Source organism: Thiovibrio sp. Mzg5 (genome assembly GCF_055379285.1).
Genome location: NZ_AP022872.1, coordinates 226833 through 688205, shown reverse-complemented (window position 1 = coordinate 688205; position 461373 = coordinate 226833). Strand labels below are relative to the sequence as shown.

General features: G+C 57.4%; 397 protein-coding genes, 7 tRNA genes, 6 rRNA genes, 1 other RNA gene and 1 pseudogene (1 of these 412 cut by a window edge). 204 read left to right on the top strand and 208 right to left on the bottom strand.

Annotated elements, in window-relative coordinates; genetic code table 11:
- Positions 1-19 carry the end of an SO_0444 family Cu/Zn efflux transporter gene (locus ACZ46D_RS03100; protein ID WP_464928575.1) on the top strand. The gene continues 1127 nt to the left of window position 1, outside the view, so 19 of the gene's 1146 nt are visible here — the last part of the coding sequence; its start codon lies beyond the left edge, outside the window; the stop codon is at positions 17-19.
- A 105-nt stretch (positions 20-124) separates the two neighbouring features.
- On the opposite strand, the gene ACZ46D_RS03095 is transcribed toward ACZ46D_RS03100, so the two are convergent.
- A complete protein-coding gene (locus ACZ46D_RS03095; RefSeq protein ID WP_464928574.1) occupies positions 125-1855 on the bottom strand; it encodes an ATP-binding protein in 1731 nt (576 codons plus the stop codon).
- Between the two features lie 145 nt (positions 1856-2000).
- On the opposite strand from ACZ46D_RS03095, the gene ACZ46D_RS03090 reads away from it, so the two are divergent.
- Entirely contained in the window at positions 2001-4091 is a 2091-nt protein-coding gene (locus ACZ46D_RS03090; protein ID WP_464928573.1) for an ATP-binding protein, read from the top strand.
- Between the two features lie 7 nt (positions 4092-4098).
- Here the strand turns inward: ACZ46D_RS03090 and ACZ46D_RS03085 are convergent, their stop codons facing one another.
- The 9 genes from ACZ46D_RS03085 to ACZ46D_RS03045 form a co-directional block, all read right to left on the bottom strand.
- The gene (locus ACZ46D_RS03085) at positions 4099-7299 is read right to left on the bottom strand and encodes an efflux RND transporter permease subunit (protein ID WP_464928572.1); all 3201 of its coding nucleotides are present in this window, start codon (positions 7297-7299) and stop codon (positions 4099-4101) included.
- Entirely contained in the window at positions 7299-8552 is a 1254-nt protein-coding gene (locus tag ACZ46D_RS03080) for an efflux RND transporter periplasmic adaptor subunit (protein WP_464928571.1), read from the bottom strand. The genes ACZ46D_RS03085 and ACZ46D_RS03080 overlap by 1 nt, the downstream gene beginning before the upstream one ends.
- On the bottom strand, positions 8549-9826 hold the full coding sequence (locus ACZ46D_RS03075) for a TolC family protein (protein ID WP_464928570.1): 1278 nt from the start codon (positions 9824-9826) through the stop codon (positions 8549-8551). The genes ACZ46D_RS03080 and ACZ46D_RS03075 overlap by 4 nt, the downstream gene beginning before the upstream one ends.
- 49 nt (positions 9827-9875) lie before the next feature.
- Entirely contained in the window at positions 9876-10265 is a 390-nt protein-coding gene (locus ACZ46D_RS03070; protein ID WP_464928569.1) for a FixH family protein, read from the bottom strand.
- A 393-nt stretch (positions 10266-10658) separates the two neighbouring features.
- Positions 10659-10775, bottom strand: a 5S ribosomal RNA gene (gene rrf / locus ACZ46D_RS03065).
- A gap of 152 nt (positions 10776-10927) precedes the next feature.
- A 23S ribosomal RNA gene (locus ACZ46D_RS03060) occupies positions 10928-13886 on the bottom strand.
- A gap of 177 nt (positions 13887-14063) precedes the next feature.
- Positions 14064-14139: transfer RNA gene (locus ACZ46D_RS03055), tRNA-Ala, on the bottom strand.
- Between the two features lie 45 nt (positions 14140-14184).
- Positions 14185-14263, bottom strand: a tRNA-Ile gene (locus tag ACZ46D_RS03050).
- Between the two features lie 114 nt (positions 14264-14377).
- A 16S ribosomal RNA gene (locus ACZ46D_RS03045) occupies positions 14378-15939 on the bottom strand.
- The 16S, 23S and 5S rRNA genes sit together here with 2 tRNA genes alongside, the layout of an rRNA operon.
- 409 nt (positions 15940-16348) lie before the next feature.
- On the opposite strand from ACZ46D_RS03045, the gene amrS reads away from it, so the two are divergent.
- The 8 genes from amrS (at position 16349) to ACZ46D_RS03005 (ending at position 28646) form a co-directional block, all read left to right on the top strand.
- The gene (gene amrS, locus ACZ46D_RS03040; RefSeq protein ID WP_464928568.1) at positions 16349-17365 is read left to right on the top strand and encodes an AmmeMemoRadiSam system radical SAM enzyme; all 1017 of its coding nucleotides are present in this window, start codon (positions 16349-16351) and stop codon (positions 17363-17365) included.
- Positions 17366-17622: 257 nt separating this feature from the next.
- Positions 17623-18942, top strand: coding sequence for a 3-deoxy-D-manno-octulosonic acid transferase (locus ACZ46D_RS03035; protein ID WP_464928567.1), 1320 nt, complete (start codon positions 17623-17625; stop codon positions 18940-18942).
- A 16-nt stretch (positions 18943-18958) separates the two neighbouring features.
- Positions 18959-20074, top strand: a complete 1116-nt coding sequence (carA, locus tag ACZ46D_RS03030; RefSeq protein WP_464928566.1) for a glutamine-hydrolyzing carbamoyl-phosphate synthase small subunit — start codon at positions 18959-18961, stop codon at positions 20072-20074.
- 64 nt (positions 20075-20138) lie between these two features.
- A complete protein-coding gene (gene carB, locus ACZ46D_RS03025) occupies positions 20139-23354 on the top strand; it encodes a carbamoyl-phosphate synthase large subunit (protein WP_464928565.1) in 3216 nt (1071 codons plus the stop codon).
- A gap of 191 nt (positions 23355-23545) precedes the next feature.
- Positions 23546-25375 carry an ATP-dependent zinc metalloprotease FtsH gene (gene ftsH, locus ACZ46D_RS03020; RefSeq protein WP_464928564.1) on the top strand — a complete coding sequence of 610 codons (1830 nt, stop codon included), beginning with the start codon at positions 23546-23548 and terminating at the stop codon, positions 25373-25375.
- Positions 25376-25474: 99 nt separating this feature from the next.
- Complete coding sequence (gene folP, locus ACZ46D_RS03015) at positions 25475-26314, top strand: dihydropteroate synthase (protein WP_464928563.1); 840 nt, start codon at positions 25475-25477, stop codon at positions 26312-26314.
- Between the two features lie 18 nt (positions 26315-26332).
- Complete coding sequence (locus tag ACZ46D_RS03010) at positions 26333-28333, top strand: class I adenylate cyclase (RefSeq protein WP_464928562.1); 2001 nt, start codon at positions 26333-26335, stop codon at positions 28331-28333.
- A gap of 31 nt (positions 28334-28364) precedes the next feature.
- Positions 28365-28646, top strand: a complete 282-nt coding sequence (locus ACZ46D_RS03005; protein WP_464928561.1) for a thioredoxin domain-containing protein — start codon at positions 28365-28367, stop codon at positions 28644-28646.
- Here ACZ46D_RS03005 and ACZ46D_RS03000 read toward each other — a convergent pair.
- Together ACZ46D_RS03000 and ACZ46D_RS02995 are read right to left on the bottom strand one after the other, a co-directional pair.
- Positions 28640-29398, bottom strand: coding sequence for an ABC transporter permease (locus tag ACZ46D_RS03000; protein WP_464928560.1), 759 nt, complete (start codon positions 29396-29398; stop codon positions 28640-28642). The two genes, ACZ46D_RS03005 and ACZ46D_RS03000, sit on opposite strands and share 7 nt — an antisense overlap.
- On the bottom strand, positions 29395-30360 hold the full coding sequence (locus tag ACZ46D_RS02995) for an ATP-binding cassette domain-containing protein (RefSeq protein ID WP_464928559.1): 966 nt from the start codon (positions 30358-30360) through the stop codon (positions 29395-29397). The genes ACZ46D_RS03000 and ACZ46D_RS02995 overlap by 4 nt, the downstream gene beginning before the upstream one ends.
- Positions 30361-30517: 157 nt before the next feature.
- Between ACZ46D_RS02995 and ACZ46D_RS02990 the strand changes: the two genes are divergently transcribed.
- The 7 genes from ACZ46D_RS02990 to ACZ46D_RS02960 all read left to right on the top strand — a co-directional run bounded on the left by ACZ46D_RS02990 (position 30518) and on the right by ACZ46D_RS02960 (position 40219).
- On the top strand, positions 30518-31486 hold the full coding sequence (locus ACZ46D_RS02990) for a chromate resistance protein ChrB domain-containing protein (protein ID WP_464928558.1): 969 nt from the start codon (positions 30518-30520) through the stop codon (positions 31484-31486).
- A gap of 16 nt (positions 31487-31502) precedes the next feature.
- Complete coding sequence (locus tag ACZ46D_RS02985) at positions 31503-31868, top strand: hypothetical protein (RefSeq protein ID WP_464928557.1); 366 nt, start codon at positions 31503-31505, stop codon at positions 31866-31868.
- The gene (locus ACZ46D_RS02980; protein WP_464928556.1) at positions 31798-32652 is read left to right on the top strand and encodes an HDIG domain-containing metalloprotein; all 855 of its coding nucleotides are present in this window, start codon (positions 31798-31800) and stop codon (positions 32650-32652) included. Before ACZ46D_RS02985 ends, ACZ46D_RS02980 begins: the two co-directional genes overlap by 71 nt.
- 27 nt (positions 32653-32679) lie before the next feature.
- Complete coding sequence (locus ACZ46D_RS02975; protein ID WP_464928555.1) at positions 32680-33858, top strand: MFS transporter; 1179 nt, start codon at positions 32680-32682, stop codon at positions 33856-33858.
- A gap of 139 nt (positions 33859-33997) precedes the next feature.
- Positions 33998-34984, top strand: coding sequence for a serine O-acetyltransferase (locus tag ACZ46D_RS02970; RefSeq protein ID WP_464928554.1), 987 nt, complete (start codon positions 33998-34000; stop codon positions 34982-34984).
- Positions 34985-35324: 340 nt separating this feature from the next.
- A complete protein-coding gene (nifJ, locus tag ACZ46D_RS02965) occupies positions 35325-38870 on the top strand; it encodes a pyruvate:ferredoxin (flavodoxin) oxidoreductase (RefSeq protein WP_464928553.1) in 3546 nt (1181 codons plus the stop codon).
- 110 nt (positions 38871-38980) lie between these two features.
- Entirely contained in the window at positions 38981-40219 is a 1239-nt protein-coding gene (locus tag ACZ46D_RS02960; protein WP_464928552.1) for an LL-diaminopimelate aminotransferase, read from the top strand.
- Between the two features lie 81 nt (positions 40220-40300).
- Here ACZ46D_RS02960 and tyrS read toward each other — a convergent pair whose 3' ends face one another.
- The 12 genes from tyrS to larB form a co-directional block, all read right to left on the bottom strand.
- Positions 40301-41518 carry a tyrosine--tRNA ligase gene (gene tyrS, locus ACZ46D_RS02955; RefSeq protein ID WP_464928551.1) on the bottom strand — a complete coding sequence of 406 codons (1218 nt, stop codon included), beginning with the start codon at positions 41516-41518 and terminating at the stop codon, positions 40301-40303.
- 86 nt (positions 41519-41604) lie between these two features.
- On the bottom strand, positions 41605-43164 hold the full coding sequence (gene rny, locus ACZ46D_RS02950) for a ribonuclease Y (RefSeq protein ID WP_464928550.1): 1560 nt from the start codon (positions 43162-43164) through the stop codon (positions 41605-41607).
- Positions 43165-43638: 474 nt separating this feature from the next.
- Positions 43639-43820: non-coding RNA, 6S RNA (gene ssrS, locus ACZ46D_RS02945), on the bottom strand.
- 12 nt (positions 43821-43832) lie between these two features.
- The gene (locus ACZ46D_RS02940; RefSeq protein WP_464928549.1) at positions 43833-44114 is read right to left on the bottom strand and encodes a cell division protein ZapA; all 282 of its coding nucleotides are present in this window, start codon (positions 44112-44114) and stop codon (positions 43833-43835) included.
- A gap of 60 nt (positions 44115-44174) precedes the next feature.
- Complete coding sequence (locus ACZ46D_RS02935) at positions 44175-44492, bottom strand: cell division protein ZapB (protein WP_464928548.1); 318 nt, start codon at positions 44490-44492, stop codon at positions 44175-44177.
- Between the two features lie 218 nt (positions 44493-44710).
- Positions 44711-45733 carry a bifunctional UDP-N-acetylglucosamine diphosphorylase/glucosamine-1-phosphate N-acetyltransferase GlmU gene (locus ACZ46D_RS02930; RefSeq protein ID WP_464928547.1) on the bottom strand — a complete coding sequence of 341 codons (1023 nt, stop codon included), beginning with the start codon at positions 45731-45733 and terminating at the stop codon, positions 44711-44713.
- 113 nt (positions 45734-45846) lie between these two features.
- A 5S ribosomal RNA gene (rrf, locus tag ACZ46D_RS02925) occupies positions 45847-45963 on the bottom strand.
- Between the two features lie 152 nt (positions 45964-46115).
- A 23S ribosomal RNA gene (locus ACZ46D_RS02920) occupies positions 46116-49074 on the bottom strand.
- 177 nt (positions 49075-49251) lie between these two features.
- A tRNA-Ala gene (locus ACZ46D_RS02915) sits at positions 49252-49327 on the bottom strand.
- A gap of 45 nt (positions 49328-49372) precedes the next feature.
- Positions 49373-49451: transfer RNA gene (locus tag ACZ46D_RS02910), tRNA-Ile, on the bottom strand.
- Positions 49452-49565: 114 nt separating this feature from the next.
- A 16S ribosomal RNA gene (locus ACZ46D_RS02905) occupies positions 49566-51127 on the bottom strand.
- Positions 51128-51604: 477 nt separating this feature from the next.
- Complete coding sequence (gene larB, locus ACZ46D_RS02900; RefSeq protein WP_464928546.1) at positions 51605-52390, bottom strand: nickel pincer cofactor biosynthesis protein LarB; 786 nt, start codon at positions 52388-52390, stop codon at positions 51605-51607.
- Between the two features lie 182 nt (positions 52391-52572).
- Between larB and ACZ46D_RS02895 the strand changes: the two genes are divergently transcribed.
- The 4 genes from ACZ46D_RS02895 (at position 52573) to ACZ46D_RS02880 (ending at position 55656) form a co-directional block, all read left to right on the top strand.
- Positions 52573-53493 (top strand): 50S ribosomal protein L11 methyltransferase, encoded by a 921-nt coding sequence (locus tag ACZ46D_RS02895; protein ID WP_464928545.1) that lies wholly within the window; start codon positions 52573-52575, stop codon positions 53491-53493.
- A 105-nt stretch (positions 53494-53598) separates the two neighbouring features.
- Positions 53599-54390 (top strand): 16S rRNA (uracil(1498)-N(3))-methyltransferase, encoded by a 792-nt coding sequence (locus tag ACZ46D_RS02890; RefSeq protein ID WP_464928544.1) that lies wholly within the window; start codon positions 53599-53601, stop codon positions 54388-54390.
- Positions 54366-54815 carry a D-aminoacyl-tRNA deacylase gene (gene dtd / locus ACZ46D_RS02885; RefSeq protein WP_464928543.1) on the top strand — a complete coding sequence of 150 codons (450 nt, stop codon included), beginning with the start codon at positions 54366-54368 and terminating at the stop codon, positions 54813-54815. Before ACZ46D_RS02890 ends, dtd begins: the two co-directional genes overlap by 25 nt.
- A 154-nt stretch (positions 54816-54969) precedes the next feature.
- Positions 54970-55656: a PilZ domain-containing protein gene (locus ACZ46D_RS02880; RefSeq protein ID WP_464928542.1), complete on the top strand. Its 687-nt coding sequence runs from the start codon at positions 54970-54972 to the stop codon at positions 55654-55656.
- A 139-nt stretch (positions 55657-55795) separates the two neighbouring features.
- On the opposite strand, the gene ACZ46D_RS02875 is transcribed toward ACZ46D_RS02880, so the two are convergent.
- Positions 55796-56263: a DciA family protein gene (locus tag ACZ46D_RS02875; RefSeq protein WP_464928541.1), complete on the bottom strand. Its 468-nt coding sequence runs from the start codon at positions 56261-56263 to the stop codon at positions 55796-55798.
- A 147-nt stretch (positions 56264-56410) separates the two neighbouring features.
- Between ACZ46D_RS02875 and ychF the strand changes: the two genes are divergently transcribed.
- From ychF to ACZ46D_RS02855, 4 genes are read left to right on the top strand one after another with little or no spacing between them, the layout of a single operon-like run.
- Complete coding sequence (gene ychF, locus ACZ46D_RS02870; protein ID WP_464928540.1) at positions 56411-57505, top strand: redox-regulated ATPase YchF; 1095 nt, start codon at positions 56411-56413, stop codon at positions 57503-57505.
- 21 nt (positions 57506-57526) lie between these two features.
- On the top strand, positions 57527-58417 hold the full coding sequence (locus ACZ46D_RS02865) for a DUF4438 domain-containing protein (RefSeq protein ID WP_464928539.1): 891 nt from the start codon (positions 57527-57529) through the stop codon (positions 58415-58417).
- A gap of 37 nt (positions 58418-58454) precedes the next feature.
- Positions 58455-59006: an orotate phosphoribosyltransferase gene (pyrE, locus tag ACZ46D_RS02860; RefSeq protein WP_464928538.1), complete on the top strand. Its 552-nt coding sequence runs from the start codon at positions 58455-58457 to the stop codon at positions 59004-59006.
- Between the two features lie 20 nt (positions 59007-59026).
- Positions 59027-59197 carry a dual CXXC motif small (seleno)protein gene (locus ACZ46D_RS02855; RefSeq protein WP_464928537.1) on the top strand — a complete coding sequence of 57 codons (171 nt, stop codon included), beginning with the start codon at positions 59027-59029 and terminating at the stop codon, positions 59195-59197.
- A 37-nt stretch (positions 59198-59234) separates the two neighbouring features.
- Here ACZ46D_RS02855 and ACZ46D_RS02850 read toward each other — a convergent pair whose 3' ends face one another.
- A complete protein-coding gene (locus ACZ46D_RS02850) occupies positions 59235-61229 on the bottom strand; it encodes a ribonuclease catalytic domain-containing protein (protein ID WP_464928536.1) in 1995 nt (664 codons plus the stop codon).
- A 163-nt stretch (positions 61230-61392) separates the two neighbouring features.
- On the opposite strand from ACZ46D_RS02850, the gene ACZ46D_RS02845 reads away from it, so the two are divergent.
- Positions 61393-61575 (top strand): hypothetical protein, encoded by a 183-nt coding sequence (locus ACZ46D_RS02845; protein ID WP_464928535.1) that lies wholly within the window; start codon positions 61393-61395, stop codon positions 61573-61575.
- A 23-nt stretch (positions 61576-61598) separates the two neighbouring features.
- Positions 61599-62498 carry a GTPase Era gene (gene era / locus ACZ46D_RS02840; RefSeq protein WP_464928534.1) on the top strand — a complete coding sequence of 300 codons (900 nt, stop codon included), beginning with the start codon at positions 61599-61601 and terminating at the stop codon, positions 62496-62498.
- 63 nt (positions 62499-62561) lie between these two features.
- Here the strand turns inward: era and ACZ46D_RS02835 are convergent, their stop codons facing one another.
- Entirely contained in the window at positions 62562-62897 is a 336-nt protein-coding gene (locus tag ACZ46D_RS02835; protein WP_464928533.1) for a hypothetical protein, read from the bottom strand.
- A 282-nt stretch (positions 62898-63179) separates the two neighbouring features.
- Between ACZ46D_RS02835 and gltX the strand changes: the two genes are divergently transcribed.
- Together gltX and ACZ46D_RS02825 are read left to right on the top strand one after the other, a co-directional pair.
- A complete protein-coding gene (gene gltX / locus ACZ46D_RS02830; RefSeq protein WP_464928532.1) occupies positions 63180-64658 on the top strand; it encodes a glutamate--tRNA ligase in 1479 nt (492 codons plus the stop codon).
- Positions 64659-64693: 35 nt separating this feature from the next.
- Positions 64694-66379 (top strand): glutamine--tRNA ligase/YqeY domain fusion protein, encoded by a 1686-nt coding sequence (locus tag ACZ46D_RS02825; protein WP_464928531.1) that lies wholly within the window; start codon positions 64694-64696, stop codon positions 66377-66379.
- Between the two features lie 84 nt (positions 66380-66463).
- Here ACZ46D_RS02825 and fbp read toward each other — a convergent pair whose 3' ends face one another.
- From fbp to ACZ46D_RS02740, 17 genes are all read right to left on the bottom strand, one after another.
- Entirely contained in the window at positions 66464-67489 is a 1026-nt protein-coding gene (gene fbp / locus ACZ46D_RS02820) for a class 1 fructose-bisphosphatase (RefSeq protein ID WP_464928530.1), read from the bottom strand.
- Positions 67490-67637: 148 nt separating this feature from the next.
- Positions 67638-69224: a response regulator gene (locus ACZ46D_RS02815; protein WP_464928529.1), complete on the bottom strand. Its 1587-nt coding sequence runs from the start codon at positions 69222-69224 to the stop codon at positions 67638-67640.
- Between the two features lie 207 nt (positions 69225-69431).
- The gene (locus ACZ46D_RS02810; protein ID WP_464928528.1) at positions 69432-70496 is read right to left on the bottom strand and encodes a protein-glutamate methylesterase/protein-glutamine glutaminase; all 1065 of its coding nucleotides are present in this window, start codon (positions 70494-70496) and stop codon (positions 69432-69434) included.
- A 6-nt stretch (positions 70497-70502) separates the two neighbouring features.
- Entirely contained in the window at positions 70503-71024 is a 522-nt protein-coding gene (locus ACZ46D_RS02805; protein ID WP_464928527.1) for a chemotaxis protein CheD, read from the bottom strand.
- Entirely contained in the window at positions 71012-71896 is an 885-nt protein-coding gene (locus ACZ46D_RS02800) for a CheR family methyltransferase (RefSeq protein ID WP_464928526.1), read from the bottom strand. Before ACZ46D_RS02800 ends, ACZ46D_RS02805 begins: the two co-directional genes overlap by 13 nt.
- Positions 71897-71925: 29 nt before the next feature.
- Positions 71926-72480: a chemotaxis protein CheW gene (locus ACZ46D_RS02795; RefSeq protein ID WP_464928525.1), complete on the bottom strand. Its 555-nt coding sequence runs from the start codon at positions 72478-72480 to the stop codon at positions 71926-71928.
- 83 nt (positions 72481-72563) lie between these two features.
- Positions 72564-74690 carry a chemotaxis protein CheA gene (locus ACZ46D_RS02790; RefSeq protein WP_464928524.1) on the bottom strand — a complete coding sequence of 709 codons (2127 nt, stop codon included), beginning with the start codon at positions 74688-74690 and terminating at the stop codon, positions 72564-72566.
- A 44-nt stretch (positions 74691-74734) separates the two neighbouring features.
- The gene (locus tag ACZ46D_RS02785) at positions 74735-76393 is read right to left on the bottom strand and encodes a methyl-accepting chemotaxis protein (protein WP_464928523.1); all 1659 of its coding nucleotides are present in this window, start codon (positions 76391-76393) and stop codon (positions 74735-74737) included.
- Between the two features lie 34 nt (positions 76394-76427).
- Positions 76428-78242, bottom strand: coding sequence for a methyl-accepting chemotaxis protein (locus ACZ46D_RS02780; protein WP_464928522.1), 1815 nt, complete (start codon positions 78240-78242; stop codon positions 76428-76430).
- Between the two features lie 112 nt (positions 78243-78354).
- Positions 78355-80238 (bottom strand): methyl-accepting chemotaxis protein, encoded by a 1884-nt coding sequence (locus ACZ46D_RS02775; protein ID WP_464928521.1) that lies wholly within the window; start codon positions 80236-80238, stop codon positions 78355-78357.
- Positions 80239-80444: 206 nt separating this feature from the next.
- A complete protein-coding gene (locus ACZ46D_RS02770; RefSeq protein WP_464928520.1) occupies positions 80445-82448 on the bottom strand; it encodes a methyl-accepting chemotaxis protein in 2004 nt (667 codons plus the stop codon).
- A 225-nt stretch (positions 82449-82673) separates the two neighbouring features.
- Positions 82674-85787 carry a methyl-accepting chemotaxis protein gene (locus tag ACZ46D_RS02765; RefSeq protein WP_464928519.1) on the bottom strand — a complete coding sequence of 1038 codons (3114 nt, stop codon included), beginning with the start codon at positions 85785-85787 and terminating at the stop codon, positions 82674-82676.
- A gap of 206 nt (positions 85788-85993) precedes the next feature.
- On the bottom strand, positions 85994-86830 hold the full coding sequence (locus tag ACZ46D_RS02760) for a glycosyltransferase family 2 protein (protein ID WP_464928518.1): 837 nt from the start codon (positions 86828-86830) through the stop codon (positions 85994-85996).
- On the bottom strand, positions 86830-87756 hold the full coding sequence (locus ACZ46D_RS02755) for a biotin--[acetyl-CoA-carboxylase] ligase (RefSeq protein ID WP_464928517.1): 927 nt from the start codon (positions 87754-87756) through the stop codon (positions 86830-86832). The genes ACZ46D_RS02760 and ACZ46D_RS02755 overlap by 1 nt, the downstream gene beginning before the upstream one ends.
- A gap of 152 nt (positions 87757-87908) precedes the next feature.
- Positions 87909-88556, bottom strand: coding sequence for a hypothetical protein (locus ACZ46D_RS02750; protein ID WP_464928516.1), 648 nt, complete (start codon positions 88554-88556; stop codon positions 87909-87911).
- A gap of 56 nt (positions 88557-88612) precedes the next feature.
- Positions 88613-90868 carry an acetyl-CoA carboxylase carboxyl transferase subunit alpha/beta gene (locus tag ACZ46D_RS02745; RefSeq protein WP_464928515.1) on the bottom strand — a complete coding sequence of 752 codons (2256 nt, stop codon included), beginning with the start codon at positions 90866-90868 and terminating at the stop codon, positions 88613-88615.
- A 36-nt stretch (positions 90869-90904) separates the two neighbouring features.
- Positions 90905-92311: a biotin carboxylase N-terminal domain-containing protein gene (locus ACZ46D_RS02740; RefSeq protein ID WP_464928514.1), complete on the bottom strand. Its 1407-nt coding sequence runs from the start codon at positions 92309-92311 to the stop codon at positions 90905-90907.
- Positions 92312-92838: 527 nt separating this feature from the next.
- On the opposite strand from ACZ46D_RS02740, the gene ACZ46D_RS02735 reads away from it, so the two are divergent.
- The 9 genes from ACZ46D_RS02735 to ACZ46D_RS02695 all read left to right on the top strand — a co-directional run bounded on the left by ACZ46D_RS02735 (position 92839) and on the right by ACZ46D_RS02695 (position 103347).
- Positions 92839-93687, top strand: coding sequence for a hemolysin family protein (locus tag ACZ46D_RS02735; protein ID WP_464928513.1), 849 nt, complete (start codon positions 92839-92841; stop codon positions 93685-93687).
- On the top strand, positions 93687-95264 hold the full coding sequence (gene lnt / locus ACZ46D_RS02730; RefSeq protein ID WP_464928512.1) for an apolipoprotein N-acyltransferase: 1578 nt from the start codon (positions 93687-93689) through the stop codon (positions 95262-95264). The genes ACZ46D_RS02735 and lnt overlap by 1 nt, the downstream gene beginning before the upstream one ends.
- 69 nt (positions 95265-95333) lie before the next feature.
- A protein-coding gene (gene prfB, locus ACZ46D_RS02725) for a peptide chain release factor 2 (protein ID WP_464928511.1) occupies positions 95334-96429 on the top strand; the annotation gives its coding sequence in 2 pieces (ribosomal slippage) (positions 95334-95402 and positions 95404-96429; 1095 coding nt in all).
- A complete protein-coding gene (locus tag ACZ46D_RS02720; protein ID WP_464928510.1) occupies positions 96417-97628 on the top strand; it encodes a (Fe-S)-binding protein in 1212 nt (403 codons plus the stop codon). Before prfB ends, ACZ46D_RS02720 begins: the two co-directional genes overlap by 13 nt.
- A 162-nt stretch (positions 97629-97790) precedes the next feature.
- Positions 97791-98678, top strand: a complete 888-nt coding sequence (locus tag ACZ46D_RS02715; protein ID WP_464928509.1) for a DsbA family protein — start codon at positions 97791-97793, stop codon at positions 98676-98678.
- A complete protein-coding gene (locus tag ACZ46D_RS02710; protein WP_464928508.1) occupies positions 98675-99661 on the top strand; it encodes a PhoH family protein in 987 nt (328 codons plus the stop codon). The genes ACZ46D_RS02715 and ACZ46D_RS02710 overlap by 4 nt, the downstream gene beginning before the upstream one ends.
- Positions 99662-99670: 9 nt before the next feature.
- Positions 99671-100846, top strand: a complete 1176-nt coding sequence (locus ACZ46D_RS02705) for a pyridoxine 5'-phosphate synthase (protein WP_464928507.1) — start codon at positions 99671-99673, stop codon at positions 100844-100846.
- Between the two features lie 21 nt (positions 100847-100867).
- Entirely contained in the window at positions 100868-102868 is a 2001-nt protein-coding gene (locus ACZ46D_RS02700; RefSeq protein WP_464928506.1) for a monovalent cation:proton antiporter family protein, read from the top strand.
- Entirely contained in the window at positions 102865-103347 is a 483-nt protein-coding gene (locus ACZ46D_RS02695) for a DUF3124 domain-containing protein (protein ID WP_464928505.1), read from the top strand. Before ACZ46D_RS02700 ends, ACZ46D_RS02695 begins: the two co-directional genes overlap by 4 nt.
- Positions 103348-103371: 24 nt before the next feature.
- Here ACZ46D_RS02695 and ACZ46D_RS02690 read toward each other — a convergent pair whose 3' ends face one another.
- Together ACZ46D_RS02690 and ACZ46D_RS02685 are read right to left on the bottom strand one after the other, a co-directional pair.
- The gene (locus tag ACZ46D_RS02690) at positions 103372-104814 is read right to left on the bottom strand and encodes a DUF342 domain-containing protein (RefSeq protein WP_464928504.1); all 1443 of its coding nucleotides are present in this window, start codon (positions 104812-104814) and stop codon (positions 103372-103374) included.
- A 133-nt stretch (positions 104815-104947) separates the two neighbouring features.
- Complete coding sequence (locus ACZ46D_RS02685; protein ID WP_464928503.1) at positions 104948-105934, bottom strand: potassium channel family protein; 987 nt, start codon at positions 105932-105934, stop codon at positions 104948-104950.
- 795 nt (positions 105935-106729) lie between these two features.
- Here ACZ46D_RS02685 and ACZ46D_RS02680 point away from each other — a divergent pair.
- A complete protein-coding gene (locus tag ACZ46D_RS02680; protein ID WP_464928502.1) occupies positions 106730-107410 on the top strand; it encodes an adenylate kinase in 681 nt (226 codons plus the stop codon).
- A gap of 350 nt (positions 107411-107760) precedes the next feature.
- Here the strand turns inward: ACZ46D_RS02680 and ACZ46D_RS02675 are convergent, their stop codons facing one another.
- From ACZ46D_RS02675 to uvrB, 3 genes are read right to left on the bottom strand one after another with little or no spacing between them, the layout of a single operon-like run.
- Positions 107761-108795: a potassium channel family protein gene (locus ACZ46D_RS02675; protein ID WP_464928501.1), complete on the bottom strand. Its 1035-nt coding sequence runs from the start codon at positions 108793-108795 to the stop codon at positions 107761-107763.
- 30 nt (positions 108796-108825) lie between these two features.
- Positions 108826-109518: a lysophospholipid acyltransferase family protein gene (locus ACZ46D_RS02670; RefSeq protein WP_464928500.1), complete on the bottom strand. Its 693-nt coding sequence runs from the start codon at positions 109516-109518 to the stop codon at positions 108826-108828.
- Positions 109509-111503 carry an excinuclease ABC subunit UvrB gene (gene uvrB, locus ACZ46D_RS02665; RefSeq protein ID WP_464928499.1) on the bottom strand — a complete coding sequence of 665 codons (1995 nt, stop codon included), beginning with the start codon at positions 111501-111503 and terminating at the stop codon, positions 109509-109511. The genes ACZ46D_RS02670 and uvrB overlap by 10 nt, the downstream gene beginning before the upstream one ends.
- A gap of 431 nt (positions 111504-111934) precedes the next feature.
- Here uvrB and ACZ46D_RS02660 point away from each other — a divergent pair, with 431 nt between their 5' ends.
- Positions 111935-114556, top strand: coding sequence for a glycosyltransferase family 2 protein (locus ACZ46D_RS02660; RefSeq protein WP_464928498.1), 2622 nt, complete (start codon positions 111935-111937; stop codon positions 114554-114556).
- Between the two features lie 32 nt (positions 114557-114588).
- Entirely contained in the window at positions 114589-115350 is a 762-nt protein-coding gene (gene mtgA, locus ACZ46D_RS02655; protein ID WP_464928497.1) for a monofunctional biosynthetic peptidoglycan transglycosylase, read from the top strand.
- Here mtgA and ACZ46D_RS02650 read toward each other — a convergent pair.
- Both ACZ46D_RS02650 and thiL read right to left on the bottom strand, forming a co-directional pair.
- On the bottom strand, positions 115340-116167 hold the full coding sequence (locus tag ACZ46D_RS02650) for an RluA family pseudouridine synthase (RefSeq protein WP_464928496.1): 828 nt from the start codon (positions 116165-116167) through the stop codon (positions 115340-115342). The two genes, mtgA and ACZ46D_RS02650, sit on opposite strands and share 11 nt — an antisense overlap.
- Before the next feature lie 37 nt (positions 116168-116204).
- Positions 116205-117197: a thiamine-phosphate kinase gene (gene thiL, locus ACZ46D_RS02645; RefSeq protein WP_464928495.1), complete on the bottom strand. Its 993-nt coding sequence runs from the start codon at positions 117195-117197 to the stop codon at positions 116205-116207.
- Between the two features lie 153 nt (positions 117198-117350).
- Here thiL and ACZ46D_RS02640 point away from each other — a divergent pair, with 153 nt between their 5' ends.
- A complete protein-coding gene (locus ACZ46D_RS02640; RefSeq protein ID WP_464928494.1) occupies positions 117351-117524 on the top strand; it encodes a hypothetical protein in 174 nt (57 codons plus the stop codon).
- Between the two features lie 16 nt (positions 117525-117540).
- On the opposite strand, the gene ACZ46D_RS02635 is transcribed toward ACZ46D_RS02640, so the two are convergent.
- Positions 117541-117912: a hypothetical protein gene (locus ACZ46D_RS02635; RefSeq protein ID WP_464928493.1), complete on the bottom strand. Its 372-nt coding sequence runs from the start codon at positions 117910-117912 to the stop codon at positions 117541-117543.
- Between the two features lie 297 nt (positions 117913-118209).
- Between ACZ46D_RS02635 and ACZ46D_RS02630 the strand changes: the two genes are divergently transcribed.
- From ACZ46D_RS02630 to ACZ46D_RS02615, 4 genes are all read left to right on the top strand, one after another.
- Positions 118210-118770, top strand: coding sequence for a sigma-70 family RNA polymerase sigma factor (locus ACZ46D_RS02630; protein WP_464928492.1), 561 nt, complete (start codon positions 118210-118212; stop codon positions 118768-118770).
- Between the two features lie 11 nt (positions 118771-118781).
- Positions 118782-119591: an anti-sigma factor family protein gene (locus ACZ46D_RS02625; protein WP_464928491.1), complete on the top strand. Its 810-nt coding sequence runs from the start codon at positions 118782-118784 to the stop codon at positions 119589-119591.
- A 301-nt stretch (positions 119592-119892) separates the two neighbouring features.
- Positions 119893-121347, top strand: a complete 1455-nt coding sequence (locus ACZ46D_RS02620) for a DegQ family serine endoprotease (protein ID WP_464928490.1) — start codon at positions 119893-119895, stop codon at positions 121345-121347.
- Between the two features lie 30 nt (positions 121348-121377).
- Positions 121378-122136 (top strand): hypothetical protein, encoded by a 759-nt coding sequence (locus ACZ46D_RS02615; protein WP_464928489.1) that lies wholly within the window; start codon positions 121378-121380, stop codon positions 122134-122136.
- Between the two features lie 16 nt (positions 122137-122152).
- Here ACZ46D_RS02615 and ACZ46D_RS02610 read toward each other — a convergent pair whose 3' ends face one another.
- The 6 genes from ACZ46D_RS02610 to rpsT form a co-directional block, all read right to left on the bottom strand.
- On the bottom strand, positions 122153-122812 hold the full coding sequence (locus ACZ46D_RS02610; RefSeq protein ID WP_464928488.1) for a phosphoribosylanthranilate isomerase: 660 nt from the start codon (positions 122810-122812) through the stop codon (positions 122153-122155).
- Between the two features lie 5 nt (positions 122813-122817).
- A complete protein-coding gene (gene trpC, locus ACZ46D_RS02605) occupies positions 122818-123591 on the bottom strand; it encodes an indole-3-glycerol phosphate synthase TrpC (protein ID WP_464928487.1) in 774 nt (257 codons plus the stop codon).
- A complete protein-coding gene (gene trpD, locus ACZ46D_RS02600; protein WP_464928486.1) occupies positions 123588-124616 on the bottom strand; it encodes an anthranilate phosphoribosyltransferase in 1029 nt (342 codons plus the stop codon). The genes trpC and trpD overlap by 4 nt, the downstream gene beginning before the upstream one ends.
- Positions 124613-125221: an anthranilate synthase component II gene (locus ACZ46D_RS02595; protein ID WP_464928485.1), complete on the bottom strand. Its 609-nt coding sequence runs from the start codon at positions 125219-125221 to the stop codon at positions 124613-124615. Before ACZ46D_RS02595 ends, trpD begins: the two co-directional genes overlap by 4 nt.
- 24 nt (positions 125222-125245) lie before the next feature.
- Positions 125246-126760 (bottom strand): anthranilate synthase component I, encoded by a 1515-nt coding sequence (trpE, locus tag ACZ46D_RS02590; RefSeq protein WP_464928484.1) that lies wholly within the window; start codon positions 126758-126760, stop codon positions 125246-125248.
- 387 nt (positions 126761-127147) lie between these two features.
- A complete protein-coding gene (gene rpsT / locus ACZ46D_RS02585) occupies positions 127148-127420 on the bottom strand; it encodes a 30S ribosomal protein S20 (RefSeq protein WP_464928483.1) in 273 nt (90 codons plus the stop codon).
- Between the two features lie 381 nt (positions 127421-127801).
- Between rpsT and cdaA the strand changes: the two genes are divergently transcribed.
- From cdaA to ACZ46D_RS02565, 4 genes are all read left to right on the top strand, one after another.
- Positions 127802-128593: a diadenylate cyclase CdaA gene (gene cdaA / locus ACZ46D_RS02580; RefSeq protein WP_464928482.1), complete on the top strand. Its 792-nt coding sequence runs from the start codon at positions 127802-127804 to the stop codon at positions 128591-128593.
- The gene (locus tag ACZ46D_RS02575) at positions 128569-129537 is read left to right on the top strand and encodes a CdaR family protein (protein ID WP_464928481.1); all 969 of its coding nucleotides are present in this window, start codon (positions 128569-128571) and stop codon (positions 129535-129537) included. The genes cdaA and ACZ46D_RS02575 overlap by 25 nt, the downstream gene beginning before the upstream one ends.
- A 106-nt stretch (positions 129538-129643) precedes the next feature.
- Positions 129644-131002 (top strand): phosphoglucosamine mutase, encoded by a 1359-nt coding sequence (glmM, locus tag ACZ46D_RS02570; RefSeq protein WP_464928480.1) that lies wholly within the window; start codon positions 129644-129646, stop codon positions 131000-131002.
- Between the two features lie 13 nt (positions 131003-131015).
- The gene (locus tag ACZ46D_RS02565; protein WP_464928479.1) at positions 131016-131753 is read left to right on the top strand and encodes a TlyA family RNA methyltransferase; all 738 of its coding nucleotides are present in this window, start codon (positions 131016-131018) and stop codon (positions 131751-131753) included.
- Here the strand turns inward: ACZ46D_RS02565 and ACZ46D_RS02560 are convergent.
- Positions 131729-133504 carry an HD domain-containing phosphohydrolase gene (locus ACZ46D_RS02560; protein ID WP_464928478.1) on the bottom strand — a complete coding sequence of 592 codons (1776 nt, stop codon included), beginning with the start codon at positions 133502-133504 and terminating at the stop codon, positions 131729-131731. The two genes, ACZ46D_RS02565 and ACZ46D_RS02560, sit on opposite strands and share 25 nt — an antisense overlap.
- Here ACZ46D_RS02560 and ACZ46D_RS02555 point away from each other — a divergent pair.
- The 14 genes from ACZ46D_RS02555 to ACZ46D_RS02490 all read left to right on the top strand — a co-directional run bounded on the left by ACZ46D_RS02555 (position 133503) and on the right by ACZ46D_RS02490 (position 147638).
- Positions 133503-133706, top strand: a complete 204-nt coding sequence (locus ACZ46D_RS02555) for a hypothetical protein (RefSeq protein WP_464928477.1) — start codon at positions 133503-133505, stop codon at positions 133704-133706. The genes ACZ46D_RS02560 and ACZ46D_RS02555 overlap by 2 nt on opposite strands.
- Positions 133707-133822: 116 nt before the next feature.
- Entirely contained in the window at positions 133823-134290 is a 468-nt protein-coding gene (locus tag ACZ46D_RS02550; protein ID WP_464928476.1) for an SH3 domain-containing protein, read from the top strand.
- Between the two features lie 16 nt (positions 134291-134306).
- Positions 134307-135734, top strand: a complete 1428-nt coding sequence (locus tag ACZ46D_RS02545; RefSeq protein ID WP_464928475.1) for a sigma-54-dependent transcriptional regulator — start codon at positions 134307-134309, stop codon at positions 135732-135734.
- A 9-nt stretch (positions 135735-135743) separates the two neighbouring features.
- Positions 135744-137063, top strand: coding sequence for a hybrid sensor histidine kinase/response regulator (locus ACZ46D_RS02540; RefSeq protein WP_464928474.1), 1320 nt, complete (start codon positions 135744-135746; stop codon positions 137061-137063).
- Positions 137064-137326: 263 nt separating this feature from the next.
- Positions 137327-137665 carry a chemotaxis protein CheW gene (locus ACZ46D_RS02535; protein WP_464928473.1) on the top strand — a complete coding sequence of 113 codons (339 nt, stop codon included), beginning with the start codon at positions 137327-137329 and terminating at the stop codon, positions 137663-137665.
- 215 nt (positions 137666-137880) lie between these two features.
- Complete coding sequence (locus ACZ46D_RS02530; RefSeq protein WP_464928472.1) at positions 137881-138432, top strand: chemotaxis protein CheD; 552 nt, start codon at positions 137881-137883, stop codon at positions 138430-138432.
- A gap of 26 nt (positions 138433-138458) precedes the next feature.
- Positions 138459-138851, top strand: coding sequence for a response regulator (locus tag ACZ46D_RS02525; protein ID WP_464928471.1), 393 nt, complete (start codon positions 138459-138461; stop codon positions 138849-138851).
- Positions 138852-139151: 300 nt separating this feature from the next.
- A complete protein-coding gene (locus ACZ46D_RS02520) occupies positions 139152-140834 on the top strand; it encodes a prephenate dehydratase domain-containing protein (protein ID WP_464928470.1) in 1683 nt (560 codons plus the stop codon).
- A 136-nt stretch (positions 140835-140970) separates the two neighbouring features.
- Positions 140971-142572, top strand: coding sequence for a methyl-accepting chemotaxis protein (locus ACZ46D_RS02515; RefSeq protein WP_464928469.1), 1602 nt, complete (start codon positions 140971-140973; stop codon positions 142570-142572).
- A 324-nt stretch (positions 142573-142896) separates the two neighbouring features.
- Positions 142897-144612 (top strand): methyl-accepting chemotaxis protein, encoded by a 1716-nt coding sequence (locus ACZ46D_RS02510; protein ID WP_464928468.1) that lies wholly within the window; start codon positions 142897-142899, stop codon positions 144610-144612.
- Between the two features lie 23 nt (positions 144613-144635).
- Complete coding sequence (locus ACZ46D_RS02505; RefSeq protein WP_464928467.1) at positions 144636-145043, top strand: bacteriohemerythrin; 408 nt, start codon at positions 144636-144638, stop codon at positions 145041-145043.
- 78 nt (positions 145044-145121) lie between these two features.
- Positions 145122-145319 carry a ferredoxin gene (locus tag ACZ46D_RS02500; RefSeq protein ID WP_464928466.1) on the top strand — a complete coding sequence of 66 codons (198 nt, stop codon included), beginning with the start codon at positions 145122-145124 and terminating at the stop codon, positions 145317-145319.
- A gap of 231 nt (positions 145320-145550) precedes the next feature.
- Positions 145551-146102 (top strand): hypothetical protein, encoded by a 552-nt coding sequence (locus ACZ46D_RS02495; protein WP_464928465.1) that lies wholly within the window; start codon positions 145551-145553, stop codon positions 146100-146102.
- 81 nt (positions 146103-146183) lie between these two features.
- Positions 146184-147638: a methyl-accepting chemotaxis protein gene (locus ACZ46D_RS02490; RefSeq protein WP_464928464.1), complete on the top strand. Its 1455-nt coding sequence runs from the start codon at positions 146184-146186 to the stop codon at positions 147636-147638.
- 164 nt (positions 147639-147802) lie between these two features.
- On the opposite strand, the gene ACZ46D_RS02485 is transcribed toward ACZ46D_RS02490, so the two are convergent.
- Positions 147803-148204 carry an Hsp20/alpha crystallin family protein gene (locus tag ACZ46D_RS02485; RefSeq protein ID WP_464928463.1) on the bottom strand — a complete coding sequence of 134 codons (402 nt, stop codon included), beginning with the start codon at positions 148202-148204 and terminating at the stop codon, positions 147803-147805.
- Between the two features lie 145 nt (positions 148205-148349).
- Positions 148350-148802: an Hsp20/alpha crystallin family protein gene (locus ACZ46D_RS02480; protein ID WP_464928462.1), complete on the bottom strand. Its 453-nt coding sequence runs from the start codon at positions 148800-148802 to the stop codon at positions 148350-148352.
- Positions 148803-149144: 342 nt separating this feature from the next.
- Between ACZ46D_RS02480 and ACZ46D_RS02475 the strand changes: the two genes are divergently transcribed.
- The 6 genes from ACZ46D_RS02475 to ACZ46D_RS02450 all read left to right on the top strand — a co-directional run bounded on the left by ACZ46D_RS02475 (position 149145) and on the right by ACZ46D_RS02450 (position 156875).
- Positions 149145-149792: an adenylate kinase gene (locus tag ACZ46D_RS02475; RefSeq protein WP_464928461.1), complete on the top strand. Its 648-nt coding sequence runs from the start codon at positions 149145-149147 to the stop codon at positions 149790-149792.
- Positions 149782-151116, top strand: a complete 1335-nt coding sequence (gene trmFO / locus ACZ46D_RS02470; RefSeq protein ID WP_464928460.1) for a methylenetetrahydrofolate--tRNA-(uracil(54)-C(5))-methyltransferase (FADH(2)-oxidizing) TrmFO — start codon at positions 149782-149784, stop codon at positions 151114-151116. The genes ACZ46D_RS02475 and trmFO overlap by 11 nt, the downstream gene beginning before the upstream one ends.
- Entirely contained in the window at positions 151052-154141 is a 3090-nt protein-coding gene (locus tag ACZ46D_RS02465; protein ID WP_464928459.1) for a ChaN family lipoprotein, read from the top strand. Before trmFO ends, ACZ46D_RS02465 begins: the two co-directional genes overlap by 65 nt.
- 237 nt (positions 154142-154378) lie before the next feature.
- Positions 154379-155191 carry a uracil-DNA glycosylase gene (locus tag ACZ46D_RS02460; protein ID WP_464928458.1) on the top strand — a complete coding sequence of 271 codons (813 nt, stop codon included), beginning with the start codon at positions 154379-154381 and terminating at the stop codon, positions 155189-155191.
- A gap of 60 nt (positions 155192-155251) precedes the next feature.
- Positions 155252-155707 (top strand): hypothetical protein, encoded by a 456-nt coding sequence (locus ACZ46D_RS02455; protein WP_464928457.1) that lies wholly within the window; start codon positions 155252-155254, stop codon positions 155705-155707.
- Between the two features lie 35 nt (positions 155708-155742).
- Positions 155743-156875 (top strand): IS3 family transposase gene (locus ACZ46D_RS02450; RefSeq protein WP_464926980.1). Its coding sequence is split into 2 segments (ribosomal slippage): positions 155743-155995 and positions 155995-156875, totalling 1134 coding nucleotides; the frame shifts between segments, so codons are not numbered across the junction.
- 158 nt (positions 156876-157033) lie between these two features.
- Here ACZ46D_RS02450 and epmA read toward each other — a convergent pair.
- The 8 genes from epmA to ACZ46D_RS02410 all read right to left on the bottom strand — a co-directional run bounded on the left by epmA (position 157034) and on the right by ACZ46D_RS02410 (position 167680).
- Positions 157034-157936, bottom strand: coding sequence for an EF-P lysine aminoacylase EpmA (gene epmA / locus ACZ46D_RS02445; RefSeq protein WP_464928456.1), 903 nt, complete (start codon positions 157934-157936; stop codon positions 157034-157036).
- A gap of 158 nt (positions 157937-158094) precedes the next feature.
- Entirely contained in the window at positions 158095-158658 is a 564-nt protein-coding gene (efp, locus tag ACZ46D_RS02440) for an elongation factor P (RefSeq protein ID WP_464928455.1), read from the bottom strand.
- 95 nt (positions 158659-158753) lie between these two features.
- A complete protein-coding gene (locus tag ACZ46D_RS02435) occupies positions 158754-159119 on the bottom strand; it encodes a molybdenum cofactor biosynthesis protein MoaE (protein ID WP_464928454.1) in 366 nt (121 codons plus the stop codon).
- A 40-nt stretch (positions 159120-159159) separates the two neighbouring features.
- Complete coding sequence (pepN, locus tag ACZ46D_RS02430; RefSeq protein WP_464928453.1) at positions 159160-161799, bottom strand: aminopeptidase N; 2640 nt, start codon at positions 161797-161799, stop codon at positions 159160-159162.
- Positions 161800-161819: 20 nt separating this feature from the next.
- Positions 161820-163865, bottom strand: a complete 2046-nt coding sequence (locus ACZ46D_RS02425) for a LysM peptidoglycan-binding domain-containing protein (protein ID WP_464928452.1) — start codon at positions 163863-163865, stop codon at positions 161820-161822.
- Positions 163866-164436: 571 nt separating this feature from the next.
- A complete protein-coding gene (locus ACZ46D_RS02420; protein WP_464928451.1) occupies positions 164437-165921 on the bottom strand; it encodes a carboxypeptidase M32 in 1485 nt (494 codons plus the stop codon).
- 37 nt (positions 165922-165958) lie between these two features.
- Positions 165959-166705: a sulfite exporter TauE/SafE family protein gene (locus tag ACZ46D_RS02415; protein WP_464928450.1), complete on the bottom strand. Its 747-nt coding sequence runs from the start codon at positions 166703-166705 to the stop codon at positions 165959-165961.
- 345 nt (positions 166706-167050) lie between these two features.
- Positions 167051-167680: a nitrite reductase gene (locus tag ACZ46D_RS02410; RefSeq protein WP_464928449.1), complete on the bottom strand. Its 630-nt coding sequence runs from the start codon at positions 167678-167680 to the stop codon at positions 167051-167053.
- A gap of 194 nt (positions 167681-167874) precedes the next feature.
- On the opposite strand from ACZ46D_RS02410, the gene ACZ46D_RS02405 reads away from it, so the two are divergent.
- Positions 167875-168294 carry a hypothetical protein gene (locus ACZ46D_RS02405; RefSeq protein ID WP_464928448.1) on the top strand — a complete coding sequence of 140 codons (420 nt, stop codon included), beginning with the start codon at positions 167875-167877 and terminating at the stop codon, positions 168292-168294.
- A gap of 122 nt (positions 168295-168416) precedes the next feature.
- Here the strand turns inward: ACZ46D_RS02405 and speA are convergent, their stop codons facing one another.
- A complete protein-coding gene (gene speA / locus ACZ46D_RS02400; RefSeq protein ID WP_464928447.1) occupies positions 168417-170360 on the bottom strand; it encodes a biosynthetic arginine decarboxylase in 1944 nt (647 codons plus the stop codon).
- A gap of 307 nt (positions 170361-170667) precedes the next feature.
- Between speA and ACZ46D_RS02395 the strand changes: the two genes are divergently transcribed.
- The 6 genes from ACZ46D_RS02395 (at position 170668) to ACZ46D_RS02370 (ending at position 178845) form a co-directional block, all read left to right on the top strand.
- On the top strand, positions 170668-171960 hold the full coding sequence (locus ACZ46D_RS02395; RefSeq protein ID WP_464928446.1) for a radical SAM family protein: 1293 nt from the start codon (positions 170668-170670) through the stop codon (positions 171958-171960).
- A gap of 20 nt (positions 171961-171980) precedes the next feature.
- The gene (locus ACZ46D_RS02390; RefSeq protein ID WP_464928445.1) at positions 171981-173378 is read left to right on the top strand and encodes a CDP-archaeol synthase; all 1398 of its coding nucleotides are present in this window, start codon (positions 171981-171983) and stop codon (positions 173376-173378) included.
- A gap of 13 nt (positions 173379-173391) precedes the next feature.
- The gene (locus ACZ46D_RS02385) at positions 173392-174210 is read left to right on the top strand and encodes a potassium channel family protein (protein WP_464928444.1); all 819 of its coding nucleotides are present in this window, start codon (positions 173392-173394) and stop codon (positions 174208-174210) included.
- Between the two features lie 21 nt (positions 174211-174231).
- Positions 174232-174552, top strand: coding sequence for a 2Fe-2S iron-sulfur cluster-binding protein (locus ACZ46D_RS02380; protein WP_464928443.1), 321 nt, complete (start codon positions 174232-174234; stop codon positions 174550-174552).
- Between the two features lie 106 nt (positions 174553-174658).
- Entirely contained in the window at positions 174659-175693 is a 1035-nt protein-coding gene (locus ACZ46D_RS02375) for a rod shape-determining protein (RefSeq protein WP_464928442.1), read from the top strand.
- A complete protein-coding gene (locus tag ACZ46D_RS02370; RefSeq protein WP_464928441.1) occupies positions 175657-178845 on the top strand; it encodes an ATP-binding protein in 3189 nt (1062 codons plus the stop codon). Before ACZ46D_RS02375 ends, ACZ46D_RS02370 begins: the two co-directional genes overlap by 37 nt.
- A gap of 140 nt (positions 178846-178985) precedes the next feature.
- Here ACZ46D_RS02370 and ACZ46D_RS02365 read toward each other — a convergent pair whose 3' ends face one another.
- Both ACZ46D_RS02365 and ACZ46D_RS02360 read right to left on the bottom strand, forming a co-directional pair.
- Positions 178986-179168, bottom strand: a complete 183-nt coding sequence (locus ACZ46D_RS02365) for a ferredoxin (protein WP_464928440.1) — start codon at positions 179166-179168, stop codon at positions 178986-178988.
- A 30-nt stretch (positions 179169-179198) separates the two neighbouring features.
- Positions 179199-179732, bottom strand: a complete 534-nt coding sequence (locus tag ACZ46D_RS02360; protein ID WP_464928439.1) for a hypothetical protein — start codon at positions 179730-179732, stop codon at positions 179199-179201.
- A 189-nt stretch (positions 179733-179921) separates the two neighbouring features.
- Between ACZ46D_RS02360 and ACZ46D_RS02355 the strand changes: the two genes are divergently transcribed.
- The gene (locus tag ACZ46D_RS02355) at positions 179922-180284 is read left to right on the top strand and encodes a diacylglycerol kinase (protein WP_464928438.1); all 363 of its coding nucleotides are present in this window, start codon (positions 179922-179924) and stop codon (positions 180282-180284) included.
- A 126-nt stretch (positions 180285-180410) separates the two neighbouring features.
- The gene (locus tag ACZ46D_RS02350; protein ID WP_464928437.1) at positions 180411-182159 is read left to right on the top strand and encodes a YcaO-like family protein; all 1749 of its coding nucleotides are present in this window, start codon (positions 180411-180413) and stop codon (positions 182157-182159) included.
- A 108-nt stretch (positions 182160-182267) separates the two neighbouring features.
- On the opposite strand, the gene ACZ46D_RS02345 is transcribed toward ACZ46D_RS02350, so the two are convergent.
- From ACZ46D_RS02345 to ACZ46D_RS02335, 3 genes are all read right to left on the bottom strand, one after another.
- On the bottom strand, positions 182268-182477 hold the full coding sequence (locus ACZ46D_RS02345) for a sulfur reduction protein DsrE (RefSeq protein ID WP_464928436.1): 210 nt from the start codon (positions 182475-182477) through the stop codon (positions 182268-182270).
- A gap of 247 nt (positions 182478-182724) precedes the next feature.
- Positions 182725-183459 carry a tRNA1(Val) (adenine(37)-N6)-methyltransferase gene (locus tag ACZ46D_RS02340; RefSeq protein WP_464928435.1) on the bottom strand — a complete coding sequence of 245 codons (735 nt, stop codon included), beginning with the start codon at positions 183457-183459 and terminating at the stop codon, positions 182725-182727.
- Positions 183460-183470: 11 nt separating this feature from the next.
- Positions 183471-184835, bottom strand: coding sequence for a DUF1015 domain-containing protein (locus ACZ46D_RS02335; protein ID WP_464928434.1), 1365 nt, complete (start codon positions 184833-184835; stop codon positions 183471-183473).
- Between the two features lie 304 nt (positions 184836-185139).
- Between ACZ46D_RS02335 and queD the strand changes: the two genes are divergently transcribed.
- The 4 genes from queD to ACZ46D_RS02315 are packed head-to-tail and all read left to right on the top strand — an operon-like array spanning position 185140 to position 188121.
- On the top strand, positions 185140-185511 hold the full coding sequence (queD, locus tag ACZ46D_RS02330) for a 6-carboxytetrahydropterin synthase QueD (RefSeq protein ID WP_464928433.1): 372 nt from the start codon (positions 185140-185142) through the stop codon (positions 185509-185511).
- A complete protein-coding gene (locus tag ACZ46D_RS02325; protein ID WP_464928432.1) occupies positions 185501-186157 on the top strand; it encodes a radical SAM protein in 657 nt (218 codons plus the stop codon). The genes queD and ACZ46D_RS02325 overlap by 11 nt, the downstream gene beginning before the upstream one ends.
- A gap of 51 nt (positions 186158-186208) precedes the next feature.
- The gene (locus ACZ46D_RS02320) at positions 186209-186610 is read left to right on the top strand and encodes a pyridoxamine 5'-phosphate oxidase family protein (RefSeq protein WP_464928431.1); all 402 of its coding nucleotides are present in this window, start codon (positions 186209-186211) and stop codon (positions 186608-186610) included.
- 53 nt (positions 186611-186663) lie between these two features.
- Positions 186664-188121: an SDR family oxidoreductase gene (locus ACZ46D_RS02315; RefSeq protein WP_464928430.1), complete on the top strand. Its 1458-nt coding sequence runs from the start codon at positions 186664-186666 to the stop codon at positions 188119-188121.
- Positions 188122-188135: 14 nt separating this feature from the next.
- On the opposite strand, the gene ACZ46D_RS02310 is transcribed toward ACZ46D_RS02315, so the two are convergent.
- The gene (locus ACZ46D_RS02310; RefSeq protein WP_464928429.1) at positions 188136-188672 is read right to left on the bottom strand and encodes a hemerythrin domain-containing protein; all 537 of its coding nucleotides are present in this window, start codon (positions 188670-188672) and stop codon (positions 188136-188138) included.
- Between the two features lie 161 nt (positions 188673-188833).
- Here ACZ46D_RS02310 and ACZ46D_RS02305 point away from each other — a divergent pair, with 161 nt between their 5' ends.
- Positions 188834-190000, top strand: coding sequence for an ATP-binding protein (locus ACZ46D_RS02305; RefSeq protein ID WP_464928428.1), 1167 nt, complete (start codon positions 188834-188836; stop codon positions 189998-190000).
- A 203-nt stretch (positions 190001-190203) separates the two neighbouring features.
- Entirely contained in the window at positions 190204-190620 is a 417-nt protein-coding gene (gene mscL / locus ACZ46D_RS02300) for a large-conductance mechanosensitive channel protein MscL (RefSeq protein ID WP_464929244.1), read from the top strand.
- 95 nt (positions 190621-190715) lie between these two features.
- Here the strand turns inward: mscL and rlmN are convergent, their stop codons facing one another.
- From rlmN to ACZ46D_RS02280, 4 genes are all read right to left on the bottom strand, one after another.
- A complete protein-coding gene (gene rlmN, locus ACZ46D_RS02295) occupies positions 190716-191768 on the bottom strand; it encodes a dual-specificity RNA methyltransferase RlmN (RefSeq protein ID WP_464928427.1) in 1053 nt (350 codons plus the stop codon).
- Between the two features lie 32 nt (positions 191769-191800).
- The gene (locus tag ACZ46D_RS02290) at positions 191801-191977 is read right to left on the bottom strand and encodes a hypothetical protein (protein ID WP_464928426.1); all 177 of its coding nucleotides are present in this window, start codon (positions 191975-191977) and stop codon (positions 191801-191803) included.
- A gap of 145 nt (positions 191978-192122) precedes the next feature.
- Positions 192123-193034 (bottom strand): DUF4365 domain-containing protein, encoded by a 912-nt coding sequence (locus tag ACZ46D_RS02285; RefSeq protein WP_464928425.1) that lies wholly within the window; start codon positions 193032-193034, stop codon positions 192123-192125.
- 124 nt (positions 193035-193158) lie between these two features.
- Entirely contained in the window at positions 193159-193884 is a 726-nt protein-coding gene (locus ACZ46D_RS02280) for a hypothetical protein (RefSeq protein ID WP_464928424.1), read from the bottom strand.
- Positions 193885-194276: 392 nt separating this feature from the next.
- Here ACZ46D_RS02280 and ACZ46D_RS02275 point away from each other — a divergent pair, with 392 nt between their 5' ends.
- Complete coding sequence (locus tag ACZ46D_RS02275; protein ID WP_464928423.1) at positions 194277-194759, top strand: hypothetical protein; 483 nt, start codon at positions 194277-194279, stop codon at positions 194757-194759.
- Here the strand turns inward: ACZ46D_RS02275 and ACZ46D_RS02270 are convergent.
- The 3 genes from ACZ46D_RS02270 to kdsB form a co-directional block, all read right to left on the bottom strand.
- A complete protein-coding gene (locus ACZ46D_RS02270) occupies positions 194744-197005 on the bottom strand; it encodes a gluconeogenesis factor YvcK family protein (protein WP_464928422.1) in 2262 nt (753 codons plus the stop codon). The genes ACZ46D_RS02275 and ACZ46D_RS02270 overlap by 16 nt on opposite strands.
- A 207-nt stretch (positions 197006-197212) precedes the next feature.
- Positions 197213-198142, bottom strand: coding sequence for a malate dehydrogenase (gene mdh, locus ACZ46D_RS02265; RefSeq protein WP_464928421.1), 930 nt, complete (start codon positions 198140-198142; stop codon positions 197213-197215).
- A gap of 226 nt (positions 198143-198368) precedes the next feature.
- Positions 198369-199142 carry a 3-deoxy-manno-octulosonate cytidylyltransferase gene (kdsB, locus tag ACZ46D_RS02260; RefSeq protein WP_464928420.1) on the bottom strand — a complete coding sequence of 258 codons (774 nt, stop codon included), beginning with the start codon at positions 199140-199142 and terminating at the stop codon, positions 198369-198371.
- A gap of 147 nt (positions 199143-199289) precedes the next feature.
- Between kdsB and ACZ46D_RS02255 the strand changes: the two genes are divergently transcribed.
- Positions 199290-200066: a class I SAM-dependent methyltransferase gene (locus ACZ46D_RS02255; RefSeq protein ID WP_464928419.1), complete on the top strand. Its 777-nt coding sequence runs from the start codon at positions 199290-199292 to the stop codon at positions 200064-200066.
- Between the two features lie 105 nt (positions 200067-200171).
- On the opposite strand, the gene ACZ46D_RS02250 is transcribed toward ACZ46D_RS02255, so the two are convergent.
- Positions 200172-201404, bottom strand: a complete 1233-nt coding sequence (locus ACZ46D_RS02250) for a hypothetical protein (RefSeq protein ID WP_464928418.1) — start codon at positions 201402-201404, stop codon at positions 200172-200174.
- Positions 201405-201544: 140 nt separating this feature from the next.
- A complete protein-coding gene (locus tag ACZ46D_RS02245; RefSeq protein ID WP_464928417.1) occupies positions 201545-202450 on the bottom strand; it encodes a hypothetical protein in 906 nt (301 codons plus the stop codon).
- A gap of 154 nt (positions 202451-202604) precedes the next feature.
- Here ACZ46D_RS02245 and ACZ46D_RS02240 point away from each other — a divergent pair, with 154 nt between their 5' ends.
- The 5 genes from ACZ46D_RS02240 (at position 202605) to ACZ46D_RS02220 (ending at position 207796) form a co-directional block, all read left to right on the top strand.
- Positions 202605-203192, top strand: coding sequence for a TetR/AcrR family transcriptional regulator (locus tag ACZ46D_RS02240; RefSeq protein ID WP_464928416.1), 588 nt, complete (start codon positions 202605-202607; stop codon positions 203190-203192).
- Between the two features lie 74 nt (positions 203193-203266).
- Positions 203267-203710, top strand: a complete 444-nt coding sequence (locus ACZ46D_RS02235; protein WP_464928415.1) for an Lcl C-terminal domain-containing protein — start codon at positions 203267-203269, stop codon at positions 203708-203710.
- Positions 203711-203824: 114 nt separating this feature from the next.
- The gene (locus ACZ46D_RS02230) at positions 203825-204409 is read left to right on the top strand and encodes a TetR/AcrR family transcriptional regulator (protein ID WP_464928414.1); all 585 of its coding nucleotides are present in this window, start codon (positions 203825-203827) and stop codon (positions 204407-204409) included.
- Positions 204410-204640: 231 nt separating this feature from the next.
- Positions 204641-205051: a hypothetical protein gene (locus ACZ46D_RS02225; protein ID WP_464928413.1), complete on the top strand. Its 411-nt coding sequence runs from the start codon at positions 204641-204643 to the stop codon at positions 205049-205051.
- 660 nt (positions 205052-205711) lie between these two features.
- Positions 205712-207796: a DUF3373 family protein gene (locus ACZ46D_RS02220; RefSeq protein ID WP_464928412.1), complete on the top strand. Its 2085-nt coding sequence runs from the start codon at positions 205712-205714 to the stop codon at positions 207794-207796.
- Between the two features lie 201 nt (positions 207797-207997).
- Here the strand turns inward: ACZ46D_RS02220 and ACZ46D_RS02215 are convergent, their stop codons facing one another.
- Positions 207998-209209, bottom strand: coding sequence for a DegT/DnrJ/EryC1/StrS family aminotransferase (locus ACZ46D_RS02215; protein ID WP_464928411.1), 1212 nt, complete (start codon positions 209207-209209; stop codon positions 207998-208000).
- Between the two features lie 82 nt (positions 209210-209291).
- On the bottom strand, positions 209292-210464 hold the full coding sequence (locus tag ACZ46D_RS02210) for an iron-containing alcohol dehydrogenase (protein WP_464928410.1): 1173 nt from the start codon (positions 210462-210464) through the stop codon (positions 209292-209294).
- Between the two features lie 102 nt (positions 210465-210566).
- Between ACZ46D_RS02210 and ACZ46D_RS02205 the strand changes: the two genes are divergently transcribed.
- The 3 genes from ACZ46D_RS02205 to ACZ46D_RS02195 all read left to right on the top strand — a co-directional run bounded on the left by ACZ46D_RS02205 (position 210567) and on the right by ACZ46D_RS02195 (position 212061).
- Complete coding sequence (locus ACZ46D_RS02205) at positions 210567-211169, top strand: DarP family protein (RefSeq protein ID WP_464928409.1); 603 nt, start codon at positions 210567-210569, stop codon at positions 211167-211169.
- A 6-nt stretch (positions 211170-211175) separates the two neighbouring features.
- A complete protein-coding gene (locus ACZ46D_RS02200) occupies positions 211176-211616 on the top strand; it encodes a PPC domain-containing DNA-binding protein (protein WP_464928408.1) in 441 nt (146 codons plus the stop codon).
- Between the two features lie 127 nt (positions 211617-211743).
- Entirely contained in the window at positions 211744-212061 is a 318-nt protein-coding gene (locus ACZ46D_RS02195) for an isoamylase early set domain-containing protein (RefSeq protein WP_464928407.1), read from the top strand.
- 76 nt (positions 212062-212137) lie between these two features.
- Here the strand turns inward: ACZ46D_RS02195 and ACZ46D_RS02190 are convergent, their stop codons facing one another.
- From ACZ46D_RS02190 to ACZ46D_RS02180, 3 genes are all read right to left on the bottom strand, one after another.
- Positions 212138-214048: a biotin/lipoyl-containing protein gene (locus tag ACZ46D_RS02190; RefSeq protein WP_464928406.1), complete on the bottom strand. Its 1911-nt coding sequence runs from the start codon at positions 214046-214048 to the stop codon at positions 212138-212140.
- A 78-nt stretch (positions 214049-214126) separates the two neighbouring features.
- Positions 214127-215569, bottom strand: coding sequence for an acetyl-CoA carboxylase biotin carboxylase subunit (locus ACZ46D_RS02185; protein ID WP_464928405.1), 1443 nt, complete (start codon positions 215567-215569; stop codon positions 214127-214129).
- 262 nt (positions 215570-215831) lie between these two features.
- Positions 215832-217499, bottom strand: a complete 1668-nt coding sequence (locus tag ACZ46D_RS02180) for a hypothetical protein (RefSeq protein WP_464928404.1) — start codon at positions 217497-217499, stop codon at positions 215832-215834.
- A 153-nt stretch (positions 217500-217652) separates the two neighbouring features.
- Between ACZ46D_RS02180 and ACZ46D_RS02175 the strand changes: the two genes are divergently transcribed.
- The 3 genes from ACZ46D_RS02175 to ACZ46D_RS02165 all read left to right on the top strand — a co-directional run bounded on the left by ACZ46D_RS02175 (position 217653) and on the right by ACZ46D_RS02165 (position 220730).
- Entirely contained in the window at positions 217653-218804 is a 1152-nt protein-coding gene (locus tag ACZ46D_RS02175) for a sensor histidine kinase (RefSeq protein ID WP_464928403.1), read from the top strand.
- Positions 218805-218950: 146 nt separating this feature from the next.
- Positions 218951-219820, top strand: a complete 870-nt coding sequence (locus ACZ46D_RS02170; protein WP_464928402.1) for a Tll0287-like domain-containing protein — start codon at positions 218951-218953, stop codon at positions 219818-219820.
- A gap of 4 nt (positions 219821-219824) precedes the next feature.
- Positions 219825-220730, top strand: coding sequence for an OmpA family protein (locus tag ACZ46D_RS02165; protein ID WP_464928401.1), 906 nt, complete (start codon positions 219825-219827; stop codon positions 220728-220730).
- 73 nt (positions 220731-220803) lie between these two features.
- On the opposite strand, the gene ACZ46D_RS02160 is transcribed toward ACZ46D_RS02165, so the two are convergent.
- The 6 genes from ACZ46D_RS02160 to ACZ46D_RS02135 are packed head-to-tail and all read right to left on the bottom strand — an operon-like array spanning position 220804 to position 227571.
- The gene (locus ACZ46D_RS02160) at positions 220804-221454 is read right to left on the bottom strand and encodes a DUF8082 domain-containing protein (RefSeq protein ID WP_464928400.1); all 651 of its coding nucleotides are present in this window, start codon (positions 221452-221454) and stop codon (positions 220804-220806) included.
- Positions 221455-221469: 15 nt separating this feature from the next.
- Positions 221470-222624 (bottom strand): DUF4388 domain-containing protein, encoded by a 1155-nt coding sequence (locus tag ACZ46D_RS02155; RefSeq protein WP_464928399.1) that lies wholly within the window; start codon positions 222622-222624, stop codon positions 221470-221472.
- A gap of 40 nt (positions 222625-222664) precedes the next feature.
- The gene (locus ACZ46D_RS02150; RefSeq protein WP_464928398.1) at positions 222665-225013 is read right to left on the bottom strand and encodes an ATPase, T2SS/T4P/T4SS family; all 2349 of its coding nucleotides are present in this window, start codon (positions 225011-225013) and stop codon (positions 222665-222667) included.
- 15 nt (positions 225014-225028) lie between these two features.
- Positions 225029-226501, bottom strand: coding sequence for a hypothetical protein (locus ACZ46D_RS02145; protein ID WP_464928397.1), 1473 nt, complete (start codon positions 226499-226501; stop codon positions 225029-225031).
- 50 nt (positions 226502-226551) lie between these two features.
- On the bottom strand, positions 226552-227172 hold the full coding sequence (locus ACZ46D_RS02140) for a GTP-binding protein (protein WP_464928396.1): 621 nt from the start codon (positions 227170-227172) through the stop codon (positions 226552-226554).
- Positions 227173-227175: 3 nt separating this feature from the next.
- Positions 227176-227571, bottom strand: coding sequence for a roadblock/LC7 domain-containing protein (locus ACZ46D_RS02135; protein ID WP_464928395.1), 396 nt, complete (start codon positions 227569-227571; stop codon positions 227176-227178).
- A 481-nt stretch (positions 227572-228052) separates the two neighbouring features.
- Here ACZ46D_RS02135 and trpB point away from each other — a divergent pair, with 481 nt between their 5' ends.
- The 5 genes from trpB (at position 228053) to ACZ46D_RS02110 (ending at position 233193) form a co-directional block, all read left to right on the top strand.
- Positions 228053-229285: a tryptophan synthase subunit beta gene (gene trpB / locus ACZ46D_RS02130; protein WP_464928394.1), complete on the top strand. Its 1233-nt coding sequence runs from the start codon at positions 228053-228055 to the stop codon at positions 229283-229285.
- Entirely contained in the window at positions 229272-230048 is a 777-nt protein-coding gene (trpA, locus tag ACZ46D_RS02125) for a tryptophan synthase subunit alpha (protein WP_464928393.1), read from the top strand. The genes trpB and trpA overlap by 14 nt, the downstream gene beginning before the upstream one ends.
- Entirely contained in the window at positions 230045-230893 is an 849-nt protein-coding gene (locus tag ACZ46D_RS02120; protein ID WP_464928392.1) for a PAS domain-containing protein, read from the top strand. The genes trpA and ACZ46D_RS02120 overlap by 4 nt, the downstream gene beginning before the upstream one ends.
- A gap of 253 nt (positions 230894-231146) precedes the next feature.
- Positions 231147-232121: a PAS domain-containing protein gene (locus ACZ46D_RS02115; RefSeq protein WP_464928391.1), complete on the top strand. Its 975-nt coding sequence runs from the start codon at positions 231147-231149 to the stop codon at positions 232119-232121.
- Between the two features lie 151 nt (positions 232122-232272).
- Positions 232273-233193, top strand: a complete 921-nt coding sequence (locus ACZ46D_RS02110; protein ID WP_464928390.1) for an HDOD domain-containing protein — start codon at positions 232273-232275, stop codon at positions 233191-233193.
- 87 nt (positions 233194-233280) lie between these two features.
- Here ACZ46D_RS02110 and ACZ46D_RS02105 read toward each other — a convergent pair whose 3' ends face one another.
- From ACZ46D_RS02105 to ACZ46D_RS02090, 4 genes are all read right to left on the bottom strand, one after another.
- Positions 233281-234546 carry a glucose-1-phosphate adenylyltransferase family protein gene (locus ACZ46D_RS02105; protein ID WP_464928389.1) on the bottom strand — a complete coding sequence of 422 codons (1266 nt, stop codon included), beginning with the start codon at positions 234544-234546 and terminating at the stop codon, positions 233281-233283.
- A complete protein-coding gene (locus ACZ46D_RS02100; protein WP_464928388.1) occupies positions 234543-235802 on the bottom strand; it encodes a glucose-1-phosphate adenylyltransferase family protein in 1260 nt (419 codons plus the stop codon). Before ACZ46D_RS02100 ends, ACZ46D_RS02105 begins: the two co-directional genes overlap by 4 nt.
- Positions 235803-236086: 284 nt before the next feature.
- Complete coding sequence (locus ACZ46D_RS02095; protein ID WP_464928387.1) at positions 236087-237175, bottom strand: DHH family phosphoesterase; 1089 nt, start codon at positions 237173-237175, stop codon at positions 236087-236089.
- A gap of 58 nt (positions 237176-237233) precedes the next feature.
- Positions 237234-238781, bottom strand: a complete 1548-nt coding sequence (locus tag ACZ46D_RS02090; RefSeq protein WP_464928386.1) for an ASKHA domain-containing protein — start codon at positions 238779-238781, stop codon at positions 237234-237236.
- Positions 238782-238974: 193 nt separating this feature from the next.
- Between ACZ46D_RS02090 and ACZ46D_RS02085 the strand changes: the two genes are divergently transcribed.
- From ACZ46D_RS02085 to ACZ46D_RS02065, 5 genes are read left to right on the top strand one after another with little or no spacing between them, the layout of a single operon-like run.
- Complete coding sequence (locus ACZ46D_RS02085) at positions 238975-240168, top strand: LptF/LptG family permease (protein WP_464928385.1); 1194 nt, start codon at positions 238975-238977, stop codon at positions 240166-240168.
- Entirely contained in the window at positions 240165-241241 is a 1077-nt protein-coding gene (locus tag ACZ46D_RS02080; protein WP_464928384.1) for an LptF/LptG family permease, read from the top strand. Before ACZ46D_RS02085 ends, ACZ46D_RS02080 begins: the two co-directional genes overlap by 4 nt.
- Positions 241242-241251: 10 nt before the next feature.
- Complete coding sequence (locus tag ACZ46D_RS02075; protein WP_464928383.1) at positions 241252-242031, top strand: hypothetical protein; 780 nt, start codon at positions 241252-241254, stop codon at positions 242029-242031.
- A complete protein-coding gene (locus ACZ46D_RS02070) occupies positions 242028-242696 on the top strand; it encodes an ATPase (RefSeq protein ID WP_464928382.1) in 669 nt (222 codons plus the stop codon). The genes ACZ46D_RS02075 and ACZ46D_RS02070 overlap by 4 nt, the downstream gene beginning before the upstream one ends.
- Before the next feature lie 10 nt (positions 242697-242706).
- Positions 242707-242895: a uracil-DNA glycosylase gene (locus tag ACZ46D_RS02065; protein ID WP_464928381.1), complete on the top strand. Its 189-nt coding sequence runs from the start codon at positions 242707-242709 to the stop codon at positions 242893-242895.
- A 498-nt stretch (positions 242896-243393) separates the two neighbouring features.
- Here ACZ46D_RS02065 and ACZ46D_RS02060 read toward each other — a convergent pair whose 3' ends face one another.
- Together ACZ46D_RS02060 and rnc are read right to left on the bottom strand one after the other, a co-directional pair.
- A complete protein-coding gene (locus ACZ46D_RS02060; protein ID WP_464928380.1) occupies positions 243394-244443 on the bottom strand; it encodes an elongator complex protein 3 in 1050 nt (349 codons plus the stop codon).
- A gap of 6 nt (positions 244444-244449) precedes the next feature.
- Positions 244450-245187, bottom strand: coding sequence for a ribonuclease III (rnc, locus tag ACZ46D_RS02055; RefSeq protein WP_464928379.1), 738 nt, complete (start codon positions 245185-245187; stop codon positions 244450-244452).
- Positions 245188-245397: 210 nt separating this feature from the next.
- Between rnc and ACZ46D_RS02050 the strand changes: the two genes are divergently transcribed.
- Both ACZ46D_RS02050 and ACZ46D_RS02045 read left to right on the top strand, forming a co-directional pair.
- Positions 245398-245472, top strand: a tRNA-Cys gene (locus tag ACZ46D_RS02050).
- Positions 245473-245653: 181 nt separating this feature from the next.
- A complete protein-coding gene (locus ACZ46D_RS02045) occupies positions 245654-245866 on the top strand; it encodes a hypothetical protein (RefSeq protein WP_464928378.1) in 213 nt (70 codons plus the stop codon).
- A 205-nt stretch (positions 245867-246071) separates the two neighbouring features.
- Here ACZ46D_RS02045 and ACZ46D_RS02040 read toward each other — a convergent pair whose 3' ends face one another.
- Complete coding sequence (locus tag ACZ46D_RS02040; RefSeq protein WP_464928377.1) at positions 246072-246959, bottom strand: YihY/virulence factor BrkB family protein; 888 nt, start codon at positions 246957-246959, stop codon at positions 246072-246074.
- Between the two features lie 520 nt (positions 246960-247479).
- Between ACZ46D_RS02040 and ACZ46D_RS02035 the strand changes: the two genes are divergently transcribed.
- Positions 247480-248823 (top strand): DUF6178 family protein, encoded by a 1344-nt coding sequence (locus tag ACZ46D_RS02035; RefSeq protein WP_464928376.1) that lies wholly within the window; start codon positions 247480-247482, stop codon positions 248821-248823.
- Positions 248824-248976: 153 nt separating this feature from the next.
- On the opposite strand, the gene ACZ46D_RS02030 is transcribed toward ACZ46D_RS02035, so the two are convergent.
- From ACZ46D_RS02030 to ACZ46D_RS02010, 5 genes are all read right to left on the bottom strand, one after another.
- The gene (locus tag ACZ46D_RS02030; RefSeq protein WP_464928375.1) at positions 248977-249612 is read right to left on the bottom strand and encodes a PqiC family protein; all 636 of its coding nucleotides are present in this window, start codon (positions 249610-249612) and stop codon (positions 248977-248979) included.
- Positions 249609-250586, bottom strand: a complete 978-nt coding sequence (locus ACZ46D_RS02025; protein ID WP_464928374.1) for an MlaD family protein — start codon at positions 250584-250586, stop codon at positions 249609-249611. Before ACZ46D_RS02025 ends, ACZ46D_RS02030 begins: the two co-directional genes overlap by 4 nt.
- A gap of 166 nt (positions 250587-250752) precedes the next feature.
- Complete coding sequence (locus ACZ46D_RS02020; RefSeq protein WP_464928373.1) at positions 250753-251502, bottom strand: ABC transporter ATP-binding protein; 750 nt, start codon at positions 251500-251502, stop codon at positions 250753-250755.
- Between the two features lie 175 nt (positions 251503-251677).
- Positions 251678-252817 (bottom strand): MlaE family ABC transporter permease, encoded by a 1140-nt coding sequence (locus ACZ46D_RS02015; protein WP_464928372.1) that lies wholly within the window; start codon positions 252815-252817, stop codon positions 251678-251680.
- A 266-nt stretch (positions 252818-253083) separates the two neighbouring features.
- The gene (locus ACZ46D_RS02010; protein WP_464928371.1) at positions 253084-254961 is read right to left on the bottom strand and encodes a cytochrome c3 family protein; all 1878 of its coding nucleotides are present in this window, start codon (positions 254959-254961) and stop codon (positions 253084-253086) included.
- A 333-nt stretch (positions 254962-255294) separates the two neighbouring features.
- On the opposite strand from ACZ46D_RS02010, the gene ACZ46D_RS02005 reads away from it, so the two are divergent.
- The 8 genes from ACZ46D_RS02005 to ACZ46D_RS01970 all read left to right on the top strand — a co-directional run bounded on the left by ACZ46D_RS02005 (position 255295) and on the right by ACZ46D_RS01970 (position 264312).
- Entirely contained in the window at positions 255295-256311 is a 1017-nt protein-coding gene (locus ACZ46D_RS02005) for a multiheme c-type cytochrome (protein WP_464928370.1), read from the top strand.
- Between the two features lie 114 nt (positions 256312-256425).
- Positions 256426-257640, top strand: a complete 1215-nt coding sequence (locus tag ACZ46D_RS02000) for a U32 family peptidase (protein WP_464928369.1) — start codon at positions 256426-256428, stop codon at positions 257638-257640.
- Positions 257637-258710, top strand: coding sequence for an SDR family oxidoreductase (locus ACZ46D_RS01995; protein ID WP_464928368.1), 1074 nt, complete (start codon positions 257637-257639; stop codon positions 258708-258710). The genes ACZ46D_RS02000 and ACZ46D_RS01995 overlap by 4 nt, the downstream gene beginning before the upstream one ends.
- Positions 258707-259084 (top strand): SCP2 sterol-binding domain-containing protein, encoded by a 378-nt coding sequence (locus tag ACZ46D_RS01990; protein ID WP_464928367.1) that lies wholly within the window; start codon positions 258707-258709, stop codon positions 259082-259084. The genes ACZ46D_RS01995 and ACZ46D_RS01990 overlap by 4 nt, the downstream gene beginning before the upstream one ends.
- Before the next feature lie 2 nt (positions 259085-259086).
- On the top strand, positions 259087-260544 hold the full coding sequence (locus ACZ46D_RS01985; protein ID WP_464928366.1) for an aspartate aminotransferase family protein: 1458 nt from the start codon (positions 259087-259089) through the stop codon (positions 260542-260544).
- A gap of 11 nt (positions 260545-260555) precedes the next feature.
- Entirely contained in the window at positions 260556-262556 is a 2001-nt protein-coding gene (locus ACZ46D_RS01980; RefSeq protein ID WP_464928365.1) for an efflux RND transporter permease subunit, read from the top strand.
- Positions 262553-263629 carry a hypothetical protein gene (locus ACZ46D_RS01975; RefSeq protein ID WP_464928364.1) on the top strand — a complete coding sequence of 359 codons (1077 nt, stop codon included), beginning with the start codon at positions 262553-262555 and terminating at the stop codon, positions 263627-263629. The genes ACZ46D_RS01980 and ACZ46D_RS01975 overlap by 4 nt, the downstream gene beginning before the upstream one ends.
- On the top strand, positions 263629-264312 hold the full coding sequence (locus ACZ46D_RS01970) for an alpha/beta hydrolase (RefSeq protein ID WP_464928363.1): 684 nt from the start codon (positions 263629-263631) through the stop codon (positions 264310-264312). The genes ACZ46D_RS01975 and ACZ46D_RS01970 overlap by 1 nt, the downstream gene beginning before the upstream one ends.
- 559 nt (positions 264313-264871) lie before the next feature.
- Here ACZ46D_RS01970 and ACZ46D_RS01965 read toward each other — a convergent pair.
- The 3 genes from ACZ46D_RS01965 to ACZ46D_RS01955 form a co-directional block, all read right to left on the bottom strand.
- Positions 264872-266479, bottom strand: a complete 1608-nt coding sequence (locus ACZ46D_RS01965) for a protein phosphatase CheZ (RefSeq protein ID WP_464928362.1) — start codon at positions 266477-266479, stop codon at positions 264872-264874.
- A gap of 119 nt (positions 266480-266598) precedes the next feature.
- On the bottom strand, positions 266599-266973 hold the full coding sequence (locus ACZ46D_RS01960; RefSeq protein WP_464928361.1) for a PilZ domain-containing protein: 375 nt from the start codon (positions 266971-266973) through the stop codon (positions 266599-266601).
- Positions 266974-267119: 146 nt separating this feature from the next.
- Positions 267120-267683 carry an isochorismatase family protein gene (locus tag ACZ46D_RS01955; RefSeq protein WP_464928360.1) on the bottom strand — a complete coding sequence of 188 codons (564 nt, stop codon included), beginning with the start codon at positions 267681-267683 and terminating at the stop codon, positions 267120-267122.
- A 287-nt stretch (positions 267684-267970) separates the two neighbouring features.
- Here ACZ46D_RS01955 and asnS point away from each other — a divergent pair, with 287 nt between their 5' ends.
- From asnS to ACZ46D_RS01870, 17 genes are all read left to right on the top strand, one after another.
- Positions 267971-269362, top strand: coding sequence for an asparagine--tRNA ligase (asnS, locus tag ACZ46D_RS01950; RefSeq protein ID WP_464928359.1), 1392 nt, complete (start codon positions 267971-267973; stop codon positions 269360-269362).
- Between the two features lie 11 nt (positions 269363-269373).
- Entirely contained in the window at positions 269374-270168 is a 795-nt protein-coding gene (locus ACZ46D_RS01945; protein WP_464928358.1) for a class I SAM-dependent methyltransferase, read from the top strand.
- A 183-nt stretch (positions 270169-270351) separates the two neighbouring features.
- Positions 270352-270552 carry a cold-shock protein gene (locus tag ACZ46D_RS01940; RefSeq protein ID WP_464928357.1) on the top strand — a complete coding sequence of 67 codons (201 nt, stop codon included), beginning with the start codon at positions 270352-270354 and terminating at the stop codon, positions 270550-270552.
- Positions 270553-271042: 490 nt separating this feature from the next.
- Positions 271043-274120 carry an FAD-dependent oxidoreductase gene (locus ACZ46D_RS01935; RefSeq protein ID WP_464928356.1) on the top strand — a complete coding sequence of 1026 codons (3078 nt, stop codon included), beginning with the start codon at positions 271043-271045 and terminating at the stop codon, positions 274118-274120.
- Positions 274113-274712 (top strand): hydrogenase iron-sulfur subunit, encoded by a 600-nt coding sequence (locus tag ACZ46D_RS01930; RefSeq protein ID WP_464928355.1) that lies wholly within the window; start codon positions 274113-274115, stop codon positions 274710-274712. The genes ACZ46D_RS01935 and ACZ46D_RS01930 overlap by 8 nt, the downstream gene beginning before the upstream one ends.
- A gap of 40 nt (positions 274713-274752) precedes the next feature.
- Complete coding sequence (locus ACZ46D_RS01925; RefSeq protein WP_464928354.1) at positions 274753-275103, top strand: IscA/HesB family protein; 351 nt, start codon at positions 274753-274755, stop codon at positions 275101-275103.
- A 15-nt stretch (positions 275104-275118) separates the two neighbouring features.
- Complete coding sequence (locus ACZ46D_RS01920) at positions 275119-275244, top strand: hypothetical protein (RefSeq protein WP_464928353.1); 126 nt, start codon at positions 275119-275121, stop codon at positions 275242-275244.
- A 94-nt stretch (positions 275245-275338) separates the two neighbouring features.
- Positions 275339-275488 (top strand): hypothetical protein, encoded by a 150-nt coding sequence (locus ACZ46D_RS01915; RefSeq protein ID WP_464928352.1) that lies wholly within the window; start codon positions 275339-275341, stop codon positions 275486-275488.
- Positions 275489-275498: 10 nt separating this feature from the next.
- On the top strand, positions 275499-276326 hold the full coding sequence (locus ACZ46D_RS01910; protein WP_464928351.1) for an MIP/aquaporin family protein: 828 nt from the start codon (positions 275499-275501) through the stop codon (positions 276324-276326).
- A 35-nt stretch (positions 276327-276361) separates the two neighbouring features.
- Positions 276362-277411 carry a methyltransferase domain-containing protein gene (locus tag ACZ46D_RS01905; protein WP_464928350.1) on the top strand — a complete coding sequence of 350 codons (1050 nt, stop codon included), beginning with the start codon at positions 276362-276364 and terminating at the stop codon, positions 277409-277411.
- Between the two features lie 37 nt (positions 277412-277448).
- The gene (locus tag ACZ46D_RS01900) at positions 277449-278744 is read left to right on the top strand and encodes a double-cubane-cluster-containing anaerobic reductase (RefSeq protein WP_464928349.1); all 1296 of its coding nucleotides are present in this window, start codon (positions 277449-277451) and stop codon (positions 278742-278744) included.
- 2 nt (positions 278745-278746) lie between these two features.
- On the top strand, positions 278747-279499 hold the full coding sequence (locus ACZ46D_RS01895; RefSeq protein WP_464928348.1) for an acyl-CoA dehydratase activase: 753 nt from the start codon (positions 278747-278749) through the stop codon (positions 279497-279499).
- Positions 279496-280020 (top strand): hypothetical protein, encoded by a 525-nt coding sequence (locus tag ACZ46D_RS01890; RefSeq protein WP_464928347.1) that lies wholly within the window; start codon positions 279496-279498, stop codon positions 280018-280020. Before ACZ46D_RS01895 ends, ACZ46D_RS01890 begins: the two co-directional genes overlap by 4 nt.
- 185 nt (positions 280021-280205) lie before the next feature.
- A complete protein-coding gene (locus ACZ46D_RS01885; RefSeq protein ID WP_464928346.1) occupies positions 280206-280838 on the top strand; it encodes a YchE family NAAT transporter in 633 nt (210 codons plus the stop codon).
- 117 nt (positions 280839-280955) lie between these two features.
- Positions 280956-281783 carry a universal stress protein gene (locus ACZ46D_RS01880; RefSeq protein WP_464928345.1) on the top strand — a complete coding sequence of 276 codons (828 nt, stop codon included), beginning with the start codon at positions 280956-280958 and terminating at the stop codon, positions 281781-281783.
- On the top strand, positions 281783-284491 hold the full coding sequence (locus ACZ46D_RS01875; protein ID WP_464928344.1) for a cation-translocating P-type ATPase: 2709 nt from the start codon (positions 281783-281785) through the stop codon (positions 284489-284491). The genes ACZ46D_RS01880 and ACZ46D_RS01875 overlap by 1 nt, the downstream gene beginning before the upstream one ends.
- A gap of 136 nt (positions 284492-284627) precedes the next feature.
- Entirely contained in the window at positions 284628-285524 is an 897-nt protein-coding gene (locus ACZ46D_RS01870) for an HDOD domain-containing protein (RefSeq protein ID WP_464928343.1), read from the top strand.
- On the opposite strand, the gene ACZ46D_RS01865 is transcribed toward ACZ46D_RS01870, so the two are convergent.
- The 4 genes from ACZ46D_RS01865 to clpB all read right to left on the bottom strand — a co-directional run bounded on the left by ACZ46D_RS01865 (position 285518) and on the right by clpB (position 291180).
- Complete coding sequence (locus tag ACZ46D_RS01865) at positions 285518-286516, bottom strand: tRNA dihydrouridine synthase (RefSeq protein WP_464928342.1); 999 nt, start codon at positions 286514-286516, stop codon at positions 285518-285520. The genes ACZ46D_RS01870 and ACZ46D_RS01865 overlap by 7 nt on opposite strands.
- Positions 286517-286559: 43 nt before the next feature.
- A complete protein-coding gene (locus ACZ46D_RS01860; RefSeq protein ID WP_464928341.1) occupies positions 286560-287081 on the bottom strand; it encodes a C-GCAxxG-C-C family protein in 522 nt (173 codons plus the stop codon).
- 110 nt (positions 287082-287191) lie between these two features.
- Positions 287192-288142 carry an IS110 family RNA-guided transposase gene (locus ACZ46D_RS01855; RefSeq protein WP_464928340.1) on the bottom strand — a complete coding sequence of 317 codons (951 nt, stop codon included), beginning with the start codon at positions 288140-288142 and terminating at the stop codon, positions 287192-287194.
- A gap of 449 nt (positions 288143-288591) precedes the next feature.
- Positions 288592-291180 (bottom strand): ATP-dependent chaperone ClpB, encoded by a 2589-nt coding sequence (clpB, locus tag ACZ46D_RS01850; protein WP_464928339.1) that lies wholly within the window; start codon positions 291178-291180, stop codon positions 288592-288594.
- 704 nt (positions 291181-291884) lie between these two features.
- Here clpB and ACZ46D_RS01845 point away from each other — a divergent pair.
- Positions 291885-293126, top strand: coding sequence for an SLC13 family permease (locus ACZ46D_RS01845; protein ID WP_464928338.1), 1242 nt, complete (start codon positions 291885-291887; stop codon positions 293124-293126).
- A 45-nt stretch (positions 293127-293171) separates the two neighbouring features.
- Positions 293172-294485: a mechanosensitive ion channel family protein gene (locus tag ACZ46D_RS01840; RefSeq protein WP_464928337.1), complete on the top strand. Its 1314-nt coding sequence runs from the start codon at positions 293172-293174 to the stop codon at positions 294483-294485.
- A 106-nt stretch (positions 294486-294591) separates the two neighbouring features.
- Here the strand turns inward: ACZ46D_RS01840 and ACZ46D_RS01835 are convergent, their stop codons facing one another.
- The gene (locus ACZ46D_RS01835; RefSeq protein WP_464928336.1) at positions 294592-296001 is read right to left on the bottom strand and encodes an MBL fold metallo-hydrolase RNA specificity domain-containing protein; all 1410 of its coding nucleotides are present in this window, start codon (positions 295999-296001) and stop codon (positions 294592-294594) included.
- Between the two features lie 313 nt (positions 296002-296314).
- On the opposite strand from ACZ46D_RS01835, the gene ACZ46D_RS01830 reads away from it, so the two are divergent.
- Together ACZ46D_RS01830 and ACZ46D_RS01825 are read left to right on the top strand one after the other, a co-directional pair.
- Positions 296315-296797, top strand: a complete 483-nt coding sequence (locus ACZ46D_RS01830) for a DUF6650 family protein (RefSeq protein WP_464928335.1) — start codon at positions 296315-296317, stop codon at positions 296795-296797.
- A 92-nt stretch (positions 296798-296889) separates the two neighbouring features.
- Positions 296890-297369, top strand: coding sequence for a hypothetical protein (locus ACZ46D_RS01825; protein WP_464928334.1), 480 nt, complete (start codon positions 296890-296892; stop codon positions 297367-297369).
- A gap of 185 nt (positions 297370-297554) precedes the next feature.
- On the opposite strand, the gene ACZ46D_RS01820 is transcribed toward ACZ46D_RS01825, so the two are convergent.
- Both ACZ46D_RS01820 and ACZ46D_RS01815 read right to left on the bottom strand, forming a co-directional pair.
- A complete protein-coding gene (locus ACZ46D_RS01820) occupies positions 297555-298739 on the bottom strand; it encodes a phosphoglycerate dehydrogenase (protein ID WP_464928333.1) in 1185 nt (394 codons plus the stop codon).
- 124 nt (positions 298740-298863) lie between these two features.
- Positions 298864-299898 carry a GGDEF domain-containing protein gene (locus ACZ46D_RS01815; RefSeq protein WP_464928332.1) on the bottom strand — a complete coding sequence of 345 codons (1035 nt, stop codon included), beginning with the start codon at positions 299896-299898 and terminating at the stop codon, positions 298864-298866.
- A 363-nt stretch (positions 299899-300261) separates the two neighbouring features.
- Here ACZ46D_RS01815 and dinB point away from each other — a divergent pair, with 363 nt between their 5' ends.
- Positions 300262-301440: a DNA polymerase IV gene (dinB, locus tag ACZ46D_RS01810; RefSeq protein WP_464928331.1), complete on the top strand. Its 1179-nt coding sequence runs from the start codon at positions 300262-300264 to the stop codon at positions 301438-301440.
- Positions 301441-301580: 140 nt separating this feature from the next.
- Positions 301581-304646, top strand: a complete 3066-nt coding sequence (locus ACZ46D_RS01805) for a hybrid sensor histidine kinase/response regulator (protein ID WP_464928330.1) — start codon at positions 301581-301583, stop codon at positions 304644-304646.
- Between the two features lie 63 nt (positions 304647-304709).
- Here the strand turns inward: ACZ46D_RS01805 and trpS are convergent, their stop codons facing one another.
- Complete coding sequence (gene trpS / locus ACZ46D_RS01800; protein WP_464928329.1) at positions 304710-305675, bottom strand: tryptophan--tRNA ligase; 966 nt, start codon at positions 305673-305675, stop codon at positions 304710-304712.
- 386 nt (positions 305676-306061) lie between these two features.
- On the opposite strand from trpS, the gene ACZ46D_RS01795 reads away from it, so the two are divergent.
- Both ACZ46D_RS01795 and ACZ46D_RS01790 read left to right on the top strand, forming a co-directional pair.
- The gene (locus ACZ46D_RS01795; RefSeq protein WP_464928328.1) at positions 306062-306889 is read left to right on the top strand and encodes a hypothetical protein; all 828 of its coding nucleotides are present in this window, start codon (positions 306062-306064) and stop codon (positions 306887-306889) included.
- Positions 306890-306924: 35 nt separating this feature from the next.
- Positions 306925-307416, top strand: a complete 492-nt coding sequence (locus tag ACZ46D_RS01790; RefSeq protein WP_464928327.1) for a DUF1003 domain-containing protein — start codon at positions 306925-306927, stop codon at positions 307414-307416.
- A gap of 74 nt (positions 307417-307490) precedes the next feature.
- Here ACZ46D_RS01790 and ACZ46D_RS01785 read toward each other — a convergent pair whose 3' ends face one another.
- Positions 307491-308795 (bottom strand): pyridoxal phosphate-dependent aminotransferase, encoded by a 1305-nt coding sequence (locus ACZ46D_RS01785; protein ID WP_464928326.1) that lies wholly within the window; start codon positions 308793-308795, stop codon positions 307491-307493.
- 252 nt (positions 308796-309047) lie between these two features.
- Here ACZ46D_RS01785 and ACZ46D_RS01780 point away from each other — a divergent pair, with 252 nt between their 5' ends.
- Positions 309048-309251: a hypothetical protein gene (locus tag ACZ46D_RS01780; RefSeq protein WP_464928325.1), complete on the top strand. Its 204-nt coding sequence runs from the start codon at positions 309048-309050 to the stop codon at positions 309249-309251.
- 33 nt (positions 309252-309284) lie between these two features.
- Here ACZ46D_RS01780 and ACZ46D_RS01775 read toward each other — a convergent pair whose 3' ends face one another.
- Positions 309285-310589, bottom strand: coding sequence for a citrate synthase (locus ACZ46D_RS01775; protein WP_464928324.1), 1305 nt, complete (start codon positions 310587-310589; stop codon positions 309285-309287).
- A gap of 155 nt (positions 310590-310744) precedes the next feature.
- Between ACZ46D_RS01775 and thiE the strand changes: the two genes are divergently transcribed.
- Both thiE and ACZ46D_RS01765 read left to right on the top strand, forming a co-directional pair.
- Positions 310745-311422, top strand: coding sequence for a thiamine phosphate synthase (thiE, locus tag ACZ46D_RS01770; RefSeq protein WP_464928323.1), 678 nt, complete (start codon positions 310745-310747; stop codon positions 311420-311422).
- 26 nt (positions 311423-311448) lie between these two features.
- Positions 311449-312117, top strand: a complete 669-nt coding sequence (locus tag ACZ46D_RS01765; RefSeq protein WP_464928322.1) for a hypothetical protein — start codon at positions 311449-311451, stop codon at positions 312115-312117.
- A gap of 222 nt (positions 312118-312339) precedes the next feature.
- Here ACZ46D_RS01765 and hflC read toward each other — a convergent pair whose 3' ends face one another.
- From hflC to ACZ46D_RS01720, 9 genes are all read right to left on the bottom strand, one after another.
- Complete coding sequence (gene hflC, locus ACZ46D_RS01760) at positions 312340-313266, bottom strand: protease modulator HflC (protein WP_464928321.1); 927 nt, start codon at positions 313264-313266, stop codon at positions 312340-312342.
- A gap of 60 nt (positions 313267-313326) precedes the next feature.
- The gene (hflK, locus tag ACZ46D_RS01755) at positions 313327-314457 is read right to left on the bottom strand and encodes an FtsH protease activity modulator HflK (RefSeq protein ID WP_464928320.1); all 1131 of its coding nucleotides are present in this window, start codon (positions 314455-314457) and stop codon (positions 313327-313329) included.
- A 244-nt stretch (positions 314458-314701) separates the two neighbouring features.
- Positions 314702-315520, bottom strand: a complete 819-nt coding sequence (locus tag ACZ46D_RS01750) for an alpha/beta hydrolase (RefSeq protein WP_464928319.1) — start codon at positions 315518-315520, stop codon at positions 314702-314704.
- A gap of 86 nt (positions 315521-315606) precedes the next feature.
- The gene (locus tag ACZ46D_RS01745; RefSeq protein ID WP_464928318.1) at positions 315607-316428 is read right to left on the bottom strand and encodes a hypothetical protein; all 822 of its coding nucleotides are present in this window, start codon (positions 316426-316428) and stop codon (positions 315607-315609) included.
- Entirely contained in the window at positions 316425-316604 is a 180-nt protein-coding gene (locus tag ACZ46D_RS01740; RefSeq protein ID WP_464928317.1) for a hypothetical protein, read from the bottom strand. Before ACZ46D_RS01740 ends, ACZ46D_RS01745 begins: the two co-directional genes overlap by 4 nt.
- Before the next feature lie 77 nt (positions 316605-316681).
- The gene (locus tag ACZ46D_RS01735) at positions 316682-317599 is read right to left on the bottom strand and encodes a rhomboid family intramembrane serine protease (protein WP_464928316.1); all 918 of its coding nucleotides are present in this window, start codon (positions 317597-317599) and stop codon (positions 316682-316684) included.
- A gap of 3 nt (positions 317600-317602) precedes the next feature.
- A complete protein-coding gene (locus ACZ46D_RS01730) occupies positions 317603-318397 on the bottom strand; it encodes an OmpA/MotB family protein (RefSeq protein WP_464928315.1) in 795 nt (264 codons plus the stop codon).
- A gap of 83 nt (positions 318398-318480) precedes the next feature.
- Complete coding sequence (locus tag ACZ46D_RS01725; RefSeq protein WP_464928314.1) at positions 318481-319263, bottom strand: flagellar motor protein; 783 nt, start codon at positions 319261-319263, stop codon at positions 318481-318483.
- A 212-nt stretch (positions 319264-319475) separates the two neighbouring features.
- Positions 319476-319562, bottom strand: a tRNA-Leu gene (locus ACZ46D_RS01720).
- A 151-nt stretch (positions 319563-319713) separates the two neighbouring features.
- On the opposite strand from ACZ46D_RS01720, the gene ACZ46D_RS01715 reads away from it, so the two are divergent.
- Positions 319714-320688 (top strand): bifunctional riboflavin kinase/FAD synthetase, encoded by a 975-nt coding sequence (locus ACZ46D_RS01715; protein WP_464928313.1) that lies wholly within the window; start codon positions 319714-319716, stop codon positions 320686-320688.
- Positions 320689-320813: 125 nt separating this feature from the next.
- On the opposite strand, the gene ACZ46D_RS01710 is transcribed toward ACZ46D_RS01715, so the two are convergent.
- The 17 genes from ACZ46D_RS01710 to ACZ46D_RS01630 form a co-directional block, all read right to left on the bottom strand.
- Positions 320814-322439, bottom strand: coding sequence for a methyl-accepting chemotaxis protein (locus tag ACZ46D_RS01710; RefSeq protein WP_464928312.1), 1626 nt, complete (start codon positions 322437-322439; stop codon positions 320814-320816).
- 200 nt (positions 322440-322639) lie between these two features.
- Positions 322640-323530 (bottom strand): phosphate/phosphite/phosphonate ABC transporter substrate-binding protein, encoded by an 891-nt coding sequence (locus tag ACZ46D_RS01705; RefSeq protein ID WP_464928311.1) that lies wholly within the window; start codon positions 323528-323530, stop codon positions 322640-322642.
- 207 nt (positions 323531-323737) lie between these two features.
- Positions 323738-324433: an ABC transporter ATP-binding protein gene (locus ACZ46D_RS01700; protein WP_464928310.1), complete on the bottom strand. Its 696-nt coding sequence runs from the start codon at positions 324431-324433 to the stop codon at positions 323738-323740.
- Between the two features lie 9 nt (positions 324434-324442).
- Positions 324443-325600: an ABC transporter permease gene (locus ACZ46D_RS01695; protein WP_464928309.1), complete on the bottom strand. Its 1158-nt coding sequence runs from the start codon at positions 325598-325600 to the stop codon at positions 324443-324445.
- A 29-nt stretch (positions 325601-325629) separates the two neighbouring features.
- Positions 325630-326070 (bottom strand): hypothetical protein, encoded by a 441-nt coding sequence (locus tag ACZ46D_RS01690; protein ID WP_464928308.1) that lies wholly within the window; start codon positions 326068-326070, stop codon positions 325630-325632.
- Positions 326071-326085: 15 nt separating this feature from the next.
- Positions 326086-326550, bottom strand: coding sequence for a Fe-S-containing protein (locus ACZ46D_RS01685; RefSeq protein ID WP_464928307.1), 465 nt, complete (start codon positions 326548-326550; stop codon positions 326086-326088).
- Between the two features lie 15 nt (positions 326551-326565).
- On the bottom strand, positions 326566-326790 hold the full coding sequence (locus ACZ46D_RS01680; protein ID WP_464928306.1) for a hypothetical protein: 225 nt from the start codon (positions 326788-326790) through the stop codon (positions 326566-326568).
- A gap of 334 nt (positions 326791-327124) precedes the next feature.
- Entirely contained in the window at positions 327125-328468 is a 1344-nt protein-coding gene (locus ACZ46D_RS01675; RefSeq protein ID WP_464928305.1) for a sigma-54-dependent transcriptional regulator, read from the bottom strand.
- 16 nt (positions 328469-328484) lie between these two features.
- Positions 328485-329600 (bottom strand): sensor histidine kinase, encoded by a 1116-nt coding sequence (locus tag ACZ46D_RS01670; protein WP_464928304.1) that lies wholly within the window; start codon positions 329598-329600, stop codon positions 328485-328487.
- A gap of 65 nt (positions 329601-329665) precedes the next feature.
- Entirely contained in the window at positions 329666-330865 is a 1200-nt protein-coding gene (gene argJ, locus ACZ46D_RS01665) for a bifunctional glutamate N-acetyltransferase/amino-acid acetyltransferase ArgJ (protein WP_464928303.1), read from the bottom strand.
- Between the two features lies 1 nt (position 330866).
- A complete protein-coding gene (secA, locus tag ACZ46D_RS01660) occupies positions 330867-333416 on the bottom strand; it encodes a preprotein translocase subunit SecA (RefSeq protein WP_464928302.1) in 2550 nt (849 codons plus the stop codon).
- A gap of 156 nt (positions 333417-333572) precedes the next feature.
- Complete coding sequence (locus ACZ46D_RS01655) at positions 333573-334061, bottom strand: N-acetyltransferase (protein ID WP_464928301.1); 489 nt, start codon at positions 334059-334061, stop codon at positions 333573-333575.
- Between the two features lie 216 nt (positions 334062-334277).
- Positions 334278-334871: an SPOR domain-containing protein gene (locus ACZ46D_RS01650; protein WP_464928300.1), complete on the bottom strand. Its 594-nt coding sequence runs from the start codon at positions 334869-334871 to the stop codon at positions 334278-334280.
- 96 nt (positions 334872-334967) lie between these two features.
- Complete coding sequence (gene argS, locus ACZ46D_RS01645) at positions 334968-336626, bottom strand: arginine--tRNA ligase (protein ID WP_464928299.1); 1659 nt, start codon at positions 336624-336626, stop codon at positions 334968-334970.
- A 27-nt stretch (positions 336627-336653) separates the two neighbouring features.
- The gene (gene alr / locus ACZ46D_RS01640; protein ID WP_464928298.1) at positions 336654-337784 is read right to left on the bottom strand and encodes an alanine racemase; all 1131 of its coding nucleotides are present in this window, start codon (positions 337782-337784) and stop codon (positions 336654-336656) included.
- Positions 337785-337887: 103 nt separating this feature from the next.
- Complete coding sequence (locus tag ACZ46D_RS01635; protein ID WP_464928297.1) at positions 337888-338319, bottom strand: hypothetical protein; 432 nt, start codon at positions 338317-338319, stop codon at positions 337888-337890.
- Between the two features lie 126 nt (positions 338320-338445).
- Entirely contained in the window at positions 338446-338631 is a 186-nt protein-coding gene (locus ACZ46D_RS01630; RefSeq protein WP_307631742.1) for an ATP-binding protein, read from the bottom strand.
- 295 nt (positions 338632-338926) lie between these two features.
- Here ACZ46D_RS01630 and ACZ46D_RS01625 point away from each other — a divergent pair, with 295 nt between their 5' ends.
- The gene (locus ACZ46D_RS01625; RefSeq protein ID WP_464928296.1) at positions 338927-339289 is read left to right on the top strand and encodes a hypothetical protein; all 363 of its coding nucleotides are present in this window, start codon (positions 338927-338929) and stop codon (positions 339287-339289) included.
- 69 nt (positions 339290-339358) lie between these two features.
- On the opposite strand, the gene ACZ46D_RS01620 is transcribed toward ACZ46D_RS01625, so the two are convergent.
- Positions 339359-339850, bottom strand: a complete 492-nt coding sequence (locus ACZ46D_RS01620; RefSeq protein ID WP_464928295.1) for a DUF3617 domain-containing protein — start codon at positions 339848-339850, stop codon at positions 339359-339361.
- A 93-nt stretch (positions 339851-339943) separates the two neighbouring features.
- Positions 339944-341410 carry a cobyrinate a,c-diamide synthase gene (locus ACZ46D_RS01615; RefSeq protein ID WP_464928294.1) on the bottom strand — a complete coding sequence of 489 codons (1467 nt, stop codon included), beginning with the start codon at positions 341408-341410 and terminating at the stop codon, positions 339944-339946.
- Between the two features lie 259 nt (positions 341411-341669).
- Here ACZ46D_RS01615 and ACZ46D_RS01610 point away from each other — a divergent pair, with 259 nt between their 5' ends.
- The 3 genes from ACZ46D_RS01610 to ACZ46D_RS01600 are packed head-to-tail and all read left to right on the top strand — an operon-like array spanning position 341670 to position 344009.
- The gene (locus tag ACZ46D_RS01610) at positions 341670-342293 is read left to right on the top strand and encodes a tetratricopeptide repeat protein (protein WP_464928293.1); all 624 of its coding nucleotides are present in this window, start codon (positions 341670-341672) and stop codon (positions 342291-342293) included.
- Between the two features lie 2 nt (positions 342294-342295).
- On the top strand, positions 342296-343444 hold the full coding sequence (locus ACZ46D_RS01605; RefSeq protein ID WP_464928292.1) for a DVU0298 family protein: 1149 nt from the start codon (positions 342296-342298) through the stop codon (positions 343442-343444).
- Entirely contained in the window at positions 343437-344009 is a 573-nt protein-coding gene (locus ACZ46D_RS01600) for a tetratricopeptide repeat protein (protein ID WP_464928291.1), read from the top strand. The genes ACZ46D_RS01605 and ACZ46D_RS01600 overlap by 8 nt, the downstream gene beginning before the upstream one ends.
- Positions 344010-344042: 33 nt before the next feature.
- On the opposite strand, the gene ACZ46D_RS01595 is transcribed toward ACZ46D_RS01600, so the two are convergent.
- The 4 genes from ACZ46D_RS01595 to dsrA all read right to left on the bottom strand — a co-directional run bounded on the left by ACZ46D_RS01595 (position 344043) and on the right by dsrA (position 347554).
- Positions 344043-344627, bottom strand: coding sequence for a YkgJ family cysteine cluster protein (locus ACZ46D_RS01595; protein ID WP_464928290.1), 585 nt, complete (start codon positions 344625-344627; stop codon positions 344043-344045).
- 98 nt (positions 344628-344725) lie between these two features.
- Complete coding sequence (locus tag ACZ46D_RS01590; RefSeq protein WP_464928289.1) at positions 344726-344959, bottom strand: dissimilatory sulfite reductase D family protein; 234 nt, start codon at positions 344957-344959, stop codon at positions 344726-344728.
- A 117-nt stretch (positions 344960-345076) separates the two neighbouring features.
- Positions 345077-346207: a dissimilatory-type sulfite reductase subunit beta gene (dsrB, locus tag ACZ46D_RS01585; protein WP_464928288.1), complete on the bottom strand. Its 1131-nt coding sequence runs from the start codon at positions 346205-346207 to the stop codon at positions 345077-345079.
- 66 nt (positions 346208-346273) lie between these two features.
- Positions 346274-347554 (bottom strand): dissimilatory-type sulfite reductase subunit alpha, encoded by a 1281-nt coding sequence (dsrA, locus tag ACZ46D_RS01580; RefSeq protein WP_464928287.1) that lies wholly within the window; start codon positions 347552-347554, stop codon positions 346274-346276.
- A 467-nt stretch (positions 347555-348021) separates the two neighbouring features.
- Here dsrA and ACZ46D_RS01575 point away from each other — a divergent pair, with 467 nt between their 5' ends.
- Positions 348022-348327 carry a DUF134 domain-containing protein gene (locus tag ACZ46D_RS01575; protein ID WP_464928286.1) on the top strand — a complete coding sequence of 102 codons (306 nt, stop codon included), beginning with the start codon at positions 348022-348024 and terminating at the stop codon, positions 348325-348327.
- Between the two features lie 2 nt (positions 348328-348329).
- On the opposite strand, the gene ACZ46D_RS01570 is transcribed toward ACZ46D_RS01575, so the two are convergent.
- The 3 genes from ACZ46D_RS01570 to ACZ46D_RS01560 are packed head-to-tail and all read right to left on the bottom strand — an operon-like array spanning position 348330 to position 350234.
- Positions 348330-348734 carry a NifB/NifX family molybdenum-iron cluster-binding protein gene (locus tag ACZ46D_RS01570; protein WP_464928285.1) on the bottom strand — a complete coding sequence of 135 codons (405 nt, stop codon included), beginning with the start codon at positions 348732-348734 and terminating at the stop codon, positions 348330-348332.
- Positions 348735-348782: 48 nt separating this feature from the next.
- The gene (locus ACZ46D_RS01565) at positions 348783-349769 is read right to left on the bottom strand and encodes an arsenic resistance protein (protein WP_464928284.1); all 987 of its coding nucleotides are present in this window, start codon (positions 349767-349769) and stop codon (positions 348783-348785) included.
- 54 nt (positions 349770-349823) lie between these two features.
- A complete protein-coding gene (locus ACZ46D_RS01560; RefSeq protein ID WP_464928283.1) occupies positions 349824-350234 on the bottom strand; it encodes a DUF302 domain-containing protein in 411 nt (136 codons plus the stop codon).
- Positions 350235-350476: 242 nt separating this feature from the next.
- On the opposite strand from ACZ46D_RS01560, the gene ACZ46D_RS01555 reads away from it, so the two are divergent.
- Together ACZ46D_RS01555 and ACZ46D_RS01550 are read left to right on the top strand one after the other, a co-directional pair.
- Positions 350477-352201, top strand: a complete 1725-nt coding sequence (locus tag ACZ46D_RS01555) for an FAD-dependent oxidoreductase (protein WP_464928282.1) — start codon at positions 350477-350479, stop codon at positions 352199-352201.
- 26 nt (positions 352202-352227) lie between these two features.
- Entirely contained in the window at positions 352228-352797 is a 570-nt protein-coding gene (locus tag ACZ46D_RS01550; protein WP_464928281.1) for a phospholipase D-like domain-containing protein, read from the top strand.
- 40 nt (positions 352798-352837) lie between these two features.
- On the opposite strand, the gene ACZ46D_RS01545 is transcribed toward ACZ46D_RS01550, so the two are convergent.
- Positions 352838-355531, bottom strand: coding sequence for a DNA topoisomerase (locus tag ACZ46D_RS01545; RefSeq protein WP_464928280.1), 2694 nt, complete (start codon positions 355529-355531; stop codon positions 352838-352840).
- A gap of 212 nt (positions 355532-355743) precedes the next feature.
- On the opposite strand from ACZ46D_RS01545, the gene ACZ46D_RS01540 reads away from it, so the two are divergent.
- Positions 355744-358077 carry a formylglycine-generating enzyme family protein gene (locus tag ACZ46D_RS01540; protein WP_464928279.1) on the top strand — a complete coding sequence of 778 codons (2334 nt, stop codon included), beginning with the start codon at positions 355744-355746 and terminating at the stop codon, positions 358075-358077.
- Positions 358078-358083: 6 nt separating this feature from the next.
- On the opposite strand, the gene aroB is transcribed toward ACZ46D_RS01540, so the two are convergent.
- Positions 358084-359163, bottom strand: coding sequence for a 3-dehydroquinate synthase (aroB, locus tag ACZ46D_RS01535; RefSeq protein WP_464928278.1), 1080 nt, complete (start codon positions 359161-359163; stop codon positions 358084-358086).
- A gap of 249 nt (positions 359164-359412) precedes the next feature.
- Between aroB and ACZ46D_RS01530 the strand changes: the two genes are divergently transcribed.
- A complete protein-coding gene (locus ACZ46D_RS01530; RefSeq protein WP_464928277.1) occupies positions 359413-359883 on the top strand; it encodes a winged helix-turn-helix domain-containing protein in 471 nt (156 codons plus the stop codon).
- A gap of 83 nt (positions 359884-359966) precedes the next feature.
- Here the strand turns inward: ACZ46D_RS01530 and sat are convergent, their stop codons facing one another.
- From sat to ACZ46D_RS01500, 6 genes are all read right to left on the bottom strand, one after another.
- Complete coding sequence (sat, locus tag ACZ46D_RS01525) at positions 359967-361244, bottom strand: sulfate adenylyltransferase (RefSeq protein ID WP_464928276.1); 1278 nt, start codon at positions 361242-361244, stop codon at positions 359967-359969.
- Positions 361245-361578: 334 nt separating this feature from the next.
- Positions 361579-361968 (bottom strand): flagellar protein FlaG, encoded by a 390-nt coding sequence (locus ACZ46D_RS01520; RefSeq protein WP_464928275.1) that lies wholly within the window; start codon positions 361966-361968, stop codon positions 361579-361581.
- Positions 361969-362120: 152 nt separating this feature from the next.
- Entirely contained in the window at positions 362121-362624 is a 504-nt protein-coding gene (fliS, locus tag ACZ46D_RS01515; protein WP_464928274.1) for a flagellar export chaperone FliS, read from the bottom strand.
- Between the two features lie 198 nt (positions 362625-362822).
- A complete protein-coding gene (locus tag ACZ46D_RS01510) occupies positions 362823-363260 on the bottom strand; it encodes a hypothetical protein (protein WP_464928273.1) in 438 nt (145 codons plus the stop codon).
- A gap of 61 nt (positions 363261-363321) precedes the next feature.
- Positions 363322-364689, bottom strand: coding sequence for a flagellar filament capping protein FliD (gene fliD, locus ACZ46D_RS01505; protein ID WP_464928272.1), 1368 nt, complete (start codon positions 364687-364689; stop codon positions 363322-363324).
- A 289-nt stretch (positions 364690-364978) separates the two neighbouring features.
- Positions 364979-366745 carry a flagellin N-terminal helical domain-containing protein gene (locus ACZ46D_RS01500; protein WP_464928271.1) on the bottom strand — a complete coding sequence of 589 codons (1767 nt, stop codon included), beginning with the start codon at positions 366743-366745 and terminating at the stop codon, positions 364979-364981.
- A gap of 505 nt (positions 366746-367250) precedes the next feature.
- Here ACZ46D_RS01500 and ACZ46D_RS01495 point away from each other — a divergent pair.
- Positions 367251-367565, top strand: coding sequence for a hypothetical protein (locus ACZ46D_RS01495; protein WP_464928270.1), 315 nt, complete (start codon positions 367251-367253; stop codon positions 367563-367565).
- Positions 367566-367775: 210 nt separating this feature from the next.
- Entirely contained in the window at positions 367776-369632 is a 1857-nt protein-coding gene (locus tag ACZ46D_RS01490; protein WP_464928269.1) for a tetratricopeptide repeat protein, read from the top strand.
- Here the strand turns inward: ACZ46D_RS01490 and tatC (ACZ46D_RS01485) are convergent.
- The 3 genes and pseudogenes from tatC (ACZ46D_RS01485) to ACZ46D_RS01475 form a co-directional block, all read right to left on the bottom strand.
- A pseudogene (tatC, locus tag ACZ46D_RS01485) lies at positions 369617-370365 on the bottom strand (twin-arginine translocase subunit TatC). The gene ACZ46D_RS01490 and the pseudogene tatC (ACZ46D_RS01485) overlap by 16 nt on opposite strands.
- Positions 370366-370657: 292 nt before the next feature.
- Positions 370658-371362 (bottom strand): 5-formyltetrahydrofolate cyclo-ligase, encoded by a 705-nt coding sequence (locus ACZ46D_RS01480; protein WP_464928268.1) that lies wholly within the window; start codon positions 371360-371362, stop codon positions 370658-370660.
- A 137-nt stretch (positions 371363-371499) separates the two neighbouring features.
- Positions 371500-372546 (bottom strand): D-alanyl-D-alanine carboxypeptidase family protein, encoded by a 1047-nt coding sequence (locus tag ACZ46D_RS01475; protein WP_464928267.1) that lies wholly within the window; start codon positions 372544-372546, stop codon positions 371500-371502.
- A 391-nt stretch (positions 372547-372937) separates the two neighbouring features.
- Between ACZ46D_RS01475 and ACZ46D_RS01470 the strand changes: the two genes are divergently transcribed.
- The gene (locus tag ACZ46D_RS01470; RefSeq protein WP_464928266.1) at positions 372938-373486 is read left to right on the top strand and encodes a methylated-DNA--[protein]-cysteine S-methyltransferase; all 549 of its coding nucleotides are present in this window, start codon (positions 372938-372940) and stop codon (positions 373484-373486) included.
- Between the two features lie 9 nt (positions 373487-373495).
- On the opposite strand, the gene ACZ46D_RS01465 is transcribed toward ACZ46D_RS01470, so the two are convergent.
- The 8 genes from ACZ46D_RS01465 to ACZ46D_RS01430 form a co-directional block, all read right to left on the bottom strand.
- Positions 373496-374527: a protein-glutamate methylesterase/protein-glutamine glutaminase gene (locus tag ACZ46D_RS01465; protein WP_464928265.1), complete on the bottom strand. Its 1032-nt coding sequence runs from the start codon at positions 374525-374527 to the stop codon at positions 373496-373498.
- 66 nt (positions 374528-374593) lie between these two features.
- Positions 374594-374995 (bottom strand): chemotaxis protein CheX, encoded by a 402-nt coding sequence (locus ACZ46D_RS01460; protein ID WP_464928264.1) that lies wholly within the window; start codon positions 374993-374995, stop codon positions 374594-374596.
- Between the two features lie 179 nt (positions 374996-375174).
- A complete protein-coding gene (locus tag ACZ46D_RS01455) occupies positions 375175-375612 on the bottom strand; it encodes a response regulator (RefSeq protein ID WP_464928263.1) in 438 nt (145 codons plus the stop codon).
- 211 nt (positions 375613-375823) lie between these two features.
- Positions 375824-376669 (bottom strand): HDOD domain-containing protein, encoded by an 846-nt coding sequence (locus ACZ46D_RS01450; RefSeq protein WP_464928262.1) that lies wholly within the window; start codon positions 376667-376669, stop codon positions 375824-375826.
- On the bottom strand, positions 376666-377145 hold the full coding sequence (locus tag ACZ46D_RS01445; protein WP_464928261.1) for a chemotaxis protein CheD: 480 nt from the start codon (positions 377143-377145) through the stop codon (positions 376666-376668). Before ACZ46D_RS01445 ends, ACZ46D_RS01450 begins: the two co-directional genes overlap by 4 nt.
- A 169-nt stretch (positions 377146-377314) precedes the next feature.
- The gene (locus ACZ46D_RS01440) at positions 377315-378175 is read right to left on the bottom strand and encodes a CheR family methyltransferase (RefSeq protein ID WP_464928260.1); all 861 of its coding nucleotides are present in this window, start codon (positions 378173-378175) and stop codon (positions 377315-377317) included.
- A 39-nt stretch (positions 378176-378214) separates the two neighbouring features.
- Positions 378215-378715 (bottom strand): chemotaxis protein CheW, encoded by a 501-nt coding sequence (locus tag ACZ46D_RS01435; RefSeq protein WP_464928259.1) that lies wholly within the window; start codon positions 378713-378715, stop codon positions 378215-378217.
- Positions 378716-378807: 92 nt separating this feature from the next.
- A complete protein-coding gene (locus ACZ46D_RS01430) occupies positions 378808-381102 on the bottom strand; it encodes a chemotaxis protein CheA (protein WP_464928258.1) in 2295 nt (764 codons plus the stop codon).
- 648 nt (positions 381103-381750) lie between these two features.
- Here ACZ46D_RS01430 and ACZ46D_RS01425 point away from each other — a divergent pair.
- Together ACZ46D_RS01425 and ACZ46D_RS01420 are read left to right on the top strand one after the other, a co-directional pair.
- A complete protein-coding gene (locus ACZ46D_RS01425) occupies positions 381751-383313 on the top strand; it encodes a lytic transglycosylase domain-containing protein (protein WP_464928257.1) in 1563 nt (520 codons plus the stop codon).
- 33 nt (positions 383314-383346) lie between these two features.
- On the top strand, positions 383347-384162 hold the full coding sequence (locus ACZ46D_RS01420; protein WP_464928256.1) for an SDR family NAD(P)-dependent oxidoreductase: 816 nt from the start codon (positions 383347-383349) through the stop codon (positions 384160-384162).
- Between the two features lie 51 nt (positions 384163-384213).
- Here ACZ46D_RS01420 and ACZ46D_RS01415 read toward each other — a convergent pair whose 3' ends face one another.
- Entirely contained in the window at positions 384214-384516 is a 303-nt protein-coding gene (locus ACZ46D_RS01415; RefSeq protein ID WP_464928255.1) for a hypothetical protein, read from the bottom strand.
- Positions 384517-384686: 170 nt separating this feature from the next.
- Here ACZ46D_RS01415 and ACZ46D_RS01410 point away from each other — a divergent pair, with 170 nt between their 5' ends.
- The 9 genes from ACZ46D_RS01410 (at position 384687) to ACZ46D_RS01370 (ending at position 394344) form a co-directional block, all read left to right on the top strand.
- Positions 384687-385196, top strand: a complete 510-nt coding sequence (locus tag ACZ46D_RS01410; RefSeq protein WP_464928254.1) for a nucleoside deaminase — start codon at positions 384687-384689, stop codon at positions 385194-385196.
- Positions 385197-385207: 11 nt separating this feature from the next.
- Positions 385208-386215 carry a radical SAM protein gene (locus ACZ46D_RS01405; protein ID WP_464928253.1) on the top strand — a complete coding sequence of 336 codons (1008 nt, stop codon included), beginning with the start codon at positions 385208-385210 and terminating at the stop codon, positions 386213-386215.
- Between the two features lie 519 nt (positions 386216-386734).
- Entirely contained in the window at positions 386735-388330 is a 1596-nt protein-coding gene (gene hisF / locus ACZ46D_RS01400; RefSeq protein ID WP_464928252.1) for an imidazole glycerol phosphate synthase subunit HisF, read from the top strand.
- Between the two features lie 187 nt (positions 388331-388517).
- Entirely contained in the window at positions 388518-389483 is a 966-nt protein-coding gene (locus ACZ46D_RS01395; RefSeq protein ID WP_464928251.1) for a Fic family protein, read from the top strand.
- 303 nt (positions 389484-389786) lie between these two features.
- Entirely contained in the window at positions 389787-390167 is a 381-nt protein-coding gene (locus ACZ46D_RS01390) for a hypothetical protein (RefSeq protein ID WP_464928250.1), read from the top strand.
- Between the two features lie 84 nt (positions 390168-390251).
- Entirely contained in the window at positions 390252-391229 is a 978-nt protein-coding gene (locus tag ACZ46D_RS01385; protein WP_464928249.1) for a hypothetical protein, read from the top strand.
- Positions 391230-391272: 43 nt separating this feature from the next.
- Positions 391273-391800, top strand: a complete 528-nt coding sequence (locus tag ACZ46D_RS01380; RefSeq protein ID WP_464928248.1) for a hypothetical protein — start codon at positions 391273-391275, stop codon at positions 391798-391800.
- Between the two features lie 102 nt (positions 391801-391902).
- A complete protein-coding gene (locus ACZ46D_RS01375) occupies positions 391903-393072 on the top strand; it encodes a Gfo/Idh/MocA family protein (RefSeq protein ID WP_464928247.1) in 1170 nt (389 codons plus the stop codon).
- A 288-nt stretch (positions 393073-393360) separates the two neighbouring features.
- Positions 393361-394344, top strand: coding sequence for an IS110 family RNA-guided transposase (locus ACZ46D_RS01370; RefSeq protein ID WP_464926747.1), 984 nt, complete (start codon positions 393361-393363; stop codon positions 394342-394344).
- A gap of 254 nt (positions 394345-394598) precedes the next feature.
- Here the strand turns inward: ACZ46D_RS01370 and ACZ46D_RS01365 are convergent, their stop codons facing one another.
- From ACZ46D_RS01365 to tatB, 3 genes are all read right to left on the bottom strand, one after another.
- Complete coding sequence (locus tag ACZ46D_RS01365) at positions 394599-394913, bottom strand: monooxygenase (RefSeq protein ID WP_464928246.1); 315 nt, start codon at positions 394911-394913, stop codon at positions 394599-394601.
- A 203-nt stretch (positions 394914-395116) separates the two neighbouring features.
- A complete protein-coding gene (gene tatC / locus ACZ46D_RS01360) occupies positions 395117-395845 on the bottom strand; it encodes a twin-arginine translocase subunit TatC (RefSeq protein WP_464928245.1) in 729 nt (242 codons plus the stop codon).
- The gene (tatB, locus tag ACZ46D_RS01355) at positions 395842-396210 is read right to left on the bottom strand and encodes a Sec-independent protein translocase protein TatB (RefSeq protein WP_464928244.1); all 369 of its coding nucleotides are present in this window, start codon (positions 396208-396210) and stop codon (positions 395842-395844) included. The genes tatC (ACZ46D_RS01360) and tatB overlap by 4 nt, the downstream gene beginning before the upstream one ends.
- A 235-nt stretch (positions 396211-396445) precedes the next feature.
- Here tatB and ACZ46D_RS01350 point away from each other — a divergent pair, with 235 nt between their 5' ends.
- The 6 genes from ACZ46D_RS01350 (at position 396446) to ACZ46D_RS01325 (ending at position 404143) form a co-directional block, all read left to right on the top strand.
- Positions 396446-397744, top strand: coding sequence for an adenylosuccinate synthase (locus ACZ46D_RS01350; protein ID WP_464928243.1), 1299 nt, complete (start codon positions 396446-396448; stop codon positions 397742-397744).
- A gap of 15 nt (positions 397745-397759) precedes the next feature.
- Complete coding sequence (locus tag ACZ46D_RS01345; protein ID WP_464928242.1) at positions 397760-398536, top strand: AMP nucleosidase; 777 nt, start codon at positions 397760-397762, stop codon at positions 398534-398536.
- Between the two features lie 106 nt (positions 398537-398642).
- Positions 398643-399995, top strand: coding sequence for a glycoside hydrolase family 30 protein (locus ACZ46D_RS01340; RefSeq protein ID WP_464928241.1), 1353 nt, complete (start codon positions 398643-398645; stop codon positions 399993-399995).
- A 297-nt stretch (positions 399996-400292) separates the two neighbouring features.
- Entirely contained in the window at positions 400293-401981 is a 1689-nt protein-coding gene (locus ACZ46D_RS01335; protein ID WP_464928240.1) for an ABC transporter ATP-binding protein/permease, read from the top strand.
- 21 nt (positions 401982-402002) lie between these two features.
- Positions 402003-403178: a glycoside hydrolase family 5 protein gene (locus ACZ46D_RS01330; protein WP_464928239.1), complete on the top strand. Its 1176-nt coding sequence runs from the start codon at positions 402003-402005 to the stop codon at positions 403176-403178.
- A gap of 185 nt (positions 403179-403363) precedes the next feature.
- On the top strand, positions 403364-404143 hold the full coding sequence (locus tag ACZ46D_RS01325; RefSeq protein ID WP_464928238.1) for an endonuclease/exonuclease/phosphatase family protein: 780 nt from the start codon (positions 403364-403366) through the stop codon (positions 404141-404143).
- A gap of 49 nt (positions 404144-404192) precedes the next feature.
- Here ACZ46D_RS01325 and ACZ46D_RS01320 read toward each other — a convergent pair whose 3' ends face one another.
- From ACZ46D_RS01320 to ACZ46D_RS01305, 4 genes are read right to left on the bottom strand one after another with little or no spacing between them, the layout of a single operon-like run.
- Complete coding sequence (locus ACZ46D_RS01320; RefSeq protein ID WP_464928237.1) at positions 404193-404828, bottom strand: hypothetical protein; 636 nt, start codon at positions 404826-404828, stop codon at positions 404193-404195.
- Positions 404829-404838: 10 nt separating this feature from the next.
- Complete coding sequence (locus ACZ46D_RS01315; protein ID WP_464928236.1) at positions 404839-405444, bottom strand: FlgO family outer membrane protein; 606 nt, start codon at positions 405442-405444, stop codon at positions 404839-404841.
- A complete protein-coding gene (locus tag ACZ46D_RS01310) occupies positions 405441-406316 on the bottom strand; it encodes a FlgO family outer membrane protein (protein WP_464928235.1) in 876 nt (291 codons plus the stop codon). The genes ACZ46D_RS01315 and ACZ46D_RS01310 overlap by 4 nt, the downstream gene beginning before the upstream one ends.
- Positions 406317-406327: 11 nt before the next feature.
- Positions 406328-406567 (bottom strand): hypothetical protein, encoded by a 240-nt coding sequence (locus tag ACZ46D_RS01305; RefSeq protein WP_464928234.1) that lies wholly within the window; start codon positions 406565-406567, stop codon positions 406328-406330.
- A gap of 423 nt (positions 406568-406990) precedes the next feature.
- Between ACZ46D_RS01305 and rpoZ the strand changes: the two genes are divergently transcribed.
- From rpoZ to glyS, 8 genes are all read left to right on the top strand, one after another.
- Complete coding sequence (rpoZ, locus tag ACZ46D_RS01300; RefSeq protein WP_464928233.1) at positions 406991-407266, top strand: DNA-directed RNA polymerase subunit omega; 276 nt, start codon at positions 406991-406993, stop codon at positions 407264-407266.
- A 3-nt stretch (positions 407267-407269) separates the two neighbouring features.
- A complete protein-coding gene (gene dnaJ, locus ACZ46D_RS01295; RefSeq protein ID WP_464928232.1) occupies positions 407270-408388 on the top strand; it encodes a molecular chaperone DnaJ in 1119 nt (372 codons plus the stop codon).
- A gap of 23 nt (positions 408389-408411) precedes the next feature.
- Complete coding sequence (gene moaC / locus ACZ46D_RS01290; protein WP_464928231.1) at positions 408412-408912, top strand: cyclic pyranopterin monophosphate synthase MoaC; 501 nt, start codon at positions 408412-408414, stop codon at positions 408910-408912.
- Between the two features lie 33 nt (positions 408913-408945).
- Positions 408946-409311, top strand: a complete 366-nt coding sequence (gene dksA, locus ACZ46D_RS01285) for an RNA polymerase-binding protein DksA (protein ID WP_464928230.1) — start codon at positions 408946-408948, stop codon at positions 409309-409311.
- 9 nt (positions 409312-409320) lie between these two features.
- Complete coding sequence (galT, locus tag ACZ46D_RS01280) at positions 409321-410322, top strand: galactose-1-phosphate uridylyltransferase (protein ID WP_464928229.1); 1002 nt, start codon at positions 409321-409323, stop codon at positions 410320-410322.
- 58 nt (positions 410323-410380) lie between these two features.
- Positions 410381-410731, top strand: coding sequence for a response regulator (locus tag ACZ46D_RS01275; protein ID WP_464928228.1), 351 nt, complete (start codon positions 410381-410383; stop codon positions 410729-410731).
- A gap of 138 nt (positions 410732-410869) precedes the next feature.
- Complete coding sequence (locus ACZ46D_RS01270; protein ID WP_464928227.1) at positions 410870-411637, top strand: GTP cyclohydrolase, FolE2/MptA family; 768 nt, start codon at positions 410870-410872, stop codon at positions 411635-411637.
- 152 nt (positions 411638-411789) lie between these two features.
- Entirely contained in the window at positions 411790-413865 is a 2076-nt protein-coding gene (gene glyS / locus ACZ46D_RS01265) for a glycine--tRNA ligase subunit beta (protein WP_464928226.1), read from the top strand.
- Here glyS and ACZ46D_RS01260 read toward each other — a convergent pair.
- From ACZ46D_RS01260 to ACZ46D_RS01245, 4 genes are all read right to left on the bottom strand, one after another.
- Entirely contained in the window at positions 413855-415117 is a 1263-nt protein-coding gene (locus ACZ46D_RS01260; protein WP_464928225.1) for an EAL and HDOD domain-containing protein, read from the bottom strand. The two genes, glyS and ACZ46D_RS01260, sit on opposite strands and share 11 nt — an antisense overlap.
- A complete protein-coding gene (locus ACZ46D_RS01255; protein ID WP_464928224.1) occupies positions 415107-415706 on the bottom strand; it encodes a Maf family protein in 600 nt (199 codons plus the stop codon). Before ACZ46D_RS01255 ends, ACZ46D_RS01260 begins: the two co-directional genes overlap by 11 nt.
- Before the next feature lie 10 nt (positions 415707-415716).
- The gene (gene fabL / locus ACZ46D_RS01250) at positions 415717-416469 is read right to left on the bottom strand and encodes an enoyl-[acyl-carrier-protein] reductase FabL (RefSeq protein ID WP_464928223.1); all 753 of its coding nucleotides are present in this window, start codon (positions 416467-416469) and stop codon (positions 415717-415719) included.
- Between the two features lie 236 nt (positions 416470-416705).
- Positions 416706-417632, bottom strand: a complete 927-nt coding sequence (locus tag ACZ46D_RS01245; RefSeq protein ID WP_464928222.1) for a DUF362 domain-containing protein — start codon at positions 417630-417632, stop codon at positions 416706-416708.
- Between the two features lie 352 nt (positions 417633-417984).
- Between ACZ46D_RS01245 and ACZ46D_RS01240 the strand changes: the two genes are divergently transcribed.
- The 19 genes from ACZ46D_RS01240 to ACZ46D_RS01150 all read left to right on the top strand — a co-directional run bounded on the left by ACZ46D_RS01240 (position 417985) and on the right by ACZ46D_RS01150 (position 438618).
- Entirely contained in the window at positions 417985-418485 is a 501-nt protein-coding gene (locus tag ACZ46D_RS01240; RefSeq protein ID WP_464928221.1) for a flagellar basal body-associated FliL family protein, read from the top strand.
- 57 nt (positions 418486-418542) lie between these two features.
- The gene (gene fliM, locus ACZ46D_RS01235) at positions 418543-419532 is read left to right on the top strand and encodes a flagellar motor switch protein FliM (protein ID WP_464928220.1); all 990 of its coding nucleotides are present in this window, start codon (positions 418543-418545) and stop codon (positions 419530-419532) included.
- Between the two features lie 81 nt (positions 419533-419613).
- Entirely contained in the window at positions 419614-420033 is a 420-nt protein-coding gene (gene fliN / locus ACZ46D_RS01230; RefSeq protein WP_464928219.1) for a flagellar motor switch protein FliN, read from the top strand.
- 112 nt (positions 420034-420145) lie between these two features.
- Entirely contained in the window at positions 420146-420661 is a 516-nt protein-coding gene (locus ACZ46D_RS01225) for a flagellar biosynthetic protein FliO (protein ID WP_464928218.1), read from the top strand.
- A complete protein-coding gene (gene fliP / locus ACZ46D_RS01220) occupies positions 420651-421415 on the top strand; it encodes a flagellar type III secretion system pore protein FliP (RefSeq protein WP_464928217.1) in 765 nt (254 codons plus the stop codon). The genes ACZ46D_RS01225 and fliP overlap by 11 nt, the downstream gene beginning before the upstream one ends.
- Positions 421416-421418: 3 nt before the next feature.
- Positions 421419-421688: a flagellar biosynthesis protein FliQ gene (fliQ, locus tag ACZ46D_RS01215; RefSeq protein WP_464928216.1), complete on the top strand. Its 270-nt coding sequence runs from the start codon at positions 421419-421421 to the stop codon at positions 421686-421688.
- A gap of 17 nt (positions 421689-421705) precedes the next feature.
- Positions 421706-422497: a flagellar biosynthetic protein FliR gene (gene fliR, locus ACZ46D_RS01210; protein WP_464928215.1), complete on the top strand. Its 792-nt coding sequence runs from the start codon at positions 421706-421708 to the stop codon at positions 422495-422497.
- Between the two features lie 3 nt (positions 422498-422500).
- Positions 422501-423571, top strand: a complete 1071-nt coding sequence (gene flhB, locus ACZ46D_RS01205) for a flagellar biosynthesis protein FlhB (RefSeq protein WP_464928214.1) — start codon at positions 422501-422503, stop codon at positions 423569-423571.
- Positions 423572-423646: 75 nt separating this feature from the next.
- The gene (gene flhA / locus ACZ46D_RS01200) at positions 423647-425761 is read left to right on the top strand and encodes a flagellar biosynthesis protein FlhA (protein WP_464928213.1); all 2115 of its coding nucleotides are present in this window, start codon (positions 423647-423649) and stop codon (positions 425759-425761) included.
- Between the two features lie 176 nt (positions 425762-425937).
- Positions 425938-427185, top strand: coding sequence for a flagellar biosynthesis protein FlhF (gene flhF / locus ACZ46D_RS01195; RefSeq protein WP_464928212.1), 1248 nt, complete (start codon positions 425938-425940; stop codon positions 427183-427185).
- A gap of 49 nt (positions 427186-427234) precedes the next feature.
- A complete protein-coding gene (locus tag ACZ46D_RS01190) occupies positions 427235-428095 on the top strand; it encodes a MinD/ParA family protein (protein WP_464928211.1) in 861 nt (286 codons plus the stop codon).
- A 57-nt stretch (positions 428096-428152) separates the two neighbouring features.
- Positions 428153-428935 (top strand): FliA/WhiG family RNA polymerase sigma factor, encoded by a 783-nt coding sequence (locus tag ACZ46D_RS01185; RefSeq protein WP_464928210.1) that lies wholly within the window; start codon positions 428153-428155, stop codon positions 428933-428935.
- Positions 428936-429132: 197 nt separating this feature from the next.
- Positions 429133-429510: a response regulator gene (locus ACZ46D_RS01180; protein WP_464928209.1), complete on the top strand. Its 378-nt coding sequence runs from the start codon at positions 429133-429135 to the stop codon at positions 429508-429510.
- A gap of 8 nt (positions 429511-429518) precedes the next feature.
- Positions 429519-430376: a flagellar basal body-associated FliL family protein gene (locus tag ACZ46D_RS01175; protein WP_464928208.1), complete on the top strand. Its 858-nt coding sequence runs from the start codon at positions 429519-429521 to the stop codon at positions 430374-430376.
- A 250-nt stretch (positions 430377-430626) separates the two neighbouring features.
- Entirely contained in the window at positions 430627-431841 is a 1215-nt protein-coding gene (locus ACZ46D_RS01170) for an ammonium transporter (protein WP_464928207.1), read from the top strand.
- A gap of 242 nt (positions 431842-432083) precedes the next feature.
- Entirely contained in the window at positions 432084-432422 is a 339-nt protein-coding gene (locus ACZ46D_RS01165) for a P-II family nitrogen regulator (RefSeq protein WP_464928206.1), read from the top strand.
- A gap of 4 nt (positions 432423-432426) precedes the next feature.
- Positions 432427-434982, top strand: a complete 2556-nt coding sequence (gene glnD / locus ACZ46D_RS01160; RefSeq protein ID WP_464928205.1) for a [protein-PII] uridylyltransferase — start codon at positions 432427-432429, stop codon at positions 434980-434982.
- A gap of 126 nt (positions 434983-435108) precedes the next feature.
- A complete protein-coding gene (locus ACZ46D_RS01155) occupies positions 435109-437244 on the top strand; it encodes a glutamine synthetase III family protein (protein WP_464928204.1) in 2136 nt (711 codons plus the stop codon).
- Between the two features lie 624 nt (positions 437245-437868).
- Complete coding sequence (locus ACZ46D_RS01150; RefSeq protein ID WP_464928203.1) at positions 437869-438618, top strand: hypothetical protein; 750 nt, start codon at positions 437869-437871, stop codon at positions 438616-438618.
- A gap of 105 nt (positions 438619-438723) precedes the next feature.
- On the opposite strand, the gene cobS is transcribed toward ACZ46D_RS01150, so the two are convergent.
- The 21 genes from cobS to ACZ46D_RS01045 all read right to left on the bottom strand — a co-directional run bounded on the left by cobS (position 438724) and on the right by ACZ46D_RS01045 (position 461355).
- Positions 438724-439476 (bottom strand): adenosylcobinamide-GDP ribazoletransferase, encoded by a 753-nt coding sequence (gene cobS, locus ACZ46D_RS01145; RefSeq protein ID WP_464929243.1) that lies wholly within the window; start codon positions 439474-439476, stop codon positions 438724-438726.
- Between the two features lie 5 nt (positions 439477-439481).
- Entirely contained in the window at positions 439482-440546 is a 1065-nt protein-coding gene (gene cobT, locus ACZ46D_RS01140) for a nicotinate-nucleotide--dimethylbenzimidazole phosphoribosyltransferase (protein ID WP_464928202.1), read from the bottom strand.
- Between the two features lie 223 nt (positions 440547-440769).
- On the bottom strand, positions 440770-441549 hold the full coding sequence (gene cbiR, locus ACZ46D_RS01135; protein WP_464928201.1) for a cobamide remodeling phosphodiesterase CbiR: 780 nt from the start codon (positions 441547-441549) through the stop codon (positions 440770-440772).
- Positions 441546-442355 carry an MBL fold metallo-hydrolase gene (locus ACZ46D_RS01130; protein WP_464928200.1) on the bottom strand — a complete coding sequence of 270 codons (810 nt, stop codon included), beginning with the start codon at positions 442353-442355 and terminating at the stop codon, positions 441546-441548. Before ACZ46D_RS01130 ends, cbiR begins: the two co-directional genes overlap by 4 nt.
- Positions 442356-442401: 46 nt before the next feature.
- Entirely contained in the window at positions 442402-442872 is a 471-nt protein-coding gene (gene dut / locus ACZ46D_RS01125) for a dUTP diphosphatase (protein ID WP_464929242.1), read from the bottom strand.
- A gap of 150 nt (positions 442873-443022) precedes the next feature.
- Positions 443023-444288, bottom strand: a complete 1266-nt coding sequence (locus tag ACZ46D_RS01120) for a M16 family metallopeptidase (RefSeq protein ID WP_464928199.1) — start codon at positions 444286-444288, stop codon at positions 443023-443025.
- A 100-nt stretch (positions 444289-444388) separates the two neighbouring features.
- Positions 444389-446482 carry a polyribonucleotide nucleotidyltransferase gene (gene pnp / locus ACZ46D_RS01115; RefSeq protein ID WP_464928198.1) on the bottom strand — a complete coding sequence of 698 codons (2094 nt, stop codon included), beginning with the start codon at positions 446480-446482 and terminating at the stop codon, positions 444389-444391.
- Between the two features lie 200 nt (positions 446483-446682).
- On the bottom strand, positions 446683-446952 hold the full coding sequence (rpsO, locus tag ACZ46D_RS01110; RefSeq protein ID WP_464928197.1) for a 30S ribosomal protein S15: 270 nt from the start codon (positions 446950-446952) through the stop codon (positions 446683-446685).
- A 214-nt stretch (positions 446953-447166) separates the two neighbouring features.
- Positions 447167-447964: a tRNA pseudouridine(55) synthase TruB gene (gene truB / locus ACZ46D_RS01105; protein WP_464928196.1), complete on the bottom strand. Its 798-nt coding sequence runs from the start codon at positions 447962-447964 to the stop codon at positions 447167-447169.
- Between the two features lie 4 nt (positions 447965-447968).
- Positions 447969-448946 carry a DHH family phosphoesterase gene (locus ACZ46D_RS01100; RefSeq protein WP_464928195.1) on the bottom strand — a complete coding sequence of 326 codons (978 nt, stop codon included), beginning with the start codon at positions 448944-448946 and terminating at the stop codon, positions 447969-447971.
- Entirely contained in the window at positions 448927-449340 is a 414-nt protein-coding gene (gene rbfA / locus ACZ46D_RS01095) for a 30S ribosome-binding factor RbfA (RefSeq protein WP_464928194.1), read from the bottom strand. Before rbfA ends, ACZ46D_RS01100 begins: the two co-directional genes overlap by 20 nt.
- Positions 449340-452081 (bottom strand): translation initiation factor IF-2, encoded by a 2742-nt coding sequence (gene infB / locus ACZ46D_RS01090; RefSeq protein WP_464928193.1) that lies wholly within the window; start codon positions 452079-452081, stop codon positions 449340-449342. The genes rbfA and infB overlap by 1 nt, the downstream gene beginning before the upstream one ends.
- The gene (locus ACZ46D_RS01085; protein ID WP_464928192.1) at positions 452078-452362 is read right to left on the bottom strand and encodes a YlxR family protein; all 285 of its coding nucleotides are present in this window, start codon (positions 452360-452362) and stop codon (positions 452078-452080) included. The genes infB and ACZ46D_RS01085 overlap by 4 nt, the downstream gene beginning before the upstream one ends.
- 13 nt (positions 452363-452375) lie before the next feature.
- Positions 452376-453659, bottom strand: coding sequence for a transcription termination factor NusA (gene nusA, locus ACZ46D_RS01080; protein WP_464928191.1), 1284 nt, complete (start codon positions 453657-453659; stop codon positions 452376-452378).
- Between the two features lie 91 nt (positions 453660-453750).
- Positions 453751-454224 carry a ribosome maturation factor RimP gene (locus ACZ46D_RS01075; protein WP_464928190.1) on the bottom strand — a complete coding sequence of 158 codons (474 nt, stop codon included), beginning with the start codon at positions 454222-454224 and terminating at the stop codon, positions 453751-453753.
- A 179-nt stretch (positions 454225-454403) separates the two neighbouring features.
- Positions 454404-454478: transfer RNA gene (locus ACZ46D_RS01070), tRNA-Gly, on the bottom strand.
- Between the two features lie 209 nt (positions 454479-454687).
- Positions 454688-456109 (bottom strand): NADH-quinone oxidoreductase subunit N, encoded by a 1422-nt coding sequence (locus tag ACZ46D_RS01065; protein ID WP_464928189.1) that lies wholly within the window; start codon positions 456107-456109, stop codon positions 454688-454690.
- A gap of 46 nt (positions 456110-456155) precedes the next feature.
- On the bottom strand, positions 456156-457682 hold the full coding sequence (locus ACZ46D_RS01060; RefSeq protein WP_464928188.1) for an NADH-quinone oxidoreductase subunit M: 1527 nt from the start codon (positions 457680-457682) through the stop codon (positions 456156-456158).
- A gap of 133 nt (positions 457683-457815) precedes the next feature.
- Positions 457816-459612, bottom strand: a complete 1797-nt coding sequence (locus tag ACZ46D_RS01055) for a Na(+)/H(+) antiporter subunit D (RefSeq protein ID WP_464928187.1) — start codon at positions 459610-459612, stop codon at positions 457816-457818.
- Complete coding sequence (locus ACZ46D_RS01050; protein WP_464928186.1) at positions 459602-459853, bottom strand: hypothetical protein; 252 nt, start codon at positions 459851-459853, stop codon at positions 459602-459604. The genes ACZ46D_RS01055 and ACZ46D_RS01050 overlap by 11 nt, the downstream gene beginning before the upstream one ends.
- A complete protein-coding gene (locus ACZ46D_RS01045) occupies positions 459850-461355 on the bottom strand; it encodes a monovalent cation/H+ antiporter subunit D family protein (protein ID WP_464928185.1) in 1506 nt (501 codons plus the stop codon). Before ACZ46D_RS01045 ends, ACZ46D_RS01050 begins: the two co-directional genes overlap by 4 nt.
- Positions 461356-461373 lie beyond the last annotated feature (18 nt).

The window sequence follows — 461373 nt, the reverse complement described above, 5'->3', positions numbered from 1 at the left end:
CAAGGAAAATCAAGAATGATCGGGGGGAAAAGGTTCCTTCCTGTTCTTTTTACCTCCCCTCCCGCCGGGGGAGGGGGAACTTTATCGTAACACGAGAATTTGTGCTGAATAGTTGCCCAGAAACTCACTTGAAGATCGGCAACGAATCTGCTTCTCCGGGAACCCCGTCGATGGGCAGGGTGATGGTGAACAGCGCTCCTTTGCCGCGTGCGCTCTTGGCCGTGATATCGCCGCCGTGCCGCTTGACAATGCCGTAGCTCACGGACAACCCCAGCCCGGTGCCCTCCACCGCCGGCTTGGTTGAGAAAAACGGCTCGAAGATCGAGCCCAGGTCCTTCTGCCGGATGCCCTTGCCCGTATCTTGGATGAAAATCCGGACATTTTCCCCGGCCACCTCGGTGGTGATGGTGATGGTGCCGCCGGTTTTGGGGATAGCCTCTTCGGCGTTGCCGATCACGTTGAGGAGCACCTGCTTGATCTGGTCCGGCACCGCCTGAATCCTGGGCAGCTCCCGGGCAAAATGCCGTTCCACCGTGATCTGTCTATCGCTGAGCTTCTTTTTGCCAAGCAGCAGCAGCTCCTCGATGATCCGGTGCAGGTCAACCGAGGCGACCTTGCCGGTGGTGGGTCGGTTGAAGTCCTGCAGGGTGCTGATCAAATCCTTGACCCGCACGCATTCGCCGATGGCAACATCGAGCATCTCGGCATCGCCCTTCTCAAGCTTCACATACTTGCGCAACCCTTGTAAAAAATTGCGGATGCCGATGATGGGATTGCCGAACTCATGGGCTATGGAGGCAGCCAGCTTGCCCACCGCGCTGAATTTCTCGGCATGGAGCAACTGCTCGTAGGTGCGGCTCAGCTGATTGGTCCGCTCCTCGACCCGCGCCTCCAGGGCGTCGTTCATCCGCCGGACCTCCGCCTCCATCCGCTTGCGGTCCGTGATGTCCTGCAAGGTTTCAATGGCGCCGATGATATCCCCGGCCAGATTCTTGATGGGCGCGGCGGTAAAGAAAAGCCACTTGCTCTCGTGGCCGAAGTCGAAAAAATCCTCCGCCTCATAGGCCCCCTTTACCAGGGAGGAAGGCCGGTACTTGCCCGAGTAGAACTTGGCGATATGCGCCTCGTCGGCACCATTGAGTACCAGATCGGCCAGAATGGGCCGCTGGTAGAGATAAAAGGCCTTCCATTGGTTCTGGGTGCCCACCATCTCGCTGGCCGGTAGTCCGGTCATAACGGCACAGGCTTTGTTCCAATGGGTGATAATATGGTTTTCATCAATAACAAAGGTGGGAATGGAACTGGCCTGCAAGATCTGCGACAGACGTTCCCCGCTTTCCAGCAGATCCTCCTCGGCCTGCTGCCGCTCAATGATTTCCTGGGCCAGGATGGCGTTGTACTCCTGATAGCTGCGGGTCCGGTCGGTAAGCTGCTTCTCCAGGGCGTCATAGGACCGGCGAAGTTCCGCCTCCCTTCTTCGCTCCACACTCACATCCCGGATTACCTCCGAAAACCCGGCCAGCCTGCCATTATGATACACCGGGGCAAACGAGCGCTCGAAGGTGCAGATCCCGCCCTCCGGACAGGTCCGGCTGAAATCCACGGTGAATTTTTTACCGGAAAGCGCCTGCTGATACAGATCGCTGGCCCAGGCCCGCTGACTGTTGGGCAAAACGTACTGATGCCGCGAGCCCGGCCCGATCGTCAGATTGAAGACCTCTTTCAGCAGACGGACATAGGCGGGATTGACATAGACAAAACGCGCCTCGGTATCGACCAGGGCCATGCCTTCCGGCCTGCTTTCCAAAAGTGCGTTTGCGTCAAGAACCGGTTGCGGAAACAGGGAACCTGCCATGATTTTCCATGCCGAAAAGGTGAAGGTTGGGGGAAACGTTTCCGGGTACCGTAAAGCAGAACCGGCAAGTTTTCATCAAAAAAGAACTTCGTCCGAGGCCAGTCCACAATTTACATCCGCCCAGGGAATTGGTATCAAGGAAGGTATGGTAGAAAAAAATGCGCCCCCTATGAAATACAGCCTGCAACACCGCTACATCGCCACCGTGCTTGCCCTGGTGCTTGGCGCTGTACTGGCGCTGGGCGGGGTGTTTTTCCTCACCTTGCGCTCCGCCACCCGCTCCATCACCCACCTGAGCATCGACACCATCCGGGAAGTCATGCTCGATCAGGTCAAGGTTCGCGGCACGGTCATGGTCGATCTGCTGGTCGACAATCTTGCCGGCCCCATCTCCCTTGGTGATCCGGAAGCGATCCACCATCTGGCTGTCTCCGCCTTGGAACAGAAGGATGTGCAGTACTTCTATGTCTTCACCCCGGAAGGTGAGATTCTGGACAATGGCCTGGGCAATGGGGCCAACCCCCGCAAGCCCCTGACAGACCAGGTTTCAGAACGGGCCGTTGCCGCAAAAGCCCCCCTGGTGCAGATCGAAAACGAGATCATGGATGTGTCCATGCCCATTTTCGTTGCAGATACCCACCTCGGCGGGGTCCGGGTCGGCTTTTCGCTGAAAGCCGTCAACCGGGAGATGGAAGAGCGGATCTCCGTCTTTCACGCGTTGGGGCATGCACAGCGCGATGAAGCCCTGACCATGTTGACCTTTCTCTCCACCTGTTTTATCGCCATCGGGATCATTCTCGCCTATTTTCTGGCGAGAACCATGAGCAATCCGGTTCTGGAATTGGCCCATTACGCCCAACGGATCGGCCAGGGCGATTTTGGCTTCCGCTTTTCCCTGAACCGCAAGGATGAGCTGGGGTTGCTCTCACGAACCATGAACGAAATGGCCCTGCAGATCAACGAAAAGAACAAGGCCTTGCTTGATGCCCACACCCTGCTGGAAAAACGGGTGAAGGACCGCACCAGGGAACTCATGCTCGCCAAGAACAAGGCAGAAGCGGCCAACCGAGCCAAATCCAATTTTCTCGCCAACATGAGCCATGAAATCCGCACCCCGATGAACGGGGTGATCGGCATGACCCAGCTTGCCCTGCTCACCTCCCCGCCCCCGGAACAACGCGAATACCTGGAGCTCATCGAGAAATCCTCCTACCGGCTCCTGAAGGTGGTCAACGACATCCTGGATTTCTCCAAAATTGAGGCCGACAAACTTGAGCTGGTGGTAGAGCGCTTTGACCTGCGGGGCACCATTGCCACGACAATCCGGGAATTCTCTTTTGCGGCCAAGGAAAAAGGCCTTACGCTGGACTGGAGCGTTGCAGACGAAATTCCGAATGCCTTCATGGGGGATGCGGGCAGGCTGAGCCAGATTCTCATCAACCTCATCGGCAATGCCCTCAAGTTCACCCAGGCAGGGCAAATCTCGGTGCGAGTTGAAAAGGAATACGGTGAGTTGGATGAGCTCATCGCCCATTTTACCATCACGGACTCCGGCATCGGCATTTCCCCGGAATATCAGGCCTCGATCTTCGAGGCCTTTTCCCAGGCCGACGAATCCCACAGCCGCCCCTATGAAGGTACCGGCCTGGGCCTTGCCATCTGCGCCAAGCTGGTTGCCCTGATGAACGGCCAGATCTGGGTGGAAAGCGCTGAAGGACAGGGCTCTGTTTTTCACTTCACCGCCCTGCTGAAAAAAGCGGCGCCTGAAAACCCCGCGCTGGACGAAGGCGCTACGCTTGGGCTACCTGCCGAATCACCCCAGGGGCAACCCGGCCCGCGGCTTGAGATTCTTCTGGTGGAAGACAATCTGGTCAACCAGAAGGTTGCCGGTAAGATGCTGGAACGCTCCGGCCATGGGGTAACCATTGCCGCCAATGGCCAGGAGGGGGTGGACGCCTTTACTCGGCAGCCCTTTGATCTGGTGCTGATGGATATCCAGATGCCGGTGATGGATGGGTTTGAAGCAACCCAGGCCATGCGCGACCTGGAAAAAGAGTCGGGCAAGCACACGCCCATCATCGCCCTCACCGCCCACGCCATCAGCGGCTACCGCGAAAAATGCCTGGAACGGGGGCTGGACGACTATCTCTCCAAGCCGATGAAGATCGCCGATCTTAACGCCAAAATCGCCGAACATCTTCCGCCAAGGGAGAACACCCCCACGGAAACAGCCTGATCCGTCCTTAGCGGACCTCAGCCGCCCCCTTCTTGAAATCCCTCTGTTTCCAGAGCAGATAGATGGCCGGGTAGATGAGCAGTTCGAGAATGGCTGAGGTGCCGATCCCTCCCACCATGGGCGCGGCGATCCTTTTCATCACATCGGCGCCGGTGCCAGTGCTGAACATGATGGGAACCAGGCCGAGCAGCATGGTGCCCACCAGCATGAGCTTGGGCCGAATCCTTTTCACCGACCCAAACATGATCGCCTCTTTCAAATCATCGAGGCTCTGCAATTTCCCCGCCTTCTGCCATTTGTCACGGGCCAGATCGAGATAGAGGAGCATGACCACCCCGGTCTCCGCGTCGATCCCGGCCAGAGCGATGATCCCCACCCAGACCGCGATGCTCATGTTGTAGCCGAGAAGGTACAACAGCCAGAAGGAGCCGACCAGGGAAAAAGGCACGGCCAGCAGGACAATGGCCGTCTTGACCACCGACTTGGTGTTGAGATAGATGAGGATAAAGATGACCAGCAGGGTAAGGGGCACCACGAGCTTCAGCCTTTCGTGGGTCTTGACCAGATGCTCGTATTCCCCGCTCCACTCCAGGCGATAGCCCTCGGGGATCTTCAGCGAGGCAACCCGCTGCTTGGCCTCGTCCACGAAGCCGCCCACATCCCGGCCGGAAAAATCAATGTACACATAGGAGGCCAGGAGCCCGGCCTCGCTCTTGATCATGGGCGGACCCTTGACGATCCGGATCTCGGCCAGGGCGCCGAGGGGAACCTGGAGCAAATCGCCGGTGGGCGGGGGAGCCGGCTGACTCGAAGACATGTTGCCCGGGGTCGGCGCCGCCATGGCCACGGGCACCGGGACCAGCACCCTTTTCAGTTGTTCCACGTCGCCCCGCAACTCCCGGGCATAGCGGACATTCACCGGATAGCGCTCCCTCCCTTCCACGGTCACGGTGAGGTTCATCCCGCCGATGGCGGACTGGATAACCTCCTGCACCTCATCCACGGACAGGCCGTAGCGGGCCACCTCCTCCCGCCTGATATTGAAATCGAGAAAATATCCGGTGGTCACCCGCTCGGCGTAGACGCTCCGGAGGCCGGAGATGCCGCCCAGCCGAGTCTCGATGTCGGTGCCCAGCCGCTCCAGTTCTTCCAGGCGCGGCCCCATGATCTTGATCCCCACCGGGGTTCGGATGCCGGTGGAAAGCATATCGATTCGGGCCTTGATCGGCATGGTAAACGAGTTGGCCACCCCGGGAATGGAAAGAGCGTCGTTCATCTCGTTTTTCAACATCTCCACCGTCATCCCCGGTCGCCATTGCGACTCGGGCTTGAGATTGATCACGGTTTCAAACATCTCCAGGGGCGCCGGGTCCGTGGCGGTTTCCGCCCTGCCTGCCTTGCCGAAGACCTGGGCCACCTCGGGAATCTCCTTGAGAATCCGATCCTGAAGCTGCAGAAGCTTCGACACCTCCGAGATGGCTGCGCCAGGAGAGGTCACCGGCATGTAGAAGAGCGCCCCCTCGTACAGCGGCGGCATGAACTCGGAGCCGAGCTTGAGGAAAGGATAGACGCTCACGGCCATGATGAGCAGCGCCCCAACGATCACCGTCCTTTTAAAGCGGAGGACAAAGCGCACGATGGGCTCGTACAGCCGATGGAGAAAGATGCTGATCGGATTTTTATCCTCGTGCATGATCTTGCCCCGGATGAAAAGGGTCATCAGGACCGGGGTCAGGGTGATGGCGAGAAAGGCCGAGAAGAGCATGGCAAAGGTCTTGGTGTAGGCCAGGGGCTTAAACAATCGCCCGGCCTGGGCCTGCAGGGTGAAAACCGGCAGAAAAGCCACGGTGATCACCAGCAGGGAGAAGAACAGGGACGGGCCCACCTCCTTGGCCGCCTCGATGATCACCTCGGCGCGATCCCCGGGTCGGCCCGCGATTTCCCACTCCTCCAGTTTTTTATGGGCATTTTCCACCATGATGATCGAGGCGTCCACCATGGCCCCGATGGCGATGGCAATGCCGCTCAGGCTCATGATGTTGGCCGTCACCCCCAGGTAGTACATGCAGATGAAGGAGATGATGATTGCCACGGGCAGGGTACAGATAACCACCAGGGCGCTGGGCAGGTGGAAGAGGAAAATCAGGCAGACCACACTCACTGCCAGGGAGATCTTGAGCAGCTCTTCGGTGAGGGTGTCGATGGCCCGGTGGATAAGATCGGAGCGGTCGTAGGTGACCACGATCTTCACCCCCGCGGGCAGGCTCGGCTCCACGCTTTCTTTAATCCTTTCCTTGACCCGGTCGATGACGCTGAGGACATTCTCGCCGAAGCGAACCACCACGATCCCGCCCGCCACCTCTCCCCGCCCGTCCAGCTCGGCCAGGCCGCGCCGGATCTCGGGGCCGAGCTGGATGGAGGCGACATCCTTGAGCAAGACCGGAGTACCGTTGCCGCTGCTGCGCACCGCGATATTTTCCAAGTCCTTGATGCCCTTGAGATAGCCGCGGCCGCGCACCATGTATTCGACCCCGGAGAACTCCAGCACCCTGCCCTCCACATCCTTGTTGCTCTTGCGGATGGCATCCATGACCATGGTAATGGGCAGGTTGTAGGCCTGGAGCCGGGTGGGATCGATGCTCACCTGATACTGCCGAACAAAGCCGCCGATACTGGCGACCTGGGAGACCCCCGGCACGCTTTCCAGGGCCAGCTTGATGTTCCAGTCCTGAATAGAGCGGAGCTCGGCCAGGTTGTGGCCTCCGGTCTCATCCACCAGGGCATAGGAAAATCCCCAACCCACGCTGGTGGCGTCCGGGCCCAACACGGGATTGACCGAAGCGGGGAGCTTGTTTTTCACCGCCTGGAGATATTCCAACACCCGGCTCCGGGCCCAGTAGATGTCGGTTCCCTCTTCAAAAATGGCATAGATGAAAGAGGTGCCGAAAAAAGAGAAGCCGCGCACCACCTTGACCTTTGGCGCGGCAAGGAGGGTGGAGGTGATGGGGTAGGTGATCTGGTCCTCGATGAGATCGGGGCTGCGCCCTTCCCATTCGGTGAAGATGATGACCTGGGTATCGCTCAGGTCGGGGATCGCATCAAGCGGCGTGTTGCGAATGGCCCAGATCCCCCAGCCGGTGAGGGCAAAGAACAGGAGAAAAACGAAGAACCGATTGCGGGCGCTGAAATCAATGACGCGGGCGATCATTACTTCACCACTCCCTTGAGGCGCGCTTCCGAATCAATGAGGAAGGTGGCGGCCGAGGCCACTTTTTCCCCGGCCTGCAAACCGCTCAAGATCTCCGCCATGCCCTCGGCCTTGACGCCGACCCCGACCTCGCGGGGCTCGAAGTAGCCCTCCCCCTTGTCCACATAGACAAGCTGGCGGGCACCGGTGTTGATCACTGCATCTTCGGGCACCACAAGCCTGGAGCCCAGGTCTAGCTTCAACGCCACCTTGGCGAACATCTGGGGCTTCAGCGCTCCCCCCTGATTATCCAGGGTAAAACGAATCTTGGCCGTTCTCGTTTCTCCGGCAAGCAGCGGGGAGACATATTCGATGGTGGCAACAAACACCTTGCCCGGCAAGGAATCCAGGGTAATCTCCGCCTTCTGCCCGGTCTTGACCAGGGCAAGTTCCTGCTCGTAGATATCGGATACCACCCAGACCGTGGAGGTATCCACCAGATCAAAGAGCTTCTCGCCGGGCTGCACCTTCATGCCCTGCACCGCCAATTTCTGCACCACATACCCGTTTACCGGGCTGAATATGGCCAGGGTCCGCAGAGGGGAGCCGCTCTCCTCGATCTTGCGGATCTGCGCTTCGGTGATATCAAAAAACCGCAACCGCTGGCGGGCGGCCTGGCGCAGGGCTTCGGCATCCTGCGCCAGCATCCGGTTCATGGCCGAGGCTTCCTCTGCTCCGGCAGGAGCAGCACCCTGCCGCGACCACTTGAGGATATTGAGGTATTCCTGCTGGCCCGCAACCAGCTCCGGGCTGTAGATTTCGGCCAGCACTTCGCCTTTTTTCACATATCGGCCCGTGTAGTCGACCCGGAGATTCTCGATCCAGCCCTCGATTTTGGTATTAACCGTGGCGATCCTTCGTTCGTCATATTCAACCCGACCCACGGTCCGGATGGTCCTGTTCAGGGCTTTTACCGCGACGGCGGTGGTTTTCACCCCGATGAACCGCTGGCCTGCCTCGGGAATCTCGACGGTCTGCGCTTCTTCCGGAAAAGCTGCGCCGCTTTCCGCCCCCTCAGGAGAAGAATCCGCTGCTTGCGGCGAAACAGGGGCGGTGCCGTGTCCCTGGTGTTCGGAGGGAGCGGCCGCCTGCTCCACCGGCGCCTGGGCCTTTTTACGAAAAAGCCCGCCGCTCTTGCCGGAAAGCCCGACAAAGAGGACTGCGGCGATGAAAAGAAAAAGAACCACCATGAGGATGCTGTTCTTCCTGTTCATTGTCGTCCTTCCTCCATGCGGGAATTGGTTATCCCGGTTAAGGCCTCAAGCCTGGCCCGTGCCTTCTCCCGCTCCACCAACTGCCCCCAATAGGAGGTCTCGATCTCGGTAACGGTTTTCAGCCGGGAGATCACGCTCAGGGCATCGGTCTTGCCCGTGGCGTACGAGGCCAGGGCCGACTGGAAGTCCTGATGGATCTTTGGGGTGAGGCCTTGCCGGTAGAGATCCATCAGCCGCTCCGTGGCCTGAAGCATGGCATAGTTCTCCCGGATGGCGGCAGAAAGCTTCAGCCGCACGGTTTGCAGCTCATTTTTCGCCTCACTCAGGGAGGCTTCGGCTTCATGCACCGCCGGTCGTTGTTTGGTGGTGTAATAGAGAGGGATGTTGAGGGTGGTGGTCAGGCTCCACATATCCGTATTCTCATAGGCCGGGCCCTTGAGACCATAATTGCCGGTAACGGCAATATCCGGATAATACTCTCTTTCCGCCACCCGCACCCTGGCGTTGGTCGAGGCCACCATCTTCTCCCTGGCCTTGACCTCCGGGGAATTCTCATAGGCTGCGGCAATCAAATCAGGCAGGGGTTGTGAATATGGGGCAAACACCGGCGCCACTGGCCTGTCCAGAGGCGCGGCTTGATCCCTTCCCACCGTGGAGTTTAGCAGCGCTTCCAGGGTCTGGATTTTCTGCTTCAGCATCGCATCCCGTTCAAAAAGCATGTACTTCTCGGTTTGCGCCATGAGGACATCCTGCTGCATGCCTCCCCCAGCGGCATACCGGGCCAGGGCAGCGTCTTCGAGCTTGCGGAGAAGAACGGTTTTCTCCCTGATCAGATCCATGCTCTGATGGGCAAAAAACAGATCATAGTAGAGTTCCTTGATCGTGGCGACTGTCCGCAGCTGCACCGCCTTGGCGGAGGCGGAAAGACTCTCCGCCTCCCGAGTTGCCGCCTCTCCCTTCAGGGCACGTTTGCCTGGGAAAAAGAACTGCTGGGAAGCAGAAAAAAGGTACTGGGAATCAGGCGACTCGTTGTAGGTGAAACGGCTTGTCCCTTCATTCTGATAGCCGACCATGACCATGGGATCCGGCAGACTCATCGACTGCGGCACCCGAAAGCCGGAGGCCGAGGCCTTTGCCCGGGCCGCCTGGATTTCTGGGCTGGCCTGCAAGGCCTCGTCAATGAGGCTTTGCAGCTGCAACTCCCCAGCCCAAACCGTTGCCTGCGGGACCCAAAATAGAATCCCGGCAGCAAACAGGGCAAGCAGCCTTTTCATTCCCCTGGCACCATCTCCCATGCGCTTTCCCATCCCTTCGCCCCAGGGGCTACTGCACATCAACGCTGAACTTGGTGGACACGGTCTTGCCGCTACGCACGATCTTCACCACGAGACCCCAAGGGCCGGACATGGAAAAATTCAATTTCCCCTGATAGACATTCTTGTTCAGGGCAAGCACCGAGCCGTAATTCATCGCCGGCATTCCCGGCATGGCGGGCATGGAATACTCCACCTTCACCCCTGCATCCGTCACCTCCTTGCCGGCGGAATCCTTCACCATTACGCTGATCCCGTTCTCGCCCATGATCGCGGGATTTTTATCCATTTTCACCACCACACTCAAGTCGCCCGCCTTTTTCTGGATCTCATAATCCTTGGCCCAAACAATCCCTGCACTGAGCAGCAGCATAAGGGTTAAAATCACTATTTTTTTCATCGGTTCCTCCTTGGGGTGCGTGTCCCGGATCGAGCACGCGTTTTTCATCTGAAAACTCAGGGAATATCCGACATTCTCAAGATTTCCCCCTGGTACTTAACAGGAGATAAAGCAAGGAACATGCCCAACCAATATGCAGCGCAAAATCAGGCAAATAGCAACATCTGCACAACCGGAACGGAGCTGAATTGTAGAATATTCTCCCTGAAATGAAGAATAATCTTCACTCGACGACAATTGTCACAACTCCATTTTAGCAGATTTCTGAAAAAAGTTGAAATTGTGCCACAGACGGGAATGGAGCGGGAGAATACGGGGAGGAAGAAGCGGGCAGGAAAAAAAGGCAAAAAAAAACCCTTCCTTTTGAGGGGAAGGGTTTTACTACAAAAAAAGAATCGGCGGCGACCTACTCTCCCACCAAGCTTCCCTGGCAGTACCATCGGCGCTGAGAGGCTTAACTTCCGTGTGCGGAATGGGAACGGGTGTTACACTCTCGCTATGACCACCGAAAAGCATAATATCTTTTCAGCGCTGACGGATTTGCGGCCGTCAGCTTATACAGCGGTATATAAAAAAACTTAGATAATTGAATATCCGTTTGTAATGTTGTCCCCAATAATAGACCAAGCAATAAAAGATCAAGCGCAACTGTAAAGTAAAAAATGGCCAAGCCGCACGGCTTATTAGTACCAGTAAGCTCCGTGTGTTACCACACTTCCACATCTGGCCTATCAACGTTGTAGTCTTCAACGAGCCTTTAGGGGGCTTATGCCCCGGGATATCTTATCTTGGAGTAGGCTTCCCGCTTAGATGCTTTCAGCGGTTATCCCTTCCGAACGTAGCTACCCTGCTATGCCTCTGGCGAGACAACAGGAACACCAGTGGTTCGTCCATTCCGGTCCTCTCGTACTAGGAACAGCTCTCCTCAAATATCCTACGCCCACATCAGATAAGGACCAAACTGTCTCACGACGTTTTAAACCCAGCTCGCGTACCGCTTTAATTGGCGAACAGCCAAACCCTTGGGACCTGCTCCAGCCCCAGGATGCGATGAGCCGACATCGAGGTGCCAAACCTCCCCGTCGATATGGACTCTTGGGGGAGATAAGCCTGTTATCCCCGGCGTACCTTTTATCCGTTGAGCGACGACCCTTCCATACGGGATCGCCGGATCACTAAGACCTACTTTCGTACCTGCTCGACTTGTCAGTCTCGCAGTCAAGCTCCCTTATGCCTTTACACTCTACGGCTGGTTTCCAATCAGCCTGAGGGAACCTTCGCGCGCCTCCGTTACACTTTAGGAGGCGACCGCCCCAGTCAAACTACCCACCAGACAATGTCCCAAACCCGGATTACGGGTTGTGGTTAGAAGCCTAAAATAATCAGGGTGGTATTTCAAGGTTGACTCCGCAAGAACTAGCGTCCCTGCTTCACAGTCTCCCACCTATCCTACACAAATTATTCCAAACTCCAATGCCAAGCTATAGTAAAGGTGCACGGGGTCTTTCTGTCTTGATGCGGGTAACCGGCATCTTCACCGGTGTTACAGTTTCGCTGAGTCCCTGGTTGAGACAGTGGGGAAATCGTTACGCCATTCGTGCAGGTCGGAACTTACCCGACAAGGAATTTCGCTACCTTAGGACCGTTATAGTTACGGCCGCCGTTTACTGGGGCTTCGGTTCAAAGCTTCGCCTTGCGACTAACATTTCCCCTTAACCTTCCAGCACCGGGCAGGCGTCAGACCCTATACTGCGTCTTTCGACTTCGCAGAGTCCTGTGTTTTTAGTAAACAGTCGCTCCCCCCATTTCACTGCAACCCCCTTCCGCTCCATGAGCAAGTCACTTCACGTTATGAGGGCACACCTTCTCCCGAAGTTACGGTGTTATTTTGCCGAGTTCCTTAACCAGAGTTCTCTCAAGCGCCTTAGGATACTCTCCCTACCTACCTGTGTCGGTTTACGGTACGGTCACTTTATCAACTCACTACGAGGCTTTTCCTGGCAGCATGGGATCAGTCACTTTATTGCGGTAAACCGCATCGTCATCATGCCTCAGCGTTATACAAGGACCTGGATTTGCCTGGGTCCTCCGCCTACACACTTAAACCGGGACAACCAACGCCCGGATGACCTACCCTTCTGCGTCCCCCCTTCGCTCAAACGCTGATAAAATGGTACAGGAATATTAACCCGTTTTCCATCGACTACGCCTCTCGGCCTCGCCTTAGGGACCGACTAACCCTGAGCAGATTAACTTTACTCAGGAAACCTTAGGTTTTCGGCGTGCGGGTTTCTCACCCGCATTTTCGCTACTCGTGTCAGCATAAGCTCTTGTAGGTCCTCCAGCACTCCTTACGGTGTACCTTCTCAGGTTACTACAATGTTCCTCTACCATAACGCTTACGCGTTATCCATAGCTTCGGTAGCATGCTTAAGCCCCGTTGAATTTTCGGCGCAGACCCATTCGATCAGTGAGCTATTACGCTTTCTTTAAAGGATTGCTGCTTCTAAGCCAACCTCCTGATTGTCTAAACAGTTCCACATCCTTTACCACTTAGCATGCATTTAGGGACCTTAGCTGATGGTCTGGGCTCTTTCCCTTTTGACCACGGAACTTATCTCCCGCAGTCTGACTCCCGCACTTGAACTTGACGGCATTCGGAGTTTGATAAGAGTTGGTAATCCTGTGGGGACCCCTAGTCTTGTCAGTGCTCTACCTCCGTCAGTCATCATGCGAGGCTATACCTAAATATATTTCGAGGAAAACCAGCTATCACCGAGTTTGATTAGCCTTTCACTCCTAGCCACAACTCATCCGAACAGTTTTCAACCTATATCGGTTCGGGCCTCCACGAAGTATTACCTTCGCTTCACCCTGGTCATGGCTAGATCACTCGGCTTCGGGTCTACCCCATGCAACTTGTCGCCCTATTAAGACTCGCTTTCGCTACGGCTACACCTTTCGGCTTAACCTCGCTGCATAGGGTAAGTCGCTGACTCATTATGCAAAAGGCACGCAGTTACACTGTCTTGCGACATAGTGCTCCTACTGCTTGTAGACAGACGGTTTCAGGTTCTATTTCACTCGGGTCCCCCCGTTCTTTTCACCTTTCCCTCACGGTACTAGTTCACTATCGGTTACCGGGTAGTATTTAGCCTTGGAAGATGGTCCTCCCAGATTCCCACTAGGTTTCACGTGCCTCGTGGTACTCGGGGACACCCTAGGGTGCTTCAAGATTTCGCATACCGGACTATCACCGTCTGTGGTGGGCCTTTCCATGCCCTTCTGCTATCCATTCGCAATCCCATATCGGGGCCCCACAACCCCGAGCCATAAATGACTCGGTTTGGGCTGTTCCGCTTTCGCTCGCCGCTACTGACGGAATCTCTAAATTGATTTCTACTCCTGCAGGTACTTAGATGTTTCAATTCCCTGCGTTCGCCTCGTTACACCTATGTATTCAGTGCACGATGACCAGGTATAACCCTGGCCGGGTTTCCCCATTCGGAAATCTCCGGTTCAAAGCCTGTTAGCAGCTCCCCGAAGCTTATCGCAGCTTACCGCGTCCTTCTTCGCCTCCCGGTACCCAGGCATCCACCGTCTGCCCTTAGTAGCTTGACCAAAAAACGCTTGATCTTTTATACTCAGCTATATTTGGGTACAACAAAAACAAAATATTCAATTATCAAAGATCTACAAAACAGCGAAGCTGCTTTCATGCAAAATGCATAATAGAGAAGGCAAATTAAACCAAAGGTTTATTTTACCTTCTCCATTTTACACTTCTTTGCCGTAAAATGGTGGAGGTGAACGGGATCGAACCGATGACCTCCTGCGTGCAAGGCAGGCGCTCTCCCAGCTGAGCTACACCCCCCATTTTAACCAACAGCAGATTGCTGTCAGCTGACACTAATCGGCCTGGTGGGCCTAACTGGACTTGAACCAGTGACCTCACGCTTATCAGGCGTGCGCTCTAACCAGAACTGAGCTATAGGCCCGTTCATTTCTCTTCCTTCTTAATGATCATAACAGCGATCATTCAAAACTGAATAGTGAGTAAAAGATGGGGTTGACCAAGTATGTCTTCCTGTTGCCAGGAAGTACATCCTTTTAAAGGAGGTGATCCAGCCGCAGGTTCCCCTACGGCTACCTTGTTACGACTTCACCCCAATTACCGACCATTCCTTGGCAGCCTGCTTCCCGAAGGTTAGCTCAACCGCTTCTGGAACAACCAACTCTCGTGGTGTGACGGGCGGTGTGTACAAGGCCCGGGAACGTATTCACCGTGGCATGCTGATCCACGATTACTAGCGATTCCAACTTCACGCAGTCGAGTTGCAGACTGCGATCCGGACTGAGACCGGCTTTATGGGATTAGCGCCTCATCGCTGAGTGGCTGCCCTTTGTACCGGCCATTGTAGTACGTGTGTAGCCCTAGACATAAAGGCCATGAGGACTTGACGTCATCCCCACCTTCCTCCGGTTTGACACCGGCAGTCCCTCTAGAGTGCCCAACTGAATGCTGGCAACTAAAGGCGAGGGTTGCGCTCGTTGCGGGACTTAACCCAACATCTCACGACACGAGCTGACGACAGCCATGCAGCACCTGTCACCGGGTTCTTTATTGCTAAAGCACTTCTCTGTTTCCAGAAAATCCCCGGGATGTCAAGTCTAGGTAAGGTTCTGCGCGTTGCGTCGAATTAAACCACATACTCCACCGCTTGTGCGGGCCCCCGTCAATTCCTTTGAGTTTTAACCTTGCGGCCGTACTCCCCAGGCGGTGCACTTAATGCGTTAGCTGCGACACAGGAAAGGTCAACACTTCCCCACATCTAGTGCACATCGTTTACAGCTGTGGACTACCAGGGTATCTAATCCTGTTTGCTCCCCACGCTTTCGCGCCTCAGCGTCAGTATTCGTCCAGAAAGTCGCCTTCGCCACCGGTATTCCTCCCGATATCTACGAATTTCACCTCTACACCGGGAATTCCACTTTCCTCTCCGATACTCAAGCCGACCAGTTTCAGATGCACTTCACACGGTTAAGCCGTGGGCTTTCACATCTGACTTGATCGGCCGCCTACGCGCCCTTTACGCCCAGTAATTCCGATTAACGCTCGCACCCTCCGTATTACCGCGGCTGCTGGCACGGAGTTAGCCGGTGCTTCCTCTGCAGGTACCGTCAATCCGCATGGGTATTAACCACACGGCCGTTCTTCCCTGCTGACAGAGCTTTACGACCCAAAGGCCTTCATCACTCACGCGGCGTCGCTGGATCAGGCTTGCGCCCATTGTCCAATATTCCTCACTGCTGCCTCCCGTAGGAGTCTGGTCCGTGTTTCAGTTCCAGTGTGGCGGATCATCCTCTCAGACCCGCTACCCATCGTCGCCTTGGTAGGCCATTACCCTGCCAACTAGCTAATGGGACGCAGGCTCATCTCTACACAGAAACTTCCAAGGAGAGGTCTCCTTTCCTTATGGGTCTTGCGACCCATAAGTGTATCCGGTATTAGCACCCCTTTCGAAGTGTTATCCCAGATGCAGAGGTAGATTACCTACGCGTTACTCACCCGTGCGCCACTCTACTCAGGACCGAAGTCCCTTTCTCGTTCGACTTGCATGTGTTAAGCACGCCGCCAGCGTTCAATCTGAGCCAGGATCAAACTCTCCAGTTAAATATCTTAACAAGCCCCGAAGGTCTCGTTATTCTTCAACAGAGATTCTGATCTCTTTACTGCAATAAAAACTCCCGAAGCCAAAGCTCCGGTTTCTTGGGGCCCATCTTCTACTTTGCTCACTATTCAGTTTTCAATGATCGCTGCACCAAGTGGTCTGACCCGAAGTCAGTCTTGGTCTCCTTCGTTGCGGAGAGCGGCAAATTAGTCGATCCAGCCCCCCACGTCAACCCTATTTTTTACTTTTTATTCACCACCCGTTAAAAAACACAGTAATCCATTGAAATAAATTGGTTTTTTTCTTGTTGACCACCTCTCCTTGTTTGAGAATTAATACAAACGAACCCTTTTCCGTGGTATATTTGCTTATATCCATATATGCAAAGGCCGATTGCCTTGGGAGGTGACCATGCACGAAGCGCTCTTTTACACCAAGCCCGCTGACCACCCGGGACATGTCCGCTGCCTGCTCTGCCGCCACAACTGTCTGATCGGGGAAGGGGGCCGGGGAATCTGCAAGGTCCGGGAGAATCGGGGCGGAATCCTCTACAGCCTCAACTACGGTCGCTTGATCAGCGAGAATATCGACCCCATCGAAAAGAAGCCCATCTTTCATCTACTGCCCGGCTCCCTTTCCTATTCCATTGCCACGGTGGGCTGCAATTTCCACTGCAAACACTGCCAGAACTACGAGATCTCCCAGTATCCCCACCTCCATGCCGGAGACCTGCCCGGCACCCTGCGCACCCCGGAAGAAGTGGTCGAAGCCGCGCAACGCTCCGGCTGCCAATCCATCAGCTACACTTACGTGGAGCCCACCATCTTTTACGAATTCGCCCTCGATACCGCCAAGCTGGCGCGGACGGCGGGGCTGAAGAATATCTTTGTCAGCAACGGTTATACCGGCCCGGAAGCCACCAGGGAACTGGCCCCGCATCTTGACGCCAACAATATCGATCTCAAGGGTTTCACCGACAAGTTCTACAAGGAGGTGTGCGGCGCCAAGCTGCAGCCGGTCCTTGACACGATCCGGCTGATGAAGGAACTGGGGGTTTGGGTGGAGGTCACCACTCTGGTGATTCCGGGTTGGAACGATTCGGACGGGGAACTCACCGACATAGCCCGTTTCATCAAAAGCCTTTCCTCGGATATTCCCTGGCATGTCACCCGTTTCTGGCCCACCTATAAAATGACCGACCGCCCACCCACCCCCCACCACACCCTGGTCCGCGCCCGGGAGATCGGCCTGAACGAGGGGTTGCGCTATGTCTATGTCGGGAATATTCCCGGCGACACAGGAGAAAACACCCTCTGTCCAAACTGCGGAAAACTGGTCATAGAGCGGGTCGGCTTTGCGATAAGGCAACAGCACATGACCGGCGGAAAATGCCAGCACTGCCAAGCGCCCATCGCCGGCATTTTTTAGGAGCCGTTACGAAATTACAAATTCGTTACGGCTCCTTATGCCGGGCATGGCATCCAAAATCAATTTTTTGTTTTGCAAGACGACTTAGGAGCCGTTACGAAACAAATCAGTTCGTTTCCGGCTCCTTATGCCCTTTTGCAGCGGCTCACTCCCGTAATTCTTATTGACGAAAAAGCCGCGATCAGTTTTAATACTTTGATTTTTACCTGAGGTCTGTAACCAGCATATTTTCTCGCATACAAAGGGCCCCTTACTCCTTGCTATATACTCTGTATCAACTTTTCGGCTGGCTCTTTTTCATTGCCGTTTTCCCTTTTGCCTGTGTGTATCTTGGTCTCTCGGCCAAACATCGCCAAGGTCTCCGGCAACGCTTCGGCCATGTGGAAGATGTGCAACTTGACGAAGACAAACCCGTCCGCATCTGGCTGCACGCTTCCTCTGTCGGCGAGATCCAGGTCGCCAAGGCGTTGATTCCCGAGATCAAGAGGCAGTTGCCCGAGGCATCCATCGTTGTCTCCACCGGACATAGACAAGGACTGGAGGTGGCGGCGCAACTCTTGCCGGAGGATGTCCCCTGTTTCTTTGCCCCGCTTGATCTCATCGGCATTGTCAACCGGACCTTGGAAACCATCCGGCCTACTATATATGTCTGCCTGGAAACCGAGCTGTGGCCGAATATGATCCGGCAGACACAGCAACACGGCGCCAAGCTGTTTTTGCTGAACGGACGCCTTTCGGAAAAATCGTTTGCCGGCTACAGAAAGATCAAGGGCTTCATGTCGGACCTGCTCTCCTGTTTCACCAAGATCTCCGTGATCCAGGGGGGCGACGCCAAGCGATTTAGGGGTTTGGGCGCAGACCCGGCCAACATCCGAATTCTGGGCAACGCCAAGTACGACCAGACAACCATCCAGACCGACCCACATCTGGCGGAGCGTTATCGGCAGATGCTGGATATCCACCGCCAGCAACCGGTGCTGGTCACCGGCAGCACCCATACCGGTGAAGAGGCGATGCTGATCGAGGTGTTTCGCGCCCTGCAACAGCGGCTCCCTGATCTTGTCTGGGTAATTGCCCCCCGGCATCTCCGCAGGCTCACCGAGATCGAAAAGCTCTTCGCCGAGGAAGGGATCGCCACCATGCGGTTGCGTCAGGTTCAGGAACAAGGCCGCAGTACCGAGGTGGTTCTGGTTGACACCATGGGTGAACTGACAGGCCTCTACTCCATGGCCACCTATATTTTCTGCGGAGGCAGCCTGGTGGAACGCGGCGGCCATAATGTTTTAGAGGCAGCAGCCTGGGGAACCCCTGTTTTTTACGGGCCCCACATGGCGGATTTTTCCGACGCCACAGCGCTGCTGGAAGCGGAAGGCGCCGGTTTCTGTGTAAAAACCCCCCAGGAACTCGCCAGCCGACTGCTCTATTTCATTGAAAAACCGGAAGAATATGCCGTGGCGGGACGAAGCGCCCTGAAGGTCGCGGGCAGGCAACAAGGTTCGGCCCAAAAACAGATCGCGCTCATTAAAGAGGATCTGCATTCCGTAACGCAATCGTCTTGCGCACATTCTACAACTTAGAGACTAGGGAATTCCTATGAAAGCACTTATCGCCCTTGAAGACGGCACTATTTTTGAAGGGAAATCCTTCACCGGCCCAGGAGAAACCAGCGGCGAGATCGTATTCAACACCGGGATGAGCGGCTACCAAGAGGTGCTCACCGACCCGTCCTACAAGGGGCAGATCGTCACCATGACTTACCCCCTCATCGGCAACTACGGCGTCAACCTCGAGGATATGGAGTCGGACAAGGTGCAGGTCGAGGCGTTCCTGATCAAGGAATACAATGCCATTCCCAGCAACTTCCGCGCAACCGGAACCCTGGCCGATTTCCTCAAAAAGGACAACATTCTCGGAATCGAGGGCATCGACACCCGGGCTCTTACCCGTCATATTCGGGTGGCCGGAGCCTTAAAGGGCATCGTCTCCACCGAGGATCTCGACCCCAAATCCCTGATCCAGAAGGCCAAGAATTCCCCCGGTCTTGTCGGCCGGGATTTGGTCCGCGAAGTGACCTGTGCCGAGCCCTATGGCTGGCGCGACAACCGACCCGCTCCCGGCAGCAACTTCAGCACGGCCGGACCTGGGAAATACAAGGTTGTCGCCTATGATTTCGGCTTAAAATACAATCAGCTCAGACTCCTGGCCGAACGGAACTGCTCGGTGCAGGTTGTCCCCTGCACCGCCACGGCCGAGGAAATCCTGGCCATGAAACCGGACGGCGTCTTTCTTTCCAATGGGCCCGGCGATCCAGCCGGAATTCCTGGAGTTGTCGACAATATCCGGGCGCTTTTCGGCAAAACCCCCATCTTCGGCATCTGCCTGGGCAACCAGCTGCTCGGGCTTGCCTATGGCGGCACCACCTACAAACTCAAATTCGGCCACCGCGGCGCCAACCAACCGGTCAAGGATCTCCTTACCGGCAAGGTTGAAATAACTTCGCAAAATCACGGATTCTGCGTTGACTCAACCACCCTGAATCCTGCGGATATCGAACTGACCCATATAAACCTCAACGACAGCAGTGTCGAAGGCATGCGGCACCGGAAGTACCCGATATTTTCCGTGCAATACCATCCGGAAAACGCCCCGGGCCCGCATGACTCGCTGTATCTTTTCGACAGATTCATCGAATTGATGCAGCAGCGATAGCGAAAACCGACAACGCAACGACCGTTAATTGAATTGAGACAACCACAAGCAGGTAAGAAATCCGATGCCTAAAAGAACCGACATTAAAAAAATTCTGATTATCGGCTCCGGCCCCATCATCATCAGTCAGGCCTGTGAGTTCGACTATTCCGGCACCCAGGCGGTAAAGGCCCTGAAAGAGGAAGGCTACGAGGTCATCCTCATCAATTCCAATCCTGCCACCATCATGACCGATCCCGAGATCGCCGATCGGACCTACATCGAGCCCATTACTCCGGAGATGGTCGCCAAGATTATAGAGCGGGAACGTCCTGACGCGCTCCTGCCCACCCTGGGCGGGCAGACCGCCCTCAACACCGCGATCAAGGTCGCTGAGCTGGGCGTACTGGAAAAATACGGGGTGGAATTGCTTGGCGCCAATATCGCGGTAATCAAAAAAGCGGAAGGACGTGACTCCTTCCGGGATGCCATGCGCAAGATCGGCCTCAAGGTTCCGGAAAGCGCCATCATCCACACCATTGAAGAGACCAAGGCCGCCAGCGAACAGATCGGCTTTCCCATCATTGTCCGCCCCAGCTTTACCTTGGGCGGCACCGGCGGCGGCATCGCCTATAACTCCCAGGAACTCGATGAATTCTGCAAGGCCGGTCTCGACCTGAGCATGAATTCCGAGGTCATGCTCGAAAGAAGCCTGCTTGGCTGGAAAGAGTATGAGCTTGAGGTAATGCGCGACAAGGCCGACAACGTGGTGATCATCTGTTCCATCGAGAATGTTGATGCCATGGGCGTGCACACCGGAGACTCCATCACCGTGGCCCCGGCCCAGACCCTGACCGACCGCGAGTACCAGGAGATGCGCAATGCAGCCATCGCCATCATGCGGGAGATCGGCGTGGAAACCGGCGGCTCCAACGTCCAGTTTGCCGTGAATCCCAAAGATGGCGAGCTGATGATCATCGAGATGAACCCCCGGGTTTCCCGGAGTTCTGCCCTGGCCTCCAAGGCAACCGGCTTCCCCATTGCCAAGATTGCCGCCAAGCTGGCCGTGGGCTACACCCTGGACGAACTCAAGAACGACATCACCAGGGAAACCATGGCCGCCTTTGAGCCGAGCATTGATTACTGCGTAGTCAAGATTCCCCGCTTCACCTTTGAAAAATTCCCCGAGGCCGATGACTTTCTCACCACGGCCATGAAGTCGGTGGGCGAGACCATGGCAATTGGTCGTACCTTCAAGGAGGCCTTCCAGAAAGGGATGCGTTCCCTGGAAATCGGGGTGAGCGGCTTTGGCGCGGACCCCAAATTTAATCTGGAGGCCATGGAACAAGAGGACCTTGAAAAAGGGTTGCGCAAACCAAACTCCAAACGATATTTCCAGGTGTTCGAGGCCCTGCGCCGGGGCATGAGCATTGAAAAGATTTACGAAATCTCCTTTATCGACCCCTGGTTTTTGCACAACTTCAAACAGATTGTCGAAATGGAATCCCGCATTCGGGAAAAGGGCTTTAACGGACTGGACCATGACTTTCTCCAAGAGGTCAAACAGCTCGGGTACTCCGATCGCCAGCTCGCCTTTCTCACCGGCATCTCGGAAGAGGATGTCTGGGAGCTGCGGGAAAAACTTGGCGTTCAGCCGGTGTACAAGCTGGTCGATACCTGCGCCGCCGAGTTCGAGGCTTACACCCCCTATTATTATTCCACCTACGAGGTTGAAGACGAGGCAAGGGAAACCACGGGCCCCAAGGTCATGATCCTTGGCGGCGGCCCCAACCGGATCGGTCAGGGCATCGAATTCGACTACTGCTGCGTCCATGCCGCCTTTGCCCTCAAGGAAATGGGCATTGAGTCGATCATGGTCAACTCCAACCCGGAAACGGTCTCCACCGACTACGACACCTCGGACAAGCTCTACTTTGAGCCGCTGACCCGGGAAGACGTGCTGCATATCATCAAGAAAGAAAAGCCCGATGGGGTCATCGTTCAGTTCGGCGGGCAGACCCCCCTGAACCTGGCCGTACCCCTGGCCAAGGCCGGGGTGCCCATTCTCGGCACCTCTCCGGACTCCATCGACCGGGCGGAAGACCGCAAACGCTTCCAGCAATTTTTGCACAAGCTGAATCTGTTGCAGCCGGAGAACGGCACGGCCCAGACCGCGGACGAAGCCCTGGTGATCGCCGCCAAGATCGGCTATCCGGTGGTGGTGCGTCCTTCCTACGTCTTAGGCGGACGCGCCATGCGCATCGTTTATAATGAAAGGGACCTGGCCTCCTATATGAATTCGGCCATCGACGTCTCGCCCGACCGGCCCATCCTGATCGACAAATTTCTCAAGGATGCGGTGGAGATCGATGTGGATGCCATCTCCGACGGGGAGAACACCATCATCGGCGGAATCATGCAGCACATCGAGGAGGCGGGCATCCATTCCGGCGATTCCGCCTGCGTGCTGCCGCCGCACTCCATCTCCAAGGAGATGATCGAGACCATCAAGAACGCTACCCGTGCCATGGCTGCCGAACTCAAGGTCAAGGGGTTGATGAACATCCAGTTTGCCGTCAAGGAGAATATGCTCTACATCCTTGAGGTGAACCCGCGCGCCTCGCGGACCGTGCCCTTTGTCAGTAAAGCCACGGGGGTTCCCCTTGCCAAGCTGGCCACCATGGTCATGCTCGGCAAGACCTTACCGGAGCTGGGCCTCACCGAAGAAGTCGTGGTGGCGCACTATGCGGTCAAGGAAGCGGTTTTCCCCTTTGACCGCTTTGACAACGTGGATACCCTGCTGGGGCCGGAGATGAAATCCACCGGCGAGGTCATGGGCATGGATGTCTGCCTCGGCCTTGCCTTTGCCAAATCCCAGCTGGCCGCGGGCCAGAAGATCCCCACCGAAGGCAATGTTCTTTTGAGCGTGCGGCACAGCGACAAACCAGCCATCGTGCCCATTGCCAAAAAGTTGATCATTCTGGGCTTCAACATTCTCGCCACCCCCGGCACCGCCAAAATTCTTACCGAAAACGGCGTTGCCTGCACCAGTGTCCACAAGGTTTCCGAGGGCAGGCCGCATATCCTCGACAAGATCCAGGACAAGCAGATTCAGTGGATCGTCAACACCTCCCTTGGCACCAGAACCACGGAAGATGCCTATACCATCCGGCGGGCGGCCCTGAACTACCATCTACCCTACACCACCACCATTGCCGGCGCCGAATCCATGGTCAAGGCCATCGGCACCATGCAGCAGGAATCCATGGAACCCAAGTCGGTGCAGGAATATTTCGAATAATCGGCAGGAGTCGTGCAAAAAAGAGAGGTCCAGCGCTGACCCCTCTGGACTTTCTCTTACGCCTGACTTATGGTGTGGGAACACTGAATTTCCGCATGGTTTTATCTGCACACCATACGGCTGAGCAAGAAACGCACGACACGCTTCGCAGGATTTCCCCTGCGAGATACACATAATGACGGAGGCTCTGCTTGAACAGTTTTTATAAAAATTTGTCCATGTGGCTGGTAATCGGCCTCACCATGATCCTGCTGTTCAACCTGTTCAACAAGCCGCAATCATCCGTGGTGGAAATGAGCTACAGCGATTTCCTGACCAGCATTGAATCCGGTCAGATTTCCGCGGTAAACATCCAAGCGGATGAGGTTACCGGCAAGGGCAGCGGCGGCAAGGATTTCAAGGTAGTCACCCCTCCTGCGGACTCCGAGCTTATTCCCATTCTGCGTAAGGCCAAGGTCAATATCCTGGTCAAGCAGAAGGAAGAATCACCCTGGTACGTCACCGTTCTGGTCTCCTGGTTCCCCATGCTCCTGCTCATCGGCGTCTGGATCTTCTTCATGCGCCAGATGCAGGGCGGCGGCGGCAAGGCCATGAGCTTTGGCAAGAGCCGAGCCCGCCTCCTGGACAAGGATCAGACCAAGGTCACCTTTGCCGATGTCGCAGGCATTGAAGAGGCCAAGGAAGAGCTTTCCGAGATCATCGATTTCCTGAAAGATCCCAAGAAATTCACCCGGTTGGGCGGCCGCATCCCCAAGGGTGTTTTGCTTGCCGGCGCGCCGGGTACCGGCAAAACCCTCCTGGCCAAGGCCGTTGCCGGCGAGGCCGAGGTGCCCTTCTTTTCCATCAGCGGCTCGGATTTTGTCGAGATGTTTGTGGGGGTAGGTGCAAGCCGGGTGCGGGATCTGTTCATCCAAGGCAAGAAAAACGCCCCCTGCATCATCTTCATTGACGAGATCGACGCCGTGGGCCGCCACCGTGGCGCAGGCCTCGGCGGAGGACACGATGAACGGGAACAGACCCTGAATCAATTGCTGGTCGAAATGGACGGCTTTGAATCCAACGAAGGGGTCATCATTATCTCGGCCACCAACCGTCCCGATGTGCTCGATCCGGCCCTGCTGAGGCCCGGTCGCTTTGACCGGCAGGTGGTGGTGCCGGTGCCGGACGTGAAGGGGAGGGAGAAAATCCTGGAAGTCCACGGCCAGAAAAAGGCGATTTCCGAAGATGTCAACTGGGAAGTAATAGCCCGCGGCACCCCCGGTTTTTCCGGGGCCGACCTGGAAAACATGGTGAACGAAGCCGCGCTGCTCGCAGCCCGGGCCGATGCGGATAAAATCACCATGGTCCACATGGAGCAGGCCAAGGACAAAGTGATGATGGGGGCCGAACGCCGCAGCATGATCATCACCGAAAAGGAAAAAGAGATCACCGCCTACCACGAGGCAGGACACGCCTTGGTGGCCATGCTCCTGCCCGGCACCGATCCCATCCACAAGGTGACCATCATCCCCCGGGGCCGCGCCCTTGGCCTTACCCAGCAGCTGCCGGTGGATGAAAAACATACCTACGCCAGATCCTTCCTCCAGCACAATCTCTGCATCCTGCTCAGCGGCAGGGTGGCGGAAGAGCTGATCTTTGGCGAAATCACCACCGGCAGCGGCAATGATATCGAGCGCTGCACCCAGCTGGCACGGAAAATGGTCTGCGAATGGGGCATGAGCGAGGAGTTAGGTCCCCTTTCTTACGGCAAGAAGGAAGAACAGATATTCCTGGGTCGGGAAATCGCGCAACACCGTGACTACAGCGAATCAACCGCGGTCCGGATTGACGATGAGGTCAAACGCATTGTCCTGAAGGCCAACGAAAATGTCCACCAGCTGCTTTCGGACAACATTACGTTTTTGCGGGCCATTGCCCAGGCGCTCCTTGAAAAGGAAACCCTCGGCCTGGAGGATATCGAGATACTCATGGGACGTGAAAGCAAAACGGCAGCTCCGGCGGAGATTTCAGCGCAACAATAACTCCACCGGATGCCTGATGTCCCTGCGCGCACTTTCCAACAACCTGAGCCCTTTGGCGGTCCACCCGCCCAAAGGGCTCACGCATTTTTAGGTCAGCCAGTGCAAATTACGACCAGAAACAAAACCATAGCCTTTGGCCCCCGCCCTCTGGTCATGGGCATTCTCAACGTCACCCCGGACTCTTTTTCCGATGGCGGCCGCTTTACCCAAGATCAGGCCCTCTCCGCCCAGGTCAAGGCCATGCTGGACAGCGGGGCAGACATCATTGATGTGGGGGGCGAATCAACCAGGCCCTATGCCGAACCGGTTTTAAAAGACGAGGAACTGCGCCGGGTTCTTCCCGCCATTGCCTGCATTCGGGCGCTCAATCGCAGCATCCCGGTTTCCATCGATACGACCAAGGCGGAGGTAGCGCGCCAGGCCTTGATCGCGGGCGCGGATATTATCAATGATGTGAGCGCCTTGCTTTTCGATCCCGAAATGGTCCGGATCGCCATTGCCCACGAGGCACCGGTCATTCTCATGCATATGCGGAAAACTCCCAAAGACATGCAGGACGAACCGGTGTACCATGATGTTATCCAGGAAATCATGGATTTTCTGGCAGAACGGATATCCTGGGCAACACAACAGGGGCTTGACCGGCAACGGATTATTGTTGACCCCGGCCTCGGATTCGGCAAAACTGTAAAGCATAATCTGACGATCCTTAAAAATCTGCATGCGTTTAAAAATCTGGGATGCCCCCTTCTTATCGGGCATTCCCGCAAGGGTTTCATCGGCAAGCTCCTTGGCCTGGAAACCCAGGACCGAGATCCGGCAACGGCCATGATTTCATCCTATTGCGCCACGCAAGGGGCGGATATTTTGCGCGTCCATGACGTGGGAAAAACTATGCAGGCGGTTCGCCTGCATGAAGCCATACTCCAGGCGCCTTAAAAGGAAACGACCCGTCCCATGGATGACACTAAACCTGAACCCGCCCCAAACTCCTTCCAGCAAAAACTGACCCGCTACCTCAAGTACAATGAGGAGCGCAAAGCCAAGGCGGTTCTTTTCAACACCAACCAGGGCAATCTCCTGCTCAAGGTTCTTCCCTATCTGCTCCACAGCAACTACCCGGACCTCCCCGGCTTTGTCGATGATGCGGCCTGCCCGTATGGCATCCATCTCTTCAACCCGACAGAAGAATTGCCCCACGAGCTCTTTCGCCGCTATTTCCCGAACTCGTCAGCCATGCGGATCGACAGGCCGTCTCCCTTTACCGAGAAGCCCTGCATCCACTCCTTAAAAACCATCGGCAGTATTGGAACCATCGCCCAGTCGACGATTTCCGACTGCGATTACTGGGTCAGCATCCGCAAGGGAGAGCTGGGCGAAAAGGGGCTGCAGCTTTTACAGGAAAAATGCAAGGGAATCGAAGAGTGGACGATGAAACGGGGCTCGGAGGTCCACTTCTTCCTGGTGGACATTGACCAGACCAGAGAAAACAACTTCGAAGCAGAGACAGATGAGGAGTCGGCAGGTTCCGCCATCAAGCTGCTGCTCAAGGATGAGCTTTTCCGTACCCATATTCTCGTGGCCGGCAAGATCCTCCTCTGGTGGTTTATCCCCCCAGGCCTTACCGAAGGCGAATACCGGACCTTTGTCCAGAATATGGTTTCGCGCAACAAGCTCCGCGTCAACGACTTTGTCGATCTCGGCTACCTCTCCGACATCCCCAAAGCAGAAATTTTCGGCGCCTGCCTCTGGCAGATGAACAAGGCCCTGGACAGCCCCTTCAAGTCGGTGATCAAATTCGCCTATCTCGAACTCCTCCTGCGCGGGGGAACAACCACTCTGCCGCTCTTCTCGGACAGGGTGAAATGCCTGGTAACCTATCCGGAAAAACTTCCGCCCGCGGAACAGGGGGCCCTGGACCTGGCCGAGATTGACCCATACATCCTGCTGGCCCGTGACATCATCTTTTTTTACACCCAAGAGAAAGCCGAACAGAAACGGGCCTCCCTGATCCAGGAATGCCTCTTTCTCAAGACGCTTGAGGGGTTTGAGTCACAAAAAAACACCAAATTCGGTCAGACCAGCCACCTGAAGGCAACCATGGACATGATGGAGGCCTGGCATCTTCTTCCAGAAAATTTCAGCCACTTCCAGCGCTTCCGCGACTGGAAGTACAAGGAACTCATTGCCTTTGGCGCCAAGGTCCACGACTACCTCATCGAAACCTACAAAAGGCTGCGCTGGATCTTTAAAAGTTTTGCCGAAGACACCGGTCTGACCATTACCGAGCGGGACATCTCCATTTTAGGCCGCAAGCTCTTCACCTTCTATGAACAGAAGGAAAACAAGATCGACTATATCCGCAGTGTTTCCCGCGACCTGATGGCGCAAGAGCATATCACCATCCATATCACCAAATACGAAGGGGCGTTTCACTACTATGCCTTTCAGGGGCAGCTTGATCACGAAACGGTGAAAAGCAACGTGGATTCGGTGATCAAGCGGGAAAACAACCTGGTCCGGCTCATTGTCTGGCTCCTGGTCAACGGCATCCTTTCCGTCAAAACCCAGCTCCATCTGACAAAAAATTTCCTGCCCATCGACCTGGTGGATATCCAGAAGCTCACCGAGCTTTTGATCAAAACCTTTCCCATCATCCATTTTTCCCGCATTTCCCCGGCCAATTTGCTCAAGCGAGAGACCGTCCTGCGGGCGTTGGCCATTGTCAATTTTGAGAAGGAACCGGTAAAAGGATCGAAAACCCTGAAGTCGACCATGGTTACGGAAAACAGCTACGGCGAGTACTTCATTCAGGAATACACCACGGCGATCCAGCTCAAAAACGCGATGCGCACCCTGCTCACTCAGCATTACGTGAGCCGCTGGAACAACAACCTGGAAATCTTCGTCCCGGCACAGGATGAACAGGGCTATATTAAAAACCTCATTGAACGATGAGCCAAGCCTCAAACAACCAACGAACAACGCCATGAAGATAGAACTCTACCGCACCATCCTCTGCCCGCGCTGCCTGTATGTGAGCCGCACCCTGAAAAAGATCGTTGCCGACTCCCCCCACCTCCAACTCGAAACCATTGAGGTCGTCACCAATCTGACGCGGTCCCGCCAGGCCGGGATCAAGACCGTGCCCGCGATCAGGATCGGCAACGACCTCCTCACCGGTCTCATCCTCACGCCGCAAAAAATCCGCCGTTTTATCGAACAACATCTGTCGGATGATGCTTCCGGACAGACCCGCTCCGGTTATTGAATCAAACGGCGCCGGAGAAGATACCCGGCCAGCCATACGGCGCAGCCGGTGGCCAGGAGAGAACCGAGAATCTTCAGCAGGATCGGTTCGCCGAAGCGTCCATAACAGAAGATGCGGGCCAGACTGACAATGGGGGTCAGGGGCAGCATTTCAAGAAACCCCCTAACAGGCGGGGCCATGGTCTGCACCGGAAAGAAGATGCCGGAGAAGAGAAAGAGCGGGGTAATGACCAACGAGGTGAAGTAGTTGAAAAAATCATAATTTTTCGCCAGCGCTGTCATGATCAGGCCAAAGGCGGAAAAGAACATGCCGGAGATAAACAGCATCGGCAGCAAGGCAACAACCCAGGGCGAGAGAACCACACCGAAAAGGGGCAAGGCCAGCAGCATGATAACCCCGGCCAGCACCCCCTTGCTCGCCCCCCAGACAATCTCCCCCAGAACCAGATCAACAACGCCAAGGGGGGTCATCAGGATCGCCTCGTAGGTTTTCTGCACGGTGAGCCGGGTGTAAGAGCCGTAAGTTGTTTCGAGTGCAGCGCTGTGCATCACTGCGGAGGCAACCAGACCCGGAGCGATGAACTGCAGGTAGGTCAACCCCTCCACCTCCGCCATGTCCCGGCCAAGACCATAGCCCATGGCCAGGAGAAACAGCAAAGGCTGGCCCAGATTACCGATCAGGGTGGCCAGGATGTGCTTTTTCCAGACCCGCCCGTTGCGCAGCCAGATTGTAAGAAAAGAAAATCCGTTCATGACTCCCTCAACGACCTGCCGGTGAGCTGAATAAAAAGGTCCTCCAGGTTGGCCGGCCGCCGCACCCAGCTGCCCGCGTTACCCAACACCTTTACCAAGCGGGAACAATCCTCCCGGGCATAGACATAGAGCTTATCCCCCACCCTTTCCAGCGTGGCATTGCACTGCCGAAACGATGCCTCCAACGCATCAAGCTCGGCCGCTGTTCCATCCACCTCAAAAACCTCAAGGCCGACCAGATCGGTAATGAGCTGCTGCGGTTCGCCCTGCACCACGACATGGCCATGGTCCAGGATCAATACCTGCTGACTCAGGCGGGAAACCTCCTCGAGATAATGGCTGGTCAGGAGCATGGTGGTTCCCTGCGCCTGGAGAATGGCGAGACGCTCCCAGATCAGGTGTCTGGCTTGGGGGTCAAGGCCGATGGTGGGCTCGTCGAGGATAAGGAGCTGGGGTTCGTTGATCAGGGCCCGGGCCAAGAGCAGCCGCCGTCGCTGCCCCCCGGACAGATGCTCGATGATCTCGTCTCGCCGGTTATGGAGGGCGAAAAAATGCAGGAGCTCTTCAACCCTTTCCCGGGCAAGACGGCGCGGAAGGCGGAAATACCCGGCATAGGTGCGCAGGTTCTCTTCCACGCTCAAGTCCGGATCAAGGCTGTCCGCCTGGGGCACCACCCCGATCTTGGCTTTGATCTCCCGATGAAAGCGCGGCGCCTCCAAATCAAAAATCCGGATCTCGCCCGCGCTTTTTTCCACCAGGCCGAGGAGCATGTTGATGCAGGTGGTTTTCCCAGCCCCGTTGGGGCCAAGAAAGCCAACGCACTGGCCCCGCTGGATGGAAAAAGAGATATTGTCCACCACCAGTCGCTCGCCGAACCGCTTGGTAAGGCCGGTAACGGAAACGATGGCCGGTTGGCTGGAAAAGTCCGGAACTGATGCCTGTTGCGAGATTGTCTGGCTCATGATGCCAGTATACCCGATGCCCATCCCTTCCCGCCACCATTCCCTGGGCCACACTGCTTCCGCCCTTCCCCCCCCAAAAAAACGTCTCACCCTTGACATAATAGAGCACATGCCATATCATAAACATAACAAGTGACACACAACAAAGGAGCACACCATGGACTGGCTGCTACTCATCCACCAGATACCCGCAAAACCAGCCTACTTCCGGGCCAAGATCTGGCGCCGCCTGCAACAGCTTGGCGCGGTGGCGATCAAGCAATCGGTGTACGCCATGCCCCGGCAGGAGCAAACCCTGGAGGATCTTACCTGGATCGTCAAGGAGATTGCCGACGGTGGTGGCGAGGCAACGATGATCGAAGCCCGTTTTCTTGCAGGGTTGAGCGACCAACAGGTTATCGGCCTGTTCCACGCCGCCCGGGGCAGCGATTACGAAAAAATTCTCACCGAGGCCAAGGCCTTGCGGGAAGAGTGGCGCTGCCAAACCGGAGAATCAGCCGACGACGGCCTTCTCGGATCCCGGGGACGACTGGAAAAACTGCGCAAGCAGTTCGCCGAGGTGATGCGGATCGATTTTTTCAAGGCCCCGGAGCAACTCCAGGTGGCGACGACACTGCATGATCTCGAAGCGACCCTCATCGAACACCGGGCTACGGATCAGCCTGCTCCGAAGAAAGACGGCGGGATTGCCGGGCTGAGCGGTAAGACCTGGGTGACCAGGAAGAATGTTTATGTGGACCGGATCGCCTGCGCCTGGCTAGTGCGGCGGTACGCCGACCCGGAGGCCCGCTTCAAATTCGTGGACAGCGGTCGCTACTCCCCTGGCCAGGATGAAATACGCTTCGACATGGCCGAAGCGGAATACACCCACGTCATGGACAAATGCTCCTTTGAGGTGATGGTGGCGCGGTTCGGCCTCACCGACCCGGCCTTGATCCAGATAAGCAAAATCATCCACGACATCGACCTCAAAGAATCCGTATTCGGCCTGCCGGAAACAGCCGGGGTTCAGGCTCTTTTCGATGGCATCACCGCCACCACCAACGACGACCTGCAACGCATCGACCGAGCCAGCGCGGTGCTGGACTCCCTGTTGGCCTTTTACAAAAGCAGAAACAACCCCTGATCAGGAGAACCATTCCATGCCCCCAACCGAGAAACACTTTGAAACCAGTCTGAAAAGAACCGGCAAGGATTACGCCGAATTGCACCGCTGGATCGATGACCCGGACAACAAAAACGAGCGCCACGACTTTACCCGCATCTGGAATTTCGGTCCCCAGATCGCCGCGCAGTTTGGCGAGGAAGGGGTACGGGAATACATCGAGCACCTGCGCGAAGACATGGAAAAAAATTCAAGAAGCTCCGACATCAATACAAAGACGCTATGCAGGAGGCCCAGGCTTACTTCGGCATCGCCCCAAAGGAGGAATGATCATGGACTACCGCATCGCGCAAAAGGACATCGACCTGCTCCGCACCGCAGGCATGAACGAGACAGACCTTGACCATTCCCTGAAGGTGGCGGCCAAGGCACTGGAGATCGCCCGCCGCACCGGGGCCACCCTGGATCTGGAGCTGGTAGGCCGGGGCGCACTGTTCCACGACCTGGGCAAGACCGCCACCTATGAAATCAGTCACGGCAGGATCGGTGCGGAAATGGGCGCCAAACTGGGGTTGCCCCAGGCAGTCACCGCCATCATGGAAAAACACATCCGGGGCGGGCTCACCGAGCCGGAGGCAAGGGAGCTTGGGTTGCCGGTCAAGGACTACACCCTGCACCGGCTGGAGGAGCGGATCATCATCTATGCCGACCGGTTGGTGGACATCATCCACGACGGCATGGTGGACATCAAGGAGGAGACGGAAGCAGAGGCCCGCTTTGTCGATATCCTCAACAGCTATCCCAAATACGGCAAAAACGAAATCACTCTCAGGCGTTACCTGGGATACCATGAGGAAATCCAGGGGCTGATCGCCGGAAGGATCATCGATGCGCCACGCCTTGCGGGGATGCTGGCCCAGGGTGGTGTCACCCTGCTCGATGTCCGGCGCAGGCCCGACCGCGAGGCCACGCCCGGCAAGATTCCCGGCGCGGTTTGGCACGACCCGGAACAGGTTGAACAATGGGCCGGAGAGCTGCCCCCCAACACCGCCACCGTCATCTACTGCGCCAGAGGCGGTTCGGTGAGCCAATCGGTGAGCAAAACGCTCCTAGCAAAAGGCGTTGCCGCCGCCTATCTCGCCGGCGGTCTCGCGGCCTGGACCGACAACGGCAACCCTCTTGACTGAGCGCGCCACAGGGAGCGGAAACAGGCAATGACTCTTTCACCCTTTAAACTTCTCTGCGGGGTGGGGTTGCTGGCCATCTTCAGCAGCACCATCTCCAAGAGCCCGGCGCTGCCGCTGTTTGTCAGCCACCTCGGCGGCGGGCCTGCCGCAGTGGGGCTGATCGCCTCAATCTCCGCAGGCACCGGCATCCTGTTCAGCTTTCCGGCCGGCATCCTCTCGGACAGGATTGGTCGGAAACGCATGCTCCTTTTTTCCGCTCTTGTCTTCGCCACGGCCCCGTTTCTCTATCTGGTGGTCCGGGAAATCTGGCAGCTGGCCCTGGTTCGCTTTTACCACGGCCTGGCCACCGCCATCTTCGTGCCCGTGGCCATGGCCATGGTCTCGGATCTTTTCCAGAAAGGGAGGGGCGAAAAAATGGGCTGGTTTTCCACCGCCACCCTGCTGGGGCGTTCCATGGCTCCGGCCCTGGGCGGTGCCATTCTCGGTTTTTACGCAACCAACCAGGCAGTCGGCTTCCATACCCTCTATCTGGTTTGCGGTATTGCCGGACTTACCGTTTTTTTCAGCGCATTTTTCCTTCCCGACCTCAACCGGGGCGACCCCAAAGAACCTGCCCCCCGCCCCCATTGGCGCGAGGGAGTCACAGAGCTTTTGGGAAACCGGACCATCATGCTGACCTGCGGCGTGGAGGCAGCCATCCTCTTTGCCTACGGCATATTTGAAACCTTTCTCCCGGCCCACGCCCTCATGGCTGGCTTGAACCCCTATCAGATCGGGCTGTGCCTTGCCTCGCAGATCATCACCATCGCCCTGGCAAAACCGGCCATGGGCCGGTTCTCCGACCGCCACGGCAGACCACGGCAAATACTTTTCGGCGCGGTTGCGGCAGCAATCTGTATCGCTTTTTTCTCAATAGCCGGCTCTTTTCTTATTCTGCTAGTCCTAAGCATCCTGCTGGGGCTGGCCATTTCGGTGGTAACTTCCGCCAGCGCCGCCCATATCGCCGATCTGAGCAAAAACACCGCCCACGGCTCGGCCATGGGCATCCTTGGCTCCGTCATGGACATGGGCCACAGCCTTGGCCCCTTGCTGGGCGGCCTCCTTGCCGCCACTCTCGGCCTGCCCGCCTCTTTCCTTGGCGCCTGCGTTGTTTTGGCGGCGGCGAGCCTATTGTTTTTTATCTCTCAGACCAGGACTGCTGCCTGAACATCCATCCGTTTCCCCAAAAACACCGGATAATCTCAGGGAATTCTTGAGGGAACAACAAATCGTTGTTACTGTTTTAATTCATATTCCGCTGTTTGCTTCTTTTCCTGTTTTTGCGCAAAAAACCGGAGGACCCGCCGTGACCCAGAAAACAAAAATTCCCCTTGCCCAGAATGAAGCCTGCCCCAAGGAGCATCCCGTGACCTCCGACTTCCGGAACCGGCTTCCGCAGATAATTGATCAGGTGGTGGAGACCTGCTACAACAACGCCTGCTTTGAGCATGTCGAGGCGGAACCCCTGCCCAGCCGCGAGCACGTGATCGACATCCTGGAATCCTGCCGCGACGTACTTTTTCCCGGTTATTTCCGCAACCAGGGCATCGACCGGGTCAGCCTCAAATACCAGTTGGGCCTGGAAATCTCCGGTCTCTATGAAAAACTGACCAGGGAAATCACCAACGCCATCCGGCACGAATGCCTCCGCCATGGCACAAATTGCCAGCACTGCGAAGACGCGGGCAAGGAAAACGCCTTCAACTTCATCACCTCGTTACCGACCCTGCGGGCGATTCTGGCCACGGATGTGCGGGCGGCCTACGAAGGCGACCCTGCCGCCGGCAGTTTTGACGAGATCATCTTCAGCTATCCCGGCATCTACGCGATCATGGTCTACCGGATTGCCCACGGGCTGTATACCCTGGGGGTTCCCATCCTGCCGCGCATCATGAGTGAATACGCCCATGGCATTACCGGCATCGACATCCACCCCGGCGCCACCATCGGCGCCTCTTTTTTCATCGACCATGGCACCGGCGTGGTCATTGGGCAGACCAGTGTCCTCGGCCAGCGGGTCAAGCTCTACCAGGGCGTAACCCTGGGTGCCCTCTCCTTCAAACGGGACGACTCCGGCGATCTTGACCGCCAGAGCAAGCGCCATCCCACCATTGAAGACGATGTCACGGTCTATGCAGGCAGCACCATCCTGGGCGGCGACACCATCATCGGCGCCCGCTCGGTTATCGGCGGCAACACCTGGCTGACCCAGTCTGTCCCCCCCGACACCAAGGTTTTGCTCAAATCCCAGGAACTGATCATGAAAACCACGCAAAACCAATCTGTAAAATAAAAACTGGATATTCTTGAAAACTTCGTTTAAATTGTTCAGTTCAGCAAGAATGGCACGCAGGTGGACGCTTTTAACCCCCCGTATTTATACGTAAAGAGCTGTTTGTGCTTTTGGTTTTTCCCTGTCGCTAACAACGTTATTTTGGCCGCACCTCATTTTGGCCCCGCGCACAAAGGGGTGCAGCCCTAAAAGTTTAGGAGCCGTTAAAAAACAACCTGTACAGTCTTGACCATTTCGTTACGGCTCCTTATGCCGTTCACGGGATAACAATCGTTCAAGTTATTTTTTAACGACGGCTTCCACCGTTATCAACCCAAGCAGAATGGAAGGAGATGAGTCTATGTCCCGGAAAATGGTCACCATTGATGGTAATCAGGCATGTACCCATGTGGCCTACGCCACCAGCGAGATCATCACGATCTACCCCATCACCCCCTCTACTCCCATGGCGGCGGAGTCCGACACCAAATCAGCCTCCAAGCAGGAGAACATCTGGGGCTCCATTCCGGTTGTCACCCAAATGCAGTCCGAGGGCGGTGTGGCCGGGGCTCTGCACGGCAGCCTGACCACCGGCGCACTCTGTACCACCTTTACCGCTTCCCAGGGATTGCTCCTCATGATCCCCAACATGTACAAGCTGGCCGGTGAACTGACCCCGACCGTCTTCCATGTTACGGCCCGCTCCCTTGCTTGCCAGGGGCTTTCCATCTTCGGCGACCACAGCGATGTCATGGCTGCCCGCCAGACCGGCTGGGCCATGCTCTGCTCCCAGAACGTCCAGGAATGCCAGGATATGGCCTTGATCTCCACCCAGGCCGCCCTGCAAAGCCGCATCCCCTTCATGCACTTCTTCGACGGCTTCCGCACCTCCCATGAGATTCAGAAGGTGGAGCAGCTCACCTTCGACGACATGCGCAAGATGATCGACGAGGATCTGATCATCGAACACCGTCAGCGCGGCCTCTCCCCGGACCGGCCCATGATGCGCGGCACCGCCCAGAACCCCGACGTCTACTTCACCGGCCGCGAGACGGTGAACAAGTTCTACAGCGCCACTCCGGGCATTGTTCAGAAGACCATGGACAAGTTCGCCAAGCTCACCGGCCGCAAGTACCATCTCTTTGATTACTACGGCTCCCCGGATGCCGAGGACATCATCATCATGATGGGCTCCGGCGCCGAGACCGTTATCGCCACGGTGGAGCATCTGGCCAAGAAAGGCAAGAAGCTCGGTCTGGTCATTGTGCGTCTCTTCCGTCCCTTTGATTCGGCCGCTCTGATCAAGGCGTTGCCAAAAAAGGTAAAACGCATCACCGTGCTCGACCGCACCAAGGAGCCCGGCGCTGCCGGCGAGCCCCTCTATCTTGACATCCGCGCCGCCATCGGCGAGGCGGTGGAAGCGGGCGCCCTCAAAAAGTCCCCCAGCATCCTGGGTGGCCGTTACGGCCTCGGCTCCGCCGAGTTCACCCCGGCCATGGTCAAGGCGGTGTTCGACAACATGGCCGCCAAAAAAGCCAAGAACAACTTCTGCGTCGGCCCCGATGACGATGTGGCCAAGACCAGCCTCAAGTACAATCCCGCCTTCGACATCGAGGGCAAGGAAGTCTACCGGGCCATGTTCTACGGTTTGGGCGCGGACGGCACCGTTGGCGCCAACAAGAACACGATCAAGATCATCGGCACCGAGACCGCCAACAACGCCCAGGGCTACTTTGTTTACGATTCCAAGAAATCGGGATCCATCACCACCAGCCATCTGCGTTTCGGCAAGAACAAGATCGTGGCCCCCTACCTGATCAACAAGGCGAACTTCGTGGCCTGCCACAACTTCACCTTCCTCGACAAGTACGACCTGCTGGGCAACATGGAGACCGGCGGCACCTTCCTCCTGACCACCACCTTCAACAAGGACCAGGTCTGGAAACAGCTGCCCTCCGTGGTCCAGAAGGATCTGATCGAGAAGAAGGCCAAATTCTACATCATCGACGCCATCACCCTGGCCGAGGCCATCGGCCTGGGCGCCAGGATCAACATGATCATGCAGACCGCCTTCTTCCTGATCTCCGGCATTCTCACCAAGGCCGAAGCCATCAAGGCCATCAAGGACGCGATCAAGAAAACCTACGGCAAGAAAGGCGACAAGGTCGTCAACATGAACTACGGCGCGGTGGACGTGGCGGTGAACAACATCGTCGAGGTGAAGATTCCCAAGACCGCGGGCGGCCATGAAAAACCGCCCGTCGTCCCCGTTGACGCCCCGGCCTTTGTCAAGGAGGTCACCGCCAAGATGATCGAGGGCAAGGGCGACCAGATCAAGGTCTCCCAGATGCCTTGCGACGGCACCTGGCCCACCGGCACCACCCAGTACGAGAAGCGCAACATCGCGGTACACGTGCCCGAGTGGATTCCGGCCAACTGCATCCAGTGCGGTCGCTGCTCCCTGGCCTGCCCCCATGCCGCCATCCGGATGAAAATCGTCAAGGCTCCCGACCTCAAGAAACTGCCCAAAAACATGAAGAGTGTCGATGCTGTCGGCGCCCAGTTCAAGGGAAGCAAAACCATCATTCAGGTCTTCACCGAAGACTGCTGCGGCTGCACCCTCTGTGTCGATGCCTGCCCGGCCAAGGAAAAAGCCCTGAAGATGATCGAAAACACCGAGGCAGTCCGCACCCAGGAAATACCCAATGTCAAATATTTCCTGAACCTGCCCGAGGTCGCGAACAAGGAAATCGATCCTTCCACGGTCAAGGGCAGCCAGCTGATCCGGCCCCTGTTCGAGTTCTCCGGGGCTTGCTCCGGTTGCGGGGAAACACCCTATATCAAGCTGGCCACCCAAATGTTTGGCGACCGAATGATGATTGCCAACGCCACGGGCTGCTCCTCGATCTACGGCGGCAACCTGCCCACCACCCCTTACTGCAAGCGGGCCGATGGTCGCGGACCTGCCTGGGCCAACTCCCTGTTCGAAGACAACGCCGAATTCGGCCTTGGCATGCGCAACACCGCGAACAAATTCGCAGCCCAGGCCGCCGAGTTGTTGGAAAAAGCGGTGGCGGAAAAACTCATCACCAAGAAAATGGCTGAAGAGATCACCACCGCCCCACAGAAATCCCAGGATGAAATCGAGGCGCAACGCGGTCGGGTTGCCAAACTGAAGGACGCTCTTACCAAGAGCAAGTCTGTAATCGCCAAACGGCTCCTGCCGGTGGCAGACTACCTGGTGAAAAAATCTGTCTGGATTTTCGGTGGTGACGGTTGGGCCTACGACATCGGTTACGGCGGTCTGGATCATGTGCTGGCCTCCGGCGAGAACGTCAACGTCCTGATTATGGATACCGAGGTGTACTCCAATACCGGCGGCCAGATGTCCAAATCCACCCCGCGCGCAGCCACGGCTCAGTTCGCCGCCGGCGGCAAGAAGATGCCCAAGAAGGATATCGGCATGATCTTCTCCACCTACGGCAACGTCTATGTGGCCAAGATCGCCCTGGGCGCCAACCCGACCCAGGTGGTCAAGGCGTTTGCCGAGGCAGAGGCCTACGATGGCCCCTCCCTGATCATTGCCTATGCTCACTGCATCAACCACGGCATCAACATGGCCAAGGGATTTGACCAGCAGAAAAAAGCGGTAAATTGCGGCCACTGGCCCCTGTACCGCTACAACCCGGAGCTGGAGGAGCAGGGTAAAAACCCCTTAACCATCGACAGCAAGGCGCCGTCCATTCCCTTTGCAGAATACGCCTTGAACGAGAACCGCTACCGGGCCTTGAAGATGATGAATCCGGAACATGCGGACGAGCTGATGGCCATGAGCCAGAAGGACGTGGAGAAATCCTGGAAATTCTTGGAAGGCCGCGCCAAGGCTCTGGAGCCGGTAAAGAAGTAAAACATGGCTTGACCAAGTCCTGTTTGGGAATCCTGCCTTGCCTTGCAAGGCAGGATTTTTTTTGATGCAGTGACCCTGGAATTTAGGGTCTGGAATATGCAGGAGGGAACATGACCTTAATAAACGAAAACTATCTCAAACTCAAAGCAGGCTATCTCTTCCCGGAAATCGGCCGGAGAGTAAAATGGTTTACCGACGCCAATCCCGATGCCAAGGTGATTCGCCTCGGCATCGGCGACGTCACCCAGCCGCTTGCCCCGGCAGTGATCAAGGCCTTTCATGACGGGGTTGACGATCTGGCTCGGGGAGAATCTTTCCACGGCTATGGGCCAGAACAGGGCTACGACTGGCTGAGCAAGATCATCATTGAAAAAGCATACCAGCCGCTGGGCGTGGATCTTTTGCCCTCGGAGGTCTTCATCTCGGACGGCTCCAAATGCGACAGCGCCAATATCCTCGATATCTTTTCCCTGACAAATAAGGTCGCCATCTGTGATCCGGTGTACCCGGTGTATAACGACACCAATGTCATGATCGGCCGAAGCGGCGAGGCGGACGACAAGGGCTACTACGAGGGGCTGGTCTATCTACCCTGCACCGAGGCAAATAACTTTACCCCGGCCATCCCCAAGGAAAAGGTCGATATTATCTATCTCTGCTACCCCAACAACCCCACCGGCATGGTGGCCACCAGGGCAGAATTGCAGGCTTGGGTGGACTATGCCAATGCCCAGGGCTCGATCATCTTTTTTGACGCAGCCTACGAGGCCTATATCACCGAGCCGGGCATACCCCACTCCATCTACGAGATCGAGGGAGCGAAAAAGTGCGCCATTGAATTCCGCTCCTTCTCAAAAACCGCTGGTTTTACCGGGGTGCGCTGCGGCCTGACCGTGGTGCCTGAGCAACTCACCTCCCTTACCGCAGGCGGCGAAAAAGTGGGCTTAAACAAACTCTGGAATCGCCGGCAATGCACCAAGTTCAACGGGGTTTCCTATCCGGTGCAGCGAGCCGCAGCCGCAGTCTATTCGGAAGAGGGCTGGCCCCAAGTGCAGGAAACCATTTCCTTTTACCTGGACAACGCCCGCCTCATTCTGGAGGGGCTGAAAACGGCGGGTATCACCTGCTACGGCGGGGTGAACGCCCCCTATATCTGGCTGAAGACGCCGGGGGGGCTGGCAAGCTGGGATTTCTTCGACAAGCTGCTCACCGAATGCCATGTGGTGGGCACCCCGGGCAGCGGCTTTGGGCCCAGCGGCGAAGGCTATTTCCGTCTCTCCGCCTTTGGCTCGCGGGAAAATGTGCAGGAGGCGGTACGCCGGATCCAGGAAAAATGGGGCAAAAAATAAGGGCAAAAAAACCGGCCAACAAAAAAGGGGAGTCGAAATAATCGATTCCCCTTTTTTGTTGCCTTTCGTACCCTGTGAAATCTAAGTAAATCTCACCTTGCAAAAACGCCGCTTGCCGACCTTCAGGATGATTTCGCCTTGGGTCGCCACGCGGTGCTCGATGTCACTCACCTTATCGCCATTGAGGGAAACCGCATTCTGCTGGATCATCCGGCGCGCCTCGCCGGTGCCGCTGACCAACTGGGCATCCACCAGAAGCTTGGGCAGCCAGATTCCTTCCGCGCTGGCCGAGAAAACAACCTCGGCCATATCCTCCGGGTTATCGTGCTGGCTGAAGATCTTCTCAAAATTCTCTTCCGCCCTCTGGGCTGTCACCGCATCGTAGAACCGACCCGTGAGTTCGCGGGCCAGCTGCTGCTTGACCGCCTTGGGATGCACCCTGCCTGCCTGCATCTCTGCCTGGAGAGCACCGATCTGTTCTTCGGCAAGATCGCTGAGCAACTCGAAATACCGAAACATGAGGGTATCGGAAACCGACATGGTTTTCCCATAGATGTCCTCGGCCTTTTCCGTAATGCCGATGTAGTTTCCCAGGGACTTGCTCATCTTGTTGACCCCATCGAGACCTTCGAGCAAAGGCATGGTAATGACCACCTGGGGTGCCTGCCCCCAAACCCGTTGCAGATCACGCCCCATGAGCAGATTGAACAACTGATCGGTGCCGCCGATCTCCACATCCGCCTTGAGGGCAACGGAATCATAGCCCTGGATAAGGGGATAGAGGAATTCGTGGATGCTGATCGGCCGCTCATTTTCAAACCGGACCTTGAAATCCTCCCGTTCAAGCATGCGTGCCACGGTCAGTTGCGAGGCAAGCATGATGAAATCCTTGGAAGTAAGCTTATCCAGCCAGGTGCTGTTAAAGACGACCTTCGTTTTTTCCGGATCGAGAATTTTAAAAATCTGCTCTTTGTAACTTTCGGCGTTTTTCTCCACCTGTTCAACGGTCAAAGGCTTTCTGGTCTCGGATTTCCCAGTCGGATCCCCGATCATGCCGGTGAAATCCCCGATCAAAAAATTAATTTCATGCCCAAGGTCCTGAAAATGCTTTAATTTCTGAATAAGAACGGTATGGCCCAGATGGAGATCCGGCGCAGTCGGATCAAAACCAGCTTTGATCTTCAAGGGCGTCCCGGTCGCTTGCGATTTCTCCAGTTTTTTCACAAGATCTGCCCTGGAAATAACGTTAACCGTGCCGCGCTCTATCAGCTCTACCTGTTTTTCAATTGATATCTTCATGTGGTGATCAATGGTTGGATGGTCCAGCAAAAAAAATGCTGCGGGAATCATTTGTTCTCAGATTCCTGCAGCATTTCGAATAGGTATTATTTGGCGTATTCCACGGCCCTGGTTTCCCGGATTACAGTGACGCGAATCTGCCCGGGATAGGTCAACTCCTGCTCGATCTTCTTGACAATGTCCTTGCTGACGATCATTGCCTCAGCATCGCTGATCACCCCGCTGTTAACGATGATCCGGACCTCACGGCCAGCTTGAATGGCGTAGGACTTCTCCACTCCCTTGAAAGAATTGGCGATCTTTTCAAGATCCTCAAGCCGCTTGACATACGACTCCAGCATTTCCTTCCGCGCCCCGGGCCGGGCGCCGGAAAGGGCATCAGCAGATTGCACGAGGACATCAAGAATTCCATCCGGCGCGACATCTTCATGATGGGCGGCAATGGCATGCACGATAACCGAGGATTCCCCGTATTTTTTAGCCAAATCAGCACCGATGCTGGCGTGTGACCCTTCAATCTCATGATCCGCAGCCTTGCCGATATCATGCAACAATCCGGCCCGTTTTGCCCGTTTCACATCAATGCCGAGCTCGGCTGCCATAACTCCGCAGAGAAAAGCGACTTCCAGGGAATGCTGCAGGACATTCTGACCATAACTGGTCCGGTATTTAAGGCGCCCCAGCAGCTTGATCAACTCCAGATTGACGCCATGGGCGCCCACATCAAAGGTTGCCTGTTCCCCTGCCTCCCGCATGGTCACATCAAGCTCCTCGCTCACCTTTTCCACAATCTCCTCGATTCTGGCGGGATGAATGCGGCCATCGGTGATCAAACGCTCCAGGGACTGACGGGCAATTTCACGCCGGACAGGATTGAATCCGGAAAGGATGACCGCTTCCGGGGTGTCGTCGATAATAATATCGATCCCGGTTGCGGCTTCGATAGCCCGGATATTCCGGCCTTCACGACCGATGATCCGGCCTTTCATCTCCTCATTTGGCAAGGGCACAACGGAAACAGTTTTTTCCGCGACATAATCGCCGGCATAGCGAGAAATGGCCAAGGCGATGATATCCTTTGCCTTTTTATCAGCAGTGATCTTCATTTCATTTTCAATCTTGACCACCATCTTAGCGGCTTCCATCCGCGCTTCACTTTCGATGCTGTCCGTAAGCTGTTTTTTCGCTTCCTCGCGAGATATTCCGGAAATTTTTTCAAGCTGAACCCGCTGTTCTTCAATAACGAGATCAATCTCTTTTTGACGACGAGCCAGGAGTTCTTCCTCTCGGGAAAAAGACTGTTCCTTTTTTAAAAAATCCATCTCGCGCTTGTCCAGAAACTCCATCTTCTTTTCAATCTGTTCAAGCTTCTGGATGAATTTCTTCTCCTCCTCAAGAACATCCTTCTTGAGCGCCTTGATGTCCCTTTCTGCTTCCTGCCTCAGAGCAAAGGCTTCATCCTTGCTTTGCAAAACAGCTTCTTTTTTAATTTGCTCTGCTTCAGCCAAGGCATTTTCAATGAGCTTGCGTCCCTGCGCCTCAAGATTCTCCGTGCGATCTTCAAGAAATTTCTTGCGCACCAGAAAGCCAAGGCCAACTCCACTGCATATGCCAAGTACAATCGCTAATATTATCTGTACAGTCACGGGGACAACCTCATGTCAAATTTATCTAAAAAGCCCGCACAATCCCCTTCGGGAACATGCCACGCTCGAATGCCTAAAAGGTGTGGGGAAGGAATATGCAAACCTTAACTGTCAGGCCCGCAAAAAACCACCAACCCTTATGTCTAAACCGGGGAGGGATCAGGAGGAAACAAAAACGGAAAAAAAGGACTGCTTCAGGTGTAAATCTCTTGTCTTGGCAACAAATCCTCAAACGACTGTTTTTTCAATATCAATATAATATCTCCCCATCTCTCCGGAGAGTTTTTCTGTCGTATGATGCAAACAAGTGACCTGAACCACAATCCCATGCACAGTTCCCACTTGGGGAAAATCGGCAACCACTACCGTTCTCGCATCCTCTTGAGGGGCAGAATATATTAAATGTTTATCTGCCTGCCCAATATTATGTAAATGCCCATCCAACCCTCTGATGGGGCAGTATAACAAACAAGCAAATCCCCCGCCTTTGAAGTGTCCGGCAGTGACATCGAACCTAACTGCGTTAGGTGGGCGGTACCTGTATTCCTATTAAGGAATTCCACCGAAATGGATTCCTTTCCAGAAACAGCAAGGTCGCCCTCAATCTCAATGTTGGCTCGAGACACTCTCCCAGATCACTAACAAGGCAGGGGAAATCTCTGTATCACCTAAAAATTCTTCTCTATTTTCTCGCTGAGCAGGCTTATTTTTGCCTCAACCCGGTGCTTATATTCTTCGTGTTCTCTTTTCAATTTGACATACTTACCTGCGATGTTCAAGCTCGTTAAGATACCAAGCTTATTCGCCGGCAAAACATGCTGAGAGGCTTGCCCAGCATTTTCCAGTTGCGTTTTCACCAAAGACAAAATTTCCTGCACATCTTTTTCCGGGGCATCAGTATAGAGCGGATACTCCTGGCCAAGCACTTTAAAGGTGACCAATCGTTCCACAATGCACCATTAATGAAAGGGTTAACAGAATAACTCCCTGAAAGCAATATATTTCCACAATCAGTTGCCTACCAGGACTCCTTGCACAGGCTCAGAAGGCCCCTTGCCAAGAACGGGCGCTGAAGATAACGGCTCCGTCACGATTGCCGCAGATTTCTCCCATTTTTCAATGGATCCGAGCAGACCGGAAACCCTTTGGTGGATATTCTTCTTCTCATCCTTCAGGCGCTTGACCTGCTCCTCAAGCTCCTTCTTATCCTGCTCCAGGCGGGCAATATCGGCTTGCAATTTTATCTTATCCCCCTGCACTGAATCGAGACTCTGCAACATTTTCTCGACGTTACCCTCAAGTTTCTTCAAATCTTCCTCATATTCCATACAAAACTCCTCTTTTCTCAAAAATAAGCGAGATGGATAGAACTTACCCACAGAAAAGCCAACGTTCCAGAATACAGACCGCAAGCAAAAAAACAAAGACACCTTCTTTCAGTAACTGCCAGACGGAATAGAAATTTACTCCTTCGGAAAAACGAAAGTCAAGCCCTTTATCCGGAAAAGAAAGGTCCTTACCACAACCTCAAAAACATATCCGCCACTTACGGGATTTTTATCTCAATGGTATGTGGGGCAACCGTACTCCAAGAAGGGATATTGGCCTGTTGCAAATGAGTAAAAGAACCAATGCGCACACAATCCCCAATCGTACAGTCATCTATTTTCACAAAGGAGTCAATGCGCACACCCGCGCCGATGGTGCATACGCCCATGAGGACGGTATTGGGATATATTACGGAATCTTTCCCGATTGTTACGGTTTTTTCTATGGTAACAGCTTCGGGTTGGATAAGGGTGACTCCGGATTCCATGAGCACATCGAGGTAGCGCCGCTGGAGAACAGAATGGGCTTGCGCCAGTTCACGCCTTGAGTTTACCCCCAAAACTTCCTCACTGTCTGTACAACAAAATTTATGGACATGGATCCCATCGCCGGTGGCAATTGCTACGATATCAGTAAGATAGATCTCGCCCTGCATATTGTCTGTGCCAACTCTTTTGAGCGCCTCAAACAAGAATTGCGCATCGACACAATAAATTCCAGCGTTAATTACCCTAATCTCTTTTTGTGCAGGGCTAGCATCTTTTTCTTCAACAATCTTGACAATGTTTCCAGTTTCATCGGAAACGATTCTGCCATAGTTGTCAGGTTTTGCGACGTTGGTCGTCATCACCGTTAAAAGAGAGGCGCTTTCGATATGCACATGCAGGAATTGCCGAAGCGTTTCGGCTCTAACGAGGGGTGTGTCTCCACAGAGAACAAGCACAGATCCTTTATGAGAACGCAACTCATCCTCGCAGGCTAAAACAGCATGACCTGTGCCCAGTTGTTGTGACTGATGAACAAATGATACGGGATATCCCCGAAGAGATTCTTCAACCAATTGACGCTGATGACCGGTAACAACAATACTTTTCCCAAGAAATAAGGGCTGAAGTGCATCCAAGACATGGTGGATCATCGGAGAAAAGAAGGTTTCATGCAACACCTTGGGGCTATCGGATTTCATCCTGGTACCCTTTCCGGCCGCTAACACAAGACCAACAACAGAAGAATGCTCCATACGCCCTCCCCACCGTACAATACCAGTTTGTTAAACCGCCCAAAGACCATACCCGGGATTTAGGCAAAAAAAAACCCTTCCTTTTGAGGGGAAGGGTTTTACTACAAAAAAAGAATCGGCGGCGACCTACTCTCCCACCAAGCTTCCCTGGCAGTACCATCGGCGCTGAGAGGCTTAACTTCCGTGTGCGGAATGGGAACGGGTGTTACACTCTCGCTATGACCACCGAAAAGCATAATATCTTTTCAGCGCTGACGGATTTGCGGCCGTCAGCTTATACAGCGGTATATAAAAAAACTTAGATAATTGAATATCCGTTTGTAATGTTGTCCCCAATAATAGACCAAGCAATAAAAGATCAAGCGCAACTGTAAAGTAAAAAATGGCCAAGCCGCACGGCTTATTAGTACCAGTAAGCTCCGTGTGTTACCACACTTCCACATCTGGCCTATCAACGTTGTAGTCTTCAACGAGCCTTTAGGGGGCTTATGCCCCGGGATATCTTATCTTGGAGTAGGCTTCCCGCTTAGATGCTTTCAGCGGTTATCCCTTCCGAACGTAGCTACCCTGCTATGCCTCTGGCGAGACAACAGGAACACCAGTGGTTCGTCCATTCCGGTCCTCTCGTACTAGGAACAGCTCTCCTCAAATATCCTACGCCCACATCAGATAAGGACCAAACTGTCTCACGACGTTTTAAACCCAGCTCGCGTACCGCTTTAATTGGCGAACAGCCAAACCCTTGGGACCTGCTCCAGCCCCAGGATGCGATGAGCCGACATCGAGGTGCCAAACCTCCCCGTCGATATGGACTCTTGGGGGAGATAAGCCTGTTATCCCCGGCGTACCTTTTATCCGTTGAGCGACGACCCTTCCATACGGGATCGCCGGATCACTAAGACCTACTTTCGTACCTGCTCGACTTGTCAGTCTCGCAGTCAAGCTCCCTTATGCCTTTACACTCTACGGCTGGTTTCCAATCAGCCTGAGGGAACCTTCGCGCGCCTCCGTTACACTTTAGGAGGCGACCGCCCCAGTCAAACTACCCACCAGACAATGTCCCAAACCCGGATTACGGGTTGTGGTTAGAAGCCTAAAATAATCAGGGTGGTATTTCAAGGTTGACTCCGCAAGAACTAGCGTCCCTGCTTCACAGTCTCCCACCTATCCTACACAAATTATTCCAAACTCCAATGCCAAGCTATAGTAAAGGTGCACGGGGTCTTTCTGTCTTGATGCGGGTAACCGGCATCTTCACCGGTGTTACAGTTTCGCTGAGTCCCTGGTTGAGACAGTGGGGAAATCGTTACGCCATTCGTGCAGGTCGGAACTTACCCGACAAGGAATTTCGCTACCTTAGGACCGTTATAGTTACGGCCGCCGTTTACTGGGGCTTCGGTTCAAAGCTTCGCCTTGCGACTAACATTTCCCCTTAACCTTCCAGCACCGGGCAGGCGTCAGACCCTATACTGCGTCTTTCGACTTCGCAGAGTCCTGTGTTTTTAGTAAACAGTCGCTCCCCCCATTTCACTGCAACCCCCTTCCGCTCCATGAGCAAGTCACTTCACGTTATGAGGGCACACCTTCTCCCGAAGTTACGGTGTTATTTTGCCGAGTTCCTTAACCAGAGTTCTCTCAAGCGCCTTAGGATACTCTCCCTACCTACCTGTGTCGGTTTACGGTACGGTCACTTTATCAACTCACTACGAGGCTTTTCCTGGCAGCATGGGATCAGTCACTTTATTGCGGTAAACCGCATCGTCATCATGCCTCAGCGTTATACAAGGACCTGGATTTGCCTGGGTCCTCCGCCTACACACTTAAACCGGGACAACCAACGCCCGGATGACCTACCCTTCTGCGTCCCCCCTTCGCTCAAACGCTGATAAAATGGTACAGGAATATTAACCCGTTTTCCATCGACTACGCCTCTCGGCCTCGCCTTAGGGACCGACTAACCCTGAGCAGATTAACTTTACTCAGGAAACCTTAGGTTTTCGGCGTGCGGGTTTCTCACCCGCATTTTCGCTACTCGTGTCAGCATAAGCTCTTGTAGGTCCTCCAGCACTCCTTACGGTGTACCTTCTCAGGTTACTACAATGTTCCTCTACCATAACGCTTACGCGTTATCCATAGCTTCGGTAGCATGCTTAAGCCCCGTTGAATTTTCGGCGCAGACCCATTCGATCAGTGAGCTATTACGCTTTCTTTAAAGGATTGCTGCTTCTAAGCCAACCTCCTGATTGTCTAAACAGTTCCACATCCTTTACCACTTAGCATGCATTTAGGGACCTTAGCTGATGGTCTGGGCTCTTTCCCTTTTGACCACGGAACTTATCTCCCGCAGTCTGACTCCCGCACTTGAACTTGACGGCATTCGGAGTTTGATAAGAGTTGGTAATCCTGTGGGGACCCCTAGTCTTGTCAGTGCTCTACCTCCGTCAGTCATCATGCGAGGCTATACCTAAATATATTTCGAGGAAAACCAGCTATCACCGAGTTTGATTAGCCTTTCACTCCTAGCCACAACTCATCCGAACAGTTTTCAACCTATATCGGTTCGGGCCTCCACGAAGTATTACCTTCGCTTCACCCTGGTCATGGCTAGATCACTCGGCTTCGGGTCTACCCCATGCAACTTGTCGCCCTATTAAGACTCGCTTTCGCTACGGCTACACCTTTCGGCTTAACCTCGCTGCATAGGGTAAGTCGCTGACTCATTATGCAAAAGGCACGCAGTTACACTGTCTTGCGACATAGTGCTCCTACTGCTTGTAGACAGACGGTTTCAGGTTCTATTTCACTCGGGTCCCCCCGTTCTTTTCACCTTTCCCTCACGGTACTAGTTCACTATCGGTTACCGGGTAGTATTTAGCCTTGGAAGATGGTCCTCCCAGATTCCCACTAGGTTTCACGTGCCTCGTGGTACTCGGGGACACCCTAGGGTGCTTCAAGATTTCGCATACCGGACTATCACCGTCTGTGGTGGGCCTTTCCATGCCCTTCTGCTATCCATTCGCAATCCCATATCGGGGCCCCACAACCCCGAGCCATAAATGACTCGGTTTGGGCTGTTCCGCTTTCGCTCGCCGCTACTGACGGAATCTCTAAATTGATTTCTACTCCTGCAGGTACTTAGATGTTTCAATTCCCTGCGTTCGCCTCGTTACACCTATGTATTCAGTGCACGATGACCAGGTATAACCCTGGCCGGGTTTCCCCATTCGGAAATCTCCGGTTCAAAGCCTGTTAGCAGCTCCCCGAAGCTTATCGCAGCTTACCGCGTCCTTCTTCGCCTCCCGGTACCCAGGCATCCACCGTCTGCCCTTAGTAGCTTGACCAAAAAACGCTTGATCTTTTATACTCAGCTATATTTGGGTACAACAAAAACAAAATATTCAATTATCAAAGATCTACAAAACAGCGAAGCTGCTTTCATGCAAAATGCATAATAGAGAAGGCAAATTAAACCAAAGGTTTATTTTACCTTCTCCATTTTACACTTCTTTGCCGTAAAATGGTGGAGGTGAACGGGATCGAACCGATGACCTCCTGCGTGCAAGGCAGGCGCTCTCCCAGCTGAGCTACACCCCCCATTTTAACCAACAGCAGATTGCTGTCAGCTGACACTAATCGGCCTGGTGGGCCTAACTGGACTTGAACCAGTGACCTCACGCTTATCAGGCGTGCGCTCTAACCAGAACTGAGCTATAGGCCCGTTCATTTCTCTTCCTTCTTAATGATCATAACAGCGATCATTCAAAACTGAATAGTGAGTAAAAGATGGGGTTGACCAAGTATGTCTTCCTGTTGCCAGGAAGTACATCCTTTTAAAGGAGGTGATCCAGCCGCAGGTTCCCCTACGGCTACCTTGTTACGACTTCACCCCAATTACCGACCATTCCTTGGCAGCCTGCTTCCCGAAGGTTAGCTCAACCGCTTCTGGAACAACCAACTCTCGTGGTGTGACGGGCGGTGTGTACAAGGCCCGGGAACGTATTCACCGTGGCATGCTGATCCACGATTACTAGCGATTCCAACTTCACGCAGTCGAGTTGCAGACTGCGATCCGGACTGAGACCGGCTTTATGGGATTAGCGCCTCATCGCTGAGTGGCTGCCCTTTGTACCGGCCATTGTAGTACGTGTGTAGCCCTAGACATAAAGGCCATGAGGACTTGACGTCATCCCCACCTTCCTCCGGTTTGACACCGGCAGTCCCTCTAGAGTGCCCAACTGAATGCTGGCAACTAAAGGCGAGGGTTGCGCTCGTTGCGGGACTTAACCCAACATCTCACGACACGAGCTGACGACAGCCATGCAGCACCTGTCACCGGGTTCTTTATTGCTAAAGCACTTCTCTGTTTCCAGAAAATCCCCGGGATGTCAAGTCTAGGTAAGGTTCTGCGCGTTGCGTCGAATTAAACCACATACTCCACCGCTTGTGCGGGCCCCCGTCAATTCCTTTGAGTTTTAACCTTGCGGCCGTACTCCCCAGGCGGTGCACTTAATGCGTTAGCTGCGACACAGGAAAGGTCAACACTTCCCCACATCTAGTGCACATCGTTTACAGCTGTGGACTACCAGGGTATCTAATCCTGTTTGCTCCCCACGCTTTCGCGCCTCAGCGTCAGTATTCGTCCAGAAAGTCGCCTTCGCCACCGGTATTCCTCCCGATATCTACGAATTTCACCTCTACACCGGGAATTCCACTTTCCTCTCCGATACTCAAGCCGACCAGTTTCAGATGCACTTCACACGGTTAAGCCGTGGGCTTTCACATCTGACTTGATCGGCCGCCTACGCGCCCTTTACGCCCAGTAATTCCGATTAACGCTCGCACCCTCCGTATTACCGCGGCTGCTGGCACGGAGTTAGCCGGTGCTTCCTCTGCAGGTACCGTCAATCCGCATGGGTATTAACCACACGGCCGTTCTTCCCTGCTGACAGAGCTTTACGACCCAAAGGCCTTCATCACTCACGCGGCGTCGCTGGATCAGGCTTGCGCCCATTGTCCAATATTCCTCACTGCTGCCTCCCGTAGGAGTCTGGTCCGTGTTTCAGTTCCAGTGTGGCGGATCATCCTCTCAGACCCGCTACCCATCGTCGCCTTGGTAGGCCATTACCCTGCCAACTAGCTAATGGGACGCAGGCTCATCTCTACACAGAAACTTCCAAGGAGAGGTCTCCTTTCCTTATGGGTCTTGCGACCCATAAGTGTATCCGGTATTAGCACCCCTTTCGAAGTGTTATCCCAGATGCAGAGGTAGATTACCTACGCGTTACTCACCCGTGCGCCACTCTACTCAGGACCGAAGTCCCTTTCTCGTTCGACTTGCATGTGTTAAGCACGCCGCCAGCGTTCAATCTGAGCCAGGATCAAACTCTCCAGTTAAATATCTTAACAAGCCCCGAAGGTCTCGTTATTCTTCAACAGAGATTCTGATCTCTTTACTGCAATAAAAACTCCCGAAGCCAAAGCTCCGGTTTCTTGGGGCCCATCTTCTACTTTGCTCACTATTCAGTTTTCAATGATCGCTGCACCCCGGAAACCGAGGCTGCCCACTTACTGGGCGAAAAAAACAAGATACTCGAAACACCGGAGCCGGTCAAGATGTTTTATGACGTTTTTCAGAAGCGCTCGTCATGGTGTCGGGTTCTCGTTTCGGGGGCCAAAATAGCCGAACCGCCCACCCTTGTCAACAGCAATAATGCGGAAATCTTCAAAAAACACACAGCCCATGAACCCGCTGGCCGTAACTCGTTGTTTTTCTGCAACGCCTCGAAAAATACTCCCCCCTGCGCCAGCCAAAAACCTTGGCACTTGCAGGCCTCCCTTACAGGAACACCGCAGTTACCACCGAAAAAAACATCACAATCCGCCTGCCCGACCACCCGTAATTTGCCTGATGATACTTGCCGCCATGCACGCGGCACCAAAGCCGTTGTCAATATTAACGACCGCAATCCCCGGAGCGCAGCTGTTGAGCATCCCCAAAAGCGCGGCAATGCCTCCCAGACCTGTCCCGTAGCCAACACTGGTGGGGACCGCGATAATGGGTTTATCCACCAACCCACCGACCACGCTGGGGAGGGCGCCTTCCATTCCGGCGACCACGATCAATACATCTGCCTTGTCGAGAAGATCCCGCCGGGAAAGCAGCCGATGAATTCCGGCCACTCCGACATCGTACAGCCCTTCAACTTCATGCCCCAGGCAGCGCAAGGTAACAAGGGCTTCCTCCGCCACAGGGATATCAGAAGTTCCGGCAGTGAGCACCAAAACCAGCCCTGCGCCGCCATCGGCCCCCGGCTGCTGCGCTTCCATCGGCGCGGTCAGCATCCGGGCTGCCTCATGATACATAAGCCCAGGGATCTCCAAACAAACCGCCGCCCCTTTTTCCTGATCTACCCGCGTGGCCATCACCGCTGGGGAGAACCGGAGCAGTTTTCTCAAAATATCGGCAATCTGACCAGCCGTTTTATTCTCCCCGTAAACCACTTCCGGCACCCCGGTCCGCAGGCGACGGTGATGATCGAGGTGAGCGCAGGAGAGCATCTCGGCAGGGAAGTTTTTCAATTCCGCCAAGGCCTCGGCAACAGAGCACGCGCCGCTGCTCACCTTCACAAGGAGTTCCTGCATCTTTTTTTCATCCATCCCGCGGACCCGATATCATTATATAGATTTAAATATAGACAGGAAACAGCCACAACCATAATCCATGCTGCCTCCTCAACTCACTCTTGCCGGAGGATACAGCATCCAGTACAGTACTTTACTCTGATTCACTTTCCAGCTTATTTATTTACAACCACAATCTCTTCCCCACAGGAAGCCCCATGCCAGCAAAAAGCCCAGCACATCCGCCAAACAAATCGTGGCTCCGGATCACAATCACCGCCAGCGAAACCATCTCCGACCCCATTGCCGATTTCATATGCGAGCAGACCGGCGGAGTCGAGCAGATTCCGGTGGCGTCGGCCAATGCCGCCCAGGAGCAGATTGTCGGCTACCTGGAAAATGGCCCCCACGCCCAGGAAAAGTTGGAGAAAATCACCGAATACCTCCAGGAACTCGCCCACCTCGCCTCAGAAGAAGGCAAAACGCGGCTCGAAACAGAAATCATTGCCGATGAAGACTGGAACAAAACCTGGAAAGAGGGCTTCAAGCCCCTGCCGATCACACCCCACCTTGTCATCAAGCCCACTTGGGAATCATACCAGCCCGGCGTTGGCGAAAAGGTTATCGAGATGGACCCGGGGATGGCCTTTGGCACAGGTCACCACGCCAGCACCAAGCTGGCCCTCGAGTTCGTCGAAGGACTTTTTCATGGCACAAAAACACCGCCCAAAACCGTTCTCGATGTAGGCACCGGCACGGGCATCCTAGCCATGGCCGCCGCCCTTTTTGGCGCCCAAGAGGTGCTGGCCATCGACAATGACCCAGAAGCCGTGGTGGTAGCGGAGGAGAATATCCTGCGCAATCATCTGGCTCCAACCATCACAGCAAATGGTATCCCCCTGGAAGACATTCCCCGGCAATTCGATCTTGTCATCGCCAACATCATCCATGATACGCTCATTGAACTTGCCGCCAGCCTTGCCGCACACCTGGCCCCCAAAGGCAGACTCATCATGGCAGGAATCCTGACCGGCCCCCAGACCGACAATATCCGCGCAGCCTATAACGCTCTCGGCCTGAAACATCAGGAAACTCGGAGCGAAGGGGAATGGAGCGCGCTCCTCTTCTTACAGCCATAAGCCGTTGTTTGAAAAGTGGACCACTGGCTTGCCGAACCCGACATAAGGAGCCGTAATGAAAATATCAAAAAATACAAATTGTTCCGTAACGGTTCCTAAGCACCCATGAGCCTCCGCCGCTTTTTCATAAGCCCGACAGATATCACGGGAAAAACCGCGCAGCTGACAGGCCCGGAAGCCCACCATCTCCGAAGCGTCCTCCGACTTACCCCCGGCGACTCCATTACTTTTTTTGACGGAACCGGTGCACGATACCAGGCCCGCATCGAACACTTCCTCAAAGACCGAGTGACTGCAACCATCACCGGACAAAGCCAGGATCTTCCGCCCAAGGTCCGCCTCCACCTGGGGCAAGCCCTGCTCAAGGGCCAGAAAATGGACCTTATCCTGCAAAAGGCCACAGAATTGGGCGTTGATACAATCTGGCCTTTTTATTCGAAACACGGAATCCACAAACAGCCAAAAGACTCCCAGATGGAGCGTTGGCAGCGCATCGTCCTTGAGGCCTGCAAGCAATGCGACCGAGCCAAGCCGCCGGAGATCCATGCCCCCCGAGAAATAACCGAGCTGATGGCCCAGCCACCGCCTTGCGACGCGCGACTGATCTTCTGGGAAAACGAGACCCGGCAAACACTGAGTGAGGCTCTTGCCGGCCAGGAGAAGGATTGCCGATCCGCATTTTTCCTCCTCGGCCCAGAGGGCGGGTTCAGCGAAGCAGAGATTACCTGTGCCCAACAGGAAGGCTTCGCCCCTGTTTCCCTGGGGCCGCGCATTCTGCGGGCCGAGACGGCAACCCTTGCGGCAACAGCCATCTTGCAATTCACCCTTGGCAATCTCAACCCGATTCACCCGGAAAATCAGGAGAAGCTCCAGTGCGCGCCGTTGTCCAGAGGGTAAGCCAAGCCTCTGTTTGCGTAGACGAACAGATTTGCGGCGTCATCGGGACAGGGCTTCTTGTCCTTCTCGGCGTGGGCAAAAACGACACGGAACAGGACGCAGTGCTCCTGGCCGACAAGATTGCCAATCTACGAATCTTCGATGACGAGCATGGGCTCATGAATCTTTCCCTACTGGAGGTGCAAGGAGAGATACTGGTGGTTTCTCAGTTCACCCTGTTCGGCGATTGTCGCAAGGGAAGACGGCCATCCTATTCCACTGCCGCGCCACCGGCAGAAGCAGCGCACCTCTACGAACAGTTTATCCACGAAATCCGCGCAAAACAAATCACCGTGGCCACCGGCAAATTCCAGGCCATGATGGACGTAACCTTGGTAAACAATGGACCAGTAACCCTGTTGCTTGACACGGAAAAACAATTCTAGTTCTCGCAAGAAACTCTTTTCCCATATTTTTTCAGCCCGTGCTTTACAAGTGTTGCAAATATAGCTATATAATGCTTCGCATTTATGCTCCACGGGTGACTTAAGTTTGCGCCCCGAAGATCATTCACCATTCCTGCCCAAGGGGGGGCATTGCATGCAAGAGCTTTGGTCCGATGACCCGAAGGTCATTGGAGAAGAAATCATCAGGCTTGTTGGCCAGCGAATCTCTGTAACCCTTTTCCAAAAAGGGATAAATCCGCAAAAGATCACGCCTGCCGAGATATTCACCAAAGAAACAGAACCCCTTATTCTTTTCGCCAAAGACGCTCCTTTCCAAGCCCCAAAGGAGCCCTGCCTGCTCCTGTATCAACACCAGAACCAGCCCATGCGGGGCTTCTACACTACGCCCGTGCTGGAAACAACCACCGAACTGGGAGTGCTCTTCCCGGCATCCATTATTACCGTCCAACGGAGAAGATATCCCCGCTATGTGACAAGCCCCCGCTCCGTTGCGACCTTCACCCGCAAGGCAAGCCAATATCTCAATCATGGCACAATAAAGAATATCTCCATTGAGGGCGCAAGATTGATGGGGAAATTTTCCGAACACATCCAGAAAGGCGACAAACTCAGCCCGGTCAGCATGACCCTCCGTTTACGCTTTGGCGATTTCGAAGAAAAAGCTACCGCCCCGGAAGCCATTGTCCGCCGAGTTATCGAGATTGACCACGAGACTAGGGAATTCGGCATCCATTTCACGCTCAAGGGCACGGACAAGGAAAACCTCGAACGCTACCTTGCCATTTGCTCCATCGAAAATTCCCCGCCAAACGCGACCTGAAAACGCTGAACCCCGTTTTTCCCCCCGCCCCACGCACCTAAGATTACCAACGGCACAGCACATCTCCTCAGCAGATTACCCTGCGCGAGCATGACCTCCGAACACACTAAGGCCCTGCAACTTTCATCGCCCAAAAAACTTACCGGTGGGCTTTTCGCCACAGAGCAAGCAAACGGGTGCGCAATTCCGCATCGCCGATGGCGCCGATCATCCGCTCAAAGCCCTTCTGCTCCTCGGGGTCAATCGGCGGCGGAGAAGCAACCGGCGGCGGGACATCCGCCACCATCTTTTCTTCGCCCAGGACAGCGTCTATCTGGAAACGGATATCGCTTATCTTCTCGTCCCCCCGCACATTGGCATTGATCTGTTCAAGCAACGCCTGCTTTTGCAGATGAAGCTGCTGCATCCAGACCGAGTCGGAAACCGCGATCCAGAGCACCGTGCCCCGAATCACCTGCGGCGCGGTCCGTTCCGCGATCTCCGGGCCGACGACCTGCACCCAGTTGCGAAACACCGCGTGCAGAGCCAAACGCTTATCCCATTGCCTTTTTTTAAACAGCTCGGCAAACAGGGAATCTATCCGGGTGATTTTTTCGGGAGCCGCCATGGTCTTTGTGCCTGAGTGAGGGGGATTTAGTGCCTCGATTGTAAACAACCCTTGCCGCATTGCAAAGAAATCATTATATACTGCTCACAATTTCCGGTCATTTCCTGACTACTTTTTTATTGACCCGTACCAATAAGGACTTTCCCCATGGGCTTTCGCTGTGGCATCGTCGGCCTGCCCAATGTCGGCAAATCGACCATCTTCAACGCCCTCACCTCGGCAGGCATCGAGTCGGCAAATTATCCGTTCTGCACCATCGAACCCAACATGGGCATGGTGCCGGTTCCGGATACCCGGCTCGACATCCTTGCCGAGATGGCCAAGACCAAGGTCAAGGTCCACGCCCAGATGGAGTTCGTCGATATCGCCGGGTTGGTGAGCGGGGCAAGCAAGGGCGAGGGCTTAGGCAACCAGTTCCTCGGCCATATCCGCCAGGTGGATGCCATCGCCCATGTGGTCCGCTGCTTCGTAGACGAAAACATCGTGCATGTGGACGGCAGCATCGACCCCCTGCGCGACCGGGAGGTGATCAACACCGAGCTCATCCTCTGCGATCTCGACACCGTGACCCGGCGCATGGCCAAGACCGCTTCCCAGGCGAAATCCGGGGATGCGGCCTACAAGGCGCAGCTGGTTGTCCTGGAAAAGCTCTACGCCCTGCTCAATGACGGCAAACCGGCGCGGACTATCGAACTTGACGATACGGGTCAGAAACTGATGAAGGAGCTCTGCCTGCTCACTGCCAAGCCCGTGCTCTATGTGGCCAATGTCAGCGAGGCGGAGATCAATACCGGCAACCAATGGGTGGATGCGCTTCGCAAGGTAGCGGCGGAAGAAAACGCCTCCGTGGTCATGATCTCCGGGGCGATTGAAGAGGAGCTCAGCGCTCTTGAGCCGGCCGAGCGCCGGGATTTCCTGGCCGATCTCGGCCTTGAGGAACCTGGGCTCAACCGGTTGATCAAGGCCGGCTACGAGCTGCTGGGGCTGATCAACTATTTCACCGTGGGCGAGAAAGAAACCCGGGCCTGGACCATCAAGCGCGGCACCAAGGCCCCGCAGGCCGCCGCGGTTATCCACACCGATTTCGAACGCGGCTTCATCCGGGCCGAGGTCATCTCCTACGCGGATTTCGTCGCCTGCGGCGGCGAGGCCAAGGCCAGGGAAAAAGGATTGCTGCGGTTGGAAGGCAAGGAATATGTGGTGCAGGACGGCGACTGCATGAATTTCCGCTTCAACGTCTAGCAGCACAGGGGACGCACAACGATGATCAAAACCAACACGGAACAGCTGGTCTGCCAGTCGGTGATCGGCGAGATCACCTCGCCCCAGGGCGGGATCAACCCTTACCGGGTCAACCCGGACGGGCATTCGGATGTCTACCCCGGCGTGGGCGGCATCACCTACAACCTGCGGATCGGGGATCTGGCCGGAGAGAAATTCGGCGACCATGTGGAGCCTGCGGTTTCCATCAGCAACTTCACCCAGGTTCAGGGGCAGCCCGGCCCCAACCGAGCCCTGAACCAATTTTCCTGCGTGGGCAATGTTGCCCGGGTGGTCTCCGGCGACGCCAAGGGCGAAACCGGCCGGGTGACCGGCAAGCACGGCGGCATCGAGCATGTGCTGGTGGATTTTTCCCCGGAGGTGTTGGAACGGCTCACCATCGGCGACAAGATTCAGATCAAGGCCTGCGGCTGCGGGATGAGCCTCCCGGATTTTCCCGGGATCAAGGTGATGAACCTGGACCCGGCCCTGCTTGCCGCCATCCCCTTTAAAAAACTCAAGGATGGCAGGTTGCAGGTTCCGGTGACCCACACCGTACCCGCCAAGATCATGGGCTCCGGCATCGGCGCTTCCCACAGCCACAGCGGCGATTACGACATCCAAATGTTCGACCAGACCATTGTCAAGGAATACGGCCTGGCCGACCTGCGGCTGGGAGATTTCGTCGCCATCCTGGATGCGGACGCCACCTATGGCCGGATTTACAAAACCGGCGGCGTGGTGATCGGCATTGTTGTTCACGCCAGCTGCGTACTGGCCGGACACGGCCCAGGGGTGATGATCGCCATGACCTCGAAAGACGGCCTGCTGGAGCCAAAAATCAGCGCCAAGGCAAACCTGACCACCTATTTTGCTAAGATGCCCAAGATTTAATAAGCCCCGCGAACCATACACAACAAGAGGATCCTCCGTGAACAACAGGGAACAACTCAAACAACTGCTGCTGACCAAATCGTACCGCCACGGGAAGTTCAAACTCTCCTCCGGCAGGGAATCGGATTTCTACATCGACGGCAAACAGACCACCCTGTCCGCGGAAGGGGCATACTTCTGCGGGAAGCTGATCTTCGAGATCATCCGCAACAACCCGGAAAAAATCGACGCGGTGGGCGGCATGACCCTGGGCGCCGACCCTCTGGTCACGGCGGTTTCGGTGGTGAGCCATCTGGAGCAGGACCCCATTCCTGCCTTCATCGTAAGAAAGGAATCCAAGGGCCATGGCACCGGCCAGTACATTGAAGGGTTGAGCAACATGCCTCCGGGCTGCACCGTTGCCCTGCTGGAAGACGTGGTCACCACGGGCGGCACCCTGCTCACCGTAATCGAGCGGGTTGAGGCAGCGGGGTTCAAGGTAGGGCTGGTGGTGACCGTGGTGGACCGGCTGGAAGGCGGCGCAGAGGCGCTGGCCGAGAAAGGCTACCACCTGGAAGCCATCTTTACCCGGCATACCTTGTTGCAGTAGGGTACAAAAGGATCAACACAATGCAGTGCAAGAAATGCAAGGGCAGGCTGGAAATCGCCCGGTCCTGCGGTCGGGTGCGGATGCGGTGCGGCAAATGCGGCCATGAATACCAGATCCACGAGGTGGCCGACCAGCTGGACGCGGAAACCGAAGAACTTCTCTCCCGCTGGAACTGCATCATCTACGACTGAAAGGCGGCACTCTTTTTTCGCCTATGCCCCTCCCCCTTCACCATTCCAGCCGCAACACATTCTCCAGAGCATCAACCTTGGCCACCCGCACGGAAACGACATCCCCGGGCTTTGCAGCCACAGCCTGACTCGGCGGCATATCGGCATCCAGAAGGCAGTCGAGCAGGGTCAGATTGATCCGCTTGGGCCCCTTGTTGACCAACAACGCCTCGATCCTGGCCCCAACCTTCTGCTCCAGATACCTGAGCAGCCAGTAGCGGTGCCGGGTACGGCGCACCTGGTTGACCTTGGCCAGCACCGTGTTGATATCTCCGGCAACCCCCGCAAGCTCGTCGGCGGAAAACATCGCCCCCCGGCCAAGAAGCAGCTGCTTGATCTGATGCTGCATGACCAGATCAAGAAACCTCCGGATGGGGGAGGTGACCGTGGTGTACTGCATGGCGCCGACCCCGCTGTGCGGCTTGGGATAGAGCAGAAGCTCACCGGGCTTCAACTGCTTGCGCTGACGAAAAACAGAGAACAGATCCTTCTCGCCGCCCGCGATCAACCGCTGATGGGGCTCATCCTGGGCCCGGAACAGGCCGGGCGCCTGACGGTCCGCCACAAACTGGGCGGAGAGGGTATTGGCCAGCACCATGAACTCCGCCACCAGGCTGCGGGAGATGGTGTCCACCGGCGACAGGGCCACCGCGACCTTCCCTTCCGGATCGATACTGATATTCACATCCGGCACCGGCAACAGCAGCGCCCCTTTTTCTATACGCCGCTGCTTGAGCTGCTCGCTGAGCCGGGCCAGGGTCTGCAGTTCCCAGTCGCCGCTCGCCACCAGCCTTTCCGCCTCCGGGTAGTTCAGCTGCCGCTTCACCGTAACCAGACTGGGGATAAGATCAAACTCCAGCACCTCGCCCTTAGGGCTCAGCAGCACCATGACGCTCAGGGCTGCCCTCGCCTTGCCGGCAACCAGGCTGCACACCCCTTCGGAGAGCGCACGCGGCAGCATGGGAATCTGGGTCTCAGGAAAATAGAGGGAGGTCATCCGCCGGGCAGCCTCGGCATAAATGGCGGTTCCGGGCGTAACGTAATGGGCCACATCGGAGATATGGATGCCCACCAGAAAGTCGTCGCCCCTCCGCTCCACATGCAGGGCGTCGTCATAATCGCGGGTGGATTCGCCATCGATGGTGAGCAGGGGCAGCTCCCGGAAATCCCGCCGGTTTCGGCCGACAAGCTCCTCGGCCACGGGTTCGGGCGCCAGGGCCGCTGCGGCACTGAATTCCTCGGAAAAAGCCACCGGGATTTGATACCGCAGCAGGGCCACATTCTCATGGGGTTGCCAGACCCCGGCCTTGATCAGGAGATGATAGACATCGTGGGGACCGGTGAGTCCCGCCTTTTTCAAAAGCTCCCGGGCCAACTCACTTTCTTCGGCCTCGCTGCCAAAGACATAGTAGTCGCCCAACAGGCTGAGACAACGATCGCGTTCCAGCCATTCCGTTGTGCTCTCCCCCTCCCAGAGGCGTTTGAGCATCATGGCCCCGGTGCTCATCAAGGCCTCCTGCTCCTTTTCCCGTTCCTGTTTCAGGCGCAACGCGGCAACCGCTTCCGGGCTGTGGGCCAGGACCAGCCCTTCCTTGTATTTGAAATAGAGGCGATCCACAAAAATGGAACGGAGAAAGGCGGCGACATGGTTATCCGTGGCGTTTTCGCCAAATGCCAGTTCGGCAAGGAAATCCGGGCTGAAACTTGCCCCCTCCTCCTCACTGGCCAATTGCCAAATCTCAGCCAAATCGATCTGCGGCACCATGGCCTGCCGGGTATGGTCTGCCTCCTTGAGCAGACGCAGTTGCTCGTCCCGGTTGAGCGTAAGGGAATGGTGTTTCGCGGATTGATGCAGCAGACGGGAGAGGGGGAGATTTACCTCCCTGCCGTTCTGGTTGATCAGGCGCAGCCGCTTGCTGTCCTCGTCAAGAACCATGGCACAGATAAACCTGCCCTGCTCCATGTATTCAATGATTGCGCCCTGCAAAGCCATGTGATGTTCCCTTGTGATGAAAAAAAGCGCGCCGGAAACTCTGTCCGATAAAAATTGAGGAAAATTCTGACTGCGCGGTCGGCTAATGTCGGGGGAAAAAACGTAACCGTTCAGCAGCGCCGCTTCGCTGCTGCCGCAGATGCGCGGAAGAGACCGGCGAAGTGTGCTGTTTGCACATGAGCAGGCCGATGACAAAGCAGATGTGGTGCTGCTGAACGGTTACGGAAAACTGGCCAATGTGTACCAGCTATTCCAGAGGTTGTCATCTTTTTCCGTGACCCAGAAAAAGAGAGAGGATGCGAAAAATCAGGAATACTGGTATGTAACACTTTATTTTCCCTACTAACACACACGAGCGCAACCGCACCCATGAACAGCTCCCCGGAACAGGTCAAATCAGGCATTGTCGCCCTCATCGGGCCGCCCAACGTGGGCAAATCCACCTTGCTCAACAGCCTGCTCGGCCAGAAGATCTCCATTGTCTCGCCCAAGCCCCAGACCACCCGCAACCGAATCCTGGGCATTGTCAACGGCCCGGACTACCAGATCGTCATGCTGGACACGCCGGGCATCCACAAGGCGCGAAGTCCCTTGAACCTGGAGATGGTGAAGATCGCCCTGGGCAGCCTGGCCGATGTGGATGCCATTGTTTTCATGGTGGACGTCACCATGCCCCTGCCGAGCACGGGCACCACCCTGACCCGCTGCCTTGAGGGCATCGACAAGCCGGTGTTGCTGTTGCTGAACAAGATGGACCTCATCGACAAGGAAAAGCTGCTGCCCATTATCGCCACCTACCAGGGGCTCTACCCGTTCCAGGCGATCCTGCCCCTGTCGGCCAAAGCGAGCGACGGCACCGAATTGGTCATCCAGGAGCTTTGCCCCCTGCTTCCCACCGGGCCGCGCCTTTATCCCGAGGATATTCCCACCGATGCCAGCGAACGGTTCATTGTCGCCGAGATCATCCGGGAGAAGATCTTTTTACAAACCGGCCAGGAGATCCCCTATTCAACGGCAGTGACGATTGAGAGCTTCAAGGAAAACGCAGCCAAACAGCTGATCACGATCCACGCCACCATCTATGTGGAAAAGGATTCGCAAAAAGGGATCATCATCGGCAAGAACGGCAGCAAACTCAAGCAGTTGGGCCAGGCAGCCCGAAAGGACATCGAGATCCTCCTTGACCAACATGTACTGCTCAAGCTGTGGGTAAAGGTGCAAAAAGATTGGACCAGCGACCCCCGCTTTCTGAGGGAACTTGGTTTTTAAAACCAAAAATGGGGGTCGATTCCTGAGAATCGCCCCCCATTGCAATCTTTCTTTTTTTACAGGTCAGACAACCACATTCACCCCGCGTGATCGCTGTTCCCTCCGCGTGCTTTGCTCCTGCTGCTGTCTTGACTGCCCCCCCCGCCTTTCCGACTCGCGCACCGCTTCTTCCGCAGCGTTCTGGTCCGCAGCTTGTCCCGCCTGGGTGAGAGCCCTAGATGCCTCCAGGGCGGCAGCGGAGATCTTGGTCACCACATCGGGGGATGCCTGACTGGTCTGGCCGGACTCGGACCTATTGCTTCTCGCCTTCTTTTCTCCTTCTGACCCGGCATACGGAGAAACAGGCCGCTCTGAGCGGACATTTGTTTGTACTGACGTGGCGCTGGGATCTAAAGGCATGTTCCACCTCCCTTGTGCGTAAGCATCCGTTTCTGATAACAACCCTGGCAGACTGCCAGCGAATAGTTACGCTATAACGTTACTATAATTTTCATTAAAAATAAAGCAATCCCTTAAAGGGAAAATAGAATACCGCCCAACCCCAGCCCTTCCGCCCTTGCTTTTTCCCAAGCATCCTCTTGAATAACCCGGTAAAACGATATATAAAACACAGCTTGAATACGATCCGTCCGCAACGCGCAGCCTGCTCTGCGTTGCTCATTTTTTTGCAAGGAGAAGACCATGACCGAGGTTCGCGTACGCTTCCCACCCAGCCCGACCGGCTATCTCCATATCGGCGGGGCCAGAACCGCCATCTACAACTGGCTGTTTGCCCGCAAGCACGGGGGCAAACTGGTGCTGCGCATCGAGGATACGGACGCGGAACGCTCCACCCAGGAATCCATTCAGGGTATTCTCGACGGTCTGCAATGGCTCGGGGTCGATTGGGACGAGGGCCCCTATTTTCAGTCGGAATATGCCGCAGAGCATATAGCCGCCGCCCAAAGGCTGCTGGAAAGCGGCCATGCCTACAAGTGCTTTTGCAGCAAGGAAGAGCTCGAAGCCAAACGGGAAGCCGCTGCGGCAGCCAAGGGCGACTACCGGTACGACGGCGTCTGCCGCAAGCTCAGCCCGGAACAGGTCCGGGAAAAAGAGGCGTTAGGCCTCCCGCATGTCATCCGTTTCAAGGTACCCCAGGAGCCGGGCAAGGTCGGGTTTGACGATCAGGTCTATGGCCGGGTTGAGCGTGCCTACGAGGATATCGAGGATTTCGTCATCGTCCGCTCCAACGGCATGCCGCTGTATCTGCTCTGCAACGTGGTGGACGACATCCGCGACCGCATCAGCCACATCATCCGTGGCCAGGATGGCCTGAGCAACACCCCGCGCCAGATTCTGCTCTATCGGGCCCTGGGCGCGGAGCTGCCCATCTTCGCCCACATGCCTCTGACCCTTGACCTGAACAAGGCCAAGATCTCCAAGCGCAGCCACGGCGAGATCGTCTCGGTCCAGTTTTATCGGGAACAGGGCTTTCTCCCCTGGGCTCTGGCAAATTTTCTCGTACTGCTCGGCTGGTCCACCTCCGATGATCGCGAGATCTTTTCACGGGAAGAACTCATTGAGGCCTTCAGCTTTGACGGCATCACCCGGTCCAACTCCATCTTCAACTACCGCAAGGACGACCCCAAGTTTTTCACCGATCCCAAGGCGATCAACATCAATGCCCATTACCTGCGCACCCTGCCCATCGAGGAAATCGGCGGTCTGGTGAAGGTGGAATTTCAAAAAGAAGGGCTGTGGGATGCGGCTTACGATGGCGAGAAGCGGCAGTGGTTCCTGAAAACCCTGGATATGACCAGGGAACGGTTCCACACCTTGAAGGATTTTGCCTCCCTGGGCCGGGCCTGGTTTGCCGATGACTTTGCCATGGACGAGACCGCCCTGGCCAAAAACCTGCGGAAACACCCCGATCTCAAGGAATGGCTGCCCAAGCTGGCCGACCGCCTCGAACCCCTACCGGAACTCGGCCACGATGAGACGGAACGGGTCTGCCGGGAGTTCGCCGAGGAACTCGGGGTAAAAGTGGGGGTGCTGGTCAACGGCGCCCGGGCGATGATCACCGGCCAGGTCAAGGGGCCAAGCATGTTCGAGGTCTTTGCCCAGCTCGGCAAGCAGCGGGTGGTGAACCGGTTGCGCGATGCGGCAAAATACTTCGCATAAATATCAGTCACGAAATCCATACGGGAAATAAGCATATGACCAGCGACGAGATTCAGTCACAGGACTTCATCCGCACCATCATCGCCGGCGACATTGCCGCTGGCAGGCACGAGCAGATCGTCACCCGCTTCCCGCCCGAGCCCAACGGCTATCTCCATATCGGCCATGCCAAGTCCATCTGCCTCAATTTCGGCATCGCCAAAGAAAACTCAGGGGCCCGCTGCCATCTTCGCTTCGACGACACCAATCCCACCAAGGAGGAGCAGGAGTATGTCGAGTCCATCAAGGACAATGTCCGCTGGCTCGGCTTTGACTGGGGCGAGAATCTCTACTTTGCCTCCGATTATTTTGACCAGCTCTACGCTTTCGCCGAGCACCTGATCACCACCGGCAAGGCCTATGTCTGCGATCTTTCCGCCGAAGAGACCCGAAGCTACCGCGGCACCCTCACCGAACCGGGAAAGAACAGCCCGTACCGGGATCGGCCGGTGGCGGAAAATCTCGATCTCTTCCGGCGCATGCGGGCCGGGGAATTCCCCGATGGCACCAGGGTTCTACGGGCAAAGATCGACATGGCCTCCGGCAACATGAACATGCGCGATCCGGTCCTCTACCGCATCCTGCACGCCAGCCACCACCGCACCGGCGATACCTGGTGCATCTATCCGATGTACGATTACACCCACCCCATTTCCGATGCGCTGGAGGGGATCACCCACTCGCTTTGCACCCTGGAGTTTGCCGACCACCGGCCCCTCTACGATTGGACCCTCGACAACCTGCCGGTCCCCTGCCACCCGCGCCAGATCGAATTCGCCCGCTTAAACCTCAGCTACACCGTGGTCAGCAAGCGCAAGCTCCGGCAGCTGGTCAGCGAGGGGCATGTTTCCGGCTGGGACGACCCCCGGATGCCGACATTGTCCGGCATCCGCCGCCGCGGTTATACCCCGGCCGCTCTGCGCAGCTTCTGCGACAAAATCGGGGTGGCAAAAAAAGACAGCATGGTGGATGTGGCCCTGCTGGAGCACTGCGTCCGTGACGATCTCAACGAAACCGCCGTCCGGGTCATGGGCGTGCTTGCGCCGCTCAAGGTGGTGATCACCAACTATCCCGAGAACCACACAGAGAACCTCCCCGCCCAAAACCACCCGCAGAAGCCGGAGCTGGGCGAGCGCCATGTCCCCTTTGGCCGGGAGGTGTATATCGAACGGGAAGATTTCATGGAGGAGCCGGCGAAGAAATTCTTCCGCCTGGCCCCGGGACGGGAGGTGCGGTTGCGCTACGCCTATTTCATCAAATGCGAGAAGGTGGTCAAAAACGAGGCGACCGGCGAGATCATCGAACTCCATTGCACCTACGACCCGGCCACTCTGGGCGGCTCCGCCCCGGATGGCCGCAAGGTCAAAGGCACCATCCACTGGGTCTCCGCCGCCCATGGCGTGCCTGCGGAGGTGCGCCTCTACGACCGGCTCTTCACCGAAGAAAATCCGGACGCAGGCGAGGCGGACTTCAAGACCTTTGTCAATCCGGAATCCCTGGTGGTACTTAAAAATTGCCTGGTGGAACCGAGCCTGGCCAATGCCCGGCCCGGCAGCCATTATCAGTTTGAACGCCAGGGATATTTCTGCGTGGACAGCTTGGATGCCAAGGATGGCAGCCCCGTGTTCAACCGAACTGTCACCCTGCGCGACACCTGGGAAAAAGAAAAGGCCAAAGGGTAAACAAAAAAAAGGATGGCGCGGGAACAAATTCCCGCGCCATCCTTTTTAAAACCGCGAACTTTTTTACCTTGCGCCTCTAACTTTTCACCTGTCCCCTGCTACAAACTCCTCAAACAGCTCCACTTCATGCTGGCAGCCGATAACCAGCGGCACCCGCTGGTGCAGGGAGGTGGGCTGGATATCCATGATGTTCACCCCGTCATCGGTAATGGCCCGGCCGCCAGCCTGTTCCACCAGAAAAGCCAGGGGCGCGGCCTCGTACAACAACCGCAGCTTGCCATGGGGCTTGGCCGGATTCCGGTTATCCCGCGGATAGAGAAAGATTCCGCCGGCAATGAGGTTGCGGTGAAAGTCCGCCACCAATGAGCCGATGTACCGCCCGTTGTAGGGCCGCCCGCTTTCCCGGTCGTTTTCCTTCAGATAATCCACAAACCGCCGGACTTCGCTGTTCCAGAAGTTGTAATTCCCCTCATTGACGCTGAAATATTTGCTCCGTTCGGGCATCCTGATATCAGGATGCGAGAGAAAAAACTCGCCCACGCTGGGATCAAGGGTAAAGCCGTGCACCCCTTCGCCGGTGGTGAATACCATCATGGTGCTGGAGCCGTAGATGATGTACCCGGCAGCCACCTGTTCCCGGCCCTTTTGCAGCAGATCGGCTTCTTCCCCTTGGGGGGTATGATCGTTGGTGGATTTGCGCCGGTGGATGGAAAAGATGGTGCCGATACTCACATTGACATCGATATTGGACGAACCATCCAGCGGATCAAAGGCCAGGGTGTATTTGCCCGCACTCCCCTCGGCCACCGGGATGATATCCGCCTCCTCCTCCGAGGTCATCACGCAGATATAGCCGCAGCGGGCCATACGGCGCTTGATGGCGTTGTTGGCCAGCTCGTCGAGCTTTTGCACATGCTCGCCCTGAATATTGGTTTTTCCGGCCATCCCCAGGACATCTGCCAACCCGGCCATATTGACTTCGGCGTTGATTGTTTTGGCAGCCACGATCAATTCACTGAGCAGACCGGAAAGATCGCCGGTGGCCTGGGGATGCAGGCGTTGGCTGTCCATGATGTGACGGCTTACGGTAATTCCAAACGGTTTGGTCATTGCATTCCCCATGGAGGATCAAAAAATTTTAGCACGGCGACTTAGGGCGCATGCCCTGCGGAATAGTACGGAAGAAAACCCTTGGGGTCAAACAAAAAGAGCCTGCCCTGAGGCAGACTCTTTTTGCCTCGCAATAATAACACAGGCGTCAGGCAAACATCTGGCCGATCTTCGCCTTAAAATCATCCTTGGAAAATGGCTTGGTGATAAAATCCGTCACCCCGGCCTGCCGAGCCAATTCCGACTGGGTCTTCTCCGATTCGGTGGTCGCCATCAGCACGGGAATCTTTGCCCATTCCGACTTCTTTCTGATCTCGCGGGTCAGCTCGATGCCATCCATGTTCGGCATATTCATGTCGGTGATAATCAGATCAAATTCACTATCCATCTGGAGGTAATCAAAGGCCTTTTTCCCATCCTCCACCGCGATCAGCTCCACCCCGAGATCCGCGGCAACCCCCTTATAGAAGAAGAGCATGGCCTTGGAGTCATCCGCGGCAAGAATGCGTTTTTCCTTGGCACCAGACTCGCCAAGGCTCAACTGCTGGATATCCTTGGCAGCTTGCTCCCCGCCGATCCTGGCAAGTTCCGCCCGAAAGGCGCCAATGGCCTCATGATCCCCGGACTTCTGCACGGCGGCAAGCAATGCGCTCCGTTGACCGCCATCATTATACAGGGCGGCAAAGACCTTCCGGGCGTGGGAGGTGATGATGGCTGAAAGCACTCGACCGCTCTGGGCGTCGCCCCTGGCAATGGTCTCATTCAGCACCTTGACTACCCCGGGGTTGCACTGGTGATCCAGGGCGGTGACCACGGCAATGAGCACAAGATCGTCCCCTTCCGCCAGGCCGTCGGTCAGGCCGATGACGCTGCGCATGGAGCTGATTCGCCCCAGGGCCTCATAGATGGCAAATTTCAGGTTGGCGTCTCCGGCCTTTTCCAGATGGGCGACCAGGATGTCGGCGCCCCGCTTTTTCCCGGTCATGCCAATGACGTTGGCCGCCATGATTTTTTCGTCCTTGTCGCCGGTATCAAGACATCTTTCCAGGGCCGACAAGATCTCCTCCCCCATGCCGGCAAGGGTGGAAATAACAACCCTCCGAAACGAGGGATTGGCATGATGGATAAAGCCGAGGAGAAAGTTCGCGGTTGTATCGTCGGGGAAATTGGCAATGTTTTCCACGGCCAGAGCGGTGCGCAAATCGCATCCGGCATCAACATTGTGCACCTCCCGACTTTCAGAAACCATGGCCATCAGGGCGTCGCGGACCTTGAGGTCATGGATTCCGGCAAGGCCGCGCATGGTCCAGGCAACAACGGAATAATCTTCATGCTTGAGATAAGGCAAGAGAATCTCGGTAAGGCCCGCATCCTTATAGCTGCCCAAAGCCCGAATAACCTCGGAGACAAGTTCGTTGTCGGAAGCGGCCGCAAGCAGCTTGACCAGCGCGTCCTTGAGCGCGGACGAACCGCCGTCGGCAGCCCGCCGGATACACATGAGACGAACCGCCTCTGATTCATGCCCCAGACCGGCGATAATCTCCTGCTCCCGCCCGGCAAGCAAATCAAAAAGGGTGTGATAGACCATTTCATCAACCGCCTGATCCCCAAGCGGATTGGCATACAGATTCCACAAGGCCGGGATGGCTTCCACCAACCTGGACTCCTTGATCTCATCCAGGCAGATGATCTGTTCGATCATGTCTTTTTGAGCAAAATCCTTTAAGAGATCCATGGTTCTCCTTCTCGCACGTTATCCTGGTCGCTTGGCCAGATCTTCCCCGACACAAGCCAATGTCTCTTTCGATATTCTGTATAGTATTACACAGGCTTCCATTTTAGAATCTTTTTTTTAGAAGCCGTTACGGAATAACCAGCGCCATTTCACGCATGTTCTTTTAACCAATCCTTACGGCTCATAATGCCGTTTTGTTCCAACGGCTTACTTCCCGGCAATCGCGAAAGCAATCCGCTCAAGGGACAGAATCTTTTCCACTCCCCCCAGGGAAATGGCTTCCTTGGGCATGCCGAAAACCACGCAGGACGCCTCGTCCTGGGCGATGGTGTGGGCGCCGGCCTGCCGCATCTCGGCCATCCCCCGTGCCCCGTCATCGCCCATGCCGGTCATGATGACGCCAATGGCGTTTTTCCCGGCGTAGCGGGCGGTGGAACGGAAAAGCACATCCACCGAAGGGCGGTGACGGCAAACCAGGGGGCCGTCCTTGATCTCCACGAAATACCTGGCGCCGCTGCGTTTCAGCATCATATGCCGGTTACCGGGGGCAATCAGCGCCTGGCCGCGCAACACGGTGTCGCCATCCTGCGCCTCCTTGACCCGGATGCGGCACAGGCCGTCCAACCGCTCGGCAAAAGCACGGGTGAAGCCCTCGGGCATGTGCTGGACAATGACAATACCGGAACAATCTCCAGGCAATGCTTCAAGAAATATCCGCAGGGCTTCGGTGCCGCCGGTGGAGGCGCCCACCGCCACAACCTGTTCCGTGGTCTGCACCATGGCGGTGGACGAGGGCGGAGCCAGCATGACATCGGCGGTGAGCTTTTTCTCCACATGATGGGGCGTGGCGGCAATGCGCTTGACCATGACCCGGGCTGCGGCCTTGACCGAATCGCAAATCCGAATTCTCGACTCCTCGATGAACTGTTTCGTCCCGAGCTTGGGCTTCTGAATGATGTCGATGGCCCCATATTCCAAGGCCTTGAGCGTGGTTTCCGCCCCCTTTTCCGTAAGGGTCGAACACATGACCACCGGAATGGGATGCTGGCTCATGAGCTTGTGGAGAAAGGTGATCCCGTCCATGCGCGGCATCTCCACATCAAGCACAATGACGTCCGGCACCTCTTTGGCGATAAAATCGGCAGCCACGTAAGGGTCTCTGGCCGCGCCCATCACCTCGATCTGCGGGTCCGACTCCAGCGTATCGGTCAAGGCCTGCCGCACCACGGCGGAATCATCGACGATCAACACCCTAATTTTTTTATAAGACATTAATTTTCATCCTGGGACAGAAGAACGGGGAATACGCCGCAGCAAAACTTCACCGGTATGGGAATAGAAAAACAGTTTGCAGCCATGCACGCCGCCTACCTCTTCCACGGCCACGGGAACATTGTACCGCGCCAGAGCCTCCCGCGCCGCCTTGATATTCATCGAGCCGATACTCCTGGCATCGGCTGCCGGGCCAAAATGAACATCCAGAACATCGGCCCCGCCAAAGATCTTTGCCACCAGTCCGGCATTGGGACAGAGCATGTTGCCGTGGGTAAGAATCTCAACCATATAGCGCACCGAAGTCTCTACGAAGCGAAAACTGTCTTCCACACTCAGATCCGGGCGGATCGGCATCACCCCGTGGCACATGGCGCCGGTCTTCTGTCGGGGACAAAACAGGCAAACCGAAACACAGGAGCCGAGAATGGTGGCGATCAGGGTGGGCTCCTGGGCGACAAAGAGCTCGCCCGGATGCAGATTCACCACGGGGAGATCGGTATCCAGAATATCCTTCATTTGCGGCATCGATACACCGCCGCCGCAACCCGCTCCATCCGGTCTCCTATGCCTTCCAGGGTTTCCGAATGTCCGGTGAACAGATAGCCTTTGGGAGAAAACTGGCGATAAAACTTTTCAAAAAGCTCGCACTGGGTTTTCCGGTCAAAATAGATGATCACATTGCGGCAGAAAATAAGATCCATCTTCTGCTCAATGCCGAAATCCCGATCCATGAAGTTAAGCCGCTTAAATGTCACCTTCCGCCGAAGCTCCGGGACAACCCGGTGAAATCCTTGGTGTGCGCCCTTCCCCTTCATCAGATATTTATTACGCAACACCGGGGAAACAGGCGCCACCACTTCATTGGTGTAGACCGCCTCTTCCGCCCGGGCAAGCACCTCGGTGCAGATATCCGTGGCGAGAATGGTGTAGTCCAACCCCGGAAACCGGGAAAAAAAATCATCGAGCACCATGGCCAGAGTGTAAGGCTCTTCGCCGCTGGAGCAGCCCGCGCTCCAGACCCGAAGCGTTTTGTGGGAGGAATGGGTCATCCGCTGCACATAGTCCGGGAGAACAAGATTATTCATCACATCAAAATGCTTTGCCTCCCGGAAAAAATCGGTCTTGTTGGTGCTGACCACGTCGATCATCTGGTTCAGCTCTGCAGCCTGACCTTCGGGGCTCAACACGTAATCAAGATAGGCGGAAAAGGAATCCAGGTGCAGTTGCCGCAGCCGCTTCTGCAGTCGGGCGGAAAGCATGGTTTTTTTGATGGGAGGCAGCTTAATGCCGCAGGCTTCGTAAATGAAAGCGCTGAATCGGTTAAAATCCCGATCGGACAAGGTCGGCGAATGCACAGACCAATCCCTCGCTGTTCCCTGATTTTCGGAAAAAGTCATGCGTTCCCCAGCTACCCGTCTTATGACTGCTACGCTTCCATACCGGCAGCTTCTTCCGGCTTGGATTCACCCAAGTGGATCGAAACGGCGCTGTCTATTTCCCGCAGGGTCGCTTCGCCCTCACTGGCCAGCACCTTATCGATATCGAGGATGATCAGAAACTTTTCCTCAGCCTGCCGTCCCATGCCCTTGATGAACTCGGTGTTGAGGTTGGTGCCCATTTTGGGGACGGATTCAATGTCCTCCGGGTTCAGGTCAAGAACCATCTGCACCGAATCGGTCAACACCCCCATCTCCACCAGGTTGGCATCCACCTCCAGCTCCACGATCATGATGCAGGTGTTCTTGGTGTACTCGATGGTTCCCATGCCCAGCCTCTGGCCAAGGTCCATCACCGGCACCACATTGCCGCGCAGGTTGATGACCCCGCTCAAATACTCCGGCATCCGGGGAATCCTGGTCATGGTGGTGACATCGAGCACCTCCCTGACCTTGGAAATCTCTATGGCAAAGCCCTCCTCCCGAAGCATGAAGGTGAGATATTGCGTGGCCTGCGACTGAACCGTTTCATTTTTTACGCTCATGATTTCTCTCCCGTGTACTTTTTTTCTGCCAGATCCCGCACTAGCCCAACAACGAACTCCGGCAGTCCATTATCATCATCTCTTCAGGTGGCAAGAGCGTCATGCTCTTCCTGACGGGCGCATTTCATCACATTGGCCACATCAAGAATCAGAGCGACATGCCCGTTGCCCAGGATTGTCGAGCCGGAAAGACCAGTGGCGTTCCGATAGACCCAGCCCAGTGATTTCAAAACCGTCTGATGCTCGCCCACCACATCGTCGAGCACCAGACCGAAGCGTTCCCCATGGATTCGGCTGATCACCATCTGTTCCAGCGCGGGCTTTTCTCCGGGAATGGCAAAAAAATCCCGCAGACGCACATAGGGAACAAGCTGCTCCCGCACCGGCAGCATCCGCCGGTCATGGAACCTGGCGATATCCTCCCTGGTCAGCTCCACGCACTCCTCCACCTGAGAAAGGGGCAGGACAAAATGGGTGTCCGCCACCTTTACCAGCAGACCGTTGATAATGGCCAGGGTCAGGGGCAGCATGATGGTGATGGTGGTGCCCTGTCCCTTGGTGCTGTCGGTTACGGACACCGAACCCTTGAGGGCATCCACCGTGCTTTTCACCACGTCCATACCCACCCCGCGCCCGGAGACGCTGGTAACGGTCTTGGCCGTGGAAAGCCCCGGCGCGAAAATGGTATTCCAGATTTCCTGCTCGCTCAATTCCATGTCTGCGCGGAACAGCCCTTTTTCCACACCTTTCTGCCGGATTCTCTCCGCGTCGAGCCCCTTGCCATCATCGGTGACGGTAATAACGACATTGGCCCCGGAATGCTGGGCGGCAAGAGAAATCGTACCCTTGCGCGGCTTACCGGCCAGCTCCCGTTCCTCCGGCGATTCGATGCCATGGTCGATACAGTTGCGGATAAGATGGACCATGGGGTCGCCCAGCTGGTCGATCACGTTCTTGTCCAGCTCGGTCTCAGCGCCCTCGGTAACCATGACCACTTCCTTGCCCAGCTCGGCGGAAAGATCCCGAACCAGCCGCTTGAATTTGGCAAAGGTGGTGCCGATGGGCAGCATCCGGATATTGAGCACACAATCCCGCAGTTCGGCGGTAAGACGCTCCACCTCCTCCACCGGCTCGACAAGGTCGGAGTCCTTGTGCTGGCCGGCAACCTGGGTCAGCCGAGCTTGGGTAACAACCAATTCGCCCACCAGATTGATGAGCTGATCCAGCTTTTCCGAGGCCACCCGGATGCTTTCCGCGGCCTTGACGACAGCACCCTTGCCCTTGCTCTCCGTGACCATTTTCTGTTCGGCCAGCGCGGCGTTGATGCTGGTTCTTGAAACAAGCTGCTCCTCGATGAGCAATTCCCCCAGCGGTTTCTGCCGCTCAAGGACTTTGCCGAGGGCATCGACGGAGATTTCCCCCTTTTCCACCAGGATCTCGCCAAGTCTCCGGTGCTCTTCGAAATCATTCTCTCCCTCAACGGCAAGGGTCTTCACCTTCACCTCGCAGCTCGATTCGGCAAAAACCAGCACATCCTCGACCCCGTTGATCCCCTTGTCCGTGGTGAGCAGTATTTCCCACCGTCCCCCAAGGCCGGATTCCTCCGATTTTCCCTCCTCGTGGAGAAATACCGTGCACTCTCCGAGCTTTTTCAATTCGTCCAGCAGCTGTTCCACCGTGTTCCCACCGACAAAAAATTCCGGAGTCGGCCTAAGATGAATCCGGTAATGAGCCCTTCTGCCCACGGTGGGGTCCTTCTGCTCCCCTTCCCCCATATCCAGGGCCGAAGGTGCCGGGGCAGGAGCCGTCTGCTCCTTGCCCGTCGCTCCGCCGCCGACCAGGGCCTGCAACGAAGCAATAATCCGTTGTCCCTCCGCAGAGTCAACCTCGCCTCCGCCGGTGGCGGCATCGAGCAGGGCGCGGATATGATCCCGAGAAGCCAGAGTCAGATCAATCAACTCTGTGCTCACCGGCACCGTCCCGTCCCGAACCTTGTCCAGGGCCGTTTCCACATGATGGGTGAACCCTGCGATATCATCGAAGCCGAACATCGCCCCAGAGCCCTTGATCGTGTGCATGGCCCTAAAAACCCGGCTCACTATCTTAAGGTCGGCCGGGTCCTTCTCCAGCTCCAACAAAGAGGTTTCCAACTCCTCAAGAAGTTCTCCCGCCTCCTCGCGAAAAACCTCTGCGTATTCCGAATCCGCCATGCTTCACCTTTCCTATTCAGCTGTATCTTGGGGCAACATCCCGATTAATAGCGCTCAAAATCATCCAACGAAATTTTCGCCCCGCTTTCCCTGGCTAAAGCGGCTTTTATTCCCTGGCTGCCTGCTCCCTTTCCAGGGGGCAAGGCAAGAGAACTACTGCCGGTCTTGCGGTAGCCGGTATCCGCCCCGCTGGCCGGACGCCTTTTTCCTCCGACGTCATCCATCTTAAAAAAGGAGATGGTCTCCTGGAGCCGGGCTGCCTGGGCGGTAAGTTCCTCACTGGTGGAGGCCATTTCCTCGGCCGCCGCGCTGTTGGCCTGAATGACCTGATCAAACTGTTCAATGGCCTTAGAATTTTCCTCAAGCCCACGTGCCTGTTCGTTGCTGGCAGCGTCAATCTCCTGCACCAGTTCGGCTGTTTTCTGGATCTGGGGTACAATCTCGTTGATGAGCTTTCCTGCATTGGTCGCCGTTGCCACACTGGCCGAAGCAACCCCCTTGATCTCCTGGGCCGACACCTGACTGCGCTCCGCAAGCTTGCGCACCTCGGAGGCCACCACGGCAAAGCCCTTGCCGTGCTCTCCGGCCCTGGCCGCTTCGATGGCGGCATTCAAGGCCAGCAGGTTGGTCTGCCGGGCAATCTCTTCAATTACCTCGATCTTTTCGGCGATATGCTGCATGGCGCTCACGGTTTCCGTCATGGCCTTGCCGCCTTCCACCGCGTCTTTCGATGCCTTGCTGGCAATGGCCGTAGTCTGCCGGGCATTATCCGCGCTCTGGGCCACGGTACTTGCCAACTCTTCCATGGCGCTGGAAATCTCCTCCACCGAGGCTGCTTGCTCGCTGGCGCCCTGGGAGACCTGCTGGGAGCTGCTGCTCAACTCATGGCTGCCTGCGGCAACTTGATCCGCAGCCATGCTCACGTCCTGGATAATTTCCCGAAGTTTCAGCACCATGGAGTCCAGGGCCTCAGCCAACTGCCCGATCTCATCCTCCTTGTTGACCTCCATCTTGGTGTGGGCCAGATCGCCATCAGCAATCCGCTGGGCAACACCAACCATCTTGCCGAGAGCCGAACTGATCCTGCCGGAAAAAACAAAAGCCAGGATAATGGTAAAGGCAATAATGGCGATGGCCAGGGCTATACTGACAATATTGGCCAGCTTGATGGTGGAAAGCGCGCCGGCTATGCCGTTCGCCGCCTCCGCCTCCATCTCCTCCTCAATCTGGGCCACCCGCTTGCCCAACTCCTCGGCTGCGGCGTCGAACTCATCCATGGCCTTGGTGCCCTGCGCCAGATCCCCTTTCACATAGAGTTCGGCGGTGCGTTTACCCTTTTCAAAAAATCCCCCAAACAGCTTCTCGATCTCCTCGATCTCGCGGCGGTTTTCTGGATGGAGCGCCTTCAAAGCCTCGGCATGTTCACGGAACCGGGCGACATGCTCAGCGGCGTCCTTGTTGGCCTTGGCAAGAACCTCGACGGTGCGCACCGCGCCGGCATCGGTTAATATCTCCAGAACCTGGAGCATTTCGACCTTGATCCCCATGGCCAGCTCATTGCCACCATACCCCTTATCCCTGGCCTCTTCCACGCTGCGAGTCACCTGGCTCTGGAAAAAACCGTTCACCAGAAGCTGAATCACCAGGACCCCGCAGACCCCGCCAAAGGCGAAAAGCATCTTGTTTCTGATATTTTTTTTCATTTTCTCTCCATCAGGTTAAAAGGCTTACCCTGCATCAATACCGTTCAAAATCCTTTAGGTCATCCAGGGCAATGCTTGCCCCGCCCGCCCCTGAGACAGAGGTCTGCTTGCCGCCTGCCAGCGTCGCTTTTTTTGCATGAGACAGGGCCAACGGAGCTTTTCCTGATCTCCGACCACCGGCAACAGGATTACTTGCCTGACGCCTTTGCCCCCCTGCCTCATCCAGTTTGAAAAAAGCAATGGTTTCCAGCATCTGGGAGGCTTGCGCGGTAAGCTCCTCGCTGGTGGAGGCCATTTCCTCGGCAGCTGCGCTGTTGGACTGAATGACCGAATCAAACTGCTCGATGGCCTTGGAATTCTCCTCGATCCCCCTGGCCTGCTCGTTGCTGGCCGCGTCGATCTCCTGCACCAGTTCGGCGGTTCTCTGGATCTGGGGGAGAATCTCGTTGATCAGTCTGCCGGCATTGGTAGCGGTAGCCACACTGCTGGTGGCCACGCCCTTGATCTCCTGGGCGGAAACCTGGCTGCGCTCGGCAAGCTTACGCACCTCGGCGGCCACCACGGCAAAGCCCTTGCCGTGCTCTCCGGCCCGGGCCGCTTCGATGGCAGCATTCAAGGCCAGCAGGTTGGTCTGGCGGGCGATCTCTTCGATCAGCTCAATCTTTTCCGCGATATGCTGCATGGCGGTCACGGTTTCCGCCACCGCCTTGCCACCGGCCCCGGCATCCGTCGCGGTCTTGGTGGCGATGGTTGAGGTCTGCCGGGCATTGTCCGCAGTCTGGGCCACAGTGCTGGCCAACTCCTCCATGGACGAGGAAATCTCCTCCACCGAGGCGGCCTGCTCACTGGCTCCCTGGGAAACCTGCTGGGAGCTGGAGCTCAGCTCATGGCTGCCGGCAACCACCTGATCGGCGGCGGCCTGTACATCCATGACCACCTCCTTCAGCTTGGCGACCATGTTGGCGAGGGATTCCATCAGCTCATCCTTGTCGCTCCGCTTTTTCATCTCCACCATGAGATTGCCTTGGGAAACCTGCTTGGCGTTGGCGGTGATGCTGGCGAGGGCATCGACCATCTTCTTCATGGCGGCCATAACGCTGGAGGTGTCGCCTGAAGAAAGGGTGATCTCCCGCGAGAGATCGCCGATGGCCACTAAGTTAGCAACCTCATGCACCTCGCTGGGATCGGCGCCAAGCTGGCGGAGGATCGAACGGGTAAGGAACACGGCGATACCGATGCTCAGGAGAAGCCCTGCCCCACCCAGGCCGAGCATCAGGTTGCGGGAGGCATTAAAGGTTGCGACACTCTCCTCGTAGCGGGCCTTGTTGCGGTCCAGATTGTGGGCCAGCAGTTCGTTAATAGCCTTCTGCATGACAACCTCCGCAGGGCCGATTTCCTTAGTCCGCACCTGCTCGGCCTCTTCATCCTTGGTGGCCATGGCCAGTTCCATGCTTTTGTTGTTCAGGCCTTGCAGTGTCTTGTTGGCCTCCTTGACCTTATCCTGCAACTCAATCCCCTTGGTATCGCTCGAGGTTGTCAACTCCTCGACCTTTTTCATGCTCTTCTCGTATGCTTCGCGAAATTTTCTGATCCGCTCCTGGTATTCCTTCCGTTTCTCCATATTGGTGTTCAGGATAATGTTACGGACATTGAGGCCAGTATTGGCCATGCACATGCTCGCATTATTAATTTCATCTATCCGCACCGAGTTGATGTTGACGACCCGATCCAGATCATCATTGATCTTCGCCATCCCCCGGTAACCGATCCAGATCAAGGCCACCATGATCACCACCAACACAGTAAAGCCAAGGCTCAACCGCTTGCCGAGATTCATATCTTGCAACATTTCCCTCTCTCCTTTTGCTAAAGATTTACTTTACAGAACCCTAGCCATCTGGCCACAAAGCTGCAAAGCGCATCCCCCCGGATTAAATTGCTCAAAAACAAAAACATTGCCCCTAATACCGTTCGAAATCACCATCACCGGTGCCAGGCAAAGACAGCTTTACCCCTTTGCTTTTAGCGTCGGATATTCTTCCCATTCCCGGGCTGGCCGAGGCAGGCTTAGACTGCAACCGCGCCTGCGGACGGGACACAATCTCTTCTCCCGCTGTATCCAGCTTAAAAAAAGCAATGGTGTTCTGCATCTGCGCCGCCTGGGCAGCCAGCTCCTCGCTGGTGGAAGCCATCTCCTCCGCAGCCGCGCTGTTGGCCTGGATTACCTGATCAAATTGCTGGATGGCCTTGGTATTTTCATCAATGCCCCGGGCCTGTTCGTTGCTGGCCGCATCGATCTCCATAATCAGTTCCGCGGTCTTCTGGATCTGGGGCACTATCTCATTGATAAGCCTTCCCGCATTACTCGCAGTTTCCCCACTGGTACTGGCCAGGTCCTTAATCTCCCGAGCCGAGCCCTGGCTGCGTTCCGCCAGCTTGCGCACCTCGGCAGCCACCACGGCAAAGCCCCTGCCGTGCTCGCCGGCCCGAGCCGCCTCGATGGCAGCATTCAAGGCCAACAGATTGGTCTGCCGGGCGATCTCCTCAATAAATCCAATTTTTTCCGCGATATGCTGCATGGACAATACGGTTTCCGCCACTACTTTTCCGCCCTCAACCGCATCGGTCGCGGCTTTGGCAGCGATGCCCGCAGTCTGGCGGGCATTATCCGCCGTCTGGGCCACGGTGCTGGCCAACTCTTCCATGGAGGCGGAAATCTCCTCCACGGCGGCCGCCTGTTCACTGGCTCCCTGGGAAACCTCCTGGGCGCTGCTGGTTAGCGCCTGGCTGCCTGAGACAACCTGATCGGCCGCCATCTGCACCTCGGTGATAATTTCCCGTATTTTTTGCAGCAAGGTGGTCAGGGCCTTGCCGAACATATCATTTTCCGAAAGAAGCTCCACCTTGGAGCCAATATCCCCCTTTTCAATTTGCTCTGCCTTGGCCTTTAAATTTGCCACCATCTTGGCCAAAGATATGCCCATGAGATCTTTTTCGGAAAGGATGTTCACCTGTACATTCAAATCACCCAAGGCGATCTGCTGGGCCATTGCCGCCGTGGCCCTGAGATTTTCGACCATGCCGCGCATGGCCACACACATTTGGCCGATTTCATCCCCACTCGTACTGGCGACTTCTACGTCCAAATCACCCTGGGCCACAAGTCGTATATTAGCCACCGCCTGAATCAGAGGCTTGACCATATAGCGGATGGTGTAATAGACAATGACGCCGATGAGCAAAACCCCCACCACCGCGAACCCGACGATGCTCAGGGCAATCCGCAGCAGGACATCCTTTTGCCTCTGCTGGGCCGCAGCGATCACCGCATTGCCCTGGGCCAGGGTTTTTTCGATATTTTTCTCCACCGCAGCAAAATTCAAACCGATGACCACGGAGCCGACCTTCTGCTCCCCGGCCAGAATCTCCTTGTCCAAGACATTCTGGGCAGGAAAGGCCTCGGGCTTGACGCTTGAGGTGGTGACGGCCTTGCCGTCCTTGTCATTGAACACGACAAAAGCGACATCCGGATCATTGGCCACACTCTGGACGATCTTCTCCAGGAATGCATACTCGTAGTTGAGGAGAAGATCCTGGCCAACCTTGGCCAGCATCTCGGCAAAGGATTTCCCCTTTAAAACAAGATCCTGCCGCAGCAGTTCCTCTTCGTTTTTCTGCTGCTCCCGCATGGTGCTGACAAAGGTATCCCCCTGCTCGATCAGGGCGCTGCGCACTGCGGAGTTAATCGCCACCGTCATGCCGAGCATAAGCAGGAGCACCGCAGCCACAATGGCCAGATTCAATTTTGCCGCGATCCCCATATCCTTAAATCTTTCTTTCAGCATCTTAACGCTCCTTGTCCGCCAAGCATCCCCAGATAACATTCCGTATAACTACCCACACGAAATAATTATACGCATGGGAAATAAACCACGTCAAAGAATAAAAAGCAGAGACAGCCGGTTGTCTTGATTCAGCAAAAATCATTGCCATCACGAAAAACGCCCTCGGCATGAGGGCGTTTTTCGTCTGGTGTGGGAAGCATCCGGAATCAATACCGCTCGAACTCCTCCTCTTTATTCGTTTCCAAGGCAAGCTTCACGCCCTTGCCCTTGCCGAAGATTGCTTTTTTCCCTGCCCGACAGGGAGAGGCCGGCAGGGACAGAGTTCGAGCCTGAGGACGAACTTCGCCTGCTGTTTCCACCAGGAAAAAGGCGATGGTTTCCTGCATCTGGGCCGCCTGGGCGGTCAGCTCCTCGCTGGTGGAGGCCATCTCCTCGGCCGCCGCGCTGTTGGACTGAATCACCTGATCAAACTGCTGGATGGCTCTGGCGTTTTCCTCGATACCCCGGGCCTGCTCATTACTGGCCGCATCAATCTCATGAACCAGCTCGGCGGTTTTTTGAATCTGCGGCACAATCTCCTCGATGAGCTTGCCGGCATTGGCTGCGGTTCTTACACTGGCCGAAGCAACCCCCTTTATCTCCTGGGCCGAAACCTGACTGCGTTCCGCCAGTTTTCTTACCTCCGCAGCCACCACGGCAAAACCCTTGCCGTGCTCCCCGGCCCTGGCCGCCTCAATGGCGGCGTTCAAGGCCAACAGGTTGGTCTGCCTTGATATCTCCTCGATCAGTTCGATCTTTTCCGCGATATGCTGCATGGCCACTACGGTTTCTCCCACCGCCTTGCCCCCAGCCTCCGCGTCGGCTGCGGTCTTGGTGGCAATGGCTGCGGTCTGCCGGGCATGGTCGGCGGTCTGGGCCACAGTGCTGGCCAACTCTTCCATGGACGAAGAAATCTCCTCCACTGAGGCGGCCTGCTCACTGGCCCCTTGGGCAACTTGCTCCGAACTGCTGCTCAATTCCTGACTGCCCATTGTGACTTGGTCGACGGCAAGCCGCACATCGCCGATAACCTGGCGAAGCTTTATGACCATGGCAGACAGAGCCTTGCCGAGGCTGTCCTTTTCGGAAAGAAGAGTCACATCCACCCGCAGGTCGCCTGCGGCGATCTGCTCGGCATGGGCTGCTGTTTTCTTGAGATTCTCCACCATGCTGGCCAGGGATTTTCCCAGCACATCCTTATCGGACAGAATCTTCACCTGCACGTCCAGGTCGCCGAGGGCAATCTGCTGGGCCAGTCTGGCTGTTTCCTGGAGCTGGCCAACCATGACGGCCAGCGATTTCCCCAGAACATCCTGGTCGGAAAGGATATTAACCCGCACATCCAGGTCGCCGATGGCGATCTGTTCCGCCAGCCGAGCTGTCTCCTTGAGATTGCCGACCATGACATTCATGGAGGCGAGCATCAACCCCACTTCGTCCTGCCGATTGTTCTCAATGGCAACATTCACGTCTCCAAGCGCCAAGCGATTGTTCACCGCCACCACGGAATCAATGGGCCTGACAATGGATTTTGCCGAGAACAGGGAAACCGCGACCCCAAGGACAATGGCCATAAACCCAATGATCACGATGGCGATCCTGGTTGTCTTGGCATTGTGGATCATCTGCTTTTCGGAAAGAATATTATCCTTGGCCAGTCCTGTCACTTTGCCCAGAAGGGCCTGCACCTTGGTCAGGTTGGCCTGGGTGTCGGTGCTATAGATGTGCTCCGCCTGTTGCCGCCCGTCCTGACTCTCTTTTTTGCGGAAGACCTCCTTGATTTTTACCGCCGACTCATGAAGTTTCTGATGGGGGTCGGCAATTTCAGCCAGGGGCTCACGGAGCAGCGGCAACAAGGCTTCGGCCTCTTTCCTGCCCTCGCCGTAATACCATTTGCCGAAGCCGCACTTGGTATGATCGAGTTCCACCTCCAGCTCGGGGACGCTGCCATCATACACATAGGCAGAGACCTTCTTTGCCCAGTTCAAGTGGTCAACCTCCCGTTGCAGCAACTCCCCGCGCAACGCGTTCCCGTTGGCCACCTCGATCCCGTCCCGCACCACGCTGCCCAATCCCCAGAAAGACCAGGCGCCAACGACAATCAACAGAAAAAGGATACTGCCGGAGCCGATCATCATCTTCTTGCCGATCTTCACATCGTTCCACCGCATGCACCACCTCCCAACGTATTGATTCCGATCATGAAAAAGTCACATATAAAAGATAGGCAGAAAACCCGAGTATTCGCAAGATTTAAAAAAGCCAGAGAGACAACGGGCCAGATCAGAATACAGCTCGCTCATCTTCGGAATGATCGTGATGAACAGTCGCTGCCAAAAGAAATGCCCCCGGCATGGGGGCATTTCTTTTGAACGAATGGAGAATACCAAACAAATTCAATACCGCTCAAAATCACCATCACCGGCACCGGGCAGGGAGAGCTTCACCCCTTTGCCCTTGCCGCTACCGGATTTTTTTTTCGCTGCCGGGATGATCGAGGCAGGTAAGGGCAGAGGCCGCCCCGCCTGGGGCCGGAACCTCGCTTCATCCTCCACCTTGAAAAAAGCGATGGTCTCCTGTAGGTGGGCTGCCTGGGCGGTCAGCTCCTCGCTGGTGGAGGCCATCTCCTCAGCTGCGGCGCTGTTGGCCTGGATCACTTGGTCAAACTGCTGGATGGCCCGGGCGTTCTCGTCAATGCCCCGTGCCTGTTCGTTGCTGGCCGCGTCGATTTCATGGACCAGCTCTGCGGTTTTCTGGATCTGTGGCACAATCTCGTTGATGAGCTTGCCCGCATTGGAAGCAGTTTCTACACTGGCCGAAGCAACCCCTTTGATCTCCTGGGCCGATACCTGGCTACGCTCGGCAAGCTTACGCACCTCCGCGGCCACCACGGCGAATCCCTTGCCGTGCTCCCCGGCTCTTGCCGCCTCGATGGCGGCATTCAAGGCCAGCAGATTGGTCTGCCGGGCAATCTCCTCGATGAGTTCGATCTTGGTGGCGATGAGCTGCATGGCCGCCACGGTTTCCCCAACCGCCTTGCCGCCATCCACCGCATCAGCCGCAGCCTTAGTGGAAATGGCCGCGGTCTGCCGGGCGTGATCGGCGGTCTGGGCCACGGTGCTGGCAAGCTCCTCCATGGACGAGGAAATCTCCTCCACTGCGGCGGCCTGTTCGCTGGCCCCCTGGGAGACCTGCTGGGAGCTGCTGCTCAGCTCCTGACTGCCGCTGGCCACCTGATCCGAAGCACCGCGCACATCGGTGATAATCTCCTTGATCTTCTCGACCATCTCCTGCAGGGACTGAATCAATTCATCCTGCTCGCTCCGCTTCTTCATCTTCACCAGCAGATTGCCTTCGGCGATCTCGCGGGCCGCAACGGTAATCTCGTTCAAGGCGTTGATCAGCGTGCCCAGTGCCGAGCCAATGCCGTCAAAGACCTGCTTCACCGAATCGGTATCGGTATCGGCGGGTTCGGTTTCGATGGCAAGGGAGAGATCACCCTCGGCGATCTTTTCAAGACATTCCACCAACTTCTGGGTTTCGATATCCTGATAGTTGGCGATTTTTTCCGCGACCCGGCCCGCTTTCTTTATTGCGGTCTGATCGCTCACCACCTCAAAGGCGCCGATGATCTTACCCTGCTCGTCGCGGAGCGGCGTGGCGATATAGCTGATATCCAAATCCAGCCCCCCAGGATGAGCATCGGTTTCACTGTTGGCGTTTTGCCCGCTTCGCATGGCTTGGCCGCAGGCGCAACGATCGGTCTTGCAATCCGCGGTGATGAAGTGGTCGTAGCACCTGGTGCCGACGAGCTGGGCCGGGGTCTTGCCGCCGACCTTAGCCCCGAGTTCGTTCATGTACTGCACGTTGAAATCATTGTCGATGATCATGGCTGGGGTGGGCATGGTATCCAACAACCCCACCAGCCTGGACATGGTGTTGTTAACCCCTTCAACGATCTTTTTGAAATCCCCTTGGTGCTTGCCGGCATCGGCGCGGGTGTTCAGCTTCCCTTCCATGGCCGCCCGAGAAAGCATGGCCACATCAGCGGCCAGAGTACCTACCACCGCAGTACAGGCATTAAAGGCATCGGCAATGGACTGGAAGGTCTTGCGGGTCTCGGCGGTATCGGCGTCACCTGGGGCAGGAGTAATGGCGCAGGAGGTATCGCCCTTGGCGAGCTTGCTCATGCAAGAGACGACCTTCTCGGTTTCGATGTTCTGGTAGTCGGCAACCTTCTGGGCCTGACGCGCAGCCTTCTTAATCGCGGTCTGGTCGCTCACCACCTCGAAGGCCCCGATGATCTTGCCCGCCTCATCGCGAAGCGGCGTACCACTGTAGCTTATATCCAGATCCACACCAGCCGCCGGATGGGCGTCGGTCTCGGAATTGGCCACCTGTCCGCCCCGCATGGCCTGGCCGCAGGCGCACCGATCGGTCTTGCAATCCGAGGTTTTGAAATGATCGTAACAATTGCTGCCGATGAGCTGGGCCGGAGTCTTGCCACCGACCTTGGCCCCGAGTTCGTTCATGTAAAGAATGGTAAAATCATTGTCGATAATCATGGCCGGTGCAGGCATGGTGTCCAGCAACCCCACCAGCCTGGACATGGTGTTGTTGACCCCTTCGACAATCTTTTTGAAATCCCCCTGGTGTTTCGTCGCGTCAGCCCGGATGGTTAGCCTACCTGCCACCGCCGCTTGGGAAAGCCCGGCAACCTCATTGGCCATGGCCTTGATCGCCTCCACCATTTTGGCCATGGCGGCCTGGAGTAATCCGGTCTCATCCTTGGCGGTGGTGTCGAGCTGCACCTCGGTGTTGCCTGCGGCGATCCGGTGGGCCGCCTCCACGCAAGCCGCTATCGGACGAGCGATGGAACGGGTAATGAACCAGGCCAGCGCCCCGCCCAACAACAGAGCAATGATCCCCATAGTCAGAATGAGCCACCGGGTGAAGCCTGCCAGCTGGTCCGCATCCTCGCCAACCCGCTCCACCTCCTTGGCCTGGTAATGGCCCATGTCTTCTAACGTCTTGAAATAGGCGGTCTGCGCCTCCCTGAATCTGCCGAACAGCGCGGTGGTGGCCTCCTTTGTCTTCCCCTGGTGCAGCATGTCCAGCATGAGGGAAAGCTGTTCCTTATGGGCCTTTCTGGCCTCGATTACGGCATTGAGATAGCTTTTTCCCGTATCCGAGCGAACAGCCTCCTGGAGCTGACCAAGGTCCTTGGTGATCCTCTCCTGCATTTCACCAATGCGGGCACCTTCCTTTTTGATGGTTTCTCCATCCGGCTGGATGACCATATTACGCAGAGCCCTAGAAATGACGTTGGCGTCTTCATGCATGTCAGTGAGCAGCTCCACCTTCTGGAACTTATCATGCACCACCCCCATAATCAGCGCATCCAGCCTGCTGACATTGAAATAGCCCACCGCCGCCACCGCCGCCAACAGGAGCAGCACACAACCGAAAGCCGCATTCAGTCTTTGTCCGATGTTCATGTTCTTCAGCATACGCCGCACCCCTTGTTGCAATAAATGATTCGTAAAAAAAGCCCCGCAAAGGGCAAGCAAAAACCATGAAATAGGAACACCTCCGCTCCTTGGCGGAACGATGCGCCATATAGGTGCAAACACCCATATCTCCATGCTATGAAAATTCAGCAAGTAATGTCAAACACAAAGAATGCGGAGTAATCTTGAACAGGCTACACAGGCAGCTAGGAATACCTGGCGGCAAGGGCGAGACAGCATTGGCCTTCTTCGAGACGGCCATGCTTGAGACAGCCGTTCCCGTAGAGCACGGCCTTGCGGACTAGCTCCTCGCAGACAAGACGGGACTGAGCGGAGGTGAGGGGGAAGGAGGAAAGAATCTTTTCCAGAGCCCGGATGCGCAAGCGATCCATGCCGGTTTGAAACTGCACCGAGACCTGATCCGGCCTGCCGCCGTGCTTGGCGGTCAACGGCGCATCCACCAGGAGAAAGGGATGCGCGACACTGGCACGGAGCCAGAATTCGTAATCCTCGCAGCAGGGGAAGCTTTCGTCGAACAGCCCGACCCGGTCAAACAACTCTTGCCGGACCATGACCGTGGACATGCCCACTATGCAGAGGGCAAGATTGCGGGCAAAGATATCGCCGCCCGCCTTGGTGTGGTGTTTCTTCTGGTTGAGATGGTGGCCGTTACGAAACCAGGTTTCCTGGGTGTGGGAGATGAGCAGGTCCGGTTGCGCCTCCATGGCGGCGGTCTGGAGGGCCAGCTTGTTCCGGGCAAACTGGTCGTCGGAATCGAGAAAGGCGAGGAGGGGATGACGGGCCGCTCTGATCCCGGCATTTCTGGCGGCGGCCGGGCCCCGTTTTTCCTGGTGCAGGGTGATGAGGGCCTTGCCGTAAGAGGCGAGCAACGGTTGGGTCTCGTCGCTGGAACCGTCGTCCACCACGATGAGTTCGAAGTTGGTGTAGGTCTGCCCGAGAACCGAATCAATGGCCTGGGCCAGAAAACCGGCCCGGTTATGGGTGGGGATGATGACTGAAACTGGAGTGGCAGGAGAAAGCATTAATCAATATACAACAATTCCCCGGAATGTTCGACTATCTCGGCCCCGCTCTCAAGATGCCTGAGAATGATACCTCCGTCCGGGGCAAGACCCAGCACCTCCGCCTGATACTGGGGCGCTTGCTGGACATCAAAGCCGAACCAGACCTTACGGCCCACGGTGTCGCTCAGCTCGCGCCAGGCACCAAGCAGCAGGCTCTCCGGCAGGTCGGCGCCGGAACCGTCGTCCGCGTCAAGCCGTTGGGCCTCGTCGTAACAGAGCAGGCCGAAAGCCCAGGAAAACTTGGCCAGCAGCCGGGCGGCAAAACCGGCAAGATCGGTATCGCGCCCGAGGATCTCCTTCATGGACACCGCCGTTGTACCCAGTTCGGAAGGAAAAGCCAAGTTGTTGACGTTGAGGCCCACCCCGATCAGGACATATTCCTCACCATGCGTGGCGCTGGTAAACGATTCACAGAGCACCCCGCAGATCTTGCGCCCTGCCACATGCACGTCGTTGACCCACTTAAGACGCGCCTCGATACCATAACTGCGGATCGCCTCGCAGCAGGCCATACCGGCGGCGAGGGGATAGAGACGCATGCTCTCGGGCAACAAGGTGTTGGCCATGACCAAGGTCAGCCAGAGACCGCCCACCGGCGCATGCCAGGAGCGTTGGAATCGGCCGCGGCCATCGCTGAGTTCGTCGGCAAGAAAGACCATGCCGCTGGGGCAGGAATGGCCGCGGGCCTCATATTCGTTGATCCGCTGCCGGGCAAGAGGCATAAGCCGTTCGGCCTGGGGCAGATGAAGGATGGTGCTGCCCACCGGCGCGCCGTAGCGGTACACGGCCTGGACAACTTCGGCGGGATAATGGAGCAAACGGGAAGAAATCTCCTCGGCGGAGATGAGTTGCTGAACGGCTTGGAAGGAAAGAGGCTCAACCATTGGTTTTATTTAACCAAAATCAAAAAAACAGACTCAAACAGCCAGAGAGAGTAACCGTCCAGCAGTGCCGCAGATGCGCGAAAGAGGCCAGCGAAGTGTGCTGGTGCACACGAGCCGGCCGATGACAAAGCAGATGTGGTGCTGCTGGGCGGTTACTCCCATTCAGCTTTGACGCGGGTGATAATCCTCTGAATCATGGGCAGCTTCTCCTGGGAACAGATGCCCAGCAGCGGCTCGCCCTGGGACACGCTGACCCCCGGCTGGAAATAGACGGAATGGATGATCCCCGGCTCCCCGGCATAGTAGACCGGGGTGTCGCGCTTCATCAGGGACATGGTAAGGATCTCGTCGCCGGGCTTGATGGAAACCCCCCGCTGGCCGTGCTTGTCGATCTTGGCCTGCAGGTCGAGGGAAAAGAAATACTTGGCCCGCTCGGGCGCATTGAAGGGCTCCAGCACCTGCCGGAGAATATTCTCAATGATTTCGCGCTTTTTCAGCGGATGCCGGATGGTGAGAATCTTCTCCCCTGCCTCGACAAACTGCCCCTCAAGGTCGCTGCGGATAAAAGAAACCACCCCGTTGCTTGAGGAAAAAATCTTCTTCTGGTTCCCCTCCCGCAGCATTTCATAGAGCAGGGTGCCCCGGACATGGTGCCACTCGCCGGACGGCCCTTCCACCTCGGCATCTTCCTTCACCCGGAACCGGACCTGGCCGGTATGAGCGGTCCGCACGTCCAGATAATCAAAAGGATCGGAACGATACTTGCCAATTATTGCGTCGAAATCTATTTCGTCAGTCATCGCAAACCGTTGTGAGTTAGCAGTTAGCTATCAGCTGTCAGCTATCAGCTGTCAGCTTACCTATAATACAGATTGCTGCCGCCCATGGTCAGCAGGGACTTATGGAGATTGCGCCGGAACTCCCGGCGGTCCCAGATGCCCTGGATGTGTCCACGTTGCAGGGCCTTGCGGGCGTTATGGTAATCGGGCGGGATGTCCTCTCCGGTGGTGTCCCGGATAACCCGAGGCCCGGCAAAACCGACCCGGCTGGAGCGGATGGCGAATTGATACGGCGAACAGCCGAGAAAACTCGCCACCGGCCCGGCATAGGAATTGTTGTCGTAGACCACGATGTACAAACCGCCGGAGTCGATGTATTCCCGCACCGCCATGGTGCACTTGGGCATCTGCACCACGCCCAGGGTGCCCTCGTGGATGCGGATGCCGCCGGTGGTGTGCACATAGGCAAGCAGAGGCCGCCGTTTCAGCTTGGCCGATTCACAGGCCCGCACGAATTTCTCGCCTTCAGCTGCCCCGACCGTGCCGTTTCTGAAATCGCTGTACAGCATGGCCACCACCAGATCAACGCCCATGACCCTGGCGTCGAAGGTGATGATGCCGCTTTTCCGCCCGGTTTTGGCGATGGCGGCTTGCAACCTCTTTTCAAAGCCGGGATAGACCAGGGGGTTGCCCGCGCAAACCCCGGCGTTGAATTCCCGAATGGAATCCGGATCAAACAAATGTTTGAGATACCATTGATATTCCAAGGGGAAATGATGGCCGCAATTTTCACAGACCCCGCCGAATTCGCCATAGAGATCAGGGACCCAGAGATCCTTGCATCCCTGTTTCTCGGTATTGGGGCAGGTCACGGTTCGATCCTCGTTGGCCAGCGGACTGGTATAGATATCCCCGAACTCGATGGGGTCTTCCCCGCCACCGCTGCCGGCAACAGGAGATTTGCCCGGACGAAGCCCGGGTTTTTTCAAAATAAAATCATAGGCCGCGCTGAACGGGGAGGAAACCTGCTTGAGCAGCACGGAACCCTCGCCGGACACATCCTGAAAAACCTTTTTCACCTGTTTCTGCTGACTCTTCAACAGATCATAACGGAAGGTGTAATACAGTTTGGCTATACTCTTTTTTGCCTTCTGGCAGAAAGCGGAACAGGCCGAGCCCTCTTCGGAATAGGCCTTACAGGACATAGCCCGGTATTTTTTCGAGCGGTAACTGAGCAGCCGTTTGACCTCATCCTCATTGAGATCCCAGGAGATCTCGATATGCGGTTCTTCAACGACCTGCTCTTCCGCCTTCTTCATCGTCAATTCATAGGCGCGAAAAGCCCTGAGGCTCTTGGTTTTCAGCACGACCTCATCGGTGGCCCGGATGATCTCGCTCTTGAGCTGCCGGAAAAAACCGAAGTCGTCCCGTTTGGCGCCCAGGGGCGGCTCGTAGACAATCCGGTCGATCGTCCCGAGCTTGAGGTTTTCCGCCGCCGTGATGTGCAGATTCTTGGCGCAGGCCTCCACCAGCTCCTTGGGCATCTTCTCGCCCTCGCGAATCTTGCCCTCGATGGCGGCTGCGCCTTCCGGAGAGATAACCGAGTAGTAGCCGTGGGAAAACATCAGCCGGGCATCGGTCATGCCCACGGCCTCTGCCCCGCCGGAGCCGCCTTCCGAGGTGACGGAAATCATCGGCACCCGCAGCTTGGCCATGGCGTAGAGATTCCGCGCGATCTGCTGACCGGCGCCGGGATAATCCTCCACCGGAAAGGAACCGGGGGTGAAGATATAAAAATGGATGGGGATGCCTTCGGTTTCGGCCACCTTCATGTAACGGAGGGCCTTTTCGTTGCCCCAGGGCTTGCTGCAGCCGCCGTTGCGGTATTCTTCGCCATGCCCCTTCTCGTGGCCGATGACCATGACCTGCTGCATCACCGACTTGTTTTTTACCCTCCGCATGATGCTCGCCCTGGCCGCAACCATGGAAGGATCGATGCTGACTTCCTCGGCGCCGCCAAGTTCGGTGTAATCCTCGTAGACATTCTCAAGGATGTCTTTCAAGGAAAACCGATGGGGATTGCGGACAATGCGCACCCGGTCCATGGAGGTCAGCGTCTCTTCGCAGCGGGCCTCGAGAAAGGAGAGGGACTCCTCAAAGGCCCCGATTTCCTCGGAGAGCTGCTCTTCCGTGTATTCGTAGAACTTGTCCCGCAGGGTGACAAATTTTTCACGCAGGCCGGAGAGATTGCCCCATTCCACGCCATCCTTGATCTGACTCAGATAGCTGGTGCGTTCTTCTACCTTAAGCAGCCGTTTTCGTAAATCTTCCATAAAGTAATTACCTGCGCCGTTTAAACTGCTGACTCATCAAAAGGTGAGCAATCGGGCTATGTTTTCCTGAAGATAGGGAAGGTTGGTCATGATCTGGCCACCTGCGGCATTGCTGCCTTCGATGGCCACTTCCGCCAGAAATTTCCGCCCCCTTTCCTTGGCTTCTTCCATGGTGTCGCCCCAGACCAAGGCCAGGGCCAGGTTGGGATCGTACTCGCTGGGGATGGCATAGGAGCGGTCGGTGGGTACATGGCTGTAAACCGCGGACCAGTCGTACTTGGGGTAGGAGAACTTGGAGATCGTCCCGATCCAGGGAGCAAAGCCCCGAGCGGTGTCTTCCGCGACGATTCGAAACTCGATGCTCGCGCCCCGGGAGGCGATATCGCTCTGGCTGTACCCCATCTTGTCGCCCAGAGCCAGCCGGATCTGTTCGCGGATGAGGTTGGGATGCTTGTTATTTATGTAGCTGACCCGGGCGGAGACATCGTTTTCCACCTGGATTCGGGTGTTGACCTCAAGGAGATAGGGCTGGCCGTCCCGGGTGACGATCCACTCCCAGGTGCCGACGTTATCGTAACGGACATGGGCAGCAAGCTTGAGCGAGTACTCCACCACCTTGTCCAGCACCTCTTGACCATTAAAATCGTAGGTGAAACAGGAGTTGTCGAAGCCGGGCGCAGCCTCCAGCCGCTTCTGGCGGCCGGTGCTCTGGATGGTGCAGTTCCGGGTGCCGAAATGCACCCGCTCGCCGTGCCGGCTGCAGACCAGCTGCACCTCAAGATGGTTGAAGTCGCGGATCCGCTGCTCGATGAGCACCCCGCCGTCGCCGAACTGGCGTTTGGCATAGTTCTGGACCTGGCGGTAGATGCGGCGGAACTGCTCGATCTGGTAGACCTCTTCGATCCCCATGCCGCCGCCGCCTGCCGCGGCCTTGACCAGGATGGAGGGATTCTTGATCTTCTCGCCGTCCTGGGTTTCCAGAAGATGGAGGGCGATATCCTCGGCCTCCATCTCGTTATAGATGGGGCCGTCGGTGCCGGGAATGGTCGGGATACCAAGGCGGTTGGCAACCCGCTTGGTATTGATCTTGTCGCCCAGATCCTTAACCACTTCCCATTTCGGGCCGATGAAGATCAGGGGCCGATTGCGGATCGTAACCCGCCGGGCAAAACGGAAATCTTCGGAGAAAAAGCCGTAGCCGGGATGGATGGCAGTGCAATTGGTGTGATCCGCCACGGAAAGAATATCGTTGGGATCGGTATAGGCCGATACCCGCCAGGCCCGGCGAACATTGCTCTGGCTGTCCAGGCAGCGGCGCACATGTTCGGATTCCTCATCCGCTGCGGTGTAGATCACAGTATAATCCAGGCCCAGGTCTTTACAGGCCTCCATGATCCGCAGGGCAATTTCACCCCGATTTGCAATCAAAACCTTGTCTTTCAAGCGAACCCTCGATATCGGTTGCGGGGCAGGCAGCACCGTTCACCATCTCCCCATAAAACAAAAAAGGAAAAGCAAGAACGATCACTCCGTCGTTTCCATTTTTTCTAGTTTTTACTAATTTTTATGGCAAATGAAAAGTATGAATTCCGATGGTCTTGTAACAAGGGGGGGGAAGCACCGGCAAGACAAGATGATGGCCTTGTTGCGACTGCCTCATTACTCCCCCGGAGAAAAAGCCCTCTATCTCGTGAAACGCATTCTGTTGAAACAGCATGGTGTTCTATGGTATAGTGAACCTGTTTTTGATTTCTTGGCCATGGAAAGCATGTCTTCCATGGTCAAAGTGTGGCCCTTATACCGATTTTAAAGATAAACGTCAATTTTTTTTCTTGACACCCCAGGCTATTTCCTTTAGCCAGAGCGTGTTGCGGTCGATTTCATATTTTTTTTCACCGGGCAACACTACCGGGTTCACCAGCTACGGTGTCCCGAATTTATTGTCATACCCATAGGACTCTTACCCCCGCATGGACATACCCCCCCCGGCTAACGGCGACTCGCCTTTCAAGCGCATCCTCCATTTTTTCGGCATCAACCGCGCCCCCGACACCACCGAAGACATCGAACAGGAAATCCAGGAACTCCTCGATGACGGCGAAGAACAGGGGTTGATCTCCCGCGAGGAAGGGGAGATGATCAGCTCCATCCTGGAATTCAGGGACACCCTGGTCCGCGAAATCATGACCCCCAGAAGCGACATGGTCAGCGCCGAGGCACAGGTCTCGGCCGCCGATCTTATCCAGCTGATCACCGACGAAGGATACACCAGAATCCCCATCTACCAGGATTCCCCGGACAATATCATCGGCATTCTCCACGCCAAGGATCTGCTGCCCTTCTGCCTCAGCGCCGCCACCATGCCTGCAGCCTCGGAGCTGGTTAAACCGGCTTTTTTCGTGCTGGACACCCGCAAGATCGTCAACCTGCTCAAGGATTTCCAGAGCCAGAAAGGCCATCTGGCCATAGTCACCGATGAGTTCGGCAGCGTGCGCGGTTTGGTGACCTTGGAAGACGTGTTGGAGGAGATCGTCGGCGAGATCCGCGACGAGTACGACAAAACGGAAAAACGCTGGAAGGTGGTGAACAAAAACATACTCCTCACCGATGCCAAGGTCAATCTTGAGGAGGTGGAGGATTTCTTTGGCATTATCCTGCCGGAAGGCCCCTACGAATCGGTGGGCGGCCTGATCATCCACCAGTTGGACCGGGTGCCGCCGGTGGGCGCCACCATGCTCATCAACGACCTGGTCTTTGAGGTAGTCTCCGCCGACCGACGGCGCATCCACACCGTAAAAATCCAGAACAAGCCCGACTGATGGATCGCCAATCCCCACGCTCTGACCGCGCAAGCCATTTCGGCATGGCCTGTCTGCTGGCATTGTTGACCAGCGCTCTGCTCTTATCCGCCTCTCCCGGGGTCATTGCCCTGCCCCAGCTTGCCTGGCTGGCGCTGGCCCCCCTTTTCTGGAGCCTTCACAACCAATCCCCACGCAGGGCCGCCCTGCTCGGCCTCATCTGCGGCCTGGCCTATTATCTGCCCCTTTTGTACTGGATCGTCATTGTCCTTGCCACCTATGGGCAGGTACCTCTGCCCATCGCAGTGCTGGCCCTGGTCTTGCTGGCCCTGTACATGAGCTGTTATCTGGCAACCTTCGCCTTTCTCTGCGCCAAAACAGGATCGCGTCTCCCTCTACTCGTTTTCGCTCCAGTATGTTGGGTGGCGCTGGACCTGATCCGGGGGGTGCTGTTCACCGGCTTTCCCTGGCTGGATCTGGCTTACACCCAGTATAATCTGCCCCCGCTCATCCAGGTTGCCGACCTGGCAGGCCACCATGGCCTCACCTTTCTTATGGTGCTGGCAAACGGACTGATCTTTACCCTTATCGCCTCGTTCCTCCGGCGCAAGGCGGCAAGTTCTCCCGCGCTCATCACTGGTGCGGCAGTCCTGCTGCTGATGGCCTCGGGTTACAGCCTCTGGCGGATGCATACCCTCCCGCCAACCCTTGCCCAGGCAGAACAGATGGAGGTGGCTGCGGTCCAGGGCAATATCCCCCAGGATCAAAAATGGCAGCCCGCCTTTCAACGGGAAACCATCGACACCTACCTCCGCCTGAGCAATGCGCTTTTCCTCACCGAAAAACCGCAACTTATTGTCTGGCCGGAAACAGCCCTGCCATTTTATCCTTACGAACACCCGCTTTCTCTCCGGCTGCACAGCGAACTCACCCGACCGCGTCAAACATATCTTCTCACCGGCGCGCCCCACCGGGAAAAGACCTCGGCCACAGGCCCACTCACCTATGCCAACAGTGCCTTTCTGCTCTCCCCGGACGGACGGATCACCGGCCGCTACGACAAACAGCACCTGGTACCCTTTGGCGAATACATCCCCTTGCGCCGTATCCTGGGTTTTGCCTCGCCGCTGGTGGAAACCATGGGCGATTTTGCCCCTGGCCAAACCAACACCCCCTTATCGTGCCAGAACAGCCGAATCGGGGTATTGATCTGCTTTGAAAGCATCTTTCCGGAGATTTCCCGTAAGCAAGCGGAGGCAGGGGCGAATCTGCTGGTCACCATTACCAACGACGCCTGGTTCGGCAGGTCGAGCGCCCCTTGGCAGCATCTGGCCATGGGAGTGTTCCGGGCGGTGGAGACCAGAAAAACCCTGGTGCGGGCTGCCAACACCGGAATCAGCGCCTTCATCGACCCCCTGGGGCGCATCCAGGGGGCTTCCCCCCTGTTTACCGAGTACGCCCGCAGTCAGCCGGTCGCCCTGCTGGATGGCTTGACCTGCTATGTCCGCTGGGGGTATCTTTTCCCATGGGGTTGCCTCATTCTGACCCTGGCGGGGCTGTGGCGGTGTTATGCACAGAGAGCAAACAAAAAAAAATGACGCAGAGGCGCAACCTTAACCCGTAGCGCATTTACGAAACCCCAACTTTTATCATTAGGAGAACACACCATGTCCGCAGAACTCAAACAGAAGATTCAAGATCTCAAGGGGCGCCTCATCTCCCTGAAGGAGCATCTTTGAGGTAGATCACAAGAGAGAACGATTGCAGGAACTGGAACAGCTCACCCTGGCCCCGGCTTTCTGGGATAACCAGGAAAACGCCCAGAAGGTGCAGCGGGAACAGGGCGCCATCCAGAATATTGTGGAAGGCTGGGACGCCTCCCAGGCAGAGCTGGAAGAGGCGGAACTCCTGCTCGAAATGGGCATGGCCGAAGGCGACGAGGAAACCCTCACGGAGGTTGGCCAGGCCCTGGATGCGCTCATTGAGCGGGTCGAGACCGTGGAGCTTGAGTGCATGTTCACCGGCGAGCACGATGCCAGCAACGCCATGATCACCATCCACGCAGGCGCCGGCGGCACCGAGGCTCAGGATTGGGTGAGCATCCTTATGCGCATGTATCTGCGCTGGTGTGAGGCCAAGAAATTTCCCACCGAGATGCTCGACCTGCAACCAGGCGACGAAGCCGGGGTCAAGAGCGTGACCATCATGGTCACCGGGCACAACGCCTATGGGTTGCTCCGCTCGGAGATGGGCATCCACCGGCTGGTGCGGATCTCCCCCTTTGACGCCAGCGGCCGGCGGCACACCTCCTTTGCCTCGGTTTTCATCTTCCCGGAGCTCGACGACAACATCCAGGTGGACATCAACGACAAGGATCTGCGCATCGACACTTACCGGGCCAGCGGCGCCGGCGGCCAGCACGTCAACAAGACCAGCTCGGCCATCCGCATCACCCATCTGCCCACCGGCATCGTGGTCCAGTGCCAGAACGAACGGAGCCAGCACCGCAACAAGGACACGGCCATGAAGATGCTCAAGTCCCGGTTGTACGACAAGGAGCGGGCCGAACAAAAAGAACAGCACAAGGATATCGCCGGCGAGAAAAAAGAGATCGCCTGGGGCAGTCAGATCCGCTCCTACGTGATGCAGCCGTACCGGATGATCAAGGACCACCGCACCAATTTTGAGGTGGGCAATGTGGACAGCACCTTGGACGGCAACCTTGATCCGTTCATCAAGGCCTATCTGCTGTGGCAACGATAGATTCTAGCCAGTGCGCAAAATGCGGGGCCTGCACCGTGGTCTGCCCGGTCTTTCAGGCCACGGGCCGGGAGTCGCTCTCGGCCCGCGGCAGGCTGCATCTGCTGGAACACCTTGATCCGGCCCAGGCCTCGGCTGCCTATGCGGAGATTCTTTCGCAATGTCTGCTCTGCGGGGCCTGCCGGGCCGTCTGCGCCCGGGGGCTCGACCCTCCCGCCCACTTTCTTGCCGGCCGGGAACGGCTGGAGAAAAGTGCGGGCAGACAGGTCCTACTCAGGGCCCTCACCCGCAAGGCCCTGAGCAACCCAACCCTGCTGGCAACCATCGCCGGCCTCGGCCGTACCCTGCTGGACCGGCTGCCAGCCGACAGCGGCCTCCGGCTCCGCCTCGGCCTGCCGGCGGAGGGGGCAACCCTCGCCCCTAGCCTCCCGGAAATACCGGGGGAAAAATCCGCGCCGCCGTCCAGTGCCCTGGCCTTTTTCCCCGGTTGTTACGCCACCCATCTGCACCGGGAAATCGGCGCGGCAACGGAGCGGATAGCCGCAGCCGTTACCGGCAATCCCCTGCTCAGGCCAAAGCAGCAGTGCTGTTGCGGACTTGCCGCGGAAAACGGTGGCGATCTCAGCACAGCCAGGCGCCTTGCCAAACAGAACATCAACGCCTTTGCCGAAAACACCCTGCCCATCCTCACCTCCTGCGCTTCCTGTTACAGCCAGTTACGCCGCTACCCTGAGCTTTTCGCGGATGACCCTGAATGGCGGGAAAAAGCAGAGGCCTTTGCCGGTCGGCTCCTTGAATTTTCCACCTTCGTGGCGCACGCCATGGCGGCTGATCCGGCTTTCCGTTTTGCCGCTCCAACCACACCCCGCACCGTGGTCTACCACGACCCCTGCCACCTGAGATTTCACGCCCAGATCACCGACCCGCCCAGGGAGATCCTCCGCTCCATCCCCGGCCTGCGCCTGGCCGAACTCCCCAACGGCCCGCAATGCTGCGGCCAGGGCGGCCTGTTTCATTTGGCTCAACCGGAGCTGGCGGAAAAAATTAGAAGCCGCCTGCTCAACCAAATGGAGCTGACGGCGCCCGATTTGGTGACCACCACCTGCTCAGGCTGCCTCATCCATATTCAGCAGGGGTTGGGCCATGGTCCGGCACGACCCGAAGTTCGGCATCTGGCCCTTCTCCTGGCAGAGCTTTTATAAAAAAAAACAGACTAAAAAATTCTTCCCCAGTCCCCTGCTGATCCTTGCGTAATTTTTCCGGGCATTATAATGTATCTCCCGGACAGGCTTCCTTCTCAGAGAGATTGCCGGATCTACACCACGGCTGCCTTACTTTGCCAATCAAACAAGGAGAGACAAACCATGACCCTGACAGCGCGACGTTTTTTCGGCTGTTTCCCCATGATTTTCGCAAGCATGATTTTAGCGGCACCCTGCCAGGCCGGGGTTGACTGGGAGATAAGCAGCACCCTGAAAACCCCTACCGCGCCGCTGGATGTTGCCGCCTCACTGGATGGCAAATGGACCTTTGTCCTGGCCGAAGGCGGCAAGCTCCTGGTCTATTCCGACAAGGGCGCCCTGGAAGAGACCATTCCCGTTGATCCGGCCATGGACCACATTGCCTCCTCGGGTCTGCAAGCTGCCAACCTCCCCGACCGGGTCTATCTGAGCAGCGGCAAAAACAAAACCGTCCAGACTATCACCCTGGATTTTTCCGTACCGATCAACATCCAAGGCGCGCCGTTTCTCGGGCCGGAAAACGCCCCGGTGGTCATTGTCGCCTTCAGCGATTTCGAATGCCCCTATTGCGGTACGGTGGGCGCCCTGTTTGAAGAGGCTCTGGCCAAACATCCCAAGGAGGTCAAGGTCGTTTTCAAGCAGTTCCCCCTGTCCATGCACAAACAGGCCCAATCCGCCGCCCTTGCCTCCCTGGCCGCCCACCGCCAGGGCAAGTTCTGGCAGTATCATGATCTGCTTTTTGAAAACCAAAAAGCCCTTTCCGAGGCAAAATACACGGAGCTTGCCAAAAAACTTGGCCTTAACCTGGAAAGATTCAACAAGGATTCCAAGGCGGTGGTCAACCAACAGGCCCTGGAACGCGACATTGCGGACGCCCAACTTGCCGGGGTTCGTGGCACTCCGACCATTTTCGTCAATGGCCGTCGCCTGAAGGAACGCAACAGCAAGGACCTTCAGCAGATGATCAGCCAGGAGCTGGGCAAACACGGCAAGGGCGGAGCCGCCCGTTGAGCAAACGCGACATCACCCTTGCCGACAACAACACCGCCCTGCTGGTCTACGGTGACCTGAACAAGAACCTCGCCGTCATCGAGGAGGGAACCGGGGTCACCATCCAGACGCGGGGCAGCCAACTCACGGTAAACGGACCCAAACACGAGGTGGAACTGGCGGTCTCGGCCATCACTAAACTTGAGGAGCTGATCCGCGCGGGCTATCCGGTGTATCCCTCGGATGTCGCCTATGCCCTGCGGATTCTCCAGGCCTCACCCAAGGCAAACCTCAAGGAAATCTTCCTCGACAAGGTCTACATCACCGCCGAGCAGAAGGTGGTCTCGCCCAAGAGCATCAACCAGAAGCTCTATATCGACAGCATCCGAACCAACGACATCGTCTTCGGCATCGGCCCGGCAGGCACCGGCAAAACCTACCTTGCCGTGGCCATGGCGGTTTCCGCCTTTGTCAGCCATCAGGTCCGCTCCATCATCCTGGCCCGGCCTGCGGTGGAGGCGGGGGAACGGTTGGGCTTTCTCCCCGGCGACATGGCCCAAAAGGTCAACCCCTATCTGCGCCCCCTCCACGATGCCCTAAACGCCATGCTGGGGAGGGGTAAGGTCGCGGATCTCATTGAGGAAGGGCTGATCGAGATCGCGCCCCTGGCCTTCATGCGCGGCCGGACCCTGAGCAATGCCTTTGTCATCCTGGACGAGGCGCAGAACACCACGCACGAACAGATGAAGATGTTTCTGACCCGGCTGGGCTTCAACTCCCAGGCGGTGATCACCGGGGACATCACCCAGATCGACCTGCCGGACCCCAGGCAGTCCGGCCTCATTGAGGCCGCCCGAATCTTGAAAGATATCGAGGGAATCGCCTTCAACCAATTCTCCGAGGTGGATGTGGTCCGCCATCGGCTGGTGCAGGAGATCATCCGCGCTTACGCTGCCAAGGAAACCCTGCCGCCGCCCCGTCGGACAATCGCCAGAAAACACTGAGGCCGCCCCATGCCCGTACTCATCACCAGCCAGACGGCCACGCCACCGAGCATCAGCCTGCATCAGTTCCGGCAGCGGGCCGAACGGCTGCTCTCCCTCTGCGGCTGCGCGCGGAGCGAGTTGAGCATCCTGCTCCTTGACGACTCGAAGATGGCGCAGCTCAACGAGCAGTACCGCAACAAGATAGGGCCGACCAACGTCCTGGCCTTTGCCATGCAGGAGGGAGGAGGGGAGCATCTGCCCGCCGAGCTTCTCGGCGATGTGATCATCTCCCTGGACACCGCGGCCCGGGAAGCCATGGCCGACCAGGTGACCCTGCACCAACGAGTGACGATCCTCCTGATCCACGGGTTGCTGCACCTGCTGGGTCTCGATCACGAACGCTCCCGCGAAGAGGCTTTAGCCATGGCCGAGCGGGAAAAACAGCTTTTACGCCAATTGTTAACCGAAGAAAGGAGAGGGAAAATGGTCAGTCTTGCCATCAATGTCGATCATGTCGCCACCCTGCGTCAGGCCCGAGGCATTACCGAGCCGGACCCGGTTCTCGCCGCCTCCATCTGCGAACTGGCCGGAGCCCAAGGGATTGTCGTCCATCTTCGGGAAGACCGTCGGCATATCCAGGACCGGGACGTGCGGTTGCTCCGGCAGACCGTCAAAACCAAACTCAACCTGGAGATGGGGGCCACCGAAGAGATCATCGAAATCGCCCTGGAGATCAAGCCGGACATGATCACCTTGGTCCCGGAAAAACGCAAGGAGCTGACCACCGAAGGCGGGCTCAACGTGGCCGGACAGAAGAAGAAGCTCCAGGAGGTCATCGCCCGGATGCGCAAGGCCAATATCCCGGTGAGCCTGTTCATCGACCCGGACTCCCGGCAGATCAATGCGGCCCACGAGGTGGGGGCGACCTTTGTCGAGATCCACACCGGCCGCTACTGTGATGCGATAACGGGACAGGCGCGGGACCAGGAATTCGGACTCATCGCCACGGCAGCGGAAGAGGCCTACGAGCTGGGACTGCGGGTCAATGCCGGGCACGGCCTCAACTACCTGAACACCCGGCGGGTGGCAGCCTTAGGCACCATCGAAGAGCTGAGCATCGGCCACGCGGTGATGGCACGGGCTATTCTGGTGGGACTTGACCAGGCGGTGCGGGAGATGCTGGCTCTGTTGCCGGCGGGGTAGCGGGGAATCACCGAAACCGGCATGGGGATAGTTGCCGACATCGTCATCATCGTGGTTGCCGCCCTGATCGGGGCCCTCATCGCCCAACGGCTCAAGCAGCCGCTGATCCTGGGCTACATCCTCGCCGGGGTCGTGGTGGGGCCGTACACCGGGGGGATCACCGTCGGCGACATCCATCAGATCGAGCTGCTGGCCGAGATCGGCGTGGCCCTGCTGCTCTTTGCCCTCGGCCTGGAATTTTCCTTAAGCGAACTCAAACCGGTCCGCAACATCGCCCTGTTTGGCACCCCGGTCCAGATTGTCCTTAGTATCGCCTTCGGCTTCGCCCTTGCCAGGTATTTCGGCTATTCCCCGGCCCAGGCCCTCTGGTTCGGCGCCCTGATCTCCCTGTCCAGCACCATGGTGACCCTCAAAACCCTAACCGGCAGAGGGCTGATGGGTACCCTCTCCAGTCGGGTGATGATCGGGATCCTCATTGTCCAGGATCTGGCCGTGATCCCGATGATGATCATCCTGCCGCAGCTGGGCAATCCCGAGGCAGGGTTGCCCCTGCTGGCCGGGGCAGTGGGCAAGTCCATCATCTTCCTGGTGGTGATGCTCTATCTGGGCACGAAAATCCTCCCCTGGCTGCTGGCCACGGTGGCCCAATGGAACTCCAGGGAACTCTTCATCCTCTCCACCACGGCAATCGGCCTGGGGATCGGCTATGCCACCCATCTCTTCGGCCTCTCCTTTGCCTTCGGCGCCTTTGTCGCCGGCATGGTGCTCAGCGAGTCCGATTACGGCCATCAGGCGTTGAGCGACATCATTCCGCTGCGGGACATCTTCGGGTTGCTGTTTTTCACCTCGGTGGGCATGCTCCTTGATCCTGCCTTCCTCTTTGCCCACTGGGACCAAATTCTTTTCCTGTTGCTGGCGATCGGTCTTGCCAAGGGGACGATTTTCTTTATCCTGTCCCGTCTCTTCGGTTACGGCAACATTGTGCCCCTGGCGGTGGGATTCGGCCTCTTCCAGGTGGGCGAGTTCTCCTTTGTCCTGGCCAGGGTCGGCCTTGAAACACAGGCCATTGACCAGGACCTCTATTCCCTGGTTCTGGCCGTCTCGGTGCTCAGCATGGTGGCCACCCCCCTTGCCTCGGCCCTGACAACTCCCCTGTATGCCTTGAAAATGCGGTTTTCCCGCCCCGAACCCTTGCAAACAGAGAATCTCCCCAGCCACGGGCTCACGGACCATGTGGTCATCGCCGGCGGCGGCCGGGTCGGACAACACATCGCCCGGATCCTCACCGAACTCTCCGTGCCCTGTGTTCTTGTCGAGTTGAACCATCAACGGATGCTGGAATGCAAGGCAGCCAATTTCCCGGTGATATTCGGCGACATGAGCCAGCCCACGGCAATCGAGGCCGCCCATGTGGGTTCAGCCAAGCTCCTGCTCATCACCACCCCCTCGGTGGTGGTCAGCCAGGCCATCGTCCGGCAGGCCCACCGGTTGAACCCCGACCTGCATATCGTGGCCAGGGCCGAGGGAGTGGCGCAGACAAAACAGCTGTACGAAAACGGGGTCTATATGGTTGTGCTGCCGGAGATGGAGGCAGGGCTCGAAATCGCGAGGCAGGCGCTGCTGCATCTGGAGATTCCCGTGCCGGTCATCCAGCAATACACCGACGAGATCCGGCAGCAGATGTACGCGCCGATGTATTCCCAACAGAACTATCACCTCCTCACCAGATTGAACACCATCAAGAACCTGCTGGAGATCTCCTGGGTGGAGATCGGCCCGGACAGCCCCCTCGTCGGCGCAAGCATCAAAGGGGCTGCAATCCGCACCAAAACCGGCGCTTCGGTGGTGGGGGTAATGCACAAAAAAGAATTTCACTCCAACCCCAAAGCGGAGTACTGTTTTACAAAGGGAGACCTGATCGCGGTGGTGGGGAAGAAACAGGAACGGCTCGCGTTCAAAAAGATGGCGGCAGCCGGGGAAAAACAGCTGCCGCCAAATACCGTCATGGAGAAAAAACTATGAAAAAAATCCGCTGCCTGTCTGCCGTGGCCCTGTTTGTTCTTCTGCTTCTGCCACCCATGACCGCCCATGCCGACGAGGCCGTGAATCTCTCCCAGGGCCAAACCGTGTATGTACCGGCCTACTCCCATATCTACATAGGCAACAGAGAGCAGCCCTTCTTGCTGACCGTTACCCTGAGCATCAGAAACATCGATGCCAAACACCCCGTCACCATAACTGCCGCAGACTATTACGACACCGAGGGCAAACGCATCCGAAAATATCTGGAGCAGCCCATCTCCCTCGGCCCTTGGGAATCGATCCGGTATGTCGTGCCGCAGAAAGACAAGAGCGGCGGCTCCGGAGCCAACTTCGTGGTTGAATGGAACTCGAAAAAAGCGGTAAACCCGGTGCTCGTGGAGACCATCATGATCGGGGCAGAATCGCAGCAGGGAATCTCTTTCAGCTCCCGCGGCCAGGCAATCAGCACCGCAAATTGACCCTGCGACTACGAGAGTCGGCTTTCAGACAGGCATGGCCTCCCGCTCATCGCGGCTCATCTTGCGCACCAGAATCTGGTGGCTTACCTTATCGAAATAGATAACCGACTGCTCTTCCTCAAGGGTGATGGTCCGGACCAGGGCGCCTATCTTCACCACCACCCCGGGGAAGAGATGGCCATAGACATACACCACCTCGTTCACCATCTGCTCCAGTTCCACCTCCAGGGCCTTGTTTTCTTCGGTCAAGAGAGTGACCTTCTCCATGGCCTTGGGCATGAAGGCCTTGCATTTGGCCAGCAGGGTGCTTTTGTCCTCGGGAAATTTTCCGCCCAGCTCCTTCTTGATCTTCTCAAGGGCGCTGATGTTCTTGATGACCTCGTTGAGCCGGTCCGACCACAGACCGAGATCCTCGTCAATCTTCTGTTTCTTCATTTGCAGGGAAGGAACAAGCCCGACACAGACCTCCGTTATCACCTCGGCGTCACACCCCAGTTCCTTGACATGCACGGAGCCTGCGGCAACAATCTTGCCGCCGATGATCGTTCCGTTTCCCTGGGTGGCGATCACATCCTTGCCGACACTGGCCTGCGCCTGCAGGAGCACGTCATTGACCCGGAGATAGCCTGCCGTTTCGAGCTTGGGACCATTTTCCACGAAATCAACGGTGATGTCGCCCTTGGCCCGCAGTTTCGCCTCCTCACCGACAACCCCGCCCATAACGGTCAAGGAGCCCCCGGCCATGACCGCAGAATTGTTGATCCCCTGCCCGATCCTGATATCACCCCGGCATTTGACGCTGAATCCGGGAAGAACCTCGCCGCTGATCACCAGGTTGGAGCCACCGAAGACGATATTGCCCACCTTCATATCCACATCGCCGGTAACGGAATGTTCGCCAAAAACCGTGGGCTTGCCCTCGGCCATGACGAACTTGCCGTCAAGCGCGGCAAAGATCTTCATTTCGTCAGGCGAGAGAGTGACCCCTTTGCCATACTTGAGCTTGCTGTCTTTTCCCGGCTTGGACGGGATGTCGACCCCAAAGACATCCTGACCGGCCTTGCCCAAGCTGGGCGCTACTTTCTCCAGCAGCAGCCTGTCCTTGGCAACATTGACGATGCTGCCAAGCTCACGGTAATCCACCTGATCCTTATCCGGATCCGTTCTTTGTGGCCCGGGGATGGCGGGCTTGACATGCATTTTTACCCTGGCGTTTTCACCAGGGGCCGGAGCAACCCCTTTGGCCACGGTGAACGATCCTCCCCCTGTCGATTCGGGAGTTGACAAGACACCGCCGACAATCCCGTTCTCGGCAAGCTCCTTCTTGAGCAGACCGTGGTCCAACTGCGCTCCCGCCTTGGCATCTTTTGGAGTAACAACGGCCTGAAGGCGATCCTTGGTGACCCGCAGAATAAATGCGCCACTCTGGATCTCAACCCCGCCTTTGAAAAGTTTTTCACTTGCCATTGCACCTGCCACCCACGGAAGAATGAAAAAACGGGTTAAAAGCCCCTTTCCCTTACCCTATCGGCCGGGAAGACAAAAATCTTCAACCGCGGCCATGTTGCCAATGGTTACAATATATCACAATTGCGTTCTATCACAGTTGCTTTTCCAACGCCGTAATATGCTCATGCTCACCAAGCACGATCAGAATGTCTCCGGGCAGAATGAGGGTCTGCGGCTTGGGGTTGAAATGCATCTCCCCCTCTTCCCTCTTGATGGCGACGACGATGAGGTCGTACTCCTTGCGGAGTCCCGAATCCATCAGCCTCTTGCCGGCAAGGGCGGAATGCTCGGAAACCCGCAGCTCTTCAAGGCGCAAGCCCAGTTCCCCGCCATGCACGGTGAGATCGAGAAAATCCACTACCGTCGGCCGCACGACCAGCTGGGCCATACGGTGGGCTCCGATGAAATAGGGGGAAATTACCTTGTCGGCCCCAGCCCGCAGCAGCTTGGTCTCCGAGCCTTCCGCCCCGCTGGAACGGGCCATGATAAAGAGCTTGGCATTAAGCCCCCTGGCCGAAAGAATGATATAGACGTTTTCCGCATCGGAGGAGACCACGGCGATCAACCCCTTGGCCTCCTTGATCCCTGCTTTGAGCAGCATCTCGTCGCTGGAGGCACTGCCGAGCAGGGCCAGATAACCGAGTTCATCGATCTTCTGCACCTCCTGGGGATCGCTTTCCACGATGACAAAGGGAAGTTTGCTTTCTTTGAAATTCTTGCAGATCACCTTGCCGATCCTGCCGAAGCCGCAGACAATGTAGTGGTCTTTCAAGGCCGCCACCCGCTTTTCCATATTATTCCTCCCCATGATTTTCCGCAATCCGCCTTCAACCATGGACTCCGTGACCTCGCCCACCAGATAGAGGACAAAGCCGACCCCGACCAAAATAAGACAGATGGTAAAATACCGGCCAGTCGGGCTCAAGGGGATGATCTCCCCATAGCCCACCGTGGTGATGGTGATCACCGACATATACAGGCTGTCGAGAAAAGAGCCGTTTTCAATCAGCATGTATCCGGACGTGCCGATGCACAGAATCATGACCAACATGAAAACGGCGAAAAATATTTTTTGCATGCACCCCTCGAAGATTTTCCGGTCTTGCCAGCCTTTCCGATGTGCCTCCACCCGGACACGATACTATTTAAATCATATTATGCTGTATTTTTCCAATGGTATCAACGAGTAAGAATGCCACTAGACCAAAAGCCGTATTTCCCCTCCGCGAGCTCCCGCCCTTTCGTTTTTCAGAATCAAGTTTTCCTACAAAACCTCCGATGAGATAAGTAAATGACATCGCGGATGACGCGAACAACCATTCCCAAGGACGGAGAATGCCATGACCACCCAAAAAGCCATCCAGATCCTCATGCAAAGCCCTTTTTATTTCAAGCTGGAATTGGGCGCCCGCAAACTACTGATCAAAGAGTTCTGCGCCCTGCACAACGCAAGCTGAGCCTGTCGGATATTTGGATTTTTTTCTGCAAGGCTCATTGCCGCGCCTTGCAGAGCCCCAACCAGCGCCCTTCCCCCCTCCGCCGTCGACAACACCCCCTTCGCCCATCCCCGTTGATTTTCTCGAGAAATATTTTTTGTTGAAATCGCAGATAAGCGCAGACTTCGAAAAGACGCGATTACAGCAGGAAGCGAAAGCGACCGGCGACGGTTGCAACAATAAATCTTTGTCGTTTTGTTACAGACCTCTGTCCTCTCTCCGCTTTTAGGGGTCCATCATTTTTTCTGGCCCCAATCTTTTTTTTGGTTTATAGTCATCACCTATTTCTTCCTTGAGTGAATACTCATTCATGTCCATGGAGCGGGGTGCATCAGGCGTTCCCGCCAACATACACTGTATTGAAAAGGAGAATCGTCATGGCGGTAAACATCCTGGCTTTCGGGCCAAATGGAAGCGGCAAGGGCACCCAAGGCGCCATTGTCAAGGACAAGTACAATATCGACCATATTGAATCAGGAGCCATCTTCCGCGAGCACATCAAGGGCGGCACCGAATTGGGCATGAAGGCCAAGGCATTCATCGAGCGCGGCGATCTGGTTCCCGACGAGATCACCATCCCCATGGTCTTGGAGACCCTGAAAAAATCCAAGGCCAAGGGCTGGCTCCTGGACGGCTTCCCCCGCTCTCTGGCCCAGGCCGAGGCGCTGGACAAAGCGCTGAAAGAGGCGGATATGCCGTTGAGCTATGTGGTGGAGATCCTGCTTGACCGCCAGATCGCCAAGGAGCGGATCATGGGCCGCCGACTCTGCGCCAACGACAACAACCACCCCAACCACATCGCCTTCGACGCCATCAAACCGGTGGAAAAAGACGGCAAGCTGGTCTGCCGGGTATGCGGCGGCGACTTGAGCGCCCGGGCCGATGACCAGGACGAGGAGGCCATCAACAAGCGCCACGACATCTACTACGATGACAAGACCGGCACCATGGCCGCAGTCAATTACTTCAAAAAAGCCGGCGGCGCCAAGGTGATCTCCGTGGATGGTTCAATCTCCATCAAGGCGGTTACCGAGTCGATTCTGAACCAGTTGGCCTAAGCGACGATAAGCCCGTTACCGGGTTTTATCTGCAAAAAAATGGGGTGGGGACACATGTCCCTCACCCCATTTTTTTTGCTGTTTATCGAGTAATCTCAGCCAACCCCTTTGGCCTCATGGCAGTTAAAATCCCATTGGCACGCAGCCGAGCACCGGAGAGGCTGCCGAAAAAGGGCTTTGCACTGTCTGAGCGCAGCGAGTTTGCAAAGCCCCGGCAGCATCGAGGAGCACAGGGCATCCCGCCTCCGGCGGGACAAGTGACACAGGGGGCCCTTTCTTTGGTTCGTTTCTTTGGGCAAGCAAAGAAATGAACAAACTAATTCACATGCCAGGTCTAATCCTACATTCCCTCAAGCGTGCAGTCGCCGAAAACGCTCCAAGGAATCGATATCCGTCTGCACCACCAGGGTGTCGCCCTTCTGCAGCCCGACCGTTCGCTGCGGGTTGTACAGAGGATACGGATTGTCCTTGCGGATGATAGCCATGACCAGCAACGGCCCGAAATCATCAAAATTGATCGCGCTCAACGGCTCACCGAGCAGATTCGAACGATCGGTAAGGGTAACATCCGCGATGCGGACCGGACAATTCTTGTCCCGCAGCATGAGATCAAGATACCCGACCACCTGGGGCCGCAGCATTTGCGAAGCGATGCGGAGCCCGCCGATGGCGTTGGGCATCACCACCTCGGCCCCGATCAGTTCGAGCTTGCCGGCGAATTCAGCATCCTTGCAGCTCGAAATAACGCGCAGCTTGGGGTTGAGCTGGCGGCAGGTCACCACCACGCAGAGGTTGTCCTTGTCATCGCTCAGGGTGGAAATCACGCCCATGGCCGTGGCCACCATCGCTTCCTCCAGATCCCCGGCATGGGTCGCATCCCCCACCACCGCCGGGAAATCGCCGAATTGCGCCTGCAGTTTCCGGATCCGCTGCTCATCCGGGTCGATGACCACAAAATCCGTATGGGTTCGCTGCAGTTCCTCCATGATGGAACAGCCGATGCGCCCAACCCCGCAGACAATGATGTGACCGGAAAGCTTACGAATCTGCTGCGCCATCTTTTTTCTCCAGAACACATTGGTGAGTTCGCCCTCGACCAGAAAGGCGGTGAGAGTTGAAACAAAGTAGGCGGCAAGACCCAGGCCGCTCAAAAGGATGAAGATCGTAAAAAGCCTGGCCCCGGGCACGTTGGCCAGATCAAGAATTTCCCCGAAGCCCACGGTGGTAAGGGTGATGACCGTCATATAGAAACAATCGCCCAGCGCCCAGAAGGGGCTCCCATGCGCCAGATATCCCAGCAGGTAATAGCCCGAGGTGCCGATGGCCGTCACCACCAGCAGAAAAAAACCGGCAAGGACGCTTTTGTTCTTCAGAGTGTGTGGCATCGCAATGAACCTCCCCGGCCCAAACGGTGACTACGCCCCATCATGGGCGTCCTTGCCAAGCTGGTTCCACGCCTGGGCATACAGGGTGTTGAGCCGAGATTCCATCTCCAGGCGATATCGCTCGATCTCTTCCGTGCCGGATTTTTCCGGCACGGTCATGGGTTCGCCGTACCAGAGGTCGAGACGAGCAAAGGGCTTGGGCAGCAGGGTGCGATCCCAGCTGCGAAAGGCCCAGTAGCGGTCCGCCGCCACCGCCATGGGCAGGATGGGCGCAGCGCTTTTGCCTGCGAGCAGAATGGCTCCGGCCTGCATGATCCGAGCCGGCCCCTGGGAGCCATCGGCAACGATGACCGCATTATAGCCCTTGCGCATCAAGCCGATCAACCCCTTAAGCGCGGCAAGCCCGCCCCGGTTCCGGGAACCACGAACGGCAACAACTCCTTGGCGGGCAAGAATTCGGGCGACAAATTCGGCATCCTCACTGGCGCTGACCATGGCAGCCCAGCCCCGATCCCGGCCCCGGTTTAAGGCAATAATAGGGAACACGCTGTAATGCCAAAAAACCGCGACACAGGGGTTGGCTTGCGCCTCGCACCAATCCAGATTTTCAGCCCCATGCACCCGGACCCGACAGGTGGCGAAAAGCATTCGGCTCAACCCGGCATAAAGCCAGGGCACCACGACCAGCAATAATCTATAGATCAACCCGTTTTTCAGAGCCATGCAAGTTCCATTTCCTTCAATTTCTTGAGCTGATCGCGCAGGGTGGCCGCGTCCTCAAAGGCAAGCTCCCTGGCCGCGGCAAGCATCTCTTTTTCCAGCGCCTTCATCTCCCGACGCAGTTCGGCCAGCGAGGCATACTGCTGTCCTGCCTCGCCGGTTTCCAATCCTACGGTAACATAATCCTTTTCATACACCGTCTCCATGAGATCCTTGATTCGCGATTGCACGCTCTCCGGAGTAATGCCATGGTCTTCATTGTAAGCCGCCTGAATGGCCCGCCGCCGCTTGGTCTCATCAATGGTTTGCCGCATGGAATCGGTGAGCCGATCCCCGTAGAGAATCACCATGCCGTTGAGGTTGCGGGCGGCCCGGCCGCAGGTCTGGATAAGCGCGCGGGCGCTGCGCAAAAAACCCTCCTTGTCGGCGTCGAGAACCGCTACCAGCGAGACCTCTGGGATATCCAACCCCTCGCGGAGGAGGTTGATGCCCACCAGCACCTGAAACTCCCCGAGGCGCAGATTACGGATCAATTCCATGCGTTCCATGGTCTTGATGTCGGAATGGAGATAGCGCACCCGCACCCCGAGTTTCCCGTAATACTCGGTAAGATCCTCGGCCATCCGCTTGGTCAGGGTGGTGATCAGCACCCTTTCCCCGCGCTCCTCCCGCACCCGCACCTCTTCCAGCAAATCATCCACCTGATTGGTTGCTGGCCGGACCACAATCGGCGGGTCCAAAAGCCCGGTGGGCCGGATCAACTGCTCCACCACCCTGCCGGCTGCCATCTCCAGCTCAAAATCACCGGGGGTCGCGGAAACATAGACCGCCTGGGGTATGCGGGCCGCGAATTCATCAAACATCAGGGGCCGGTTATCCAGGGCGGAGGGCAAGCGGAAGCCGAACTCGGTCAAGGTTTCCTTGCGGGAGCGGTCTCCCCGGTACATGCCGCGCACCTGGGGGATGGTCACATGGGATTCATCGGCAAAGAGGATGAAATCAGGGGGAAAATAATCGAGCAGGGTGGGCGGCGGCTCCCCCGGCGCCAGGCCGGTGAAATGGCGACTGTAATTTTCGATCCCATGACAGTAGCCCAGCTCCTGGAGCATCTCCAGGTCGAACATGGTGCGCTGCTCAAGGCGCTGGGCCTCGACCAGCCGGTTGTGGGCATAAAAAAAGGCAAGCCGCTCCTGCAACTCCTCCTTAATGGTGGCCGTGGCCCGCTGCAGCCGGTCCTTGGAGGTGACGAAATGGCTGCCCGGAAAAACGGTCAGCTCGAAAAAACGCTCCAGCACCTTGCCGCGCAGGGGATCGATGATGCTGATCGCCTCGATGGTGTCGCCAAAAAACTCCACCCGGACAGCACGATCCTCCTCATAGGCAGGGAAGATTTCCAGCACATCACCCCGCACCCGGAAGGTGCCGCGGTGAAAGTCGAGATCATTGCGCTCATAGAGCATGTGGACCAATCTGCGCCGCATCTCCTCCAGGGGATACTCCTCCCCTTGCTTGAGCAAGAGGTGCATGCTCTTGTACTCCTCCGGGGAGCCCAGGCCGTAGATACAGGAAACCGAGGCAACGATGATCACATCCCGCCGGGTGAGCAGCGCCCGGGTGGCAGAGTGGCGCATCTTGTCGATGGCCTCGTTGATGGCGGAATCCTTCTCGATGTAGGTGTCCGACGAGGGGATGTACGCCTCGGGCTGGTAGTAGTCGTAGTAGCTGACGAAATACTCCACTGCGTTTGTGGGAAACAGCTCCTTGAACTCGGCATGGAGCTGGGCCGCCAGGGTCTTGTTGGGAGCCATGACCAGAGCCGGACGGCCTGTTTTGGCGATGACCTGGGCCATGGTGAAGGTTTTGCCCGAGCCGGTGACGCCGAGAAGAACCTGGTGCGGCAGCCCTTCCGTAAGCCCACGGCAGAGAAGATCGATGGCTGTCGGCTGGTCTCCGGCAGGCGCAAAGGTGGTTTCAATTTGAAAGGACATGGGGCGCATCTCCAGGGCGGACAAGATCAAGAGAAAACCTTGGCATCATACCATATTTAGGGGCATACCCTAAGAAGAATCCCACAGCCTGCCAGGATTCAGGGGGTGCGCGCCAGCTCGTATCGACGCGGGGACGCGCCCCGTTTTTCCCCGATAATCCGGAGATCTCCACCACCGCGCAGAAAAATAACAATCCCGTCCATGAACAGGATTGACAAGCAGCGCCCTTCGGACGTATATACTGGTTCTATTCATGGTGTAATTTCCAGCACTTTCCCCCATAGGCGTATTCAGAAAATGGGTTGCTCCCCGCACATCTTCCCACAGACTAAGCAAGACGCCGGGCTGAAAAAAAGCCCTTCGCCGCTGCTGTTTTCTCTCAGCCCGCAGCCTGCGCACCAACAAAAACGTTTCCCAAACAAGAGAGCCATATGACCAGGGCAAACATCCTCATCGCCATAGCGATCGCGGTTATTTCCAGCAGCATCTGGGCTTCGGTCAACCAGCCGGAGCAGGAACCCCGCTGGCCCAACCGCATCCAGGGTTTTTCCTTTTCGCCCTTTCGCGAGTGGGAAAGCGCCATAGACCACGTCCTGCCCACCGAGGAAGAGATCGACGCGGATCTGGCCCTGCTGGCCAAGAAAACCCATGCGGTCAGAACCTACACCATGGAAGGCTCCTTGGCGGAGATTCCCCGGCTGGCCCGCAAACACGGGCTCAACGTGACCCTGGGCGCCTGGCTGACCAGCGATCTGGAAAGAAACGCGGTGGAGATCGAGACCGCCATCAGGGTCGCCCAGGAGAACCGCAAGAATGTAGTGCGGATCATCATCGGCAACGAGGCGCTCCTTAGAGGCGATCTGACCCCGGAACAGCTCATCGCCTACCTCGACCAGGTGCAGGAGGCCATTGATGTGCCAGTGAGCGCGGCCGAGCCGTGGCATATCTGGATGAAGTATCCGGAGCTCGGCGAACACGTGGACTACATCGCCACCCACATGCTGCCCTACTGGGAAGGCGTAGAAATGTCGGAGTCCATTGACTACATCGTCAAGCACATGAACATGCTGAAACAAAAGTTTCCGGACAAGCAGGTGATCATCGGCGAGGTGGGCTGGCCCAGCAACGGCAGGACCCGCCAGCTGGCCGTGGCCTCTCCGGCCAACGAAGCCATCTTTCTCCGCCGTTTCCTGGCCAAGGCCGAACAGGAAAAATACACCTACTATGTCATGGAGGCCTTTGACCAGCCCTGGAAACAGGGAAGTGAGGGATCGGTGGGCGCCTACTGGGGCGTGTACGACGTCAACCGCCAGCCCAAATTCCCCTTTACCGAACCCATTGTCCGCATCCCGGAATGGCGGATGCTGGCCGGCATCTCGGCGATCATCGCCATCATCACCTTCGCCTTTCTCCTCATCGACAGCAAAACCTTACGTAACCGCGGGCGCAGCTTTCTTGCCACCATTGCCTTCGGCGCGGCCACCGGCGCGGTGTGGATCGTTTACACCTACACCAGACAGTACCTGAACCCGACCACCATCCTCATCGGCGTGCTCATGGTGATCGGCATGATCGGGGTGGTGGTGGTTCTCCTGGCCGAGGCCCATGAATGGGCGGAGGCAACCTGGCTCTCCCAGTGGCGCCGCCCCTTTACCCCGCAACATCTGGAAGATGACCAGCTACCCATGGTCTCGGTCCAGGTGCCGGCTTACAACGAGCCGCCGGAAATGCTGATCGAGACCCTCAACGCCTTGGCCCAGCTGGATTACCCCCGCTACGAAGTCCTGGTCATCGATAACAACACCAAGGATCCGGCGATCTGGCAGCCGGTGGAAGCCCACTGCCAAACCCTCGGCCCCAAATTCCGTTTCTTTCATGTGGCCCCCCTGGCCGGGTTCAAGGCCGGAGCGCTGAATTTCGCCCTGGAACAAACCGCGCCGGCGGCCGAGATCCTCGCGGTCATTGACAGCGATTACCTGGTAACCCCGGACTGGCTCCGGGACATGGCTCCCCAGTTTGCCAAGCCCTCCCTGGCCATTGCCCAAGCGCCCCAGGATTACCGAGACGACGGGGAAAACCTGTTCAAGGCCATGTGCTACGCCGAATACAAGGGATTTTTCTATATCGGCATGCTGACCCGCAATGAACGCAACGCCATCATCCAGCACGGCACCATGACCATGGTCCGCAAATCCGTGCTGCAAGAAGTCGGGGGCTGGGCGGAATGGTGCATCACCGAGGATGCGGAACTGGGGTTGAAGATCTTTGAGCGCGGCTACGAGGCCACCTATATTCCCAAAACCTATGGCCGGGGGTTGATGCCGGACACCTTCATCGATTTCAAGAAACAGCGCTTCCGCTGGGCCTACGGTGCAGTGCAGATCCTGCGGCGGCATGCCAAGGCCCTGCTCTTTGGCAGGCAGACCGCCCTCACCAGGGGACAGCGCTATCATTTTGTCGCCGGCTGGATTCCCTGGCTGGCCGACAGCCTGAATCTTTTCTTCACTGTGGCCGCCCTGGGCTGGTCCACGGGCATGGTCTATTTTCCGCTCAAGGTTGATCCACCCCTGGTGATCCTGTCGGTCATGCCGCTCACCCTCTTTGTTTTCAAAGTGGGCAAGATGATCTACCTCTACCGGACCCGAGTCGGCGCCACGGCCGGGCAAACCCTGGCCTCGGCCCTGGCGGGCCTTTCCCTGTCCCACACCATTTCCCAGGCGATCCTCCTTGGCTTTGTCACCAAGGACATCCCGTTTTTCCGGACCCCGAAACGGGCCAAGAGCCATGCCCTGCTACAGGCCCTGCAATCAGCCAGGGAAGAGGGACTGATCATGATCGCCCTCTGGCTCGCAGCCGTCTGCGTCGTGGTCTCGCAAGGGTCGGAAACCGCGGACCTGCTGGTCTGGATCATGGTTCTCCTGGTCCAGTCGATCCCCTATCTGGCGGCGGTGGTCATGTCCATGGTGAGCGGCTTCTCCAAAACCGAGGAAAAAATCATCAGCAGCATCACGGCACCCCCCCTTGCCGTGGATGAGCCGGAGAGTGCCGCCTGAAGCAGGCTGCGTCCCAAGGAAACCAGCCGCCGATGCCCCCACCAGAACTGTCGCACAGGAAGAAAGGATTTCCCTCTCGGTTCCGCTTGTTTTGCCGTCTGGCTCTCCGGGGGTTTATCCTCTGTCTTGCGGGAACCATGGCGATTACCATCCTCTTCCGCTGGGTGCCGCTGCCATGCAGTTCCCTGATGATCCAGCGGCAGGTTGCCTCCCTGTGGCAGAAAGACAAGGAGTACCGTTTCCGCTATCGCTGGGTCAGCCTGGGGAGCATTTCCCTTTACGCGCCCCTCGCCGTAATCGCCTCCGAAGACCAAAAATTTTTCAACCACATGGGCTTTGATTTTGATGCCATGGAAAAGGCCTGGGAACAGAACCAGCACCGGAAACGGGTGCACGGGGCCAGCACCATCTCCCAGCAGCTTGCCAAGAATCTCTTTCTCTGGCCGGAGAGAAGCTTTCTTCGCAAGGGGCTGGAGGTCTATTTCACCCTGCTGCTCGAGGGGCTCTGGCCCAAACGACGCATTCTCGAGGTCTACCTCAACGTGGTGGAGTTCGGCCCTGGCCTCTTCGGGATCGAGGCTGCCAGCCAGGCCTATTTTCACAAGCCAGCCGCCAGGTTGAATAGTGCGGAAGCCGCTATCCTGGCGGCAATCCTCCCCAGCCCTCTGCGCTCGAACGCAGCCCGTCCCTCCGGCTACATCAATCAACGCGCCTGGCAGATCCAGCAGCAGATGCGGCTCATGGGCGGCCCTGCCGCCCTGCTCCAGCCCCTCGACCTGAAACCTAGGAAATAATCTTCCCGCCCTGCTCATCGAGGCTGATACACACCTCTTTCCGGGTAAAGGGACAGCGGAAGGTGAGCCGATGGGCGACAAGCTCCATGCCGGTGGTGTTCTTGTTCCCGACCCCGTACTTCGGATCGCCGAGAACGGGATGGCCAAGCATGGCAAAGTGACGGCGGATTTGATGCAGACGTCCGGTTTTGAGGGTAACTTCGACCACGGAGGTGTCGCTGGCCGAGTCATAGGAGGTGAGTGCATAGCAGGTGATGGCGGGCTTATTGTCCAGAGGCAGCTCAATTTCCCCCTGCTCCGGGATGGGATGACCGAGCACGGTTACCCGGTACTGTTTGTCAATGGCGTTGTCCTGCAACAGCTGCGAAAGTTTGGCTGCCGCCGCCTTGGTGTGGGCCAAAATCAGCAGGCCCGCCGCCTCCCGGTCGAGCCGGTGCACGGGCAGGACAGGCCGTTTCAACCGAAAATGGACCTCAACCTGGCGGACCAGCGAACAGTGGTCGCCGTAATCCGTTCCCTGGGACAGCAAGCCAGCGGGCTTCAGCCAGACGCTGTACTGACCACCATCATGCAGACACTGGGCCACCGGGGGTTTCACCGCGAGAAGCCGTGGGTCGTAAGACAATTCAAGGACATCACCTGGCCGCAGCTGCGCGGTTGCCTTACGCAGCCGTTTCCGCCCGCCTCTTTTGCCCGTCAGCCAAACCGCCCCCTTGCACATGGCGTCTTTCACCCGGCTCTTGGCAAGCCCGGCACGGGCCGCGATCAAGTCACAGGCCGTGCTGCCGCCATCCTCGGGGCCAATGGTGATCCGCACGACAAACGCTGCCGGAAAATGCGGGGCCTCTGGGCTATTACCTGAAATGTTCATAGCCTCGATAGCTGATCTCCCGGCGCTGGCCCGCCTCTTCAAGAAAAACACCTTGCCCCTCGACAATACACCCCACCGCAAAAAGTTCCCTGCCGGTTTTTTCCCTGACCAGCTTGCACAGCCCCGCCACCTGATGCTCGTCTGCGGTGCAGAGCAACTGGTAGTCCTCCCCCCCGGCAAGCGCCCAATCAAGAGCCGACTGGCCGCAAATTTCTGCCGCCTGGTGCAACAAGGGCGAAAGGGGAATTTTTCCCGCCGCCACCACCGCGCCGACCCCGCTTTCCGCACAAATATGGGCGAGATCGGTGGCCAGGCCGTCGGAGAGATCCTGCATGGCATGAACCAAGCCGCTGGCGGCCAGCACCCTGCCTAACGTCACCTGAGGAACCGGATCCAGATGCGCGGTAACCTGGGGTTGCCAACCGGGCTCATGGGCCAAGCCCCTTCGACACAAGGCCAAACCCGCCGCCGCCTCGCCCAAAAACCCACTGACCAGGACCACATCCCCGACCCGAGCGCCCTTTCTGGTAAGCAGCTCTGCCTCAGCCATCTCCCCGAGCACCGTGACGGAAAGCACGCTCTCATGCCCGCTCTGCACCGTATCTCCACCGATCAGGACAACCCCATGTTCGGAAAGCACGGCGAGAAAACCGGCCATAAACGCATCCAGCCACTGGCCACCGAAAGCCGGGGTCAAGGCCAGGGAAAGCAAGGCGAAGCGGGGCAGACCGCCCATGGCCGCAATATCGCTGATATTGACCGAGGCCGCCTTCCTGCCCAACTCAAGGGGAGGATGCCAAGCCAAATCAAAATGCACCCCTTCCACCATGGTGTCGGTGGTGACCAGAGTGACCCGGTCCGGGGACGTTTTGTATACCGCGCAGTCATCGCCGATCCCGACCAAAAGATCGCCGGAACTCCCGGCCACCTGGCGGATACGGGCGATAATTTCTCTTTCTCCTCCGGGTCGCGTCATGCTTTTCCCCATTTTCCCATCAAACCGTCGCCGCTAGCGCTGCTGTGAGCGGCGATGAGATGGCGCCCAAAATACAAATAATTCACCCCGACTCTTAAGTTTTCTGAAACTATCCCGATCTGTAAGGCAAAAGACCATCATGAGGAGCCGACCATGCAAGTAATCTGCTGCGTCTGTCACAAAACAAAAAATCACAATGGCTGGAAAAAACAGGCTGCCAGGTCCGGGGGACAGCTCTCACACGGCTATTGCCCCCAGTGCTACAAGCAGATGCTGGAGAGGGTTGAGAACTTCTTTGTCATGAACGGCTGCCGCAAAAGCGCCTGAGCCGTCAGCCGCCTCCCTACTTGATCACCGTAAGGAAGGGTTTTTTCTTTTTCCCAGTCCCGATCAGCTCTTCACTTTTCTTCTGCGCCAATTCCCCTGCCCCGCCAAAGTCAATGGCCTTGATAAACCGCTCCTCGCCACCCATGGTGAAAAGCTCCTGTCCGGTGAACTGCGGCGTACGCAAAGTCCAAGCGACTTTCTGCGGAGGAATGGTCAACAACTGCAGGCTCACCTGCCACCACTCCTCTTTCTTGCCATAATCCCTTTCAATCCCGATAACCAGGGCATACATGATCCGTTCGGCCACGATCAGGACAATATCCCCGACCTGGGTGGTCTCCTTGAAGACAAAGATATTTTTCAAGTCGGTTACAATTTTTTCTATCATTTGGAAGTCTCATAAAAAGGGAAAAAGGCCTGGGGTCACCACACAAACAAGATACCCAATCAGGGAAATTCTTTCAACCATGCGCGAAACGCAATGTACCACGGATCAACACGCTTTTCCGTTGTTCTTTTGGGCTTTTTTTGTTTAATTTTGTTAAGATGTCTATTTCGCCTACGCCTCTCTTGCGATAAAAACACCGGGGCACATTCCTCACTTTGTCGGGAACTTTTCTTCCGGTGGCGTGTCTTAATAACATAAGAAAAATTGGCCCTGATCCTTTGGGGCAAGCGGATCACGATGCCATACCAAGAAGTACCCGAACTTGTCCGCGCCTTCCGCCAGGGGGATCATCAGGCCTTTAACCGGCTGGTGACGCTGTACCAGCGAAAGATTTACAATCTGGCTCTTGGCTACGTGAAGCAAGAGGATGAAGCCAAAGATCTCGCCCAGGACATCTTCGTCACCGTGTTCCGGCAGATAGACAAGCTCAAAGAGGAAAGCAAATTCGGGGCCTGGCTCTATCAGCTGGCCTTGAACCACTGCCGAAACCGGTACCAGAAACTGCGTCGGAGGGGATTTTTCAGCAACCAGTCCATTGATGACTCGGAAACAGGCTTGAATTTAAGCTCCGGGGCGACTCCGGAAAAAGATTATGAACGGCAGAACACCGCGCGCCTGGTCAGGGAAGCCGTTGCCTCCCTGGCGCCGGCGGAAAAAGAAGTCATTCTTCTCCGCGATCTCCAGGAACTGTCGTACGAAGAAATCAGTGAAATCCTTGGCCTGCCCATGGGCACGGTCAAATCCAAGCTGAACCGGGCCCGCCTGGCCCTGAAAAACCGCCTAAAACATTACCTGTAAACGGTCCGCCTATGCAATGCACTGAAGTCCACTCCCTGTTCACCGATTTCGCCGACAATACCCTTGCCCGCGAAGAGCTGCACGCCTTGACTGACCATCTTCTCGGCTGCCCGGCCTGCGCCCTGGAGTGGCGGGAATTCCAGCAGACCCTCAACCTCATACACGGTCTTGGGACCCAAGCCCCCCCGGCCGATCTGCTGCCGGGCATCCATGCCAAACTCGCAAAACGGGGGATATTCGATCGGGCCTGGGCGTTTGTCGAGTCCTTGAATTTTTCCCTATCGATCCCCGCCGCCGCAGCCATATTCACCATCGCCATGCTTGCCGGTTTTCTCCTGAAAAATTCCCCCCTGGAGCAGCCCAACATCTTTCCCGCTCGGTCCGCCCGGCTCAACGCCTTCCAGCAAGGGGAAGTTCTCACGCCCAGACGACTCCCCATTGCCCCAAACGCCATGTTTGCCGTATCCCACAATGGCGGGCAACAAGGCGGGGATCTGGTGCCGCTTACCCGGACAGCTCTGGCGCCCCATCTGGTTCCAGACAATAACGCCCACCATCTGTTGTCCCCGGATATGCATGTGCTCATCGAGGATATCGACCACGACAACCAGGTCATACTCTTTCGGGAAATGTTGCACCGAAACTGGCAGATCCACCGCATAAACACCAGCCTGTTTCTTGTCCATCTCCCTCAGACGGAGCTGGGGGATTTCCATGAACTCCTTGGTCACTACCGTTTTGCCCTGATGCCTGCCGCAGCTGCGGAAACAGAATTCGGCGGCAACAAGCAGGTATTAACCGCAGCCATCCGCTTGCAATGAAAATGTCTCCTGCTTTTTTTAGGAACTTTTTCACGGCAACCCGTGTCATTATTAATACGATGCGCATCCTCCTAGCATCTCTTCTTCCTCCCTCTCCCTTCTTCTCCGGAAGGGCTCTTTCCTGGGACCGCAGAGCCGCCCCGCTCCTGCGGTCCCTCTCTTTTTCAAATAAGGCCGCCCACACCACTCCGGCCTTGACATCCGGAAAAAGAGATATACAAAATAAAGATGAAGCACAATCGTCCCAATTCCGCACTGTCACAACATTTTGCTTTTGTTCAACATACCCAAGGAGCACATCATGATCTCTCCTCTGCCAACCTCCTCTTGCCGCCGTCCAGCTTCTATTTTTCTCGCCTTTCTGTTCATGGGATTCTTTCTCGCGACCCTGCCGGCAACGAGCCGGGCGGCGAGCAGCCCCCCGGAGACCTTTGCCGATCTGGCGGAAAAACTCAGCCCCACCGTGGTCAATATCTATACCACCCAGATGGTCAAAGCCTCCCGCTCGCCCCATGACATGTTCAATGGCCAGGATATCCCCGAGCCCCTGCGCCGCTTTTTCGGGCTGCCCTCGCCCTTTGATCAGGATCAGCCCCAGCGGGAGCAGAAGCGGACCAGCCTCGGCTCCGGGGTGATCATCTCCAAGGATGGCTATATCGTCACCAACAACCATGTCGTGGAGAACGCGGACACCATCAATGTGCGGCTGACCAACTTCGAGGAATACGACGCCAAGGTCATCGGCCGGGACCCTAAAACAGACCTCGCCCTGCTCAAGATCGCGCCCAAAAATGGCTTGCCCGTCACAGGCTTCGGGGATTCGGACAAACTGCGGGTGGGTGACTGGGTCATGGCCATCGGCAATCCCTTCGGCTTTGAACAGACGGTTACCGCCGGAATCGTCAGCGGCAAGGGCCGCTCCCTGGGCAGTGGGCCCTATGAAAGCTTCATCCAGACAGACGCTTCGATCAATCCCGGCAATTCCGGGGGCCCCCTGTTCAATCTCAAAGGCGAGATGGTCGGGATCAATTCCGCCATCTACAGCCGCAGCGGCGGCAACATCGGCATCGGCTTTGCCATTCCGGCCAACATGGCGAAAAATGTCATCAACCAGCTCAAGGAACATGGCTCGGTGGTGCGCGGCTGGCTTGGGGTGATGATCCAGCCCGTCACCCCGGAGCTTGCAGCCCAATTCAAAATGGAACGGGCCATCGGCGCCCTGGTGGGTGAGGTTTCCCCCGGCAGTCCGGCGGAGAAGGCCGGCATCAAGCCCGGCGATGTCATTGTCGAATTCAACGGCAAGGAGATTTCCCAGATGAGCATGCTGCCCAATCTGGTGGCGGAAACCCCGGTGGGAAGCAGAGTGGAAGTCACCCTCTACCGGAAAGGCGCACTGAAAAAACTCCCCCTGGTCATTGCCAAACTCAATGAAGAGCAGGTGGCCGCCCAGGCCGAACCGGCGGAAAGCCTCAACAAGCGCTTGGGACTCGGGGTGCAGGATCTTACCCCGGAGATTGCCGCGGCCCTGGGCATTACCGACAAGCATGGGGTACTGATTACCGCGGTGGAGCCAAACTCCCCGGCGGCGGAAGCGGGATTGCGACAAGGAGATTTGATCCTTGAGTTCAACCAGAAGCCGGTTCGGGATGTAAAGACCTTCCTCAACGAACTCAAGGGGATCAAGGCAAAAGCAACGGTTTCCTTTTTTATCAAGCGGGAGGGTCGCACCCGATTCTTCGGCCTGAAGCTCAAATAATTTTACCAACCGTCTACCCAAGGAATAACAATGAAAAATATGCATGGTTTCGGAAAACGTCTGGGCTGCCTTGCCGCCCTGCTGAGCATGTTCAGCTTAGCCACTGGCTGCACCTATCAGGACCGCGTTGCCCCGCTCAACCTGCCGGACGCCAAAAATGGTGGAATCGTGGTGGGCGATGGAGTCAAGATTTCCGCCCTGGCTTTCAACGACGATGAGGCGGCCAAACAGGCCTTCGGCTTCGGCGCCCGTAAGGCCGGCCTGTTGCCCGTGCAGCTGACCCTGCAAAACGACAGCCCGGACAAGGTAAAGATCAATCCCGAGCAAACCTTTCTCATCGATAACAACAACAGGGCCTGGCCCATTCTCTCCCTGGAGAAAACCTACCAACGGACTTCAGGGCATGTTGATCTTGGGGAAACAGCCAAAGGTGCTGGCAAACCTGCCCTGCTCATGGGCGCAGCCGGAGCGCTGGCCGGGCTGGCCGTCGGGGTAGTCACTGGCAAGAATGTCGGGGAGGCAATGGGAACTGGTGCCGTACTTGGCGCGGCGGGCGGAGCGATTGTCGGGGGAGCCAAGAGTTACAGCGAAAGCGGGGAAAAAATCAAGGATGATCTTGCGTCCAAAAGCCTACGGAACCAAACGATCCTGCCGCACCAAATCGCCTACGGCGTTCTTTTCTTTCCTGGGATGCCGGGCGAGGAAGCAGACGGGGTGAAGGAGCTGCGGCTCTCCGTGACCATCGGCAACACGCAGCAGGTGGTTGTTCTCTTTCCCGCGCTCAGGTAATTTCAGCCGACAGCTATCAGCGGGCAGATGACAAACGAAACGCGGCGGCGTCCGCTGCCGCGACTTGGGCAATGACCGCCCGGACCTTGGCGATGTCCTTGCGTCCGGGCGCACTCTCAACCCCCGAATTGAGATCCACGGCAAAGGGACGCGCCTGCCGAACCGCCTCGCCCACATTATCCGGGGTGAGGCCCCCTGCCAGGACAACCGGGCGGGGAGAAGACAGTTTTTCCAGCAAACCCCAATCAAAGGTTTGCCCGGTGCCACCGGCTGCCTTCTCATGAAAGGTGTCAAACAAAAAACCGGAAACCACCTCGGCATAGGGGGCCAAATCCGCCGAAGTCAGGGATTCCTGCACCCGAAAAACCTTCATCACCCGGCAGGCAATTTCCGCGCAATACGCAGGGGACTCTGCCCCATGCAGCTGAACCTTGGTCAGGCCGCAGTAGCGGACAATCTCGTTCACCGCCGCAACTTCCTGGTCGACAAAAACCCCCACTGCATCGACAAAGGGCGGCAGGCTTTTCACAATGTCTCGCGCCCGATCCGGGTCAATATAGCGAGGACTTTGTTCGACAAAGATCAGACCGATCGCGTCCACCCCGGCGGCCACCACACCGGCGACCTCCGCCATCTCCCGCATCCCGCAGACCTTGATCCGCGTTCTGGCGTTCATATCCTTCATCCTTGCTGCCCGCCAATCAACGTCCGCAGGGCATCGACCGGGTCCGCAGCCCGCATCAGGGTTTCCCCCACCAACGCCGCCCGAATTCCATGCTCCGCAAGCCGCAACATATCCTGATGATCACGGATCCCTGACTCGCTCACCAGGGGAATTTCCGGCGGAATCATGGTCTGCAAGCGGAAGGTGGTGTTCAGGTCCATGGAAAAATCGCGAAGATCACGGTTATTGACCCCGATCAGACGGCTGCCCGCAGCCACGGCCTTTTCGACCTCCGCCTCGTTATGCACCTCCACTAGGGCATCCATGCCAAGCTCGAAGGCTAGGGCCTGATAATCTTGTATCTGAGCGGTCTCAAGAATGGCGGCGATCAGCAAAATCGCATCGGCGCCGTACGCCCGCGCCTCCCGAATCTGCAACGGATCGATGATGAAGTCCTTGCGCAGGACCGGCAGGGCAACAACAGCGCGCACCGCAGGGATATAGGCAAGAGAGCCCTGGAAGAAATCCACATCGGTGAGCACCGACAACGCCTGGGCACCGCCAGCCTGATAGCTGCAGGCGATAGCCACCGGATCGAAATCCGGCCGGATCACGCCCTTGGAAGGAGAGGCCTTCTTGGCCTCGGCGATGATGGCCACGCCGGAAAAATCGGTGAGCGCCCGGAGAAAACCGCGCGGCGGCGGAATTTCCAGATCGGGCGCGGCAATGCCACGGACCTTGAGGGCTGCGACCTCTTCTTTTTTCCGAGCAACGATGGTATCGAGGATCATTTCTGCACCGAGCGGGAAAAGGCAACCAACGCCTCCACCTTGTTGAGCGCCGCGCCGCTGGCCACCACCTCGCGGGCCAGGGCCACGCCGGAGGCAAGATCTTCGCTGCGTCCGGCAGCCATCAGGGCGGCACCGGCATTGAGCAGGACCATGTCCAGACAGGGGCCGGCCGCGCCGCTCAGGACCAAACGCAGCTGCGCCGCAGCCTCGGGTGCGGTTCTGCCGCCCTTGATTTCCGCCAGGCTGGCCGTGGCCATGCCCAACTCCGAAGGATGGATGCTGTAGGTTGTCAGTTCGCCATTGGCCCAGTCGGACACTCTGGTAGCGCCGGTAATGGTAATCTCGTCGAGATTGCCCTCGCCGCACACCACCAAGGCGCGCCGGGTGCCGAGCCTGCCCAGCACCCGAGCCAGGGTTTCGGTAAGAGCAGGATCATACACCCCCAGCACCTGAACATTGGCGCCGGCAGGGTTGGTCAGGGGGCCGAGGATATTAAAAATCGTCCTAATCCCGATCTCGCGGCGCGGACCGATGGCATGCTTCATCGCACCATGCAGGGCAGGGGCAAACATGAAACCGATGCCGATCTCCCGGATGCATTGGCCGATCTGTTCGGGTCTTAAGGTGAGGTCTACACCCAGAGCCTCCAGCACATCGGCGCTGCCGCAATGGCTGGAAACGGAACGGTTGCCGTGCTTGGCCACCGGAATCCCGGCTGCGGCCACGACAAAGGCAGTGGTGGTGGAAACATTGAAGGTGCCGGAGGCATCGCCCCCGGTGCCGCAGGTATCGACAAGAATATCGTCTTCACCAACCACAGACACCTTGGTGGCCTTGGCCCGCATCACCCTGGCCGCGCCGGTGATCTCATCCACGGTTTCGCCCTTGATCCGCAGGGCGGTGATAAAGGCACCGATCTGGGCCTGGGTGGCCTCGCCGCCCATAATTGTCTCCATCACCCCGACCATCTCCGCTTCGCTCAGGTCGGTGCCCGCCACCACTTTGGCAATGGCCGCTTTCATCATGGCAACATCTCCTTGCGCTGCTTGGCGAGGATTTCCGGATAGGCCGGATCAATGAAATTTTTCAGCAACTGCACTCCGGCCGGGGTCATGATGGATTCGGGATGGAATTGCACCCCTTCCACCGGCAGGGTCCGGTGCCTGAGCCCCATGAGTTCGCCCTGATCGGAACGCGCCGAAACCATCAGGCAGGCAGGCAGATCCGATTCCCGAACCACCAGGGAATGGTAGCGCATGGCATCAAAAGGGTTGGGCAACCCGGTGAAGATCCCCAACCCGTCGTGGCTGATGGGGCTGGTCTTGCCGTGCATGAGCCGCCCGGCCCGCACGGTTTGTCCGCCAAAGGCCTCGCCCAGGGACTGATGCCCCAGACAGACCCCCAGCACCGGAATCCTGGTGCTGAAAAAACGAATCGCCTCGATGGAGATGCCTGCCTGGGCCGGAGAACAGGGGCCGGGCGAGATCAACAGCCGGTCGGGGGCAAGAGAGGCGATAAAGGAGATGTCCACCTCATCGTTGCGGAAGATCTTCATTTCAGCGCCCATCCCCCCGAGGGTTTGGACGATATTGTAGGTAAAGGAGTCGTAATTATCGATGATAACGATCATATTCTTTCTCGCGCTCCGCCGGGGCTAAAACTCTTTTTCCGCCAACTCCACCGCCCGTCGCAGCCCCATGGATTTGTTGATGGTTTCCTGATACTCCAGGGCGGGCACCGAATCGGCGACAATCCCCGCGCCGGCCTGCACCCAGAGGTCGTCGCCCTGCATGACAAAGGTCCGGATGGTGATGCAAAAATCCATATTCCCGGAAAAGCCGAAATAACCGACAGAACCGGCATAAGGCCCGCGCCGCTCGGGTTCAAGCTCTTCAATGATCTCCATGGCCCGGATCTTGGGGGCCCCGCTCACCGTACCCGCCGGGAAGCAGGCGCGCAGGACGTCGAACTGATCCTTGCCAGGGGCCAGGGTTCCATGCACCCCGGAAACCAGATGCATGACATGGCTGTAACGCTCGACCACCAACAGATCGCGAACCTCCACCGAGCCATACTGGGCAACCCGGCCCACATCGTTACGGCCCAGATCGACGAGCATCAGATGTTCGGCCCGTTCCTTGGGATCGGCCAGCAGCTCCTGTTCCAGGGCCGCATCCTCTTCCGGGTTTTTGCCGCGTTTTCTCGTCCCGGCAATGGGCCTGAGCTCGATATCCTCCTGTTCCAAGCGGACCAGAATCTCCGGGGAAGAGCCGATCTGAACCAGATCCCCGAGTTTGAGATAAAAGAGATAGGGGCTGGGATTGATATGACGCAGGGCGCGGTAAAGCTTGAAGGGGGCCAGTTCGGTTTTGGTATGAAAGCGTTGCGACAAAACAACCTGAATGATATCACCGGCCTGGATATACTCCTTGGCCGTCTCCACCATCTTCTCGAAAGCTGTCTCGCTCATGTTGGAGGTAAAGGCGTGGGGCGTAGTGTCCTTTTTGCCACTACCGCCGAGATACTCCGTCGGCATGGGCGCCTGGAGACGGACGATGATCTCCTCGATTTCGGCCTGCGCTTTCGCATACAAGGCCGGAATATCCCGCGCTTCAATCCCGGGACCAGAGGTCTGCACCAGATTAACCACGGTGAGCAGCTGCCTGAGATTGTCGTAGATCAGAACAGTCCTGGGCACCATGAAGGCGCTCTCCGGGAACTGCGCCAGGGGCGGGTTGCGCTCGGGAAGCCGTTCCATGAACCGGACCATGTCATAGCCCAAAAACCCGACTGCCCCGCCAAAAAAACGCGGCAACAGCTCCGGATCGCAGGCCATTTCCGCATTGCAGGCATTAAAGGACTTGAGCAGATGTTGCAGGGCCTGCAGCGGGTCGCCCTGCTGCTCCACCACCGTTCCCTCCCGGGTGATGGTGACCTGGTTCCCGCAGCTGGCAAAGGTGACGATAGGGTCAAACCCGATAAAGGAATAACGCCCCCATTTTTCGCCGCCCTCAAGGCTTTCAAAGAGAAAGGCGTGTGATTCCCCGCCCGCCACCTTGGCAAAGATGGTCAGCGGCGTATCGAGATCGGCGACAATTTCCCGATAGATCGGGACCAGACCGGCATCGACCGCCAGGTGTTCAAACTCCTGCAAGGAAGGTCGGAACATGATGGGTCCTCAACTCATAAAAAAAGGTAACTATTCAGCAGCACCACATCTGCTTTGTCATCGACCTGCTCATGGGCAATAGCACACTTCGCAGTCCTCTTTCGCGCATCTGCGGCACTGCTGAATAGTTACAACCCGGAGGATATACCCGGCTTTCATCTTAATTTGACTCAATAATTATAAAAAAAGCCATGGAACACAAGCGTCCCATGGCTTTTTATTTTTCTTTTTGCAGCGAAACACTCTTCATAATAACAGGCATGATCCCTGCGCACGGCGGAAGAGGCACAACCAGGCAAATCGGAAGAGCCTCAGGCAAAGCGTTCGTTCGCCCACCGAGGGGAAACAACCGCGCCAGGGCTCCAGCCGCGACCTGCTCTCTCGTTATTACACCGCGGCCAACAAAGCATTTACCCGCTTGGTCAAACGGGAAACCTTGCGGGAGGCATTCTTTTTGTGGATGGACCCTTTCACCGCTGTTTTCTCAATAATAGGGATCGCCAACTTCAGTGCTTCCTGGGCCTGATCTCCGGCTTTCAGCTCAACGGCCTCAAGGACTTTCTTCACAACACCCTTCATCTTGCTCTTGTTGGAGCGATTGCGAAGCCGTTGCAACTGGTTCTGACGATTCCTTTTTTCGGCGGACTTATGATTAGCCAATTCTCAACTCCTGTTACTGTATTGTTGATTGATTCAAGACACTCTGCCCACGTCATATGACGGTTGGCAGGTTTTCTGCCCGGCCGCCGTTCCCCGACAACACCGACAGAAATATGCTGGAAAATTTTGTGAAGATAAATCAATTCCACCGCCTTGTCAAGCAACAACTGGACCGCCCATTTCGATATTTTCTTAAGCGCGCGTGAGGAGCCCATTGCAAAAACCGGGTTTCTTTTTACAACACACAGCCGATCTCCTCAATTTTTTTAAAAAAATCATTCATGCCCCTTGCCTGGCGCCCTGCTTTTCGTTTACTTTACAGATGTAAATATTTTCAACGCTTCCATCCCAGATTTTTTTATTGACGGAACCCGGACCCCGATGCTCGAATTCGCACAGTCACTCCGCTGGCAAGACATATTCGATATCATGATCGTTTCGTTCATCATCTATCGCATCATGCTGCTGATCCGGGGAACTCGCGCCGTCCAGATGCTGGCGGGCATCGTTGTGCTCATCACCCTCTATTTTGCCGCCCGGGAGCTCGAATTCCTGACCTTGTACTGGTTGCTGGGTACTTTTTTAAGCTCCATCTTCCTGATCATCATTATTATCTTCCAGCGGGATATCCGGCGAGCCCTCACCCAGGTCGGGCAAACCACCTTTTCCAAGCCGCAGGAAGACATGGTGCACATTCTGCTCGAAATTGTCCGGGCGGCACAACAAATGGCCCAACGCAAGATCGGCGGCCTCATCGTCATCGAACGGGAAACAGGGCTCAACGACTACATCGAGTCCGCCCACAGCCTGGACGCCATCGTCAGCAGGCAGCTGCTGGTCAGCATTTTCCAGACCTCCGGCCCCCTCCATGACGGAGCGGTGATCATCCATAATGGCCGGATCCGTTCAGCCGGAGCCCTGCTCCCCCTCACCCGAAACCCCTACATCAGCAAACAGCTTGGCACCCGCCATCGGGCAGCCATCGGTCTTTCCGAGGAAACAGACGCAGTGATCATTGTCATCTCGGAAGAAACCCAAAAAATATCCCTGGTCCAGCACGGGGCCATGACCTCCGATCTCGACGAAAACGCTCTCAGAAGCCGACTTGACGCAATCTTTGTTCCCAAGGAAAATACGACCCCCCTGTTATGGAAAAACTGGCTCAACAAATAATCCGGCGCCTGCCCACCCCCAACCTCCTCAACTGGCCGAACAATTGGGGACTGAAGCTCATTTCCCTGATCTTCGCCATTCTGCTCTGGTATTTCGTGGTGGGTGAGGACAAGATTGACACCACAGTCTACATTCCGGTGGAAATTGTCAATCTGCCCAGGGAACTGGTCATCGCCAACCAGTTCAAGAAACAGCTGGAGGCCACGGTCAGCGGCCCCCGCGGCCTGATCAGCAGTCTCAACCGCCAGCGGATCACCAGAACCATCAACCTGGCCAAGGCCGCCCCCGGCACCATTGTCATCCGCAACGAACCCGAGACGATCCAGTTTCCGCGGGGCGTCACCGTCTCCCGCATCCAGCCCACCCACATTACCTTGCTCATTGACGAACTGGTCGAAAAAGAACTGCCGGTCCAGGCCAGAACAACAGGTGAGCCGGCCATTGGCCACGAATTGGCGGGGGTAGTCTTCGAACCCCCGCTCATCAAGATTTCCGGCCCCAAGGCCGTTGTCGGAAGGGAAAAACTCCTGACGGCAAAATCCATCGACATCAGCGGGCTGAAAGGACCGACAACCATCCAGGTTCCCCTGGAACTGCGCCCCGCGCTGCTCGAACTCATGGGTGAGACCGTGGTCACCGCCAATGTGGTGATCCGCGAAAAAACCATGGAAAGAACCATCGCGGATGTCCCCATCCACGTCGCCGACCCCGATTCTGCAAGGAAGGTGACCATCGAGCCCAACACCATCGACATCCGCGCCCTGCTGCCCCTGAGCAGCAAAGGCAACCAGACGAGGCTTTTCGAGGCCAGTGTCTCGACCGACGGGCTATCGCTCGGCGTCCACAGGCTCCCGGTTAAAATCACGGCCCCGGAGCAGATAAAAATCATCGAGGCACTCCCACCCACCGTCACCGTCAGAATTGGCAGGAGCCCTGGCAAATGACCCACATCGCCAGCGTGCTCTCCCCTGCCGGCGACAGACAGACGCAGGAGTCGGCCGCGAAAGATTCTTTTTCAGGTTCTATTTTTTCGAACTGCAGGGAAAAATCATGAGAAAATTGTTCGGCACCGATGGGGTCCGGGGGGTGGCGAACACCTACCCCATGACCACCGAAATCGCCATGCAGATAGGCAGGGCCCTCGCCTTTCTGGTCAAGGACATGCGCCGCGGCCACAGGATCGTCATCGGCAAGGACACCCGCCTTTCCTGCTACATGATTGAAAATGCCCTGGCCGCAGGCATCTGCTCCATGGGGGTGGACGTCCTCCTGGTCGGGCCGCTGCCCACACCGGGCATCGCCTTCATCACCACCAGCATGCGGGCCGATGCCGGGGTGGTGATCTCCGCCTCCCACAACCCCTTCCAGGACAACGGCATCAAGATCTTCGCCAGAAACGGCTTCAAGCTCCAGGACGACTTGGAGCTTGAAATCGAGAAACTGGTCTTCTCCGAGAAGATATCGGCCCTGCGGCCGGTGGCCGAGGAGGTGGGCCGCGCCACCCGGATTGATGACGCCAAGGGCCGCTACATCGTCTCCTTGAAGAACACCTTTCCCCAAGAATACTCCTTGGACGCCTTCCACATCGTGCTCGACTGCGCCAACGGTGCCACCTACGGGGTGGCACCCCACGTTTTCGAGGAGCTGGGCGCCACAGTCACCACCCTCTCGGCAGAGCCGGACGGCACCAACATCAACCGCGATTGCGGCGCCCTGCACCCGGAACACATGGCCGCCAAGGTCCGGGAACTGGGGGCGGACATAGGCATCGCCCTGGACGGCGACGGCGACCGGATCATCGTGGCGGACGAACACGGCAACATCGTGGACGGCGACCATATCATGGCCATCTGCGCCGCCGACCTGATGAACCGCAAGAAGCTGAAGAAGAAAACCCTGGTCGCCACGGTGATGAGCAACCTCGGTCTGGAGGTCGCCATGCAGCGCCTGGGCGGCGCCATGGTCCGCACCCAGGTCGGCGACCGCTACGTGGTGGAAGAGATGCGCAAGTCCGGCTACAATTTCGGCGGAGAGCAGTCGGGGCATCTGGTGTTCCTGGAACATAACACCACCGGCGACGGCATTCTCGCCGCACTCCAGCTGCTGGCGGTGATGATCAAAAAACACAAACCCCTGTCGGAGCTGGCCACCATCATGGAAAGCTTTCCCCAGGTGCTCAAGAATGTCCGCACCGCCGAGAAAATCAACACCAACACCATCCCCGGCTTCAACAAAAAAATCAAAGAGATGGAAAAGCAACTGGGCGCGGATGGCCGCATCCTGGTCCGCCCCTCCGGGACCGAACCGGTTATCCGGGTCATGGTGGAAGGCAAGGACGCCGCATTGATCAATGCCATGGCCGACGAACTCTGCGAGATGATCCGCAAGACCGACACTGCCAAAGCGTAACCCACGCCAAGCCATGAAAATCCGCCTCGACCAGCTTCTCCTCCTGCAAGGGCTGGCCCCCACTCTCCAGAAAGCCCAAGCCCTGATTGCCGCTGGCCAGGTACTGGTAAACGACCAGCCGGCAGACAAGGTCGGCTCGCTTTTTGCCGAGGACTGCCGGATACGGCTGAAGGGAACCACCTGCCCCTATGTGAGCCGGGGCGGCCTCAAACTGGCGGCCGGGTTGGACCATTTCCAGATCGACCCCACCGGTCTCGTCTGCGCCGATATCGGCGCCTCCACCGGAGGCTTCACCGATTGCCTGTTGCAACGCGGAGCCGCCAAGGTATATGCGATTGATGTCGGTTATGGCCAGCTGGCTTGGAAACTGCGGCAGGATCCGCGGGTGGTGGTCATGGAGAGAACCAACGCCAGAAACCTGAAACTCGGCGACCTCAATGACCCCCTTGACCTGGCGGTGATCGACGCCTCATTTATTTCCCTCAAAATGCTGCTGCCGCCGCTGCTCATCTTTTTTCCGGGAGCCGTCCGGGTGCTGGCCCTGATCAAGCCGCAGTTCGAGGTGGGCCGCGGCCAGATCGGCACGGGCGGGGTTGTCCGCGACAGCGAGCTGCACGAGAAGGTGATTGAGGAAATTCGAGGATTTGCCGGCGACCTGGGCCTTCTCCCGGTTGGCGTCAGTCCCTCCCCGATCCTCGGCCCCAAGGGCAACCGGGAGTTCTTGATCTACCTGGTTTCCGAGATACGATAGCGCTTGCCGCGCCAGAAAAAATCATCCCGCTGGCGCCCTGACAGGTCATGGGCAAAGCGGGCGATCAAGCCGGAATCAACAACCAGATCGCAGAGTTCCCCATCCAGGTCCCCTTGGTCAACCAACCCTTCCAAAATGGACATGGCTTCGGAAAGCATTTTCCCGGGCTTGTAGGGCCGGTCCGCAGCGGTCAAAGCTTCCAGCACATCGGCCAGAGCCAGTATTCTTGCCGGCAGAGGAATGGCGCCGTTCGCAAGACCTCGGGGATAGCCGGTGCCGTTCAGCTTTTCATGATGCATGCCGGCGTAGACCGCGACATTGCGAAGTTTTTTCGGAAAAGGCAGTCCCTCCAGCATCCTGATGCTCATTTCCACATGGTGGTTCATCACCTTGCGTTCCGACGCAGTCAAGGTCCCTTTTTGCACACAAAGATTTTCAACCTCATCGGGCGCGAGCAGAGGCAGCTCCATCCCGCTCATGGCATAGGTTAGTGCACCGAGCCGCTGCACTTTCTCGATGCTGCCGGGCGACAACCCCTCGCCTCCCAGGTTGATCGTATCGAGAAAATTGATGATCTCCTGCCACTCTTCCTCTTTTTCAACGGGCGGCGGGGGAGTGGGCGGTCCTCCCTTCCTCGGGCAGGGTTCGTTCTCCAGTCGGGCGACCTCGCCATTCAATCTGGAGATTTCCACCCGGTGCCGAACCAACTCTATCCGGTCGAAAATAGTCTCAAGCTTGGTCGCCTTGTCCATAAGATGTTCAGGCGTAGTGATCTTCCCCACGTCATGGAGCCAGGCCGCCATCTTGATTTCGGCGAGCTCGTCGGCGCTGAAGCTGATCGGAGCAAATTTGCCGGTATTGGCCCTGTTCACCTCCAGGGCGATCTGTTCGGTAAGGTTGGCAACCTTAAAAACGTGCCCGGCCGTATAGGGAGATTTCTCGTCAATGGCATCGCCGATTGTCCGCACAAAGGCGTCCAGCAGATTTTCAAGGTCCCGGACCAACCGTATCTTGGTAAGGGCAATGGCCGCCTGCGAGGCCAGACTCATGACCATCCCCACCTCGTGCTCGGGAAAGGGAACAACCGCCCCGGTCTCCCGATCCTTGGCATTGAGCAGCTGCAACACCCCAATAACCTCATCCTCATGGTCCCGCAGGGGAATCACCAACATCGAGTGGGAGCGATACCCCGTGGAGGCGTCAAAATCTCGGGTTCCCTGAAAATCAAAGCCTTCGGCGTTGTACACGTCGAAAATATTGACCGGCTCACCGGTAAGGGCGCAGTGAGCGGAAACATTGCGGTGATTCTCCCGGTTGTCCTCAAGGCGCAGCGGCACGGGAGGCCAGGAGATGGCCTCCCCGCTCCCGCCCATGAACACCCCGAGCGAATCGTTCTGGACAATGGCAAAGTTCAGGGTCTGCCGCTCGCTCTCCATGGTGTACAGGGTACCGCCGTCGGCGTTGGTGAAATGCCGGGCCTCCCGGACGATCCTTTCCAGGAGCCGGTCGATGTTCTTTTCCGAAGAAAGCCCCAGGCCGATCTTCACCAGCTGAGACAGATGATTCCCCTGGCCTTCACTGAAGGCCAGAACCTCCTGGACAACCCGGTCGGCAAGCCCGGCAACAATCTCCGGCGAAACCCCGGCCATTGCCTGCCCGGCGTAATCTTCAATCCCCTGCACGACCTTCTGCATGAGCAGATCCACTGCCGGTTGCTTGCGAATCCGAACCTTGTCCGGAAGAGTATCCATGGCCTTTATCCTTGCCCGAGGCGGTAGTTCTCGTATTCACCTCTTCCTCACCCAGCCGATGGCGGGACGGGAAAAGAAATTCTGTACAGGACAGGCATATTATACGGCAGAACACGATGACAAGCAATTCCACATTACAGGCGACACGCACCGCCGCAGCCTGCCCATTACCCGGAAGGCAAAAGACCTTGGAGACGGTTGACTTGCCGAGGTGAAAATGCTACCTTGGGTCCGGTGCAATCCTCAGACCTGTTCAGCAGTTGCACCCGCTGTGCTGACCATACTCTTCCCCAAGTTTTTTTCAGGAGCCTATCCGCCATGACCAAAACACCTCCCCTTTCCCGACCATTCCTATTGTTCACCCTCATCGGAGCCATTCTATTCCTGCTTGCTTCCCCAGCCACTGCGGAGGAATACGCCAGCGTCCTGAAAAACGGGGCCAATATCCGCTCCGGCCCCGATACGAATAAAGAAATCCTCTGGACGGTATTCAAGGGTTTCCCGTTACAAGTGAACGAGCGCAAGGGAAAATGGGCACATGTCGTGGACTTTGACGGGGACAAGGGCTGGATTACCACCGATCTTCTCGCCAAGGAGAAAACCGTCATTGTCAAGGCAGCAACCGCCAACCTGAGGGTTGGCGCGGGAAAAGACTACGAAATCGCGGCGGAAGTCAAACACGGTGTGGTCTTCAAGCCCCTGGCCACCGAAGGCGACTGGGTCAAGGTCAAGCATGCGGACGGCACCACCGGCTGGATATTGGGCAAGCTTCTCTGGCCCAACTGAGCCCAACCCAGACACCATGGGAAAAAAATCTCCCCCGGCATATCCGCTCCACCCCGTCCTCTTGGTTGACGACGAAATCCACACCCTTGCCAGCTTTGATATCGCCCTCCGCTCCCATGGCATCAACAACACCATCCGCTGCCAGGACAGCCGGAAGGTCGCGGCGCTTCTCGACAATCAACCCGTGGAAATCATCCTCCTCGATCTGATGATGCCCCATGTTTCCGGGCATGACATCCTCAAGGACGTCAGCCAACGTTTTCCTGAACTGCCGGTCATCATCGTCACCGGGGTCAACGAAGTGGAAACCGCTGTCCGCTGCATCCAGCAGGGGGCTTTTGACTACGTGCTCAAGCCGGTGGAAATCGAACGCCTCCTGCCAAGCATCAGACGAGCCCTGGAGGTCAGACAGCTCCGGCGGGAAAACTCCAGACTCGCCAGCAGCTTCTTTGAAAAAAATCCGGCCCATCCCGAGGTGTTTTCCGGAATCATCACGGGCAACGACACGATGAAGGCCCTGTTCCGCTATTGCGAGGCCATTGCCGAAGGGCGGCAGCCGGTGCTGATTACCGGGGAAACCGGAGTGGGCAAGGAGAGCATCGCCAGGGCCATCCATGATCTGAGCGGCAGGACGGGAGAATACGTGACGGTCAACGTGGCCGGCCTTGACGACCAGATCTTTGCCGACACCCTCTTCGGCCATACCAAGGGGGCCTTCACCGGTGCGGATCGCAGCCGCTCCGGCCTGGTGGAAAAAGCAGCCGGAGGCTCCCTGTTTCTTGACGAAATCGGCGATCTCAGCGAGGCCTCGCAGGTCAAGCTCCTCCGTTTTCTTGAAGAACACGAATACTACCCCCTGGGCTCCGACCAGGTACAGCATTCGGATGCCAGGGTCATCGTCGCCACCCATCACGACTTGGAACAGCAACACCAGAAAGGGTTGTTCCGGACCGATCTGTTTTACCGTTTGCGCACCCACCGCATCCAGGTTCCCCCGCTGCGGGAACGCAAGGATGACCTGCCGGCCCTGCTGGACTTTTTTCTTGCCCAGGCCGCGGCAGAATTCAAAAAAGAGAAACCCCGCTGCCCGGACGCGCTCATCCCCCTGCTCATCGGCTATGATTTCCCCGGTAACGTCCGGGAGCTAAGGGCTTTGGCCTTTGATGCCATGAGCCATCACCGGGGCACCACGCTCTCCATGGCTTTTTTTCCCAAGGAACTCGGCGCAGCCGGTCCGCAAGAAAGCTCTTCCGCTTCCCCCGCCAAGGTTCTTCCCCCAAAATCCTGGGCCGCCGGGTTTGAGCGACTGCCCACCTTGAAAGACGCGGACCAGGAACTCATCGCCGAAGCCCTCCGGCGGAGCAGCAACAACCAACGGGCTGCGGCCCTCCTCCTGGGTATAACGCCGCAAGCTTTGAATCAGCGGCTCAAGCGCCAGGCGTAACGACGGACCATGACAAGCAAAGGCCGAATACTTGTTGTTGACGACGAGCCCATGGTCCTCAGGCTGCTCACCCTGCAGATAGAGCGCCTCGGCTATGCGGTAACCCCCGCGGCCAGCGGCCGGGAAGCCCTGGCCCTTCTTGCAGAAAGCCCCTTTCATCTGCTGATCACCGATATCATGATGCCGGAAATGGATGGCCTTGCCCTCATGCAGCAGGCCGTGGCCATCCAACCCGACCTTGAATGCCTCGTGGTTTCCGGACAGGCGGATCTTGCCATCGCCGTGGAGGCCATGAAGATGGGGGCTATCAACTATATCCAAAAACCCATCTCCATGATGGAGCTGGAAGTCTCTCTCGCCAAGGGCATGGAGCGGCTGACCCTGCTGAAGGCCCTCAAGAAAAGCCAAGAGGAACTGAGCCAGCACCGTGACCATCTGGAGCAACTGGTCGCCAAACGAACCGCGGAACTCGCCCGCATCAACAAACAGCTCGAGGCGGATATCAAGGCCAGGAAAAAGGCGGAAAAAGAAGCGGAACAACGGCGGCGGCAGCTCATCGAGGCCGACAAAATGGTCTCCCTTGGCATCCTGGTCGCCGGAGTGGCCCATGAAATAAACAATCCAAACAATTTCATCACCATGAATGCCCCCATCCTCCACCATGCCTGGGACGATTTCCTGCCCATACTGGAGGAGCATTACCAGGAACACGGCGACTTTCCCGTAGCAGGCATCCCTTTTTCCGAGATGCGCGAGCATATCCCCGAGCTTTTTTCCGGCATCCTCGACGGCTCGGAACGCATCCGCAAGATCGTTTTCAACCTGCGGGATTACGCACGGCAGGGCATCTCCGCCATGGACCAGGACGTTGACCTCAACACCGCCCTGCGCGCCGCCCTGGTCCTGCTTGCCAACCCGCTCAAAAAAGCGACCGATCACCTCACCGTCCACTACGGCGAAGGGCTGCCTCCGGTGCGGGGCAATTTCCAGCGGGCAGAACAGGTCATCATCAACCTGTTACAAAACGCTTACCAGTCCCTCGCTTCCCCGGACGACCACCTGACGGTCACCACCGGCCAGGAGCCCAAAACCTCCACGGTTTTTGTCGAGATAGCGGACCAGGGCTGCGGGATTTCCCAAAAAAATCTCAAACGCATCCTTGACCCGTTTTTCACCACCAAACGCGATGCCGGCGGCAGCGGCCTCGGCCTTTCCATTTCCGCAGGGATCATGGAAGAGCATGGGGGGCGGCTTGAATTCATCTCACAGCCCGGCAAGGGCACCATTGCCAGAGCGATCTTTCCCATAACCACCCCAGGAGGGAAATAACCCCCCTCCAAATCAACTTTTATTGATGCTATCAACATTCATTCATTTCCGCTACACCACTGCCTCCCCCCCATTTCCCAGCCCAGGCATAAAGATATCTTGATTTCCCCACCCTCCTGCCCTCCATCGTTAAAAAATAATATTTCATACAATATCAACTAGTTAAATGCTTTTTCTCCCGCCTGGCACATTTCTTCCATATGAAGAAAGCAACCCCCGAGAAAACCACGGGATCGAAGGTCATCCGACCAGGAGGAGAGATCATGGGAACATCAGCACTGAAAGCCACGCTGGCAACGCTCATCCCTGATCGGAAAGCATACACCCGGGACTCGTTGCGGATCACCGGAATTCTCGGCATGATGGCGGCAACCGCCCTCCCCCTTGCAGACGATACGGTCATGTGTATCATCAATTTCCGGGGCAGGACCGTTCCGGTCCTTGATTTACGGGTGAACCCCATGCGCGGCCTCAACGGTTTTGCCGAACAGATCTGCATTCTGTCGGTAGAAAGCGCCCATCAGACCCAACCGCTCATCTTTGGCGCCCTGGTGGATTCGGAAGCAGACGCCTACGAGTTGATTGCCGGAAGCACCCACTAAGAAGATTACAGGCCCCACCGGGTCTGACACAAGTAGCCGTTTGGATCGGTCCCCCCCCCTCGCCGGTCCAAGACTTCCTGCCAAGTCTCTTCGGAGGCTTGGCAGGAAGTTGGCTTTTAGCAGGACACATTGACCGGGAGCAGGCCTTGGAGCACGGGACAACACCGACTATTGCCGCCATTCCACAACCTCTTCCCCCACGGCTGGATCCATTCATGTTGCAAACCTCTCTTTTACTGTGCTCCCCCGACCTTCCTATTACAAACCTGACCCCAGGCAAGTTGCTGATCACCGAACAGCCGACCTTGGTCTCCACCATCCTCGGCTCATGCGTTTCCCTGTGTCTGCACAGCAAAAAATTCCGGGTCGGCGCCATCTGCCACGGCATGCTGCCCCACCAGACAAAACTGCCCATGCCCGAACATTTCCCGTATGTGGACACGGCCGTGACCCATATGCTCGAAACCATGACCAGCCGGTTCGGCCTCGCCCCCTCGGAACTTACGGTAAAACTGTTCGGTGGAGCAAGCGTTCTCCAGGCCCACATGGCCGGCGCCGATGCATTTGCCATCGGCCAACAAAACATTGCCGCCGCCCTTGAGGCCCTTGCCCGTTATGGCCTCGCCCCCGAGGTGCAAAAAACCGGGGGAACACGGGGATACAAGATATTTTTCAATACCTCCACCGGCGAAGTTTTTGTCCGGCGTATCGTCCCCGGCATCGCACAAAATTTTATACAAACCATGCAGAAACAGACCGCGCATTGACGCTCCAGACGTTGCCGAGATAGCCCATGAGCAACCCACAAATCTTGATAGCGGAAGATGAGAAACACACCCGGCTGGCCCTGCATCTTGTTCTGCGCCAGGCCGGTTTCAGCGTGATTCTGGCGGCCAATGGCCTGGACGCCTATGAAAAAATACGGCGACAACCAGCCAGCCACCCCATCAGCCTGATCATCACCGACTTCAAAATGCCGGAGCTGGACGGCCTTGGCCTGATCGACAAACTCCAGGGGGCAGACATCCTGATCCCCATCATGGTCATCACCGGTTACGGCGACCCGGAACTCCTCCGACAACTGCACAAACGCGGCTGCGCCTCCTACATCGACAAACCGTTCGTCGCGGCGGAAGTCCTGAACCGGGTCGCCAGCGTCCTGCCACAGGTACAGGCCGTAGCCTGAAAGCTTTCCAGCCAGCCGTCAGCCCACCATTTCAAACGTTTCAACCCTTCCCTGCCCCCGGCACCTCCGCTTTCCAGCAGCAGCTCCCCGAGAAAAGCTATTGACCAGCCCTTGCGAACACACTACAAAGAAGAAAGGTGCCAGATGAGCAGAAAACTCCCTCTCCCCCTGCGGGAGAGGGTCGGGGTGAGGGGGGATGCCCCATGCAAGGCAGCCACCATCTTCACCCACACCCCAGCCCCCTCCCGTAAAGGGAGGGGGACGTTGCCAAGATCAACCACGCAACCAACAGGTCTTCACATGGTTTCCATAGCCACCATTGGCCCGGAAGGCTCCCACGCCTGGCAGGCGGCCCGCCAGTACAACCCGGACGCAACCATCAAGCTTTTCCCGAACCTGACCGCGGTGTTCAAGGCCTTTGCCGCCCTTGAGACCGATTTGGCCCTGGCGCCGGTCTACAATACCCGCGAGGGTCAGGTCAAGGAATACAGCCGATTGATCAAGACCATGGACAAGGGATTCTGGCAGGACAACATCGTCCTGCCCATCCATCTTTCCCTGGGCACTCTTTCCGCCACGGAACCGATCACCATGCTCATTGGCAAGAGCGGGGTGCTGCGGCAATGCGAAGACTACATCACCAGCGTCTATCCCGATGCAACCCTTACCTCGGTGCATGATCTCGACGCGGCAGTGCGCGACATCAAGGAACAAGGGCTTGTCACCCATGGGGTCATCGAGTCGGAGGAGGCCTTGCGCGCCTACGGCCTGACCATCCGTGCCCGGGAGATCGTCCCCCACAATCGGACTCGGTACGCGGTACTGGGCCAGTCCTCGGCCCCCCGCACCGGGTACGACGCAACCATCCTGATCACCACCCCGATCAAGGACCGGGTTGGCATCCTGGTGGACCTGTTAAACGAGTTCACCAAGCGCAGCATCAACCTGATCGACATGCAGACGGAAACCGACCCCCAGAGCCAGAAGCTGCAATTCTTCATCGAGTTCGAAGGGCATCTTGCCGACGAGCGGGTCCGGGTGGCCATCGACCGCATTGAGCACCAGATCATCCAGGAGCCCGGCTCGGTAAGGGTGCTGGGCAGCTTCCCCAGGGTGGACATGCGGGTCAAACGCATCAAGACCTTTGGTTTTATCGGCAGCGGCGAGATGAGTCTCTGGTTCGCCGAACGCTTGAAAAGCGAAGGCTACGAAACCTTGATCACCGGCCGCAGCAGCGTCCTGAGGCCCGAAGAGATGATTCCCCAGGTGGACGTGGTGGTGATCTGCGTGCCCATCAGCGCCACCCCGACAGCGGTGGCGGAATACGGCCCATTGCTGGCGAATAACCAAGCCCTGGTCCTGCTGGCAGGCGAAGCGGAAAACGTGCTGCACACCGCCCTGAGCCACACCAAGGAGGGGGTGGAGGTGCTGCTGGTCCATAACCTCTGGGGGCCGCAGGCCGCAACGATGAAGGACAAAAACGCCTCGGTGGTCCGCACTGCGCGGAGCGGGGTTTTGAGCAGCGAGTTCGAGGCCTTTCTTTACAAGCACGGGGCCAAGATCTCCCTCGATGCGCCGGGCCAGCACGACCTGATGATGGGGGTCAGCCAGAAGCTGCCCACCTCCATCTCGGTGGCCCTGGCCATGGCCCTCAAGGACAATGCTATCCCTCCGGAGGCCATCGGCAGCCACGCCACCCTGACCTCGCTCTACTCCATCCTCTCCATGGCCAGGGTGCATGGGCAAAACCCCCGCACCTACGCGGAGATCATGGCCACCAGCGGCCAGGGGCGCCGCATTGTTCACAGCTTTGCCGAGAACCTCGACCGGATCACCAAACTTGCCGAGTCCGGCGATATCGAAGCGCTCTGCACCCTGATCGAGGACAACCGGCGCTATCTCAGCGAACCGTTCCTCAAGGATAGAATGCAACAGGCCCTGGCCGTGGATGCCACCTTGGGACGCGTACTCAGCCGAGACTGATGCCGGTACAGAAAAAAAATCGACAGGCCTACGCAAACAAGCCTTGACGCACGATCATTTTTTTCTATATGGTGTAACTTATTGAAGTAATTCACACAAATTTTCCAATGATTAACCCGCTGCGCGGAGGAGAAAGATGGCCAGAAAACAGGCAACAATAGGCAAGAAAATCGGCGGTGGATTCGGAGTGGTGCTGCTCTTGACCGCTTTGATCGTGGGCGTTTACCAGTTCACCCTCTCCTCAGCTACCTCCGCATTCACCGGCCTCCTTGAGGTTGAGATGGCCATTGCCGTGCGGGCCAACGCCGCCCTGACCGCTCTCAACAAGTGCCGCCGCTTTGAAAAGGACTTTCTGCTCACCGGCAACGCAGGCAAGGTCAAGGAACAGAATGGCAGCATGGCTGACCTTGAGGACGAATTGGACACCATCGCGGCCCTGGCTAAAAAGGGTGGTAAGACCAAGGTGGTCGAGGAGACTCAGAAAATCAGCGACCTGGTGGCAGCCTACCAGAAACAATTCGAGGCCATCGTCGCGGCTCCGGAATATGAGCGGATGAGCATTGAGCCAAAGCTCCGTGCTGCAGCCAAGGCACCGGAAGATCCGCTGGAAACCCTCTACAAAGATGTGCAGGACGAGGCGAACCAAGTCGCCGTTGCCACCAAGGCGCGGGCCAAATACCTGGGCTTGCTGGCCCTGGCTCTGGGCGCCATCGCCCTAGCCAGCGGCGCGGCGATAGCCTTTTTCCTTGGCCGGGGGATTTCCACCACCCTCAAGCAGGTCAGCCACTCCTTAAATGAGGGAGCGGAGCAGGTGGCCGCTGCGGCGGGCGAGGTCTCCTCCTCCAGCCAGACCCTGGCGGAAGGCGCTTCCCAACAGGCTGCGGCGGTGGAAGAAACCTCCGCCTCCCTGGAAGAGGTCGGGGCCATGGTCAAGCAGGATGCCGACCATGCCCGGCAGGCCGATGACCTGATGAAGGAAGCCAACACGGTGATCATGAGCGCCGACGAATCCATGAAAAAGCTCACCACCTCCATGCAAGAAATCTCGGCGGCCAGCGCCGAAACCCAGAAGATCGTAAAAACCATTGACGAGATCGCCTTTCAAACCAATCTGCTGGCCCTAAACGCGGCGGTAGAGGCAGCCAGAGCCGGTGAGGCAGGGGCCGGATTCGCGGTGGTTGCCGACGAGGTTCGTAACCTGGCCATGCGGGCGGCGGAGGCGGCAAAGAACACCTCCAACCTCATCGAAGGCACGGTGCAGAAGGTCAACACCGGCAGCGCCCTGGTCAAGGAAACCAGCGAATCATTCAATACCGCCGCCGAATCCACCACCCGCATCGGCACCATCATCAGCGAGATAGCCGGATCGGCAAGCCAGCAGGCCAACGCCGTCACCCAGGTCACCAAGGCCATCCACGAGATCGACACCGTGACCCAGAGCAACGCGGCGGCGGCGGAAGAATCCGCCTCTGCCTCCGAAGAGCTGAATGCCCAGGCGGAAATGATGAAGGCCTCGGTGGGGAATCTGCTGGAAATGGTGGGCGGCGCGGAAGGCGCGGTACAAGCACAGCAAGATACCAGAAGGTTGAGACGGCCCCCCACTCCGGCGCAGTCCAGCACCAAGAAACTCGCCCCCCCGGCCAGAAAAGCCCTCCCCCCTGCGGCGAAGAAGCCACCGGCAAAGGGAACAAAGCCCGAAGATATCATCCCCATGGGCGATGACTTCGAGGATTTTTGATTCTTTCGTAAATAATTGGGAACTTTTACAGCAAAGGGGAAGTCTTTATAGCATAGGCAACGTGAAAACCTGGAAATCTCCTCCCCTTGGTTTCTTTTTCACCTTGTTTGCTTCTTCCCCTCTCTTCCTCGCCGCCACAAGCGGCACTCAGAGGCCATTTCCGCCCCTCCGGAAATGGCCTCTGTTTTTTTATCACCCATCCTTTTTCTCTTGATAAGTCTTCTCAAATAATCATATGCTGATAGCAGAAAATGCCAGCTGACAAGCCTTCTCACCGCATGATTCACACAAAAGAAGAAGCCAGGATTTACAAGGAGAAAGGGAATGGATCTCAAGCAGTGGTCGTTGCGGGGCAAAATTGTTCTGGTGGGCGTGTTGCTGCCCACCCTGCTTATCGTGGGACTGTTCCGTCTCTACTCCGGCGAATCAAGGGAAAAAACCCTTGCCGCTTACGCGGATAAGGCGAGAGCCATCTGTCTGACCGCCGAATCCACCCGCGACGAAATGGAAAGGAAATGGCAGATGGGGCTGTTCACCGCCGAGCGCCTCCGGGAGCTGGCGGCGGCTGGCGAAAAAGACAAGGCCCTGGCCATGGTTCCGGTGGTTTCCGCCTGGAATGCGGCAATGCGCAAGGCGAAGGAAGGCGGTTATACCTTCAAGGTGCCGAAACACGCACCCAGAAATCCAAAAAACGAACCGGACGCGCTGGAGACCAAGGCCATCAAGCTGATGGACGACCAGCATCTTGACGAATATTACGAGATCGACCCCGCCATCAACGCGGTCCGTTATTTCCGAGCAGTACGCCTCACGGAAACCTGCCTGCTCTGCCACGGCGATCCGAAAACCTCCCAGGCACTCTGGGGCAACGGTAACGGGACCGATCCAACCGGCGGCCCCATGGAAAACTGGAAGACCGGTGAGGTGCATGGCGCCTTCGAGGTGATTCAGTCCCTGGAACAGGCGGACAAACAGTTAAGCGCCTCCATCACCAAGGCCACCCTTCTGGTGGTGGCTGGCCTGGCCGTCATGGCGGTGCTCTTCGCCACCCTGGTGATCCGCATCGTCTCCAATTCGGTGATCAAGCCGGTCACCCGGATCATCCTCGATCTGACCCGGAGTTCGGACAATCTCCTTGACGCTGCCAACCAGGTTTCTTCCGCCAGCCACGAACTGGCCGACGGCGCCACCCGACAGGCCGCGAGCTTAGAAGAGACCTCCGCTTCACTGGAAGAGATGTCCTCCATGACCAAGCAGAACGCCGAAAACGTGAACCAGACCAGCCTGATGGCGGAAAATGCCAGAAGCTCGGCCGAGGTCGCCCAGCAGAGCATGGAACGGATGATCAATGACATTGCCAACATCAAAAAATCCTCGGACCAGACGGCCGTAATCATGAAAACCATTGACGAAATCGCCTTCCAAACCAACCTGCTGGCCTTGAACGCTGCGGTAGAAGCGGCGCGGGCCGGTGAGGCCGGAGCCGGATTCGCGGTGGTGGCCGACGAGGTGCGAAATCTGGCCCTGCGCAGCGCGGAAGCCGCAAAGAACACGGCGCAACTCATTGAAGAATCGCAAAAAAACGCGGACAACGGCGTAAAATCCGCGGCGGAAGTGCAGGGGATTTTGGTCAAGATCGTGGACGGGGTCAAGAAGGTCAGCCAATTGGCCAGAGAAATCTCCGTGGCCAGCGATGAGCAGGCCCAGGGCGTTACCCAGATCAATCTCGCCGTCTCCGACGTGGACAAGGTGACCCAGGGCAACGCCGCCATCTCCGAAGAGGCTGCCTCGGCAAGTGAAGAGATGTCCGGCCAGGCCAAGGAACTAAGCGAACTGGTCCACTCCCTGGCCGAGGTGGTGGGAGCCAAGCAGACCAGCGCTCCACCGCCGCACTCCGGCCTCCGGAGAAAAGCGGCGCCGCAAGTCCAGAAACGCGCGGCCGTGACGACCCCGGCAAGACCGGTGAAAAAACTGGCACCCCCGGCAGCCAAAGCGCAGGATGTTATCCCCTTTGACGACGATGAGTTTGAAAACTTTTAGCAACCACACACAGGAGGAACACCATGGCATTATTGACTTGGCAGGACAAGTATTCCGTTGGCATCAAACAAATCGACGACCAACACAAGCAACTCATCACCATGATCAACGAACTCAACGACGCCATGCTGGCAGGCAAGGGCAAGGAAGTCCTGATGACGGTATTGAACAAGCTGGCCAACTACTGCGTGAGCCATTTCGCCGTCGAGGAAAAGCTGTTTGATACCCATGCCTACCCGGAAACTGCGGACCATAAAGACAAACACCACAAGATGACCGCCAAGGTCACGGCGCTCATCGGCGAAGTACAAAGCGGTAAAAGCACGGTCAGTATCGAGGTGATGAACTTCCTCAAGAACTGGCTGGACAAACACATCATGGAAACCGACCAGAAATACGCCCCTTATCTGAAAAGCAAGGGCGTCAAGTAAGCAATTCCCGCCAGGGCCGGAGGAGCGACCAGATCCGCTCCCCCGGCCCCTTCCCTACCATACAATCACAGGCTCTCCATGAACTGCCGGGTAAACATCGACACTTACCGCTGCAACAGTTGTGAAACCTGCGTGGTCATCTGCCCCGAGATCTTTCGGATGAATCCGGCCCTGGAAAAAGCAGAATCCATCACGGATACCGTGGCGTACAGTGAGTCTCTGGACCAGGCCGCGGCCATGTGCCCGGAAAAATGCATCGAGATAGAACCGATGTGATGTGCTCTGCCGATAACCTTGCTCCATGATTGAATCATACCAATCATTCCATTCTTTTTATGTTTGACTTTTGCCGACCATTTCCTCTAGCCTAAAAAAACGGAAGCGAAGCTTACCAACCGCATCTGCTTCCTGTTGTTATGGTGTCCCGCCAGACGGGTTGTTCAAGTTGCTTTATCCCCCTGGCGAGCCTTTTTCCTCTTTTTCTCAACCGAAACAAAGGAGCCTGCCATGAAACACCTCTTCACCATCGTCACTGTCGCTGCTTTTTCCCTTTTTCTTGCCACGCAAAGCATGGCAGCCGATGCCCTACCCCCCGACCAACAGGCCAAGGTAACCGCCAAGCTCAAAACCTTGCAGGCATTGAGCACCGACCCGAAGGTGGTGGCGGCGGTCAAGGAGTACAACGCCTCTCCCTCCGCCGAGGCCAAGGGTATGACCAATGACAAATGGAAGGGACTCACCATCATGGACCCCTTTGTCCGTTCACTGGCCAAAAACGCCCTGGGCCAGTACCTGAACAGCAAGAAGGATGACAGCGTTACCGAGATCTTTGTCTCTGGCAAGGACGGCGGCAAGGTTGCCTTCCTTGCCAAGACCTCCGGCTGGAACCACACTGGCAAGCCGAAACACGACGTACCCATGACCGGCAAAACCTGGCAGGGAGCACCGGAAACCGACGAATCCACGGGCAAGCAGCAGGTTCAGGTGGCTATCCCGGTGCTGGATGGCGCCACCCCAATCGGCTCCATCGTTATCGGGCTTGGGTTGTCCAAGCTGTAAGCGACAAGATTGAGCACAATTGCGGAGCCTCCCCGTGGGGCTCCGCTGATTCCTTCATGGCAAATTAATCAGGAGAATCGCATGAGTGTCCTGCGCAAACTATCCCTGTTACTGGCCCTTTCTGTAGCGTTAATGGGGCTGGCCGGCGGGGTCTCCGTACTGATGGGCTACCGCATCGTAACCGACGGACGCAATCTCCTGCATGAACAGTCACAGGAGTCGGAAAAAGGGTTTGCACTTATCCAGGCCGCGGTTGCGGTACAAGGTGGAATACAGCAACTGGTTCGTGAGCGGGATATCGATACCATTGAAAAATTGTTGGCACAGGATGAAAAATCCTCCAAGGCTGCGCAAGAGCTTGTTGGCGGAATGCAAGGCGCCGAGGGGATTGCCGCGATCTTTGGCGAACTGCTGAACGTGAACACCAAGGTCAAAAATGTCCTGCTCAAGGGAGATAATGCTGCTGCCCTCCAGCTCTTCATTGAGGAGTCGGCCCCGGTTTTCGAAAAACTGCTTGACGCCATCCAAAGCCACCAGAAAGAAGTTCGTGAGCGCATTGCGCAACAGAGCGCAGAAAGCAATACCAGGCTGGTGCGAACGGCAAGTGTGGTGATGGTGCTGCTCGGCGGTGTTCTTTTGCTCTATGTCCTCTTCGGTCTACGGCTACGCCATTCCATCTCCAAAAGCTTACAGAGGGTAGCCACGCTGCTGCACGAGGTTACCCGAACGATCGAAACAGAGGTTGATGGAATGATCTCCTCCAGCGCTACGCTGGCCGAGAGCAGCAGCGAGGAGGCAGCCTCCCTTGAAGAAACCACCTCCTCCATGACCGAAATGGAGAGCATGGCAAAAAGTGCCCTGGAGAACGCAGAGGCGGCATTGCAATGGGGCGGCCAAACCCGCAAGGCAGCCGAAGATGGCAGTGAACAAGTAGCCAGGATGACTGCGGCCATGGACGCCATCAAGCAGTCCAGTGACGAGGTGGAGAAAATCGTCAAGGTCATTGACAACATTGCCTTCCAAACTAATCTGCTGGCCCTAAACGCCGCAGTGGAAGCGGCCCGGGCCGGCGACGCAGGCGCAGGCTTTGCCGTGGTGGCGGATGAGGTGCGCAACCTTGCCCACCGGAGCGCCGCCTCGGCAAAGGAAACTTCCGAATTGATCGCCGATTCCCTAGCCAAAGCAAACAACGGCGTGATCATCAGCAGGGAAGTAGCCGAAACTTTCACTCAGATTAAAGACAAGGTGCACAAGGTGGATGTGCTCATTGGCGAAATTGTCTCGGCCTCAAGAGAGCAGACCCAAGGCATCAGCCAAATTGACACCGCACTCGGCGAGATAGACAAGGCCACCCAAGCCACGGCCACCTCGGCTGACAATCTCTCCTCTGCAGCGGAAGGTCTGGGAAACCAGGTGGAGATGCTGGAACAAGCTGTGGACGAACTCGAGTCACTCCTTGGCGGAGCATCCGAAAAAATGCATCGGGATGCAACGGGGCGTATTCCAGAAAGAGACGCCCCCCCGTTGTTATCCTGATCCATTATCTTGGGGGGCTATTCTTTTCCTGTGTGATCCGCTAGCAATAATACTATTACACCGGCAACTGCACCAAACGATCCTCCGAGGTTCTTGCACAAAAAAGGGCATCCGTTTCCGGATGCCCTTTTTTGTGCAAGAACCTCAAACACCCCTAGCTCAATTCAGATGCCCCGCACTTCGATTTTGCGGGGTTTAGCCGGCGCAACCTTGGGCAAAACCAGGGTCAGCACCCCATCGGCCATGGTGGCTTGAATTTTTTCCTGATCAATGGTTTCGGCCACCGTGAACTTGCGCAGATAATGGCCGGGCTGAAATTCCTGCAGGAGAACGGTTTCTCCCTCGCAACCACAGGGGGCCATGACGCCGCGAATGGTCAGGGTTTCATTCTCCAGCTCGATTTCCACCCCTTCCTTGGCAACCCCCGGCATCTCCGCCAGCACATTGACCGCTTCTGCGGTTTCAAAGATATCCACCGCAGGCACATACTGTTTTTCCGGTTTTGTTGGTTCACCCGACTGTTGCACTTCCTGTTTCTGCTGGACCTGCATTTCTTTTTCCGTCATACGCTTGCTCCTTTAAGCCTTTGTGACAAAATAAATCATCCACTGGAAGGGGAAAACGGCATAAGGGGCCGTAACGAACTGGCCAGAAAAACAAAGTTATTTCGTAACGGCTCCTAAAAAAATACGAAGCCCCATCGAGGCAATCTCAGCCGACATTCACTTTGATCTGCCGGGGCGTTACCACTTCCGCCTTGGGCAGGGTAATGGTGACAATGCCGTTCGCCGCCTTGGCCTCGATCTTGTCCACCTGAACCTTGGTCGGCAGGGTAATGGCCCGGCTGAACCTGCCGCACTCCAGCTCCCGGCGATGGTAGGAATGTTTTTCGTCGGCGGCACAGGTTTTCCGCTCGCCTTGGATGGTCAGGGTGTCGCCCTCGATGGAGATCTCCACCTCGTTGGCCGCCACCCCTGGAATCTCGGCCCGGACATAAATATTGGCGCTGTCCTCCGAGATGTTCAAGGCCGGGAAGACCGTGCCTCGTCCGACGGCCTCCGAACCCGTGCCCTGAAAAAGCGCGTCCAGCTCCCTGCGCATTCTTTCAAAATCGGCCCAGGGATTTCTGAACAATTTCTGATCGGCAAATCGTACTATCGCCATACGCACCTCCTTTGAAAATGATTAGTAACAGACTGATTTAACGAAGTTTATTTTAAATATACAAAAAAATAAGAATCTTTGTTCGCTTGTCAAGCCCGGACAAAATCTTTCGCTGGAGTGCTGTGCCAAAATCACGACAAACTATCATACCATGCTGCAAATCATCTTTGCGAAACAGCGATGATAACGCTACCATCCAGAACAAAAATCGGGTATAGTTGCGACCCGGATTCATGCCGGAGCCAGCGCCGTTAAAACGGCTGGCGTTTCGGATCCCCACCCCATTGCGGCCCCATGCCGTCTGTTGCGGGCATACATTCACAAGAAAACAGGAGAAACACCATGAAACTTATTCTTTTAGGCGCACCAGGAGCAGGCAAAGGCACGGTGGCAAAGCTGCTCACCGCCATCGACGGTTCGGTACAGATTTCCACCGGCGACATTCTCCGCGGCGCGGTCCAGGCCGGCACTCCCCTGGGCAAGGAAGCGGAAGGCTACATGAACCGCGGCGACCTGGTTCCCGACTCGCTGATCATGGGAATCATGGAAAACCGCCTCCAGGAGCCCGATTGCGCCAAGGGCTTTTTGCTGGACGGCTTCCCCCGCACCATTCCCCAGGCCGAAGCCTTGACTGCGCTCTTGCAGAAACTCAACATCAAATTGGACATGGTTGCCTCCATCGACGTGCCCCGCGACGTGATCTTCGACCGGCTCTGCACGAGAAGAACCTGCACCAACCCCTCCTGCCAGGCAATCTACAACACCAAGAGCAACCCGACCAAGGTGGAAGGGATCTGCGACAAGTGCGGCAGCCCGGCGATCCAGCGCGAGGACGAAACCCAGGAGGCCATTGCCCATCGTCTGGACACCTACAACGAGAAAACCGCACCTCTGGCCGGTTTCTACGAGAAGTCAGGGTTGCTCAAATCCATCGTCGGCACCTCCAGCGATGTGGTGGTTGATGCCATCAAGAAACAACTTGGCCTCTAAAACCCCGGAGATTACCATCATCGGCGGCGGCCTCGCGGGATGCGAGGCCGCCTGGCAGGCCGCCCAACGAGGCTGCCAGGTGACCATCCACGAGATGAAGCCGGTGCGGTTCAGCCCGGCGCACGAGTCCCCGCAGTTGGCGGAGCTGGTTTGCAGCAATTCTCTGCGCTCCGCCGATGTCTCTTCCGCCGTGGGTTTGCTCAAGGAAGAGATGCGGCAGTTCGGCTCCCTGATCATGGCGGCGGCGGACCAGACCCAGGTTCCGGCCGGCCGGGCCTTGGCCGTGGATCGCGACCTCTTTGCCCAATGCATCACCGAAAAAATCGAGAATCATCCTGCCATCACCGTGGTCCGGGAGGAAGTCACCGAACTCCCCCCTCCTGGGCAATGGCCGATCATCCTGGCCTCCGGCCCGCTCACCTCTGCCCCCCTTGCCGCAGCTCTGGCCCAACTCACAGGGGAAGAGCACCTGGCCTTTTACGACGCCATCGCCCCCATCGTTGCCGCCGACTCCCTGGACATGTCCATCGTCTACCGGGCCTCCCGCTATGACGACGGACCGGGCGATTATCTGAACTGCCCCATGAACCGCGACGAATACGCGGCCTTTATCGAGGCCATGCGCAGCGCCGACAAGGTGCCGCTAAAGGAATTCGAGGAACAAAAATACTTCGAAGGGTGTCTTCCCATCGAGGTCATGATGGAGCGCGGCGAGAACACCCTCCGCTTCGGCCCCATGAAACCGGTGGGTCTGCCCGACCCGAGAACCGGCCGCGACCCGTACGCCGTGGTCCAGCTCCGCATGGAAAAAAAGGACGGGTTGCTCTACAATATGGTGGGCTTCCAGACCAAGTTGACCTATGGGGCGCAACAGACGGTGTTCCGCCTCATCCCGGGCATGGCCCAGGCGGAGTTCGCCCGGCTCGGCAGCATCCACCGCAACACCTTTGTTTGCGGACCCAAGGTCCTGTTGCCCAGCCTGCAGGTGAAAAACCGGCCCGATCTTTTGCTGGCCGGGCAGCTCACCGGAGTGGAGGGTTATGTGGAGTCCACGGCCATGGGCTTGCTGGCCGGGATCAATGCGGTGCGGCTGGCTCATGAGCAACCGGCTCTTGAGCTGCCCAACGACACCGCCCTGGGTGCTTTGATCGGCCATCTTACCCTGACCGACCCCAAGCATTTCCAGCCCTCGAACATCAACTTCGGCCTGTTCCCGGCCTGGGAGACGAAGCTTCCTAAAAAACTGCGAGGACAACACCGTGCGGAAACAGCCCTGGCTTCCCTCAAACAACTCTGCGACGCGGAAAAGCTGGCCCCGGCCTAACCATGACCGACGCCTGCTTTGCTTTCTCCTGCTCTTTGGCCTACTGATTCTCTCCGTGGCCCCGTCCTCCGCCGCATCCCCGCCTCTTCCCCAGCAACAGCTCGACATTGCCTTTGACCTGCAAGGCCATAGGCTCACCGGCACATCCCGCATCACCATCCCCGCCCAGACCGCGGTCACCATCTCCCTGACAGATTTGCAAATCACCACCCTGCAGGTAAACGGCATCCCGCTCCAGCCCGCGGAGCAGGTGATCATCTCCCCGGCCCCGAAAGAACAGCAGGTGGCCATCAGCTTTCACAAAACATACACCGCCGATCAGGCCGACGGACTCAACGAACTCAACGGGCTCATCGACCCCAGCGGCATCGCCCTCACCGGCCTTTGGCACCCGCTGCTGGACACCGGTTGCCAGTATGCACTGACCGCCGCCATCCCCAAGCAATTTACCGCCATCTCCGAGGCCGAGGAGATCCGCGACACGGTGGCCGGCAACACCCGCACGGTCCGCTTCCGTTTCGACCATCCCCTGGAAAGCCTCAACTTCGTGGCCGGACCCTATGTGGTGGAGCAGGCCCCCATCGGCCCGGGCCAAACCCTCTACTCCTACTTCTTTGCGGAAGATAAGGACCTGGCCGCGGAATACCGGAAAAAAACGCTCGGCTACCTCAAGCGCTACCAAGAACTGATCGGCCCCTACCCCTACAAGCGTTTCAGCATCGTGGAAAACCGGCTGCCCACCGGCTACGCCATGCCCACCTTTACCCTGCTTGGCCAAGCCGTGGTCCGGCTGCCCTTCATCACCGAGACCTCCCTGGGCCATGAGGTGCTGCACAGCTGGTTCGGCAACAGTGTTGACGTGGATGCCAGCCAGGGCAACTGGTGCGAAGGGCTGACCACCTACCTGGCAGACCAGGCCTTTGCCGCGGACAAAGGGGGTGCTGCCGCGTTCCGAAAACAGCAGCTCATCACCTACCAAAGCTATGTGGGCGCCGACAACACCCTGACCCTCAAGGATTTCAGCGGGGGTGGCAGCCACCTGAACTCGGACAACAAAGTGGCGCGGGCCGTGGGCTACGAGAAGGCAAGCATGCTCTTCCACATGCTGTTTCGGGAGATCGGCGATGCCCCCTTTTACGCCGCACTTCGGGATTTTTACGCCCGTTTCCGGAATCAACAGGCAACCTGGCAGGATCTGGCCGCGAGTTTCTCCCAAAGCTCCCACCAGAACCTCGAACCGTTTTTCAGCCAATGGCTCAGTCGCGCCGATCTTCCCCGGTTGAAAATCACCGCCGGCGCCCTGACGGAAAAAGAGGGCCAGCTGGAACTTACCCTCACCATCAAACAGCTCCAGGAAAAACCCTACCGGCTGCGACTGCCCCTGGATATCATCACCGCCAAGGGCAAGGAGCGGCGGGAAGTGACCCTGACCGAAAGCGAAACCAAACTGAACATCCCCCTGGCGGATTATCCCTCGCTGTTGATTGGTGATCCGGACTACGACCTGATGCGGGCCTTGGGCCCGGAAGAACTGCCGCCCACCTGGTCGCGCTTCCTCGGCGCCCGCGAAAGGCTGGCCATCATCCCGGAGGGCAAAGACCGACAGATCTATGCCCCGCTCATCGAACTCCTGGCCACCATGGCGTGCCCGGTCAAGGCTGCCGACGAGGCCACGGACAAGGATCTAGCCGACAAGTCCGTAATTTTCCTCGGCACCGACAGCCGGTTGGCCCGCTCCATCTTTGCCGGCCAGCCCCAGCCCGCGCCGGGCTTTACCCTGGAGGCAAAGGAAAACCCCTTGGCACCCGGCCAGGTCGCGGTGCTGATCGCCTCGGCCAGTGCGGCGGAAACAGCGGCAGCCGCCCCCAAGCTCGCCCATTACGGCAAATACAGCGGTCTCCACTTCAACCTGGGCCGGGTGGACCGGAAAACCATCGCCGAGACCGAACAGGGGCTGCGGGTGGTCATCGACACCCCGCCCATGGGCCTCGCCCTGCCCCAGGCCCTCTCCTTTGCCGCGATCATGGAGCAGCTTACCGACAAACGGGTGGTCTATGTAGGGGAGAGCCACACCCGCAACGAGGACCATCTCCTGCAACTGCGGGTGATCCGGGCGCTCTTCGCCCAGAACCCCAAACTTGCCATCGGCATGGAGATGTTCAGCCAGGAGGCGCAGCCCATTCTTGATCGGTATGTGGCAGGTGAACTGAGCGAGCGGGAATTTTTGAAGCAGTCGGGATATTTTTCCAAATGGGGCTTTGATTACCGGTTGTACCGGGAGATCATCAACTTTGCCCGGCGCCACCACCTGCCCATCGTGGCCCTCAACCTGAAAAAGGAGCTTGTCAGCAAGGTCTTCAAGCAGGGCGTTGCCGCCCTGAATGCGGAGGAAGTCGCCAAGATTCCAGTAGACCGCGACCTGACCACCCCCGGTTATCGTGAGCGGATCACCGAGGTCTTTGCCATGCACGGCCAACACGGCAAGCCGGAACAGGCCAACGGCTTTTTCCAGGCCCAGGCTCTTTGGGACGAGACCATGGCCGAGTCCGTGACCAGCTTTCTCAACAGCCACCCGGAAACGAGGATGGTGGTCCTGGCCGGCCAAGGGCACACCGACAAGGCGACGGCCATTCCGCCCCGGGTCGCCCGCCGGATGCCAGGGATTCGCCAGGCCGTCATCCTGAACAGCGAGAACGAGGCGCTGGATCAGGCCGAGGCGGATTACCTGATCTTTTCCAAGCCCGTCGAGCTGCCCCCGGCCGCAATTCTCGGGGTGATGCTGGCCGAGACTCCCGATGGCCCGCTGGTGCAAGGATTGTCGGAAAAGAGCAAGGCAGGGGCGGCCGGAATCATGAAAAACGATGTCATTGTCGCTCTGGATGACGAACCGGTGGCCACCATCGACGATCTGAAAATCATCCTGCTTGGCAAGGAAATCGGCAAGCAGGTGACGGTAAGGGTCAAACGGAAATCAGGGGGCTTGTTCAAGCAGGAGTCGATTCTTTCCGTTTCGGTGGGATTGTAGCAGGATTCAGATCAGTCCAACCCACCAAAAGTCCCCTCCCCCCTGGCGGGGGAGGGCTAAGGAGAGGGGGAAGCAGCTATAAAATTGGCAGGTGGCGCTTCACTGTTTCACCCACCCCCAGACCCCCTCCCGTCAAGGGAGGGGGATTCAATTTGAAAGAGACAAGAGCCTCACCCATCTTTTCTTTTGGCCTTACCCCTGCTCCGGGCTATAATGGGCAAAAATCAAGGACCGCCCATGACAACGCCCGACGAAAATTATACCACAACCCCACCGATCCCAGCCCAGGCCGCCCTGGAATTCCTCCAGGATGTCCGGCAGCTTGTCGCCTTCCAGCAGGCAATCGGCATCGAGGGCTACCCCCGCACCCCGGAACTTGCGCAATTTCTTGCCGGGCCGCAGCCGCCGGCACCGCCAGCCCGACCGCAGACAGCAACTGCCTCCAAGCCGGAAACGACCCGAACCCCATCAGCCCGCCCCCAAACCGCAACAGCAGTCATGCCGGATACCACCCTTGCCGAACTGTACGCCGAGATACAAGGCTGCCAGCGCTGCCAGCTCCATCAGAGCCGAAGCAAGGGAATCACCGGGGAAAGCTCGACCGGGGTCAAGCTGCTGATCATCACCGATGCACCCTCTGTTGAAGACGACCGTTCCGGCCTGCCCATGAGCGGGGAACCGGGCCAGCTCCTCGACAAGATGCTCGGGGCCATCGGCCTGAGCCGGGCAGAAGTCCACCTGAGCCTGCTCACCCGATGCCATGCGCCGGAGCCGCCAACAAAAGATGAGGTGGAAGCCTGCCTCCCCTTCCTGCTCAAGGAAATCATGCTCGTTGCCCCCACGGTGATCTGCGCCATGGGGGTGCTCACCGCACAGAAGTTGCTCCGCACCAGTAAACCCCTGAGCCAGTTGCGCGGCAGGTTCCACGATTTTCAGGGCATCCCGCTCATCCCCACCTTCTCGCCGGAGTTTCTTTTGAAAAATCCGGAGATGAAAAAGGCTACCTGGCTGGATTTGCAGATGATTCAGAAGAAGATTCAAACCGTCTAACACCCATCCACTCAAAGAAATTTCTAATCTGGACAATATTAATATTAACGTGCTAACGAAATGAACAATCTGCAAATAAAGCTGATGTATAGGGAGGCTACCGGAAGACTAAATGATGCGGGGTTGTTAAGTAAAAATATAAACCGTGAAACAGATTCAAATTATTTGCTTGAGTTATTAGCTTTTGAATTACTACTCAAAACCGTGGCTCTAATTCATTCAGGCCGCTTTAAAGAAAACCATAATTATGAAGAAATCTTTGCGTCACTGCCAAACAACGTAAAAGACCAAATACTAAAACGTTCATTTCTCTGGTCTCAAAAGAAGCTAAGCAAGAGTCAGTTGCAAAAATTATTGGTATTGTACAGAAACAATTTCACTAAATTACGCTACCCTTTTGAGGCGTATCGAAAAATGAGTGAAAGTGAGTATATCGAATATAGTGACTTATGGGTCGAATTGGAATCTCCTATAGAAGTGACCTTGCCCCTAAAAACTGAGCCATTGCGAAGTTAGTGATTTCGGTCTAGAACCTCACCGAGGAGACGGACATGAAATCGAAACGATTCAGCGAAGAACAGATTATAAGCATACTGAAACAGGCCCAGGCGGGGATGAAAATCGTAGATCTCTGCCGTCAACACGGGATCAGCGATGTGACTTTTTACAACTGGCGCAGCAAGTATGGCGGGATGGAGGTTTCAGAGGCCAAACGGCTGAAGACGCTTGAAAAGGAAAACAAACAGCTCAAACAAATGCTTGCTGACGCAATGCTTGAAAACCGGGCGATCAAGGACGTTCTCTCAAAAAAGTGGTAACGCCTGTCGCTCGGCGGAACGTGGTGATCTATCTACAAGAGAACCATCAGTTCAGCGAACGACGGGCCTGCGATGTTGTCGGGTTGTGCCGGAGCAGTTGCCGGTACCAGGCGATACCCAAGAACGATGAAGAAATCAGGTCCCGCCTGCGAGAGCTGGCGGAACAGCGGCGCAAGTTTGGCGCTCCTCGTTTGCACACCATGTTGCTGCGGGAAGGCTATCAGATCAATCATAAGCGGACGGAACGGCTGTACCGGGAAGAAGGGCTCTCCCTTCGCTTAAAGAAGCGCAAGAAACGGACAAGCCATCTCCGGGTTGTCCTGGATCGTCCGGAACGGATCAATCAACACTGGTCCATGGATTTTGTTTCCGACAACCTTTTCAGTGGCCGCCGTTTTCGGGTATTGACTGTTGTCGATGACTTCAGCAGAGAATGTCCGGTTCTGGAGGCAGACCACTCGCTCACCGGGCAGCGAGTAAGCCGGGTGCTTGATCGTGTCGCCCTGACTCGCGGGTTGCCGGAGGTGATAACGGTGGATAACGGCCCGGAGTTTATCAGCAAAGCTCTTGATCTTTGGGCCTTTGAAAACAAGGTCAAGCTCAGGTTTATTCAGCCGGGGAAGCCGGTTCAGAACGCCTTTATCGAGAGCTTCAATGGGAAGTTCCGAGACGAATGCCTCAATGAGCATGTATTCGTCAGCCTGCACAAGGCCCAAGAAATAATTGAATTATGGCGAACGGATTATAATGTAAATCGGCCCCATAGCTCTCTGGACAACATGACCCCAGAAGAATTTTCAGCAGCCTTTAAACGGGCTCAAAAAGCCGAAATCGCTAATCGCAGACTGGAACAATCACAGGGGTAAGGTCAGAAGAAGCCGAGTTTCAATACTATCCCGAAGAGCTGTACGGGTTGAGTAAGGCCCTACAGGAAGAAGTAGAAAAATATCTGGCCAACAATTCACTCCAGCCGACCGCCGAAAACGGTGGCTGAATTCAAACATACCACGACGTCAAATTAGCCCTATACCCCCTCCGGCGTAAAGGCCACCACCTGATCAATGCTGTCCGCACTTGCAAAAAGCATGACCAGCCGGTCCACTCCCAAAGCGATCCCCGCAGCCTGTTCCATCTCGGCAAGCTCAACCAAAAATTGCTCCGGCATGGGGCCTGGGTCACGGCCCTGTAACCGAATCCTCTCCTGCTCCGCCAGAAACCTTGCCCGCTGCTCCACCGAATCAACCAGCTCGGAAAAACCGTTGGCCAATTCCAACCCGGCCACATACAGCTCGAAACGCTCGGCCACCCTTGGATCGCTCGGCGATAGCCGGGCCAGCGCCCCCAGCGTGGCAGGATAGTCGTAGAGAAAGGTGGGGGTTGTCATGCCCAGATGCGGCTCCACATACTCCACCAGCACTTCATCGAACCGGTCCTGGGCCAGTGCCTCCTCCACCGTGCAGGGCGCATAGCGCCGGAAGGCCTCGGCCACGGTGATCCGCTCCCACTCCGATCCAAGATCAATCCTGCGTCCCTTCCATTCCAACACCCCTTCCTTGCCCATGGCCGGAGCCAGATGCCGCAGCAGCGCCTCGCAATCCGTCATCAGGTCGCGGTAGTCGCTTCCGGCCCCGTACCACTCCAGCAGGGTGAACTCGGGCAGGTGGCGGTCGCCGCGTTCGTCTTTGCGGAAGCATTTGCAGAGCTGGAAAATCTTGGGGATGCCTGCGGCCAGCAGCCGCTTCATGCACAGCTCCGGGGAGGTTTGCAGGAACCAACCTTCGCTGGTCAGGGGCACGATATGGGCTTCCGGCGCGGGGGCAGGGATACGGAGGGGGGTTTCGACCTCGAGATAGCCTCGGTCGATGAAAAAGGTGCGCAGGGCTTGAATGAGAACGGCCCGCAATTGCAGGCCGTGGATGGGAATCATAGTCGTTGTGCAGAGTCCGGTTTCGGTTCGGCTTTCACCTTAACTCCCCTCCTTTGACGGGAGGGGTTGGGGGTGGGTGACTTTGCCAAGGCATCACATCCGGCACCTTCCCCCTCACCCTATCCCTCTCCCGCAGGGGGAGAGGGGACTTTTTTTCTCTATTCTTTTACCCGGGTTACATACACCCCGGTCCGGGTGTCGATCTGCAGCTTGTCCCCTTCTTCGATAAAGGGCGGCACCTGGACCACATAACCGGTTTCCAGGGTTACGGGCTTGGAGTCGCTGCCGCTGGTATCGCCCTTGACCCACGGGTCGGACTGGGTAACCTTGAGATTGACGAAGTTGGGCAGGGTAACGCCGATGGGGCGGCCGTTGTACTGCAGCACCTCCACATCCATGTTGTCGGTGAGAAAGTTGACGGCATCGCCCAGCTGTGCCTTGGACATCTCCAGCTGCTCAAAAGAGACGTTGTCCATGAAGAAATATTCATCCCCCTGTTTGTAGAGGAACTGCATGGTCCGCTCCTCAAGGGCTGCCTTTTCCAGCTTGTCGTTGGAGCGGAAGGTCTTTTCAAAGGCGTTGCCGGTGATCATGTTCCGCAGACGGGCGCGGTACAGGGCCTGGCCCTTGCCCGGCTTGGAAAAGGAAAAATCCGTCATGATATACGGTTCACCGTCGATCTGAACCTTTAAACCTTTGCGAAAATCAGAAGCGGAATACATACGTGCTATCTCCCTGTGTCAATCAAAATCAAAGTCAAAAAAACACTGTGCGGCACCTTACTAACCGGATTCCCGCATTTTTGCAAGGGTGAAGTTCAGGCCAGCATCACTTCCTTTTTACCAATAGCCTCGGACTTAATGCGGTCCAAAAGCTCGCCCAGCACCGGTTTCACATTCTCCCGGATATCGCCGGCCACGATGATGAACAGCAGATCGTCGCCGGGCTGAAAGGAGCCGCTCTTGGCCTCGATAACGATGTCGAAGATGCCGGGCCTTTGCAGAAACTCCCGGCGGATCGCCTCGACCTTTGCCTGATCCGGGGTGACCTCAAGGGAGGTGACCCCTTCCCTGGTCTTGCGCGACCAAGCGCGGACCACGCCGTTGTGGACCAGAACCATGCCGACGTTCTCGGCAAAGGCGGGGTTCTTTTTCATCTCGGCAATCGTTTTTGAAATATCCATGCGCGCACCTCGTTATTGTTGGTCTACAAACACCGACTTTTTATCCCAGACTCTTGCTCACCACCTCAAAGACATCGCGGGACAACGAGGGACTGGCAGCAATCCGCTCAAGCTGACCCCGCATCAGGCCACGCCTGGTCTCATCGTAACGTGCTCCCCGCCCGAGCCGAGCCGCAAGACGGGCGGCAATCTGCGGATTGAGCGGGTCAAGGGCAAGAATCTGTTCGGCCAGAAAATTATACCCCCTGCCGGACACCTCATGAAAACAGAGCGGATTACTTGCGGCAAAGGAGCCAATCAGGGCGCGAACCTTGTTGGGATTCTTCAACTGAAAGGCCGGATGCTGCATGAGTGCTTGCACCTCTGCCAGAGTTTCCGGCAGCGGGGCCGTGGCCTGCACCGCGAACCACTTGTCCAGCACCAGGGGATCACCCTGCCATTGCTGATAAAAATCAGCGATGACCTGCTGCCGCTCCGGACGAGCGGAATGGGCCAGGGCGGCAAAGGCGGCCATCTGGTCGGTCATGTTATCCGCCCCGCGAAACTGGGCCAGGGCCATCTGGACAGCCCCATCGTCCTCAAGGGTCACAAGATAGGAGAGGCAAAGATTGCGCAACGCCCTCTGCCCTGCCAGCGCAGGCGCGTAATGGTAGGGGTCGTCAGCCCGGTTGGCCTGATACGTTTGCTCCCATGTGGGACGCAAGGAACGGGCCAGAGTCTGCCGGGCAAAGGTGCGGGCGGCGTGAATTGCCTCGACATCCACCACCTCCATCTGCTCGGCCAAATACTCCTCCGAGGGCAGGGTGAGCAAAAGGGCAAGAAAGGCTCTATCCCCTCCGCCTTCTCCCTCAAGCAGCCGACCGCAGGCCTCGACAAACCTTTGGTCAAGCTGCAGGGGGCGGCTGCCCCGGAAATCCTCCACCAGCCCCAGGAGTAAGCGGCTGGCCAGACACTGCCCCGCCTCCCAGCGGTTGAAAGGATCCTGGTCATGACGGAAGAGAAAGAGCAGCTCTTCTTCATCACAGGCGTATGCCACCTTGAGCGGCGCGGAAAAATTGCGCAGGATCGAGAGGCGCGGCTTTTCCGCCACCCCGTTGAAACGGATGATCTCCTTGGCTCCGCGCAGCTCGAACAGGCCGCGTTCCGCCTCTGCCTGCCGCTCCGGGCAGGACAGCGTCATCTCCCTGCCCTGGCCATCGAGCAGACCAAGGGCCACCGGGATATGGAGCGGCTCCTTTTCCGGCTGGCCGGCAGTGGGGGGGGTGCTTTGCTCCAGACTCAGGGTATAGGTCTGGGTCTGGCCGTCATAATCGGTCTGCACCGTGAGCTGCGGGGTACCGGCCTGGGTGTACCAACGCTTGAACTGCATGAGATCGCGGTCGGAGACCTCGGCCATGGCCTGGACAAAATCATCGGTGGTGGCGGCCTGGCCGTCATGCCGCGTGAGATACAGGGCCAGCCCCTGCCGGAACAACTCCGGCCCCAGCAGGGTATGGAGCATCCGGATGATCTCGGCCCCTTTCTCGTAGATGGTGACGGTGTAAAAATTATTGATCTCCATGAAAGAATCGGGCCGCACCGGATGGGCCATGGGCCCGTTGTCCTCGGGGAACTGCACGTTGCGCAGGAGCCGGACATCGTGGATGCGTTTGACCGCACCGGAGATCTGATCGGCGGTGAACTGCTGGTCGCGGAACACGGTGAGGCCTTCCTTGAGGCTCAGCTGGAACCAGTCCCGGCAGGTGACCCGGTTGCCGGTCCAATTATGAAAATACTCATGGGCGATGACCGCCTCGATCCCCTCGTAATCAGCATCCGTGGCGGTATCGGGCCGGGCCAGCACATACTTGGAGTTGAAGACGTTGAGCCCCTTGTTTTCCATGGCGCCCATGTTGAAATCATCCACCGCCACAATCATGTACTGGTCGAGGTCGTACTCAAGACCAAAGGCCTCTTCGTCCCAGCGCATGGCCTTGATGAGCGAGGCCATGGCATGACTGCATTTATCCCGGTTATGCGCCTGCACATAAATCTCCAAGGCAACCGGACGGCCTGAGCAAGTGGTAAAGGTATCAGCGATCTTGACCAGATTGCCTGCCACCATGGCAAAGAGATAGGAGGGCTTGGGAAAGGGGTCCTGCCAGCGCGCGTAATGGCGGCCTTCAGGCAGCGGTCCGGACTCGAGCAGGTTTCCGTTGGCCAAGAGCACCGGATAGCGCTGCTGCTCCGCGGTGATGGTGACCTCGTAGCGGGCCAGAACATCTGGCCGGTCGAGAAAATAGGTGATCTTACGGAACCCCTCGGCCTCGCACTGGGTGCAGAAATTGCCGCTGGAACGATACAGGCCATCGAGGGAGGTATTGTTCTGGGGATAGAGCTCGGTTTCGACGGTAAGCTCGAACCGCTCCGGCACCGTGAGAATGGTGAGGCTTTCATCGTCGAGCCGATACTGGTCCGGGCCAAGGGCGACGGAGTCGATGGCAACGGACTTGAGCACCAGCTTCCTCCCCTGGAGCACAAGGGGGGCCGCAGGCGCGGCGGAAATATTGCGGCGGCAGACCAGGCGGGAAGATACCTGCGCCCGCTCCTCAAACAGGTCCACGGTCAGCGCCACCTCTTCGATCATAAAGGCAGGCGGACGGTAATCCTTGAGCAGAATGGTTTTTGGCTGGGCATCCATGGGATCAGTCCAAGAATCGATCAGCGGATTAATTCAACCCGGGGGACCACCAACCGCACCCCCGGTTTCAGCTGGGAAAAATCAACGGAGTCATTGTATTTTTTGACCAGCCAGAAGGGCAGCTCAAATTCGCTCTCACACAGGGACCAGATGGTGTCCCCCGCCTTTACCCGATAGCTGCGGGTGCCTTCCAGCAGCCGGTAGGCGGCGAAGAAATCCTCGACCATCTCCTTGTGAAATTCATAGCGCTGGGCCTCAAACCGCTCCTTGCTCCCCTTGATCAGGGGGATCTTGAGCTTCTGGTTCACCGCCAGGGATTGTTCGTAGCGCAAGTTGTTCAAGCGGCGCAAATCCCAGGCCCGAACCCCGAGCCAGCGCGCATAATGCCCCAAGGTCTCCTCGGCCTCCACCCGGACAATGCCATAACTCTTGCCCTGCTTCTTAACGACCTCCAGCACCCCGAGATTGCCCAGAACCTTGGCCGGAGTCAGGGGCGGACACTGGGCGCCCTTGGCCGGGGCTTTCTCCGCAGCCGGTTCCGGTCCTGGTGCTGCCTTCGATGCCGGGGCTGCCTTCACCGGCTGGCCCGAAGACCCCGAGCCCGGCGCACCCGCCAATTTCACCAGGGAGACCACCTCGCCTGCGGGCTGCGGTGTCGGTTTTTCCCCGGAGACCACCGGCGTAGGGCCGGATGGTCGCTGGGGCTCCGCCTTCTTCCCGACCATGGCGACCAGCGTCCCGCGTTCACCTGCGCTTGGAATACGCAGATTCTGGCCAGGGCAGATCACCGCCTGCTCATCAAGGCCATTGCCCCGCAAAAGATCAGCCACCGTGACGCCATGGGTCAGGGCGATGGAATAGGCGGTATCTCCCTGGCGCACCTGATACATATTGGTTTGCGCCTGATCCTCCTTGAGAATCTCCGGCGGGATATTGTCCGCCAGCCGCACCGCCTTGCCCTGCTGCGGCACCCGGACCTCGTAGCCCTTAGGAATCAGTTTCTGGCCGAGGTACACCGGTTCACGCAGGGCCGGATTCATGGCCTTGAAGGTTTCCAGGTCAACCTTGAGGTACTTGACCAGGTCGTTCACCAAGGCATAGTTGGGCAGAACCACACCCTTGCTGTTGACCGGCGGCTCGATGGGAAGCGGCCCGAAAAAAGTCTTGTAGTTCTTGGCAACCTCCCTGGCGGCAAGAAATTCCGAGTAAAAATTCCGCGAGGCAAACTTGAACAATTCGCTTTCATGCTCCTGGAAGATTCTTTCATAATCCCCCTTGGCCGCCTTGGCCCGCATCATGCCGTTGATCCCGTGATTATAGGCGGTTACGGCCAGAGGCCAGGTACCGAGCTTCTCGTAGTTATGCCGCAGCATCCGGGCGGCGGCATGGGTGGCCTTGAGCGGATCGCGCCGCTCGTCAATGGCATAGTCCACGTCCAGCTGGAACTGCTTACCGGAGGATTCGGTGAACTGCCAGATGCCGGCCGCGCCGAATTTGCTGTATGCCTTGTAGTTGAAGGATGATTCCACATGGGGCAAATACGCAAGATCCTCGGGCACCCCGTAGCTCGCCATGATCTGCTTGATCTCTTCCAGATAGGCACCGGAGCGGATCAGACCTGCGCGAAAATTATCCTTCTGCCCGGACTGGAAACGGATATTGTCCTGGGCCAGCCGGAAATCCTCGGCCGTGGCCTTGGGGCCGAAGAGCGCGGCCACCCGCTTTTCCTCCCGAGTCTGGGGAGGAGCGCCCGCAGCCAAAAATTTGAGAATCTCCAGATACCGCTCCTTGGCCATTTCGATCTTCTGCCGGTCCCGCTCCCTGGCGCCGTTTTCCCAGACTCCCTCGACATCCAGCACCTCGTAGATAATGCGCAGATCCCGCTTGTCGTGGAGCACCCCCTGGGTGGAGGGATACTTGCCATATATATCACGCCAAAAAAGCACATTGGGGGTGACGCAGTCGTAGAGGGGAAAGGGGTCCTGTCCGGCTTGGACCGAAGAGACACTTGTGGCGGTTGCGCAGAAAAACAGCGCCGTCGCCACAAACAAACGAAGATATTCCATAACAGCTCTCATAATTTTCTTTATTTACTCAGTGTTCACAACGGATAAGGAGGCGTAGTATACTCGCTCCTGCCGGGATTTGCCGCTAAAATCAGGTTCAGCCGGGAATTCCAGGGGAGGGGGCGGGAAGGAGTCGTTCAGCAGTTTTTCTTTCTTCTTTTGGGTACGCAAAAGAAGAAACAAGAAAACGGCACCCCAACCAGTCCTGGCCCTGCGGGCTTCCCTTACTTCTCGACGAGGGCGGGACGCGGAAAAACTCGGGCTTCGCCCTCAGACAGTTCCCGCGTCTTTGTCCTGCCCCGCCTGCGAGGCGCGGCAGGACAAATGGGGGGGGGGAATTCCCATTGGCACGCAGCCGAGCACCGGAGAGGATGCCGAAAAGGGATTTGCACTGTTTGAGCGCAGCGAGTTTGCAAAGCCCCGGCAGCATCGAGGAGCACAGGGGACCCCGCCTTCGGCGGGGCAAGGGACACAGGGGGCCCTTTCTTTGGTTCGTTTCTTTGGGCAAGCAAAGAAATGAACAGATTTATTTCATCCAAAACAGACCAGCCGTCCAACTCAACGCCAAAGATCAACCAACAAGGGTGCTGAACTTCTCCTCCAGATAGGCAAGAAAAGGCCGAGCGGAAAGCGGCGCACCCGTTACTCGCACCAGCAGCTCCTGGGGCAGATAGACGCTGCCGTGGCCATGGATCTCCCGGGCCAACCACCCCTTAACCTTGGCCAGATTCCCCTCGGCAAGGGTCTGGCTGAAGCCGGAATCATACTTTTTATAGGCCTCCCAGATCTGGGCCGAAGCCAAGTTGCCGATGGTGTAGGTGGGAAAATAACCAAAGCTACCATGGGCCCAGTGGATGTCCTGCAAGACCCCGTCGGCATCCGACTCGACCTCCACTCCGAGATACTGCCGGTATTTCTCCCGCCATATCCGAGGCAACGCAGCAACCTCCAGGCTCCCCTCGATCAGGCCCTTTTCAATCTCAAACCGGATCAGGACATGGAGGTTGTAGGTCAGCTCGTCGGCATCCACCCGGATCAGGCCGGGGGTAACGGCGTTTATGCCCCGGACAAAATCATCGAACCCTGTGTGGGCAAACTGGGCCGGAAACGCCTGTTGCAGCTCCGGGAAAAATCGCTGCCAAAACGGCCTGCTCCTCCCCACGACATTCTCCCAGAACCGGGATTGCGATTCGTGGATGCCCAGAGAAACCCCGTCATCAAGATGACTGTGGGCCAGAGCCTCATCAATGCCCTGCTCGTACAGGGCGTGCCCGCCCTCGTGCAGAGCGCCGAAGATAAAGTCGAGACTCTTGGGGGCATAGCGGTTGGTGATGCGCCGATCGTCGTGCCCCAGGGTGGTGGTGAAGGGATGGGCCGAGCGGGCCAGGCAACCCCGGCTGAAATCAAAGCCCATGGCCACCAGGAGGTGTTCGGCAAACTGCTCCTGACCGGCCGGGGAGAATGGCTCGTTAAAGGCCAATGGCGCCAGGCGGCGGCCGGCAAACTTTTTGACCATGGCAACCAAGGGCGCTTGCAGCTCGGCGAACATTCCTTCCACCTGCACGGTGGTGAGCCCTTCCTCGTGGAGATCGAGAAGCGCGTCATAGGGATGGGCTGCGTAGCCCAGGTATTCGGCCTGCTGCCGGGCCATGACCACCAGCCGTTCCAGCAAGGGTTGGAAAATGGCAAAATCGGACTGCTCCCGAGCCTCGAGCCAGGCCATCTGAGCCTGGGAGGTAAGGCGGGAAAAGTCGGCGACAAACTCCTCGGGCAGTTTGGTATTCTGCTCATAGCTGCGGTGCATGACCCGCAGCAGGGCGCGGTCCTCCACGGACAGCGTCTCTTTGTGCGTCTCGGCTTCCACCAGCAGGGTGCCCAACTCCGGGGCCACCTCCCGCCGGTGCACCAGCGCGCTCAGGGTGGCAAACTGCCCAGCCCGCCCTTCCGCAGCGCGGCGGGGCATGCGCACCTCTTGATCCCACTGCATGAGGGCCAGGGTATGGTGCAGGTCAACCAGTTCGGCGGAATATTTTTTCAGCTCTGTGATCGTGTTCATTGAATAACTCTCCCTTTGTTTCTGGCCGGAATCCCCGTTAAACTTTAAGCGCCTTCACCAACAGGGCAAGACCGCTGCCCAGCAAAATCATGCTTACCAGCCGGACAAAGGCCGTATGGCTGATCCGCAGATGCACCTTCCCGCCAAGCCAAAGCGCCAGCCCGCCCAACGGCAGAATCGCCGCGCAGAGGGCCAGGGTTTGCAGGGTGTAAAACCCGCTCAGGGAAAAGCCCACGATCCGGCAGAGCCCGTCGATCACGAAGATCGTGGCGATGGTGGTGCGGAACTCGGTTTTATCCGGCTGGCGCAGGGTGAGATAGATCACATAAAACGGCCCCCCGGTGCCGAAGAGCGCACCCACCGTACCGCCAAGCAATCCGGCAGGCCCGGCCAGCCACCGCCCGCCGTGCAGGGGCGGAAAGGGCAGCAGGGCATACACCGCATAGAGCATAATAAAGATGGAGAGGGCCAGGAGCAGACTGGTCGGCGCCAGAACCGTGTGCAGATAGAGGCCGGTGGAAACGCCCAGCACAGTAAAAGGCAAAAGCGGCAACAGATCGGGCCAGCGGATGAGCCGCCGGTTGGGCAGCCCCTGGCTGACCGAGGCCAGCCAGTCCAGCAGCCCGATCAGGGGCACCACCTGGGAAACCGGAAAAAAAAGGGCCAGTAGGGGCACGGAAATGAGCGCCGAGCCGAAGCCGGCGATGCCGCGGATGAAGTAGGCGAAAAACAATACGCCGGCGGCAAAAAGGATTTCGGGCTGCACCATCGGGCTACCTATCATGCCGAGTCAATACCCCTTTTATGGCCGATTAAAAATTTCTGATGCCCTTATGCACTCAAGATCCCATTGTCACGCCGCCGAGCACCGGAGAGGCTGCCGAATAAGGGCTTTGCACTGTTTGAGGCGCAGCCGAGTTTGCAAAGCCCCGGCAGCATCGAGGAGCACAGGGCATCCCGCCTGCGGCGGGACAAGTGGCAGGGTGCCTTTTTCTTGTTTCTTCTTTTGGGCAAGCAAAAGAAGAAAAAGAGAACCGCAACAAGGCAACCTCAGCTTCCCCCAGACTTCCGAAGCGCAGGCCTACACCGCCTCTTTGCACCCTTCGGGTATAAGTTTCGTTTGAGCAGGCTAGCTGCTCAACTCAGCTTTATACGGAAAATCCGGATGATCGAGCAATTTCACCATCCGCTGCTTGGTCTCGGTATGGGCATCATGAAACTCCACCAGCTCCGCCACCGCAGCCACCACCCCCTGCTCGTCCAAATCCCGTAAAATCCTGCGGCCAACCTTGGGGCTGGGGCCACCCTTGCCGCCCACGTAGAGATCAAAGCCCTTACGGGTTGCCATGATGCCGATGTCCGTGGTCAGCACCCCCGGACAACCCAGGGTACAGCCGGAGATGGCGATCTTGAATTTTTGTTTGGTTTTCTCCCGATCCTTGAACTTCTCAAGAATCAGGGCGGAGATGCGCTCCGGATCGCCGATGCCCATGGAGCAGTCGCGAACCCCGATACAGACCCGGGGAATTGGAAACTTGCCCGGCCCTTTGAACTGGGCGCCAAGCGCGGCCAGTTCCCCGCGGATCACGGGCAGGTCCTCCTCCCGGATGCCCATGAGCCGCAGATTTTGGAGGGTACTCAGGTATATTTCCAACTGGTATTTTTTGGCCAACTCATGGGCCTTGTCCATAAGCGCCAGGGGCAAGCGGCCCGCGGGCAGCAGGATGGTCAGACGTGTTAAAGCAATGGCATGTGTCATCTCTCACCTCAAGGTTACAGAAGAAATCAGCGTCCGGCACGGAAAAGAAACAATCGTATTCCCGCTGTTTCATAAAACATTTTTGCCCGAATGCAAGAATTCTCTTATCTTTACCCTTTCCCTTTATGGAATTTTCCGTTATTTAACTAAAATTCATCCAACAACATTCAGCACAGGCGCGGGAGAAAAGAGAAATGGGCAGTCACAGCAGACCTCACAACGATACGGCAGGTGGAGCAATCGACCGCAAACGCGAGCGGGAACGGCGCTATATGATGCAGTTGCTCTACAAGAACGCCGATGAACTGGCAACCAAGATGGTGCAGCGGTTGCTGGACAAAAAGATCCTTGAGATCACCGACGAAACCGCGATCCGCAAGATATTCAACGAACTGTTTGAAAAGCTCTCCAACATGGAAGAGTTTGACATGCTGTACAAGATCGCCCCGTTACGGCAGTTGGTGGTGGACCCCAACTTCCTCAGCCTCTATGTGACCCAGTACATCTGCGAGGATCTGGTGGAAAACGACAAGGTTCAGGACGTCTATGGCGACGACCTTGAGATCTATCAGGTCGTTGAATCCGTGTTCAAGGTTCTCCGCCCCCAGGATTGAGGCAATAGCAGATAAGCGCAGACTTCGAAAAGCCGAGATTACATCGGTGGTTGCCCGCCGCTTCGCTCCCGTACCGTGAACCTGTGAGTTTTCTTGTTTATCCCAAGTCCGGCATCTTCTGATCAGCCCTTCTTCTTGATCTGCTTAAGATCCAGATAAGTGTAACCCTTCAGTCCCTTCTCATACTCGCCCAAAAGCCGCATGGCCTCATTGGGCCGCAGCCTGTCTTCCTTGATGGCGCTGTCCACCTGACTTTTCATCTTCCGCTTCAAATCGGTGCCGGTGTATTGAACCAGGGCCAGCACCTTTTCCATGGTGGTGCCCTCGATGGTCTCCTCGATGTAGTAGCCGGATTCCTCATCCTCATCCAGAAACACATGGGCCTCGTTCACCCGGCCGAAAAGATTGTGCAAATCGCCCATGATGTCCTGGTAGGCGCCGGTGAGAAAGACCCCGAGGTAATAGGGCTTGCCGTTCAAGTCATGGAGCGGCAGGGTGTCCACCCCTTCCTCGTACAGGTTGATGAATTTGGAGACCTTGCCGTCGGAATCGCAGGTGATGTCGGCCAGGGTTCCCCGCCGCTGGGGCTCCTCGGTCAGCCGGTGCAGGGGCATGATCGGGAAGAGCTGGCCGTAGCCCCAATGGTCGAGCAGGGACTGGAACACGCTGAAGTTGCAAAGATACTGGTCGGAAAACTTGCTCTCCAGCTCGACAATATCGTCGGGCTTGTACTCGGCATCCTTGAAATGCTCCAGCACCCTGGCGCCGGTGAGCCAGAAAAGCTTCTCCACCTCCGCCTTCACTTCCAGGCCGATGAGCCCCAATTCGAAATGAACCTGGGTCTCTTCCTTGTTGTGCAGGGCGTCGTGGTAAGCCTCCAGCGGGTTGCTGGGGTTGACGTGGGTGTAGTTGTACCAGGCCTCATCCGCCAGTTTGTGGCTGATCTCCGGCTTGGCAGGCTCCTTGGCATGCTCCATCTTCTTGATGTCGCCAAAGGTCTCCACCACCAGCACGGAATGATGCGCCACCACGGCCCGGCCCGATTCGCTGATGATGATCGGGTGCGCGACCCCCTGGGAATCGCAGACATCCATGATATTGTAGACGATGTCGCGGGCGTATTCGTTCAAGGAATAATTGATGGAGGAATGGAAGGTGGTGCGGCTGCCGTCGTAATCCACGCCCAAGCCGCCGCCCACATCGATGTACTCCAGGCCATGGCCGATCTGCTTAATCTTGGCGTAGAACATGGCCCCTTCCCGCACCGCCTTCTTGATCGTCAGGATGTCCGGGATCTGGGAGCCGCTGTGAAAATGGACGAGTTTGAGGCAATCGGCCAGGTCGGCTTCTTTCAGCAGATCGGAAACCTGGAGAATCTCCTGGGTAGAGAGGCCGAACTTGGCGTCCTCGCCCGTTGATTTCTCCCACTTGCCCTTGCCGCCGCTCATCAACCGGACCCGAAGGCCGATCATCGGCTCCACCTTCAATTCCTTGGCATAGCGGATGATATTGGTGACTTCCTCGACCTTTTCCACCACCAGGACGATCTTCTTGCCCAGTTTGCGGCCCAAGAGCGCGGTCTTGATGTAGAGGGCATCCTTGTAGCCGTTGCAGATGATCAGGCTTTCCCGGTCTTCGTGGAAGGCCAGGGCCGCGTAGAGCTCCGGCTTGGAGCCGACCTCAAGGCCATGATGGAAGGGCTTGCCCGCGTCGATGATCTCCTCGACCACCTCCCGCAGCTGGTTGACCTTGATGGGATAGACGCCGCGGTAGACGGATTTGTATTCCAGCTCGACGATGGCGTCGTTGAAGGCCTTGTTGATCCGTTCCACCCGGTTGCGCAGCAGATCGTGAAACCGGATGAGCATGGGGAAATGGAGCCCCTGCTCCACCGCCTCCTTGATCACGTCGACGATGGCCACAGAGCCACCCTGCTCCTTGAGCGGCGCCACGGTCACCTGCCCCTTGGTGTTGATATCAAAATAACGCAATCCCCAGCGGGCAATACCGTACAGCTCCCGGGCCTTGTCGATACTCCAGGCCTTTGCTTCCGCTGTCTGCTGCATCTGATATCCTCCTCGGAGATTAGGGGCCGTACCTGCCGTACCCTGGCGTTACGGCCCCTTGCACCACATCATTACTGCCGCTCATGTTTCACTTTCCGGGCCACGATTTGTTGCCGAAAGCAAGAGGGACAAAATACACAATTATCGCAGAAACTCAACAGGTTTTTGCCTGATTATCCTTCGGCAGGAGGTTGTCTGTCCACCGGAAAAGAGGACGGCTGCCAAGAACTCTGGTTGTTGATCACTTAAAACTGTTCTAGGATAGGAAAAACAGCCAACCAGAATAATTCCAGCCCGACACAACATAATGCCAAGCAAACACCCCAAGAAAACTCCCAGCCTGGTCTTTGCCAACTCTGCCGGTGAGATCACGGATTTCCCCGAACTCGAAATGGCAGGCCGCAGCGGCAGCCATTTTTCCCGGCCCAGCCTCGAAGACCTTATCCCCCTGCCCGAGGGCAGCGATATCTTCGTCCTCCCGGGCCGGTTGCCGGTGGGCATCGACCCGGAAACCGGCGAGCCGCTGCTGGTGGAGGAAAACCCCGTGGACCCGGACGCCGGACTCCAGGCCGTGGCGGCCTTCATGTCCCCGGCCCATACCGCCATCCACTGGGCCGGATTTGAAAAGACCAACCCCGATCTGGCCCCTTTGCCGCTTTTCGCCTACACCGCCGTGGGCTGGCACGATGGCCAGTTCTGGGTCAGCGCTTTCCGAAGCGACCCGGACAAACGCCAGGAGATGAACCGCTTCCAGCCGGAAAAACTTGCCCGCCGTACGGAACAGTGGCTCCGGCAATATGAGCACAACCGGCTCATCCAGCACCTGGGCAAATGCTGCCTCACCTACCGCTGTCCGGCGGCGATCAACTATTTCCTCCGCCAATTCGAGGCGCCCCTGCCCACCTCGCCGGTCTGTAACGCCCAGTGCCTGGGCTGCATCTCGCTCCAGCCCTCGGGCTGCTGCCCCTCCACCCAGGATCGGATCACCTTTGTCCCGAGCCCCAAGGAGATTGCCGAGATCGCCGTGCCCCATCTCCAGTCGGTCCGAGGCGGGGTGGCGAGCTTCGGCCAGGGCTGCGAGGGCGAGCCCCTGCTCCAAGCCGACACCATCGAAACGGCCATCCTCCTGATCCGCAAGCAGACCGACCAGGGCACCATCAACCTCAACAGCAACGCCTCCTTGCCCCAGGCCGTTGACCGTCTGGCCCATGCGGGCCTCGACAGCCTGCGGGTCAGTATGAACAGCGCGCAGTCCGTTTACCACCAGCGCTATTACCGGCCCAAGGGATTCAATTTTGATTCGGTCAAACAATCGATCCGGATCATGAAACAACATGGCCGCTTTGTCTCGCTCAACTATTTCATCCTGCCCGGCTTCACCGACGATCCGGCGGAGTTTGCCGCCCTCTGCGAGCTGATTGGGGAATACCAGCCTGATTTTCTCCAACTGAGAAACCTAAACATGGACCCGGACTGGTATTTTGACGCCTTGGAATTTAAAGAAGGAGGCGCACCCATGGGCATCCGCGTCTGGCTCAAGCAGCTGAAACAACGCTTTCCCCGACTGCGCTTCGGCTATTTCAACCCACCTTTGCGCTGAACCCCTCTTCCAGGACACCGATGACCGCCGCCATAAAAATTCTTTGCTTTCTCTTCTGGGGAAACCTGCTACCGCCCTTGGCCAGCCTTGCCCTGGGCGACCGGCTGGCCCGGCCCGTGGACCACGGGACAACCTGGTTCGACGGCCGACCGCTCTTCGGCCCCCATAAAACCATCCGGGGTATCCTGGCCAGCCTCCTTGGCTCCACCCTGGCCTTCCCGCTCCTTGGCGTTTCCTGGCAGACTGCGGCCTGTGCCGCCACCCTGCTCATGACCGGCGACCTGCTCTCGAGCTTCATCAAGCGGAGGTTGCATATGGCCAGCGGCGAATCGGTCTTCGGGCTGGACCAGATCTTCGAGGCAGGGCTGCCCGCCCTCTATCTGGCCAGCCGGATGCAGGCCCCCCTCTGGTCACCACTCCTGGCCCTTGTCCTCTTCGTGCCCGTAGCCCACGCCGGTGCCCGGTTCTGGAAACTGGTCCTGTTCAAGCCCCCCATGGAAAACTATCCGCGTTTCGTCAAATCCACGGTGCGGCTGCGGGAATGGCGCTCCTGCCACCAGCCCCTGGCGCGCTGGCATGTCTGGTTCAACCTTTCTTCGCTGCTCTACAACCGGGTGGTGGTATCCGCTGTTTTCCACCTTCTGGGCCGCTACGAGCAGGGCATGGCCAACGCCCTCAAACTGGAGCTGAGCGAACACGAGATCGTCTGCCCTACCCTGCCCAAACCCTTTGAGGACATGACCATCCTCCTGCTCACCGATCTCCATCTCGATGGATTGCCGGGGCTGGTCGATCACGTCCTTGCCAAGATCGGAGAACGGAGCTTCGACCTCTGCCTGATCGGCGGCGACATCCGGATGGAAACGTACGGCCCCATCGCCCCCAGCCTCAGGGAGCTGCGCCGTCTGCTGCCGCATATCCGGAGCAGACACGGAATCTTCGGGGTGCTGGGCAACCACGACTGCATCGAAATGGTCCCTGATTTCGAGGAGGCGGGGATGCTGATGCTGGTCAACGACGCAACCCTGATCGAACAAGACGGCGAAAACCTTTGGCTGGTCGGCATCGACGACCCCAACTACTACAAGACCCACGATACGGCCAAGGCTTTCAGCACCGTGCCGCCCGACGGTTTCAGCATCCTGCTCGCCCACTCGCCCGAGGCCTATCAGGAAGCGGCCCGGCATCAAGCAGCTCTCTATCTCTGCGGCCATACCCACGGCGGCCAGATCTGCCTTGGTTCTGGCACCCCCATCTACACCAACAGCCGCGCTCCCCGCTTCACTGCCAAGGGGCGCTGGCAATACCAGGGCATGCAGGGCTTCACCAGCCGGGGAGTCGGGGCTTCCGGCGCGCCGCTGCGCTTCAACTGCCCCGGCGAGATCGCCGTCCTCACCCTGCGAACTCCCAAGCCCTAAAAAAGGACATCCCATGAATCATCTCCACTTCCGCCTCCGCTTTTTTCTGACCGCCCTTGTGCTGGTCATGGTCTCCGGCACTTTTGCCTTCATGCGCGTCGAAGGGTTCTCGCTGGCCGACGCCTTTTACTTCAACATCGTCACCATCGCCACCGTGGGCTACGGCGACATCCACCCTGCTACCCAACTCGGCAAAATGCTGGCCGTTGCCCTCATCCTCCTGGGCACCGGCGCTTTCCTGGGCGTGGTCGCCAACGCCACGGAGATCATGCTCAGTCGGCACGAACACCAGGCCCGCCACCGAAAACTGCATCTGATCATCGGCGTCTATTTCAGCGAGGTGGGCACCAAGCTCCTTTCCATCTGCGCCCAGGCGGACCCCAGCCTGGCCCAGTTCCGGGGGCAGCTTGCCATTAAGGATCACTGGACGGAGCGCGATTTTCAGCAGGCGGACAAGGGCATCCACCCCCACGCGTTCAAGGTTGACGAGACCAAGGTTGATCTGGAGCGGTTGCACGATTTTCTTGCCTCACGACGCCAGTCCCTGGTTTCCCTGCTGGAAAACCCCATCACCCTGGAACAGGAGCATTTCACCGGCCATCTCCAGGCGGTGTTTCATCTCACCGAAGAGCTTTCAGCCCGGGATGATCTGGTCAACATCCCGGCCCCGGATCACAAGCACCTGGGCGGAGACCTCAACCGGGCCTACAACTCACTGGTCCGGCAATGGCTGCCCTACATGGCCTACCTCCGGCACAACTACCCCTACCTTTATTCCCTGTCGGTGCGCACCAACCCCTTTAACCCCGAGGCCTCGGCCAACGTGCAGTAAGCCTTTTCCGGGAGAGCCGCCATGCCGAACCAGCCCCAGGTGCATATCGCCAACCGCGCCCTCACCATAACGGTCAACCCGGCCTTCAGCCTGCTCAACAACTACCTGATGCAGAACATCCCCGTCCAGACCGTATGCGGCGGCAAAGCCGGTTGCGGCCGCTGCCGGTTCCGGGTGCTTGAGGGCGCGGCCCATTTGAGCCCGGTGCGGCCCGCCGAGATCGCCCGCCTGGGGGAGGCACTGATCAGGGCAGGCTGGCGACTCTCCTGCCAGAGCCATGCCCTGCGGGAGGTGACCATCGAGCTGCCGGGTATGGAGGAGGAGTTTGACGACCGGCCGTAACCTGCCTCCTGATTCCACCCCAAAAACAACAAATTGCCATTTTCCGAAAGAATATGTATGCTGTCGGGAAAGTTCTCTTCCCGCAACCATTCCAGGACCCGACGCCATGCTCTCATGCTTTCGACACATACTTGCCCAACCCAGCATTGCCATTGATCTCGGCACGGCCAACACCAGAATTTACGCCGGCCAGGGAGAAGATTTCAGCGAAGAGCCGTCCCTGGTTCATCACATCCGCCAGGATCAAGAAATTCAACCTCCGGATGCATACCTCTCCTACCTCAACAACAAATTCACCTCTTCTCCTTTGCGCGGCGGGGTGATTGTTGATATCCACAATGCCGTCACCCTGCTGAAACCCCTGCTCAAACGGACACGCACCGGCCTGCGGCACCCGATTTCCCTGGCCTGTGCCCCCACCGACACCACGGAGCTGGAGCGAAAACTGCTCGCCAAAGCAGTCCTGGATGCAGGCGCCGCCCAGGTGGCCATTATCCCGGAGGTCTGGGCCGCAGCCATCGGCGCGGGTATCGACGTGACCCAGCCCTCCGCCCAGATGCTCATCGATATCGGCGAAGGCGTAACCGACATGGCCGTGATCCGTGACGGGCGGCTGGTTTTCGCCACTGCGACGCGCACCGCCTGCAGCGACCTGCAGAAAGCGATACGCACCGCGATCATCTCCCGGCACAAGGTCTGCCCCGCCCCTGCGGAGATGGAACGATTGACCCACCAACTTGCCGCGTTACAGCAGGGCAATGACTTGGCCGACCGGAATATCCCGGTGCTGGGAATGGATATCATCCGCCGCCGGGAGGTGAGCATCGCCGTGCACAGCCGGGATATCCTGGACGCCATGGCTCCAGTGCTGGCAAAAATCCTCACGATGATCGAAACAGGGATCAAGAAGCTTCCGGAAAACATCTCCTGCGAGGTCGTGGAGTCCGGCATCTGTCTGACCGGAGGCGGCAGCTGCATTCTGGGCATGGACCGACTGATCGGAGCACACACCAACCTTGAGGTGCGGATTGCGCCGGACCCCATGCACTCGGTGATCAACGGGGCGATCCAGACCCTGCAGTACTGGAAGGAAAAAGAAAACTGGTGGGAAAATATCGCCTGGCCCAGCATCCCCTCATGATACCGGACCGAACCGTGCAGGAGAGCATAGACGCCGCAAAAAAAGAGGACGGAAGCAACGCCATGGCCGCAGACCTCGGCAACACAGAAAAGCCCCGCTTCCCGCATGCCCTTGTCCTGATCTTTTCTTTCTTGGCGACGGCCATTGTGGTTGCCGGTTTTTTCGCCTACCGAAACTACGAACGCAACCACCGTGCGGAAGCGGAGCAGCAGCTTTCGGCCATCGCCGAGCTGAAAGTAAACGGGTTCATGCAGTTTCGCAGGGAACGGCTAGAGGATGGCAACCTCTTGTCCGGCAACGTCTCTTTTGCCGCCCTTGTCCGCCGCCACCTGGAACACCCCGAGGACACGGCCAATAGCCAAGGGATTCAGGAATGGCTGGGCAAATTCCAGGCGCATACGCAGTATGACCAGATCCGCCTCCTCGACACCAACGGGGCAACCCGCCTGTCGGTCCCTGAAAATCTGGCCCCGGCCAGTGGTGGTGAGATACAAACACTGTCCGAAATCCTGCAAGCCGGTCGGCCGGCACTCTCTGATTTTTACCGAAGCGACACCGATAAACGCGTCCATCTGACGCTCTATATCCCCATCCTCGACCAGCAGAACGGCGACCGGCCGCTGGGGGTTCTCTCCCTGCGCATCGATCCGGAGGAGTTTCTCTATCCTTTTCTCCAGCGCTGGCCCGTCCCCAGCCGAACAGCGGAAACCCTGCTGGTCCGCCGGGAGGGCCAGGAAGTCGTCTTTTTAAACGAGCTCCGATTCCAAAAAAATACCGCCCTGGCCCTGCGCTTTCCCTTGAGCCAAAGCGATCTTCCCGCCGTCCGGGCGGCGCTGGGCCAAACCGGGATCACTAAAAGCCATGACTATCGAGGCAAACCGGTGATCGCCGATCTGCGTCCCATTCCGGATTCGCCCTGGTTTCTAGTGAGCAAAATAGACACCTCGGAAGCCTACGCGCCGTTGCGGGATCATTTGTGGATCATGGGCGGGTTTGTCGGGCTCCTGATCTTCGGCATCGGCGCAGTCATGGCCTTTGTCCGGCAACGCCAGCGCGTTGGCTTCTACCGGGAGCGGCTTGAAGCCGCTGCCGCGCTCAAAAGGCTGAATCGGGTCTATACGGTGCTGAGCAACATCAACCAAGCCATCGTCCGCATCCGCGACCCGCAAACAATGCTCCAGGAGGCCTGCCGCATTGCCGTGGAGGACGGCGACTTCCGTCTTGCCTGGATCGGCCTGCTGGACAGCACCACCGGGGATGTCACCGCCGCGGCACAGGCCGGGCTAAACAACGGCTATATCGAACAACTCTGCCTCAGCATCTACACCGAGCCCCACAACCAAGGGCCGACGGCCACCACTATCCGAGAAGGCCAGTACAGCATCGCAAACGACATCGAGCACGATCCCCGCATGGCTCCCTGGCGGGCCGAGGCAATCGCGCGCGGCTACCGTTCCTCCGCAGCCTTCCCCCTGGTCGTCTTCGGTACAGTCAGGGGAGCCGTCAATCTCTATGCCGAAGAGCCCCAGTTCTTCAATGCGGAAGAAATCACCTTGCTCGATGAACTGGCGCGCGACATCTCCTTTGCCCTGGAGTTCTCCGAACAGGAACAAGGCCGCCAACAGGCCGAGGCAGCCCTGCGGGAGTCACAACAGCTCTTTGCCACCGTTGCCAATACCTCACCCGCCCTGATTTGGATGGCCGGCCTCGACAAGGGCTGCACCTGGTTCAACGAGCCCTGGCTGGCCTTCACCGGCCGCGCTCTGGCGGAGGAGCGGGGCGACGGCTGGGCCGCCGGGGTGCATCCCGATGATCTGGCCCATTGCCTGCACATCTACACCAAGGCCTTCGAAGCCCGGCAGCCCTTTGCCATGGAATACCGCCTGCGACGGCACGACGGCGAATACCGTTGGCTCCTCGATCAGGGACACCCCCGTTATGACGCCTCCGGCGCCTTTGCGGGCTATATCGGCTCCTGCCTCGATATCAGCGAACACCGGAATCTTGAAAAACAGATGCGCCATGCGGTGAAGATGGAATCCATCGGTACCCTGGCCGGGGGCGTGGCCCACGACTTCAACAACATCCTCATGGCCATCATCGGTTACGGCCAGCTGGCTCTCATGGGCATGACCCAGGACGACCCGCAACGGTCAAACATCCAACACATGCTGGAGGGGGCCGACCGGGCCGCCCGTCTCACCAAGGATCTCCTCCTGTTCAGCCGGAAACAGATCTGCGAACGCAAGCCTGTGGACCTGATCGAGATTGTCAAAAAGGTGGAAAAATTCATCGTTCGGGTGATCGGCGAAGACATCGCCTGTGAAACCAGGCTCCCGAATGAGCCACTCACCGTTCTTGCCGACAGCCATCAAATCGAACAGGTGCTGATGAACTTCGCCACCAACGCCCGAGACGCCATGCCCAAGGGCGGCACCTTTAGGATCACGGCGGAACAGACCATCCTGAACCAAAATTTTACCGCGGCCCACGGCTTTGGCAGGCCTGGCCCCTATGCGCTGCTCACCGTCTCCGACAGCGGCTGCGGCATGGATGAACAGACCCGCAACCGGATCTTCGAGCCCTTCTTTACCACCAAGGGGGTGGGCAAGGGCACCGGGCTGGGGCTCGCCGTAGCCTACGGGATTATCAAGCAGCACGAAGGCTACATCAACGTGTACAGCGAGCCCGGTCGCGGCGCCACCTTCCGGCTTTACCTGCCGCTGGCGGTTGCGGACACCCTGGAAGAGAAAAGCGCGATAGAGGAAGAAGTTCCAGCCCATGGCACGGAAACAATCCTGGTGGCCGAAGACGATGAATCCCTGCGGGCTCTTGCCAAAACAGCGCTTACCCGTTTCGGCTACACGGTGATCGAGGCGGTTGACGGTGAAGAGGCAGTGCAAAAATTCAAGGAAAACCAGACCGCCATCCAGCTGCTCCTGTTCGACATCATCATGCCGAAGATGAACGGCCGGGAGGCCTATGAAGCAATCAACAAGATCCGGCCAGGGGTAAAGACGATCTTCATGAGCGGCTACGCGCCGGACACGATCCGCGAGAAGGCCGGGCTTGGAGAGACCGTGCCCCTGCTGGCCAAACCCCTCTCGCCCACGGAGCTTCTCCAGAAGGTACGGACGACCTTGGATCAGTAAGTCAGTAAGACACCGGATTTAGCAATTATCCAGGAGAGGTAACTGTCTCGAAGTGCCGCAGATGCGCGAAAGAGGCCAGCGAAGTGTGCTATTGCACACAAGCAGGCCGATGACAACGCAGATGTGGTGCTACGGGACAGTTACCGGATTTCGATGGCGCTGACCGGGCATGAGGCCGCAGCCTCTTCGCAATCACAGGTATGGCATTGGTCCGGACCGATCACCCATGATTTATCATCCCGCAATTCAAAAACCGCCGGGCACAACTCCGCGCACACCCCGCAACCGATACATATATCCTGATCCACTATTGGCGCAGCCATGATTTTCTCCTTTTTTATGGTAAGGTCAAACTATTTCCCCTGATCCCGGAACCCCTCGCGGATCATCCGGTACTTGCCGGTCGCCGTATCCAAATCGTAGATGTTGAAGTTGGTCCGCATGTCGAGCCCCTCGTGATGCACGGCGAAATTGAGCGAGGCCGAGCCCTCCACCCCGCTGACGATGCGGTGGAACACATACCGTGGCCAGACCAGCATGGCGGGCTCGTCGAGCAGCACCTTGCCGCCCTGCATAATCTGGCTGGGGGTGACGGTGAAACTCTCCATGCCGTACGCCTCCAGATAGATATCCACCTGCCGCGTGCCATGGAGAACGATGAGGTTGTCGTCCTGGTGAGGATGCATGTACCAGGGTCGGGCCACCTCGCCCACCGGGCCTGGGGAAACCGCGCTCTTTTCGTGCAACACCCGGTCGATGGCGTCGATCCGGGGCAGGCAACCCATGGGCACATTGTCGAAAAACACCCCCGGGGTGCGGCGCAGCATCTGCAGGGGGATGATCCGGTAAAAATCCTTCACTTCCTTGAAGATCTCACAATCAGCCATAACCTTGCTCCTTTGCGGTCTTCAGCTCTTCTCCGCCAGCTCTTTGCGGACTGTACGCAAACTCAAAAGCCGGGGATGGACTTTTTTAATATCCCTGCTATATTGTGACAGTTTTCGCGGCTTCCTGCAAGAGAACCTCGCCGGGGCCGCCAGCCATTGGCATTGACAGCAACACCTAAGGAGAGCACCATGGGCAAAAAAAGCGGAGCGGGCCTCACCCGCCTGCGCAACGCCTTCGGCTGGTCCATGGCAGGACTCGCCGCCACCCTGAAACACGAAAAGGCCTTTCAGCAGGAGCTTGGCCTCTGCCTCATTCTGGCCCCCCTGGCCCTTTGGCTTGGCGAGACCGGCGTTGCAAAAGCCCTGCTCCTGGGCTCGCTCTTTTTGGTGCTGATCGTCGAGATCCTCAACAGCGCCATCGAAGCGGTGGTGGACCGGTTCGGCACCGAACACCACACCCTGTCCGGACGGGCCAAGGACATGGGCTCGGCCGCCGTGTTCCTCGCCCTGGCCAACGTGGCGCTGGTCTGGATTCTGGTCCTCTTTTTCTAGCCGCCCAAAATATCCTACATTGTAGTAGAGCCTTCTGCTTGACAACGGCCCACCGGTCGGGAATAATCCCCATCTTCCGATGCCACATATTGTCTTGTTTTTACGACGTTAGATACAGGTAGACCCATGAACAACGCCCCCATCCGCCCTGCCGACTGCTTCAAACACTATACCCTGGACCAGGACAAGGTCTGCAGCCCCATGGAAACGGTGAACCGCTTCAAGGCCCGGCTGGTCGAAGTGAACTTGGACATCCTCCAGGAGGTGCGCCGCATCGACAACGGCCGGCTGGACATCCCGGTCTATTTCAGCGTCTGCGGCAAGGATGCCCAGGCGGTGATCGGCAACAAGAAACAGATGGGCAAGGGCAGCTCGCCGGAGCAGTCCCAGGCCAGCGCCTGCATGGAACTGGCCGAGCGGTTCAGCTTCTTTTCCTTCAAACAGAACGAAGAAAATTTCATCACCGACACCTACGCCAACCTCAAACAATCCGGCCAGCCGCTTCTGCCCCTGGTGCGCCTCCTGCTCTCGGTCCATGACGAGCAGACCGACATCGCCACCCTGGAGCGACTCATCGAGGACATCCCAATCCAGTGGACCTGGGCCACCAATCTCAACAGCGGCGAGGTGCTGCTGGTGCCCTTCAGCTGGTTTTACGCAATCAACGAGTTCAACGGGCCGTCGGCGGGCAACACCTTTGAGGAGGCGATCCTCCAGGGGATCAGCGAACTGGTGGAGCGGCATGTCTGCTCGCTGGTCAACCACCACCACCTCCCTACCCCGGCCATTGACCCGGACTCCGTCACCGACCCGGTGGCCCGCGAACTGCTGGCCAAGTTCCGCAAAAACAACATCGAGCTCTACCTCAACGACTTCACCCTGGACACCGGCATCCCCACGGTGGCGGCCCTGGCCATCGACCGCTCCACCTTCCCGGAAACCAGCGAGATCGTCTATACCGCAGGCACCACCCCGGACCCGGAAAAGGCCCTGATCCGGGCAATCACCGAGGTGGCCCAGCTGGCCGGGGACTTCAACTCCCAGGCCAACTACGTGGCCAGCGGGTTGCCCAAGCCCCTGTCCATGGAGGAGGTGCGCTACCTCACCCATACGGAGGCCGCCATCTCCATCCACGAGATGCCGCAGCTGAGCGACCCCAACATGCGGGTCGAGATAGACCATTGCCTGGCCGCCCTGTCCCGCTTGGGCCTGGAGGTGCTGGTGGTCAACACCATGCACGACAAGCTGCAGGTTCCGGCGATCTACACCATCATCCCCGGCTGCCATTTCCGCGAGCGCTCCCGGATCAACAACGTGGGGCTGTTTGCCGCCAAGCTGGTGACCGAACGGATTTGCGATGCAGACGAGCAGCTGATCCAACTCCTCAAGATGCAGCAACACCTGCCCGATGCCTATTTTCTGGAATATTATCTCGGTAAGAACATGCAGGGACAGGGCGACCTTGCCACGGCCGTGGCCCATCTGGAAAGGGCGCTGACCCTCAAGCCGGAAGAGGAGGATATCCCCTACATCTATTCCCACCTGGGCGACTGCCTGAAGGATATGGGCGAGTATGATCGGGCCATTGCTGCCCTGCGAAAGGGAATGGAGCACGACGAGGAACGGCCGGACATCCACAACCTGCTGGGATTCTGCCATTTCAAGCGGAATGAGTACGAAACGGCCATCGCCCATTTCCACCGGGCCGTGGAGCTGAATCCGGCCTCGGCCATCGATTACGCCAACCTGGGGGTCAATCACCGCAGGCTCGGCAACAACGGAGAAGCGGCTCGTTATTTCGAGCTGGCCCTCAATCTGGACCCGAGCATCGAGTTTGCCAGGAGCCACCTGGCGGAGTTGCGCGCAACCAACTGATCAGAAGGAAATGAACCTGTCGCTCTCAACAATGAGCTGATACAGGTCGCTCTGCTTTGCCCGCTGATGGTATCCTTCCTCCACGCCGTGGAGGTCAAGAAGCTTGCCTCAGGCCAGCAGCGCCCCTTCCGAAAGGGTAAAAACCTTGGCCAGCTCGCCGAGCGGATATTGCTCCGTGGCCAACGAGGCATAGTCAACCGATGGTCCGTTCAGGAAGATGGAGACATCATCCATCTTCTCCAGCATCATATTGCCCATCCGAAAGGCGTTCCATAACACCTCGGGGTCTCCGCTACACGCCATGATCGCGATCTTCATCGTTGCCCTCCTGTTTTTGCTTTACATTCAATGAGTAAGATTTTTTCCGTTATCTCCCATTGGCACGCCGCCGAGCACCGGAAAAGCTGCCGAAAAGGGAGGTTGCACTGTTTGAGGCGAAGCCGAGTTTGCAACATCCCGGCAGCTTTGAGGAGCGCAGGGCATCCCGCCCATGGCGGGACAAGGGACACAGGGGGCCCTTTTCTTGTTTCTTCTTTTGGGCACGCAAAAGAAGAAAAACCACGGCTCACACCGCATACATAACGGCCATCTTTGAAGTATACGCCCCATCCCTCTCCTGACAAATACAAAACGGCTGCAAAACCGCCAGCTCTTCCCCACCATTTTTCTCCGCCTCCACCAGCACCAATCCGGCCTCCGCACCGGGATAGGGATGCACCCTCTGCAACCGTCTCGGCTCCAGCCCATTTTCCCGCAAAACGCCAAGCAGAATTTCAGCCCGTCCGGCCGGATAAACAAAGGCCGCCTTCCCCCCGATTTTCAGGGCAAAGGCCGCAGCTTCGGCCATCTCACCAATCCCACCAAGGACCTCGTGCCGGGCCTTTGCCCGTTCGGTTTCCGGATGATGGCGACCGCTTTCGGTCGGGTAGTAGGGGGGATTTGCCGCCACCCAGTCGCAGGAGCCTTGGGACAGCAAGGTTGCAATCCGGCGGCAGTCGCCTTCGATAACCGTGACCCGGCTTCCAAGATCGTTGCTGGCCACATTTTGGCGGATGACCTCGGCCAGACGCGGCTGTACCTCAAGGGCGACAAGGCTGGTGGTGGGGTAACGATGGGAGAGGATCAGGGAGACCACCCCGCATCCGGCGCCGAGATCGAGGATGCGGGCCTCGGGTTCCGGGGCAAGGAAGTGAGCCAGGAGAACGGCATCGACGGAAAACCGGTAGCCCTGCCGGGGCTGCAGACAGCGCAGCCTGCCACCAAACAAACTCTCTTCGCTGAGTTCCTCGGCAATGGCCATCCGGTTTTGGGTCAGGAGGGGACTTTCTCTTCGGGCACGATCTTATTGAGCAACAGACCGGTGAGCAATTTGGGGTAAAAATAGGTGGATTTGTGCGGCATGACCAGCCCCTCGTCCGCCACCCGTTTCACCTGGGACACAAGAGTCGGGTTCATCAAAAAGAGCAGCGGGCTGCGGTCGGAGTTGCTCTCTCCCTCTTTGATCGCAACATCAAGGGCGGTGTCCGGATCGCTGTAATAATCCACCAGGCTTTCCTTTACACACCGATCATGATCAAGCTGCAGCAGCCGCTCGATGATGAGGTCGGACAGGATAACCACGTCCAGTTCGCGCAGGGGTGCGGGCTGCTTGGAGCCCAATGCCTCGTCTATAACCCCATCTCGCAGGGTCAGGAGCAGACAGCGATCCTCCTGGGGGTGGTACAGGCCAAACATCGTGGCCGCGCCGGAGTTTTCCGCCATGCGGGAGAGAACCTCAGTCATCAGGGTCTCGCGGGAGCCGTCAACGATCTCGTCAATGAGAAAGCTCTGCTCCAGCTTGGCCATCAACCCGTCCAGGGCTACGGCCGCGGGCATCCGGACCAGGCGGTGGGTAGGGAGCACGGACAGACCCGGGTCTTCCATGCCGCAAAGATACATCATCGTATAGTTGTAAGGGCTGTCGCTGGCCACCGCGCCCAACCGCTCCCGCATCAGGGCGCGGAACTGGAGGGCCGTGGTGTAGCGATGGTGGCCGTCGGCAATGTAGAGGGATTTTTCCGCAAACTGCGCGCGGACCTGGGCAAGGATCGCCGGATCGGTCACCGCCCAGATGGTGTGGTGGCAGCCGTCATGATCGGTAACGCTGGCGAGCGGCTCTGCGGAGCGACCGGATTCCAGCAGGGTCATGATCTGCCCCTGACCATCGGGGTACAGGGAAAAAATCGGGCTGAACTGGGCATGGCAGGTGTCCAACAGGCTGAGCCGGTCGGAGGTAACACCGGAAAAGGTCTTCTCGTGGGGCTTGACAATGCCCTCGGCAAACTCGGCCAGCTGCACCAGACAGAGCAACCCCTTGCGGGTGAGACGCTTACCGGAAGGCAAGGAATACTCGGTATGGTAAAGATAGATGGTGGGCTCGTTGTCCCGAACCAACACCCCTTCCTGCTGCCACTTGGCAAAGGTCTCCTTGGCCTGACGATACCTCGCTTCGGTCAACTGATCGGCGCTGAAATTCTTGCTCAGATCCAGGTGGATCATGTTGTAAGGATTCTTCCCGGCAAAGGCGGCCTGGGCCTGAAGATCGATCACGTCATAGGGCGGGGTGACCACCTCTTCCAGGTGTTGGATCTTGGCCGGGTTGTATCGAAGGGCGCGAAAGGGCGCGATCAAAGCCATTGTTCTGTCTCCTTGCCCGTCCAGGCAGAGCAAGCGCTCGCACCGGTCGGCAAATTCTCCCGGCAATCATGAACCGGTTGACTTCCCCAGGGGGAATAGATATGTTTTGTTGAAATCGTCGATAAGCGCGATTTTAACAGGGGTCTTTTCTTAGCCTTTGCTTCCCCTCCCGCAAGGGGCGGGGAATTTATCACGAAAACTGTGCCATTACATAGTAAAAAAACGGCCACATTTCAAGTGGACATTGTACCCGGACCGCAAACTTTTACAAACGAACTTTTCCAATACCTCAAGAGGTTTCAAAATGTACGATATCTTCACCCGCACCCATTTTTCCTCGGGCCATCATCTGCGCAACTATCCCGGCAACTGCGAGCGTCCCCACGGCCACAACTGGCAGGTGGAGGTGACGGTCCGCGCCACCGAGCTGGACGAGCTGGGCATGGGCATCGACTTCAAGAACCTGAAAAAGGCGGTGAACGTGATCATGGAGGAGCTGGACCACCAGAATCTCAACGAACTTCCGGCCTTCCAGAAGAAGAACCCCTCTTCCGAAAACATCGCCGCCTACATCTTCGACCGCCTCAGGGAAACGCTCACCAGCGAGCGCTACAGGCCTTACAGCGTCACGGTCTGCGAAACGGAGAACTGCTGCGTGACCTACCGTGAGGGATGAGCCCTGCCTGCAAATTTCCGAGATTTTCTACAGCATCCAGGGGGAGTCTTCCTTTGCGGGCTACCCCTGCCTTTTCTTCCGTCTCTCCGGCTGCAACCTGCGCTGCTCATACTGCGACGCCAAGTACACCTATGAGGAACCGGCCACCGTCACCCCGCTCAGCACCCTGCTGACCGAGGCAGCGCGATACCCCAATGCCTTGATCGAGATCACCGGCGGCGAGCCCCTGCTCCAGGAAGAGGTCTACCCGCTCATGGACAAGCTGCTTGCCGCAGGCCGCACCGTACTGCTGGAAACCAACGGCAGCCTCAATATTGCGCGAGTGCCGCAAGCGGTGGTGAAGATCATCGATCTCAAATGCCCGGACAGCGGGATGGCCGAGAAGATGGAGCTTGCCAACCTCGATCTGCTCACGCCCCACGACGAGATCAAATTCGTGGTCAGCTCCCGGCCCGACTATGACTGGGCCAGGGCAATGATAGCGGAACAACGGTTGGCCGAAAAGGCCAAGCTGATCCTCTCCCCGGTGATCGGCCGCCTTACGCCAGCCCTGCTGGCCCAGTGGCTCATGACCGACGCGCTCCCGGCCCGGCTCCAGCTCCAGCTCCACACCCTGCTCTGGCCGGGGATGAAGCGGGGGGTATGATTCTCCCCCCACATCGCATGACAACCAGCAACCAACAGGAGAATGACAGTTATGAACATGAAAGAATATTTTGAGAGCACCGCCGGGCGAGGGGTTCTGGCCACAGCCGGTGGCGATGGCAAGGTTGACGCCGCGATCTACAGCGTCCCGCATGTTCTGGAGGACGGCGTCGTGGCCTTTATCATGCGCGACAGGCTCTCCCACCACAATGTACAGGAAAACCCCCATGCCACCTTTCTCTTCATGGAAGACGGATCAAGCTCCCGCGGGGTGCGGCTTTTTCTCAAAAAAATCAAGGAAGAAACAGACCCCGCCAAGATCAAGAGCCTGATGCGGAGACATCTCACCCCGGAGGAAGATCAGGCCCGTGGTCCGACCTTCCTGGTCTCCTTCGCGGTGGAGAAGGTCCTGCCCCTGGTCGGTGACGATCCGGCCAAAACTCCTTTTTGCTGAGCCGAAAAACCCATTGCCTCTTGCCGTGACCCCTTCAACCCGAGGAGTACCGCATGGCCGAAAAGTGCAAGGTCTTGATTACCGGCGCCACCGGCTACATCGGCCGACGCCTGAAGGACCGACTGCTGAAACACCCGGAACTGGCGCTCCGGCTGCTGGTGCGCAACCGGCACAAGGTTCGGCCCGAGGTCCTCGCCAGGGTTGAGGTGGTGGAGGGCGACACCTTCAGCCCCGAGGCCTTGGCTACAGCCCTTTCTGGCATCGAGGTCGCCTTCTACCTCATCCACTCCATGGGCTCGGGCCAGGATTTTGCAGAGCGCGACCGGCAAAGCGCCGTCAACTTCCGCGACGCCTGCATCGCAGCCGGGGTGAAACGGCTCGTCTACCTGGGAGGGTTGGGGGTGAAGGAGACCGCCAGCCGCCATCTCCTGAGCCGGATCGAAACCGGAGAAATCCTCTCCTCCCGCCCGGAAAGGTTGCAAACCCTCTGGTTTCGGGCCGGGATCATCATCGGCGCCGGCAGCGCCAGCTTCGAGATCATCTACAACCTGCTCCAAAAACTACCCCTCATGGTGACCCCGAAATGGGTCACCACCAAGACGCAGCCGGTGGCGGTGGACGACGTGCTCGCCTATCTGGAGGCGGCCATTTTCGTAAAAGTCCAAGGCAATCTGGTGGTGGACATCGGCGGCGAAGCCATGAGCTTTCGGGAGATGATGCTCCGGGCCGCCAAGGTCATGGGGCTGCGGAGGTTGCTGCTGCCGGTGCCGGTGCTGAGCCCGCGCCTCTCCTCCTTCTGGCTGATCCTCTTTACCCCCATCCCCTACCGGATGGCCGCTGCCCTGGTGGAAGGTCTCAAATCAGAAACCATCATTCAGAACGACCATGCCCAACGCCATTTCCCCGAGATAACGCCCCTCAGCTATGAAAGCGCGGTAAAAGCAGCCATCGCCGAGCTGGAGCAGGATCTGGTCATCAGCCGCTGGTGCGACAGCTCCACGGAGCCATTCTGCGACATCCTGCACCAGGATAACCCCGGCGCCCCCATCCTGCGGGACCGGCGGGAGATTCCATTACACGGGCTGGACCCGGCCCAGGTCTATGCGGCAATCAAAGGAATCGGCGGCGCCGAAGGATGGGGCGCCTACAACATGCTCTGGCAGATCCGGGGTTTTTTGGACAAGCTGAGCGGCGGCTATGGCCTGAACCGCGGGAGGCGGCAGCAGAAGGACCTGCGCATGGGGGATGCCCTTGATTTCTGGAAGGTGGCCGACCTCAAGGAAAACAAACGGGTTCTGCTTGTCGCCCAGATGAAGGTACCGGGCAAGGCCTGGCTTGAGTTCGACATCCAGGACGACCGGCTGGTGCAGACCGCCCATTTTCATCCGCGCGGACTGCTGGGCAGATTGTACTGGTATGCGGTTCTGCCCTTTCACGAACTGGTGTTCAAGAATCTTGCCGAAAAAATCGTGGCGCGGGCCGCCGAGGCGAGCGGCGCCCCCCGGGGCTGAACAAGCGGCCCGGACTATTTCCCGGCCAGGCCATCGACCACGGCCTTGTACTTCTCGTGGATCATTTTCCGGTCGAACTCCCAAAATTCGTCAAGCATCGCCTGGTCCTCGGCTTCGGAGAAATACGCACGGGCGGCAGGGAAAAACACCTTATCCTCTTTTTCGATATGCGTGGGATAAAAATCCACCAGGGTGTGCAGGCACCTGACAATCTCTTCCAGGGCAGAGGAGTCCCCGTTTCGATAGCGGGTATTTGCCTCAACCAACGCCTTGGTTGTAATCCTGCCGAACAGATGCTCTTCAATCAGTTCGTCCATGACCCGTTGGTCCGCCTCTGACAGCCCTTTTCTCTTCAAGTCCCGGAACAGGATATCCTCTTCCTTCCCGTGGTGGGCGCGGTCGGCATAGGTTTGGACAAAATCAACCGCAGTGTCGACAAACACGGGGTCGATTTTCTTGCTTTTCTCTGCCTCTACCAGGGCATCCTGAATTATGGTGAGCATCCGTTCAATGAGCCGGTGCTCTATCATGAGCGGTCCGCGTGCCTGCATGTGCTGTTCTCCTTTTTTTCCTGTGTCCAATGGGCTATCGAATTGTTTTTTCTTTGCAAAAAGAGATTGCAGGGCTAAGATTACCGGCACCAACAACGTACGAGACCGGCACAATACCTCCGCACTCAAAACCCGACCAACAAAAGACCTTGCCGCCAAACATGAACGAACACCCCTGTCCTTCCGAAACATCCCAGCAGCCGCGCTGCTCTCCGGTTGAAATCGAAAACCTGAGCAAAACCATCGGCAGCAACCGTCAACTGCTGGACGTTCTGAATGCCTTCCCCGGCTTTGTCCTGGTTCTCAACCATACCCGACAGATCGTTTTTGCCAATCAGGCTTTTCTGCATTTTCTTGGCGCAACCTGCCTTGCCGAGGTGCTGGGGAAAAAGCCTGGGGACGCCCTGGCTTGCGAGCGTGCCGTGCAAAGCGTTCTGGGCTGCGGCACCACCGTCTTCTGTTCCACCTGCGGCGCGGCCAAAGCCACTCCCCCGCTCCCCCTGCACCAGCCGGAAAACGATGATACCCAGGAATGCCGGATCAGGCAGGAGGGCAGCGGCAAATCCTTTGACTTCCGGGTGCAGACCGCGCCCTTTCCCGGCGAAAACGACAATCTCTACCTCTTCTTTCTCACCGATATCTCCCATGAAAAAAGGCGGCGGGCCCTGGAGCGCATCTTCTTCCACGATGTGGCCAATATTGCCACCGGCATGGTGGGCATGAGCCGGACCCTCTGCCAGAAAGAACTGGATGCGGAAAAGAAGAGTCAGTTTCAGGATGTTCTACACCGCTATGCGCATCGGCTGGCCGATGAGGTCGAGGCGCAGTCCGCCCTGGCTGCGGCGGAGAACAACGATCTGCACTTGCAGGCCAAACCCTGCGCAAGCCGTGCCCTGCTCGACGAAGTGGCTGCCTTTTACAACAATATCGACAACGGTCGGACCTGCAGGGTGGAAATTGATGCAGATGCCGTGGCAACGGAGTTTTTCACCGACCCGCGGCTCCTGCACCGCATCCTGATCAACATGACCAAGAATGGTGTCGAGGCCTCGCCCCCGGAGGCAGTGGTCCGCATCGGCTGCGAGCAGGCCGAAAACGACCTGGAGTTCTGGGTCCACAACCAGGGCTGCATGCCTGAGAAAGTACAATTGCAGATCTTCCAGCGCTCCTTCTCCACCAAGGGATCGGGGCGGGGTTTGGGTACTTACAGCATCAAACTGCTGGGAGAGCGCTACCTGAAAGGAAAGGTCAGCTTCACCTCCTCGCCGGAAAATGGCACCACCTTCCGCTTCCGCTGCCCCCGCAACATCGAGACAGCCACTCCCTGAGGGGCTGGTCGGCCCTGTTTATTCCCTGCCTGCACCAACCCAGCCGCGCAACGCGGCATGGGGGAGGCATTGACACCCAGCCTCAAAAAATGCGATGCTTCTTGAAGCTGTTTGAACCAAGACAGGGAAGGGAAGAGAGAAACGCCATTGATTGCTTCCCCGCAGCCTAAAACGCATCCATAACCGAGGAGAAAAACATGCAAATACTGAAGGAATTCAAAGAATTTGCCATGCGCGGCAACGTCGTTGACATGGCGGTCGGTATCATCATCGGCAGCGCCTTTGGCAAGATTGTCAGCTCCCTGGTCCAGGACGTTATCATGCCGCCCATCGGGTTGATCATGGGCAATGTCGATTTCGCCCATCTAACCCTCACCCTCAGGGAAAAGAGCGAGGGCGTGGAGGCGGTCACCCTCAAATACGGGGTATTCATCAACACCATCCTGGATTTCACCATCGTGGCCTTCGCGATCTTCATGCTCATCAAGCAGATGAACCGGCTCAAAAAGGAAGCGCCACCCGCTGAAGCTACGACCAAGGAATGCCCCCGCTGCTGCTCCAGCATTCCGGCCAAGGCGCTGCGTTGCCCGCACTGCACCTCGGAGCTTCAGGCGGTATGAAAGGGGGAATGAAAATTCGGGAAATGGTTAGGAGGGTTTCCCTGCCGGCTTAACGCAAACATCTGCGGCTTGTCAGCAGAATGTTGTGGCTGGAATTAGGTATCCTGTCCCCAGAATTCCCCAGAATTGAGTTGTCCACAGGCTGCCAATACATCATCGCCCTTAGCACTTCTTATTAACGTCGGAATCTTGAACGTATCTAAAACTTCTTTAAACTTTTCAATTGTATCCAAACTCGGACGTTTATACGGTGATCCGGGGAAGGCGTTAAAAGGAATCAGGTTTATATAGGCACTTTTACCTGCCAGTATCGTTCCCAATTTTTCAGCATCATCCGGAGAATCATTAAAATCTTTTATCAAAATATATTCATACGTAATAAATTGTTTTTTACTTAAAGGTATCTGGTCAATATAGGTCAGCACTTCAGATAGTGGATATTTTCTATTAATGGGAATAAGCTCATTCCTCTTTTCTTCAAATGGCGAATGAAGAGATAACGCAAGGTTCACTCCGGGAATTTCCTGACTCCACCTTTTAAGTCCAGGAATATAACCAGACGTTGAAATAGTAATTTTTTGAACCCCAATTGAAGTTCCGTGTTTTGATAAAAATATTTCGCACGCATTTTTGACACCATCAAAATTATGTAACGGTTCGCCTTGTCCCATAAAAACAATATTTAAAATTCTCTCTTCTCCAGGCCTATTTTTCGCCAACCAACGCCAAGCCTGGAGAAACTGTCCAACTATTTCACTTGTAGCCAAATTTCTTTTAAGTCCTTGTTTTCCGGTAGAACAAAAAGAACAATTCATTGCACAGCCAACCTGCGATGAAAGGCAAATAGAATATTTATTATGAAACGGAATAAGGACGGTTTCAATTTTGTGATTGTCTTTAAGCTTAAAAAGAAATTTTACTGTTCGATCTTTTGACTCATGGACCGTATCGATTTCTGGCAGAGAAAAGTCGAAATTATCCTGAAAAAAAGCCAAGGAACCTTTGGCAATTTTCTCCTGGCATTGCGTATTTTCTTTCTTCTTATAATGCCAATTAAAAAGAATTGACGCTGCTGAGCGGTTTAAATCATTCTGACTTAGAACCATCTCCAAATCAGAATAACTCAGATCATAAAATGATTGTTTCAAGAAATGTCTCTTTGTCGTATCAATGCAACTTTTCAAGACTCAGAAACATTCTGATACTGTGCCTGAACGTTCTTCAGCTTGCTATAAAACTCTTCCTCTGAAACAACCCCCTTCTCAATAAGCAACTGTGCGATAGCATCGAGCCGAATCATTTGTGCCATTATGAGTTCATCGGTTGTGACTACTTCTTTGTTATCATCTTTTGACATAGGTTTTGTTCCCGATTCTGTTTCTCTTGTTTAGTTTTGTAAACATAACGTTTTGGGTAACCTGCCGGCCACGCAAGATTGCCGCCGTCTAGCGCCGCCGAGCTTCTTCCGGTCAGGTTAACCCTATGGTTAGGGAAATATTAATTTAATCCGGCTCAGAACAATAATCAGAAACTATCAAAAAAGAATGCCCCAGTTCATTTAACTTTAGCTCTAAACGGTAGTACTCTACCTCTCCACTTGACTCTGAATACGGATATATTGCGTCCGATTGTGGCTCCCAATTTATGCCGTTGTCTTCGTCTATTGCACGTGACAAACTATCAGACCAGTCCTCATCATTGTCGGCATTAATTTCGTAGAATTCTGTGTCAACTGAGGCTGATGACCATGGAAATAGTGCTTCAGCAAGCTCCTTAATTCCATAACCCGTGTAAGTAACGGCCCAATCCTGGGAAAGTGTTTCGTTCCCGTCCTCATCATGAATGAAGACTCTCACAGGTGATCGTCCAAGAGATTTGTTGATCCAGTCCTCAAGTTCTAGTGACACTTTTCCACCATTTGCGATGTGGCGCATTAGTGGCTCATCAATGGAAAGCTTTCGAAGCCTTTGAAGGCCGGGTGGGCCTTCAAAAAGGTTGGAAAGTAAATCATGTGCTTTCTTGCCAAATAAATTCTTCTTAGGAACCTCAACCTTCCAGCCTTTTTTCGTTCGAGTTACTCCAACTTCGTTAATATGTACCCAGAATGTTTGGCCTGATTCAGGCAAATGAGCAATTAGGAGTACTGGCAGTGAATGCCCTGTCCAGTAGTCCAAATGAGTTGTGGAACCGTAATATATGAATGAATCTTTGGTTTCTTTGAAATTGCCTGCGCCTGTTTTGATTTGTAGTGCTATAAGTTTTCCCGTTGGCTTCCCATTGTCCACACGTTCTATATGAGCATCGATTCCCATATCTGCTATAGGTTGCTCACGGAAGATCCAACCGAGTTCACCAAGCACTAATCTTTCTACTGCATTGACTCCAATACGTTCTGTTTTACTATATCGAGCCATTTTTATTAGTTCTCGCTAACGGTTCGCGATAAGCGGTGGCGACGAGAAGGTTCGGCCTACAACCGCAATTTGATTTTGTTTTTCTGGCAGCCCTCAGCCCCATTCCATCCGCTTGATCAGCTTGTTATATTGCGGGTTCAATATTACTTGGATAAATGAACCCCTCGGTCGTCATGATTGGGGCAGAGTCTGGCCGACACTGGACATCATATTTACCAATATTATTTGAAATCGTATAAGTATCATCTAATTCTTCAATAACTTTTTTGCTGGCAAGCATATTTATAGACCTGCATTTATCTGCAATTAGGTTTGAAACGTTATACGCAAATTTATACATATCGAAACCCAGCTCATAAACTTTACCATCGAGTTTAAGGCTTGGCTTATCGCAGCATGCAACCATGTTATTTAATAGATCGGCGCAATAATCAAAGCATTCACTGATGCTTGCCATTTCTTTGCTTACAAAATCCATCTTTCTTTTATAGTTTTTGTGACCTTCTGGAACTGTATTATTATCAATAAAAAATTTAACGCTTTTAGCGAAAGTTTCTAAGGGAATTATTATATGTTGGCTATGGCTGACGATAATTTCTTTATCTACCGTGACAGCCATTCTAATTTCATCCACATCATTTCCGTGATGGAAATAGTTCCTAAGCATTCTCAAAACTTTAAACTCAGGAAAGTCTTTAATATTGCAATCAAATAATTCCTTAAGCTTATCAGCTGTTGAATGCAGATTATTCAAATAAGTAAACAGAGTGTTAATATCTCTATTCTCAGAAAATCTAATGTCGAGAAGTTCGTTTTGGCTATGAAAATATCTGTCAATAAATGTGTACATTTGCATAGAACTCCGATAGCAATATAACAATAATATTATCGATCTAGCTCGAGTTGTTTTTTTCTGCTCGTTTTTTGTCCCTTTAATTGATTTCCCTGTGCAACTTTTGAGCATATTTTCTCTTGAATAGCCACATATCCACCCAATATTGGGGTGTTATATAGCTAGCTACATAATTCCGGCTAAAATTATCCGGGAGTGTTATATGTCTACCTGACACCATGGAGCAATTCAAGATTATTATCTCTGAATGGGCCTGAACAGAACTCTGGCCTCAACCTTCTTCCTCGTCTGACCCAACACCCATGATCCCGAACTCCCAATTTACCAGCACCTTCCTGAACCTAAATCACCTTGCCGAAGCATGCACATGCTGGCACTTCCTCCCCGGCATGCTTTTTCAAGACACCGAAGCATGGTGGAAACAAGGGCCCCGCCAAAGCCCGCACGAGGGGATTGACCTGCTCTTCCCTACGGACCGCAATGGACAGCGACGAGAGCTCCCGGAGCTGGCGCTGGTCCCGCCGCTCTGGGATGGGGAGGTGATTGCGGTGTTCGAGGATTTTTTGGGCAGCACCGTGGCGGTGCGGCATCCGGTGATGGATGAGCGGGGCTGGAGGCTTATCTCCCTGTATGGCCATGTTCGGCCCCTAGTGGAGTACGGAGCGCAGGTCTCTGCGAAAGAACCCCTGGCCGAGGTGGCATGCGGCACGGCGCGGGGCGCATCGGCCCCGCCGGATCATCTCCACCTCTCCCTTGGCTGGCTAGCGCCTGGATGGTCGGTGGCGGAGGCGGAGCTAAACTGGCACGGGCTGTGGAGCAACCCCGGCATCCGAATTATCGATCCGCTGCCTTGGATTCAGCCCAACCCCTGATCGGTTGAGGGCTGCAACTGCTCGGCAGTGTAGCGAAAAACCACGGTCCGGAAAAAATCGATCATTGCCTGCCTGCGCCCTGCCACCCGCTGCTGTTCCGGGATGAGGCCGCAAGACATCATCCGGTTGATGGACATCTTGTATTCCACATGGCAGACATGGCGGTTGTCCAGATACCAGGCATAGGTGAGGCCGAACAACAGGCCGGGCGGGGTAAAGCCTTCCTCGCCGTTCACCAGCCGGGTGTAGAGACGGGGATCGCTTGCTGCCTGCCGCATCCGGACCAGCCCCAAAAAGATGGCAAGCTCCGCCGGACTGAAAAAAGAGCACAGCTCCGCCTCCGACCGCAGAACCAGCCGAAACTCATAGCCCAGGGACAAGCCGTCGCGTTCCACCGGCAGCCTAAGCTTTTCCTCGGTGTAATTCCCCAGCAGGGACTGGCCCAGGGCGATCAACAAACCCACCTCAAATTTATCAGGTTCAGGGAAGATATCCTTGCGGATCTTGATCAGCCGGTCAACGGGATCATAGAAGGAGAGGATGGTGTCCCATTCCTGGGTCCGGCTCCATTCCTCCCGGTCCAGCAGGACAACCCCGGCAACCCCGTCCAGATGGGCAAGGGGAATATCCCCGTGGCGCCAGAAGATCTCGGCCAGGGGCGGGTGCAGCTCCTCGGCAATGTTCAGGGTGCGCAACCGCTCACGGATCGCAGCAAAACGCTGGTTGGCTGGCTGCCCCAGGGGATCGAGGAGAACCTCTGCCCCGGCGCCCGGCCCGGAGAGCTGGTAGCCTCCGGCCTTGCCGAGGGAATCACGAATCGCCCACATAACCCGCACCGCCGCGGCCAGGGAAGCGGGATCATGCTGGATCACCTTACGCTGCTCGATATCGGCCTGGGCATAGAGCCGGGCCTCGATGGGGGAAAAGCCCATGGCCCGGACCTTGTCCCGGTCGAGATAGATGGGCACCTTGTTTTCCAGGGCATAGCTTTGGAGGATGGAGCCGGGGATATCGCGCAACCCGAGAACCAGAATCTGGGCAAAAAGATCCTGCACCCCGCCGGGGATATTGCGGTGATAGGCGGCCAACAGGTCGGAGACATGGAACCGCTGCGGGTGGTCGCCATTGCCGTTGCCGTGGGCCATGTCGGTTTCCCCGGCCTGGGCCCAGAGATTGGCAACGAGCATCTTGAGTGCCCCGCGGTTGTCGCGGATCGCCTGGGCTATACCCGGCACCTGCAGGATCGGCACGATGCTGGTGAACAGGCTACCTGGGGCGAAGAGGATGATATCCGCCTCGGCAATGGCAGCCAGCACCTGGGGCGGGGCCTGGGGTTGGGTGGCAAACTCCACGAAAACCCGATCCACCGGATAGCCGCGCCGGGCCGAGCCAGACTTGAATTCCCCACTCACCAGCACCCCGTTGCCGTACAGAATTTTAAGCCGGGCCGGCGTAGTGGTGCAGGGGCAGACCGCCTCGGGATTGGCGCCGATGAGTTCGGCCAGCAGGGAGATTCCGGCCATCTCCTCCTTCTCGCTTAAGATAGCGGCGGCGAGCAGGAGATTGCCGAGGCAATGGGGGTGGGCGAGCTGCATCCGCAGCCGGGGCTCGGTGAAAAGCGCCTCCACCAGACTGGCCAGCCCTTGCCCCATCGCTTCGGGCAACGCAGCCAGATTGACATCGGCATCGGCCAGCAGGGCATGGGGCGAGCAAGGCGGGGCCTCGAAGCGATGGTTGAAGAGTTGGTGGAGCACTGCGGTTGCCCGCAACGCCTCCCGGCCGACAAGGGTGTACTGCTCTTGCAGCTTCTCCTGCCGGATGGAGGAAAGCAGGACATGGCGGATATCGCCCAGGGCGATGAGAGGCAGTTCCTTGAGCAACTCGCCGGTGGAGCCGCCATCGTCGGTGATGCAGACCACGGCCCGGGTTTGCGGAAAAACCTCCTTGAGGCCCTGAAAGGGATCGGCAGGCCAGAGGGGGTTGCAGCTGTCGCCGCCGATGAGATTGGAAAGCCCGGTGCCGCCCCCGAACACAACCACCCGGACATTCCTGGTTTCCGTGGCATTCAGAGCCAGGTTCAGGTACGCCAACTCCGTGGCCATGCCGGGAGGCGCAGGCGGCACCCCGGTGAGCGCCAGGCCGATGAGCTTCTCGGCCAGATCGCCCTCGGGCAGCAGATCGAGCAGGCCGAAACGCGCATCGCCCATGCGGGCGATCAAATCTTTGGCGGATAGGGTTTCAGTCAAACAGGTTCTCCGTTAGAGATGACGATATAACTATTTTATATAATTACACATATCAAGACAAACCCCCCTCCCCTCGCGGGAGGGGGCAAGGGGGTGGGGGAACTACCATATCCACCGCTGACCCAATCGGCAAATTCACCCTCCCCTCAATCCCCTCCCGTCAAGGGAGGGGAAGCAAAAGCCAGGCCCGGCCTTTTACCTTGCGCCTTATAACCCGGTAGCAGCCATCTGCTTGCGCACCGCCACCTCGGAGTCGGCCATGGCGGCCTGTTCCTCGGCAGTGAGCTTGAATTGGATGATCCGCTCCACCCCCTTATCGCCCAGCACCACCGGCACCCCGAGGAAGCAGCCGGAGAAGCCGAACTCGCCCTCCACATAGGCGGCGCAGGGCATTACCCGCTTGCTGTCGGTGAGTACCGCCTCGGCCATCTCCACCGCGGCCAGACCAGGGGTGTAAAAGGCGCTGCCGGTCTTGAGATGGTTGACGATCTCGGCCCCGCCGTGCTGGGTGCGGTGGACGATAGCGGCCAACTCCTCACCGGACAACAGGTCGGTGACCGGAACCCCTGCCACATTGGCCAGCCGGATCAGCGGCAGCATGTTGTCGCCGTGAATACCCATGACCAGGGCGTTGACGTCACGGGCCGCCACGCCAAGGGCCTCGGCCAGGAAAGTGCGGTAGCGGGCCGAATCAAGCACCCCGGCCATGCCGATCACCCGCTCCCTGGGGAAGCCGGTAACCTTGAAGGCCGTGTAGACCATGGCGTCGATGGGGTTGGTGACCACGATCAAGACGCAGTCCGGGGCATGCTTGGCCACCTGCTCGGCGCAGGACTTGACGATGGCCACGTTCTTGGCCAGGAGGTCGTCGCGGCTCATGCCGGGTTTACGGGCCAGGCCGGCAGTAATGATCACCACGTCGGAACCGGCCAGATCGGCAAAGTCGTTGGAGCCGGTGATCCGGTTGTTGAAGCCGTCCACCGGGCCGGATTGCAGCAGATCAAGGGCCTTGCCCTGGGGCACCCCTTCCACCACGTCCAGCAGGAGGATATCGCCCAAGTTTCGGCTGGCGGCCCAGTGGGCGGCGGTGGCGCCGACATTGCCCGCGCCGATGATGGTGATCTTGTTTCGTTTCATCTCTTTTCCCTCAAATTATATGGTTAACAGTAGGTCAAACTCAATAATGTCCGAAGCGTCTCGCATCGACTCCCCCTCCCTTGACGGGGGGGTGGGGGGTGGGTGAAGTTGCCAACCACCTCAAAATCTGCACGTTCCCCCTCACCCTGACCCTCTCCCGCAAGGGGAGAGGGGATTTTTTTGTTCTCTGCCATTTTCTAACCGAGTCTATGCCGGATCAATCCCGTTAGTTACCGTCTTTGCGGATCAACTCTTCCACCCGCTCCAGATCCTGGGGCGTATCCACCTCGATGGAATCATGGGCCGTGAGCACCACCCGGATACGGTAGCCGAACTCCAGGGCCCGCAGCTGCTCCAGCTTCTCGAACCGTTCCCACTCCCCCTCGGGCAACCCAACAAAGGTGAGCAAAAAACCCTTGCGGTAGGCGTAAAAGCCCAGGTGTTTGTAATAAGTGGGCACCTCCGGCTCCTCGGGGTTGCGCTGAAAGGGGATGGAGGCGCGGGAAAAATAGAGGGCATTGTTGTGCCGGTCGAACACGGTCTTGACATGGTTGGGATCGGTGATCTCCTCCTCACGCACGATCTTGTAGATCAGGGTGGACATGGGCAGAGCCGGATCTTCCAGCAATGGAGTGGCCACCTGGGAAACCACCTCCGCCTCGAAGAGCGGCTGATCGCCCTGGATGTTCACCACCACGTCTTGCTCGGCGATCCCCATGATCGAGGCCGCCTCTGCCAGCCGGTCGGTGCCGGAGACATGGTCGGAGCGGGTCATCACCACCTCGCCGCCAAAGGAGCGCACGCACTGGGCGATCCGCTCGTCGTCGGTGGCCACCGCCACCCGGGAGAGCAGAGCCACAGCCTTGGCCCGTTCGTAGACGTGCTGGATCATGGGTTTGCCCGCAATCTTGGCCAGGGGCTTGCCTTCAAAGCGGTTGGAATGGTAACGGGCCGGGATGATGGCCACAACTTTGGCTTGTGCTTTATGCTGGGTATCCATTATCTTCTCTGCTGTATGTGGGCTGTCTGGCCAAGAGGCCTGCGAAAAAACCTCCTGAATATACCATGAACAGGAAATGATGCACCGGGAAAAAGCCGCGCCCGGCTTCCGACCAGCCCACAACCAGGAAATGATCGGCCATCCACCATGACCACCCGCAACCCGGAAAGCATCCTCGCCGTCAGCCAGACTGATCCCGTCCTGAAGGAGAAAGCCCACGGACTTGCCACCCAGCTGGGGTTGCCACTCTACAATCCGGCAGAAAATGCCCCTGCCCTGCTGCTGACCCTGACTCCGGAGCGACTGGAACTGCGCCAGACCACCAAGGGCGCGGAAGGACCATTGTTTGTTGATTTCCTCGGCGGGGCCATCGAGTACCGCCGCAGACAAACCACCAGTCGCAAGGAGGCCATTGCCCGGGCGGTGGGGCTCAAGGGCGGGGCAAGGCCTATGGTGCTGGATCTTACCGCGGGCTTAGGCCTGGACAGCTTCATCCTGGCCAGCCTGGGCTGCACGGTACGGATGGTGGAGCGCTCGCCGGTGGTGGCGGCCCTCCTGGCGGACGGCATTGAGCGGGCAAGGCTGGAACCGGCGCTGGCCGAAATCATGGCCCGCCTTAGCCTTATGGCGGGGGAGAGCCTGGAGATCCTCCGCACCTGGCAAGGCGAGCGGCCCGAGGTGATCTGCATCGACCCCATGTACCCGCACCGCAGCAAGAGCGCCCTGGTCAAGAAGGAGATGCGGCTTATCCGGTTGCTGGTCGGCGATGACTCGGACAGCGACCAATTACTGGCCGCCGCCCTTGCCATCGCCATCCGTCGGGTTGTGGTAAAACGGCCGCGCCTGGCTCCTGCCCTGCGCGGGCCGGAACCGAATTTCACCATCAGCGGCAAGAACAGCCGCTTTGATGTGTATCTGGTCTGACCCGCACAGTAGCGCACAACGCAGCGGTGTGCGGGCCTGCCAAAAAATAACCGGCAAGTCAGCGAGTTGGCCTGCTCGTGCCAAGCGATCCCACCGGGCACCTTCTTAAAAGCCGAACACCCCTTTGAGTTTATCCAGCCCCTGACCGACACCGTCCAGAGCGCCACTGCCATCGGGCTGATTGGCCTTTTCCCCACGAGGCTGATTTCCCATGGCCTCCATCCCCAGCATGGCGTTGGCCACCGACTTCAGCCTTACCTTGACCGCCCATTGCGGCTCCCAGACCAGCTTCGGGTTGGTCGGTTTAGGCGGGTAGGCCAGGTTCAACTCCGAGCCGTAACCGATCATGCGCACCATGGCGCCATTGCCGAAGATCCCCTTGGGCACCGTGCAGGTCCGGGCATCCGGGGAGAGCAAGGCCCTTTCCTTCAGCCAGCGATCCACCGCAGCGTTGGTCTGGTAATCCACCAAACCGGTCCCGTTCTCCGGCACCTCGCTGGAGGACCAGAACACCATTTCGTTGTCGCTGCGGGCTCCCATGGCCGAGATGAAATAGGCTCGGGCCGTGGGAAGCCCCTTCCACTCCAGCTGGGTCGCCCCATCCTTATTGCGCTGAGTGAGTTCCAGGGGCGGCATTATATCCTGGGCCTGGCCAAGGGAGAACTTGAACCCCTCCGGCACCCCTTGGCCCTTAAAGGCATGCTCCCCCACCAAGCTGGCGCCTTCGGGAACCAGGCGCGTATCCTGCTCGTTGGGCCAGGAGGGGCGCCCGTCGGCCAGATGGGCGCCGCGCTGGGTCGCCCGGCGGCCGACGAAAAATTTCTGGTAATCCGCCGGACTGGCCTTACTCATATCCAGCACCTGGGGCTGACCCGGACGCACCGTATCGCCGCAGCCCCAGTAGAGGTAAATCTTGCCCTTGGGCGGCTCGAACTCTTCCCGGATCACCTCGTCCTCCGTTGAGGGCACCGCCTTCTGGGTCTTGGGCGAAACCAGCTTGAGCTCCGGGGCCAGTTTGCTGCCTGCGGGCACGGACTGGGTCGCCTCGACCAGGCTCGGATTATTGCGGGTGGAGAGGGTGACATCGAGCCAGGAACCGGTACTGCCCGTCATGGTGTCACCGAAATTGTTCCGGCCACCGCCCCCCATGGCCGCGCCCAGCATGGCCATGGGATTCATGGTGCCGCCCATTCCCCCCATCCCGAGGCCGGAATAGGTTGCCACATCAAGCCAGGCCTGCGCCACCGGCGGCTTGCTTTTGCCCGCCTGGGCATAGGCCAACCCTCCGCCGGCCAGGATAACCAATCCGACCACAACCAATCTTGTTTGCGTTTTCATTTTCCCTCCTCATGGTAGTAAAAACAGCATTACCTAGCCAATCATTCCCCCAAATCAGTCTGGCACATTGTCATCTCTGAGCCAACCCAAAAGAAGAAGGCAAAATCGCGTGTTCCTGCGGCTGGCGCCTATCTCTCCCCTCAGCGCAGCATCTCCGGGGCCAAAAGCATAACCAACCCAAGCCCTATCAGGACAATGCCGCCCACCAACTTGCCGTACCGGGCATAGCCACTGGCCATGGTTGCCCGCAGGGTAAAGGCGGCGAGGCTGAAAATCAAAAGGTCGTCCAGCATGAAGAAAAAATCATAGAGCAGGATATAGCCGTAATACTGGGGCACAGAGAGCTGTCGCAGGGAGAGGGTATGGGTGAAAATGGCGGGCAGACCGGCGGAGCAGGCGAACTCGATGGCGTTCACCGTGAAGGCCAGGGCGACAATCCCCAGGAAAGAAGCAAGGGAAAGCGGCGCCGCCACCAACCGCTCCATCCTGCCCATGGTCCGTTTCTTGAGGCCGGGACTGCCGACCGCGCAGACCGGGGCCCCACGGGTCAGGACAAAGGCGCGCAGGTCCATCACGCCGATGACCAGGGCGCCCGCACCGATGGCCAAGGTAAGCGGCCGCAGGTAACCGAGCAGGAGAAAGGCATTGAGCCAGGCGGTCATGAACAGGAAATAGAGTACGCCCGAGGCCAGGACAAAGGAGCCCACCAGCAGCCAAATCTTGCGCCGGTCCCGGAGGGAAACCAGCAGGGAAAGGAGATAGACCAGGGCCCACATGGCGCAGGGGTTGAAGCCGTCCGCCAGACCGAGGAGGACGGCCAGGGCAGGCAGGGAGAAATCGGCAGGCCGGATTTCCCCGAAGAGCGGCAGCGAGACGCTCTCCGGTCGCCAGACCTCCGGCCCCCCCGGCGGTGCGCCATTGCTCCCCGATGCCGACACTGCCGCAACCGGCGTTTGACCGGCCTGCGCCAAGCCTTGAGCTTGAACCGCCAAGACGATCTGGCAGCAAAAGAAAAAAAACAGTAAAAACCGTGACGCACCCCCCATGACAATTCCTCCGGTTGCATAATTCGATTCCCCAGTATATCGCATCGGGAATCTTTGCTGGGGAAGAAAGTGGCAAGATTGCTCTTGACGATGGAGCCAGAAAGGGATAAATTGTACCAAACGGTCAGTTTATTTTAATCGAGAGAGCGCCGCAATGTCCACAACCAGCAAGGGCGAGAAAACCCGCGACCATATCCTGAAGGCGACCCGAAAGATACTGGTGGCACAGGGCTTCCACAACACCAGCATCAGCGCGGTTATCGAGGCCACCGGGGTCAAGAAAGGCAACCTGTACTACCACTTCGCCAGCAAGGAGGAACTCGGGCTCGCGGTGCTTGAGGATGCCAAAGACGAATTCTTTTCTTTTCTGGCCAAGGCCCTTGCCGGCCGAAACCCCGTTGAAAAAGTCATCAACTCCTGCAAGGCGATCTGTGCGGAACAGGAAAAAAACAACTTTGTCGGGGGCTGCCTGTTCGGCAACACTGCTTTGGAGATGGCCGACAGCAACGAAAAATTCTCCGTGGTTATCCAGGAGGTTTTCAGTCGCTGGACCGGGCTGCTGGCAGCACATCTCGCCAAGGCCAAGGCAGCTGGGCTGCTGCCTGCTGCCACCGAGCCCCAGCTCCTGGCCAAAACTGTGGTGGCGACCCTGGAAGGCGGGATCATGATGTCCAGGGTCAGCAAAGACAAAGACGACCTGAACGATTTTCTTGCCGCCATCACCGGCTTGCTGGGGCGGTAATTTTCTTCCGAAAAAACAATAACGGAGAGGGCGCACGGGTTTCCCTCCCCACACAAGACCACAGGAGGTCTGGCATGAAATACACACATCTCGTCTTGGTTCTTCTGGCAGTACTTCTCCTCTCCCTCCAGGGTTGCGCCGGGAAGTCTTCCCAGCAGGCACGCTTCCAAAACCTGGGCAACGGCATCTGCCAGGACACGGTCTCGGGCCGGATGTGGCAGATCGAAAAAAGCAAGATGACCACCAGCCTGAAGGATGCGGAACAGTACGTCCACGCTCTGAACCTGGGCGGTTACAGCGACTGGCGGCTGCCCAGCGTCGATGAACTCTACGACCTCAACTACCTCTTTGATCTGTTCCAGAATGGCGATTGCGCCCTGGATCGCAAGGGGAACTACTGGTCCGGCGAGAAAGACGGCCAGGGCAAGGCCGGAGCCTGGGAGATTTCCGACCAGTGCGATCCGGTGCGCCAGTACGCGCCGGGTAGCAGAGGGTATGTCCGGGCGGTGCGGCCATAAAAAGGTAAAAAACGTAAATTCTTTGGCTCCCTGAACGACGAAGATTGACAACTCACTTAATATTATTGTAGAAATCTGAACGTGTAGCAACCTCTCACACAATCAGGTTCAGCCATGAGTTTCTACAAGACCAGTTCGAAAAACAGACGCGACAGGATTCTCCACACCGCCCTGAAGCTTTTCCACAGCAAGGGCTATTTCAAGACCTCTGTCCATGATATACGGGAGCAGGCTGATGTCAGTATCGGGTTGGTCTATCGCTACTTCAAGAACAAAGAAGAAATAGCGCAAACGCTCTTTCAGGAAATCTCGGAAGATATTCTGGGAAATGTAGAGCAAATCATTAGCCAGCACGCCAACACGCATGACCGTTGTCGCGCAATCATGGCTTATTATTTCCAGCTCACCGAAGATTTCCCAGAACTTGTTGATTTCATCCTCTTTGCAAGACACAAAGAAATCATGCCCTCGGCTGTATCCTTTTGTGCCGGAAAAACACTGACACTGATCCGTGAGACCATTCAGGAAGGCATCAAAATCGGAGAGATCAGACCCCTCGCTCTGGTGGTTGCCGGACCGAGTCTATTTGGCGGCATGACACGACTCATTCAACTCCGACTGATAGGCATGGTGCAAGAACCGCTCCCCAGCCTGCTTGATGAAATGTGGGAATCAGCTTGGCGCGCAGTAAAGCCGTAAACATTTTTTTCACCCCCATCAGGAATGAATATTCATTTTGCCCTTGAAATCTTTCACGCCGCGTGTAATAACAAACTGCGATGATTCATAAGAAGCCGTACATCCCCCTTTTTTTTGCGTGTTATTATGTGCCCGTTCACAGTTAGTTGGCCAGAGGAGCATGAGGTGTTTTGAGCAGTAAGCATCACCTGTCGTCTGGCTTGTCTCGAACGCAACACAGGAGATAAAAAGATGAAAGAAAAGATCGCAGTCATTGTTCTGATGGTGGCATCTCTGGCATTATTGTCTCATGCTCATGTTTTTGCCAAAGACGAGGGCGGAGAGACGGTCTACCGGTTTGATCCGGCGACCCAGACCAGTCGTGCCATGGAGTTTAAAAACACCTTTGCTGGGCATAAACTGTTTAAGAGCAATTGCAAGAGTTGCCATTACAGAGGGAACGACAAAGGCGCCCGGTACATGAATGAGGATTCACGGACCATGCGTGGCTGGAACACCGTATTTTTCAGGAAAAACGTGCGCTGCGCCAAGGACGGCGCCTGGGCCAAGCTTTCCGCCGAAGAATTGACAAATTTAAATGATTACCTGTACAGCGTGGCCTATGACACCTGGGATCCCAGATCCAACAGAAGCTGCGGCTGATAAGCCTTGGCTGCTCCCGGTCCGGGGGCGATAACAATCAGATTCTGGTGAAGTTCCAGCTCAACGGATGGCCGTCTTTGTAAGGAAGATGGCCATGGAAGATGCGGGGGGCGGAGTCAAAAACCAGAGGCAAAAAATAGCGGTCTCCTTCCCACATCCATCGGCAGGAGATTCAGTTGGTCAACGGGGTGCCAGGCGAGCACCCCCTTCTTCATTTTCAGAAAAGGATGTGCCGCGAAAATCGGTCGATCCGGAAGACATTACCAGTTTGACGGGGTTTCTCTGGGCTATGCCTATAACAATCTGGGAGGACTGACTGATGCCCCCGGTCGAATCCGCCAACTCCGGCTGATAAGCATGGTCCAGGAGCCGCTCCCCCTCCTGCTTAACAAAATCAGGGAATCAGCTTGGCGCGCACGAAAGGCATAAACATTTTTTTCACCCCAAAAAAGAATGAATGTTCATTTTGCTCTTGAAATCTTTCACCGCCCGTGTAATAACAAATTGCAATAATTCGCAAGAAGCCAGGGGCCAGCAGAAAACCCCTAAAAAGGGATGTCAGAATAAAACAAAGAAATGAACATTCATTTCTTTGTCGAATGGTTTCATTGTCTATTGGCGCGGGATCACCACCACAATCAACACAAAAGGAGAAGGAAGATGGTTAAAAAAATTTCAACCCTTGCCATGGCGGCAATTTTCGCCATCCCAGTTACCGCAAGCGCTGGGGCTGGCGGCCTAAGCAACGCCGAGCTTGACGCCAAAATCGAGCAACTAACCCGTGAATTTCAAAAACAGATATCAGACCTTCGCGCTCAGGTGGGAGAACAAAAAGCGACTATAACCACATTCGAAGAAAAATCCGACAAATGGGACCTGGCTTCACGCTTTCAGTGGTCCGGCGATATGCGGAACCGGGTGGATTTTCACAAGGCAGATACTGTAGATTTTTATAGCGCCAACAATGTGGCAACAGGGATTTATGATTTTGTTGATATAGCTGGGACTCATGGTTTTCTTAGTACTAACGGGCCTGGCGGTACAGTGCCTCTGGCCAACTTTCTTTTAAGCCAAGCTTCGCTTGTTGGTAATCCTGCAACTGTAACGCCCGGGGACGGCACCTTGTTGGGCAATCTTACTCCTGTTTTGGCTCTTGGCCCAGTGGGCTTCGTCACAGCTGCCACGGGTGCAGGTCTCACCACCAGGCAGGCGACCGATCTTTTTGCCCTGTTCTCCAACCCCAATGCTGGTGCCCTGGTTGGGCAATATGGTGCAGGCGGGATGACGGTTGGTCAACTGCTACAGGCAATGAGCTCCCCGCAAAGTCTTGCCGGCATCATGAAGGGTTTAAGCGCTGCCGACCGCAAAAGCATCTTCGCCGCCATGTATGGGGCGAACGGCGCTGGTTATCTCCCGACCCCTGCCACCACCTATGAAAACGACACCCTGTACACCACCCGGATGCGTTTGAACCTGCGGGCCAAGGCCACCGAGGATGTCGAGGTCAAGGCTCGGATCGTGGGCTACAAAGCCTGGGGCAGCCAGGACTCCCCCACCCCGGAAACGGATTCCAACGGTATCCATGATACCGACAGCCCCTACTTCCTGAACTCCCGTTCCTTTGACGGCACGGCAGGCCGTCAGCCCGGCGACAACAAGCTGATCCTTGACCGGGCCTTCATGAACTGGAACAACATCGGCGGCTCGCCGATATGGTTCTCTGCCGGTCGTCGGCCCACCACCGACGGTCCTCCTGCCCATCTGCGCATGGGTCAGGACGAGCGGATGGCCACCCCGGTTGCCTACATGGATTACCCGTTTGACGGGGTTTCCCTGGGCTATGCCTACAACAATTTGGGCAGTCTGACCGATGCCCCTGGCCGGATCCGCTTCTGCTATGGCCGTGGTTTCGAGGCTGGCCCACAGGAAAAGAATACCGGGCTCAGCGATGTGGACTTTGCCGGGGTGAGCTGGGATGTCTACAGCAAGGGCAGCCGCTTCTTCAACATCCAGTCCTTCGGTGCCTTCAACATCTTCAACGTGCCTGGCGACACCTACTTCCCCAACCCGCTTGAGAAGGCTCAGGCAGTCAGGGGTATCGCGGACGGTTCCCTCACGTACGACCCGACCACCGGTCATTATCTGGACTCCGTTTCTCGCTCTACTGTCTTGACCAACACCATGCTCGACCGGATGAACATGGGTAATATCTTCCAGACCGCCGCAGTGTACATGGATAAATTCCAGAACCTGAACTACTTTGGTACCGTTGGCTGGAGTCATACGGTTGCCAAGGCCACGGACGAGATGGGTATCACCCTGCTGGGCGATTTCTGGGCTGAACCAGAAAATAAAGACGGGTACAGCGTCCTTGTTGGCGGCAGGTATGATATTCCTGACACCGGCCTCAAGATCGGCCTTGAGTACAACTACGGCTCCAAGAACTGGTTGGCCTTTGCTCCAGGACACGATGATATGTATTCCAGCAAGGTGGCGACCCGTGGTAATGTCTATGAAGTTTACGGCATCTACGACCTCCCTGCCGGCGAGGCCATCTCCAAGTACGGCAAGGCCTTTATCCGCTTGGGCTACCAGCATTATGACTACAACTACACCTACAGCGCCATGTGGCTCGGAACCCCGAACAGGGTCGAAGATATCAAGAACGACCCGCTCATGGCCCAGTTCTATCCCACCATCGATTCAATGGATCAGGTATACCTGACCTTTGAGGCGAGCTTCTAAAAAGAAACCGCTTGGGATTATCCTCTATCCCAAGCGGTTTCTTTGACTTTCAATCTCTTTTAGCGAGAGCTCCCCGATCAGAAAAATCTCGAGCCATCCCACACAAAGTGCTCCGGCTGATCGGTTACTCTACCCGCCCTCTCAGGCTCCAACCCTGAGAGGGCGGTTTTTTTTCTATCACACGAAAAACCTTTCCCCTGCTCAGGAAAGGGCGGCAATCGCCTTTTCCACCGCAGCACCGATCTGCCCTAGCCGCTCTGCAGAAAGCGCTTTGACCGGCACCGGATACACCAGCAGTCGATCCATAATCGCTGCCGATTTCGGCAGGGCTTGGGCATCGTACACCACCCGTTTTTTGCCGCCCGGCTCCACAAAAGGCCAGCCTGACTTGGCAAGGGTGGCGCCAGCCAGCAGATGCTCCCACTTGGGGTAGTAATGCCAGGTGTTTTCGGCAAAACAGATGGCCCCGGCCCCGTTTTCCGCCAGGGCCTTTTTCACCTTCTGGGCCTTGTCCTTGTCCGGCAGGAAAAAGGCGAGGAAGGAGGCGTTATCGCCCTTCTCGTCGAGTATGGTGCGGAAGGTCACCCCGGGCAGCTTGGCAACCAGGGCTTTCATCCCCTTTTTGTTCTCCTGCTGGGCCGCGACGATACCGTCGAGCTTGGCCAGCTGGGCCAGGCCGATGGCGCCCTGCAGCTCCATCATCCGGTAATTAGAGCCGATGAAGCTGCGGCCCTCGCCGCCCCTGCCGCCGGGGTTGACCGCATGGTCATGGCCGTGGTCGTGGTACTCGCTCATGTCCCGCCAGAGTTTTTCATCGTTGGTGACGATCATCCCGCCCTCGCCGGTGGTCATGGTCTTGACCGGGTCAAAGGAGAAGGTGCCGCAGGCGCCAAAGGAGCCAAGGCGTTTGCCGTTCAGGCTGGCCCCGGCAGCCTGGGCCGTGTCTTCGAGGACCGGAATTCCATGCCGGTCAGCAATACCCTTGATCTCCTCAATCCGGGCCGCAGCACCCATCATGTGCACCGGGATAATCAGCTTGGTTTTGGCGGTGATCTTCTTTTCCAGATCAGCCGGGTCCAGGTTCAGGGTTTCGTCCACCTCGGCAAAAACCGGGATGGCCCCGATCTCAAGGATCGCCTCCCAGGTGGCGACAAAGGTAAAGCACTGGGTGATGACCTCGTCTCCGGGGCCTATACCCAGAGCGGCCATGCCCACCTTAAGCGCTGCGGTGCCGGAGGTAACGGCCTGGCCGTGTTTCACCCCGCAATAGGCGGCAAACTTCTCCTCAAAGGTACGGACCTTGTATATCCCCTTGCGCTGCTCGGGAAACTCGTAGCGGAACAGCACTCCGGTCTCCAGCACCTCCAGAATCTCTTTTTTCTCTTCTTCGCCAAATATCTCAAAACCGGGCATGATTCACTCCTTGTCTGCGGCTCTTCTCGCGGCTGAAGCCGCTCCTACCGTTTTTTTATCTTGCACCGTGAACCTTCCCTTCTCAGCCCCACCCTTCCATGGCCGTTTCATAGACCCGGATCACATCCTCCAGGCTGGGCTTGCGCGGGTTGTTCTCCACCGGCCGGGTCACGGTGAGGGCGATCTTGGCCATCTCGGGGATCTTCTTGGCCGGAATCTTCAACTCGGCCAGACTTGCGGGGATACCGAGATCCTGATTCATCCGGTAGACAAATTCCACCCCGGCCTCAGCCGCCTCACGCTCGGGCAGACCATCTACCTTGGCGCCCATGACCTCTGCCAGCATGGCAAATCTGGCTGGGTTGCCGATGAGGTTGTAGGCCATCACATAGGGGAGCAGCACTGCGTTGGCCAAGCCGTGCGGGATGCCGAACATGCCGCCCAGGGGATAGGCCATGGCATGCACCAGGCCGACCCCTGCCGTGGCCAGGGCCTTGCCGGCCAGGAGACTGCCGAGGAGCATGTTGGATCGGGCCTCCAGATTGCCGCCGTGGGCATAGGCCTTGACCAAGTTGGAACTGATCAGGTCAATGGCCTCCAAGGCATACATGTCGGAGATGGCGTGGGCCTGGGTGGAGACAAAGGCCTCCAGGGCATGGGTCAGGGCATCCACCCCGGTGGTCGCCGTAATATGCGGGGGCAAGGAAACGGTGAGGGCCGGATCGAGAATGGCGGCCTCCGGGTACAGGGGATCGCCGTTCATCCCGCCCTTGGACTTGGTCTTTTCATTGATGAACACCGCGGTAAAAGTAACCTCAGCTCCGGTCCCGGCGCTGGTGGGGATCATGATCTTCGGGACCCCGGGCTTCTTGATCTTGCCCAAGCCCAGGTAATCCTCGGCCTTGCCGCCGTTGGTGAGGAGGATGCTCACCGCCTTGGCCACATCCATGGCGGAACCGCCGCCCGCGCCGACCACACAGTCGCATTTTGCTTTTTTGGCCAGTTTGGCGCCGTTGTCGGCCAATTTCAGCCCCGGCTCGGGATCAACCTTATCGTAGAGCTCAAAGGCGATCTTGGCCTTGGCAAGAGGGGCGGTGATCCGCTCCACCAGCCCGGCTTTGATAAGGCCCGGATCGACCACCAGAAAAACCTTGCTGCCGCCAAGCTCTTTTACCAGGGCGGGAAGGTCGTTGATCGCGTCCACCCCGAAACGGATGCGGGTGGGCTGGGTGACGGTAAAGGATTGGGAATGCATGATGGTCCCCTTTTTTGTTTAAAAAACTTGCGGGCAATGATACTGTCCCAGAATAAATGTTAAATGAAAATAAGTGCAAATACTACTGTAGCGGGAAGTTGAATGGCAACTAAAAAATCGAGTAGCAGAGATACCGACCAGCAAGAAATCTATGTGAGCCGCTCGGAAAAGAAACGGCAGGCCAAGAATATCGAGGAGATCGCCAAGGAACTGGTTGCTCTCTCCCCGGCCCTCATCAAAAAACTGCCCGCCGATGATGTGCTAAAAACAGAGCTGCACAGCTCCCGCGACCTGAAAGGCGGCGCACTCAAACGGCAGGTCAAATTCATCGCCAGCATGCTGCGGGAAAACGGGGCCGATGCGGTCTTGGCCTTCCTGACGGAACGCAAGGGTTCCCACCTGAAACAGGCCGGGGAATTCCACGAACTGGAGCGGTTGCGGGAAGACATTATCACCGAAGTGATCGAAGCGCGGGAGGAAGCCCAGCGCAATCAGGAACACCTCACGGAAAGCTGGCAGTCCGAGACCATTGCCGTGGCCTGCCGCAGGTTCCCAGCCCTGGATCCCAATAGCCTGAAAAAATCGGCCCTGCGCTATGCCGCCACCCGCAAGCCGGTGCATCGCCGAGAGATGTTCCGGCAATTGCACGCCGCCATGGAGCGTCAGCAATTCAGCGAAACCGTCCCTCCCTCCAGCGAGGCGTAGGACATCATGGAATACCGCACCGGCTCGATCAAACGGGTCTTCACCGTACGTTTTGATGAAGGGGACGATTTTCTCGATGGCCTGCGTCAGCTCATCATCACAGAGAATATCCGCTGCGGCTGGTTCCATGTTCTGGGCGGTCTGCGGGAGGCAGGGGTAGTCACCGGCCCCAAGGAACCTGTCATGCCGCCGGAGCCGGTCTGGGCGCAGATAGACGGCGCCCGGGAAACCCTGGGCAGCGGCTCCATCTTCTGGGATGCAACAGAGCCGCGCATCCATCTCCATGCCGCCCTGGGCCACCACGGCGAAACCCTCACCGCCTGCGTGCGCAAGGGCACCAAGGTCTATCTCGTCCTTGAGGTGCTCATCCTTGAGCTGGACGGCATTGATGCCACCCGCCCCTGGTTTGCCCAGGGAGGATTCAATCGCCTCACCTTTGACGCCTGACCTATCCCTGATTTTCCATTTGACTTTTCCCCCGGCTTTCCCGCATCATGAAAACAGTTCCCTGCAAAAATCACGATGATGTCTGGCACAGCGCCCATCCGCAATACACAGCAAGGGAGGAAAGACCATGGCAACCAAAGAGAAGGCAAAAAAGGCACCCGCTGCCAAAAAATCACGGCCAAGCGCAGCAGCCATCGAATTCACGGTGATGGCGCCCGAAGCCCGGGAGGTTTTCCTGGTGGGGGATTTCAATGGCTGGCAGGCGGAAGGGTTCCAGATGCGCAAGTTCAAGGACGGTATCTGCCGGAAAAAAGTGCAGCTCAGGCCCGGGCGCTACGAATACCTTTTTCTCGTTGACGGCGATTGGCGGACAGACCCCCAGAATGACGCCCGCTGCACCAATCCCTTTGGCAGGGAAAACTCAATCATCCAGATCAACAGCTAAAACACCGTTTACAAAAAAAGGCCCGTGAACACAAGGTGCTCACGGGCCTTTACTCTTCTTGCACAATCACTCCGGCTCAGGCAGCGGGCGTCACCTTTACCAGTTCATCCCCAGGCTGCACGGCGTCACTCACCTTGGCGACAATCTTGGCGACCACCCCATCCACCTCGCTGTTCACCGGGGTTTGCATCTTCATGGCCTCAAGGACCACCAGCTTCTCCCCGGCCTTCACCTGTTGTCCTTCCTTGACGGAAATCTCGCAGATATTGGCGGTGAAAGGCGCCCGGACATCCCCGGCCTTGGCCAGATCTTCGATCTCCTTCTTGCTCAGCTTGATCGCCTTTGCCTCGCCGGCCTCGGCCACCGCGTTTTCAAAAATAAAATGGCGCTGGTGGTGATCAATATTGAGGTAGACATTGGTTTCGGCCCCGTCCGCACTCTCCTGCATGGGACCCATCTCGATGATGTGCTCCTTGCCGCTATGATCTTTAAAGGCAATAATTTCTCCCAGCTTGAAGCCGCCCCGCCGGAAAAGAATGCTCGGCGGCAACACATAGACCCTGCCGAACTTCTCCTCAAAGCGGAAGAAATTGACCGCGTCATTGGGATGCTGGAGATAGGTGACCAACTGCTGCTCGGTGGGCGCGTAGCCGAGCTTGTCGGCCAGAGCCTTGCGCTCCTTGTCGAGGTCGATATCCTCGATGGTCTCCATTCCCCCTTCCTCCTCCAGCACCTTCTTCCACTCCGGGCCAAAGGCCTTCTCGTAAATCCAGTCGGGCGGCTGATAGAATGGGAACGGGCCATACTTGCCGAGCAGCAGATTCTTCAGGTCACCGGAGCAGTTGCCGTAGCGATCGCCGCCCTGCACATTGCTCACCGCCGTGGTCCAAAGAATCTGGGAACCCGGGGTGACGCTCCAGTAATTGCCCAATTCGATCTGGACCTTGGGCAGCTCCTTGTGGAGGATCTCGGGCATCTTGTCGAGGAAGCCTCCCTTGGCCGCCTGCTCCAGGCTGCTGCCCATGGCGCCGCCGGGCAGCTTGTGGATCTGCACCGTGGGATCAAAGCCCTTGATCTGGGACTCGAAATACTCGTAGTACTTGCGCTCGGGCTGCAGCACCTCGGAGGTTTCCATGATGGCCTCCTCGTTGATGCCCACAGCGGTGCGGCCATATTCCTTCAGGGTGTGAATGACGCTCAGGATCGGCGGCGGCCCGTAATAGCCGGTGAAGGCGTGATCGGAAGCATCGACGATCTTGGCCCCGGCCATGGCGGCGGCGACAACCCGACCGATGTCGTTGCCATCGGTGTTATGACCATGATAATGAACGATCATCTCGGGGTATTTCTGGAGGACCGCGTCCACCAGATCACCGATCCGCTTGGGCGAACCCAGGCCGCCGTGGTTCTTGATGCAGAGGACGATCTCCTCCCCGGTAACATCAAGGATCTCCTGGACCTTCTTCACATAAAATTCGTTGGTATGCTCGGGGCCGGTGGAAAAACAGACACAGGGCTCAAGGATCTTGCCGGCCGCCTGCACCTCTTCAAAAACCGCCTGCATGTTGGGCACATGGTTCAAAAAGTCGAACACCCGCCAGACATCGACATACTTGGCAAATTCCTTCACCACAAAACGGATGACATTGGGGGGATAGGGGCGATAGCCGAAGAGGTTGATGCCGCGGCACAGGGTCTGAAACATGGTGGTGGGCATCTTTTCCCGCAGCAGTTCGAGCTTGAGGAAAGGGTCCACCTGCTTGCGGAGAATATCGACATGCACCGAGGCGCCGCCGGTGATCTCCAGGGAGAAATAGCCGGCCTCCTCGCGGGAGGGGGCAGCCAGCAGGTCCGTGTGCAGCAGGATCCTGTTCTTGTAATCCGACTGGGACATATCGCGGGCGGTATTCGTGATATAATACCCATCCGCTTGCCGCATAATCTTGAGTACCTGACTGATACCCATACCTTGAACAATGCGTTCCATGGCGACTCCTATCGTGCGCAGCAGTTGACCGAAAAGTGCTTTGCGCCCTTCCGGAACAACCGATGATTTTTAAAAAAGTTAGACAGCGTAGGGGTTTTCCCCTTTGTAATGGATCTCGGCGATCAGATGGGCGAGCTTGTTGCCTTCGCTGGCCTGCTCTTCGTAGTTGATCAGGTGCGAATGGGTCTCGATGAAAGAGGTATCGAAATCGCCCCTCTTGAAATCCGGGTCCTGCACCAGGTTCACATAGTAGGGAATCGTGGTCTTGGGGCCGGTGATCACAAAGTTGTTCAGGCAGCGGAGCAGCCGGTCCACGGTTTCATTCCAGGAAAAACCGAACACCGTCATCTTGACCAGCAGCGAGTCATAAACCTTGGGAATGGTGAACCCCTGGTAGACAAAGCCGTCCAGCCGCACGCCATAGCCGCCCGGCGAACGGTAGACGGAAACGGTCTTGCCGCCCTCGGGCATGAAGTTGTTCTGCGGGTCCTCGGCATTGATCCGCATCTCCACGGCATAGCCCCGGATATGGACGTCGTCTTGGGTAAAGGAGAGGTTTTTGCCCAGGGCGAGCTTGATCTGGGTCCGGACGATGTCGATGCCGGTGACCATTTCGGTAACCGTATGCTCCACCTGCACCCGGGTGTTGATCTCCATGAAATAAAAATTCCAGTCCCGGTCAACGAGGAACTCCACGGTGCCCGCGTTCACATAATGGGAGGCCTTGGCCGCCGTCACCGCGGTGGCGCAGATCTTGTCGACCAGCGCCTTGTCCTGGATCAGGGAAGGAGCGATCTCCACCAGCTTCTGATTGCGGCGCTGGATCGAGCAGTCCCTGGAGCCCAGATGCACGGTATTGCCATCCTTGTCGGCAAGGATCTGCACCTCGACATGCTTGGGATTGATCACCGCTTTTTCAAGAAAAACCGCGTCGTTGTTAAAAGCAGACTTTGCCTCCGCCCTGGCCGTGGGCAGCTCCGCCCGCAGCTGCTTTTCATTTTCCACCCGCCGAATACCGCGCCCGCCGCCGCCGGCAGTGGCTTTCAGCATAACCGGATAACCGTATTTGTCGGCAAAATCAATGGCTTCCCTGAGACCGGCATCACCGGCAGACAGATTGTCCGTGCCGGGCACCATGGGGATTCCGGCCTCCTTCATGATCAACCGGGCCGTGACCTTATCACCCAAGGCCTGGATAACATCGGAGGGCGGGCCGATGAAGATGATGTCATTGCTCTCGCAGGCCTTGGCAAAATCAGGGTTTTCCGCCAGAAAGCCGTAGCCGGGATGAATGGCGTCGGCCCCCACTTTTTTGGCGACCGCGATGACCTTGTCGATGTTCAGGTAGTCGCAGCGCGGGCCATCCCCAAGCCAGATGGCCTCATCTGCGGTGCGGATGTGCAGGGCGTCCTTGTCCGGGGTTTCATAAATAGCCACGGCAATATGCCCAAGCTCTTGCACCGCCCGAATGATCCGCAGGGCAATTTCACCTCGGTTGGCTATCAAGATCTTTTTCTTCAACGGATCACCTCATTTATGACAATTTTCAGGCCGCACCCGATACGTAGGCCCGTGTATAGACAATATTTTTTTCCGGCAGAATCAGCGCAACACCGCAAAAAAACGCGGAAAAGAACAACAGGGGAACACCCCTCCCAAGACACTCAACTTTGCAAATTACCATACCGGATTTTCAAGGGCAACATTTTATGTCCACAAAAAATAAAGGGAAAGCGTCCATCTTGCAGCAGAGAATCCCTTAAAAAACGGAAAGTCCCGAGAATCAACCCGCACTGCCCCGCTCTCTTTCAAGGCCGGCCAACACCATGGGCAGGTGCAGCCGACAGGCGGCGGCAAAATCCTCCGGAAAATGGCCATTCACCCAGCGAAGCTGGGCCTCGCTGAAGGCGCCCATGGAATACGGGAGCTTGGGCAGAAGCGCATAGAGCAGCCGCTGTCCGGTGGGCTTGGCCGTTATCCGGCTGGAATATTCGATGCTGTTCACCAGCCGGGCGCCCATCCGGGCAAGAAGCTTCTGGGCGATGAGCAGGGCACGGTCCAAGGCGGTGCGGGTGTCTCCGTCCGCCTCCAAGATGTTGCCCACCTCCCCCAGGGCCATGATCTGCAACTCCCACTGGGAGGTCTGCGCCTTGGGCACGAAGAGCAGAACCTCTTCATCTTCATAAACAACCAGACTCTTGTTTTCGTTCCCCTCCCCGTCCATCCGCCTGTTGTTGCGAATCGCCGCAAGATAGGTGCGAAAAAAATCGCATCCTGTCTCCTCCTGGTACCGCTCGCAGAACTCAGCCACCAGATCCCCGCAGGCGTAACTTGACATCGGCGCAGGCGCGGCCTGCCCGCCATGATGCCAGGCGGAAACCGTTTGCGGCAGCAGGGCGAACTGCTGATGGATCTGCTGATGCGAGGCATGGAGCCGATAGCCGCTGGGTGCGAAATCAAAGCCGTAGTTCCAGCCCCAGAGGGTGGCGGTGAAGGCCAAGGGAGGTCCGTCTTTTTGCCGCAGGGCTTGGACCACCGCCATACGCAACTCTTCGAGAGCAGCTTGGGTCAGGGTCTTTCGCTTAGGCGGCAGGGCCAGGCCCAGTTGGCCGGCAAGGCGGAGAAAGGTGCGCTGATAGTAGAGATGCCGCAACCCCTGCATGTCGGCGGCGGAAAGATCCGCGATGCTGTAGCGGACAGCATCGTCCGCCATGTTTGCCGCGTAATGGCCCCAAGGAATGTAGCTGTTGCGGCGCAGATACTCTAAAACATGGCAGTCCTGGGCCGTATTCCGATACTCGCCCACGATTTCGCTGCCCCCCTGCACTCCGGGCCGCAGGACCATGACCTTGCGGTAGACCTCGGGCAAATGGCTATTGTTGACCACCACCTCGAACAGCTCATGCCGGAGAATCATGGCCCGCGCCAGGCCATTTGCGTCCTCTGCGTAGCGAAGGCCGATCGGCACCCCTGCTTCGTCCCGAAGAAATTCGCAGCTCATACCAGCCAACGCCACCAAATCCTCCGGGTCGGTGGAGGTAGCGGCCAGGGTCAGCAGGACCGCCTCAGGAAGCGCGGCCAAGCTTTTTTGCAGCTCCTGCGGAGCTCCGGCGGGCAGGAGAGCCGCCAACGCCTGGCGCATGGACACCGCCTGCGGTGCCGGCAATTTAATAGAGGCTGGACTTACCGCCCTGGGCGCAGCCCAACCGCTGCTGATGTACGTTACCCCCCGAAAAGGAAAAGGATTGGCGATTTCATAGATCACCTCGGCCTGAGCAACCTGCAGATCGCCCTCGGGGAAGTTCTCCCGGTTCAGATACGGATTGCCGTCCAAAAATGCGCCGAGCGGCTCGACACCATCGTTTTCCCGCAGATTGGCAACCTGGTATGAAGGCGCATGCACGCCATAGACAAACTGCCCGGAAGGGTGGACGCAGGAACGCACGGTCATATCAAAATCTCCAATGAATCACACAAGGAAAAGCGGCAAGGTTACGCAGGCGAACTATAACCGGGAATCACACCCACGCTCCACAAGAAAAATCGAAAAAATCTCTGCCTTACTTGCCTTTGCCTCGAAATCTGCTACCATGGTTGGAAATCTATGGCCTGTTTCCTTCTGCCCCACGGTGTGTTTCTCTTGATACAAGCCCTTTTCCACCGAATACTGAAAAACAGAAACCGCAAGCCCTCTCTGCCGGAGGACTCCTTCTGCAACGCCCCCTGCATTTTTACCGATGTTCTGCGGGATATCGACACCGGCCTCATTATTCTCGACACCGTGGAGAAAAAAGTTTTCTTCAAAAATGCCCATGCCGTGAAAATCCTTGAGCCGCTCAGGGCTGCCCAGGATTACGAAGGCCTCTCCGCCCTGCTCTGCAATGACCTTGACCCCCTGCAGCAACCGGGCCGGACCAGGAGCCGACAAACCATCATCCATTACGAACACCGGGTGCTGGGCTATACCGTATACAAAATTCCCGGAGATCAGCGCCACATCTCGATTTTCATTCAGGACATCACCGACCGGCACCGCCTGGCCGCCATCGACGAGGCCACGGAGATGATGAACAACATCGGCTGCCTCTTCTCCGGCATCCGCCACGAAATCGGCAATCCCTTGAATTCCATCAAGATGGCCCTGACCGTCCTGCAAAACAACATCAATAAATATTCCCCTGAAGAAATAGATGTCTATTTCAACAGAATTTCCGGGGAAATCATCAAAATGGAAACGCTGCTCAAGTCGCTCAAAAATTTCAGCATGTTTGAAACGCCCCGAACCAGCGACATTGACCTGGCCATGTTTTTCGACAATCTCATGCAATTGTTGGGCGCGGACATCCGCGCCAAAAAAGTGGAAATCCGGATCGAGATCGCCCCGGAGGCGAAACGGATCATGGTGGACCCCAGAGCCTTGCAGCATGTCACCATGAACCTCTTTGCCAACGCCCTTGACGCCATGGCGGAAACGCAAAACCCGGTGCTCCTGGTGCGCAGCCAAAGCCGCGGCAATGTCATTCTCCTCTCCATCACCGATAACGGCTGCGGCATGTCGGATGAGTTGAGCCGCGATGCCTTCAAGCCTTTTTTCACCACCAAACCACATGGCACCGGGCTGGGGTTGGTGATTTCCAAAAAAATGCTGACCCAGATGCACTGCGGCATTGAACTGGTCAGCGAAAAAGGCCTTGGCACCACCTTCCACCTGACCTTGCCCAAGAGCGCAACAAAAACACAGCGGGGAGACGCCTGACCCGGAAGAGCGGGCAAAACCCTTCCGTCTTCTGTTTTCGCCTGTTGAATAGCACGACGGTTACGGTATAATCCATCAGTTGCCGGGCATTGTTCCCTTTCCTGGGCCTGCCCTTGCAAAACGCTTACAATTTCAAGGAGAATTAGATGGGGATTCGCTCACGTTTCATAATCATCATGGCAATTATTTTCGGCGTCGCCACCGTAGGCATCGGGACGGCCAGCTACCTGTTCAGCAAGCGCAACGCCATGCTGGAGGCGAAAAGCAAAGGGGAACTGATCTTCAATTACATTCTGGCCAACCGGGATTTCTACAAGGAAAAACAGCGCCCCCTCATCATGGAGGTTTTCGAAAAGGACCGTTTTTACCCCGAGTTGATGTCCGGCTTTGTGCTCACCCGCGGCACCTTTGACATCTTCAAAAAGAATCTGACCGGCTATGATTTCAAGCAAGCAACCCTTGACCCCCTCTATCCGCCAAACAAGGCGGACGCATGGGAGACCGGGCTGATTGCCATGTTCGCCAAACAGCCCGAGCTCAAGGCGCATGAGGGCACCATGCAGCGGGAGGGGAAGACCTTCTTTTACCTGGCAAGGCCCATCAAGGTCGAGGGCAAGGATTGCCTGCATTGCCATGGCGACGTGAACGACGCACCCAAGGATCAGGTTGAAATCTACGGCTCGGCCAATGGCTACAACTGGAAGGATGGCGATACAGTAGCCGCCTACGTGGTCTACGTTTCCGTGGAAGAAGCCCTGGCCAACGCCCGGAAGGGGGCCATCACCCTGTATCTCATCGGGGCCGGCTGTTTGCTGGTGGCCCTTATCGGCATCTGGCTGTTCATGGATCGATTCGTGGTAAATCCCATTGTCCGGCTGAGCATCAAGGCCGAAGAAATCAGCCTTGGCAAGAATCTGGAAGAGAGCGTCGGCCTCAAGCAGAATGATGAAATCGGCGCCCTGGCCAACGCCATCGAACGGTTGCGCATGAGCATGGTCCGCATCCTCAAACGGTGAGCATATGTCAATATTAAACACAGACAAACAGCCACATCCTCCGCGGTATACGACAGCCCTCTGCCTTGTCCTGCTCTGCGGCCTGGTGCTGCCCGCACTGTTGCCTCTCCCTGCCTCGGCGGCGGACTGCAAAAAGATGGCCGAAGAGATCAGCCGGGAACGCGATCTCATTGCCCGGCGCGACCTGCTGGCCACCGCCATCAAGCAATGCCCGAAAGACCCGGAGATCAACTTCATGCAGGGCTACAGCCTTGAACGGTTGCGCGACTACAACGACGCCCTGCGTTACTATGTCACTGCTTCGACCCTTGACCCGAAACATGCCAAGGCATTCTTCGGCTTGGGCGACATTTATATGGTGACGGACAAGGCTCAGAATGCCGTAACCGCTTACGAAAAAGGGCTTAGCCTCGATCCCGGCAATAAACGGGCGGCAAAATCCCTGGAATCGGCGCGGATCAAACTTAAGGCCCAACACGGAGAATCGGTGAGTTCCGAGGAGGCAGCCACCGTTCTTTTTGCGGAAAAATCCAAGGATCGGGAGATCAGCCCCATCGAAGCCACGATTCTCAGGCTGCTGATCCTTTTCCCCGACAAGTCAAAGGAGCTTCCCGAAGAGGGCGGTGACCAACTCAGCATTGTGGGAGCGCGCGCCTTTACCAGTCGGGAATTAAAAGGGGCCGTGTTCGAAGTGATCGGCAATACGGACGATTCCGGCGATGCCAAGGCCAATCTGGCCGTTTCCCGGAAAAGGGCCGAGGCGGTGCGCAATTATCTGATCAAAAATTGCAATATTGAGGCGAAAAAGCTGCAGATAGTGGCACACGGCCAAACCCAGCCCATTGTGCCCAACTCCACGGAACAAAACAGAAAAATAAACAATCGGGTTGAGTTCAAGCGGTTGAAATAGAGATAGGATTTAAAGACGGAAAGGAAGGCCTTGTTCCCTCGGGGAGAGAACAAGGCCTTCTTGCTTGTACAATTCAGCGGGGAAGAAGCCTTGCGGTATCTGCTCGGAATTCTTTTTCGAGAGCTGCGTCTCCGATCTCCTGACAGAAAAGATCAACCAACTCCGGAAAGCGCTCCTGGGCGCATGCCCCTCCCGACAGCCATTTTCCGACAATCTCCTTAACCAGCATCGCCGCAATGGGGCCAATGGCCCTGGCCAGCGCATCCTGAAAAACAGGGAGCGCGCTTTGTAACGGTTTTTCGTTCTGCGCCTGGGCGAAATCCATGCTCCCGGCTTTTTTGGCCGAATTTGCCTGCCTGGCGGCGTCGGGGTTAGCACGGACCCTTTCCACGCCCAAGGCAAGTTCGCCAAGGAGCATGTTGCTGGTCATGTTGATGAGTGAAAAATTTGCCTCGGTCTCACAGAGAATCACCAGCAAGGAACCGTCACAGATATGCTTCACCAGAACCATGGCATCGGGAAACCGCATCTCCACGGAATTGACACTGAGCCGGCAGGAGGCATTCATCTTGAAAATACGCTGTAGGGAGACCCCCATCAGCGTGAGCGTCTCGTGGTCATAACCGGCCGGAACAAAAGAAAAGATAATATCCGGCTTATCAACAGAGACAAAAACCCCCAAAACACCGGGGAGCATTTTCAGTTCTTGTAAAAGTTCATCCATGCTACACGCTCCTCATTATGCCCGCGACGCAAGCTGCTGGGCTTCGGCCAGGGCCGGGCCAATGGCCGCGACAATCTTGGTGGGTGAGACTCCCGGCTGAACCTCTACCCCCACCGTCAATTCTGCTCCTGGGATGATCAACAGCTGCTCCCCTTTTTCCTGGGCGAGGATAATATGGGAGGGAAGCTCGGCATATCCGAGAATCCCCCGGATTTTATCCGCCGCTACGGCCACATAGGTGACAAATGGCTTGAACTCTTTATTGTCAATATTTCGCTGCAGCTTGACGGTTCCATCCTTGGCGACAAGCACCATCCGGTTGACGCCCTGGGCTGCAGTGAGCGTCTCCTCGAGACTGGCCTTGCCGCCCTGCTCCAGAGCCTGCGCCATCGCTGCGGTGGAGGGGGGCAAGGGCGTCGTGGCAAAATCAAGATCATCCAGTTGGGCAAAATCATCATCTCCCTCTCCCGCGGACAGGGTTCCGGCCTGAGCCGCTCCCTCGCCCCGTTCGTCGCTTAAACGGGAGCCTTCAATAAGAATGAAGCCCAGCGGGGCGTCAATGGTGCGTTTCCGGTTCTGGCAGAAATTATAAATCTCTATTTCGGCCTGCTCCCAGCTGATAATCTCAAAAGCGGCGTCAAGGCCGGCAAGGGGCTCGGCATAGGCGTTGATCAGGCTGCCGTTTTCGAAAAAAAGCAGACCGGTGCGGCTGCCCGCCCTTGCCATGATAGTGCAGGTTTTTCGGTCAAGCTCCAGAAGCTGCAGAAATGAGGACAACGAGACCCCGGAGACATGCCCCTTGGCGCCTGCGGCCAAGCCATCCTTGATTTTTTGCAGCAGCAGCTCGAAATCCACGGGCTTTTCGATGTATTGAAAGGCCCCCAGGTTCATGAGCCGGTCTTCCATTTCCGGGGTGCCGAAGGCGGTCATGGCAATGACCGGCACGGAGTTTCTGAGCTTGCTCATCCGGCTGACCAGCTCAAACCCGTCCATTTCCGGCATTTTCAAGTCGGTGACCACCAGATGTATCGGCTGGCTGGCAAGAACGGCCAGGGCCTCCTTGCCGTTCCCCGCGGTTACGATCTCAAAGGCATCGACCCGCTCCCGGCACATGTCCTGCAAGCTCAGCAAAAAACCATGGTCGTCATCAACAACCAGCACTTTTTTCATAGAAACTGCCCCTGTTGCAATACGGTTAAAGTTTCAGCCTTCATTTGATGCAGGCCGCCCGGACCTGCAGGAGGTCGGTCTGCCCCGCCAGCACCTTGCGGATGCCGTCCTGTTTGAGGGTCAGCATGCCCACCCGCATCGCCTCGTCCCGGATCTCGACGATGGGACTGTTTTTGACAATGAGAAGCTTCAACGGATCGTTGACCGTGAGCAGCTCATGGATGGCAAGCCGCCCCAAGTATCCGGTCTTTTTGCATTTTTCGCAACCTTTCGGCCGGTACAGGGCGGCCCGATCAATCTCGGCCATGGTCAACGGGCTCAAGGGATGGACCCCATATTCCGCGAGGATCAACTCTTTTTCCGTTGCCTCGGGTGCGTATGCCTCCCGGCAATGGGGGCACAGCCGCCGCACCAGGCGCTGGGCCAGGATGCCAAGCAGCGAATCGGAAAAATTAAAGGGATCGATTCCCATGCCCAAGAGCCGGGTGACTGTTTCCGGGGCGGAGTTGGTATGGAGGGTCGAAAAAACAAGATGCCCGGTGAGCGCCGCCTCGATAACGGTTTCGGCGGTTTCCTGATCCCGGGTTTCGCCCACCATGATGATATCCGGGTCGGCCCGCAAAAAGGCCTTCAGGATTCTGGCAAAATCAAGACCGATCTTGCTTTCCACCTGCACCTGCCGCAGGCCGTCCTGAACAATCTCCACCGGATCCTCGACGGTCCAGATCTTTTTTTCCGGCCGGTTGACGTAATTGAGCGCGCTGTGCAGGGTGGTGGTCTTGCCGGAGCCGGTGGGGCCAACCACCAGGATCAGACCGTAGGGCAGATCAAGGAGACGGCGCAGCTCAATGAGATTTCTTTCGGACAACCCCATTTTCTCCAGGGGCAGGGCCGAGCCGGCGGCAAGAATACGCAGGACCATATCCTCGTTGCCCCCGTGGGTGGGCAGCGAAGCAACCCGAAGCTCAATCTTGCCGCGGCGGGTTTTAAACTTGATCTTGCCGTCCTGGGGCAGCCTTTTTTCAGAGATATCAAGCTTGGCCAAAATCTTCAGCCGGGAGATCAAGGGCCGTTTGTAGGCAAAGGGGATATTTTTATAATGGGAACAGATGCCGTCAATGCGAAAACGGACCGAGGTTCCTTTTTTGCCGGGCAGCGATTCGATGTGGATGTCGGAAGCGTTGCGGGCCACCGCATCCTCGATGATCTTGTTGGCCATCTGCACCACAACCCCATCGGCGGCGCTGCCGGCTTCCTCATCCTCATCCCGCTGCCCGTCGGATTCCTCGATAATCTCCAGGTCTTCGAAAACATCCTGCATCCCCTGACCCAGGGAGTATTTCCCGTAAAAAAAATCGATGTACCGGTTGATATCCTCCTTGAGTCCCACGGCAAAACGGAAAGCAGCGCCGTGGAGTACGGAGCGGATATTGTCCTGCTTGCCGAGATCGTTGGGGTTGTCGGCCAACACAACCACGCGGCCGTTCTCCTGCCCAATGGGAATAAAGACATTGGCCCGAAAATAGCTCTCCTTGGCCCCCTGAATACAAGCAGGCGCCTCCGGCGCTTCCGTATCAATAAATTCGACAAACGGGCAGCCGTAATATTCGCTGAAGGAGGCTCCAAGCTGCTTCCGGTCAAGGCCGAAATCCCCGAGCAGAACACTGTCCAGCGTTTTGTTATGCTGCTTGGCCTTTACCCGGGCCGCATCAAACTGCTCCGGAATCAGCAGTTTATTGCGGATCAGACCGTAAAACTGGCCATACTTGGTCGTACTCTGGGAGAGGGTGGCGAGGCGCTGCCTGGCGTTGTGATAGGTAGGATCGAGGCCGACCATTTCCTCCAAGGTTTTGATGGTGGAAGGAATGGAGCCGGTACTTTCATAGGTAAGGGCCAACTGGTCGAGAAGCTGGAGACGCTCTATCTTCCGGGCGAATCCGTCTTTTTTGCTCGCTGCCGTGGCTGCCGCGGCTTCAAAATGTTCAATGGCTTCAAAGGGGTTGTCAAGCTGGAGACAGCATTCGCCGATTTTGGCATGCACCACGGCGGGCCGGTATCCGGTAGTGAGCAAGGCACGAAGCTCTTCCCCGGCCTCGCTGTAAAAACCTGCCACCAGCAACCCCTGACAGTTCTCGAAACGGTCGGCATCGGAAAGCTGGCCGGCGCTGACGGACGAGGCGGCGCCGGAGGCGGCCATGCCCCGTTCGGTTTGCAGGACAACCAGTCTTTCTTCAACCAGATCCCGGAGAATCGGCTCGCTGTCGTCGATCTGGACCAGCAGCGACTCGCACAGGGCCAGAGCCTCATCCACGAGCCCTTGCCTGGCGTACAGATCGGCTTCGGCAAGTTTTGCCTCAATGGCTTCCCTGGCGGCCACGGTGATTGTCATGCCCATGCCGACCGGTTACACACTCCGCATGGTGATGACCGGAACGGTATTCCCCTTGACCGTAAGATTGCCGGCAACAAGGGTGGAGGGATCAGCCAGAGGTTCCCAGCGGTAGCCGGAAACGATATCAAGCTGTTCTGTCGGCGCGTCAAGCCAGAAGGCCATGCCGCTGTTCTCCTTAAACAGGATGAGCAGGGAGTTGTCAGCCTTGGGGTCACATTTTTCCGCGCCCGACGGCTTGGCCACCGGAATGGTCAGCGTTTTCAGGGTGGCTTCATCGTGAAAACTCAGCTCACCTTGCACCACAAAGCCGATCTTGCCGAAAAGCCCGCGTTTCAGCTTTTTCATGGACAGAAAGGGGCCGCATTTCCTGACCCTGCCCGCCGGTTTGCCTTGGTAAACAATCTGTTCCGGCAGAAAACCAACTGTTTTCCCGCCCCAGGTGGCAAGCGCCACCGTCTGCCAAGGGCAGACCGCCGCCGGCCCTGCCGATTTTGCCGATTGCCCGCCGGTCGGCTCGACCGGAGCAACGGCGTCCGCCTGATAGTCCGCGCCCAGCGCCTTGATCAAATTTTGTTTTTGCCTTTCCAACCGTTCCCGCAGCTCGGTATGAATGGCATGCAGTTTTTCATAGCCGGGCGTTTTGGCAAAAAGGTTTTCAACCGGGATAATCCGTTTGGCAATGCACTTGCCCAACACGGTGAGATGGCCATTCACCGCCTCAATCAGCACCGCAGCCGCCCTGCCGCCGGAGGCAAGGGGAAGTTCCGGCAAAAGATCCTCTTCCGCCGGCTCTGACTGAACCACAGTGAAGGCGGAAGCGGTGGCTGCTTGAGCGGTAGGAACTTGCGCGGCAGCAGCGCTAGCGGCGACCACTGTTTTCTGCTCGGTCCCGGAAACGCTTTGCGCCCGAGGAGAAGAAGCGCTCTGCACGAGTTTGCTGTAATCCTTGGGGATATTGGGAATAGCGGAACGCAACTCGGAAAGAGTGGGGTCCAGCAGCGTTTTTTCGATCAGGGAGAGATTCTCTGTGCCTGCGGCGGCCCGCAAGGTTTGCAGACCTTCCTGCAAGGTCTTCGGGGCGGAGGTGGAAACACTTTGCGGGGCAATGGCCATGGCTTCAAGCAGCCTGTCCATGAGGGAGAAAATTTCCGTCAGAGCGACAGCTTTATCCACCTCGAAAATGCCCTGAATTTCCTTAAGAGCGCTCCGGGTTTTTTCTATGTTGCTCGAAGAGATTTCCCAGTCCAGGGAAAGCAGGGCTTCCTCAAGGGGGCTGAAGGCATCCGTCCCATCGGCGGCAAGCAGGCTGACCGGCAAGGGGGCGGTTTTTTCCAGGGGGGGGACGGCGGCAGCCTGGCTTGTCGGCACGTCTTCGGCCGCTGCCGCTGGCGTGCCTTGTCCTGCCCCGGCATGGGGGGAGAAAAGGTTGTCAATGGCGTCATCTATCTCGCCGTGGAAGTCACGATTGGGGGCTTTGTCAGTCATAAACTCCATTCTCCTTGAGAAATTGCCGGCCTTACAACATCACGGAAGGCTTATTTCGTCTCATGCAGCAGATGCTTATTGGTGACATAACGCACAGTCTGTTTGCTGATTTCCCGCAAGGTTTCAAAAACACCCAGCCCCGTAACCGCCGAGGCTTCAAAGGTCTTCACCTTGTAGACGCTGTTGAGGTCGGCCTCAAGCTCTGCCACGGTCAAGGTGGGGATCGGGGTGTCAACAAGATCCCGCTTGTTATACTGGATAACCAGGGGCATTTCTTCCAGCTTGAGCCCGTATTCCAGGAGGCTCGTCCGCAGATCTTCCAGGCTTTCGATGTTTCTCTCCCTCCGCACCTGAAGAGGGTCGGCCACAAAAACCAAGCCATCCGCCCCCTTGAGGACAAGCTTACGGGTGGAGGCATACATGACTTGGCCCGGCACGGTATAGAGCTGAATCCGGATATTAAACCCCCGAATCGTTCCCAAATTCAGGGGGAGAAGATCGAAAAACAGGGTCCGGTCGCCCTTGGTTTCGATGGTCAGCATCTTACCCCGGGCATTCTCCGCCATGGAGCTGTGCACGGTGAGCAAATTGGTCGTCTTCCCGCAGCGGCCCGGTCCGTAATAGACGATCTTGCAGTGAATTTCTTTTTTGCTAAGATCAATGAGCGCCATGGGTCATCCTTCAAAAATTTTCAGGAGAGTCTCGGACAGGCCGGCCACCCGGCAACGCACCAGACCGAGCGAGACATCTTCCCCAAAAATGGTAATGAGAATAAGCTCCTCGCCAATCCGGCCAAAATGGATATTTCCATTTTTTCCCTTATGAAAGAGCAGGGAAAAATCCTCCTCACCGATCAATTTGGCGATCTGGGAAGTTGCGCCCAGGCTGGCCGCAGCCAGCGCGGCCAGGGAAATGGCGTCGAGATCATCGGTGTCATGCCCGCAGTTGGACAGGATATTGCCTGCCCCATCAATGAGCAGGGCGTTGCGAACGCCCGCCTGAATGAGCGAGCCTTCTATGGTATTCCTGGCTTTCTCCAGAATTTCCGCAGTCAGGATGAAATCTTGCATCTCCCGTTTTCTCCCGTGGTGAGGGTTTGGGTACTCCATCACAGCAAACAGGGTAAGGTTGCCGCACACAGAGGGGCGAAGCACAACTGCCATGAAATGGCTTCGAATCCGGCTGAAACGCTGTATATCTGCTGAATTTCCGGCAAAACACGTCCCTATCGTGTACATGGAAAAAAAAACCGTGTCAAGCTGAAAGCGTGAAGAAATAATGTACTGATTCCAATCAAATATAATGGTCCCGCAAGAACTGACCACGTTTCACGCAATGACCGGGCAGCATGCCTTCTCCAAAAACAGCCGCGCCGGAAAAGAATGGGACGAGACCGAAACAGGGCAAAGAAAGAAAGCCTCGGAACCGCACCCGGTTTTTTAGGTCTCCACTCTCTTCTCTCCTTGTCTAACCTGCTGAAAATGGAGTAATGTATCGGTCTTGGAAAACTCAAAAAAAGACTTCGCCGGTTAGGCGACAAGGATTTTCACCATGAACAAACCTGGCTATTTTGGACAATGGGGCGGCGCCTATATCCCGGAAGTGCTGTACGAAACATTTCGGGAGCTGCGAGAGGTGTACGCCAAGGCCAAGGCAGACCCGGCCTTCTGGCAGGAATACCTCGCCCTCATGAGCTCGTACTCCTGCCGCCCCACCCCCCTTACCCATGCGGAAAACCTGAGCCGGCACTTCGGCGGGGCGCAGATCTTCATCAAGCGCGAGGATCTCAACCACACCGGGGCGCACAAGGCCAACAACGTCATGGGCCAGGGGCTGCTGGTCAAGCGCATGGGCAAGACCCGGGTGATCGCGGAAACCGGTGCGGGCCAGCACGGGGTGGCCTGCGCCACCATGGCCGCCAAATTCGGCTTTGCCTGCACCATCTACATGGGCGAGGAAGACGTGCACCGCCAGCGGCCCAATGTCTTCTGGATGGAGAAACTCGGCGCCACCGTGGTGCCGGTGACCACCGGCAGCCGCACCCTCAAGGACGCCATCAACGAGGCTTTCCGCGACTGGGTTTCCAACATGGACACCACCCATTATGTGATGGGCACGGTCTGCGGGCCGCATCCCTTCCCGGAGATGGTGGCCTGGTTCCAGTCCATCATCGGCCAGGAGGCACGCAAACAGATCCTCGCCACCCACGGCAAACTTCCGGCCCGGGTCTATGCCTGCGTGGGCGGCGGCTCCAACGCCATGGGCATCTTCCAGGGTTTTCTTGATGACGGTGAAGTCGAGCTGATCGGGGTGGAAGCGGGCGGCAAGGGGCTGGACACCGGCCAGCACGCCGCACGGCTCGCCAGCTCCGACGCCTCGCCCGGCGTGGCCCAAGGCTACAAAACCATGTTTCTCCAGGACTCCGACGGCCAGATGCGCGACACCCATTCGGTGGCCGCGGGTCTCGATTACATCGGGGTTTCCCCCCTGCTCACCGACCTCTGGGAAAAGGGGCGGGTCCGCTTTGCCGCGGCCACCGACCAGGAGGTCATGACGGCGCTGGATCTGACCATCAAAAAAGAGGGGATCATCCCGGCGCTCGAATCCACCCATGCCTTTGTTCAAGCCTTCAAGGAGGCGGGCGAGTTGAGCCGCGACCAGGCCATCGTCATCAACCAGTCCGGCCGGGGCGACAAGGACATCTTCACCATTGCCCATGCCTTTGATGACCCATCGTGGAAGGATTTTATCCGGAAAAAGGGAGAAGAATATGCAGCTCGCTGAGCAGCTCCGGGCAGCCCGGAACAAAAAAGAGATCCTGCTCATGACCCATCTGGTCCTGGGCTACCCCTCCTTTGCCGTTAACCGCGAGGTGATCCACCAGATGGTGGCAAACGGGGTGGACGTGATCGAACTCCAGATCCCCTTTTCCGAGCCCATGGCCGATGGACCCATGATCATCAAGGCCAACCAGGAGGCTATTGCCAGCGGGACCAAGGTCGCCGACTGCCTTGCCTTTGCCGCGGAGATGGCGGCGCAATACGATATCCCTTTCCTGTTCATGACCTACTACAATATCCTCTTCAAATACGGCCTGAAGGATTTTTTAAAGAAGGCCAAGGAGATCGGCATCAGGGGCTTTATCATCCCCGATCTGCCGCCGGAAGAGGGCGAGGAGTATCTCCGGCTGGTCCGTGAGTTTGATCTTGCCCCCATCCAGATCTTCGCCCCCACCAGCACGGAGGAGCGGATGCGGACCCTGGCCGGGCATGGGGATGGATTCATCTACTGTGTGGCCCGGAGGGGCGTCACCGGCAGCAAGACCGAGTTCGATGCCTCCTTTGATGAATACCTGGCCCGCTGTCGCAGGGCCACGAACCTGCCGCTCGCCGTGGGTTTTGGCATCAGCAACCGGGAAGACGTACAAATCCTGACCGGCAAGGCCGACCTGGCGGTAATCGGCACCGCCACCATCCGACTGGTGGAAGAGAAAGGTCCGGAGGCCGTGGGTCCTTTTATTGCCGGGCTCAGGGGCTCAAGGGAATGAAAGCCAAGGCCCCCGCCAGCAAGCCGCTGGTAAGCGAGACCACCCGCTTCCATGAGCTTGCGGCCCAAAGCCTTGAATGGGTGTGGGAAACGAATGCCCAGGGGGATTTCACCTATTGCTCGCCCAGCTGCAAGGCCCTCTATGGCTATGCCCCCCGGGAACTCCTGGGCCTCAACATCATTGAAACCTTCATCCCCCCGGAAGACCGTGCGACCCAGCGAAAAATCATGGAGGAGATTCGCCTGAGCAGAAAACCCCGCAATGGCCTGCGGCGACGGGCGATGCGGAAGGACGGGACCGTCATCCCCATCGAAACCCACTGCCGGCCAGTGCTGTCTGGAAAAACCGTGGTCGGTTTTCGCGGCCTCTCCAGGGATCTCCGGGTCATTCAGGAACTGGAACTCCACCTCGAACACAAGAGTCGTGAACTCACCGAGGTCAACAGCGCCATCAGCCTTCTCCTGCACCAAGGCGCCGAGGCCAGGGCCGAGCATGAACGGAGGATCCACGACAATCTGCAACGCCTGGTTTCACCCTATCTGGAAAAAATACAGGAGCGCTGCAAGGACCAGGAGCTGCAGCTCTACCTGCGGGTGGCCTTGGCCAATCTTGAAAAAATCACCTCGACCTTCAGCCTGACGCTCTCCGCCAGACTGGTCGGGCTCACCCCCCGCGAGCTGGAGGTGGCGGAACTGATCAAACAGGGCCGATCCACCAAGCAAATTGCCGCCATTCTTGATCTTTCCAGCCGGACCGTGGAGTTTTACCGCGACAAACTCCGCGTCAAGCTCGGCATTAAAAGCAAAAAAACCAACCTGCGCTCCTACCTTTCCTCCCTTGCCTGATAGGCATCCGGCCAAACCCCGTATTTTTCCCGTATTGCCATAACCTGCCAACTCCATTATTAGGAAAACCTCTGCCATAATTTATTAGTATTATGATTTTCGATATACACTGTGATTAGTCTGCCACCAAACCGGGGGGAACGGTGTCAGAAAAGAAAAAAGCACCGCCTGCCTGACACTATCGGCCCAAGGTCGCCCTTCTCGACCTTCCCGCTGCGAATACCACGGTAAGCAGAAAAAATAACAGGAGCGTATGTTGGACACCCCCAGAACCCTTCCCCTGGACCTTCTCCACCAGCTTTTCACCCCTCTCTCCGAGGCGATACCCTGCGGTCTCTTGGTTGTCGAAATCCTCCGGGACGGCTCCGGCAATCCCACAGAGTTTGTGGGCAGGGTTACCAACCGGCTTTTTTGCGAACTGCTTTCGGTGAGCGAGGACGATATCCTGAAAAAGGAGCTGCCACCCCCCCTCAGCCGGACCTTGGCCCTGCCTGCATTGCTGCACGAATTCGCGCTTTCCGGGGCGATACAGATAGACAAAGATCTTCCTCTGGGTCCAGCAGGTCAAACCTACACCCTCCAGGCGCACCTCCCCTGCCCGGAATTGCTGACCATAACCATCCAGAATGGTCAGCCGGATCGGACTCGAATCAACTCCCAGGCCGAAATGATTCTTGACAGCCTGGGGGATCCCTGCACCATCGTCGACAGAAACTTTTCCGTTTGCTACGAAAACGGAGCCGCCCAGGAGCTCTGGGGCTCCAACTACGGAAAAAAATGCTATGCCATATACCATCATCGACAGAGCCCCTGCGAGCCCTGTCATTCTGCGGATGTATTTGCCGATGCCAAGATACACAAAGAGGAAAAACTGGCATACATCAATGGAAGCGAGCACCACCTGGAGATCACCTCCGCACCGCTGAAGGATGATACGGGCAAGGTTTTTGCCGTGGTGAATATCACCCACGATGTAACCATCCGCAAGATGACGGAAAAAAGCAAGGAACACCTCATCAGGGAACTGCAAGCCTCCCTGGCCAAGACAAAACGGCTGAACGGCCTGTTGCCCATCTGCTCCTACTGCAAGAAAATCAAGGACGACAATGGGGCCTGGCAACAGCTGGAGAGCTATCTCCGCAGTCACGCCGAGGTGGAGTTCAGCCACGGCATCTGTCAGGAATGCGGGGAAAAACATCATCCCCAAGTCTTTCCCAAGAAAAAATAATCATGCCCGGCTCTTGGTCAGCGCCTCTCTTTTTTACATTTTGTTTTACAGTCCCCTGGCATACAGAGTAGTGTGACAGAATAAGAAAAAGGGCGCCGGGCTTCCCCCGACGTCCCCAGACCGCTACGCCGCCAGAAATATGACAGGTGCCATGAGCCAGAACAAAACCCTGAGTGAAATATTCAGCCAGGTCAACATGAGCGAGTTGCCTGCCATGTCGGACCATGTCCAGGAATTGCTGCGCCTTCTCAACCGGGATGAGTCCAGCGCCGAGGAAATATCCGAGGTTATTCTCAAAGATGCCTCCCTGACCACCAAACTCCTGCAGGTGGTCAACTCGGCATTTTACAGCCGGGGAATCCCCATCTCCAACATCAGCCGGGCCATCACCGCCCTTGGCCTCACCACCCTGAAAGAACTGGCCGTCAGCCTGGCTCTGTTCGAGGATTTTCTTAAGGCCGGAGTCGAGAAGGAAGAAATCAGTAAACTCCTGGCCCTCTGTTTTCTCAGCGCTTCCCAGGCAAAAATCCTCTGCACGGTCAAGAAAATCAATGTGCCGGAAGAGGAGGTCTTCATCTGCACCTTGCTCCACCAACTGGGCAAGCTCATCATCCTGGTCTATATGCCGGAGCTGTACCGCAAGGCCCAGGAGCTCATCGATCGGGGCTACTCCGATGAATTTGCCGCCAAAACCGTATTGAACGACCTTACCTTTTCTTCGGTGGGCATGGAAATTGCCCGCTTCTGGAATTTTTCCGAAAAGATCGTCCTGAGCATGGGGGATAATCCGCCCCAACCGACCAGCAAATTAGACTCCCAGCTCTACCTCCTCAATGTGGCGGCCTTCTGCAACCGCCTGACCTGGATTCTCTGCTACGGCTCCAACCTGGAGCTTGGCGAACTGATCCTGCACTATGGGCCGATAATGGATCTCAACAGACGGGAGGCTTTGGGCCTTGCCAACAGAAGCCTGGATATCGCCGAAGCGATGCCGGACAGCATCATCCGCTTCGGCCTTGCCAAGCTCAAGCTCCGCGGCAAGATCTCCCAGAAAGAAAAAACGAGCCACTGACCTCCCCGACTTTTAAGCAGGGAGGGGAACAGGGGCCAGCAAGAGACAAGACGGGAAAGACACGGCCTGCCCCCTAAACTCCACACATCAAATGGTTTCCCCGGTGGCGATGGTCAGCGAGGGGAAATCCCCACCCTTGCGGAAGGGCGTCACCACGCAATTGCGTCCGATCACGGTCTGGGGCGGAACCTCAGCCTCCTTGCCGATCATGGTGATCCCGGTGTAGAGATGCTTGGGGCAGGCCTTGTTGGGCGTCCCCTTGTCCTCGCCCTGCCCCACCACCGCGCCAAAGCCGACCCGGACCCTTTTATCGAGAATGGCCAGATCCACCACCGCCCCTTCCTCCAGAATGCAGTCGTGCAGAATGATGGAGTCCCTGACCCGGACATTCTTCCCCACCCGCACCCCGGGCGAAAGCACTGAGTTGATCACCTCACCCTCGATGACGCAGCCGGCGGAGATCATGGAGCCCTCCACCACGCAGCCGCCGGCAAAACGGGCAGGACACCGATCCACCAGCAATCGGTCCGCATAGGGATTTGGCCGGATGCCCCAAGCCTGCGGGGAAATCTCGGCATCACCCTTGAGCAGATCCATATTCGCCTGCCAATACGCCTGAACCGTGCCCACATCCCGCCAGTAGCCGTGGAAGGGGTAGGCAAAGACATTGTCCCGCTCGATGGCCTTGGGGATGAGGTGCATGCCGAAATCCACCTCCTCGCGGTCTTCCTCCAGAAGCCGGAGCAGATATTCGGTGTCAAAGACGTAGATTCCCATGGAGGCCAGATCGGTGCGGGGCACCTTGGGTTTTTCCTCCCATTCGACGATGCGGCCCTCGGTATTGGTGATGCCCGCGCCGAACTGGTGGATCTCGGAGAGCGGCACCACCATCATGGCGATGGTCACCTGGGCCTGCTTCCTCCGATGAAACCGGAGCATGTCGTCGAGATCCATGCGGTAGATATGGTCCCCGGAAAGAATGACCGTTTCCTTGGCCGGGTGGGCCCGGATAAAATCGATGTTCTGGCGCACTGCGTCGGCGGTGCCCTTGTACCAGTCGGAATCCTGGAACCCGGTGCGGGGGGGAAGGATCTTGATCCCCCTGGTGCGGCCCGTGAAATCCCACGCCTCGCCGGTACCGAGATGGCGCATCAGAGAAAGGGGCTTGTACTGGGTAAGCACCCCGACCTGGCTGAGCCCTGAGTTCATCACGTTGCTCAGGGAAAAATCGATGATCCGGTAGACTCCGGCAAAGGGCACGGCCGGCTTGGCCCTGGTCTGCACCAAGACGTTGAGGCGACTGCCGACCCCGCCGGCCAACAGGAGAACCAGGGTATTGTCGCCTTGGATCATCGGACCACCTCATTGTTGCCGATTTCCCCGACCATCTGCTCCGGGCGCAGATTCGGGTGCAGGGTGCAGCCGGAGCCGATCACCATCCCGTCCAGCACATGGTTGTTCCAGCCGACCACCGTCACCTTGTCGGCCTGCGGTACCCCTGTTTCGCCGATCCGCACCCTGGCGCCAAAAGTCACATTGACGTCGCTCACCACCGTGTCGAGGCTGGCGCCGTGCCCCACCACATTATCGTAAAAGAGCACGGAGTTTTTCACCTCCGCCCCGGACTTGACATGGACCCCAGGGAAGAGGATGGAGTTTTCCACCCGCCCCTCCACGATGCAACCGTTATAGACCAGGCTGTTCTCGATGTGGGCTCCGGGGCCCACCTTGAGAGGCTGACAGTCCCTAACCGCCCGGTGTTCCAGGTTGGTACGGATGCCCCAGTCCGCAAGGGGAATCTTTGGCTCCACCCCCAGCAGATCCATGTTGGTTTGCCAGTATTCGGCAACGGTCCGGGTGTATCCCCAATAGCCATGGAACTTGAAACCGTAAACCCTGCGCTGGGTCGCCATGATGCGGGGCAGGATATCCCGGCCGAACTCAAAGGACTCATCTTCCCGGGCGTTGGTCTCCAGCACCTCATAGAGCACCGAGGGCTTGAAGCAGTAGACGGTGAGCGAGGCCCAGTTGAATTTGGGGTCGGCCGGCTTCTCCTGGTATTGATGGATGCGGCCGCCGCGCTCGCCGTCCTCGTCGTCGATCTCCGCCACCCCGAAACGACTGGCCTCGGCCATGGGCACCTGAATACAGGCGATGGTCAGGTCGGCATCCTTTTCCCGATGGTACTGGAGAATCTCCCGGTAATCCATGTGGTAGACATGGTCGCCGGAGAGCACCAGGATGGTCTCCGGGTCATGGTACTGGACAAAATCGAGATTCTGATGGATGGCATCGGCCGAGCCCCGGTACCAGCTGCTCTGGCCCGAACCTTGGGAGGGAGGAAGGATGAAAGCCCCGCGGTGGCGACCGGTCATATCCCAGGCCGCACCGACCCCGATATGGCTGATCAGGGAAAAGCTCCGGTACTGGCTGAGGATGGCGACCCGTTCCAGGCCGGAGTGCATGAGATTGCTCAGGGCGAAATCGATTATCCTGGCAAAACCGCCGAAAGGGACAGCTGACTTGGGCCGGTAGGCGGTGAGCACGTTCAGCTCGTCAACGCGCCCCCCGGCAAGGATCATGGCCAGAACCTTCGGTTTCAGTTTCATGGAATTCCTGAAGAAAGAGGGGAAGCCGGTGAGCGGCTCCTAAATTCTGCTGCTATTCCTGGTTGCAAAACCATTATGGAAAGGGTTGCGCCAAAAAGCAAGCACAGGAACGTGGGAGGAAAAAGATTTCCCGAAGGGTTGATAGTACGACAAACGATTACAGGGTGGTGCAGATGCGCGGAAGAGGCCGGCGAAGTGTGCAAATGCACATGAGCCAGCCAATGACAGCTAAGCGAGCTTGCGAGACTGCGAAGCAGATGCGCCGCCCTGTGATCGTTTACCGGCTACTGGAGGTGTTTGGTGGTGAGCCGCATCAGAGTCTTGGTGGAAAAATCCTGCATCTCCACAGGCAGATTCCGCAGCGGCACCTCGGCCCTGGCCGCTTCCCGGTGCCCGCCCGCCGAGCCGATCTCATTGAACATCTTCTCCGCCAGCCGTCCGGCATTTTTCTTGTAGCCGTCACAGCGGAAGATGACCACCAGCTTGTCGTTATGCAGGCCGGAGACAAAAACCCAGGTGACATCGTGAACCTGATTTAAAAAATCGGCGATGAGCACCAGCATATCCGGGCTGGAGACCCTTCCTAGATGGGCATAGAGCCGCTGCTTGCTCACCTTCATCTCGTTGAGGGCGGTCTTGAAATAATTCAGCTCGGAGCGGCGGAAGGAGGAAAGCTCTATCTTGCGGACCAGATTCTGGTTGGCGATATTGAAGAGATAGCGGAAGGAAATGGCATCGGCCAGGGTGGCCTTTTTTTCAAAATTCCGGGTATCCACCTTGATCGCGTAAAAAAGGGCGGTGGCCAGCGCCACCGAGGGCTTGAGGCTGGCGGCCCGCAGATACTCGACCAGCATGGAAGCGGTGGCGCCGAAATCCTTGCGGATATCGACAAAGGGAGCCACCCAACCCTTGGTGGCGGGATGGTGGTCAATGACCACATCAAAGGTAATATTCTCGAAACAGGGCAGATGGCTGGGCTGGGAATCCAGCATCACCTTCTTGGTGAAATCCCCGATCTTGAGGGTGTGCAGACGTTCCATGGGGATCTTCAGCAGATCCACCATGACCACGTTGTTGAGCCGTCTGATTTCGTTGGGATAGGCAATAGTGACGCTTTTCACCCGGTAGCGGAGCAACCGCTTCAAGGCCATGGCGCTGGCAATGGCGTCCGGGTCGGCATTGATGACCACGAGAACCTGGTCCTCCTTGCCGAAAAGACCGCAGAACTCGAGCAGACGTTCCTTGGCTGTCTTCTTTTTGTTGGAAATCGGTTTTTTGGGAACCTCACAACTTCCGTTCACGCCCACGCCATCATCCCCGCCATCCATGAAAACCAGGCCGAAAACCGGCCTGCTTGCTCTCTGCTTTACCAAACAACCGATGCCCTATACCACATGCCGAAATAAATTTCAAAGGTTTGCCCTTGGGAGGTTATTCCCCGTCAAAAAACGGCACCGAGGGAAACAGCGCTGGATCGGTATGGGGGATGAAGCGGGAGCCGGAAAAACGCAACATGAATTCCTGGTTGACGTTCAATTCGATGTAGGTGATTTTTCTGACCAGCTCCAGGCTCCGCTCCCGTGCCTGACTTTCGAGGAGTATCCGCTGGGCGCCGACCAGGGAGCTGTTGCCCACGGGCTCATAGATGGTAAGGGGCAGGTCGGGCAGCATCCCCAAAACAATGGCCTGCCTGGGCGAGATATGCCGGCCGAAGGCCCCGGCCACATAGATGCGATGCAGATCAGCAAAGGCGACCCCCACCTGGTTGGTCAGGGTGGTGAGGATGGCGTACATGGCGGCCTTGGAGCGCATGAGCGCGTCAAGATCCACCTGGCCTAGAACCACGGGCCGGCCATCCGCCGAATCTTCGCCCGCAACCACCACGAACTGGTAGCCCTCGTTTCCCTGGATCAGCCGCTCTCCGGCAGCCTGGGGCCGGAACTTGCCCCGGATATCGATCTGCCGGGTCAGATACAACTCCGCCACCAGATCGATGAGCCCGGAGCCGCAGAGCCCCTTGGGCTTGGTGTTGCCGATGGTTTCATAACGGATCTCCCCGCTGGCCGGATCGATCTGCACATGCTCGATGGCGCCGGGCCCTGCCCGCATGCCCATCCGGGCCACGCCGCCCTCCAGGGCCGGACCTGCCGCCCCGGCGCAGGCGATGAGCCATTCCCGGTTGCCGACAATCACCTCGGCATTGGTGCCCACGTCAATGAGCATGCAGGTCTCCGGTTGTTGGTCAAGGCCGCTGGCCAGAACGCCGGAGATGAGATCCCCGCCGAAATAGCTGCCCACGCTGGGCAGAAGCCAGACCACCGCGGCCGGGTGGATGGCCAGTTTCAGTTCTCCGGCCAGACAGGGGTCCGGGGCGTTGACCATGGGAATGTAAGGCTCGCGGCAGAGATGGTAGGGATTGATATTGAGGAAAAAATGAACCATACTGGTGTTGCCGGACACCGAAAGCGCCCGGATCTCAGCCACAGCCAAACCGGCAACCCTGGCCAACTCCGCGGCCAGCTCATTGACCGAGGCTATTATCGTCCGGTGCAGCTCTGTCAGCCCCTCGCTTTTGGCGGCATGATGGATTCGGGTGAGGATATCGGCGCCGAAGCGAATCTGGCCGTTTTCCAGGTCGGCTCGGGCCAGGACTGCACCGGTGGCCAGGTCAAGCAGGGTGGCTTCGAGATGGGTGGTTCCCAGGTCAAGGGCCATTCCGGCTACAACCGGGGGCGGTTGGGGGAGAAAATCGACCAGAACCGGGAGGCCCGACATCTCATTGACAATGGCAACGCCCGCAAAGCCTGCGGCGCGGAACCGCTCGGCCACCTTGCTCAGACGATGATACGGCACCACCACCATAGCCCCGGCCAGTTGCGGGGCAAGAGCCTTTTTCAACCGGTCGATGTCGCCGGTGTTGTCGCCAAGACTGGGAGGGGGCACGGCAACCGCAATGGCGCGCACCAAGGGGGTCAGCATAATCGGACAACTCCGAGAAGATTCTTCATAACCAACAACTGCATCCTGCCCGATATACTATGCCGCCGGTCGGGAAAAGTCCCTAAAAAAATGTGCCTCCCCCGCTCTGACAGCGACGAACTTGACGTTCAGGATGGGCAATGGTAAAGAGCCATAAAGGCGTTACGCCGTAACAAGGAATACTCAAAGAAACATGCCCGTATTGCTCTACACCTATATCGCCACCGAGATTCTGGCCCCGTTCTTTGCCAGCTTTCTCATCATCAACGCCATCCTCTTTCTGGGCAGGCTTGTCCCTCTGCTCAACGTGATCTTCGATTTCGGCGTCGGCACCGGTGATTTTCTCCGCCTCTGCGCCTACATGCTGCCCAAGCTGATGATGTTTTCCATCCCCATGGCCAGTATGACCGCAGTCATCGTCGCCGTTACCCGAATGGTGAACGACAACGAGATCATGGCCCTGAAGGCCACCGGCATCGGCCTGGTCCGCCTGCTGCCGCCGGTGATCGTCATCGCCCTGTCCACTTCCCTGCTCACCTATTTTTCCGCAGTCACCATGATTCCCCAGGGCACCCTGGCCATGAAATCGCTTTTTTTGCAGATGGCCCAGGAAAAAATCGACAAGGGTATCCAGGCCGGGCAGTTCAGCGAAGGGCTTGCCAATGTTGTGCTGTATATCGACGCGGTGGATGAACACACCCGGCAATGGCAGGGGGTGTATGTCTCCGACATGCGGCACGGCGACACGCCCCTTACCATCGTCGCCAAAACGGGCAGCCTTACCGCCCAGCCGGAAAACATGCTGATCAGCCTCACCCTGACGGACGGCACCCTGCACCGCGCCAGCGAAAATATCACCCAGACCATCCGCTTTGACCGCTACCAGGTCAACCTGCCCATCAAGACCCCCGCGGAAATCGCCGGCACCTCCGTTACCGAGGCCGGGAAAAACGGCCTGAGCCAGAAGCAGTTGCTGGAACAGGTGGCAATCCATGGCCCCAAAAGCCCCACCGGACTCACTATGCTCATCGAGTACCATACCCGCATGGCCCTGCCGGTGGGCGGCTTCATCCTGACCATCCTGGGGTTGCCCCTGGCCATGCTGGCCCGGCCTGGCCGCAGGCCGCTGGGCGTGCCGCTCGGCCTGCTTCTTTTTGTTCTTTACTACATCCTGTTCACCGCAGGTCGAACCAGTGCTGAAAACGGCCATCTGCCGGTGGCAATCGGTATCTGGCTCTCCAATATCCTGATCGCTCTTTTCACCATCATGCTCACCCGGCAGGTGGCAAAGGAAACCACCCCGCGCTTCCTTGCCCGCTTGAGCGGACCGGCCCTGGCCCTGATGGCCAGACTGCCAAAAATAAAAACCGGAGAAAAACGGCTATGAAGCTGCTGGACCGCTACCTCATGGCCCAGTTCGCCAAAAACCTGGCCCTGGTCATCTGCTCCCTGATCGCCATCTATCTGTTGGTTGATTTTTTTGAACGGGTGGACAACTTCCTGGAAGCAAAAAAAACCATCGGCTTGGCGATCAAATACCTGCTGCTCAAGCTGCCCTTCATGTATGTCCAGCTGATCCCGGTCTGTATCCTGCTGGCCGGGGTCATCACCCTGGGTATCCTCAACCAGCATTTTGAATTCATGGCCCTTATGGCCAGCGGGATCAGCGTGCTCCGCATCATCCGTCCCCTGCTGATCGCGGCAGCCCTTTTCACCCTGCTCACCGTGGTCATCGGCCAATGGGTGCTGCCCGCCACCACGGCGGCGACCAACCGGATCTGGTACGAGGAGGTCAACCGTCAGATTCCCAAGGGCATCATCCGGGACGGCCGCACCTATTTTCGGGGCACGCAGGGAATCTTCTCCTTTGTCCGCCCCAATCCCGGGAAAAACGAGTTCCTTAATTTCTCCTTTGCCGCCTTTGACGCCGAGCACGGCTTAACAACCTTGCTCACCGCCGAAAGCGCCACCTGGACAAAGGGAATCTGGCTGCTCAAAAACGGCCAACAGAAACAACGCACCGACAATGGCACCTTTTCCGTAACGCTTTTCCCGACCCTCGCCCCTGCTTTTACCGAAGCACCGGAAGAATTCTTTGTCCCCCCCTACAAAATCGAAGAAATCTCCTACAGCAAACTCCTGCGGCAGGCCATGGCCGGCAAGGTTTCCCACCAGGAATCGCTGGTGGAATTCCACCGCCGTTTATCCTACGCCTTTCTGGGCATTCCCCTGCTCCTCCTGGGCATTCCGGTGCTGCTCGCCGTGCATAAAAACAAGGGCCGCGATCTTGCCCTCGCCATCCCGGTAAGCTGCGGCCTGGCCTTTGCCGCCTGGGGCGGATGGAGCGCCACCCAGTCCCTGGCCAAAACCGCCATCCTGCCGCCCGGCATCGCCTCCTGGTCCATCCATCTTCTGACCATAGGTCTTGGCTGTTTCCTCCTGAAAAAATACAACCAGTAACACCCTGAACATGGCCCTCGATCCCGCACCCCCAGCCGCCACAATCAGTCGCTTCCGCAAGATCGGCATCATCGGCGTTCCGCCCCTGGATGTGATCCGGGCTGCCAACGAACACGGCTTGATCATCCATGACCTGGACGAGCCCCTGGTCCGGGAGGATCTCGAGACAGCCAGCCCCTACCTGCCCCGGGTCTACTGCGCCATCCTCCGCACCGCCGTGGTCAATGCCCTCCACCTGGAGTTGGACGCCATCTATGCTGATACCGGCCCGGGCAAATGCGACTGCGCCCTGCATACGGCCACGATCCTGGCCGAGGCCCTGCCCATTCCGGTGATTTGCACCAAGAACACCGATACCGCAGCCTTTGGCACCCCACTCTGTCAGGCCCGGTTGCCCCTCATCGACCGGATGCTGGCCATCACCGCCGGGGTCAAATCCGCGGCAAGCTACAACAATCCACCGGTGCCCTGTACGCCGAGCGCAGGTTTCTGGGGGGTGCCGCCCAGAGATTTCTCCATCCTCGGGCTGTTCCCGGACACCACCCATATTTACGGCTGGGCCCGCTGCATGGAAAACAAAACCCCGGCCGATCACGGTCTGGAGGCCCAGTTCAACCCCGAGGTACCCACGGTTTTCTTTGCCCAGTCCTTTTGCGCGAAAACCGCGCTGGCCCGTTATCTGGCGAAAAAACATCCCCACGCCCTGTATCTGGACGTGGATGTGCACACCACCAGCAGCGCCCGCGCCAAAGTCCAAGCCTTTCTCGAACTTTCCGGGGTCCGGCCATGATCCTGGGCGACTTCGGCACCTCCTACTGCAAATTTCTCGATCTCGACGCGCCTGGGGGGGGGCCGACCATCATCGCCACCAAGGAGCTGCCCCGGGACATCCGGGTGGATCTCGCCACCGGCCACAACGGCAAACGCTTCGCCAACCGCTACGTCAACGAGCTCATTGCCCTGGCCCGAGGCGGCGAGGCCCTGATCCAAGAAGACGAGTATGTGCTGCTCGACTGCGGCAGCCGGGACATCAAGTTCATCAAATACCAAAACGGCAAGCTGGCGGACATGGGCTGGAATGCGGAATGCGGGGCGTCGATGGGCTTCACCATCGAGCTGCTGGAGCGGTATTACGAGTTGGACTATGCCCATCTGCGGGTGCCGGAGCAGACCTTTTCCGTGACCTGCGGGGTCTTGGGGATGAGCGACATCTTCGACGCGGTGATCTCCGGGGTGGAGGTGGCCGAGGCGGTGGCCCGCTTTGTCAAGGGGATTGCCATCAACGCCTACCGCTTTGCCGGTTCACCTGCCAGGCTCTACCTCTCCGGCGGGCTGTGCGACAACCCCCTGTTCGTGGGCAGCTTCCCCTGCCAGGTAACGCCGCTGGGCCGCTTCGTTCTGCTGCGCGGCCTTGAGAGCGAAGCACGCCACCCACACCTCCCGACCGTTTTGTAGGGTGCGACCAATGCCTTCCCCAACCACAGAGCGGCCAAACTGCCTGGCCTGCCTCCATTTCTACATCACCCACCAACCACAGCATCCCTACGGCTGCCGAGCCCTGGGCTTCAAATCCCTCCAGTACCCGGCCGTGGTGGTCTTTGCCAGCTCCGGCATCCATTGCCAGCTTTTTAGCGCCAAGAAACCCTCGGCCTGATACCAGTTCTAAATCAAGCGGTAAACAATACAGATCGTCCGGTGGAAAAAACTCCCCTCCCTTGACGGGAGGGGCTAGGGGTGGGTGAAGCTGCAATCTGCTGATGTCCTGGCTAGTTCCCCCTCTCCCTGACCCTCCCACGCCAGGGGGGAGGGAATGAAACCGCTCAAACAGTCGGAGTCTTCGCTTACCTCCCGCGTCTTTTTCCGCCCCCGCCTGCGAGGCGCAGCAGGACAAATGGGGGGGGGAAAGAGAATTCCCATTGGCACGCAGCCGAGCACCGGAGAGGCTGCCGAAAAGGGGATTTGCACTGTTTGAGCGCAGCGAGTTTGCAAAGCCCCGGCAGCATCGAGGAGCACAGGGTATCCCGCCTTCGGCGGGACAAGGGACACGGGGGCCTTTTCTTTTGGTTCGTTTTCTTTGGGCAAGCAAAGAAAATGAACAGAAGGATAAAGTTATTCCTCTGGCTGCTGGGAGTGGTTGGTAATCAGATATTTTTTACGAATCAACCGAAGTCAAAACCACCGTCTGCCGGGGCTGACTGGCGCTGAACACCGTTTCCACCCCTTCAAGAAGCCCCAAAGCCGTAAGCCGCTTGACGTTCCCGTTGCCCTTCCCCCGATAGATGGATTCGTCCGCCTTGGCGAGACACAAACGGTGGAGCTGTTGGGCCGGACGGGCGGCAAGCAAGGCACGGACCCGGTTGAAAAAAAGCCGGGAAAGCACCAACTCACCAAAGGCCGGATGGTACGGCCCGGCCAGCATGGTTTCTTCCAGCGAGGGAGAAGGTTGCAACCCCATGCGCACCACGGGAATCTCCTGCGCCTTGAAAAGGCGCCAGAGCCGCCCAGCCAACGCCACAGCCCGAGGCAGGCTCAGAGGCTGATACTCCCCCTGCCGGTACAGCTCCGCCAGGGGACTGCCGGAAATAACCAGACAGGGGTAGAGCCGAACCAGATCCGGGCCAAGCGCTGCCGCCCGGCGACCGCTGGCCAAGGCCGTAATCGTGCTGTCTCCAGGCAGGCCGAGCATGAGCTGGAGCCCCACCTGCATCCCCGCCTCTTTCAGGCAGGCAACCGCCGTCCCCACCTGGGCTGCGGTATGCCCCCGGCCGCTGGCCGCAAGCACCCCATCATCCAGCGACTGGGCACCCAACTCCACGATCCCCACCCCATGCTCCCGCAAAAATCCGGCGATCTCCGGGGTCACGTAATCCGGGCGGGTGGAAAGCCTCAGCTCCTGCACCTGGCCTGAATCCAGAAAAGGCTGCGCCGCACCCAGCAATTCCTCCTGCCGCTCCAAGGGAAGGCCGGTGAAGCTGCCTCCGTAAAAAGCCACCTGCACCGGCGCGTCCGAATGCCTGCGCGGCCAGGCCAACTGGGCACGGATGGTTTCCGCCACCTCGCGGGCACCGACCATGCCCTCGGCAGCGCCGGTGATACTGCGCTGGTTGCAAAACAGGCATTGATGGGGACAGCCCTGATGGGCGATGAAGATGGGGATGATAAAGGGGGAAAGCATGGGGTTAGAAGAGAGGCGCTCTGACACAACGGCTCACTGGCCGCCCTGCGCAGGCCCGGCGAGATTCTTGAGTGCCATGGCGGCGGCCTCCTGCTCCGCTTCTTTTTTGCTGCGGGCGCTGCCCTGGCCGAGGGTTTCCTCGCGGAAGCGGACCGAGATATGGAAGATCTTGTTATGATCCGGCCCTTCGTCCCCCTCCAGCACATAGCGGGGGCCTTCGTTAAACCGCTCCTGCAACAGCTCCTGGAGCGAACTCTTGGCGTCGGCCAGAAACATGGTCTGCTGGCGGTCTTCAAACCAGGGGATAAAATGGCGTTCGACAAATTCGGTGGCCGCCGGATACCCGCCATCGAGGAAAATGGCTCCAGCCACCGCCTCGAAGGCACAGGAGAGGATGGATGCCTTTTCCCGGCCGAGATTGGTATCCTCGCCCTTGCCCAACAACAGATAGTTGCCCAGCTCAAGATCACGCGCCATCCGGGCCAGATGCCGCTCATTGACCAGGGCCGCCCGCAGCCGGGTGAGATCGCCCTCCCGCATCTCCGGGAAATGGCGAAAAAGCGCATAGCCCACGGTGAGATCGAGCACTGCGTCGCCCAAAAACTCCAGGGTTTCGTTGTTCTTCTGCGTCTGCCTGCCCTGTTCAAAGGCATGGGAGCTGTGGATCATGGCCTTTTGCAGATGGGCGCGGTCCCGGAAATGGTAGCCGAGCTTTTCCTCAAGAAGGGACAGGTCTGGTTGCGGTGTTTGGGCAAGGGTATCGGTAGTCACGGTCAGGGTATGGGTAAGGGGTAATCTGCGAGGGCGTCACCCCTCTTGCCGAGGACACACCATACCCCAGCCGGTAAAAAAGGGCAACGGATCACCCGGCCCGGCGCAGGGCTTTACGCCCTTTTCCCTTGCCTGCCGCAGACCCGCGCGCCGTGCACATTTTCCCTTGTCAAAAAAACGATCTGCGTTTAAGATTGCCCCCACCAAAAAGGCGGCGTAGCCAAGTGGTAAGGCAGTGGTCTGCAAAACCATTATTCAGCGGTTCAAATCCGCTCGCCGCCTCCAGTGAAAATCAGAAAGGGTCAGCCGAATGCGGCTGACCCTTTTTTTTGTGCGGAAATCGACACAGTGTTTGCCCGCCGACTTTCTCCTTGCCTTTCCACATCCTGCCACATAGAATCACCATATATTGAAACCACCGAAAAAATTGGGCTCCGTCCCCATTTTGCGCGCAAAGAGATGATAAATGATTAAATTCATCAAGCAATGGTATCATGGCAAAGAATACAATATATCGACACCTGATTTGCCTATTTTCCCTGGCATTAGATATAAACGCCATTGGTCATCACAATTACTGCATGCGGGAGTTGCATTTTATTTAAAAGAATGGAAGTGGCTATGGGGCATCATTATTTCCATTGCCGGACTCATTATCGCCTTTGCCAAACTTTCTTAATACAAGGTCCCCAAAAAACAGATGAATTCGGGGACGTCCATTGCAGGAAATGGGGACGGAGCCCGGTTTCTTGAAAGTGGGTTGATGGGGAAAATCAAAATATCGGGCTCCGTCCCCATTTTGCGCATCGGGTTTAAAGAAATTAGGGACATCCCCCATTTCATGCTCCCGATACAAACAGAACCTTACAGTCTGTGTACTTCGCTCACCCTCCCACCTCCTTGTTGTTTTTCCCCCGTGGCCATAGGGTCCGCCCGCGTCCCTTCGCGGACTTAAAGCTGCCGTAAGACAAAGCATACTGCCGGGTGAACTCCGCGCCCAGAAAAAAAATCTGTGCTGAGTAATACACCCAAAGCAGCAAGGCGATCAACGATCCGGCCGCGCCAAAGCTGGAAGCCACGCCGCTCTTTCCCAGATACAGGCCGATCGCATATTTGCCGAGATCGAACAATCCGGCCGTAACCACGGCGCCGAACCAGACATCGCGCCAGGAAAGCGGCGCCTCGGGCAACATCTTGTAAATCACCGCGAACAGACAGGCGGTGATACTCAAGGAAAGAAGCGAGGAGAAAACAACAAGGGCAGAGCTGCTCCATATCCCGCCCACGGAGCGGGCAAACATGGCAAACGCCGCGCCGCAGACCAGGGAAACCAGCAACAGAAAGGCAAGAACCAGCACCAGCGCAAAGGCGAGGAATCTTGCCCGCAGCAGGCTGAGGATAGGGGAATGCCGATGCGGCGAGACCCCCCATATTTCATCCAAACTCTCTTTCAACTCGACAAAGACGCTGGTGGCGCCGATCAGCAGCAAAATACCGGCAACAATGGTTGCGACCCGTCCGGAAACGGGATTTTGGGCGGCGGCCAGCAAGGCCTTGATCGCCTGGGCGCCATTGGGTCCGACCGTTGTCCGGAGATGAAAGATAATTTCGTCCTGGGCCGCTTCAGCGCCAAAAAAATATCCGGCCCCCGCAATGGCCAGCAACAGGATGGGGGTCGTGGCGAACAGGGTGTAAAAGGCCAGAGCCGCGCCCTTGCTGGCGCCGCGATGATTGAACCATGCCTTTAATGATGCGAGTAGAATCCTCTTCATGCTCCTCCTGGTACCCGGAGGGATGGTGAGCGTCTCCCGGTGGCGTCCATTCTAAAATAACCGTTGGAAAATTCATAGATTTTCCAACGGTTCGGCTGATTTTAAGCAATTTTATTTATGGTTACCAAGCAATCTCCGTGGCCAGAGGAATATGCTTTATCCTTCTGTTCATTTCTTTGCTTGCCCAAAGAAACGAACCAAAGAAAGGGCCCCCTGTGTCCCTTGTCCCGCCGAAGGCGGGATGCCCTGTGCTCCTCAAGGCTGCCGGGGCTTTGCAAACTCGGCTGCGCCTCAAACAGTGCAAATCCCTTTTTCGGCAACCTCTCCGGTGCTCGGCGGCGGGCCAATGGGATTTTAACCGCTATAAGAGCAAAAGAATAAACTGAGATTACTTGATAACCAAAAATAAAAATGCTCGAATGGCCGTACTTGCGGTATGATACCCATCCTCAAATCCAGCCTTGCGATGCATGCTTCCCCTACGGCAAGGCCTTACGCTTACCCCTCAACGGACACGAAAATGAGCGACAGCAATATCATCGAACTGACCCCTTTCCGCGCCGATCTGGCCCGCGCCCTGACCCGCCGGGGCGAACGGCTTCTGGCCGCCACCGACCTGGCCGAAGAGGTCGCGGCCCTGGAACCTCTCGAAGCGTATTACATTGTCCGGGAGATCGGGCTGGATCAAGCCCTGCCCATCCTCCGGGAGCTGAGCCACGAACAGCTGCAGGCCTGTCTCGATCTGGATTGCTGGAACCGCTACGATTTCGCCGTGGACAGTCTTGATGAATGGCTGGCTCCCTTTGCCTCCATCGATGCGGAAACCCTGGCCCAGACCTTTTTCTCCCTGGATTATGTGCTCCAGCTCCTCTTCCTGACCCAGACCGTCACGGTGTACGATCCGGATACGGATCAGGTGCCGCCGGAGGACGAGACGCGCGAGACCACGGCCCGAGCCATGACCCCGGACGGCTTCTACCTCCTGGAGCTGAAGATGCCCGACCTGGCCCTCAAGGTCCATCCCTTTGCCCTGCTGGACGCCATGTACCAATACGACCCTACTGCGACGCACCGGTTGCTGAGCGAGGTCCGGGTGGATCTGCCCACCCAGATCGAGGAGGAAGCCCTGCGCTTCCGCAGCGGCCGCATGGAGGATCTGGGCTTTGCCACCCCGGCCGAGGCAATCGCGCTTTTTTCCAAACCGCCCAGCCGCCAGCCTTTGCCCAGGCCCCAGGAGCCGCTGGACAGCGCCGTCACCCGGTTGCCCTCGGTCTATGCCGCGCCCCTGCTCGAAACCACCCTGTTGCAGCAGGCCCTCTCCCTGGTTTCTGACCAAAACAGCCTCTCCCGCCTGGAGCAGGAGCTGGTTTGGGCCATCAACAGTGCGATCATGGCCTACGGGGAAAAACCGCAGGATATCGAACACATCACCGCCCTGGTCACCCGGGTGCGGGATACCATCTCGCTGGGCCTGGAATCCCTGTTGGCCAAGCAGGAACCACCCTGCTTGCCGGACCAGGCCGGAGCCGCAGCCAAGGCGGCCGAACTGCTGGAGATCTGGTGCATGACCGATCTGTTCCGACACGGCTATGGTGCGACCACGATTTTGCAGGAGGAGGTGCGACAGGCCATGGCCGAGCCCAGCTTCGCTGACTGGTACAACCTCTCGGATACGGAGCAATCGGATGAACCGGCAGATAGGCTGGAGCGCGCCTTTGTCGCCACCCTGCTGCAACGTCAGCCCCTGCGCGGCGGCTTTGATCCGGGCAACGCCGAGACGGTCCGAGCCTTTGCCAGCCTTGCCGAGGTCGCGGCGGCCCAGGTCCGGCTGAAACGGTTGGTTTCCCATTTCAGCGGGCAGTAATAATCCGCCCAGTTGAAAGTTTCATAATATACCGGTGCTTCGACGGGCTCAGCACGGACGGAATATTCATATGTTACGATAAGATCCGTTCGCCCTGAGCCTATCGAAGGGTGTTGTTACGGACCATCCAAAATGCCCCCCAGATAACCCCTCCTACAATCCTGAACGGGAGGGTTTCGCCAGCAACTCCGTCAATGCCTGGGCAATCTCCCGGCAAAAACTCCCCAGCGCCTCATTCAGGGCGCCAACCTGCCCTTCCTGATCCCGGCTGGTCGCAGGAGCAGAATGGCTGCTCCGTCTTTCCGGCAGCACGATTACGCCGTCCTTTCCCTTGAGCGACCAGAGGGCCACCAGCCGGGCTGCCCCGTCGCTCTCGTTTTCAAAATGGAGCACCTCAACCAGGAGCTGGTAATCCACGGTTCTGGAAGCAGGCCAGGGGTGGAGCAGAATGCGGTCGGTACCCAGCCGCGCCGAGAGGTTTTCTCCCACCACTCGGGAGATGTTTTCGCCGAGCGGCTCGGCCCACCGATGGCTGTCGGCCAGTTGCAGCCGATTTGGCGTCATCCTGGTGACCAACTGGGGCCGGTCGAGATATTCCGGCAGCCGCACCGGGCCGATGCCGAGCACCATTTTGCCCGCTTCACCATTGACCGGCGCTGTGCGGGCCACTTCCAAGGAGGAAAGCTGATAATAACTGACCGGCGTTGTGCGGGCGCAACCTGCCAGCAGCAGGGCGCATCCCAACACAACCCACCAACCCCCCTTCCACTTACCAGGCATGTTTTTCATTTTCCTTCCCCTTCGATCCGTTTTCCCTGCACAACAGCCTCCGGTTGTTGCTCCAAAGTCTCTGCCAAAAGCCTCAGGGCACGGGCGGCACGGCTGATTTCCTGAAACGCCGTGTTGATCTGTTGCACGGTCGGCGACTCTTCCCCGGCGAGCCTCTGCAACACTTGCGCTGTCTTGGCCAGTTCCTCGCTGGCTTTGCCCAGACTGACAACCACCGGGGCTCCGGCCTCGGCCACCCCGCCGATCTTGACCATCGCCGTCTGTACCGCCTCAAGCGCCATGCGCATCTCGGTAAGCACGGCAGCGCCATCCCGGTCGAGTTTGGCGCTTAAGGATTGCAGGTGGACAAGCGTCGCCTCCAGCCGCACCGGAATCCTCTTGGTTTCCTCCGAGGAGAGGATGGCGTTGAGCGATTGGCTAATCCCGGCAAGATCGGTGAGGAAGGTATCCATGGGAAACCCCTCCAACTTGGAGGCAAGCTCTTCCGTCGTCGTCGGGATGGTGGGGATTTCGCTCACCTCTGGATCGCGGGCGATGAAACGAGCCGGTTTGTCGGGATGAAAATCCAGATCGATGTACAGCTGGCCGGTGAGCAGGCTCTGCATCTTGAGTCGGCCGCGCAACCCCCGCTCCACCAGCTGCCGGATGGTTTTCCGGTCCCGCAGATCGACCTGTTCCCCACGGGGAGACTGGACCATGTTGGGTTCGACCTCGATGGTGACCGGCACCATGAAACGGTGGTTTTCGGCATCAAGCCCGAGCTGGATGCGCTTGACCGTGCCCACCTTGACTCCGAGAAAAACCACCGGCGCCCCTACTTGCAACCCCTGGGCTGCTCCTTCAAAATAGAGGACATGCTGGCGTCGTTCCTGAAACCACTGCCCCCCGGCAAGGAGCAGGACGGTCACCGCCCCGAGGATAATGGCGCCAAGAACAAAGGCCCCGATAAGCGTGGGATTAGCCTGTCTGCTCATGCCGCCCCCCTGATAACTGCCCGGCCGCACCGCATCTGCTTCGGAGTCTCGCAGGCTCGCTTACCTGTCATCGGCCTGCTCATGTGCAATAGCACACTTCGCAGACCTCTTCCTCGCATCTGCGGCACGTCTGAACAGTTATATCCCATATTTCCCCGCAAATCGCTCATGCCGCCCCCCTGGTGAGAAAATGGCGCACCTTTGCGTCGCCGGAGGCAACCGCCTCCTTGGGATTGCCGGTGTTGATCATGGTGTGGGTCTCGGTGTCCAGAAAAACCGAATTGGTGCCGATGCCGAGGATGCTGGCCAGCTCATGGGTTATCACCACGATGGTCGTCTCCAGGCTGTCGCGCAGCTCGAGAATCAGATCGTCAAGACGCCTAGCCGTAAGGGGATCGAGGCCGGAAGAGGGTTCGTCGATCACCAGGATATCCGGGTCAAGGGCCATGGCCCTGGCCAGACCCGCCCGTTTTTTCATGCCGCCGCTCAGCTCGGCCGGATAAAACTCCTCAAAACCGGCCAACCCCACCAGGGCCAGCTTGAAAGAAACGATCTCGGCCAGATGGCGCGGCGAAAGAGCAGTGTACTCCTTGAGCGGCAAGGCGACGTTTTCCGCCAGGGTCAGCGAACTCCACAGAGCACCGCCCTGAAACATGATGCCGAGCCGCCGCTTGAGCCGCTCCTGTTGCTGAGGCTCCACGTGCCAGAAGTCCTCGCCGCCGTAAAACACCGTGCCCTTGGCCGGGCGTTGCAGGCCGATCAGGGCCCGCATCAGGGTCGTCTTGCCGCAGCCGTTGCCGCCCATGATGACAAAGATATCCCCCTTGTTGACCACGAAATTGAGGTCGCGCTGGATGACGAACTCGCCATAGGCCATGGTCAGGTCGCGGATCTCGATCTGGGGCGCGGTATCCATGGCTTAACGCCTTGCAATTCTTATTGTTGCGAAAAGACGCCCCTCCCCTTGCGGGAGGGGTTGGGGGTGGGGGAAGCTGCAACATACTGAGATAATGGCAACCTCCCCCCCTCCCTGGCCCTCCCCCGCAAGGGGGGAGGGGATTATTATCCGTTGAATCAATTGCTGCATGGCACTAAATCCCCAAACGATAGTAGATGATGGTCATCAGCGAAGCCGAAATGGTGATCAGCAGGATGCCGGTCACCACCGCCGAGGTTGCCGCCTCGCCGACCGACTCGGCACTTCTACCGCACTGCATCCCGCGCAGACAACCGGCATAGGCGACCATGGCCCCGTAGACGCTACCCTTGGAAAGTCCCACCAGAAAATGCTTCAGCTCCAAGGCGCGCAGGGTTTCGGTGTAGTACTCGAACATGCCGATGTCAAAGATGGTGGCCGAGACCAGCATTCCGGCCAGCATCCCGACAAAACCGGCGTACAGGGTAAGAAGCGGCACCATCAGCATCAGGGCCAGCATCCGGGGCAGAACCAGAAAATCCACCGGCGAGATGCCCAGGGTCTTGAAGGCGTCGAGTTCCTCGTTGACCTGCATGGTGCCGAGCTGGGCCGCAAACGCCGCGCCGGTGCGGCCGGCGATGATTATCCCGGTCATAAGCGCCCCCACCTCGCGCACCATGCCGATGGCCACCAGATCGGCGATGAAGATCTGCGCGCCGACCAACCGGAGCTGATCTGCCCCCAGATAGGCAAGAATGAGCCCGACGAGAAAACTGATCACCGAAACGATGCCCAGAGCCCGGGGCCCGACCTCCTCGATCTCCCACCAGAGGTCGCTCAACCGAAAGCGGGCTCGCCCGCGGAACAACCGGCCAAAGGAGACCGTGATCTCCCCAAGGAAATGGAGCATCTCGGGGGCACCGCGAAAAAAGGCGACCGTTGCCGCGCCCACCTGAAAAAGCAGGCTCTGCTGAGTGCTGCTCCGCCGGGCCGCCTTCTGCTCGGGAACGGCGGCGGCCATGGCCAGGAGATGGCGGACACCCTTGGGCAATCCTTCTTGATCGACGCTGACCCCACGTTCAGCGCAGAGGGCGAACAAAGCCCGGAGAAAGGCGAGAAAACCGGTGTCCCAAGCGGAGAGTTGCGCGGTGTTGAAGGAGAGGCGAAGGGTCTCTCCCAAATCGGCCAGGATCACCCCGGCTGAGGGCAGATCCTGGTCCTGACGCCAGCGCCCACCACACGACACTTCCAGCAGATCGTCACCGATGCGGCGCGTATCGAGCTGCCATTTCTTTTCGTTGCTGTTATGGACCATGGCGCATGACCAGCTTATTCTTTCCCGATTTGGAGCTGAAGGGGAACACCTCTTCACGGGCTGTTGCTCGCTCCCTTCCCAGGCGCAACCACCGGGAATCTCACCGTGCAAACGATACCCTCATGAACATGATGGGGGTATCGTCCCGACACTGTCAATCGGAAAACATGGGAATTATTCCTCTGGGTGATGGCAGACAATGCGCTGTTCCGCCGACTTCCTGAGGCCATCCGTTGCCTTATCCTCCCCATTTTCAATAACGACGATTATTTCTTGTTCAGCATCTTCTTGGCCATGGCCAGGTTGTGATAGGCAATTACCCGGATATTCCCGACCTGCGGGTCGTTCGACCGCTTGTCCAACTCAGCCAGAAAACGCTCCAGCTCCGTTCGGGCCTTGGAGGTCTTTTTGTCGTTAAAGGGAATGGAGAGATCGATCCCCTTGACATCCCAGGCCGTTTTGGGGAGCACCGCAAAGGGTGCGATATCCTCCACCTTGCGATTGGGGGCCAGGGAGGGCTCCTCCCAGACAAGATCGCTGAAACGGAGGCCGTTTCGATCGGCGGTGATGGTGTAGCTCCCCGTAAACGGCTTGGTCACATCCTTTTCTTCGAAGTAGCTCCACTCCGATTTGCCCACCTGGGCATGGGAATCGTGGCAGCTGCCGCAGTTGCGCGGCTTACCCATGGCGTGGCTCAGCTTGTCCATCTGCACCCAGAGGATTGCCTTGTTCCCCGAAGGAAAATCGCTGCGGGTGCCGACCACGATGAAGGCGTCGTTCACGTCGGTGGCCTTACGCGCCACCTCGAAGGTGACCGGTTCGCCGATCTGCGGGTTGCCGGGGATATTCCGTTTGGGAATGGCGCGAAAGAGCAGCTTGGTTGGCCCCAGTTCTCTGGTCTGGTTCATGACCGCCATGGGGTATGGCTTGACCGGAATCCAGCGGCCCGAGGCGTTTTTGATGATGGCGGGCAGGTCGCGGGTGCCGTAGTATTCCTTGTGCTTGCCGTAGGGGGTCTCCACCCCGAAAACGTTCCCCTGACCCCAGAAGGTATACTGGTAGGCGCCGGAGACGGTGATATGGCAGGAAGTGCAGTCAACCTTGCCGTGGGGCGAGCTGTTCACCGCCTTGACGATTTCGCCGTGGCACTCAGCGCAGGAGTTGCGCGCATCATCGGCGGCGAGGTGGCCAAACTGGTGGTTGGCCGGCTTGTGGCAGTCGAGGCACTGGATTCCCGCCTTGACGTGGGCGCCCTGCGGGAGATTGGCGGGGAAGGAATACTCTCCCCGCACGTAACCGGCACCGCGCCGGCGGTCCATGGGCCCGGCATGGCAGATGCTCGCCCGGCCGCCGCCGTAACAGCTGGGGGTATCGGGCTTGCCAAAAGCATGACTCCCCTTGTTGGCCACCGGCTTGAAATGGCAGTCGTTGCATGAGGCATGGCACATGTTGCAGGAACGGTCGGAGGCCGCATTCTGTGCCTTGCCGTAGGGCACGGAGGTTCTAGCCTTGATAATTTCTTCGTTTTGGCCGAACCACATGCCGCAATTCTGCGGACCAGGCAGCTTTTCGCTCCAGTCGCGGTAAGCCCGCTGGTGTTTCAGCAGCCCCTTGGCCGAGCTGTTGTAATCCTTGACCTCTTTGGCATGGCAGCGGCCGCAGGTTTTCTCTGCCACCTGCGGGGCATAGGCCATGGTTTCCCGGTCACGGTCGTGCCACTCTATGCCGACGATCTTTTTGACTCCGGCCTGTTCCAGCTTGCCGGAGTCGCCGGCGGGGATCATGCTATTCATGCCGGTTCCCTTTGGCGTCAAAGGTTGCAGGGCGCCTGCCGCCTCACGGGAGAGCGCCTCGCCCTTCAGCTTCTTGCCCGCCCCCACCAGGAAAGGACGCAGCAGTCCTTGATGGGCCGCCTCCTTGTCTTGGGCCTTGGGGTCGCCCAGGTGGCAATCCACGCAGGTAGGCTTGCCCTGCATGTTGACCTCCTGGTCCACCCGGGCCGGGTCCAGGTACATCGACTCCGCCCCCAGCTCCTTCATCTTCCCCTGGTTGCCATGGCAGGCAACACAGCCAGACTCGGCGTCAAATCCCCGGGCAGTCCCGGCAGTCACCAGCAGCAATGCCACCACAATCACAGTTTTCATGGCTTTCTCCTTTGGCATATCGCGGATTCACCCGACCCGATCTCTGTCATTATATCACAACACAAACCGTGACGGGCCGGGCCGAAACGGCAAGGCTAAAAACAGATTAGCCAGCAGCACCCCGCAACGCATGGATGGCTACGCCACCCAGACAAAATGAGGCAGAAGCACCATGAAACGGGATATACGCCGCAAGAAAATGACCACCCCTGCTGGGGAATGACGGCCCATCACTGCTCGCCTTGGCAAACAAACCTGCTGTCGATCGCCGCATGCATCTGATATACTGTCTGCACGAATATTTTTTTTACCATCAGACAATGGACCCTTGCCATGTTTGTAAAATACACCTTCCCGGCCACCCTTGGCCTTACGGCTTTACTGTGCCTCGCGGCCTGTTCCCCCTTCGCCCACCTTACCGAGGTCAACAACACCCTCTGGGAAGCGCACGGCCCCAAGGCCGCGGACTGCGGCCAGTGCCATATCGAACAGTTCGGCGAATGGCGGGGATCGGCCCATGCCCAGGCCTTTATGAACCCCAGGTTCCAGGCGGTTGTGACCGACGGGGGTGACGAATCCTGTCTCGGCTGCCATGTGCCGGATACGGTCCGCACCAACGGCGAACCCCCTGCCCCTCGCCGCTACAATCGCGAAGACGGTGTTTCCTGCGCCGCCTGCCATCTGAACGAGGGAGCAATGACCGGCCCGGAACCGGCATCAGGGTTATTCACCCCGCACCCGATCGCGGTCCAGCCGGAATTCTTCCGCAACAGCGGACTCTGCGGTACCTGCCATACGGAGACCTTTAGCGACTGGCAGGCAAGCCGCCACGCCCAACCAGCCACGCCAACCTGCCAGGAATGCCACATGCCCCAAGTTGTCCGCACGGCCACCAAGGGCAGCAACCTCTTTTCCAAAGGGCTGGTCGCCTTTGAAAAGAGCCGCCCCACCCGGCGGCACACCTTCGGCCTGGCGCACCTTGCCGAGATGGACGGCGCGATGCGCATGGAATTGCTGGATTGGCAGCCCGCACCGCTCAACCTCCTGCAACTGTCCCTCACCAACACCCTGCCCCACACGCTGCCCACCGGCTCCTTCCGCTCCCGCCAGGTCCATCTGAGCGTACGCCTCTACAGCCCGGAGCACACCCTGCTGGCCGAGAACCTCGTCCCCTTGATCGGAGAAAATCTGGAGCCGCTCAAACCCGGAGAACAACGCCAGATTCTCATCCGTCTTGCCCCGGCAGATGACGCCCCGACCGGCAGCCTGCTCATCGTGGAGCTCCGGCTTGCCCCCCTCGGAAATCAGGGTGGGATGATCCTTGCCAGCCGAGAACTCCCGCTGCCTTAAGCACCGTAAATCCGGCTTGACATTGCCCCGCCAACTCCCTACTATGCGCCTTCCGCCGTTGCTGCTGCGCAGACACAAAAGTTCCCTGACAACCTCGCCAAGGCCTGCCCGATCATGCTGAATCTCACCGTTCCCACCACCTTCACTGCCTCCTGCGCCGAAAACCTGGCCCAACTCAACCGGGAATATGCGGTACGCGACCGCAGGGTGCATGAGGTCTACGGCTCCCTGCAAAACGCCCCCTTCAACTCGGCCCGACCGGCGAAATATCTGCCCTCCCCGACCCAGACCCAGTTCCGCCACCATATCCGGGCACTGGCAGACAGCGACATCGGCTTCAACTATCTGCTCAACGCGCCGAGCTATGCCAACTACGAATACACCAGCCAAGGCCGTGCCGAGTTGGAGGAACTCCTTGCCCTGCTGGTCGATTGCGGGGTGCGCTCGGTGACCGTGGCCGTGCCCTATCTGGCCCGGATAATTGCCAGCCGATATCCCTCCCTGGAGGTGGTGACCTCGACCATCGGCTATGTCGGAGCCATGCGCGGCATCGACCAGTGGCTCGAGGCCGGGGCCAAGCGTATCGTCCTCGATGTGGAGGCCAACCGCGACTTCCGCTTCCTGAAACGCGCCTCGCTGGAAAGCCCGGTGCCGCTGGAGGTGATCGCCAATCCAGTCTGCATCTCCCAGTGCCACTACAAGTACAACCATTACTGCGTGGCGGCCCACGGCTCGCAAAAACCATCCGGCAGCGGGGTTCCGGGCTTCCCCTACAACGGTTTCTATCTGAACTGGTGCTTTTTAAAAAAGCTCGCCAGCCCCGGCGAATTTCTGAAAAGCCCGTGGATCCGGCCCGAGGATCTCCCGCTCTGGGAAAAGGCGGGCATCCGCTTCTTCAAGCTCGCCGGCCGGGGCATGCCGGAGGCACAGATTCTTTCCCTGACCCGCGCCTATCTTTCCGGCTGTTTCACCGGCGATCTCCTGGACCTGCTGGGCTGGCCGCACTGGCAAAACTTCCGCAAGAATGCAGACGGCAGCCTGCTGCCGCCCCTGGAGATCCACCTGCCCAACGAGGCACTCACCGGTTTTCTTGATTTCTTCTACGAAAAACTGCCGGAATGCCGGCTGGGCTGCAAGGGGTGTGAGCATTGTTCCGCCTGGGGCAAGCGGGTCCTGACGGTGAACTCCCAGGAACTGCTCGACCGCTATATCGACAATATGCGCCGCAATTTGCACGAGCTGACAAACCATCTCTCCACCCCCGAGGAAGACGCGGCCCTGCAAAAGCAATGGCAGGAACAGGCAGACAAACAGATGCTGGACCAATGAAAGAGCACCTTGTCATCACCGGAGCCAGCGGCCTGGTCGGCCGGGCGCTGCTGCGCAAATATCTGGGCCAGGGACGCCCGGTCATCGCCCTGTCCCGCAAACCTCCGGTGCTGCCCGGCCTTACCCCTGCCCCCCACCCGCTTCTCTCCTGGCATTGGGGTGATGTCAGCCTGCCCCGCCTTGGCCTGGACCCTGCGGCATACGCCGAAGTCTGTGACAAGGCGCAGCTCATCTTCCATCTGGCCGCCCGCACCGATTTTAAGGATGCCACCGCTGCCAGCTATCTGCCGGTGAACCTGGGAGGGGTGAAACATGTCCTGGCCCTGGCCCAGGAGGCCAAGGCGCCCCTGCATCAGGTGAGCACCGCCTTTGTCTGCGGCGATTGGTCCGGCGAATTCCGGGAAAACGATCTTAATCTTGGCCAGCATTTCCGCAACGGCTACGAGGAGAGCAAATTCCTGGGCGAATCGTTTCTGCATGAGGTGATGGCCGCCGCTTCCGTGCCCATCACCATCCATCGGCCGGGAATCGTGGTGGAGCGCAACCCCTCGGCCGCTTCGGGCAAGACCTTTGGCCCCTTTCTCTTTCTCGACGCCGTGGCCCGGCTGCGGGATTCCGCCGAGGCAAAAGGCGTTGCCGAGCTGCCGGTTTTGCGGGTGCAGGGCAATCGCCAGGCGCATCTGCCCCTGGTCTTTGACGATGCGGTGGCCGAGGCCTTGGTTCGTCTGGCCGCACAGCCGGAGAGCGGAGGACAGATAATCCAGCTCGTAGCCCCGCAACCGGTGGGCAACGATCTTCTCGAAGATGCCTTTAACGAGGCCTTTGGTCAGCCCGCTGCCCACCTCGCCGGAAGGGAGGCGTTCGCCCACCAGCCCGCTAACAGTCTGGAAGCCCTGCTGGCCAGAAAAACCACGCCCTATGCCGCTTACCTGGATCTGAGCGTCCGCTTCACCCGGCGGAACCTCGACACCCTCGCAGGGTCCGAGATGTTACCCACCCCGAAGCTGGCGGAGCTGACCCAGGCCTTCCGGGCCTTTCTTGCCGCCCGGAGCCAACGGAGCAGGGCATGAAGAGCGAAGCGGCGATCCAACACTATTTCAACCAGTACCTGCCGGGTTTCATGGGCCAGCCCCTGATCAAAGGCCTTTTGAGCCTGTCGGCCGGATTCTGGATCGAGATCGCCGGCCAGGGTTGCTGGTCGCTGACCATTGACAAAGGCATCCTCACCGAGGTGCGGGAAGGACTGCCAAACGGCGCCTTCGGCTTTCGCACCGACACCGAAACCTTTCTCGCCGTGGCCGGAAACACCCTCTCGCCCCAGAAGAGTTTTTTCACCGGCAAGACCAAGATCTCGGGCAACTTTTATGAAGCGTTGCGCACCGCCACGGCCCTGGAGGAATTTTTCCAGCGCTACCCCTATCCCGAAACAACAATGGAGGGTTGACCATGCACCCGGATTGGATTCCCTTAAGCGAGGTAGGCAAACGCCCGTACGCCGAAGCAGTCGCCCTCTTCCGCAAGCATGTGAACCCCGGCCTCGTCACCCTGCTGGAAATGGGGGAATACACGGCCATCGACCCGCAAGAGGCCGAGGGCGCAGTGATCATCGACGCACAGGGCAAAAAGATTCTCGATTTTGTCTCCTCCTACGGCGCCTTGAACCTGGGGCACAACCATCCACGCGTCAGACAGGCCATGATCGAGGTGCTGACCGACCGGAAGGTGGATCTTTCCAAGGAACTCCTCTCCCGCCACGTCGCGGTGCTCGCCCATAACCTAAGCCTGCTTTGCCCCGGCGATCTCGACCAGGTCTATCTCTGCAACTCCGGCACCGAAGCGGTGGAAGCGGCGCTCAAGCTGGCCAGCCGTTATTTTCAGGGCAAACGGCAACGCTTTATCTACGCCAAGGAATCCCTGCACGGCAAGACCCTGGGGGCGCTGTCGGTCACCGGCAACGAACGGTTGCGCCGTTATTTCCCCCTGCTTCCGAACTACGCCGTGCCCTACGGCGATGCCGGAGCCATTGAAACGCTGCTGAAAACCGCGCCCCAGGAGGGCGAGGGCGCCATCGCCGGAGTGATCCTCGAACCGATTCAGGGCGAGGCCGGGGTCATCGTGCCGCCTGCAGGCTACCTGCGCCGGGTCCGCGAGATCACCGAGCGCTACGGGGTGCTGCTCATCCTCGATGAAATCCAGACCGGCCTCTGCCGCACCGGCACCTTTCTCGCCTGCGAAGCGGAAGGGGTGGTGCCGGACATCCTGGCCCTGGCCAAATCCCTGGGCGGGGGGCTCGCCTCCATCGGCGCCACCATCTCCCGCACCCCGGTGCATCACAAGGCCTACGACAATCCCCACGACTGCCTGGTGCAGACCACCACCTTCGGCGGCCGCACCCTGGCCTGCGCCGCCGCCCTGGCCGCCCTGGAGGTCTATCAGGAAGAGGAATTGGCCCAGCGGGCCGCCAGGTTGGGCGAACGCTTCAAGGCCCAGCTGGTGGCCCTGAAAGAAAAATATCCGGAGTGGATCGCCGAGGTGCGGGGCCGCGGACTGATGCTGGGCATCGAGTTCCAGGAGTCCATCATCGACGAGGTGAACTACCTGCCCCTGGCCATCCCCGGCCTCAAAAACGTGCTGCGCGAACACCTGCCCGGCATGGTGGCCTCAGCCCTGCTGCACAAGCACGGGATCCTCGGCACCCTGATGCTCAACAACCGGGCCGTGCTGCGGGTCTACCCGCCGCTGGTCATCGACGAGGCGGACCTTGATTACTTTGTCGCCTCCCTGGAAGAGGTGCTCAAGGATGGGCCTAAAGAGCTGGTGAAAAAACGGGTCAACCACGCCATGAGCTTCGCCGGCCTCAAATTCGTGGCCCCCTGGGTGGCGAAGCTCACCGGCGGACGTTAGGGAGGTAAGGGATGGAGCGATTCTTTCTTGCCCTGGGCCAACGGTTGCACCGCAACCGCACCATTGTTTTGTTGCTGGTGGCCGGTGTCACCCTGTTGCTGGCTCTGGCTGCGGGCCGTTCAACGGTGGACAACTCCATCGGGGTCTGGCAGACGGAAAACGACCCGCACTGGCTGCACTTTCAGGAGTTTTCCCAAAGGCATCATCTGGTTGACCCGCTGGTCGTCTATCTGCCCGAAGCCTCCCCGGAGGGTGCCCGGGAGATAAATAGTGCCGCCAGAAAGATCAAGGAAGTCGAGCGAACCACCCTGTTCCACCTCGGCCTTCCGGGCCAAGGGTACCTCCTTCTTCTTTTCCCAAAACCCCAGAGCAGCCCGCCCCAGCTGGCCGAACTCATCCGCGAGATCAAACAGCTCATTGCCAAGCAATTGCCAGGCCAAGCCACACATCTGGGCGGGGTCTGGTATCTGACCGATACCCTGGACTCCCTTTCCGCCAGTTCCACCCAGCGCCTGTTTCCTCTGGTCATCGTCATTCTCACCCTGGGGGTGCTGCTCTTTCTCCGCAATCTGCGCCATACCGCGCTGGCTCTGGTCTGCGGTCTGCTGCCGGCCCTGCACCTCACCGGCCTTCTCGCCCTGGCCCACGAACCGCTCAACGTCATTCTTCTCTCCCTGCCGCCCCTGACCATGATCCTCGGTATTACCCACGCCATCCACCTGCTGAAAAAAAACGCCCACCCCAAACCGTTTGCCATCTACGCCCAGGTCGCGCCCCCCTGTCTGCTCTGCGCCCTCACCACCATGCTGGGTTTTCTCTCCCTGCTGGTCAGCGCCTACACCCCGGTGCAGAAGCTCGGCCTCTGGGGGGCAGTCGGCTCCGTGCTCTCCCTGATCACCACCCTGCTGCTCCTCCCCCTCTTTCCCTCTGCTCCTGCTGCAATCCCCGCTACCCAGCCGGAAAAGAGCAAGACCCTTCTGGGCCAGGTCGTCATCGGCCACAAAAACCGAATCCTCCTTGTTGTGGCCGGGCTGGTTGTCCTCTCAATCTGGGGAATCCTGCACCTGGAAAAGGGCTCATTCATCCTCGCCTTTTTTAAGCCGGAAGCCGCCATCAGCAGGGATTACCGGACCATCGAACAGGCAGGCATCGGCCTCACCCCGCTGGAAATCGACCTGGACGACTGCCCCGCGCAAAGCCGCGCCATCCAGCAGGCCATGCTGACCCTGGCCCAACGCCATCCGGAGATCACCCATTTCTTTTCCTTTTATGACGAGCGCGGCAAAATCGCCCTGCCCATGGCCACCGCAAACGGGGCGAGCCTCGACACCCCACTCCTGCCCAGCTTGGGACTGCAAGCGCCCATTCGCCTCACCATCCTCACCCGCACCCTGGCCTCGGAAAAAACCATGCGGATGGTGGATGCCATGGAGGGTGAGCTGCAAGACCTTCTCGGAGCCAAGCCGACTCCCTATGTCACCGGCACGGTGCCGCTTTACACCAGGGGCCAGAGGGAGATGTTCACCACCCTGGTCCAAACCTTCGGCCTCGCTTTTCTCTCCGTCTCCCTGGTCATGGGGTTGGCCTTGCGTTCATTGAGGCTGGCGGTGCTGGCCATCATTCCCAACTTTGTCCCGGTCCTCTATCTCCTCGGCACCATGGGGTTATTCGGCATTCCGCTCAGCGTGGCCTCGGTCACCGTGGCCAGCATCGTTTTCGGGGTGGTGGTGGACGACACCATCCACTTTCTGCATACCTGGCAGGAGATGGCCGCAGTCGGTGATCCCCTTGCCAGATTGCATGGCACCATCTCCCATACGGCTTATGCCATGTTCACCAGTTCCATCGTAACCGCGACCGGATTCCTGGGCTTTCTCATCTCACCCTTCATGCCGCTTCGGGATTTCGGCCTCTTGATAAGCCTGTCCCTGCTCTATGGCATCATCTGCGACCTCCTGCTCCTCCCGGCCCTCCTCCTCACCTTCGGGACAGCCAAAGGAAAAAAACCATGACCATCGCCGCCTCCCTTATCGAGGAGATCATCGCCACCCATTTCGATCCGCGCGCAGGCTCTGCCTACTGGCTGGAACGGGAAAAACTCCTGGGCCTTGAGGCCAGAAAGGAGATCACCTGTTGCGAATCCTTTCATCTCTTCGGCCCCATGGACACCGAGGCTTTGCGCACCCGGCCTCTGCTGGATTTTATCCCCAAGCAATTCCATGGCGAATTAGCGACCATGATCCTGGCCGAGAGCGGCGGCACCACCGGCCCGCCGATCCGCAGGGTCTACCTCCCCGAAGAATTTGGTGCCGCCTTTGTTGATTCCTGGGTGCGGGCCACGGCTCTCCGTGGTTTCCCGCGTGGGGGCAGCTGGCTCTTTGTCGGGCCATCCGGCCCCCATGTCATCGGCCAGAGCGCCAGGGCCATGGCCCGGAGCCTGGGCAGCCTGGAGCCCTTTTCCGTGGATTGCGACGTGCGCTGGATCAAGCGGCAGGGTGCAGGCTCGCTGGGGTTTACCCTCTACCTCGACCATATGCTCGATCAGGCCCTGAACGTGATCCGCACCCAGAACATCGAGGTGCTGCTCATCACCCCGCCCCTGCTCCTGGCCCTGGCCGCAAGGATGAGCGATGAGGAACGGAACCGCATCCGCGGCATCCACCTGGCCGGCATGGCCCTGACTGTTGCCGATTCCGAAACCATCCGTCATCGGCTTTTCCCACAGGCCGTGGTGCTGCCGGGTTACGGAAATTCCCTGGTGGGGGTGCTGTTCGAGCATACCCCGCCAGGGCCCGGTGAGCCACCCACCTATGTGGTCGATGATCCGGCCCTCTGGCTGCAGCTGCTCCCCTGGCAGCCCCAGGCCCCGGAGCAGAATCCCGATCTTGCCGCCACCACTCTAAAACCGGGCCAGCGCGGCAGGGTGGTGGTCCATCGCTTGGACCCCTCCTTTCTTCTGCTCAATCTGGTGGAACGGGATACGGCCTGCTACGCCGCACCGACAGACGCAGGAGACTGCCGCGCCGTCACGGCGGTGGAGCCGATCCGCCCGCTGATCTCCAGCAAAAGCGAGGGGGTCTACTGATGGTTCCGGGATATCATAGTCTTGCTGTTTCCATCCCTGGCCCGGAAGGCGTGCTTGAGGGAAATCTCTGGTACACCGAGGAAGAGCCGGGCCAGGAAGGCGTGCTGCTCTGCCCGCCCCACCCCCTGTTGGCCGGCAACATGGAGAACAACGTGGTCCAGGCCGTGGCCACTCACTGCGCCGGGCTGGGTCTGCCGGTCCTGCTCTTCAACTACCGGGGGGTGGGCAAGAGTTTCAAGCCGGAGCCGGACCTGCCGCTCTTTGAATACTGGCACCGCCTCGACCAGGAAGGCACCTTTTCCTCGGTAACCAGCGACACTCGGGCGGTCCTGGCCTTTTGCCGCCGGTATTTCCAGCGGGTCCATCTGGTGGGCTACTCCTTCGGCGCCTTCATCGCCCTCAATCTCCTGACCGAAAAGGCCGAGGGGCCCATCAGCTACACCGCCATCGCCCCGCCCCTAGAGGAACGCGACTTTACCCACCTCTCCACCCTTTCCCTTCCCGGCCTGCTGATCACCGCGGCGGAGGATCTTCTCCTCAAGGAACAGGCCGATCTGGCCCTGCCCCCCACCTTTCAACGGATCATTCTTGAGGAAACGGATCATTTCTTTCTGGGGAGGGAAGAGGAGGTGGCCCGGGCTGTCGGCGGATTCATTGCCGGTTCCGGCCGTTCCCTGAACTAAAAAAATCGTCCGGAAATTCCGGGGACTGCGACAGACAATCAGTCTGTTCATTTCTTTGCTTGCCCAAAGAAACGAACCAAAGAAAGGGCCCCCTGTGTCCCTTGTCCCGCCGCGGGCGGGATGCCCTGTGCTCCTCGATGCTGCCGGGGCTTTGCAAACTCGCTGCGCTCAAACAGTGCAAAGCCCCTTTTCGGCAGCCTCTCCGGTGCTCGGCTGCGTGCCAATGGGAATTTCCCCCCATTTGTCCTGCCGCGCCTCGCATACGGGGCGGATAAAGACGCGGGAGGTAAGCGAAGACTCCGACTGTCTGAGGGCGAAGCCCGAGTTTTTCCGCGTCCCGCCCTCGGCGAGAAGCAAGGGAAGACCGCAGGGCCAGGACTGGCTGGGGTGCCTTTTTCTTGTTTCTTCTTTTGGGCACGCAAAAGAAGAAAGAGCAAACCGCAGAAAAATTCTTTCCACCTCTTGTCCCGGAATTACCGATGAACCATAAAAAAAGGCCGACCCGATAGGGCCAGCCTTTTCTCCACCTCATTTTTCTGTGATCGTCGTTAAACGATTCCTAAAAACCCAACCCCTGCAAGAGATCGTTCACCGCATTCTGATCAAGGGATCCCTCGCCGCCAACCTCCCCAGTGGTCATGGAGTTAAGATATTTGTCCACATCCGCCTGGGCGATCCGCTTGCTCTCTTCCACGGTAATCCCGGCATTCTTCTCCTTGATCTTCAACTGGGAGCCAAAGGAAACCACGATGGCCAGGAGCTGGACCTGGAAATCGGTAAGCAGTTTGATGATTTTGAGAATCTGCTGGCCGGAGAGATCCTGAAAACTTAAGGCTTCCGTAATCCGCGAGATATCGTCGGTGATGGCGGAGGCCACATCGAAGGCGTCTTCAATCTTCTTGAAGATATCGTTCTGGTCTTCGATGGTCATCTTGCTCATGCCGGGAACCTGCCCGGAACGCATCTGCTCCAGGCTCTCGGTCAACTCCCCTGCCAGGGTGAGACTTTCCGCCAGCATGGACCCGAGTTCGGCAACTCGCGGGTCACTCCCTGGCGCAGGAGCAGAGACAACCGCCTCCGCCGGGACTGTTGCCGCGGCAGCAGGAGCAGCTTCCTCAATTTCCTCGATGGGCGGCACTTCCAAGGGCAGGCTCTGATCCAGGAAGATCTCGGCCTGGTTGAGATCCATTTTTTTCAAAAGATTCTGGGTTTTCGGATCGGAACAGGAACTCAGCAGGGCGGCCAGGACATCGCTGAGGGGCACGGTGAAAAAATTATCGTCCGGTGCGAGATCCTTGATCTTCTCCCCCATGGCATCGACAAAGCCATTGTGGTCAAAGATCTCCTCGGCTTTTTTGCGGGCCGCGGTGATATGCGTTTTCACCGTTTCGTTGGTGCACAGCTCGTACATGGTCTGGAAAATCGTATCCAAGGCAAAAAGATACCGGGTTCGCTTGACCATTTCCGGCGCAGCCTCAGCCAGATCGAGCACCTCTCCGGCACCAATCTCTTCGCCCCCCGCGCCCGCATCTTCCTGTAAGGCGACAATCAGGGCATTGGCCTGGCCTATCTTCTCCTGCAGGTTTTGCAGGGTTGCGGCGGCAGACTGGGCGCCCGCCTCTCCGTTGGCAATGGCTTCGGTCTGAAAGGCGTTATGGGTTTTGAGGGAGAGGAGTAGATCTTTTACGCCATCGGTCTGGTTCTGGACCTTTTCCACCTGATCCATGATCTCCATGGTGGCTCTTTCGGTCATGGAGACGATGTCATGCAGCTGGTTTTTGGCGTCCTCGATCTTTTCCCCCGCCTCATCCAGCTCCACCCGTTTCATGCGCCGGTCTTCCATGGGGATTTCCCCCATGGTCGAGCTGAGGCTCTTGGCCAGCTTGCCGATATCATTAAATATATCGTTGGAAACCTGTTTGTAGTAATCATCCTCTTCCGCCCCAACGGCCAGTCGGGACGGAGCCACTTCCTCCGTTGCCGGTTCGGGCGCGGCGAGGACGGGAAGGGGCGATTTCTCCTCGGCCAGGATCTGCCGCACCACCTGGGTGGCCCCGGTCTCCCCACCGCCAAGGACGGTGATGTTATACACCACCGTATCCGTTGATATCCTGAAAAATCCGGCACTTATCTCGAGATTGACTTCCGACTTCCCTGCTGTGGACATGCTCAGCCTCCCGCTGCTGTTCTTCTATCTGCATCCCGCCTGCCCACAAGGGGCGTACAATTCCCCATCGGCAACCCACCAATTTTCTTGAATATTTTAAGAATTATAAAAAAACCTGCTCAGGCCGTGATCATGCCGGAAAAACAAACCCCTGTTTCATAGCGATCCGGCTTGGTCCGGCTGACCGCCACCCAGGAGACCATGCCGATCACCTGCAACACCCCGACATCCTCTTCCACCTTGGTGGCGATCCATTTCCCGTTTGCTGCCGCATGCCAGCCGGGGAACTCCAGAACCATCACCAGCTGACTGCCGAGGGGCAACGATTCCTCCGTCAAAAAACAGAGGCCGCCGCCGCTGATATCCAGCAATTGTCCTTCCCGGCAAGGGACATCGGCCCGGAAATCTTCAAGCCTGGTAAAACGGACAAGCAGGTTTTTGGCAACCCGTTCCTCCTGACGCCGCTCCTCGCCCGAGTGTTTTTGTTCGATCATAGTGTGCTCTTTCCCTGCTCTGTAACTCCGGACCGGCCAAGACCTTTTTTATTGTTCTACCTGTTTTTCCAAGAAAGAAGCAACACCCCTTGTTGAAAAGAGTATTTTTCAAAAAACAGGGCAGGAAAAAAGCTGGAGTGCGACCCTCATTTTACAAAAGGCAGGATGGCCTTGAAAGCCGGAGTCCCTGCCTTGTGCAGCCATTCGTAGATGATCATCTCCGTATTGGCGACGATGCCGCCGACTTCGCTGATCCGGGCAAGTCCGGTCTGGTAGTTCTTCTCCACCCTTGAGGCCACGCCATCGGCGGGCACCCACATCCGGTAGCCTTGCAGGAGGCCGCCCAGCACCGTCTGGTAGATGCAGATATGGGTTTCCACCCCGCAAACCACGATGGTGTTGATCTCCCTTGGCAGTTTTTTCGCCGCCTCGGCTATGGCGCCATTGTCAAAACAGCCGAATTCCAGCTTGTCGAGCGGGATAACCCCGCCCAACTCGGCCGGGATCTCCGGGAGCAGGGCGCCGATTCGCGCCGCATACTGGGTGGTGGCAAGCACGGGTATGTGGAGGATGCCGGCCGCCTTCATCAACAATACCGCGTTTTTCACCACCTCGTCCCTGGCGGGAATGGCCTGCATCATTCGGTCCTGGATATCCACCACCAACAGGGCGCATTGTTCCGGCGCCAGGCGGTACAGTTTTTGGCTCATAGACTCCTCCTTTCACCCTGAAAAATCATTCCGTATATTTCCTTGTACCTGGAAAAATGTATTGCAAAGAACCATTATTTATCCATAACTGAGGAAAATTCTCAAGAACTCTTGTAACTATCAAGATCAAGATAAAGAAACCTGGGATAACCCAGAACCGTAACTGTTCAGCAGTGGTGCAGATGCGCGGAAGAGGCCGGCGAAGTGTGCTAGTGCACATGAGCAGACCGATGACAAAGCAGATGCAGTGCTGCCGGACAGTTACAAACCGCCGGATACCACTGCCCATGAACCCATACTTTCGCATCGCCCAACTCCTCAAAACGCAACCCATCGGCCAGGCCGTGGAAATCAAAGGCTGGATCCGCACCCGCCGCGACAGCAAGGGTTTTTCCTTTCTCGAGGTCAACGACGGCTCCTGTGTGGCCAACCTCCAGGTCATTGCCGAGGAGAGCCTGCCCCGGTATGCGGAGGAGATCCTCCGCCTCACCACCGGTTGCTCGGTGCGGATCAGCGGCCTGCTTGCCGCCTCGCCGGCCAAGGGCCAAGTGGTGGAGCTCAAGGCGGCCGAGGTCGAGGTGTACGGCTGGGCCGACCCGGAAACCTATCCCCTGCAAAAGAAGCGGCACTCCTTCGAGTTCCTGCGGGAGATCGCTCACCTGCGCCCGCGCACCAACAGCCTCGGCGCCGTGGCCCGAGTGCGGAGCGCCCTTTCCTTTGGTGTGCACCGGTTTTTTCAGGAGCAGGGCTTTCAATACATCCACACCCCGATCATCACCACCAGCGACTGCGAAGGCGCGGGCGAGATGTTCACCGTCACCACCCTGGACCTGAACAATGTCCCCCGCAAGGATGGGCGGACTGATTTTGGCGAGGATTTCTTTGGCCGCCAGGCGAGCCTCACGGTGAGCGGGCAGCTGGAGGCGGAGATCTACTGCCTGGCCCTGGGCAACGTCTACACCTTCGGCCCCACCTTCCGGGCGGAAAACTCCAACACCAGCAGGCATCTGGCCGAATTCTGGATGATCGAACCGGAGATGGCCTTCTGCGATCTTATCCAGGACATGGAGGTGGCAGAGGCGTTCATCAAATACCTGGTGCAGTATGTGCTGGATCATTGCCCGGACGAAATCGAACTCTTCAACAATTTCGTGGACAAGGGGCTCAAAGCCAGACTGGCTGCGGTGCTGGAGCAGGACTTTGCCCGGATCACCTACACCGAGGCCATCGACCGGCTCACGTCCTGCGGGAAAGAGTTCAATTTCCCGGTGGCCTGGGGCGCGGATCTCCAGTCGGAACACGAACGCTACCTCTGCGAGGAGGTCTTCAAGCGGCCGCTGATCGTCAGCGACTATCCCAAGTCCATCAAGCCCTTCTACATGCGGGTCAATGACGACAACACCACCGTGGCCGCCATGGACATCCTGGTCCCTGGCATCGGCGAGATCATCGGCGGCAGCCAACGGGAAGAACGCTACGACAATCTGGTCAGCCGCCTTGCGGAGATGGGGTTCAACCAGGAAGATTACGACTGGTACCTGGACCTGCGGCGATACGGCACGGTACCCCACGCCGGTTTCGGCCTGGGCTTTGAACGGTTGATCCAGTTTGTCAGCGGCATGGCCAACATCCGCGAGGTGATCCCCTTTCCGCGCACTCCGGGCTCGGCCTCCCTCTAGGCCGAGAAAACATGCCCCAGGATATCCAGCCCGACCGCATCTATGGTCATGCGCGGTACACCGCCCTCTACGACCTGGAACTGGGGGATTTTTGCCAAGATCTCCCTTTTTATCGCCGACACCTACCCACCCACCCCTGCGCCATTCTGGAACTGGGCTGCGGCACCGGTCGGGTCAGCCGAGCCCTGGCTACGGACGGCCACCGGCTTACCGGCATCGACCTCTCCCTGCCCATGCTGGCCGCGGCGAATCTCGCACCAACCGTACCCGCTCCGCACTATGCCTGCATGGACATGACCGCCCTGGCCTTTCGCACCACCTTTGCGGCAATCGTCGCCCCTTACAACACCTTGAATCTCCTGAGCGAACCGGAGGGTCTGCGCGCCTGCCTGAGCCAGATCCATCACCTGCTTGCCGATGACGGCATCTTCCTGTTGCAGCTCTATATCCCGGACCCGGACCTCCAGGCCCTCAAAGGCAAAAAACGCTTCCAGTTTCAGATCTTCGATTGCCCGGACGGCTCCAAGGTCATCAAGGAAATCCTGAAAAGCACGGAACCGCAGTCATCCTTGGTGGACATCATCGAACGATACCATCTGCGCTTCCGAAAAGACTTGCCCAACGAAGACTGGGAGTACACCTACCGGATTCTCGGTTACGGATTTGCGCAATGGCTGGAGATTTTTGCCGCCCAGGACTTTCGCCTGGAAGTTGCCTATGGCGACTACGATCTTGCCCCCTTTGTTCCCAAAGAGCATACCACCCTGCTCTTGGTGCTCAAAAAGGGTGCCGGCAGCCCACAATAATTTATTTGCTATTCCAAATCCTTTTTGGTATCAAAAAATTAGTGAGCAATGTGCAGTAGTTTTTAGCTTTGTTAAAAAGTTTACCGCACAAACCAGAAGATAGGTGTGCGGTATTTTTATTTAACGAGCCGGAGATACTGCGGGTTTCAAGTTAGGGTTCCAAGCAAGGAACGGAGGGATATCATGTTTGAAGGCACAGTGAAGTGGTTTAACGAAGCAAAGGGTTTTGGCTTTATCGCCCAGGATAATGGCAAGGATGTTTTTGTGCATTACTCCGCAATCAACAAGAATGGTTTCAAGACGTTACAGGAAGGTGAACGCGTCCGCTTCGAGATTGTAGACGGACAAAAAGGCCCTGCCGCGGCCAACGTGGAACCGCTGTAAAGTCCACCCCGACGTTTGACCATCCAAGGGCCCTCGCAATCGCGAGGGCCCTTTTTTTTGGTTCATCCGGGACTTCCCCTTGGCACGCAACCGGGAACCGGGAAAGTTGCCAGAATGGATATCCAGCACCCCTCTTCGCGCCTGGCTGAATACATCAACAAATTGGATATGATGGCGCCTGTTTGTTCGGAATATTCGATTTGACTTTAGGCCTGCTCTTCGCTAGTTTCGTGAGTTCGCACATCCATCCCTTTTCAAGGAGAGCTGTTTTGAAGCGTAGATTGCAACACATTTGAGCAAAACTCCGGCGTAAGCCGGCCGGCCCGGTTCGGGCTGGACGATATTGCGGCTCCTCCTGCCTTTCGCACGGTTCAAGGCGTCAACACGGGTAATTTCCCCCTTGTTCGCTGACGTTGTCCGTGGCTGGTTGCAGAGAGCCGCGGCATTTCCGGAATGAGATTTTCCGGCAACGTACAGTGAAGGAGGAATTATGCACGCTCCCGTACCCAATCCGTCTGCCCTGCATACGGTCGGTTCGGTTCTGGTAGTGGGCGGCGGGGTGGCCGGTGTCCAGACCGCCCTTGATCTCACCGAACTCGGCCTCAAGGTCTATCTTGTCGAGAAAAGCGGCGCCATCGGCGGCGTCATGGCCCGGCTGGACAAGACCTTTCCCACCAACGACTGCTCGCTCTGCATCCTGGCCCCCAAGCTGGTGGAGGCGGGCCGCGACCCCAACATCGCAATCCTGACCAAGTCGGAACTTATCGCCCTTACCGGCGAGCCGGGCAGCTTCACTGCGAAAATTCGAAAACAGCCCCGCTACATCGACGAAGAGATTTGCACCGGTTGCGGTCAGTGCACCATGTATTGCCTCAAGCAGATCGGCGACGACTACAACGAGAATCTGGCAATCACCAACGCGGCCCATATCGATTATGCCCAGGCCGTGCCAACCAGCTACCATATCAACGCCAAGGCCTGCCTCAAACTGAATTACGATACCTGCGGCCTTTGCGCCGTGGCCTGCCAGGCCGGGGCCATCCGCTTCGACCAGCAGGAAGAGATCGTGGAGATCCCGGTGGGCGCGGTGGTCCTGGCGCCGGGCTTCGGCCGGGTGAGCGAGGAGGTGCTTGGCCGTTACGGCTGGGGTCGGTTTGCGGATGTGCTTTCCGCCTTTGAGCATGAGCGGCTGATGTGCGCCTCCGGCCCAACCGGGGGCGAGATCGTCCGGCCCTCGGATGAAAAACACCCCCGGAAGATCGCCTTTCTACAGTGCATCGGCTCCCGCGATGAAAACTGCGGCAACAACTACTGTTCCTCGGTTTGCTGCATGTATGCGATCAAGCAGGCGTCTCTCGCCCGCGAGCATGATCCGAACTGCGAGATCACCCTCTTCTACATGGATGTCCGCACCCACGGCAAGGGCTTTGACGCAGCCCGGGAGCGGGCCGTGGCCGAAGGCAACTTCCGGGTGATCTACGCCCGACCGCCCAAGGTGGAGGATGTGTTCGACGGCGGGCTGCTGCTCAACTGGTCCACCGAGGACGGCAAACACCAGTACGAGAAGTTCGATCTGGTCGTTCTTTCCCAGGGATTGGAAGCGCCCGACGACGCGGAGCAGCTTGCCCAGGCGGCTGGCATCGAGCTGAACCGCTACCTCTTTGCCCAAACCGGCAACAATGCGCCCCTGGCCACCAGTCGGCCCGGTGTCTATGTGATCGGCGCCTTCCAGGGACCCAAGGACATCCCCGATTCGGTGACCCAGGCAGGCGGGGCCGCCGCTCTTTGCTCGGGGCAACTGACCTTGGCGCGCGGCACGGAGATGACCAGGGCCGAGTTTCCGGCGGAGCGCGACATCTCCGGCGAGGAGCCACGGATCGGCGTCTTTGTCTGCCATTGCGGGATCAACATCGCCGGGGTCGTGGATGTCCGGGCGGTGCGCGATTACGCCAGGGAGCTGCCGGGGGTGGTCTATGCCACCGACAACCTCTACTCCTGCTCCCAAGATACCCAGCACCACCTGACGGAGATCATCAAAAAGCACAACCTGAACCGTATCGTGGTCTCCGCCTGCACCCCCCGGACCCATGAGCCGCTCTTCCAGGCCACCCTACGGGAAGCGGGTCTCAACCGGGCCCTGTTCGAGATGGCCAATATCCGGGATCAATGTTCCTGGGTACACATGCACGAACCGCAAAAGGCCACGGACAAAGCCAAGGATCTGGTCCGCATGGCCGTGGCCAAGGCGGCCCATCTCGTGGCCCTGCCGGAGCAGCGGCTGCCAGTCACCCCGGCTGCCTTGGTCATCGGCGGCGGCTTGGCCGGATTGACCGCGGCCCTGGCCATTGCCGAGCAGGGATTTCCAATCACTCTGATTGAGCAGGGGGGCACTCTGGGCGGTCGGGCGCTGTTGCTCACCGCGGATCGCTTTGGCGATGATCCCCGGAAATCCATGCAAACCTTGATCGACAGGGTGACACACCATCCGCGGATAATCGTGCGCACCAAGGCCACGGTGGCCAGCATCTCCGGTTATGTGGGCAACTTCACTACCGCCATCGCCGGGGAGACGGGCAGCGAGGTGGTGCATCACGGCGTGGCCGTCATCGCCACCGGCGGCCTGGCCTACGAGCCGCAACAGTACCTGTACCCCGATTCCGACCGGGTCATGACCCAGCTGGAACTGGAGAAACGTCTGGCTGCGGGCCACCCGCTTGGTGCCAAGATGAAACAGGTGGTCATGATCCAGTGCGTGGGCTCGCGGGGCGAGGATCTGGCCTACTGTAGCCGGGTCTGCTGCGGCCAGGCCCTGAAGAACGGGCTGCGTCTCAAGGCCCTCGCTCCCGAATTGGCCATCACCATCTTGTACCGGGACATGCGGGCCTACGGCTTTATGGAAGACGATTACCGCAAGGCCCGGGAACTGGGGGTGATCTTCACCCGATACCAGACGGACAATCCGCCCCGGGTGCGAGCGGGTCGCGGCAAGGCAAGTCCGGTCAAGATCGGAATTTTTGATCCGATTCTCGGGCAAGAGGTGGAGCGGGAAGCCGATCTGCTGATCCTGTCGGTGGGCATCGTGCCGGAAGACCCGTCGCTTTTGGCAAGGATGCTCAAGGTTCCGGTCACCGCCGAGAAGTTTTATCTGGAGGCCCACGTCAAGCTGCGGCCGGTTGATCTGGCTGTGGACGGGGTCTATGTCTGCGGCCTGGCCCATGGACCCAAGACCATGGACGAGACCATTGCCCAGGCCCAGGCGGCAGCGGGTCGGGCCTGTCAGCCCCTGGCCAAGGGTTCCATCTCGCCGGAACCCATTGTTTCCCATGTCGATCCGGATCTCTGCATCGGCTGCGGAGCCTGCGAATCCTTCTGTCCGTACAAGGCCATCAAGATCGATAAGGAGGCGAAGCCCCGCAAGGCGCAAACCCTGACCGCCTCCTGCAAGGGGTGCGGGGTGTGCGCTGCCCGCTGCCCGACCATGGCCATCGATATGGGCCGTTTCACCCTGGATGGCATCCGGGCGCAAATCGAGGCCTTTGGCCAGCAACAAGGAGCGAGCAATGACTGAACACTATCAACCGAAAATTTTGGGCTTTTTGTGTAACTGGTGCTGCTACACCGCCGCCGACTCGGCCGGGGTGGGCCGCTACCAGTATCCGCCAAATCTGCGGGTCATTCGCATCATGTGCACCGGCAGGCTCGACCCGTCTTTCCCCTTAGAAGGGCTGGCCGCCGGGGCGGATGCGGTTTTTGTCGGCGGCTGCCATCCCGGCGAGTGCCACTATCAGGATGGCAATTACCACGCCCTGGTTTCCGCAGCCCTGGTGCACGAGGCTCTTGCCCGGCTGGGAGTGAGCAAGGAGCGCTTTCTCATCGACTGGGCCTCGGCGGCCGAGGGGCCGAACTTCGTGAAGATCATCACCCGCTTCACCGAGCAGGCAGCGAAACTTGGGCCTTTGGGCAGCAGCGAGGGGCTTGAGCCGACCGCCCTGCGGGTCAGGCTCAACCTGGCGGCCGAAGCGGCCAGAGGCCGCAAGATCAGGACCGGTCTGCTCAACGCATCCAAAGAGATGATGAAGGGCGGGGACTTTTCCCGCACAACCATTGCCGGGCTGGTGCATGACAAATGCGACAAGGCTCTGAATGAGCTGTTTATCTAAAAACTCTATTCTCAGTTCAACCCACACAAGGAGGAGCACCATGCTTGAAGTAACCGAATCAGCGATCAGCAATCTCAAGGAACATCTGACAAAAAACAATCTCGATTCTGCCATCCGGGTGGTCATGCAGAACAGTTGCGCCGGGGTAAGCCTGAGTCTTGGCCTGGATGCGAAACGGGACTCCGACACGGTGTTTGAGGAGAGCGGCATCACCTTTCTCGTGGGTGGCGGGATGTTCGCCACCACCGGGGCCATCAAGGTCGATTTCGTCAAATCCACCTCGGGCTGTGGTTGCAGCGGTGGCGGCGGCTTCAGCGTCACCTCGGAAAAAAAATTGGGCGGTGGCGGCTGCGGCGGCGGTTCCTGCTCCACCGGCTCCTGCGGCTGTTGAACAGGGAGGTTTGTCATGAAAAAAAATCCGAACGAACCGCCAAGCTGTTCCTGTTCCTGCGGATGTCCTTCCGGCAAATGGTTGCTGTATATCGTCGCGGCTGCGGTGGCCGGCTTTCTGATTGTCAGGGTTCTGCTGTAGCCACAGTGACCATACTCTGAAGCGCCATCCGCCAGGGGAAGACTCCGGTGGATGGCGCTTCCATAAACACATTGAAACATTGAGGATCTATTCTATGGCAACCGAGTTTGAAATCAAGCCCTACCCCGAGCTGTGGGCCAGCCTCGACATGGACGTGCCCCGCTTCGACAAGGCCCGCCTGATGCTGGGCGAGGCATACGCGAAAACCTATCTCTCCCAGAAGAACCGGCCCGTCGCCCCATGAGAGGTCCAAGATGACGCATCGACTCCATGATTTTGCCGGTGAAGCCATCGGCACCTGTATTCTGGTTTTCTTCGGCTGTGGCTCGGTGGCGGCAACGGTGTTGTTTTCCGCCCATGCCGGGCTTTTTCAGGTGGCGGCCATCTGGGGCATCGGGGTGACCCTGGCGATTTACGCCACCCGGCATCTTTCTTGTGCGCACCTCAACCCAGCGGTCAGTCTGGCCATGGTCATTGGCCGCCGCATGGATTTGGCCAAGCTTCCGGCCTATCTTGGCGGTCAGTTCGCCGGGGCCTTTCTGGCGGCATGCCTTCTCTATCTTCTCTTCGGACCATCCATTGCCGCCTATGAAACCGCGCACGGCATTGTGCGCGGCGCGCCCGAATCGGTGCGAACTGCCATGCTCTTTGGCGAGTTCTACCCCAACCCCGGCGCTGGCGCGGTCGCCACGGTGAGCAGCCTGAATGGTTTCAGCGCCGAGGCGATTGGCACCTTCATTCTGGTATTTCTCATCTTTTCCCTGACCGAGGGCTGCAATGTCGGGCGGCCGGATGAAGCCCTGGCCCCCCTGTTCATCGGCCTCACCGTAACCGTTATTATCTGTATCCTGGCCCCGCTCACCCAGGCAGGGCTCAACCCGGCCCGCGACCTTTCACCCCGGTTGTTCGCCTGGCTGGCGGGTTGGCGACAGGCTGCCATGCCCGATGCCGGGTATGGCTTTTTGACTGTTTATGTGCTGGGTCCGTTGGCGGGTGGAACCTTGGCCTCGTTGTTTTTCACCGCTTGCATTCAGCCCCTGATGAACAAGAAAAACCAGACTGGCTGCGGCTGCCTGAAATAGCAGGCCCGCCAGAAAAAACAAAAATGGAAACAACCATGCAATCGCCTCCTGCAACGCAAGCACAATTACAGGAATACTACGGCAGAATTCTGAACAGTTCTAAAGACCTCAAGACCAAGACTTGCTGCTGCGATGGAGAACCCATTTCCGCAGGCATGAAGGATATATTGAGCACCATTGCCCCGGAAATCCTTGCCCGCTCCTATGGCTGCGGCTCGCCCATCCCGGACTGTCTTGAGGGCTGCACCGTGCTCGATTTGGGGTGCGGAGCCGGGCGAGACGCTTTTATTGTCTCCCGGCTGGTCGGCCCCAACGGCAAGGTCATCGGTGTGGACATGACCGAGGAACAACTGGCCGTGGCCCGCAACCATGTGGATGCCCAGATGCGGATCTTCGGCTATGAAAAAGCCAATGTGGAGTTTCGGCAGGGCTACATGGAAAACCTTGGCGAACTGGGTCTGGCGGATAATTCCGTGGATGTGGTCATTTCCAACTGTGTGATCAATCTCTCGCCAAACAAACGGTCGGTTTTTTCCGAGATATTCCGGGTGCTCAAGCCGGGCGGCGAGCTGTATTTTTCCGATATCTTTGTCGGACGCAGGGTGCCGGAACATTTCAAGGATGATCCGATCCTGCATGGGGAGTGCCTGGCCGGGGCCATGTATCTTGAGGACTTCCGTCGCCTCCTCCGGGAGATCGGCTTCCCGGACTACCGGGTCATGCAAAAGCGCAAGGTGCAACTCGACAACCCGGCCATCGAGGAAAAAATCGGCATGATCGATTTTTACGCCATGACCGTACGCGCCTTCAAGCTCGACTGCCTGGAGGATATCTGCGAGGATTTCGGCCAGAGCGCCACCTATCTTGGCACCATCCCCGGCCACCCCCATGCCTGGCAGTTGGACGACCACCATCGTCTGCTTACCGGCAAGCCCATGCTGGTTTGCGGCAACACCGCCGCCATGCTGGAGGAAACCCGGTTTGGCAGACATTTTCGTGTTTCCGGCAACCGGAGCACCCATTTCGGGCCCTTTGCCTGCTCGGCCCCGGCCTCTGACAGTCCCGGCGGCCCCTGCGGCTGCTGACCTGAGATTTCCACAAATATAAAATAAGGAGACCGCAATGACCGCAACCCCCTTTGAAATTAAAGCCTACCCGGAGATGTGGGCCAGCCTGGACATGGACGTGCCCCGCTTCGACAAGGCCCGCCTGATGCTGGGCGAGGCGTACGCGAAAACCTATCTCTCCCAGAAGAACCGGCCCGTCGGCATGGCCTACTTCGACAACATGATCGCCGAGATCCACGGCGGCCGCATCAAGGAGTTGCTGGCAGCCAAGGCCGAAGGCCGCCCGGTGATCGGCACCTTCTGCGTCTATATCCCCGAGGAGATCGTGCTGGCGGCGGGCGGGATCTGCGTGGGCCTGTGCGGCGGCTCCCAGGGCTCGGTGCCGGATGCGGAAAAAATCCTGCCCCGCAATATCTGCCCCATGGTCAAATCCGCCTTCGGCTTCAAGGTGGGGAGGATTTGCCCCTATTTCCAGGCCGTGGATTTCGTCTACGGCGAGACCACCTGCGACGCCAAGAAAAAAACCTGGGAGATCCTCGACACCATGGTGCCCACCTATGTCATGGAGATTCCCCAGCTGAAAAGGCAGCGGGATCTCGACCTCTGGCTGGCCGAGGTCAAGGATTTCAAGAGCAAGGTGGAGGAGGTTGCGGGGAAGACCATTACGGAAACGGCTCTGGCCGCCGCCGTCAAGATCATGAACAACAAGCGCAAGGCTCTCCAGCGCCTCAACTCCCTGCGTCACCACAACCCCGCGCCGATCTCCGGCAAGGACGGTCTGCTCATCGAACAGATTGCCTTTTACGACGAGCCAGTGCGCTTTACAGAAAAGGTCAACGCGCTCTGCGACGAGCTGGAGGAACGGATCAAGGCCGGGGTGGCGGTGCCGGCGAAAAACGCCATCCGGGTGATGGTGGCCGGTACTCCCATGGCCCTGCCCAACTGGAAGATCCATAATCTGGTGGAGGGGGCGGGCGCGGTGATCGTCAACGAGGAGTCGTGCATCGGCACCCGCTATTTCAAGGATCTCATCGACGAGAGCGCCACCACCATGGACCGCATGCTCGTGGCGCTCACCGACCGTTACAAGGAGATCGACTGCTCCTGCTTCACCCCCAACGACGAGCGGATCACCCAGGTGATCAAGGAGTTCCGTGATTCCAAGGCCCAGGGCATCATCAACTACTCCCTCCAGTTTTGCCATACCTACAATATCGAGGAGATCAGAATCCGGCAGGCCTGCGAAAGGGAGGGCATCCCCTACTTATTCATCGAATCGGATTATTCCGCCGAGGATATCGGCCAGCTCCAGACCCGAATCGAGGCCTTTCTTGAGCAGATTGAGGAGTAACCATGTACATCGGGGTTGATTTGGGCTCCCGGACCGTCAAGATGGCGGTTTGGGACGGGGAGCGGCTGGTGGAGCACCGGATCGAGCCGTCGGGTTTCGAGCCGCACCGGCAGGCGGAGAAGATGATCGGCGGCTACAAGGCCCGCGCGGTGGTGGCCACCGGGTATGGCCGTCACCTGGCTGCCGAACATTTCGCCGATGCGGTGATCACCGAGATCAAGGCGCACGCCCGCGGTATCTTTCATGAATTTCCCGGCTGCACCACCATCGTTGATGTGGGCGGCCAGGATTCCAAGGTGATCAGTCTGGATGCGGCAGGCCGGGTGAGCAATTTCCAGATGAACGACAAATGCGCCGCAGGCACCGGGCGGTTTCTGGAGATCATGGCCGCTTCCCTCGCCTACACCCTGGAGGATTTCGGCCGGGCCGCGCTTACCGCCGACATGGAGGTGCAGATCAACTCCATGTGCACGGTCTTTGCCGAGTCCGAGGTGATCTCCATGAAAAACCGGGGCATTGCCCGCGACTGGATTGCCAGAGCCGTGCACTCCTCGGTGGCCGATCGCCTGGCCGGGATGCTGGCCCGGCTCGGGCATGGCGAGGCGGTCGCCTTTTCCGGCGGGGTGGCGAGAAACCCCTGCATGGTGGAGCTGCTCGAAAAAAGAATGCCGGGGGTGCGGGTGCTGGTGCCGGAGCTGCCCGACATCACCGGCGCCCTGGGCGCGGCCCTACACGGGACAGGGGTGTGCTCATGAAAAAGATGCTCCTGGAAATTCACCAAACCCGCCGGTTTGGCAAACGGCTGGTGGCCATGGCCAAGGCCGGCAAGAATGAACGTATCGTGGCCGAGCGGGCACAGAGGATTATCGCCGATCTGCAAACCAACCCCCTGCACGAGGAGGCGGAGTGCAAACGCACCCGCCACGGGGAACTGCGCCTCAATGATTGCCGTAAGTATGATCTTTCCTGCGGCTTCCGGCTCATTGCCCTGAAGAGGGAGAGGAGGCTGATCTTCTCCTATATCGGCAGCCATGACGAGTGCCAGCGCTGGATAGAAAACAACCGTGACTATCAGGACGAGATCGAATCCGTACCCGTGCCTCTGGCAGGAGCGGAAAACCATCTCCAATCAGAATCGTCCGCCGAGGCGGAACCGGAGCATGATGCACCGGAAAAAGATGAATATGAAGAACAGCTGCTGGCAAGAATCGATGAACAATTGTTGCGCGAAATCTTTGCGGGGCTCTACAAAAATTACGGCGCCCGACAAGGTTGAAGATTCAATCGTTCATGCCAACGGAATGAACATGTTGACGTAACACCACCTTTTCCTCTTTTTTCCCTAAAACCATCTCCCTGTTTGCACTGAACCTCTTTCCCCTATACAATAAAGAAAAGCCTCCCGGCTTTCTCCATTGCCTTAGAAAACTGCAAAACACGATCCACACAGGGTTCAGCGCCATGTTCGATTTCTCGGATCACATAAAATTCATCATCTCCCTCTTGGCCATCGTCAACCCCATCGGCGCCATCCCCATCTATATCAGCCTCACCGACGACTACCGCCCGGAAGACCGGGCCAGGGTCGTCCGGATCACTCCCATTGCCGTGGTGGCCATTTTGCTGGTAACCCTGGTCAGCGGCGAGTTCATCCTCCGTTTTTTCGGGATCTCCGTTGATTCCTTCCGGGTGGGCGGCGGTATCCTCCTGCTGCTCATGGCCATCTCCATGCTCCAGGCCAGGACCAGCCGCACCGCGCATACCAGCGATGAGGCCGAAGAAACCTCGGACCGCGAAACCATCGCCGTGGTGCCGCTGGCCATCCCCCTGCTCTCCGGGCCGGGCGCCATCAGCACGGTTATCGTTTATGCCTACAAGGCCAAAGGCCCCCTGGCCTATCTGATTACCAGCGCAGGCATTCTCCTCATCGGCCTGGCCATTTATCTTTCCCTGCTGGCCGCACCCTACATTGCCAAAAAGCTCGGCAGAACCGGGATCAACATCATCACCCGGCTCATGGGCCTTATTTTGGCGGCCATTTCCGTGGAGTTCATCACCACCGGGTTGAAGAACATCTTCCAGACCCTGACCTGATCCTTAAGCCTCCCCCGGGCCTGACGCCAGTCGAGCCCGGCACTTTTCCCCCATGACCGTCCCGGCTCTTTCCGCGACAAGGAGAGACCCCCGGCCACAAGCAGGAGAAACACGTCCATGAAAGTCATTGCCGCGATGAACGGCCTTGTTTCCTCGGATATCGCGGCGCTCTACGCCCTGCGCTACGCCGCGCTCTTTGACTACACCCTCTGCCTGCTCCATGTGCTCAACCCCACTGACCGGAGGGAGGAGGTGGAACTGAGCATGACAGAGGCCGAAGAGGCGGCCACCCATTACCGGGTCAAGACCGAACGGGTTTTCCTGACCGGAGAACCGACGGAAGCCATCCGAAAATATCTTGCCGCAAACAGAACCGACACCCTCTTCTGCAGCACCAGGATCAGAAAGAAAAATCGGTTTTTCCAGAACTCGCTCAGCGAAAAGCTGAGCCGGTTGTCCCTGCCCGCCAATCTGGCCGTGGTCCGGGTCGCCCATGTGAACGCGGTTTTCGTCACCGAGAACATCCTGCTTCCCATCCGGGAAGACCGGCTCTCCGCACAAAAATTCACTTTTTTCAGCTCCCTGGCCAAGGCCTTTGGTGCGGCGACGGAGATATACAGTATTCATCCCACGAACAGGCGGAAGCTGGCAGCCATGGATACCCACACCGCCAGGATGCTGTTCCAGAAGATCAACACCCGCCTGAGCCACTATGCCAACACCATGAAGCTCCTGGATATTCCCCTGACCATCAAACACGCCCTGACCGGCAAGGAGGTTGACCAGATCCTCCACCACCTGGCCCGCCATGATTTCCAGCTCATGATCATCGGAGGCCGAAGGCTTTCCCAGTTTCCAGAATTTTTCCGGGAAAACCCCATGGAAAGGCTCTTTTGGCACACGCCGGTCAACACCATCGCCTTCTACGCCAGGGACAAAAATTGATGCAGCTCTTCGACCTCGACCGTAAGGATCTCTTCCTCCGCCTGAAAACCTCGGAAAACGGCCTGACCGCCGACCAGGTGGCGCGGCGGCTCGTGGAGTTCGGTGCCAACGAACTGGCAACCGCGGCGAAGAAAAACTATTCTCTCGCCTATCTGGGCCAATACAGCAATTTTTTCGCCATTCTGCTGGAGGTGGCCGCCCTCCTCTCCTTTGTCGCCGATCATTATGACCCGGGGCAGGGCAGCGATCTCCTGGGCTACGCCATCCTCGGCGCGGTGATCATCAACGCCACCTTCACCTTCTGGCAGGAATACCGGGCGGACAAGGCCATGGAGGAGCTGCTCAAGCTGATGCCCACCAAGGTTTCCCTGCGCCGGGAAGGCAAGATTGTTGCAACCACGGCGCACGAGATTGTCCCCGGCGACATCATGCTTCTGGAAGAAGGGGACAAGGTCGCGGCGGACGGGATTCTCCTTGAGGCAAACTCTCTCTATCTCAATCTCTCCTCCCTCAACGGCGAATCAGCCCCGGTGGCCCGCGCCCTCCTGCCGGGCGAGGCAAAACGGGCTCTGGACGCCAAAAACATGATCTTTGCCGGAACCACCGTGCTTTCCGGCAGCGGGGTCGGGGTGGCCAGCGCCACGGGCAATGCCACGGAGTTCGGCAAAATCGCCAGCCTGACTAAAAACGTGCGCAAGGCCATCACTCCCATGCAGCGGGAGATCATCCACATCACCCGGATCCTCACGCTCATTGCCCTGGGCATGGGCGGCTTTTTTTTCGCCCTTGGCCTGTTCTCCGGCAAGGGAGTCGTGCTCGCCTCGACCTTTGCCATCGCCCTTATTGTCGCCAATGTACCGGAAGGATTGCTGCCGACCATTGCCCTGTCGTTGTCCCTGGCCAGCCAGCGCATGGCCCGACGCAATGCCCTGATCAAAAACCTCGACTCGGTGGAAACCCTGGGCAGCGTCACGGTCATCTGCACGGACAAAACCGGCACCCTGACCAGAAACGAGATGACCGTAACGCACCTCTGGCTGGCGGGCGGAGAACAGGTTGCCATCTCCGGGGAAGGGTATCACGAACCGGGAGATTTCTCCTTTGACCGGACCAACGATACCTCGGAAGATCGCCTTGCCGCTGTGCTCACCGCCGGCCTCCTCAACTGCCGCGCCAAAATCGACGAAGAAGGGTTGCACGGCGACCCCACCGAACTGGCCCTCGTTGCCGCAGCCCGCAAAAAGGGGATCAGCCCGCCGGCCATGAAAAAGGTCCAGGAATTCATCTTCACCAGCGAGCGCAAGATGATGTCCTCCGTGTATCAGGAGGGAGAGAAAACCTGGCTCTTTGCCAAGGGCGCGGTGGAGGCGCTGCTGCCCAAATGCACCTCCTTCCTGGCCGATGATAATTCGGTGCAGCCCTTCACCGAGGCGGCAAAGGAGACAGTCCTTGCCCAAGCCAAGGAGTTCGAAAGCCAGGCTCTGCGGGTACTGGTGATCGCCCGTAACGACAAGGCGGACGAGGAAGGGTTGACCCTGCTGGGCCTTGCCGCCATCATGGATCTGCCGCGCCACGGGGTGGCCGAGGCTGTGGCAACCTGCAAGGGTGCCGGCATCCGGACCATGATGATCACCGGCGACAATCCGCGCACCGCCGCAGCCATTGCCAACCAGATCGGCATGGCCCACGACCGGGTTATCACCGGCCCGGAGCTGGAAGGTACGGGGGACGAGCAACTGGAGGAAATCCTGGCCAAAGAAACCGTACTCTTTGCCCGCATGGCCAGCAGCCAGAAGCTGCGCATCGCCACGGCTCTTCAGAGCCTCGGCGAGGTGGTGGCCATGACCGGCGACGGAGTCAACGATGCGCCCGCCCTGAAAAAAGCGGACATCGGCATCGCCATGGGCCTCTCCGGCTCCGAGGTCGCCAAGGAAGCAGCGGACATGGTGCTGCTCGATGACAACTTCTCCTCCATCGTCATCGCCATTGAGGAAGGGAGGACCGTCTATTTCAACGTCAAAAAATTCGTTACCTACATCCTCTCCCACAATGCCCCGGAGATCGTGCCCTATATCCTGCAATTCTTCCTGAAAATCCCGCTGCCGATCTCGGTGATCCAGATCATCTCCATCGATCTCGGCTCGGACATATTCCCAGGTCTGGCCCTGGGCAGCGAAGGTCCGGAAAAAAACATCATGAACCGGCCGCCGGTGGGCAGAAAAGAAAAAATCCTCGACTGGGAGGTATTCCAGCGGGGCTATTTTTTCTTAGGGATTATCGAGGCAACGGCGGCCATGGTCGCCTTTATCTCCTTCCTGCTGCTGCACGGCTGGCAATACGGGACCGTGACTCTTGCCGATCCGTTGCTGCACCGGCAGGCCATGACCATGACCCTGCTGGGCGTGGTTTCCTGCCAGATGTTCAATGCCTGGAGCATGCGGAGCTGGGAATTTTCCGCCTTCAGCCTCGGGTTCTTCACGAACCGCCTGATGCTCTGGGCCATGGCGGCCAATCTGGTGTGGATCTGGACCCTTCTCAACGTGGCCCCGGTGCAGAAGGTATTCAACACCGCCCCTGTCCCGCTGGCCGACCTCTGGATATTGCTGCCCTTTCCCGTGCTGCTTCTCCTGGGCCATGAAGGGTACAAATGGCTGCGCCGCCGCAGGAGCAGCCACAGCACCCCCCAGCCGGATCGCATCCCCGCATAGCTTAAACGATTATATCCTCACCTCTCGCCCATTTTTTCCTTGGAACCTTTTTGAAACATGATACCATTGCCGAGACGTCATAATCGGCCTACGGCCCGCTGATGCCTTTCCCATCAATCGCAACGGAGCGCACACCTTGACCACCATTGATTTCAACGCCCAACGCCTTGACCACGCCAAGCAGATCGTCAGCAAGATCAAGCTGCCTGCCCAGCCCACCATCGTCATTGAGATCAACAAGGAAATGCGCGCCGAACATCCCAACTTCGCACACATCGGCCATCTGGTGACCCAGGACGCCTCGATAAGCGCCAAGGTCATCAACGTTATCAACTCCCCTTTCTTTGGCTTGGCCCGCAAGTGCGAATCCATCGTCCAAGCCCTTACCTACATGGGACTTGAGAATTTCCGCAAGGTGGTGCTCACCGCCTGTCTGCAGGATGCCTTGGGCGGGGGTACTGCAGCCGACAAGATTTTTTGGGATCATTCCCTGCACACCGCGGTGGCGGCGGAGTCCCTGGCCAAAAACATGCGCGGCATCCTGACCACCGAGGACATCACCCCGGACATGGCGTATATGACCGGGTTGTTCCACGACTGCGCCATCCCGATGCTGCTGAAACGCAATCCGGCATACCAAGCCTTCACCCATGCCGCCCTCAGCCACAAGCGCGACATCATCCAGGAAGAAGATGCCCTGGTCGGTTCGGACCACTGCGTGGTGGGAGGGCTGCTGGCCAAGACCTGGTCGCTGCCCGAGGCGGTCTGCAAGACCATCATCCACCACCACACCTCCAACCTCGCCGGGCAGGGCACTGTGCCGAACAAACTCATTGCCCTGATCAAGGTCGCCGATTACCTTGCCTATACCTTTGGCTATTCCATTGGCTTGATGGATCGGATCATCGACAAAGAATGGGATCCTGAGGAGTGGAGCGAACTCAACGACGGGGTGCTGAGTGAGTTGCATCTGGGGCCGGACGACCTCATCGACATGAAAGATAATATCTTCGAGCTGCTCTCCACTCAGTGATCCTCGACCACGCTCTCGTTTTTGGCGAAAAAGGCGCAGGCCCTCTCCTTGGCTTCCGCTAGAGAACCGCTGGATTGCACAGCCGAGGCCAGGTGATGCCCGAAGGAATAATTCTTGGCAAAATAATGGCTGAACTCCTTGAGGCGGCCCAACCGGCGCTCCGGCAGGAAGCTTTCCTCAAGAAGCTCAATGTAGTGCAGATAGAGCGCCGGTTTATTCACCGCCCCAACCTCCGCACCAATGCCGTACACCGCATGGGCAAGCTCGGCGAAAATCCAAGGCCGGATGGCTGCAGCCCGCCCAATCATGAGACCGTCCGCCCCTGATTGAGCCAGGCAATTCCTGGCATCAGCCACCGAGAAGATCCCGCCGTTGGCAATAACCGGGATGCTCACCCAGCCTTTGACCTTGCCGACCCACGGCCAGCGCGGCTTGCGGACAAAGGGCTCGCCCCGCAGCCGGGCATGCACGTTCAGCAGATCGATCCCCTCGCCCTCCAGCATCCGGCAAAAATCGCGCAGCTTTTCCTCATCCAGGGTCTCGCCCAACCGGATCTTGGCGGTAAGGGGCAGGTCGGTCTGCTTTCTGGCCGCCGCCACCAGAGCCCGCACCAGAGCGGGTTCATCCATGAGGCGGCTGCCGGCTCCCATGCGGCGGACGGTGGGCGCCGGGCAGCCCAGGTTGAGATCGATGGCTTGAGCCCTCAGGGCATGGAGCTTGGCGATGGCCGGGGCGACCTCCTCCTCCCGGCTGACCAGCAGCTGATAAGAGAGGGGGGTTTCCTGGGGGCTGCGCACCAGATAGGGGGAGAGCTGCGGACTTTCCGAGGGCAGACGGGCGGCGGAGAGCATCTCGGTGGACAGGAGGCCGATGCCTCCCTGCTCCAAAATGGTTCGGCGCAAGGCCGAGTGGGTCAAGCCGGCCATGGGCGCGAGCAGGAGCGGGGGGGAAATCTCCAACCCCTTCAGTCTGAGGGGTTGCACCTTACCCATGGAGGGCTCTCCTGCAAATCTCTGCACAAATACACGACATGTCTTATTCCCTGCCCAATAATTTCCGGCCAAGCACACCCAACTTTGATTCTCGGATGGCAAGAAAATCCAGATCGACCTTGGTTGCCAGCTCCGGCCGCTGGGCAAGAATCAATTCCGCCGCGATCTCGGCCCCGCCCACGGTCAGCTCCTTGCAGGTGGCGCCGTTCTTCTCCTTGCGCCGCCTGAGCAGCACTCGGCAGCAGGTGGCAGCGAAGCGGGCGCGGAACCGGTCGTGCATCTCCTTGGCCACCGGCTCAAACTCCTTGCTCTTCATGCCCCCCGGTTGCCGCGGCCCGAGAAAAAGGCTGATGGCAACCTCGGCCCCGGCCAGTGAGCCGCAGGTGCACCCGGCGCCGCCCATGCCGTGACAGAAACCGGAACCCAGACGAACGGCCATTTCGGAGCTAAGATCGCCGCGAAAACCCTGATTGAGAACGACAAGCACCGTTTCGGAACAGCAATACCCCCGGGCCGAAAAGATGTTGGCTGCCCGCTGGCCGACCAGCTCGATTATATGTGCCATATTTTCATGATTTTTCATATTTCATCTCAGTTTTGTCCGGTTAAGATTTTGTATTACGCCCCCCTCCCTCGGAGTCTGCGCTTACCTGACGGGAGCAACCGTGTTTGCAATCAAGTAGTTTTTAGCGTCCAAGACGCATTATTCTTCAACATGGCGTTCATGATGGTCAATAGCTTCCGCATACAAGCAACGATAACGACCTTGGCAGGTTTCCCGGTGTTCTTGAGGCGGTCGGCGAATGCTTTGATGGCCGGATTACAACGAATTGCCGAAACGGTGGCCATGTACAAAACAACGCGCACATCGGCACGACCACCCCAAATAAAGCGTTTGCCGCGATGCTTTCCGCTGTCGTTCGCCAATGGGGCGACACCGGTCAATTTGGCGATTTCGCGTCGATTGAGTTGCCCCAGTTCAGGGCACTTGGCCAACATCGTCAAACTGGTCACCGTGCCGACACCGGGGATACTGCACAGCAGATCATCCTTGATGCGCCAGACATCTGATGTTCGCAAACGCTTGGCGAGATCATCATCGAGACCGGTGATCCGTTTATCCAGCCAGGCAATATGGGTCTTAAGGCTCTTTTGTAGAGCCTTGGACCCCGCACTGCCCAAGCGGAGGGTCTCTTGAATACGCATTGCAATCAACTGACGGCGCCTGGTCACCAGATCGTCCAGGTCGCGCATGTCGGCGTCCTTGATCGGCCGTACCGCAGGGCGGATAGCGCGGGCAAAGGCGCACAGTACTGTGGCATCCACCCGGTCGGTCTTTGCCAGTTGTCCTGTGGCTTTGGCAAAGTCTCGCGCCTGGCGCGGATTGATTACGGCCACCGGCAAACCGTATGCCGCCAACTCACTCGCCAGTCGCGTTTCCAGACCGCCTGTCGCCTCCATCACGATCAGCGTCGGCAACGCGGCTGTCAACCGCTGGCAAATTTCAGCAATGCCTTCGTCATTGTAGGCGCTGTGCAAATTTTCCCCGGCAGGTTCAAGCCGGAGATCCAAAGTGTTCTTGGAAACGTCGATGCCAACAAATGATTCTAACTGTTTCTCGCTCATACCCATCCTTGCAAAAATGCGGGCTTATTGGCCCAAGCAACCGTTCGGGTTGTCAGTGAGATACGGCACGACGCTCATTGCTCTCGTACGGGATTGGTGTCCCCAGGGGGTGACGAGCTACCGCACCGAAACTTAAATTGCATTGTCATTTTCATATAACCTAAAAACAGAACATACAAGGGGGCCTGGGGGGCGGGTTAAGTTGCCAACGGTATCAAATCCAGCACATTCCCCCTCACCCTGACCCTCTCCCGCAAGGGGAGAGGGGATTTTTTTGCATTCTGCAATTTCCTAACCGTACAACGCTGATTTTATCCCGCTAACAAAGATATCATCCCAAAGGCAATTCTGCCCTTGCCGCAACCAGTGCATATAACACAAAAGGCCGGCCGGATCACCCACAATCCCGGCCGGCCTTTTGCCTTGCACCTGCTATTTCTTAGCCTTTTTTATCCCTTGGCAAAGGTAAGCCCTGCCTCGCCTCGGTCCACCACGATGGTGTCGCCCTCGGCAAAGGTGCCATCGAGGATCTTCATGGCCAGGCCGTCCTGGACATAGCGCTGAATGGCACGCTTGAGCGGCCGTGCCCCGAAGCTGGGGTCGTAGCCCACCTCGATCAGGTACTCCTTGGCGGCCTCGGTCAGGCTGATGCTGTATTTCTGCTCGGCCAGCCGCTCGGTGAGCAACCCCACCTGGATGTCGATGATCCGGGCAAGATGTTCCCTGCCCAGGGAGTGGAAGATGATGATCTCATCGATCCGGTTCAGAAACTCGGGCCGGAACTGGGCATGGAGGATGGCGTCGATCTGCTTCTGCATCTCGGCCCGCCTCCCCTCGCCCAGCTCCATGATCAGCTGGCTGCCAAGGTTCGAGGTCATGATCAGGATGGTGTTCTTGAAATCCACGGTCCGCCCCTTGCCGTCGGTCATCCGACCGTCGTCCAAGATCTGCAGCAAGACGTTGAACACATCCGGGTGCGCCTTTTCAATCTCGTCAAAGAGGATGACCGAATAGGGCCTCCGCCGCACCGCCTCGGTGAGATAGCCGCCTTCCTCGTAGCCCACATAGCCCGGAGGCGCACCGATCAGGCGGGAGACCGAATGTTTTTCCATGAACTCGGACATATCCAGCCGGATCATGGCCTTTTCCGTATCAAAAAGGAAGTGGGCCAGGCTTCTCGCCAGCTCGGTTTTGCCCACCCCGGTGGGGCCGAGGAAGATAAAGGAACCCAGGGGCCGATTCGGGTCCTGGAGCCCGGCCCGCGCCCGGCGCACCGCGTTGGCCACCGCAGTAATCGCCTCTTTCTGGCCCACCACCCGTTTGGCCAGCTCGGCATCGGCATGGACCAGCTTTTCCTTTTCCCCGGAGAGCAACCGGTCCACCGGGATGCCGGTCCACTTGGCCACCACTTGGGCCACATCCTCCTCATCCACCTCTTCCTTGAGCATCTTCCGGTCCTTCTGGATATCGGCAAGATGCGTATTTTCGCTGGCCAACTGTTTCTCAAGTTCCACGATCTTGCCGTAACGGATTTCGGCCACCTTGCTCAGATCGCCCTGCCGTTCCGCCTGCTGCTCGGCAACCCTGGCCTCGTCGATATCGCTCTTGATCTTGCGAATCTTCTGGATGATATCCCGCTCCAAGGTCCAGTGGCCCTTCATGGCGGTCAGGCTCTCGTTGATCTCGGCCAACTCCGCCTCGATCTTGCCAAGTCGCTCTTTCGAGGCGGCGTCACTTTCCTTTTTCAGCGCCTCCCGCTCGATTTCCAACATAATCCGCTTACGATCCACCTCGTCGATCTCGGTGGGCATGGAATCGATTTCGATCCGCAAGCGGGACGCAGCCTCGTCAATGAGGTCAATGGCCTTATCCGGGAGAAAGCGGTCGGTGATGTAGCGGTTAGACAGGGTCGCCGCCGCAACGGTGGCCGAATCCTTGATCCGCACTCCGTGGTGGACCTCGTATTTTTCCTTGATCCCGCGCAGGATGGCGATGGTGTCGTCGAGCGACGGCTCCTGCACCAGAACCTGCTGGAAGCGGCGCTCAAAGGCCGCATCCTTTTCGATGTATTTGCGGTACTCGTTTAAGGTGGTGGCGCCGACGCAGTGCAGTTCACCCCGGGCCAGGGCGGGCTTGAGCATGTTGGAGGCGTCCATGGCCCCTTCCGCAGCTCCGGCCCCGACCAGAGTGTGGATCTCGTCGATGAAAAGGATGACCTCGCCGGCCCGTTTCTCCACCTCCTTGAGCACCGCCTTGAGCCGGTCCTCGAACTCGCCGCGGTACTTGGCCCCGGCCACCAGCGCGCCCAGATCGAGGGACAACACCTGCTTGTTGCGCAGGGTTTCCGGCACATCGCCGTTGACGATGCGCTGGGCCAGCCCCTCGACAATGGCAGTCTTACCCACCCCGGGCTCGCCGATGAGCACCGGGTTGTTCTTGGTCCGGCGCGACAACACCTGAATCACCCGGCGCACCTCGTCATCCCGGCCAATTACCGGGTCGAGCTTGCCTTGCCTGGCAACATCGGTGAGGTTGCGGGCATATTTCTCCAGGGCCTGATACTTCTCCTCGGGGTTGGGGTCGGTGACCCGCTGGCTGCCACGGATGGTAACCAGGGCCTGCAAAAAGGCCTCCCGGGTCACGCCTTTGCGTTTAAAGGCCTGGGCCGCCGGGGAGTCCTTGTCGTCGAGCACGGCGAGAACCAGATGCTCCAGGCTGACGTACTCATCCTGCATTTCGCCGGCAACCTTGAAGGCCCGGTCCAGCAGGGTCTGAAACCGTTTTCCGGCATAGGCCTGGGTGTACCCGCCGCCGCTCACCTGGGGCAGCTTGGTCAGCAGTGCATCCATCTCCTGCCGGAGCAGACCCGGGTCCACCCCCATCTTCTGCAAGATTGGGATCACCACCCCTTCGGGCTGCTCAAGGAGAACCTTCATCAGATGCTCGGGCTGTATTTCCTGATGCCCCTTGCCCTGGGCCAGATTCTGGGCAGCCTGCACCGCTTCCTGTGATTTCACCGTAAATTTATCAAATTGCATAACCATTGCTCCTTAAGCAGAAGGAAATGGACACCCAAGCGCCCCGCTCTGTACTGCACCTAACCGTAAGCTCGCCCCCAACCGCTGTCAAGGGCGGCCTCGTCAATATTTTGACAGAGACGATTGCACCGGATTTGTTGGCTCCTCCGGTAATTTCGAGGGAGGCGAAGAAAGAAGCCTTTCTGCTGTTTTCCCTTTCTTCTTTTGCGTGCCCAAAAGAAGAAACAAGAAAAAGGCACCCCAGCCAGTCCTGGCCCTGCGGGCTTCCCTTGCTTCTCGCCGAGGGCGGGACGCGGAAAAACTCGGGCTTCGCCCTCAAACAGTTCCCGCGTCTTTTTCCGCCCCCGCCTGCGAGGCGCGGCAGGACAAATGGGGGGAAAAAGAGACTTCCCATTGGCACGCCGCCGAGCACCGGAAAAGCTGCCGAAAAGGGAGGTTGCACTGTTTGAGCGCAGCGAGTTTGCAACATCCCGGCAGCTTTGAGGAGCGCAGGGCATCCCGCCCACGGCGGGACAAGGGACACAGGGGGCCCTTTCTTTGGTTCGTTTCTTTGGGCAAGCAAAGAAATGAACACCCTAATTCCATGGCACACTCCCCCAAATAAACCTTTTTAGCAAGCCACCCCACATACCCTTTGCCTTAGCGAAGCCCTCGGGGATATATAAGCAGTAGAATCCATTGCACCCCCATCATAAGGATATCACATGCCCGATCTTGCCCTGGTCATTTTCATTATAACCTATCTCGGTGTGGCCATTGGCCGAATTCCCGGCCTGATGCTGGACCGGACCGGTATCGCCCTGCTGGGGGCCATCGCCATGATCGCCAGCGGAATCGTGCCACTGGGGGAGGCCATGGGCGCCATCGACCTGCCCACCATCATCCTGCTCTACGCCCTGATGGTGCTCTCCGCCCGGCTCCGGCTGGGCGGCTTCTACACCTGGGTCGCCAGCCGCACCACCAGCCTGCTGGACCGGCCCCGGCTTTTTCTCCTTACCAGCATGCTGGTGGCGGCCCTGCTTTCCGCCCTGCTGGCCAATGACATTGTCTGCCTGGCCTTTACCCCGGTTCTCTGCCTAGCCCTGCTTAAAAAAGGACTCAACCCCCTGCCCTTTCTCTTGGGCCTTGCCGCCGCGAGCAATATCGGCTCGGCCGCCACCATCATCGGCAACCCCCAGAACATGCTGATCGGCCAGGTCGGCCATCTGGACTTCGGCAGCTTCCTGCTCTGGTGCACCCCGCCCACCCTCCTCGCCCTGGGTGGCGCCTACGGTATTCTCTGCCGCACCTACAAAGGCCGCTTTGCCATAGCCTCAGCTCCCCAGACCATGGCGCAAACACCCCAATGGCCCGAGTTTGATCCCTGGCAAAGCGCCAAGGGAATCATCGCCATGCTGGCCCTCATCGGCCTTTTCTTTACTCCCATCCCCAGAGAGCTTTCCGCCATCACCGTGGCCGGAATCCTGCTGTGCAGCCGAAAAATGCACTCCCGCCAGATCATGGAGCTGGTGGACTGGCACCTGATCACCCTGTTCTGCGCCCTGTTCATCGTGGTCCACGGCATAACCAGCCGCAATATCCCCAGCCTGCTCATGGAGGCCATGGCCAGCCACGGCGTGACGATCACCAACCTTTTCGCCCTCACCGGCATCTCCACCATCATGAGCAATCTGGTCAGCAATGTGCCCGCGGCCATGCTTCTGGTAAAGTTCCTCGACCCCGGGGTGCCGGAACAGTGGTACGTCCTCGCCCTGTCGAGCACCTTTGCCGGGAACCTGATCATCATCGGCAGCATCGCCAATCTCATCGTCATCGAGCAGGCAAAGAAATTTCACATCGAGATCAGCTTTAAGGAACACGCCAGGGTCGGCATCCCGATTACGCTTTTTTCTCTGCTCATTCTGGTTTTACTGTTATACTTGCGGCACTCTTTCGTGCTCCTGTAGGGATAAAATCCACCTCGAATCCTCTCTGTCATGGAAACATCTCTTATGAAAAGCCTCTGGCTTTCCGCTCTCAGCGAAGAAAAATTTGAAGTCGTCAACGACTGGCTGCTCCGATATGTCCTGACCTACGACAACCTTGTCCAAGCGGCGGTTATAACCTGCGCCCTGCTGATAGCCTTTCTGATCGGCAACAGAATCAAACGAAAATTTTCCAGCCCCGAACTGCCCCAGAGGCGTTTCGGCCAGCTCCTCGTTGCCGTGCTGCCCCTTGCTGCGCCCTTGCTCTGGCTTTTCCTGCAACTGATCTCGCTGCTGGTGGCCATGGAGGCGGAATGGCCGCACAATCTGCTCACCATTGTCGTCAATCTCCTGGCAGTCTGGGTTGTGATCAAGGCCGCCTCCCTGTTCTTCAACAACACCGCCTGGGTCAGACTGATTGCCGTCCTCGCCTGGACCCTGGCCTCCCTCAACATCTTGGACCTGCTGGGACCTACCATCAGCCTGCTCGATCGCTTCGCCCTCAAGTTCGGCGGGCTGCGCATTTCGCTGCTCACCGTGTTCACAGGTTTCCTGACCCTGGCCCTGCTGCTGTGGGGAGCCCGAATCCTCTCCCATCTGCTGGAAAAGCGCATCCGGGAGAACTCGGCGCTCTCGCCTTCCATCCAGGTGCTTTTCATCAAGCTCTCCAAGATTACGCTCATCACCTCCGCCATCCTGGTGGGGTTACGCATCGTGGGCCTCGACCTCACCGGCTTTACCATCTTCACCGGCGCGGTCGGCGTGGGCATCGGCTTCGGGTTGCAGAAGATCTTCTCCAACCTGATCAGCGGCATCATCCTCCTGCTGGACAAATCCATCAAACCGGGCGACGTCATCACCGTGGGCGAGACCTATGGCTGGGTAAACTCCCTGGGCGCGCGCTACACCTCGCTCATTGCCCCGGACGGCAAGGAATTCCTGATCCCCAATGAGGACCTGATCACCCAGCAGGTGGAAAACTGGTCGTTCAGCAACAGCACCGTCTGCCTGAAGATTTCCGTGGGCATTGCCTACAGCTCGGATGTGCGCAAGGCCATGGCCCTCTGCGAAGAGGCGGCCAGACAGACGGAGAGGATCATCCTGGACCCGCCGCCCCGGTGCCTGCTCGTCGGTTTTGGCGAGAGTTCCGTTGATCTGGAGCTGGGCGCCTGGATCAACGATCCGGCCAACGGAGTCAAGAATGTAAAAAGTGACGTTCTCTTAAAGATCTGGGAGACATTTCAGGAACAGGGCATGGAAATCCCCTTTCCGCAGCGGGATATCCACATCAGAACCATGCCCCCCGGAACGGAGGGCATGACGGCGGGAGAAAAAAAATGAGAAAAATCCCCTCGCCCCCGGAGTCCCCTCTCCCCTTGCGGGAGAGGGTTAGGGTGAGGGGGAAGGTCCCGGTTCCGAGGCCATTGCCGAACCGGATACGACTCCGTTACACCTCAAAGGCTTGGTGGGGCTCCGGAATCTCCACCATCGGGAAGCCAAGCTCCTGCCGCAACCCCTCGGCCATGGCGGTGGCAGCCTCCTCCTCGCCGTGCACCACAAAGGTGCGGGCCGGCTTCTTGTGCATGGCCCCGGCCCAGGCCAGCAGCCCATCCCGGTCGGCATGACCGCTGAAACCGGTGAGGGTTTCCACCCTGGCCCTCAGCGGAAATTCCTCGCCAAAGATCTTTACCGTTTCCTCCCCCTCGACAATCCTGCGGCCCAGGGTATTGGGCGCCTGCCAGCCGGTGACCAGAATGGTATTTTTCTTGTCGCCGATGCGCTTGCGCAGGTGATGCAGAATACGCCCCGCCTCCATCATGCCGCTGGCGCTGATAATAATGGCAGGCTCCCGTAAAAAATTCAGCTCCTTGGAATCCTCCACGCTCTGGGTGTAACGCAGGGTGTCAAAGCCGAAGGGGTTGCTGTGGTCATCCTTCAATAAAAATTCCCGGATCTCGCTGTCATAGGTTTCCGGGTGCAACCGGAAGATATCCGTAACCCGGGTGGCCAGCGGGCTGTCCACATAGATGGGCAGCCTGGGAATGTCACGCTTCAAAAACAGCCGGTGCAAGGCATAGACCAGCTGCTGGGTCCGGCCCACGGCAAAGGCGGGAATCAAGAGCGTCCCGCCCCGCTGGTAGGTCTCGTTGACAATCCGCTCCAATTCCTTTTCCGACTCTGGGTACGGCGGATGCTGACGGTTGCCGTAGGTGCTCTCCATGATGAGGATATCCGCGCCCTCGCTCAACACGGCCGGATCATTGATGATCGGAATCCCGCGCCGCCCGATATCCCCGCTGAAAACCAGGCGGAGATCGCGATTCTTCTCCTGATCATGGATGTCGAGAATCACGTTGGCACTGCCCATCATATGACCGGCATCCACCAGGGTGAGATGCACGCCGGGCAGGATCTCCCGCTTGCGGTTATAACTGATGCCGACGAACTGGTCCATGGCGACCACGGCATCCTCCTTGGTGTAGAGGGGCTCAAACTCCTTCTGCTTATTCTTTTTGCGCAGCTTGTTGGCAAACTCCACATCCTGTTCCTGGATATGCGCGGCATCCATGAGCATCACCGCGCAGAGGTCGCGGGTGGCCGAGGTGCAGATGATATCACCGGTAAACCCTTTCTTAACCAGACAGGGGATGTTGCCGGAATGGTCGATGTGGGCATGGGAAAGAATCAGGCAGTCAAGATCCTTGCCCGCGCAAAACCCGGTGCGGTTGAGTTCAAAGGCCTCCTTGCGCTTGCCCTGGAACAACCCGCAGTCAAGGAGGATGCGCTTGCCGTTGACCTCAAGCAGGTGCTGCGAACCGGTGACGGTTTTCGCCGCGCCGTGGAAGGTAATTTTCATGGTTGTGCTCCCTTGTTGGTTGATGTGCTTTGATTTCAGCATACAAAACCGGCGGGGGAAACAGAAGAAAAGATTTGGCACGCATGGCCCTGGCGAGGCCCAGGCGACAAACCATTCCGCTCGTCACCCGATCCTGATTTTTCCCCGCCCGCCTGAAGCGAATATAATTCTTGAATTGCTCCATCGTGTCAGGTAGACAGATAATACCCCCATATGGGGTGCATACATGAACGGGCCCAAAATCGAGCAGAAACAAACAACTTGCAATAGCTCGATAATAATATTGTTAGCGCTTACGAGGCCACATTAAGCCATGAAAATAGCATTCAAAGAACTTGCAGGACGAATTACTGGCATTTCTATTCCTATCTTTGGGCTCTCGTGGAACCCTCCAGAATCAGAACGAGAGATTGTCAGAGAAACCTTTATCTTTCTTGAGGACCGTCGCGCTCTTTACAACGACTTTGCTCATGAAATAGATCATGAGGTTGCCGAGTCTGTACTTCAGATTAGAACCGAAATTACTGGAGCACTTAAGCGAATACCTGAAAATTCTGAAGCTGTAGCGCCTTTAAAGGCGATCCGGGCTGCTTGTCGTGAATACCTTGACAGCACACGTGAACGCCATAGAGGCTTGGGTGGGCCTTTTGCATTTATGTCACAACTAGGTCGTCTTCGAGCAATGGTTGGTGTACAGGTGGCATATTTGTCGGTGAAATATGGTATAGACATTGACGGTGAATTGGTTCGTGTAATTCCACCGGAAATGAGAAATGCAAAGTATCTTGATGCTTAGTTGGCTAACAAAGGCATTAAGGGCGACGGCAAAAATCCGCCGCGTCTTATGCCTGGCGTTAGGTCTAAAAGAAATAATTGTAGGGGAATTCAATGTTTTATTTTAAATCAAGAGAGCAAGTTGCAGGAGAAGCAATTGGAGGGATTATTGGCTTATTTATACGACTTACAATCTGGAGCATGATCTATAGCCCATTTGTTTTCGCTTTTGGCTACACATATCTCATCGCACAACGAAAATTCAATTTTCACTGGTTGGTGTGTTCTATTCTAGGGTTATTAGCGGCAGCGCTACTTTTCTTTGTTATTGGCTTTATCTATGCCGCACAGCAAGATTTAAAAAATAATCAAAACAAAATCTGGGTTCCTCTTTCTTTTTTAAATCTTACCTTAATTGCAGGTTTTCCTTTTTTCATCGGTATGAGTTTTGGTCTCGACATTCTTGACAAAAACACAGCGTCATTATTTGAAAAAATTTTGGCCGGAGGTTTTGGTGGTTGTGTATTAGCAATACCAGCTTATTTGGGTGTCACGAAACATTTCCCCACAGAAACAATAAATGAAAAGCCCTAACAAATCATGACAATAGGGAACAGACCCCGTTTTAGAAGAGTAGGTCGGGTAGAGGAACGAAACCCGACGTTTAAACGACAACATCATCCACAGCTCGACTGAAAATTGTCGGGTTTCGCTTTGCTCTACCCTACCTACGAAATACGAACTGCGAATCGTCACCCCATCCCCAGATTAGAACACCCTCAACCCGCAAAGGAGATCGTCCTGGTCCGGATCACCCCCGGATGCGCTTCGATCTCCGCCACCAGCGCCTGCGGGATCTCCGATTCCAGGTCGATGATGTTATAGCCGATGGTGCCGTTGGACTCGTTGAGGTAGCTGGCGATATTGATGCCGCTGGCGCCGATGGCTTGGGAGGCAAAGCCGATCATACCCGGGATGTCGCGATTGATCATGATGAAGCGGGTGTGCACGTTGGCGGCGGGCACCAGTTCGGCGGAGGGAAAATTGACGCTGTGAGTGATGGCGCCGTACTCCAGATAGCCGCGCAGCTCCAGGGCGGCCATGCAGGCGCATTGCTCCTCCGACTCCTCGGTGCTGGCCCCCAGATGCGGGGTGACGATGATCCGCGGATGCCCGAGGGTGGCGGCGGAGGGGAAATCGGTGATATAGGCGGCCAACCGGCCTCCGGCCAGGGCAGCAAGCACCGCCTGTTCGTCGACAATGGGGCCCCGCGCATAGTTGATCAAGATCGCTCCCGCAGGCAGCCGCTTGAGCAGCTCTTCGTTCACCATCCCCCTGGTTTTCTCGTTGAGCGGGGTGTGCACCGTGAGGATCTCGCTCTTACCCACCATTTCATGGAGGGAGCGGGAGAGGGCGACCTCCGGGGAAAGATGGTGGATGTTCTCCAGGGCTGGGATGGGATCAAAACCGACCACCCGCATCTGCCGCGTGATGCCGCCATTAGCCACCCGGATGCCGATCTTCCCCAGCCCCAGGACGCCCAGGGTTTTCCCGGCCAGCTCAAACCCCTTGAAAGCGGATTTCTCCTGCTCGATGCGGCTGGCAATCTCCTGGTCGGTCAGGCCGGCCAGCCCCTGGGCAAAGGCGAAGCTGCGATGGATGTTGCGCGCCTGGATTCCCAGCATGACGAAGACCAGCTCGGCCACCGCGTTGGCATTGGCGCCGGGGGTGTTGAAGATGCAGATCCCCTGCTCGCTGGCCTTGGCCACCGTGATATTGTTGACCCCGGCCCCGGCCCGGGCCACGGCGAGCAGCGAGGGATAGTCCGCCGTATCCACCTTGGCGCTGCGCACCACAATGCCCTGCGGGTCCGGCTCGTCCGCGCTTACCTGAAACCGCTCCGCAAGAAGGGCCAGCCCTTCCGGGGCGAGTTTATTGAGCACCTTGATCCGATAGCCTGCCATACGCCCTCCTTGTCTGCCCGGTGAAACGCCAATAAAAAAGGCCATGCCTGATTGTAGCAGATTTTTCTGCGCCAATCAGGCATGGCCTTTTTTTACCATTATTATTCAGGGGTCTTGCAGAGCGTTACGCTTCCTCCACACACACCCGGCAACGCCCGGTCTTTTTTGCCTGGTAGAGCACTTCATCGGCCCGCTGCAGCCACTCGTCCTTGCTCATTTCCGGATTCCACTGGACAAGGCCGATGCTCACCCCCAGCCTGCTGCCGTCGTCCCCGGCATTGAGGGCAAGGCCATCAACGGCGCCACACAACCGTTCGGCCAAAAGGCGGGCCGCTTCAAGGCCGGTATCCGGCAAGACCAGAACAAACTCATCGCCGCCCATGCGTACCAGGAGATCGCTGTTGCGCACCATCCCGGTCAAGGTCTTGGCCACCATCTGCAAGGCGGTATCTCCGGCGGCATGCCCCAGGGTATCATTGATCTGCTTGAAATGGTCCAAATCCATGCTGGCCACGGTTATGGGCCGTGCATGACGACGGGCGGTTTCCAGCATCGGTCCAATACGCTCCTCAAAAACCCGCCGGTTATCAAGGCCGGTGAGCATGTCTCGCCGGGCCTGGGCAAACAGATCCTCATACATAATGGCACGCTGCATGGGCTCCCCCAGAATCTCCAGCGCATCGCGCAGGATCTGGGTTTCCTCGGCTTCAATACAGGTTCCGCGACGCAGCAGCATCAGGCAGCCCTGGTTGTCGGTAGTCGCGTCAACGGCAAAGGACATCGGCCATTGTTGCACGAAAAATGGCCCCCATTCACAACAGGTGTCATTCAGCTGACAATCTACCTTCTCGAAAACCTCTTCGGCGGTCTGCATGGCAAGACGCCGGTCCGGGCCGTGGCAGGAGCAGATAATATGCATCCGGCTCCGGTCGAGGCTGCGGTAGGCAATAAGATCATGCTCAACCAGGGGGGTCAGCCACACGGAAAAAGCCTCGATCATCCCCTGGAGATCGGTGGCGCCGGCCAGTCGGGCGTGCAGCTCGTTGACCTGCTTCAACCACTCCGATTGGCGGCGATAATGATCAAGCTCCACCATCAGATGATCCAGGTTGAGCGGCCCTGTGGTTTCCCTGTCAGTGAGAGAGATTGCGGTATTCATTGCAACGGCTCCTTTCGGTGAAAAGATTGTTTACCATGAATCTATGCCATTTTCATGCCAGACCGCCGGAACATCCTTTCCAAAAGCCTTGCGCCGCAAGGGGAGACCGCAACATGTACACATTATCTCATTGTAATAACAGGATAAAAATAAATACGAGAAAAACAGGCCTGCGGTGTTCTTCAACAACTTCCATTGCCCGCCCGCGGAAAATTTTTCCTGGCCGCCCCGTCATCCTGCTGACACCTGGCCAACCTTGCCACTCTCTCCGCACCTCCTGCAATCGTTTCCTTGCATCCGCGCGAGAAGCGGATATCATGAAAAAAAGCCCCCTAAGTTTACGCAAGAGAGCGCCCCGCAACCATGCCGACCCAAACCAACCGCCGCATCATCCATCTCGACATGGATGCCTTTTATGCCTCGGTCGAGATTCTCGACAATCCAGCTCTCCGGGGTCTGCCCGTGGTGGTGGGCGGCAACTCCAACCGCGGCGTGGTGTGTGCCGCCTCCTACGAAGCCCGGAAATTCGGGGTCCATTCAGCCCTGCCCATCCTCACCGCTAGAAAGCTCTGCCCGCACGGGGTGTTTCTCCCGGTCCGCATGGCCCGGTATCAAGAGATTTCCGGGCAGATCATGGAGATCTTTCTGCGCTTCACCCCGCTGGTGGAGCCACTCTCCCTGGACGAGGCTTTTTTGGATGTCACGGCCAGCCAGAGCCTGATGGGCACGGCTGAGGCTATTGCCGCACAGATCAGAAAACTGGTCCGGGAAACCATCGGCCTCACCGTCTCGGCCGGGGTTGCAGCCTCCAAGCTGGTGGCCAAGATCGCCTCCGATCTCAACAAACCCGACGGCCTGACCATTGTGCCCCCCGGCCAGGAAGAGGCCTTCCTGGCCCCCTTGCCCATCGGTCGGTTGTGGGGGGTGGGCCGGACCACCAAGGAGGCGCTGGCCCTGATCGGAGTAAAAACCATCGGCGACCTAAGCCGCATGCCCCCAGCCATCCTCATTGCCAAGTTCGGCAAGGCCGGACTCTTGATGCATGAATCAGCCCGGGGCATCGACCACCGCCCGGTGGAATCGAGGCAAGAGACCAAGTCCATCGGCCACGAAGAAACCTTTGCGGAAGACCTGCGCGATAAAAAAAGGCTCGAACAGGAACTGCTGGCCCTGTGCTGCAAAGTGGGCAAACGGGTGCGAGACAAAAGCCTGGTGGGCAGAACCATCACCATCAAGGTCAAATACCGGGATTTCGTGCAGGTGACCCGCTCGCTCACCCTGCCCGAACCGGTGGCGGACGACAAATCCCTCTACCAGACGGGGTGCCTGCTGCTTGCCAAAACCGAGATCACCCTGCGCCCCATCCGCTTACTGGGGATATCCCTTTCGAACCTGATCCCGGCCGAGGCTTCAGGCCAGCTGACCCTGTTCGATGACAACCGGGCCCGGCGCAGGAATGCCTCTCTCTACCGGGCCTTGGACGCCATCAATGACCGCTACGGAAAAGACGCCATCCTCCCGGCCACTCTGGTGGACGGTTGAGACAGAACCACAATGCCGCGGAATTACTGAGATACCCATTTCCCGGAGATTAAGATTGTCCCGGCTTCCCCACCTGTGCGATAATATCCTTGCCTCCTGAGTTCTCGCCATTGCCCCATTGAGGAAAAGGACCGATTTAAATGAAGCTCTTGCCAGGATGCCAACCTCTACACCGTGTTGCCGTTTCTCTCCTCATCGCCTGCGCCACGCTCGGTTGCCTGCTGACCGCCCCGAAAACCTTATCGGCACAAGACAGCCCAAAACGACCGCATATCCTCATCCTCAACTCCTACCACCCCGGCTATCTCTGGTCCGACGGCGAACAGGCCGGAATTTTGGAAACGCTGCACGCCCAGCTCCCTGGCGCGCAATTGCACATCGAATACCTCGACACCAAGAACTTTCCCAAACCCGAGCATTACAGCCATTTATTTGAAACCCTTGCCTACAAATACAAGGACGTCCAGTTCTCCGTCATCCTTGCCGCGGACAATCCGGCCCTTGAATTCCTCGCCCAATTCGGCAAGCCGCTTTTCGGCAACACCCCCATGGTTTTTTGCGGGGTCAGCAATTTCTCCCCGGACCTTCTCGGCAACCTTGACAACATCACCGGCGTTGTCGAGCGACATGATGTGCGCTCCACCATCGCCGCCATGCTGCACCTGCATCCTGCGGCACAGGAGATTTACGTCGTGGTGGACACCACCCTGACCGGCAAGGAGATGCGCAAGATTACCGAGACCGCGCTCCCTGATTTAAAAAAGAAGATCAAGATGACCTTCACGGAAAATCTCTCCATCGAAGAGGTGCTGCAGCAGACAAGGAATCTGCCCCCTTCCACCCTGGTGCTCATCCTGAGCTTTGCCAGGGACAAAAACGGCAGACTCTTTGACGTGCCGGAGTTGGCCCGACTGGTCAGCAACAATTCCCCTTCGCCGGTTTATGTCATCCAGGAGGAGCGCATGGGCTCTGGCGTGGTGGGCGGATATCTCTTGGGGGGCAAGGCACACGGAGCCCAGGCCGCACAACTGGCGCTGCGTATCCTGGCCGGCGAACCGGCGACCTCTATTCCCATTGTGACCGAGCCACCGGTACAGCCCATGTTCGACTTCCTCCAGCTCAAGAGATTTGGCCTCAAGACCTCCGCCCTGCCCCAAGGAAGTATCGTCATCAACCAACCGCTCAGCCTGTATGAAAATTACCGGGAGGAAGTGTGGTCCCTTTTGGGCTTTGTCTTTTTGCTGCTCTGTGCCATAGGGGCCTTGCTCACCAATATCCGAACAAAAAAACAGGCCGAAAAAACATTGGACCAGCATCGCCTCATGCTCAGGCAGGTTCTGGATATGACCCCCCAGTCCATTTTCTGGAAAGACCGGGAGGGCGTCTATCTGGGGTGCAATGCGGTGTTTGCCAAGGCCATCGGGCTGGATGATCCGGAGCGGATCAAGGGGAAAACCGATTTCGATCTGCCCTGGCCCAAGGAGGAAGCCGAGGCATACCGGGCCGATGACCGGGAGGTCATCAAGTCCAACCGAACCAAGCGATCCATCATCGAACCGTTGCAACAGGCCGACGGCTCCCGGCTCTGGATCGACACCACCAAGGTGCCGCTGCAGGACAAACAGGGCCAGGTGTACGGCGTGCTCGGGGTCTATGAAGACGTAACCGAAAAAAAGAAGAGGGAGGAGCAGCTCTATCTCGCGCAGTTTACCATCGACAGTGCCAAGGACAGCATCTTCCTGATCGATGAAAAGGCAGGTTTCCATTTGGTCAACACAGGTGCCTGCCGGCGGCTCGGCTATTCCAAGGAGGAACTTCTTGCCCTGCGGGTTTTTGATATCGACCCCGCCTTCCCACCGGAAAAATGGCCGGAGCACTGGCGGGATCTCATGGAGAACGGCTCCTTGACCCTTGAAACAGTGCAACGCACCAAGGAAGGCAAGGACTTTCCGGTGGAGGTGAGCGCCACCCGCGTCATCTATAACGACAAGATATACAATTGCGCCTTTGCCCGCGATATCAGCGATCGTAAATACGCGGAGGAGGAACGGCAGAGACTGGAAACCCAACTCCGTCAGTCCCAGAAGATGGAGGCCATCGGCACCCTGGCCGGCGGCATCGCCCACGACTTCAACAATATCCTCTCCATCATCCTCGGGTATACCGAATTGGCCATGATGGAGGGTAAGGACCCGGAAAAACAGAGACAGGAACTCGATCAGGTCCTGAAAGGGGCAGGCCGGGCAAAGGAGCTTGTGCAGCAAATCCTGGCCTTCAGCCGCAGAACCGAGCACCAGAAGCAGCCCCTACAGGTCTCGCTGATAGCCAAGGAGGCACTCAAGATGCTGCGCGCCTCCGTGCCCACCACCATCGAGATCAAGCACAATATCAACTCCGAGGGGACGGTGCTGGCGGATCCCACCCAAATCCATCAGGTTATCATGAATCTCTGCACCAATGCCTACCATGCCATGCAGGAAACCGGAGGGACTCTGACGATTTCCTTGGATGAGGTGGAGCTGGGGATGGAAGAATACAGGTATGCCGAGGTAAAGCCAGGCAGATATCTCCGGCTTGAGGTAAGCGACACCGGGTGCGGCATTCCTCCGGAGATACGGAACAAGATCTTCGAGCCCTATTTCACCACCAAGAAACAGGGCGAAGGGACCGGAATGGGACTTGCCGTGGTGCACGGCATCATCAAAAGCCATAACGGCCATCTTACCGTGCACAGCGAGGTGGGCAAAGGCACGAGCATCCATGTCTACCTGCCGATGGCCGAACAAAAGGCGGTGCCTCTAGCGGAAAAGAAAGTTGCGGAAAACCTGGCTGGGCATGGAGAGCGGATCCTGGTTGTTGATGATGAGGAACAGATTTGCGACTATCTCGGCCTGGCCTTGCAAAACCACGGCTACCAAGTCTCGGTTTTCCCCACTGGCGTGGAGGCGTGGCGCGAATTTGCAAAACAACCCAGCCGATTTGACCTGGTGGTCACGGACATGACCATGCCGTACATGACGGGCGCCGAGTTTTCCCAGAAGGTCCTTTCCCTCCGGCCTGACATCCCGGTTATTCTCTGCACCGGACACAGCACCCTGATTGACAGGCAAAAAGCACGGGCCATGGGAATATGCGACTATCTGAACAAACCGGTGACACAGCAAGAGCTTCTTGAGGCGATCCAAAAAAACCTGCCCAAAAAATAGCCGGGCCCTTCCCGCCGTCAACGCCCGCCGCCTCTCGGGATTTTCTCCCTCTGCGCAAACCGATCAGTAGGTAAGCCCCACCCGATCGCGGACCAAGTCCAGGGTGACGGTCGCTTTTTCCCTGGCCTTGCTGGCGCCCCGGTGGAGGATATCCCGCACCTGGTCAGGGTCGGCCAGCAGCTGGTCCCGCTTCTCCCGGGCCTCGCGGAAGTACTCCCAGAGCAGGTCGAGCAACTCCAGCTTGATCTTGCCGTACATGGCCCCGCCGTTCACATAGAGGCCATGTACCTCGGCCAACCGATCCGCGGGGGCGAACAATTTATAGAGGCTGAAGAGATTGCATTTCTCCGGATCCTTGGGCTCTTCCACCGGGGTGGCGTCGGTGACAATGGCCATGACCTTTTTCTTCAACTCCTTCTCGGTGGCGAAGATGGGGATGGTGTTGCCGTAGGATTTGGACATTTTCTGCCCGTCCAGGCCGGGGATGGTGGCAAGGTTGTCGTCGATGACCGGCTCGGGCACGACAAAGGTCTCGCCGAAGGTATTGTTGAACTTGATCGCGATATCGCGGGCCACCTCCAGATGCTGCTTCTGGTCCTTGCCCACCGGCACCCGTTCGGCCTGGTAGAGCAGGATGTCCGCGGCCATGAGCACCGGATAGGAAAACAACCCGTGGCTGGAAGCAACGCCCTTGGCAACCTTGTCTTTATAAGAGTGGCAGCGCTCCAGCAACCCCATGGGGGTGAGAACGGAAAGAATCCAGGTCAGCTCGGTGACCTCGGGCACATCGGACTGCACCCAGAAGGTGCAGCGTTCCGGATCAAGCCCCAGGGCGAGAAAATCGGTGGCAGCCTCAAGGGTGCCCCGCGACAACCGCTCCCGGTCCTGCACCGAGGTGAGGGCATGAAGATCCACGATAAAGGCGTACAAATCGCTGGAATCCATGCTGGCGATCATGGAGCGCATCATGCCGAAGTAGTTGCCGATATGAAGCTGGCCAGAGGGCTGAATCCCGGATAAAATTCTCATTACGTTCTCTCTTGGTAACGGACAGGCGGAAGAGGAGGCCCAACCGGGCGTAAGCCGCCGGATTATCACTGCGCATCATACATCTACTCTAAGGCAGTGGATGTTAAAAAAAAAAGGCAAGACCGGCAATGTTTTTCTGCCCGCACGGTCACGCTGCTTTTTTATGACTATCCCGTTTGGGGCCTAAATTAAACAAAAATCACAGGATATAACTGTTCAGCAGTGCCGCAGATGCGCGAAAGAGGCCTACGAAGTGTGCTGGTGCACACGAGCAGGCCGATGACAAAGCAGATGCGGTGCTGCTGGCCAGTTATAGATTGACAGCCGCAGCGGCCAACGGTACACCTTTGCATGCATTCCCAGCAGATCGAGGCAATGGAGAGACCATGAAAAAACATACCTGTATCCCGGCCCTACTCACCCTGGTTTTCCTGGCAGCCAGTTGCACCTTGCCCGCCGTGCATGACCCCACTCCCCGCAGGGACCAGGAGACGAAGGCGGGCGCAAGCGCCCCGCCGCCGGAAAAACCCGCCCCGGTGATTCGTCCTGAAACAAAAGGGAAGCGCATTTCTCTGATCCCCAAGGACAATACGACGCAACCAGCCACAGAAACACCGCCGCCGGACAAAACCCTCAGCCAAGGCCAGGAGCCGCCGCAATCGGTTCCAGCGCCGGCTTCGCCACCACAGCCGCCGGCGCCGCAGCCTCTGGTTTTCACGGATTACAACACCGGTCTGGTCTTCAGCTACCAGCGGCCCTGGCGGGTGGTATCAACCCAGGGAGAAGGATCTGTCCTTGGGAGAGACGGGAAATCCCAACTGACTACCCGTTTTGTCACCCTGACCACGGACAAAGACAAGAGTACACAAAGAGGATATTTTTATGTGGCAGGGGACAGCATCGCCGGAGCAATCGGCAAAACCGTACAATCCATGTTTGGCGTCGGAGACAAGCACACAACGCAGGGAAAAACACCCTTGGATGTGCTGCTGACCCAAAAACATTTCCCCAACCTCATCATCGAAAAACGTTACCGGGGAAACGACGGCGGGGTGATCGTCCAGAAATGCCGCCACAAGCAGCTACCCGGCTCATTCCAAGTATATCATGTATTCATCGAGGACAAGGTTGCCTCATTCAGCCTGTCCGAGGTAACAAACCGCCAGCTCAAGTTTGAGATGCAGCAAATCGTGCTCTCCACCAAGAAACCATGAAGACCGCAGGCCATGGAAACTGACCCGGAGCGAACATGACCAAGCCAAGATTCCCCAAGCCGTTCAAACACGACCATCCGCCGGTACAAAACGTCAACCAAATCATTGCAACCCAGCTGACCTTCGGACAAAAAGCCTCCGACTGGGTCGCCATGAATCTGGGGAGCTGGTGGTTCATTATCATCCAGACCATAGTCCTGGCGATCTGGGTTATTTTGAATGTTACCGCCTGGATTCGCCACTGGGACCCCTACCCTTTCATCTTCATGAATCTGGTGCTTTCCCTGCAAGCCGCCTATGCCGCACCCATCATCATGATGAGCCAGAACCGGCAGGCCAATCGAGACCGGCTGGAGGCTCGCAACGACTATCTGATGAATGAAAAAGCCGAACAGGAAGTCCGGGCCATTCTCGAACATCTGGCGGCGCAGGATGCAGCCCTGCTCGAAATACACCAGTTGCTTGCCGAGTTGCGGGCGCAATCGGGTCTTCCCGCACCTACCCCCCCGCACCAAGAAATCAGCTGAGCACCGGGCACGCTCTCACAAAAAAATCCTCTTCCCGACCAGGAAAGAGGATTTTTTATGACACAACCTCAGTACTATGAATTCAGGTACTGCCTGATCCCATCGGCGATGATCTTGAAGATCTCGGTGAACCGCTCCTCGTTGCGCTCAAGCAGGGTAATCCGGAATCCATTCAACTCGGTGGCGAAAGAAGAAAGCGGCACCACGCAGACGCCGGTGGCTCCCAACAGATAATAGACAAACCGTTTGTCACAGGCCACATTCGGTCCGCACACCAGACTTTCCACCTGAGCGCGAACCTCCTTGTTGCCGATGGACAGGGTCTGCCGGCTGTTCAGTCTCCCTTCCTTGAAAACCACGCTCATGTAGAACGCGCCGTTGGTCCGATTCACCAGCACGCCGTCGATGTCCTTCAGGGCATCGTAGGCGATGTTGGAAAACTTCTCGTAGCGGCTGATCCGCTCCTGCAGATAAGGAACATACTGCGGATGGCTGAGGATGGCCGGGATCGCCCGTTGCGGCAGGGTGGTGGAACAAACCTCCACCATCTTGGCGTTCAAAATCGAGGTCACATACTTGGCGAACATGGGATCGCGGTCACCGTTGTAGACCTCGATCCAGCCGCAGCGGGAACCGGGCCAAGGCATTTCCTTGGAGATGCCCCGCATGCAGATGGCCGGCACATCCCCGATCACCTCGGCCAGGGGCAGGGTTTTCTGGCCGTTGTAGATGATGGCCTGGTACACCTCGTCGCAGATCACGAACAGGTCGTATTTTCTGGCCAGCGCCACCATGCCCCGCAGAGTCTCCTCGGGGTAGACCGCGCCGGTTGGGTTGTCCGGGTTGATGATCAGGATGCCGGCCACGGCCGGGTTGTACTTGATCCGTTTTTCCAGATCATCGAGATCCGGATACCAGTAGTTGTTGGGGTTCAGCCAGTAGGTTACCGGCCGGTCTCCGGCGTGCGCTGCTTCCGCCGAGGAATGGGTGGTGTAGCTGGGCGAGGGCACCACCACCCGGGCGGTTGGCCGCAAAAAGCCGAAAACCTTACTGATCGCGTCGCCCAGGCCGTTGAAAAAGATGATGTCATCGGGGCCGATCTGCGCCCCGCCGCGCTTGTTGGTCCTGGCGGCAAGGAATTCCCTGGTGGCCAGCATCCCCCTGGTCGGACAATAGCCGTAGGTGGCGTCCTCCATGACCAGATCGGAAACAACCTGCTTCATCCACTGGGGAATCTTTTCGCCCTTGGCAATGGGATCGCCGATGTTCTCCCAGTAGACCTTGGTCCCCAGCTTCTGCAACCTCTCGCCGACATTGACGATGTTGCGGATCTCATAGGTCAATTCTCCGGCGCCGCTATGCAGGATATCAGTACGCATGCACGTAATCTCCCTTCAAAAAAATCGTAACTGTGACGTTGCGGCCGGCGAGATCTGCAATCAAATCAGGGGAGTACAATCGACGGTGTGGCAACACACCTCGCCCAGGCGCAAGGATAAAGGGTATTTATTAACACCAGCCCTTGCCAGAAGTCAATAAGTCCTTTATCCGGGGGGCAACATTGCCGATAGAGAGGGTAAGAGGTGGGCGGAAAGGCCCATGATCAGCCCACGCAGGCAGGAGGTATCGGAATGGCAATCATTCGGTTTTCGATTCTCGGCAAGGTGGTTCATTTCGGGGCCAGGGAGCGGCAGAAGATCACAAGCAGCGGCTGCAACGAACCCTACAAGGACCGATACTGGTGCCCAAGAAAGAAATGGTTCAACAAGGAGCCCTGCCCCTTTCTCTGCCTGCGGGAATGCGAAAATTATCAGGCCATGTGCGGCAGCGTCTGAACGCTGCCCACACCATGAGCCAGATAACAATTCCTACGTCCGGTCGGCAAGCGAGACAAAGGGCCGCCGTTTCGGGCCGACATAGACCTGTCTGGGACGGCTGATCCGCCAGTCGGGATCATCCCACATCTCCTTCCAGTGGGCGATCCAGCCGGGCAGACGACCGAGGGCGAACATCACCGTGAACATATTGGTGGGGATGCCGATGGCCCGGTAGATGATGCCGCTGTAAAAATCCACGTTGGGATAGAGGTTTCGTTCCACGAAATACTCGTCCCGCAGGGCCACCTCTTCAAGCTCCTTGGCGATATCCAACAGAGGGTCGGAGATATTCAGAGCCGTCAACACATCATCGCAGGCCTTCTTGATGATCCGCGAGCGCGGGTCGTGGGTTTTGTAAACCCGATGCCCGAAGCCGACCAGGCGGAACGGGTCAGCCGGATCCTTGGCCTTGGCGATATACTTTTTGTAGTCCCCGCCCTCCGCATGGATCTGGGTGAGCATCTCCATCACCGCCTGGTTGGCCCCGCCGTGGAGCGGCCCCCACAGGGCGTTGATTCCGGCGGAGATCGAGGCGTAGAGGTTGACCCGTGCGCTGCCTGCCACCCGCACCGTGGCGGTGGAGCAATTCTGCTCATGGTCGCCGTGCAAAATCAACAGCTTGTTCAGAGCCCGGACCACCGTGTCGTTGATCTCGTACGGCTTGACCGGAGAATCAAACATCATGTTCAAAAAGTTGGCGCAGTAGCTCAGATCATGCCGCGGATAAACCAGGGGCTGGCCCATGGATTTCTTGTAGGAAAAAGCGGCGATGGTCCGCACCTTGGAAAGCAACCGGGCCGCCATCTTGTCGATGTTTTCCAGGGGATTGTCCAGCATGTCCGGATAGAAGCTGCACAGGGAGTTGACCATGGAGGAAAGAATGGCCATGGGCGGGCTGTTGGGCGGGTAGCCGTCGAAGAAGCGGATCATGTCCTCGTGGACCATGGCGTACTTGCCGAGCAGCTGGCTGAATTTGCTCAGCTCCGTCTGGGTGGGCAGACTGCCGTGATCCAGGAGATAGGCGACCTCGACAAAGGTGCAATGCTCGGCAAGATCCTCAATGGCATAGCCGCGATAGCTCAAAATGCCCTGCTCCCCGTCCAGGAAGGTGATGCTGCTGCAACAGGAGCCGGTATTCATGAAGCCGCTGTCCAGGGTGATGTAGCCGGACTGGGCGCGCAAGGCCCGGATGTCGATGGCTTTTTCCCCCTCGCTGCCGACGATGATCGGCAACTGGTAGACCTTACCGTCGAGCTTCAACTCCGCTGTTTCTTTACCGACAATCACATTTCCCATAAGTGCCCTTCGCTGCGACCCCGCTCTTCTCGGGGGCTGCTCGCCTGTATTTTCAAAAACCGTAATGAAAGATCGTCTCAAATCGATTAATATACTTAAATAGTTTTTTTTCAACAAGTAAGAACCTGACGCCGCCCGCAAGGAGAGCTGTGGCAATGCACGAAAAAACAGAATTGTACCGGCAGCGGCTCAAAAAATTTATCGAGGAGGTCACCCTCTATCCGGTCTCCTGCGAGCGGCTGGCCAAGGGCCGCAGCGATCTGGCCTGGTTGGAGGCAGTGCTGGCCGGAGGGGCAAAAATCGTCCAGCTGCGGGACAAGGAATCCGACAGCCTGCGCCTCTGCGAAAAGGCCCGAATCTTCCGCCAGAAAACCCTGGAGGCCGGCGCCCTGTTCATCGTCAATGACCGGGTGGATATCGCCCTTGTCAGCGGCGCCGACGGGGTCCATCTCGGCAACAGCGACCTCCCGGCAGCAGAGGTCCGCGCCCTGGCCCCGGAGCTCATCATCGGCGTCTCCTGCAACACGGAAGAGCAGGCCGCCACCGCGGAAAACCGCGGGGCCTCCTACTTCAACATCGGCCCGCTCTACGCCACCCAGACCAAGGACGGTCTCTCCACCTTCCTCGGCCCCGGAGCCATTCAAAAATTCAGCGCCCGCAGCGCCCTGCCCTTCACGGTCATGGGCGGCATCAAGAAAGAACATATCCCGGAACTGACCGCCATGGGGGCCAGACGCTTGGCCGTGGTCACGGCCCTGACCTGTGCCGATGACATCGCTGCGGAAACCAGGGCTTGGCTGGCCGCGATCCAGCACCAAACAACGCTTGCCTGAGGCAAGAAGACAACAAAGGAAAAACCGTGCCCACCCTCACCCAACGACTCGCCGACATCAAGCTGCTCATGCAATACGCCGTGCCTCCCGCTGATCTGACCACGGCCGCTGCCCTGGTGGAAAAACACGACACGGACAGCGTGGCGCTGAACATCTTTCACGCCTTTTACAGCTACCTGCCCGAGGGGTTGGAAGACGCCATCACCGTTCTCCGGTTGCTGGACCGCAGACAGGGAACCTTTCTGATCTGCGCCAGCACCGGGCAAACCGACTACCTCTACCTGGCCACCACCGAACAGGCCGAATTCTTGGGACCCCTTGCCGAGGGCATCTGGGAGGAGGAGGTGCTGGCCTTTTTCAACCTTGAAGGCCGCGAGGCCTTTCTCAAAAAGTATGCGGACCTGACCAACTTCCCGGTCTATGTCCCGGCCCATCTGCACCACGATCTCTGTCCCTTCTGCCATGTGGCGGACGGCGAGGTCCACATCCTGGGCTGCCCGGTGGAGATCTGCCCCTGGTGCGGAGGGCAGCTGACCTCCTGCGGTTGCCGCTTCACCCTGCTCGGCAAATCGGACCTGAAAAGCGAAACCCAGCTGGAAGAGCTGCTGACCCTGCTCAACAAAAAGGGGAGGCTCCCCTTCTCTGCCGAGGAACACCGGCCCGCTTATCCCCTCACCCCGCTCGACCTGGAATAGCCGGGCACTTGTCACTATCCCGTTTGATAGACGAAAACCACGGCACGTAAGTGCCCAGCAGCGCCGCTTCGCTGCTGCCGCAGATGCGCGTGTCAATTGTCGGCAGAAGTGTCCGACAAAGAGGCCGGCGAAGTGTGCTGTCGCACACGAGCCGGCCGATGACAGCTAAGCGAGCGCAGAGCGAGACTGCGAAGCAGATGCGGTGCTGCTGGGCAGTTACAGTTATTTGAGGGTTTTCAGGTAGCGATAAAACGGCGAGTCCGGGGAGATCACCAGTCGGGTGTTTTCCCCCATGGTGTGCCGGTAGGCATCCATGGTCTTGGTAAAGGCGTAGAACTCGGGGTCCTGATTGTAGGCGTCCGCATAAATCCTGGCGGCTTCGCCATCGGCCTTGCCCTTGATCTCCTGAGTCTCCCGAGCGGCCAGGGAGCTGACCTCCTTCAACTCCCGATCAAGCTTGCCGAGGATCTCCGACTTCTGTCCCTCGCCGGTGGAGCGCTTTTCCGCCGCGATCCGCTTGCGCTCTGAAATCATCCGCTCATACACCCGCTGCTGGACCGTGTCGATATAGTTGACCCGCTTGAACATCACGTCCACCAGTTCGATACCATACTGGGGCGTGACCTTGGAGGCGGCGGCATGGATCATGGCCGAAATCTTGTCCCGGCCGTAGCGGATCTGCTCATCCTTGCCCACGGGGCCAAAGCCCATGGCTTCCGGATCCCAATCCGAACTGCGGATGATCTCCACCAGGTCATTCTTGTTGACCAAATCCCGGACCGTGCCGTCGATAATATCATCAAGGATGGTCTGGGCCCGTGTCTCGTTGTTGACCGCCTGCAGGAAAACCAGGGCGTTGGAGATGCGCCAGCGCGCCGTGACATCCAGATAGACAAAGGTCTTGTCATTGGTCGGGATCTGATTCGGGTCCCCGTCCCAGATGAGAATCATCTTGTCGAAAAAAGTCACCTCCTGGATAAAGGGGGTCTTGAATTTCAAGCCGGCCTCGGTGATGGGCTTGCCCACCGGACGGCCAAACTGGGTAATCACCGCCTGCTTGCCCTCGGGCAGAACAAAAAACGCATTGGCCAGCACCACTCCCGCCGCTATCACCACCGCTATCAACACACCACGCAGTATTCTATTCACTGGCTTCCCCTGTCTTTTTCCTTGGCCTATCCTGCAACCTGGACGAAACGCGATTTTTGACTAGGGTGCCTTCGAAGTACCCTTGGACCCACCCCGCACGTCGAGAAAGGGCAAAAGCCCCCCCTTGTCCCCGTCAACCACATAGATCTCGGCGACCTTGGGCAGAACCTCCTGCATGGTCTCCAGATACATGCGCCTCCGGGTGACATCCTGCCCCCCCTTGTATTCCTTGAGGATGGCCAGAAAACGGGAGGCATCGCCCTTGGCCAGATTCACCCGCTCCACCGCGTAGCCATGCGCCTCTTCCAGCACCTTTTTCGCGTCGCCGCGGGCCTTGGGCACCTCCCGGTTGTAGGCCTCCTCCGCCTCGTTCACCAGCCGCTTCATGTCCTGATCTGCCTCGTTGACCTCGTTGAAGGCAGGTTTCACCTGTTCCGGGGGATTCACGTCCTGCAACTGGACGGTGACGATCTTCACCCCGGCCTGGTACCGGTCCAGCGAGGCCTGAACCTCACGCTGGGTCGCCGCCGCCAGGATTTCCCGGTTGCTGAGCACGTAATCAAAGGTCATGTTGCCGACGATGCGGCGCAGGGAAACCTCGGAAATATCGCGGACCGCCTGCTTGACATCCTTGACCTTGAAGGCAAAAAAGACGGGGTCCTGCACCTTGTACTGGATGATCCACTCCAGGTCGATGACATTGCGGTCGCTGGTGAGCATGAGCGACTCGGCGCCATAGCCTGTCTTCTCAAACTCGCTGCGCTGCCCCGGGCTCTTGGTTCGAAAGCCGAACTCCTCCTTGCGGACGTTTTCCACATCGACCTTGATGACTTCGTCCATGAAGGGCAGCTTGAAACTTAAGCCCGGCGAGGTGGTTTTGACATATCTGCCAAAACGCAGCACCACGCCCTGTTCGCCTGGAGCGATGGTATAAAAGGCGGAAAACAGGAGAGCGCCCAGAAAAAGACTGCCGATGATCAGGCCGAGCCTGCCGAGGCGGCCAAAGAGCCCCATACCGAGATCCGGTCCTGAGCGGCCGCCCCCGCCGATTCCGCTCTTCTCCCCGCCGCCGCTTCCTCCGTCAAAGAACTCCTTGAGCTTGGTAAGCACGAGGGCAATAACCTCTTCCGGGGTTTGCGGGGTTTTTTTCTTGCCCCAAGGTGGCTGCTGATCCTGATCATCCCAGGCCATGGGCTCAACTCCTTTTTTGAAAAAATTCGTACCAGATTTCCATGCAGCATGGGGAAACATCCGCTCCCTGCCCGACCTTGAGACATCACCCTACCAGTCTTACCAGGGCGGTTCAAGGCCCAAGCGCAGCGCAACCAGTTATTCCGTTGAGTTCGACACACCATCTTTCTTCTGGTGATGCACCAGCAGACGGTTCCAGGGACGGCTTCAACCGCCCGCAGCAGACTCAGGGGATTGGAACCAATCACCGGTCCAGATGGTTGCGCAAAAAATCGGCCAGAACCTCCACCCAGGCCGGGCGCATGAAGATAAAGCCGTCGTTGTGGCCGCCCGCCAGGGGGAGAAAGATCTTGGGTTCCGCCGCAGTAGCGAACAGCGCTTGACCATGCCGAAACGGCACGATCTCGTCCTCCGGGCTGTGGGCGATCAGCACCGGGCAGTTTATTTTCGCCAACGCGGCGCGGCTGTCATAGCGCAGGCGCACCAGCCATTTCACGGGCAACCAGGGATAGAGGTCGGCAGCCAGTTCCGGCACCGAGGTAAAGGCCGAAGAGAGTACCAATGCGCCCGGTCGTTCCCGGGCGGCCAGCCAGGTCGCCACTCCGCCGCCCAGGGATTCGCCGAAGAGAATGATACGCTGGGGCGGTATACCGCGTTGCCGGACCAGGTAATCCCAGGCAGTTTGCGCGTCGCGGTACAGACCTTCCTCGGAGGGTTGGCCGGTGCTGCGGCCATAGCCGCGATAATCGAAAATCAGAACACTGTACCCCAGGCGATGGAACATGGCGATGGTGTCCAGGCGGTGGGAAATATTCCCGGCATTGCCGTGCAGGATCAGCACGCTCGCCCGCGCCTGCGCCTTTGGCACGAACCAGGCGTCCAGCCGTTCGCCGTCCGGCGTGACCAGGGTCAGCGGCTGGTAGTCAAGGCCATGGTCGCGTGGGGTGGACTGCATCTCCCGCCCGACCTGCGGGTAATAGAGTAATTTCTCCTGGGAGAAAAACAGCAGCGCGGAGACACCCCCGTACGCCAGCGCCAGGGCGGCCAAAAGACTCCAGATCATTTTGCCCCTCCTGCCAATACGATGCACAAAATCCTCCCTGCATTCGACTGCGGCACCAAATTTACAAAGACGCCAGCCCGGTCGTGTCAGGCAGTTGCCGCGGATTCCCCCGGGTGCGCTGGCAGAATCCGGCGGCGTTTCAAGCGCCATACAACCCCATACACCGCCAGCGCGGCGACCAGATGCTTGACCGTGTGCCCGCTGACGAGGCCGTGGGTCAGGGTGAAGATCGGCCGGTCGCTCAAGTCGCACAACAAAGCCAGGCCATACAAGCCGATGACGATCAGAATGTCGCGGTCGCCGCTGTAACGGGGCGGATAGAGCCAAAGCAGCAGCGGCAGCAGCATCGGGGTGAGCTGCATCAAGCCGTAGAGACGCAGGTCGCCCATGCCATGCGCTTCGCTCCAAGCCCAATAGGCGACGCTGCCGAACCCGGCGGCGATGAGCAGCGGCAGCAGACGCAGCCCGGCGGTGGGACTCACCCGCTCGCAGAGGATGGCGGCGAACCAGGCCATGAGGGCCAATGCAATGGCGGCCCGATCCCACACCAGTCTCCCGTTGTCGGGGGCCAAATGATAAAAGCCCGAACCGAAGCCGATCAGGATGGTGGCGAAAAAAAAGAGCGCGTAGGGCAGCGCTTCGTGCGGCTCAATAAAGGCGCGCCGGACTGAGGAACCAGAGAGGAAGCGTAAGCCCACCACACCCATCAGCACGAAGAGGGCATTGGAAGCAGTATCAAGGCAATGGGGCAGGCCAAAACAACCGCGCTGATCGGCGAACCGGTGGTATTCGAGGGGCTGCGGAATGCGCGGCAGCGCCCAGGTGAAGCCAATAAGCGCCGCCATCAGCAGGGCCAGGACGAGTCCCTTGGCACCACGGGGGCTGACCTTGCGCCAGGTGCGGCTCATACCCCTTCACCGCGCTGCGCCACCGGATATTGCCGCAGGTTGGCCAGCATGCCGGCCAACCGCTCGCCTATCTGCAATCCGACCCCCTGCTGCAGATAGGCCCCGAAATTACGGGGGCAAAGGTCGACTTCCGCCGGAACACCTTGCAGGGAATGCTTCCGCCATATGGGTTCCATGGGGTCTCCTTTGCCGGGTGAAGGTCAGGGAGAAATATCAGGCCCCGTTAACTGTCCCGCAGCGCCTTCGGGGGGATTCAGCCAGAAAGCTCGAACCTTCCCAAGGGAGACAGGGCGTACAGCCAGCACCCGAAAACCAGCGCCAGGCTGCCGCAAAAAAGCAGCCATTGCCCACCGGGAGCAAGAACCCGTTTCCCGGCAAACCCCAGGGCGACAAGGAGCATCCCGACCAGCAGGCCAACGGTTACCCCCCAGAAATGCGCGCCCAGATCGGTCCTCTCTCCGGAAGAACCCATGAGCGCCAGCAGGCTTGCCGCACTGCCCAGGGCAAGCACCATTTCCTGCCAACCGCCGATCCGACGCAGACGCATACCGCTCAACATGCCGACCATGCCGAAAACCGCGGTGGAGAAGCCAATGGAATGGTAGAGATCATCGTGAAAAAACACATTGATGGCATTGGCAAGAACACCGGTGAGCAGCACCGAGAACCAGGCAATACCGCTGCCAAGATGCCGGCAGAGGGAATAGACCAGCAGGCCGCCGAAGAAGATGTTGCCAAGAAGGTGCACGCTGTCCGCATGCAGGGTAAGGGCGGTGATCAGCCGCCACCACTGCCCGTCGTTCATCACCCGGGCCCGGTCAAGGGAACCGCTGGCAAACCAGTGACTGTGGCTCTCCCAGCCGCCGGTAATGAGATGGAAAATAACCAGCCCGCCCATAACCGGCAGCACGGGCGGCGAGTTCTCGACTATACCCTCCCGATCGGATCGTGTTGCCCGTTCCGGCGGCCAGTTACGGTTTTCTTCGGTAAAAAGGAGCAACTCTTCGCTGGCGCGGGAAGTATTTTCCGCTGAAACCAGCAGCTGCCAGCCCGCCTCGCCATGGTGCAGGCGATGATCGATATCCGCGGCGTCCAGCACCAAGGACCAAAGATGGGCCAGATCCGCCTCCGGAGTCATCCCGACAGACACCTCCCCGGACTTAGTTGCCATCGGCTATTCCCCGCCGAATTTCAGCGCCTCACCCTGGGCCCCCTTCCGGGAAAGCATGACAATATCAACCCGCCGATTGAGCTTCCTGCCTTCTTCGGTGGCGTTATCCGCGATGGGCCGGTATTCGGCATACCCGGTCACGGACAACTTGGCACCCTTGAACCCGTGTTTCTCAACGAGATAGTGGACAATGCTGTTGGCCCGAGCCGTGGAGAGTTCCCAGTTCGAGGGAAAAGCCACGGATTTGATTGCCACATTATCGGTATGGCCTTCGATGCGGAGGGTATTGTCATAGCGGGAGATGGAGGTGGCGATCTTGTCCAGGATGGGCAGGGCTGCCGGCTGCATCTGGGCGGAACCGGAGGGGAAGAATCCCGCCTCCTTCAGACTGATCACCAGGCCCCGTTCGTTGACGGTCAACTGCACCTCATTCTTTGCGCCGTATCCTTGGAGATTGTCCTCGACCTCCTTCTTGATCTGGCTGAACTCCTGGGCCTCGGCGGCGGCAGCGGCCTCATCCTGGGCCTGAGACGGCACCGGCTGCTCTACCGCTTCGGGGATCAGGCCAAAATCCTTGTTGCCGATGACCTTGAGAGCCGGGGTTAACGTCTGCGGCCCGGAGAAGGAGGATTGGATGGAGGCCTGCACCTCCTCCATTTTTTTCTGATCCACGATGGACATGGCATAGAGCATTACAAAGACGGCAAAGAGCAGGGTGATGAAGTCCGCATAGGAGACAAGCCACCGCTCCAGATTCGGTTCCTTCTCATGGGCTTTTTTTCGTTTCGGTCTGCTCATGATAATCGTTCCCCACGGGCGCTATTTTTTTTCGGTAGCCACTGGATAGCAACCGTTCAGCGGTGCGGCTGAAAGGTTACTGCTCATGAGCCGCCCGCACCTCGGCTGTAGATCAAGACCCCGCTGGTCAGGGTGAAACCCCGCAACCGTTTTTCGATCATTCTGGGGTTCTCGCCTTTCTGAATGGCAAGAAGGCCCTCGATCACTATTTCCCGCTGGAGAATTTGCTCCTTCAATCTTTTCTTGAGCTTGGTGCTGATGGGGATGCAGACAATGTTGGCGGTCATCAGGCCGTAAATCGTGGCCACGAAGGCCACGGCGATTCCCGCGCCAAGCTTGGAGGTGTCGGAAAGATTGTTCATTACATGGATCAGTCCCAGAACCGCGCCGATGATGCCGATGGTGGGGGCAAAGCCGCCGGCGGCCTCAAACACCTCGGCGCTGACCTTGTGACGCTCCTCGAAATTGGTGAGTTCGATCTGCAGGACCGCCATGACCTCGTCGGGGTCCATGCCGTCCACCACCATTTCCAGCCCCTGCCCCAGAAAGCGGTCCTTGACCCGCTGCGCATCCTGCTCCAGGGTTATCAGGCCGTTCTTCCTGGCGGTGCTGGCAAAACCGACCAGCTTGCCGATCAGATCCTCCGGATCTTCCTCCTGGGGAAAAAAGGCCGTGGCCGCACTGCTGAAGGCCCGCAGCAAATCAGGAAGAGGAAAGGAGACAAAGGTTGCGCCAAACGTTCCCCCCAAGACAATAAGGGCCGCCGTGGGCTGGAGAAGGGCGTCGATGTGGCCACCCTCAAGAAGCTGGCCGCCGATCACGGCCCCAAAGCCCATAAACAGGCCGATAAGGGTAGCTATATCCATATGCTGTGCGACTCCGTTGAGTTATCCAAGGGGAAATGCCCGTATTATAGCACGGTTCCCCCTTCCCAGGTCAACAAAAAGAGAGGCGGACGCCGCAGAAACCGAAAGACTCCGCATATTGGCATCCAGACTTACCAAACCGCTGCGCATCGCAAAAAAAAAGGCCATGCCGAAGCATGACCAGATTTTTCACCGCAAAACATTTTTCAAGATGGTGCCGAAGAGAAGACTCGAACTTCCACGAGGAAACCCCCACTAGGCCCTGAACCTAGCGCGTCTACCAATTCCGCCACTTCGGCACATCAGTGAGAGGCGATAATAATTTTTTCGGGGGGTGTTTGTCAAGACAATTAACCGGGGCCTCTGTAAAAAATCTCTCCTGGCCGCGGCTTGACCTTTTCGGGGTTGTCGCCTATTGTGTGGGCACACACAATCAGGACGCCCATTACCATGGATATATACACGGACATCAACGACATACCAGGGCCTTTCCCCAGGGCTGCAGTCACCATCGGCAACTTTGACGGCGTTCATCTGGGCCATCAGATTCTGTTCTCCGAGGTGGTGAGCCGCGCCTATCGGAACAGAGGGACCAGCGTGGCCGTCACCTTTGAGCCGCATCCGCTCAAGGTGGTCCGACCCGACATCGGCCTCAAGCTCATCTCCACCCTCGAACAGAAAAAAGAACTCATCGCCCTGGCCAATATCGACGCGCTGATCATTCTCCCCTTTACCCGGGAATTTGCCAACACCCCGGCCGAGACCTTTGTCGATCAGGTTTTGCGCAAGGCCATCGGCGTTCAGGATCTGGTGGTGGGTTACGACTACGCCTTTGGCAAAAGCCGCCAGGGCGACATCCCCTTTCTTAAGGAGCAAGGCAAAGCCAAAGGTTTCACCGTCTCGGTGGTGGAGCCGTACTATGTAGAGGGGATGCTGGCCAGCAGCACCAAAATCCGGGAACTGGTGGGGCTGGGCAAGATGAAAGACGTCAAAAAACTGCTGGGGCGCTACTACCAGATCCGGGGCGAGGTCAAAATGGGCCAACAGCGCGGCGGCCCACTCTTGGGTTTTCCCACCGCCAACCTCGCCATTGCCGAAGAGGATCTCTGCCCGCGCCTGGGGGTTTACGTCACCCAGGTAATCTACGACGGCAAATGCTACGGCGGGGTGCTCAACATCGGCTACAACCCGACCTTTGCCGGAAGCCAGCTTTCCGCCGAAACCCACATCTTCGATTTCAACCAGGACATCTACGGCAAGCCGATCAAGATAAACCTGCTCCGCTTCCTGCGTGGAGAAAAAAAGTTTTCCGGGCCCGAAGAATTGGCCGCCCAGATTGCCATGGACGTAGCCGAAGCCAAGAAGGTTCTCGAGGATGCCCAAAAAGAAATCCGCCTGTCCTGCGAAGAAAAATACAACCGCTAAAATAACGAAAGGCCGAGAGCATGTGCTCCCGGCCTTTTTTTTGTACTCAATTCTTTTATTTCTTCTCAGCCGCAGCTAAACACTTGGTCATTTCCTATGGCCAAAACGGCATCTTGTAACAATTCCTAGAAATCTTCGAACGCATCCTCGTCAAAGGGAATGACGTCCTTGCCCGTTTTCTTCGCCGCTGCCGGAGCAGCAATGGCCTGAGGCTTTTTTCCTCCCGCCTTTGCAGCGGAAGGTGCGCTCAAGGCCGGTGCGGACTTCCTCCTCGCCTGCCGTCCCATTTTCGGCGCCGCCCCGGATTTTCCCGTGCCAGAACCGGAGCCCACCCCGCCGCTGACCAGATGGTCCAGGTCATCCACATACTTCTTCATGTACTCGGCTTGGGCGCTCAACTCTTCCGAGGCGCTGGCCGCCTCTTCCGAGCTGGCCGCGGTTTGCTGGGTCACTCGGTCGATCTCGGTCATGGCCGAATTGACCTGGTCAAGCCCCTGGGTCTGCTCATGGGACGCACTGGCGATTTCATCCACCAGACTGCCAACCTTGGCCGCCACCTCGGCAACCTCGCAGAAATCCTCGTTGGTCTGGACCAGCAGATCCTCGCCCTCTTTCACCTTTTTCACAGTGCCTTCGATGAGATCTGCGGTGTTACGGGCCGCTTCCGCCGCCCGCATGGCCAGGTTGCGCACCTCGTCGGCGACCACGGCAAAGCCGGCCCCGGCCTCCCCGGCCCGGGCAGCCTCGACTGCGGCGTTTAAGGCCAACAGATTGGTCTGGAAGGCAATCTCATCGATGGTTTTAATAATCTTCGAGGTCTGTTCGCTGGCCTTGGAGATTTCCCCCATGGCCACGGTTTGCGCGGCCATGGACTGATTGGCCTTGCCCATCACCGTATTCACCTCGCGCATGAGCGAATTGCACTCGGCAGCGTTGTCGGCATTGCGCCGGGCCATGGTCGAAACCTCTTCCAGGGAGGCGGAGGTCTCCTCCAAGGAGGCCGCCTCTTCGGAGGCACCTTCGGCCAGCTGATGCGCTGCGCCGGAAAGCTGGCCGGAAGCAGAGGTAACCTGGGCGGCGCAGTCTTCCAAACCGCTAATGATCAGGCCAACCGGGGTGATGACAAAACGGGACAAACTCCAATACACGGCAAGACAAAGAGCCAGCACCACACAACCGATGGCCAGGACAATGACCATCCCCAGCCGCCAGGAAGCCGCCGTCAGCTCCTCCTGGGTGACCCGTACCTGTTCCTCGATGCGGCGGGAGACCTCTTCCGAGTTTTTCTCAACCCCGGCAAAGCTCAAACCCACCTCGACAAAACCGATGGTCTTGCCATCGAACAGGATTTCCTTGCGCAGGGTCTCCTTGGCTTCCTCCTGATCCTTGGCTTCGGCAACCACATTCTTGTCCTTGCCGTAAAAGACCACGGAGACAACGTCTTCGTCATTCTTGGCGTTGTTGGCAAGCCTGGTCATGGAATCAAAATCATACCCCACGATCAGGGCCGACCCTGTCTGGGCCAGGAGCGCGGCGATGGACTCCCCCTTCTGCCGCATCTCCCCGGCCAGCAGCTTTTCCTGCGCCGCCTGCTCGGATTTGAGCCGGGCGATAAACTCCTCCGCCTGCTTGCCCTGGGAATGGCTGGCGGTGTAAATAGCCACCACCGCCAATACGGCCATCAAACCCTGCGCCAGGACTGAGACGATGAGAATAAACCTGGCAGCAATTCCTCTTTTTTTCGAAGCCATCTGATCTCCCGAATTCGTGTAAGCGTTTCCCTAAAACAAAGAAACGTGGCTCATTTCCTGACAAGGTAAACGTTCAGGACCGCCGCAGATGCACGTGTCAATTGTCTGCCTGCGGCCGACAATTGACACGTGAGCTATAGCCGCCTGGCAACAAGCCGACAACAAAGCTCCTGCGGTGCGGCTGAACATTTACTGATTTGTTAGTTGGCAAAGGCCCCATATTTAAGAGCCTTCAGGCATTCCCGCACGTTTTTGAAATCAGCAGGCGGTGCCCAGCCGAGGATTCCGGCTTTTTTGGCCGCATCGGAATCAGGCTTCACCGCCATGAGGGCATCGCCGAGTTTTTTGACCTTATCGGCATCAACATGCTTTGCCGCAGCCATGGGCCACTCGGGATACAACTCGGTGCTGTGGACAAAGGGAAAGCTGTCTTTGACCTGGTTGATGATCTTAAAATCGGCCATGGAGATTTTGCCTTCCGCTGCCATGGCCTCCAGGGTATCGGTTCTGACACTGCCGGCATCCATGGCCCCGTTTTTCACGGCCAGAACGACATTGTCATGCTTGCCGCCTTCCTTGAACTCGGCAAAATCCTTCCGGTAATCGATCCCGTTCTGGAGCAGCAACCGCATGGCCATCTGGCCGCCGCCAAAAGAGGAGGCCTTCACCACCATGAATTTCTTGCCCTTGAGGTCGGCAAGATTATTGATGGGGCTATCCTTGCGCGCAAAGATAACGCCGCCGAACTCCTTGACCGGTTTGCCGCCCGCCGAGTTGATCTGCATGGCCACGGGCTTGGCACCGTAAAGTTTTTCTATCTCCACGAAAAAGGCGGAGTTCGCCAGCACAAAATCGATCTTGCCATCTTTCACCATGGGCTCAATGGCGGCAAACTCCAGGGGCATAATGGTAACCGGCTCGCCCATCTTGCCGGTGAGATACTCGCCGGTTGCGGCCCATTCCTCCATGACCTTGGGCGCCCCCCGCAGGGCGAGGATACCGATCTTGATTTCCGCCTGAGCCGCCGCGACAAACATGGCGCTGGCCAGCAGGGCCATGCCCATCATCCCGATTTTCTTGCTGCTTCCCATAACACTTCTCCTTGCTGTATTGTTTCATGCTTTTCCCGGATAATCCGGAACCCTATACAGGCACGACAAGGAACCTTCCGGCGCAGGCCTAGGGGCGCGTCGGAAGCACAATGAATAGGTAGTAACACCCACACAGTATTTATTGTATAATTTTCAGGAAGATAGTGTCAAAGAGAATTATCCTTTTTAAAAAAATTTTCAGCGGAATCACTGGGCCAGACAGAGACCGTCCCGAACCAGGATGGTTCGATCGCCATGACGGCAGGCGTCCGGGTTATGGGTTACCATGATGATGGTCAGACCTTCCTCGTTCAACTGACGGAGCAGGGCCATGACCCCTTCGGCCGTCTCGCTGTCCAGGCTGCCTGTGGGTTCGTCGGCCAGCAGGATGGGCGGGCGGTTGACAATGGCCCTGGCAATGGCGACCCGTTCCTGCTCGCCGCCGGATAGCTGATCCGGCAAGCGCTCCGCCTTGGCGCCGAGTCCCACCTTTTCGAGAACCGAGCGGGCCATCTCGTCCTGCTCTCTGGCGGAGATGCCGGTGATGGCCATGGGCAGCTTGATGTTTTCCAGCACCGTCAGGTAGGGGATGAGTTGGAAGGACTGGAAGATGATGCCGATGTACTCGCTGCGGAAATCGGCCCGCTGTTCGCTGCTCAGGCCATAGATATCCAGGGAATCGACCAGAACCTGCCCCCGGCTCGGGTGGTTGAGCCCGCCCAACACGGCCAGCAGGGTGCTTTTCCCGGAGCCGGATTGCCCCATGATGCTGATAAACTCCCCATCGTCCACCTGAAAGTTCATATGCTTGATGGCGTTCACCGTACTGGCCCCGGTCTGATAATCCTTGCCGATGTCTCGGATCTCAATGAGATGGCGCACTGCGTTTTCTCTTGTATGCATGGGTTCTCCTTACAGGGCCCGCAGCGCTTCGCTGGGGTCAAGACTGCTGCCCTTCCTGGCCGGATAGAGGCTGGCCAGCAGGCTGAGGGAAATGGAAAGCAGAATGGCAAGGGCGCCGAGGGAGAGATTCACCCCGGCAAAGGTTCCGTTGGGGATGACCAGGGGCAGCACCGCCCAGGCGATGAGATTGCCGCTGACAAAACCAAGAAAGCCGCCAAGAAACCCGACCACTATGGCCTCCAGGAGAATGATCTGCATGACATGGCCCCGCCGAAAACCGATGGCCCGAAAGATGCCGATCTCGCGGGTCCGTTCGTTCACCGCCCCCATCATGGTGACAAAAACCAGAAGCGAGCCGATGAAGATCACCAGCCCGGCAATGCCGTAGCTGAAGGCCTTGAACAACTCGACGGACTGCATCTTGGCCATCACCGCCTGCTTGAGCGCCGTGACCTTGGCGCCGGGAAATTTTTCAGCAATCTGCAAGACCATCTCGGTGATCGGACAATCCCGGCAGAAGGCCGCGATCTCCACCAGGGAAATAACGCCCTTTTTCCCCAGCACCTCCTGCACGGCATGGAGATCACCGATGATCATGCCGTCTTCCGCAGCCCCGGTGGATTCAAGAATTGCGGCCACCCTAAAAGTCCGGCGGCCAAGGGGCACGGTGTTGCCGACGGCAAGATCCAGGGTCGTGGCAGCCTCGGCCCCGACGATCAGCTCATCCGAGGCCGCAGGCGCGGGTCCCTCCAGATGCCACCAGGTTTTCAGCGGCAGCTCCACCGCAAAATCAACCCCCATCAAGAGCACCTGCTGACCCATGACCTGGGCCGCGCCAAGCACCTTGGGGGCCACCGCCCCAAGATTCTCACGGTTTTCAATCTCCCGAATCCCGGCGATATCTTTTTCGGCAAACTCCTTCACCGCATAGTTCACGCCGCCCACGGTGATGCCGCCATAGCTCAGGGCAAGATTCTCGCTTTTGGGCACCATGACGATGTTGGCGCCAAACCGGTCCAGCCTGTCTTCAATATCGCGGGTCATACTTTCCGTGATGGACAACAGGGTAACAATGGTGGCGATCCCGAGCATCAGACCGAGCACGAGAAAGATCACCTTGCCCTTGCGGCGCATGAGGTTGTTACAAGAGATATGATAGAGCTTCATCTGTTTTTTTCCCGCGCAGGCCGGTCGGGCTACTGGCCTCCGGTCGCCGCAGCCTCCTTTTTCATGGTATGCATCCGCTGGCTGTGGCCCACTTCATTGAGAAGCACCGCCTGCGCGCCCTGTTTCAGGAGAAAGGCGGAAATCCTTGCCGTATCAAGCACCCCCTTGTTGTAAGTAACGACAACCCGCGAGCCATGACCGTCCACCACCACATCGCGCACTCCCTCCTGCTTTTTAAGTTCCGCCAGCGCCTGCTCCGACCCGGACCGCTCCCCGGACAATTTGTAAATGGCGTCCTCAAGCTGGCGGTTTTGCAGAAAGGCGATGGACCTGGGGATAACGACCAACCCCAGGCCAAGGAGAATGGCGATGGCAACAAGAGTCACCACGCGGCCGAATCCCAACCCCCTTTTCCTCACCCCCAGAACCCGCTCCCGTTTTTTCCGGTATTTTTCAAGATCGTAAACCATCCGTGGTGTTGCTCCTTACTTTTTGAATTTGCAATACCAACTGTTCTGGTCGATATCGGCCATGGCGATCACCAGCTTGTCGCCTTCAATTACCCTGGTCAGAGGAGCCGGATTACAGCCGCCTTTCACCTCGTTGATCTTGGCCGAAGGAAACCGCATGCCGCAATTTTGACAGACCATCTCATCGCCGCTCTGCTCATAGCCCTTGCCTGCCCGATAGCAAACGTCGCAGGCGTCCATGGCCGAGCGGATGACACCATCGCTGCTTTTAATTACAAAGAACGTCACCATCACTCCATCGGTGGCCTGCACCTTAAAATGGTGGGCCTTGCCGTCACTGACGGAAGCCAGCGGAATTTCCAGTCGGCCCTTTGCCGGAGTAAGGGCCACCACCTTGTCCCCCCAGAAACCGGCCATGGCCGTGCCGACGAGCATCATAGACATCGCCACCGCTGCAACTACTACAGATGTTTTTTTCACCACGATTCTCCTTGTTTATTTTTCAGGGGCATTACTGCCAAACATTTTCATGAAAAGTTCCCGCCAGGATGCCGTTGTTGCCGGGCAGGCATTCTGATCGCACCTCAGACAGGCCCATGCCGTTGGATCCTCGACAAAAGAAGGACCCTTGTTGACCCCCCACACAATCAATGTCAGAATACCAATCAGCACCAATGATCCCCAAATGTATCGCATCATGTTTCCGTTTTTTGCATCCATCCTTGTATTCCGCCCGCCTTATGCTCCATCAAGCAAGCGCCATGCCACCCGAACACAAATGGCTGCAACCCCTTTCATGACAGCATGTTGCAAGATGGAGAAAAAAAAGAAGGCTGAGAAAACAACTGGACTATAGAGAATATTCGCTAAGACGCATGGAGAATATTCTCCACCGGATGAAGAAACTAAGTAACTGTTCGGCAGCGCCGCTTCGCTGCTGCCGCAGAAGCACGGAAGAGGCCAGCGAAGTGTGCTATTGCACATGAGCTGGGTGATGACAGCTAAGCGAGTGCAGCGAGACTGCGAAGCAGATGTGGTGCTGCCGAACAGTTACTCAGATTTTGAATTTTTCCAGGCGATAGATCAGGACATGACGCGGAATCTTGAGCAGGCGGGCAGCCTCGGAGCGATTACCGTTGGCTTTGAGCATGGCCTTTTTAATCAGCCCCTGCTCGACTGCCTCCAGGGAGATCCCTTCATCTGGGATTTCCGGAAGCCCGTTTGTGGTTGTCGGCTGGGGTGCGGCAGTAAGCTGGAGTTCCTCCGCCTCGATGAGCAATCCCTTGCGCAGGATAACCGCCCGCTCGACAATATTTTGCAGCTCGCGGATATTGCCGGGCCAGGGGTGCGCCTTGAGCCTGGCCAAGGCCCCGGCGGAAAAACGCACCCCGGCGGGAGCGCCCAGCTTCAGAAGAAAATGGGCAACCAGACCCGGGATATCCTCCCGCCTTTCCCGCAGGGGCGGGAGATGCAGAAGAATTACCCCCAGCCGGTAGTAGAGATCCTCGCGAAAGGTCCCCTGGCCGATGGCTGCGTAGAGATCCCGGTTGGAAGCGGCAATCAGACGGACATCCACCGCTTCCGGCTGGTCCGCGCCGACCGGCGCCACCACCCGCTCCTGAATGGCGCGGAGCAGCTTGGCCTGCAGATCCAGCCGCAGCTCGCCGATCTCGTCGAGAAACAAGGTGCCGCCGGCCGCGGACTGAAACCTCCCCTTGCGGCTGCTCACCGCCCCGGTGAAGGCGCCTTTGACATGGCCGAAGAGTTCGCTTTCCAGAAGGTTTTCCGGGATGGCAGCACAGTTCACCGCCACCATGGGCCCTTGCGCCCTGGGGCTGTGCTGGTGGATGAGCCTGGCCAACACTTCCTTACCGGTGCCGGATTCTCCGGCAATCAGCACGGTGGCCTCGCTGTTGGCCGCCCGCCTTGCCGTGTCGAGCAACTCGGCCATGGCCGAGTTGGCGGTTTCCATGCCCTCGGTGCCCGTAAGCCGGTTGACCTCGCCGCTCAACTGCTGTTTCTGCTCGTGCAGCTCCCGCATCTCCAGGGCTTTCCGGCAGGAAAGCCGCAGAGCCTCCCGGTCAAAGGGCTTGGCCAGAAAGGTGAACGCCCCTTCCTGCATGGCCTTGACCGCCAGCTCGATGGAGCCGAAGGCCGTAATGACCAGCACCGGGGTAAAGGGCGACTCCTTTTTCACCGCCGCCAGGATTTGCAAGCCGTCCAGATCGCCAAGCTGCACATCGGTGATCACCAGATCCGGGCTGTGCTTATGAAAAAGCGCCAGCCCCTCCCGGCCCGAGGCTGCGCCAAGCACAGTAAAGCCGGCGCTACTCAGGTTGTACTCCGTAACCCGCCGCAGGCTTGCATCATCATCAATCAGAAGTATTCGGGGTTTCATCAAATCGCCTTTGCCCTTATCCTGCTTGACCAAGGCTGACACCGTTTTTGGCGGGAAGGAGAATCTCGAAACAGGCCCCGCCTCCCGGACGATCCGTGGCCCGAAGGCTGCCGCCGTAGCTCTCCACGATTTTCCTGCTGATCAGCAGACCAAGACCGGTGCCATCGCTCTTGCCGGAATAAAACGGCTCAAAGATTCGCTCCTTCTCCGCCTCCGGCACCCCCACCCCATCGTCGCAAACAGATATCCGCCAGCCGCCATCCCCAGCGTTTTCGGCCGAAAGCCAGATCCGGCCGCCAGGCCGAACCGCATCCAAGGCGTTGAGACAGAGATTCAAGAGAACCTGGGAGAACTTGGCGCCCTCCACCAGCAGATGCTGGGCCTCATCATTTGCCGGCAGGACAAGACGCACCTGTTTTTCCCGCAGCTGCCTTTCCAGCAGCGCGCCAACATGGTGAGCCACCGCTGCCAGCGGCTCCGTGGCCTCGTCCCGTTCCTGGGGCCGCCCCTTGGAGTAATGGAGGATTTCCTCCACCGTGTCGTGCAACCTACCGGTTTCCTTGAAAAGGATATCCACGAACTCCCGCTTGGGATGATCCCTGGGAAATTCATCGCGGAGGATTTCCGCCGTGCCCTTGATGGAAGCGAGGGGGTTTTTTATTTCATGGGCCAGGGAAGCGGACAGCTTGCCCAAGGCGGAGAATTTCTGCGCCGCGGCCAGCCGGGTCTCTGCCTCGATGAGCTGGGCGGTTTCCTCATGGAGCCGGACATAGGAGGCTTGCAGTTTCTCGGACAACTGCTGGTAGCGTTCGCGCAGACGGGTCTGCCGCCCGGAAATCACCCCGACCAACAGACCCGCAGCCAGATACAGGACGATCTCCATCAACTCGCTTACAGCCTGCGTCCCGTGACCAACATAGAGGAGGACATGGGGAATAAAAGCAATGGAGGAAAGCACGGCAATGCCCAGGCCACCGGCCACGCCGAACCAGAGGCCGCCCAAGACGATGGGGAAATAACTGAGCCGCCGGTAGGTGTTGTGATAGAAATGCAGATCGCCGGGGGTAAAGAGATGGAGCAGACCGATGGCTACGACAGCGAGGAGCAAGGCCGAGAAAAGGATTTTACGCATGCCGCCTCCGCCGGAGAATTCGTGACTGAGCCAGGGGCAACAAGGGGCAGAAAAAGGCTGTCGCCCTAAGACCGGTAATCCGCGTTGATCTTCACGTAATCCAAAGAAAAATCACAGGTATATATGTCCTTGCGCCCCTCGCCGACATGCAGGTCGATGGTGACCACAAACTCCGGTTTTTTCAGCACCGCAGTGGCACGGCCCTCCACCTCGGCGCCTTGGCCCAGGCCGTGCTGCACCATGAGCACGTCATCAAAGGCGATATCCACCTGGTGCTGATCAAACTGAGCGCCGGAGCGCCCCAGGGCGGCGATGATCCTGCCCCAGTTGGCATCCTCGCCAAAGAAGGCGGTCTTGACCAGATTGGAATTGGCCACGGTCCGGGCTGCCTGATCGGCTTGCGCCTCCGAGGCCGCGCCCTGAACCCGTATGGTCACCAGCTTGGTCGCGCCTTCCCCGTCCCTAATAATCATCAGGGCCAGTTCCTTGCACAGGTCTTCCAGGGCGGCGGAAAAAGCCGCGAGCGCCTCGGGCCGATCCTCGGCAATGGGCGGGTGTACCGCCAGGCCGTTGGCCATAACCAGCACCGTATCGTTGGTGCTGGTATCGCCGTCCACGGTTATAGCGTTGAAGGTTTTTGCCGCGACCTTTCGCAAGATACTCTGGAGCAGATCGTGCTCGATTTTCGCATCGGTGAGGATAAAGCCAAGCATGGTGGCCATGTTGGGCATGATCATGCCGGCGCCCTTGGCCATGCCAAGGAGCTTGACCGGCTTGCCGTCGATGAGGGCGGTGCGCACAGCGATCTTCCGCACGGTGTCGGTGGTCATGATGGCCTGGGCTACATCAGCAAGACCTTCGGCGGCAAGAATCTGAGCCACCTTGGGGATCCCCCGCTGAAAACAGGCCAGCTCCAGCTGCTGGCCGATGACACCGGTGGAGCAAACCTGCACCAACTCCGGGGCGATATTCAAGGCATCGGCCGCCATGGCCGTGGTCATCCGGGCCAGACGCATACCTTCCTCGCCGGTGCAGGCATTGGCGATGCCGGAATTGACCAAAATGGCCTGGGCCTTGCCGGTTTTGCACCGTTCCATATCCAGAAGTACCGGCGCCGCCTTGACCAGGCTGGTGGTGAACACCCCGGCCACCACGGCGGGCTTGTCGCTGACGATCAGGGCAAGATCGAGCCGATCCTTGCCCCGGATTCCGGAGTTTACCGCCGCAGCCCTAAAGCCCTGGACCAAAAAGTTTTCTGTAGCCATCTCACTTCTTCCCGTTGCTCTTGCCGCAGCACCGTTTGTATTTCTGCCCGCTGCCGCAAGGGCAGTCGGCGTTACGCCCTACCTTGTCTCCCTCGCGGGAAAAAGGCTTATGCTCGTCCTCCCCCTCGGCGCCACGACTCAACTCCATGGGCTGCCGCTTCTCCCGCTGTTCGCGCTCCAACTCGGCCACCTCCTCGTCCCGCACCAATTGGAGGCGGAACAGGGTACTGACGGTCTGGGTCTTCATGGTGCCGATCATCTCGCCGAACATGTTGAACCCTTCCTTCTTGTACTCATCCAGGGGATTCTTCTGCCCATAACCCCGGAGGCTGATACCTTCCTTGAGGTGATCCATGTTGAGCAAGTGCTCTTTCCAGTGATGGTCCACGATCTGCAGCAGGACAATCCGTTCCAGATGACGCATATTGGCAGCGCCAACCTCCTGCTCCCGCTGGGCATAGCGCTCATTCAGCGCGGTGAGGATCAGGTCGGTAAAGGCCCCAAGATCGAGATCCTTTTTCTCCGCCTCGCTCCACTCCCCGGAAAACCCGAACAGGGCAAACATCCTTTCGGAAACCCCTGCCCAATCCCACTCTTCCGAGGCGATCCTCGTCTCAGCAAATTCTTGCGCCACCATCCCGGCCATTTCCGGAAACATATCGGTCACGACCTCATGAACATCATCCGAGCCCAACACCTCGCGGCGCTGCCGGTAGATCACTTCGCGCTGCTTGTTCATCACATCGTCGTACTCAAGCAGGTGTTTGCGGATATCGAAGTTATGCCCCTCCACCTTGCGCTGGGCGTTTTCGATGGCCCGGCTGATCATGGTGTGCTCGATGGGCTCGTCCTCTTCCATGCCCAGCTTGTCCATGATGCCGGAGATGCGGTCGGAGCCGAAGATCCGCAGCAGATCGTCTTCCAGGGAGAGATAAAAACGGGAGGAGCCGGGATCGCCCTGGCGACCGGACCGACCACGGAGCTGGTTGTCGATCCGCCGGCTCTCATGGCGGCTGGTGCCCAGAATGTGCAGACCGCCCAGCTCAACCACCCCTTCGCCCAGCTTGATGTCGGTGCCACGGCCCGCCATGTTGGTGGCGATGGTCACCTTGCCCTTCTGTCCGGCATCGGCGACAATCTCGGCCTCTTTCTCATGCTGCTTGGCATTGAGCACCGCGTGGGGCACTCCTTCTTTTTTCAGCATGGCCGAAATCTTCTCGGAAACATCGATGCTGATGGTGCCCACCAGCACGGGCTGGCCTTTTTTGTGCAGCTCCTGGATCTCCCGGATAATGGCGCGATCCTTGGCCTTGGCGTTTTTATAGATCACATCGGCATAATCCTTACGGATCATGTTGTTGTGGGTGGGAATGACCACCACGTCGAGGTTGTAGATCTTCTTGAACTCCGCCGCCTCGGTATCCGCAGTGCCGGTCATGCCGCCGAGCTTTTCATACATCCGAAAGTAATTCTGGAAGGTGATGGAGGCCAGGGTTTGATTCTCCCGCTCCACCTTAACCCGCTCCTTGGCCTCCAGGGCCTGGTGCAGGCCATCGCTGAAACGGCGCCCCTCCATGGCCCGGCCCGTGAACTCGTCCACGATCACCACCTGACCGTTGCGCACCAGATAATCCACATCCCGCTTGAAGAGCACATTGGCCTTCAAGGCCTGGTTCAGGTGATGCAGCCACTCGATATTCCGGGGGTCGTAGAGGTTGTCCACCCCGACGAGCTTTTCGCCCAGGGCCACCCCCTCCTCGGTGAGCGAAACCGACCGCGCCTTTTCATCCAGAGTGTAATGCTCATCGACCTTGAAGTTGGGGATGATCCGATCCGCCCGCTCATAGAGTTCGGTGGACATCTCGGCAGGCCCGGAGATGATCAGGGGGGTTCGGGCCTCATCGATCAGGATGGAGTCCACCTCGTCGACAATGGCATAGTGGAAATCGCGCTGACAGAACTCGGCAACGTCGAATTTCATGTTGTCGCGCAGATAATCAAAACCGAACTCGTTGTTGGTTCCGTAGGTAATATCGCTGGCGTAGGCCTCCCGGCGGGCCGCGTCGTCCATGTCATGCAGGATGGAGCCGACGGAAAGACCGAGAAACCGGTAGAGCTTGCCCATCCATTCCGCATCGCGCCGGGCCAGGTAATCGTTGACCGTAACCACGTGCACACCGCGACCGGTGAGGGCGTTGAGATAGACGGCCAGCGTGGCGGCCAGGGTCTTTCCCTCGCCGGTTTTCATCTCGGCGATCTTGCCCTGATGGAGAATGATGCCGCCGATGAGCTGCACGTCGAAATGGCGCATTTCCAGAACCCGCTTGCCTGCCTCCCGACAGACGGCAAAGGCCTCGGGCAACAGACTGTCCAGGGTTGCTCCGGCAGCGAGCCGCTCCTTAAAGATCCCGGTCTTGGCCACCAACGAAGCGTCATCGAGCTTCTGAATCTCGGGCTCCAACTGGTTGATCGCCTCCACCAGCGGTTGGATGGACTTGAGAACCCGTTCGTTCTTGCTGCCAAAAATCTTTTTCAAAACAGAACCGACCATATTTCCACTCCAGGAGGTCAACGCCGCCGGCATGCCGCAAGGCACACCCCGGCGCGATCATCATTGTTTTAGGAGCCGTTACGAAACAATCTTTGCCTTCTTGGCCCCGGTTCGTTACGGCTCATTATGCCGTTTTGGCGTATCCCGTTGCCGGTACTATTGTGTCGCCACGGCGTTTTTTTCCCAGACCAAGGCTTCTTCGTTGCAATCCGGGAATTTAGGACATTGAATACAATCACTCCACACCTTGTGGGGGAGCTCGTTCTTATCGATGGGCCTGAACCCGAGCCGCTGAAAAAAAACGGGCTGATAGGTCAGGGTAAAGACCCTGGTAATACCGAAACGATCGGCCTCGGCCAAACAAGCCTCGACCAACTGTCGGCCAAGCCCCTGGCCCTGAGCTTCTTCCACCACCGCCAGGGAACGGATCTCCGCCAGGTTTTCCCAGCAGACATGCAGGGCGCAGATTCCAAGAATCGGTCCGGCTGCGGAATCATCCGCCCCGTCCTTGACAAAAACCTTAAAATCCCGCAGCTGATCATAGAGGGAACTCAAGGAACGGCCAAGGAGCTGACCCTTGTTGGCAAAATGCTGCAACAGGGCATACATCACCTTCACATCGTCCATTCTGGCATCACGAATCATGAACAGTCTCACCAAAAAAGGAAAGCGGCCAAAGGTCCGCAAAAACAATCAACAGGTACAGCACAATAACCGTTGTAATCGCGTTTTTTTTTGCGATTTCAACAATCATGGCGGTCTCTCACATTTTTCGGCCCGCTCGACCGGACGGAACCTGTTCGTTCTACCATAACTGCCTGCAAAGAAAAAGATTTAGGGCCGGTTACGAAAAAAACCCTGCTACTGGGCCTGGAGCCGGGAAGCAGGCAAAAGAGCGATATAGGCTTTGACCTTTTCCTCTTTTTCCAGCTTGGCGATGAGCTGATTGGCCTCGGCCAGCTTATCAAACTTGCCCACATAGACCCGGATAAACGGGTCGTCCTTGTCCTCTGGCTGCACGGAAAAAGCATCATAACCCCGGCCACGCCACTGGGCCACCTCCTGCTGCGCCCGCTCCTGATCCTTAACCGCGGAAACCTGCAGGGCAAAAACAGAAGGCTCGGCCTCGGCCCATTCCGTTTCGGCCTCGGCAGCCGGGGCGGATGCCGGCTGCTCTCCCACATCCGCCGTCATATTTTTCTTTTGCTCCGGCGAGGAGGCGCTGGGCTCAACAGCGGCAGGCTTTCCCGGCTGCAACACCCCGGCAAGTTTTGCCAGCGAAGATTTTTCCTCGCCCGGGTTCGGCTGGAGGATAGTCTGCCCCGCCCAGATGCCGATAATGAACATCCAGAAAAAGAGGCAGCCGGTGACCACGGTCAGGGTGAACATCCCCAACAACCCCAGCTCAAAACGGACAACAAATCCAAATCTGGCTTTCTGCTTCGGTGCGCTCATAAGCGGATCATCCGTTGCCAGGCAACACCGGGCAACGCCTCCTCATGCTGATCTTTAGGTAAACGGTCACATCGTTAACAGGACATGCCCCAGGCCCTACATGGATTCCGGAGCGCTCACCCCAATCAGGGCAAGACCATTGCGCAAAACAACCCTTATGCCCATGGCCAGCCAGAGCCGGGCCCGGCTCAATTCCTCATCCTCGGAAACGATCCGGTGCTTATTGTAGTAGCTATGGAACTGTGCGGCAACATCCTGGAGATAAAAAACCAACCGATGCGGGGCGAGATCAAGGGCCGCGCCCTCCACCAGGGCGGGAAATCCGGCCATGGCCTTGAGCAGCTGGGTCTCGTCATCCTCGGTGAGTCTACCGAGCGGCGCCTCCGCCAAGCTCCCCAGGGTGATGCCCTTGACCTCGGCCTGCCTGCGGATGCTGTGCAACCGGGCATGGGCGTACTGGACATAGTAGACCGGGTTTTCCTGGCTGGTCTTGGTGGCCAGATCCAGATCAAACTCCAGCTGGCTGTCCGCCTTGCGCATGAGGAAAAAGAAGCGAGCCACGTCCGGGCCAACCTCATCGAGCAACTCGTCCACCGTCACGAAATTGGCCTTGCGGGTGGACATCTTCACCTGCTGCCCATCGCGCAACAGGGTGACGAACTGGTGCAAGACCACAGTCACCTTGGTCGGGTCATAGCCCAACGCCTTGACCCCGGCCAGCACATCCGGCACCGTGGCGATATGGTCGGAGCCGAAAATGTCGACCATCCAGTCGAAGCCGCGCCGGAATTTCTCCCGGTGGTAGGCCATGTCCGGCAGCCGGTAGGTGGGCTCGCCGGTGGACTTGATGATCACCCGGTCCTGGGGCAGGCCACACTCGGTGCCCTTGAACCACACCGCTCCGTCCTGGTCGTAGGCCAGCCCCTTTTCCCGCAGGGAGGCAACCACATCATCGACCAGGCCGTTTTCATAGAGGGAATGTTCGTTGTAGTAGTTGTCAAAAACAATGCCCAGCCGGTGCAGGGTCCCGTTGATGTCGGCAAAGATGACCTGCTCGGCCTTGTTCTTAAACACCGTGACTTCGGGCTCGTCCTTGAGGGAGTCGCCGTGCTCCTCGATGAGCGCTTGGGCGATATCCCGGATGTACTGGCCCTGATAGCCGTCTTCCGGAAAGGTGAAGGGCAACCCCAGCGCTTCCAGATACCGGGCCCGGGTGGATTCGCCCAGCACCCGCATCTGCCGGCCGGCATCGTTGTAATAGTACTCCCGGGTGACCTGATGGCCGGTGGCGGAAAGCAGGCTGGCGATGGCGTCGCCTAAAACCGCCTGCCGTCCGTGCCCGACGCTCAAAGGGCCGGTGGGGTTGGCGCTGACAAACTCGACCAGCACCTTCTTGTCCTGCCCGATCTTGCTGAGGCCAAAGGCTGCGTCCTGGCCGCAGACCTCGGGCAGCACGGATTGCCAGACGGACCTATTGATGTAGCAATTGACAAAGCCCGGCCCGGCGATCTCCACCCTCTCCAGCAGATCGGTATGGGGGACAAGCATCTCCAGCAGCTGCGCGGCAACGGCCCGGGGATTTTTCTGGTCCTTGCCTGCCACCACCATGGCCAGATTGGTGGCCAGATCGCCCTGGCCCGCATGCTTGGGTTCGTCCAGGGAATAAGCCCCCGCCGCGGCAACGGACCAAAATCCGGCCTCGACTCCCTGGGTGAAGCAGTGGTCTATCAATGTCTTCAGGCGTGTTTTGATCATCGCGTTTCTAATCCAGAAAATATTTTTTTAGCAAACCGGCTGTATTACGGACTCTTCACTGTCACAATACACCTGCCGGTTGCAGGAGCCGAAAAGACAAAGAATCTCATAGTTGATGGTGTCGGACCAGCGGGCGATCTCCTCGGCCCTGATCTCCCCCGCCCCTTGACACCCAAGCAGCACCGCTTCATCTCCGGCCTTGACCCCGGGGATCTCGGTCACATCGGCCATGCAGGCATTCATGCAGATCATACCACGGACCGAAGCCCGCTGCCCGGCAAGGAGCACCTCGGCCTTGCCAGCCATACGCCGCAGATAGCCGTCATCGTAGCCCACCGGCAGAACCGCCAGCCTGGTGGGGTGCTTGGTCACATATCGGTGGCCATAGCTGATCCCCTGCCCTGCGGGAACCTCCTTGACCTGCAGCACCGTGGTGCTAAAACGCATGACCGGCCGCAAGTCCAGAGCGGAAGCCCGGTGCAGCCAATCCGCCGGATAACAGCCATACAGCGAAATCCCCGGGCGCACCAGATCGCAGCGCATCTGGGGATAACGCAACAGGGTGGCTGAATTGGCGATATGGCTGATCCGCCCCTCGCCTGTGTCCTGCACCCGGGTCAACAGCTCCTGGAACCGGGCAAACTGCTCTTCCGTAGCAGCGTCGCCTTCCACATCGGCCTTGGGGAAATGGCTGGCGATCCCGGCGAGATAGAGACTGGGAAACCGGTGCAAGGCGGCAAGAAACGGCTCAAGTTCGTGGGGCAAAAGGCCGAGGCGCCCCATGCCGACATCGACCTTGAGCTGCACCCCTTTCCGGCAACCACTCTTTGCCGCCTGCGCGGCAAGAGCCTCCAGGGTTTCCAGGGTATAGACCACCGGGGTGAGATCATGGGCCACCGCCTCCGCCGCCCCCTGTTGGTCTACGCCGAGCATGACCACGATCTGTCCGGTTATGCCGGCCTGACGCAGCAGCACGCCCTCTTCGACCTCGGCCACGCCGAAGGATTTGGCTCCTGCCTCGGCAAAGGCCTGGGCCGCCGGGACAAGGCCATGCCCATAGGCATCGGCCTTGACCACTGCCAAAATATCCACTGCCGGGCCGATCAGTTGTCGCACCTGCCGAAAATTATGGCGCAGGGCGGCACGATCAATCTCCACTCTATTCCAGGAAGGTGTTCCCATACCAGACAACCCGTTCTTTCAGGGGAAACGTTTACATTTTGAGGTGGAAGACGCTGTTTTGTTCGTTTTGGATGAACGGCTATCTGCCAGCCTTCCGCGCGCTCCACTCCTGCCAGATGAGCCTGCTCGACAACAGCAGCGCCCAGCCGACAGCAACATATATAACACCGACCACCAAGGGAGGCACGGAGGAATTGCGCAGCAGACGACCACCGAGCATCATGCAGACGACCATCGCCCACATCCCCCAGGAGTAGACGCCGCCAAGACACATGCCATCCGGGCGCGCGACAATCCGGGCGATATTCTTCCGGGCCGCTCGCTCGATAACTAAAAACGCTTTCAGGGTGCCAAGCCCGAGTCCCAGCACCAGAAACAACCAGGACGGAGCCGGGGGCAGGAGATAGCCCCGCACCATCAGGTACAGGCCGACGAAGCTCCACATCAGGGCGGCAACCAAGAGATTGGTGCTGACACTCGCCCCCGGCTTCAACCGCGTCAACCAGCTCATCCTTTCCCCCTTAGAGTCTGCCACACCATACAGAACCCCGCCGTCCGTCGCCCGCAAATAAATAGGCCTATCCCCAATCGTGGGAATAGGCCTACACACTTCAGCAAATGCGCTACAAATTTTACATTACACCTCGGTGACGGTGATTGCACCCTCGGGGCAAACCTCTACACAGGTCTCACAGCCAAGGCATTCGTCGGCATTCACTGCTTCGGCCTTGCCGTCAACCATTTCATACACCTGCGCGGGGCAAGCGTTTACGCACTCTGCATCACCGGCACATTTGTCCTTATCAATGTCAATCTGCCACATAGTACTTCCTCCATATAAGGTTTAAAAAATTGATAAACAAGATCGCACTGCCACAATACGGGGCAGAATATCGAGCCCATTGCTTCCGGAAAAAGAGATAAATTTCCCTTTCCCTCTAATGCACAGGCATTTTTTTGTCAATAAAAAAGAAGCCCCGTCACAATCAGGGACCGCACGAGGGAAAAAGACAATTGAGGTTGACCAGCTTGCTCCGATCTTTTAGGATACCAGCCGTTGTTTTTTGCAGGCGTTTTACCTGTATGATTCTCAAACTGTCCCCAAAAGGCCCATTGTTATGAGCAGCAAACCAAAAAGCAAAAAAAAGACCACGCCAAGCCCGGAACTCAAAGCGCAAAAAAATGAAGAGGCCATGATTGCCGGCATCCTGGAAGGAAGTCCCGACGGGATCGGCGTGGCGGTTATCCGGCTGGAATGCGGCTGCCGGAAGATGGCGGCGGTTGACTGCAAGGGAGAACCAGCCAGCAAGGTAATCATCTACCGGGATGATGCCGAGAGCATCTGCGAGGCGTGCAAAAAAGACAACGGCGCCTTTGCCAGGGTGGTGACCCAGTTCATCCACTGGCAGGAACCCATGCCTGACGGCGCCACCCGTATGAAGATCGAAGCCAAGGTTCTCGGCAGTTACACCAGTCACTGAGTCGGGGCTCTTGCCGCTGACCGGCTGAAGATCGCCACGCCCCCCCAGCCCCACGGTGGCTGGCACAGGTTATTTGCTGCAGACTCCGAGATATTTCCCCTTGGTCTTCACCACCTGTTTCATGGCTTGCCCCTGGCCCTGGGCTGTCATGGTCATTGCGCTGTCCATGACCTCGCCGGTGTAGGTGGCGACCCCGTCCCCGGTCATTTTCATCTCTTTGTCCGTGCAGACGGTGCTCCAGTTGATCGTGTTGCCCTTGCGCTCCATTTTGGTTGTTTTGCACTTGTTGTCTGTTTTCTGGTCAGAGGCAGGGACCAGATCATCCTTGGTGATACATTTCACCATTGTCGAGCGCATGGTATTCCCCCGGGTGGAAAGCGATATTCCCGGCGGCAGCGTCACTCCCGGAGGCAGGGCGGGCATCTGCGGCATTCCTTCCATCTGCATCTCGGAAGTGAACTCCCATTTGCCTTCGCGGATACTCTCCGCAGCGCCTGCCGCCCCCGCCAGGACCAAAACCGCCGCCACTCCCAAAACAACCGCCCGCATTCCCTGTTGCATCTGCACCCCTCCTTTTTTTACAAAAATTTCACCGGCGACTGGACATCTCCAGCATGACCGTGATCAACGTGCGGTCAACACAGGGCACCGGCCTCAGCCCTGCCCTGCCCGATATCCCCGCGCCCTGGCCACCAGGGCCGGAGCCCAGGAGGTTGTGCCCAGGGCATGAATATGGGTGTACAGCGCCAGCACGTTCTTGAACACCAGACCATCGCGGCCCCCAACAAACCCCACCCCGCGCTCCATCCGCAGGGCAAGCTGACCAGTCTCGCCGCCCCACTCCTCCACCCGGCTGTAGCGAAATTCGTGCCCCTTGATCTCGGTCCCTTCGGGATAATAGGGATTTCGCCCCTCGACCTTGAGTACGGTATAGCCGTGGGCCTGGGGCTTTTTCTGCAGGCCGAACCGCACCGGAAAAAGGCCCACCAGGGGGAAGACCTCGTCACCCAGCACCATGCTTTCGCCAAGATAGATCAAGCCGCCACACTCCGCGTAAATGGGCAACCCTGCTTCGGCTGCTTTTTTCAGGGAAGCCCGAAAGGAGGTATTGGCGGAAAGCGCACCGGCGCTGGTTTCCGGAAACCCCCCCCCGATATAGAGGCCATCGAGCTCCGGCAACTCCGTGGCGGTCAGGGCATTGATCTCCACCAGTTGGGCACCGCACCAGACCAGGGCTTCCAGGTTTTCCGCATAGTAAAACTGAAAGGCCGCATCCTTGAGGATGCCGATCCGCACCGGCTCGTCTGTCTCTTGCCGCTCCGGGCGCGGCACTTCCGCTTCGCCGGCGCAGGGGGCCATCATCTTTTCTATCCCGGCAAGATCCAGATAGCGCGCCGCCTTTCCGGCCAAGCCCTGCACCGCTGCCTCGGCTCCCGCATGCTCCGGGCAGGGGGTAATCCCGAGATGCCGCTGGGGAAAGGCATCCTCCTTGGAGCGGGGCATGGCCCCCAGGACCGGAATACCGGTATACTGCTCCACCGCCTGCCGGACTAGGGCCTCATGCCGGGCTGTGCCCACCCGGTTTAAAATCACCCCGCCGATTTTCACCTCCGGATCAAAGCGCTGGCAGCCCAACACCAGGGCCGCCACGGTACGGGTGGTCTTGGTGCAGTCAACCACCAGCAGCACCGGCAGACCCAAGGTCTTGGCAAGCTCGGCCGTGCTGAAGGTTCCCTGGGCATCAACCCCGTCATAGAGGCCGCGATTGCCCTCAATGATGACCAGCTCCCGCCCATGCACATGGGTGCGGAAAGAATGGCCGAGCGCTTCCGGGGTCATGAGGTAGGGATCGAGATTGTAGCAGGGATAGCCGGCAGCCAGGGCCAGCCAGCCGGCGTCAATGTAGTCCGGCCCCTTTTTGAAAGGCACGACCCGCCGCCCCTGTCCGGCAAAGGCGGCGGCCAGGCCGACGGCGATCACGCTTTTCCCAGAGCCGCCCCCCAATCCGGCCACCACCAACCCTTTTGCTGAATATCCTTGTTCTGCGACCAAGCCCTTCCCTCCCGTAGTCATCATCTCCAGTAAATCCACAATATGATCATCCCGCGCACAGGAAACCATCTGGTCTCTCCGCTGTCAAGCGGTTGCGGCCACCAGCCTGCGGCAAGAGGTGAGCCCGGCAAAGATTTTGACGAAGTTTTCGCCATATGGTACCTTGGCCACCTTGCACACCGCAACGGCCGTGCTTATATATATCCCACTTTGGCTGTTTGCCGGTGCTTGCCGCGCCAGGCCTTATTTCTGAAACGCCATCTGCTTTTCTCGCGAGATTACAAAGCGGATTTATGATTTTCAACCATTTTGAAGATGAGGACTCCCCATGTCTGCCCAACCGGAAGACCTGAACAAGATCATTCAAGAGCTGGAACAAAAATGCATTGAACTCCCGGACAATATCGTGGCCCACCACCATCTGGCCCTGGTCTACCGCAAGGCCGGCAGAACCGCCGATGCCATGCGCTCCCTGGAAAGATGCCTGGAGATCGACCCCCAGGCCGTGGAGGCCCTGATCAACATCGGGGCCATGCATTTTGAGCAGGGCGAGCTGGACAAGGCACTGGCCGCAAACCAGGCAGCGGTGCAGGTCAATCCGGCCCTGGCCCAGCCCCACAACAACATCGGTCTCATCTGGCAACAGAAAGGCGAGACCGACAAGGCCATCGCGGCCTACACCATGGCCACGATGAACGATCCGAAGATGCACATGGCCTGGATCAATCTGGCCTCGGCCCAGGTCATGGCCGGCAATTTCGATCTTGCGGTCAAGGCCGCCAAGGAAGCGGTAAAGCTTGAACCGGACATCCCCATGGCCCACAACAATCTCGCGGTAGCCCTCTATTACAACAATGATTTCCAGGCGGCCAAAAAGTCGCTGGCCAAGGCGAAGGAGCTCGGCTATGCGGTTGACCAGCGCCTTGTTGAGGCCATCGAGAACGAGCTGTAATCATGGCAAAAGACGCACAGATAAAACTCCGGCCCTGGTGCCCGTTCTGCGGCCAGGATGTGGGCCGCCCCAAAGAACCGGTGCAGCGGAAGCTCGACGAATTCACCGTGGGCGAATGCCAGTGCGGCGCGACATACACCTGCGACCCCACCGGCTTCAATGTGGGGGCAGCCATGGTCGAGGCCATCGTCCATGCCTGCGACGACAACTGGGATCTGGCCTGGGAATTGCTTCCCGACGAGGATTACCTCACCGGCCGGATCGACAATTACGACGAACAGACCCATCAGGTCTTCGAAACCAAGAATGTCGATGGCCGCAAAGTCTCGGGTGTTCTCTATTTTGTCCGGCTCAACCGGGAACTGGCCACCCTTGCCAACCGGCTGCACACGGACAAGAATGCCAAGGACAGCGCCCTGTGCCAGGAAGATCCGGCAAGCGACCTCCCCCCCATGGAACCGGCCCGCGACCCGAAACGCAAAAAGAAGCGGGCCGACAAGGGAGTAGTCACCCAACTGGTGGCGGATCAGGACATCGACGGCCTAGTTGACCTGGCCTTTGACGATCTCAAGACCCTGCGTTTCATCCAGCGGCTGCTCTACGACCCGGACGAGGGCAAACGCTGGCAATGCGCCCATGTCCTAGGTCAGGTCTGTCGGCGGCTCTCCACCCGGAAACCCGGGGCGGTGAGTGATCTGCTGCACCGGCTGTACGAGGCCTGTTCCGATTCCGCTGCCGCCCACTGGGGGCTGCTGGAATCCATCGGTTCCATCATCGCGGCGCGTCCCGACATCTTCGGCGCCTTTGCCAGACACCTGCTCATGCACCGGGGGGTTCCCTCCACCAGGGTGCAGGTGCTGTGGGCCTTGGGGACGCTGGCAGAAAAACGGCCGGACCTGGTCCGCGCCACCCCCTTTTACAGCCTCTTTCCCTTTGTCAGCCACCCCGAGGCAATCACCAGAGGGCACGCAGTCCGGCTTATGGGACGGATTACCGCCACCGAGGTGGAAAGCGAGATTGAAAAACTGACCGGCGACCAAGCCGAATTAACCATTTATGAGCAGGGACAACCCGTGCATACCACCGTGGCGGAACTTGCCAAGGAAGCACTGGCCCGGCTGCACAGAGCAAAAGAGCCCAAAAATGACTGAACAGCACAAGCAGGAACAGGAAGTGAAGGAAGAAAAAAGCCAAGCCCAACTCGACTACGAGGCAGGCCAGGAATTTCTCAAAAACCTCGAACCGGCCCAGGCAGCCAATGCCTTTCACAATGCCCTCATTGCCTTTGAGCTCGAAGGCAATGAAAACGGTATTGCCAATGCAGCGGACAAACTGGGCGATATCTGCGCGGCCCGTGGCGATGTGGCAACGGCCATGAGCCATTACGACCGGGTCTACGCCATCTGCCAGAAGCACACGGATCGCTTCAGCCTTTTTTCCATCGAAAAGAAAAAGGCCAAGCTCATGTACGATGCCAAGGATTATGACCAGGCCATCCGGTTGTATAACGAGGTCCTTGATGAATACGGCGCCCTGCGCAATCCCCAGGGCTCGGTGGATACCCTGGAAATTTTGGCGGAACTCTATCTGGCCAAGGGGGAAAAAGGCAAGGCGGCGGATGCCTACCGGACAATAGCGGCGATCCACACGAGCTTCAAACACAGCCGCCATGCGGAGCAATTCCTGCAAAAAGCTGCGGAGACCGAGAAGGGCTGAAACACGCGGAGAGATTTCTCCACGGCTGAAATCCTATTTTTTTCCCGTAGCGATGAGGCTGTCGGCAAACGGGCGGAAAAGTGCCGGCTCAAGAATCACCGCGGCGATGGGCCAGCGGTTTGCCCCCTTTTCTTCCCCTGCCATTTGGACGGAAAGGTTATGGAGTACCCGCTGCAGGGAGGCAAGATTGACCGTAGGGTAGGATTTTCCCGGCTCGAATCCGGAAAAGCCGCAGACATGTCCCTTGCCGTCAATTACCGTGGGAATCCCGTAAGTCCGGCAGTTTACCGGGCGTGCCTCATAGCAGAGACAGAGCCCTTGCCCATCAAGAAGCGGACACCTGATTCGGGCCACGGAGGGATCAAGCCCCGAAGTCATGATCTGCTCCCAGGCCTGCCGGGCCTCTTGCGCCGCAACAGCTATCGCTTCCCGCACCGTGGGGTCCAACCGCTGCAAATGGGCCTGAAGATTGACCGCCTCAACAAGGGACACATCAAAAACAGCCTGACAGCAGTCCGCACACCCCTTGCCGCAGGTGATCGCCTCGGGATGCGCCTGACGCACGGCCTCGAATGCCTGATCAATGGCGACAAAGAGCGTGTCCAAATCATTGAGCATGACCAGCCTCCTCTCTCAAAAAAGCCAGCAGGAACATCACAAAAAAAAATGCAGAGGAAATCCTCTGCATTTTTCATATATCAGCTGAAAAACAAAGACTAACGATGTTCTTCGTCTTTGGCCCGGCCTTTTGCTGCGTACATGGTGGTGCTGCCGCTGGACCAGAAGTCCATCTTGCCTTCCTTTACCAGATCGTTGGCCGCGTTCTTCACATCACGGGGACCGGCTTCCGGATCACAGGCATAAAAATCCTTTACATAGAGCTGGGCCTTGGGGCCATTCAGCGCTTTTTCAAGAATAGCTGCTTTCAACTCCTCTTTGCTTAATGCCATGGTACTTACTCCTTTCAATAAGGTTTTACGCAAGCACATCAACAATCAAAAGAACAAGGTCAGTAGTTCGCAGAACAAAGGAACTACTGACCCTGATTCTAGTGAAGACCGTTCACCTTACTTGATGTGGCTGGTGAACTTGAACTGGGTGGTAGTTCTCCAGGTATCATAGGCCAGACGATAATCGTCAACGGACTTGATGGTGAAGGGGATACCGGTCTTTTCGAAGAATTTCTCCCAGCCGATCCGTGCTGCCCACTCGCCAACACGCTCGTATTTGCGGGCGTCCTTGGCGTAGGTCTCAAGGATGTTCTTCACTGCGGCAACGGTCTCCGGCCAACGGGGCGGAGTGTTGGGCAGGAAGGGAATAACCAGCTTGGAGAACATCGGCATGGACCTGGAGTTGGAAACCTTGCCGCCAACCAGGATCGCGATACCGTCACCATCCGGATCAGCCAAAGGCATGGCCGGACACATGGTGTAGCAGTTACCGCAGAACATGCAGCGCTCGGCGTTTACCTTAACGGACTTGACGTCCTCACCCTTGCTGTTCTTCGCCGTCGCAGGCTTAACCGCGCCCAGAGGACAGGCGGAGATAGCCAGGGGCAGCTCGCAGAGGCCGCTGATCGCATCGTGGTCGATCATCGGCGGTTTACGATGTACGCCGAGGATGGCGATATCGGAAGCATGAACCGCGCCGCACATGTTCAGGCAGCAAGCCAAAGCAACACGAACCTGAGCCGGCAGCTTGTGGCTGACGAAGTAGTCGAACAGCTCATCCATAACCGCCTTAACCACGCCGGAAGCGTCGGTAGCCGGAGTATGGCAGTGAACCCAACCCTGGGTGTGCACGCAGTTGCTGACAGATGCGCCAGTACCACCAACCGGGAAACGGTTGCCGCGGCTCTTCAGATCGTCCAGCAGGGGCTGAACCTTAGCCTTGGAATCCACCATGAACTCAACGTTGTTCCGGGTGGTCCAACGGATATAACCATCACAATGCTTATCCGCAACGTCACACATTTCACGGATCAATTCGATACTGATGAGACGGGCTGCACCAACGCGGACGGTGTAGCACTCGTCGCCGCTCTCGCCCTTGTGCATCAAAACGCCGGGCTGAATGATCTCGTGGTACAGCCATTTGCCGTAGTTCTTTTTAACCACCGGCGGAAAAAACTGCTCGTAATGTGGCGGACCGATGTCTGTGATTCTGTCGGCCATCGGATTCGCTGGATCGTAACCCATGATAATTCCTCCTTATATCGTGAAATCAGATAAGTTCAATGTAGTATCAAACAACAGCCACGCACCTTACTGGGCGTTACGCTTACGGAATTCAACAACATCACGCTCAAAGCCGCCTTCAACCTCGTCTTCCTGCCAGAACACATAGGGGTTGGAACGGGGCTCTTTCACATGCTGCGGCACGGGCGTAACTTCCATAACCTTGAGGAAGGTGGGCAGACCGATACGCATGATGGTCTCACCAACACGCTCACGGTTTTTGCCGACTTCCATCCACCAATCCCAAATCTTCTCGATCACTTCGATGATCTCGGCGAATTCGGTTTCCGGATTAACCTCGATGAAGGGAATGGTCATGGTGGCGAACTGGGCACCATCAAGGATCGGGGCCTTGGCGCCGACACAGATGGTTGCACCCTGCTTTGCTCCGGGACGCAGTGCGCGGGGCATTACGTTGAGGCAATGCATACAACGGGTGCATTCGGAGTTGTCGATCTTGAGGGTATCGCCTTCCATCCACATGCAACCGGTGGGGCAAAGGTCAAGAACCTCGGCCTTGATGTCGAACTTGCCCCAGTCTTTGCCGGAATGTGCGCCGGCGTTGGGGATGAATTCGCCCTTGATGTAGCCCTTGACCGCAGCCTGATCAATGCGAATATCATCACGCCAGGTGCCGATAACAGCAAAGTCGGAACGGGCAATGGCGGCAACACAGTCGTTGGGACAACCGGAGAATTTAAATTTGAACTTGTAGGGGAACGCGGGACGATGGATTTCGTCCTGATAATGCATGGTCAGGCTGTGGCAGAGATTCTGGGTGTCGTAGCAACCCCACTCGCAACGGGCCCGGCCGAGACAGCACTCAGGGGTACGCAGGTTGGAGCCGGAACCGCCGAGATCCTGATTCAGATCGTGGGTCAGTTCGTAGAACAGGGGCTCCAGGTTCGGGGTGGTGGTGCCGAGCAGAACCAGGTCGCCGGTGGAACCGTGCATGTTGGTCATACCGGAACCGTACTTCTCCCAGAGGTTACAGATGTCGCGAAGTTTCGCGCTGTTGTAAAACTTACTGGAAGGCTGGTTCAGACGTACGGTGTGGAAGTGAGCCACGCCGGGGAACCTCTCCGGCACATCCGAATAACGGCCAACAATACCGCCGCCGTAACCGAAAACACCGACGATGCCGCCGTGTTTCCAATGGGTAATCTTGTCCCTGAAAGACAGCTCAAGCTGACCCAGAATGTCAAAACATTCGGGTTTTTTCTCTGCCTGACGCTTCAGGTCAGTGACGAAACTCGGCCACGGGCCTTTTTCGAGCTCGTCCAACAAAGGCGTATCATGCTTCGGCATTGTCGATTCCTCCCTTACTAAGGTAAATTAATAGGTTTCCAATAAATAAACAGTTCGCCCCGCACCGTTATTTCCCACTCGCAGCACAAGGAGGGGCTTTCGAGGCAGGGCGATTGTAACTACTTGCAAAATGTGAACAGTGATTCAGTCAGAGGACCATAGCCAGTGACGCACTCTTTGTCAATAAAAAATGACATGTTTTCAGCACCTGTTTTCCTCCGCATGGCTCTTTACGCTCTTCCCTTACCACACGGGCATTAACGGTCTGATTACCGAAGACAATCCAGCGCTGGAGGAATCCCCATTTGCTGTGATTTTTTTCTCCTGAACCAGCAAGCACACGAAGGGGTTTATCTCCTCTTTTTTTTCCTGTACAGTGAAGCCACTCCTTAAAGCCAAGCCGCTCTTGTCATACAGACGACACCCAAGTTATTTTGTTACGATGGCTTACCCGTGAGGAAGTTCCCGTGCCGAGACCAAAAAAAATACGCCATTGCGAAGGCGCCATATGCGGTAAAGCCTTTAAGCCCACCCGCATCCCCCTGGCAGAATTGAAGCACATCCCTCTTCTCCAGGATGAGCTAGAAGCCTTGCGGCTCTGTGACTTGCAGGGCTTGACCCAGGAGCAGGCCGGACGCAGCATGGGAATATCCCGGGGAACGGTGCAGAGAATTCTGACCATGGCCCGGCGCAAGGTCGCCCAGGCGTTGGTGGAGGGTGCGGCCCTCATCATCGAGGACAGCCCAGCGCTCCAGAAAGAAATCAAGGAGTGAGTTCAGTGCCCCTCACCATGGCAGTTGCCGCCACCCTTGCAGGCCTGGGTGGGTTCCATCAGAATCAGCTTGTTTTCGAGCATGCCGGACACAACCTCGGCAACCGTTGCAAAGGCATGCCGGGCGGCAAAGTAGACCTCAATGCCAACCTGAGCGAAGCCCTGTAGCGGTCTCGCCCCCATCCCCGCCACGAGAATGGCTTGCACCCCATGTTCTTTCAGCATGCCCACCGGCTCCATGCAGCCGCCTGCGCCATGCGCGACAGTGGCAACCGTATTCACCCCAACCACCTTGCCGTTTTCCACATCGATCAGGGTGAACAGGTCACAATGCCCGAAGTGCTCGGAACGTCCACCCTCTAATCCGCCAGGGTTGTTTGAGGGAACAGCTATCCGTTTCTTGCCCATGATATTTCTCCTTTCCGTCTTGCAACGTGTTTGATTTTTTTAGCCCTTTTATTCCGCACCGGGCGCTGGCCCGAAAATCCTGTCGCTGAATTTCACATACCAGGCTGCGGACTGAACCTGGATAATATAAGATACCGCGATAACCAGGGCGGCATCTGCGCCCTTGGTCCCGAAGGCATTGATGGCAATAGCCAGAGCAATGGACAGGTTGCGCATCACCGTGCCGTACACCAGGGCGATGGCGTCGCCGCGATTAAAAAACATTCTGCCGACCACGGTGCTCAGGCCGAAATTCAATCCATACATAATGAGCAGCGGCACCAAGATCCCCCCGAGAATGGCCGGATTTTCCGAGATCCCCCTGGCTTTCAGGGCAATAGCCACAAAAACAATGCCCAACACCCCCACCGTGGACAGGGAGGGAAAACGGACCGCCCAGGTCTTTTTAAATTCCTGCTCCCCATATTTTTTTAAAAACACCTGCCGGGTGAGATAACCAAGCAGCATGGGGAGAAAGACAATGATCATGATCTGCTTCACCACCAGCACCAGGTCAACATCCACCCTGGCGCCCATGAGCGCCTGCACATAGAAAGGGGTGGCCAGTGAGCCTAAGGTGAGACCGATAACGGTCATGTTGACGGCGGCGGCCAAATTCCCCTTAGCAAAACCGGTCCAGGAGATGGTCATGCCGCTGGTGGGCAGCAGGGAGGCAAGGAGCAGCCCCAGAGCCATGTACGGCTGGTCCCGGAAGAAAACAAGCCCCAGACCATAGGCAACAAAGGGAACCACGAGAAAGTTGATACACTGGGCGGAAAGCTGCAACCTGACATTCTTGATCCCGTCCTGCAAGGCCTTGATGTTCAGGGTCACCATCATGGGGTAGACCATGAGAAAGGTGAACGGCAGGATCAGACCCTTGAGAATGCTTAAGGATGCCGGGGCAGCGCTGAGTCCGAACAGGTAGCCCGCCGCCATCATGGCCGGAATGACCACCACCAGCCGCTTGTTGATCTTGATCAAAAAATTCCACATGGGGATGTTCCTCGCGATCTCGAATTTACATAAAAAAAACGTCGCCCCTTCCGCTTATCGCGCCTCGTCGATCATCTCGCGAATCTTCTGGAAGGATTCGGCCAACGAACCGGGAAAAACCTCATCGTCGATCACCGCGCTGATGTCCCCGCCGTTGTAACCCAAGAATCGCAGCTGGGTCGTGCCATCCTTGGAAAAAGCCATGACGAACTTGGGCATCAGGACAGCGCGTTCCGGATTTGCGGCCAGACTTTTTGCCGCCTTTTCCGGTTTGCAGATCTGGATCATGTGCAGATCGAAATCCGCTCCGGCTTCTGCCCCGTGCGCCCGAAAGGTTTTACCCATATCCATGGTCTCGGCGTTGTTAATGATAAAGCCGTATTTCCCGGCGACCCGATCGAAATCCCGGGCGAAATCCGCCGGGGATTTGCTGGTTTCCGCAACGTACAGATCTTCCTGCTGCATGACTCGCTCCTTTCATTCTTCCTGATTTGCCTGAAATTACGGGCAACCACCCGCAATCTTATTCTGTGCATATGCCCACAATAAACAAGGGGAAACCGGGTGTCAAGCTAGAAATTAAGTAAAAAAGAAAACATTTAAACAGCCATCCGAAAGGTTTGACAGAAACCGTCAAGCGCGATAGGCTATCGCGCATTCGGACGTCATAATACTGGTACTCACTTTTCATAATAAGGACTGTTGCCATGGGGAAAAAAATCGTAATCATCGGCGGGGTTGCCGCCGGACCTAAATCCGCCTGCCGGGTAAAACGCCTGCTGCCCGATGCCGAGGTGACCATCATCGATCAGGACAGCCTGATCTCCTACGGAGGCTGCGGCATCCCCTACTATGTTTCCGGCGATGTCTCCGATGAAAAGGAGCTGCGCAACACCAGCTTCCACATGACCCGGGATGAGACCTTCTTTCTCAAGGCCAAGGGGGTCACGGCCAGGACCAACACCCTGGTCCTGGCTATCGACCGGCAGCAAAAACTCGTGCTCGTTGAGGATCTCACCTCCGGCGCGCAGGAGTCCATCCCCTACGACAATCTGGTCCTTGCCACCGGCGCCCGGCCCAATGTCCTGCCCATTCCCGGCGCGGACCTGGACGGGGTGTTCACCATCAGCGACCTGCACAAGGCCATTGCCATCAAGGAGCGGATCGCCAAGGGCGAGGTGAGCCGGGCGGTGGTCATCGGCGGCGGCGCCATCGGCATCGAGATGGCCGAGGCCTTCACCGAACTGTGGGGCCTCGAAACCACCATCCTCGAATTCATGCCCCAGATCATGCCCCGGCTGGTGGACTGGGATTTCGCCCGCATGCTGGAAACGCATCTCAAGGAAAGCGGGGTGGCGGTATTCACCGGCGAGGGGGCCTCGGCCATTGAGGGCAAAGACGGCAAGGTCTGCCGGGTGGTCACCCCCAACCGAACCCTGGAGGCGGATCTGGTCGTGATGGCCGTGGGGGTTAAGGCAAGAAGCGAACTGGCCCAGGCAGCCGGGCTGCTCGTCTCAGGCATGGGCAACATCGTGGTCAACGAACGGCTGCAAACCTCGGACCCGAACATCTATGCGGCCGGGGACTGCATCGAGGTGAAAAATATCATCACCGGCAAGGGCTCCATCGCCCCCATGGGCTCGCTGGCCAACCGCGAAGGCAGGATCGTGGGGGACAATCTGGCCGGCATCCCCACCAAATACAAAGGCTGGATCGGCAGCTTCATCATGAAGGCCTTCGAACGCTGCATCGCCGCCACCGGCCTTTCCTTGGATGCGGCCCTGGCCGAAGGCTTTGCCGCTGCCGCCGTGACCACGGCCCAGTCGGACCGGGCCCATTTCTTCCCCAGCCAAGCCGTGATCCCGCTCCGGATCATCTTTGACACCAAGACCCGCAAGGTTCTCGGCTGCCAGGGCTTCGGCCCCATGAGCGACGCGGTGCTGGCCCGGATCGATGCGGCCGCCGGGATCATCGGCCAGGGGGGCACCATCGATGACCTCAGCCAGCTGGAAATGGCCTATGCCCCGCCCTTTGCCACGGCCCTCGACGCCTTGAACGCCACGGCCAACGTGGCCGACAACCTGGCCGCCGGACGGTTGCGCTATGTGAGCACCAGGGAGTTTCTCAATTGGATGGACGATTTTAGCGGTCAGCCGGACTGGGTGGCCCTCGATCTCCGCCACCCCAACGAGGCCGGACCCTTTGTCGAGAAATACGGCAAGGACAGATGGCTCTCCCTCCCCTACATTGAGATCCGGGAGCGCCATACGGAGTTGCCCAAGAACAAGACCATGCTCATCATCTGCGACGCAGGCACCCGCTCTTCCGAGATCCAGATCTTTCTGGACCATGTGGGGCTGACCAACAACCTGGTCCTGGGCGGCGGCTTCAACCTCATCCGCCGGATGGGCGTAGCCTGGTGGCCCAGCTGATTTCTCCAGCCACCCCGCAAAGGAGGATGAGCGCCAGCCCGATATCCATGACGGCCATCCTCCTGTTTTGCCTGCTTGCCGCAGGCCCGGCTCTGGCGGCCAGCCCCGTCCCTGCGGCAAAAAAACTCGCCCAACCCGGCGCAGTCCAAGCCCTGACCGATGCGGCCTATGGCGACACCCTGACCGCCCTGATCAAAAGCGCGACCCAGCGTATCGATCTCGCCATGTTTCTTTTTAAAACAAGCCCGGCCAGAGACAACCGACCGGCAGGGCTTGTCAAGGAACTGGTGGCGGCGAGACAACGGGGGGTGGAGGTGCGGGTTATCCTGGAATATTCCAGCCATGACCCGGCCCTCAACCGGGCAAACCAGGAGACGGCCCAAGCCTTAAGAAAAGGCGGGGTCTCGGTTTTTTTCGACTCGCCTGAGCGGACAACGCATGCCAAGCTGGCGGTCATCGATCGCCGCTACTGTCTGGTGGGAAGCCACAATCTCACCCAGTCGGCCCTCAAGTACAACCATGAGTTTTCCCTGCTGCTTGACAACCCTCCCCTCGCCGGGGAGATTCTGGCCTACCTGGACACAATCCTCAAGTAAAAGCCAGCTGATAGCTTTTTAAGCTGGCAGCTGTTGCTTTTCACGTCTTCCTCCTGACAATCCGGACCTTTTTCGTCGCCCCGCCAGTACCCCCGCTGCCCGGAGCAACGCGGCGCACCAGCACCTTCTTTCTCAGCGGCGCAGCAACAGCAGGCTCCTGCTCCGCGCCGCCACTGCCGGCCAGAGGCCGCGTGAAGGTACAGCCGGCCCTGGGGCATCGCAGGGAGAGCCTGCCATCAAGATTCTTTTTTTCCACCAAAAACGGTGAATCGCATACCTGACAGGCAATGGCGTGGGGCTTGGACCAGGCCATGAATTCACAATCCTGCTCGGGACAGACATAAAAAATCTTCCCAGTCGGCGTGTGCTTGGTCACCACAGTGCCAATTTGGCAGACCGGGCAGAGCAGCCCCTCCCCGCCGTCTTTTTCGTAGGATTCAGAATGTCGGCACTCGGGATGCCCCGAACAGTACCAGTACTTGCCAAAACGATCTTCCTTTAGCAACAATACCCTGCCGCAGTCGGGACATGCCTTAACCGGCTCCGCCGCAGCTGGTCCTGATTTGACGGCAGGAGAAACTTCCTCCTTTGCCGGTGGAGGTTCAGGCTCTTCGATGGTGGTCGCAGCCTCGGCAAACATCTTTTCCGTGGCTGCGGCAAGCTCAGGAGAGGCAACCTGTTCCGTCGCCGCAGCTTCATCCAGGGCAATAGGTTCCTGATCCTCCTCCTTGCCGGAATCAACCTCTTCACTCTTGATCTCGCCCGGTTCCGCTACGCCGCGCGCAAAATCATCCCCCTGCGCCGACAAGGCTTGCGCGGCCTCCTCCGCTGGGGGCTCGGCTGCTGGTGTCGGGGCAACTACCTCCTCCATCCCAGTTTCCGGCGGCGGCGCAGCCGCCCCTGCCGCCACAGGCGGCTCCGAAACGGGAACATCCCGCTCCCCTTTCTCTGCCTGGACCGTTGCGGGCGCCCCTTCTTCCGGGAGCCTGATAACACTGCGCGAACTGATGCCCCGTTTCTGGGTGGCAACCGGCACCGCCATTTTCACCAGCACCTCACCTCGCATCATCATGGTCTGATCAAACTGTTGCAAGGCGAAGGTCAGGAGTTTTCTACCGCTCACCGCCTCCTCGATGGTCTGGGCCAGATAGGCGGAAAGCTGAATCCCCTTCATGGTCGGAAAGGCCCGGTTCATAACGCTGACAAGCTTGATGGTGTTCTCGGCGCAGCGGAAAGACCCGTCCGGCATCATTCGGAGATAATTGTTGTCAAGCATCTGCTGGAGCATGGCCACGGTCATCGGGTCGATTTCCAAGGCGAAATCGGCAAGATCGGCGGCCAGACCCTCAAAGCTGTAATATTCGGGAGGAAGGCCGGTATTTTTTTCCGGGATGATCTGCACACAGCGCAGCGGCTGCCCGGGTTGCACACCTGCCAGCGGAGAGGGAGGCGCCAGAAGTTCATGCTCCTGACAGCCGGGATAGATGGCAAGAAACCCCTTATCAGACAAAACCTTGGTGCTGCCCTGAAAGAGGCAGTCTTCCCCAGCCTCCACCGTCACCGCGAGAAGCTCCCCTTGCGCCTCTTTCATTTGGCTCGCCAGGGCTCTGGCCCAGACCAGCCGGTAGATTTTATCTTCGGCCGCCCCCAGTTTCCCGGAAAGCTCCTCCGGGCCAAGGGCAGGCTCGGTGGGCAGAATCAGGCCCCTGGTATTTTCCGGGCTGGTTTCCGGCCCCAGACAAGCCGCGCCCAGCCTTTTGCCAACCTGTTCCCTGATCTTGGCAAACAAGGCGACAGAGGCATCCTGCTCCATGGCCGGGGGGAGAAAGGCGGTGACCAGCCCCAGCCAGCGGCCATCCACCTGCACGCCGTAATAGAGATTGCGGATCGCGGTCATTGCCGCGAGCGGCGAAAGGCCCCCCTGCGCAACCGCGTCCCGCAGCAGTTCCATGAAACGATACGGCTCCGGCGGAGCAACGGCAAGGGGAGAACCCGCCACTTCGCGGACCTGAAACGAGGCATTGTTAAACAGGTTGATGGCGGTATGCACCTCTTTTTCGTTGCGCAAAAAACCGTCGTCCGTGACCCCGTATGCCTCATGCAGACTGAGAATATAGTCCCCAGCCTCACTGCTGGTCTTGACCTTTACTTTCCATCTGGCGATCGGAGTGTACATCCGAATCTCGGTTTCCCTCTCTGCCAGCAGAAAAATGGTGGTGAGACTCGGATAAGTAAGCGGGAGGCCATTGGGACCGGTGCGGCTGCCCAAAAGGCGTTGCAGGTGCCTCCCAAGATAGGATTCGAACAACATCTTGACATAGGTCGCCGCGCCCTTCTCATCGCTGACCGGCTCCACCCGCCGAAAGGAGCCATGGAGCGCCTCTCCGGCAAGGCCCGTCAACCCGAGCCTTTGGGGCTGTTTACTGCCGGGGGCGACCATGGCCCAATAGCCGTTGATCAACCAGGTCCAAAACTCCCCCCGCCAATCGCCATCAAGGGCAAGATATATTTCCCGGCCCTGACAGGCCCGAAGCCTGTCCAAAAACATTTTTTCCTTGGCCTCCGGGGCAAAATCGAAATGCGGCTTTTCCCGATGCATATGGTCTTGGGGAAGGACATAGGTCGCCTTGGCCGGAGCCGCCTGCACCAGGATGGTTTCCACTTCTCCACCAAGCTGATCTTCCAAGGTTTTAGCCTTGGCCGCCACCTCGACAATGACTACGGGCTTTGCCATGCAGCTCTCTCCCCACGAATTTTCCAACAATAAAAAGGCCTTGTCTCACAAAAAAACAGTGAAGGAATTCCGTTTCCTTCACGAAAAATAGCATATAATCTGCAACGATTTTACACAATGAATTATGATGGCCTTGAGAAGAAGTCGCCACCCCGGGAAAAACCGGCGTTCAGCCTTTCCGCAGCTATCCAACCCTTTGAACCGGAGCCCCCATGCCTTCCCTGTTCACTCTCCAAGGCATCGATGAAACCTTTGACAACCTGGCGCTGAAACCGGGAACCCTCAAGGCGGAGCTGGCAAAGGTTATCCGCTCGTATTTCGTTGACGAGCTTTCTTTGCAGTCCATCACCAGCATCCCCACCGACGAGCTCGTCCACAAAATTTGGGGGCCTTGCAAGGGCGACGAATTCAAAGCCAAAAAGAAAAACTTCAGCTCCCTCAAGTCCGCACTCAATAAATCCCTCAAGGAGCTCGACAAGGCAGGGAAAAATCAGGCCGGCATCATTCTCGGCCGGGACAATGTCTTCATTGTTTCCGAAGAACGCAAGGATGATCTCCTCAAACAGATGGGGATTTCGCCAAACTCCCCGCATCTGCTGCACGACATGTTCGCGGCCTTCAAAAAGTTCTTTTCCGAAAATATCAAGGATCAGAACACCGAGGAGGTCAAGGATCTGCTGGCGGAATTTGAAGAAACGGAGAAAAAATTACGCAAGATAGCCGGTCTTGAACCAAAGGCAGGCCCAGGAGAAGACATTCCCGAAACTGCAGGGCCGGGGGGAGGCAGCCTCCCTGGCACAGGGGAAGAAACCGGGGCGACCGAGGAATCGCTCACGGAAGAGGTGGAGATTCTCGACGAAGAAGTGGAAATCCTCGATGCCGACGAGTTGGAGGAGGTGTTTGAGGAAGAGGCTCCCCCGATCGAAGGCCTGGGCGCGGAAGAAGGCGAGCTGGCAGAGGAAGGACTCACCGAAGAGGTGGAGGTTCTCGACGAGGACGCCATCGAAGAGGTCGTGGGCGAAGATCTGGATAATACCGAACTTCTTGACGAGGAGGTGGAAATCCTCGATGCCGATGAACTGGAGGAGGTGTTTGCAGAAGAGGCTCCCCCGACAGAAGGCCTGGGCGCGGAGATAGGCGGGCTGGCAGAGGAAGGACTCACCGAAGAGGTGGAGGTTCTCGACGAGGACGCCATCGAAGAGGTCGCGGGCGAAGATCTGGATAATACCGAACTTCTTGACGAGGAGGTGGAAATCCTCGATGCCGACGAGTTGGAGGAGGTTCTTGCAGAAGAGGCTCCCCCGACCGAGGGTCTGGGCGCGGAGATAGGCGGGCTGGCGGAGGAAGGACTCACCGAAGAGGTGGAGGTTCTCGACGAGGACGCCATCGAAGAGGTCGCGGGCGAAAACCTGGATAACACCGAACTTCTTGACGAGGAGGTGGAAATCCTCGATGCCGACGAGTTGGAGGAGGTTCTTGCAGAAGAGGCTCCCCCGATCGAAGGTCTGGGCGCGGAGATAGGCGGGCTGGCGGAGGAAGGACTCACCGAAGAGGTGGAGGTTCTCGACGAGGAGGTGGAAATTCTCGAAGAAGAGGACCTGGAAGAAATTGAAGAATCAGCAGAACCACTAGGAGAAAAAGCCCATCAACCAACCCCACTGGAGGTTCTCTCAAAATACATCGAAGCGGAAGAAGCGGTGAATCAAGGGGACTTGCTCCGGGAAACCCAGGAGGAGTTTATCAATCAGATCCTGGAGCGTTTCATGCCGAAATTCATCAAGATTCCGGCCGGCGCCTATCTGGTGGGCAGCGCCAGTCCCAAAGGGCTGGAACAACCCCTGCGCAAAGTCATGCTCCATGATTTCTACCTTGGCCAAGCGCCCGTGACCAACGACCTGTTCGACATGTTTGTCCGGGAAACAGGATATACAACCGATGCGGAGGAAGCGGGCTACGGCATTGTTTTCGAAGGCCGCTGCACCAACCGAACAGACCCGGAAACCGGCAGGGAGATCTTCAGCCTGACCCAGGGAACCATTGCCCGGCATGTGAGCGGGGCAAACTGGCGCCATCCTGCCGGGCCGGACAGCAGCTTGGAGGGCAGGCACAACCACCCGGTGGTGCAGGTCAGCCACAACGATGCCATGGCCTTTGCCGCCTGGGCGGGTAAACGGTTGCCCACGGAAGAGGAATGGGAAGCCGCGGCCCGTGGCGCAAACGGCCAGCTCTTTCCCTGGGGCGACAGATGGCTGGCCGATTTCGGCAATTTCGAAGCCGCCTGCTTCGGCGCCACAACCTCGGTTGAGCATTACGGCCGCAAGGCCATGAGCCCATTCGGCATCCACGACCTGCTGGGCAATGTTGCCGAATGGACCTCCACCCCCCACGCCGAACAGGCAGACATACAGCCGGGCCGATCAGGGGAAAGGGTCTACATCCTCAAGGGCGGTTCCTGGATAACCGGCGGAACCGTGACTGCGGCCTGGCGGCAAATCGAACGGGGAAAATACTGGACAAATACCATCGGCTTTCGCTGTGCGGTATGACAGCTGTCAGCTGGCGCCCAAAACGCTATCAATCAACTCCCCACTCACCGCATCGGTGATCACAACCTTGCCGATCTCCGTGGGCAGCACAAAAAATGGCCTCCCCCCCACGGTTTTCTTGTCTGTTTTCAGGAAACTCTTGATCTGGCTGGCCGAAAATTCCGGCGGAATCTCCGTTGACAGGCCGTAATCGGCAATAAGTCGACATACCGCCTCGGCCTGGGCCTGCGGGAAAATACCTTTGCCCGTTGCTAGCCGGCAGGCAGCGACCATCCCCAACCCAACCGCCAGACCATGGGCCATGGCATAATTGGAAGCCGCCTCCACCGCGTGCCCTATGGTATGGCCGAAATTCAGGATCCGCCGCAGATCGGCCTCGCGCTCATCCGCCGCTACCACTGCACCCTTGATCTCGCAACAGCGGGCTATCACCTCTTCGAGCACGGCAAGATCCCGAGCCAAGATGGCCTGCCGCTGCTCAGCAAGATACCGGAAAAACTCCGCGTCATAGATCACGCCGTACTTGATTACCTCGGCCAGCCCGTTCAACAGCTCGGCAGACGGCAGCGACATGAGAACATTGCTGTCGATGTAAACGCAGCGGGGCTGATAAAAAGCGCCGACCAGGTTCTTGCCCTCCGGAATATCGACCCCGGTCTTCCCCCCCACCGAGCTGTCCACCTGGGCCAGAAGGGTGGTGGGAATCTGGATAAAGGGGATGCCCCGCATGTAGATGGCGGCAAGAAAACCGGTGATATCTCCGGTCACCCCGCCCCCCAGGGCAATGAGCGCGTCTTTGCGGTCCAGCCCCATCTGGGCGAGCTTACTTGCCAGTTCGGCAACCGTGGCCAGGTGCTTGCTTGCCTCGCCCCGGGGAAAGGTAATGAGCTCCGCGGCAACACCCGCCGCAGCCAGGGAGGCCATGAGCCTGCCGCCCAAAAGCTCCGCGACATGGGAATCCGCCACGACCACATACCGCTTGGCTATGGCACGCTGCTTGAGATCCGCGCCGATTGAGGCCAGGATCCCGTTCTCGATCAAAATGTCATAGGCCCTGTCGCCAAGACCAACTCGAATTGTCCGCATATCCTTCCGCCTTTCGGAGTCTCGACTCCGTCTCGCTTACCTGGAGTCTCGACTCCGTCTCGTTTACCTGGTGTCTCAGCTCCGCCTTGCTTACCTGCTGTTCTCGTTTGCCTTGAGCCTTGTACCGTTCGCCTTTTCCTTTATAAAGAATCGCGCAATATTGCAACCTTCTTGACAATGCCCCCAGGATCGCTAGACTGGATAGCAGAGACGCCTAACAATGAACCATCCATCATGCAGGAGGGAACCATGGCAGCCAAGAAAAATAAATCCGCATTGAACGAAGCCGGGAAGAAGGTGGGTAAAGCCCTGGCCAGGTCGAGCCACACCGTGGAAGAAACCGGGCAGAAAATGAAGAAGGCTGGGGAAAAACTCGTGAAGGACGCGGCGAAAAGGGCGGAGAAAACCGTAAAATCTGCCATCGGCAAGGTTAAAAAAGAAGTGAACGAACTCACCCATAAAAAAACACCCTGCGCGGCGCCAGGAAAAGAACCGCTGTTTATGCCGGGCAAAGGCATGACCGTGGAAGGCCAGATCGGTTTCCTGGCCGGCGACATCTTTGAATACCTCACCCAAAACGGCCCAACCCCGGTGGCAAAAATCGCCAGCGTCATGAAAAACAGGGGCAACCTGCCACTCCTTGGCGCGGCGCTTGGCTGGCTGGCCCGGGAGGCAAAAATCGCCTTTTCCAAGGACGGCGCCAAGGTTTCCATCCTCTAAGCATCTTACAAAAATCGACAAAAAAAAGGAGATGCCGAAAGGCATCTCCTTTTTTTATATACAGCAATTCAGGTACAGCAATCTTACATTGCGGAACCGGAAGCAGCGCCCTGCATCTTGACCTCAACCTTCTCGGTCAAAGTAGCATAGTATGCGCGCAGGATAACCAGAACCTCTTCGCGGCCAAAGTGGTCAACAACCTCTTTGCCCTCGGAAAGAGCCTTACGCAGCTTGGTGCCGGAAAGGATAACGCGATCCTCCTTGGTGTGCGGGCAGGTACGCAGGGAAGCCATACCATCGCACTTGTGGCAGTAGAAGGTCCAGTCGATCTTCAGCGGCATGCACTTAAGCGCCTTGCCCTCGGCCAGGTTGGTCGGGATGCGGTCAAAGATTTCCTGAGCCTCAAACAGGCCGTAGAAGTCGCCAACACCGGCATGGTCACGACCGATGATCATCTTGGTGATGCCGTAGTTCTGACGGAAGGTTGCATGGAGCAACGCCTCACGGGGACCAGCATAACGCATATCCAGGGGGTAACCGGCCTGGATGACGTTGTCTTTCACAAAGTAGTTCTCAACCAGGCAATCGATGGCCTTAACGCGAACCTCGGCAGGAATATCGCCGGCCTTCAGGTTGCCGATCAAAGAGTGGATCAGGACGCCGTCACAAACCTCGATGGCGATCTTGGCCAGGAACTCATGGGAGCGATGCATGGGGTTACGCAGCTGCAAGGCAGCAATGTCGGACCACTTACGCTCTTCGAACATGGCGCGGGTCTCGGCCGGGGTCAGGTACACGCCTTTGTACTTAGCGGGATACTCGCCCTCGGAGAGAACCTTAACCGGGCCGGCCAGGTTCACTTCTTTCTGCTTCATAACCATCTGAACGCCGGGATGATCCTTGAGTGCGATATCCCAGAACTTGTCATCGGCAGACTCTTCGCCTTGGCCCTTGAAAACCTTCTCACACTCCCACTTCTTGTCGGCGTCGGTCATCTCGAACTTCTCGGTGACCTTCATGGTGGCGTAAACCTCGCCATCCGCCTCAAGGGCAACCTCGTCGCCGATCTTGATTGCATCGGCATCGGCCTTGGAGACATCCAGGGTGATGGGCAGGGGCCAGAAGGTGCCGTCAGCCATGGTGAAATTCTCAACAACGCCCTTCCAGTCGGCCTTGTTCATGAAGCCATTCAGCGGAGAAAAACCGCCGATGCCCATCATGATCAGGTCGCCTTTGGCGCGGGCGCTGATTTTGATCTTCTTGAGGCCCTTGGCCTTTTCCTGCTCAGCGGTACGCTCACTGCCGTGCAGCAAACAGCATACCAGACCTTTTCCACCATGGGGAGCGACTAACTTAGACATGATCGAGTCTCCTTGTGTCAATTAATGAGGATTGAAAATATTATGGTAAAGTTGAACACACATTCAGTTTGCCGATCAGGTATACGAGAGGGCCCAATAATTGTCAAGAAAAAAGTCTTACCCAAAAAAGTGAGCCGCTTTCCCTTGCAGTCGGGGAACAAAAAAATCCCCCCAAGGGGGGCTTTCACGTTTTAAAAGATTTTTTCTTGGAGGGAGAAAAAGGGGGAATCAGCGAGGGGGCGCCGTGGGCGCAAGTATAGCGGCTTGCCGCCAACATCCTGTTTTTTTAGAACACAGGCAGCATATTCAGGGCATGTAACTAACCGAAAAACGGTTATGCCATACCTTCAAACAACGTTCCCACCAGATCATTCAACTGATTTCGCAGTTGCAATATCGCCTCCGAGGGAAACTGCCGGATCAGCTCACCGCTATCCTTGGCGGTAATCTTCACCACAACGTCTTCCGAGCTGTTATCGATGGAAAACTGGAGGTTCGTTCCCATTTTGTCGAAACGCGCCTGGATCTCCCGAACATACTGTATTGTCTGCTCCCGGGAAGGTTTTCCTTCCTGTTGCGACAATGCCTTGCCGCTTTCGGTGTCCGCGCTGGAGGCAACCGGCATTACCGGCATTTTTTGCTTATCCTGGCGCACCATGGCCGGGGCAACCGGCGGCACACTGCCAAAACTCTTGCTCTCACCGCTGATACTATTGACGTCCATGACAACCTCCCTTTGTTACTCCACTATCCTTCCATGCCAACCACAACAGCATCCCTTTATTCAAACAGAAAGCCAGGTCTTTTCTTGACACTTTTTCGACCAGGCCCCTATTTTCCTTGTCTCTCACCCTCAAAAACGGGGGAGGCAATACTTTAGACCAAAAAGCACATGTTGGCGGCGACAGCGACTTTCTTTTCCTGAAAATGCGGGTAGGCGATTGCCGCTTCTTCATGGGCAACTTCTGTTGCACACTCGATTTTCCGCTCAACCGCAAAACCATTTTCCCGCATGGCGGTTTCTTCCCAGATTTCTTTCAGACGCGATACATACTTATGGGCCTGCCGGACAACAGCCACATCCTTGGTCACCGCGACCTTACCCAGCTCTATCAACATCGCCTCATACATGCCGCGCAGGAACTGGGCCGGCTCGGACTCATCCCCCGGCGTCACACAGCAGTTCAACTCCGTAATAATGGCAATGGCCTTGGAAAGGTTCTCTCCCCGTTTTTTAATGTCATTTTCCTCAAGTCCCTCACAGGCACAGGTAAGGTTGAGCAAAAGCCGTTCATACAGCATATGAATAAGTTTGGCAGGATGAATCTTCGCACTTGCCTGCGCCTGAAAATACGCATTGCTTGCTTGCTTTGAGACCATGTCCACGCTCCTTTTCACAAAATAATTTTTCCCCGGATACCCCCAAGGTCTTTTGCAAGACCACCCCTGTGCCAACAATCTTCATTCCCTGGCCAGGCACAACACACCACGCTCTCGCCAATGCTTTATTTATCGGCAAGTTCCGGGAAAACCATGAAGAAATTCCTCCCGGCCTTTCCTCGCAAAACCATACCAAATTCAAGCAGTTTTCCGACAAAACCGGGGCTCGCCTTTCAGCCCAACCCGATAGCCGACAAGCCCTTTCTTGCCCTGGCCAAGAGACTTGAGCTCCTCGCCGACCTGGGCCTGCAAGACGGCAAGCCGAGAGGAAATCTGGGCGTCAAGGGCGGCAACCAACTCCATTTCCTCTAACTGATGAGCAAGGGCCTGCCGGTGCTCCGCCTGCTTGCGCCCGGCGCTGTGGCCAAGCCAATGCTCTTCCTGAGCAAGAAGCGGTTGCAATCTCCCGACCAAATCTGTCCGCGCCGCCCAAAAGAGCGTCTGCGCCGCCTCATCCGGCACCCCATCCTGAACCGCTTCTAAAAATGCGGCAGTCACCAGGGCCAGATCCTCATACAGGGCCACGACCATCTCCACCAACTCCACTGCCGGTTGCCCTGCCGCATTCATTGCCATCTTTCCTATTCTCCCCTCAAGACGCAGCGCTCAATTTAGCTCTTTTCCAGCCGCGGGCTCATCAATTCTTGCTTGCGCTTAGGCTCGCAATTTGGGCGGTCAGAAAATCCCCCTGCTTCTGAAAACTACTCAGCAAGGTGTCGAGCTGGACAAACTGTTTCGTCAACAGGTCGTATTTATTGTTCAGCCTGGTGGTCATGGTTTCGATCTGGTCATCCAGCCGCTGAATGGTTTGATCAACCCGATCCTTCTCGTTGGCGATCACCCCACGGCTCGCCTTAGTGATGTCCCGCAACTGAGCGTTCAACAAGGTAGCGACCCCGTCAATCCCCTTGGTGGTATCGCCCACCAGAAGACGCTGAACATCTTCCGGGTTGTTTTCCAGGGCGGTTGCCAAGACCGTCTCATCAAGGGAAGCGGTGCCATCCCGGTTAAAGCTCAGGCCAATATCCGTCATGTTATCATAGGCTCCGCCCAGCCCAACAATGGAGGTCACCAAAGTCTGATTCAATTGGCTGGTCAAGCGCTTGAAGGTGGAAATCCCGGAAAGGGACCCCGCCACCTTGGTCTCCGGGTCGTATTTGGAATTATCGGCAATCTCTTTCGCCGCCGCATTGTAGGCATCAACCATGGCTACAATCTTATTCTTGACGCTGGCCATGTCACTGGTGACCGTGAGTGATGAGGCGCCAGGGGCTACCAAATTCAGGGCGACTCCCGGGATAATATCGCTGATAGTGTTGGTGGCCCGATTGTAGGTGAGACCGTTAATGGTCACCTGGGCGTCAAGGACACCCTTGGCTTGGATTTCGGTAAAGATCAAATTGGTGTTGTTGGTGCCGATGGTTACGGCGTTGGTGTCGCCGGTATTTTTGGAAACCAGCACCAAATGAAAGGCGGTGGCCGTGCCGGTGCCATCATCCATAACGCTGGCGGTGACTCCGGGATTACTGACATCGTTGTTGATGGCGTCGCTGAGTTGTTGCAGTGTGGTGGTGGCGGAAACCGCCACGCTGGCCTGCGTACCATTGACGGTGTAGGCAAAACTGCCTGTGGTGCTACCAACCACGGCATTGGCCGTGGCCACCCCGGAAGACTGCCAGGAGTTCTGCTTTGCCAACCGGCCCACTGTCACCGCAGAGATGCCGACACTGGCGCCGCTGCTGACCGTGGCGGTCAAAAAGCCCGGCTGCGACGAAGAACCCTGCCGCGCCAAAAAGGTGGTGTCCAAAGACAAATCCAGAGCCTTGTTTTTGACCGCCAACAACTTGGTATTCACGGTTTCGAACTCGGCCAGCTGATCCTTGTACTGGAGCTGCTGTGCCTTGATATTGGTGATCGGCACCTGATCCGCAGCCTTGAGCTTGTCAATAATCCCCTGCAGATCCATCTGGGATCCTGCGCCAAGCGTGGAAACTGAACCAGCCATACGATTCTCGCCTCTGTTAGGTGTTACGCCGCTTACCCACGTTCGACTTTACTCTTCGACACGCTAGGGGCGAACGGGTTACTGTATCTTCCGTTCGTGCCGAGCCTGGCGAAGCGCCAAAATATTGGGCCAGAGCCTGTTCATCTGCTTAAAGAAAAGGGGGGCTGGCGGCCAAAAACCGCCGCCCCCTCACTTGTTACCTTGTACAAAAAACCACAGCTACATCCTCAGGCGATGGGGCTGAAGAGTGGCTAATTACCAACCATCTTCAGCCCATCCGCCCGATGGATTAACGAAGCAGAGTCATGATGTTCTGCTGCACTGTGTTTGACTGAGACAGAGCATAACTACCAGCCTGCACCAGGATGTTCATCTTGGCGAAGGTGGAACTCTCCTCGGCGAAGTCAACGTCACGAACGGCTGATTCAGCCGACTGGATGTTAACCCGGGTTACGGAGATGTTACGCAGGGTTGCTTCCACCTGGTTCTGTGCAGAACCAAGACCGGAACGGACCTTGTCCAAAGCCTCCAGAGCCGAATCAGCGCGCTGGATGGTGGTCTGTGCGGCAGTAGCGGTGGTAACGTTGGCATCAGCAATACCGCCGGAGGCAGCAACAGTGGTAGCGGTAAAGCCAAAGGATGCCAAAGTGGAGGCGTCCCCAGCAGCGGTAATGGTATTAGAAGAAGTAAGGCTTACCTGCCCATGATAAGAAGAGTTCTTCACCAAACCATTTACACCACCACCAGTAATGGTAACACTGGCATCATCAGCGGTGCTGCGAAGAATATTTACATCCTTTCCATCGGCCCGGGTAATAGTGACTGTACCAGCAAGATCATCGGTGATGGTATAGTTACTACTAATGCTTCCAGCCGTTTTTAAGGCGTTCAGGGCAGTAGCCAAGTTGGAGCTAGACGTAGCCGCGGTGGTGGTGGAAGCCCAAACAACGTTCATGCCATCCAGGGTGAATTCCTGACCAGCAGCAGCAGCCGTACCGGCAACGATAGCAACGCTTGTCGTATTGGCGGCAAGACCTGTTCCCAATACAGCAGCAGTAGCGGAGGCTCCGCTAATTTGGATGTCACGGCCATCCGCAGCGGTGAAGGTCAAGAGACCGCTGGCGTTCACCGAAGCACTGACGCCGGTGGTGGCCTGTTGCGCGTTGATGGCCGTTACCAAGGTTCCGGACGCATCATTGGTTAACACGGAAACCGCACCAATACTTGTTCCGTTGATCAGCAGGCCGCCGTCAGCGATAGTCGCGGCAGCAACATTGGTCGTACCGCTCCAGTTGGTGACAGCAGTAGCCTTGACCCCGGTGGTATCCGTAATAGCATTTATCGCAGCGGCAGTACCTTTCGCGGACAACATACTCCCGCCCTGCGCGCCCAGATAGCCACCAATACTGATACCATTCAGGGTGAAGTTAGCGCCGGTCGGGATCGCCCATTGGCCGTCGGCAGTGTCAGCACTCGCCACAATATCCGCCGAGGCGAGGGTGGTGAGGTTGGTCTGGGTGGCGGTGGAACTGGTGGTTGCCAACCGACCGACATGGCTTGCATCAGCGTTGCCGATGGAAACGGAAACCGTCTGGTTGGCATAGGCGCCAACCTGGAAGGATTTGTTGGTGAAGTTGCCTTTCAACAGGGTCTGGCCGTTGAAAGCGGTGGTGTCGGCGATGATGTTCATCTCTTCCAGCAGCTTGTTGACGTCGGCCTGAATAGCTGCCCGAGAAACGGTGTTCTGACCGTCGGAAGCAGCCTGGATAGCCTTGGTCCGGATGGTGTTAACGATATTGATAGACTCGTCCAACGCACCGTCCGCAACCTGTACCAGAGAGATGGCGTCGCCGGCATTTTTCATGGCCTGACCGAGACCGGAACCCTGCGCCCGCAGAGAGTCGGCAATGGTCATACCTGAAGCATCATCAGCGGCGCGGTTGATCCGCAGACCGGAAGAAAGACGCTCCAAAGACTTGCTCAGCGCACCGCTGGTGCCAAGCATATTGCGGTGAGAAGTCATTGCATCGATGTTGGTATTGATTCTGAAACCCATGGTGAAACCTCCGTGTTGTGTGTGTTGTTGAATACCGGCTTCCTTGCCGGCGTTTTAAAGCGTATCTCGTTTTTATTGCAGTTCTTGGTAGGTGTGTCTGGCAACTCTAACCGTCACCTCCTTTTTGACCAAACCCTACACGCATTATACTCATTGCTTAATTTTCTTATCGACCCCCACAGGTGAAACTTTAAAAGAAATATTCGAGCTGGACTCCCCGTTGCCCGACTGTTTTTCCACATAAGCTCCCCCTCTCTTTACGGGAGTAGGCTGGGGGGCGGGTGAAGCTCGAACTGGCGACTTTTTATGGCAAAGTCCAGGATGTGGGTGAGGGGCTAGGTCAAGGATAATTGCACCAAGGCGGGAAGATGCTTACGGTATATTTGCATTATGGATATAAAAAATATATATTAAGGTACTTGCAAAAGTCGTCTCCCCGACGGAGGCCTGGGGCTCATAGTCACCACAATTTTCCCGTCTTCTCCGTGCTAAAAGGAGTGATACCATGGGACCGGAAATAAGCTCATCAACCCAAGCACCACCCTCTCGCCTGACCGCCAAGGACTTTTCCAAAACAACCACGGACAGCCAAGGAACAATGCAGAAAGTGCGGCAGGCTCAGGCAGAGCAGCAAAGAGCCGCGCAAAACACAGCGGCGGCCCAAGCCTCGGTCCAAGAATCCCAAAACAACCTGCGCGCCGCGCAGGCGGAAGAACGACTAGCAGCGGAGAGAGTAAGTTCGGCCCAGGCTGAAAGCCGAAAGAACAACCAGCCCCAGCAAACCAAGACAACCGGAAAAATCATCAACGTTCTGGCCTGACCCTGTTGCCCCCCACCTGAACGGATTATATCGAACCGACAATCCGCCCCCCTCGACCAAACAGATACCCCTGCTTTTTTAATGATTGTTGAAAATTCGAACAGACTCCACTAGATTGAGTAGACATCCGTGGCAGCCTGACATTGATGCCCTGCTTTGCAGGCAACCCTCAAAAAACAGGCATCACCTTTCTCAAGGTATCATCGCCCCATGCGTCCCCCCAAAAAACAAAAACATTTTGCCGCGGGAAGGCCGCTCCCAAATGCTCCCTCCAACCAAAGGCCCTCCTTCGATATTGAGCAAGCCTTGGCAACGGCCATCAAAAATCACCAATCTGGAAACCTGCAACAGGCGGAAAAGATATACGAAGAGATCCTGGCCATAAACCCAAATCATGCGGAAACATTGCATGCGCAAGCGATCATGGCCTGCCAGCGCGGACAGCATGCCGTAGCAGTCACACTCTTCCAGAGAGCCATCCACGAAGACCCTGCAAAAGCAAAGTATTATTATAATTTAGGCAATGCCTTAAAAGATCTGGGGCAATTTGATCAAGCCGTGCCATGTTACGGACAGGCCCTGCTCTTAAAGCCGGATTATATTGAAGCGCTCAACAACCTGGGAACAGCTCTCCATAACCAAGGTAAATTCGACGAGGCGATTGCCTCCTACCAAGAGGCCCTGCGAATAAACCCCGACCACGCCGAATCCCTCTATAACCTGGCCGTCACCCTGCAATCCATGAATCGGCTAAAAGATGCCGTCTTATGTTACCAGAAGGCCCTGGCGGCAAAAGAAGATTTTCCAGAGGTGTATAACCGGCTGGGAATTATTTTTCACGAACAGGGCAAACTGGATGCCGCCATAAGCTGTTTTCAGCAGGCGTTGCGCATAAATCCGACTGTTGCCGATTTCCACTTTGGCTTGGCCACCACCCTCAAGGATCAGGGACACCTGAATGAGGCAATCGCCGGCTACCAGAAGGCCATTGAGTTGGCACCGGAATTTGCCCTTGCTTACGGGAACCTGGGCTCTGCCTTCAAACAGATCGGGAACCTTGATGGGGCCATAGTTTCCTGCCGCAAAGCCTTGCGGATTGATCCCGACATCCCCGAGGTGTATATGTTGCTTGCGACACTTCTTTTCATAACCCGAGACTGGGAGCAGTTTGACAAGCTGGTTGACGCCAGCTTGTCAAACCAACATCTCTACGAACAAAACAGGAACTGGCTCTATCTCCAAACGGCGTTGCAGGCGTGGATGATCGGCAATCTTGCCAGATGCACCGAATATCTTGATGCCGCGGCCTCAATCCAATACCTGAAACCTGAAGACATCTATGAAAAAAGCAGGCTGGCTTTTTACTGCCTGCTGAAAAAACTAACGGATTACAGAACAAACTCCCCACACCTGTATTCTGCTGAAAATTCCCTTCCGGCATATATGCTCGGTGACAGCCACTGTCTCAGCTTTGCCAATCTCCCTGTACGTATAGATGAAAATCCATTTACAATAGTGGCTAGGCTGGTCATGGGATGTAAGGCATACCACCTTTCACAAAAAAGACACAACCAATACAAGGAAGAATTGCTCAGGAATATCGCCGATATTCCTGATGGCAGCACGGCCATCCTCTCTTTTGGCGAAATTGATTGCCGAACCGACGAGGGAATATATTCTGCCTGGATAAAAAAGTTTCAACATCTATCGGTAGAGAAGATGGTTCGGGATGTTGTGGAAGGCTATCTTGAATTTGTTTCTGAGGTAACGAAGGGACGAAAATTCAGGTTGATGCTGCTCGGTGTTCCTGCGCCAACAAGGAGCACCGTTAGCGGTTTAACGGCTGAAGAAATCCCTACCTATGTTTCCATTCCCCGGCTATGGAATGAATATCTACAACGTGCCACGCTACAAAAGGGCTGGACCTTCCTCGATAATTATTCTCTGACCTGCGACGACCAAGGATTTTCCCATGGTCGCTACCATATTGACGACCATCATCTTTATCCTGCCGCTCTTGCCTTGCTTGTCGCAGAGCATGCCATAACCCCTCATTTTTCACCCTGAAACCCGGCCAATCTTTTTCTCCCCAGCAGCCAAACCGCGACAATACTCACCTCATAGAGCACAATCAGGGGGAACGCCATGAGGCACTGATTGATCACGTCCGGGGTGGGGGTAAGGATGGCGGCGATAACAAAGGCAAACAGGATGGCATACTTGCGGTGCCTGTTCAGAAAGGCCGCATTGACCATGCCCATTTTGGCCAGCAGCACCATAAAGATGGGAAGTTCAAAAATAACGCCAAAGGCAATGAGCAGACGCAGGCAGAGGGAAAAGTATTCCTTTACCGTGGGCATGGGGCTTAAAAAATCATTGGAGTAGCCGAGCAGAAACTTGAAGGCCGGAGGGAATACGACGAAATAGCCAAAGGCAGCGCCGCCAAAAAAGAAAAGCGAGGAGAGCAGACTGAAAGGCAGAATCACCCGTTTTTCATGCTGATACAGGCCTGGAGCCACAAACCGCCAGATCTGGTAAAAGATCACCGGACTGGCCAGGAGAAGCCCGGAAACCAGGGAAAGCTTTAGATAAAAAAAAACCCTTCCTGGTACGAGGTAAAAATCAGGCTGGAGCCTGCAGGCATGGCCTCGTACAGGGGCTTGAACAGCAACTGGCCAAGCTCTTTGCTGTAGGAATAGCTCAGGGCAAACCCTGCCACCGTGGCGAGCAAGGAATAGATCAGGCACTTGCGCAACTCAGTCAGGTGTTCTGTAAGAGCCTGTTTTTGAAAATCATCCATACCCGACCACCTAAAAAAAATCGTTCAAGAGAAGTTTTTGCAAAACTCTTCCAAATTAAATCCCCCTCCCTCGACGGGAGGGGGGCTGGGGGTGGGTGAAACTGGAATCTGCAGATTCCATTGGGCACTCCCCCTCACCCCGCCCCTCTCCCGCAGGTAAGCGCAGACTCCGAGGGGAGAGGAAGCTTTTGGACTTTTGCAAGAGGCTCAAAATACAAGCCAAGCCATACTACCCCTAATTCCCAACGCCGGTCAAGGACGAGCGTCGACAAAAAAAAGACACCCTCGACCTTCACTGAACAGTTTTATCTGCCGCGCTCAGGGCATCCTTGATTTGCATGTTCAATTTCCACAGCGGGGTGATTTTGCGAATTCTTTTCGGCGGCAACATATCCCACAAAACCCGACAATCAGCATGGCCACCTGGATTATGAAGGGCCATGCCATCAGGAGTTATGAAACCATTGAGGCGGATATCCCAAGCACCGCGCTCAATTTCCTGCTCAAGAATTTGCTCCTGCTCTCCCAGTGCGTATGCCTCGGCTTCGGGGGCAAGCCCACGCAACTCCGCGAGGATGGCCACCGCAAGGTCAAAAAAACCCTTGCCCTCGCCGACAAAATATCCAGCCGGATCCACGGCCAAACAATCGGTGATCAGCAGGCCCACTGGCCCCTGACAAAGCTCCTCCACCGCAACCCGGCGACCGTATTGGACAAGCCCTTTGTACCCCACGGCATAACTCAGGTGCTTGAAGGGTATTTCATATGGCGCCAGGAGATAGAAACCCTCTTTTAAGCCAGGCGCGGGAACCAAAAGCTCCTTGCCGTCCGTCAGGGCGTTGATTCTGATCTGTTGCAATCTTGCGGTAGGCCCGACAAATATCCTTTTGGCCTCCCGATACTTCTCAAGCCGCCGCACCAGCTCGGCGGACTTCCCGGAACCACTCCCCTCCGGCGCATCCGGGAAAGCTGCCCGCACCTCTTCTTTAGTAATCATGGCCGCGCCCGCTGCTGGTTTTAACAAAAAAAGCCGCCAGGCGAGTTCCTGTCGGCTTTGTTCTTGTTATGACTGTCCTTCTTGCAACTCAGGTTTTCTTCCTTTTTCCGGTCAACATTGCGTACTGAAAATGTTTTTTATCGTATCATGCTCTTCTGGTTGACCTGCGAAACCCGTACGCTACCGGAGATCTCCTCCGGTAGCCGGGAAGCCATTTCCTGTTTAGCAAATCCGTGCTCGACCAGGGTGGCGACATCATCCCACATGGAGGCGCTGCCCAGCAATGAAACAATAATGGCCTGACCGTTCCGCTGGAATTTCCCGACATAGGTTTTGCCGGCAGCCACCGTATAGCCGGTTTTTCCGCCAACCGCGCCATCCAAGGTCCACAAGGCCTTATTGTGGCTCCGCAACACCTTGCCGTCACTGGTGTGTACCTGGGTGGTTGACATGCGCTCGGCAAACTCGGGGTTATGCATGGCCCGGTTAAAAACCGTAGCCAGATCGCGGGCCGTGGTTTGCTGGCCTTCCTTGGTCAAGCCATTGGCGCTTTTACAGATGGTATTTTGTGCACCAAGGGATTCGGCCTTTTTGGTCATCAAGCGGGCAAAGGCCTGCTCCGAACCGGCAACCTTTTCCGCCAAAGCCACGCTGGCATCATTTGCCGAAGCAAGCAACACGGCGTTAATCAAATCGTTGGCCTGATAGGAAGCGCCTTTTTTCAGGTAAACCTTCGAAGCCGGCATGTTCGCGGCATACGCGCTGGCACGCACCATCTCATTGCCATTAAAACTTTCAACGGCAATGAGGCCGGTGATGATTTTAATGGTGCTGGCAGGCTGACCAGGCCGATCGGCACTGCGGTTGTACAAAACCCTGCCGGTCTTGGCATCCATGATACAAGCGCTGCGACAGGTGAGTTTTCCCTGCAGTGCGGCGTTTGCGGCGTTGCTCTCTTCTCCCGCCCATTCACTTTTCGGCTCTTCGTGGGCAACAAGCGTGACTACTTTTGCCCGCCTTTCCTGCTTTGGTGTTATATTTCCCTGGTCAGGCGCAAATTTGTGCAGCGAAGTCAAGGACACCACTTTTGCATTTTTCACATGATTTTGCGCAGTTGCCGGAGGAGCGAGCAGAAAAACAAGCAAGGCAACAGAGAGAATATGTCGGAAAGAAAAAGAACTCATAGGGTATCCACATTCAGGTTGAAAAGTTTATCCAGAAAAAGGCTTATAATTTCAAATTACTAGAACTCTATTTAGCTATAATTTATACTTGCCTACAAAATCAAGTTTTTTTTTGAGGTTTTTGTCCTATCTTGTTGATTTATTGTTTTTCCAACCACGAAAAAAATTACAGACCCAGTAGCGGAGAATTCTTTCTATCTTTCCTTATCGACCATAGCCTCCTTTCCCTTTACAGACGGTCTCATAAAAAGGAAACAATGCACCAAGTCCGTAACCTAAATGAAAGCATACCAAGCCATCGCTGTTGCAATCGCGGCCTGCCGAAGAAAGACGCTTATCTGCGATGCGAAGAAAGAAAAAATTATAACCGAATATCCCTGGGAGAACAACCATGCCATCCCCATCGGGGCACTACCTCACCTTCATTTTCACCTTCAAAAAAATACACGGCCAAGTCATTTGTCTCGGCAATCTCCCCATCCATCTCACCTTCTCCCCGGAAAAACATGAGATGGCAAAACAGTGGCTTGAAAAACACCACGATCTCTCGGGCATAACAGACAGCACCGGCCGCCATTATTTTGCTGATCTGCTTGGGGAATTTTTCGAGGGCCGCCGCCAGAAATTTCCACCGCAGGCCAGATCGCCATTTGTGGAAAAGGGTACCACCTTCCAGAAACGCGTGTGGGATTGTATCGCCGAAATTTCTTATGGAGAAACGAAGACCTACGGGGAATTGGCGCAAGCCCTGGGCAACCCTGGCGCTGCCCGGGCGGTGGGACAGGCCTGCAACGCCAATCCCCTGGCTCTTATTATCCCCTGCCATCGGGTGACAGGTTCTTGCGGATTGGGAGGATTTGCCGGAGGGTCCGATGTAAAAAAACACCTCCTGCAGTTGGAACAACGGACCATGAGGCGAGAAAGCAAAAACCGGCTCTAGCCACAAAGGCTAAAGCATCTTCATAATCTCCGCGGGGATATCGTACAGCGGAACAACCTTGTCCACTCCGCCGGCTGCGATGGCCTCCTTGGGCATCCCAAAAACGACGCAGGTTTTTTCATCCTGGGCGATTGTTTGCGCGCCAGCCTCTTTCATCTTCAACATGCCTTGCGCGCCATCCTTGCCCATCCCGGTGAGGATAACGCCAACCGCGTTGGCCCCGCCGTAGGCAGCTACCGAATTAAACAAAACATCCACTGCGGGCCGTTGATAACAGACCAGCGGCCCGCTTTTGATATTGACATAGTACCGGGCACCACTGCGGCGCAGAACCATATGAAAATTCCCCGGCGCAAGCAAAGCCGTGCCGGGCACAACGGAATCCCCATCCTGCGCCTCCTTTACCCGAATCTGACAAAGGCTATTGAGCCTCTCGGCAAAACTGGTGGTAAAGTTGGCAGGCATGTGCTGGACAATCATGATCCCTGGCGCATTGGCAGGAAACTGGGTAAGAACATCCTTCAGGGCTTCGGTGCCGCCGGTGGAGGCGCCGATGGCGATCAATTTATTCGTCGTCTTTGTCAGGGAAAGCCGGGGGGCATCGGCGGGACGAACCGTGGCAAGATGCAGGGCCCGTTGCGCCATGTTCACATGGGAGGCAGCGCGGATTTTTTCGGCAAGCTGGGCGCTCATGTCGCCGACTGAATAGGCCTCGCCTGGTTTGCAGATAACATCAACCGCCCCGCTGTCCATGGCCTCCATGGCCAGAGCTCCGCCCGCCTTGGTCAGGGAACTGACGATGATGACCGGAAGCGGGAAATAACGCATCAGCTTTTTCAGAAAGGTAATGCCGTCCATCCGGGGCATTTCCACATCAAGCGTCACCACATCGGGCTTGAGGGCGACGATCTTATCCCTGGCCACATAAGGGTCTGGCGCCGTGGCCACGACCTCGATGTCTTTTTCGTGTGACAATTCCTCGCTGAAAACCTTGCGGACCACCGCGGAATCATCCACCACAAGTACGCGTATTTTTCTCATGAGCTCTTCTTGTCTTTCTGGTATCTCAAAAAAAACAACCCCATTTTTCCCCGGGGTTTGCCCCTTCTACGCGTGGGTTCCGACAACCCAAAGAATCCCGAATTCGGTGCTAAACATACAAAGCCCGGTCGCGCCGAGCAGGGTCTCCGGAGAGAACTCATCAAGCACCCGGGCTTGCGGAATAGCCAGCGAGGCCTTACCCCCTGGGTCCAATTTGCCCAGCAAACTGCCGATGGCCATGTTTGCCGTTTCCGCAGCCGTGTCTTTGATCTGCCCGTCCGGCACCCCATCCTCATCAACCCCGAGAAAATTCACGGTGATATTCTTGCCAAGCTCCCAGGGAAAATAAAAATGGAAAGTGCCATTACAGCCCCCGGTATAACTGATCGTGGCCTCGACGAACTTGCCGCGACCGAGCTCTTCTTTTCCTGGCGCCTCTTCAAGCGGCTCCAGAAAAGTGAAAAACATGGTCTCAAAAACCTCTGAGAAAGTTGCAAATATGACCCGCCGCAAATCCTCATCCATTCAACAATCCTCCCGGCTCTTTTCCCAATCCCCAATCATCTGCAACCTGCCTCGTCGCCCGACCATTCCCCTTCTTCGTGCGATTACACATGGCAGACAGGTATAACTCTCCGTAACAACTATTAGAAATCACCATCCCCACCAGCTTCTTCGCCCGGCTTCTCTTCCAGCCTGTGTGCATAGGCCTTTTCCAGCACCTCATAGAGGATTGCCTTGATGGTCTCCGGTTGGAACGGCTTTTTCACGTAGCCCGCGACGCCAAATTTTCGCGCCTCTTCTTGACGGGCATCGCTGGCCTCGGTGGTAATGAAGATCAGGGGAATCTTTCGCAGGTCCGCATCTTCGCTGATCTTTTGCAAGAGCTCCATCCCGCCCATTTCCGGCATGTTGATGTCTGAGAGAATCACATCGATCCAGGTTCGCGCTAAAATAGCCAGAGCCTCTTTGCCATTGGCCGCCTCATGAAACTCTCCGACAGGCACCCCGGACATGCTCACGGTTTTCTTGATCACGGCCCGCATGGTTTCAGAATCGTCTGCCACCAAAATATTGAAAGCCATCGCCCTCTCTCCCGCTTCCTTAAATTATTCCACCTTGGACATGCGCCACTTTCCGCGCTGCCCGGTTCCCCAACTGTTCCACTCAGCTCAGCAGGCTGCGGAAGAATTCGGGGATGAATGTAATCCTTCTACAGTCTTCGCAACCAAATACCCGCGCCGTTTCAAATGGCACGAACGCAGAAGGATTCGTAACAGCGCCTGCCGAACCCTCCTAAATATGAAAAAGCTCCTGAGCCCGATCGAGCTCCATGAAAAGATTGGCCATACACAGCTCAAGATGCATGGAGGTGATGCCAAACCTTTTCAAGCCTCCACCCTGCATTTTCACGGACAAGCCATCAGCCCCGACCCCAATCCCCATGCTGATCACCAGGGCATTGGCCAAGGCCACGATCGCGGTAAGGGGATCCTTTTCCAGGGCATCCGGGTCATGGTGCTGCAAAACAGCCAGCTCTATCTCCTTGGGAAAATCCCACTGGCTCATGATCATCCCGCCCAACTCGGCATGGGATGCCCCCACCAGCTCCTTCTCCGCCTCGACAAAGGAACAGCCGTCCTGGACCACCTTCATCATGATTTTTTTAAAATCATCGGCAACAAAACTGCTCAGAAACCGTTTGCCGATGTCGTGCAAAAGCCCTGCCGTATAGGCACTCCCCGGCTCCACACCCTTGACATACTTGACCAGCTCCTTGGCCATGATGCCCACGGCAATGGAATGTTTCCACAGCTCCCCCTGATCCAGCTTGTAGCCTTCGCCGGCGGCGCCTTTATAAAAACGGGCACTGCTGCTGGTGATAATAATATCCTTGAGGGTATCATTGCCGACAATAACCAGGGCCTCATCCAAGGAAGAAACCTTGCGAGACAATCCAAAATAAGCGGCATTGCAAATCTTTAATACATTGGCGGTAATCACCTGATCGTATTGAATAACCTCGGCCAGCGCGGTGGCACTCACCTCCGGGTCATTCAACATCTCCGAAACCCGCTGGGCCACCTTGGGAAAGGGCGGAACATGCTTTACCAGAGAAAGTATCTCATCCAGACGGCTCATAACTCAAACTCCCCTCTTCCAGAAACCTTCAAATGGGTAATCCCTGTCCCGATCTCCAAACTCACCGTACGGTTTCCCGTACCACCGACATCTTCCTTGGCCAGCATGATCTGGTTCTTCCAGAACATCTTCCGCAAAACCGCTTGGTTTCGCTTGCCGATATTAAAGATCCCGGCGTTGTCCATGATTTGTGATCCGCCGACCGCCTTGACGATCAAACGATTTTTAATGGCTCCGAACTTATACGTTTCCTTGAACAACCTGGGGATGCCGGTATCGGCAAACATGAAGGGCTTGGCCTCCGCCTTATCCTTATCAAGAGAGGAATCCGGCAGCATGTAATGCAACATTCCCCCGACCTTGGCCACCGGATCCCAGACCACCACCCCGATGCAGGAGCCGAGGGAATAGGTAATCAGGACATCGTCCGGCTTATTGCTGACCTTCATATCTGAAATGCCAACGATTATCTTCATGCGTTCTCTGTCCTATAACCGTCATTGCCCAAGCCCTTCACTCAAGGCAACGGACTTCAGCGTGTAACTATTCAAGCACCACCTCTGCGGCAACAGCGAAACAGCGCTGCTGAACAGTTACAAATGGGATGTTTCAGCCTATTTTTTCGCTTTTAGCTGAATAGTCACTTTATCGTTTTTGATATGCGGTCGCATCGATCTGGGTAAAATTATGATTCAAACCGCTGATGCTTTCGGAATGGCCGATAAAAAGATAGCCACCCGGGGTAAGGGCCTGATGAAATTTGCGCACCAGCTCCTGTTGGGTTTCCCGGTTAAAATAGATCATGACGTTTCGGCAGAAAATAACATCTATGGCCTCGCGCCAAGGGAAATCACCCATAAGATTGAAGTGGTCAAAATGCACCATCCGGCGCAGATCTTCCTTAACCTTCACAAAGCCATCGGAACTGCCCACCCCTTTCTGGAAATATTTTTTCAGAAAGGCCTTTGGCACCTTCGCAATCCTTTCATCGGTGTAGACGCCCCTCTTCGCTTGCGCCAAAACCCGGGTAGAAATATCAGTGGCCATGATGCGATAGCGCGTCCCTGGATGCTGACTGACGAAATCCTCCACCACCATGGCCATGGTGTATGGTTCCTCGCCGGAAGAACTGGCGGAGGACCAGAGAAGAATCTCCTTGTTTTTCCCCCGCCCTTCCTTGACAAAGGCGGGCAGAACAGTGGATTTCAATATTTCGAAATGGGAGTTTTCCCTGAAAAATGAAGTGAAATTGGTGGAAACACTGTCGATGAGATGAACAAGCTCATCCCCAGACCTGTCGTGGATGACATACGCATAGTATTCTTTAAACGAGTCTATCCCGGTGGCCCGCAGTCTTTTGCCCAGGCGGGCGTTCAGCAGTTCTTTTTTTTCCGGCTTCAGAAAAATTCCGGTTTTTTCATACACCAGATCGCTGAATTTCTGAAACAACCCATCGCTGAGTTGTTGATAGCGAATACCGCTTGACCCGTCATTATTCAATGCCACAAAACCGCCCCCTTGGTATCCAGGCAGAAAATCTCCCTGCTAGGAGGCCAACTGCTGCAAAAGCCCTTCGCCGACAACCCTGTCCACATCAAGCAGAATCTTGACCTCGCCTTTGGTTTTCGCCATGCCCAGAATGTTTTCGGTTTCAGACGAAGAACCGAGGGAAGGCGGAGGTTCGATTTCACCGGCGGCAATATTCAGTACTTCCGAAACCGAATCAACGACCATGCCGACCTGCACCGGAGCCGTTTGCCCCTGCACCTCGACCACGATGATACAGGTTCTCTCGTCATATTCCTTGTGATTCATGTTGAATTTAAGCCGCAGATCCAACACTGGAATAACCTTGCCCCGCAGGTTGATTACCCCCCGAATATAAGACGGGGTGTGCGGCACAGCCGTAATCTCCATGACCCCGATGATCTCTCTGACGCTGAGAATTCCGACGCCGTACCCCTCATTTCCCAAGGAAAATGTGAGATATTTCCCTGCCAGTTCCGCCCCTTGGCCTAAATTCTGCGCTACGCTTGCTGCTTCCATCAACATCCTCCTTTTTCATGAAAGGCCCACAGGGCGACTCCTCTGCCCCTGGGATGAAAACATGCCACAACTCCGCCTGTTTGCGAAAAAACTCAATCCGCCTTATTGGCAATAACACCGGCCAGATCAAGAATAAGACCAACCCTGCCATCGCCGAGAATAGTACCTCCGGCAACGCCGGGCACATCAAGGCCGCCGAGGTTTTTGATGACGACCTCCTCCTTGCCCAGGAGTTCATCAACCATCAAGGCGCGACGCCTCCCCTCATTTTCCACCACCACGACAATGGCGTCACAAGGGTCCGTATAGGTAGAGGGTACACCAAATTTTTCATACAGCCTAATAATCGGCACCAGCTCGCCGCGGACCAACAGGTTCTCCCCCCGACCGTGCACCGTGCTGTAGTTTGTGCGATCCGGACGCATGGATTCCTGAATAGCAATGGTCGGAATAATGTACCGTTCGCTGCCGACCCGGACAATGATGCCGTCGATGATCGCCAGGGTCAAGGGCAGGCGAATCATGAACAAAGAGCCTTTGCCCGACTGGCTTTGCACCTCCACCTTGCCCCGCAGCTTTTCCACCGCCTTTTTCACAACGTCCATGCCCACCCCACGGCCGGAAACATCGGTAATCTTGTCCGCTGTGGAAAAACCCGGAAGAAAAATAAGGTTGTTCAGTTCAAAATCGGACAGATTATCGGATTCGCTGACCAACCCGCGCTCAATGGCTTTTTTTCTAATTTTCTGGGTGTTAAGCCCCTCGCCATCGTCCTCGATCTCGATCATCATGCTCCCGCCTTTCTGGTAGGCGCGGAGAAAAACGGTGCCGGTTTCCGGCTTGCCGCACTTCTCCCGGTCGGCCGGGGGAGAGATGCCATGGTCCACCGAGTTTCGCATCATGTGGACAAGCGGGTCGTAGATGGATTCCACCATGTTGCGGTCAATCTCGGTATCAGCGCCTTCCATGATCAGGTCCACTTTTTTCCCTGATTTTTTGGAAAGATCACGGACCAACCGAATCATTTTATCAAAGGTTTGCTTGATGGGAACCATGCGCATGGACATGGCAGTGCGCTGCAACTCCGAGGTGATTCGGGTCAGCTGGGAAAAATCCTTGGTCAGCTTGGGGTCGGCGATCCGGGACACAAGCTTATTCTGACGAACCAGCGATTGCATGATCACCAGTTCACCCACCGCGTTCACCAGAGCATCGAGTTTTTCCACATCAACTTTGATGGAGGCGCCGATTTTTTTCTGGCCCGAATCGGCAGAAGAACGAGCCGCAGAGCTTGCCGGGGGCTCGGCTCTCGGGGAGGCAACGACCTGCGCAGCCCTGGCAGGGGCCGCCCTGGACGGGGCAACTGGCTCAGCCTCCTCCTCGCTTGCCAATGGTTCCGCCTCTTCACTTTCTTCGGGAAGTTCCGGCAGCAAATCCGGCGCCGGCGGAGAGACAGGTTCGACCGATGGGGCCTCACTTCCTCCTTCTTGCAGCTGGGTGATGCTCGCCAGGAAGCTGCTGATATCGGTATCCTTGTAATTAGCGGGTCCATTCTGCAAGACATTCTTGATGTCTTCAACCATGGATTTCAGCGCATCGCCGACGGTCAGGACTATGTCAATGACTGCGGAGTCCATGGCGCGTTTGCCATTACGCACATCGTCCAACAAATTTTCCGTGGCATGGGCCAGCCTGTTAATGGTTTTCAGGTTGAGAAAGCCGGAAACACCCTTGATCGTATGGAATGGCCGGAAGATATTATTAATGATATCTTGGTCATCCGGGCTCTGCTCCAACTCAAGCACGTTGACCTCGATGGACTCAAGATGTTCAAATGCTTCCTCAATGAATCCGGCCAGCAGGTCCGTATCTTGGAGAAAATCAGGCAGCGCCTCCTGGCTCGGCCCGCCCGCCGCCGCGGGATGCGCCTGCGGCGCGGCGACGGCGCAGGCTTCCTCCGCCATGGTCGCATCTTCGTTCTCGGCCATCCCCGCAGCCGCCGCTTCGGTCTTCCCCATAAGCGCCGATGGTTGTAAGGAAAAACCGATTTTTTTCATGTTATCGCAGAACTGCTCAAGGATTTTCTCCCCGGGCCGGCCCTCTTTCCGGGCCGACTCCTGCATCTCGCTAATGCACTGACCGAGAAGATCATAGTTTTCCGCGGAATCTGCCAGATCTCCCATGATGAATTTTTCAAGAGCCCCCTTGAAGGCTGCGGCCATTCGCTGAATAACCATCGGAATATCCGCAGCGGCCTGCCCAGGCAACAACTTCTCAATCAGGTCGAGCAACTCTCCAACAATGGAAAGGTCGCCAGGCTCAATCATCAGAATCTTCAAGGCCATTTCATCCAGAAGATCGGGCAATGGTTTATGACCAACTGACATACATGCACTCCTTAGCAAAACGAAAAAAGCAAAGACCGACAGGAAATGGTGCTCACCGCCTAGAGCAAACAGGATACCGTGTCATATTATGCTTCCATCCTGCGCAAACATCAATAAATATTGCAAGTTTTTTCTTGTCGCCCCACTGTGAGTGTCCGTACCCGGGCGAATATGCCGTGCCTATTCTCGCACAATGCGATGGTGTCGCAAAAGGTCATCACCCCGGCAAGGCCGGGGTCCAAAGCGACTACATCCTCGCAGCCAAAGATAGAACAACATGCTGAAATCACAAGAAAAATAACAACTATTCTCAAGTGATGCCGTGTTTTTTCATTGCAGGAAGGGGGGTTGTCCTGTAAAAGTGGCTGAGCATTAATTTGGGGTATCATGTCAGTTTGCCGCTGGCAAAAATCCGGCAAGTTGCCCAGTTTGTAAAAACCATTCGCTGGTTTCCTCCAGATATCCCGATCAGATTGGTATCAGAAAATCGAGGAGACGGAAATAACCATTGCAGTGCCCATCGCCGCTAACAGCAGGGTAAACGGCGCTTCTTCGGCTCCTTATTATCGGTCACAGGATTCCAACGCCGTTAACGCTGCTGTTATGATCTTTTTTGAACGACGGCTTACCGCAGCAGGGAAACACGATTTGCATACTCATCCCGAGATCTCCAGGTTTCTATTCCCTCCTCTGCCCAGGCTTTTCCTGATCCTGGCGGCTGCTGCTCTGATTATGAGTGGCTTCACCGCCTGTGCCCCGGTGGGAAATCAGAGCACCGCCTTGATTGTCCCGGAACCCGTGCCCAGGGTGTACACACAGAAAACCGCCCCTGCCGTACAACCCAAAAAACCTGCCCAGCCAGAGGAAAAAACAACCCCGGAAGAGGCAGACCCCCAAGCGCTCAAGCTGGCGGTAAGTCCGGAAATAGCAGAGCTGGCGCAACTCAACGCCTGGGATGTGCTTCCCTTGCTCAGCCCGGGGGAAGAAATCGAGTCCTGCGATTTCCCGCTCAAAATGAATGACCAGGTGGAATACTACCTGGATTTTTTCACAAACCGCCATCGCAAGACCTTTGCCCGCTGGCTTGCCCGTTCCTCCCGTTATCTGCCCATGATAAAAAAAGAGCTTGCCCAGGCCGGACTTCCCCTGGATCTCGCCTACCTGCCCATGATTGAAAGCGGCTTCAACACCACGATTTCTTCCCCGGCCAGCGCGGTGGGCACCTGGCAATTCATGCGGGCCACCGGCAAGAGCTACGGGCTGGAAGTCAACAAGTATGTTGACGAACGATGCGATCCGGTAAAATCGACCAAGGCGGCGGTCGCCTATCTCTCAAACCTGTACAAACAGTTTGATTCCTGGCATCTGGCGGTGGCCGCCTATAATGCCGGGGAAGGAACAATCAAGCGGGCCATGAAGCACTCCGACACCGAGGATTTCTGGGAGATTGCCCAGAGCCAGTATATCCACTCGGAGACAAAACTCTATGTCCCGCAGCTCATCGCCGCCATCATGATTGCCAAGGATCCTACAAAGTACGGGTTTGACGATATTGATTATGACGAGCCGCTGGACTACGAGACTGTCCATGTGCCCCGCGGAACCCCGATCAAGGCTGTGGCCTTGGCCTGCAATCTTCCCGAGGAGGAGATTCTCGCCCTCAACCGGCACCTGTCCAAGGCCATCACCCCGCCCACCGAAGCGGATTACCCGCTCCGGGTACCGCCGGGCAAAAAAGATCTGGTGCTCAAAAATCTCCCCAAGGTCCGTCCGGTCACGGTCACCGAATTTAATACCCACGAGGTGAAACGCGGCGAGACCCTGACCACCATCAGTCGGAAATACAAACTGAGCAAAATCACCTTGCTGAAGGCCAACAATCTCGAGCAGGAGCGCCTTTCCCTGGGGCAACACCTGAGAATCCCTTACCAGACCACCGCCTACAGGCTCAGTGACGAGCCGCTGCATCTCGCTCGGGCCGGGGCCAGCATCCCCTTGTTTTCCATCCGCACGGAGCCGTCCGATCCCCGGCCCGGCAAAAAAAACAAATCCCGCAACCTCAAACAGAAAAAACAGACAGAAACATCCGAAAAACGGGTTCTTTCCCCGGTGACCAAAGAAAAGAAATCCACACCTCCAGCCAAACAAGAAAAGGCCAAGAAATCTCCGGCGCCATCATCCCAAAAATCCGGCTCCGGCAAAAAAAGATAACGCCCTGTAAACAACCCGAGGCTTGGACAGCGGATGAAAATTCAAGGCAAAATAGCCCTTGTTCTCGGAGGGGCGAAGGGTATCGGCAAGGCAGTGGGGTTCGCCCTGGCCAAGGCCGGGGCAACGGTGGTGCTCACCCACTATGACTGGCCCGAAGAAGCCGCCGTCATGCAGGAAGAACTTGCCGCCCTTGGCGATCATCATCTGGCAATAAAAATCGACCTGCGCGACCCGGCCGCCATCCAGGAACTTCTCTCCACCATCCAGACCCGCTACGGCGGCCTCCACATCCTCATCAACAATATTGAGCGCGGCGGCATGCCCATTGTCCACGGACCCTATACCCCGGAGCAATGGGAACTGGAGATGGCCACCACCCTGCGGGCCAAGTGGTGGGTCATGCGTTTTGCCCTGCCCCTTTTGCAGGAGAGCGCGGAGGCTGCGGTTATCACCCTCTCGTCCATTGCCGGAATTGTCGGCCGTTCAGGACCGGCGGGCCTCATCTTCAACGATGGCTACAGCGCAGCCAATCGCGCCATCTCCTCCTTTACGGAAACCTGGGCCAGAGAAGGCGCTCCTACAGTGCGGGTCAATGAGTTGATGCTGGGGTTTTTTGAAACCAGGCATGGTGAACAGACCCGAGGCTGGAGTCTGCTCAGCGCGGAGCAACAGACCGCCATCCGCGAGCATATCCTGCTGCAGCGGACCGGCAAGATCGAGGAAATCATGGCCGCGGTTTTCTTTCTGCTGCGGGATGCCACCTACATGACCGGGGCGGTGCTGCGGATGGACGGCGGTTATGTGCTGGGCGGCGAGAAAATCCCGCCCATGCCGGTGGGGGTGGAATGACGGCAGGAAATATTTTCTACTTTTATTGTGAGGACATCATCATTTTGCCGCTTACTTCTTTTCCAGCCCCATCCTCTTAAGCAGATCCTCAACCGCCCATTTGGGGATCTGATGCAGGACCAGCTCCACGGCCTTGGCCTTCATGTCGTCTTCGTTTTTAGGAATCCCGCCCTCGCTGGCTGCCATCTCGGCAAAGATGTCTTCGGCATCGAACCAGCAGATCTCCTGATCATTCGTGCCATAGACAGTCAACACCCGCCGGTTGGACTCGTAGAGGTGCTCCTCTTCCATCACCGCGCCGACCAGCTTCTTGGCCACTTCATAGGGAATGCATTGCATATCTTCCGCGTTCATCGATTTCTCCTCGGTCTTTTTTTTATATTCTGCCGAACTCACTACCCTATTTTTCCGCGTTTTTCAAGCACTCCCTGGTACTCGCCATCGTGGATTTCCGCCCGCTTTCCGGCTTGACGGCTTCCGGGTAGACTGGTAAGACAAAATCACCTCCAACTGAAAGGTTTTCCATGCCTCACGAAACATTCATGCACCTTGCCCTGCAGCAGGCGCAACAAGCCCTGGCCAACAACGAATTTCCGGTGGGCGCCGTCATTGTCGCCGGAGGCGAACCGGTGGCCATGGGCCGGCGCAAAAACAGCCGGAGCGAAACCGCCAACGAGCTGGATCATGCCGAGATTGTCGCCCTCAGGGATCTGCTCGGTCGCCGGCCGGATATTGATCGCCAGACCCTCACGGTCTATTCCACCATGGAGCCCTGCCTCATGTGCTACAGTGCCATGCTGCTCAACGGCATCCGCACCTTTGTTTATGCCTACGAAGATGCCATGGGCGGCGGCACAGGGTTGCAGCTTACGAGCCTCACCCCCCTGTACCGGACCATGGCGCCGGAGGTGCGCATCCTGCCCCATATCCTGCGCCAGGAAAGTCTCGCCCTTTTCAAGGCCTTTTTCACCAGCCCGGAAAACAACTACTGGCAGGGCAGCCTGCTGGCAGAATACACCCTGGCCCAACCCTGAACGGCCCCCACATGAACCAGCCTGTCGCCAAGACCCTGCATTTTAAGCCGCACGAACGCAATATCTTCTTCCATATCCTGACCGCCTGCAATCTCGCCTGCAAACATTGCTACATCAACCCGGCCCAGCACGGCACCGGGACTGTTTCCCGCGAAACCATGGAGCAATGGCTCACCCTTTTCTATGATCCCAAAAAGGAAAGCAACGTCATCTTCCTGGGCGGCGAGCCGACCCTGCACCCGGACCTGATCCACGGCATCCGTTATGCCCGGGCCCTGGGCTACAAAACCATCACCGTGGACTCAAACGGCTTTCTGCACCACGATCTGCTCAACCGGCTCAAGCCAGAGGAGGCGGTGCTCAGCTTCAGCCTGGACGGGCCGAACCCGGCGGTCAACGATGCCCTGCGCGGGGAGGGGGTTTTCGCCATCTGCACCGACAACCTGCAAAAGGCCATTAGTCTGGGCTTTGAGGTGAGCGTGATCTACACGGTGAGTCAACTGAATATCGAGCATCTTCCGGCAATGCCCGAACTGCTGGAGCGGTTGGGCTGCAAGCGGTTTTTCATCCAGGTCATCGGCTTGCGCGGCAAATCGGCAAGCGAACAGGAGGCAAGGCTGCAGGTCTCACCGGAAGAGTGGCTGGCCGTGATCCCAGGGGTGGCCAGGGATGCGGCCCAACGGGGAATCCATGTCATCTATCCCAAGGTTTTCCTGGAGCCGGGGGAGGAATTTCTCTGTGCAGGCAATGTGGCGGAGAACTACTTCATCTTCCCCAATGGCCGGGTCTACCTCTGCCCGCTGTGCGAGGATTTCCCCCTGCACACCTTCCGCATTGAAGACAACTGCCTGCTTGAAAACAGCGGGATCACCGAAAAAAGGCTCTTCTCGCTCAACATCCCCGAGGGGTGCGTGATGAACAAACTCCTGCAACCCGGCAACCTCGAATACCTGCCGGACGGCAGCCCGCGCCACCGAATCTCCTGCTGCCTGCTCAAACAGGAAATGCGGCCAAAATAGGCACAATACCGCACACAAAAAAGGCGGCCGGGCTTTTCGCCACAACCGCCTCTACAAACTCCCGCCGCCTTGGTAACTGGCAGGGGCTGAATCATCTCCGAGCTAATCCCGCTTAAAAAGATACCATACTCAACGGCATTGCCAGAGCTTGCCGCCTCCTGCCTATCATTGCGGGGTGAACTTGGTCTTTTCGCCTTTTTTGGCCTGTTTGGCTGCCTTCTTTTCCTTCATGGTCTTGGCCGGTTCCTTCTTTACTGCTTTCTGGGTGTCCTTGGCTTTACTCATGATTGATGCTCCTGATGGTTGAGGTTAGGTCCGCGCCGCAGCTGGCGAACGGCAATGCCTTGGAAGCGGCGCAACACATGCTTTCATCATGCCTTTTTCCGCTCATTATCGCAAGCATTACGCGCAGGCAACAACAAGGAAAATTCGCCATTGTTGCCTGGCCGCTAATCGTCTAATATAGCGTCTTTCCGTTTCGCTTTGGGGACGCATCCCCGCTTTTTCTTGGGAACAACTATGAATATAACACTTCTGGATTACGGGGCCGGCAATGTCCGCAGCGTCCGCAACGCCATCAAAAAACTCGGCTTCACCGTTACCGACGCCAAAACTCCGGCGGATATCCTGGCTGCGGAAAAGCTGATCTTCCCTGGGGTCGGCAGCTTTGGCAGCGCCATGCAGCGCTTGCACCAATGCGGCTTTGTCGAGCCCCTGCTCACATACCTCCGGGCCGACCGGCCATTTTTGGGCATCTGCCTGGGGCTGCAAACCCTGTTCGAGGGAAGCGAGGAGGCCTTGGGCGTGGCCGGGCTGGGGATCATCAAGGGCCAGGTCCGGAGGTTCGCCGAGACAACCCTTTCGGTGCCGCAGATCGGCTGGAACGGCATCAATATCAGAAAACCCTCCCGGCTGCTGGCCGGTTTCTCGGAGGAGAAGCTCTACTTTGTCCACTCCTACCGCGCCGCCATGGAACCCGGCAACGAGGAGTGGGTGCTGACCACCACCAACTACGGCGAGGAGTTCATCAGCTCGGTGCAGAAGGGCAATGTGGCTGCCTGCCAGTTCCATCCGGAAAAAAGCGGCGCCGCCGGACTGGCGATCCTGAAAAACTTTTTGGAAGCCACGGATCTTTCCGCTGCTGGCCACATGGAGATCGCCACAAACCCGGCGGAAACACGGCTCGCCAAACGAATCATCGCCTGTCTCGATGTGCGCAGCAACGACAACGGTGACCTGGTGGTGACCAAGGGCGACCAGTACGATGTCCGCGAAGCCCAAGGCGAGGTGCGAAACCTCGGCAAACCGGTGGAGCTGGCCCGCCGCTACTACGAAGAGGGCGCCGACGAGATCACCTTCTTGAACATCACCGGCTTCCGAGACTTCCCCATGAAGGACCAGCCCATGCTGGAGGTCTTGCAGCGCACCTCGGAGCAGGTCTTTGTGCCGCTCACCATCGGCGGCGGCATCCGCGAATTCACCGACTCCACCGGCAAACATTATTCGGCCCTGGATGTGGCCGCGGAATACTTCCGCTCCGGAGCCGACAAAATCTCCATCGGCAGCGACGCGGTGCTCATTGCCGAGGAATACCTGAAAACCGGCACAAAAACCGGGGCCAGTTCCATCGAGCAGATCTCCCGTGTGTACGGCAACCAGGCGGTGGTGATCTCCGTTGATCCGCGCCGGGTCTATGTAAAATCTCCTGCCGACACCCCGCGCCACACCATCAAGACCAAATTCCCCGGACCAAACGGCGAGGAGTACTGTTGGTATCAGTGCACCATCAAGGGTGGCCGCGAAGGCCGCGAGGTGGACGCCCTGGAGCTTGCCACCTCCTGCGAGGCGTTGGGGGCGGGAGAGATCCTCTTGAACTGCATCGACAAGGACGGCACCAATTCGGGCTTTGACCTGGAACTGATCAACCAGGTGCGTTCAGCGGTTTCCATCCCGGTCATCGCCTCAAGCGGCGCAGGCAAGGTGGAGCATTTCTCCGAGGTGTTCGAGAAAACCGGAGCCGAGGCGGCCCTGGCGGCGGGAATCTTCCACCGGCAGGAAGTGCCCATCAGCGCGGTGAAGGCGCATCTGCGCGAAAAGGGGATTGAGACGCGATAGCTCTCCTTTTGAATGGGGGACCGAGGACAATGAGCAGGAGCTAAAACGGAACTTCGCTTTACTTTTTCTTTGGCGTTCCATATCCTGTTAAGTAATGTCGTACAGGTGGAAATCAGTCGCTCAAAAACCTGATGGTGTTCATCCGAATTCGGCACTCCCTCTCCTTACTTCTCGAGGCGACCAACGCATGACCTATCAGCCACCCTACACCATCACGCCGACCATCCTGCAAAGGGTCGCCGAGATCGTCGAGCTGATCACACGCTGGTCGGTCTCCGCTGATTATGCCTTATCGCCGCAGCTACGGCGCAACAACCGCATCCGCACCATTCAAGCCTCGCTGTCCATCGAAAACAACACCCTGAGCATAGAGCAGGTGACCGCCGTACTGGACGGCAAACAGGTGCTGGGGTTGCCCCGTGAAATTCAGGAGGTGAAGAACGCCTTTGCCGCCTATGAACAGTTACCCCGTTGGCAACCGCATTCCCTGGCCGACCTTTTGACAGCGCATGGCTTGCTGATGGCCGGGTTGGTGGATGAGGCAGGCTCTTTCCGCAGGGGTGCGGTGGGCATCTACAATGAGCAGGGCGATCTTGTCCATATGGCCCCTCCTGCCGAGCGGGTATCGGGGCAGGTGGCGGATTTGCTGGCCTGGCTGGCCTCGGCCCCGGTCCATCCCCTGATTGCCAGTTGCGTGTTCCATTATGAGTTTGAGTTTATCCATCCCTTTGCCGATGGCAACGGCCGCATGGGGCGTCTCTGGCAAACGTTGCTCTTGAGCCAATGGCAACCGATGCTGGCCTATCTGCCGGTGGAGTCGGTGATCCGGGTACGCCAAACCGCCTATTATCAAGCCCTGGCCGAGGCAGACAGGCTGGCGGATTCAACCCCGTTCATCGAGTTCATGCTGCACGCCTTGCAGGACACCATGACCGAGGCACTCACGAAACCGTCGGAGAAAACGTCGGCAAAAACGTCGGAGAAAATTGTCGTGGCGTTGGGTCAGAATAATTTGCTGACCATTGCCGAACTCGCCAAGCATATTGGCGTCACCAGCCGTTCCATTGAGCGGAACATAGAAAAGCTCCAAGAGAAAGGCCGGTTGCGTCGTGTCGGTCCTGCCAAGGGTGGCCACTGGGAAGTGCTGAAATGAATGAATCATAAACAGGGGAAACGGTTGCGGTTTTTTTTGTGCCTTTTCCACGTATTTTTTCTGTATTGTGATCGGAGATCAGGTTTGCTAGGGTTTTCTAAACCTTTTTCTGGCAGGTGCTCCAGGAAGGAGAGGATGTGCAGTCATTACTGGAATTCAAGAATCAGGTATAGGTTGGCTGGCAAATCAACAACGTGCCCCCCTCTGCAATTTACGGGAGGCATCTGAATTGCGTATCCTGTCCCCGGAACTCCTCCAAGCTCATTGGCGCGGTCCGGTGAGCTTGGCGTTATGGAGAATCATGTGGGAAACAAAAGTAAAAAGGAAACCGCACAAGCCGCCTATGAAGCTATTTTACGGAAGGTGCTTGAAGTTGATGTCAATAAGATCGACAAGCGACATTATAAAGATATACTGAAGGTTGCTCTTAGGCTGTACTCTCATTTCAGTGATCCTAAATACGATGAAGGCATTGACCAAGAAATGGTGAGAGCGAATAATGAAAATTTTGAAATTCACCATCCAAACGAAATTTCATCACTTGCTGAAGATCTAATTGGTGGCAGCACAACTTTGGTTGAAGCAATGGAGAAAGCAAAACAAAAAATAATTACAAGTAAAGAAAACCACCGTGAAAAAATTCATGCGGTAAAGCCGTCGATTGATATTGCAAAAGCTGAGTGAGAAAGGAGAGATGGGTGGACAAGTTACACAACTTACCAGCGTCCCCTTTGGGCTCTTAATGTTGGGCACTTAGAACGTAGACCAATGACCCGAGAAGAACTCGTAGCAATTATCGCTGACTCAAAGATTTTTCAGCACTGGCATTGGTTTGCCTGGCATTTTCAGCACTCCTTGAGAGGGCAGCCAAACGTCCTTGCTGATTCGGTCATTGATACCTGCCTAATATGCGAAGGGCGCATTCCGGGGTATGCGGAACGTACAATCAGCTTACTGGCAAGTATCGGAGGAAGGGAAAAAAACTTGCCTGATTGGGAGCAACTTCTTCAAGTCCTAGCCGAGCTTCTGGTAGTAGGCTACTTGGCGGGCATAGATTGGGGGCAAGAGGTTACGTTTGAATCAGAACCAGTTGCCCAAAAGGGCGGGAAAAACCCAGAAGTCTTAGTGCGCAGCCCAGAAATGACCCTGGCAGTAGAAGTAAAGGCGCCAGCGCTTTTTTCCCACCAGGAAGTACGCTCCTCTAATGCTGAACAAGTCGCTTCTAGGTTTGCGTCACAAAAAGAACTCTCAAATCTACTTCAAGACCCCAAAAAAGTTACTTACCCTCGTGACAACCCAGTAAAGGATTTTTTGGCAAGCGCCCAATCCAAGTTTGAGCAGTTTGAACAGGAACCTAACTTTGTCAGCGTATTGGCTATTGTGTGGGACGATTTCGTATACGAACCAATATCAGCCCTTCTCCATCCGGGCAGTGGCCTCCTCACTGAAAACAGTTTTTACAAGGACAAAGACAGCCGACCAATTACATTTAGCGCGGTAGGTGCTGTCATCATCATCAGGCAGTTGCACCAATTCGTCCGTGCATGTCGAGAAGAACAACTTGCCGACGAGCTGCGTCACCCTTTACAGTACGACATTGGAGGTGGGTTCCCACCAAAAATCTTGGTGGTCAATCCTTTCTCAGAGCAGGCGACATCAGACCTTTATAAAATTCTCAAGGCTGAGGCTCCGGCACCTGAACTGGGAGCCGAATACACGCCGAAGGAATTGATTTGGTGGATCTAGCTACAACAACGCCCAACAATGCTTGAGCATAGCGAGAAAATAAATGGAAGTTGCAAAAGCCATTAAAATCCCGAGCCTTGTCATCAAGGCATTAAAGCTACTCGGATTCGAAAGAAAACACAATAGAATCAAGGCAATGGAGTTTACAGTCCGTTGTCTTCAGGAAAGTGAAAAAATTATTAGAGCAGATGTTCTTCCAACAGAAGAAACTAGTTTCAGTCATGAAGTTATAAAAAAATATTACCAAAGTGCATCTTCGATTGTTGGCGGCATAATTTCAAAAAATGATATTGAAAAAATAATGCAAGCTCTTTCAGCGGCCCGTATTTACTATTGGATTCGAGTCTTTGACGGTAAGAGTTTTAATGAAATAGATAATTTGATCAAAGAACGAGAAAAAAGAATCTTGGCAGGGGCAGCTAGGAATAATTCATGTGAATATGTAATTCAAAACTTTGGCAGTGGCAAATATAGCACTCAAAAAGACAAAGAAATGATTTCTTTGCTAAGGGACAATTGTTTAGCCGATATAGCAGAGTTAAAGCGCTTAGAAATTACCTATATAAATTGAAGAAATAAGCCCAACAAGGCAAGTTAGCGGAAAACTTGGCCTGCGGCCAATTTTCCACTGATCTTTATCGTTGACCGAAACACAGGAAACAGGAATAAAGCGATGCAAGACGAGCTTGAGAACGATACGGCAGGAAGAGGCGATGACTCGGGGTTGACGCACGCTGTTCCTCCGATCCAGGGATTTGAGAGGGCATTGGTTGACCAGGACACCGAGCAGCAGTGGGCCCCGGTTTCCGATCGCAAGATCCGGGTGGGCATCATTGGCTATGGCGTGTGTGGATTCGGTGCGGATTTCTCTTTTCAGGATCACCCGAATGTAACGGTCACGGCGGTTGCCGATCTCGTGCCCGAGCAGTGCGCCGCGTTGGCAAAAGCCTGTCGCTGTCAGAAGATGTACGGGACGGGCGAGGAACTTATCCGAGACGAGGCGGTCGAAGCTGTTTTCATTGCCACGGATGCGCCCAGCCACGCGCGCCTCGCCATTGCGGCTCTCCAAGCTGGGAAGCACGTTGCCTCGGCCGTGCCGGCGGTTTTCGGCTCCCTGGAAGACGCCGAGGCGCTTTTCGCTGCGGCCAGGAGTTCTGCTGGGAAGTACATGATGTTTGAGACCTCCTATTTCCATGGTGATCTCTACTGCATGCGCGAGATGTACAGGAAGGGAGCGCTTGGCAGGCTGATTTACTCCGAGGCCGAGTACCTGCATTACCTGGGAACACCTCTGCCCGCGTACGGGGCATGGCGTACGGGCCTGCCGCCGCAATGGTACCCAACCCACACGAATGCCTATTACGTGGGGGTTACAGGCGGTTCATTCACGGAAGTGTCGTGCATGGGCATGCCCAGCTCCATTCCACACCTGCAGGCCGAGAACAACCGCTTCGGCAATCCGTTCGGCACCGAGATCGCGCTGTTCCGCACCAGTACAGGAGGCATGGCCAGAATGGCGGTCAGTTGGGAGATACCGGGCACCGGTGACGAAACGGGGCGGATCTGGACCGAGAAGGGAATTTTCGACCGTGTTTTCAAAGGGATGGATGGCAAGGAGGCGCCATTGATCAAACGGCCGCCTCTGCCGCCGGGAGTTCAGCCCGCTGGCCACGGCGGGTCGCACGGCTATCTGATGAGTGAGTTCATAGAGTCCATACTGCAGGACCGCAAGCCGCTTGTGGACATTGCCCAGGCATTGAACCTGACGGTGCCCGGCATTGTCGCACACCAGTCGGCGATGCGGAACGGGGAATTGCTGAAGATTCCGCAGTATGTTCTTTGATTCGCAGTCCTGAAGGCTGATGTGGGTGTGAAAAAAATTGTGTGATACGAGGCTGTTGCAAAAAGGTTTATTGTGCTTCGACAGGCTTGTATGGTTTTTACAGCTCATTTCTGAGAAGCTCTAAGAAGAAGAGCCGGGGTGGAGGGACTTCGACTGGCATCTGCCGCGCTGCGGACAGACTTACTGAGAAATCTCCCACCACACCCCAAACGTCGATGAAGAATCTAGCGGCATGTGCATTGACCGCCGATTTGAACGCAAGCTAACGTCGGTGTGTGCCACCCCAGCATGATTACTTTACTTCTGGAGGCTACCATCATGCAAACCTTTCTAAACGTAGGGGTGGATGTTGCCAAAGACGCCGTTGTCGTTGCTTGTGCTGCGCAAAGCTTTCCTGTCCACAGTGTTGTCAATCAGCATGAAGTTTTGCTGGCTTGGCTGAAATCCCTGCCCGCAGGCAGCCGTATCGGCCTGGAGTCTACAGGCGGATATCACGAGTTGCTGGCTGATCTGGCGCATAGGCAAGGCTATACCGTATTTCTGCTTAACCCAATGGAGACCCGGCACTACGCCAAGGCCATGGGCAACCGCGCCAAAACCGACCGTGTCGATGCCGAACTAATCGCTCGTCTCATCGCGCAAGAGCATACTCGCCTGCGTCCCTACACGTCCCCCACGGCCAACCAGCGCAAGCTGGACCATCTGATCCGGCGGCGGGCCAAGATCGTCCGCATCAAGAGCACGCTCAAGCTGACGATGGCCAACCTGGGCGGGTTTGCCCCTGAGCTCAAGGCGGTCTTGTGCAAGCTCGACGCTTTGATTGCCAAAATCGATGTCGCCATGGCAACGATTGCTGCCCGTTCTCCGCAACACAAGGAAACGCAACAGCGGTTGCAAACCATTGTGGGGGTTGGCCCCCTGGTGGGCATGGCCTTAACCAATACGTTGGAACGAGTTCCTTTCCGCAATGCGGATGCGTTCGTCGCATTCACCGGTTTCGACCCCAGAGCAAATGACTCCGGTCACAAGGCTGGCCGTAGACGCTTGTCCAAACGCGGCCCCGGCGAATTACGCCGTCTGCTGTTTAATGCCGCGATGTCCGCCGTCAAAACCAAAGTCTGGAAACCTATTTATGAGCATTATCGCAGCAAAGGCTGGAGTACGACCGCAACGTTGGTGATCATCGCCCGGAAAATCGCCCGAGCCGCCTGGTCTATTCATCACTACCGCTCGACATTTAACCCAGAACGGCTTACAAAATGCTTGACGTAAACCATAGAATCTCAGCATGAACGGAAGAAACTATAATGATTTCAAGATGATTACCGTTCGCCCTGAGCCTGTTGAAGGGTCTTTCCCTCTTTTTGCAAGAGGCTCATACTGCACTTCGGCAAGGGAGCCGTATGAAACAAATAGCCGTGTTTCTGCTTCTCGTCATCATTGCCCTTTTTTGTTCAGGCTGCTGTATCCCGGATCTTCCCGGCCCCATTGGCATCCCAGGCATTTAGACAACACCCTCATTCCGCTTACGTCCCCGGCGGAATGAGGGCCTGAGTAATATGCGACAATTCTTCGTTGACGTCGAAAATCTTCGCATTGACTTCGGATATTCCAAAACTTTTCAACCGCTTTGTGTGCATCTCCAAATATGCCGTTGCATCATCTTCGTTCTCAAACAAGTAGATTCCGCCCGCCTGTTTTTCCGCTTCGTTTTCGGTCCATATCTTCCAGATGAACCCCGGTTCCTTCGTAATTGATTGCGCCAAAGCAGAAAACGCTTGGGCCATCTGCGGACCGAATGGCCCTTCAAACGGAAAATCAATCTGTAATAATTTCGCCATTGCCTTCTCCTTTCTTCGCCATTTCTTGCTCGAAAAAATTGCCTCCGAAATCTCTATCAGATTAGCTGACGCTCTGACACGTTCTCCTTTTTATTACCAACCAGCAAATGCGTTAAACGACGGTGCACTGAGTGGTTGTTGGGATTCCCTCTTTTCTTGGGTTGGCAAAACCGCGGAGAGATTCCTTGCTTCCGCGAAAAACATCATCCCTGGCCACCCTTCCCCTTGAAGAGGCGGCTGATGAGAATCCCTGCCTCGTACAGCCCGAAAAGCGGCACGGCAAGCAGAGCGGCAGACAGCATATCGCCTGCGGTGAGCAGAAAGGCAAGGACCAGGATGGCGAGATAAAAGTATTTCCGCTGCCGGGCAAAATAGCCCTTGGTGACGATCCCGGCCTTGGCCACCATGACCATGAGAAAGGGGACCTCAAAGGCCAGCCCGAAGGCCATCGAGGTCCGGGCCACAAAGGTGAGGTAGGCATCAAGGCGGAGCAAGGGCTCCAACTGCTCGTCGGCAAAGCTCAGCAAAAAAGCAAGCGTCCTCGGTAGCACCACCCAATAGGCAAACACCACCCCGCCGGCAAAAAGGGCTGTGGCCCAGAAGACCACCGTTCTCGCCATCCTGCGCTCGTGACGGTGCAGCCCCGGAGCAATGAACATCCACAACTCATAGCAACAGACCGGGAAACCGATCATCAGCCCAGCCAGCAGGGAAATCTTCAGGTAGCTGACAAAGGCCTCGGTCAGGTTGGTGTAGACTAGTTTGGCCAGATTGGGATGGCCCGTGATCAAGGGGATCATCAAAAAGCGGACGAGTTGCTCGGAAAAGGCATAGGCGATGAGGGTGGCCACCAGGATGGCCAGGAAGGAGACCAGTACCCGATTCCGCAGCTCCCGGAGATGCCCGGCAAAATGTCCGGCCAGTACCGTCATCCTACGGGCTTCTCTTCTTTTGCCTCGGGTTGGGTGGCTATCACGGCGGGATTGGAATCAGGCGGAGAGACCGCATCAACCTCCACCGCGTCCGGCGGTTCGGGAACCGTCGTGGAAGGCAGGTTGGGGTAGTCCTCTCCCAGCCGCTGCTGCCAGGGGTCCTGCCCCAAGTCCTCTTTCATCTCCTCGTGCAGACTCTCTTTGAGGGACGAAGCGGTTTTTTTCAGATCCAGCACTACCTTGGCAATGGATTTCGCCATTTCCGGGAGCTTTTCCGGGCCTACCACAATAAGCGCGATGCCCATAATCAGGATCAACTCGGGAAGCCCTATGCCAAACATGCCGTTGCCTCGATAGGTCCGCAAAAATCCATTCTGCCGAAAAAATTGTCGGCGCCTCAAATCCAGTGGGCAATCTACGGCATTTGCCCGAGGGTGTCAAGACAGGCGCGCCCGGAGAAAAAGCGGCCCCTCACCGCGATTGACTTTTTATTTTCCTTTGGCTATGGTGCCTGGTGCTGCACCCAACAAAATAAAAACATGAGCCCCATACGCGGCTCACTAATAACCTTTTTTCGGATGATTGCGGAGGAAAAGCAAGATGGCCAATGTGGTAATTGTCGGGACACAATGGGGCGATGAGGGCAAGGGCAAGATCGTTGACCTGTTGACGGAGCACGCCGACTTCGTCGTCCGTTTTCAGGGCGGCAACAACGCCGGCCACACCCTGGTGGTGAAGGGCAAGAAGTACGTCTTTCACCTGATTCCCTCCGGCATCCTCTACGACAACAAGATGTGTTTCATCGGCAACGGCGTGGTCCTCGACCCCGGCGTTCTGCTGGAAGAGATGGACAAACTGGCGGCCAGCGGGTTGCCGGTGAATCCGCAACGCTTGATGATCAGCGAGCGCGCCCACCTGATCATGCCCTACCATCGGCTCCTCGATTCCTGCAGCGAATCGGCCCTGGCCAGCGGCAAGAAGATCGGCACCACCGGCCGGGGCATCGGCCCCTGCTATGGCGACAAGATCCTCCGCAAGGGCATCAAGGCCGGGGATCTCCTGGACGCCGGGTCGCTGATGGAAAAACTCCGCGAGAACCTGGAAGAAAAGAATTTCCTCTTCAGCAAGAAATTCAACTGCGAGCCGCTGAAAGCCGAGGCGATATACGACGAATATATGCAATATGCCGAGCGGCTTGCCCCTTATATTGATAATGTTTCCGTGGCGCTGGACGATGGCCGCAAGGCCGGCAAGCACATCCTCTTTGAGGGCGCCCAGGGCACCCAGCTGGACATCGACCACGGCACCTACCCCTTTGTCACCTCCTCGAACACCATCGCGGGCAACGCCTGCACCGGCAGCGGCTTCGGCCCCTCCCACATCGACTGCGTCATCGGCATCCTCAAGGCTTACACCACCAGGGTTGGCGAGGGGCCTTTCCCCACCGAGCTGTTTGACGCCACGGGAGATGAATTGCAGCAAAAAGGCGGGGAATTCGGGGCCACCACCGGCCGCAAGCGCCGCTGCGGCTGGCTGGACGGCGTCATTGCCCGCGAGGCGGTGCGCTTAAACGGAATCAACGGCCTGGCCATCACCAAGCTCGATGTTTTGAGCGGCCAGCCGACCCTGAAGCTGGCCACCAGCTATGAGGCGGACGGCAAGAAATTGACCGCCATGCCCGGCAATATCAAGACCTTTGCCAAGATGCAGCCGATCTACGAAAACCTCGCAGGCTGGAGCGAAGAGATCAGCCAGGCCCGCAGCGTGGACGATCTGCCGGCCAAGGCCCGCGATTATGTAAAACGCATCGAGGAGTTCACCGAGACCCCGGCCTACATCCTTTCCGTGGGCCCGGGCCGCGAGCAGACCATGCTCCTCAACAACCCCTTCCAGAAATAACCAGAAGGAACAGGCATGAGCACAGAGCTGCGGCCCGACAGTTACGCCCGGCACACCCTGGAGCGCTACACCGGCTCCAGCGTCAAGGACTTCGGCTCCCACATCCTGCTCTGCAATTTTCACCGCTACATCGACGACTTCGCCCGCATCACCGGCAATCCCATCCAGCGCGGACACTGGAGCGTAGTCCACGACCGCAAACACGACCTGAGCATCATCAACCACGGGGTCGGTTCGCCCTCGGCAGGCATTGTCATGCACTGCCTCTCCTTTCTCGATGAAATCAAGTGCGTCCTCATGCTCGGCATGTGCGGCGGCATTGATGACGCGCTGGAGATCGGCGACATCATCATCCCCACCGCCAGCATCCGGGACGAAGGCACCAGCCCGCACTATCTGCCCAAGGATGTCCCGGCCCTGCCCTCGATCCACGTCAATCGCATCTGCGAACAGGTCATCACCAGCGAGCTGAAGATGGTGCCCAAGTCGGGCATCCTGATGACCACCGACTACCGGATGTGGGAATTTGACGCCGATTTCATCCAGTACATCCGCAAACACCGGATCATGGCCATCGACATGGAGATCGCCACCCTGTTCGCAGTGGGCTATGCCCTCAACGTGCCCACCGGCGCCATGATGCTGGTCTCGGACCTGCCCCTAAAAAAGGGCGGCATCAAGAGCAAGGACAGCGCCGAGGAAATCTTTCTCACCTATACCCAGGAACACCTGCAGATGGGCCTCAAGGTCATGGAGACCGCCTGCCTGAACACCCGGGGCCCGCTGGGTTAACGCCCTGATCTCATGCGTATTTGCCCTACAAGCGCACACCCCTCCTGAGCGGTTTGCCGCCTGTACCGCAATTGCTTGGTGAGAGATACCTCCTTCGGAGAAATGCATGTCCCGCCATATCGTCCACATCTCGCTCACAGCCAGAGACACCCCAGCCCGCCTGAGCGAACAGCCCCCCGTGGTTTTTGAAGCAACCCGACCGGAACTACCCGCCATCACCATCGATCCGCGCAAGCGCTTCCAGAAGATGGAAGGCTTTGGCGGAGCATTCACCGAAGCGGCTGCCGTTACTTGGCAAAAACTCCCCGCGGAAAAGCAAGCCGAGGTTATGAGGGCATACTTCGACCCGGACAATGGCCTGGGGTATACCATGGGGCGAACGCATATCAACAGTTGCGATTTTGCCCTGGGGAATTACGCCCATGCTGAAGTGGCTGGCGATTTTAGCCTGGAACACTTTTCCCTTACCCGTGACCGCGCCGCTATTCTGCCCATGCTTAAGGAAGCCCTGCGTCTCAGCGGCGGCCTGAAGTTGTTCGCTTCCCCCTGGAGCCCGCCGGCGTGGATGAAGACCAATAAGCAGATGAATGGCGGCGGCCGACTGCTCCCTGAATGCCGTGATGTTTGGGCGCGTTACTATTGCCGCTACATTCGGGAATATGAAAAAGAAGGCATCCCCTTCTGGGGCCTCACCGTCCAGAATGAGCCGGAAGCCAGCCAATCTTGGGATTCCTGCCTGTACTCCGCCGAAGAAGAGCGCGATTTTATCCGTGATTATTTAGGACCAACCTTACAGAAAGAGGGGCTGGGCCATCTCAATCTGATGATTTGGGACCACAACCGTGATGCCATCTACGATCGCGCCAGAGTCGTGTACGATGACCCCCTGGCGGCACAATACGTATGGGGCGCGGCCTTTCACTGGTACATGGGGGATCATTTCGACAATCTGACCGCCGTGCACGAAGCCTTTCCGGACAAACACCTGCTCTTCAGCGAAGGGTGTCAGGAAGGCGGCCCGCACACAGGCGAATGGGGCGTAGGTGAGCGCTACGGGCGTTCGCTCATCAATGACCTGAACCGCTGGACCGTGGCCTGGGTGGATTGGAATCTCATGCTGGATGCGAGCGGCGGCCCCAATCATGTGGGCAATTATTGCAGCGCGCCGATTCTGGTGGATACCCAGGCAGGCCTGCCCCTGTATCAGAGTTCCTTCTACTATCTTGGCCATTTCTCCCGTTACATTCGCCCTGGCGCCGAACGCATCCTGCATGCCAGCACCACCGATGACCTCGAGACAACGGCCTTCCTCAATCCCGATGGAAAAATCGCTGTCGTGGTCATGAACCGCACGGAGCAGGCGATCCCCTTTGCCCAGCAATACCACGATCTGGCTGCCCGCACGATCAGCCCGCCGCATTCCATCATGACCTTGCGGTTTGACAATTTTTGCGGATAAGCGGGAAAGCGGGGCAATGATTTTCACCTCACCCGCAAGAAGATGTTGACGGAGTCACAGGCTTTCTGTAGGAATTGACAGGGGGACCTGGACGGATGGGTCTGGCCGATACCAGCCGGAAAAACATTTTTTTATAGCCCTATGACCTTCAAACACGGTTTCTGCCTGCCGGGACAAGGCGCGAGGACAATCACATGCACGACGTCTTCCGCCTGCCCCCATCGCCTTTCGCTGACCGTGCCAAAGGTTCCAGCGCCGCTGATCGGCGTCACTTTCACCAGTATCCCCTGAGCCAAGATGCCTAACTCCCTCGATTTTCTCGTTGAATTTCTTCGCCTGTCGAAGCTGTTTTGGCGCTCGAAGCAAAAACTGAAGATTCGGGGCACCACCTTCCTCCTGGCGCTCCTGACCATACTGCAAATGATCCTGGCGGTGGTGGTTACGCAATGGAGCGCGGCGTTGTTCAACGCCCTGGAGCAGCACTCCATGCGCGGCCTTGTCACCCAGATCGGCGTGCTGGCGATCATCTTCGTCGCCGACATGGCCGTGACCGGATCGCATCTGGTCATCAAGCGCAATCTGCAGATCTACTGGCGCGACTGGCTGACGGAGCATGTTTTCTCCCGCTGGATGCGGGATGGCCGCCACTATCTGATCTCCCATCTCCCGGGCGAACACGACAACCCGGATGGGCGTATTGCCGAGGATTGCCGGGTCGCCAGCGAGTCAGCGGTCGCCCTGGGCCACTCGTTGTTTTACTGCATTTTACTGCTGATCGGCTTCTCGCAGGTGCTCTGGTCCCACTCCGGGGTGGTGACGCTCGACCTGGGAGCGTGGCAAATCCCCATCTACGGGCATCTGATCTGGATCGCGATCATCTATACGGCCTTGGCCTCCTGGCTTGGCTGGCAGGTGAGCCTGCCCCTGACCGGAGCCACCAACGCCCGGCAATCGGCAGAGGCGGACTTCCGCGCCGGTCTGCTGGAGGCGCAGGAAAACAGCCAGGCCATCGCGCTGATCCATGCCGATAGCTATGAGCGGCATCTTTTCCATGAGCTGTTCTACAAGCTTCGCAAGACCTGGGACACGCAAACCGCAGCCTGGCGAAATATTCAGATATTCAGCACCGGCTATGCCTCGCTGAACATGGCCTTTCCGCTCCTGATCGCCGCACCCCGTTACATCCTTGGGAGCATCACCTTGGGCGCGATGATGCAAGCTGCCCAGGCTTTCCAGCAGATGGTTGGCGCCCTCTCCTGGCCGGTCGGCAACGTGGGCGGGATCGCCGAATGGCGCGCCTCGGTGGAACGCACGCTGAGTTTACTCAAGGTGTTGGATAATGTGGAGGAGGAGTTGGCAAAAGCGGATCACTGGATCCAGGTGAAAACTTCCAACCAGCCGGTATTGGCCTTCCGCGACCTCAGTATCGCCAAATACGACGGCCCGGTATTGGCCCAAAACATCAATATGGAGATAGGCCAGGGCGAACATGTGCTGATCACCGGCAACACCTACACAGGGGCCAAGCTGTTTCGCGCCATTGCCGGGATACGGCCCTGGGGCAGCGGCGTCATCGAACTCCCCAGCCAAGGCCGCCTCTTTTTCATGCCGCCTCGGCCGTATCTGCCCACCAGCACCCTGCGCAACGCCATCTGCTACCCAACCTCCCGCCGGGTTTTCAGCCAGGAACAACTCGAGCAGGCGCTGCGTTTGGTGGGCCTTGAAAACCTCATCGACCAGCTCGATCAGAAGGACAATTGGATCAACACCCTGGCCCTGGGGGAGCAGCAACTCTTGGGCATGGTGCGCCTGCTGCTCAACCGTCCCCAGTGGATTTTCCTGCAGGCGGCCTTCGATTCCCTGGACTCCCGGGAAGAGGAACGGATGCTGCGCCTGATCAGTGAACAGCTCCCCGATGCCACGCTGCTTGTAATTTCCCATCTGCCAAACGGCGAGGCTTTCTACTCACGCCGTCTGAACCTGTAAAACTATGCAAAAGGATCATCCATGACTGTCCAAACGGTTCACGAAGGCGGCAGCAAACTACGCGGTGTCAATCTCGGCGGCTGGCTGGTGTTGGAAAAATGGATTACGCCGAGTCTATTCGAGGGGCTGCAAGCCACCGACGAGACCTCCTACTGCGTCGAGCTGGGCGAGGCCGAGGCTACCCGGCGCCTGCACCAGCACTGGAACACCTTCATCACCCGCGACGATTTCGCCTGGCTGAAAAGTGCCGGCATCAATGCGGTGCGGTTGCCGGTCGGCCACTGGCTCTTCGGCAAGGACTATCCCTACCACCGCAGCTATCAGGAGGCGCGCTATCCCTTCGTGGAAGGGGGGCTTGCCATCGTCGACAAGGTCTTTGAGTGGGCCGGGGAGTTCGATCTGCGGGTGGTTCTCGACCTCCATGCTGCGCCGGGGTGTCAGAACGGCTTCGACAACGGCGGCATCCTCGACGTTTGCGAGTGGCATACCAGCGAGGAGTACATCGAACATTCCCTGGCTCTACTGGAACGGTTGGCCGAGCGGTACGGAGATCAGCCAACGCTGCACGGCATCGAAACGCTCAATGAACCGCGCTGGGATATCCCCACCGATCTCTTGAAACGCTTCAACCTCGAGGCCTACCAACGCATCCGCCGCCACTGCCCGCCCGAGCGGGTGACGGTGGTGTTCCACGACGGCTTCCGCAGCTTCCGGGAGTATGCAGGGTTTCTCCTGGAGCCGGAGTTCCGCAACGTGGCCCTCGATATCCACCGCTATCAATGCTTTATGGATTACGACACCAGTCTGGACATCTTCGGGCACATCCGGAAGTCCGCCGTGGACTGGCGCGACGAAGCGGACGAGATCATCCGCGAGTCGGGCTATCAGGTGTATTGCGGGGAATGGAGCCTGGGGCTGGATTTGAAGATGGTCTCCCTCTGGGCGGAGGGGCCGTTCAATCATGCCCTGGAGGAAATGGATCTCTTTCAAATGTCGGCGGCCTATCGCGGCTACGCCTCGGCCCAAGTGCTGACCTTTGAGAAATACGCGGGCTGGTTCTTCTGGACTTACCGGACCGAGACCACTCCGGAATGGTGCTATCGGAACTGCGTGGATCAGGGGTTCTTCCCCAATATGGGCCGGCCGGAGCAGTTTTCGGGCATACGAGGAACCCTGGAACGGGCCAAAAATGCATAAGCCTGACCGTAACCGTTCACCAAGGGCACCAAAATTTAAGATAAACCCAGAAATGTAAGCGTTCAGCAGTGCCGCAGATGCGCGAAAGAGGTCTGCGAAGTGTGCTATTGCACATGAGCAGGCCGATGACAAAGCAGATGTGGTGCGGCTGAACGCTTACAGCCCGACCGCAGGAGGGCCCGGCCATGATCAAGGTGATGAGCTTCAACATCCGTGTTGGCCTGGCCGACGACGGCGAGAATCACTGGAACCGCCGCAAGTCCTTTGCCCTCGAAAAAATTGCCGCCTTCGGCCCCGACCTGATGGGCCTCCAGGAGTGTCTGGACACCGAGCAGGCCGAGTTTGTCCGCACCAACCTGCCGGACTATCATTTCTTTGGCGTCCATCGGGGAGGTCCCGGAAGTACGGCGCTGGAGATGGCGCCCCTGCTCTTTCGCCGCTCACCCTTCCGGCTTCTCGATACGGGATGCTTCTGGCTGAGTGAGACCCCGGAGATTCCCGGCAGCATGAGTTGGGGAAGCAACTATCCACGAACGGTGAGCTGGGCCAGACTCTCCTGCCGGTTGACCGGGTCGGTGCTTACCTTCGTCAACACCCATTTCGACTACGAACCGACGGCCATCGAGGGGGATGCCCGGGTCCTGCGCCAATGGCTCGATCAAATCCGCCAGGATACCGCGCTCATCGTGACCGGCGATTTCAATGCCGACAAGGATTCAAACGCATACCGCCTCCTGACCGGCGACGGAACGCTGATCGACGCCTTACGGCAAATCCAGCCAAACGGGGAGGATGAGGCCACCTTTCATGGTTATGGGCAGCAGGAGGAAATGGCAGCCATTGACTGGATTCTGGTCTCCGACCATTTCCAGGTTCTTGCTGCGCAGATCGACCGTTCCCACCAAGGCAACCTCTTCCCCTCGGATCATTACCCCATAACGGCAGTGCTCGACTGGAAGGCGTAAACCGGCGGCAAATGGGGGCGCCCTTTGCCCCCAACACAACATGCATCTGTCAGCGGCTCACCGATCTGGCTCCGGCCATGACCTCGGCCATGTCAACGGCCACCTGCACCAACATGTTGGGCACCACCGGCCCAGCCTGCGAGGGCTTGATCTCCGGAGGATTGAAGGCGGCGACAAAACGGGAGAAGGTGCTACTTTGCGGATAGGCCATGGCCTGATCCATGGACTGCTCGATGTACCAGACGGTATTGCCGGTATGCACATTGAGCAGCCGGGTGGACACCTCCACCCTCCCCCCGCCGAACTGGCTGCCTTCCAGAGCGTAGTTGACCTTGCCCGCCAAGACCAGATCGACCTTTGCCTTCCGGCCAAGGGCCAGGGCTTCCGGAATATCCCGATACGACTCCTCAAGGCGGAGCACTTTGGGAAATGCCTGCTTGCCCAAGAGAACATCCTTGAAGAGCATGGCGACCCCCTCCCCCTGTTCCCGCGTCATATTGGTGGGCATCTGAAAGGGCAAAACCCCCACAGTTGCTTCCTGATAGGTATTCACGTCCGGATGGATAAAGACCACCGGCGAATTCTTCTTGACCTCCACCGGCTGGTTGGCCCAGTTTTTTTGGGCCGGGGCGCACCCAGAGAAGAGGAGACCGAGAAGAAGCACAACTGCTATTCCCTTGCGCATACCTTCCTCCCTAGCGCTCTTTGGCGGAAAGCAGCGCATCGCCAAGGGCGCCGCCGTCTCCTGCCGCAAGGAGATAATTGATATTGCGGCTGCGCTGCAACTCCAGCCCTGCCACGGAAAGCACCTGCTGGGAACCGGCGTCGAGCAGCCGGAGATTGAGGATTACCGTGCTCGGGGTCAGCGAATAGGTGCCGGTGAGGATGGCTGCGGCCTGTTGCTGCTTGGCCAGAAGCTTCGCGTCGCGGGTGAGCATCAACTCACCCCGGTTGTCCCGGATGAGAAGCTCGGCTGACTTCCTGATCTCCACCACGCCGAACCCGTGGCGAAATAGGCTGGTGGACAGGGCCTCGGTAAGGGTCCGGCCAAAACGGGTGGTGGTGTAGAGGTTGTCGAGATCAACCACCGTGGTCAGAATCAACCGCTGTCCGCCTCCCGCGCCACGCATGCCGGAAGTCAACTGCAGGGCCAACTCCTCCCCCACCCCGAAAAAGTCCGGGGTGACCACCGAGGCGGTGCCGCCGGTATTCGCCGGAGGCACGCACCCTGCCAGGAGCAGGACCCAGCCCAGCAACAGCGACACCCCGAAACCAGTAACCATCTTCCTTGTCTTTTTCATGGGCAATCCTTCTTGACGGGACGTTTTACGGTGCGTTTTACGACACGTTTCTTCGCCGGTTTTTTTGCCGGAGGCGGGGACACGACCTGATCCTTTTCCGGAAACTGCCGGATCCCGACCTGCGCAGTGCGGGTGGAAGCGGGCATGCTTTCGTTGGCCAGGAGATTGGCGGTCATTGCATCAATGGGCAAAACCAGACTGGCTGAGGAAAGAACCCTATTGTCGTCGTTGCGCAGCAGCCGGGCGTTGACAAAGATCTCCTGCCCGGCCACGGTATAGGTTCCCACCACCACGGCCTGGGCCGCCTGGACAAGACCGATCTCATCCATGCTCCGGGACAAGGCGTACTCCCCGTGATATGGGCTCACCATCATGCCCGGGGTTTTCCGCACCTCAATCACCTCCAGCCCGGCCTGCTGCAAAGTGGAAAGCATTTGCTCGCCCAGAAACCGGCCCAGGGAAGAGGTTGCATACAGGTTATCAAGACTGACAAAGGTGCTCACCGCCACCACATATTCATCGGCCACCACCTCGCTGGCATTGGCAATGAGCGCCTTACCCAACTGAGTGATTTTGGCCTGCAGGGCGGCGCCCTGTCCGGCACTGTCTGCCTGGCCTCCTGGCTGTCCGGAGCCAAAAGCGGCGGACATATTCTGCGGCGAGAAAACCCGTGCGGTGCGGAATACATAGTCAGGGGGAATGGCATGGGGATAATTGTAGAAATACGGGCGATAGGCCGGCGTGGGACGCTGCCGCGCCTGAAACAGCCCGCCCTTGTCCGCGGCGTCAGGAAGTTGACCATCATCGGCCAGCACAGGGGTTACAGCGCATCCCAAGGTCAGCAAAATCGCAACTAATTGTCTCATCATCATTTCCACCCCTGTCAGGGATTAAAATTGTAGGCAGGATAGTCATTTTCCATGCTCCGCCAGGAAGGACCAAAGGCCTGGACCATGGGGTCGTTCGAAACACCGCTTCTGCCGGGGTAAACTACAGGCACCCGCTCACCTTCCCCAAACATGGGCGAGGCAAGCCGCATTTCCACCTCAACCAGCTTGCTGTACATGCCTCCGGAACAGCCGCAGCAACTGAGGAGCAACAACCCTGCCATGATTTTCTGCATACCCTTCTCCCTCTGTGGTCTTGCCCCACCCAAACAAAGCCATCTAGTCAATAAAATGACAGCTTTGCCTGCAACCCGATATGGGAATTTTTTTCCGGTTTATCTCTAGGGAGAAGCCGGAACCCATGTCCAACAAGGAATTTTTTTCTGAGCCAACCCCTCCAGCCCACCTTTTCCCTTCAATCTCGCCTTGTTTATAAGCATTTTCCATGCCACCAAGCCAAGCATCTCCCCGCACCTTTCTGATCATCTCCAAAATCGGGCATATCCACCGGGAAAATGACCGCCGCAACCCTGCCGATTTCTTGGCGAAATGGCGGCCATCAGAAAAAATGATTGCCAAAAAACCGAGATGGATTATACTTTTGCAGTTTATACTACCGCGATACCCACCGGGAGATTTCCCACAGGAGGAGTTGTATTATGGCACGTATCACCGTCGAAGACTGCTTGAGCCAGATAGGCAATGAAAATCGTTTTTCCCTTATCCATCTTGCCGTTGAGCGGGTCAAACAGCACCGCAAGAACGCTCCTTTTCTGGTGAAATGCAAAAACAAGGAAATTGTCGCCACCTTGCGCGAGATTGCCTCCGGCCAGGTGAGCTTTGCCACCATCAAAAATTTTACCACCACCAAAGAGGATGCTCCCGTCGCGACCGCGCAGAAGGACGATGAGCAAACAGAACAGGCCTCTCTATAAGTAATGGAAAATGATTTCTACAAAACCCTCGGTGTCTCCCCCGACGCTCCTGCCGAGGAAATAAAAAAAGCATACCGCAAGCTGGCCATGAAATACCATCCGGACAAAAATCCGGGAAATAAGGCGGCTGAAGATAAATTCAAATCAGCTGCCGAGGCTTACGAAATCCTTGGCGATCTGGAAAAGCGGAAGATCTACGACCGCTACGGGGTCGCCGGCCTGAAAGACAGCGGCTACAGCGGGCCTGGAAATTTTGAGGATATCTTCTCAAGCTTTGGCGATATCTTCGGCGATATGTTCGGAGGCCGTTCCGGGCAAAGACGGCAAGGTCCCGTCCCGGGGAACGACCTGCGCTATGATCTGGGCATCCGCTTCATGGATGCCATGCACGGCGCGGAAAAAGAGATCGAGATCACCAAGCGGGAAACCTGCTGGACCTGCGATGGCAGCGGCTTGCGCCCCGGCCATAAAGCCTCCACCTGCCCCACCTGCAAGGGGCATGGCCAGGTAGTTCACGCCCAGGGCTTTTTCCGGGTGCAGACCACCTGCCCGAAATGCCACGGCGAGGGCACGATCATTACCGAGCCCTGCAATGATTGCCAGGGCGAGGGGCTGCTCAAGAAAACAAAAAAGGTGTCGCTGAAGATTCCGGCCGGAATCGACACCGGCGCCCGCATGCGGTTGCGGGGCGAAGGCGAGGGCGGTCGCAAGGGAGGCCCGCCGGGCGACCTGTATGTGATCATGCATGTGGAGCCCCATGAATTCTTCCAGCGGGAGGGCGACACGATCCATTGCCTCTTCCCCCTGACCATGGTGCAGGCCGCGCTGGGCGCCACCGTGGAGGTGCCGACCATCAACGGCAGCAAAAAACTGGTAATCCCGGCGGGAACCCAGCCCGAACAGATCTTCACCCTCAAAGGCGAAGGCGTTCCCTCCCTCAGGGGCGGAAGTCCGGGCAACATGATCGTTGAGATCAAGGTCGTCGTTCCGAAAAAACTGTCCGCCCGCGAAAAGGAACTGCTCGCGGAGTTCGACACGCTGCAAAAAGAAAGGGGTGCCAACCAGGAAGAAGAAGGATTTTTCAAAAAAATCCTGCACAAATTCGCCGACGAAAGTTCTTGATTCTTCCTCCCGAGACAGCGACAATGAGCGACCAGACCGTTACGGCAAAACACTTTACCCATTTTGATGAAGCTGGGCATGCCCGCATGGTGGACGTGGGCGGCAAGAATGAAACTGTGCGCGAAGCAACGGCTTCCGGCGCCATTTCCCTCTCGGCGCAAGCGTTTCAGCTGGTGCGGGAAGGCAATATCGCCAAGGGAGATGTCCTCGGAGTCGCCCGGCTCGCCGGGATCATGGCCGCAAAAAAGGTCGATACCCTGATCCCCCTGGCCCACCCCTTGGCCATCAACAAAGTGACTGTTGACTTTGACCTGGATGAGGCAACACACACCATACAAATCACCGCAACCGTGGGTATAACCGGCAGAACCGGAGTCGAGATGGAAGCACTCACCGCCGTCTCGGTTACCGCGCTGACCATTTATGATATGTGTAAGGCTGTGGACAAAGGCATGATCATTAATAACATCAGACTGGAAAGGAAAATCGGGGGCAAAAGCGGAAGCTTTCAACGGAACGAATAACGCTCGCCCAAGATATACCAAGGGAGTAAGACTGTGGACAGAGAACAACTTGAGTATTTTCGCCAAAAGCTGGAGACCATGAGTCAGGATCTTTTGCAGGAGGCTGAAAAGACCATCCATGAGATGACCGACAGCACGGAAAATTATCCCGATCCCACCGACCGGGCAAGCGCTGAATCCGATCGGAGTTTTGAGCTTCGCATCCGTGACCGCGAACGTAAACTGCTTGCCAAGATCAGGGAGGCCATCGAGCGCATCGATGAAGGCACCTATGGTATTTGCGATGAATGCGGCGACGAGATCTCGGCCAAACGTCTTGAGGCACGGCCGGTGACCACGCAATGCATCGAATGCAAAACCCTTCAGGAAAACCAGGAAAGAGCGCAAAAAGGTTTATAAGAGACCGCGATGCCTGAACTCCGCAAAGACCCGATCATTGGCCGCTGGATCATCATTTCCACCGAGCGGGGAAAGCGCCCCACTGATTTCATTGTCGAAAAAAGTGAGAGCAGGGGTGGATTCTGCCCCCTGTGCCCAGGCAACGAAAATACAACGCCTCCGGAAGTTCTGAGCTACAGCAGCGTCGATGGCCACCAGGCCAACAGGCCGGGCTGGGATCTACGGGTTGTACCCAATAAATACCCCGCTCTCGTCATCGAAGGAAATCTCAACAAAGAGGGCGACGGTCTCTATGACCGGATGAACGGAATCGGGGCCCATGAAGTCATCATCGAAACCCCGGACCACAACGAAACCTTTACCAATCTGCCGCCGGAACGAATGATCAAGGTTTTCTTGGCCTACCGGGATCGCCTGCTCGATCTGGCCCAAGATCCGCGCTTCCGTTACGTCATGGTTTTTAAAAATTTCGGCGCCGCGGCCGGAGCCTCGCTGGAACATTCCCACTCCCAGCTCATTGCCCTGCCCATTCTCCCGCGCATGATCAGCTCCGAGATTGAAGGAAGCCTTTCCTACTACAAATACAAAGAACGCTGCATCTTCTGCGACATTATTCGGCAAGAAACCAACCATGACCAACGGGTGGTGGCCCAAAACGACCTGTTCGTCGCCATTGTCCCCTATGCGCCCCGGTCGCCTTTCGAGATGTGGGTTCTTCCCAAACGCCATGCTTCTTCCTATCTTGCCATGGATGACGACCATTTCAAGGCGCTCACCGCCATCTTTTCCGAGTGCATGCGCCGCCTGAACAGCTGCATCCCCAATGTTCCCTATAATTTTGTCCTGCACGGCGCGCCCCTACGGTCACAACCCCTCGACCATTATCATTGGCATTTTGAGATCATGCCCAAACTGACGATGATGGCCGGTTTTGAATGGGGCTCGGGTTTTTACATCAATCCCATCCCGCCGGAAGAAGCAGCCCAATTTCTAAAAGAAGCGAAGATTTGACAGAACGCCGAGGGAGCAGCATATTTCGCAACCTTTGACCAGACACCAGGGTGGAGCAATGAAAAAAATACTGCTTGTTGATGACGAAGACAGCATCCATCTCCTGTACCGCGAAGAGCTGGAAGACGAGGGATACGAGGTGCACTCGGCCCTCTCCGGCGAAGAAGCCTTGGCCCAGCTGAAGATTATTGTCCCGGACCTCGTCATCCTCGACATCAATATGCCCGGCATCAACGGCATTGACGTCCTGCGCCAGATTAAGGAAATGAACTCCTCGCTGCCGGTAATCCTCAGCTCCGCCTACCAGGAGTTCAAACAGGATTTAGCCACCTGGGCTTCCGACGAGTACATTGTCAAATCCTCCAATCTGGACGAACTCAAGGCCGCGGTAAAAAAACACCTTGCCTGAGCGCTCGAGCCGCGCAGAAAAAAGACCGTTGCCCGGCCCGAAAAACAGCTGCTGCGCCGCCCACGCGCAACAGCTTTTCAGGGCGCGGCCCATTTTTTCTCAATCAACACCGCAACACCCCGTCGGACCCCCTGCCCAATGACTGACATGAAAGATATCCAAGGCCAACGCGATTACCGCCGGATCAACATCAAGAAGGTCGGGGTAAAGAACATCTCCTACCCGGTCACCGTCCTGGACAAGGCCCGAAAGACCCAGAAAACCGTGGCCACGGTCAACATGTATGTCAACCTGCCCCACCAGTTCAAGGGCACCCACATGAGCCGGTTCGTGGAAATCCTCAACCACTTCCACGGCGAGATCAACCTGAAAAGTTTCCATCGCATCCTTGAGGAGATGAAGGTCCGGCTCCAAGCGGAAGCGGCCCACATGGAAATCACCTTCCCCTATTTTTTAAAGAACACCTCCGGGCAGGCGCAATCGGTGGGCATGAATGAATACCGTTGCACCATGCATGGCTCCCTGGACAAAACCGACGACCTTACCCTGGAAATCCAGGTGCCCATCTCCCCGCCGTTGCCGGCGCAGATTGGTCAGGGCTTGCCCCGCTCCCTCGGCCACTGGGGCAGGGCCACCATCCGGCTACGGTTCAAGAACTTCATCTGGATCGAGGATATCATCCAGCTGGTGGAAGAGGTGACCTCCCACGACCTCTGCTGGCCGGCGACTGAAACCTGCCCGGAATACACCCTTTCCGTGGAAAGCATTACCACGGCCCTTGGCCGCAAGCTGGAAAACCATCCGGCCATCGCCTGGTTTTCCGTCTTGGTGGAAAATCTTTCGCAGGGCTACAACACCTTTGCCTCTCTGGAATGGCAGGACACCAACCCCATAACCGCGTCCTGAGCCGTTGCCGCAAAAAAAGTTTATCATTTGGGTTGCCAAAACGGCATAAAGAGTCGTAATAAAACAACTCTGAACGCAGTCGTTGTTTTGTAACGGCTCCTAAACACCTTGGCCAAACCCACTGTTAAAAAAATATCGCGAGAAAACACCCCATGCACCACGAACTCCTCTTTGAAATCGGCACCGAAGAAATCCCGGCCGGCTATATCATGCCGGCCCTGGCCCAGCTGGAAAAAATCCTCGGCGACCGGCTCACCGCTCTGGCCCTGCCCTATTCCAGCCTGCACACCGCGGCTACCCCCAGGCGTCTTGCCGTATCGATCCGCGGCCTGGCCGCACGCCAGCCGGATCGGGAAGAGGAGATTCTCGGCCCCCCGAAAAAGGCGGCCTTTGACAAGAATGGCCAGCCCACCCAGGCAGCCATCGGCTTTGCCAAAAAAGGCGGGGTCGAGGTCGAGGCCTTGCAGACCGTGGCAACGCCAAAGGGCGAGTACCTCATGGTGCGCGTCGAACAGATCGGCCGCCCAACCGAGGAAATCCTTGCCGAGCTGCTGCCCGAGGTGGTCACCAGCCTCAACTTCCCCAAATCCATGCGCTGGGGCGCGGGCCGCACCAGCTTTGCCCGCCCGATCCAGTGGCTGCTCGCCGTCTATGACGGCAAGACGGTGCCCTTCACCCTGGATACCATCCCCAGCTCCAACACCACCAGCGGCCACCGGTTCATGGCCAGGGGGCCTTTCCCTGCCACCTGTTTTAGCGACTACGTCGAAACCCTGCGCACGGCCCAAGTCATGGTCGAGCCCACGGAGCGCCGCGCCGCGGTGCTTGCCGAGATTACCAAGGCGGCCCAGCAGGTGGGCGGGACGATCCTCTTGGATGACGAGCTGGTGGACACGGTCTGCAACCTGGTGGAAAAGCCCTTTGCCCTCTGCGGCACCTTTGAGGAACGCTTTCTCGCCCTGCCCCGCGAGGTGTTGATCACCTCCATGCGGGAGCACCAGAAATACTTTGCCGTGGTGGACGCGACGGGCAAACTCATGCCCCATTTCATCGCGGTGAACAACACGGGCACCAAGGATGCAAAGCTTGCCGCCGATGGCCATCAGCGGGTGATCCGGGCGCGGCTGGAGGATGCTTTTTTCTTCTTCAAGGAGGACCAGCGCCGCTCTCTGGAGGATCGGATAGAAGACCTCTCCGGCGTTATCTTCCAACACAAACTGGGAACCATGCTCGACAAGACCCGCCGCGTTACCGCCCTGGCCGGGCTGCTAGCCAAAAAGCTCGCCCCGGAACACCTGGCCCATGCCGAGCGCGGTGCCCGTCTTGCCAAGACCGATCTGTTGACCGACATGGTGGGAGAATTCCCCTCCCTGCAAGGGGCAATCGGCCACGATTACGCCCTGCTCGGCGGGGAAACACCGGAGGTTGCCACGGCCATCCGGGAGCATTATCTGCCGGTCAGGGCCGGGAGCGCACTGCCCGCTTCAATCCCCGGGGCATTGGTCGGCATGGCCGACCGGCTTGACTCCATCACCGGCTGCTTCGGCATCGGCCAGATCCCCACCGGCACCGCCGACCCCTTCGGTCTGCGCCGCCTCTCGCTGGGGCTGCTCCACATCATCAACGCCATGGGATTCAGCCTCTCCCTGGCCGAGTTCGTGGACGAGGCGCTCGCCCTCTATGGCGACAAACTGACCGTTCCCCGGGCCGAAGCCCGCCGCAACGTGCTCGAGTTCATCAAAGGCCGTTTCAGCAATGATCTTACCGGCCAGGGCATCCCGGCCGAGGCGGTGGAAGCGGTGACCTCGGTTGCCTTTGACGATCCGCTTGACTGCAAGCGGAGAATCAACGCCCTGATGGCCATCTGCGGCCAGGAAGCCTTTACCGTTCTGGCCGGGGCCTTCAAACGGGTGATCAATATAATCAAGGACAACAGCGAAACCGCGGTGCAACCGGAGTTGCTCAGCGAAAGTGCCGAACAAAATCTCCATGCGGCCTACCTGGCTGTTCGCCAAGAAGCCGTCCCCCTGCTGGAGGCCAGCGATTACGAAGGGGCTCTGGCCGTGATCCTCAAAATGAAGGAGCCGGTTGATACCTTTTTTGAAGAGGTCATGGTCATGGTGGAGGATGAGAGGGTGCGCGCCAACCGGTTGAACCTGCTGACCGCCATCGCCCGACTCTTTTTGCAGATCGGCGATTTCTCAAAGATGAACGCCATCAATCCGTAAGCTGGACCTGGGCGATTTCAATCGCCTGTTCGTAGAGCAGGGGCAGGGAGTCGTGGTTGAGCTTGAGTTTCTCCGCCAGACGGGTGGTCTTTTCCCAGTTTCCACGTTCGTAGGCCATGACCAGGGCAAGGGTATGGGAAAGGGGGGTTGCCGCCACGGAGAGCAGGGTCTCCTGGATCTCCATGGGCAGGGCCAGCTCCGGCAGGATATCCGCCATGGCTTTATCAAGCATGGCGGGCAGCAGAGAGAACATCCCCACCGTGTGAAACATCCCCGCCTCCTTGCGCCGACCCAGAAGCTGGTCGGCAATCAACTCACAGAAAATACCCCGGAAAGCCGCGAGATTGAGCAGTTCGGAGGGCTTGTCTGCGGCGAGGTAGGAAAGCATCATCAGCGACAGCCATTTTCGCAAGGTAAGCTGCCCCAGCATGGCCACGACCATTTCGATGCTGTCCAGCTTCTGCCGCCTGGCAAAATAGGCTGAATTCGCATACTTGAGTAACTTGTACGCCAGGGAAACATCCCGGCTGACAAACTTGGCCAGCTCGGCAAAATCGTAATCCTCATCCTGAATGACTTTCAAAACTTGTAAGTAATGGAGTTTGGAACCGGGGATATCCCGCCCCTCCATGATATGGGGGCGGCTGAAAAAATAGCCCTGGAACAGATCAAAGCCCAGCTTCTTTACCGCCTCAAACTCTTCATTGGTTTCGATTTTTTCCGCCAGCAGTTTCACGTTGTACCGACTGACAACCTTGGCCTGACGCTCGAGCTCGGCAAAACTCATCTGGCGGATATCGAATTTGATGATTCTGGCCAGTTTGATGAGCGGCAAAAAACGGTCTGCATAGAGAAAATCATCCAGGGCCAGAATATACCCTGCCCCGACCAGCCTCTCGCAGGCCTCTATGACCTCGGGCGTGACCCCCACCGTCTCCAGCACCTCGACCACGGCGATTTCTTTGGGAAAAAGCGAGGGATACCCCTTGAGCAGCATCTCTTCGCTGAAATTGATGAAGGCTTTTTTCCCTTCGGTGATGGAGGCAATGCCGATCAGGAGAAAACTGTTGGTGATGACCTTGGAGGTGGCCTCTTCCCCGTCCTGCAAGGGATCGAAGTAATTGGTCAGGCCGGAACGAAAGAGCAACTCGTAGGCAAAAACCTCCTTGTTCCTCTTGAAGATAGGCTGACGGGCGACGAAGATATTCGGCTGCGTGGTGTCCATGGCTGTGATGATCTTCTCACAAACCATCCATCAGCGCAATTACCTTATGGTGCAGTAACGCCTCCAGGACCTCGGTCATGGGCAAGCCAACCACATTGGTATAGGAGCCGCTGATTTCCCGAACCAGAAAACACCCCTTGCCCTGAATTCCGTACGCTCCCGCCTTGTCCAGGGGTTCTCCGGTGCGCACATAGGCCCGACACAACTCCGGGGTAAGCTCCAGGAACCGGACCCTGGTGCAGACGGTTTTCGTGCACAATTCCCCTGTTGCCTGCCGGCAGAGGGAAAATCCAGTCCACACCTCATGCCAGCGACCGGAGAGCCGCATGAGCATGGCGCAGGCCTCGGCCTCATCGCCTGGCTTGCCGAGGATCTCCCCGTCCACCACCACCGCGGTATCGGCTGCCAGTACCCAGGCATCGGCTAGATCAATCCCTTGGGCCTTTTCCCGGGCCAAGCGCGCGACAAAGTCGACGGGCTGCTCGCCGGACAGCGGGGTCTCGTCGATATCGGTGACCCGCACCTCAAAGGCGATTCCCAACTCGGCGAGAAAATCACGCCGCCTGGGCGAACCCGAGGCCAAGATGAGCCGCTCCTGTGTTCGGAAGGCTTCCATGGAATCGGAATCAGGCCCGGATGGAATAACCACCGTCCACGACGATGGTCTGCCCCTGGATCATGGCGGCCAGATCACTGCAGAGAAACAGGGCGACATCGGCCACATCCTCAGGGGTGGTGAGCCGTCCCATGGGGGTGCGTTGCAGGGCGCCATCAAGAATCTGTTCCCGGTTGGGAAATTTTTTCAAGGCCTCGGTATCCACGGCCCCGGCGCTGATGGTATTGACATTAATTCCCATCGGTCCCAGTTCCACGGCCAGATGACGAACCAGCGACTCAAGCGCCGCCTTGGAAGCGCCCACGGCCGTGTAATTCTCCACGGCCCGCACCGCTCCCATGCTGGAAACCGCCATGATCCTCGCGCCCTTGGCCATGAGCGGCACCGCCTGTTGGGTGAGGGAAAGCAGAGCCCGGGCATTGATCTCCATGGCCCAGTTCCAGTGGCGGCTGCTCAGCTCCAGCGCCGGTTTCAGAACACCGGAGGCGGCATTGCTGATGAGAAAATCAAGATGACCGAATTCGCTTTTGATCAGGGCGAACATGGTCTGCAGATCCTCGTCGTTGGCCACGTTGGCCTTGACCACCAGACAGCGCGCCCCTTTTTCCTCGATGAGCCGGGCAGTAGCTTCCGCGTCCTGCCGGTGGCGCACATAGTTCACCACCAGATCAACCCCGCTCTCCGCAAGCCGCAGGGCGATTGCCTTGCCGATCCCGCGCGAACTCCCGGTTACCAAGCCCACTTTTCCTTGTAGATTGTACATGACCGATACCCCTCTCTCTTATGGCTGCCCCGGTAAAGGGTTTAGGAGCCGTTACGAAACAAACTCTGTTTTCTTGACCATTTCCGTTACGGCTCCTTATGCCGTTTTAGCCATCCAAATAACGACATTCTTTTGTACAACGGCTTATGAGTAACAATGTGCTGGCCACGATAAAATTTTCAGGCGGGAAAGTAAAGAAGACTTTCCCGCCCTCTCGCTGTCCGGCACTCGGCGCCTTACCTGGCCAGGACCCTTTTGATGGCCCCCCGCAAGAGCCGCCAGGGATGAAAAGTCACCGGCCTCAAGCAGGAAGGAGCCTGAAATCCCTGGACCGCGACCTCTTCCACCCTGGCAAGCGGGAAAGAGAGCTCGTTAAGGGTGCTCCCAACAAGCGTGCGCCGCCGGCATTCCCGCCAGACAGGGCTTGCTTCAGGCGGAAGGCCCAGCACCGCGATCAGGGCGGTGTCCAGGGCCACGGGATTGAGCCCTGCCGCCAGCAGATGCAGAGGAAAGGGCTTGCCAGCCACCGGACCGTCGCAATGCATGGCCACCACTCCGTCGGCCAGGGTAATCCCCCCGGGCAACACACCGAGGAGACCGACCAGCATGGCCTCGAACCGGTTGTCGATATCGCCATACCGGGCATGGAGCCAGGGCTTGCGAAACCCCACCACTGCCCCGAAATAGTTCTTCACCGCCAAGCTCAGATAGAGTTGGCCATGGGCCTTGATCTTGGGCAGATTGGCCAGCAGATCACACTCGCCAACCGCCCGGGCCACCCCGACGGACAGCCCGGAGGCGAGGCGAACCGGTTGCGCTGCGTCGAAGTTGACCATGGTCACCGGCAATCCCTTAAGAGCCGCGCTGATCCCGCAGGCGGCCATGACGCCGAGGGCCGTGCCAAAGGCCGGAGAATCACCAACCCGCACCGTGGCCCCCTGGTCAAGAAACCACTCCGCCACCGCGGCGACAACCTCCGGGTGGGTACAAGCCAACCCTTTGTTCCGCACCGCCGTGACCAGATTGGGCTTGAGCAGCACCCTGCTTCCCGGGGAAACCCTGAAGCCCAGGGCATTGCACAACACCTCCACCCGCCCTTTCAACAACCGGCGGTCATACTGGCAACAGGGGACCAGGCCGACCTCACCTCCGCTGAGTTCCATATCCCCTCCTGCCAGGCGCCCGTGTTATCGCAAGCCTTTGGCATAACAGTCGTATCTTTTGCCGGTCATGCAGCATTACCCCGTATCCATCATGCATCTTGCCAATCCCTGATATTTTTTTGACGCCTAGCCTGGTTGAAGTCAAAATTGTGACGAAAGATTCCCGGACATCACTGCCCAAAAAAAGTCCGCCCCTCCTGGCTATTTTCCAGAAATACATTGAATTACCGATAATTTACATATACTGTTATACACAGTAAAAGCCTCGCGGCACAATGCTTGCTTTACAATCAAATTCAAGAGAGGGCTCCGGACTTTTCCGGCCTTCCTTTTTCCTCGAGGAGACTCAACCATGGCTGCGGAAAAAGACCCACCGGCAACAGAGCAGGCCCCCAACAAGAAATCCAAGATGGGTTTTTTCATCATCCTGGGTGTAGGCATCCTCGTCCTCGGCGGCGGAGGTTTTTTCGCCTATACCAAATTGCTGGCCCACAAACCAGCGGTTGAAGAGGTTGCCAGCCAGGAAGCAAAAAAAGGAGCCCCGCCGGTGATCGGAGAAATGCTGGTCATGGAACCCTTTATCGTCAACCTGGCCGATCCGAAAGGCAAACGCTACCTCAAGGTCAAGATCGAACTCGAACTGGAAAGCAAGGAGGCTGTGGACAAAGCCACCAAGGTGTCGCCCAAGCTGCGCGATATGGTGATCATGATGCTCACCAGCCTTGGCTTTGAAGAAATCATGACCCCGGAAGGCAAGATTCGGGTCCGCGATGAGTTGCTGGAGCGTTTCAACGAGATCATGCGCCCCGATCACATCAAGAATATTTATTTTACGGAATTTGTCGTGCAGTAGCCCCCCCGGCTTCTGCACGCTAACGCAAAAAACAGCCCACGACACCCAGCAAACGCCATGGAACAAATTCTCAGCCAGGACGAGGTTGACGCGCTACTCAAGGGTATTTCCGGCGGCGAGATCGAAGAGCCCGAAGAACCCATAGACGCTGACGCCCTTGGCTATCAGGCCTATGATTTTACCCGGCAGGAAAGGATTGTCCAGGTCAAGATGCCGGCCATGGAGGCGATCTCCGATGCCTTCATGCGTGCGGTCCGCACCTCGCTTTCCACCACCCTGCGCCGGATCATCGACCTGACCTCCGCCCCCCTCGAACTGGAGCGTTTCGGCGCCTTTGTCCGCACCCTGCCCGTGCCGAGCAGCCTGCAAATCTTCCGGATGGCGCCCTTTCGCGGTAGCGCCCTCATCGTCCTCGAGCCCAAGCTGGTGTTTACCCTGGTGGAGAATTTCCTGGGCGGCACCGGCACCAGAAACATCCGCATCGAGGGTCGCGATTTCACGGCCATCGAACAACGGCTCATCCGGCGGGTGGTGAATCTCCTGCTCAGCGATCTGGAAAAGGCCTGGTATTCCCTCCAGCCCCTTAAGGTTCAGTACATCAGAAGCGAGATCAATCCCCAGTTCGCCAAGATCTGTCAGCCCGAGGACGTGGTGATCATCAGCCGTTATGACGTGGACATGGACCGGGCCGTGGGCAGCATCACGGTCTGCATTCCCCTGAGCAATCTGGAATCGGTCAAGGGCAAGCTGCTGACCACCTTCCAGCGGGAGCAGAGCGACGAGGATATCAGCATCAAGCGCGTCCTCTCCGAAAACATCAAGAACATCCCGGTGGACTTTGTGGTGCAACTTGGCCACGCCACCATTTCCGCAGGCGATGTCATGGAGCTGGTGGTCGGCGACATCATTCAGCTGGAACGCCGCACCGACGACCTCCTGCCGGCCTTTGTCGCCGGACAAAGAAAATACATGGGAACCCCTGGCGTGCATCGCGGCAACAATGCACTGCTCATCAAGAAAAAGGTTCTTGACCCGAACAGGGAGTAAGCAACAGGCGCTTTTCCCGGCGAATGCCACACGGCGCCTGTGCCTGTACTAGAAAAGATCACCTGAAAAAGGAGAAACACCATGGCTGACGACCCGTTGGACGCCGCCGACACAAAGACCGAGACAGAGAACGCCGGTGATGATTGGGCTGCCGCCTTGAGCGAACATGCCGGTTCCGGAGGGGCTCAGGCCCCGGCCTTCGCCGAATTGGGCGGCACCGCGACCACCGCCCCGGCTGGCAGCCAGAACCTGGACTTTCTGCTGGATATCCCCTTGGATGTCACCGTGGAACTGGGGCGGACCAGCATGATCATCAACAAGATGCTGCAACTGACCCAAGGGTCGGTGGTCGAGCTCGACAAAGCAGCGGGCGAACCGGTGGAAATCTTTGTCAACGACAAGCTGCTGGGCAAAGGCGAAGTGATCGTGGTCAACGAGCGGTTCGGCGTACGGATCACCGAGATCATCAGCCAGGCGGACCGGATCAAGAACATCGGCTGAGCAAGCGCACCCTCTGGTTGCCGCCTATCGGCAAGGCTGAGAGAGAACCATTATGAAGATTTGGCAACCATCATCCAGACAAAAATCTCCTTGGCGAAAGGGAGTCGTCTTCTTGGGGATAAGCCTGCTGTATCAGCTCTCCTGTCCGTTGCTGCTCCTTGCCGCCGAACAGTTCGGCGGCGGAACCGGCGGGGGTGCCCCCTCGGCGATCCTCACCGGCAATCAGGAAACACTTTCCCTGACCACGACCATCTTCAAAACCCTTGGCTCACTGATCCTTGTGGTGGGCCTCATGCTCCTGCTCCTGGCCTGGATCAGAAAGATGGGTCTGGTCCGGGTCGGCGCCAGACAAGAAGGCCTGATCACCGTTCTCGACAGCCAGATGCTGGCCCCGAAAAAACAGGTGAGCGTTCTGGAGGTGGCAGGGACGTATCTGGTGGTCGGCCTCACCGAGCAGCAGATCACCCTGCTTGCCACCCTTGCCCCCAACGACCGCCTCACAAACGCCGCACATTCACGAAAAACGCCCTCCCCTTTGCCAGCTTCTTTTGCCTCCATGCTCAACAAGGCGGCCCAGGGGATCTCCGACTTGAAGCAAAAGAAGAAAAGGTCTGCCCATGCGGAATAAAGTGCCATCCTGGCCCATCCTCCTCGGCCTGCTCGCAGGATTCATCCTCCTCTGCCCCAACGAAGGCAGGGCCGTGACCCTGCCTACCCTGCAGATCGGCGTGGGCGAGGCCCAAAACCCCAAACAGGTTTCCAATCTCATCGAGATCCTGCTGCTGTTCACGGTGCTCTCCATGGCTCCGGCCATTCTGCTGATGATGACCTCCTTCACCCGGCTGGTGATTGCCTTTTCTTTTCTGCGCCAAGCCCTCGGCACCCAGCAGGTACCGCCGACCCAGGTCCTGGTTGGTCTGGCTCTCTTCCTGACCATGTTCATCATGACCCCGGTTTTCAACGAGATCAACACCACCGCCATCAAACCTTACATGGCCGAGCAGATCAACACGGAACAGGCCCTTGAGGCTGCGACAAAACCAGTGCGCGCCTTCATGTTCAAACAGACCCGGGAAAAAGACCTCGAACTCTTCCTTTCCCTGGCCAAAACCCCAAAACCGAAAAACAAGGAAGAAGTATCCACCGCCGTACTCATCCCGTCCTTCATGATCAGCGAGCTCAAAACCGCCTTCACCATCGGCTTTGTCCTCTTCCTGCCCTTCCTGATCATCGATATGGTGGTGGCCAGCATCCTGCTCTCCATGGGAATGATGATGCTGCCTCCGGTCATGGTCTCCCTGCCCTTCAAGCTCCTGCTTTTTGTGCTGGTGGATGGCTGGTACCTGATTGTGGGCTCGTTGGTTAAAAGCTTTGTGGTGTAATCTATGACTCCCGCCGAAGCCATCACCCTGACCCAGAATGCCGTTGTCCTGACCCTGTTGCTTTCCGCGCCGGTGCTGCTGGTGGCCATGGTGGTCGGCCTGCTGATCTCTCTTTTTCAGGCGGTCACCCAGATCCAGGAGATGACCCTGACCTTTGTCCCCAAGATCGTGGCCGTCATGGCGACCCTGCTGTTTCTTTCCTCCTGGATGATCACCAAGCTGACGGATTACACCCATGAACTGATCGTGAACCTGCCGAATATCATCCGTTGACGGAGAACCTGCACCCCATGCCCGAAGCCGCGCTGCTGAACTGGACCCTGACCCAACTCCTGTCCATGGTCATTATCCTGACCAGGGTGGCGCCGCTCCTGTTTTTCATGCCCGTCCTCGGCTCAACAAGCGTGCCGGCCCAGATCAAAATCCTCCTGGCCCTGATGACTGCCCTGGTCCTGCTGCCGGTGGTTCGGGTTGACCCACGTCTGATAAGCGGGGCGCCCCTTGGTTTTGTCGTGCTTGTCCTCACCGAGCTCCTGCTGGGCGCAACCCTGGCCGTTTTTGCCCGGTGCGTCTTTGCCGCCACGGAGATTGCCGGCCAGATGGTTGGCGTCCAAATGGGCATGGGTATGGCTGGCGTCATGGACCCCCAGTTCGGCACCCAGGTCTCGCTGATTGGCATGCTCTGGAACCTCACCGCCATCCTGATTTTCTTAAGCATCAACGGCCACCACATGTTTTTTTCCACTCTGGTGGAAAGCTTTGAGTGGCTTAAGCCCGGCACCGCCACCCTGACCAAGGCCACCTTCGAGGGACTCATGCAGGGGGCTTCCCACATGTTCGTCCTTTCCGTCAAGATCATGGCCCCGGCGGGAGCCGCCCTGTTTTTTACCCATGTGGCCATGGGTATCGTCGCCAAAACCGTTCCCCAGATCCCGATCATGATTGTCGGTCTGCCGCTCACCATTGGGGTTGGGCTGATTTTTGCCGGGTTGTCCCTGGCGTATCTGATGCCGTTGATGATCACGAATTTTGAGATGCTGGCCCGGCTCCTGCCCAGGCTGGCCATGGGCATGGGGGGCTGAAGCATGGCAGACGAATCCTCCGGCCAGGAAAAAAGCGAGGCTCCCACCTCCCGCCGCATTCAGGAGGCGAGAAAAAAAGGGGATGTTGCCAAGAGCATGGAAGTGCCTTCCGCCGCAGTCCTGCTCGTCGGTCTGCTTACCCTGTATTATTCAAGCGATTTCATGCTGAGGCAATTCTTCCTCCTGCTGAGGTATTACCTCGGCAACCTGCACACCATTACCATTACCCCGAACAACATGACCATGCTTACCCGGGAAACCATGTTCCAGACCGGACTCCTCGTCGCTCCGGTCATGGGCGCCATCTTCCTCACGGCCCTGGTCGCCAACTATGCCCAGGTCGGCATCCTGTTTACCACGGAAAAACTGGCGCCGAAATTCGACAAAATCGACCCGTTCCAGGGTCTTGCCCGTCTCTTTTCCAAGCAGGCCCTGGCCAATGTGTTCAAGTCCGTGGGCAAACTGCTCATCATCGGTTACGTTTCCTACACGGAGGTGATGAAGGCGCTGCCCGGCATCCTGCCCCTTATGGATCAGGAGCCCATGCCCATTCTTGCCTTCATGAGCAGGGTCGCCTTCTGGATTTTCCTGAAATCAGCTCTGATCATTGCGGTGCTCGCGGCAATGGACTATGCTTTCCAGCGTTGGCAGTTCATGGAAAAAATGAAGATGACCAAGCAGGAGATCAAGGACGAAGCCAAACAGACCGAAGGCGACCCGCATGTCAAGGGACGCATCCGGGCCATCCAGATGCAGATGGCCCGACAACGAATGATGTCCGAGGTGCCCAAGGCCGATGTGGTGATCACCAACCCCACCCGGTTGGCCATTGCCCTGCGCTACGATGCGCTGGCCATGGCCGCGCCCATGGTGCTGGCAAAGGGCGCCGGGGTTATCGCCCAGAAAATCCGGGAAATCGCCGAGGAACACTCCATTCCCCTGGTCGAAGACAAACCCCTGGCCCAGGCCCTGTATAAAAACACGGGTCTCAACGAGACCATCCCGGAAAACCTGTTCCAGACCGTGGCCGAGGTTTTGGCTTATGTTTACAGCGTCAAACGGAAAAGAGCCTGATGGCAATGAATACGGCAAAACAAGTGCACAGTGCATCTACCCTGGGCATCATTACCACAGCGGGACCGCTCAACCATGGCAGATAACACCGGCGCCGTAACAGGGCTGAAAGCAGTCAATTTCGAGATGTCGGGCCTCTTCGTGGCGCTCGGGGTCGTGGCCATCCTCATGGTCATGATCGTCCCGCTGCCGCCCTTCCTGCTCGACATGCTGCTTTCCTTCAACATCACCATCGGCTTGCTCATCCTGCTGATGAGTATGTACAACACCAACGCGCTGGACTTTTCCTCCTTTCCCTCACTGCTGCTGATCACCACCCTCTTCAGGCTGGCGCTCAATATCGCCTCGACCCGGCTCATCCTGCTCCATGGCCACGAAGGCCCGGGCGCGGTGGGCCACGTCATCCAGTCCTTCGGCAATTTTGTGGTGGGTGGCAACTTCGCCGTGGGCATCATTATCTTCCTGATCATGGTGCTCATCAATTTCATCGTTATCACCAAGGGCTCCGGCCGTATTGCCGAGGTGGCGGCCCGCTTCACCCTGGACGCCATGCCCGGCAAACAGATGGCCATTGACGCGGACCTCAACGCCGGCCTGATCAACGAGGCGGAGGCCAAACGCCGCCGCTCGGAGGTCAGCCGTCAATCGGAATTCTACGGGGCCATGGACGGTGCCAGCAAGTTCGTGCGCGGCGAGGCCGTGGCCAGTTTGGTGATCATGGTCATCAATATCATCGGCGGGTTCTTCATCGGCGCCCTCATGCAGAACATGCGGGCGGCCCAAGCGGCGGAAACCTACACCCTGCTTACCATCGGCGACGGGCTGGTCTCCCAGATCCCGGCCCTGATCATCTCCACCTCCGCAGGTATCATTGTCAGCCGGGCCGCCTCCGATGTGAGCATGGGCAAGGAGTTCATGCAACAATTCGGGCACCAGCCCCAGGCCCTGGCGGTTTCTTCCGGAATCATCATCATGTTCGGCCTGGTGCCGGGTCTGCCGCATCTCCCCTTTATCATCCTGGGCATAGCCCTGGGCGCCATCTCCCTGATGGCCTTCAATAAAACCGCCACCGACAAGGAAGAGCTGAAGGTCGAGGCAGAAAAAGAGAAAAAAGCGGCCGCCCCGCTGCCCGGCGCACCGGAAACAGTGGAAAGCTTGCTTCCCCTCGATGTGTTGCAGCTTGAAGTCGGCTACGGCCTCATTCCCCTGGTGGACGAGACCCAGGAGGGCGATCTGCTGGAAAGGATCCGGGCCATCCGTCGACAATTTGCCATGGATATGGGCATGATTATCCCGCCCTTGCATGTGCGCGACAATCTCCAGCTCAAGCCAGACCAGTATGTCCTGCTCCTCAAAGGGGTGGAGGTGGCCAGGGGCGAGATCATGATGGGCCATCTGCTGGCCATGGACTCCGGCATGGCCAAACGGAAGATCGAAGGGATTCCCACCATGGAACCCGCCTTCCAGCTGCCCGCCCTCTGGATAGACCAGGAGAAGAAAGACGAGGCCCAGGTGGCGGGCTACACCGTGGTTGATCCCTCCACGGTCATCGCCACCCATCTCACCGAGGTGCTGCGCACCCACGCCGACGAGCTGCTGGGCCGCCAGGACACCCAGAAACTTCTGGACAATCTGGCCAAAACCCAGCCCAAGGTGGTGGAAGAGCTGGTGCCCGGCCTGCTGCCCCTGGGGCTGGTCCAGAAGGTGCTCCAAAATCTCCTGCGGGAACGGGTATCCCTGCGCGACCTGCTGACCATCTGCGAGACCCTGGCCGACTTCGCTCCCCTGGGCAAGGATCCGGACATCCTCACCGAATATGTGCGCCAAAAGCTGGCGCGCTCCATTATCAGCTCCTTCACCGACGACCAGGGAACGCTGACCGTCCTTACCCTCTCCACCCAGGTGGAAGATCTGATCCGCGAATCGCTCCAGAAAAGCGACCACGGCGTGTTCCTCAATCTGGAACCGAACCTGGCCCAACGGTTGCTGGCCTCGGCCAAGACCCTGGTGGAAAAGGTTTCCCTGGACGGCTACCAGCCCATCATCATCTGTTCCCCGATTATCCGCCGCCATTTCCGGCGGCTCCTGGAAAGGTTCATGCCCCACGTCATGGTCCTTTCCCATAACGAGTTGACCGCGCAGACCCAACTGCAATCCCTGGGGACCATCGAACTCAACCCCAAAAAATAGGTAACGATCCCGCTTGATGCCGAAATTTAACGAACACCACGGAATGTAACTGTTCATCAGTGCCGCAGATGCGCGAAAGAGGCCTGCGAAGTGTGCTGTTGCCCATGAGCAGGCCGATGACAAAGCAGATGCGGTGCTGCTGGGCAGTTACAGAAATAGAGGAGTGAGGAGCAGCGATGCGAATCAAACGTTTTGAAGCCTCGGATACCCACAGCGCCATGGCCATGGTCAAGGAAGAACTTGGGGAGGATGCGGTTATTCTTTCGACCCGCAACCTTCCCGGAAAAAGCAGCTCCGCCAGAGGCGGACCGAGGATTGAGGTCGTGGCGGCCATGGAATATGACCCGGAGCCGGAAATTACCGTGCCCCCCCCGGAAGCACCCGGCACGGAAGGAAGACGACCAAAGACGGTGGGATACGGCTATCAGTCCGTGCGGCAGGTGCAGCCAAAGGAGGCACCACGGCGGGAAGCACCAAAACCTGCCTTTGGCAGCAGACTTTCCGCCGAGCTTTCCGCCCGCGCCCTGCCGGTCGAAAAGGCAGCCAAGGCAGCCACAGCCGCCCAGGTCCATTTTGAATCCAATGACCTGCGCCTGCGCTTTGCCAATTTCCTGCGGCGTCAATACTGCGCCAAGGAAGAGCTTGAGGGCCGCGCCGTCTCGGGTCCGGCCACCGGCGAAGCCGCCCGGAAAAACGCCCGGCCCGACCCGAAACAGGTTGCCCAGTGGCGGGACAAGATCATCGATCAGTTACAGATAACCCCACTGAGCATCGGGATCAGCAAGGCGCCCACCGTGGTGGCCCTGATCGGCCCCACCGGAGTGGGCAAGACCACGACCGCCGCAAAAATCGCCGCTTGGTACAGCATCCATGAAGGGATGAAGGTGGCGCTCCTCTCCATGGATTGCTACCGGATCGGGGCCACGGACCAGCTGCGGACCTATGCCAAGATCATGCGCTTGCCCTGCGAAATCGCCTTGCGCAAAAGGGATCTGCAGGCGGCTCTGCTTCGCCATCAAGACAAGGATCTGATCATCATCGACACTGCGGGCAAGAGCCCTTATGATCCGAACCACATCAGGGAGCTGGGCGAATGGTTTTCCCTGAAAAACGGGATAGAGCCGTATCTCGTCCTCAGCGCCACCTGCAAAAAAGAAGACCTACAACAGATCCTCACCACCTATGAGCCCCTGCGGGTCAAGGGGCTGATTCTCTCCAAGCTCGATGAAACCAGGGCATACGCTACCCTCTGCCAGCTGCTGGCCGGGACGGCGCTGCCCATTTCCTGCCTATGCACCGGCCAGAGGGTTCCGGAGGATTTCCTCCTTGCCTCCCGGGAGTTCTTGCAGACCCTGTTCGGGCAGGGATGGCAGGCAGCCGCCGGCGAACTTGCCACCGAGGCCCAAGACAGGTGGACCCAATGACCAACTCCGTGGTGATCCCATGAATCAGGCAGAAACACTGGAACGGATTATGACCCACTCACAACCCCAGAAGAAAAGAATGGCCGCGCCCCGCAACAGCGCCGAGCCCCAGCCCCGGGTGATCTGCGTGACCAGCGGCAAGGGCGGGGTCGGCAAAACCAATATCGTCACCAATCTTGGTTATAACCTGGCAAAGGCTGGCAAAAAGGTGCTGATCCTTGATGCGGATCTGAATCTGGCCAACGTCGATATCCTGTTGGGGCTGACTCCGCGCTACAACCTCCACCACGTTTTCATGGGCGAAAAATCGCTGGCCGAGGTTCTGGTGCAGGGTCCGGAGGGGTTGCTCATCCTGCCGGCCAGCTCCGGGATCATGGAACTGGCGGACCTCACGGAACAGCAACGGTTGTACTTTCTTTCCGAGATGTCCGCCCTGGCCCAGAAGATCGATATCATGCTGATCGATACGGCCGCGGGCATTAACAACAATGTGATCTACTTCAATCTGGCCGCTCGGGAACGCATCGTCATCCTGACCCCGGAACCAACCTCCCTAACCGATGCCTACGCGCTGGTCAAGGTGCTCTCCAGCAGGCACGACGTAAAAAAGTTCCGCATCCTGGTCAATCTTGCCCGCTCCGAAAAGGAGGCCCTGGCCGTTTTTCGAAAGTTGAGCATTGTAGCCGACCGTTTTCTGGACTCGCTTTCCCTGGATTATCTCGGGTACATCCCCTATGATAGCAAACTGCCCACTGCGGTTCGCGAACAGCGACTGGTGTCGGACATCTTCCCGGATGCCCCATCCAGTAAGATGTTCAGCAAACTGGCCGGAAACATCTTCCAGGAAGAGCCCGAGATGAAAGCCGACGGCAACATAAAATTTTTCTGGCAGGGACTCGTTGATCTGTAATATACTTTTCCATATTGCAGGCCACCAATCCCCTTTGCCCCAACGGGCCTACCCGGTATGAGCAAACAGCCGTCACCCAAGTTCAAGGACTATACGAATACTTTTTTCAGCCAGGTGGAACCGCTCAGCGCCGAAAAACGCAACGAGCTGATTCTGACCTACACCCCGCTGATCAAGTATATCGCGGCACGCTTGGCGGCGCGTCTCCCCGCGCAGGTGTCGCTCGATGATCTGATCAGTTGCGGGATCATCGGCCTTATTGACGCCATCAACAAATTTGATATCTCCAAAAATGTTCAGTTCAAAACCTATGCCGAATTCCGGGTTAAAGGAGCGATGCTGGACGAGCTTCGTGCTTTGGACTGGGTTCCACGCTCGGTTCGACGAAAAACCACGGATCTGGAGAAAGCCTATGCCGACATCGAAAAACAGGTGGGCAGACCAGCCACGGATGAAGAAGTAGCCGAGACCATGGGCCTTGGTCTGGATGATTTCTACAAACTGCTCGATGAAACCAAATCCGTTTCCTTCATGGATATCGAATTTCTCCGGCAGAAAGCAACGGAGGCGAACGATCCCACCCTGGCCGAGACCTTTGCCATGGACGACCGCGACCCCTTCACGGCCATCAACCTGGCCCAGATCAGGGAACTCATCGCCAATGCCATCTCCGATCTGCCGGAGAAGGAAAAACTGACCGTCTCCCTCTATTATCAGGACGAACTCACGATGAAGGAAATCGGCGAAGTGATGGGCTATACGGAATCCCGCATTTCGCAGATGCACAGCAAGGCCATGTTCCGCCTCCGCGCCAAACTGAAAAAGACCCTGGCAAGTTGAGCGGCGACTGAGGCGCACAACTTTTTTTTATGCAAAACTCTTGAGAAAAATCCAGAAGAAGGGGCCGACTCTTCATAACCCTCTTTTTTTATTTCCAAAATCAACTGTTACAGTTACAATAAATAAAATGTGGTTGCTTTTCCATACTGCGAACATGCCCCAAGCCACTCGTACCATAAAGCTGTTAGGGAGGAAATATGGCTGCTGATCCTAATATGAAAATTCTCGTGGTTGACGATTTTGCCACCATGCGGCGCATAATCAAAAACATTCTCACCCAGCTTGGCTTCAAAAACATCATTGAAGCGGACGACGGCACCACCGCCCTGGATGTGCTCAAATCAGAAAAAATCGGCCTCATCGTCTCAGACTGGAATATGCCGAAAATGACCGGCCTGGACCTGCTGAAAGCCGTGCGGGCCGACGCCAGCCTAGCCAATACGCCTTTCATCATGGTGACTGCGGAAGCACAGCAGGACAATATTATCCTGGCGGTCAAGGCCAAGGTCAGCCAGTACATCGTTAAACCATTCACCGCCGAAACACTTTCCGAAAAACTCAACAAAATATTCTAATCTAAAATATGGCTGACGACCGCCCTCCCCAGTCCGTTGACCAGTTCGCCAGCACAGAGACCCCTGCTGACCAAGACGAAACAAACTGGGGAGAAGACTGGGAATCCGCCTTCCAGGCCGAGGATGATGCGTTTTTCTCCAGCGAGAAAGACGAGGATTTCTTCCTCGAGGAAAACGAGCCGACCGTAACGGCCGGAGTTGCAGCGCAAGAACTTGACTCCTCCCTGGAAAAGACCCTGGCCGGCATCCCGGATCAAGGTGTCGCTGCCGGCACTTCCCCAGCAAAATACCTTGTCGGCGCAGGAGCACTCACCGCCCTTTTTCTCTCCGCCAAGACAGCCGCGCAAAAACAGTTCGCCCGCCTCCAGTCTTTTCCCCTTTTTGTCCGCATCCCCCTCTATGCCCTCCCTTTTCTCCTTGTCGGCCTTTTGTTTGCCTTGAGTGGCACCTCAACGCCTCCCCCAACAGCCATCTCCGTTTCCCCCGACACGAGGACAAGCGCAGCAACCCCCCCAGAATTTGGCCAGGCCAGCCAGCTTCATCCGGGGAAAGTCAGAAAAAAATGGGCCTTCCCCGCTTTCATTATTCCGGTGAACAATCCGGCCAGTGATCAGCCGGTAACCTTTGTCCTCGTTGACATCACCCTCATCGCCTCCCTTGGAGAGCAGGAAGATCCCCCTGCCGACAAAAAAATCTTTGTCCGCGACATCATCTATCAATTCTTTCAAAACAAGCCCCTTGAGGAATTGCGCCGATTTTCCCTGGCCCGGGGCGAGATGAACAAAGAACTTCGCGCCTGGCTCCTCAAACAATGGCCCGAGGCGCCCATCGAATCAATTATCTTTAACCAGTACCATCTCTCCTGACCCCCCCTGTCCATACCTTCCATAATAGAAAAAGTACAAATTTGTAGTTAATTTAAATTTTTTCCACTTTTTTGTTATTTTACCCCCATCCCCCCGCACCGATCACAAGCACGATATCACCAGAGAATCAATACGTTAGCAATAAATAACCCGCTGGCACGACATTTGCTTTTGTTTTCAGTCAGCATGCATAGCTACCCAATGACAGACGAACAACTCTAAATTATGAGCACAGAGAGAGGAGACGTTTATGGACACAGGTGATACCGCATTCATGCTGATTGCCACCGCCCTGGTCATGCTGATGACCCCGGGGCTGGCGCTTTTTTATGGCGGCATGGTTCGCTCAAAAAATGTTTTAAGTACGGTTTTGCAAAGTTTTGTCTGCCTTGGCGTTGTCACGATCATCTGGGTGATCTACGGCTATTCCTTGGCCTTTGGCCCTGACGTGGGCGGCCTGATCGGCAATCTGGACTGGGCCGGTCTCGCCGGAGTCGGCCTTGAGCCCGGCAAGTACTCGGCAACCATTCCCCACCTGCTCTTCTGCGCCTTCCAGCTGATGTTCGCCGTCATCACCCCGGCTCTGATCACCGGCACCTTTGCGGAACGGGTCAAGTTCCCCGCCTTTCTTCTCTTTACCGTCCTTTGGTCCACCCTGGTCTATCTGCCCGTGTGCCACTGGGTCTGGGGCGGAGGCTGGATCAGCGGCCACGGCGGCCTTGATTTCGCAGGCGGCACCGTCATCCACATCAACTCCGGCGCGGCAGCCCTGGTCGCCGCCCTGATGTTCGGCAAACGCAAGGGTTGGGGCAAGGAGTCCTTTCATCCCCACAACCTGACCATGACCATGCTGGGCGCCGGCATTCTCTGGTTCGGCTGGTTCGGCTTCAACGCAGGCAGCGCCTTATCGGCAAACGGCGTCGCGGTCAACGCCTTCTTCACCACCCAGGTCGCCACCGGCGCGGCCCTGCTTTCCTGGTTGATCGCGGAATGGCTGGTGCAGGGCAAGCCCACCACCCTGGGTGCTGCTTCCGGCGCCATCGCCGGCCTGGTCGCCATCACCCCAGGCGCCGGGTTTGTCGGCCCCACCTCGGCCGTATTCATTGGCTTGGTTGCCGGCGCCCTCTGCTACTTCGCGGTGCTGGCCAAGAGCCGGATCGGTTATGACGATGCCCTTGACGTGGTTGGGGTCCATGGCGTGGGCGGTCTCTGGGGTGCTCTGGCCACCGGCCTGTTCGCTACCACCGCGGTCAATGCTGCGGGCAAGGACGGCCTCTTTTTCGGCAATCCGCAGCTCCTGGGAATCCAGGCCATGGACGCCCTTACAACCATTGGGTACTCGGTTGTGGTAACATTCATAATCCTCAAGGTTGTTGACCTGGTGATCGGTCTCCGGGTGAGCGCAGAAGAAGAGGAACAGGGGCTGGATCTGACCCAGCACAGCGAAATCGGGTACTCGCTCTAACAGCGTCAGCGCTCCGGGGGCAAGCGTCACTCCCTGCCCCCGCCGCTGCCCACTGCCACCGCAAAGAAAAGGTAACTATCCAGCGTGAAGCCGGAAAGCGAGAAAAACCAACGAAGCGTAACTGTTCGGCAGCACCGCAGAGCTGCGAGAAAGAGGTCGGCGACGTGTGCTGGTGCACATAAGCCGGCCGATGACAACGCAGATGCGATGCTGCCGGGCAGTTACAAGAAAAGGAGAATTGCATGAAGAAGATCGAGGCAATCATCAAACCGTTCAAACTGGACGAGGTCAAGGACGCCTTGAACGACATGGGCATCAAGGGCATGACCATCTCCGAGGTCAAGGGATACGGTCGCCAAAAAGGACACAAGGAAATCTACCGCGGCGCGGAGTACATCGTCGATTTTATCCCCAAGGTCAAGATCGAGATCATTGTGGAGGCCGGCATGGTGGAGGCCGTGGTTAACCGGATTCGGGAAACCGCCAACACCGGCAAGATCGGCGACGGCAAGATTTTCGTCCTGCCGGTGGAAGAGGTTATCCGCGTCCGCACGGGGGAAACCGGGAAAGAGGCGATCTAGGGTGGTGGATGTTGAGCTACGGGCAAAGCGGGACGCCCTGGAGTATCTCTGGCGCCAGGGGTTGAGTGGCCAACCCCTGCTCCACAGACACTCGCAGCTCATCGACGACTATCTGGTTTCCTGCTTCGCCAACTGCCCGGAGGCAGGCGAGGGCATGAGCCTTGTCGCCCTTGGCGGCTACGGCCGAAGAGAGCTCTTTCCCTATTCGGACATCGACCTTCTCCTGCTCCATGCGCCCGAGGACGAGGATCGCCTCGGGCCGGTAACCGAGGCCCTGTTTTATCCCCTGTGGGATGCGGGCCTTGAGGTAGGGCACGGGGTAAGAACCATGGAAGCCTGCCTCGCTGACGCCAGGCAGGACTTCTTTTTTCAGGTGGCGCTGCTGGACGCTCGCCATCTGGCGGGCTCGACGCAACTTTTCACCACAATGCACCAGGCCTTTCACCGGGAATTAATAGCGGGGCACCGACGAGAATTCTTGCAAAACATGATGCAGCACCGCAACGAACGCCATCAACGGTATGGCATGCACAGCTATCAGCTGGAGCCGCACATCAAGGAAAGCCGGGGCGGCTTCCGCGATATCCAGGCCATGCTCTGGGTGAGCCATGCCCTTTTCGACCTGAAAGAACTGCAGGCCATCGAGGAAGCAGGCCTGATCTCGCCTCCGGAAAAAGAAGCCTTTGCCCAGGCCTGGGATTTCCTGATCAAGATCCGCAACCGGCTCCACTACCTCAGCGGCCGAAAAAACGACCAGCTATTCTTCGAATATCAGGTGGAGATGGCCAAGGCCTTCAAATATCCGGACACCCCCGGCACCCTGGGGGTTGAGCGCTTCATGCAGGATATCTACCGGCATCTGCAAACCATTGCCACCACCACCGACCTGTTTTTTGAACATGTCGATGAAACCCTGGGCTCCCCGCGCCCCAACCCGGTGGAACAGGCCATCGAGACAGGAATCACGGTGCGTCAAGACCGCCTCCATCTCACCGACCAGGCGCTGATCGAGAAGCGCCCCCACCTGCTGATGCGCCTCTTTGCCCAGGCCGGAAAAACGGGCCTTGAGATCCATCATCGCAGCAGGAAGATCGTTACCGCCAACCTGCATCTGGTGGACGACCGGCTGCGCCACTCAAAACGGATGGCCAAGGCCTTTTTCGATGTCCTGGAAAACGCGCGGGACGTGCAGGGTGTCCTTTCGGTCATGCTGGACACCGGCCTGCTCACCGCCTATCTCCCGGAATTTGAGCAAATCCGCGCCCTGGCCCAGCACGATGTCTACCATGTTTTCACGGTTGACCGGCACCTCCTGCAAACCGTGGCGGAGCTGAAAAAACTTTCCCTGAGCACAACCCCTTTCGCAGGCGTCGAATCTCCCCATGTCCTCTCTCTGGCCGCCCTTCTGCACGACATCGGCAAGGGCCACCACGAAGATCACGCCCAGCGGGGCAGCAAACTTGCCGTCGGGGTGGGCAAGCGGTTGGGATTGACCGAGGCGGAGACAGCCTGCCTCAGCTTTCTCGTGGAAAACCATCTCTTCCTCACCGTGACCGCCCTGCGCCGCGACCTTGAGGATGACGCCTTTATCCGGCAATGCGCCGAGCAGATCCAGACCCCGGAACGTCTGACCATGCTCTACCTGCTCTCCATCGCCGATGCCAAGGCCACCGGCCCCACGGCCTGGACCGAATGGAAGGGCGCCCTGCTCCTGGAAATCTCCCTCAAGATCGCCCACCTGCTGGGGCGAAAGGATACGATTCTTCCCGACAAAAGCCAGGGTGCCGAATGGATGTGCCAACAGGTGCGCGCCTTGATGGGGAAGAGTGCCCCGTCCGATTGCAAGATCCTGCCGGAGGAATACCTGCTGAGCTTTCCCCCGGAAGAGGTGGCCCACCACCTCAAGCTGCGCGCCGGGCTAAAAGAGGAAAAAAAGGCCATCATCGAACCGGCCGATCACACCCTGTTCTGGTCGGTCCTGGTTATGGCCCACGATTCCACCGGCCTGCTGGCCAAAATCTGCGGCACCCTGGCCCTGCATGGCCTCAATGTGGTGAGCGCCCAGATCTTCACCTGGGAAGACGGCACGGCGGTGGATGTGCTCAATGTCCGCCCCGCGGCGGAGCAGACCTACGCGGAGCAGGAGTGGCGGGCGCTCAGCGAGGACCTCAATCTGGCCCTGAAAAACCGGCTTGGCCTCAGCCACCGTCTGGTCGACAAGTTCCGCACCGCCTTGCGCACCCCCGGCCAAAAAAACGTGCAGGCCGCCCCGCGGGTTGTTATAGACAATAAGGCTTCGGAACAGTATACGATCATCGAGGTTTTCGCCAATGACCGGCCCGGGTTGCTCTACGACATCACCCGAACCCTGGCCGATTTTGAACTCAACATCCACCGGGCCAGAATCGGCTCGGACGGCGATCAGGTGGTGGATGTTTTCTACACCCTGGACTCCTTTGCCACCAAGATCAACAACCCCTCCTTCCAGGAAGAAATTTCACAGGCCCTTCTCCATATCGCCGAAAATGAGACCGGGACGGGAGCAAAACTCCAATGGTAAACACCTGGCACGGAAACAACGCCAACCCCCAGCGGCTGGCTTTAACTAATGCCCACCCCCCTCCGCATCGGGCGTGGGAGATTTTCAACCTTACCCTTCAGCACCAAAAAAATAAGGAGAAACACAATGAGTGACAATTGCAACTGCGGCAACGACTACGACCAGAGCATGATGACCGTGCCCGAGCTGTTCGGCTCCAACGTCTTCAACAACAAAACCATGAAGGAACGGCTACCCAAGGAGACCTACAAGGCTCTGCAGAAAACCATCATCACCGGTTCAACCCTGCCGCCGGATGTCGCCTCGGTGGTGGCCAACGCCATGAAAGACTGGGCCATCGAAAAGGGCGCCAGCCATTACACCCACTGGTTCCAGCCCCTCACCGGCATCACCGCCGAGAAGCACGACTCTTTCATCTCCCCCACCGACGATGGCGGGGTGATTATGGAGTTCTCCGGCAAGCAGTTGATCCAGGGCGAGCCGGACGCTTCTTCCTTCCCCAGTGGCGGTCTGCGCGTCACCTTCGAGGCCCGCGGCTACACCGCCTGGGACTGCACCTCCCCCGCCTTCCTCAAGGAAGACGAATCCGGTGATGTGACCCTCTGCATCCCCACCGCCTTCTGCTCCTACAAGGGCGAGGCCCTGGACAAGAAAACCCCCCTGCTCCGCTCGATGAACGTGGTCGCCAAGCAGGCGCTGCGGGTACTCCGGGCCATGGGCAACACCACCTCCAAGATCGTCGGTTCCACGGTGGGCGCGGAGCAGGAATACTTCCTGGTGGAAAAAGAGTACTACCTGCAACGCCTCGACCTGATGACCTGCGGCCGCAGCCTGTTCGGCGCACCCGCCCCCAAGGGCCAGGAGCTGGAAGACCAGTACTTCGGCGCCATCAAGGACCGGGTCTCCGCTTACATGAAGGATCTGGACATCGAGCTGTGGAAGATGGGCATCTCCTCCAAGACCAAACACAACGAGGTTGCCCCGGCTCAGTTCGAGATGGCTCCGGTTTTCACCACCACCAACATGGCCACCGACCACAACCAGCTGGTCATGGAAACCATGCAAAAAGTGGCCCTGCGCCACGGTATGGTCTGCCTGCTGCACGAGAAGCCCTACGCCGGCGTAAACGGTTCCGGCAAGCACAACAACTGGTCGCTCTCCACCGACGACGGCATCAACCTGCTGGAGCCCGGCCAAACCCCCGAGGACAACGCCCAGTTCCTGGTCTTTATCTCGGCCTTGATCAAGGCCGTGGACACCCATGCCGACATCCTGCGCGCCACCTGCGGCAGCTCCGGCAATGATCACCGCCTGGGCGCCAACGAGGCTCCTCCAGCGATCATCTCCATCTTCCTGGGTCAGGAGCTCTCCGACGTGCTGGAGAAACTGGCCAAAGGCGAGAAGATCATCAAGAAGGGCGCAGCCCAGACCCTGAAGATCGGGGTTGACTCCCTGCCCGAGCTGCCCAAGGACAACACCGACCGTAACCGGACCTCTCCCTTTGCCTTCACCGGCAACAAGTTCGAGTTCCGCATGGTCGGCTCATCCCAGTCCATCTCCGGCCCCAACGTTGCCCTGAACACCATCGCCGCCGAGGCTTTGGACGAGATCGCAACCCGTCTGGAAAAAGCCAAGGACGTGAACAAGGAGATACTCGCCATCCTCAAAGACGTCATGACCAAGCATGGCCGGATCATCTTCAACGGCAACAACTACTCCGCCGAGTGGGCCAAGGAAGCTGCGAAGCGCGGTCTGCCCAACACCCGCAACACCGTGGACGCGCTCAAGGCCTTTGTCACCCCCAAGGCGATCAAGCTGTTCGGCAAATACAACGTGCTTTCGAAAGATGAGCTGCATTCCCGCTACGAGATCTATGTCGAGCAGTATGCCAAGCACATCAACATCGAAGCCCTCACCTCCATCCAGATGACCAAACGCATGTTCATCCCGGCGGCCATCCGTTTTGTCGGCGAGCTTGGCGCATCCCTGGCCGCTGCTGGCAAGTACGGTTCGGTGCAGAAGGGTCTGCTGGAACAGGTTGGCAAACACCTTGAGTCCGCAGGCAAGAAGCTGGCCAAGCTGGAGGATGAGACCAAGAAGGCCCAGGCCGTCAGCGACGTGGCCAAGCAAGGCGCTGCATACCGCGACAAGGTATTCCCCGCCATGACCGCTCTGCGCGCCGACATCGACGCGCTTGAGGCCATTATGCCGGATGATCTCTGGCCGGTACCGACATACTGTGATTTGTTGTTTAATCTGTAATAGTACGGCGGTAGAGGGACGGGGATTGTCTCCGTTTCAGGCCGTTGCAAGACTGATCTAAAAAAAGGAGGGAGTCAAATGACTCCCTCCTTTTTTTTGTTCATCCTGAATTTCGGAAGAATACTACATGAGATCAGTATGTTCATTTCTTTGTTTGCCCAAAGAAACGAACCAAAGAAAAGGCACCCTGTGTCCCTTGTCCCGCCGTTGGCGGGATGCCCTGCGCTCCTCGATGCTGCCGGGGCTTTGCAAACTCGCTGCGCTCAAACAGTGCAAATCCCCTTTTCGGCAGCCTCTCCGGTGCTCGGCTGCGTGCCAATGGGAATTCTTTCCCCCCCATTTGTCCTGCCGCGCCTCGCAGACGGGGGCGGAAAAAGACGCGGGAACTGTCTGAGGGCGAAGCCCGAGTTTTTCCGCGTCCCGCCCTCGTCGAGAAGTAAGGGAAGCCCGCAGGGCCAGGACTGGCTGGGGTGCCTTTTTCTTGTTTCTTCTTTTGGGCACGCAAAAGAAGAAATTGACAACCGACCAGAGGAATGAGATGGTTTGGAAATCTTGGTATAGTCGAACATTGCTGCCGACTTTGGCGCAACAACTTTCTGAAAAATAATCAAGGGTTCGCACATCGTGAATGCGCTCTACCTTCAAACCCTTAACAACATGGAATCAACATTAACCATTTTGGCGAAACGCGTCCCACCACCAAAATGCATACCTATATTGGACAGTTTTGCCTTTCGGTGCATTGAAAAATCAATCCATCAAGCAATAGTTCAAAAGCTAGCGCGTACAGTTAGTGGCCTGCACGCTGCGCGTATCTTGCTGGAGAACGGCTTTATACAGGAGCAAGCTGCACTACAAAGGATGCTGGACGAATTCCAGGAAGATATAACTTTTCTTGCTTACGCTGTTATCTCGAATGACGTGACAGAGTTGCATCGCAGATATCTGGATGCTTTCTACGAGGAAGAATTTGACAGGCCAGAAGACCCCATTGCCTCAACGCAAAAACGCCCCATGGTGCGACGCGAAAAAATCCGTGCCTACATCGCACGCATCGGAGGTTTCGGACTTGATCCGAGTAGCGGCGTTGCACTTACCCGAACAATCAGTAAAGTATACTCTGGGTACATTCATGGCGCTTCTCCACAGATTATGGAGATGTACGGCGGAGATCCTCCCAGGTTTCATGTTTCTGGAATGCGAGACACACTGCTCTTCTTGGATCATCAACATGACCTGTGGAACTATTTTTATCGAGGAATATGGGCTTTCGAGCTTGCAGCAAAGGCCTTTGGCGACGAACCACTATTCGCTAGCATTCAACAATACCGAAATGAATTTGCGAGACAATCGGGAAGAGAGTCTAACGTTTAGACGAAGGCGAGACCTATCAACCGTTCAAGAGCCGACTTTATAGATAATCACATTCCAAACAGGAATGATGTCAGGTTGCTTTTCGTAATATCTGCATTCGTAGACTCAAACGACAAACACCACAACCGCAGCCAACCAGCCGCAGACCTCTCCCAGCTCGCAGGAAGCCCCCAGCACATCGCCGGTAACCCCGCCAAGGGCACTGTTCGCCTTGAACCGGAGCCAGATGGCAGGCAGCAGTGCGGTGCCGAGAATAATCAACCCAGCCGACCAGTTCCACCAGATCAGCGGCGTCAGCAGAAGACTACCCAGCGCCAGTTCCCCCAGGCCGACCTTGCCGACAAAGGCGTGGCCGGTGCCGCTGGCCCGCGGGTATTGCACGCCGCAGGCCAAGGTGGCCATGGCCCAGCGGGCCGCCACGGGCACGGCGATGAGGGCAAAGAAAAGAAACCCCTCTCCGTTGGCCAGAAGTGAGGCAAGACAGGCAACCTTGAGGACAAGCAGCACAACCAGCCCGATCACCCCAAAAGCGCCGATGGCAGAATCCTTCATGATCGCTAAGCGTCGCTCCGGGGTCTGTCCGCCACCCAGACCATCCAGCAGATCAGCCAAGCCATCGAGGTGCAACCCCCTGGTCAGCCAAGCGCCAAGTCCCACCAGCAGCACCGCACTCACCAGCGGGGGAAGACCAACCCAGACCACAAGCCAGGCGCCCCCGGCCAAAAAGCCGCCAATCAGCCACCCGGCCAGAGGAAAAAATGCGGCACTCCGCCTGAACCCGTCTGGAGGCAACTCCGCAGGCAGCCGCACAGGCAGGATGGTGAGAAAGGCTATGGCGATCTTGGCGGCCAGCAGCATAATGGTCAACCGGCTTCGCTCACCCCGGCCTCGCCGAAGGTGGCCATCTCGTTCATAATCTTAAGCCCCGCCTCCACCAGATTCATGGTCAGGGCCGCGCCGGTGCCCTCGCCCAACCGCAGGTCAAGATGCAACAGCGGGCTCAGGTCCATCTTCTCAAAGAAGATTCGGTGGCCCTGCTCCGCTGACATGTGGCTGAAGAAACAGTAATCCAAAACATGGGGGGCAAGGCGCTGGGCGACCAGGGCTCCGGCGCTGGAGATGAAGCCGTCCACCACCACCGGGATTCGGCTCCGAGCCGCTTCCAGAATACAGCCGCAGATGGCGGCGATCTCCAACCCGCCCACTGCGGCCAAAGCCCCAAGGGGAGAATCCAGCCGTTCCCGGTTCACGACCAGGGACTGCTCGATCACCGCGATCTTGTGTAGCAGCATGGCATCATCAATGCCGGTGCCCCGGCCCGTGACCTCGGCCGCCTTGGCGGGCAGTAGCGCAGCAAAGAGCGCGGCGGACGGGGTGGTGTTGCCGATGCCCATGTCGCCGGTGCCCAGGATCTCGGCCCCATCCTCGATGGCCTCGCGGGCCATGGCCATGCCGACCCCGATGGCAGCTACGGTCTCGTCGATGCTCATGGCCGGGCCCTTGGCCATGTTGGCGGTTCCGGGCCGGACCTTGCATTGCCGCAACCCTTCGGCTTCGATTGGCACGGCCACACCCACATCAACCACCCGCACCTCGGCTCCCACATGGCGGGCCAGCACGTTGACCCCGGCGCCGCCGCCCAGGAAATTGAGGACCATCTGCGGGGTGACCTCCTGGGGGAAAGCGCTGATCCCCTCGGCCACCACGCCGTGGTCCCCGGCAAAGGTGAGAATGATCTTCTTCTCCACCTTGGCCGCAATGGTTCTCCGCATGGCGCAGGTTCTGGCCGCCAGCATCTCCAGCTTGCCAAGGCTGCCCAAGGGCTTGGTCAGGTTATTGAGCTTGGCCTGGGCCTGGGCCATGACCTCTTTGCTGGCCGGTTCAATGGCTGCGCAGGCTGCCTGCAATTCTTCCGCTGTCCGTATCATCTTTTTCTTCTCCTGTATTTCTGCGCAGCCAACATGCGGCGCGATATTGTTGAGGCTTTTGTAAGATGATCAAAAAAGTTCCCTCCCCCCTGGCGGGGGAGGGTTAGGGTGAGGGGGAAGCAGCCAGGGCCTCGGCAGGTTGCAGCCTCACCCGCCCCCCGCCCCTCCCGTCAAGGGAGGGGAGTAAAGGTGCAAGACTTTTGCATGAGGCTCTGTGTTATCCTTATTTACCACGGAAGCCAGCCCAAGCCTCAGCAAGAAGCGCCAGTGAACCCTTCAACTTTTCCAGGCTGTACATCTCCAGAGTAACCACCCCGTCATACCCGGCTTCGGCCAGCTTACTGCCCAGCATCCGGGCCTGCTCCGCATCGGTCAAGGCTTGATGATCCCTGCCGTCTTGCACCCCATGATAGTGCAGATGGCGAACCCGGGGCAGCAGTCCCAACCCTTCCTCCAGATCATGGCAATAATGGACAAGATGCCCGAGATCCAGGCAGACGCTGAAGCCGTATTCCGCAACCAGAGGGGCCACGAGACCGTATGGATACTCGATATTTTCCACGGCAGCCAGCCTTTTCTCTTCACCCAAAGCACCGGATAATTCCCGGAGGCTGGCAGCCAGATTATCGAGCCAGGCCGCTTCGGGCAGATCCGGCTCCCGGACCAGATGCAGGTCAAAACTCTGCGGTCCAAGGGGAGCCAGCTGGTCCATGAGCCGGAGAATCTCAGCGATGCCCTCTTGCCGCTCGACCCTTGAGGCTGCACCCAAGGCGAGGTCGGTGGGCAGATGCACCGTATAGCTGAGACCATGTTCCTCGGCAAGCTCCCGCAACACCTGCACATCCAGGGGCTGGGGCAAAAGGCTTTTGGCCGCGCTTTCAAAAAAGAGCAGCTGGACATCGTCAACCAGGGGCGCCAAGACCCGAACATTGGCCATGATATCCGCAGGCACCACGCAGGAGGTTGCACCCAGCCGCCACAGGCGGTTTTTTCTTGGCATCATCGCCTTGCCCTGGACCCGAGGGTGACCACCTCCCCCACCTTATCCTGGTGAGCGAGAGAGATCAGGGGCGCCGGACAATCATCGCCCCGCTGGCTGCGAAGGGTTTGCAGAACAACGGCCATCGCTTCCTCGGCAAGATGGGGCCGGTTGTTGGTCTCACTGAGGTGCGACAGGACCACATGTTCAAGGCCGTCATGGAGGATATCGCTCAAGAAACCGGCGGCCTCACTGTTGGCCAGATGCCCGGTCTTGCCCCGCACCCGCTGTTGCAGGGAAGGAGGATAGGGCCCGTTGCGGAGCAGCTCCGGGTCGTGGTTGCATTCGAGCACCAACCCGTGGCAGGAACTCAAGCGGTGCTGCATGAGGCGGGAGACCACCCCGGTGTCGGTGCAATACCCCATGAGCAATCGGCCATTGTTCAGGAGAAACCCGACCGGGTCTGCCGCGTCATGGGAGATGGCAAAGGGATGGATCTGGAAATCCTGAAAGACGAAGGTCGCGCCCGTAACAAAGGGTTGGCAGTGCGGAAGGTTATCCAAAACCGACCCAGCGGCAGCCAGAGTCGGTTCATTGATAAAGACCGGCAGACGAAAGCGGCGGGAGAGGATCGCCGCCCCCTTGACATGGTCGCCGTGCTCGTGGGTGATGAGGAGGCCGGAGAGGCTTTCCGGCTCAACGCCAATGGAAAGCAGCCGCCGCTCAATCTCCTTGCCGGAAAAACCGGCATCGATCAGAAGCCGCGTTTGCCCGGACTCGACAAAGGTCGCGTTGCCCTTGCTGCCGCTGCCCAGAACACAAAATCGCATAACTCACCCACAAGACAACAGGCAAAAAATTTCGCCCTTTTGCCTTTTAGATTCCGGTATGGCCGAAGCCGCCACCCTGCCGTTTGGTCTCATCCAGCCTGTCCACCGCAATGACCGTGGCCCGGCAGACCGGGGCCAACACCAACTGGGCGATCCGATCGCCCCGCCGGATGGTGAAAGGCTCGCGGCCCAGGTTGATCAGCCCGATCTTCACCTCGCCCCGGTAATCGGCATCAATGGTGCCGGGGCTGTTGACCACCGTGATCCCATGCTTGATGGCCAACCCGCTTCGGGGCCGCACCTGCAACTCATAGCCCGGAGCCAGAGCCACGGCAAAACCGGAGGGCAGCAGACGGATCTCCCCAGGCCCGATCACCACCGGCTCGCCCACGGCCGCAGCCACATCCATGCCCGCAGCCAGTTCGGAGTGGTAGGCAGGCAAAGGCAGATCGGCATGGCCTTGCGGGTCGAGCCAAGACAACTGGATAATGTGCGTCTGTTCTTTCTGTGTTTCCATCATGTTCTACTCCAAGTCATAACCAGTAACCAGGAAAAGGAAAAACATGTAAACGTTCAGCAGTGCTGCAGATGCGCGAAAGAGGCCTGCGAAGTGTGCTGGTGCACATGAGCAGGCCGATGACAAAGCAGATGCGGTGCTGCTGAACGTTTACTCCAGATCAAGGGGGTGCCAATCGATATCCTTTGCCTTGAGGGGGCCAAGAACCGTGGCGGAGAGCGGCCTGCTGAAAAGCAGCGCAGCCAACTCGGCAATATCCTCCGGCCGCACCCGGTCAAAACCTGCGGCGACCTCGTCGAAGGAGACATAGCGGCCAAAGGTCAGTTCGTTTCTGGCGATTCGGGTCATCCGGGACTCCATGTTCTCGGCGGAAAGGAAGATCCCGGCCTTGGCGTAATCCTTGGCCCGGGAGAGCTTTGCGGCGGAAACAGTGGTCTGGCGCAACCCCTTTATTTCCCTGGCGACCAGCGCCATGGCCTTGTTCACCACCGCCGGATCAACCCCGAGATACACGCCGAGATAGCCGCTGTCTGTAAACGAGGAGAGGTAGGAATAGATGGAGTAGGCCAGCCCCGCCTTCTCGCGCACCTCCTGGAAAAGCCGGGAGCTCATGTTGCCGCCGAGGAGAACGTGCAGCAGATAGAGGACATAGCGCTCGGGGGCAACGATGGGAAGGCCGTAGGTGCCGAGCACCAGATGGGCCTGCTCCAGGTTTTTCTTGTGGAGCTTGCGCACCGGGGCAAGAACCGGCGGCGGCTGGCGACGGGTACCTTTGTTCGGCCCCGTCAGGCTGCCCATTTGCTCTTGCCAGAGGTGACAGAACTGCTCGTGCTCCACATTGCCGGAGGCGGCGATGACGATCTTCTCCGGGGTGTACTGCTGGCGCATATACTCCCGCAGACCGGCGGAATCCATGGCTGCCACCACCTCCCGCTGTCCGAGAACCGTATAGCCCAAAGGGTGCTCCCCCCAGAGGCCGCCGGTGAACAATTCATGGATCCGATCGTCCGGGGTGTCTTCCACCATGGAGATTTCCTGGAGTATAACCTCCCGCTCCCGGACCACCTCTTCTTCCTCAAAAAGCGAATTCTGGAAGATATCCCCCATCAGCCCGATGAGGTGTTCCACCTGGTCATCAAGGACCGTGGCGTAATAGGAGGTAGTCTCGCCGGAGGTGAAGGCATTGGACATGCCGCCCAGGGTGTCGAACTCCTGGGCAATCTCCTGGGCCGTCCGTTTGGCTGTACCCTTGAAGAGCATGTGCTCGACAAAATGGGCGCTCCCGTTGTTGTGGGGCTGTTCGTCGCGGGCGCCCACGTCCACCCATATTCCTGCCGAAACCGTGCGGGAGGGAATCTTTTCGGTGACGATACGGATGCCGTTGTCGAGAACGGTTTTCTGGTAGCTATTAGACACGGGCTTCCTTACTGATTAGAAGACGATACGGAAAAGGGGAAAGAGGGCTACGCCCCCCTTCCCCTTGGAAGAATCTAAAACATTACCCGAAGGCGATGGCTCAGGAACCAGACTCCTCCTGAAGGACAGCCTTGCGGCTCAGACGGATCTTGCCCCGTTGGTCGATCTCCAGAACCTTGACCCGGACCTCGTCGCCTTCCTTGAGAACATCGGTGACCTTCTCGACCCGCTTGGTGTCAAGCTCGGAGATGTGCACCAGACCGTCAACCCCCGGCATGATCTGAACAAAGGCCCCGAAATCGAGGATCTTCTGGACAACGCCGTCGTAGATCCGGCCGATTTCAGGATCGGCGGCGATCTCGTTGACCTTGGCGATAACCGCCTGGGCAACCAGACCGTTGGGTGCGAAAATCGTCACCTTGCCGGAATCTTCCACATCCATCTTCACCCCGAAATCAGCGGTGATCGACTTGATCATCTTGCCGCCCGGGCCGATGAGGTCGCGGATCTTGTCGGGGTTGATCTGCAGGCTGAAGATCTTGGGCGCATGCTCAGGCACATCCGCCCTGGGCTGCTCGATGGCCATCTTCATCTTTTCGAGAATATGGAGGCGGCCGCCCCTGGCCTGGGCCAGAGCGCTGGTCATGATCTCCTTGGAAACGCCTTCGATCTTGATATCCATCTGCAGGGCGGTGATGCCCTCGTCGGTGCCGGTGACCTTGAAATCCATGTCGCCGAGATGATCTTCATCACCCAGGATGTCCGAGAGGATGACGATGGTCTCGCCGTCCTTGATCAGACCCATGGCCACGCCGGAAACCGGCTTCTTGATCGGCACGCCCGCGTCCATCAGGGCAAGACTGCCGCCGCAGACCGTGGCCATGGAGGAGGAGCCGTTGGACTCCAAGACCTCGGAGACGATACGGATGGTGTAGGCAAACTCATCGCCCTTGGGCAATACTGCCGACAAAGCACGCTCGGCCAGGGCGCCATGCCCGATGTCCCGACGGCTGGGACCACGCATGAAACGGACCTCGCCCACGCAATAGGGCGGGAAATTATAATGGAGCATGAAGCGCTTGAAGGACATGCCGGTGAGGGATTCAACCCGCTGTTCATCATCGCCGCTGCCCAAGGTGGCGGAAACCATGACCTGGGTCTCGCCCCGGGTAAACAGCGCGGAGCCATGGACTTTCGGCAGGGCCGCAACTTCACAGCTGATCGGGCGAATCTCGTCAAAACGGCGGCCGTCTATCCGGCACTGATCCTTAACGATCCGGTCGCGCATCATGGTTTTATTCAGAGAATGGAGATGCTCCTTGGCCTCCTTGAGGCTATCGGCATACTCGTCGCCAAGGGCGGCAATGACATCTTTCTGGAGCTGATGATACAAATTGCTGCGCTCCTGCTTGTCGGCCATGGTAATGACCGCCTGCATCCCTTCACGGGCCAGCTCTGCGACCTTGGCCTTCAAGGCCTCGTTGACCACCGGCGGCGCAACCGCCATCTTGGCCCTGCCCACTGCGGCCCGCATCTCCTCCTGCATATCCAGGATGGGTTGCAGCGCCTTGTGGCCGAAAAAGATACCCTCCAGAACCTCGGCTTCAGAGAGGCTGTCCGCCCCGCCTTCGACCATGACCACGGCATTTCTGGTGCCGGCCACGATGAGGTTCAACCGGGATTTTTCCCACTCTTCCGGGCTGGGATTGAGCACATACTGACCATCAATATAGCCCACCTTTACCCCGGCCACCGGCGCGTTGAAAGGGATGTCGGAAACGATCAGCGCGCAGGAGGCGCCGATCATGGCCAGTACATCGGGGTCGTTCTGCTGATCGGCCGAAAGAACCGTGGCGATTACCTGGGTCTCATGCTGATAGCCTTTAACAAACAGGGGCCGCAGGGGACGGTCGATGAAACGGGCGGAAAGGGTTTCCTTGTCGCTGGGCCGGCCGATTTCCCGCCGGAAAAAGCTGCCAGGAATACGACCCACCGCATAAAACCGCTCCTGATACTCCACAGTGAGGGGGAGAAAATCGATTTCCGCTTTGGGATCCTTGGCTGCGGTGGCCGTAACCAGCACCACGGTTTCGCCATAGGTTACCAGGGCCGTGCCGTTTGCCTGTTTTGCCAAGCGTCCAGTCTCAATGGTGAGGGGCCGTCCGCCCAGATCAATCGTTACTTTTTTAAACATAAACTCTCCTCTAACAGCCGCCCTTTCCAATGCCGGGGAGCAATCGCGCCACCCGGGTCTAGCTCGGGCGAAATATATTACCGCAATGGGAAGGTGGTGTCTTCGCTGCCCCAGCCGCGCTCAGAAGCGGCGATGCCGGATTGCACACAGGGGCAAAATGGAGCCACCGCCAGAAACCCGGCGGTGGCTGTTATCGCATCCTACTTTCTGATGCCAAGCTTTTGAATCAGGTCGCGGTACATATCAACGTTTTTACTCTTGAGATAATTCAGGAGACGCCGTCTCTGGCCGACCAGCTTCAGCAGCCCGCGCCGGGAATGATGGTCTTTTTTGTGTTCCTTGAAATGCTCGGTCAGATAGGTGATCCGAGAGCTCAGCAGGGCAATCTGCACCTCAGGTGAACCGGTGTCCTTTTCGTGGTGGGCGAATTGGGTGATAATCTCTTTTTTCTGTTCCGCTTGCAGTGTCATGTCTTCCTCGTGCACTAAAATTAATAATTCGGGAGATCGACAGAATTTGAGGAGCCGTTACGAAATAATCGGCTGCCAACCATCGATTCCTAATTTGGGTACGCTTCTTAATAAATGATCCTTGCGCCAATGTCAATTGAATGTCATTGCGTGCTTTTTCCCCGCTGGCCAATGGCAACAGTTCACCGAAACAGGCCCATTGGGGTGCATAATCTCACTCTTGCCGGGGCAGCAGCGCCAAGACCTCTTCCACGGTCAGGGTCTTTGCCAAAAGCGCTTGCTGCGCCAGGGTGGAATCCTGGAGGACGGCACCATCCACCGCATTATCCACGGTGAACGGCCCGCTTTGCAGCCGCCGCAAGGCAACAAGATGAGCGCCGCAACCAAGGGTGCGGCCTATATCCGCGGCCAGGGTCCGGATATAGGTGCCCTTGCTGCATTCCACTGCGATGCGCAGGGTGTCTGGCCCCGCCTCCAGAAGCTGGAGCTGGAAGATCGTGATCGGTCGCGGTGCCTTCTCAATGGTAATCCCCTTCCGTGCATAGTGGTACAGGGGTTTTCCCAGGTGCTTGAGCGCCGAATACTGCGGCGGCGTCTGCAGTTGCTCACCCACAAAACCGGCCAGACAATGGGCCAATTCTTCCGGCGCAAAGCGTCCGACCTTTTTTTGGGCGGTAACCTCTCCCTCCAGATCCTGGGTGGTGGTTTCGATGCCGAGCTTGAGCACCGCCTCGTAGCGCTTGGTTCCGTCCATGAACTGGGAGATAAGGCGAGTGGCCGGGCGGCCGACACAGATGATCAGCAGGCCGGAGGCAAAAGGGTCAAGGGTGCCGGCATGGCCCACCTTCTTGATGGACAGAGCCCGACGGACCAGTTGCACCATCCGGAAAGAACTCGGCCCCACCGGCTTGTCCACCAAAAAAATACCGGCCTCAAGGGCCGGTTCCACGGGGGGGTGTTTCCCAACCGAGGCAGCATGGCCATCGGCGGGCATCTGCGGCAGAAGCTCCATCTTCTTAGCTTGTTACCATGGGCAACAATTTGGCCAACAATTTTTCCTGAACCTCGCCAATGCTGGTATCCCGCAGCTTAAACCCTGCGGCATTGCGATGACCGCCCCCACCAAAGGCGGCGGCAACCTGGGCCACATCATAATCAGTGCCCTTGGAGCGCATACTTACTGAAATCAGACCCCTCTCCGTTTCTTTTAAAAAAGCGGCAACCTTCACGGTATTCAGGGATCGCGGATAATTGATAAAGGTTTCCGCGTCCGCCTGGGTGGTCCCGGTTTTGACAAAAACCTCCCGCGGAGCCGCGATGATTGCCAGCCGATCATCGGCATACAATTGCAGCGAATCGAGCACCATCCGCATGAGGTTGAGACGCTTGACGGTGAAATTATCAAACAGCTTGCCGGAGACCTCAGCCGGTTTTACCCCTTTACGCAGAAGCTCGCCTGCGATGCGAAAGGTCTCGGAAGTGGTCGAGGAATACTTGAAGGAGCCGGTGTCCGAAACAATGGCGGCATACAGGCAATAGGCAGATTCAAAGCTGAGCTCGGCACCCAAGGCCTCGGCCAGATCATAAACCATCTCACCGGTTGAGGCCCGATCCGGGGCAATCCACCTCAGATCGCCGAATTCCTGGTGGCCCGCGTGATGATCAATCACCACAAAGGGATGCACGGTCAACAGGGAGTCCATGGCCTCGCCCAGCCTGTGGCAATCACCACAGTCAAGGGCAACCCCACAGTCAAAGCCGTGCAGGGCCGGGAGCAGGGAGTCGATTTCTCCGCTTCCCGGCAGAAACCGGTAGAGATGGGAGACCTGCTCCTCGCCGTAGAGAAAAACATTCTTGCCCAGGGAACGCAAGATGTTGGCCATGGCTAGCTGGGAACCGAGGGCGTCACCGTCCGGATGGATATGGGTGGCCACCAGAACATTTTTGGCCGCTTTCAGGGTCTGAACAATCTCGTCACGGGGATGAGTCGTCATCTTTTATTATCTCCCTGAGTAGCTGTTCCATTTCCGCCTGCTTCTGGCCCGCGAGATCCAGCCGAAAATCGAGCACCGGCACATGCCGCAACTCCAGAGCCCGCGCCAAGTTGCTTCTCATGAAGCCCTTACTGCTCTCCAAGCCCTTGGCAACATTCTTAGGGTCTTCATCTCCCAATATACTGTACAAAACCCTGGCATGTCCAAGATCATCGCTCACCTCCACCGAGGTGATGATGATATTATACAACCGGGGATCATTGATTTTCCGCACCAGTAGCGAAGCAATCTCAGCCTTGATGGCATCCGCAACCCGAATTGGCCGCCTTTTCGGTTCACTGCGAACAAGACCGGCAGGCAGGCCAAACCGTGATTTTGCTTTTCCGGCCGCCATTAGAGCTCTCTTGCAAGCTCTTTCAGCACAAAGGCCTCAAGCACGTCGCCCACCTTGAGGTCATTATAGTTGGCAACCCCAATCCCGCACTCATACCCGCTCTGCACATCCTTGACATCGTCCTTGAAACGCCGCAGGGAGGCAAGCTGGCCGGTAAACATCACCACGCCTTCCCGCACGACGCGCACCTTGGCGTTGCGCTCGATCTTGCCATCGGTCACGTAGCAGCCGGCAATGGTGCCAATCTTGGGAACCTGATACGTTTCCCGGACCTCGGCAGTGCCGATGACATTTTCCTCGAAGCGGGCATCCAGCAAGCCGACCATGGCCTTTTTGATGTCATCCAAGGCATGATAGATGACGTCATAGGTGCGAATATCCACCTTCTCATTCTTGGCCAGTTCCTGCACCTTGGCTGAGGGCCGGACATTAAACCCGATGATAAAGGCGTCAGAGGCTGCGGAGAGCAAGACATCCGAGTCGGTTATGGTGCCGGTGCCGGCATGGAGAATCTTGACCTTGACCTCATCGGTTGCCAGATCCTCTATGGCCTTGCTGAAGGCCTCCAGGGTTCCCTGCACGTCGGCCCGCAAGGCAACCCGTAACTCCTTGATCTTTCCTGCCTGCAAGTTATCAAACAGATTATCCAAGGAAATCTTGGTGTAGGTACCCAATTCGGCTTCCCGGCTTTTGAGCTGCCGGTCGGCGCTCACGCTCCTTGCCCTCTTTTCGTCGGGCAGAACGACAAATTCATCCCCAGCCCGCGGCACGCCGCTTAAGCCCTGAACCTCGACCGGGATGGCCGGTCCGGCCTCCTTGACACTTTCGCCACGATCGTTGGTCAGGGAGCGTATCTTGCCGTAAAATATCCCGGCAACACAGGCATCGCCGACCCGCAGGGTTCCCTGCTCGATCAGAACCGTTGCCACTGGGCCACGGCCTTTATGGAGCTGCGCCTCAATTACATGTCCCTTGGCGCGCCGATTCGGATCGGCCTTGAGCTCAAGGATTTCGGCCTGGAGGTGAATGCTTTCCAACAGTTCCGGTATGCCTTTCCCGGTTTTGGCCGAGGTTTCACAGAAGATGGTATCCCCACCCCATTCCTCACTGAGCAGATTCAGGTCGGCCAATTCCCTTTTCACCCGCATGGGGTCTGCATCGGGCTTGTCCATTTTGTTGACGCATACCAAGATGGGAACCTTGGCTGCCCTGGCATGATTCACCGCCTCCCTGGTCTGGTCCATCACCCCGTCATCCGCGGCGACAACCAGAACGACAAGATCGGTAACCTGGGCGCCGCGGGAACGCATTTCCGTGAAAGCCGCATGGCCCGGGGTATCAAGAAAAACCACGTCTCCCTGCGGAGAGCGCACATAATGCGCGCCGATATGCTGGGTGATGCCACCGGCCTCACCGGCCGCCACGTCTGTTTTTCTGATGGCGTCCAGCACCGAGGTCTTGCCATGATCGACATGCCCCATGACCGTGACCACCGGCGGCCTGGGAAGCATCTCCCCGCCGCCTTCCTGTTCTTCCAAATTGAGAATGGTCTGTTCCTCGGTAACCCCCTGCTCGACTTCATAGCCGAAATCAGAGGCCACCAGGGTCGCGGTCTCAACATCAAGGGCCTGGTTGATGGTGGCCATAACCCCCATCCCCAGCAATTTGGCAATAAGCTCCCCGACCTTGAGGCCCATCCGGTGGGCAAGATCACCAACCGTAATGGTTTCCAGGACCTTGATCCGCTTCTTGATCGCCTTGGGTTCCGCTGCCGGCTGGGAAACGGCCTGGCGCTTGCCTTTCTTGCCACCGCTCCGCAAGTTGCGTGCTATACGCAGGCCAGCGGGGATTTTTCCACCCAACGCATCGTCAACATCCTCGATCTCGATATCGGCCTGCCGCTGAGTACGCAAGGGAGCTTTTTTGCTCCGGTCATGCTCGGCGGTCTCCGTGGTGAATTTAACAAACCGCTTGCCTTTTTTCCCCTTGTCACCCTCATCGACTCCCTTGGCGGGGGAAACATCGGCAACAACGGGCTTTCCTTTAACCGCTTCGACCCTTTTCGGTGGCCTAGGCGTGAACGGACGGGAAGGAGCAGCCGGCGCAATGACAATGGCCGCCCTTTTAATCACCCTGGCAAACCCCTGACGATGCTTATCCTGCACAAAGGGGGCCTGCTCTTCCGCTTCGTCGATCTCAACCGTCTCCGCCACAGAGACTTCTTCGTCCCCGGCTGTCTCCACCGCACCGCCGACAGAGGCTGCCTCTGTTTCTTCTTCCTCCGACCGTGCAGACAACTCCGGCTCTTCCTCGCCTTCCGGTCCTGCCGCAAGCATCGGCTCGACAACCTCGCCCCTCTCGGCTTCCCCGACGCCCTGAGCTGCTTCCTCGACGCTTTCCTCGGAGATATCCGTCTTGGTCAGCCCGGCCTCGTCGCTCTCTACCACAGAAACGGCAGGCCGTTTCGGCTTGGCAGGCATTTCTGCCGCCGGCGGAACCTCAACCGGCACATTCTTGGTTCTTCTCCGGATAATGGTGGTCCGCCCGGCGCCCTGGATCCTTTTTTCTTCCGTCCGGGTCTGCCCTATTCCGAGCCTTTGGCGGATATCCTGTGCGGTTTCGTCATCAAGGGAGGAACTGTGGGATTTAATGGCATAGCCCATCTCAATAAGGGCCGCCACCAAGTCCTTGTTCTCCATTTCCGCTTCTTTAGCTAACTCGTAAACCCTGATTTTTGTCATTGCTCACTCCCGAAGAGGTCTTGCAACCCTTCGTTAAATCCCAGCACCTGTTGGCGAAACGCTCTGGATAATCCTTTTTTGTTTTTAAAAAACTTCTGCAGACAACTGTCGTCCTGACAACAGTAAACATGACGTCCATCATGCTTCCCGCGGAAATCTTTCATTACACAACCGCTGTTGTCCACGGCAAACCGCCACAGCTCCTGCTGCGCTTTTCTCTGGCGGCACCCCAGACATGTCCGGATCGGTGCCTTACCTTTTTCCCCGAAGACAGCGGTCATGCCAAATAACCTATTACTCTTCATCCTCGGTTGACGCCGGTTCGGAATCGTCTTGTTCTTGGGCCGTGCTGACTTTTTGAGCGGCGGCGATCAAACGGGCAATCCTGCTTTCGTCAAGGTCCAGTTCGGCAACCACAGTTGCAACCTCCGCCTGAGCCAGATCCTGGGCTGAATTGAAGCCCGCATCATAGAGGGCTTCTGCGGTTTTCTCATCCATCCCCTGCACATCGAGGAGCGACTGAAAGCCTTCTTCGCTAAATTTAGCATATTTCTGCTCACTCTTCACATCAATCCGCCACCCCAGCAAGGCTGCGGCCAAGCGCACATTCTGCCCCTGGCGGCCGATGGCCAGGGAAAGCTGATCATCGGGCACAACCACCACCAAGGTTTTCTTCTCCTCATCCACCACTACCAGCGAAACCTGGGCTGGGGATAAGGCATTGGAAACATAGCGGGCCGGGTCCGGACTCCAGGGCACGATATCGATTTTTTCTCCCTGCAGCTCCTGAACCACGTTCTGCACCCTGGATCCCTTCATCCCGACACAGGCACCCACCGGATCGACATCCGAGGCAGACGAACTCACGGCAATCTTGGCGCGGGCGCCGGGCTCGCGGCTGACCCCAAGGATTTTCACGATCCCTTCGGCAATCTCCGGCACCTCCATGGCAAACAACTTGGTCACGAACTCATCATTGGTCCGGCTCAGAACCAGCTGCGGGTCTCTGCTGCTCTGGCGCACGTCCAGCAGAAGGGCGCGGATTCGGTCTCCCTGGCGGTATGACTTGCGGGGCATCTGCTCCTTGGTCGGCAAAATGGCATCGGTCCGCCCAAGATTGACAATAATATTGCCCCGTTCGAAGCGCTGGACAATGCCGTTGACCACTTCGCCCTTGCGGTCCTTGTACATTTCATAGATGACGTTGCATTCAGCGTCCTTCATTTTCTGGATGATCACCTGCTTGGCGGACTGGGCGGCAATGCGGCCAAGGTCGGAAACGCTGTCCATCTTGCTGCCAAGCTCGTCGCCGAGCTGCACCTCCGGGTCGAGAACCAAGGCCTCGGTCAGGGAAATTTCCGTCTGCTCATCCTCAACCGCCTCAACAACATTGCGGAATTGAAAAAGTTCAACCTCGCCGATCTCGTCATTATATCGAGCCTCAAGCTCCCGCCGCTGGCCGAACTTCTTCTTGGCCGCGGACATCACCGCTTCCTCAATGGCATCAACCAACAACTGGCGATCAATCCCCTTGTCTCTACTTATCTGATCAAGAATTCGTTTCAAATCTGACAGCATTGTTCTCTCCTGTCTCTCTTTCGGCGATTACGCCCGGACATCCGCCACCGAGGGGTTCGCCCCCGTTATGGTCAACACCGGCCAGACGGTCTTAAAACTCAATAACCAGACGGGCCTTTTTCATCCGGGTAAACGGGATTTCTATTATACCATGGTCGGTGCGCAACGTTACCGACTCCTGAGTCACATCTTCAATCAGGCCAATCCACTGGTTCTGCCCGTCAATGGGCTCCCTGACAACCACCTTGGCCTTTTTTCCCTTGCAGCGCACAAAATCCCTTTCCTTCTTCAGGGGCCGGTCCAGGCCGGGGGAAGAAACCTCCAGGCTGTATGACTGCTCAATGGGATCCTCCACCTCCAGAAGATGGGCGACCTCCCGGCTGATCCGGGAGCAATCATCAATGCCGATGCCATTTTCATTGTCGATGACCAGGCGAAGAACCCAGCCGGGAGCCTCGCGCCTGAACTGCAACTCGACCAGCTCACAGCCAGAACCCACGACCACTGGCACAACCAGCTCCGTCAACCGCCGAACCAGGGGTGACTCTATCGCCTCTTCTTCCATAGCACAGTATACCAATAAAAAAAGCGGGCCTGAGCCCACTTTCTAAAATTCACCAACCGGATCGGAATGACCGGTTCTTTCAATACGAAACAATGCTGCCTAGCCGGAACAGCACCCTTACGCTCAAAGAAAACATTGCGTTTTCTTGCCAGCAAGCGCCGGAATGCCCGGAACTAAGCTGGAGCGGGAAACGGGATTCGAACCCGCGACCTTCAGCTTGGGAAGCTGACACTCTACCACTGAGTTATTCCCGCAGGCCCGAATAATTCTGTAGATTATACAATTATTTTACCACTTGTCAAGAGTCTCCCCACGTCTTGGCGGAAACTCTCCGGATGACAGGCCCAGGATCTGGGTTTGGGAGCCGTTCAGAAATAGCCTTTACCTACTTGACCATTTCCTTGCGGCTCTTTATGCCGTTCTTGCCAGTCAGAAGATGACGAGATTGTTTTGAGGCAACGGCTTAGAGGATGGCGCGAACAGCGTCCGTGGCCAATTGCAGAATCGGATCGGGGAAAAGCCCCATGGCGATGATGATCAGGACCAAAGCAACGCTTACTACCCTGCCGATACCACCGACAACCACAGCGGGACGATCTTCCGGGCTGGCTGAGTAGGTTACCCGAACCACGGACAGATAGTAATAGATGGAGATGGCGGTATTGATGGCCGCCAGAATGACCAAGGGAAGATGCCCTGCCTTGTAAGCCCCGGTCAGCAACATGAATTTACCCATGAACCCGACAAACGGGGGGATACCGGCCATGGCAAACATACTGACCGCCAGAGTCAGGGCAAGCAAGGGGGCGCGTTTGTGCAAGCCGCTCAGATCATCCACCGCCAGATTCTCGCCGTGTTCCGACACCTTGCAGATGACCAGGAAAGCGGCAAGATTCATCACCAAATAGCCGACAATATAATAGAGCGAGGTGGCGTAGCCGACCTCCTGCATGGTGACAAGACCAAGCAGGACATAACCGGCATGGGCTATGCCGGAGAAACCAAGCATCCGTTTCATGTCGGTCTGAACCAGGGCGACAAGATTGCCATAAAACATCGAACAGACCGAAAGGACGATGAGCAGCGTGACAATGGCCTGCCCCTCAGGGGTGGCCAGCGCGGTGAGGCGGATAAGCATGGCCACGGCCGCAACCTTAGGAACCGAAGCGATAAAGGCGGTAGTTTCGTTGGAAGCCCCCTGGTAGACATCCGGAACCCAGGAATGGAAGGGGAAGACGGCCAACTTAAAAAAGAACCCGCCCAGAACCATGGCAATGGCAATGAGGGCGGCGGGGCTGCCCATCATCTGGTGGAGTCTCGGCAAAAGCTCGACAAGATAGGTGGTGCCGGTGAGGCCAAAGAGGTAACTCATGCCAAAGAGCATGACCCCGGTGGCGACCACCCCGAAAAGGATGTACTTAATCGCCGACTCCATCTGCATCCGCAACCCCGTCCGGTCATCCCGCATGGGCACAAGGATATAGAGGGAGTAGGAGGAGAGCTCCAGGGCAATGAACATGGTAAGCAACTCAACGCTGCTCACCAGCATGAGAAGACCCAGGGTGCTCAAGGTCAGAAACAGGTAATATTCGGGGCGAATCTCGTCATCAATCCCTTTCAATTCCGTACTGAACAGCAGCACGATGGCAAAGCCCATGGAAATGACAAGCTTGATGAGCTGCGAGAAGAAATCAATCCGGTAGGCTTCGTAAAACAGGCTGCCTTCCTGGCGCACACAGGCCAAACAGACCAGAACATTGAGCAGCGCCAAACCCAGGGTCACGGCGCGGGCCTTCTTGCCGCCGACCTTGCCGGTGCTAACCAGGAAAAGGACCAGACTCCCCAAGAGAAGCAATAATTCAGGAGCAAACAGCATGAGCTTCATTTTGTATCCTTTGCGTAAGTAACTTAAAAACCTTCAGAAAGTTCCGTTACGGAATCATCAGCTTGACAACAGAAACAGCGGCTCCGCCGGAGGCAACCCCCACCTGCTCGATGAGGTGGGTAACGCTTACATGCATCACCCTCAGAAACGGCTCCGGAGAAAGGCCAATCCAGAAAACAAAGAGGAGCAAGGGAGCAAGGGTCGCAATTTCCCGGAGATTCAGGTCAGAGATGCCGGTATGATCCGGATTCACCGGCCTGCCCCATACCACCCGCTGAAGCATGCGGAACATATAAGCGGCAGCCAGCACCGCGCCCGGAATGGCGAAGGCCGAGACGATCTTATTGTTCGTAAAGCTACCGACCAGGATCATGAATTCGCCGACAAAACTGTTGGTTCCGGGGAAGGCCAAGGAAGAAAGCGAGAAAAAGGCGAGAAAGCTGACATACACCGGCATGTATTTGCCAAGTCCTGCCGCTGCATCCAGTTCCCGGCTGTGGGTGCGCTCATAGATCATGCCCACACAGAAGAAGAGTGCCCCGGTGGTGATGCCGTGGTTGATCATCTGTAGGAGCGCCCCTTCTAACCCCTGCTGGTTCAGAACAAAAATACCCAGAGTGACAAAACCCATATGCCCGACGCTGGAGTAGGCAATCAATTTTTTCATGTCCTGCTGGGCCAGGGCGGTGAAACCGCCGTAGAGAATACCAACCACCGAGAGCCAGAGAATATAGGGCACAAAGATCAGGGTGGCTTCCGGGGTAATGGGCAGGCAAAAGCGCAAAAACCCATAGGTCCCCATCTTCAGCAGAATCGAGGCGAGAATGACGCTACCGGCAGTGGGCGCCTCGACATGGGCGGCTGGCAGCCAGGTATGGAAGGGAAACATCGGCACCTTGATGGCAAAGGCCAGAAAAAAGGCCAAGAAAACCACGACCTGGAAGGTGGTGGAATAATCCTGCCCCATCAAGGCGGGAATGCTGAAGGTTCCCTGGTCCAGATAGAGGCCGATGATGGCCACCAGCAACAGGACCGAGCCCGCCAAGGTGTAGAGGAAAAACTTGGTCGAGGCATACACCTTCCGGGGGCCGCCCCAGACCGCGATCATCAGATACATGGGAATAAGCATCGCTTCCCACAACAGGTAAAAGAGGATGAAATCAAGGGCCATGAACACACCGAGCATGGAGGTTTCCATGAGCAGCAGGCAGATCATGAATTCCTTGACCCGTTTGTCGATGTACCGCCAGGAACCGAGAACGCACAGGGGCATGATCAAGGTGGTCAGCAAAACCAACAGCAGAGAGATGCCGTCGATGCCCAAGGTATAATTGATGTTCAAGGCGGAGATCCAGGAGGCGTGTTCGCCGAACTGATATTTCGCGGTGGTCGCATCAAAATTCCAGTAAAGAGGCAAGGAGACCAGCGCCGTGACCACGGTTACCAGCATCGTCCAGTTCTTGGCCGCTGTATCCCCGGGAATACACAATAAAATCAGGGCCCCGACCAAAGGCAAAAAGATCAGGGCGCTCAGAATGGGAAACCCCATCGAATTCATTATCAAAAAGTCCATTCCCACTATCCTCGGTAATAAAAGTTAGGAGCCGTTACGAAAAAACCTGTGCTTTGTGGCCCTTTCTTTACGGCTCCTTATGCCGTTTTGACCACCCAGAGCATCTTGTTCCAGCAGCAACAGCGGCGACGGCTTAGGCAAAGACGTATAAAACGAGCGCAACCGCAACCAGGGATACCGCATAAAAAATGTTGTACTGCAATTGGCCGCTCTGCGTCCGCCTGGCCAGACCGCCGATGCCGCGCACCGTTTTCGCTACCCCGTCAACCACCCCATCAATGGCATTCCAGTCAAACCAAGACCAAAACCTGGCCGTGGTCATCAGCGGGATCAGGCCGACATAGCGATAGCCTTCGCTAACACAACTGTCCGCCCACTGGATGGGCCTTCTGGCGAGCCAGTAAAACCCGCGGCCGCCCATGCGGTAGAACCAGTCCAGATCGAGGCTGATCTTGGGCTCCGGCGCCAGCTTCTTGATGAGCAAGAAGAACCCCAGCGCGGTGAAGAGAAGGATCTGCATGGTTTCCGAGATATGATAGGCAGTGTATGGGTGATACGCTGCCGCAGCCTGCTGATAGGGCAGCATGTTGTACAGATATGGGGTGTAGCTGCCGATCAGGATGCAGAGAAACGCGGCGATTCCCATGCCAAGCTGCATGTTCCATGGCGGATCAGCGGCCTTGTCCCAGGTCTCCTGGCTGCAGTTGTTTTTGCCGAACCAGATAAAATAGGGCACCTTGAGACCGGTGTGGAGAAAGGTTCCGGCCGAGGCCATGGTCAGGAGAAATCCAGCCCAATAGTTGTGAACCTCAAAGCCTGCAGAGACGATCATCGCCTTGCTGACAAAACCGGAAAAAAGCGGGAAGGCGGAGATCGAAAGCCCCCCGATCATGGTAAAGACAAAGGTCCTTGGCATCTTCTTGTAGAGGCCGCCCAAATCGCTGAACTTGCTTTTGCCGGTCATATGCAGCACCGAACCGCAGCCCATGAACAACAGCCCCTTATAGAGGATATGGGCAAAGGCATGGGCGCAGGTGCCGTTGATGGCAAGCTCGGTGCCGATGCCGACACCGGCCACCATGTAGCCGACCTGGCTGATGATATGGTAGGCAAGGAGCCTTCGGGAATCGTTTTCAAGCACCGCGTAGACCACCCCGTAGAGAGCCATGCAGACCCCCAGGGGGACCAGAATCTCCATCCCGGCAAAGGCGCGGGCCAGGGCGTAGATCGCGGTTTTGGTGGTGAAGGCACACATGAAGACGGCCCCGGTCACGGTCGCTTCCCCATAGGCGTCTGGCAGCCAGGCATGGAACGGCGGCACCGCAGCGTTCAAAAGAAAGCCGATCATGATCAGATAAGTCGAGATGCTCGGACTGCCCACCCCGATGGGACCGAAGGAAAGATCCCCGCCAGTGGCCTGGTAGCGAAGGACAAGCCCGGCCAGCAGGGCAAGGCCGCCTGCGGTATGCACCAGCAAATACCGGTAGCCGACCGCTTGGGATTCGGGCCGCCTGCGGAACCAGACGAGAAAGACCGAGGCAAAGGCCATCAGCTCCCAAAAAAGAAAGAGCACCAGATAATCGCCGCAGAAAATAACCCCCAACGAACCGGCCACGTAGAGCCAGGCCGCGACATGCTGGAAATCATCCTCCACATGGAGCCCGTAGATGGTACCGATGATGCACATCAGGGTCATGATGTAGGCAAAGACCATGGTCAGCCCATCTACCCGGCCAAAGGTGAGATACCAGTCGAGGAAACGGACCACCCCGAAGGTGCCGTGCTGCCCCTGCATGGACAATACATCCAAAAAGGCCAGGGTCGGGACAATGATCAGATAGGGCCGTTTCAACCATTTCGGCAGAAAGGGCAGAATAAAGGCGCCAACAATGAGTATCAGGGCTGGATGCAACCAAAAATTAGTTATCATAGTAATCCTCACGGGTCATAATTCCCCGATGACCAAACCACTTGGAAACAATGATGATCACCACGCAGGCGATAAAACCGAAAACCGCCCAAAAGCCGGGAATATGCTCAACCGCAGTATGGGCATGCTCCTTGGAGACAAAGAGAACGTCCCAGGCCACCACAAGCGCCAGTCCGACATAGGACAGACGGATGACCAGCGACAACCGGTCACGCAGAAAATCAATCAGCTTCACTATCATCCCGTCACCGCCTTGACAAAGTTCATCATAAAATCAGGGTAGATGCCGATGACCACCGAGATGATCGCGGCAATCATGATGGGCACAACCATGGTCAGGGGCGCCTCCTTGATCCCTGCATAGACCTCACCCTCCGGACGTTTACCGAAGAAGGCCCGATAGGTCACCGGCGCGAAATAGGCCACGTTCAGCAGGGTGCTGGCCAGCAGCACCAACAAGATCCCGATATAATGGGACTCCATTTCCATGGTCCCGACCAGAAGCTTCCATTTGGTGACAAAGCCCGCAACCGGCGGCGCGCCGATCATGCTGAGAGAGGCGATAGCAAAGGCACCAAAGGTGAAGGGCATGGACCGGCCCAGGCCACTCATCTCGGAGATGGTTTTCTTGTGGGTCGCCACATAGATGGCGCCGGCGCAGAAGAAGAGGGTGATCTTGGCAAAGGCATGATTGGCGATATGCACCAGGCCGCCCTGAATGCCGCTGGGGGTAAGAAGGGCCACGCCAAGGATGATGTAGGAGAGCTGGCTCACCGTGGAATAGGCAAGCCGCGCCTTGAGATTATCCTTGGTCAGGGCGATGATCGAGGCCACCAAAATGGTGAAGGAAACAAAATAGGCGGTGGGGATGCCGAGATTCAAACCCTGCATCAAGTCGGTGCCGAAGACATAGAGCATGACCCTGGTGGTACAGAAGACACCGACCTTGACCACGGCCACCGCATGCAACAGGGCGGAGACCGGGGTCGGGGCAACCATGGCGCCGGGAAGCCAGTTGTGGAAAGGCATGAGCCCGTTTTTGGCAAAACCCAGGAGGCAGAAGATATAGAGCATGACCACCAGGGCGCCGTGGGCGTCAACGGTTCCGCCGGAAAAAATACCGGTGCGGATGTTGTCGGCAAAATCAAGGGTGCCGGTGAGCACATAGATGAGAATCATGGCCGGCAGCACCAGCCCCTTGGCTGTGGTGGTCAGATAAATGATATACTTTTTGGCGCCCTCGTACCCTTCCTCATCCTGGTGATGGGCAACCAGCGGGTAGGTGCAGACGCTGACGATCTCGTAGAAGAGATAGAGGGTGAACAGATTGTCGGAAAAGGCCACGCCGATGGCGCCGAACAGGGCCAGGGCGAAACAGGCGTTGAACCGGGTCTGGGCATGCTCATGCAGCCCCCGCATGTAGCCCAGGGAATAGAACACCGCCAGCATCCAAAGAAAGGAGGCGACCACGGCGAAGATCATGGAAAAGGCATCGACCCGCAGGGTGATGGAAACCCCGGGCAGGAGCCGAAACAGCTGATAGACAATGGTCTTGCCCTCGCCCAGAGGCGCCGGGGCAACAGTGGTGATCATCGAGGCGATGATCCCAAACATGGTCACCGCGGCGATAAAGGACCACGACTCCCGGATATTGGGCTTGCGGCCGGACATCATCACGAGAACGGACCCGGCCAGGGCCGTCAGTATGGCGAGCAGCGGTTTTACGGAAACAATTGTATCCATGACCCTTATTCCTTTCTC

Bases quoted from the DNA above. Each gene is read 5' to 3' on its own strand.
- ACZ46D_RS02085 (WP_464928385.1), top strand. From the start codon at position 238,975: ATGCCCGTATTGCTCTACACCTATATCGCCACCGAGATTCTGGCCCCG.
- dsrA (WP_464928287.1), bottom strand. From the start codon at position 347,554: ATGCCGAAGCATGATACGCCTTTGTTGGACGAGCTCGAAAAAGGCCCG.
- ACZ46D_RS02505 (WP_464928467.1), top strand. From the start codon at position 144,636: ATGGCATTATTGACTTGGCAGGACAAGTATTCCGTTGGCATCAAACAA.
- ACZ46D_RS02235 (WP_464928415.1), top strand. From the start codon at position 203,267: ATGAAATACACACATCTCGTCTTGGTTCTTCTGGCAGTACTTCTCCTC.
- ACZ46D_RS02025 (WP_464928374.1), bottom strand. From the start codon at position 250,586: ATGAGCAGACAGGCTAATCCCACGCTTATCGGGGCCTTTGTTCTTGGC.
- ACZ46D_RS02215 (WP_464928411.1), bottom strand. From the start codon at position 209,209: ATGCCCGGTTTTGAGATATTTGGCGAAGAAGAGAAAAAAGAGATTCTG.
- ACZ46D_RS01730 (WP_464928315.1), bottom strand. From the start codon at position 318,397: ATGAGCAGACCGAAACGAAAAAAAGCCCATGAGAAGGAACCGAATCTG.
- ACZ46D_RS02000 (WP_464928369.1), top strand. From the start codon at position 256,426: ATGCTGAATCTCACCGTTCCCACCACCTTCACTGCCTCCTGCGCCGAA.
- ACZ46D_RS01165 (WP_464928206.1), top strand. From the start codon at position 432,084: ATGAAGAAGATCGAGGCAATCATCAAACCGTTCAAACTGGACGAGGTC.
- tatC (WP_464928245.1), bottom strand. From the start codon at position 395,845: ATGACGGTACTGGCCGGACATTTTGCCGGGCATCTCCGGGAGCTGCGG.
- ACZ46D_RS01350 (WP_464928243.1), top strand. From the start codon at position 396,446: ATGGCCAATGTGGTAATTGTCGGGACACAATGGGGCGATGAGGGCAAG.
- hflK (WP_464928320.1), bottom strand. From the start codon at position 314,457: ATGGCCTGGGATGATCAGGATCAGCAGCCACCTTGGGGCAAGAAAAAA.
- ACZ46D_RS02275 (WP_464928423.1), top strand. From the start codon at position 194,277: ATGCTTTTTCAAGACACCGAAGCATGGTGGAAACAAGGGCCCCGCCAA.
- ACZ46D_RS02850 (WP_464928536.1), bottom strand. From the start codon at position 61,229: ATGGCTTTGCAGGGCGCAATCATTGAATACATGGAGCAGGGCAGGTTT.
- ACZ46D_RS01475 (WP_464928267.1), bottom strand. From the start codon at position 372,546: ATGAGTTCTTTTTCTTTCCGACATATTCTCTCTGTTGCCTTGCTTGTT.
- ACZ46D_RS02670 (WP_464928500.1), bottom strand. From the start codon at position 109,518: ATGGCTCTGAAAAACGGGTTGATCTATAGATTATTGCTGGTCGTGGTG.
- ACZ46D_RS01470 (WP_464928266.1), top strand. From the start codon at position 372,938: ATGCCATCCCCATCGGGGCACTACCTCACCTTCATTTTCACCTTCAAA.
- ACZ46D_RS02880 (WP_464928542.1), top strand. From the start codon at position 54,970: ATGCAAGAGCTTTGGTCCGATGACCCGAAGGTCATTGGAGAAGAAATC.
- ACZ46D_RS01480 (WP_464928268.1), bottom strand. From the start codon at position 371,362: ATGATTACTAAAGAAGAGGTGCGGGCAGCTTTCCCGGATGCGCCGGAG.
- asnS (WP_464928359.1), top strand. From the start codon at position 267,971: ATGAACCCATACTTTCGCATCGCCCAACTCCTCAAAACGCAACCCATC.
- ACZ46D_RS02420 (WP_464928451.1), bottom strand. From the start codon at position 165,921: ATGAACACGATCACAGAGCTGAAAAAATATTCCGCCGAACTGGTTGAC.
- ACZ46D_RS02425 (WP_464928452.1), bottom strand. From the start codon at position 163,865: ATGGAATATCTTCGTTTGTTTGTGGCGACGGCGCTGTTTTTCTGCGCA.
- ACZ46D_RS01130 (WP_464928200.1), bottom strand. From the start codon at position 442,355: ATGCGATTTTGTGTTCTGGGCAGCGGCAGCAAGGGCAACGCGACCTTT.
- ACZ46D_RS01840 (WP_464928337.1), top strand. From the start codon at position 293,172: ATGAAAAGCCTCTGGCTTTCCGCTCTCAGCGAAGAAAAATTTGAAGTC.
- ACZ46D_RS02195 (WP_464928407.1), top strand. From the start codon at position 211,744: ATGGCAACCAAAGAGAAGGCAAAAAAGGCACCCGCTGCCAAAAAATCA.
- rpsO (WP_464928197.1), bottom strand. From the start codon at position 446,952: ATGACACTGCAAGCGGAACAGAAAAAAGAGATTATCACCCAATTCGCC.
- ACZ46D_RS01835 (WP_464928336.1), bottom strand. From the start codon at position 296,001: ATGAAAATTACCTTCCACGGCGCGGCGAAAACCGTCACCGGTTCGCAG.
- ACZ46D_RS01375 (WP_464928247.1), top strand. From the start codon at position 391,903: ATGCAAGACGAGCTTGAGAACGATACGGCAGGAAGAGGCGATGACTCG.
- ACZ46D_RS02480 (WP_464928462.1), bottom strand. From the start codon at position 148,802: ATGGCGATAGTACGATTTGCCGATCAGAAATTGTTCAGAAATCCCTGG.
- ACZ46D_RS02405 (WP_464928448.1), top strand. From the start codon at position 167,875: ATGGGCAGTCACAGCAGACCTCACAACGATACGGCAGGTGGAGCAATC.
- ACZ46D_RS01190 (WP_464928211.1), top strand. From the start codon at position 427,235: ATGACCCACTCACAACCCCAGAAGAAAAGAATGGCCGCGCCCCGCAAC.
- ACZ46D_RS02575 (WP_464928481.1), top strand. From the start codon at position 128,569: ATGGAAAAACTGGCTCAACAAATAATCCGGCGCCTGCCCACCCCCAAC.
- carB (WP_464928565.1), top strand. From the start codon at position 20,139: ATGCCTAAAAGAACCGACATTAAAAAAATTCTGATTATCGGCTCCGGC.
- ACZ46D_RS02745 (WP_464928515.1), bottom strand. From the start codon at position 90,868: ATGGAAGATTTACGAAAACGGCTGCTTAAGGTAGAAGAACGCACCAGC.
- ACZ46D_RS02675 (WP_464928501.1), bottom strand. From the start codon at position 108,795: ATGCCACACACTCTGAAGAACAAAAGCGTCCTTGCCGGTTTTTTTCTG.
- ACZ46D_RS01930 (WP_464928355.1), top strand. From the start codon at position 274,113: ATGACTGAACACTATCAACCGAAAATTTTGGGCTTTTTGTGTAACTGG.
- ACZ46D_RS01605 (WP_464928292.1), top strand. From the start codon at position 342,296: ATGGCAAAAGACGCACAGATAAAACTCCGGCCCTGGTGCCCGTTCTGC.
- trpC (WP_464928487.1), bottom strand. From the start codon at position 123,591: ATGATCCTCGATACCATCGTTGCTCGGAAAAAAGAAGAGGTCGCAGCC.
- ACZ46D_RS02305 (WP_464928428.1), top strand. From the start codon at position 188,834: ATGAACGAACACCCCTGTCCTTCCGAAACATCCCAGCAGCCGCGCTGC.
- ACZ46D_RS01825 (WP_464928334.1), top strand. From the start codon at position 296,890: ATGTTTTATTTTAAATCAAGAGAGCAAGTTGCAGGAGAAGCAATTGGA.
- ACZ46D_RS01175 (WP_464928208.1), top strand. From the start codon at position 429,519: ATGGCTGACGACCGCCCTCCCCAGTCCGTTGACCAGTTCGCCAGCACA.
- ACZ46D_RS02230 (WP_464928414.1), top strand. From the start codon at position 203,825: ATGAGTTTCTACAAGACCAGTTCGAAAAACAGACGCGACAGGATTCTC.
- ACZ46D_RS01960 (WP_464928361.1), bottom strand. From the start codon at position 266,973: ATGATCGAACAAAAACACTCGGGCGAGGAGCGGCGTCAGGAGGAACGG.
- dsrB (WP_464928288.1), bottom strand. From the start codon at position 346,207: ATGGGTTACGATCCAGCGAATCCGATGGCCGACAGAATCACAGACATC.
- ACZ46D_RS01305 (WP_464928234.1), bottom strand. From the start codon at position 406,567: ATGCAGAAAATCATGGCAGGGTTGTTGCTCCTCAGTTGCTGCGGCTGT.
- gltX (WP_464928532.1), top strand. From the start codon at position 63,180: ATGACCGAGGTTCGCGTACGCTTCCCACCCAGCCCGACCGGCTATCTC.
- ACZ46D_RS02515 (WP_464928469.1), top strand. From the start codon at position 140,971: ATGGCCAGAAAACAGGCAACAATAGGCAAGAAAATCGGCGGTGGATTC.
- ACZ46D_RS01180 (WP_464928209.1), top strand. From the start codon at position 429,133: ATGGCTGCTGATCCTAATATGAAAATTCTCGTGGTTGACGATTTTGCC.
- cbiR (WP_464928201.1), bottom strand. From the start codon at position 441,549: ATGATGCCAAGAAAAAACCGCCTGTGGCGGCTGGGTGCAACCTCCTGC.
- ACZ46D_RS02165 (WP_464928401.1), top strand. From the start codon at position 219,825: ATGTCAATATTAAACACAGACAAACAGCCACATCCTCCGCGGTATACG.
- ACZ46D_RS01170 (WP_464928207.1), top strand. From the start codon at position 430,627: ATGGACACAGGTGATACCGCATTCATGCTGATTGCCACCGCCCTGGTC.
- pnp (WP_464928198.1), bottom strand. From the start codon at position 446,482: ATGTTTAAAAAAGTAACGATTGATCTGGGCGGACGGCCCCTCACCATT.
- ACZ46D_RS01630 (WP_307631742.1), bottom strand. From the start codon at position 338,631: ATGTGGCAGATTGACATTGATAAGGACAAATGTGCCGGTGATGCAGAG.
- trpS (WP_464928329.1), bottom strand. From the start codon at position 305,675: ATGAGAATTTTATCCGGGATTCAGCCCTCTGGCCAGCTTCATATCGGC.
- ACZ46D_RS01590 (WP_464928289.1), bottom strand. From the start codon at position 344,959: ATGGCATTAAGCAAAGAGGAGTTGAAAGCAGCTATTCTTGAAAAAGCG.
- ACZ46D_RS03000 (WP_464928560.1), bottom strand. From the start codon at position 29,398: ATGAACGGATTTTCTTTTCTTACAATCTGGCTGCGCAACGGGCGGGTC.
- ACZ46D_RS02320 (WP_464928431.1), top strand. From the start codon at position 186,209: ATGAACATGAAAGAATATTTTGAGAGCACCGCCGGGCGAGGGGTTCTG.
- ACZ46D_RS01695 (WP_464928309.1), bottom strand. From the start codon at position 325,600: ATGAAGCTCTATCATATCTCTTGTAACAACCTCATGCGCCGCAAGGGC.
- ACZ46D_RS01710 (WP_464928312.1), bottom strand. From the start codon at position 322,439: ATGGCTTCGAAAAAAAGAGGAATTGCTGCCAGGTTTATTCTCATCGTC.
- fbp (WP_464928530.1), bottom strand. From the start codon at position 67,489: ATGACCAAACCGTTTGGAATTACCGTAAGCCGTCACATCATGGACAGC.
- ACZ46D_RS02135 (WP_464928395.1), bottom strand. From the start codon at position 227,571: ATGCAAGATTTCATCCTGACTGCGGAAATTCTGGAGAAAGCCAGGAAT.
- ACZ46D_RS01680 (WP_464928306.1), bottom strand. From the start codon at position 326,790: ATGGATGCAAAAAACGGAAACATGATGCGATACATTTGGGGATCATTG.
- ACZ46D_RS02810 (WP_464928528.1), bottom strand. From the start codon at position 70,496: ATGTCTTATAAAAAAATTAGGGTGTTGATCGTCGATGATTCCGCCGTG.
- ACZ46D_RS02775 (WP_464928521.1), bottom strand. From the start codon at position 80,238: ATGCTGAAAGAAAGATTTAAGGATATGGGGATCGCGGCAAAATTGAAT.
- ACZ46D_RS02495 (WP_464928465.1), top strand. From the start codon at position 145,551: ATGAAACACCTCTTCACCATCGTCACTGTCGCTGCTTTTTCCCTTTTT.
- ACZ46D_RS02205 (WP_464928409.1), top strand. From the start codon at position 210,567: ATGGCAACTAAAAAATCGAGTAGCAGAGATACCGACCAGCAAGAAATC.
- ACZ46D_RS02790 (WP_464928524.1), bottom strand. From the start codon at position 74,690: ATGGCGGATTCGGAATACGCAGAGGTTTTTCGCGAGGAGGCGGGAGAA.
- fliN (WP_464928219.1), top strand. From the start codon at position 419,614: ATGGCTGACGACCCGTTGGACGCCGCCGACACAAAGACCGAGACAGAG.
- ACZ46D_RS01655 (WP_464928301.1), bottom strand. From the start codon at position 334,061: ATGATTCGTGATGCCAGAATGGACGATGTGAAGGTGATGTATGCCCTG.
- trpB (WP_464928394.1), top strand. From the start codon at position 228,053: ATGAACAAACCTGGCTATTTTGGACAATGGGGCGGCGCCTATATCCCG.
- ACZ46D_RS03010 (WP_464928562.1), top strand. From the start codon at position 26,333: ATGGATGACACTAAACCTGAACCCGCCCCAAACTCCTTCCAGCAAAAA.
- ACZ46D_RS02935 (WP_464928548.1), bottom strand. From the start codon at position 44,492: ATGGAATATGAGGAAGATTTGAAGAAACTTGAGGGTAACGTCGAGAAA.
- ACZ46D_RS01805 (WP_464928330.1), top strand. From the start codon at position 301,581: ATGAAGCTCTTGCCAGGATGCCAACCTCTACACCGTGTTGCCGTTTCT.
- aroB (WP_464928278.1), bottom strand. From the start codon at position 359,163: ATGCGGACAATTCGAGTTGGTCTTGGCGACAGGGCCTATGACATTTTG.
- ACZ46D_RS01430 (WP_464928258.1), bottom strand. From the start codon at position 381,102: ATGTCAGTTGGTCATAAACCATTGCCCGATCTTCTGGATGAAATGGCC.
- tyrS (WP_464928551.1), bottom strand. From the start codon at position 41,518: ATGAAGATATCAATTGAAAAACAGGTAGAGCTGATAGAGCGCGGCACG.
- dnaJ (WP_464928232.1), top strand. From the start codon at position 407,270: ATGGAAAATGATTTCTACAAAACCCTCGGTGTCTCCCCCGACGCTCCT.
- ACZ46D_RS01185 (WP_464928210.1), top strand. From the start codon at position 428,153: ATGAGCAAACAGCCGTCACCCAAGTTCAAGGACTATACGAATACTTTT.
- ACZ46D_RS01315 (WP_464928236.1), bottom strand. From the start codon at position 405,444: ATGAAAAAGACAAGGAAGATGGTTACTGGTTTCGGGGTGTCGCTGTTG.
- ACZ46D_RS01385 (WP_464928249.1), top strand. From the start codon at position 390,252: ATGACCCGAGAAGAACTCGTAGCAATTATCGCTGACTCAAAGATTTTT.
- ACZ46D_RS02770 (WP_464928520.1), bottom strand. From the start codon at position 82,448: ATGCGGTGGAACGATGTGAAGATCGGCAAGAAGATGATGATCGGCTCC.
- ACZ46D_RS01335 (WP_464928240.1), top strand. From the start codon at position 400,293: ATGCCTAACTCCCTCGATTTTCTCGTTGAATTTCTTCGCCTGTCGAAG.
- ACZ46D_RS01995 (WP_464928368.1), top strand. From the start codon at position 257,637: ATGAAAGAGCACCTTGTCATCACCGGAGCCAGCGGCCTGGTCGGCCGG.
- ACZ46D_RS02715 (WP_464928509.1), top strand. From the start codon at position 97,791: ATGACCCTGACAGCGCGACGTTTTTTCGGCTGTTTCCCCATGATTTTC.
- ACZ46D_RS03080 (WP_464928571.1), bottom strand. From the start codon at position 8,552: ATGAACAGGAAGAACAGCATCCTCATGGTGGTTCTTTTTCTTTTCATC.
- ACZ46D_RS01725 (WP_464928314.1), bottom strand. From the start codon at position 319,263: ATGGATATAGCTACCCTTATCGGCCTGTTTATGGGCTTTGGGGCCGTG.
- ACZ46D_RS01855 (WP_464928340.1), bottom strand. From the start codon at position 288,142: ATGAGCGAGAAACAGTTAGAATCATTTGTTGGCATCGACGTTTCCAAG.
- ACZ46D_RS01830 (WP_464928335.1), top strand. From the start codon at position 296,315: ATGAAAATAGCATTCAAAGAACTTGCAGGACGAATTACTGGCATTTCT.
- ACZ46D_RS01260 (WP_464928225.1), bottom strand. From the start codon at position 415,117: ATGGTTTGTGAGAAGATCATCACAGCCATGGACACCACGCAGCCGAAT.
- ACZ46D_RS02455 (WP_464928457.1), top strand. From the start codon at position 155,252: ATGAACAATCTGCAAATAAAGCTGATGTATAGGGAGGCTACCGGAAGA.
- ACZ46D_RS01550 (WP_464928281.1), top strand. From the start codon at position 352,228: ATGAGCGCCAGCCCGATATCCATGACGGCCATCCTCCTGTTTTGCCTG.
- ACZ46D_RS02345 (WP_464928436.1), bottom strand. From the start codon at position 182,477: ATGAAGATCGCGATCATGGCGTGTAGCGGAGACCCCGAGGTGTTATGG.
- ACZ46D_RS02540 (WP_464928474.1), top strand. From the start codon at position 135,744: ATGACAAGCAAAGGCCGAATACTTGTTGTTGACGACGAGCCCATGGTC.
- ACZ46D_RS02890 (WP_464928544.1), top strand. From the start codon at position 53,599: ATGAGCCTCCGCCGCTTTTTCATAAGCCCGACAGATATCACGGGAAAA.
- ACZ46D_RS02560 (WP_464928478.1), bottom strand. From the start codon at position 133,504: ATGGATACTCTTCCGGACAAGGTTCGGATTCGCAAGCAACCGGCAGTG.
- glmM (WP_464928480.1), top strand. From the start codon at position 129,644: ATGAGAAAATTGTTCGGCACCGATGGGGTCCGGGGGGTGGCGAACACC.
- ACZ46D_RS01775 (WP_464928324.1), bottom strand. From the start codon at position 310,589: ATGGGAAATGTGATTGTCGGTAAAGAAACAGCGGAGTTGAAGCTCGAC.
- fliP (WP_464928217.1), top strand. From the start codon at position 420,651: ATGCGGAATAAAGTGCCATCCTGGCCCATCCTCCTCGGCCTGCTCGCA.
- ACZ46D_RS03075 (WP_464928570.1), bottom strand. From the start codon at position 9,826: ATGAAAAGGCTGCTTGCCCTGTTTGCTGCCGGGATTCTATTTTGGGTC.
- amrS (WP_464928568.1), top strand. From the start codon at position 16,349: ATGCACGAAGCGCTCTTTTACACCAAGCCCGCTGACCACCCGGGACAT.
- ACZ46D_RS01615 (WP_464928294.1), bottom strand. From the start codon at position 341,410: ATGGTTTCCTGTGCGCGGGATGATCATATTGTGGATTTACTGGAGATG.
- ACZ46D_RS01490 (WP_464928269.1), top strand. From the start codon at position 367,776: ATGCGTCCCCCCAAAAAACAAAAACATTTTGCCGCGGGAAGGCCGCTC.
- ACZ46D_RS02380 (WP_464928443.1), top strand. From the start codon at position 174,232: ATGCCGAACCAGCCCCAGGTGCATATCGCCAACCGCGCCCTCACCATA.
- ACZ46D_RS01060 (WP_464928188.1), bottom strand. From the start codon at position 457,682: ATGGACTTTTTGATAATGAATTCGATGGGGTTTCCCATTCTGAGCGCC.
- ACZ46D_RS02485 (WP_464928463.1), bottom strand. From the start codon at position 148,204: ATGACGGAAAAAGAAATGCAGGTCCAGCAGAAACAGGAAGTGCAACAG.
- ACZ46D_RS01330 (WP_464928239.1), top strand. From the start codon at position 402,003: ATGACTGTCCAAACGGTTCACGAAGGCGGCAGCAAACTACGCGGTGTC.
- ACZ46D_RS02700 (WP_464928506.1), top strand. From the start codon at position 100,868: ATGGGGATAGTTGCCGACATCGTCATCATCGTGGTTGCCGCCCTGATC.
- ACZ46D_RS01705 (WP_464928311.1), bottom strand. From the start codon at position 323,530: ATGGGAAGCAGCAAGAAAATCGGGATGATGGGCATGGCCCTGCTGGCC.
- ACZ46D_RS01245 (WP_464928222.1), bottom strand. From the start codon at position 417,632: ATGGAACTCAGCGGAGGTGAGGTCGGCCTGGTCCCCTGTTGCCAGTAT.
- ACZ46D_RS01545 (WP_464928280.1), bottom strand. From the start codon at position 355,531: ATGGCAAAGCCCGTAGTCATTGTCGAGGTGGCGGCCAAGGCTAAAACC.
- ACZ46D_RS01925 (WP_464928354.1), top strand. From the start codon at position 274,753: ATGCTTGAAGTAACCGAATCAGCGATCAGCAATCTCAAGGAACATCTG.
- ACZ46D_RS02785 (WP_464928523.1), bottom strand. From the start codon at position 76,393: ATGAAAAAAAATATCAGAAACAAGATGCTTTTCGCCTTTGGCGGGGTC.
- ACZ46D_RS02285 (WP_464928425.1), bottom strand. From the start codon at position 193,034: ATGGCTCGATATAGTAAAACAGAACGTATTGGAGTCAATGCAGTAGAA.
- ACZ46D_RS01420 (WP_464928256.1), top strand. From the start codon at position 383,347: ATGAAAATTCAAGGCAAAATAGCCCTTGTTCTCGGAGGGGCGAAGGGT.
- ACZ46D_RS02410 (WP_464928449.1), bottom strand. From the start codon at position 167,680: ATGACACATGCCATTGCTTTAACACGTCTGACCATCCTGCTGCCCGCG.
- ACZ46D_RS01625 (WP_464928296.1), top strand. From the start codon at position 338,927: ATGAGCAGCAAACCAAAAAGCAAAAAAAAGACCACGCCAAGCCCGGAA.
- ACZ46D_RS02120 (WP_464928392.1), top strand. From the start codon at position 230,045: ATGAAAGCCAAGGCCCCCGCCAGCAAGCCGCTGGTAAGCGAGACCACC.
- flhA (WP_464928213.1), top strand. From the start codon at position 423,647: ATGGCAGATAACACCGGCGCCGTAACAGGGCTGAAAGCAGTCAATTTC.
- era (WP_464928534.1), top strand. From the start codon at position 61,599: ATGAACAGCTCCCCGGAACAGGTCAAATCAGGCATTGTCGCCCTCATC.
- ACZ46D_RS01610 (WP_464928293.1), top strand. From the start codon at position 341,670: ATGTCTGCCCAACCGGAAGACCTGAACAAGATCATTCAAGAGCTGGAA.
- ACZ46D_RS01785 (WP_464928326.1), bottom strand. From the start codon at position 308,795: ATGCGTACTGATATCCTGCATAGCGGCGCCGGAGAATTGACCTATGAG.
- ACZ46D_RS02805 (WP_464928527.1), bottom strand. From the start codon at position 71,024: ATGCCGCAAATGAAGGATATTCTGGATACCGATCTCCCCGTGGTGAAT.
- ACZ46D_RS02625 (WP_464928491.1), top strand. From the start codon at position 118,782: ATGCAATGCACTGAAGTCCACTCCCTGTTCACCGATTTCGCCGACAAT.
- ACZ46D_RS02500 (WP_464928466.1), top strand. From the start codon at position 145,122: ATGAACTGCCGGGTAAACATCGACACTTACCGCTGCAACAGTTGTGAA.
- ACZ46D_RS01255 (WP_464928224.1), bottom strand. From the start codon at position 415,706: ATGGAAGCCTTCCGAACACAGGAGCGGCTCATCTTGGCCTCGGGTTCG.
- ACZ46D_RS01915 (WP_464928352.1), top strand. From the start codon at position 275,339: ATGGCAACCGAGTTTGAAATCAAGCCCTACCCCGAGCTGTGGGCCAGC.
- hisF (WP_464928252.1), top strand. From the start codon at position 386,735: ATGAATATAACACTTCTGGATTACGGGGCCGGCAATGTCCGCAGCGTC.
- ACZ46D_RS01875 (WP_464928344.1), top strand. From the start codon at position 281,783: ATGCAGCTCTTCGACCTCGACCGTAAGGATCTCTTCCTCCGCCTGAAA.
- dinB (WP_464928331.1), top strand. From the start codon at position 300,262: ATGCCGACCCAAACCAACCGCCGCATCATCCATCTCGACATGGATGCC.
- ACZ46D_RS01275 (WP_464928228.1), top strand. From the start codon at position 410,381: ATGAAAAAAATACTGCTTGTTGATGACGAAGACAGCATCCATCTCCTG.
- ACZ46D_RS02290 (WP_464928426.1), bottom strand. From the start codon at position 191,977: ATGTCAAAAGATGATAACAAAGAAGTAGTCACAACCGATGAACTCATA.
- ACZ46D_RS01310 (WP_464928235.1), bottom strand. From the start codon at position 406,316: ATGATGATGAGACAATTAGTTGCGATTTTGCTGACCTTGGGATGCGCT.
- ACZ46D_RS02855 (WP_464928537.1), top strand. From the start codon at position 59,027: ATGCAGTGCAAGAAATGCAAGGGCAGGCTGGAAATCGCCCGGTCCTGC.
- queD (WP_464928433.1), top strand. From the start codon at position 185,140: ATGTACGATATCTTCACCCGCACCCATTTTTCCTCGGGCCATCATCTG.
- ACZ46D_RS02220 (WP_464928412.1), top strand. From the start codon at position 205,712: ATGGTTAAAAAAATTTCAACCCTTGCCATGGCGGCAATTTTCGCCATC.
- ACZ46D_RS01065 (WP_464928189.1), bottom strand. From the start codon at position 456,109: ATGAAGCTCATGCTGTTTGCTCCTGAATTATTGCTTCTCTTGGGGAGT.
- ACZ46D_RS02065 (WP_464928381.1), top strand. From the start codon at position 242,707: ATGCCTTCCCCAACCACAGAGCGGCCAAACTGCCTGGCCTGCCTCCAT.
- ACZ46D_RS01595 (WP_464928290.1), bottom strand. From the start codon at position 344,627: ATGCTCAATGATTTGGACACGCTCTTTGTCGCCATTGATCAGGCATTC.
- ACZ46D_RS02155 (WP_464928399.1), bottom strand. From the start codon at position 222,624: ATGAAAAAAGTGCTGGTTGTTGATGACGACCATGGTTTTTTGCTGAGC.
- ACZ46D_RS02525 (WP_464928471.1), top strand. From the start codon at position 138,459: ATGAGCAACCCACAAATCTTGATAGCGGAAGATGAGAAACACACCCGG.
- ACZ46D_RS02070 (WP_464928382.1), top strand. From the start codon at position 242,028: ATGATCCTGGGCGACTTCGGCACCTCCTACTGCAAATTTCTCGATCTC.
- ACZ46D_RS02340 (WP_464928435.1), bottom strand. From the start codon at position 183,459: ATGGCCATTGCCGAGGAACTCAGCGAAGAGAGTTTGTTTGGTGGCAGG.
- ACZ46D_RS01975 (WP_464928364.1), top strand. From the start codon at position 262,553: ATGACCATCGCCGCCTCCCTTATCGAGGAGATCATCGCCACCCATTTC.
- ACZ46D_RS02615 (WP_464928489.1), top strand. From the start codon at position 121,378: ATGAAAAATATGCATGGTTTCGGAAAACGTCTGGGCTGCCTTGCCGCC.
- flhB (WP_464928214.1), top strand. From the start codon at position 422,501: ATGGCAGACGAATCCTCCGGCCAGGAAAAAAGCGAGGCTCCCACCTCC.
- ACZ46D_RS02690 (WP_464928504.1), bottom strand. From the start codon at position 104,814: ATGGCAAGTGAAAAACTTTTCAAAGGCGGGGTTGAGATCCAGAGTGGC.
- ACZ46D_RS02865 (WP_464928539.1), top strand. From the start codon at position 57,527: ATGATCAAAACCAACACGGAACAGCTGGTCTGCCAGTCGGTGATCGGC.
- ACZ46D_RS01555 (WP_464928282.1), top strand. From the start codon at position 350,477: ATGGGGAAAAAAATCGTAATCATCGGCGGGGTTGCCGCCGGACCTAAA.
- ACZ46D_RS01860 (WP_464928341.1), bottom strand. From the start codon at position 287,081: ATGGCACATATAATCGAGCTGGTCGGCCAGCGGGCAGCCAACATCTTT.
- ACZ46D_RS02755 (WP_464928517.1), bottom strand. From the start codon at position 87,756: ATGGTTGAGCCTCTTTCCTTCCAAGCCGTTCAGCAACTCATCTCCGCC.
- ACZ46D_RS01795 (WP_464928328.1), top strand. From the start codon at position 306,062: ATGAAAAAACATACCTGTATCCCGGCCCTACTCACCCTGGTTTTCCTG.
- ACZ46D_RS01700 (WP_464928310.1), bottom strand. From the start codon at position 324,433: ATGCATACAAGAGAAAACGCAGTGCGCCATCTCATTGAGATCCGAGAC.
- ACZ46D_RS01670 (WP_464928304.1), bottom strand. From the start codon at position 329,600: ATGCGTAAAATCCTTTTCTCGGCCTTGCTCCTCGCTGTCGTAGCCATC.
- fliS (WP_464928274.1), bottom strand. From the start codon at position 362,624: ATGGTCTCAAAGCAAGCAAGCAATGCGTATTTTCAGGCGCAGGCAAGT.
- ACZ46D_RS02150 (WP_464928398.1), bottom strand. From the start codon at position 225,013: ATGACAATCACCGTGGCCGCCAGGGAAGCCATTGAGGCAAAACTTGCC.
- ACZ46D_RS02190 (WP_464928406.1), bottom strand. From the start codon at position 214,048: ATGGAACGCATTGTTCAAGGTATGGGTATCAGTCAGGTACTCAAGATT.
- ACZ46D_RS01885 (WP_464928346.1), top strand. From the start codon at position 280,206: ATGTTCGATTTCTCGGATCACATAAAATTCATCATCTCCCTCTTGGCC.
- cdaA (WP_464928482.1), top strand. From the start codon at position 127,802: ATGCTCGAATTCGCACAGTCACTCCGCTGGCAAGACATATTCGATATC.
- ACZ46D_RS03085 (WP_464928572.1), bottom strand. From the start codon at position 7,299: ATGATCGCCCGCGTCATTGATTTCAGCGCCCGCAATCGGTTCTTCGTT.
- ACZ46D_RS02535 (WP_464928473.1), top strand. From the start codon at position 137,327: ATGGGAACATCAGCACTGAAAGCCACGCTGGCAACGCTCATCCCTGAT.
- ACZ46D_RS02245 (WP_464928417.1), bottom strand. From the start codon at position 202,450: ATGGGGGGTGCGTCACGGTTTTTACTGTTTTTTTTCTTTTGCTGCCAG.
- ACZ46D_RS01675 (WP_464928305.1), bottom strand. From the start codon at position 328,468: ATGAAACCCCGAATACTTCTGATTGATGATGATGCAAGCCTGCGGCGG.
- ACZ46D_RS01745 (WP_464928318.1), bottom strand. From the start codon at position 316,428: ATGAGCCGCACCTGGCGCAAGGTCAGCCCCCGTGGTGCCAAGGGACTC.
- ACZ46D_RS02735 (WP_464928513.1), top strand. From the start codon at position 92,839: ATGGACATACCCCCCCCGGCTAACGGCGACTCGCCTTTCAAGCGCATC.
- ACZ46D_RS02620 (WP_464928490.1), top strand. From the start codon at position 119,893: ATGATCTCTCCTCTGCCAACCTCCTCTTGCCGCCGTCCAGCTTCTATT.
- thiL (WP_464928495.1), bottom strand. From the start codon at position 117,197: ATGACGCGACCCGGAGGAGAAAGAGAAATTATCGCCCGTATCCGCCAG.
- ACZ46D_RS01970 (WP_464928363.1), top strand. From the start codon at position 263,629: ATGGTTCCGGGATATCATAGTCTTGCTGTTTCCATCCCTGGCCCGGAA.
- ACZ46D_RS01560 (WP_464928283.1), bottom strand. From the start codon at position 350,234: ATGCAGCAGGAAGATCTGTACGTTGCGGAAACCAGCAAATCCCCGGCG.
- ACZ46D_RS01435 (WP_464928259.1), bottom strand. From the start codon at position 378,715: ATGGAAGCAGCAAGCGTAGCGCAGAATTTAGGCCAAGGGGCGGAACTG.
- ACZ46D_RS01980 (WP_464928365.1), top strand. From the start codon at position 260,556: ATGGAGCGATTCTTTCTTGCCCTGGGCCAACGGTTGCACCGCAACCGC.
- fliD (WP_464928272.1), bottom strand. From the start codon at position 364,689: ATGGCTGGTTCAGTTTCCACGCTTGGCGCAGGATCCCAGATGGATCTG.
- epmA (WP_464928456.1), bottom strand. From the start codon at position 157,936: ATGATTCCCATCCACGGCCTGCAATTGCGGGCCGTTCTCATTCAAGCC.
- ACZ46D_RS02240 (WP_464928416.1), top strand. From the start codon at position 202,605: ATGTCCACAACCAGCAAGGGCGAGAAAACCCGCGACCATATCCTGAAG.
- ACZ46D_RS01990 (WP_464928367.1), top strand. From the start codon at position 258,707: ATGAAGAGCGAAGCGGCGATCCAACACTATTTCAACCAGTACCTGCCG.
- ACZ46D_RS02705 (WP_464928507.1), top strand. From the start codon at position 99,671: ATGCCCGTACTCATCACCAGCCAGACGGCCACGCCACCGAGCATCAGC.
- ACZ46D_RS02160 (WP_464928400.1), bottom strand. From the start codon at position 221,454: ATGGATGAACTTTTACAAGAACTGAAAATGCTCCCCGGTGTTTTGGGG.
- ACZ46D_RS01890 (WP_464928347.1), top strand. From the start codon at position 279,496: ATGAAAAAGATGCTCCTGGAAATTCACCAAACCCGCCGGTTTGGCAAA.
- ACZ46D_RS02040 (WP_464928377.1), bottom strand. From the start codon at position 246,959: ATGAAGAGGATTCTACTCGCATCATTAAAGGCATGGTTCAATCATCGC.
- ACZ46D_RS02530 (WP_464928472.1), top strand. From the start codon at position 137,881: ATGTTGCAAACCTCTCTTTTACTGTGCTCCCCCGACCTTCCTATTACA.
- nifJ (WP_464928553.1), top strand. From the start codon at position 35,325: ATGTCCCGGAAAATGGTCACCATTGATGGTAATCAGGCATGTACCCAT.
- ACZ46D_RS02250 (WP_464928418.1), bottom strand. From the start codon at position 201,404: ATGAAAACGCAAACAAGATTGGTTGTGGTCGGATTGGTTATCCTGGCC.
- ACZ46D_RS02375 (WP_464928442.1), top strand. From the start codon at position 174,659: ATGCTCTCATGCTTTCGACACATACTTGCCCAACCCAGCATTGCCATT.
- dut (WP_464929242.1), bottom strand. From the start codon at position 442,872: ATGGAAACACAGAAAGAACAGACGCACATTATCCAGTTGTCTTGGCTC.
- ACZ46D_RS02170 (WP_464928402.1), top strand. From the start codon at position 218,951: ATGGGGATTCGCTCACGTTTCATAATCATCATGGCAATTATTTTCGGC.
- ACZ46D_RS02565 (WP_464928479.1), top strand. From the start codon at position 131,016: ATGAAAATCCGCCTCGACCAGCTTCTCCTCCTGCAAGGGCTGGCCCCC.
- ACZ46D_RS01520 (WP_464928275.1), bottom strand. From the start codon at position 361,968: ATGGACGTCAATAGTATCAGCGGTGAGAGCAAGAGTTTTGGCAGTGTG.
- ACZ46D_RS01735 (WP_464928316.1), bottom strand. From the start codon at position 317,599: ATGGCAACTAAGTCCGGGGAGGTGTCTGTCGGGATGACTCCGGAGGCG.
- ACZ46D_RS03095 (WP_464928574.1), bottom strand. From the start codon at position 1,855: ATGGCAGGTTCCCTGTTTCCGCAACCGGTTCTTGACGCAAACGCACTT.
- ychF (WP_464928540.1), top strand. From the start codon at position 56,411: ATGGGCTTTCGCTGTGGCATCGTCGGCCTGCCCAATGTCGGCAAATCG.
- ACZ46D_RS02385 (WP_464928444.1), top strand. From the start codon at position 173,392: ATGAATCATCTCCACTTCCGCCTCCGCTTTTTTCTGACCGCCCTTGTG.
- ACZ46D_RS02360 (WP_464928439.1), bottom strand. From the start codon at position 179,732: ATGGCTGATTGTGAGATCTTCAAGGAAGTGAAGGATTTTTACCGGATC.
- ACZ46D_RS01905 (WP_464928350.1), top strand. From the start codon at position 276,362: ATGCAATCGCCTCCTGCAACGCAAGCACAATTACAGGAATACTACGGC.
- ACZ46D_RS02695 (WP_464928505.1), top strand. From the start codon at position 102,865: ATGAAAAAAATCCGCTGCCTGTCTGCCGTGGCCCTGTTTGTTCTTCTG.
- ACZ46D_RS01780 (WP_464928325.1), top strand. From the start codon at position 309,048: ATGGCAATCATTCGGTTTTCGATTCTCGGCAAGGTGGTTCATTTCGGG.
- mdh (WP_464928421.1), bottom strand. From the start codon at position 198,142: ATGAAACGAAACAAGATCACCATCATCGGCGCGGGCAATGTCGGCGCC.
- cobS (WP_464929243.1), bottom strand. From the start codon at position 439,476: ATGCTGCTGGCCGCCAAGATCGCCATAGCCTTTCTCACCATCCTGCCT.
- ACZ46D_RS02090 (WP_464928386.1), bottom strand. From the start codon at position 238,781: ATGCTGACCCCCTTGGTGCGCGCCATTGCGGTTGCCGTGCCCCCTCCC.
- ACZ46D_RS02550 (WP_464928476.1), top strand. From the start codon at position 133,823: ATGACCAAAACACCTCCCCTTTCCCGACCATTCCTATTGTTCACCCTC.
- ACZ46D_RS01635 (WP_464928297.1), bottom strand. From the start codon at position 338,319: ATGAGCTGGTTGACGCGGTTGAAGCCGGGGGCGAGTGTCAGCACCAAT.
- lnt (WP_464928512.1), top strand. From the start codon at position 93,687: ATGGATCGCCAATCCCCACGCTCTGACCGCGCAAGCCATTTCGGCATG.
- ACZ46D_RS01240 (WP_464928221.1), top strand. From the start codon at position 417,985: ATGGCTGCGGAAAAAGACCCACCGGCAACAGAGCAGGCCCCCAACAAG.
- glyS (WP_464928226.1), top strand. From the start codon at position 411,790: ATGCACCACGAACTCCTCTTTGAAATCGGCACCGAAGAAATCCCGGCC.
- ACZ46D_RS02510 (WP_464928468.1), top strand. From the start codon at position 142,897: ATGGATCTCAAGCAGTGGTCGTTGCGGGGCAAAATTGTTCTGGTGGGC.
- fliQ (WP_464928216.1), top strand. From the start codon at position 421,419: ATGACTCCCGCCGAAGCCATCACCCTGACCCAGAATGCCGTTGTCCTG.
- ACZ46D_RS01910 (WP_464928351.1), top strand. From the start codon at position 275,499: ATGACGCATCGACTCCATGATTTTGCCGGTGAAGCCATCGGCACCTGT.
- ACZ46D_RS02020 (WP_464928373.1), bottom strand. From the start codon at position 251,502: ATGGATACCGCGCCCCAGATCGAGATCCGCGACCTGACCATGGCCTAT.
- ACZ46D_RS02310 (WP_464928429.1), bottom strand. From the start codon at position 188,672: ATGCAGGCACGCGGACCGCTCATGATAGAGCACCGGCTCATTGAACGG.
- ACZ46D_RS01600 (WP_464928291.1), top strand. From the start codon at position 343,437: ATGACTGAACAGCACAAGCAGGAACAGGAAGTGAAGGAAGAAAAAAGC.
- ACZ46D_RS02005 (WP_464928370.1), top strand. From the start codon at position 255,295: ATGTTTGTAAAATACACCTTCCCGGCCACCCTTGGCCTTACGGCTTTA.
- ACZ46D_RS01455 (WP_464928263.1), bottom strand. From the start codon at position 375,612: ATGGCTTTCAATATTTTGGTGGCAGACGATTCTGAAACCATGCGGGCC.
- ACZ46D_RS02100 (WP_464928388.1), bottom strand. From the start codon at position 235,802: ATGAAACTGAAACCGAAGGTTCTGGCCATGATCCTTGCCGGGGGGCGC.
- ACZ46D_RS02390 (WP_464928445.1), top strand. From the start codon at position 171,981: ATGACCGCCGCCATAAAAATTCTTTGCTTTCTCTTCTGGGGAAACCTG.
- ACZ46D_RS02800 (WP_464928526.1), bottom strand. From the start codon at position 71,896: ATGACTTTTTCCGAAAATCAGGGAACAGCGAGGGATTGGTCTGTGCAT.
- truB (WP_464928196.1), bottom strand. From the start codon at position 447,964: ATGGAGCTTCTGCCGCAGATGCCCGCCGATGGCCATGCTGCCTCGGTT.
- ACZ46D_RS02630 (WP_464928492.1), top strand. From the start codon at position 118,210: ATGCCATACCAAGAAGTACCCGAACTTGTCCGCGCCTTCCGCCAGGGG.
- ACZ46D_RS01965 (WP_464928362.1), bottom strand. From the start codon at position 266,479: ATGTCCACAGCAGGGAAGTCGGAAGTCAATCTCGAGATAAGTGCCGGA.
- ACZ46D_RS01540 (WP_464928279.1), top strand. From the start codon at position 355,744: ATGCCTTCCCTGTTCACTCTCCAAGGCATCGATGAAACCTTTGACAAC.
- clpB (WP_464928339.1), bottom strand. From the start codon at position 291,180: ATGCAATTTGATAAATTTACGGTGAAATCACAGGAAGCGGTGCAGGCT.
- ACZ46D_RS02760 (WP_464928518.1), bottom strand. From the start codon at position 86,830: ATGCTTTCTCCTGCCACTCCAGTTTCAGTCATCATCCCCACCCATAAC.
- ACZ46D_RS02975 (WP_464928555.1), top strand. From the start codon at position 32,680: ATGACTCTTTCACCCTTTAAACTTCTCTGCGGGGTGGGGTTGCTGGCC.
- ACZ46D_RS02080 (WP_464928384.1), top strand. From the start codon at position 240,165: ATGAAGCTGCTGGACCGCTACCTCATGGCCCAGTTCGCCAAAAACCTG.
- ACZ46D_RS01345 (WP_464928242.1), top strand. From the start codon at position 397,760: ATGAGCACAGAGCTGCGGCCCGACAGTTACGCCCGGCACACCCTGGAG.
- trpD (WP_464928486.1), bottom strand. From the start codon at position 124,616: ATGATGAAAGCGGCCATTGCCAAAGTGGTGGCGGGCACCGACCTGAGC.
- ACZ46D_RS01495 (WP_464928270.1), top strand. From the start codon at position 367,251: ATGGGACCGGAAATAAGCTCATCAACCCAAGCACCACCCTCTCGCCTG.
- flhF (WP_464928212.1), top strand. From the start codon at position 425,938: ATGCGAATCAAACGTTTTGAAGCCTCGGATACCCACAGCGCCATGGCC.
- moaC (WP_464928231.1), top strand. From the start codon at position 408,412: ATGAGCGACCAGACCGTTACGGCAAAACACTTTACCCATTTTGATGAA.
- ACZ46D_RS01985 (WP_464928366.1), top strand. From the start codon at position 259,087: ATGCACCCGGATTGGATTCCCTTAAGCGAGGTAGGCAAACGCCCGTAC.
- ACZ46D_RS01620 (WP_464928295.1), bottom strand. From the start codon at position 339,850: ATGCAACAGGGAATGCGGGCGGTTGTTTTGGGAGTGGCGGCGGTTTTG.
- ACZ46D_RS03005 (WP_464928561.1), top strand. From the start codon at position 28,365: ATGAAGATAGAACTCTACCGCACCATCCTCTGCCCGCGCTGCCTGTAT.
- ACZ46D_RS01405 (WP_464928253.1), top strand. From the start codon at position 385,208: ATGAACCAGCCTGTCGCCAAGACCCTGCATTTTAAGCCGCACGAACGC.
- ACZ46D_RS02280 (WP_464928424.1), bottom strand. From the start codon at position 193,884: ATGTACACATTTATTGACAGATATTTTCATAGCCAAAACGAACTTCTC.
- ACZ46D_RS01460 (WP_464928264.1), bottom strand. From the start codon at position 374,995: ATGTTTTTCACTTTTCTGGAGCCGCTTGAAGAGGCGCCAGGAAAAGAA.
- kdsB (WP_464928420.1), bottom strand. From the start codon at position 199,142: ATGGATACCCAGCATAAAGCACAAGCCAAAGTTGTGGCCATCATCCCG.
- ACZ46D_RS01500 (WP_464928271.1), bottom strand. From the start codon at position 366,745: ATGGGTTTCAGAATCAATACCAACATCGATGCAATGACTTCTCACCGC.
- ACZ46D_RS01450 (WP_464928262.1), bottom strand. From the start codon at position 376,669: ATGAGCCGTCTGGATGAGATACTTTCTCTGGTAAAGCATGTTCCGCCC.
- rbfA (WP_464928194.1), bottom strand. From the start codon at position 449,340: ATGGCGGCCGGAAAAGCAAAATCACGGTTTGGCCTGCCTGCCGGTCTT.
- ACZ46D_RS01815 (WP_464928332.1), bottom strand. From the start codon at position 299,898: ATGAATACCGCAATCTCTCTCACTGACAGGGAAACCACAGGGCCGCTC.
- ACZ46D_RS02825 (WP_464928531.1), top strand. From the start codon at position 64,694: ATGACCAGCGACGAGATTCAGTCACAGGACTTCATCCGCACCATCATC.
- larB (WP_464928546.1), bottom strand. From the start codon at position 52,390: ATGGATGAAAAAAAGATGCAGGAACTCCTTGTGAAGGTGAGCAGCGGC.
- ACZ46D_RS01365 (WP_464928246.1), bottom strand. From the start codon at position 394,913: ATGGCGAAATTATTACAGATTGATTTTCCGTTTGAAGGGCCATTCGGT.
- ACZ46D_RS02750 (WP_464928516.1), bottom strand. From the start codon at position 88,556: ATGACTGACGAAATAGATTTCGACGCAATAATTGGCAAGTATCGTTCC.
- ACZ46D_RS01570 (WP_464928285.1), bottom strand. From the start codon at position 348,734: ATGGGCAAGAAACGGATAGCTGTTCCCTCAAACAACCCTGGCGGATTA.
- ACZ46D_RS02595 (WP_464928485.1), bottom strand. From the start codon at position 125,221: ATGATCGTTATCATCGATAATTACGACTCCTTTACCTACAATATCGTC.
- fabL (WP_464928223.1), bottom strand. From the start codon at position 416,469: ATGTACAATCTACAAGGAAAAGTGGGCTTGGTAACCGGGAGTTCGCGC.
- ACZ46D_RS01945 (WP_464928358.1), top strand. From the start codon at position 269,374: ATGCCCCAGGATATCCAGCCCGACCGCATCTATGGTCATGCGCGGTAC.
- galT (WP_464928229.1), top strand. From the start codon at position 409,321: ATGCCTGAACTCCGCAAAGACCCGATCATTGGCCGCTGGATCATCATT.
- ACZ46D_RS02180 (WP_464928404.1), bottom strand. From the start codon at position 217,499: ATGACCGTGCGTTCCTGCGTCCACCCTTCCGGGCAGTTTGTCTATGGC.
- ACZ46D_RS02795 (WP_464928525.1), bottom strand. From the start codon at position 72,480: ATGAGCGTAAAAAATGAAACGGTTCAGTCGCAGGCCACGCAATATCTC.
- ACZ46D_RS01050 (WP_464928186.1), bottom strand. From the start codon at position 459,853: ATGATAGTGAAGCTGATTGATTTTCTGCGTGACCGGTTGTCGCTGGTC.
- ACZ46D_RS01530 (WP_464928277.1), top strand. From the start codon at position 359,413: ATGGCAGCCAAGAAAAATAAATCCGCATTGAACGAAGCCGGGAAGAAG.
- ACZ46D_RS01790 (WP_464928327.1), top strand. From the start codon at position 306,925: ATGACCAAGCCAAGATTCCCCAAGCCGTTCAAACACGACCATCCGCCG.
- ACZ46D_RS02075 (WP_464928383.1), top strand. From the start codon at position 241,252: ATGGCCCTCGATCCCGCACCCCCAGCCGCCACAATCAGTCGCTTCCGC.
- ACZ46D_RS01380 (WP_464928248.1), top strand. From the start codon at position 391,273: ATGGAAGTTGCAAAAGCCATTAAAATCCCGAGCCTTGTCATCAAGGCA.
- ACZ46D_RS02680 (WP_464928502.1), top strand. From the start codon at position 106,730: ATGGCGGTAAACATCCTGGCTTTCGGGCCAAATGGAAGCGGCAAGGGC.
- ACZ46D_RS02640 (WP_464928494.1), top strand. From the start codon at position 117,351: ATGCAAGTAATCTGCTGCGTCTGTCACAAAACAAAAAATCACAATGGC.
- ACZ46D_RS02355 (WP_464928438.1), top strand. From the start codon at position 179,922: ATGGGCAAAAAAAGCGGAGCGGGCCTCACCCGCCTGCGCAACGCCTTC.
- ACZ46D_RS02780 (WP_464928522.1), bottom strand. From the start codon at position 78,242: ATGTTGCAAGATATGAATCTCGGCAAGCGGTTGAGCCTTGGCTTTACT.
- carA (WP_464928566.1), top strand. From the start codon at position 18,959: ATGAAAGCACTTATCGCCCTTGAAGACGGCACTATTTTTGAAGGGAAA.
- nusA (WP_464928191.1), bottom strand. From the start codon at position 453,659: ATGCTGTCAGATTTGAAACGAATTCTTGATCAGATAAGTAGAGACAAG.
- ACZ46D_RS02995 (WP_464928559.1), bottom strand. From the start codon at position 30,360: ATGAGCCAGACAATCTCGCAACAGGCATCAGTTCCGGACTTTTCCAGC.
- rpoZ (WP_464928233.1), top strand. From the start codon at position 406,991: ATGGCACGTATCACCGTCGAAGACTGCTTGAGCCAGATAGGCAATGAA.
- ACZ46D_RS01075 (WP_464928190.1), bottom strand. From the start codon at position 454,224: ATGGAAGAAGAGGCGATAGAGTCACCCCTGGTTCGGCGGTTGACGGAG.
- ACZ46D_RS02490 (WP_464928464.1), top strand. From the start codon at position 146,184: ATGAGTGTCCTGCGCAAACTATCCCTGTTACTGGCCCTTTCTGTAGCG.
- ACZ46D_RS02985 (WP_464928557.1), top strand. From the start codon at position 31,503: ATGCCCCCAACCGAGAAACACTTTGAAACCAGTCTGAAAAGAACCGGC.
- ACZ46D_RS02545 (WP_464928475.1), top strand. From the start codon at position 134,307: ATGGGAAAAAAATCTCCCCCGGCATATCCGCTCCACCCCGTCCTCTTG.
- ACZ46D_RS02110 (WP_464928390.1), top strand. From the start codon at position 232,273: ATGAGCCAGAACAAAACCCTGAGTGAAATATTCAGCCAGGTCAACATG.
- ACZ46D_RS01100 (WP_464928195.1), bottom strand. From the start codon at position 448,946: ATGACGACTCATCCCCGTGACGAGATTGTTCAGACCCTGAAAGCGGCC.
- ACZ46D_RS02105 (WP_464928389.1), bottom strand. From the start codon at position 234,546: ATGATCCAAGGCGACAATACCCTGGTTCTCCTGTTGGCCGGCGGGGTC.
- ACZ46D_RS01340 (WP_464928241.1), top strand. From the start codon at position 398,643: ATGTCCCGCCATATCGTCCACATCTCGCTCACAGCCAGAGACACCCCA.
- ACZ46D_RS01715 (WP_464928313.1), top strand. From the start codon at position 319,714: ATGGATATATACACGGACATCAACGACATACCAGGGCCTTTCCCCAGG.
- ACZ46D_RS02335 (WP_464928434.1), bottom strand. From the start codon at position 184,835: ATGGCTTTGATCGCGCCCTTTCGCGCCCTTCGATACAACCCGGCCAAG.
- fliM (WP_464928220.1), top strand. From the start codon at position 418,543: ATGGAACAAATTCTCAGCCAGGACGAGGTTGACGCGCTACTCAAGGGT.
- ACZ46D_RS02415 (WP_464928450.1), bottom strand. From the start codon at position 166,705: ATGATAGGTAGCCCGATGGTGCAGCCCGAAATCCTTTTTGCCGCCGGC.
- ACZ46D_RS02635 (WP_464928493.1), bottom strand. From the start codon at position 117,912: ATGATAGAAAAAATTGTAACCGACTTGAAAAATATCTTTGTCTTCAAG.
- ACZ46D_RS01465 (WP_464928265.1), bottom strand. From the start codon at position 374,527: ATGAGAAAAATACGCGTACTTGTGGTGGATGATTCCGCGGTGGTCCGC.
- ACZ46D_RS01370 (WP_464926747.1), top strand. From the start codon at position 393,361: ATGATTACTTTACTTCTGGAGGCTACCATCATGCAAACCTTTCTAAAC.
- ACZ46D_RS01940 (WP_464928357.1), top strand. From the start codon at position 270,352: ATGTTTGAAGGCACAGTGAAGTGGTTTAACGAAGCAAAGGGTTTTGGC.
- ACZ46D_RS01690 (WP_464928308.1), bottom strand. From the start codon at position 326,070: ATGGTTTACGATCTTGAAAAATACCGGAAAAAACGGGAGCGGGTTCTG.
- trpE (WP_464928484.1), bottom strand. From the start codon at position 126,760: ATGTTCCGACCTTCCTTGCAGGAGTTTGAACACCTGGCGGTCGATGCC.
- ACZ46D_RS02255 (WP_464928419.1), top strand. From the start codon at position 199,290: ATGACCACCCGCAACCCGGAAAGCATCCTCGCCGTCAGCCAGACTGAT.
- ACZ46D_RS02140 (WP_464928396.1), bottom strand. From the start codon at position 227,172: ATGGCGCTCATTGATCTTAGCAAAAAAGAAATTCACTGCAAGATCGTC.
- ACZ46D_RS01445 (WP_464928261.1), bottom strand. From the start codon at position 377,145: ATGAAGATAATCGTTGGCATTTCAGATATGAAGGTCAGCAATAAGCCG.
- ACZ46D_RS01820 (WP_464928333.1), bottom strand. From the start codon at position 298,739: ATGGCAGGCTATCGGATCAAGGTGCTCAATAAACTCGCCCCGGAAGGG.
- ACZ46D_RS02685 (WP_464928503.1), bottom strand. From the start codon at position 105,934: ATGCAAAAAATATTTTTCGCCGTTTTCATGTTGGTCATGATTCTGTGC.
- ACZ46D_RS02660 (WP_464928498.1), top strand. From the start codon at position 111,935: ATGACCAGGGCAAACATCCTCATCGCCATAGCGATCGCGGTTATTTCC.
- argJ (WP_464928303.1), bottom strand. From the start codon at position 330,865: ATGGCTACAGAAAACTTTTTGGTCCAGGGCTTTAGGGCTGCGGCGGTA.
- ACZ46D_RS02015 (WP_464928372.1), bottom strand. From the start codon at position 252,817: ATGGTCCATAACAGCAACGAAAAGAAATGGCAGCTCGATACGCGCCGC.
- ACZ46D_RS02010 (WP_464928371.1), bottom strand. From the start codon at position 254,961: ATGAAAACTGTGATTGTGGTGGCATTGCTGCTGGTGACTGCCGGGACT.
- ACZ46D_RS02145 (WP_464928397.1), bottom strand. From the start codon at position 226,501: ATGACTGACAAAGCCCCCAATCGTGACTTCCACGGCGAGATAGATGAC.
- mtgA (WP_464928497.1), top strand. From the start codon at position 114,589: ATGCCCCCACCAGAACTGTCGCACAGGAAGAAAGGATTTCCCTCTCGG.
- ACZ46D_RS01410 (WP_464928254.1), top strand. From the start codon at position 384,687: ATGCCTCACGAAACATTCATGCACCTTGCCCTGCAGCAGGCGCAACAA.
- ACZ46D_RS01395 (WP_464928251.1), top strand. From the start codon at position 388,518: ATGACCTATCAGCCACCCTACACCATCACGCCGACCATCCTGCAAAGG.
- uvrB (WP_464928499.1), bottom strand. From the start codon at position 111,503: ATGTCCTTTCAAATTGAAACCACCTTTGCGCCTGCCGGAGACCAGCCG.
- ACZ46D_RS01055 (WP_464928187.1), bottom strand. From the start codon at position 459,612: ATGATAACTAATTTTTGGTTGCATCCAGCCCTGATACTCATTGTTGGC.
- ACZ46D_RS01565 (WP_464928284.1), bottom strand. From the start codon at position 349,769: ATGTGGAATTTTTTGATCAAGATCAACAAGCGGCTGGTGGTGGTCATT.
- ACZ46D_RS02225 (WP_464928413.1), top strand. From the start codon at position 204,641: ATGAAAGAAAAGATCGCAGTCATTGTTCTGATGGTGGCATCTCTGGCA.
- ACZ46D_RS01320 (WP_464928237.1), bottom strand. From the start codon at position 404,828: ATGCGCAAGGGAATAGCAGTTGTGCTTCTTCTCGGTCTCCTCTTCTCT.
- ACZ46D_RS02460 (WP_464928458.1), top strand. From the start codon at position 154,379: ATGACAACGCCCGACGAAAATTATACCACAACCCCACCGATCCCAGCC.
- ACZ46D_RS01955 (WP_464928360.1), bottom strand. From the start codon at position 267,683: ATGAGCCAAAAACTGTACCGCCTGGCGCCGGAACAATGCGCCCTGTTG.
- ACZ46D_RS01415 (WP_464928255.1), bottom strand. From the start codon at position 384,516: ATGAACGCGGAAGATATGCAATGCATTCCCTATGAAGTGGCCAAGAAG.
- ACZ46D_RS01900 (WP_464928349.1), top strand. From the start codon at position 277,449: ATGACCGCAACCCCCTTTGAAATTAAAGCCTACCCGGAGATGTGGGCC.
- ACZ46D_RS01845 (WP_464928338.1), top strand. From the start codon at position 291,885: ATGCCCGATCTTGCCCTGGTCATTTTCATTATAACCTATCTCGGTGTG.
- ACZ46D_RS01935 (WP_464928356.1), top strand. From the start codon at position 271,043: ATGCACGCTCCCGTACCCAATCCGTCTGCCCTGCATACGGTCGGTTCG.
- ACZ46D_RS02610 (WP_464928488.1), bottom strand. From the start codon at position 122,812: ATGAACGCCAGAACGCGGATCAAGGTCTGCGGGATGCGGGAGATGGCG.
- ACZ46D_RS01045 (WP_464928185.1), bottom strand. From the start codon at position 461,355: ATGGATACAATTGTTTCCGTAAAACCGCTGCTCGCCATACTGACGGCC.
- ACZ46D_RS02815 (WP_464928529.1), bottom strand. From the start codon at position 69,224: ATGGATCTCTTAAAGGATTTTGCTCAAAAAGACATGATCGAACAGATC.
- efp (WP_464928455.1), bottom strand. From the start codon at position 158,658: ATGTATTCCGCTTCTGATTTTCGCAAAGGTTTAAAGGTTCAGATCGAC.
- ACZ46D_RS02475 (WP_464928461.1), top strand. From the start codon at position 149,145: ATGAAACTTATTCTTTTAGGCGCACCAGGAGCAGGCAAAGGCACGGTG.
- argS (WP_464928299.1), bottom strand. From the start codon at position 336,626: ATGATCAAAACACGCCTGAAGACATTGATAGACCACTGCTTCACCCAG.
- infB (WP_464928193.1), bottom strand. From the start codon at position 452,081: ATGACAAAAATCAGGGTTTACGAGTTAGCTAAAGAAGCGGAAATGGAG.
- ACZ46D_RS02435 (WP_464928454.1), bottom strand. From the start codon at position 159,119: ATGGATATTTCAAAAACGATTGCCGAGATGAAAAAGAACCCCGCCTTT.
- ACZ46D_RS02045 (WP_464928378.1), top strand. From the start codon at position 245,654: ATGATTAAATTCATCAAGCAATGGTATCATGGCAAAGAATACAATATA.
- ACZ46D_RS02520 (WP_464928470.1), top strand. From the start codon at position 139,152: ATGGTTTCCATAGCCACCATTGGCCCGGAAGGCTCCCACGCCTGGCAG.
- ACZ46D_RS02200 (WP_464928408.1), top strand. From the start codon at position 211,176: ATGGAATACCGCACCGGCTCGATCAAACGGGTCTTCACCGTACGTTTT.
- ACZ46D_RS02350 (WP_464928437.1), top strand. From the start codon at position 180,411: ATGAACAACGCCCCCATCCGCCCTGCCGACTGCTTCAAACACTATACC.
- ACZ46D_RS02980 (WP_464928556.1), top strand. From the start codon at position 31,798: ATGGACTACCGCATCGCGCAAAAGGACATCGACCTGCTCCGCACCGCA.
- ACZ46D_RS01895 (WP_464928348.1), top strand. From the start codon at position 278,747: ATGTACATCGGGGTTGATTTGGGCTCCCGGACCGTCAAGATGGCGGTT.
- ACZ46D_RS02175 (WP_464928403.1), top strand. From the start codon at position 217,653: ATGGCCTGTTTCCTTCTGCCCCACGGTGTGTTTCTCTTGATACAAGCC.
- speA (WP_464928447.1), bottom strand. From the start codon at position 170,360: ATGCAGCAGACAGCGGAAGCAAAGGCCTGGAGTATCGACAAGGCCCGG.
- ACZ46D_RS01750 (WP_464928319.1), bottom strand. From the start codon at position 315,520: ATGATCTGGAGTCTTTTGGCCGCCCTGGCGCTGGCGTACGGGGGTGTC.
- ACZ46D_RS02895 (WP_464928545.1), top strand. From the start codon at position 52,573: ATGCCAGCAAAAAGCCCAGCACATCCGCCAAACAAATCGTGGCTCCGG.
- ACZ46D_RS02875 (WP_464928541.1), bottom strand. From the start codon at position 56,263: ATGGCGGCTCCCGAAAAAATCACCCGGATAGATTCCCTGTTTGCCGAG.
- ACZ46D_RS02365 (WP_464928440.1), bottom strand. From the start codon at position 179,168: ATGGCTGCGCCAATAGTGGATCAGGATATATGTATCGGTTGCGGGGTG.
- ACZ46D_RS01880 (WP_464928345.1), top strand. From the start codon at position 280,956: ATGAAAGTCATTGCCGCGATGAACGGCCTTGTTTCCTCGGATATCGCG.
- ACZ46D_RS02395 (WP_464928446.1), top strand. From the start codon at position 170,668: ATGCCAAGCAAACACCCCAAGAAAACTCCCAGCCTGGTCTTTGCCAAC.
- ACZ46D_RS01325 (WP_464928238.1), top strand. From the start codon at position 403,364: ATGATCAAGGTGATGAGCTTCAACATCCGTGTTGGCCTGGCCGACGAC.
- ACZ46D_RS03070 (WP_464928569.1), bottom strand. From the start codon at position 10,265: ATGAAAAAAATAGTGATTTTAACCCTTATGCTGCTGCTCAGTGCAGGG.
- ACZ46D_RS01155 (WP_464928204.1), top strand. From the start codon at position 435,109: ATGAGTGACAATTGCAACTGCGGCAACGACTACGACCAGAGCATGATG.
- ACZ46D_RS01650 (WP_464928300.1), bottom strand. From the start codon at position 334,871: ATGAGCGCACCGAAGCAGAAAGCCAGATTTGGATTTGTTGTCCGTTTT.
- ACZ46D_RS01510 (WP_464928273.1), bottom strand. From the start codon at position 363,260: ATGGCAATGAATGCGGCAGGGCAACCGGCAGTGGAGTTGGTGGAGATG.
- pepN (WP_464928453.1), bottom strand. From the start codon at position 161,799: ATGGATGCCCAGCCAAAAACCATTCTGCTCAAGGATTACCGTCCGCCT.
- ACZ46D_RS02990 (WP_464928558.1), top strand. From the start codon at position 30,518: ATGGACTGGCTGCTACTCATCCACCAGATACCCGCAAAACCAGCCTAC.
- ACZ46D_RS01920 (WP_464928353.1), top strand. From the start codon at position 275,119: ATGAAAAAAAATCCGAACGAACCGCCAAGCTGTTCCTGTTCCTGCGGA.
- thiE (WP_464928323.1), top strand. From the start codon at position 310,745: ATGCACGAAAAAACAGAATTGTACCGGCAGCGGCTCAAAAAATTTATC.
- ACZ46D_RS01270 (WP_464928227.1), top strand. From the start codon at position 410,870: ATGACTGACATGAAAGATATCCAAGGCCAACGCGATTACCGCCGGATC.
- ACZ46D_RS02930 (WP_464928547.1), bottom strand. From the start codon at position 45,733: ATGGAGCATTCTTCTGTTGTTGGTCTTGTGTTAGCGGCCGGAAAGGGT.
- ACZ46D_RS02555 (WP_464928477.1), top strand. From the start codon at position 133,503: ATGGCCTTTATCCTTGCCCGAGGCGGTAGTTCTCGTATTCACCTCTTC.
- fliR (WP_464928215.1), top strand. From the start codon at position 421,706: ATGCCCGAAGCCGCGCTGCTGAACTGGACCCTGACCCAACTCCTGTCC.
- ACZ46D_RS02035 (WP_464928376.1), top strand. From the start codon at position 247,480: ATGAGCGACAGCAATATCATCGAACTGACCCCTTTCCGCGCCGATCTG.
- ACZ46D_RS02315 (WP_464928430.1), top strand. From the start codon at position 186,664: ATGGCCGAAAAGTGCAAGGTCTTGATTACCGGCGCCACCGGCTACATC.
- secA (WP_464928302.1), bottom strand. From the start codon at position 333,416: ATGGTCGGTTCTGTTTTGAAAAAGATTTTTGGCAGCAAGAACGAACGG.
- ACZ46D_RS01865 (WP_464928342.1), bottom strand. From the start codon at position 286,516: ATGGGTAAGGTGCAACCCCTCAGACTGAAGGGGTTGGAGATTTCCCCC.
- trpA (WP_464928393.1), top strand. From the start codon at position 229,272: ATGCAGCTCGCTGAGCAGCTCCGGGCAGCCCGGAACAAAAAAGAGATC.
- sat (WP_464928276.1), bottom strand. From the start codon at position 361,244: ATGTCTAAGTTAGTCGCTCCCCATGGTGGAAAAGGTCTGGTATGCTGT.
- ACZ46D_RS02765 (WP_464928519.1), bottom strand. From the start codon at position 85,787: ATGCTGAAGAACATGAACATCGGACAAAGACTGAATGCGGCTTTCGGT.
- ACZ46D_RS02835 (WP_464928533.1), bottom strand. From the start codon at position 62,897: ATGCCTTTAGATCCCAGCGCCACGTCAGTACAAACAAATGTCCGCTCA.
- ACZ46D_RS03090 (WP_464928573.1), top strand. From the start codon at position 2,001: ATGGTAGAAAAAAATGCGCCCCCTATGAAATACAGCCTGCAACACCGC.
- ACZ46D_RS02115 (WP_464928391.1), top strand. From the start codon at position 231,147: ATGTTGGACACCCCCAGAACCCTTCCCCTGGACCTTCTCCACCAGCTT.
- ACZ46D_RS02210 (WP_464928410.1), bottom strand. From the start codon at position 210,464: ATGCATTCCCAATCCTTTACCGTCACCCAGCCCACCCGCATCCGTTTC.
- ACZ46D_RS01085 (WP_464928192.1), bottom strand. From the start codon at position 452,362: ATGACCGCTGTCTTCGGGGAAAAAGGTAAGGCACCGATCCGGACATGT.
- ACZ46D_RS01740 (WP_464928317.1), bottom strand. From the start codon at position 316,604: ATGGAACCCATATGGCGGAAGCATTCCCTGCAAGGTGTTCCGGCGGAA.
- cobT (WP_464928202.1), bottom strand. From the start codon at position 440,546: ATGATACGGACAGCGGAAGAATTGCAGGCAGCCTGCGCAGCCATTGAA.
- ACZ46D_RS02960 (WP_464928552.1), top strand. From the start codon at position 38,981: ATGACCTTAATAAACGAAAACTATCTCAAACTCAAAGCAGGCTATCTC.
- ACZ46D_RS02030 (WP_464928375.1), bottom strand. From the start codon at position 249,612: ATGAAAAACATGCCTGGTAAGTGGAAGGGGGGTTGGTGGGTTGTGTTG.